At 64.3% G+C, this 461373-nt stretch carries 429 protein-coding genes, 2 tRNA genes, 1 rRNA gene, 2 pseudogenes and 3 riboswitches (1 of these 437 only partly in view); of the genes and pseudogenes, 201 read left to right on the forward strand and 233 right to left on the reverse strand.

What is annotated here, in order from left to right:
• Positions 1-3: 3 nt before the first annotated feature.
• The 3 genes from rrf to J3S28_RS04565 all read left to right on the forward strand — a co-directional run bounded on the left by rrf (position 4) and on the right by J3S28_RS04565 (position 3912).
• Positions 4-120, forward strand: a 5S ribosomal RNA gene (rrf, locus tag J3S28_RS04555).
• Positions 121-279: 159 nt separating this feature from the next.
• A complete protein-coding gene (locus J3S28_RS04560; RefSeq protein WP_207838235.1) occupies positions 280-1809 on the forward strand; it encodes a flavin monoamine oxidase family protein in 1530 nt (509 codons plus the stop codon).
• Between the two features lie 141 nt (positions 1810-1950).
• A complete protein-coding gene (locus J3S28_RS04565; protein WP_207838238.1) occupies positions 1951-3912 on the forward strand; it encodes an HAD-IIA family hydrolase in 1962 nt (653 codons plus the stop codon).
• Between the two features lie 2 nt (positions 3913-3914).
• Here the strand turns inward: J3S28_RS04565 and J3S28_RS04570 are convergent, their stop codons facing one another.
• Entirely contained in the window at positions 3915-4760 is an 846-nt protein-coding gene (locus tag J3S28_RS04570) for a shikimate 5-dehydrogenase (RefSeq protein WP_207838240.1), read from the reverse strand.
• Positions 4761-4796: 36 nt separating this feature from the next.
• Between J3S28_RS04570 and J3S28_RS04575 the strand changes: the two genes are divergently transcribed.
• The 16 genes from J3S28_RS04575 (at position 4797) to J3S28_RS04650 (ending at position 20978) form a co-directional block, all read left to right on the forward strand.
• Entirely contained in the window at positions 4797-5057 is a 261-nt protein-coding gene (locus J3S28_RS04575) for a hypothetical protein (protein ID WP_237341113.1), read from the forward strand.
• A gap of 44 nt (positions 5058-5101) precedes the next feature.
• The gene (locus J3S28_RS04580) at positions 5102-5920 is read left to right on the forward strand and encodes a TlyA family RNA methyltransferase (RefSeq protein WP_207838242.1); all 819 of its coding nucleotides are present in this window, start codon (positions 5102-5104) and stop codon (positions 5918-5920) included.
• The gene (locus J3S28_RS04585) at positions 5917-6906 is read left to right on the forward strand and encodes an NAD kinase (RefSeq protein ID WP_207838244.1); all 990 of its coding nucleotides are present in this window, start codon (positions 5917-5919) and stop codon (positions 6904-6906) included. The genes J3S28_RS04580 and J3S28_RS04585 overlap by 4 nt, the downstream gene beginning before the upstream one ends.
• Entirely contained in the window at positions 6906-8678 is a 1773-nt protein-coding gene (recN, locus tag J3S28_RS04590) for a DNA repair protein RecN (protein ID WP_207838247.1), read from the forward strand. Before J3S28_RS04585 ends, recN begins: the two co-directional genes overlap by 1 nt.
• Positions 8679-8772: 94 nt before the next feature.
• On the forward strand, positions 8773-9960 hold the full coding sequence (gene steA / locus J3S28_RS04595; RefSeq protein WP_084838178.1) for a putative cytokinetic ring protein SteA: 1188 nt from the start codon (positions 8773-8775) through the stop codon (positions 9958-9960).
• Positions 9961-9988: 28 nt separating this feature from the next.
• Positions 9989-10912, forward strand: coding sequence for a copper transporter (locus tag J3S28_RS04600; protein ID WP_207838249.1), 924 nt, complete (start codon positions 9989-9991; stop codon positions 10910-10912).
• Positions 10913-11091: 179 nt separating this feature from the next.
• Positions 11092-12849, forward strand: a complete 1758-nt coding sequence (gene pyrG / locus J3S28_RS04605; protein WP_207839461.1) for a CTP synthase — start codon at positions 11092-11094, stop codon at positions 12847-12849.
• On the forward strand, positions 12846-13475 hold the full coding sequence (locus J3S28_RS04610; protein WP_207838251.1) for an NUDIX domain-containing protein: 630 nt from the start codon (positions 12846-12848) through the stop codon (positions 13473-13475). The genes pyrG and J3S28_RS04610 overlap by 4 nt, the downstream gene beginning before the upstream one ends.
• Positions 13476-13491: 16 nt before the next feature.
• Positions 13492-14418 carry a site-specific tyrosine recombinase XerD gene (xerD, locus tag J3S28_RS04615; protein WP_207838253.1) on the forward strand — a complete coding sequence of 309 codons (927 nt, stop codon included), beginning with the start codon at positions 13492-13494 and terminating at the stop codon, positions 14416-14418.
• A 348-nt stretch (positions 14419-14766) separates the two neighbouring features.
• The gene (locus J3S28_RS04620) at positions 14767-15663 is read left to right on the forward strand and encodes a ParA family protein (RefSeq protein ID WP_207839463.1); all 897 of its coding nucleotides are present in this window, start codon (positions 14767-14769) and stop codon (positions 15661-15663) included.
• 3 nt (positions 15664-15666) lie between these two features.
• On the forward strand, positions 15667-16548 hold the full coding sequence (locus J3S28_RS04625) for a segregation and condensation protein A (RefSeq protein ID WP_207838254.1): 882 nt from the start codon (positions 15667-15669) through the stop codon (positions 16546-16548).
• Positions 16541-17242 carry an SMC-Scp complex subunit ScpB gene (scpB, locus tag J3S28_RS04630; RefSeq protein WP_207838256.1) on the forward strand — a complete coding sequence of 234 codons (702 nt, stop codon included), beginning with the start codon at positions 16541-16543 and terminating at the stop codon, positions 17240-17242. Before J3S28_RS04625 ends, scpB begins: the two co-directional genes overlap by 8 nt.
• A 46-nt stretch (positions 17243-17288) precedes the next feature.
• Entirely contained in the window at positions 17289-18635 is a 1347-nt protein-coding gene (locus tag J3S28_RS04635) for a pseudouridine synthase (RefSeq protein ID WP_207838257.1), read from the forward strand.
• 11 nt (positions 18636-18646) lie between these two features.
• Positions 18647-19333, forward strand: a complete 687-nt coding sequence (gene cmk / locus J3S28_RS04640; protein ID WP_207839465.1) for a (d)CMP kinase — start codon at positions 18647-18649, stop codon at positions 19331-19333.
• Positions 19330-20757, forward strand: coding sequence for a ribosome biogenesis GTPase Der (gene der / locus J3S28_RS04645; protein ID WP_084838169.1), 1428 nt, complete (start codon positions 19330-19332; stop codon positions 20755-20757). Before cmk ends, der begins: the two co-directional genes overlap by 4 nt.
• Positions 20758-20904: 147 nt before the next feature.
• A tRNA-Pro gene (locus tag J3S28_RS04650) sits at positions 20905-20978 on the forward strand.
• Positions 20979-21133: 155 nt separating this feature from the next.
• Here the strand turns inward: J3S28_RS04650 and J3S28_RS04655 are convergent.
• The 6 genes from J3S28_RS04655 to J3S28_RS04680 all read right to left on the reverse strand — a co-directional run bounded on the left by J3S28_RS04655 (position 21134) and on the right by J3S28_RS04680 (position 26387).
• On the reverse strand, positions 21134-22471 hold the full coding sequence (locus J3S28_RS04655) for a flavin monoamine oxidase family protein (RefSeq protein WP_207838258.1): 1338 nt from the start codon (positions 22469-22471) through the stop codon (positions 21134-21136).
• 74 nt (positions 22472-22545) lie between these two features.
• Positions 22546-23364, reverse strand: a complete 819-nt coding sequence (locus J3S28_RS04660; protein ID WP_207838260.1) for an Fpg/Nei family DNA glycosylase — start codon at positions 23362-23364, stop codon at positions 22546-22548.
• Between the two features lie 92 nt (positions 23365-23456).
• Positions 23457-23792 carry a hypothetical protein gene (locus J3S28_RS04665; RefSeq protein ID WP_207838262.1) on the reverse strand — a complete coding sequence of 112 codons (336 nt, stop codon included), beginning with the start codon at positions 23790-23792 and terminating at the stop codon, positions 23457-23459.
• A gap of 131 nt (positions 23793-23923) precedes the next feature.
• Complete coding sequence (locus J3S28_RS04670) at positions 23924-24640, reverse strand: Clp protease N-terminal domain-containing protein (RefSeq protein ID WP_207838264.1); 717 nt, start codon at positions 24638-24640, stop codon at positions 23924-23926.
• Positions 24641-24672: 32 nt separating this feature from the next.
• Complete coding sequence (locus J3S28_RS04675) at positions 24673-25710, reverse strand: HEAT repeat domain-containing protein (RefSeq protein WP_207838266.1); 1038 nt, start codon at positions 25708-25710, stop codon at positions 24673-24675.
• Between the two features lie 2 nt (positions 25711-25712).
• Positions 25713-26387 (reverse strand): HEAT repeat domain-containing protein, encoded by a 675-nt coding sequence (locus tag J3S28_RS04680; RefSeq protein WP_372435934.1) that lies wholly within the window; start codon positions 26385-26387, stop codon positions 25713-25715.
• Between the two features lie 128 nt (positions 26388-26515).
• On the opposite strand from J3S28_RS04680, the gene J3S28_RS04685 reads away from it, so the two are divergent.
• From J3S28_RS04685 to J3S28_RS04700, 4 genes are all read left to right on the forward strand, one after another.
• Positions 26516-27409 carry an alpha/beta fold hydrolase gene (locus J3S28_RS04685; RefSeq protein WP_207838268.1) on the forward strand — a complete coding sequence of 298 codons (894 nt, stop codon included), beginning with the start codon at positions 26516-26518 and terminating at the stop codon, positions 27407-27409.
• A gap of 226 nt (positions 27410-27635) precedes the next feature.
• Complete coding sequence (locus J3S28_RS04690; RefSeq protein ID WP_207839467.1) at positions 27636-28310, forward strand: response regulator transcription factor; 675 nt, start codon at positions 27636-27638, stop codon at positions 28308-28310.
• Positions 28303-29664, forward strand: a complete 1362-nt coding sequence (locus J3S28_RS04695) for a HAMP domain-containing sensor histidine kinase (protein WP_207838272.1) — start codon at positions 28303-28305, stop codon at positions 29662-29664. The genes J3S28_RS04690 and J3S28_RS04695 overlap by 8 nt, the downstream gene beginning before the upstream one ends.
• Positions 29665-29741: 77 nt before the next feature.
• Positions 29742-30332, forward strand: coding sequence for a PepSY domain-containing protein (locus J3S28_RS04700; RefSeq protein ID WP_207838275.1), 591 nt, complete (start codon positions 29742-29744; stop codon positions 30330-30332).
• 220 nt (positions 30333-30552) lie between these two features.
• Here J3S28_RS04700 and J3S28_RS04705 read toward each other — a convergent pair whose 3' ends face one another.
• On the reverse strand, positions 30553-34200 hold the full coding sequence (locus J3S28_RS04705; protein WP_207838278.1) for an NACHT domain-containing protein: 3648 nt from the start codon (positions 34198-34200) through the stop codon (positions 30553-30555).
• Between the two features lie 308 nt (positions 34201-34508).
• On the opposite strand from J3S28_RS04705, the gene J3S28_RS04710 reads away from it, so the two are divergent.
• On the forward strand, positions 34509-36890 hold the full coding sequence (locus tag J3S28_RS04710; protein ID WP_207838281.1) for a Tex family protein: 2382 nt from the start codon (positions 34509-34511) through the stop codon (positions 36888-36890).
• 1 nt (position 36891) lies between these two features.
• Here the strand turns inward: J3S28_RS04710 and J3S28_RS04715 are convergent, their stop codons facing one another.
• Complete coding sequence (locus J3S28_RS04715) at positions 36892-37689, reverse strand: MBL fold metallo-hydrolase (protein WP_207838283.1); 798 nt, start codon at positions 37687-37689, stop codon at positions 36892-36894.
• Positions 37690-37726: 37 nt separating this feature from the next.
• On the opposite strand from J3S28_RS04715, the gene J3S28_RS04720 reads away from it, so the two are divergent.
• Positions 37727-39700, forward strand: coding sequence for a phage holin family protein (locus J3S28_RS04720; protein ID WP_207838287.1), 1974 nt, complete (start codon positions 37727-37729; stop codon positions 39698-39700).
• 15 nt (positions 39701-39715) lie between these two features.
• Positions 39716-40861 carry an endonuclease/exonuclease/phosphatase family protein gene (locus J3S28_RS04725; RefSeq protein WP_207838290.1) on the forward strand — a complete coding sequence of 382 codons (1146 nt, stop codon included), beginning with the start codon at positions 39716-39718 and terminating at the stop codon, positions 40859-40861.
• Here the strand turns inward: J3S28_RS04725 and J3S28_RS04730 are convergent.
• Genes J3S28_RS04730 through J3S28_RS04745 form a run of 4 tightly spaced genes read right to left on the reverse strand, consistent with a single transcriptional unit; the run spans position 40822 to position 45456 of the window.
• On the reverse strand, positions 40822-41694 hold the full coding sequence (locus J3S28_RS04730; RefSeq protein WP_207838293.1) for a hypothetical protein: 873 nt from the start codon (positions 41692-41694) through the stop codon (positions 40822-40824). The genes J3S28_RS04725 and J3S28_RS04730 overlap by 40 nt on opposite strands.
• On the reverse strand, positions 41694-42899 hold the full coding sequence (locus J3S28_RS04735) for an MBL fold metallo-hydrolase (RefSeq protein WP_207838296.1): 1206 nt from the start codon (positions 42897-42899) through the stop codon (positions 41694-41696). The genes J3S28_RS04730 and J3S28_RS04735 overlap by 1 nt, the downstream gene beginning before the upstream one ends.
• 11 nt (positions 42900-42910) lie before the next feature.
• Positions 42911-44215 (reverse strand): M23 family metallopeptidase, encoded by a 1305-nt coding sequence (locus J3S28_RS04740; protein ID WP_237341114.1) that lies wholly within the window; start codon positions 44213-44215, stop codon positions 42911-42913.
• Positions 44212-45456, reverse strand: coding sequence for an alpha/beta hydrolase family protein (locus J3S28_RS04745; protein WP_207838299.1), 1245 nt, complete (start codon positions 45454-45456; stop codon positions 44212-44214). Before J3S28_RS04745 ends, J3S28_RS04740 begins: the two co-directional genes overlap by 4 nt.
• 119 nt (positions 45457-45575) lie before the next feature.
• Between J3S28_RS04745 and J3S28_RS04750 the strand changes: the two genes are divergently transcribed.
• The 3 genes from J3S28_RS04750 (at position 45576) to J3S28_RS28690 (ending at position 50648) form a co-directional block, all read left to right on the forward strand.
• Complete coding sequence (locus tag J3S28_RS04750) at positions 45576-48437, forward strand: AfsR/SARP family transcriptional regulator (protein ID WP_207838302.1); 2862 nt, start codon at positions 45576-45578, stop codon at positions 48435-48437.
• Between the two features lie 143 nt (positions 48438-48580).
• A complete protein-coding gene (locus tag J3S28_RS04755; protein ID WP_207838305.1) occupies positions 48581-49750 on the forward strand; it encodes a serine hydrolase domain-containing protein in 1170 nt (389 codons plus the stop codon).
• 94 nt (positions 49751-49844) lie between these two features.
• Complete coding sequence (locus J3S28_RS28690; protein WP_207838307.1) at positions 49845-50648, forward strand: helix-turn-helix domain-containing protein; 804 nt, start codon at positions 49845-49847, stop codon at positions 50646-50648.
• 21 nt (positions 50649-50669) lie between these two features.
• Here the strand turns inward: J3S28_RS28690 and J3S28_RS04765 are convergent, their stop codons facing one another.
• From J3S28_RS04765 to J3S28_RS04775, 3 genes are all read right to left on the reverse strand, one after another.
• Positions 50670-51272 carry a TetR/AcrR family transcriptional regulator gene (locus tag J3S28_RS04765; RefSeq protein ID WP_207838309.1) on the reverse strand — a complete coding sequence of 201 codons (603 nt, stop codon included), beginning with the start codon at positions 51270-51272 and terminating at the stop codon, positions 50670-50672.
• Between the two features lie 70 nt (positions 51273-51342).
• Positions 51343-52164 (reverse strand): alpha/beta fold hydrolase, encoded by an 822-nt coding sequence (locus J3S28_RS04770; RefSeq protein ID WP_207838311.1) that lies wholly within the window; start codon positions 52162-52164, stop codon positions 51343-51345.
• 194 nt (positions 52165-52358) lie between these two features.
• On the reverse strand, positions 52359-54779 hold the full coding sequence (locus tag J3S28_RS04775) for an ATP-dependent Clp protease ATP-binding subunit (RefSeq protein WP_207838313.1): 2421 nt from the start codon (positions 54777-54779) through the stop codon (positions 52359-52361).
• 218 nt (positions 54780-54997) lie between these two features.
• Between J3S28_RS04775 and J3S28_RS04780 the strand changes: the two genes are divergently transcribed.
• Genes J3S28_RS04780 through J3S28_RS04795 form a run of 4 tightly spaced genes read left to right on the forward strand, consistent with a single transcriptional unit; the run spans position 54998 to position 57252 of the window.
• Positions 54998-55348, forward strand: a complete 351-nt coding sequence (locus J3S28_RS04780; protein ID WP_207838315.1) for a cupin domain-containing protein — start codon at positions 54998-55000, stop codon at positions 55346-55348.
• A gap of 51 nt (positions 55349-55399) precedes the next feature.
• The gene (locus J3S28_RS04785) at positions 55400-55738 is read left to right on the forward strand and encodes an ArsR/SmtB family transcription factor (protein ID WP_207838317.1); all 339 of its coding nucleotides are present in this window, start codon (positions 55400-55402) and stop codon (positions 55736-55738) included.
• Positions 55735-56205, forward strand: coding sequence for an SRPBCC family protein (locus tag J3S28_RS04790; protein WP_207838318.1), 471 nt, complete (start codon positions 55735-55737; stop codon positions 56203-56205). Before J3S28_RS04785 ends, J3S28_RS04790 begins: the two co-directional genes overlap by 4 nt.
• Positions 56206-56265: 60 nt before the next feature.
• Entirely contained in the window at positions 56266-57252 is a 987-nt protein-coding gene (locus J3S28_RS04795; RefSeq protein ID WP_207838319.1) for an LLM class F420-dependent oxidoreductase, read from the forward strand.
• 26 nt (positions 57253-57278) lie between these two features.
• Here J3S28_RS04795 and J3S28_RS04800 read toward each other — a convergent pair whose 3' ends face one another.
• The 3 genes from J3S28_RS04800 to J3S28_RS28240 form a co-directional block, all read right to left on the reverse strand.
• The gene (locus J3S28_RS04800; RefSeq protein ID WP_207838320.1) at positions 57279-57506 is read right to left on the reverse strand and encodes a hypothetical protein; all 228 of its coding nucleotides are present in this window, start codon (positions 57504-57506) and stop codon (positions 57279-57281) included.
• Between the two features lie 168 nt (positions 57507-57674).
• Positions 57675-57800, reverse strand: a complete 126-nt coding sequence (locus tag J3S28_RS28550) for a hypothetical protein (RefSeq protein WP_272874137.1) — start codon at positions 57798-57800, stop codon at positions 57675-57677.
• 130 nt (positions 57801-57930) lie between these two features.
• The gene (locus J3S28_RS28240) at positions 57931-58215 is read right to left on the reverse strand and encodes an SRPBCC domain-containing protein (protein WP_237341115.1); all 285 of its coding nucleotides are present in this window, start codon (positions 58213-58215) and stop codon (positions 57931-57933) included.
• A gap of 166 nt (positions 58216-58381) precedes the next feature.
• Here J3S28_RS28240 and J3S28_RS04810 point away from each other — a divergent pair, with 166 nt between their 5' ends.
• Positions 58382-58876: a DsbA family protein gene (locus J3S28_RS04810; protein ID WP_207838321.1), complete on the forward strand. Its 495-nt coding sequence runs from the start codon at positions 58382-58384 to the stop codon at positions 58874-58876.
• 14 nt (positions 58877-58890) lie between these two features.
• Here J3S28_RS04810 and nhaA read toward each other — a convergent pair whose 3' ends face one another.
• Together nhaA and J3S28_RS04820 are read right to left on the reverse strand one after the other, a co-directional pair.
• Positions 58891-60315, reverse strand: coding sequence for a Na+/H+ antiporter NhaA (gene nhaA, locus J3S28_RS04815; protein WP_307796846.1), 1425 nt, complete (start codon positions 60313-60315; stop codon positions 58891-58893).
• A 38-nt stretch (positions 60316-60353) separates the two neighbouring features.
• Positions 60354-61178 carry an SDR family oxidoreductase gene (locus J3S28_RS04820; protein ID WP_207838323.1) on the reverse strand — a complete coding sequence of 275 codons (825 nt, stop codon included), beginning with the start codon at positions 61176-61178 and terminating at the stop codon, positions 60354-60356.
• A gap of 144 nt (positions 61179-61322) precedes the next feature.
• Between J3S28_RS04820 and J3S28_RS04825 the strand changes: the two genes are divergently transcribed.
• The 3 genes from J3S28_RS04825 (at position 61323) to J3S28_RS04835 (ending at position 64970) form a co-directional block, all read left to right on the forward strand.
• The gene (locus J3S28_RS04825) at positions 61323-62870 is read left to right on the forward strand and encodes a carboxylesterase/lipase family protein (RefSeq protein ID WP_207838324.1); all 1548 of its coding nucleotides are present in this window, start codon (positions 61323-61325) and stop codon (positions 62868-62870) included.
• 127 nt (positions 62871-62997) lie between these two features.
• Complete coding sequence (locus J3S28_RS04830) at positions 62998-63408, forward strand: PH domain-containing protein (RefSeq protein WP_207838325.1); 411 nt, start codon at positions 62998-63000, stop codon at positions 63406-63408.
• Positions 63405-64970 (forward strand): PH domain-containing protein, encoded by a 1566-nt coding sequence (locus J3S28_RS04835; protein WP_207838332.1) that lies wholly within the window; start codon positions 63405-63407, stop codon positions 64968-64970. Before J3S28_RS04830 ends, J3S28_RS04835 begins: the two co-directional genes overlap by 4 nt.
• Here J3S28_RS04835 and J3S28_RS04840 read toward each other — a convergent pair.
• Positions 64963-65847 carry an AraC family transcriptional regulator gene (locus J3S28_RS04840; protein ID WP_207838334.1) on the reverse strand — a complete coding sequence of 295 codons (885 nt, stop codon included), beginning with the start codon at positions 65845-65847 and terminating at the stop codon, positions 64963-64965. The genes J3S28_RS04835 and J3S28_RS04840 overlap by 8 nt on opposite strands.
• A 55-nt stretch (positions 65848-65902) precedes the next feature.
• Positions 65903-66760 carry an HAD family hydrolase gene (locus tag J3S28_RS04845; protein WP_207838337.1) on the reverse strand — a complete coding sequence of 286 codons (858 nt, stop codon included), beginning with the start codon at positions 66758-66760 and terminating at the stop codon, positions 65903-65905.
• A gap of 118 nt (positions 66761-66878) precedes the next feature.
• Here J3S28_RS04845 and J3S28_RS04850 point away from each other — a divergent pair, with 118 nt between their 5' ends.
• A complete protein-coding gene (locus J3S28_RS04850) occupies positions 66879-67832 on the forward strand; it encodes a sterol desaturase family protein (protein WP_307796849.1) in 954 nt (317 codons plus the stop codon).
• 90 nt (positions 67833-67922) lie between these two features.
• On the opposite strand, the gene poxB is transcribed toward J3S28_RS04850, so the two are convergent.
• A complete protein-coding gene (gene poxB, locus J3S28_RS04855; RefSeq protein ID WP_207838343.1) occupies positions 67923-69656 on the reverse strand; it encodes a ubiquinone-dependent pyruvate dehydrogenase in 1734 nt (577 codons plus the stop codon).
• Between the two features lie 108 nt (positions 69657-69764).
• Here poxB and J3S28_RS04860 point away from each other — a divergent pair, with 108 nt between their 5' ends.
• Positions 69765-71273 carry an ATP-dependent DNA ligase gene (locus J3S28_RS04860; protein WP_207838346.1) on the forward strand — a complete coding sequence of 503 codons (1509 nt, stop codon included), beginning with the start codon at positions 69765-69767 and terminating at the stop codon, positions 71271-71273.
• Here J3S28_RS04860 and J3S28_RS04865 read toward each other — a convergent pair.
• The 4 genes from J3S28_RS04865 to J3S28_RS04880 form a co-directional block, all read right to left on the reverse strand.
• Positions 71262-71903, reverse strand: a complete 642-nt coding sequence (locus J3S28_RS04865; RefSeq protein ID WP_207838349.1) for an FMN-dependent NADH-azoreductase — start codon at positions 71901-71903, stop codon at positions 71262-71264. The genes J3S28_RS04860 and J3S28_RS04865 overlap by 12 nt on opposite strands.
• Before the next feature lie 22 nt (positions 71904-71925).
• Positions 71926-73149 (reverse strand): multidrug effflux MFS transporter, encoded by a 1224-nt coding sequence (locus J3S28_RS04870; protein ID WP_307796850.1) that lies wholly within the window; start codon positions 73147-73149, stop codon positions 71926-71928.
• Positions 73150-73237: 88 nt separating this feature from the next.
• Positions 73238-73990, reverse strand: coding sequence for a dienelactone hydrolase family protein (locus tag J3S28_RS04875; RefSeq protein WP_207838352.1), 753 nt, complete (start codon positions 73988-73990; stop codon positions 73238-73240).
• A gap of 43 nt (positions 73991-74033) precedes the next feature.
• Positions 74034-74876, reverse strand: a complete 843-nt coding sequence (locus J3S28_RS04880; RefSeq protein ID WP_237341117.1) for an alpha/beta fold hydrolase — start codon at positions 74874-74876, stop codon at positions 74034-74036.
• Positions 74877-74947: 71 nt separating this feature from the next.
• On the opposite strand from J3S28_RS04880, the gene J3S28_RS04885 reads away from it, so the two are divergent.
• The 5 genes from J3S28_RS04885 to J3S28_RS04905 all read left to right on the forward strand — a co-directional run bounded on the left by J3S28_RS04885 (position 74948) and on the right by J3S28_RS04905 (position 79696).
• Positions 74948-75556 carry a TetR/AcrR family transcriptional regulator gene (locus J3S28_RS04885; RefSeq protein WP_207838355.1) on the forward strand — a complete coding sequence of 203 codons (609 nt, stop codon included), beginning with the start codon at positions 74948-74950 and terminating at the stop codon, positions 75554-75556.
• Positions 75557-75620: 64 nt separating this feature from the next.
• Positions 75621-76679 carry a FecCD family ABC transporter permease gene (locus J3S28_RS04890; RefSeq protein WP_307796852.1) on the forward strand — a complete coding sequence of 353 codons (1059 nt, stop codon included), beginning with the start codon at positions 75621-75623 and terminating at the stop codon, positions 76677-76679.
• Positions 76676-77767 (forward strand): FecCD family ABC transporter permease, encoded by a 1092-nt coding sequence (locus J3S28_RS04895; protein WP_307796853.1) that lies wholly within the window; start codon positions 76676-76678, stop codon positions 77765-77767. The genes J3S28_RS04890 and J3S28_RS04895 overlap by 4 nt, the downstream gene beginning before the upstream one ends.
• Positions 77768-77792: 25 nt before the next feature.
• A complete protein-coding gene (locus J3S28_RS04900) occupies positions 77793-78626 on the forward strand; it encodes an ABC transporter ATP-binding protein (protein ID WP_207838358.1) in 834 nt (277 codons plus the stop codon).
• Positions 78623-79696, forward strand: coding sequence for an ABC transporter substrate-binding protein (locus J3S28_RS04905; RefSeq protein WP_207838361.1), 1074 nt, complete (start codon positions 78623-78625; stop codon positions 79694-79696). The genes J3S28_RS04900 and J3S28_RS04905 overlap by 4 nt, the downstream gene beginning before the upstream one ends.
• A gap of 75 nt (positions 79697-79771) precedes the next feature.
• Here J3S28_RS04905 and J3S28_RS04910 read toward each other — a convergent pair whose 3' ends face one another.
• Positions 79772-80134, reverse strand: a complete 363-nt coding sequence (locus tag J3S28_RS04910; protein ID WP_207838364.1) for a YybH family protein — start codon at positions 80132-80134, stop codon at positions 79772-79774.
• A 100-nt stretch (positions 80135-80234) separates the two neighbouring features.
• On the opposite strand from J3S28_RS04910, the gene J3S28_RS04915 reads away from it, so the two are divergent.
• Positions 80235-81113, forward strand: a complete 879-nt coding sequence (locus J3S28_RS04915) for a LysR substrate-binding domain-containing protein (RefSeq protein ID WP_207838367.1) — start codon at positions 80235-80237, stop codon at positions 81111-81113.
• 202 nt (positions 81114-81315) lie between these two features.
• Here J3S28_RS04915 and J3S28_RS04920 read toward each other — a convergent pair whose 3' ends face one another.
• Positions 81316-83490, reverse strand: a complete 2175-nt coding sequence (locus J3S28_RS04920) for a glutamine synthetase III family protein (protein ID WP_207838370.1) — start codon at positions 83488-83490, stop codon at positions 81316-81318.
• A 210-nt stretch (positions 83491-83700) separates the two neighbouring features.
• The gene (locus tag J3S28_RS04925) at positions 83701-84240 is read right to left on the reverse strand and encodes a GNAT family N-acetyltransferase (protein WP_207838372.1); all 540 of its coding nucleotides are present in this window, start codon (positions 84238-84240) and stop codon (positions 83701-83703) included.
• Positions 84241-84455: 215 nt separating this feature from the next.
• Here J3S28_RS04925 and fadD8 point away from each other — a divergent pair, with 215 nt between their 5' ends.
• Positions 84456-86081 (forward strand): fatty-acid--CoA ligase FadD8, encoded by a 1626-nt coding sequence (gene fadD8 / locus J3S28_RS04930; RefSeq protein ID WP_207838374.1) that lies wholly within the window; start codon positions 84456-84458, stop codon positions 86079-86081.
• 7 nt (positions 86082-86088) lie between these two features.
• Here fadD8 and J3S28_RS04935 read toward each other — a convergent pair whose 3' ends face one another.
• The 4 genes from J3S28_RS04935 to J3S28_RS04950 form a co-directional block, all read right to left on the reverse strand.
• Positions 86089-86691 carry an energy-coupling factor transporter transmembrane component T family protein gene (locus J3S28_RS04935; protein ID WP_207838376.1) on the reverse strand — a complete coding sequence of 201 codons (603 nt, stop codon included), beginning with the start codon at positions 86689-86691 and terminating at the stop codon, positions 86089-86091.
• Positions 86688-87386: an energy-coupling factor ABC transporter ATP-binding protein gene (locus J3S28_RS04940; protein WP_207838378.1), complete on the reverse strand. Its 699-nt coding sequence runs from the start codon at positions 87384-87386 to the stop codon at positions 86688-86690. The genes J3S28_RS04935 and J3S28_RS04940 overlap by 4 nt, the downstream gene beginning before the upstream one ends.
• Positions 87383-88012 (reverse strand): biotin transporter BioY, encoded by a 630-nt coding sequence (locus tag J3S28_RS04945; protein ID WP_207838380.1) that lies wholly within the window; start codon positions 88010-88012, stop codon positions 87383-87385. Before J3S28_RS04945 ends, J3S28_RS04940 begins: the two co-directional genes overlap by 4 nt.
• Positions 88013-88108: 96 nt before the next feature.
• On the reverse strand, positions 88109-89308 hold the full coding sequence (locus tag J3S28_RS04950; protein ID WP_207838382.1) for an RtcB family protein: 1200 nt from the start codon (positions 89306-89308) through the stop codon (positions 88109-88111).
• Positions 89309-89434: 126 nt separating this feature from the next.
• On the opposite strand from J3S28_RS04950, the gene J3S28_RS04955 reads away from it, so the two are divergent.
• Entirely contained in the window at positions 89435-89983 is a 549-nt protein-coding gene (locus J3S28_RS04955; protein WP_207838384.1) for a DUF1990 domain-containing protein, read from the forward strand.
• A gap of 26 nt (positions 89984-90009) precedes the next feature.
• Here the strand turns inward: J3S28_RS04955 and J3S28_RS04960 are convergent, their stop codons facing one another.
• Together J3S28_RS04960 and ppk2 are read right to left on the reverse strand one after the other, a co-directional pair.
• A complete protein-coding gene (locus J3S28_RS04960) occupies positions 90010-90453 on the reverse strand; it encodes a VOC family protein (protein ID WP_207838387.1) in 444 nt (147 codons plus the stop codon).
• Positions 90454-90489: 36 nt separating this feature from the next.
• Positions 90490-91326, reverse strand: coding sequence for a polyphosphate kinase 2 (ppk2, locus tag J3S28_RS04965; protein ID WP_207838390.1), 837 nt, complete (start codon positions 91324-91326; stop codon positions 90490-90492).
• Positions 91327-91440: 114 nt separating this feature from the next.
• Between ppk2 and J3S28_RS04970 the strand changes: the two genes are divergently transcribed.
• The gene (locus J3S28_RS04970; protein WP_207838393.1) at positions 91441-92490 is read left to right on the forward strand and encodes an LLM class flavin-dependent oxidoreductase; all 1050 of its coding nucleotides are present in this window, start codon (positions 91441-91443) and stop codon (positions 92488-92490) included.
• 65 nt (positions 92491-92555) lie between these two features.
• Positions 92556-93698, forward strand: a complete 1143-nt coding sequence (locus tag J3S28_RS04975) for a hypothetical protein (protein ID WP_207838396.1) — start codon at positions 92556-92558, stop codon at positions 93696-93698.
• A 13-nt stretch (positions 93699-93711) separates the two neighbouring features.
• Here J3S28_RS04975 and J3S28_RS04980 read toward each other — a convergent pair whose 3' ends face one another.
• Complete coding sequence (locus J3S28_RS04980; protein ID WP_207838398.1) at positions 93712-95277, reverse strand: hypothetical protein; 1566 nt, start codon at positions 95275-95277, stop codon at positions 93712-93714.
• A 173-nt stretch (positions 95278-95450) separates the two neighbouring features.
• On the opposite strand from J3S28_RS04980, the gene secA2 reads away from it, so the two are divergent.
• The 8 genes from secA2 (at position 95451) to gcvP (ending at position 105196) form a co-directional block, all read left to right on the forward strand.
• Positions 95451-97904: an accessory Sec system translocase SecA2 gene (gene secA2, locus J3S28_RS04985; protein WP_207838400.1), complete on the forward strand. Its 2454-nt coding sequence runs from the start codon at positions 95451-95453 to the stop codon at positions 97902-97904.
• 53 nt (positions 97905-97957) lie between these two features.
• The gene (locus tag J3S28_RS04990; RefSeq protein WP_207838402.1) at positions 97958-98587 is read left to right on the forward strand and encodes a CDP-alcohol phosphatidyltransferase family protein; all 630 of its coding nucleotides are present in this window, start codon (positions 97958-97960) and stop codon (positions 98585-98587) included.
• Between the two features lie 110 nt (positions 98588-98697).
• The gene (gene gcvH, locus J3S28_RS04995; RefSeq protein WP_207838404.1) at positions 98698-99102 is read left to right on the forward strand and encodes a glycine cleavage system protein GcvH; all 405 of its coding nucleotides are present in this window, start codon (positions 98698-98700) and stop codon (positions 99100-99102) included.
• 218 nt (positions 99103-99320) lie between these two features.
• Complete coding sequence (garA, locus tag J3S28_RS05000; RefSeq protein ID WP_346425978.1) at positions 99321-99779, forward strand: glycogen accumulation regulator GarA; 459 nt, start codon at positions 99321-99323, stop codon at positions 99777-99779.
• Between the two features lie 35 nt (positions 99780-99814).
• Positions 99815-100504, forward strand: coding sequence for a transcriptional regulator FtsR (gene ftsR / locus J3S28_RS05005; protein WP_084893767.1), 690 nt, complete (start codon positions 99815-99817; stop codon positions 100502-100504).
• Positions 100505-100619: 115 nt separating this feature from the next.
• On the forward strand, positions 100620-101138 hold the full coding sequence (locus tag J3S28_RS05010; protein WP_084893768.1) for a bifunctional nuclease family protein: 519 nt from the start codon (positions 100620-100622) through the stop codon (positions 101136-101138).
• Between the two features lie 242 nt (positions 101139-101380).
• Positions 101381-102052 carry a MerR family transcriptional regulator gene (locus J3S28_RS05015; protein WP_372435935.1) on the forward strand — a complete coding sequence of 224 codons (672 nt, stop codon included), beginning with the start codon at positions 101381-101383 and terminating at the stop codon, positions 102050-102052.
• A 51-nt stretch (positions 102053-102103) separates the two neighbouring features.
• A riboswitch (glycine riboswitch) is annotated at positions 102104-102198 on the forward strand.
• Positions 102199-102379: 181 nt separating this feature from the next.
• Positions 102380-105196, forward strand: coding sequence for an aminomethyl-transferring glycine dehydrogenase (gene gcvP / locus J3S28_RS05020; RefSeq protein WP_207838406.1), 2817 nt, complete (start codon positions 102380-102382; stop codon positions 105194-105196).
• 74 nt (positions 105197-105270) lie between these two features.
• Here gcvP and J3S28_RS05025 read toward each other — a convergent pair whose 3' ends face one another.
• The 10 genes from J3S28_RS05025 to J3S28_RS05070 all read right to left on the reverse strand — a co-directional run bounded on the left by J3S28_RS05025 (position 105271) and on the right by J3S28_RS05070 (position 117473).
• Entirely contained in the window at positions 105271-106455 is a 1185-nt protein-coding gene (locus J3S28_RS05025; protein WP_237341119.1) for a substrate-binding domain-containing protein, read from the reverse strand.
• A 105-nt stretch (positions 106456-106560) separates the two neighbouring features.
• Entirely contained in the window at positions 106561-107151 is a 591-nt protein-coding gene (lppU, locus tag J3S28_RS05030; RefSeq protein ID WP_207838408.1) for an LppU family putative lipoprotein, read from the reverse strand.
• A gap of 99 nt (positions 107152-107250) precedes the next feature.
• The gene (locus tag J3S28_RS05035) at positions 107251-109434 is read right to left on the reverse strand and encodes a malate synthase G (RefSeq protein WP_207838410.1); all 2184 of its coding nucleotides are present in this window, start codon (positions 109432-109434) and stop codon (positions 107251-107253) included.
• Positions 109435-109534: 100 nt separating this feature from the next.
• On the reverse strand, positions 109535-110446 hold the full coding sequence (locus J3S28_RS05040; RefSeq protein WP_307796856.1) for a 3-methyladenine DNA glycosylase: 912 nt from the start codon (positions 110444-110446) through the stop codon (positions 109535-109537).
• Positions 110443-111519 carry a hemolysin family protein gene (locus J3S28_RS05045; protein ID WP_207838412.1) on the reverse strand — a complete coding sequence of 359 codons (1077 nt, stop codon included), beginning with the start codon at positions 111517-111519 and terminating at the stop codon, positions 110443-110445. The genes J3S28_RS05040 and J3S28_RS05045 overlap by 4 nt, the downstream gene beginning before the upstream one ends.
• Positions 111512-112900, reverse strand: coding sequence for a hemolysin family protein (locus J3S28_RS05050; protein ID WP_207838415.1), 1389 nt, complete (start codon positions 112898-112900; stop codon positions 111512-111514). The genes J3S28_RS05045 and J3S28_RS05050 overlap by 8 nt, the downstream gene beginning before the upstream one ends.
• A gap of 108 nt (positions 112901-113008) precedes the next feature.
• Positions 113009-114451, reverse strand: coding sequence for a GMP reductase (gene guaB1, locus J3S28_RS05055; RefSeq protein WP_207838418.1), 1443 nt, complete (start codon positions 114449-114451; stop codon positions 113009-113011).
• Between the two features lie 104 nt (positions 114452-114555).
• Positions 114556-115998, reverse strand: a complete 1443-nt coding sequence (gene gnd, locus J3S28_RS05060; RefSeq protein WP_207838420.1) for an NADP-dependent phosphogluconate dehydrogenase — start codon at positions 115996-115998, stop codon at positions 114556-114558.
• A gap of 102 nt (positions 115999-116100) precedes the next feature.
• Complete coding sequence (locus J3S28_RS05065; protein ID WP_207838423.1) at positions 116101-117048, reverse strand: M56 family metallopeptidase; 948 nt, start codon at positions 117046-117048, stop codon at positions 116101-116103.
• A gap of 8 nt (positions 117049-117056) precedes the next feature.
• Positions 117057-117473 carry a BlaI/MecI/CopY family transcriptional regulator gene (locus J3S28_RS05070; RefSeq protein ID WP_084893826.1) on the reverse strand — a complete coding sequence of 139 codons (417 nt, stop codon included), beginning with the start codon at positions 117471-117473 and terminating at the stop codon, positions 117057-117059.
• Positions 117474-117771: 298 nt separating this feature from the next.
• On the opposite strand from J3S28_RS05070, the gene J3S28_RS05075 reads away from it, so the two are divergent.
• From J3S28_RS05075 to J3S28_RS05110, 8 genes are all read left to right on the forward strand, one after another.
• Positions 117772-118203 carry a PaaI family thioesterase gene (locus J3S28_RS05075; protein ID WP_207838425.1) on the forward strand — a complete coding sequence of 144 codons (432 nt, stop codon included), beginning with the start codon at positions 117772-117774 and terminating at the stop codon, positions 118201-118203.
• Positions 118204-118210: 7 nt separating this feature from the next.
• Positions 118211-119461, forward strand: a complete 1251-nt coding sequence (locus tag J3S28_RS05080; RefSeq protein WP_307796858.1) for a DUF6986 family protein — start codon at positions 118211-118213, stop codon at positions 119459-119461.
• A 137-nt stretch (positions 119462-119598) separates the two neighbouring features.
• The gene (locus J3S28_RS05085) at positions 119599-119901 is read left to right on the forward strand and encodes an urease subunit gamma (protein WP_207838427.1); all 303 of its coding nucleotides are present in this window, start codon (positions 119599-119601) and stop codon (positions 119899-119901) included.
• Between the two features lie 31 nt (positions 119902-119932).
• Positions 119933-120241, forward strand: coding sequence for an urease subunit beta (locus J3S28_RS05090; protein WP_207839481.1), 309 nt, complete (start codon positions 119933-119935; stop codon positions 120239-120241).
• A gap of 1 nt (position 120242) precedes the next feature.
• A complete protein-coding gene (locus tag J3S28_RS05095) occupies positions 120243-121964 on the forward strand; it encodes an urease subunit alpha (protein WP_207838429.1) in 1722 nt (573 codons plus the stop codon).
• Between the two features lie 77 nt (positions 121965-122041).
• The gene (locus tag J3S28_RS05100; protein WP_207839483.1) at positions 122042-122662 is read left to right on the forward strand and encodes an urease accessory protein UreF; all 621 of its coding nucleotides are present in this window, start codon (positions 122042-122044) and stop codon (positions 122660-122662) included.
• 66 nt (positions 122663-122728) lie between these two features.
• On the forward strand, positions 122729-123427 hold the full coding sequence (gene ureG / locus J3S28_RS05105) for an urease accessory protein UreG (RefSeq protein WP_207838431.1): 699 nt from the start codon (positions 122729-122731) through the stop codon (positions 123425-123427).
• Between the two features lie 16 nt (positions 123428-123443).
• Entirely contained in the window at positions 123444-124121 is a 678-nt protein-coding gene (locus J3S28_RS05110; RefSeq protein ID WP_207838433.1) for an urease accessory protein UreD, read from the forward strand.
• A 1-nt stretch (position 124122) separates the two neighbouring features.
• On the opposite strand, the gene J3S28_RS05115 is transcribed toward J3S28_RS05110, so the two are convergent.
• Both J3S28_RS05115 and J3S28_RS05120 read right to left on the reverse strand, forming a co-directional pair.
• Entirely contained in the window at positions 124123-125646 is a 1524-nt protein-coding gene (locus J3S28_RS05115) for an NAD(P)/FAD-dependent oxidoreductase (protein WP_372435937.1), read from the reverse strand.
• 134 nt (positions 125647-125780) lie between these two features.
• Complete coding sequence (locus J3S28_RS05120; RefSeq protein WP_237341122.1) at positions 125781-126431, reverse strand: GNAT family N-acetyltransferase; 651 nt, start codon at positions 126429-126431, stop codon at positions 125781-125783.
• Positions 126432-126817: 386 nt separating this feature from the next.
• Between J3S28_RS05120 and J3S28_RS05125 the strand changes: the two genes are divergently transcribed.
• The 4 genes from J3S28_RS05125 to recD all read left to right on the forward strand — a co-directional run bounded on the left by J3S28_RS05125 (position 126818) and on the right by recD (position 135771).
• Positions 126818-127261, forward strand: coding sequence for an acyl-CoA thioesterase (locus J3S28_RS05125; protein ID WP_207838435.1), 444 nt, complete (start codon positions 126818-126820; stop codon positions 127259-127261).
• 68 nt (positions 127262-127329) lie between these two features.
• Positions 127330-130620 (forward strand): exodeoxyribonuclease V subunit gamma, encoded by a 3291-nt coding sequence (recC, locus tag J3S28_RS05130; RefSeq protein ID WP_207838438.1) that lies wholly within the window; start codon positions 127330-127332, stop codon positions 130618-130620.
• 4 nt (positions 130621-130624) lie between these two features.
• Complete coding sequence (locus tag J3S28_RS05135) at positions 130625-133924, forward strand: UvrD-helicase domain-containing protein (RefSeq protein ID WP_207838440.1); 3300 nt, start codon at positions 130625-130627, stop codon at positions 133922-133924.
• On the forward strand, positions 133921-135771 hold the full coding sequence (gene recD / locus J3S28_RS05140) for an exodeoxyribonuclease V subunit alpha (protein ID WP_307796860.1): 1851 nt from the start codon (positions 133921-133923) through the stop codon (positions 135769-135771). The genes J3S28_RS05135 and recD overlap by 4 nt, the downstream gene beginning before the upstream one ends.
• Here recD and J3S28_RS05145 read toward each other — a convergent pair.
• A complete protein-coding gene (locus J3S28_RS05145; RefSeq protein WP_207838444.1) occupies positions 135764-136564 on the reverse strand; it encodes a PIG-L family deacetylase in 801 nt (266 codons plus the stop codon). The genes recD and J3S28_RS05145 overlap by 8 nt on opposite strands.
• A gap of 132 nt (positions 136565-136696) precedes the next feature.
• On the opposite strand from J3S28_RS05145, the gene J3S28_RS05150 reads away from it, so the two are divergent.
• From J3S28_RS05150 to J3S28_RS05170, 5 genes are all read left to right on the forward strand, one after another.
• Positions 136697-136939, forward strand: coding sequence for a LapA family protein (locus tag J3S28_RS05150; RefSeq protein WP_207838446.1), 243 nt, complete (start codon positions 136697-136699; stop codon positions 136937-136939).
• Positions 136940-137038: 99 nt separating this feature from the next.
• Entirely contained in the window at positions 137039-137413 is a 375-nt protein-coding gene (locus J3S28_RS05155) for an alpha/beta-hydrolase N-terminal domain-containing protein (protein WP_307796862.1), read from the forward strand.
• Positions 137414-137496: 83 nt separating this feature from the next.
• Positions 137497-138090: a sulfite oxidase-like oxidoreductase gene (locus J3S28_RS05160; RefSeq protein ID WP_207838448.1), complete on the forward strand. Its 594-nt coding sequence runs from the start codon at positions 137497-137499 to the stop codon at positions 138088-138090.
• The gene (locus J3S28_RS05165; protein WP_307796865.1) at positions 138087-138803 is read left to right on the forward strand and encodes a ferredoxin reductase; all 717 of its coding nucleotides are present in this window, start codon (positions 138087-138089) and stop codon (positions 138801-138803) included. The genes J3S28_RS05160 and J3S28_RS05165 overlap by 4 nt, the downstream gene beginning before the upstream one ends.
• Positions 138800-139846 (forward strand): threonine aldolase family protein, encoded by a 1047-nt coding sequence (locus tag J3S28_RS05170; protein WP_207838450.1) that lies wholly within the window; start codon positions 138800-138802, stop codon positions 139844-139846. The genes J3S28_RS05165 and J3S28_RS05170 overlap by 4 nt, the downstream gene beginning before the upstream one ends.
• An 8-nt stretch (positions 139847-139854) precedes the next feature.
• Here J3S28_RS05170 and J3S28_RS05175 read toward each other — a convergent pair whose 3' ends face one another.
• A complete protein-coding gene (locus J3S28_RS05175; protein ID WP_207838452.1) occupies positions 139855-141195 on the reverse strand; it encodes a TIGR01777 family oxidoreductase in 1341 nt (446 codons plus the stop codon).
• Between the two features lie 179 nt (positions 141196-141374).
• Between J3S28_RS05175 and J3S28_RS28695 the strand changes: the two genes are divergently transcribed.
• A complete protein-coding gene (locus tag J3S28_RS28695; RefSeq protein ID WP_207838454.1) occupies positions 141375-142142 on the forward strand; it encodes a helix-turn-helix domain-containing protein in 768 nt (255 codons plus the stop codon).
• 7 nt (positions 142143-142149) lie between these two features.
• Here the strand turns inward: J3S28_RS28695 and J3S28_RS05185 are convergent, their stop codons facing one another.
• A complete protein-coding gene (locus J3S28_RS05185) occupies positions 142150-142533 on the reverse strand; it encodes a hypothetical protein (RefSeq protein WP_207838456.1) in 384 nt (127 codons plus the stop codon).
• 152 nt (positions 142534-142685) lie between these two features.
• On the opposite strand from J3S28_RS05185, the gene J3S28_RS05190 reads away from it, so the two are divergent.
• Entirely contained in the window at positions 142686-144347 is a 1662-nt protein-coding gene (locus J3S28_RS05190; protein WP_207838458.1) for an FAD-binding dehydrogenase, read from the forward strand.
• Positions 144348-144356: 9 nt separating this feature from the next.
• Here J3S28_RS05190 and J3S28_RS05195 read toward each other — a convergent pair whose 3' ends face one another.
• On the reverse strand, positions 144357-145493 hold the full coding sequence (locus tag J3S28_RS05195; RefSeq protein WP_372435938.1) for a hypothetical protein: 1137 nt from the start codon (positions 145491-145493) through the stop codon (positions 144357-144359).
• A gap of 244 nt (positions 145494-145737) precedes the next feature.
• On the opposite strand from J3S28_RS05195, the gene J3S28_RS05200 reads away from it, so the two are divergent.
• From J3S28_RS05200 to J3S28_RS05215, 4 genes are all read left to right on the forward strand, one after another.
• The gene (locus tag J3S28_RS05200) at positions 145738-146196 is read left to right on the forward strand and encodes a cupin domain-containing protein (RefSeq protein WP_207838460.1); all 459 of its coding nucleotides are present in this window, start codon (positions 145738-145740) and stop codon (positions 146194-146196) included.
• A gap of 66 nt (positions 146197-146262) precedes the next feature.
• On the forward strand, positions 146263-147081 hold the full coding sequence (locus J3S28_RS05205; RefSeq protein WP_207838462.1) for an SDR family NAD(P)-dependent oxidoreductase: 819 nt from the start codon (positions 146263-146265) through the stop codon (positions 147079-147081).
• Between the two features lie 39 nt (positions 147082-147120).
• Positions 147121-148344 carry an acyl-CoA dehydrogenase family protein gene (locus tag J3S28_RS05210; protein ID WP_207838463.1) on the forward strand — a complete coding sequence of 408 codons (1224 nt, stop codon included), beginning with the start codon at positions 147121-147123 and terminating at the stop codon, positions 148342-148344.
• On the forward strand, positions 148341-149372 hold the full coding sequence (locus J3S28_RS05215) for a phosphotransferase family protein (RefSeq protein WP_207838465.1): 1032 nt from the start codon (positions 148341-148343) through the stop codon (positions 149370-149372). The genes J3S28_RS05210 and J3S28_RS05215 overlap by 4 nt, the downstream gene beginning before the upstream one ends.
• A gap of 6 nt (positions 149373-149378) precedes the next feature.
• On the opposite strand, the gene J3S28_RS05220 is transcribed toward J3S28_RS05215, so the two are convergent.
• The gene (locus tag J3S28_RS05220) at positions 149379-150053 is read right to left on the reverse strand and encodes a winged helix-turn-helix transcriptional regulator (RefSeq protein ID WP_207838467.1); all 675 of its coding nucleotides are present in this window, start codon (positions 150051-150053) and stop codon (positions 149379-149381) included.
• Positions 150054-150219: 166 nt separating this feature from the next.
• On the opposite strand from J3S28_RS05220, the gene J3S28_RS05225 reads away from it, so the two are divergent.
• On the forward strand, positions 150220-151041 hold the full coding sequence (locus J3S28_RS05225; RefSeq protein WP_207838470.1) for a class I SAM-dependent methyltransferase: 822 nt from the start codon (positions 150220-150222) through the stop codon (positions 151039-151041).
• A gap of 13 nt (positions 151042-151054) precedes the next feature.
• On the opposite strand, the gene J3S28_RS05230 is transcribed toward J3S28_RS05225, so the two are convergent.
• The 6 genes from J3S28_RS05230 to J3S28_RS05255 all read right to left on the reverse strand — a co-directional run bounded on the left by J3S28_RS05230 (position 151055) and on the right by J3S28_RS05255 (position 155875).
• Entirely contained in the window at positions 151055-152017 is a 963-nt protein-coding gene (locus tag J3S28_RS05230; RefSeq protein WP_207838472.1) for an alpha/beta hydrolase family protein, read from the reverse strand.
• A gap of 20 nt (positions 152018-152037) precedes the next feature.
• Positions 152038-153180 (reverse strand): polysaccharide deacetylase family protein, encoded by a 1143-nt coding sequence (locus J3S28_RS05235; RefSeq protein ID WP_237341123.1) that lies wholly within the window; start codon positions 153178-153180, stop codon positions 152038-152040.
• A gap of 248 nt (positions 153181-153428) precedes the next feature.
• Complete coding sequence (locus J3S28_RS05240) at positions 153429-153626, reverse strand: hypothetical protein (protein ID WP_372435939.1); 198 nt, start codon at positions 153624-153626, stop codon at positions 153429-153431.
• A gap of 198 nt (positions 153627-153824) precedes the next feature.
• Positions 153825-154514 carry an HAD family hydrolase gene (locus J3S28_RS05245; protein WP_207838474.1) on the reverse strand — a complete coding sequence of 230 codons (690 nt, stop codon included), beginning with the start codon at positions 154512-154514 and terminating at the stop codon, positions 153825-153827.
• Positions 154511-155239: a rhomboid-like protein gene (locus J3S28_RS05250; protein ID WP_207838476.1), complete on the reverse strand. Its 729-nt coding sequence runs from the start codon at positions 155237-155239 to the stop codon at positions 154511-154513. The genes J3S28_RS05245 and J3S28_RS05250 overlap by 4 nt, the downstream gene beginning before the upstream one ends.
• 18 nt (positions 155240-155257) lie before the next feature.
• The gene (locus J3S28_RS05255; protein ID WP_207838478.1) at positions 155258-155875 is read right to left on the reverse strand and encodes a TetR/AcrR family transcriptional regulator; all 618 of its coding nucleotides are present in this window, start codon (positions 155873-155875) and stop codon (positions 155258-155260) included.
• Between the two features lie 61 nt (positions 155876-155936).
• On the opposite strand from J3S28_RS05255, the gene J3S28_RS05260 reads away from it, so the two are divergent.
• Together J3S28_RS05260 and J3S28_RS05265 are read left to right on the forward strand one after the other, a co-directional pair.
• Entirely contained in the window at positions 155937-157169 is a 1233-nt protein-coding gene (locus tag J3S28_RS05260; RefSeq protein WP_207838480.1) for an acyl-CoA dehydrogenase family protein, read from the forward strand.
• Positions 157169-158314, forward strand: a complete 1146-nt coding sequence (locus tag J3S28_RS05265) for an acyl-CoA dehydrogenase family protein (protein ID WP_207838482.1) — start codon at positions 157169-157171, stop codon at positions 158312-158314. Before J3S28_RS05260 ends, J3S28_RS05265 begins: the two co-directional genes overlap by 1 nt.
• A gap of 3 nt (positions 158315-158317) precedes the next feature.
• On the opposite strand, the gene J3S28_RS05270 is transcribed toward J3S28_RS05265, so the two are convergent.
• On the reverse strand, positions 158318-158602 hold the full coding sequence (locus J3S28_RS05270; RefSeq protein WP_207838484.1) for a 4a-hydroxytetrahydrobiopterin dehydratase: 285 nt from the start codon (positions 158600-158602) through the stop codon (positions 158318-158320).
• 83 nt (positions 158603-158685) lie between these two features.
• A complete protein-coding gene (locus J3S28_RS05275) occupies positions 158686-160116 on the reverse strand; it encodes an MFS transporter (protein WP_207838486.1) in 1431 nt (476 codons plus the stop codon).
• Between the two features lie 116 nt (positions 160117-160232).
• Here J3S28_RS05275 and J3S28_RS05280 point away from each other — a divergent pair, with 116 nt between their 5' ends.
• The gene (locus J3S28_RS05280) at positions 160233-161471 is read left to right on the forward strand and encodes a lipase family alpha/beta hydrolase (RefSeq protein ID WP_207838489.1); all 1239 of its coding nucleotides are present in this window, start codon (positions 160233-160235) and stop codon (positions 161469-161471) included.
• A 10-nt stretch (positions 161472-161481) separates the two neighbouring features.
• Here J3S28_RS05280 and J3S28_RS05285 read toward each other — a convergent pair whose 3' ends face one another.
• On the reverse strand, positions 161482-162960 hold the full coding sequence (locus J3S28_RS05285; RefSeq protein ID WP_207838492.1) for a flavin-containing monooxygenase: 1479 nt from the start codon (positions 162958-162960) through the stop codon (positions 161482-161484).
• A 92-nt stretch (positions 162961-163052) separates the two neighbouring features.
• On the opposite strand from J3S28_RS05285, the gene J3S28_RS05290 reads away from it, so the two are divergent.
• The 4 genes from J3S28_RS05290 to J3S28_RS05305 all read left to right on the forward strand — a co-directional run bounded on the left by J3S28_RS05290 (position 163053) and on the right by J3S28_RS05305 (position 166921).
• Positions 163053-164177, forward strand: a complete 1125-nt coding sequence (locus J3S28_RS05290) for a beta-mannosidase (protein ID WP_372435963.1) — start codon at positions 163053-163055, stop codon at positions 164175-164177.
• Between the two features lie 55 nt (positions 164178-164232).
• Complete coding sequence (locus tag J3S28_RS05295) at positions 164233-164724, forward strand: SRPBCC family protein (protein WP_207838495.1); 492 nt, start codon at positions 164233-164235, stop codon at positions 164722-164724.
• A 114-nt stretch (positions 164725-164838) separates the two neighbouring features.
• Positions 164839-165336, forward strand: a complete 498-nt coding sequence (locus J3S28_RS05300) for a MarR family winged helix-turn-helix transcriptional regulator (RefSeq protein WP_207838497.1) — start codon at positions 164839-164841, stop codon at positions 165334-165336.
• Complete coding sequence (locus J3S28_RS05305; RefSeq protein ID WP_207838499.1) at positions 165329-166921, forward strand: MDR family MFS transporter; 1593 nt, start codon at positions 165329-165331, stop codon at positions 166919-166921. The genes J3S28_RS05300 and J3S28_RS05305 overlap by 8 nt, the downstream gene beginning before the upstream one ends.
• A 77-nt stretch (positions 166922-166998) precedes the next feature.
• Here J3S28_RS05305 and J3S28_RS05310 read toward each other — a convergent pair whose 3' ends face one another.
• Positions 166999-167283: a putative quinol monooxygenase gene (locus J3S28_RS05310; protein ID WP_207838501.1), complete on the reverse strand. Its 285-nt coding sequence runs from the start codon at positions 167281-167283 to the stop codon at positions 166999-167001.
• Positions 167284-167519: 236 nt separating this feature from the next.
• Here J3S28_RS05310 and J3S28_RS05315 point away from each other — a divergent pair, with 236 nt between their 5' ends.
• On the forward strand, positions 167520-168380 hold the full coding sequence (locus J3S28_RS05315; RefSeq protein WP_207838503.1) for an alpha/beta fold hydrolase: 861 nt from the start codon (positions 167520-167522) through the stop codon (positions 168378-168380).
• Positions 168381-168383: 3 nt separating this feature from the next.
• On the opposite strand, the gene J3S28_RS05320 is transcribed toward J3S28_RS05315, so the two are convergent.
• Positions 168384-168827 (reverse strand): MarR family winged helix-turn-helix transcriptional regulator, encoded by a 444-nt coding sequence (locus tag J3S28_RS05320; RefSeq protein WP_207838505.1) that lies wholly within the window; start codon positions 168825-168827, stop codon positions 168384-168386.
• An 81-nt stretch (positions 168828-168908) separates the two neighbouring features.
• Between J3S28_RS05320 and J3S28_RS05325 the strand changes: the two genes are divergently transcribed.
• From J3S28_RS05325 to J3S28_RS05340, 4 genes are all read left to right on the forward strand, one after another.
• Positions 168909-169280: a cupin domain-containing protein gene (locus J3S28_RS05325; RefSeq protein ID WP_207838507.1), complete on the forward strand. Its 372-nt coding sequence runs from the start codon at positions 168909-168911 to the stop codon at positions 169278-169280.
• 115 nt (positions 169281-169395) lie between these two features.
• Complete coding sequence (locus tag J3S28_RS05330; RefSeq protein ID WP_207838509.1) at positions 169396-170862, forward strand: FAD-binding oxidoreductase; 1467 nt, start codon at positions 169396-169398, stop codon at positions 170860-170862.
• Between the two features lie 103 nt (positions 170863-170965).
• Positions 170966-172699 (forward strand): ABC transporter ATP-binding protein, encoded by a 1734-nt coding sequence (locus J3S28_RS05335; protein ID WP_207838511.1) that lies wholly within the window; start codon positions 170966-170968, stop codon positions 172697-172699.
• A complete protein-coding gene (locus tag J3S28_RS05340) occupies positions 172696-174648 on the forward strand; it encodes an ABC transporter ATP-binding protein (RefSeq protein ID WP_207838514.1) in 1953 nt (650 codons plus the stop codon). Before J3S28_RS05335 ends, J3S28_RS05340 begins: the two co-directional genes overlap by 4 nt.
• 101 nt (positions 174649-174749) lie before the next feature.
• On the opposite strand, the gene J3S28_RS05345 is transcribed toward J3S28_RS05340, so the two are convergent.
• From J3S28_RS05345 to J3S28_RS05360, 4 genes are all read right to left on the reverse strand, one after another.
• Entirely contained in the window at positions 174750-175154 is a 405-nt protein-coding gene (locus J3S28_RS05345) for a YybH family protein (protein ID WP_207838516.1), read from the reverse strand.
• Positions 175155-175216: 62 nt separating this feature from the next.
• Positions 175217-176827 (reverse strand): alkaline phosphatase D family protein, encoded by a 1611-nt coding sequence (locus J3S28_RS05350; RefSeq protein WP_372435940.1) that lies wholly within the window; start codon positions 176825-176827, stop codon positions 175217-175219.
• A 117-nt stretch (positions 176828-176944) separates the two neighbouring features.
• Positions 176945-177370, reverse strand: coding sequence for an SRPBCC domain-containing protein (locus tag J3S28_RS05355; protein ID WP_307796869.1), 426 nt, complete (start codon positions 177368-177370; stop codon positions 176945-176947).
• On the reverse strand, positions 177367-177771 hold the full coding sequence (locus tag J3S28_RS05360; protein WP_207838519.1) for a RidA family protein: 405 nt from the start codon (positions 177769-177771) through the stop codon (positions 177367-177369). The genes J3S28_RS05355 and J3S28_RS05360 overlap by 4 nt, the downstream gene beginning before the upstream one ends.
• A gap of 61 nt (positions 177772-177832) precedes the next feature.
• On the opposite strand from J3S28_RS05360, the gene J3S28_RS05365 reads away from it, so the two are divergent.
• A complete protein-coding gene (locus J3S28_RS05365; RefSeq protein WP_207838522.1) occupies positions 177833-178774 on the forward strand; it encodes a helix-turn-helix transcriptional regulator in 942 nt (313 codons plus the stop codon).
• A gap of 70 nt (positions 178775-178844) precedes the next feature.
• Here the strand turns inward: J3S28_RS05365 and J3S28_RS05370 are convergent, their stop codons facing one another.
• Together J3S28_RS05370 and J3S28_RS05375 are read right to left on the reverse strand one after the other, a co-directional pair.
• The gene (locus J3S28_RS05370; RefSeq protein ID WP_207838524.1) at positions 178845-179870 is read right to left on the reverse strand and encodes an LLM class flavin-dependent oxidoreductase; all 1026 of its coding nucleotides are present in this window, start codon (positions 179868-179870) and stop codon (positions 178845-178847) included.
• Between the two features lie 3 nt (positions 179871-179873).
• Positions 179874-180503, reverse strand: a complete 630-nt coding sequence (locus tag J3S28_RS05375) for a TetR/AcrR family transcriptional regulator (RefSeq protein ID WP_207838526.1) — start codon at positions 180501-180503, stop codon at positions 179874-179876.
• Between the two features lie 69 nt (positions 180504-180572).
• On the opposite strand from J3S28_RS05375, the gene J3S28_RS05380 reads away from it, so the two are divergent.
• Complete coding sequence (locus tag J3S28_RS05380) at positions 180573-181736, forward strand: phosphotransferase family protein (RefSeq protein ID WP_372435941.1); 1164 nt, start codon at positions 180573-180575, stop codon at positions 181734-181736.
• Positions 181733-182848: an Rv3169 family protein gene (locus J3S28_RS05385; protein ID WP_207838530.1), complete on the forward strand. Its 1116-nt coding sequence runs from the start codon at positions 181733-181735 to the stop codon at positions 182846-182848. The genes J3S28_RS05380 and J3S28_RS05385 overlap by 4 nt, the downstream gene beginning before the upstream one ends.
• Positions 182849-182944: 96 nt before the next feature.
• Here the strand turns inward: J3S28_RS05385 and J3S28_RS05390 are convergent, their stop codons facing one another.
• A complete protein-coding gene (locus J3S28_RS05390; protein ID WP_207838532.1) occupies positions 182945-183415 on the reverse strand; it encodes a MarR family winged helix-turn-helix transcriptional regulator in 471 nt (156 codons plus the stop codon).
• A 113-nt stretch (positions 183416-183528) separates the two neighbouring features.
• Here J3S28_RS05390 and J3S28_RS05395 point away from each other — a divergent pair, with 113 nt between their 5' ends.
• The 4 genes from J3S28_RS05395 to J3S28_RS05410 all read left to right on the forward strand — a co-directional run bounded on the left by J3S28_RS05395 (position 183529) and on the right by J3S28_RS05410 (position 186717).
• The gene (locus J3S28_RS05395; RefSeq protein WP_207838534.1) at positions 183529-183990 is read left to right on the forward strand and encodes a DoxX family protein; all 462 of its coding nucleotides are present in this window, start codon (positions 183529-183531) and stop codon (positions 183988-183990) included.
• 105 nt (positions 183991-184095) lie between these two features.
• Positions 184096-185322, forward strand: coding sequence for a low temperature requirement protein A (locus J3S28_RS05400; RefSeq protein WP_207838536.1), 1227 nt, complete (start codon positions 184096-184098; stop codon positions 185320-185322).
• A gap of 53 nt (positions 185323-185375) precedes the next feature.
• Positions 185376-185855 (forward strand): nitroreductase family deazaflavin-dependent oxidoreductase, encoded by a 480-nt coding sequence (locus J3S28_RS05405; RefSeq protein WP_307796871.1) that lies wholly within the window; start codon positions 185376-185378, stop codon positions 185853-185855.
• A 16-nt stretch (positions 185856-185871) separates the two neighbouring features.
• On the forward strand, positions 185872-186717 hold the full coding sequence (locus J3S28_RS05410) for a hypothetical protein (RefSeq protein WP_207838538.1): 846 nt from the start codon (positions 185872-185874) through the stop codon (positions 186715-186717).
• Position 186718: 1 nt separating this feature from the next.
• Here J3S28_RS05410 and J3S28_RS05415 read toward each other — a convergent pair whose 3' ends face one another.
• The 6 genes from J3S28_RS05415 to J3S28_RS05440 form a co-directional block, all read right to left on the reverse strand.
• Entirely contained in the window at positions 186719-187174 is a 456-nt protein-coding gene (locus J3S28_RS05415) for an SRPBCC family protein (RefSeq protein WP_207838541.1), read from the reverse strand.
• A 43-nt stretch (positions 187175-187217) separates the two neighbouring features.
• Positions 187218-188429: a cation:proton antiporter gene (locus J3S28_RS05420; RefSeq protein WP_207838543.1), complete on the reverse strand. Its 1212-nt coding sequence runs from the start codon at positions 188427-188429 to the stop codon at positions 187218-187220.
• Positions 188430-188494: 65 nt separating this feature from the next.
• Positions 188495-188884 carry a DUF732 domain-containing protein gene (locus J3S28_RS05425; protein WP_207838545.1) on the reverse strand — a complete coding sequence of 130 codons (390 nt, stop codon included), beginning with the start codon at positions 188882-188884 and terminating at the stop codon, positions 188495-188497.
• Between the two features lies 1 nt (position 188885).
• Complete coding sequence (locus tag J3S28_RS05430; RefSeq protein ID WP_207838547.1) at positions 188886-190244, reverse strand: hypothetical protein; 1359 nt, start codon at positions 190242-190244, stop codon at positions 188886-188888.
• 153 nt (positions 190245-190397) lie between these two features.
• The gene (locus tag J3S28_RS05435) at positions 190398-190877 is read right to left on the reverse strand and encodes a carboxymuconolactone decarboxylase family protein (protein WP_207838549.1); all 480 of its coding nucleotides are present in this window, start codon (positions 190875-190877) and stop codon (positions 190398-190400) included.
• Positions 190874-191968 (reverse strand): NAD(P)H-dependent amine dehydrogenase family protein, encoded by a 1095-nt coding sequence (locus tag J3S28_RS05440; protein ID WP_207838551.1) that lies wholly within the window; start codon positions 191966-191968, stop codon positions 190874-190876. The genes J3S28_RS05435 and J3S28_RS05440 overlap by 4 nt, the downstream gene beginning before the upstream one ends.
• Before the next feature lie 1172 nt (positions 191969-193140).
• Between J3S28_RS05440 and J3S28_RS05445 the strand changes: the two genes are divergently transcribed.
• The gene (locus tag J3S28_RS05445; RefSeq protein ID WP_237341125.1) at positions 193141-193572 is read left to right on the forward strand and encodes a DUF309 domain-containing protein; all 432 of its coding nucleotides are present in this window, start codon (positions 193141-193143) and stop codon (positions 193570-193572) included.
• 16 nt (positions 193573-193588) lie between these two features.
• Here J3S28_RS05445 and J3S28_RS05450 read toward each other — a convergent pair whose 3' ends face one another.
• A complete protein-coding gene (locus J3S28_RS05450) occupies positions 193589-194389 on the reverse strand; it encodes a HugZ family pyridoxamine 5'-phosphate oxidase (RefSeq protein WP_207838553.1) in 801 nt (266 codons plus the stop codon).
• A 44-nt stretch (positions 194390-194433) separates the two neighbouring features.
• Here J3S28_RS05450 and J3S28_RS05455 point away from each other — a divergent pair, with 44 nt between their 5' ends.
• The 6 genes and pseudogenes from J3S28_RS05455 (at position 194434) to J3S28_RS05480 (ending at position 199322) form a co-directional block, all read left to right on the forward strand.
• Positions 194434-195114: a VOC family protein gene (locus J3S28_RS05455; RefSeq protein WP_207838556.1), complete on the forward strand. Its 681-nt coding sequence runs from the start codon at positions 194434-194436 to the stop codon at positions 195112-195114.
• 166 nt (positions 195115-195280) lie between these two features.
• Positions 195281-196198: a UbiA family prenyltransferase gene (locus tag J3S28_RS05460; protein WP_207838557.1), complete on the forward strand. Its 918-nt coding sequence runs from the start codon at positions 195281-195283 to the stop codon at positions 196196-196198.
• A 44-nt stretch (positions 196199-196242) separates the two neighbouring features.
• Positions 196243-196538, forward strand: a pseudogene (locus tag J3S28_RS05465) (DUF1905 domain-containing protein).
• A gap of 69 nt (positions 196539-196607) precedes the next feature.
• Positions 196608-197489 carry a DUF1295 domain-containing protein gene (locus J3S28_RS05470; protein WP_207838559.1) on the forward strand — a complete coding sequence of 294 codons (882 nt, stop codon included), beginning with the start codon at positions 196608-196610 and terminating at the stop codon, positions 197487-197489.
• Positions 197486-198643 carry an FAD-dependent oxidoreductase gene (locus J3S28_RS05475; protein ID WP_207838561.1) on the forward strand — a complete coding sequence of 386 codons (1158 nt, stop codon included), beginning with the start codon at positions 197486-197488 and terminating at the stop codon, positions 198641-198643. The genes J3S28_RS05470 and J3S28_RS05475 overlap by 4 nt, the downstream gene beginning before the upstream one ends.
• Before the next feature lie 289 nt (positions 198644-198932).
• Entirely contained in the window at positions 198933-199322 is a 390-nt protein-coding gene (locus J3S28_RS05480) for an STAS domain-containing protein (protein ID WP_207838563.1), read from the forward strand.
• Positions 199323-199325: 3 nt separating this feature from the next.
• Here the strand turns inward: J3S28_RS05480 and J3S28_RS05485 are convergent, their stop codons facing one another.
• Complete coding sequence (locus J3S28_RS05485; protein ID WP_207838565.1) at positions 199326-200501, reverse strand: metallophosphoesterase; 1176 nt, start codon at positions 200499-200501, stop codon at positions 199326-199328.
• A 72-nt stretch (positions 200502-200573) separates the two neighbouring features.
• Positions 200574-201779, reverse strand: a complete 1206-nt coding sequence (locus tag J3S28_RS05490) for an oxygenase MpaB family protein (protein WP_207838567.1) — start codon at positions 201777-201779, stop codon at positions 200574-200576.
• A 116-nt stretch (positions 201780-201895) separates the two neighbouring features.
• On the opposite strand from J3S28_RS05490, the gene J3S28_RS05495 reads away from it, so the two are divergent.
• The gene (locus J3S28_RS05495) at positions 201896-202450 is read left to right on the forward strand and encodes a TetR/AcrR family transcriptional regulator (protein ID WP_207838569.1); all 555 of its coding nucleotides are present in this window, start codon (positions 201896-201898) and stop codon (positions 202448-202450) included.
• 10 nt (positions 202451-202460) lie between these two features.
• On the opposite strand, the gene J3S28_RS05500 is transcribed toward J3S28_RS05495, so the two are convergent.
• From J3S28_RS05500 to J3S28_RS05520, 5 genes are all read right to left on the reverse strand, one after another.
• Positions 202461-203039, reverse strand: a complete 579-nt coding sequence (locus tag J3S28_RS05500; RefSeq protein ID WP_207838571.1) for a TetR/AcrR family transcriptional regulator — start codon at positions 203037-203039, stop codon at positions 202461-202463.
• 7 nt (positions 203040-203046) lie between these two features.
• Positions 203047-204150, reverse strand: coding sequence for an NAD(P)-dependent alcohol dehydrogenase (locus tag J3S28_RS05505; RefSeq protein ID WP_207838573.1), 1104 nt, complete (start codon positions 204148-204150; stop codon positions 203047-203049).
• 109 nt (positions 204151-204259) lie between these two features.
• Complete coding sequence (locus tag J3S28_RS05510; protein ID WP_207838575.1) at positions 204260-206641, reverse strand: ATP-binding cassette domain-containing protein; 2382 nt, start codon at positions 206639-206641, stop codon at positions 204260-204262.
• Between the two features lie 40 nt (positions 206642-206681).
• Positions 206682-207092 (reverse strand): VOC family protein, encoded by a 411-nt coding sequence (locus J3S28_RS05515; RefSeq protein WP_207838577.1) that lies wholly within the window; start codon positions 207090-207092, stop codon positions 206682-206684.
• 5 nt (positions 207093-207097) lie between these two features.
• A complete protein-coding gene (locus J3S28_RS05520) occupies positions 207098-207565 on the reverse strand; it encodes a helix-turn-helix transcriptional regulator (RefSeq protein ID WP_207838580.1) in 468 nt (155 codons plus the stop codon).
• A 277-nt stretch (positions 207566-207842) separates the two neighbouring features.
• Between J3S28_RS05520 and J3S28_RS05525 the strand changes: the two genes are divergently transcribed.
• On the forward strand, positions 207843-208646 hold the full coding sequence (locus J3S28_RS05525) for a class I SAM-dependent methyltransferase (protein WP_307796874.1): 804 nt from the start codon (positions 207843-207845) through the stop codon (positions 208644-208646).
• Between the two features lie 72 nt (positions 208647-208718).
• Here the strand turns inward: J3S28_RS05525 and J3S28_RS05530 are convergent, their stop codons facing one another.
• The 5 genes from J3S28_RS05530 to J3S28_RS05550 are packed head-to-tail and all read right to left on the reverse strand — an operon-like array spanning position 208719 to position 214464.
• Positions 208719-209699: an alpha/beta fold hydrolase gene (locus J3S28_RS05530; protein WP_207838587.1), complete on the reverse strand. Its 981-nt coding sequence runs from the start codon at positions 209697-209699 to the stop codon at positions 208719-208721.
• A 25-nt stretch (positions 209700-209724) separates the two neighbouring features.
• Positions 209725-211119, reverse strand: a complete 1395-nt coding sequence (locus J3S28_RS05535) for a WS/DGAT/MGAT family O-acyltransferase (RefSeq protein ID WP_207838589.1) — start codon at positions 211117-211119, stop codon at positions 209725-209727.
• A gap of 28 nt (positions 211120-211147) precedes the next feature.
• Entirely contained in the window at positions 211148-212821 is a 1674-nt protein-coding gene (locus tag J3S28_RS05540; protein ID WP_207838591.1) for an AMP-binding protein, read from the reverse strand.
• Positions 212818-213642, reverse strand: a complete 825-nt coding sequence (locus tag J3S28_RS05545) for a lysophospholipid acyltransferase family protein (RefSeq protein ID WP_207838593.1) — start codon at positions 213640-213642, stop codon at positions 212818-212820. The genes J3S28_RS05540 and J3S28_RS05545 overlap by 4 nt, the downstream gene beginning before the upstream one ends.
• Positions 213643-214464, reverse strand: a complete 822-nt coding sequence (locus J3S28_RS05550) for an esterase/lipase family protein (RefSeq protein WP_207838595.1) — start codon at positions 214462-214464, stop codon at positions 213643-213645.
• Between the two features lie 221 nt (positions 214465-214685).
• On the opposite strand from J3S28_RS05550, the gene J3S28_RS05555 reads away from it, so the two are divergent.
• A complete protein-coding gene (locus tag J3S28_RS05555) occupies positions 214686-215069 on the forward strand; it encodes an SRPBCC family protein (RefSeq protein ID WP_372435942.1) in 384 nt (127 codons plus the stop codon).
• Between the two features lie 17 nt (positions 215070-215086).
• Here the strand turns inward: J3S28_RS05555 and J3S28_RS05560 are convergent, their stop codons facing one another.
• A complete protein-coding gene (locus tag J3S28_RS05560; RefSeq protein WP_307796876.1) occupies positions 215087-215812 on the reverse strand; it encodes an ornithine cyclodeaminase family protein in 726 nt (241 codons plus the stop codon).
• On the opposite strand from J3S28_RS05560, the gene J3S28_RS05565 reads away from it, so the two are divergent.
• Positions 215705-216112, forward strand: a complete 408-nt coding sequence (locus J3S28_RS05565; RefSeq protein WP_307796877.1) for an FCD domain-containing protein — start codon at positions 215705-215707, stop codon at positions 216110-216112. The genes J3S28_RS05560 and J3S28_RS05565 overlap by 108 nt on opposite strands.
• Before the next feature lie 19 nt (positions 216113-216131).
• Here the strand turns inward: J3S28_RS05565 and J3S28_RS05570 are convergent, their stop codons facing one another.
• On the reverse strand, positions 216132-216620 hold the full coding sequence (locus tag J3S28_RS05570; protein ID WP_207838597.1) for a nucleoside deaminase: 489 nt from the start codon (positions 216618-216620) through the stop codon (positions 216132-216134).
• Positions 216621-216722: 102 nt separating this feature from the next.
• Between J3S28_RS05570 and J3S28_RS05575 the strand changes: the two genes are divergently transcribed.
• The gene (locus tag J3S28_RS05575; protein ID WP_372435964.1) at positions 216723-217172 is read left to right on the forward strand and encodes a DoxX family protein; all 450 of its coding nucleotides are present in this window, start codon (positions 216723-216725) and stop codon (positions 217170-217172) included.
• Between the two features lie 123 nt (positions 217173-217295).
• Positions 217296-217928, forward strand: a complete 633-nt coding sequence (locus J3S28_RS05580; RefSeq protein ID WP_207838601.1) for a dihydrofolate reductase family protein — start codon at positions 217296-217298, stop codon at positions 217926-217928.
• A 40-nt stretch (positions 217929-217968) separates the two neighbouring features.
• Here J3S28_RS05580 and J3S28_RS05585 read toward each other — a convergent pair whose 3' ends face one another.
• On the reverse strand, positions 217969-219153 hold the full coding sequence (locus tag J3S28_RS05585; RefSeq protein WP_207838604.1) for a serine hydrolase domain-containing protein: 1185 nt from the start codon (positions 219151-219153) through the stop codon (positions 217969-217971).
• Between the two features lie 301 nt (positions 219154-219454).
• Between J3S28_RS05585 and J3S28_RS05590 the strand changes: the two genes are divergently transcribed.
• Both J3S28_RS05590 and J3S28_RS05595 read left to right on the forward strand, forming a co-directional pair.
• On the forward strand, positions 219455-221080 hold the full coding sequence (locus J3S28_RS05590) for a long-chain fatty acid--CoA ligase (protein WP_207838607.1): 1626 nt from the start codon (positions 219455-219457) through the stop codon (positions 221078-221080).
• 14 nt (positions 221081-221094) lie between these two features.
• Positions 221095-221823 carry a carbon-nitrogen hydrolase family protein gene (locus J3S28_RS05595; RefSeq protein WP_207838610.1) on the forward strand — a complete coding sequence of 243 codons (729 nt, stop codon included), beginning with the start codon at positions 221095-221097 and terminating at the stop codon, positions 221821-221823.
• A 37-nt stretch (positions 221824-221860) separates the two neighbouring features.
• On the opposite strand, the pseudogene J3S28_RS05600 reads toward J3S28_RS05595, so the two are convergent.
• A pseudogene (locus tag J3S28_RS05600) lies at positions 221861-222136 on the reverse strand (CGNR zinc finger domain-containing protein); the annotation flags it as partial.
• A gap of 50 nt (positions 222137-222186) precedes the next feature.
• The gene (locus J3S28_RS05605) at positions 222187-222789 is read right to left on the reverse strand and encodes a TetR-like C-terminal domain-containing protein (protein ID WP_207838613.1); all 603 of its coding nucleotides are present in this window, start codon (positions 222787-222789) and stop codon (positions 222187-222189) included.
• A 49-nt stretch (positions 222790-222838) separates the two neighbouring features.
• Here J3S28_RS05605 and J3S28_RS05610 point away from each other — a divergent pair, with 49 nt between their 5' ends.
• The 7 genes from J3S28_RS05610 to J3S28_RS05640 all read left to right on the forward strand — a co-directional run bounded on the left by J3S28_RS05610 (position 222839) and on the right by J3S28_RS05640 (position 230782).
• Entirely contained in the window at positions 222839-223954 is a 1116-nt protein-coding gene (locus J3S28_RS05610) for an Rv3169 family protein (protein ID WP_207838615.1), read from the forward strand.
• A 9-nt stretch (positions 223955-223963) separates the two neighbouring features.
• The gene (locus J3S28_RS05615; protein WP_207838616.1) at positions 223964-224962 is read left to right on the forward strand and encodes a TIGR03617 family F420-dependent LLM class oxidoreductase; all 999 of its coding nucleotides are present in this window, start codon (positions 223964-223966) and stop codon (positions 224960-224962) included.
• A complete protein-coding gene (locus J3S28_RS05620) occupies positions 224959-227337 on the forward strand; it encodes a PEP/pyruvate-binding domain-containing protein (protein ID WP_207838618.1) in 2379 nt (792 codons plus the stop codon). The genes J3S28_RS05615 and J3S28_RS05620 overlap by 4 nt, the downstream gene beginning before the upstream one ends.
• 143 nt (positions 227338-227480) lie before the next feature.
• The gene (gene fadD5, locus J3S28_RS05625) at positions 227481-229085 is read left to right on the forward strand and encodes a fatty-acid--CoA ligase FadD5 (protein ID WP_207838620.1); all 1605 of its coding nucleotides are present in this window, start codon (positions 227481-227483) and stop codon (positions 229083-229085) included.
• A gap of 80 nt (positions 229086-229165) precedes the next feature.
• Positions 229166-229594 (forward strand): nitroreductase family deazaflavin-dependent oxidoreductase, encoded by a 429-nt coding sequence (locus J3S28_RS05630; protein ID WP_207838621.1) that lies wholly within the window; start codon positions 229166-229168, stop codon positions 229592-229594.
• A 67-nt stretch (positions 229595-229661) separates the two neighbouring features.
• Positions 229662-229823: a hypothetical protein gene (locus tag J3S28_RS05635; RefSeq protein WP_168176551.1), complete on the forward strand. Its 162-nt coding sequence runs from the start codon at positions 229662-229664 to the stop codon at positions 229821-229823.
• Between the two features lie 71 nt (positions 229824-229894).
• Positions 229895-230782 carry a DUF5996 family protein gene (locus J3S28_RS05640; protein WP_207838623.1) on the forward strand — a complete coding sequence of 296 codons (888 nt, stop codon included), beginning with the start codon at positions 229895-229897 and terminating at the stop codon, positions 230780-230782.
• Between the two features lie 30 nt (positions 230783-230812).
• Here the strand turns inward: J3S28_RS05640 and zapE are convergent, their stop codons facing one another.
• From zapE to J3S28_RS05655, 3 genes are all read right to left on the reverse strand, one after another.
• On the reverse strand, positions 230813-231829 hold the full coding sequence (gene zapE / locus J3S28_RS05645; RefSeq protein ID WP_207838625.1) for a cell division protein ZapE: 1017 nt from the start codon (positions 231827-231829) through the stop codon (positions 230813-230815).
• Positions 231830-231923: 94 nt separating this feature from the next.
• On the reverse strand, positions 231924-232487 hold the full coding sequence (locus J3S28_RS05650) for a dihydrofolate reductase family protein (protein ID WP_207838628.1): 564 nt from the start codon (positions 232485-232487) through the stop codon (positions 231924-231926).
• A 96-nt stretch (positions 232488-232583) separates the two neighbouring features.
• Positions 232584-233402, reverse strand: a complete 819-nt coding sequence (locus J3S28_RS05655) for an acyl-CoA thioesterase domain-containing protein (RefSeq protein ID WP_307796880.1) — start codon at positions 233400-233402, stop codon at positions 232584-232586.
• Between the two features lie 205 nt (positions 233403-233607).
• Here J3S28_RS05655 and J3S28_RS05660 point away from each other — a divergent pair, with 205 nt between their 5' ends.
• The 3 genes from J3S28_RS05660 (at position 233608) to J3S28_RS05670 (ending at position 235263) form a co-directional block, all read left to right on the forward strand.
• Positions 233608-234171 (forward strand): hypothetical protein, encoded by a 564-nt coding sequence (locus J3S28_RS05660; protein WP_207838631.1) that lies wholly within the window; start codon positions 233608-233610, stop codon positions 234169-234171.
• A gap of 46 nt (positions 234172-234217) precedes the next feature.
• Positions 234218-234592: a UBP-type zinc finger domain-containing protein gene (locus tag J3S28_RS05665; RefSeq protein ID WP_207838634.1), complete on the forward strand. Its 375-nt coding sequence runs from the start codon at positions 234218-234220 to the stop codon at positions 234590-234592.
• A gap of 374 nt (positions 234593-234966) precedes the next feature.
• Positions 234967-235263 (forward strand): putative quinol monooxygenase, encoded by a 297-nt coding sequence (locus J3S28_RS05670; RefSeq protein ID WP_207839513.1) that lies wholly within the window; start codon positions 234967-234969, stop codon positions 235261-235263.
• 292 nt (positions 235264-235555) lie between these two features.
• Here the strand turns inward: J3S28_RS05670 and J3S28_RS05675 are convergent, their stop codons facing one another.
• Together J3S28_RS05675 and J3S28_RS05680 are read right to left on the reverse strand one after the other, a co-directional pair.
• A complete protein-coding gene (locus J3S28_RS05675; RefSeq protein WP_207838636.1) occupies positions 235556-236653 on the reverse strand; it encodes a hypothetical protein in 1098 nt (365 codons plus the stop codon).
• A 352-nt stretch (positions 236654-237005) separates the two neighbouring features.
• Positions 237006-237833, reverse strand: coding sequence for a MerR family transcriptional regulator (locus J3S28_RS05680; protein ID WP_207838639.1), 828 nt, complete (start codon positions 237831-237833; stop codon positions 237006-237008).
• A gap of 220 nt (positions 237834-238053) precedes the next feature.
• On the opposite strand from J3S28_RS05680, the gene J3S28_RS05685 reads away from it, so the two are divergent.
• Together J3S28_RS05685 and J3S28_RS05690 are read left to right on the forward strand one after the other, a co-directional pair.
• A complete protein-coding gene (locus tag J3S28_RS05685) occupies positions 238054-238398 on the forward strand; it encodes a nuclear transport factor 2 family protein (protein WP_207838640.1) in 345 nt (114 codons plus the stop codon).
• Complete coding sequence (locus J3S28_RS05690) at positions 238395-239234, forward strand: SDR family NAD(P)-dependent oxidoreductase (protein WP_207838642.1); 840 nt, start codon at positions 238395-238397, stop codon at positions 239232-239234. Before J3S28_RS05685 ends, J3S28_RS05690 begins: the two co-directional genes overlap by 4 nt.
• A 137-nt stretch (positions 239235-239371) precedes the next feature.
• Here the strand turns inward: J3S28_RS05690 and J3S28_RS05695 are convergent, their stop codons facing one another.
• Positions 239372-242230 carry a helix-turn-helix transcriptional regulator gene (locus tag J3S28_RS05695; RefSeq protein WP_207838644.1) on the reverse strand — a complete coding sequence of 953 codons (2859 nt, stop codon included), beginning with the start codon at positions 242228-242230 and terminating at the stop codon, positions 239372-239374.
• A gap of 246 nt (positions 242231-242476) precedes the next feature.
• Here J3S28_RS05695 and J3S28_RS05700 point away from each other — a divergent pair, with 246 nt between their 5' ends.
• From J3S28_RS05700 to J3S28_RS05725, 6 genes are all read left to right on the forward strand, one after another.
• On the forward strand, positions 242477-243040 hold the full coding sequence (locus J3S28_RS05700) for a hypothetical protein (RefSeq protein ID WP_207838647.1): 564 nt from the start codon (positions 242477-242479) through the stop codon (positions 243038-243040).
• Positions 243041-243064: 24 nt separating this feature from the next.
• Positions 243065-243223, forward strand: coding sequence for a zinc transporter permease (locus J3S28_RS05705; RefSeq protein ID WP_207838649.1), 159 nt, complete (start codon positions 243065-243067; stop codon positions 243221-243223).
• An 80-nt stretch (positions 243224-243303) separates the two neighbouring features.
• Positions 243304-244284 (forward strand): NAD(P)H-quinone oxidoreductase, encoded by a 981-nt coding sequence (locus J3S28_RS05710; RefSeq protein WP_207838651.1) that lies wholly within the window; start codon positions 243304-243306, stop codon positions 244282-244284.
• An 87-nt stretch (positions 244285-244371) separates the two neighbouring features.
• Positions 244372-244815, forward strand: coding sequence for a lipocalin-like domain-containing protein (locus J3S28_RS05715; protein WP_207838653.1), 444 nt, complete (start codon positions 244372-244374; stop codon positions 244813-244815).
• Positions 244816-244856: 41 nt separating this feature from the next.
• Entirely contained in the window at positions 244857-247229 is a 2373-nt protein-coding gene (locus J3S28_RS05720; protein WP_207838655.1) for an FdhF/YdeP family oxidoreductase, read from the forward strand.
• Complete coding sequence (locus J3S28_RS05725) at positions 247229-247831, forward strand: FUSC family protein (protein WP_207838656.1); 603 nt, start codon at positions 247229-247231, stop codon at positions 247829-247831. The genes J3S28_RS05720 and J3S28_RS05725 overlap by 1 nt, the downstream gene beginning before the upstream one ends.
• On the opposite strand, the gene J3S28_RS05730 is transcribed toward J3S28_RS05725, so the two are convergent.
• Positions 247828-249099, reverse strand: a complete 1272-nt coding sequence (locus tag J3S28_RS05730; protein ID WP_207838658.1) for a glycosyltransferase — start codon at positions 249097-249099, stop codon at positions 247828-247830. The two genes, J3S28_RS05725 and J3S28_RS05730, sit on opposite strands and share 4 nt — an antisense overlap.
• Before the next feature lie 133 nt (positions 249100-249232).
• On the opposite strand from J3S28_RS05730, the gene J3S28_RS05735 reads away from it, so the two are divergent.
• On the forward strand, positions 249233-249862 hold the full coding sequence (locus tag J3S28_RS05735; RefSeq protein ID WP_207838661.1) for a TetR/AcrR family transcriptional regulator: 630 nt from the start codon (positions 249233-249235) through the stop codon (positions 249860-249862).
• Between the two features lie 66 nt (positions 249863-249928).
• Here J3S28_RS05735 and J3S28_RS05740 read toward each other — a convergent pair whose 3' ends face one another.
• From J3S28_RS05740 to J3S28_RS28700, 3 genes are all read right to left on the reverse strand, one after another.
• Entirely contained in the window at positions 249929-250339 is a 411-nt protein-coding gene (locus J3S28_RS05740) for an ester cyclase (RefSeq protein ID WP_207838664.1), read from the reverse strand.
• Between the two features lie 397 nt (positions 250340-250736).
• Positions 250737-251129: a PIN domain-containing protein gene (locus J3S28_RS05745; protein WP_207838667.1), complete on the reverse strand. Its 393-nt coding sequence runs from the start codon at positions 251127-251129 to the stop codon at positions 250737-250739.
• Between the two features lie 12 nt (positions 251130-251141).
• Entirely contained in the window at positions 251142-251474 is a 333-nt protein-coding gene (locus J3S28_RS28700; protein WP_207838669.1) for a helix-turn-helix domain-containing protein, read from the reverse strand.
• A 383-nt stretch (positions 251475-251857) separates the two neighbouring features.
• Here J3S28_RS28700 and J3S28_RS05755 point away from each other — a divergent pair, with 383 nt between their 5' ends.
• From J3S28_RS05755 to J3S28_RS05770, 4 genes are all read left to right on the forward strand, one after another.
• A complete protein-coding gene (locus J3S28_RS05755; protein ID WP_207838671.1) occupies positions 251858-252703 on the forward strand; it encodes a hypothetical protein in 846 nt (281 codons plus the stop codon).
• A 129-nt stretch (positions 252704-252832) separates the two neighbouring features.
• Positions 252833-253768 (forward strand): RNA polymerase sigma factor SigJ, encoded by a 936-nt coding sequence (gene sigJ / locus J3S28_RS05760; RefSeq protein ID WP_207838674.1) that lies wholly within the window; start codon positions 252833-252835, stop codon positions 253766-253768.
• 97 nt (positions 253769-253865) lie between these two features.
• Positions 253866-254618, forward strand: coding sequence for an SDR family oxidoreductase (locus J3S28_RS05765; RefSeq protein WP_207838677.1), 753 nt, complete (start codon positions 253866-253868; stop codon positions 254616-254618).
• 110 nt (positions 254619-254728) lie between these two features.
• On the forward strand, positions 254729-255193 hold the full coding sequence (locus tag J3S28_RS05770; RefSeq protein WP_207838680.1) for a hypothetical protein: 465 nt from the start codon (positions 254729-254731) through the stop codon (positions 255191-255193).
• 174 nt (positions 255194-255367) lie between these two features.
• Here J3S28_RS05770 and J3S28_RS05775 read toward each other — a convergent pair whose 3' ends face one another.
• From J3S28_RS05775 to J3S28_RS05780, 3 genes are all read right to left on the reverse strand, one after another.
• Positions 255368-256105: an SDR family oxidoreductase gene (locus J3S28_RS05775; RefSeq protein ID WP_207838683.1), complete on the reverse strand. Its 738-nt coding sequence runs from the start codon at positions 256103-256105 to the stop codon at positions 255368-255370.
• A gap of 515 nt (positions 256106-256620) precedes the next feature.
• Positions 256621-256752, reverse strand: a complete 132-nt coding sequence (locus tag J3S28_RS28560) for a hypothetical protein (protein WP_272874138.1) — start codon at positions 256750-256752, stop codon at positions 256621-256623.
• Positions 256753-257536: 784 nt separating this feature from the next.
• A complete protein-coding gene (locus tag J3S28_RS05780) occupies positions 257537-258394 on the reverse strand; it encodes an RCC1 domain-containing protein (protein WP_207838685.1) in 858 nt (285 codons plus the stop codon).
• Between the two features lie 216 nt (positions 258395-258610).
• Between J3S28_RS05780 and J3S28_RS05785 the strand changes: the two genes are divergently transcribed.
• Together J3S28_RS05785 and J3S28_RS05790 are read left to right on the forward strand one after the other, a co-directional pair.
• Positions 258611-260146 (forward strand): acyl-CoA synthetase, encoded by a 1536-nt coding sequence (locus J3S28_RS05785; protein ID WP_207839515.1) that lies wholly within the window; start codon positions 258611-258613, stop codon positions 260144-260146.
• A gap of 34 nt (positions 260147-260180) precedes the next feature.
• Positions 260181-261173 (forward strand): LLM class flavin-dependent oxidoreductase, encoded by a 993-nt coding sequence (locus J3S28_RS05790; RefSeq protein WP_207838687.1) that lies wholly within the window; start codon positions 260181-260183, stop codon positions 261171-261173.
• A gap of 15 nt (positions 261174-261188) precedes the next feature.
• Here the strand turns inward: J3S28_RS05790 and J3S28_RS05795 are convergent, their stop codons facing one another.
• Complete coding sequence (locus J3S28_RS05795; RefSeq protein ID WP_207838689.1) at positions 261189-261815, reverse strand: TetR/AcrR family transcriptional regulator; 627 nt, start codon at positions 261813-261815, stop codon at positions 261189-261191.
• Positions 261816-262019: 204 nt separating this feature from the next.
• Here J3S28_RS05795 and J3S28_RS05800 point away from each other — a divergent pair, with 204 nt between their 5' ends.
• The 3 genes from J3S28_RS05800 (at position 262020) to J3S28_RS05810 (ending at position 264429) form a co-directional block, all read left to right on the forward strand.
• Positions 262020-262823 carry an SDR family NAD(P)-dependent oxidoreductase gene (locus tag J3S28_RS05800; RefSeq protein ID WP_207838692.1) on the forward strand — a complete coding sequence of 268 codons (804 nt, stop codon included), beginning with the start codon at positions 262020-262022 and terminating at the stop codon, positions 262821-262823.
• 121 nt (positions 262824-262944) lie between these two features.
• Complete coding sequence (locus J3S28_RS05805; protein WP_207838693.1) at positions 262945-263631, forward strand: haloacid dehalogenase type II; 687 nt, start codon at positions 262945-262947, stop codon at positions 263629-263631.
• 36 nt (positions 263632-263667) lie between these two features.
• On the forward strand, positions 263668-264429 hold the full coding sequence (locus J3S28_RS05810; protein ID WP_207838695.1) for a 2-phosphosulfolactate phosphatase: 762 nt from the start codon (positions 263668-263670) through the stop codon (positions 264427-264429).
• A 34-nt stretch (positions 264430-264463) separates the two neighbouring features.
• On the opposite strand, the gene J3S28_RS05815 is transcribed toward J3S28_RS05810, so the two are convergent.
• Positions 264464-265072: a class I SAM-dependent methyltransferase gene (locus J3S28_RS05815; RefSeq protein WP_207838697.1), complete on the reverse strand. Its 609-nt coding sequence runs from the start codon at positions 265070-265072 to the stop codon at positions 264464-264466.
• Between the two features lie 17 nt (positions 265073-265089).
• Positions 265090-265803, reverse strand: a complete 714-nt coding sequence (locus J3S28_RS05820) for a DUF6319 family protein (RefSeq protein ID WP_207838699.1) — start codon at positions 265801-265803, stop codon at positions 265090-265092.
• Between the two features lie 171 nt (positions 265804-265974).
• On the opposite strand from J3S28_RS05820, the gene J3S28_RS05825 reads away from it, so the two are divergent.
• Positions 265975-266439 carry an SRPBCC family protein gene (locus J3S28_RS05825; RefSeq protein ID WP_207838701.1) on the forward strand — a complete coding sequence of 155 codons (465 nt, stop codon included), beginning with the start codon at positions 265975-265977 and terminating at the stop codon, positions 266437-266439.
• A 109-nt stretch (positions 266440-266548) separates the two neighbouring features.
• On the opposite strand, the gene J3S28_RS05830 is transcribed toward J3S28_RS05825, so the two are convergent.
• Entirely contained in the window at positions 266549-266971 is a 423-nt protein-coding gene (locus J3S28_RS05830; RefSeq protein ID WP_207838703.1) for a TIGR03618 family F420-dependent PPOX class oxidoreductase, read from the reverse strand.
• A 138-nt stretch (positions 266972-267109) separates the two neighbouring features.
• Between J3S28_RS05830 and J3S28_RS05835 the strand changes: the two genes are divergently transcribed.
• A complete protein-coding gene (locus J3S28_RS05835; RefSeq protein ID WP_207838706.1) occupies positions 267110-267976 on the forward strand; it encodes a DUF7161 family protein in 867 nt (288 codons plus the stop codon).
• Positions 267977-268009: 33 nt separating this feature from the next.
• Here the strand turns inward: J3S28_RS05835 and J3S28_RS05840 are convergent, their stop codons facing one another.
• The 3 genes from J3S28_RS05840 to J3S28_RS05850 form a co-directional block, all read right to left on the reverse strand.
• The gene (locus tag J3S28_RS05840; RefSeq protein ID WP_207838709.1) at positions 268010-269371 is read right to left on the reverse strand and encodes a hydroxysqualene dehydroxylase; all 1362 of its coding nucleotides are present in this window, start codon (positions 269369-269371) and stop codon (positions 268010-268012) included.
• 16 nt (positions 269372-269387) lie between these two features.
• A complete protein-coding gene (locus J3S28_RS05845; protein WP_207838712.1) occupies positions 269388-269951 on the reverse strand; it encodes a DUF3995 domain-containing protein in 564 nt (187 codons plus the stop codon).
• 132 nt (positions 269952-270083) lie between these two features.
• Positions 270084-271571: a cryptochrome/photolyase family protein gene (locus J3S28_RS05850; RefSeq protein WP_207838715.1), complete on the reverse strand. Its 1488-nt coding sequence runs from the start codon at positions 271569-271571 to the stop codon at positions 270084-270086.
• An 81-nt stretch (positions 271572-271652) separates the two neighbouring features.
• On the opposite strand from J3S28_RS05850, the gene J3S28_RS05855 reads away from it, so the two are divergent.
• The 3 genes from J3S28_RS05855 to J3S28_RS05865 all read left to right on the forward strand — a co-directional run bounded on the left by J3S28_RS05855 (position 271653) and on the right by J3S28_RS05865 (position 274532).
• On the forward strand, positions 271653-272105 hold the full coding sequence (locus J3S28_RS05855) for a hypothetical protein (protein ID WP_207838717.1): 453 nt from the start codon (positions 271653-271655) through the stop codon (positions 272103-272105).
• 274 nt (positions 272106-272379) lie between these two features.
• Positions 272380-273609, forward strand: coding sequence for a fatty acid desaturase family protein (locus tag J3S28_RS05860; protein WP_207838719.1), 1230 nt, complete (start codon positions 272380-272382; stop codon positions 273607-273609).
• A 77-nt stretch (positions 273610-273686) separates the two neighbouring features.
• On the forward strand, positions 273687-274532 hold the full coding sequence (locus J3S28_RS05865; RefSeq protein ID WP_207838721.1) for an alpha/beta hydrolase: 846 nt from the start codon (positions 273687-273689) through the stop codon (positions 274530-274532).
• A 4-nt stretch (positions 274533-274536) separates the two neighbouring features.
• Here J3S28_RS05865 and malQ read toward each other — a convergent pair whose 3' ends face one another.
• The 5 genes from malQ to J3S28_RS05890 are packed head-to-tail and all read right to left on the reverse strand — an operon-like array spanning position 274537 to position 280862.
• On the reverse strand, positions 274537-276687 hold the full coding sequence (gene malQ / locus J3S28_RS05870; protein ID WP_207839517.1) for a 4-alpha-glucanotransferase: 2151 nt from the start codon (positions 276685-276687) through the stop codon (positions 274537-274539).
• Positions 276688-276743: 56 nt separating this feature from the next.
• Positions 276744-278858, reverse strand: a complete 2115-nt coding sequence (locus tag J3S28_RS05875) for a xanthine dehydrogenase family protein molybdopterin-binding subunit (RefSeq protein WP_207838723.1) — start codon at positions 278856-278858, stop codon at positions 276744-276746.
• Complete coding sequence (locus J3S28_RS05880) at positions 278855-279853, reverse strand: FAD binding domain-containing protein (RefSeq protein WP_207838725.1); 999 nt, start codon at positions 279851-279853, stop codon at positions 278855-278857. Before J3S28_RS05880 ends, J3S28_RS05875 begins: the two co-directional genes overlap by 4 nt.
• Positions 279850-280431 carry a (2Fe-2S)-binding protein gene (locus J3S28_RS05885; RefSeq protein ID WP_207838728.1) on the reverse strand — a complete coding sequence of 194 codons (582 nt, stop codon included), beginning with the start codon at positions 280429-280431 and terminating at the stop codon, positions 279850-279852. The genes J3S28_RS05880 and J3S28_RS05885 overlap by 4 nt, the downstream gene beginning before the upstream one ends.
• 41 nt (positions 280432-280472) lie before the next feature.
• A complete protein-coding gene (locus tag J3S28_RS05890) occupies positions 280473-280862 on the reverse strand; it encodes a VOC family protein (protein WP_207838731.1) in 390 nt (129 codons plus the stop codon).
• Between the two features lie 48 nt (positions 280863-280910).
• Between J3S28_RS05890 and J3S28_RS05895 the strand changes: the two genes are divergently transcribed.
• Both J3S28_RS05895 and J3S28_RS05900 read left to right on the forward strand, forming a co-directional pair.
• Entirely contained in the window at positions 280911-281099 is a 189-nt protein-coding gene (locus tag J3S28_RS05895) for a hypothetical protein (protein WP_207838734.1), read from the forward strand.
• A 15-nt stretch (positions 281100-281114) separates the two neighbouring features.
• Complete coding sequence (locus tag J3S28_RS05900) at positions 281115-281315, forward strand: hypothetical protein (protein WP_207839621.1); 201 nt, start codon at positions 281115-281117, stop codon at positions 281313-281315.
• Between the two features lie 4 nt (positions 281316-281319).
• Here J3S28_RS05900 and J3S28_RS05905 read toward each other — a convergent pair whose 3' ends face one another.
• Complete coding sequence (locus J3S28_RS05905) at positions 281320-282708, reverse strand: bifunctional phosphatase PAP2/diacylglycerol kinase family protein (protein WP_207838736.1); 1389 nt, start codon at positions 282706-282708, stop codon at positions 281320-281322.
• Positions 282709-282759: 51 nt separating this feature from the next.
• Positions 282760-283242 (reverse strand): PaaI family thioesterase, encoded by a 483-nt coding sequence (locus tag J3S28_RS05910; protein ID WP_207839518.1) that lies wholly within the window; start codon positions 283240-283242, stop codon positions 282760-282762.
• Between the two features lie 106 nt (positions 283243-283348).
• Between J3S28_RS05910 and J3S28_RS05915 the strand changes: the two genes are divergently transcribed.
• Positions 283349-283948, forward strand: coding sequence for a TetR/AcrR family transcriptional regulator (locus J3S28_RS05915; RefSeq protein ID WP_207838738.1), 600 nt, complete (start codon positions 283349-283351; stop codon positions 283946-283948).
• Positions 283949-283967: 19 nt separating this feature from the next.
• Here the strand turns inward: J3S28_RS05915 and J3S28_RS05920 are convergent, their stop codons facing one another.
• The 5 genes from J3S28_RS05920 to J3S28_RS05940 all read right to left on the reverse strand — a co-directional run bounded on the left by J3S28_RS05920 (position 283968) and on the right by J3S28_RS05940 (position 289160).
• Positions 283968-284810: an adenylate/guanylate cyclase domain-containing protein gene (locus J3S28_RS05920; protein ID WP_207838740.1), complete on the reverse strand. Its 843-nt coding sequence runs from the start codon at positions 284808-284810 to the stop codon at positions 283968-283970.
• Between the two features lie 58 nt (positions 284811-284868).
• Positions 284869-286107: a fatty acid desaturase family protein gene (locus J3S28_RS05925; RefSeq protein WP_207838742.1), complete on the reverse strand. Its 1239-nt coding sequence runs from the start codon at positions 286105-286107 to the stop codon at positions 284869-284871.
• Between the two features lie 12 nt (positions 286108-286119).
• On the reverse strand, positions 286120-287229 hold the full coding sequence (locus tag J3S28_RS05930) for a ferredoxin reductase (RefSeq protein WP_207838744.1): 1110 nt from the start codon (positions 287227-287229) through the stop codon (positions 286120-286122).
• Between the two features lie 133 nt (positions 287230-287362).
• The gene (locus tag J3S28_RS05935) at positions 287363-288478 is read right to left on the reverse strand and encodes a DUF475 domain-containing protein (RefSeq protein WP_207838746.1); all 1116 of its coding nucleotides are present in this window, start codon (positions 288476-288478) and stop codon (positions 287363-287365) included.
• A gap of 106 nt (positions 288479-288584) precedes the next feature.
• On the reverse strand, positions 288585-289160 hold the full coding sequence (locus J3S28_RS05940; protein WP_084834871.1) for a TerD family protein: 576 nt from the start codon (positions 289158-289160) through the stop codon (positions 288585-288587).
• A gap of 339 nt (positions 289161-289499) precedes the next feature.
• On the opposite strand from J3S28_RS05940, the gene J3S28_RS05945 reads away from it, so the two are divergent.
• Genes J3S28_RS05945 through J3S28_RS05980 form a run of 8 tightly spaced genes read left to right on the forward strand, consistent with a single transcriptional unit; the run spans position 289500 to position 298281 of the window.
• Positions 289500-290630 (forward strand): hypothetical protein, encoded by a 1131-nt coding sequence (locus J3S28_RS05945; protein ID WP_207838749.1) that lies wholly within the window; start codon positions 289500-289502, stop codon positions 290628-290630.
• Positions 290627-291832 carry an HpcH/HpaI aldolase/citrate lyase family protein gene (locus tag J3S28_RS05950; protein WP_307796883.1) on the forward strand — a complete coding sequence of 402 codons (1206 nt, stop codon included), beginning with the start codon at positions 290627-290629 and terminating at the stop codon, positions 291830-291832. The genes J3S28_RS05945 and J3S28_RS05950 overlap by 4 nt, the downstream gene beginning before the upstream one ends.
• Complete coding sequence (locus J3S28_RS05955) at positions 291829-293121, forward strand: phosphoribosyltransferase family protein (protein ID WP_207838751.1); 1293 nt, start codon at positions 291829-291831, stop codon at positions 293119-293121. The genes J3S28_RS05950 and J3S28_RS05955 overlap by 4 nt, the downstream gene beginning before the upstream one ends.
• Positions 293118-294254 (forward strand): cysteine protease StiP family protein, encoded by a 1137-nt coding sequence (locus J3S28_RS28705; protein WP_307796884.1) that lies wholly within the window; start codon positions 293118-293120, stop codon positions 294252-294254. The genes J3S28_RS05955 and J3S28_RS28705 overlap by 4 nt, the downstream gene beginning before the upstream one ends.
• Positions 294251-295240 carry an HAD family hydrolase gene (locus J3S28_RS05965; protein WP_207838753.1) on the forward strand — a complete coding sequence of 330 codons (990 nt, stop codon included), beginning with the start codon at positions 294251-294253 and terminating at the stop codon, positions 295238-295240. The genes J3S28_RS28705 and J3S28_RS05965 overlap by 4 nt, the downstream gene beginning before the upstream one ends.
• Positions 295240-296619, forward strand: a complete 1380-nt coding sequence (locus tag J3S28_RS05970; RefSeq protein ID WP_207838755.1) for a TerD family protein — start codon at positions 295240-295242, stop codon at positions 296617-296619. The genes J3S28_RS05965 and J3S28_RS05970 overlap by 1 nt, the downstream gene beginning before the upstream one ends.
• A 23-nt stretch (positions 296620-296642) precedes the next feature.
• On the forward strand, positions 296643-297938 hold the full coding sequence (locus J3S28_RS05975) for a TerD family protein (protein ID WP_207838757.1): 1296 nt from the start codon (positions 296643-296645) through the stop codon (positions 297936-297938).
• Complete coding sequence (locus tag J3S28_RS05980; RefSeq protein WP_207838759.1) at positions 297910-298281, forward strand: hypothetical protein; 372 nt, start codon at positions 297910-297912, stop codon at positions 298279-298281. The genes J3S28_RS05975 and J3S28_RS05980 overlap by 29 nt, the downstream gene beginning before the upstream one ends.
• Positions 298282-298285: 4 nt before the next feature.
• On the opposite strand, the gene J3S28_RS05985 is transcribed toward J3S28_RS05980, so the two are convergent.
• Positions 298286-298633, reverse strand: a complete 348-nt coding sequence (locus J3S28_RS05985) for a hypothetical protein (protein WP_207838761.1) — start codon at positions 298631-298633, stop codon at positions 298286-298288.
• Between the two features lie 187 nt (positions 298634-298820).
• Between J3S28_RS05985 and J3S28_RS05990 the strand changes: the two genes are divergently transcribed.
• Positions 298821-299165 (forward strand): RNA polymerase-binding protein RbpA, encoded by a 345-nt coding sequence (locus J3S28_RS05990; RefSeq protein ID WP_084834877.1) that lies wholly within the window; start codon positions 298821-298823, stop codon positions 299163-299165.
• Positions 299166-299224: 59 nt separating this feature from the next.
• On the opposite strand, the gene J3S28_RS05995 is transcribed toward J3S28_RS05990, so the two are convergent.
• From J3S28_RS05995 to cobN, 7 genes are all read right to left on the reverse strand, one after another.
• Positions 299225-299983, reverse strand: a complete 759-nt coding sequence (locus J3S28_RS05995; protein WP_207838763.1) for a pirin family protein — start codon at positions 299981-299983, stop codon at positions 299225-299227.
• A 10-nt stretch (positions 299984-299993) separates the two neighbouring features.
• Positions 299994-300794, reverse strand: a complete 801-nt coding sequence (locus J3S28_RS06000) for a polyprenol monophosphomannose synthase (protein WP_237341130.1) — start codon at positions 300792-300794, stop codon at positions 299994-299996.
• The gene (gene lnt / locus J3S28_RS06005) at positions 300778-302337 is read right to left on the reverse strand and encodes an apolipoprotein N-acyltransferase (RefSeq protein WP_237341212.1); all 1560 of its coding nucleotides are present in this window, start codon (positions 302335-302337) and stop codon (positions 300778-300780) included. Before lnt ends, J3S28_RS06000 begins: the two co-directional genes overlap by 17 nt.
• Before the next feature lie 74 nt (positions 302338-302411).
• Positions 302412-304022 carry an amidohydrolase gene (locus J3S28_RS06010; RefSeq protein ID WP_207838766.1) on the reverse strand — a complete coding sequence of 537 codons (1611 nt, stop codon included), beginning with the start codon at positions 304020-304022 and terminating at the stop codon, positions 302412-302414.
• A gap of 61 nt (positions 304023-304083) precedes the next feature.
• Positions 304084-304608, reverse strand: a complete 525-nt coding sequence (locus tag J3S28_RS06015; RefSeq protein ID WP_207838768.1) for an FxsA family protein — start codon at positions 304606-304608, stop codon at positions 304084-304086.
• A gap of 275 nt (positions 304609-304883) precedes the next feature.
• Positions 304884-306077 carry an IS30 family transposase gene (locus tag J3S28_RS06020; RefSeq protein WP_207838770.1) on the reverse strand — a complete coding sequence of 398 codons (1194 nt, stop codon included), beginning with the start codon at positions 306075-306077 and terminating at the stop codon, positions 304884-304886.
• An 81-nt stretch (positions 306078-306158) separates the two neighbouring features.
• Positions 306159-309758: a cobaltochelatase subunit CobN gene (gene cobN / locus J3S28_RS06025; RefSeq protein ID WP_207838772.1), complete on the reverse strand. Its 3600-nt coding sequence runs from the start codon at positions 309756-309758 to the stop codon at positions 306159-306161.
• 39 nt (positions 309759-309797) lie between these two features.
• A riboswitch (cobalamin riboswitch) is annotated at positions 309798-309925 on the reverse strand.
• Between the two features lie 87 nt (positions 309926-310012).
• On the opposite strand from cobN, the gene J3S28_RS06030 reads away from it, so the two are divergent.
• From J3S28_RS06030 to J3S28_RS06040, 3 genes are read left to right on the forward strand one after another with little or no spacing between them, the layout of a single operon-like run.
• Complete coding sequence (locus J3S28_RS06030) at positions 310013-311137, forward strand: ferredoxin-like domain-containing protein (RefSeq protein ID WP_207838774.1); 1125 nt, start codon at positions 310013-310015, stop codon at positions 311135-311137.
• 24 nt (positions 311138-311161) lie between these two features.
• Positions 311162-311785, forward strand: coding sequence for a precorrin-8X methylmutase (locus J3S28_RS06035; RefSeq protein WP_207839524.1), 624 nt, complete (start codon positions 311162-311164; stop codon positions 311783-311785).
• 7 nt (positions 311786-311792) lie between these two features.
• A complete protein-coding gene (locus tag J3S28_RS06040) occupies positions 311793-313298 on the forward strand; it encodes a precorrin-2 C(20)-methyltransferase (protein ID WP_207838776.1) in 1506 nt (501 codons plus the stop codon).
• Here J3S28_RS06040 and J3S28_RS06045 read toward each other — a convergent pair.
• Genes J3S28_RS06045 through J3S28_RS06065 form a run of 5 tightly spaced genes read right to left on the reverse strand, consistent with a single transcriptional unit; the run spans position 313271 to position 318813 of the window.
• Complete coding sequence (locus J3S28_RS06045; RefSeq protein WP_207838779.1) at positions 313271-314029, reverse strand: cobalt-precorrin-6A reductase; 759 nt, start codon at positions 314027-314029, stop codon at positions 313271-313273. The genes J3S28_RS06040 and J3S28_RS06045 overlap by 28 nt on opposite strands.
• Positions 314026-314793 (reverse strand): precorrin-4 C(11)-methyltransferase, encoded by a 768-nt coding sequence (gene cobM / locus J3S28_RS06050; RefSeq protein WP_207839526.1) that lies wholly within the window; start codon positions 314791-314793, stop codon positions 314026-314028. Before cobM ends, J3S28_RS06045 begins: the two co-directional genes overlap by 4 nt.
• Positions 314790-316001, reverse strand: coding sequence for a precorrin-6y C5,15-methyltransferase (decarboxylating) subunit CbiE (gene cbiE / locus J3S28_RS06055; RefSeq protein WP_207838782.1), 1212 nt, complete (start codon positions 315999-316001; stop codon positions 314790-314792). The genes cobM and cbiE overlap by 4 nt, the downstream gene beginning before the upstream one ends.
• Positions 315998-316756 (reverse strand): decaprenylphospho-beta-D-erythro-pentofuranosid-2-ulose 2-reductase, encoded by a 759-nt coding sequence (gene dprE2, locus J3S28_RS06060; protein ID WP_207838784.1) that lies wholly within the window; start codon positions 316754-316756, stop codon positions 315998-316000. Before dprE2 ends, cbiE begins: the two co-directional genes overlap by 4 nt.
• Before the next feature lie 38 nt (positions 316757-316794).
• The gene (locus J3S28_RS06065; protein ID WP_237341217.1) at positions 316795-318813 is read right to left on the reverse strand and encodes a TerD family protein; all 2019 of its coding nucleotides are present in this window, start codon (positions 318811-318813) and stop codon (positions 316795-316797) included.
• Between the two features lie 121 nt (positions 318814-318934).
• On the opposite strand from J3S28_RS06065, the gene J3S28_RS06070 reads away from it, so the two are divergent.
• Positions 318935-319345 carry a TIGR03618 family F420-dependent PPOX class oxidoreductase gene (locus J3S28_RS06070; RefSeq protein WP_207838790.1) on the forward strand — a complete coding sequence of 137 codons (411 nt, stop codon included), beginning with the start codon at positions 318935-318937 and terminating at the stop codon, positions 319343-319345.
• Positions 319346-319455: 110 nt separating this feature from the next.
• Here the strand turns inward: J3S28_RS06070 and J3S28_RS06075 are convergent, their stop codons facing one another.
• The gene (locus tag J3S28_RS06075; protein ID WP_207838791.1) at positions 319456-320574 is read right to left on the reverse strand and encodes a M24 family metallopeptidase; all 1119 of its coding nucleotides are present in this window, start codon (positions 320572-320574) and stop codon (positions 319456-319458) included.
• A gap of 149 nt (positions 320575-320723) precedes the next feature.
• On the opposite strand from J3S28_RS06075, the gene J3S28_RS06080 reads away from it, so the two are divergent.
• Together J3S28_RS06080 and J3S28_RS06085 are read left to right on the forward strand one after the other, a co-directional pair.
• Positions 320724-321779, forward strand: coding sequence for an alpha/beta fold hydrolase (locus J3S28_RS06080; RefSeq protein ID WP_207838793.1), 1056 nt, complete (start codon positions 320724-320726; stop codon positions 321777-321779).
• Between the two features lie 58 nt (positions 321780-321837).
• Positions 321838-322767, forward strand: a complete 930-nt coding sequence (locus tag J3S28_RS06085; RefSeq protein ID WP_207839527.1) for a 5'-3' exonuclease — start codon at positions 321838-321840, stop codon at positions 322765-322767.
• 32 nt (positions 322768-322799) lie between these two features.
• On the opposite strand, the gene J3S28_RS06090 is transcribed toward J3S28_RS06085, so the two are convergent.
• The 11 genes from J3S28_RS06090 to dop form a co-directional block, all read right to left on the reverse strand.
• Positions 322800-323591, reverse strand: a complete 792-nt coding sequence (locus J3S28_RS06090) for a DUF4333 domain-containing protein (RefSeq protein WP_207838796.1) — start codon at positions 323589-323591, stop codon at positions 322800-322802.
• Positions 323592-323723: 132 nt separating this feature from the next.
• Positions 323724-326525: a DEAD/DEAH box helicase gene (locus J3S28_RS06095; protein WP_207838802.1), complete on the reverse strand. Its 2802-nt coding sequence runs from the start codon at positions 326523-326525 to the stop codon at positions 323724-323726.
• A complete protein-coding gene (gene tatC, locus J3S28_RS06100) occupies positions 326512-327483 on the reverse strand; it encodes a twin-arginine translocase subunit TatC (protein ID WP_207838805.1) in 972 nt (323 codons plus the stop codon). Before tatC ends, J3S28_RS06095 begins: the two co-directional genes overlap by 14 nt.
• Before the next feature lie 111 nt (positions 327484-327594).
• The gene (tatA, locus tag J3S28_RS06105) at positions 327595-327858 is read right to left on the reverse strand and encodes a Sec-independent protein translocase subunit TatA (protein ID WP_207838806.1); all 264 of its coding nucleotides are present in this window, start codon (positions 327856-327858) and stop codon (positions 327595-327597) included.
• A gap of 104 nt (positions 327859-327962) precedes the next feature.
• Positions 327963-328952, reverse strand: a complete 990-nt coding sequence (locus J3S28_RS06110) for a helix-turn-helix transcriptional regulator (protein WP_207838808.1) — start codon at positions 328950-328952, stop codon at positions 327963-327965.
• On the reverse strand, positions 328949-329917 hold the full coding sequence (locus J3S28_RS06115; protein ID WP_207839529.1) for a helix-turn-helix transcriptional regulator: 969 nt from the start codon (positions 329915-329917) through the stop codon (positions 328949-328951). Before J3S28_RS06115 ends, J3S28_RS06110 begins: the two co-directional genes overlap by 4 nt.
• A 102-nt stretch (positions 329918-330019) precedes the next feature.
• On the reverse strand, positions 330020-331378 hold the full coding sequence (gene pafA, locus J3S28_RS06120; protein ID WP_110467636.1) for a Pup--protein ligase: 1359 nt from the start codon (positions 331376-331378) through the stop codon (positions 330020-330022).
• Between the two features lie 39 nt (positions 331379-331417).
• Positions 331418-332188 carry a proteasome subunit alpha gene (gene prcA / locus J3S28_RS06125; RefSeq protein ID WP_207838810.1) on the reverse strand — a complete coding sequence of 257 codons (771 nt, stop codon included), beginning with the start codon at positions 332186-332188 and terminating at the stop codon, positions 331418-331420.
• Positions 332185-333054 carry a proteasome subunit beta gene (gene prcB, locus J3S28_RS06130; protein WP_207838813.1) on the reverse strand — a complete coding sequence of 290 codons (870 nt, stop codon included), beginning with the start codon at positions 333052-333054 and terminating at the stop codon, positions 332185-332187. The genes prcA and prcB overlap by 4 nt, the downstream gene beginning before the upstream one ends.
• Entirely contained in the window at positions 333051-333245 is a 195-nt protein-coding gene (locus J3S28_RS06135; RefSeq protein ID WP_084896705.1) for a ubiquitin-like protein Pup, read from the reverse strand. The genes prcB and J3S28_RS06135 overlap by 4 nt, the downstream gene beginning before the upstream one ends.
• A gap of 99 nt (positions 333246-333344) precedes the next feature.
• Positions 333345-334847 (reverse strand): depupylase/deamidase Dop, encoded by a 1503-nt coding sequence (gene dop, locus J3S28_RS06140; protein ID WP_084836927.1) that lies wholly within the window; start codon positions 334845-334847, stop codon positions 333345-333347.
• Between the two features lie 132 nt (positions 334848-334979).
• Between dop and glgP the strand changes: the two genes are divergently transcribed.
• Entirely contained in the window at positions 334980-337568 is a 2589-nt protein-coding gene (glgP, locus tag J3S28_RS06145) for an alpha-glucan family phosphorylase (protein ID WP_207838815.1), read from the forward strand.
• Positions 337569-337588: 20 nt separating this feature from the next.
• Here glgP and J3S28_RS06150 read toward each other — a convergent pair whose 3' ends face one another.
• The 3 genes from J3S28_RS06150 to J3S28_RS06160 form a co-directional block, all read right to left on the reverse strand.
• Positions 337589-340054 (reverse strand): FHA domain-containing protein, encoded by a 2466-nt coding sequence (locus tag J3S28_RS06150; RefSeq protein WP_207838817.1) that lies wholly within the window; start codon positions 340052-340054, stop codon positions 337589-337591.
• A gap of 163 nt (positions 340055-340217) precedes the next feature.
• The gene (arc, locus tag J3S28_RS06155) at positions 340218-341999 is read right to left on the reverse strand and encodes a proteasome ATPase (RefSeq protein WP_207838819.1); all 1782 of its coding nucleotides are present in this window, start codon (positions 341997-341999) and stop codon (positions 340218-340220) included.
• A 165-nt stretch (positions 342000-342164) separates the two neighbouring features.
• Positions 342165-343010, reverse strand: coding sequence for a tRNA (adenine-N1)-methyltransferase (locus tag J3S28_RS06160; RefSeq protein WP_207838821.1), 846 nt, complete (start codon positions 343008-343010; stop codon positions 342165-342167).
• A gap of 70 nt (positions 343011-343080) precedes the next feature.
• Here J3S28_RS06160 and J3S28_RS06165 point away from each other — a divergent pair, with 70 nt between their 5' ends.
• Together J3S28_RS06165 and J3S28_RS06170 are read left to right on the forward strand one after the other, a co-directional pair.
• Positions 343081-344025: a RecB family exonuclease gene (locus J3S28_RS06165; RefSeq protein WP_207838823.1), complete on the forward strand. Its 945-nt coding sequence runs from the start codon at positions 343081-343083 to the stop codon at positions 344023-344025.
• A gap of 18 nt (positions 344026-344043) precedes the next feature.
• Entirely contained in the window at positions 344044-344883 is an 840-nt protein-coding gene (locus J3S28_RS06170; RefSeq protein WP_207838825.1) for a thioesterase family protein, read from the forward strand.
• Positions 344884-344943: 60 nt separating this feature from the next.
• Here the strand turns inward: J3S28_RS06170 and hisG are convergent, their stop codons facing one another.
• The 5 genes from hisG to metH all read right to left on the reverse strand — a co-directional run bounded on the left by hisG (position 344944) and on the right by metH (position 351704).
• The gene (gene hisG / locus J3S28_RS06175) at positions 344944-345789 is read right to left on the reverse strand and encodes an ATP phosphoribosyltransferase (RefSeq protein ID WP_207838827.1); all 846 of its coding nucleotides are present in this window, start codon (positions 345787-345789) and stop codon (positions 344944-344946) included.
• Between the two features lie 50 nt (positions 345790-345839).
• The gene (locus tag J3S28_RS06180) at positions 345840-346121 is read right to left on the reverse strand and encodes a phosphoribosyl-ATP diphosphatase (RefSeq protein WP_206186764.1); all 282 of its coding nucleotides are present in this window, start codon (positions 346119-346121) and stop codon (positions 345840-345842) included.
• Positions 346087-346779 carry an HAD family hydrolase gene (locus J3S28_RS06185; protein ID WP_372435948.1) on the reverse strand — a complete coding sequence of 231 codons (693 nt, stop codon included), beginning with the start codon at positions 346777-346779 and terminating at the stop codon, positions 346087-346089. Before J3S28_RS06185 ends, J3S28_RS06180 begins: the two co-directional genes overlap by 35 nt.
• 59 nt (positions 346780-346838) lie before the next feature.
• The gene (locus J3S28_RS06190) at positions 346839-348053 is read right to left on the reverse strand and encodes an acyl-CoA dehydrogenase family protein (protein WP_207838832.1); all 1215 of its coding nucleotides are present in this window, start codon (positions 348051-348053) and stop codon (positions 346839-346841) included.
• A gap of 72 nt (positions 348054-348125) precedes the next feature.
• Positions 348126-351704, reverse strand: a complete 3579-nt coding sequence (gene metH / locus J3S28_RS06195; RefSeq protein WP_207838834.1) for a methionine synthase — start codon at positions 351702-351704, stop codon at positions 348126-348128.
• Positions 351705-351755: 51 nt separating this feature from the next.
• Here metH and J3S28_RS06200 point away from each other — a divergent pair, with 51 nt between their 5' ends.
• The 4 genes from J3S28_RS06200 (at position 351756) to J3S28_RS06215 (ending at position 355882) form a co-directional block, all read left to right on the forward strand.
• Positions 351756-352637 (forward strand): PAC2 family protein, encoded by an 882-nt coding sequence (locus tag J3S28_RS06200; protein WP_207838836.1) that lies wholly within the window; start codon positions 351756-351758, stop codon positions 352635-352637.
• Positions 352638-352731: 94 nt separating this feature from the next.
• A complete protein-coding gene (locus tag J3S28_RS06205; protein WP_207838837.1) occupies positions 352732-353079 on the forward strand; it encodes a molybdopterin oxidoreductase in 348 nt (115 codons plus the stop codon).
• A complete protein-coding gene (nirB, locus tag J3S28_RS06210; protein WP_207838839.1) occupies positions 353079-355571 on the forward strand; it encodes a nitrite reductase large subunit NirB in 2493 nt (830 codons plus the stop codon). Before J3S28_RS06205 ends, nirB begins: the two co-directional genes overlap by 1 nt.
• The gene (locus tag J3S28_RS06215) at positions 355568-355882 is read left to right on the forward strand and encodes a Rieske (2Fe-2S) protein (RefSeq protein ID WP_207838841.1); all 315 of its coding nucleotides are present in this window, start codon (positions 355568-355570) and stop codon (positions 355880-355882) included. The genes nirB and J3S28_RS06215 overlap by 4 nt, the downstream gene beginning before the upstream one ends.
• Positions 355883-356111: 229 nt before the next feature.
• On the opposite strand, the gene J3S28_RS06220 is transcribed toward J3S28_RS06215, so the two are convergent.
• The 6 genes from J3S28_RS06220 to J3S28_RS06245 form a co-directional block, all read right to left on the reverse strand.
• The gene (locus tag J3S28_RS06220) at positions 356112-356420 is read right to left on the reverse strand and encodes a hypothetical protein (RefSeq protein ID WP_084836915.1); all 309 of its coding nucleotides are present in this window, start codon (positions 356418-356420) and stop codon (positions 356112-356114) included.
• Between the two features lie 11 nt (positions 356421-356431).
• On the reverse strand, positions 356432-357682 hold the full coding sequence (gene mshC / locus J3S28_RS06225; protein WP_207838843.1) for a cysteine--1-D-myo-inosityl 2-amino-2-deoxy-alpha-D-glucopyranoside ligase: 1251 nt from the start codon (positions 357680-357682) through the stop codon (positions 356432-356434).
• 63 nt (positions 357683-357745) lie between these two features.
• Positions 357746-358582, reverse strand: a complete 837-nt coding sequence (locus tag J3S28_RS06230) for an SCO1664 family protein (protein WP_207838846.1) — start codon at positions 358580-358582, stop codon at positions 357746-357748.
• A gap of 7 nt (positions 358583-358589) precedes the next feature.
• Positions 358590-359252 (reverse strand): DUF3090 domain-containing protein, encoded by a 663-nt coding sequence (locus J3S28_RS06235; RefSeq protein WP_207838849.1) that lies wholly within the window; start codon positions 359250-359252, stop codon positions 358590-358592.
• 103 nt (positions 359253-359355) lie between these two features.
• On the reverse strand, positions 359356-360054 hold the full coding sequence (locus J3S28_RS06240; RefSeq protein WP_207838852.1) for an MSMEG_4193 family putative phosphomutase: 699 nt from the start codon (positions 360052-360054) through the stop codon (positions 359356-359358).
• Between the two features lie 91 nt (positions 360055-360145).
• Positions 360146-360988 (reverse strand): undecaprenyl-diphosphate phosphatase, encoded by an 843-nt coding sequence (locus J3S28_RS06245; protein ID WP_207838855.1) that lies wholly within the window; start codon positions 360986-360988, stop codon positions 360146-360148.
• 98 nt (positions 360989-361086) lie between these two features.
• Between J3S28_RS06245 and J3S28_RS06250 the strand changes: the two genes are divergently transcribed.
• The 3 genes from J3S28_RS06250 (at position 361087) to J3S28_RS06260 (ending at position 363496) form a co-directional block, all read left to right on the forward strand.
• Positions 361087-362103, forward strand: a complete 1017-nt coding sequence (locus tag J3S28_RS06250) for a YncE family protein (RefSeq protein WP_207838858.1) — start codon at positions 361087-361089, stop codon at positions 362101-362103.
• A gap of 74 nt (positions 362104-362177) precedes the next feature.
• On the forward strand, positions 362178-362393 hold the full coding sequence (locus tag J3S28_RS06255) for a DUF5703 family protein (protein ID WP_372435949.1): 216 nt from the start codon (positions 362178-362180) through the stop codon (positions 362391-362393).
• Positions 362390-363496, forward strand: coding sequence for a quinone-dependent dihydroorotate dehydrogenase (locus tag J3S28_RS06260; protein ID WP_207838862.1), 1107 nt, complete (start codon positions 362390-362392; stop codon positions 363494-363496). The genes J3S28_RS06255 and J3S28_RS06260 overlap by 4 nt, the downstream gene beginning before the upstream one ends.
• Before the next feature lie 87 nt (positions 363497-363583).
• Here the strand turns inward: J3S28_RS06260 and J3S28_RS06265 are convergent, their stop codons facing one another.
• From J3S28_RS06265 to J3S28_RS06275, 3 genes are all read right to left on the reverse strand, one after another.
• Positions 363584-364126 (reverse strand): YbhB/YbcL family Raf kinase inhibitor-like protein, encoded by a 543-nt coding sequence (locus tag J3S28_RS06265; RefSeq protein WP_207838864.1) that lies wholly within the window; start codon positions 364124-364126, stop codon positions 363584-363586.
• A 67-nt stretch (positions 364127-364193) separates the two neighbouring features.
• Positions 364194-365531 (reverse strand): M20/M25/M40 family metallo-hydrolase, encoded by a 1338-nt coding sequence (locus J3S28_RS06270; RefSeq protein WP_207838866.1) that lies wholly within the window; start codon positions 365529-365531, stop codon positions 364194-364196.
• Positions 365532-365596: 65 nt separating this feature from the next.
• Positions 365597-366421, reverse strand: coding sequence for an MBL fold metallo-hydrolase (locus J3S28_RS06275; RefSeq protein WP_207838868.1), 825 nt, complete (start codon positions 366419-366421; stop codon positions 365597-365599).
• Positions 366422-366537: 116 nt separating this feature from the next.
• On the opposite strand from J3S28_RS06275, the gene J3S28_RS06280 reads away from it, so the two are divergent.
• The 3 genes from J3S28_RS06280 to J3S28_RS28270 all read left to right on the forward strand — a co-directional run bounded on the left by J3S28_RS06280 (position 366538) and on the right by J3S28_RS28270 (position 368836).
• Positions 366538-366623, forward strand: a tRNA-Leu gene (locus J3S28_RS06280).
• A gap of 327 nt (positions 366624-366950) precedes the next feature.
• The gene (locus J3S28_RS06285) at positions 366951-368348 is read left to right on the forward strand and encodes an SDR family NAD(P)-dependent oxidoreductase (RefSeq protein ID WP_372435966.1); all 1398 of its coding nucleotides are present in this window, start codon (positions 366951-366953) and stop codon (positions 368346-368348) included.
• Positions 368349-368530: 182 nt separating this feature from the next.
• Positions 368531-368836, forward strand: coding sequence for a mycothiol transferase (locus J3S28_RS28270; protein WP_237341132.1), 306 nt, complete (start codon positions 368531-368533; stop codon positions 368834-368836).
• Here the strand turns inward: J3S28_RS28270 and J3S28_RS06295 are convergent.
• Entirely contained in the window at positions 368827-369813 is a 987-nt protein-coding gene (locus J3S28_RS06295) for an oxygenase MpaB family protein (RefSeq protein WP_207838874.1), read from the reverse strand. The two genes, J3S28_RS28270 and J3S28_RS06295, sit on opposite strands and share 10 nt — an antisense overlap.
• Positions 369814-369925: 112 nt before the next feature.
• On the opposite strand from J3S28_RS06295, the gene J3S28_RS06300 reads away from it, so the two are divergent.
• Positions 369926-370975, forward strand: a complete 1050-nt coding sequence (locus J3S28_RS06300; RefSeq protein ID WP_307796892.1) for a nucleoside hydrolase — start codon at positions 369926-369928, stop codon at positions 370973-370975.
• A gap of 73 nt (positions 370976-371048) precedes the next feature.
• Here the strand turns inward: J3S28_RS06300 and meaB are convergent, their stop codons facing one another.
• From meaB to J3S28_RS06315, 3 genes are read right to left on the reverse strand one after another with little or no spacing between them, the layout of a single operon-like run.
• A complete protein-coding gene (gene meaB, locus J3S28_RS06305; RefSeq protein WP_207838877.1) occupies positions 371049-372035 on the reverse strand; it encodes a methylmalonyl Co-A mutase-associated GTPase MeaB in 987 nt (328 codons plus the stop codon).
• Between the two features lie 12 nt (positions 372036-372047).
• On the reverse strand, positions 372048-374294 hold the full coding sequence (gene scpA / locus J3S28_RS06310; RefSeq protein WP_207838879.1) for a methylmalonyl-CoA mutase: 2247 nt from the start codon (positions 374292-374294) through the stop codon (positions 372048-372050).
• 1 nt (position 374295) lies between these two features.
• Entirely contained in the window at positions 374296-376179 is a 1884-nt protein-coding gene (locus J3S28_RS06315; RefSeq protein ID WP_207838881.1) for a methylmalonyl-CoA mutase family protein, read from the reverse strand.
• A gap of 163 nt (positions 376180-376342) precedes the next feature.
• Here J3S28_RS06315 and J3S28_RS06320 point away from each other — a divergent pair, with 163 nt between their 5' ends.
• Positions 376343-377086, forward strand: coding sequence for a TVP38/TMEM64 family protein (locus tag J3S28_RS06320; protein ID WP_307796895.1), 744 nt, complete (start codon positions 376343-376345; stop codon positions 377084-377086).
• Between the two features lie 72 nt (positions 377087-377158).
• Here the strand turns inward: J3S28_RS06320 and J3S28_RS06325 are convergent, their stop codons facing one another.
• Together J3S28_RS06325 and J3S28_RS06330 are read right to left on the reverse strand one after the other, a co-directional pair.
• Positions 377159-378445 carry an NtaA/DmoA family FMN-dependent monooxygenase gene (locus J3S28_RS06325; protein WP_207838885.1) on the reverse strand — a complete coding sequence of 429 codons (1287 nt, stop codon included), beginning with the start codon at positions 378443-378445 and terminating at the stop codon, positions 377159-377161.
• Positions 378442-379140, reverse strand: a complete 699-nt coding sequence (locus J3S28_RS06330) for an alpha/beta fold hydrolase (protein WP_207838887.1) — start codon at positions 379138-379140, stop codon at positions 378442-378444. The genes J3S28_RS06325 and J3S28_RS06330 overlap by 4 nt, the downstream gene beginning before the upstream one ends.
• Positions 379141-379396: 256 nt before the next feature.
• Here J3S28_RS06330 and J3S28_RS06335 point away from each other — a divergent pair, with 256 nt between their 5' ends.
• On the forward strand, positions 379397-379975 hold the full coding sequence (locus J3S28_RS06335) for a hypothetical protein (RefSeq protein WP_207838889.1): 579 nt from the start codon (positions 379397-379399) through the stop codon (positions 379973-379975).
• Positions 379972-380532 carry a hypothetical protein gene (locus tag J3S28_RS06340; RefSeq protein WP_207838892.1) on the forward strand — a complete coding sequence of 187 codons (561 nt, stop codon included), beginning with the start codon at positions 379972-379974 and terminating at the stop codon, positions 380530-380532. Before J3S28_RS06335 ends, J3S28_RS06340 begins: the two co-directional genes overlap by 4 nt.
• Here the strand turns inward: J3S28_RS06340 and J3S28_RS06345 are convergent.
• From J3S28_RS06345 to J3S28_RS06355, 3 genes are read right to left on the reverse strand one after another with little or no spacing between them, the layout of a single operon-like run.
• Positions 380518-381738, reverse strand: coding sequence for an SPFH domain-containing protein (locus J3S28_RS06345; protein WP_207838893.1), 1221 nt, complete (start codon positions 381736-381738; stop codon positions 380518-380520). The two genes, J3S28_RS06340 and J3S28_RS06345, sit on opposite strands and share 15 nt — an antisense overlap.
• Positions 381735-382163, reverse strand: coding sequence for an NfeD family protein (locus tag J3S28_RS06350; RefSeq protein WP_207838894.1), 429 nt, complete (start codon positions 382161-382163; stop codon positions 381735-381737). Before J3S28_RS06350 ends, J3S28_RS06345 begins: the two co-directional genes overlap by 4 nt.
• A 22-nt stretch (positions 382164-382185) precedes the next feature.
• Positions 382186-383019 (reverse strand): DUF3097 domain-containing protein, encoded by an 834-nt coding sequence (locus tag J3S28_RS06355; protein ID WP_207838895.1) that lies wholly within the window; start codon positions 383017-383019, stop codon positions 382186-382188.
• A 102-nt stretch (positions 383020-383121) separates the two neighbouring features.
• Between J3S28_RS06355 and J3S28_RS06360 the strand changes: the two genes are divergently transcribed.
• A complete protein-coding gene (locus J3S28_RS06360; RefSeq protein ID WP_207838896.1) occupies positions 383122-383937 on the forward strand; it encodes an Rv1486c family protein in 816 nt (271 codons plus the stop codon).
• A gap of 20 nt (positions 383938-383957) precedes the next feature.
• Here the strand turns inward: J3S28_RS06360 and J3S28_RS06365 are convergent, their stop codons facing one another.
• The 8 genes from J3S28_RS06365 to J3S28_RS06400 all read right to left on the reverse strand — a co-directional run bounded on the left by J3S28_RS06365 (position 383958) and on the right by J3S28_RS06400 (position 392189).
• Positions 383958-384974: a ferrochelatase gene (locus J3S28_RS06365; RefSeq protein WP_207839533.1), complete on the reverse strand. Its 1017-nt coding sequence runs from the start codon at positions 384972-384974 to the stop codon at positions 383958-383960.
• Between the two features lie 38 nt (positions 384975-385012).
• A complete protein-coding gene (gene inhA / locus J3S28_RS06370) occupies positions 385013-385837 on the reverse strand; it encodes an NADH-dependent enoyl-ACP reductase InhA (RefSeq protein ID WP_207838897.1) in 825 nt (274 codons plus the stop codon).
• A 59-nt stretch (positions 385838-385896) separates the two neighbouring features.
• The gene (gene fabG1, locus J3S28_RS06375; RefSeq protein WP_084896644.1) at positions 385897-386622 is read right to left on the reverse strand and encodes a 3-oxoacyl-ACP reductase FabG1; all 726 of its coding nucleotides are present in this window, start codon (positions 386620-386622) and stop codon (positions 385897-385899) included.
• 48 nt (positions 386623-386670) lie between these two features.
• Positions 386671-387651 carry a VWA domain-containing protein gene (locus J3S28_RS06380; protein ID WP_207838900.1) on the reverse strand — a complete coding sequence of 327 codons (981 nt, stop codon included), beginning with the start codon at positions 387649-387651 and terminating at the stop codon, positions 386671-386673.
• Positions 387648-388589, reverse strand: coding sequence for a DUF58 domain-containing protein (locus J3S28_RS06385; protein WP_207838902.1), 942 nt, complete (start codon positions 388587-388589; stop codon positions 387648-387650). The genes J3S28_RS06380 and J3S28_RS06385 overlap by 4 nt, the downstream gene beginning before the upstream one ends.
• The gene (locus J3S28_RS06390) at positions 388579-389760 is read right to left on the reverse strand and encodes an AAA family ATPase (RefSeq protein ID WP_207838905.1); all 1182 of its coding nucleotides are present in this window, start codon (positions 389758-389760) and stop codon (positions 388579-388581) included. Before J3S28_RS06390 ends, J3S28_RS06385 begins: the two co-directional genes overlap by 11 nt.
• Positions 389761-389894: 134 nt before the next feature.
• Positions 389895-391358 carry an NlpC/P60 family protein gene (locus J3S28_RS06395; RefSeq protein ID WP_207838908.1) on the reverse strand — a complete coding sequence of 488 codons (1464 nt, stop codon included), beginning with the start codon at positions 391356-391358 and terminating at the stop codon, positions 389895-389897.
• Positions 391359-391625: 267 nt separating this feature from the next.
• Complete coding sequence (locus J3S28_RS06400; RefSeq protein WP_207838910.1) at positions 391626-392189, reverse strand: Rv1476 family membrane protein; 564 nt, start codon at positions 392187-392189, stop codon at positions 391626-391628.
• 321 nt (positions 392190-392510) lie between these two features.
• On the opposite strand from J3S28_RS06400, the gene acnA reads away from it, so the two are divergent.
• The 3 genes from acnA to J3S28_RS06415 all read left to right on the forward strand — a co-directional run bounded on the left by acnA (position 392511) and on the right by J3S28_RS06415 (position 397505).
• Positions 392511-395309, forward strand: a complete 2799-nt coding sequence (gene acnA, locus J3S28_RS06405; RefSeq protein WP_207838913.1) for an aconitate hydratase AcnA — start codon at positions 392511-392513, stop codon at positions 395307-395309.
• Positions 395310-395325: 16 nt separating this feature from the next.
• Positions 395326-395892 carry a TetR/AcrR family transcriptional regulator gene (locus J3S28_RS06410; protein WP_207838917.1) on the forward strand — a complete coding sequence of 189 codons (567 nt, stop codon included), beginning with the start codon at positions 395326-395328 and terminating at the stop codon, positions 395890-395892.
• A gap of 86 nt (positions 395893-395978) precedes the next feature.
• Positions 395979-397505: an AMP-binding protein gene (locus tag J3S28_RS06415; protein ID WP_207838920.1), complete on the forward strand. Its 1527-nt coding sequence runs from the start codon at positions 395979-395981 to the stop codon at positions 397503-397505.
• Positions 397506-397580: 75 nt separating this feature from the next.
• Here J3S28_RS06415 and J3S28_RS06420 read toward each other — a convergent pair whose 3' ends face one another.
• Positions 397581-399212 (reverse strand): ABC-F family ATP-binding cassette domain-containing protein, encoded by a 1632-nt coding sequence (locus J3S28_RS06420; protein ID WP_207838923.1) that lies wholly within the window; start codon positions 399210-399212, stop codon positions 397581-397583.
• Between the two features lie 37 nt (positions 399213-399249).
• Between J3S28_RS06420 and J3S28_RS06425 the strand changes: the two genes are divergently transcribed.
• Entirely contained in the window at positions 399250-400383 is a 1134-nt protein-coding gene (locus tag J3S28_RS06425; protein WP_207838926.1) for a lycopene cyclase family protein, read from the forward strand.
• 3 nt (positions 400384-400386) lie between these two features.
• On the opposite strand, the gene J3S28_RS06430 is transcribed toward J3S28_RS06425, so the two are convergent.
• The 5 genes from J3S28_RS06430 to J3S28_RS06450 form a co-directional block, all read right to left on the reverse strand.
• Entirely contained in the window at positions 400387-400947 is a 561-nt protein-coding gene (locus J3S28_RS06430) for an Asp23/Gls24 family envelope stress response protein (protein WP_207838929.1), read from the reverse strand.
• Positions 400944-401945, reverse strand: coding sequence for an Asp23/Gls24 family envelope stress response protein (locus J3S28_RS06435; RefSeq protein ID WP_207838932.1), 1002 nt, complete (start codon positions 401943-401945; stop codon positions 400944-400946). The genes J3S28_RS06430 and J3S28_RS06435 overlap by 4 nt, the downstream gene beginning before the upstream one ends.
• A complete protein-coding gene (locus J3S28_RS06440; protein ID WP_084836884.1) occupies positions 401938-402117 on the reverse strand; it encodes a DUF2273 domain-containing protein in 180 nt (59 codons plus the stop codon). Before J3S28_RS06440 ends, J3S28_RS06435 begins: the two co-directional genes overlap by 8 nt.
• A 274-nt stretch (positions 402118-402391) precedes the next feature.
• On the reverse strand, positions 402392-402685 hold the full coding sequence (locus J3S28_RS06445; RefSeq protein ID WP_307796899.1) for a hypothetical protein: 294 nt from the start codon (positions 402683-402685) through the stop codon (positions 402392-402394).
• Positions 402682-403167 (reverse strand): Asp23/Gls24 family envelope stress response protein, encoded by a 486-nt coding sequence (locus J3S28_RS06450; RefSeq protein ID WP_207838935.1) that lies wholly within the window; start codon positions 403165-403167, stop codon positions 402682-402684. The genes J3S28_RS06445 and J3S28_RS06450 overlap by 4 nt, the downstream gene beginning before the upstream one ends.
• Before the next feature lie 141 nt (positions 403168-403308).
• Between J3S28_RS06450 and J3S28_RS06455 the strand changes: the two genes are divergently transcribed.
• Together J3S28_RS06455 and J3S28_RS06460 are read left to right on the forward strand one after the other, a co-directional pair.
• Positions 403309-403920 (forward strand): RNA polymerase sigma factor, encoded by a 612-nt coding sequence (locus J3S28_RS06455; RefSeq protein WP_207838938.1) that lies wholly within the window; start codon positions 403309-403311, stop codon positions 403918-403920.
• Positions 403920-404354, forward strand: a complete 435-nt coding sequence (locus J3S28_RS06460) for a hypothetical protein (protein ID WP_207838941.1) — start codon at positions 403920-403922, stop codon at positions 404352-404354. Before J3S28_RS06455 ends, J3S28_RS06460 begins: the two co-directional genes overlap by 1 nt.
• A gap of 12 nt (positions 404355-404366) precedes the next feature.
• On the opposite strand, the gene J3S28_RS06465 is transcribed toward J3S28_RS06460, so the two are convergent.
• From J3S28_RS06465 to J3S28_RS06500, 8 genes are read right to left on the reverse strand one after another with little or no spacing between them, the layout of a single operon-like run.
• On the reverse strand, positions 404367-404759 hold the full coding sequence (locus J3S28_RS06465; RefSeq protein ID WP_207838944.1) for a DnaJ family domain-containing protein: 393 nt from the start codon (positions 404757-404759) through the stop codon (positions 404367-404369).
• A 12-nt stretch (positions 404760-404771) separates the two neighbouring features.
• Positions 404772-405113 (reverse strand): metal-sulfur cluster assembly factor, encoded by a 342-nt coding sequence (locus J3S28_RS06470; RefSeq protein WP_084836877.1) that lies wholly within the window; start codon positions 405111-405113, stop codon positions 404772-404774.
• Complete coding sequence (gene sufU, locus J3S28_RS06475) at positions 405110-405580, reverse strand: Fe-S cluster assembly sulfur transfer protein SufU (RefSeq protein ID WP_207838946.1); 471 nt, start codon at positions 405578-405580, stop codon at positions 405110-405112. Before sufU ends, J3S28_RS06470 begins: the two co-directional genes overlap by 4 nt.
• Positions 405580-406908, reverse strand: coding sequence for a cysteine desulfurase (locus tag J3S28_RS06480; RefSeq protein ID WP_207838947.1), 1329 nt, complete (start codon positions 406906-406908; stop codon positions 405580-405582). Before J3S28_RS06480 ends, sufU begins: the two co-directional genes overlap by 1 nt.
• 25 nt (positions 406909-406933) lie before the next feature.
• Complete coding sequence (gene sufC / locus J3S28_RS06485; protein WP_207838949.1) at positions 406934-407704, reverse strand: Fe-S cluster assembly ATPase SufC; 771 nt, start codon at positions 407702-407704, stop codon at positions 406934-406936.
• A gap of 58 nt (positions 407705-407762) precedes the next feature.
• Entirely contained in the window at positions 407763-408971 is a 1209-nt protein-coding gene (gene sufD / locus J3S28_RS06490) for a Fe-S cluster assembly protein SufD (protein WP_207838951.1), read from the reverse strand.
• Positions 408968-410422, reverse strand: coding sequence for a Fe-S cluster assembly protein SufB (gene sufB / locus J3S28_RS06495; RefSeq protein ID WP_084836872.1), 1455 nt, complete (start codon positions 410420-410422; stop codon positions 408968-408970). Before sufB ends, sufD begins: the two co-directional genes overlap by 4 nt.
• Positions 410419-411225 (reverse strand): helix-turn-helix transcriptional regulator, encoded by an 807-nt coding sequence (locus J3S28_RS06500; RefSeq protein WP_207838953.1) that lies wholly within the window; start codon positions 411223-411225, stop codon positions 410419-410421. Before J3S28_RS06500 ends, sufB begins: the two co-directional genes overlap by 4 nt.
• 237 nt (positions 411226-411462) lie before the next feature.
• On the opposite strand from J3S28_RS06500, the gene mptB reads away from it, so the two are divergent.
• From mptB to J3S28_RS06520, 4 genes are all read left to right on the forward strand, one after another.
• On the forward strand, positions 411463-413214 hold the full coding sequence (mptB, locus tag J3S28_RS06505; protein WP_237341236.1) for a polyprenol phosphomannose-dependent alpha 1,6 mannosyltransferase MptB: 1752 nt from the start codon (positions 411463-411465) through the stop codon (positions 413212-413214).
• A gap of 69 nt (positions 413215-413283) precedes the next feature.
• On the forward strand, positions 413284-414249 hold the full coding sequence (locus J3S28_RS06510; RefSeq protein ID WP_207838957.1) for an ABC transporter ATP-binding protein: 966 nt from the start codon (positions 413284-413286) through the stop codon (positions 414247-414249).
• On the forward strand, positions 414246-415025 hold the full coding sequence (locus tag J3S28_RS06515; RefSeq protein WP_207838959.1) for an ABC transporter permease: 780 nt from the start codon (positions 414246-414248) through the stop codon (positions 415023-415025). The genes J3S28_RS06510 and J3S28_RS06515 overlap by 4 nt, the downstream gene beginning before the upstream one ends.
• Before the next feature lie 85 nt (positions 415026-415110).
• Positions 415111-416094: a COX15/CtaA family protein gene (locus J3S28_RS06520; RefSeq protein WP_207838961.1), complete on the forward strand. Its 984-nt coding sequence runs from the start codon at positions 415111-415113 to the stop codon at positions 416092-416094.
• A 10-nt stretch (positions 416095-416104) separates the two neighbouring features.
• On the opposite strand, the gene J3S28_RS06525 is transcribed toward J3S28_RS06520, so the two are convergent.
• The gene (locus J3S28_RS06525) at positions 416105-416410 is read right to left on the reverse strand and encodes a hypothetical protein (protein WP_207838963.1); all 306 of its coding nucleotides are present in this window, start codon (positions 416408-416410) and stop codon (positions 416105-416107) included.
• Positions 416411-416472: 62 nt separating this feature from the next.
• Between J3S28_RS06525 and J3S28_RS06530 the strand changes: the two genes are divergently transcribed.
• The gene (locus J3S28_RS06530) at positions 416473-417447 is read left to right on the forward strand and encodes a quinone oxidoreductase family protein (RefSeq protein ID WP_207838965.1); all 975 of its coding nucleotides are present in this window, start codon (positions 416473-416475) and stop codon (positions 417445-417447) included.
• Between the two features lie 23 nt (positions 417448-417470).
• Here J3S28_RS06530 and J3S28_RS06535 read toward each other — a convergent pair whose 3' ends face one another.
• Both J3S28_RS06535 and J3S28_RS06540 read right to left on the reverse strand, forming a co-directional pair.
• Positions 417471-418679, reverse strand: coding sequence for a DUF4878 domain-containing protein (locus tag J3S28_RS06535; RefSeq protein ID WP_207838967.1), 1209 nt, complete (start codon positions 418677-418679; stop codon positions 417471-417473).
• Positions 418680-418809: 130 nt separating this feature from the next.
• Positions 418810-419805: a heme o synthase gene (locus tag J3S28_RS06540; RefSeq protein WP_307796900.1), complete on the reverse strand. Its 996-nt coding sequence runs from the start codon at positions 419803-419805 to the stop codon at positions 418810-418812.
• A 232-nt stretch (positions 419806-420037) separates the two neighbouring features.
• Between J3S28_RS06540 and tkt the strand changes: the two genes are divergently transcribed.
• From tkt to pgl, 5 genes are read left to right on the forward strand one after another with little or no spacing between them, the layout of a single operon-like run.
• A complete protein-coding gene (tkt, locus tag J3S28_RS06545) occupies positions 420038-422119 on the forward strand; it encodes a transketolase (protein ID WP_207838974.1) in 2082 nt (693 codons plus the stop codon).
• 30 nt (positions 422120-422149) lie between these two features.
• Complete coding sequence (tal, locus tag J3S28_RS06550; RefSeq protein ID WP_207838976.1) at positions 422150-423274, forward strand: transaldolase; 1125 nt, start codon at positions 422150-422152, stop codon at positions 423272-423274.
• A 6-nt stretch (positions 423275-423280) separates the two neighbouring features.
• Positions 423281-424819 (forward strand): glucose-6-phosphate dehydrogenase, encoded by a 1539-nt coding sequence (gene zwf, locus J3S28_RS06555; RefSeq protein ID WP_207838979.1) that lies wholly within the window; start codon positions 423281-423283, stop codon positions 424817-424819.
• 38 nt (positions 424820-424857) lie between these two features.
• Entirely contained in the window at positions 424858-425781 is a 924-nt protein-coding gene (locus tag J3S28_RS06560) for a glucose-6-phosphate dehydrogenase assembly protein OpcA (protein ID WP_207838984.1), read from the forward strand.
• On the forward strand, positions 425778-426521 hold the full coding sequence (gene pgl, locus J3S28_RS06565; protein WP_207838987.1) for a 6-phosphogluconolactonase: 744 nt from the start codon (positions 425778-425780) through the stop codon (positions 426519-426521). Before J3S28_RS06560 ends, pgl begins: the two co-directional genes overlap by 4 nt.
• A gap of 9 nt (positions 426522-426530) precedes the next feature.
• Here pgl and J3S28_RS06570 read toward each other — a convergent pair whose 3' ends face one another.
• The 25 genes from J3S28_RS06570 to mihF all read right to left on the reverse strand — a co-directional run bounded on the left by J3S28_RS06570 (position 426531) and on the right by mihF (position 455395).
• Complete coding sequence (locus tag J3S28_RS06570; protein ID WP_237341240.1) at positions 426531-427712, reverse strand: oxygenase MpaB family protein; 1182 nt, start codon at positions 427710-427712, stop codon at positions 426531-426533.
• Between the two features lie 257 nt (positions 427713-427969).
• Complete coding sequence (ppc, locus tag J3S28_RS06575) at positions 427970-430810, reverse strand: phosphoenolpyruvate carboxylase (RefSeq protein ID WP_207838991.1); 2841 nt, start codon at positions 430808-430810, stop codon at positions 427970-427972.
• Between the two features lie 27 nt (positions 430811-430837).
• Positions 430838-431071 carry a preprotein translocase subunit SecG gene (gene secG, locus J3S28_RS06580; protein WP_084836859.1) on the reverse strand — a complete coding sequence of 78 codons (234 nt, stop codon included), beginning with the start codon at positions 431069-431071 and terminating at the stop codon, positions 430838-430840.
• Between the two features lie 133 nt (positions 431072-431204).
• Positions 431205-431993, reverse strand: coding sequence for a triose-phosphate isomerase (gene tpiA / locus J3S28_RS06585; RefSeq protein WP_207838993.1), 789 nt, complete (start codon positions 431991-431993; stop codon positions 431205-431207).
• 1 nt (position 431994) lies between these two features.
• Positions 431995-433212 carry a phosphoglycerate kinase gene (locus tag J3S28_RS06590; protein ID WP_207838995.1) on the reverse strand — a complete coding sequence of 406 codons (1218 nt, stop codon included), beginning with the start codon at positions 433210-433212 and terminating at the stop codon, positions 431995-431997.
• Positions 433213-433267: 55 nt separating this feature from the next.
• On the reverse strand, positions 433268-434287 hold the full coding sequence (gap, locus tag J3S28_RS06595) for a type I glyceraldehyde-3-phosphate dehydrogenase (RefSeq protein ID WP_207838997.1): 1020 nt from the start codon (positions 434285-434287) through the stop codon (positions 433268-433270).
• Between the two features lie 165 nt (positions 434288-434452).
• Positions 434453-435436: a DNA-binding protein WhiA gene (whiA, locus tag J3S28_RS06600; RefSeq protein WP_084836855.1), complete on the reverse strand. Its 984-nt coding sequence runs from the start codon at positions 435434-435436 to the stop codon at positions 434453-434455.
• Positions 435427-436494 (reverse strand): gluconeogenesis factor YvcK family protein, encoded by a 1068-nt coding sequence (locus J3S28_RS06605; RefSeq protein WP_207838999.1) that lies wholly within the window; start codon positions 436492-436494, stop codon positions 435427-435429. Before J3S28_RS06605 ends, whiA begins: the two co-directional genes overlap by 10 nt.
• Positions 436491-437405: an RNase adapter RapZ gene (gene rapZ, locus J3S28_RS06610; protein WP_207839002.1), complete on the reverse strand. Its 915-nt coding sequence runs from the start codon at positions 437403-437405 to the stop codon at positions 436491-436493. Before rapZ ends, J3S28_RS06605 begins: the two co-directional genes overlap by 4 nt.
• Positions 437402-439429 (reverse strand): excinuclease ABC subunit UvrC, encoded by a 2028-nt coding sequence (gene uvrC / locus J3S28_RS06615; RefSeq protein WP_207839005.1) that lies wholly within the window; start codon positions 439427-439429, stop codon positions 437402-437404. The genes rapZ and uvrC overlap by 4 nt, the downstream gene beginning before the upstream one ends.
• A 46-nt stretch (positions 439430-439475) precedes the next feature.
• On the reverse strand, positions 439476-440003 hold the full coding sequence (locus J3S28_RS06620; RefSeq protein WP_207839007.1) for a PH domain-containing protein: 528 nt from the start codon (positions 440001-440003) through the stop codon (positions 439476-439478).
• Entirely contained in the window at positions 440003-440497 is a 495-nt protein-coding gene (gene ribH, locus J3S28_RS06625; protein WP_084896579.1) for a 6,7-dimethyl-8-ribityllumazine synthase, read from the reverse strand. Before ribH ends, J3S28_RS06620 begins: the two co-directional genes overlap by 1 nt.
• Positions 440494-441825 (reverse strand): bifunctional 3,4-dihydroxy-2-butanone-4-phosphate synthase/GTP cyclohydrolase II, encoded by a 1332-nt coding sequence (locus J3S28_RS06630; protein ID WP_207839010.1) that lies wholly within the window; start codon positions 441823-441825, stop codon positions 440494-440496. The genes ribH and J3S28_RS06630 overlap by 4 nt, the downstream gene beginning before the upstream one ends.
• Positions 441822-442424: a riboflavin synthase gene (locus J3S28_RS06635; RefSeq protein WP_207839012.1), complete on the reverse strand. Its 603-nt coding sequence runs from the start codon at positions 442422-442424 to the stop codon at positions 441822-441824. The genes J3S28_RS06630 and J3S28_RS06635 overlap by 4 nt, the downstream gene beginning before the upstream one ends.
• A 65-nt stretch (positions 442425-442489) precedes the next feature.
• Positions 442490-442646, reverse strand: a riboswitch (FMN riboswitch).
• Between the two features lie 62 nt (positions 442647-442708).
• Positions 442709-443716: a bifunctional diaminohydroxyphosphoribosylaminopyrimidine deaminase/5-amino-6-(5-phosphoribosylamino)uracil reductase RibD gene (ribD, locus tag J3S28_RS06640; RefSeq protein ID WP_207839014.1), complete on the reverse strand. Its 1008-nt coding sequence runs from the start codon at positions 443714-443716 to the stop codon at positions 442709-442711.
• Positions 443717-443720: 4 nt separating this feature from the next.
• Positions 443721-444386, reverse strand: a complete 666-nt coding sequence (gene rpe, locus J3S28_RS06645; protein WP_237341134.1) for a ribulose-phosphate 3-epimerase — start codon at positions 444384-444386, stop codon at positions 443721-443723.
• Between the two features lie 142 nt (positions 444387-444528).
• Positions 444529-446763, reverse strand: a complete 2235-nt coding sequence (locus J3S28_RS06650; RefSeq protein ID WP_207839016.1) for an outer membrane protein assembly factor BamB family protein — start codon at positions 446761-446763, stop codon at positions 444529-444531.
• A 144-nt stretch (positions 446764-446907) separates the two neighbouring features.
• Positions 446908-448281: an RsmB/NOP family class I SAM-dependent RNA methyltransferase gene (locus J3S28_RS06655; RefSeq protein WP_207839018.1), complete on the reverse strand. Its 1374-nt coding sequence runs from the start codon at positions 448279-448281 to the stop codon at positions 446908-446910.
• Entirely contained in the window at positions 448278-449213 is a 936-nt protein-coding gene (fmt, locus tag J3S28_RS06660; protein ID WP_207839021.1) for a methionyl-tRNA formyltransferase, read from the reverse strand. The genes J3S28_RS06655 and fmt overlap by 4 nt, the downstream gene beginning before the upstream one ends.
• 278 nt (positions 449214-449491) lie before the next feature.
• Positions 449492-451543 carry a primosomal protein N' gene (locus J3S28_RS06665; RefSeq protein WP_207839023.1) on the reverse strand — a complete coding sequence of 684 codons (2052 nt, stop codon included), beginning with the start codon at positions 451541-451543 and terminating at the stop codon, positions 449492-449494.
• Between the two features lie 24 nt (positions 451544-451567).
• Positions 451568-452776 carry a methionine adenosyltransferase gene (gene metK, locus J3S28_RS06670; protein WP_207839026.1) on the reverse strand — a complete coding sequence of 403 codons (1209 nt, stop codon included), beginning with the start codon at positions 452774-452776 and terminating at the stop codon, positions 451568-451570.
• 80 nt (positions 452777-452856) lie between these two features.
• Positions 452857-454134 (reverse strand): bifunctional phosphopantothenoylcysteine decarboxylase/phosphopantothenate--cysteine ligase CoaBC, encoded by a 1278-nt coding sequence (coaBC, locus tag J3S28_RS06675; protein ID WP_207839029.1) that lies wholly within the window; start codon positions 454132-454134, stop codon positions 452857-452859.
• A gap of 30 nt (positions 454135-454164) precedes the next feature.
• On the reverse strand, positions 454165-454467 hold the full coding sequence (rpoZ, locus tag J3S28_RS06680; RefSeq protein ID WP_084836844.1) for a DNA-directed RNA polymerase subunit omega: 303 nt from the start codon (positions 454465-454467) through the stop codon (positions 454165-454167).
• A gap of 7 nt (positions 454468-454474) precedes the next feature.
• On the reverse strand, positions 454475-455032 hold the full coding sequence (gene gmk / locus J3S28_RS06685) for a guanylate kinase (protein ID WP_237341246.1): 558 nt from the start codon (positions 455030-455032) through the stop codon (positions 454475-454477).
• A 45-nt stretch (positions 455033-455077) separates the two neighbouring features.
• The gene (mihF, locus tag J3S28_RS06690) at positions 455078-455395 is read right to left on the reverse strand and encodes an integration host factor, actinobacterial type (protein ID WP_023959453.1); all 318 of its coding nucleotides are present in this window, start codon (positions 455393-455395) and stop codon (positions 455078-455080) included.
• Positions 455396-455889: 494 nt separating this feature from the next.
• On the opposite strand from mihF, the gene J3S28_RS06695 reads away from it, so the two are divergent.
• Positions 455890-457038 (forward strand): polyhydroxyalkanoate synthase family protein, encoded by a 1149-nt coding sequence (locus J3S28_RS06695; protein ID WP_237341135.1) that lies wholly within the window; start codon positions 455890-455892, stop codon positions 457036-457038.
• Here J3S28_RS06695 and pyrF read toward each other — a convergent pair.
• The 3 genes in view from pyrF to carA are tightly spaced (each overlapping or abutting the next) and all read right to left on the reverse strand, a layout consistent with a single transcriptional unit that may run on beyond the window.
• Positions 457031-457885 carry an orotidine-5'-phosphate decarboxylase gene (gene pyrF / locus J3S28_RS06700; RefSeq protein WP_207839033.1) on the reverse strand — a complete coding sequence of 285 codons (855 nt, stop codon included), beginning with the start codon at positions 457883-457885 and terminating at the stop codon, positions 457031-457033. The genes J3S28_RS06695 and pyrF overlap by 8 nt on opposite strands.
• The gene (gene carB / locus J3S28_RS06705) at positions 457886-461224 is read right to left on the reverse strand and encodes a carbamoyl-phosphate synthase large subunit (protein WP_207839035.1); all 3339 of its coding nucleotides are present in this window, start codon (positions 461222-461224) and stop codon (positions 457886-457888) included.
• A protein-coding gene (carA, locus tag J3S28_RS06710; RefSeq protein ID WP_307796903.1) for a glutamine-hydrolyzing carbamoyl-phosphate synthase small subunit crosses the window boundary here: on the reverse strand, positions 461224-461373 show its 3' end. The gene runs 1005 nt beyond the window's last position; 150 of the gene's 1155 nt are visible here — the last part of the coding sequence; its start codon lies beyond the right edge, outside the window — the gene reads right to left on this strand; it ends in the stop codon at positions 461224-461226. Before carA ends, carB begins: the two co-directional genes overlap by 1 nt.

Consider the following 461373-nt stretch of genomic DNA (forward strand, 5'->3'; position numbering starts at 1 on the left):
AGTTACGGCGGCTATAGCGGTGGGGAAACGCCCGGTCCCATTCCGAACCCGGAAGCTAAGCCCACCAGCGCCAATGGTACTGCACCCTAATCAGTGTGGGAGAGTAGGACACCGCCGAACACAATTTGCGAATACCCCGTATTCGATGATCTCAGGATCTCGAACACGGGGTATTTTGCTATGTTCTGCCGACTTCATCTCGACGGTAGGGCGGCCCCTAGGGCATCAAGTGGGTCATACGACCCACTTGGATCGCTCCGAGCGGTTACGATTCCTGCCATGCCGAGTTCGCTGCACAGTGTCAATCCTCCGTCCCGCACCGTGGCGTCGGTCAGCCGTCGTCGGCTCCTCGGCGGGGTAGCTGTCGGCGCCGCTGGACTCGCACTTGGTGGCCGGGTATTCGGATCGGGTATCGCGTCAGCCTCTCCCGGAGGGAGTATCGGCGCTCAGACGTACGACGCGGTCGTCGTCGGCGGAGGCCTGTCCGGTCTCGCCGCAGCCAAGACGATTGCCGAAGGCGGCCGGTCGGTCCTGGTTCTCGAGGCCCGGGAACGGGCGGGCGGGCGCGTTCACAACATCTCGACGCCGAAACTCGGCGTGACTCTCGACGCAGGTGCAGAGTTCATCGGACCGACTCAAACGCACATCGCGGCGTTGGCGAAGGAGTATGGCGTCGCGTCGCTACCGACCTACAACGCAGGCGACAGCATCTACTGGAACAGCGGTCGTCGGGCCACGATGCCCAGCGCTCTCGGTCTGCCCATCGACCCCGCGTCACCTGAGGCGGCGCTGGCCCTGTCTCAGCTCGAGCTCGAACCGCTGCTGGGGTTTCCCGTCGGCGAGCCCTGGAAACACCGCGATGCGGCGTATCTGGATTCCGTGACCTGGCAACAATGGCTCGAGTCGCGGACGATGTCCCCAACGGCGCGGATGCTCTTGAGCCTGGCGAGTTCTGCGGCACTGTCGGTTGAGGCGCACGAATTGTCGGCGCTGTACTTCTTCAATTACGTCGCGTCTGCAGGCGATGAAGCCAACCCCGGCAGTCTCATCCGGCTGCTCAGCACTGCGGGCGGCGCGCAGGAACGTCTGTTCGTCGGTGGCGCAGCCCTCATCCCTTTGCGAATTGCGAATGAGCTGGGCGAGCGGGTGGTGTACAACGCTCCCGTGCGGTCGATCGGCTGGACCGATGAGGTGGCGACCGTCGAGAGCGATGCTGGGACAGTAAGGGCGAAGAAGGTGGTTGTCGCGATGTCGCCGGCGATCAGTGGCGGCATCGACTACAGGCAGCGCCTGACGTCGGCTCGCGTCGGCTTGCACGCCGGATACCGGATGGGTGCAATCAGCAAGTTCGCCGCGGTATATCGCGAGCCGTTCTGGCGTGCGAAGGGGCTGTCGGGGCAGGTCATCGGCAACGGCGATCCCATCGACGTCTGTTTCGAGAACTACGCCGAGGGCAACCACGTGTTGATGGGGTTCATCTCCGCCGACTCGATGCGTCGCCTGGATCAGGCGTCCGAAGAGCAGATCACGGCCGAATGTACCCAGAACTTCGTCGACTACTTCGGCCCCGAGGCCAACGACCACGTGGATCACGGCATCTTCAAGTGGGACCTGGAGCCGTGGTCACAGGGTGGTCCGGTGGCGGTGAGTCGGCCGGGCACGCTGACCCGGTACGGGACTGCCCTTCGTGCTCCGGTCGGTCCCGTCCACTGGGCGGGGACCGAGACCTCCGATTATTGGACCGGATACATGGACGGTGCGGTGCGTTCGGGTCAGCGCGCGGCAAAGGAGGTGCTGGACGCGCGATAGGCAGAGCTCGACCAATTCGCGTCTCGGTGCTGTCGACGGCTAGTCTGGCGTGCGGCCGATCGGCCGGTACAGGTAACTACATAGCGTGAATCCATCGGTCCGTTTCGGCGTGAGTGGTGTGATCGTGACGAAGAGGCAGACGTGAACGACAGAAACAATCGTGGTGGCAACGGACGCGGCAACTCTGGCGGTGGACGCCCGACCGACCGCCGTGACGGTCCCAGCGGCCGCAATTTCCGTAACGACTCCGACGCTCGCCGCGGCACCGGATCCGCGAACCGCCCGCCTGAGCCGCCTTTGCCCGACGACGTCGTCCCTCAGGATCTCGATACCGAGGTCCGTCGCGACCTGCTGAGTCTCGACCGCACGAATGCCGACACGGTTTCACGACACCTCATCATGACTTTCCGGCTCCTCGACGAGGACCCGGTGTTGGCGCTCGAACACGCCCGCGCCGCTCGTCGCCGCGCCGGCCGTATCGCGATGGTTCGCGAGGCCGCAGGCATCGCCGCCTACACTGCGCAGGAGTGGGCTGAGGCATTGTCGGAGTTGAGGGCCGCGCGGCGCATGTCCGGCGGCAACGCCCTACTGCCGATGATCGCCGATTGTGAGCGTGGCCTGGGACGTCCCGAGCGTGCGATCGATGTCGCCCGCAGCGACGAGGGCCGGGCCCTGACCGGCGAGGACGCTGCAGAGATGCGGATCGTGGAGTCGGGGGCGCGTCTTGATCTCGGTGAGTTCGACAAAGCAATTGTCACGCTGCAGACCAAGGATCTCGACCCGGCTCGAGTCGGTACGGATGCGGCGCGGTACTTCTACGCGTATGCCGCTGCGCTGCTGGCGGCGGGTCGGCGCGATGACGCGATCACGTGGTTCATGAACGCCGCATCTGCGGATGACGACGACGTGACCGACGCCGAAGACCGGTTGATGGAATTGGCAGAGCCGGATCCGGCTGCCGAGGGACCCGACGCCGAGCCCGCCCTGCTCGCTCCCGTGCACGCGGAAGCCCCGAAAGCAGTGTCTGAGGTCAGCGCGCCGACTGCGTTGAAGGAGGTGCCGGAACAGGTTGTGCCGCAGCTGGTGCCGGCGGCCCCCGCCGAGCCCGGTGCGCGCCTGCGGGACGGGTACGACGTCTTGCTGCTCGATTTGGACGGAACGGTCTACGCAGGAAAGAACGAGATCCCCGGTGCGAAGGACGCACTCGATGCCGGCGAGCAGCGCAACTACTACGTGACCAACAACGCCAGTCGTTCTCCCGTGGACGTCGCAGAACACTTGCAGGAGCTGGGTTTTCGGGCCGAGCCCGACCAGGTCGTCACCAGTGCGCAGTCGGCAGCGCGGCTCCTGGCAGAACAACTGCCGATGGGATCGCGAGTCCTGGTCGTCGGGACCGACGCACTCGTTCATGAGGTCCGATCTGCAGGCCTCGGGGTGACGCGGAGCGCGGACGACCGTCCGGCCGCTGTGGTGCAGGGACATTCACCGGATACCGGCTGGGCGATCCTGTCCGAGGCGGTACTCGCGATCCGGGCGGGTGCGCTGTGGGTGGCGTGCAACGTCGACGCGACCTTACCGACCGACCGCGGTCTCCAGCTGGGCAACGGTTCGATGGTGGCCGCGGTCGCGAACGCCACGGGAGCGCAGCCGCAGGTTGCCGGGAAGCCCGCGTCGCCGCTGATGGTCGACGCCGTCAACCGAAGTGGCTCGAAGACACCACTGGTGGTCGGCGATCGCCTCGACACCGACATCGAAGGTGCGAATGCGATCGAGGCCGACAGCCTTTTGGTGCTGACCGGTGTGAGCACCGCAGCCGATGCCCTCAACGCCCCGGAGGCGCAGCGTCCGACGTTCATCGCGTCGGATCTGCAAGGTCTCAACGCCGCCGCGGACGATGTGATCGTCGGCCCGCGGCCCGGGTGGCATGTCAGCGTCCTCGATCACACTCTGACGGTCGTGGCGCAGGACGGCGCCGACCCGGCGGCGGTGCTCTACGCCGTGTTGCACGAGGCCTGGTCGCGAGAGACGTCGACGAAGTGGATCGTCGAGGCCGCCGAAGAGGTGGCTCAGTCTGCGTTGATGAGCGCCGGTCTGCTGGCCTGACGTCAGCTGCGGGAGAACTCTGACGCCGCCTTGATCTGGGCGTCCGAGGGGCGCATCCCGGTGTAGAGGACGAACTGCTCGGCCGCCTGCAAGGCGATCACCTGTGCGCCTGTGATCACGGGGCGGCCGTCGAATGCACTGATCAACGGTGTCCGGGCAGGCATCGCGACGACGTCGAAGGCCGCTTTCGCCCCGTCCACCGCGGCGGATGGAAACGGTAGCCCCTCGGCGTCGGGACCGCCGGCCATCCCCACCGGAGTCGTGTTGACCAGCAGATCCGGACGTGCGGACCCGAGTTCGGGTTGCCAGGTGAATCCGTACCGTTCGGCGAGTGCCCGGCCGGTCTGCTCGTTGCGGGCGATCACTGCGGCGTCCGAGTATCCCTCGTCGCGGAGCGCCGCCACGACAGCCTTGGCCATGCCGCCGCTTCCGGCCACGGCCACCGTGTAGTCCGTCGGAATGGAACTGTCTCGCAGCAGATTCGCTGCCGCTTGGTAGTCGGTGTTGTAGGCATGGAGCGTGCCGTCTTCGTTGACGATGGTGTTGACAGAGTCGATGGCCGATGCCGAGTCGTGCATCACGTCGACGAGGTCGATGATCTCTTCCTTCAAGGGCATCGAGATCCCTGCGCCTCGAATGCCCAGAGCCCGGATCCCTCCGACCGCCGCAGGCAAATCCGCAGTGCTGAAGGCCTTGTAGACGAAGTCGAGTCCGAGCTCGTTGTAGAGGTAATTGTGGAACTTCGTGCCGATGTTGCTTGGTCGCCCCGACAGCGAGATGCACAGCTGCGTGTCGCGTCGTAGGACTCGGGCATCAGGTGCGCCGGCGCCCGCAGTGGTGGAGGTCATCACTAGACGCTAACAATCGACTAGCCTTGGCAGGCGATGAACCAACCTCTGCCCGGACCCCGCCCGGTACCCGGCCCCCGACCCGCCGCGCCGCCCGACGAGTCTGCTCACACCGTGGATCCCGATGAGATCCGGCGTCAGGTGTCGGAGTTGCTCGAACAGGCTGACGACATCGCGGCTTCGGTCGGCGACGCCGCCGACAGTGAGGCACTGGCGCAGCTTGCCCGGCAGGCTCACCTGCTCGAGAAGGCGCATGGGGTGCTCACCGATGCTCTGGAGAAGGTCGACCGTGCCTGAGCCGGCGCTACCGAAGGGTCCGGACGCGCTACGTCGTCCGAGTCATGGCGCGTAGGGCCCGCCTGGACGCAGAGCTCGTGCGCCGCGGCGAGGCGCGATCGCGCGACCACGCTCGTGAACTCATCGAAGCGGGCCGCGTCAAGGTCAACGGCACAGTTGCGAGTAAGCCCGCGACCAACGTCGATCTCGGTGCGCCGATCGTGGTGGCCGAGGGCGACGACGAAGGATGGGCCTCGCGGGGCGCGCACAAGTTGCTCGGCGCGCTGGCCGCGTTCGAACCGCAGGGCGTCAGCGTCGCCGGACGTCGCTGTCTCGACGCCGGCGCGTCGACGGGCGGATTCACCGACGTATTGCTGCGTCGGGACGCTCAGCAGGTGGTGGCGGTCGACGTCGGGTACGGCCAGCTGATCTGGCGTCTGCAGAATGACGCCCGCGTCGAGATCCACGACCGGACCAATGTCCGGAGCCTGACTGCCGAGCAGATCGGCGGGCCGGTGGACCTCGTCGTCGCGGACTTGTCGTTCATCTCCCTTAACCTTGTCCTCGAAGCGTTCGCCAACTGTGCCAAGGCCGGCGCGGACCTGCTACCGATGGTCAAACCACAGTTCGAGGTCGGCAAAGATCGAGTGGGATCGGGGGGCGTGGTGCGTAGTCGAGAGTTGCGAGCCGAAGCCGTGACCGCGGTGGCGGAGACCGCGGCGAGCCACGGCCTTGCCACGCTCGGCGCGGTGGCGAGCCCGCTGCCCGGTCCGTCGGGCAATGTTGAATACTTCCTCTGGCTGCGAAAACAGCCGGAACCGGCATCGGTGGACGACACTGTGCGGGCGGCGATAGCCGAGGCGATCGAGAAAGGGCCCCAGTGACGAACCCAGCGGGTGGCACGGCTCCGACGGCGGGGCCGCAGGGACGGGAGTTTCTTGTGGTTGCCCACACCGGCCGGGACAACGTCCACGAGACGATGGCTGTCATCGCGCGGTCATGTGCCGAGGCCGGAATCGCCCTCCGGGTCGTCGATCACGACACGATGCCGAGTCATCCGGGACCGCAATACCTGAGCACGGTCAACCCGCTCGATCCGGCGGAGCTGCGCGAGATCGGTGCCGACGTCGCGGTGACGACGGGGAACGAGTCGTCCGCGGCCGGATGTGAGGTCGTCATCGTCCTCGGCGGCGACGGAACCTTCTTGCGTGCAGCGGAGCTCGCCCACCCGGTAGAGGTGCCGGTGCTGGGAATCAATCTGGGGCACATCGGCTTTCTGGCCGAAGCCGAGGCAAACCGTGTCGACGAGGTGATGGCCCAGCTCGTGAACCGCGACTACGAGGTCGAGGACCGGATGACGCTCGACATCACCGTGCATGTCGACGGGCAGGTGGTGGCCAAGAGCTGGGCCCTGAACGAGGCCAGTATCCAGAACCTGTCCAGGCAAGGTGTGTTGGAGCTCATCACGGAGGTCGATGGCCGACCCGTCTCGGCATTCGGGGCCGACGGCATCCTGGTGTCGACACCGACGGGGTCCACCGCATACGCGTTTTCGGCAGGCGGTCCCGTCATGTGGCCCGACCTCGAGGCGATTCTGCTGGTCCCGTCGAACGCTCACGCCCTGTTCGCCCGGCCCATGGTCACGAGTCCGCGATCGCTGGTGGCGATCGAGGTGCTCGCGCGTGGCCAGGATGCCCTGCTGGCGTGCGACGGTCGCCGCAACATCGAAGTCCCGGCCGGTGGCCGGGTGGAGATCGTCAGAGGTGAGCGACCGGTGCACTGGGTTCGCATCGATTCCGATCCTTTTGCCGACCGGTTGGTGCGCAAGTTCGAACTGCCGGTCACCGGGTGGAGGGGAAGGCAACTGTAGTGCTCGAAGAGATTTCGATCAGCGGACTCGGCGTCATCGACAAGGCCGGTGCCGAGTTCCACGAAGGACTGACCGTCCTCACCGGTGAGACGGGTGCGGGGAAGACGATGGTCGTGACGAGTCTGCACCTGCTCTCGGGGGCGCGCGCGGATGCCGGCCGCGTCCGTTCGGGTCAGAGTCGCGCTGTCGTCGAAGGCCGATTCCGCGCGACCGGTGCCGAGGCCGCAGAGGTACTGGATTCGTCCGGCGCCGAGCTCGACGAGGACGGCACCGTCATCGCGGTACGCACGGTGAATGCCGATGGTCGATCCCGGGCTCATCTCGGCGGCCGATCGGTGCCCGTCGGGCTCCTCGGGCAGTTCACCAGCGGGCAGCTGGCGATTCACGGCCAGAACGACCAACTCCGCCTGCTGCGGTCGGAGCATCAGCGCGATGCGCTCGACCGGTTCTCGGCCGAGGCGATCACCAAACCACTCAAGGCCTACCGAGAGGCTCGAGAGCGCTGGATCACGCTGGCCGATCAACTGCGCGACCGGCAGGCCAATTCCCGCGAGATCGCCCAGGAAGCCGATCGCCTCAAGTTCGGACTCGACGAGATCGACAAGGTTGCGCCGCAACCCCAGGAGGACGAAGAGATCGCTGCGACGGTCCGGCGGCTCAGTGATCTCGAGACCATCCGTACCGCAGCGGTCTCCGCGCTCGACGCGGTGACCGGCGCGGGCCCCGACGCCGATGTGGCGAGCGGTACCTCGGTTCTCGACGGCTTGGGTGCGGCCAGGACAATGCTGGAAACTCAGGCTGACGACACGTTGCGAGCTCTGCTGCCCCGCATCGAGGAAGCTCTCACCGTGGTGGGCGACATCGGGGAAGAACTCAGCTCGTTCGTCTCCGGGCTGCCGGTCGACGCGGCCGAACTGGAGCAATTGCTGCAACGCCAGGCCGAACTGAAGTCTCTGGTGCGCAAGTACGCCCCCGACATCGACGGCGTCATCGGATGGGCGGATTCGGCACGGTCGCGGCTGGCCGAGATCGGGGACTCGTCTGAGTCGCTCGACGAGCTGGCTGTACGCGTCGGTGCGGCGCGCGACGACGTAGCCGTCGCCGCGGTCAAGCTGACCAAGGTGCGCGTCAAGGCCGCGAAGTCGCTTGCTTCCACAGTGAGTTCGGAACTGACGGGGCTCGCGATGGGGGATGCCCAGCTCGAGGTCACCGTTGTGCCCGACGAATCAGCGGACTCCGACCGTCGCGGCATCGAGATCGACGGCCGGCAGCTGCACGCCGGTTCCCACGGTGTCGACAAAGTGGAGTTCGGACTGACCGCTCACGCCGGTGCGCAGGCGCGACCGATCGCGAAGTCGGCCTCCGGCGGCGAGCTGTCTCGCGTGATGCTCGCACTCGAGGTGGTACTCGCCGGTCCGGGCGGCGGTTCGACGATGGTGTTCGACGAGGTCGACGCGGGGGTCGGTGGCCGGGCGGCAGTCGAGATCGGGCGACGGCTCGCCAAGTTGGCGCGCGCACATCAGGTCATCGTGGTGACCCACCTGCCGCAGGTCGCGGCCTTTGCCGACAACCACCTGCTGATCGGTAAACAGACGTCCTCCGGGAAGTCGTCCAAGTCGAGCCGTGTGACGAGCTCGGTCGAGGTTCTCGACCGCGATGAGCGAGTGGCGGAACTGGCCCGCATGCTCGCCGGCCTGGGAGATTCCGACACCGGTCGCGCGCACGCGGAAGAGCTCCTGAGCACAGCCGAATCCGAGAAATCTGCCTTCTGACGGACTGACACGGGTGTTACTCGTGTGACAAAAGTGGCGTGTGTTACGGCGCGCCTCCACCAAAACTGTCGAGTGGTGGTTCAGTGTTTCTCGCATGAAGATGCCTGCCCTGCTGTCACGCACAACCGAAACTCTGCCTGGGATCAGCGGTATCGCCAGGATCGACAAGAACACCAAACGACTCCTGTCCAGGGTCGGCCCCGGGGACATCGTGATCCTCGACGAGGTCGACCTCGACAGGGTCACCGCCGATGCCCTGGTCGCCGCCGACGTACTGGTGGTGGTGAACGCCTCGCCGTCCATCTCCGGGCGGTACCCCAATCTCGGACCCGAGTTGCTGGTGGCATCGGGCATCACCCTGATCGACGACGTCGGTGTCGAGGTGTTCAAACGCATCAAGGACGGCGCCAAGATCCGCGCCGACGAAGGTGGCCTGTACACCGGCGAGCGTCGGCTCGCCAAAGGCACCGAACTGGGGGAGCGAGAGATCGCCGACCTCATGATCGACGCCAAGACTGGTCTCGTCGATCACCTGGAAGCGTTCTCCGGCAACACCATCGAGTTCATCCGCAGCGAATCGCCGTTACTGATCGATGGCGTCGGCGTACCAGATGTCGACGTGCGCATCGAAGGTCGGCATGTGGTCGTGGTGGCCGACGGCGCCGATCATGTCGCAGACCTCAAGCGACTCAAGCCGTTCATCAAGGAATATCAGCCGATCATGGTGGGCGTCGACGGTGGCGCAGACACCCTGATGGATCTGGGCTACCGGCCCGACCTGGTTGTGGGCGACCCCGAGGGCATGAAGTCGGCGACGCTCAAATCCGGCGCCCAGGTGGTGCTGCCCGCAGACCCCGACGGTCACGCTCCCGGTCTCGAACGCATCCAGGATCTCGGGATCGGTGCCATGACGTTCCCGGCGGCGGGCTCGGCCGCCGACCTTGCGTTGCTCTTGGTGGATCATCACGAGGCCGCTCTGATCGTCACCGTGGGACATGCTGCGTCGCTCGACGAGTTCTTCGACCGCAGCCTGCGCGAGTCGAACCCGTCGACGTTCCTCACCCGGCTGAAGGTCGGACCCAAGCTCGTCGATTCGAAAGCAGTTGCCACGCTTTATCGTTCGCGGGTGTCGGGTGCTGCCATCGCGCTGTTGATCCTGGCCGCCCTGGTTGCGCTGATCGTCGCGGTGCTCATGTCGAGTGCCGGCGGTGAGGTCACCGAGTGGATCGTCGACCAGTGGAACCGACTGACCGAGTGGGTCCAGCAGGTCTGGAATGAGTGAGCCCGCTGGGGCTTGGATCGGATAAGTAGTGATTTCGCTTCGCCAGCATGCTATTTCGCTGGTCGCGGTCTTCCTGGCTCTTGCCGTGGGTGTGGTGCTGGGATCCGGATTTGTCGCTGACACGTTCGGATCGTCCAGCGATGCCCAAGACAAGCGTGAGCAGGAATTGCGTGACGAGAATCAGCAGCTGACCAACAATGTCAACGCCGCCAACAACTTCGACACCGCGATAGCCGGTCGTCTACTCGAGGGCACCTTGCGCGATCGGCCGGTACTGATCGTCACCACGCCCGGCGCCGATGAAGGTGACGTGGCGGCGGTCAAGGACAACCTGAACAAGTCGGGTGCGGTCTTCAACGGTCAACTCGCGCTCACCGATGAGTTCGTCAGCGATCAGAACGCGGAGAAGATCAGGTCGATCATCGATCAGTCGATCCCGGCCGGAAGTACACTTCGGACCGAACTGACCGATTCGGGTGGCCGCGCGGGCGATCTGCTGGGTCTGCTGTTGCAGCTGTCACCTCAAGATGCCGAACCGCAGGTGTCGGGGAGCGACACCGACGCCGGGCTCGCGGCCCTCAAGCAGGGCGGTTTTGTCGACTACGCCGACGGTGCGATCGAGCCTGCCCAGTTGGCGATCATCGTGACCGGCAACAAGTTTGCCGACGACTCGGGTGCACGAGGACAGGTCGTGGCGCGTTTCGCGGCAGCGTTCTCCGAGCGCGGTGCGGGCACCGTCCTCGTCGGCCGGACCGGATCTGCGGAAGGGTCCTCGCCGATTGCCGTGGTCCGGGCGGACCCATCGCTGAACTCGCAGGTCTCCACTGTGGACAACGTCGATCAGGCGACCGGCCGGATCACCACCGTGCTGGCACTCGCCGACGAGTTGGGTAACAAGCAGGGCGCGTACGGCACCGGTCCCGGTGCCACCGCGATCGCCCCCGAGAGCTGACCGAGGCCGATTCCTCGTCGGCCTCCGCGGACGGGCGACGAGCGATCGCCCGTGTCAAGGCCAAGAAATCGGTCCAGTGGTGTTACCGTGGAGTCCCGTAGGTAGGCAAGGTTTTCTTGCCTGCGTTGCCGGTGGTGAGTTCCTCAGCCGGCTTCGTCTCCAGCCGAACGGGAGAAGCGTTGCGACCATTACGCCATGTGCGATCAGGCACCAAGCACATCTTCGTCACCGGGGGCGTCGCGTCCTCGCTCGGAAAGGGTCTGACGGCCTCCAGCCTCGGCCAGTTGCTCACCTCCCGGGGACTGCGGGTGACGATGCAAAAGCTTGATCCGTATCTCAATGTCGACCCGGGGACGATGAACCCGTTCCAGCATGGTGAGGTCTTCGTCACCGAGGACGGCGCGGAAACCGACCTCGACGTCGGTCACTACGAACGTTTCCTGGACCGCGATCTGTCCGGATTCGCGAATGTCACCACGGGCCAGGTGTATTCGACGGTCATCGCGAAAGAGCGGCGCGGTGAATACCTCGGCGACACTGTGCAGGTGATCCCGCACATCACCGACGAGATCAAGAACCGGATCCGGGCGATGAGCCAGGCCGACGCCGACGGTGAGATCCCTGACGTGGTGATCACCGAGATCGGTGGCACGGTCGGCGACATCGAGTCGCAGCCGTTCATCGAGGCCGCGCGGCAGATCCGGCACGACGTCGGCCGGGACAACGTGTTCTTCCTCCACGTCTCGTTGGTGCCGTATCTGGCCCCGTCGGGTGAGCTCAAGACCAAACCCACCCAGCACTCCGTCGCAGCACTGCGCAATATCGGCATCCAGCCCGATGCCCTGATCCTGCGCTGCGATCGCGACGTACCCGAGCCGCTCAAGAACAAGATCGCGCTGATGTGCGACGTCGAAGTCGAAGGGGTCATCTCGACTCCGGACGCCCCGTCGATCTACGACATCCCCAAGGTGCTGCATTCGGAGCAACTCGACGCGTACGTGGTCCGCAAGCTCGGGCTTCCGTTCCGCGACGTCGACTGGACCGTGTGGGGCGAGTTGCTCAAGCGAGTGCACGAACCGCGCGAAGAGGTCACCATCGCCCTGGTCGGCAAATACGTCGAACTCCCCGATGCCTATCTGTCTGTGACAGAGGCCATCCGGGCCGGCGGCTTCGCCCATCGTGCCCATGTGAAGCTCGTGTGGGTGCAGTCGGACGACTGCGTCGACGACGCCGGAGCCCTGGCCGTGCTCGCCCAGGCCGACGGCATCCTCATTCCGGGAGGGTTCGGCATCCGCGGCATCGAGGGCAAGGTCGGCGCCATCAGGTACGCCCGCACCCGCGGTGTACCGCTCCTCGGACTGTGTCTCGGTCTGCAGTGCATCGTCATCGATGCCGCACGCCAGGCCGGGCTCGAGGATGCGAGTTCGACAGAGTTCGACCCGGACACACCGTTCCCGGTGATCTCGACCATGGCCGATCAGGAGCAGGCAGTGGCGGGCGAAGCCGATCTGGGCGGCTCGATGCGGCTCGGTGCCTATCCCGCCAAGCTCAAACGCGGTTCCGTGGTCGCAGGTGCCTATGGTTCGGTGGATGTCTCGGAGCGGCACCGACATCGCTTCGAGGTCAACAACACCTACCGCGACAAGGTCGCCGAAAGTGGTCTGGTCTTCTCGGGCACCTCGCCGGACGGACACCTCGTCGAGTTCGTCGAGTATCCGCGGGAAGTACACCCGTTCTTGGTGGGAACTCAGGCACATCCCGAACTGAAGAGCCGCCCGACACGACCCCATCCGTTGTTCAGTGCATTCGTGCGGGCGTCGTTGCGCTACAAGGCGGCCGAACGGCTGCCCGTGAACGTGCACGGCGACGACGACTCCGATCCCGACCTCGACGACGTCACCGGCGCCGAGGCCGGTGTCGTGGAGGCCGGGGCTTGAGCGAGCCGCACGAGTTTCGGACCATCGATACCGACGTGCGCTACGACGGGGCGATCCTCGCGCTGCGGGTGGACGAGGTCGCGATGCCCGGCGGACGGACCGCTCACCGCGAGGTCGTCGAGCATCACGGGGCGGTGGCCGTCGTGGCCGTCAATGAACGGGACGAGATCGCCCTGGTCCTGCAATATCGGCATCCGATCGGTCGGCGCCTGCTCGAGTTGCCCGCCGGGCTCCTCGACGGCGGTCCCGACGAGGCCCCGGTCGAGGCCGCCCGACGTGAGTTGGTCGAAGAAACCGGTCTGGCGGCCGAACTCTGGAGCACGCTGGTCGACGTCGCGGTGTCGCCGGGCTTCACCGATGAGGCCTTGCGGGTGTATCTGGCGACAGGGATCAGCGCCGCCGAGCAGCCCGATCGCGAAGACGAAGAAGCGGACATGACCGTGCACTGGGTGCCGATCGACGACGCTGTGCACAAGGTGTTCTCCGGCGAGATCGTCAATGCCACCGCGGTTGCAGGGATTCTGGCGCTTGTTGCGCACCGATCCGGATCGGTCCCGTTGCGCGACATCGACGCGCCGTGGACCGACAAGCCGACGGCGTTCGCCGACCGGCACGCCGGCTCATGAGCTCGGCCGGACCGTCATGACCTTGGCCGACCAGGTGCAGATGTACCTGGATCACCTCGAGGTCGAACGCGGTTCGGCTCCCAACACCCTGCAGTCCTACGCCCGCGACCTGCGCCGGTACCAGGAGTATCTGGAGTCGCGGGGGATCGATGCCCTGGCGGACGTGCACGAATCAGACATCCGTGAATTCCTGGTCGCCCTGCGACGCGGTGATGCAGACAACGACCGTCCACCGCTGGCGGACAGTTCGATTGCGCGAACGCTGGTGGCCACGAGAGGTTTTCACAAATTCGCTGCCGCAGAGGGCATCGTCGTCGCCGACGTCGCCCATGCAGTGGCACCTCCGAAAGCCCCGCGCCGACTCCCGAAGAGTCTTCCGGTGGACGAGGTGCTGGCGATCCTCACTGCGAGCGGAGGCGACGACGTCTCCGACGGACCACGGGCACTGCGCGATCGCGCCCTGCTCGAACTGCTCTACAGCTGTGGGGCACGTATCTCCGAGGCCGTCGCCCTCGACGTCGACGACATCGAGACCGAATCACGGTCTGTCTTGCTGCGCGGCAAAGGCGGCAAGGAACGCGTCGTTCCGGTGGGTAGACCCGCCATCTCAGCTCTCGACGCGTATCTGGTCCGGGGTCGACCCGCGTTGGTGTCGCGGTTCAATCCCGCCCTGTTCCTCAACACCCGGGGCGGCCGGCTGAGCAGGCAGAGCGCATGGCAGGTGCTCGTCGACGCGGCGGCCCGCGCCGGACTGGACAAATCGGTCTCGCCGCACACACTGCGGCACAGCTTCGCGACGCACCTGCTCGACGGCGGGGCAGACGTGCGCGTGGTCCAAGAACTCCTCGGCCACGCATCGGTGACCACCACGCAGGTGTACACCCTGGTGACGGTCGGAACCATGCGCGAGGTCTACGCCTTGGCGCATCCGCGCGCGAGGTAGACGCTTGAGGGCCTACCATCGCCCACCCGTTTTTGTGGCTTCCACCGGCAGTTGTGGCTGGGCCGCGCAAATTCGGGTGGGCGGGGCGGGGCGGGGCGGGGCGGGGCGGGGCGGGTCGGCGTCCATTCATCGCCCACCCGTTTTCGGGGGCTCCACCGGCAGTTGGGGCTGGGTGGCGCAAATTCGGGTGGGCGGGGCGGGTCGAATTCGGCCTGGAGCGCCGCCGCTGACCGGTGCGAAGGCCTCTGACGGTGAGCCTCCACAGCCGCGCAACGCCGACGCACTAGGCTCGCAAGGGTGACAACGCCACAGCCACCTCATCGGCCCGGGCGTGATGCGAATCAGTTGATGATCTCCACGCCGCAACGTGGCGATGACGACCATGACCGCGAGAAACCGGGCACCCCCGGCGAGCTCGGCCCGACAGGGCGGCCGCTGCGCGAGGTACCCGAGCCGACTCCGCTCGACCGGCACGGTCCGGCGACGGTTGTCGCCATCTGCAATCAAAAGGGTGGCGTCGGTAAGACGACGTCGACCATCAACCTCGGAGCCGCCCTGGCCGAGTGTGGACGCCGGGTGTTGCTCGTGGACCTCGATCCGCAGGGCGCTCTGTCGGCGGGCCTGGGCGTTCCGCACCATGAACTCGACCTGACGGTGCACAACATGCTCGTTCCGCCACAGGTGTCTGCGGACGAGGTGCTGATGCGTACCCGCGTCGACGGTATGGACCTGCTGCCGTCGAACATCGACCTCTCGGCGGCGGAGATTCAGCTCGTCAACGAGGTGGGCAGAGAACACACCCTCGGCCGCGCCTTGCATCCTTTGCTCGATCGCTACGACTACGTGTTGATCGACTGCCAGCCGTCGCTGGGATTGTTGACCGTCAACGCCCTCGCCTGTGCGGACACGGTCGTCATCCCGATGGAATGCGAGTACTTCAGTCTGCGCGGACTGGCCCTGCTCAGCGACACCATCGACAAGGTGCGCGACCGGCTCAACCCGCGTCTCAAGCTCGGCGGCATCCTCGTGACCATGTTCGATGCCCGCACCCTGCACTCCCGTGAGGTGATGGCCCGAGTCGTCGAGGTGTTCGGAGACAAGGTCTACGACACGGTGATCAGCAGGACGGTGCGTTTCCCCGAGACGAGCGTCGCGGGTGAACCCATCACGTCGTGGGCGCCGAAGTCGACCGGGGCCAGGGCGTATCGGGCCCTTGCCCGTGAAGTCATCTTCCGTACCCGCTAGCCGATGACCGAGACGTCACCACCGGAACTGGACGCCACCGAATCCTCCCGCGCCGCGATCGCGCCTGCGGAGGTGGCAACGGAAGAGCAGCCGGCGAAGACCGGGTTCCAGGTCAAGCTGAGGAACTTCGAGGGGCCCTTCGATCTGCTGCTGAATCTCATCGGTCAACACCGCCTCGACGTCACCGAGGTGGCGTTGCACGAGGTCACCGATGACTTCATCGCCTACACCAGGCTTCTGGGTGCCGAGATGGACCTGGATCAGACAACGCAGTTCTTGGTGGTTGCAGCGACCCTGCTCGACCTCAAGGCCGCGCGGTTGTTGCCTTCAGGTGAGGTCGAGAACGACGAGGATCTCGCACTACTCGAAGCCCGCGACCTGCTCTTTGCCCGACTGCTGCAGTACCGGGCCTACAAGCAGGTCGCCGTGTTGTTCGCCGAACTCGAAGCTGCTGCGCTGCAACGCTACCCGCGGGCAGTCTCGCTGGAGCAACGTTTCGAGTCGCTCCTTCCCGAAGTGACCATCGGAGTGTCGCCGGGTGTGTTCGCCGAGGTAGCGGTCGCCGCGATGACGCCCAAACCGGTGCCTCAAGTCGGACTCGGGCACTTGCACGTGTCGACGGTGTCCGTCCCCGAGCAGGCGCTGCGTATCGGCGAGATCCTCCGCAACGCCGGCGCAGGCGCGTGGGTCAGCTTCACCGAACTCGTGAGCGAATGTGACAACGGTCTTGGTGTCGTCGCCAGGTTCCTGGCGTTGCTCGAGCTGTACCGGGAACGCGCGGTGGCATTCGAACAGCCCGAGGCCCTCGGCGCCCTGATGGTCAGCTGGACCGGCGAGCGTGACGAGGCCGAAGTGACAATCGACAAGGCAGATGACTATGGATGATCTGGACACCGAGGCCGCCGTCGAACCCGAGACGTTGTTCGAAACGGACACCGACACCCTCGACGACGACGAGCTCCGGTCCGCGCTCGAGGCAATGCTGCTGGTGACGGACAGTCCCGCGACAACCGATCAGTTCGCCTCGGCGCTCGACGAGAGCGCGGTGCGCGTCGAGGCGATGCTCCGGCAGATGGCCGCCGAACTGAACGACCGGCGTAGCGGTATCGACCTGCGTTTCGCCGGTGACGGGTGGCGGTATTACACCCGCAACGAGTTCGCCCCCTACGTCGAGCGTCTGCTCCTCGACGGTGCGCGGTCGAAGCTCACCCGGGCGGCGCTGGAGACCCTGGCGGTCGTGGCCTATCGGCAGCCGGTCACCCGCTCGCGCGTCAGTGCTGTCCGCGGGGTGAACGTGGACGGCGTGATCAGAACCCTCCTGGCCCGTGGACTCATCAGCGAAGCGGGCACCGACGTCGACTCGGGAGCCGTGACGTACAACACCACGGAACTTTTTCTGGAACGTCTGGGGTTGGCATCTCTGAGTGAACTACCGGATCTGGCGCCACTCCTACCGGACGTCGATGTGATCGACGCCCTCGGTGATGAGATCAACGCCGACCCGCGATTCGCCAAACTGGCAGGTAACACGTCAGACTTGAACAACAAAACACACAACATCACCGTCGACGACGACTGATTCCGCGCTGCGGAACAGCTGTTCGACGGGAATTAGGGATACGAGCATGGCACCCGCTAGCCGAGACGGCAGACCGGACAGAAGCAAAGACAAAGGCAAGAGGCGCGGATCGCGTGAGGAAGGGAACTCCTCGGGCGATCGCGATCGGAAGCCCTATGGAGACAAAGGCGCCAGAGCCGAACATCGTGGTGGCAGGCCCGCAGAGGACCGCGGCGGCCGCCCCACGGGAGATCGGCGTACTGCATCGTCCCGCGATCGCGGCGGGCGACCATCTGAGGAACGTGGCGGTCCCCGGCATGCTGAGCGTGGCGAGCGCAGAGGCGAAGGCGCCGGTCGTCCCACGGGTGAGCGCGGCCGTTCCGGTGGCGAGCGTGGTCGTCCGACCGGCGATCGTGATCGATCCCCGGGTGCAGCTGCCGGCGGAAAACCGACCGGCAAACCCACTGGCGGCAAGCCGACCGGCAAACCCACTGGCGGCAAGCCGACCAAGGGCGCCGCAACCGAGCGCTTCCGTAAAGCGCATCGCAAGGGCCCGGGTCCTGAGGGCAAGCCGAAGTCGGCTCCCGATGTCAAGAGCGGGCAGGTTCGGCTCAACAACGCCAAACCCGCGCGCGACCAGAATCCGCTCGACGTCGGCGGCGACGGAGCGACCTACGTCAAGGGCGGGACGCGTCTGCAGAAGGTGCTGGCGCAGTCCGGTGTCGCATCGCGTCGCGGCGCCGAAGAACTGATCGCGGCCGGTCGTGTCGAGGTCGACGGTGAGGTCGTCACCGAACAGGGTCTGCGCATCGATCCAGAGACCGCAGTGGTCCGCGTCGACGGCGCTCGCGTTGTCGTCAACGAAGAACATCAGTACCTGGCTCTGAACAAGCCCAAGGGCTGGCAGTCGACGATGGCCGACGAGTTCGGCCGTCCGTGCATCGGTGACCTCGTCGCCGAACGGGTCATGGCGGGGCAGAGGCTCTTTCATGTCGGCCGGCTCGACGCCGACACCGAGGGCCTGATCCTGCTCACCAACGACGGCGAGCTCGCGCACCGGTTGATGCACCCCTCGTTCGAGGTACCCAAGACCTACATGGCCACTGTCCGGGGTGAGGTCAACCGCAGCCTGGGCCGCACCTTGCGTGACGGTATCGAGCTCGACGACGGACCGGCAAAGGTCGACAAGTTCGCTCTGCTCGACGTGAACGAAGGCATCTCACTGCTCCGGTTGACGCTGCACGAGGGTCGCAAGCGGATCGTGCGCCGCATGCTCGACGAAACGGGCCACCCGGTGATCCGCCTCGTGCGCACCGACATCGGCGCCGTGAACGTCGGCGAGCAGCGCCCGGGCACCCTGCGTGTGATGGGTAACGACGAAATCGGCGCGCTCTACAAGGCGGTGGGAATGTGACGAACCGTGCAGTGATCGCGATCGACGGGCCCGCGGGCACCGGTAAATCGAGTGTGTCGCGTCGGGTCGCAACTGCGTTGGGCGCCAACTACATCGACACCGGTGCGATGTACCGCGTGGCGACGTTGCGCGTCTTGCGTGCGGGCGTGGCGCTGGACGACGCCGAGGCAATCGACAAGGCAACCGAAGGGTTGACCATCTCGGTCACCAACAGTCCGGTCAAGCAGATCGTGCTGATGGACGGCGAAGATGTGAGCGAGGAGATTCGCGGCGACGATGTCACCCGCTCGGTGTCGGCGGTGTCGGCGGTGCCGGCGGTCCGCACCCGGTTGGTGCAGGCACAGCGTGATCTGGCCCAGAGCGGGCTCAGCGTGCTCGAAGGTCGCGACATCGGGACCGTCGTGTTCCCTGACGCCGACCTCAAAGTGTTCCTGACCGCCTCGGCCGAGGCCCGCGCCCAGCGGCGGCACGATCAGAACACGGCGGCAGGCAGAGACAGTGAATACGCGACGGTGCTCGAGGACGTGCTCCGGCGGGACCACCTGGATTCGACGAGGTCCGCCTCGCCGTTGCGACCGGCCGATGACGCCGTGCAGGTCGACACCACCGACCTGGGCATCGAAGAGGTGATCGCCAAGCTGGTCGATTTGGCGCGTCGTCGCATTCACGTGGAGAGCTCGAGCGAGGTAAAGGCATGAGTGACAGTTTTGATGGAGCAGGCGTCGGCGACGACGGTCTGTGGACAGACGAATCCGACTGGGACATCAGCGAGTTCACCGAGCTGGGCGAAGAAGGATCCGCGGTCGCGGTGCCCGTCGTCGCCATCGTCGGACGGCCCAATGTGGGCAAGTCGTCGCTGGTGAACCGCATCCTCGGACGACGTGAAGCCGTCGTCGAGGACATCCCGGGCGTGACCCGCGACCGCGTCTCGTACGACGCATCGTGGGCCGGCCGACGTTTCATGGTGCAGGACACCGGCGGCTGGGAGCCCGACGCCAAGGGGATGGCGCAGTCGGTGGCACGGCAGGCCGAGGTGGCCATGAAGACCGCCGACGCCATCGTGCTCGTGGTCGATGCCACCGTCGGCGCCACCACCACCGACGAAGCGGTCGCCAAGGTGCTACGACGTTCGAAGACCCCGGTGTTGCTGGCGGCCAACAAGGTCGATGACGAGCGCATCGAATCCGAGGCCGCCGCGCTGTGGTCGCTGGGATTGGGGGAGCCGTACTCGGTGTCGGCCGCCCACGGCCGCGGTACCGGCGATCTGCTCGACAAGATCCTCGAGGCACTACCCGAAACCCCCAGAGAGACAACGCTGACCGGTGGCCCGCGTCGTGTGTCGCTGGTCGGCAAGCCCAACGTCGGCAAGAGTTCGCTGATGAACAAGCTCACCGGTGAAGACCGCGCCGTCGTCGACAACGTTGCGGGCACCACCGTCGACCCGGTCGATGAGCTCGTCGAACTCGGCGGCAAGATCTGGAACTTCGTGGACACCGCCGGACTGCGCAAGAAAGTGCAGCAGTCGAGTGGCCACGAGTTCTATGCGTCTTTGCGGACCCGTTCGGCAATTGAAGCGGCCGAGGTGTCGGTGTTGCTGATCGACGCCTCCGAGCCCATCACCGAGCAGGACCAGCGCGTGCTGACGATGATCATCGACGCCGGCCGCGCGTTGGTGATCGCCTTCAACAAGTGGGATCTGGTCGATGAGGACCGCCGGCTGCAGCTCGAGAAAGAGGTCGACCGCGACCTCTCGCGGGTGCCCTGGGCGCGCAAGGTGAACATCTCCGCGCACACCGGCCGGGCCGTGCAGCGGCTCGTTCCCGCGCTCGAGACCAGCCTGGCGTCCTGGGACAAGCGGGTGTCTACCGGGCAGCTCAACACCTGGCTCAAGGCGGTCATCGCCGAGACCCCGCCGCCGATGCGTGGCGGCCGGTTGCCGCGTGTCCTGTTCGCGACCCAGGCTGCCACGCGCCCACCGACGTTCGTCTTCTTCACCACGGGCTTCCTGGAAGCCGGCTATCGCCGCTTCCTGGAACGCAAACTGCGTGAAGAGTTCAACTTCGACGGCTCGCCGGTCAAGGTGAACGTGCGGGTGCGCGAGAAACGCGAACGCAAGAAGTAGTGATGTCAGGCGTCGGCCCCGGTCAGAAAGTGACCGGGCCGACTGCTTTCTCTGTTCCGGCGGGTACTCGATAGCTCATCTGCCAGGCGATTTTCGAACCGGGACGTTCCTGAGGTAATCTCATGCGGCGGTCCGAAAGAGCCGCAACGGGCTGTGGCGCAGTTTGGTAGCGTGCTTGACTGGGGGTCAAGTGGTCGCAGGTTCAAATCCTGTCAGCCCGACAGTATGGCCAGGTTGATCTTCATCGACCTGGCCATTGTCGTTTCTCGAGGCCAACGGTCACAAACCCACTTTCTCCAGGCAGAACCAGGTGCTGCAGCACCTGGGTTTGCCTGGACTCGCTGGGTTTGTGGGGCGACGAGATCGGTGGCACAAATCAGGCGTGGCCATCAGCCCAAATCGTGTCGTATGGGACCGCGCGACCCAGGATTTGTTCGGCCGTTCGATGTCCTGATTTCACGGCAGCGGTCACGGTCGAGGGATCGTCGGTCCACGTGGCTTCGCCGGACAGGTAGAGGACGTCCTCGATCGGGATCGCCAGGTCATCGTGATCGCTTCGATCCGAGCCGACTGTCATATAGGAGTACGAGCCGCGCGAGTATGGGTCGTCCTGCCAGCGGGTGACGTGCACTCGATCGGGTTCGACGACACGGGCGCCGTACAGCCCGCGCAAAGCGTCGAGGACCGAACTCGCGATGTGCTCGTCCGACCACCCGCGCGTTTCCCGGGCACAGGGGCCTGCTGCGAAGGTCAACAGTGTCGGGGAGCCATGCACATCGGACACGTCGTACCAGGAATGCCACCATCGACCGGCCTCACCCTGTTGACGAATCGCGTAGACGTCGTCGTCCCAGAACTTGCTGGGGAACCGCAGGAACACCTTCTCGAACGCGTTCATGTCGAGTCTGTCCAAAGCTTGCGAATGGCGTTCGGGCAGTGGTGGATCGATCGTGAACTGCGGTGACTTCAGCACCCCGATCGGGACTGTGACCACGATCCGGTCGGCGGAGAACGGGCCATGGCCGGTGTCGGCGGTAGCACCGGCTGACGTCCACGTCACACGCGTCACCTCATGGTGGAGCCTCACGTCGAGTCCCTGGGCCAGATGTGTGGCGAGTTCGTCGTAGCCGTCGGGGAACACCACTTCGTCCCCATCGATCGCATCGTCGTCGAGCCCGTGCGCGTCGAGGTCGTCGAGCCACACGCCGAGTTGCTCTTCGGTCCGGTGGCGTAAGAACTCCCGAACTCGCATCGCTCGGTCGTGGTCCCACTTCAATTGGCCGAACGTCGTTTCCACTGCCTCGCCGAAGGATGTGTGGGGTTCCGACGCGGCGATGACCGCCGCGAAATGCTCGTTGAACGAATAGATATCTGACACAAATCGGTCGGTGTCTTCGTCGCTCAGACGCGTACCGGTGGGGGAGTAGTAGGCGATCGGTCGCCCGTCGGGTTGGTAGCTCCCCACGGTGAACTCGACGGTCCGCATGCCGAAGGCGTCGACCGCATCGGCGACAGGGTTGCCATCGACCCCGTGAATCCAGGACGCGCCATGGTCGACGATCTCGCCGTCGTCGCTGCGCGAGGTCCAGACCCGGCCGCCCACCCGGTCGCGTGCCTCCAGGATGACGACGCGCTGACCCTGACCGGCAAGGATCCGGGCAACGGTCAGCCCGGCAATCCCCGCACCGACGATCAGGGTGTCGAAATCTGTCACGGTCGTTCCGATCTATCAGCAATTCGGGAATGCGGCATGTCCAGTTGCCGCCGACGCCATCGAATCACGACTGATCACTTCTGTTCTCGCGAACACCACCATGTCGTTCGTCCGCCGACGGTCCCTCGCGACATCGGGGCGTCGCATCGTGGGCACGTGGCGTCAGTCTTGCGGTACGGGATGATATCGCCGGTGTGGACGCCACCCTTCTTGATCGCGGACCGGATGGCGCGGCGCAGGATCACTCGGAGCTCGTCCAGTTCGTCTGTGGTCAGGGTTTTGGCGCGACGCGACGGTGACAGCTCGCTTTGCCACAACACTTCGTCGGCGAGCAGGTTGCCGATGCCGGCGATGGCAGCTTGATCGAGCAGCCTCGCTTTGAGCGGGGCTCCGCTGGATCCGATGCGGCGCCGGAAGTCGTCGCGGGTGATCTCCGCGGCGTCGGGTCCGAGGGCGTCGATGTCCGGCTCCAGTCGAACCCTGCCGAGGCGTCGCTTGTCGAAGAGACGCAGCTGACCACCGTCGTCGAACGTCATGGCGAACCGCGTCCACTCTGGCTTGTCGGTGTCGCGTTCACCGACGTGGGGATCACCACCGCCATAGCGCGACGTCTGCTCACCATCTGGTGCGGTGACGATGATTCGCCCGCCCATACCGAGATGGATCCCGAGAGTGGGACCGGGTGTCCCGTCAGCGATCACGGTTTCGCACCACATGGCTTTGCCGCGTCGGCAGGCTTCGGTGAGTTGGCCGCCCTTGAGGGCTCGGGCGATCTCGCCCGGGCGATGCGGGCGGCACTCGAAGGTGTCGGTGTCGTCGATGTCGACGATGACCCGGTTCAGTGCTTTCTCGACGACTTGCCTGGCGTTCTCGACCTCAGGTAGTTCCGGCATTCATCCGGTGTACCCCGTCCTGGCACGATGCACCACGGGCGAATCGGGCGGCGGACGGTCCGCCGTGCGATGTAAGGGCGGAGTGAGGAGGTTCAGCGTGGCTGTAGTCGGCCGAGGCGGGCACGCAGAGCGGTTGCAGGCCTTCGCCTTCCGGGGCGGTGCTTCGACCAGGTCCACGGTCGGCCCGATGGTGCCAAGGCTTGGGCGGCCGCGTTGAACACCGAGCCGGCGTCGTAAACCTTCGGGATCGAAGTCATCGTGACACCGGAGCAACCGCCGAGGTTTGCGATCACGAAATCCCAGAAGTCGTGTTCGGGAGGAAACACGACGTGCACATGGGATCCCGGCGGCGTCGACCCCACTGCGTCCGTGATCTCACCGACCCATCGATCGTGCGCACCCGATCTCGTCAGCTGCACGATCGTCATGTGTCCGTCCTGCATGTTGTCCCCTCAGCACACCCGGTAGTGACGCTCGTCACGTCTCCGATCGACCGAATTGTGCCCTACGCCATACAGCGCCGCTGGACTTCCGCAGATGTTGCTATGTCATATCGAGATCACCTTGCTGGTGGTGACGTCGTCACGTGCGCCTCTGCAGCGGCCTTCGTCAGCCCGAGTTCGGTCAAGGGGCCCTCGCCGTTCTCGTACTCCAGCAGAGCCAGGAGGATGTGCTCGGTTCCGGCGTTGTCGGCGCCCAGACGCAGGGCTTCTCGAAAAGTCAGTTCCAGAACCTTCTTCGTTCCCGTGTCGAAAGGAATGAGTGCCGGTACGGCGGTGGCCCGTTCAGGGAACGTGTCTGCGACCGCGGTGCGCAGCTCACCAAAATCCACGTCGAGTCCCGAGATGGTCCTTGCTGCCATCGAGTCGGCGTCGCCGATGAGCCCCAGGGCGAGGTGTCCTGTCGTGATCTCGGCGTGCCCAGCCGTGCGCGCCTCTTCCTGCGAGGCGACGACGACGTTCCGGGCGTTAGGCGTGAAACGGCTGAACCCCTGGCTAGGGTCGAGAGCCGGCATCGACGAATCGGCCTTGATCACAAAGCGCTTCTGCGCCGCCTGCTTGGTGACGCCCATGCTCACTCCGATGTCGGTCCAAGACGCGCCAGAACGTCGCGCTTGATCGACGAAGTGGCCGATCAGGTGATCGGCGATATCGCCAAGATGGTCCGCGGTGAGTACGGCGGTCGACAGCTGCTCGAGCGCATCGGTGTGCACAGTGGTGATGGCTTCGATCAGGTCGTCGAGGCGGACCTGCTTGATGGGTGCTGGGGTTGTCATGGCGTCAACCGTAGGTTGACGGCCTGGATCCGTCAACCTCTGGTTGACGGGCCCTGGTTCTCAGGTGTCGACGTCAAGCTTCGGCTGCTCAGCACCGCTCTCGCCGTATAAGCAACAGCGAGGTCCTCATCCCGGGTGAGCCGTGTGAGTGCGCGAAGAGCAGCCGCGCCCGGGATCTCCGTCAGTGCCTGGGTCAGGCGAGAACGCACCGGGGGTTCGCTGCTCTTGTCCAGAGCCTCCAGCAGCGCACCGGTCAGTTCGTCAGCGATCTGCTGGGTCTGTGCGAGAGCGCCCAACGCGTCGGCTGCCTCTACGTCACGCGAACCCGCAACGATCGCGTCGATGAGGGTCGGTGCTGCGCAGATCAATCCTCTGGCACCCAACTCGATCGCCGCCTGACTTCGGATGGTGATGTCTTCGTCGGTAAGAGCGCGTTCGAGGAGGGCAGTTGGCTTGGGGCCGTCGATTTTCGCAATGGCCATGGTCGCTCGGCGCCTTACCTCGGTATCCGACGACTCGAGTCCGCGCGCCAACGCGGCAACGCCGTCGTCACCTAGCCTCGCGAGCGACCAACCAAGTGCGCCCGCGACATTCGGAACTGCTTCGACGAGGAGCGCGTCAGCGAGCACGTCGGCGGGCGCAGAACCGTCCTCCGACGCAGAAAACACTGCCTGTTGGCGGCGAGCCGGGCGATCCGACCCGAGATCACGCACGAGTTCGATCAGACCGAGCACGTCGCTCCAGGTGCCCGGGTCAGTGTCGTTCACCCGTTGAAGCCGTTCGAGCAAATCGTGTTCGCGCGCAAGTCTTTCCCGGGTCTGCTCGATCAGCTCACCGACCAACGCGGTCGGGGTGAAGTCCGGGTCGTCGAGAGCCCGTTGGACCTCACGCAAGGACAACCCCAGCGACCGAAGGCTTTCGACGCGAAAGATTCGGAGTATGTCATCGTTCGAGTACTCGCGATATCCGCCGTCGCTGCGATCCATCGGGCTCACGAGACCGAGGGAGTCGTAGTGCCGCAGCATACGCGCGCTGACGCCCGTTCGCCGCGCCAGCTCGCCGATCAGCACCGCTACTCGTCCTGCATCGCGTTGCCTGCGTTGACAATGCGCTTGGCGTCGTCGGCGGTGATGGCGAACTCACTTTCGGGATCGGCAAGGAGTCGCTCGGTGGCCCGCGCGTGAGCGCGGACGGCGGGATCGGTGCTCGTCGTCGCGGTGCGCAAGTATGGAGATATCGCATCGCTCAGAGCGATCAATGCGCGACTCAGACTGCGCTTGACATCGCGGTCTCCACGTCCCAGTTCGGTGATGAGTTCGCCCGCGAGATCGTTCACCTCGTCAGGTGGAACCAGTACAACGGCTGTGCGCCAGGCGGCGCGGGCGACGTCGTCGTCGGCGTCGTGCAGCAGGCTTCTCGGAATACTCCGCCACAAGTTCCTGTCCGCGATCTTCGACAGGGTGTGCAACGACTGACTTCGCGCCTGCGCTGTGTCCGAATGGAGTTCGGTGAGCAGTGCTGGAACGGTGAGCTCCGCCGGGTGCCTGGTCAATGCCCAGGTCAGCATGTCACGGACGAAGAAGTCCGGTTCGATTGCACACCGCTCGACCAGCACCCCGACGAAGCCGGGGTCGGGGGTCGTCCCCGCCGCAAGCGCGGCTCTCAGCCGGATCGACGAGTTGGGTGCGCTCAGCGCAGTCCGTAACCGGGTGTTGTGGTCGTTGTGTGGCGTGCTGATAGGAACCACCTCCTGACTACCAGTCTTGACCTTCTCACTGTGTCAAGGTCAAGCCTGGGACGCACTATTTCGGCCCCTCGTGATTGCGGGGCCACTACCATTTGCACGATCACCGCCCGACTGTGGAGGACGACGCGATGGCAGCTCACTTCGTTCTTCCGGCCGGTCGCAGCGCGCAAACGTCCGTGGGCCCCATCGAATACCTCGACATCGGCACCGGGTCACCGGTCCTGTTCGTTCACGGCTCCCCGGGCGGATGTGACCAGGGCGCTCTGATGACCCGGTTCCTGGCCGATCGGCACCGTGTCGTCTCGGTCTCACGACCGGGGTATCTCAATACTCCACTCGCGGAGAACAATCGGACCCCGGAGCAGCAAGCTGTATTGCTGGCAACGCTGTTGTCGGAGCTGGACATCGAGCAGTTCGCAGTGGTCTGCTGGTCGGGTGGAGGACCCGCGACCTACGCCCTCGCGGCACTGTATCCGGAGCGCATCACCGCGGTTGTTGCAGTCGCGGCCGTGAGCACCGAGTTCGATCCCGCCGGGACTTTGCGCGGGCGGGTCGAACTCGGGGAAGAGAAGATGCTGTTCGGACGGCTCGGCACCTGGTTTGCCACCACCTTGGCCGAGAAAGCGCCGGCTACCGCCATCTCCACATTGCTGTCGGGTGACGGCGATCTCACCCGTTCGCAGGCGAAGCAGCTGACGGCCGAAATCATGGCGGACGACAGTCAGCGGGAGTTCGCGACGACACTCTTCGACACCGTGACGGGACCACGAAAAGACGGCTTCAAGAACGATTTCCGCCATTTCAAGGATCTGGACCTGCCGCTGACCGACGTGAGAGTTCCGGTCCTGTTGATCCATGCCAAAACCGACGCGGACGTGCCGTACGAGCAGAGTGTTCACGCGGCCGGATTGATTGCGAACTCGCGACTCATCACCATGGACGTCGGCACGCACCTGTCGGCGTGGCTGGGTCCTGACGCAGCTGAGATTCAAGCGGCCGTCGTCGAGCACATACGCATGTGAGGTTTCCCGACCGTGTAGTTCCCGCGGTATCGCCCGGGATGAGTTCGCAACAACTACACGGTCGACCGCGATTACGGCAAGAAGTTCATCGATTTCAAGTTCGACGCGGCTGCGTCGAGGCTCGGCCTGCTCCGCCGTGGCCGACCATTCAGCTGAAGTTCAGCGAAGCTCCGAGACACTACCCTGGAACACCCGTGTACACACTTGACGTTCGAAGGGGATCGGTATCCGCGTCCTTGTGGTCGACGACGAAGCCGGCCTGCTGCGGGCCATCGCAGCTGGTTTGGAGGCAGAGGGCTTCGCGGTCGACACCGCGACCAACGGCACCGATGGGTTGTGGCTGGCCCAGGAAAACGATTATGCGGTGATCGTGCTCGACATCATGCTTCCGGGCATGAACGGCTACCAGATCTGCGCGCAGCTGCGGTCATCGCAGAACTGGACGCCGGTCATCATGCTCACCGCAAAGGACGGTGACCTCGACCAGGTCGAGGCTCTCGACACCGGAGCCGACGATTACCTCGCAAAACCGTTCTCGTTTCCGGTGCTGCTCGCGAGACTACGGGCCCTGATCCGTCGGGGCGGTGGAGAGCGACCCACGGTGCTCACGGTGGGTGATCTGGCGATAGATCCGGCGGCCAAACGCGTATCCCGCGGTGCCACCGCGATCGAACTCACCGCGCGAGAGTTCAGTGTGCTCGAGTTCCTGGTGTCGAAGAAGGGCGCGGTGGTGTCGAAGTCGGAGATCCTCGGAGCTGTGTGGGATTTCGATTTCGACGGTGACCCGAACATCGTCGAGGTCTACATTCGTCACCTGCGCAACAAGGTTGATCGGCCATTCGGTCGGTCGTCGATCGAGACAATGCGCGGTGCGGGCTATCGGGTGGTCGACGATGCGTGACAAGAACCGGCGGCGCCTGAAGTCGGTGCGCGCTCGCATCACCCTCATTGCCACCGCAGTCGTGACGCTTGCACTCGTCGTCGGGGGAGTTGCCTTCGTCATGATCCTCTCCGCCACGCTGCGCGACTCCGCCGAATCAGCCGCCGACAGTGAGGCTTCTCGCTACGAGACGATCGTCGAACAAGCGGGCGGGGCGACGGAGGCCGCAGCCGCGTTGGCCGACATCGACGGATACGCGCAACTGCTATCTGCAGGCCGAGTCGTCGGCGCGACCGATGAACTCGACGACGCCAGGCCACTGGTGACAGGTGACTTGGATGACCCCGCGGCCGTGACGGTCATCGAGTCCGATGGTGACGAGGGTGACCGGCTGGTCGTCGTCACGAAGGAACGCGATGACGGAACAGTGCTGGTGGCGGGCGTCGACGACGAGACCCGCGCCGATGCCGTGGACGCCACCCGCACACTGCTCTTCTTTGCGGTGCCGGTCGTTGTCCTCCTCGTTGGTCTGACGTGCTGGATCGTGGTCGGCCGTGCGTTGCGGCCGGTCGAGCGTTTGCGCCGTGAAGCCGAACAGGTCACCGCCGCTGACCTGAGCCGTCGCGTCGAAGTCCCTGGTTCGGGCGATGAGGTAGACCGGCTGGCATCGACCCTCAACGGCTTGCTCGGCAGGCTGGAGACGTCGCAGGTGCGCCAGCGCCGTTTCGTCTCGGACGCATCGCACGAATTGCGTTCGCCCATCAGCTCGTTGCGTCAGAACGCGGAGGTCGCACTGTCGTATCCCGGTCAGATTCCGCCGGATCAGTTCGCGTCGACGGTGAAAGCCGAGTCCGAACGTATGGCCGGCCTGGTCGACGGGTTGCTGCTGTTGGCCCGCGCCGACGAGGCGACTCTGCACCTGACGTTGCGCGAGACCGATCTCGACGACGCCGCACTCCGCGAGGTGAGCCGAGTTCGCGCCGAATCGACTGAGCTGACCGTCGACGGCTCGAGGATCGAGGCTGTTCGGGTGAACGGTGATGAGGCGATGCTTGCTCGCGCCCTACGCAACCTGGTCGACAATGCCGTTCGACACGCCGCCGGCCGGGTCGCGATCGCCACCCACGTCGAGGAGGGACGCACGCCGGTTGCCGTGATCGCGGTCGAAGACGACGGAGCGGGCGTTCCGCGGGACCAGCGTGAGCGCGTCTTCGAACGTTTTGTGCGGCTGGACGAATCGCGCGCCCGCGACGCCGGAGGAGCAGGTCTCGGGCTTGCCATCGTTGCCGAAATCGCCGCGACCCATCGTGGTTCGGTTCGAGTGGTCGACAGTGCGCTCGGCGGAGCACGTTTCGAGATCAGATTGCCTGTGTGAGCTCGCAGCGGATTCAGGCTGGATTCAGCGAACGCGCGAGAAGGTGATGCCAACGCCCCAACGAGAAGGAGCATCACATGCCCAAGAAGACCATCGTCATCGCCGGTGTCGCCACCGCAGCAGTCCTGGCCCTCGGCGGCACAGGTATTGCCTACGCCGTCACCGACGGTTTCGCGGGATCAGATGACCTGGGCGGGAACGACCTGGACCGGGCCACGACCGCGGCGATCGCCGAGGTCGGTGGCGGGTCGGTCACGAGCGCGGACAAGGACGACGACGGCATCACCACCTACGACCTCGACGTCATCGGGTCAGACGGGGTCGAGTACGAGATCACCCTCGACGAAGGTTTCAAGGTCTTGAAGGTCGATCGTGATGACGACGATGCCGAGCCGACGAACGGCGACCAGACCGCGCCTGCCGCGGCGCCCACCAGCGCACCGCCGGTCGCCGCGCCGGTGGATCCCGACGATCTCGTCGGCGAAGAACTCCAGCGGGCCTCCGACGCCGCGATCGCAGCTGCCGGCGGCGGGACGGTGACCGATGCCGAACGCAGCGACGATCCCGGCCACGCGTTCGACGTCGAGGTGCGTCTTGCCGACGGTTCTGAGGTGGATGTCGACCTCAACGCCGACTTCGGTGTGCTGACCATCGACACCGATCGCTAACGGGAGACGATGCCCAGAGCTGTCAGGGGTTCTCGGCGAGGTCGGATCGCACCTGACGGCGAAGTAGTCTTGAAGTTGCTTGAAAAAACTCGCATTTCAGATTCAAAGTGGTGGACCAAGCGAATACTCGGCCACCGCGGGAGTTTTAGGTTTTCTATTTGAGCTGCTCGCGACACAAAAGAGTTTGGGAAGCGCGAGTCACATCCTGCTACCCAGCAGGCTACCCATTTGCCAGCCATTTCTCTCGCTTCGCTATCGCCCCCACTGTCGAAATTGATCTCTGATGAGCTGCAGAAATTGTCTGGTCCGCGGCATGGAGAAGCGAACTGGGGTAGCGATCAGGGTCCGCAAGAACGCGATTGGCGGCCTCTTTCGGCATTCTTGCGAGAGCGTTTGGCTGGAGACCGACGTACGGGTCGTCGCTGCTGGCGAAAAATCGTGCGATGTCCTTTAGGTACGATTCCCAGACTTCACCGCTATCACCTGACGGCGGGCTACTGTGAATCCACTCTAGCGCGATGTTTGCCAGTACTGGATCGGTTTCTAGTTGTAAGCTGGTAATCGAACGCATCGCGCGAACGCGTATCGCATATGTAGATCGAACCGCGATGCTGAAATGCAGACGGGGTGAATCAACGGCATCCAAAATTACGTTGGCAATCTTGGTGGGTATGCTGCTTCCGGGAGCTTTCGCTATGGCATTGAAGATAAGCCGGAACGATGTACTAGACTGTGTGTCACAAACTTGAAGCGAGAGCATCGCTAGATTGCGTAATACCGCTGGCGTTGCAACTTGGAGTAATAGCATCAGCCATGCACTTTTGGGTAGCGTTTCCGAGTGCTCGTGTTGATCACGCCACCAATCTGTTTCAGCCCTATGATTGAGTGCCTTGAAGGCGATCGAGATGGGGTCGGTTGCCTCCGTATCGTCAACTTTCTTGTACGAGGTAGAAATGCGACCTAAAGCTAGGCTGGCAAGCTTCCAGGACAGCCAGGTGCGGCCTAGTGCTTTTTCGAACGATTGCAGCGCGGACATCCAAGGTGCGGGGGTATCGACGTAACTCCTGCGTCTCGATCTTGAGGTAAGATCGCTAATTTCGGAGACCATCGTCCTTAACTTTGGCTCTACTACTATGGAGTCCTTCACCTTTTCGTCAATGTCCTCGAATATGTAGGACGAGCCCGGACGAAAGAACGAGAAGCTGTAGATGTTAAGTGCACGACTCACTGGCGTCAACGGTCCACCAACCCACTCGAACGCGAAATTACAATCCGCAGCCTCCCTCGTAGCAGTCAACTGCTCCTCTGCCGATGATAGAACTGCCGGGTGACCGCCCAGAACAAAGTTTGCCCAAATATCGGGCGATCTTGAAGCGATTTTTCTTGCGAGGCTGTTCTCGAGGCTACTCACCGATCGAGTATCTAAGCCTACTTCCAACCAGCGTTCGAAAGCGAGGTCGTCGGTTTCGGTTAGGCTTGGCATACTATCGCGCCAGGCTTTAAAGCGCACAGCATCGGGAGCGATATACGCCAAAAGAAAACCGGCCTCCCTTCGAGCGGCGCGAGAAGGCAGCGAGTGGCATCTCTCCACGAGGGCTTTGACGGCTGTGTCCAGACCGCAGTCGTCCGGAAGCATTAGTTCTACCGAGTTGTCCGTGACAAATCTTCGGTGAAATGCGTATCTTAGCGCGAGACCGTCGATCGTGTGAGAAGCGACTTGCCGCGTCAATCGAGGCGCCTGATGAAAGACACGGTCGGAAAGTAGCGACGTCGCAACCGCTCTTGGAAACGACGATTTTGCTCCATTCCCAGTCTCGATCAGGTCCACTACTTGGCTCGCCAGCCCAGCCAGTTCTCCTACTGAGTAGCACCCCGCGTAGAAGCGAGTTACATTCAGCCAGTAACCACTGGGGGCAATGGCGTCGAATATTTCAAGTTTCGTACCCTTTTTGGGATTTCCAACCGGGCTGTACGGTGCTGTATTGTACAGGTGGCGTGCCGCAAAATATTCGCGCAGAGGTTGGACCTCGAATTCGAACGTGCCTTCTACCCTGCTCACCAGGGCGACTATTCGTTGTACTACTCCTGTCACGAGATCGTCGAGAACACCTGTGTCGTGTTCTCTGGATGTGAGAAAATTCTCAATCATCGATCGAAGAGCTTCGTCTGTAACCCGGCCGCCGTTACCTCGCGACTCTGCTGACGAGTGAATTTTCCATGCCAGGAATCCGTGTAGATCTATTAGCAGCTGCCGGTTCTCTAGCACGGCTTTATTCTTGTCGGCCTCCCTATTAAAGAACACATCTATATAACTGTCGTACAGTTCTGTTCGATGATCTGGCAGCGCTTGGCCTCTTATATGCACAAGATTCAAGAGAATTGTAAGCTGCATTGCGTTTCGCGCCAGATCGCGGATATGTGCTCGCGATAGCTTTGTTCGTAGAACTCGTTTCATTTCATCAATATCAAACTGGGAGATCTTACGCGCCCTACTCCAGCGGTCGGTGTACTCGAACACTAAGTCTTCGTTTATTGAGTTTAGAGTCAGATAGACCCAAGATTCGGAGGAGAACCGGGGAGAGTTCGCGACTGCAGCAGGCCGGCTTGTCACTACCATCTGCGTTCTCGGTGCCGTTGCTGCCAGGCGGTTGCCAGCGCTCATAGCGGCTTCAACTACAGTTCGCCTGTCCGTAAGTGCCGCAACTTCGTCCAGGCCATCAAGAAAAATTAGAGTCGAGGTGGTCGAGAAGACGAGTAGGAGATCATCGACGGTGAAAGATTGTCCGCCGGACAGATGGGAAATCTGCCGTGCTAGAAATGACTCGAGGCTTGGTGTGGACGATGGGTCAACCTCGGTTCCAGATATCGGATCAATCCTTTGGAGCCACAGTGAAAAATCTCGCAGGTCAACTTTAAAAGGAATTCTAGCCGGGACTAGTCGGTGTTTGGCGGGAACTTGATCAAGTTGTGTCTTTCCAAGGAATTTCATCCGTTGTACTTGGCAGACATACTGCGCCAGGGTTGATTTTCCTTGTCCTGGTGCTCCCTCAATCACCACCCGACTCAGTCCACTTTGCGCGGCAGGGTGCAAAAGGAGGGTAGCTCCCCCCACTTCGTATCGTCCGTGCACTGAGTGGGAACCGCCACTCATTTCGTCCTCTATGACTTGGCTGAAGGTCTCATCGACCGCGTCATTGTTTCTAGTTCCTCGTGTATGGAAGACTCCGTGGCCGATTGGAACGTCAATGAATAGAGATAGTAACGCACTAGATTGCAGATCAGCTTGTTTGAACTTCACGTATTCGTCAATTTCGTACTGAGCCGTTAGGTAGCCTGTAACCGCTAGAAGTCTGCGGTGGGATGACTCGCCCAACCCGTCCTCTATGAGACGGCGAAGTACGTCTGCGCTAGTCAAGATCTCAGAGAATATCCACTTGAGGTCGTAGGCGTTATTCAGCCTAGCGTCAATATCGTTTCGCCACCAAATCTTACACGGAATGGGTACATTCTCATCGACGTATCGTTGTGTCTTGTCCATTGCGCCGGCGTCGAGAGCCGAAGATCCTGCGAGATTTGTGAGAATGATATATTGGCTTGCGCCGCGTTCTTTTAGTATCTCAATCTTTGGTATTTCCTTCTTGATTGCTTCGGTGAGAATCTTATGAGGGTCGTCGTTGGTGAATCGTTCGCGTTTGAATTTTACTTGGAAAACGATGCAGTCGGATGGTCCTTGTCTGCTAAGGCCATCGCGACCGCCATCCTTTTGTCCGACGGGGTAGCATTGAAGCGCTGGATAATCGCGCGACAAGAGTGCTTGACAAAACTCCTGGAACCGATCGGGGGTGAAACGTTCGTAATCGTATTGCATCCGATACTCCATCTCTTGGGCACCCGGTGCGTCACGAAGCTCTGCGTTCGCGAGGCGGGCGTACCGGATCGCCTCCGATCCAATCTTGGTGATAATAGTGCACGGTTACCCATCTCAGGTCTGCCACGTGATTGTGGCATCGGTGGCGAGCCCTTCCCTGGGACGACAGGCTTGGTGGCAGTCTTCGATCTTTCAGTTCGAGTCACGAATAAGTTGTGGTGCACCCTCTTCTAACTTCTGGTTGGTACTTCAGGCAGAAACCCGGCTGTCGTGCAGAAGCGTCAGCAACCTTCGGTAGGGTTCACCGGGTGAATTCGATCGCAGCTGTGAAGTCCGTGAATGCCCGCATCGCCGAGGAACTGTCTGTCGCAGAATCGCAGGTGGCGGCGGCCGTTCGACTGCTCGACGAGGGGTCGACGGTGCCGTTCATCGCGCGGTATCGCAAGGAGGTCACCGGCAGCCTCGACGACGCTCAGCTGCGGTTGCTCGACGAACGTCTTCGTTATCTGCGCGAACTCGACGAACGTCGCACCGCGGTCCTGGCGTCCATCGAGGAGCAAGGCAAGCTGACCGATGAGTTGAAGGCCGCGCTGAATGCTGCGGAGACCAAGTCGCGGGTCGAGGACATCTACCTGCCATACAAGCCCAAGCGCCGGACCAAGGCCCAGATCGCCCGGGAGAACGGCCTCGAGCCGCTCGCAGATCGGCTTCTCGCCGACCCGTCGCTGGTTCCGGAAGAGGTGGCGGCAGAATACGTCGCCGGGGAGGTCCCGGATGTGGACAAGGCACTCGAGGGTGCACGTCACATCCTGATCGAGCGCGTATCGGAAGATGCCGAGCTGGTGGGTGCTGTCCGGGAGAAGTTCTGGGCCGAGGGTGCCCTGCGAACCCAACCGCGCACCGAAGAGGTCGGGAAAAGTGCTGCAGCACAGAAGTTCCGTGACTACTTCGACTTCTCCGAACCGCTGGAGAAGATGCCATCCCACCGCGTCCTTGCCGTCATGCGCGGCGAGAAGGAAGAAATCCTCTCGCTGAGTCTCGACGGTGGCGAGGACGAGGCGTATCAGGCGATGGTGGCGGCGACCCTCGGTGTCGACACCACGCAAACCGGCCCGACCACCCCCTGGCTGCTGGGCACCGCCCGGTTGGCATGGCGAGCGAAACTGATGATCACCGCGACGCTGGACGCCCGAGTGCGTCTGCGCAAACGCGCCGAAGACGATGCAGTCGCCGTGTTCGCCGAGAATCTCGGCGACCTGCTGCTGGCCGCTCCCGCCGGGGCACGCACCACCCTCGGCCTCGACCCGGGTTTCCGCACGGGTGTGAAGGTGGCCGTGGTCGACGGCACCGGCAAGGTCCTCGACACCGCGGTGATCTACCCCCATCAGCCACAGAAGCAGTGGGACGCCGCACGTGCGACCCTCGGCGCACTCGTCGCGCGCCACGGCATCGAGCTGATCGCAGTCGGGAACGGCACAGCCTCCCGGGAGACCGATGCCCTGGCGACAGAATTGATCGCCGACGTCCAGAAGTCCGGTGGCACCCTCACCAAAGCAATGGTCAGTGAGGCCGGCGCCTCGGTGTACTCCGCGTCGGAATACGCATCGCGCGAGTTCCCGGACATGGACGTCTCGCTGCGCGGCGCGGTCTCCATCGCCCGTCGCCTCCAGGACCCCCTGGCTGAGCTGGTCAAGATCGAACCCAAGTCGATCGGTGTCGGTCAGTATCAGCACGACGTGACGCCGGGCGTGCTCGCGCGCAGCCTCGACGCGGTTGTCGAAGATGCGGTGAACGCGGTCGGCGTCGACCTCAACACCGCGTCCGTCCCGTTGCTGGCCCGGGTCTCCGGGGTGACGACGACCCTGGCCGAAGCGATCGTGGCGCATCGAGACAGCACCGGACCCTTCAAGAGCCGCAAAGCCCTCTTGAAGGTTCCGCGCCTGGGACCCAAGGCATTCGAGCAGTGCGCAGGCTTTCTGCGCATCCGAGAAGGCGACGACCCGCTGGACGCCTCGGGCGTGCACCCGGAGGCCTATCCCGTGGTCCGGAAGATCCTCGACCGGTCGGGGGTGTCGCTGGCCGAACTGATCGGCAATGAGCGGACGCTGCGCACGCTGCGGCCGGCCGAGTTCGCCGACGACCGCTTCGGCGTTCCGACGGTCACCGACATCCTCGCGGAGTTGGAGAAACCGGGCCGCGACCCACGACCGGCGTTTGCCACTGCCACCTTCGCTGCCGGTGTGGAGAAGGTCGCCGACCTCAAGCCCGGCATGGTGCTCGAGGGCGTGGTCACCAATGTCGCTGCTTTCGGCGCATTCGTGGATGTCGGCGTCCATCAGGACGGGCTGGTGCACGTCTCGGCCATGGCCAACAAGTTCGTGTCCGACCCGCATGAGGTCGTGAAGTCAGGGCAGGTCGTCCGGGTCAAGGTGATGGAGGTCGACGTCGACCGGCAGCGAATCGGTCTGTCGCTGCGACTCGATGACGAACCCGGTGCGGGCAAGCCCAAACCAGAACAGCGGTCGAACAATTCGGGCCAGCGTCCAGGCAAACGCCCCGAAGGCCGTAACCAACCGAACCAGCGCAATCAAGGCCGGCGCGACAACAATTCCGGACGTAAACCGGCCGCAGCGCCTGCTGCGAACGGCTCACTGGCACAAGCGCTTCGCGATGCGGGATTCGGCAAGTAGCTCACGTGTCGAGCGCGTCACCGGGCGCGATCTCGGTGGCGCGCACTCCGGCACGGGCGGCGAGAGAGACGAACTCCCCGCCGGGGCCGAAAAATCGATCGGGCTTGATCAGGTCGAGCCCTATCGGCCACAGCGTTCCGAAATGAATCGGTACCGCATGGCGCGCGGACACCTCCTGCGCTGCGCGCACAGCCCGCTCCGGATCCATATGTCCCACCCCGAGAGTGGGTCCCCAGCCGCCCACGGGTAGCAAGGCGAGGTCGACATCGGAGACCCAGTCGCGCAAAGCGGGGTAGAGGTCGGTGTCGCCGGCGAAGTAGGTGCGCTGATCACCGGAAATCACGTACCCCAAGGCCGAGGTGATGGCGGGGCCGCGTCGCCACCGCCGGCCGTCGTGGTCGGCAGGTACAGCGCGGATCGTCACGTTGCCGATGGGCACCTCGTCGCCCGCGCGCACCTCGACCAGCTGGTCGCCGAGGCCACGCAGCGATGGGAGTGCATCGGGAGCTCCGGCGGGGACCACGATCGGCACGTCGTGGGACAGCAGACGCAGCGACCGCAGATGCGTGTGGTCGGCGTGCAGGTGCGACAGCAGGACCGCGTTGGGGGTGTGTACTTCTGCGCCTGCGGGGTTCGGACCACGTCGGCGTCGTAGATGCGCGACCCGCGAGGTGAGGACCGGGTCGGTGAGCACCACGGTTCCACGATCTCGAATGAGAACGCTCGCATGTCCGAGCCAGCGAACCGCGGGCCGCGCGCGGGCGCTGTCTGCGTCGTTGTCCCGGGGTATGGCGACCATGGGCACTACGATCCCAGAGATCAGCGAAGGGGGTGCGATGCGCACCACAACCACAGTCGTTCGGTTGTTCATCGAGTTCGTGGTGCTGTGGCTCTCGTCCGCTGTGGCGATCCTGGTGCTCGATGCCGTGTTCGACGGAATCTCTCTCGACTCGGTCAACATCGGTATCCCGAGGCTGTCGACCCTGCCGTCCGCGCTCGTGGTCGCTCTGGTCTTCGGTGTCCTCAGCGCGGTGTTGTGGCCGGTCATCGTGCGGCTGATGTCGTGGGTGGGTCCGGCGGTGCTCTTCTTGGTGGTCTTTTTCGCCAGCGGTGCGATCATGTGGTTGACGCTGCACATCGTCCCGATGGCGTCGGTCGACAAACCCTGGGACGCAGTGGTGATGGCGGCGCTGTTGTCGCTGTTCAGTTCCTTTGTCGCAGGCGCGATCGCGTCTCGTTCCGACACCTCCTACCGTCTGATGCAGGTACGCAGGCAACGACTCCGATTCCGGCACAAACTCGGCGGTTCGGTGACAACTCCGGGATTGCTGTGTATCCAGATCGATGGCTTGGGCCACGATGTCCTGCGGCGTGCGATCGCCGATGGAGTCACCCCCGGTCTCGCTGCGATGGTCCGCAACACGCACTCGTTGATTCCGTGGCATACAGATTGGAGCAGTCAGACAGGTGCCAGCCAGCTCGGCATCCTGCATGGGTCGAACCACAACGTGCCCGCTTTTCGGTGGTACGACAAGACATCCGGGAAGATCTCGGTCTTCAGCAACCCGCGCGACAACGAGGATCGTGAAATCGAACGCGGCGAGATCCCGGGACTGTTGTCCACCGATGGCGCGAGCCGCGGCAATCTGTTCACCGGTGGCGCCGAGGACAACGTGCTCGTCGTGAGCCGGATGCGTGGCGCGCGTCTCGGCGGTGGTGCGGGGTACTCGTCCTACTTCGCCGACCCATCGAGCACGTTGCGCACCCTGATCCGGATGGTCGCCGAAGTACAGCGGGAACTGAGGCAGGCATGGCGACAGCGCCGCGCCGACGTCCGGCCGAGGGTTCCCCGCGGCGGTTCCTACCCATTGGTGCGGGCGTTCGCGAATGTGCTGGCAACCGACGTCACGGCGGCGGCGGTCGTCCGCGACCTCATCCGGGGTCGGAGCACCATCTACGTCGACCTGATCGGCTACGACGAGGTCTCACACCACTCCGGGATCTCCCGACCTGAGACGCTGTCGGTGCTGACCAAGATCGATGAGGTCATCGCGATGCTGCTGAAGGTGGTCGAACAGGCCGACCGCTCGTACCGCGTCGTGGTGCTGTCTGATCACGGTCAAAGTCAGGGTGCGACGTTTCTGCAGCGGTATGGCGAGAGTCTCGAGCAACTGGTCCTGCGGTTGTGCGGTACCGGGGAACTCGCGCCGGTCGCGGACTCCCGTCCGGGGGCCGAAGGGATCGAGTACGCGGCGGCAAGCGTGCGCCCGCCGAAGGCCGACGAAGAGCCGGCCACACCTGAGGGGGTTCCGGTTGTGCTGGGATCGGGAAACCTGGGCCTGATCAGCTTTCCACGCATTCCGCACCGGGCCACGGTCGAGACGGTTGCTGCCGAATACCCCGGTCTTGTGGAGGCATTACGGGTTCATCCCGGAGTCGGGTTCGTGTTACTCGCTCGGGCGACGGGCGGATCGGTGGTGCTCGGCGCCCATGGGTCCGTCGACGTTGATACCGGTGTGGTCGAGGGTGTGGACCCGCTCGTATGTTTCGGACCTGACGCGCTTGAAAAGATCCGTAGGACAGACTCATTCGACAACGTCGCCGACATCATGGTCGGTGGTGCGTACTGGCCGGAGACGGACGAGGTGGCTGCGTTCGAAGAGCAGGTCGGGTCGCACGGGGGTATGGGTGGACCGCAGAGCACGCCGTTTCTGCTCTACCCTGACGACGTACCCGCGCCACCGAATCCTGTGCACGGCGCCGAACAGGTGCACGCGGTGCTCACCGGGTGGCGCGATCGCGACGCTTAGGAGTCTTGGATGGGAATGTCGGTCGACAGTAACGTTCACACGGTCTCGCGTGCCCCCGTGGCCAACGGGCCACGCCTGCCGGCGTTGGACGTGCCGACGTATCAACCCGCGGGAATCGACCAGGTGGGCACCCTGGTGCGAACCTACGCGGCGCCTCTCGTCGCCGGTGCCGCGCTGGGTGTCATCGTCGGGGGCGTGACCCGTGTCGGCAGGGGACCAGGTGCCCTGATGGGTTCGGTCGCAGGTCTGGCAGGCGGCTACTCACGAGGTCGCATCGGGGCCGACCCTGTCGTGCCGACGTCCACGGTGTCGCGGCCGGTGGCCGATGAGCGGTTGCGCGTCATGGAGTTCAACGTTCACGGGGGCATGGGCGGTCCAGGCAAGTTCCTTGCGACACCACAGACTTTGTCGCATCTCGCCGACACGATCAAACGACAGAATCCGGACATCGTGATGCTCCAAGAGCTCGACCACTTCGCCACCCGCTCGAACTACACCGACACTCTTCGTCAACTCGCGAAACGTCTGGACGCCGACGGCGCCGTGATGTCTCCGGCGATCGACAAAGGCACCGGACGCCGCGAGGGTACCGGGATCTTGACCTTCAACGGGAACCTGATCACCGACGCACGAAGTCTGCGAATCGGTGACGCGCTCGGTGACGACTCGGCCCGGCGACTGCGGGCGACCATCGACGCGTGGGCCGGGGTGGTCACGTCCAAACTCGGTGGCAACAGACTGCCCTTCGGTGGCGTCATCGAATACCAGCCTCGGGTCGCCACCGACGTGATGATCCGCACCGCAGGCCACAACTCGATCAGGGTGCTGTCAGGACATTTCAGCCCGCCGCATCACGGCATCGACGAGCCGCGGCGTCAGGTGGATCCGATTGTTGCGACCCTCGAGACCTGGATGGGTCCGACAATCTTCGGAGCCGACTTCAATGTGCGCGACGGCTCGCCCGAATTCGCCGAGGAGCACAAGGTCTTCGCTGCGGCCGGGTTGGCAGAGGCGACCGCAGGCGCGCCTCCCAACAGTGACCGCGTCTACGCGTCGAAGCACTTCGCGGCCGAGAACCCACAGAAGCTGGACACGCCCAAGGGCGCGGTTCCGGCAAGCGATCATTCGCCGGTTGTCGTCGAACTCGTACTCCACGCCTGAGTTTTCCGGCTCGACGACGAGATCACCTGGTCCGGCAACCAGCTGAAAACGGAACGCACCGACGAGCCCGGTGGCAGCAACACCGTCGGGTACGACAGTGTCGGAATCAGTGCGCCTACCGAGGCAGCATCGGCGGGGTCCGGACAACACACGATGCCCCCGAGGTCATCACGGTGCTGCACCGCTACCAAGGTTCGTAAGGTCATCGCACCCCAGCCGAGTACGAAGACCACTGGCGCGCGGGGGCCCAACCAGTTCATGGCGGTGTCGATCATGTCGCTGTCGTTGCCCACGGGGACGTCGACCACCAGGCTCCGAACACCCGCACAGGCGGCAGCGGAGGCGAAGTGGGCGTACCCGTCTTCGGCCGTGGAGTCGGCCCCCGTCGGGATCAGCAGGCAGGTGTCGGTCGCCTGGCCGAGGAGGTAGCCATGCAGCGGCCCCATGCGGCCGGATACCGCAATGGGCTCGCACTCGTTCGGCAGCAACGGTATTGCCGCGCGAAACGCCGACACCTGCGATCTGCGATTCGCCTGCCACATCTCCGCCGCGGGATCCGATCGATAGAAGTGTGCCGCCAGCCCGTATGCCCACGAGGCGCACAACAGACTCCGGCCGGCGCCGGACGCGTCGTCTGCAGCCAGCCTCTGATCGGCGCGGTCGAGGCAGCGAGCGCCTTCATGGCGCCAGTATCGCTCCCAGGAGCCCACGTCGTCGGGAGGGATCCGTGTACCTGCGCCCGCGATCGCTGTCGCGTCGGCGGCCCCGACGTCGGTGACGGACAGGGACCGCTCGAGCAGGCGGTTGAATTCGGGATCGGAGTGCAGCAGCATCAATGCGCCGGGAGCCGAAACGTCGGCCGGCCGGAAAGATCGGTGTCGACAGGGAACTCGTGCAGTCGACAGTGATTGAGGAGGGTCAGTTTGAGAAAGGTCGCGAAAACCGGGAACTGAAGTCCCGCCGCGACCGCTATCACCGAATTCGAGGGCGCCTCTTCGCGGAGAACCTCATAGAGGTCGTCGATGCTCATCCCGTCGGGGTGACGGCGCAGGGCGTCGGCGACCGCGTGGGAGAATTCGGCTTCGGTGTTGATGATCTGCTGCAGTTGGGCGCGTGCGTGATCGCCCGCAACCGGCAGCATGGGTTTGTGCCCGGCACACATGTGCTCGAGATTGCCCTCATCGATCATCTGCAGCGCCTTCACGGCTGTCGCGACCGTGTTTCTGGGGTCGGAGTCCGTCCAGATCGGCAGGGCGGATGTCTCGTCCGCGAACATCATGAACTTCTGTCCCGGCAGGTAGTAGACCAGCCCGCCGGCCGAATGCCCCGCCGACTGCAGCACCTGCACGTCGATCGTGCCTTCGGCGTTGACGAATGACCAACCCGTCCATCGGGTTCCGCCGATGGCGATGTCCTCGGCGGGGCTGTGGTCCTCGTAGTCCGTCATGGTGTCGACGCTCAGGAACACCTCCGGATAGGTCTGCAAGATGATGTCGACGACAAGGGACGGGATGAATGCGCCGACGGCGGGTGACAGGCCCAACCCATTGATCTGGCGACCCAGCGCGAGCACATCTTCAGCGGTCAGCGCCGAGGCGCCACTGAGCGTCCGCAGGAGACCGGCGATCCGATCCGCGTCCAGATCGAGCCCGCGGAGATAATCGAAATACGGGATGCCCGATTTGTACATACGCGAGAAGAACGCTTCGTAGTCGAGGCCTGGGCGAGCGTCTCGTGGAATGAGGTGGTATTTGCGTTCGGACCTGATCTCATGCAGCACATGGTTGTTCCCGAGATGATCGACGTGGCCGTGACTGTTGAGGAGGTATACCTCCTCGATCCCGGTGAAACGACTCGCGACATCGACGATGGCGGAGTATTGATCGGCCCCCACGCCGGTGTCGAGAAGGTAGAGACGGGTCCCGCTGCGGTACACCGCAATGGTCGGCAGGTCCGGGTCATCCCAGAGCGTGTGGGGATGATGCCCTTCGATCAGGAACAGGCCTGGACTGATCTCGTGGATCGTTCCGGTGGTCATCCGTGCCGTCCTCAGCTTTCCGGGAAGTTGACGATGGCGAGGTTCATGGGCAATTCGTCGGTCCGCTTCTGCGCTGTCGGCAGTTTGTCCTGCAGAAAGTTCCCGGTCAGGTAGTCGTCGGCGTCCATGATCGCCTGAACCGGAACCTGCCCGGCGTAGTCGAACTCGTCGAACACGTACGGCAGGCCATCGGAACCCAAGAGTGTCGGTCCGTTCATCAGCTGGAAATGCAGGTGAGAGGCGTTGGCGTTGCCGGTGTTTCCGAGTTTGGCGATCACCTGACCGTCTGTGACCCTGTCTCCGGGTTTGACCAGAAGTGACCCCTCGATGAGGTGGGCGTACATCGCATACACTCCGTCTCCGAGGTCGAGAACGATGTGATTGCCGTCCACGTTCAGCGCGGTCAGTCTGGCCGCCAGGACCGGGTCCTGGGCCGGGAGAGTTCCCGGTGCGTTCGCGGCGACGTCGTCCAGGACCGAGATCACCGTCGCGTCGGCGACTGCATGGATGTCGGACCCGTAGTCGACGTAGCTGGTGTTCTGGGTCCTGTCACCGACGTAGAACGCCCCCTCGTCGTCAGTTCGCTTCCAGTCGATGGCGAACCGTTGGCTGTTGTTCAGTTTGCCGTCGACCGGTAACGCCGATCCGCGGTGCGGGAAACCGGGTTCGCAGCATCCGTTGAGTGCGATCCAGTTGTCGCCCCGCAGCGGCGGTGAGATGACCCGGGGTGTGCTCGCCGAGATGTCGATAGGCGTGATCACGTAATCGATCGGGGCCGGTTCCCGGGAGGCCGGCGAGTTGGCACCCGTTCCGTACACATGATGTAGGACAGCTTTCGGAACATCGTCAAGGGAGTCGAAGGTGTAGTCGAGAAAGAGGATCCGACTCGTCCGGGGCGGGATGACCGCCGTGTCGACCACGCCGTTCGGGACGTTCTGCAGCCGGTTGCAATTGCCGTAGGAGCAGGTGGGATCGACAAGTGCGGCGCCGGCGAAGGTGGCAATGACGTTGTCCGGCTCGGTACCGTCGACCACATCGACGCGGTCGAGTGTCGCGGGCACCGGCGAGGCGTTGGTCAATTGCAGGTCATACGCGACGTGATATCGCTGGTCGGTGCCCAGGAACGGGAACGTAGGATCCCCGATCGCTGTCATGGTCAGGCTGGTGAAAGCCTCCGGGACAACGACATCGGCGAAGGCGGATGCTGTCGACGAGGTCTCCGTCGTGTCATCGTCGGGGGAGGAGCAACCGCTCGCCACGAGAGCGACCGTGACCGCTCCGATGGCGAACACCGTTGTCAGGGACCGATTTCTCATGCGTTGGAGTCCTTGTCCAAGGCCTCGTCGAGCCAGTCGAAGACACGCTGCTCGAAGAGACCCGCCGCGCCTGCCTCGTCGTGTTCACCGGCTCCCTCGGCGTTGGTGAAGGCTATGTGTTTCTTCGGAGCCTTGAGAGCGTCCAGTAACGGTTCGGCACCGCCGCCACGGGAGTCGTTCTCTCCGGAGCACAGGAGGGTCGGGCAGGTGATCTTCTCGGCGAGGCCACGCAGCGTATAGGGCTCGGCCTGCTGCAGGTACTCCAGTGGCGTCGCGAGTCCGTGGGTGAGCATGCCGCGGTTCAGGCCGAAGTCGAGGATCGAGTTGGCTGCCATCGCCTTCCGGAGAACGGCATTGAGGGTGTCGGGATCTCCGGTGTGCAGTTGATCGCGGTAGTCCGGCGGCAACATGAAGACCGCACCCTCTCCCGGCGCGAATTGGGGGGCGTCCGCGATCACGGCGGCCACGCGGTGCTCAGCAGTCGCGGCCCGCGGCGCGAGATAGCCACCCCAGCTGCGTCCCATCAGCACAATCCGCTGTGGGTCGACGTCCGGGCGGGACAGGAGCCAGTCGACCTGAGGCGTGACGACGGCCTCCCAGTCCGCGCGGAAGAACAGGTTCTCTTCGATGAGCGCGCCGCCCTGACCCGGCCCGTCGATGAGCAGGACCGCGTAACCGCGGCGGAGCGCCGCGAGACCGCCGGCGAAGTAGGACTCTTCTTTGGTCCCGTCGTAGCCGCCGATCATGAGGATCGTCGGATGTGGTCCGTCGCCGTGGGGGGTGATGAAGTAGGCGTCCAAAGGTGTTGTCTCGTAGGGAATCGAAACCTGCTCGATCGCCCATTCCGACAGGGCGGCCGCGCGCTGGAACGCATCTTTCTGCCGCCGGTATGAGTCGACGAATCGAGGATCGAGCGGTGCGCGGTAGAAGAAGACGCCACTGGTCCGGTAGTAGGTGACCGCTCGTAGGAATGCGTCGTGGGCACTGATCCGATGACCGGCCGCCAGGCTTGCCTCGGCCTGGGCGTAGATCCGGTCGGCGGTGGCCGTCCATTCGCGGTACCAGCTGTCGTGATCGCCTTCGGTGATGCTCCGGGCGGTGACGAAGCACTCGCCGATGTCGGCGCCGCCGCTGAGGATCGCGTCTAGTGCGCGTAGGAACTGACCGTCGAATTCGGCCTCGGTGAAGGCTATTCCACGCAGGTCGACCGGTCGGGTTGCGCTGTGCTGATCGGTGGTCATCGTTACTGCTCCTCGGTTCGTCCGGAGATCGGAGGTGGGCTGACCGCCATGGTTGCTGCGGGCGGTCTCACGGCGCTCAAATGCATTGCAAATCGGACATCGGCGGATAAGGTTCGGGCGTGGAGTTTCGGGATCTCGGGCCGTTGCTGATCGAGTCGGACGGGCTGTCCCGACCACCGGGCGGTGGGCGCCTGTCGACTGTGTTGGCCGTTCTGCTGACCAACGCCGGTGAGGCAGTGTCTGCGGCGGCGCTGATCAGCGCGATCTGGGGTGCCGATCCGCCCGCGCGCAGTGCCAAGGTCTTGGAGTCCCACATCTGGCGACTGCGAAAGGTCCTGGAACCGGAACGCGGACCGCGCGCCGCGCCGACAGTGTTGGTCACCGATCCGCTGGGCTATCGGCTCCTGGTTTCGGACGACAAGATCGATTCGAAAAACTTTGCGATCGCGAGCCAGTCGGTCCGGGACGCGCTCGCGAAAGGCGACATCGACTCCGCGCTGGCGTTGAGTGACGTGGCGCTGGCACGGTGGCGGGGGCCATACTGCGATGACGTGGTCGACACGGGATGGCTGGCACCGGTGCGCGCACGTCTTGCCGACCTACGGCTCGACCTGGTCGAAACGCGGGCGGCGGCACTCCAGGAGGCCGGCCAGCCAGAACGTGCCGTGAACGAACTGGCTGTCGTGATCGACGAGAATCCCTTGCGGGAACGACTGTGGCTATATCGGATAGTCGGGTTGTATCAATCAGGCAGACAAGCTGCCGCCTTGGACTCATTCGGGCACATCCGGCAGATGTTGGCCGACGAACTCGGTGTCGATCCCGGACCGGAGCTGAGGCAACTACACCAGCAGATCCTGAATCACGATGAGCGACTTCGTCCTCGCGTCAGTTCTGTCGCGAAGATCGCGTCCGCGGAGGTCAATCTTCCGCGCCGACGATCGACAATCATCGGCCGCGGTGCAGACGAGTCCGCGGTTACCGCGCTCATCGAGTCGTCCCCACTGGTGACCATCACCGGACCTGGTGGCGTGGGCAAGACCAGACTTGCCACCGAGGTGGGGTTCACTGTTCGCGACTCCTTTCCCGACGGGGTCTGGTTCGTCGATCTTGCTCCGATCCTGCAAGCGGAATCCATTCCCGCGGTAGTGGCGAACACGCTCGGGCTTCGCCCCACGGCGGACACGGCACTGGCGCGGTTGGTCCGCGAGCACGTGTCGTCGCGGCGGCTCCTGGTGGTGGTGGACAACTGCGAGCATCTCCTCGGCGGTGTGGCTGACTTCGTAGACCAGATCCTCGACGCAGGCGGCGACGTACATGTGCTGGCGACCAGTCGCGAACCGCTCGAGGTCGTGGGTGAGAAGCGATACGCGCTCTCGCCGCTGCCCGTGCCGGCAGTGGACGGGACCGGTACCGACATCGGTGAGTCCTCCGCCGTGCGACTGTTTCTCGATCGTGCGGCCGGGGGTCGCGGCCACATCGATCTGGACGGGGACGACGGTCTGGCCGTTGCCCGGATCTGTGCGGCCGTCGGGGGTCTGCCGCTGGGCATCGAACTCGCCGCAGCGCGGTCACGGACTTTCGAACTCCGCGAGATCGCGGACAGTCTGGACGGCGCGCCCGGTCATCTGGCGCGCAGCGGCCCGGGGCCGCAGCGTCATTCGAGTCTGTTGGACACCGTGGACTGGGGCTATCGCCTGGCTGGGCACGATCAGCAGGTCCTTCATCGGCGGCTGGCGGTCCTTGCCGGACCGTTCACACTGGAGGCGGCAGCAAGGCTGTGCACGATCGCGCCGCTGAACATCGAGCAGGCACTGGACCTTGTCGGTGGCCTCGTGCACCGGTCGATGCTGGTGTCGGTGCCCCCCACGTCGCCGGCCCGACGCACCACCTTCTTCCAGCTCGTTCCCATTCGCGCGCACGCTGATCGGGAACTCGATGCGGTCGAACGCCGGCAACTCGTCAGGACCCGAAACCGATGGGTGACCGAGACGCTCCTGGCGGCCCCGCATCCTGGTGCACCAGAGCAGCCAGAACATTACGCCTGGCTCGAGGACAATCAGTCCACGGTGCTCGCGGTGCTGCGGTCGACTCTCATCGAGAAGCCCGACCTTGCCGGACTGGCGATCCTGTGGAGGTTGATCTTCTTCTGGCATGACCGGGAACAGTTCGTCGAACTCCTCCGCTGGTCGGAGGTGGCCGATGCAGCCTTCGGGTCCGCCGACCTGGCCCCGTTCGATGGGGCTGTGGTGGCGGCCATCGGAGGGTGTGCGGAAGCGCTCGGACACAACACCGTGGCGGCGGAAAGGAAGCTGGCGCAGGCCATACCGGTGCTCGCAGATCCACCTTCGGATCGGAAAAACGACGCAACTCGACTGCTGTTCGTGGTCGCGGTGTGCGCGTGGAGCGGGGATGTGTTCGAGTGGTCGACCAGGGCCGCTGCGGCGGCGCTCGAACTCGCGGTGACCACGGGCGATGCGCACTCGGCGCTGGGTGCGCGCGGCATCCTCGCCGCGGCGGCACTCGTCGGTGGCGACAGCGCGAGCGCAGTGGAGCAGGCCGATTCCGTCCTGAACCAGAACTCTGCCGTCGGCAACAACATGGCAGCGCTGTTCGCGAACATCACCCATTCAATTGCCGCGAAGTTCGCAGGAGATGGAACACTCGGGTTGAGGTATTGCGACGACGTGCTGCGGACCCAGAAACGCCTCGGAACCCACAACTTCTCCGAGAGTTTCGAGACCCGGGGCAATCACTTCTTCAACGCCGGCCGTCCGGACGAAGCGGCACGCAACTTAGGCCTCTCCTATGCACTCAGCCAGCGGCAGAGCCGGGAATGGCCATGGCATCCGGGAACCGATGCCCAACTCGAGGCCGTTCGCGCGGAACTCGGGACGGACTTCGACGGACACTGGAACAGTGGGGTGCGCCTGGGCCAGGTCGACCCGGTGCAACTCATCTCTGATCTGGACCTCGGATAGGCCGCTCCCACACGATAATGGGCGCTTATGGCGATGCCCAGCTGCGGTTCTGTTCGCCACAACGACCCAATATCGGGATTTTGATCGCTGTGAGACCACGTCACGAGATCCTTCTTACGGCAAGTATCGAGTCAAGGAGAGGCATGAAGATCAAGAATCGAGTTCTCGCGGCTATCGCTGCCGTGTTGACCGCATCCCTGGTGGCGAGCGGCTGTTCCTCGAACGAGGATGAGGAGGCCACTTCCTCCTCGGCTGCACCGGCCATAGCCGCGGACAAGGCTGCGCAGTTTCAACAAGTCCTCGATGACACTCGGGCCAAGGCCGGATTCCCCGGAGTGATCGCACAGGTGGCCTCACCGGAGGGAACATGGACCGGCACTTCGGGAGTCGTCGGTGAAGGAAAGACCGAGCCGCCGACCGCCGGTGACAAGACCCGCATCGGTTCGCTGACCAAGACGATGACGGCGACGGTGCTGCTCCAACTCGTCCAGGAGGGCAAGCTGTCGCTTGACACGCCGATCGGTCAGTACGTCCCCGGTCTGCCGAACGGCGATCTCGCAACGCTGTCGCAGCTGGCAGACATGACCAGCGGGATCCCGAGCTACACCATGTCCGATGCTGTTGTGAACAAGTACTTCGCGGATCCCGAATATGACTGGCCACCTCAGGAACTCGTCGACGCTGTCAAACCGCTTCCTGCCGACTTTGCACCGGGACAGGGCTGGAGTTACTCGAACACCAACTACGTCTTGCTCGGAATGGTGATCGAACAGGTGCTGAGGCAACCGATCGCGGATGTCTTCGAGGAGCGCCTGTTCGGACCACTCGGCATGTCCGACACGACCTTCGCCGGCGGATCCATCGAGATCGGCGATCCACATATGGACGGCTTGACCGACCAAAACCAGCCGCCCGGGCAGAACGTCGATTCGACCCACTGGAACCCGTCGTTCGCATTCACGGCCGGTGCCGTAATCTCGACCCTCGGTGACTTGGAGAAGTGGGGACACGCGCTCTTCACCGGCGACGGTGTTCTCAATGCCCAGACACAACAACTGCGCCGTGATTCGATCGTCCGTGATATCCCTCCGAACACCGCCACGATGGGTTATGGCTTCGGCATCGGCGATCGCAATGGGTGGTGGGGCCACGACGGGGACATCCCCGGGTACAACAGTGTGCTGTTCCACAACTACGACTCCGACACCACCATCATCGTCTTGACCAACAGTGACAACACCTTCGACGTGGACGGTAAGGAATTGTTCCCCGCGCCGGCGGTATCGGCAGGATTGCAGGCCGCCGTCGGCTAGCCGTTCTCCGAAGGCGCGACCCGCATCTCTGTTATTCTGGAGGCACTATTCCAGAATAAGGCCGGCGCCGACCGGAAGACTGCGAGGTGCACCGGTGGACGTGCAGCATGTGAGTGGGCCGCTGCCGGGCGTGGTCGCCACCGCGCGTGAGCAGGTGATGGCCGCGCTGCTCGATGACGACCCGGCTGTTCGGCGTGCAGCGTTTGCCGAGGCCGTGTCGCGGCGCTGGATCGATCGCGGAGTTCGTACGGTTGTGCGGGCCGTCGTGTGTGGCCCGGGCGTCGAGATGCCCGGTGTGGTGGAGTTCGGGCGCCTGCTGGCATCGGGGGCGCCTACGCCCACGGCCTTCGTGCGAGCGGTGGACGGAATCATCTATCTCGTCAGCCGTGATTGCCGTGCCGGGGTTGATCTCGACGGCTGGATTACAGAGAAGGCCGCGAAGTACCGATGTGACGTACTGGCAACGGGTTCAGCACATCACAAACCAATGTCCGGGGATCTCGGCGAGGCCGCGGAGCAAGCGCGGATCGCCGCGGATCTCACCGCTGCTCTTCCCGAATTGCAACCCAGTCGCAGCATCGACGAGCTCGGGGGATGGGTACTGCTCAACGCGATTGCCGCGGATTCGCGTGGGCTCGCAGACTTCTCGCCTGCCGCGGAGTGGCTGCGCACGATGGCAGATCCGCTGCAGCGTAGAACGATCGAGACATATCTGGACTCGGGTGGACAGGTCCGCGCGACATGCGATCGCCTGCACATTCATCGAACGACGCTGTATTACCGGCTCGACAACATGCCGGCGATTGTTCGGGATGCGCTCGACGACGGCATGAAACGAAGCACGCTTCATCTGACACTCAAACTGATTCGGCTCTGGGAATCGACCGGCGTGCTCTGATCCGGATTCTGTCGGTGGCGATCAGGCTGCGGTCAGCAACGACGACATTCGCGCTGACGTGGCGGCGATCGACCGCAGCTGCGCTACCGGCGTATCGAGTCGGCTGAGCTGGATCAGTCCCTGCGACACCAGAACGATGTGGGCGCCGAGCGCCTCGACCTCACCGACGGTGAGCGACAATTCGTCCGCATCGACCGCCTCGGCAATTCGACGCCGCACGATGCGCTCCATCTCGGAGGTGGACTGCCGGCCTATCCGCATGACTTCGGGAAAACGTGCGCCCAGTTCGGCGAGGCTGTTGAGCATGAGGCAACCGCGAAGATCCGAATGGGAGGTGCAGTCGCCGACGATCTCGTCCAGAAAATTGGCCACCGCCGACTCGAACGTTCCGGTGTGGCCGGCGATCACGTGGTCGACGAGTTCGACCCGGCCTTTGCAATAGCGGTCGAACACCGCGATGAACAGACCGAGTTTGTTGCCGTACGCGGCGTAGATGCTGCCGTTTCCGACGCCGGACGCGCGCGCAACATCCTCGATGGATGTCCGATCGTAGCCACGAGTCCAGAAGACCTCCTGCGCGCAATCGAGCAGCGTCTGCTCGTCGAAGCTACGGGGTCTCGGCATGTCACCAGGTTACAGAGTCAGGGGGTGTCCGGGTCCTCCGGCTGCGCGTGGAGGACCCGGACACCGGCGGTCATTTCTTGATGAACTCGAGGATGTCGTTGTCGAGTTCTTGCTGGTACGCGCCGAAGATGCCGTGGGGCGCTCCGGAGTAGACCTTGAGTGTGCCGTCCTTGACGAGATCGATGGACTTCTTCGCGGCTGCGTCGATCGGAACGATCTGGTCGTCGTCACCGTGAGCGATGAAGATCGGGACGTCAAGTGCCTTGAGGTCTTCGGTGAAGTCGGTCTCGGAGAACGCCTTCACGCAGTCGTAGGCTGCTGCCAGGTTGACGAGCATGCCCTGACGCCAGAAGTCGTCTTTCGCTCCCTGCGAGACCTGTGATCCTTCGCGGTTGGCTCCGAAGAAGGGTTCCGTCAGGTCTTGGTAGAACTGCGATCGGTCACCGAGCACACCCGCCCTGATGCCGTCGAACGCTTCGATCGGGGTGCCTTCGGGGTTGGTCTCGGACTTCACCATCACCGGTGGCACTGCGCCGGCGGTGATGACCTTGACTACACGGCCCTTGCCGTACTGCGCTGCATACCGGACGACCTCGCCGCCTCCGGTCGAGTGCCCGATCACCACAAGGTCTTTCAGATCGAGTGCCTCGACCAATTCGGACAGGTCTTTGGCGTAGGTGTCCATGTTGTTGCCGTCGTACGTCTTCGACGAGCGACCATGTCCACGGCGGTCGTGGGCGATTGCCCGATAGCCGGCGTCTGCGAGAATCTTGAGTTCGGTTTGCCAGGCGTCGGAGGACAGTGGCCAACCGTGGCTCAGGAGGACGGGCTGTCCCGAACCCTGCTCGGTGTAGTAGATCTCTGTTCCGTCAGAAGTAGTGATGTAAGGCATGTTCTGCAGTTCACCTCAGTGCATATCGGTGGTGATCGGATGACCCTTCGAAACTACTGCTCGCACCCGACCTTCAGTAGAGACAACCGTAGGCAAAACCCTCGACAATTGTCGGAAATCATCCGAACCAGGAACACCCCGGACGCAGAGATCCCCGGCTCGGAACCCGAGCCGGGGATCTGGAGTGCATCTCGTCAGGCGACGATAAGGTCGAGCTCGTCATCGGTGACTCTCACCGACACCTTGCCGCCCTCGGTCAGAACTTCGTCGAGCAACAGATCTGCGATGCGATCGTCGACCACCCGCTGGATCGACCGCCGCAACGGCCGGGCACCGAACTCGGGCTGGTGACCGTGCTCAGCGATCCAATCCACCGCAGCAGCGCTGAACTCGATCTCGATACCCTTGGCGCCGAGCCGCTTACGGCTGTCGGCCAGGAGTAGATCGGTGATCTCGTGCAGCTGGACGGTGTCGAGCTTGCGGAAGATCACGATCTCGTCGATGCGGTTCAAGAACTCCGGCCGCATCGACTCGCGTAGCCGGCCCATGACCTTCTCGCGCATCGGCTTCTCGGCTGCCCCGGTGTCACCGGAGTTGAAACCGAGCCCACCCGATTTGCTCGAGATGATGTCCGATCCCAGGTTGCTGGTCATGATCAGCACGGTGTTCTTGAAGTCGACCGTTCGCCCCTGTCCATCGGTCAGCCGGCCGTCATCGAGAACCTGGAGCAACGTGTTGAACACGTCCGGGTGCGCCTTCTCGATCTCGTCGAGCAAGATGACCGAGTACGGATTGCGCCGGACCTGTTCGGTGAGCTGACCCGCTTCGCCGTAGCCGACGTAGCCGGGGGGCGCCCCGATGAGACGGCTCACCGTGTGCCGTTCACCGAACTCGCTCATGTCCAGTCGCAGCAACTTCTTCTCGTCGCCGAACAGTGACGTGGCCAATGCCTTTGCCAGTTCGGTCTTTCCCACCCCGGTGGGACCGAGGAACAGGAAGCTGCCTACCGGACGATCCGGATCGCTCATGCCGGTACGGCTCCGGCGCACCGCGCGTGCGATGGCTTTGACCGCATCATCCTGGCCGACGACCCGCTGGTGCAGCTCGTCTTCGAGGCGGCGCAGGCGCTCCTTCTCCTGTTGGGTCATCTGGCTCGCAGGTATGCCGGTTGCACGTGAGACGATCTCAGCGATGTGATCGGCGGTCACCTCGGATGCGGACACCAGCGCGTGCGGACTGCCATCGAGACGGGCCTGAACCGCAGCGGTCTCGTCCCGCAACGCCGATGCCTTCTCGTAGTTCTCCTGTGCGACAGCCTCTTCCTTGGCGGCTTCGAGTGCGGTCAGCTTCTTGCGCAGGGCCTCGATGTCGGTTCCGGGCGCCGCCAGTTGCATGCGTGCACCAGCTTGGTCGATGAGATCGATCGCCTTGTCCGGCAGGAACCTGTCACCTATGTAGCGCGACGACAACTCGACTGCGGCAGCGATCGCCTCGTCGGTGTATCGGACGCCATGGTGCTCCTCGTACCGGCCGCGCAGGCCGGTCAGGATCGCGATCGCGTCATCGACGCTCGGCTCGGGAACCGTCACCGGCTGGAAACGCCGTTCGAGAGCCGGATCCTTTTCGATGTTCTTGCGGTACTCGTCAAGGGTGGTCGCGCCGACGATATGCAGTTCACCGCGAGCGAGCTTCGGTTTGAGGATGTTCGAGGCGTCCATTGACCCCTCGGCACCGGCACCTGCTCCTGCGATGGTGTGCACCTCGTCGATGAACACGATCAGTTCGTCCGAGTGCGCGACGATCTCATCGATGACGCCGTTGAGGCGTTCCTCGAAGTCACCGCGGTAGCGGGTTCCCGACACCATGCTCGACAGGTCGAGTTGCACGATGCGCTTGCCCGAGAGACGTTCTGGTACCTCACCGTCGACGATCCGCTGGGCAAGACCTTCGACGATGGCGGTTTTGCCGACACCTGCTTCTCCTACCAGGACCGGGTTGTTCTTGGTCCGCCGGGAGAGGATCTCGATGGTCTGGGCGATTTCGTCTGCGCGGCCGATCACCGGGTCGACACCGCCGGTGCGGGCGCGTTCGGTGAGGTCGAATCCGTACTTGTCCAGGTTGGGGGTCTCGCTGGGTGAGACCTCTTCTGACGAACCACCCTGCAGCGCGGTCTGCAGACGCTCGGGGGTCAGTCCGGCCGCGGCCAGCAGGCGGCCTGCCGAACGATCCCGATCGCCGGCCAGGGCTACGAACAGGTGCTCGGGATCGATATAGGTCGAGCCCAGTGCCTGCGCGAGCTGGTGCGCCTCGAAGACCGCGGTGCGGACCGCGGCGCTCAGTGTGGTGGTACCGATCCCTGCGGACGGACTGCCGCCGGGGAGGCGTTGTTCGACGGCCGCAGCCACGGCTGCGGGGTCGGCGCCGGCCCGCTGCATCAAGCCGCGCGTCGGGTCATGCTCGGCCATGACGTGCAGAACATGCAATGCATCGAGCTCGGCGTCGCCGCGACCGGCGGCGAACTGCGCCGCCTCGGCGATGAGATCCTGGGTGGACTTGCTCATCAGACGACTGATGTCGATGCGCCGCGGGCCGTCGGGCCCGAAGAATGCTGCCATTCGGGAAAGCCTCCTGTGAAGAGTTGAGTGCGTACGACTCAATCAACATGAGTCGGGTGCTATCAATTCCCGGGGCGCTCGACGGTCTCGGATGGGCTGGTCACGCACCACCAGGGATCTGGCGCCGGTGACCACCCATTGTCACCGAGCGCGACCCTGGGAGGGGGAAACGCGTTAGCGTTGACCTAGCGCGGGGGCGACGGAAGGAAATGCCGGCAATGGTCGACACGGAGTCCAACCTCGACGATCTTGCGGCCAAGCATCTGCAGCTGGCGCACGACGACTCTCACGGTCGGAGTGCAGACATACTCGTCCACGACGGCCCGCTGAGGCAGACCCTGATCGCGATGGTTGCAGGGTCGGAGCTAGGCGAGCACAATTCGCCGCCGGCGGCGAGTGTCCTCGTTCTGTCCGGAGCGGTCACCGTGATTGCCGGTGAGCATGAGGTGACGCTGCGAGCGGGGGAGCTGCGCGGTCTCAGTCACCATCGGCACAGTGTTGCTGCCTCTGAGGATTCCGTATTCATCCTCACCACCGTGACGGGTACCGGCGAGCCGTCCCGCCGCTGACTTCTCATACTTAGCCCTTGCGCTAAGTGTCAACGCTTGATACTTTTCCTTATGGCTCAGTATCAGCAGGAGTTGAACGGCGTTTTCCAGGCGCTAGCGGACCCCACCCGTCGTGCGGTACTGGGCCGCCTCGGTCAGGGGCCGGCAAGCATCAGTGAACTCGCCGGACCGTTCGACATGGCGCTGCCGTCTTTCATGAAGCACATCCGGCAGCTGGAGGCGAGTGGCTGGATTCGCACAGAGAAGGCCGGGCGGGTTCGCATGTGCGTGATCGAGAAGCGGCGATTCGAGGTCGCCGAGTCGTGGCTTGCGGAGCAGCGCGCGATCTGGGAGGGCCGGACCGACCGGCTCGAAACATTTGTCACAAGAGCAGAGGAGTGCAACCAATGACCACATCCATCGACACCGAGCGCGACCTGGTGGTCTCGCGCATCATCCGGGCACCGCGTGCCGCAGTGTGGTCCGCCTGGACCGAGCCCGCAAAGTTCGAGCAATGGTGGGTCCCGGCCCCAGCCGAATGCAAGGTGGCGGGTTTCGACCTGCGACCCGGCGGCGACTTCAGGACCGAGATACGAGAGAGCGGTGGTGATTTCTCGCCGCATATCGATGGTTGCTTCCTCGTGGTAGATCATCTCGAACGCATCGTGTTCACCACTGCATTGATCGGCGGATGGCGTCCAGCTCTACACCCCTTCATGACGGCCACCATCACGTTCGCGGAACACCCGGACGGCACCGAATACACAGCCACCGCCATGCACAAAGACATCGCTGATCGAAACATGCACGACGAGATGGGATTTCAGGACGGCTGGGGGACGGTCACTCGGCAACTCGCCGAACTCGCCGAGGCCTGACCGGCCGCCGAGACCTGCTGCGACCAGGGCCGTAGCTGACCCGAGTCTAGAATCGAGCCCATGCGATTCGGATTGTTTGTTCCTCAGGGCTGGCGTTTGGACCTGGTCGGTATCGACCCCGCAGATCAGTGGGCGGTGATGCGTGATTTCTCGGTGCGAGCGGATCAGGGCGCGTGGGACTCACTGTGGGTCTACGACCATTTCCACACAGTCCCGGCGCCCACCGAGGAGGCCACGCACGAGGCCTGGACTCTCATGTCGGCGCTCGCGGCATCGACCTCACGGATACGGCTCGGCCAGATGTGCACTGCGATGAGTTACCGCAACCCGGCCTACCTTGCCAAAGTGGCAGCGACAACAGATCTGATCTCCGGCGGGCGGGTCGAGATGGGTATCGGCGGCGGGTGGTACGAGCATGAATGGCGCGCTTACGGTTACGGATTCCCCTCGGCTGGAGAGCGTTTGGGGCGCCTCGACGAAGGTGTGCAGATCATGAGGCAGGCCTGGACCACTGGCGTCGCGACGCTCGACGGCAAGCACTACCAGGTCGATGGCGCCATCTGCCGTCCACTTCCGTTGCAGGATGGCGGAATTCCGATCTGGATCGCGGGCGGTGGACAGAAGGTGACGTTGAAGATCGCGGCGAAGTACGCGCAATACACCAATTTCGACGGCACCCCCGAGGGCTTCACTCAGAAGTCGGAGATCCTGCGTGCGCACTGCGATACAGTCGGTACCGATTTCGGCGCGATCGTGCGTTCTGCCAATTACAACGTGGCCATCGGGTCAACCGAAGCCGAGGTCGAGCAGCGTTTGGCGACCTTGGTGGAGCGCCTGACCCCGCATGTCGGAGCGGAGAAGGCCGAGGCGGCGCTGGGAGCGTTCCGGGACCTGCCCGGAGTCGGTACTCCGCAACAGATCATCGAAAAACTGTCGGTGCTCAAGGAGAAGGGGATGTCCTACGGCATCTTCTACTTCCCCGAGGCTGCTTACGATCTGTCGGGCATCGAACTCTTCGAAACGGAAGTGGTGCCCGCACTCCGCTGATCGTCTCGACGGCGAGCAGGGCCGCGTCAGGCATTGCCCCTGAACTGTTCGACCTCCCCGCGTAGTCGGTCGATGTCCTCGGCAAGGGCGGCCGCGCGCTCTTCCGTTCGCTGCATCGCCGCCTCCTCTGACCGCGTATCCGTATCAGGGGAGGCGGCCAGTCCAGCGATGAGACTGTCCAGAGCTGCCTCGGCCGCGGCAAGCGCCTCGCGTAGTCGCCGAATCTGCGCTGCGTCCGACCCTGATGCTGACATCACGCCAGTCTATGGCCGGCGGGACTCGCTCTGCGCTCCGTCACACCTCTCTGGTCGAGCTCCGCTACGGCTCCGTCACACCTCTCTGGTCGAGCTCCGCTACGGCTCCGTCACACCTCTCTGGTCGAGCTCCGCTACGCTCCGTCACACCTCTCTGGTCGAGCTCCGCTACGCTCCGTCTCCTTCGGTACCGAGGTAAAACGCTGTCGTACGCATCTCGAACGCCCGGGCGAGCGCCTCGGGAGTGCCGGCAGCCACCGCGGCGTCTGCCCACCGCCTGCTGCTGTCGGACATGAAGTGCTGCGCCTGCTCGGTCTGTGCCCACTCCGTACTCTCCGCGGGTGCCGAAGCTCCCGTCTCGAGATGGTGTGCCAGGCCCAGTAGGCCCAGGTCCCAACCGATGCCGACTGAACCTGGACCGTACTCAGTCCAGCGATCCGCTGCGACGTCGGCGCCGTGCTCGATGGCCGGCGTTGCCCTCGATCTGGTACGTGCCGCCGAGTTCCAAGTCCCCGGTGACAGGTGCGAACCAGCGTGCCAGTCGGTCGGCTGTGGTGCACGCTTGCCACAAGTCATCGATGTCGGTGTCGTAGCTCTGACTCAGACCGGCAACGATACTGAAGGTCCTACCGTTGTCGGTCGTGGTCAGGCTCCGGGTCACTGCGTCGAGTTGCCCGTTTGCAGTGGTGGTGAGGTCCTGGTCGGTCATCTCTTCTCCTCGGTCTGAGGTCTTCGAGCTCGTTTTCCACGTGCGATCTCGGTGTCGAGAGCGGCGAGCCTCGGTGCCCAGAACCCTCGAAACTGATCGAGCCAATCGTCCACGGCGCGTAGCTGACTGCAATTCAACCGGGCCCGGAATTTGTGACAATGTTCGGATGAGCGACATCGATCCCGATCGGCATCTCTACGGGCACCCCGACGCACCCGTTCGTATCGTCGAATACGGCGATTTCGAATGTCCGTACTGCCAGGCGGCGGCTCCGATCCTCAAAAAGGTGATGGACGAGTCGAAGGGCCGTACGTGTCTGATCTTCCGACACTTCCCTCTGTTCGAGGTGCACCCGTTCGCGCTCACCGCGGCCCTGGCGGCCGAGGCGTCCGGACAACGGTTCTGGGACATGCACGACGAGCTGTTCGCCCACCAGAACCATCTCGACGACTCACACCTCGCGGAATACGCGTACCGGGCCGGGGTGGTCGATTCGGTGATCGGCCTGGCGGCACAGCCCTACAGGGCGGCGGTCGAAGCGGATTACAACAGGGGAGTCGGCGAGGGTGTCCGCGGGACCCCTAGCCTGTTCATCGACGACGTCCGGTACGCCGGCGAGGTGGAGCTCGAAGCCTTACGCAAGGCCACCGGCTCTGCTTAGGCGTGCGCGGGACGTCACCGGAGGGTGGGGTCAATCCACGGACCGACGGGCAGGCTCGGCGGGTTGTCGGCGTCAGCGAGACTGCACAACGGAAGCCGCTCACCGAGATAACGCAGCAACACCGACCCCAGGATGGCCGCGATGGCAGAACCGACCAGCACACCGATCTTCGCGTCCTGCTGCAGCACCGGGTCGTCGAAGGCGAGGTCGGTGATGAACAGGGAGATCGTGAATCCGATGCCGGCGAGCACCGCGCCGCCGATGAGGTGTCCGTAGCGGACCTGGCCGGGCAGGTATCCCAGCCCGAACTTGAGTGCCAGTCCCGCAGCGATCGAGATCCCGACACCGTTGCCGACGACCAACGCCACGATGATGCCGATTGTCACCGACGAGCTGGATGCCGCACTCAAGGCATCCGCGTTCAGCGCCACGCCGGCATTGGCCAGACCGAACAAGGGGACCACCACCAGTGCGCTCACGGGGTGCAATGAGTCCTGGAGACGCTCGTTCGCGGGAACCGTCGCCCGGACCGCTGCCGACGCCAACCGCGCACGGGTGGCGTCCGCGCGTTGTATGGCCAGGCGGCCGTAAGCACGAACTCGCTCGCGCTGTTCGGGTTCGACTGCTGCGGTCGGGATGATCACGCCCAGAATGACGCCGGCCAGCGTGGGATGGAGTCCCGATTCGAAGACCGCACACCACAACGCGATGCCCACCAGGATGTAGGGCCGCAGCGTCCACATGCGCGCCCAGCGCATGAACACCAGAACCGCGATCAGCACGACGACCACACCGAGGGCCGGCAGAGACACGTCGTCGGTGTAGAAGATCGCCATGACGGTGATTGCGCCGATGTCGTCGACGATCGCCAGGGTCAGCAGGAACAACCGGATCTGATCGGGACATCGCGGACCGAACAGCGCCAAGATGCCGAGCAGGAAGGCGGTGTCGGTCGAGATCGGGATACCCCAGCCCGCCGCGGCGGGGCCCGTGGGTTGGAAGGCCAAGTAGATCAGGGCGGGCAGCACCAGACCGCCGATTGCGCCGAGCACGGGGACGATCACCGTGCGGCGATCGGTGAGCTCGCCGACCGTGACCTCGCGGCTGATCTCCAAGCCGACAACCAGGAAGAAGATGGCCATCGCCGCGTCATTGACGATGTGCTGGAAATCCAGTGCCGTCGACCATGAACCGATCTGGAGCACCACCTCGGTGTGCCAGAACGAGTCATACCCGGTGCCCGGAACATTCGCCCACGCCAACGCCAGGACGGTCGCGGCGAGCAACAATCCGGCGCTGCCCGATTCCTTGGAGAGGAACTGCAGCGCCCGCGGCGACACAGAGGTCCTCGACGATGTGAGCCGAGTGGTCGGCCCCGGGCCGATCGACAGTCCGGAACCGACCGCATTCGCTGCCGGTCCGCGATCATCACTTGCCACGCCGATCATTGTGCGTCAGCACGCGGCGTCCGGCTCGGTCAGCCCTGGGCTTCGACGGCGACCGGCTGCCACTCCTCCCACGTCTGCAACCGGCTCGCGTAGTCAGCCTTGGCGATGTCGAGCGGCGCAGCACCGAAAAACACCCGCAGTGGCGGTTTCTCGGCGTCCACGACTTTCAGGATCGCGCGCGCCGACGCCTGCGGATCGCCGGGCACGGACGTGCGCTTCTTGCGAGCTTCCGCTGCTGCCTGGTGTGCGTCGGCGTAGTCGTCGAGCGGTGTCGCGTGCTTGGCGGACGAGCCACCCCAGTCGGTGTCGAACCCGCCGGGTTCGATCAGGGTGACGTGAACCCCGAACGACTCGACCTCCAGCGACAGGGCCTGCGAGAAGCCCTCGAGGGCCCACTTGGAGGCGTGGTAGATGCCGACGTTCTGGAAGGCGCTGATGCCGCCGATCGACGACACCTGGATGATGTGGCCGCTGCGCTGTGCCCGCAGAAACGGCAGTGCTGCCTGGGTGATCCAGAGCGCGCCGAACACGTTGGTCTCGATCTGGTCGCGGGCTTCGGACTCACTGAGTTCTTCGATGAAACCGAACTGGCCATATCCGGCGTTGTTCACCACCACATCGAGGCGGCCGAAGTGCTCGTGGGCGCCGGCCACAGCTGCGAAATCGGCGTCGCGGTCGGTCACATCGAGCTCGATCGGCAGGATCGAATCGCCGTACCTGTCGACGAGGTCGCCCAGCGACGCGGTGTTGCGTGCTGTCGCAGCGACCTTGTCCCCGCGTTCGAGGGCTGCTATCGCCCACTCGCGGCCGAATCCACGGGAAGTGCCCGTGATGAACCAGATCTTGTTGCTCATTGTCGATAGTCCTTTCGCAGGTGGACCGGGCCGCCTGTCGACGACACACAGTCGTGGTCAACGCGCCGGTCGTCTCGCGGCATTCCCGCCGACCTTCGTTAGTGTGGCAACACAGCCCACTTCGGCGGCAGGGAGAACTTCGAGATGGCAGACGATGGCAGCGTGGTGGAGACCACCAATGGACCGGTCCGCGGACTCGACGACGGGATCACCAAGTCGTGGCGGGGGATTCGTTATGCAGCGGCGCCGGTGGGGGAGCTGCGGTGGCGTGCCCCGGTGCGCCCCGAGCCGTGGACCGAGGTGGCTGACACCGGCGTCTTCGGTCCGGTCGCGCCGCAGCCGAGCAACCCGGTGATCAGGCTCGGTGAGGGCATCGTCCAGAACGAGGACTGTCTGAGCCTCAACGTGTCGGCGGCGTCCGCGGTGGTCGCCGGGGACGCCAAACCGGTGATGGTGTGGGTGCACGGCGGTGCATACATCTTCGGGTCGTCGAGCCAGCCGCTCTACGATGCCCGTGCGCTGGTGTCCGATGGCGACGTCATCGTGGTCACCGTCAACTACCGGCTCGGCGCATTGGGATTCCTCGATCTGTCGGGATTCAGCACCGACGAACACCGGTTCGACTCGAACCTGGCACTGCGCGACCTCATCCTGGCTCTGGAGTGGGTTCGGGACAACATCGCAGCGTTCGGAGGGGACCCCGACCGCGTGACCCTGTTCGGTGAGTCCGCCGGGGGGTCGATTGTCACGACCATGTTGACCGTTCCCGCAGCACGAGGCCTGTTCGCTCGTGCGATAGCCCAGAGTGCGCCCGCGACTTCGGTGTACGACAGTGCGCGTGCCAAGCGGGTCGCCACGACTTTTCTGGGGCTGCTCGGCATCGATGAAGGGGATGTCGGGACCCTCCAGGATCTGCCCGTCGCCAAGATCGTCGCCGCGGGTTTGGAGTTGTTCAGCGACGTCCCGGCCACGGCGCCCGGAACGCTCGCATTCGCACCTACCGTCGATCGCGACCTGCTGCCCGATTATCCCCTGGCAGCGTTCCGGGCCGGACAGTCGCATCCGGTGCCGCTCATCATCGGTACGAACAAGGACGAGGCTGCGCTGTTCAAGTGGATGAAGTCGCCGCTGATGCCGATCACGCCGGATGCCATCAGAGCGATGTTCACCGAGATCGCCGCAGAACAGCCCGAACTCAAACTCCCCAGCGAAGCCGAGATCGGCTCGGCCTATTCGGGTATGAAACTCAAGGCGGCCGGCCTCGCCGTCGCCCGGGACATCGGCTTCCGCATGCCGACGATCTGGCTCGCCGAGGCCCACAGCGCGGTGGCGCCGGTATACCTCTACCGATTCGATTGGGCGACACCGATGTTGCGTGCGCTCCGCGTCGGAGCGACACATGCGACCGAATTGCCATACGTGTGGGGCAATCTTGTGATGGGTCGCAAAGACATCACGTTCAAACTCGGTGGGTTGAAGGTGGGCAAGGCACTGTCGGCGCGCCTGCAGAACCGCTGGGTCTCTTTTGCAGTCGACGGGCATCCACGCGGACTGCCCGGAGATCCGGACTGGTTCCCCTACGAGCGTGAACATCGAGCAACCCTTGTGATCGACAGGCAGGACTCGGTGATCGACGATCTCGATCGAGACCTGCGTGAGGCGTGGGGCGACGACGTCCTGAATTTCCTGTGATGCAGCACCTATGCTGGGCGACGCGGTGACGTCCGCTGATTCGGCGTTGCGCGCCACAGAACCCAGGCCACCACGCAATCGGATTGATCCGCGGTCACGCTGGTATTGGCTCCTCGAGTGTCTGTGCGTGTTGACGCTCGCGGTGGCCGCGCTGATCGCTCCGGCACTCATCTGGGCGGGTGTCCGCCCGGCTTTCCTGATCGCCGCCGCGGTCGTCGGCGGAACTCTGCTCGGGTGGACGGTGACCATGCCGTTCCTGCGGTACCGGGTCCATCGCTGGGAAGCCAGTGGTACCGCCGTGTACGCGAAGACCGGGTGGTTGTCCCGGGAGTGGAAGGTGGCGCCGCTTTCCCGCATCCAGTCCGTCGAGGCCAAACGAAATCCGCTGCACCAGTTGCTGGGCCTGGCCCAGGTATCGGTCACGACGGCGTCAGCGCACGGCGAGATCGTGATCCAAGGTCTCGACCAGATGGTCGCCGACGACCTCGTGGCCGAACTGACGGTGGCAACGGAAAGCACGGTCGGGGACGCGACGTGACCGGCGATCCCGCCGTGGCGTCGCTCGTTTCCCTGGAGAAGCTGCCCTCCGACGTCCCGTGGCAGCGTCTCGACAGCCGGATGATCGGCGCCGCGCTCACCCGAATGCTCGTCATGGTCGGTCCAGTGGCCTTTGCATGGGTCTTTCTGGGACAAAGAGATTCGTCGGTCTCCGGGACGTTCGTTGCGTTGACCGCAGTGGCGGTCGCCGTTCCCTGCTTCTACATCTTGCGGTACGTCAGGTTTCGGTACCGGATCACCGTGACCGAGCTCCAGATCACCTCGGGGCTGTTGGTGCGACGAGTCCGCAGGGTTCCGCTGCACCGTATCCGTACCGTCGACATCACCGCGAAACCGATTCTGCGGCTGTTCTCGCTGGCAATCGTGACCATCGGCACCGGGCAGCAGGTGGGAGCCGGCGACTCGGGGCTGCAGCTCGACGCGGTGCGCATGCCGGTTGCCGCTTCGCTACGGGCCGAACTCCTCGCCGCCGCCGGAAGACAGGGCAACAGAGAATCATTCGAGGACGCAGCAGAAATACCCCGGAGTGGGGTAGAGGCGTCGTCGCCCGCCGTACTCCGGATCCGGTGGGCCTGGATGCTCTATTCGATCGTCGGAGTGTGGTCGGTGGTTGCGCCCACCGCGATCTTCGGGTTCGTTTATCAGGGCATGCAGTTTCTCGGCCGCAGCCCCGACACGTACGTCGGTTGGTACTTCTCAGAGTATCTGGACCGCGTCTCCTGGGGGCTGTGGCTGCTCACCACGGTCGGTTGCTTCGTGTTGGTCGGCATCGTCGGCGCGGCAGCGGTGTTCGTCGAATCCTGGTGGAACTACACCCTGGTGCATGAGCAGCGCGGTCGATTCGTCGCGACGCGGGGTCTGTTGACAACTCGTTCCTTCACCGTCGATCAATTTCGACTACGGGGCGTGACCGTGGCGGAGGCCCTGACCACCAGGGTGTTGCGCGGTGCGCGGTTGCTGCCCATCCTCACCGGCGTCAGCGCCGAACAGCAGAACCAGGAATCGGGGGTGCTCGTGCCGACGACCACCCGCGACATTCCGGTGTCCCTGGCGAACACACTGCTGGGCGAGACCGTCCTCTCCGAGGACAGGCTCCGAACAGGCTGGCTGCACCGGCACCCACCAGCGGCCCTGCGGCGCATCTTGTTCCACTACGAGTCACCGACACTGGGCGTGGCGGCGGGCCTCGCGGTCGCAGTGTGGTACTGGCACTTGCCGATCGCCCTGGTCGCGATCCCGGTTCTGGCAGCCGTGCTTCTGTTCCCGGCGGCGCTCGGCAACTATCGCGGCCTGGGCCATCGGATCGAAGACGGTTACCTGTTCAGTCGGCGGGGATTCTTCCTACGCCGGTTCGACGCCGTTCAGCTGCGCGGGGTCAGCGCGGCGTCCGTGCAGCAGTCGATCTTTCAGCGCAGGCTCGGCCTGGCGACCGTCACGGCGACCACGGCATCGGGGGAGAAGGCCTACCACGTGGTCGACGTCGGGGTCGGCGAGGCAACCCAACTCGCCGCCGCGCTCGGTGGCCGCGAGTTCCTCAGCTGATCGCCGCCGGACTGCGGTCGTCGGCCGACTCGATCGGCAACCACAGTTCGCCCGTACCCGACTGCTTGTCGTCCGAGAGCCGTACACGAACGATCTCCGGCCCTGCGACGAGTCGAAAAGGGTTGGCCGGAAACCACTCCGAATAGGCCGCCGGCCAGAGCTGCTGAAGCGACTCCGGCAGGGGGCCTGACGATTCGAAGACCACCCACAGTCCGGCGGCGACCTCGAGAGAGTCGAGGCCCTCAGGGACGGGCCGCGAGGTGGCCACCGCGTGGTAGTAGTCGATTTCCGTACCCTCGGCCCGTGTTTCATCGAAGTCAGTGCACACGGCGAGTGTTCCGGCGGGGTCCTGATCGCTCAGCTCGGCGAGGAAGTGATCGACGTCGGCGGGGAAGTTGCGCTCGAAGTCGATGATCGCCGGGTTGGGGCCGGTGAACACCAGCGGCACCCGGATTCGCAAGCCGACCAGACGGAAGGCGTCCTTCTGGACAAGGCGGTAGTGCATGTCGTTGCTCCCCTCGATGGTGAGGTGAAATGAAAGGCGTGGCTGCGAGCGCAGATGCGCGCCCGCTCGTCGTGCCTCGGCCGGGCCGACGCCGTGCATGCGTTTGAAGGCCCGGGTGAAGGCGTCGGTCGAGGTGTAGTCGTATCGGGTGGCAATGTCGATGAGGCGCTCCTCGCCGGCGACCACAGCTGCGGCCGCGACGGTCAGCCGTCGCCTGCGGATGTAGTCCGACAACGACATACCGGCGAGCGCCGAGAACACCCGTCTGAAGTGATACTCCGACGTCAGTGCCAAGCGCGCGAGCTCTGGCACGTCGATCGAGCCCTCGAGGTTGTCCTCGATGGCGTCCATTGCGCGGTTCCAACGTTCCATGCGAACCACGCTAAGAGATCAGGAGGTCCTGATGTCCGATGATCGGTGCCCGGAACTATCGGGTGTGACCCGCCGGCCGCTCCACCGCCGTGATGGCTGTGATCAGTGACTCGAGGTACGTGGCGACACCGTCGTCGTCGTTGCTGGGCAAGACGTGGTCGGCGACCGCGAGCGCGTCGACACTGGCATTCGCCGGGCACAGCGCCTGGCCGGCCCAGTTGAGCATCGGAAGGTCGTTGATGGCATCGCCGCACGCCGCGACCTCGGACCGGTCGATGTCCCATCGAGCGCACAGCCGGGCCAGGGCGGACGCCTTGGAGACGCCGAGAGCCGCCATCTCGAGATAGGGCGCGCCCGAATGGGTCGGCGTGACCTCCGGCATCCCCGCCGCCTGGACGCGGCGGAAGAGAATCTCGCTTGCGATGTCAGGATGCCTTGCGACGATCTTCACGATGGGTTCGTCGTCGAGCGATGCTGCATCGGAACGCTCCATCGTGCCCGGGTCGCGATGGTGATCGGTGAAAACGCACAGGGCTGCGTACCCGGGATCAGCGATGAACCTCGTCGGACCGACGGTGGCGAACACGGTGCCGGGAACGAGCTGGCCTACCCGTTCGGTCGCGGCCCGGGCGACGTCGGCCGTGAGTGGTTGCACGTCAACGATATTCGGCGTGCCGTCGGCAAGGTCGATGACAACCGCGCCGTTGGCGGCCACTGCGATCCCGTGAAACCCGCACGTGGTGGCGAGTGCGTGCACCGAATGTTTCGCTCGAGCAGTCGCCCAGACCACGATGATCCCTGCCTCGGCGGCTGCGGCCATGGCCGCCGCCGATCGGGGACTGACCGCACGGGCGGAGTTGAGGAGTGTGCCGTCGAGGTCTGTGGCAACCAGGCGAATGTTCACGTCGTCCATGGTGCCAAGGCGCGGCGGCCGATGCTGGTACGCTCTCGTACCAACGCCGGGTTACAGAAGTGATGCCGGTGTAACGTGTTCGAGACGGGTCGTGGCTGACCTGCATGAAGGAGTTGACGTGGACCCTCTCGTATCGGCGTTCGACACATTGCCCCAGCCATTGCGGGATCCGGTTGCGCTGGCCATCCCGTTCTTCATCCTGCTGCTCGTCATCGAGTCCGTGGCGGCCCGGTTCCTCGAACACCGCGAGAACACCGACCGGCCAGATGACCGAGGACGACCGCGACCCGGTGCGTACCGCGCCGCGGATGCCAGGGCGAGTATCTCGATGGGGCTGGTGTCCATCGTCACGATGGCGGTGTGGAAAGGCCTCGCACTAGTCGGCTACGCGGCGCTCTTCGCCTACGTGGCGCAATGGCAGTTGCCTTCCGACCAGTGGTACACCTGGGTCATTGCGCTGGTCGGCGTCGACATCCTGTTCTACTTCTATCACCGCACGGCTCATCGGGTCCGGCTGATCTGGGCGACCCATCAGGCCCACCATTCCAGCGAATACTTCAACTTCTCCACCGCTCTGCGCCAGAAGTGGAACAACAGTGGCGAGATCCTCATGTGGTTGCCGTTGCCGCTGCTCGGAGTGCCGCCATGGATGGTGTTCTTCGCGTTCTCGCTGAGCCTCGTCTACCAGTTCTGGATTCACACCGAACGTATCGGTCATCTTCCGCGGCCCTTCGAGTTCGTCTTCAACACACCGTCGCATCACCGGGTTCACCACGGCCGTGATCAGAAATATCTCGACAGGAATTACGGCGGGATCCTGATCGTCTGGGACCGGATCTTCGGGACATTCCAGAAAGAGCTGCAACGCCCGACCTATGGCCTGACCAAGCCTGTCGACACGTTCAACATCTGGCGACTCGAGACGCGCGAGTATGCGGCGATCGCCGCCGACGTCCGCGGATCGCAATCGGTGAAAGACAAGCTCGGCTACATCTTCGGTCCGCCCGGGTGGCAGCCCCGGGGCCGTGGTGCCGGGGTCGATGTGGGTACCGCACCTGCGTCCGCTACCTGACCCAGGACGACCCCACAAACCCAGGCGTTCCGGGAACACCCAGGTGTTGCAACACCTGAGTTTGCCTGGAGGACCTGGGTTTGTCGGCGCTCAGTCGAACAAGCGGCGAAACACGTTGGTATCGGCCAGATCCATCAACTCGTCGCCACGTCCCGACATGATGGTCCGCAAGGCGTAGAGGGTGAAACCCTTCGCCTGCGCCGCCGTAACGGTCGGCGGTATCGACAACTCCTGACGGGCGGTGACCACATCGAGGAGCGCCGGACCCCCATGGCTCAAGACGTCCTTCACGGCGGACTCGAGCTGGTCGGGTTCTTCGACCCGGATGGCATGGATACCGAGCGCCTGCGCGACCTTCGAGAAGTCCGGGTTGTCGAGTTCGGTGCCGAAATTGACGATGCCTGCGGCTTTCATCTCGAGTTCGACGAAGTTCAGGGACGAGTTGTTGAACACCACGATCTTCACGGGCAGTTTGTTCTGTCGGATCGTCAGTAGTTCGCCGAGCAACATTGCCAGTCCGCCGTCACCGGAGAATGCGACGACCTGACGGTCGGGAAACGCGGTCTGCGCGCCGATGGCGTGCGGGACGGCGTTGGCCATCGTGCCATGCGCGAACGACCCGATGAGTCGTCGGCGACCGTTCATCGTCAGGTACCGGGCCGCCCAGACAACGGGAGAGCCCACGTCGGGGATGAAAACTGCGTCGTCGGAGGCATTTTCGTCGAGCAGTCGGGCGAGGTATTGGGGATGGATCGGCCGTTTGTTGCCGTCGTTGGTGGCGAGGCCGTCGAGCTCGGTTCGAGTCTTGCGATAGTGCGCCACCGAGGCCTGCAGATGGCTCGAATCGGAATGTTTGGTCAACAGCGGCAGCAGTGCATCGATGGTGTCCTTGACGCTGCCCACCAACCCGACGTCGATGGGAGTCCGTCGTCCCAGCTGTTCGCCGCGGATGTCGATCTGGATGATCTTGGCCTTGCTGGGGAGGAACTGCTGGTAGGGGAAGTCGGTGCCCAGCATCAGGAGCGTGTCGCACTTCTCCATGGCGCGGTAGCCGGAGGAGAACCCGAGCAGGCCCGTCATTCCCACGTCGAAGGGATTGTCGTATTCGATGAACTCCTTGCCCCGTAGTGCATGGACCACGGGTGCCTGCAGGGTGTCGGCGACGGCCAGAAGCTGCGCGTGGGCACCCTCGACACCGGCGCCACCGAGGATGGTGACTTTCTGCGCAGCATTGAGGACGGCCGCGGCCTCGCGAAGACCCTCGTCCGTGGGCCGGGTGATGCGGGGTATGTGGCGAATCGGTGCCGAGGGGCGCCGGCCTGCACTCTTCTGCAAGAAGATCTCGCCGGGTATGACCACGACGGCCACGCCGCGCTTCTCGATGGCGGTGCGCATCGCGATCTCCAGAATACGCGGCAATTGTTCTGGGACACTGACGAGTTCGTTGTAGACGCTGCATTCGTCAAAGAGGTGTTCGGGGTGGGTTTCCTGGAAGTAGGTGCTTCCGATCTCAGACGCCGGTATCTGCGCGGCGATGGCCAGGACCGGCACCCGACTACGGTTGGCATCGAACAGGCCGTTGATGAGGTGCAGATTGCCCGGACCGCAACTACCCGCGCAGACAGCGAGCTCACCGGTCAGCGCGGCATCGGCCGCCGCTGCGAACGCCGCGGCCTCCTCGTGCCGGACGTGTTCCCAGGTGACGGTGCCCGCCCGCCGAAGGGCGTCGGTGAATCCGTTGAGTGAGTCGCCAGGCAGGCCATAGACCCGTTTGACGCCCGAAGCGTGAATGATGTCGACGATCGTGTCCGCGATGGTGGCCATGTTTTCCACAGTAGGTGCCGCGCGGCGATGGCCGCCCGCTGAAGTCCGTTTGCGCGGAGATTGTGGCGGAATCGTCTCGGTGTCGGTCCCGGCCGATACCGTGGACGGGTGCTCCTTGCAGATGTGGTGATCGCGAGTTCGGCCGTTGCGGCGACGCGTTCGCGAAAGTCGAAAACAGAAGCCATCGCCGAGCTCATCCGTGGTGCCGAACCGGTGGATGTCGAGCCGGTCGTTGCGTGGCTCGCAGGGGAGACGCTGCAGGGTCGGATGGGGATCGGATGGCGAACCCTGGTCGGCGCCAAGGCCTCCGCTGCCGCCGAACCGACATGGACGGTCTCCGATGTCGACCGGTATCTGTCAGCACTGGCGGAGACCTCGGGTGCAGGGTCGGTGGCGCGTCGCAAGGAGTTGCTGACGGACCTGATGTCGAACGCCACGGTCGACGAGCAGGAGTTCTTGATCCGGTTGCTCACCGGCGAGATCCGACATGGTGCGCTCGAAGGTGTGATGACGGACGCGATCGCCAAGGCCGCGGGTCTACCTCTCGACGTGGTCCGTCGGGCATTCATGTTGTCGGGTCGACTCCCTGCCACGGCCTCCGCGGCGATCATCGGTGGCGCCGAAGCCCTGGCGGACTTTCAGCTCGAAGTCGGTCGTCCGGTCCGTCCGATGCTGGCGTCGCCGGCGACATCACTCGCCGACGCCCACGCAGCGCTCGGAGGGGATGTCAGCGTCGAGTACAAACTCGACGGCGCGCGAATCCAGGTGCACCGCAACGGCGACGACGTCTCCGTTTACACACGGACGCTGAACGAGATCACCGAACGCGTTCCCGAGTTGGTGGAGCTCGTCCGAGCGCTGCCGTGCGATTCCGTGGTCTTGGACGGCGAGACCCTGGCGCTGACCGACTCAGGCAAGCCCCGTCCCTTCCAGGAAACGATGAGTCGCTTCGGCGCGAGCTCGGAGCGTGAACTCCTGCTTCAGCCATACTTCTTCGACTGCATCCACCTCGACGGTGTCGACCTCCTCGACGAGCCGTTGTCGCGTCGGCTGGAGGCGCTGGATCGGGTGGCGCCGGGCCACCGCATCCCGTCGTTGCTCCGGCCGGATCTGGCAGCAACGGAGACACACCTCGATGATGCGTTGGCGGCCGGACATGAGGGCATCATGATCAAGGCACTCGACTCCGTCTACGCGGCGGGCCGTCGCGGAAAGTCCTGGCAGAAGGTCAAACCCGAACACACCCTGGATCTGATCGTGCTCGGCGCCGAATGGGGCTACGGCAGACGCACCGGGTACCTGTCGAACCTCCACCTCGGTGCCCGCGACCCCGACGGTGGCGAACCGATCATGGTGGGCAAGACGTTCAAAGGCCTAACCGATGAGCTGCTCCGTTGGCAGACCGAGGAGTTCCCGAAACACGAGCGCACCCGAGATGATCACACCGTGTATCTGAAACCGGTGCTCGTCGTCGAGATCGAACTGGACGGAGCCCAGGTCAGCACCCGCTACCCGGGCAAGGTGGCACTGCGCTTCGCGCGGGTCCTGAGGTATCGGCCGGACAAGACCCCGGCTGAGGCGGACACGCTCGATGCCGTGCGCGAACTACTTCCCTGAGCGAGCCAACTCGATCACACGTGCCCGGGTCGCCTCGGCGCCGGCGGCGGCCTGCTCGGTGAAGGGGGCGAGCGGAGCGATCCGCCCCACGAGGGTGAGGTCGGCGGTCACGACCTCAACCGCCATCCCCAACGCTTTCCCGAAGACCTGAACCAAGGGCGGGACCGTGTGGTCGAGGCCCTCGTCTTTGGCGCCGGGCCCATAGGTGAGGCCTCGCGAGGAGATGATGATCACCGGCTTGCCCGCGAACGGCTGGTCCGGGGTGTCGAACGGGGCCGTGGTCCCGAGTACGTGGAGGTGATCGATCCATGCCTTGAGGGATGAGGGGATCGACCAGTTGTACATGGGTGCGCCGATCACCAGCGCGTCGGCGGCGGTGACCTCGGCGATGAGTTCCTGCTGCCGGGCCTCGGCCTCAGGGCTGGGCGACTCGGTGGGGGTCCGGAGCCGGGGCGCGTAGTGCAGACCCGCATCCGACAGATGAGGCACCGGATCGCGATGCAGGTCGCGGTAGACCACCGAACGATCGCCGCCGGCGGTCAGCCACGTCTGGGCGAACAGGCCGGTCAGTTCGCGGGAGGTCGACGATGTCGTGTCTGCGGACGAGTCGATGTGCAAGAGGGTGGGCATGCGAACCATTCTGCCCAACGTCTCATGCTGCAGCAGCGGCCAGCCTTCTGGCCGATGTGGTCCACATCAACAAAACTCCTGCCCCGAGTCCGATTCCGAGGTACAGCCAACCCAGCGGCGCCTGCGAGTTCTCCGGCAAGATTCCGGCCCCGGCCATCGCGACGCTGACGATGAGATAACAACCGGCACTGATGACTCCGCCGATCAATCCCAGGTTGCGTGAGAACAAACCGAGTCCGAGGCCGTACATCTGGGGGCACAGGACACCGCATCCGGCCAGCGCCAGGCAGGCGCCGAGGGTGATCGCCCACGCGCTCGGTCCGATCGTGGCGGCCGAGACCAGCAGAACCAGTGCTCCGGCGACGAATACGACCCACGCTCCGATCGCGAGTTGTCGGGGAGTTGTCCGTGCTGCCAGTGCACTGCATGCGAGCTCACCGATGAGATTCGCGCCCCCGACGATCAGCGCGACCAGTCCGTATGCGGCGGGGGAGAAATCGAGCTGCTCCTGATAGAGAAAGGGCCCGATGACACCGAACACCAGCTGTGCCGCGGCCATCAGACCGAACACCAGGATCAAGCTGACGAACACCCGGTTTCGTAGTGCTCCGGCGAGGACTGTGCCGGTGGCCGCGACGTCGATGCGAGCGCGGTTCTCGGCGACAAGCGTTTCGGGAAGTGCGACGGCGACCACCAATCCCACGACTAGGGCGAGAGCGGCGATCAGAGCGAAGATCGCGCGCCAGGACATGTACTGCACCAGAACGCCTCCGAGGGCGGGTGCGAGCACCGGCGCGAGACCCCACGCGGCGCCGAGCAGGCCGGAGATCGACGTCAACCGGCTACCGCGAAAGCAGTCGGCCGCAATGGCATACGAAAGCACCATGCATGCGCAGGCGCCGATGCCCTGCAGGAATCTGAGCCCCAGCAGGACCGGCACACTTCCTGCGACGGCGCAACCGAGGCTCGTCACGATGACGATCGCCAGGCAGGTGAGCAGAACCTTCTTCCGACCGACTGCGTCCGCAATTATTCCGACCGGGATGAGTGCGAGGCTCATACCGAGCATGTACGCGGTGACGGTGTTCTGCATCATGGCGTTCGACGAATCGAGGTCGATGACCATGTCGGGCAGGGCCGGGGTGTAGATGTCGAGCGGAATCTGGCTGAGAGGCACCACCATCAGCAGAATCGCGACGATACCCCGCGACGGCACAGCAGGAGTTGACGCGGTCACAGGCACCACCGGGGAATTGTTTGCGGACGTCGCAGGGGTACCGCGACCAACGAAATCCTAGGTCGTCAGCGAGGGCCCTGCGCGGCAATCCACCGAGTCAGGGGTTGAGACTCTCGCGGAACAACCCCTCCAACGTGTCGAAATGTCGTTCGGCGGCGTCGACTCGATAGCTCGCGGTGTCGGACATGGTGTATCCGTGCGGCGCTCCGGGATACACCTCGGAGGTGTACAGCAGTCCGGCGGTGTCGAATGCCTGCTCGAGGATTTCGATCTTGTCCGGTGGCATCGACCGGTCGTTGTCGGCGTGTCCCAAGTAGAGCCGGGCCCGGGCGCGCGTCGCGACGACGTGCGGGCTGTCAGGGGAGTCGGTGACCAGATTGCCGCCGTGAAACCCTGCTGCTGCCTTCACATCATCCGGTCGGGAACCTGCAGTGCGCAGTGCCAGGCCGGCGCCCATGCAGTAGCCGGTGACACCGATGCCGTTACCGGTCACGTCTGGGAGTTCGAGCAGGCGATCCACGTATTGGTGGACATCCGCAGTCGCGAGACCGGATCCGAGTGAACGGATTCGGTCCATCGCTCCGCCCATGAACTGTTCGCGGTACTCGGGGTCGCCCAGGTCGCCCTGCGGCGCCAAGTCCTCAACGGTGCCGTGCCTGTAGAACGCGTTGGGAACCATGACCACGAATCCCCACCCGGCTATCCGGTCGGCCATCTCGAACAGGCGCGGCCGCAGACCCAGCGCATCCATGTAGAACAGGACACCGGGACGAGCGCTGTCATCCGGGCGGGTTACGTACGCTTCCGCGACACCGTGACCGGCCTCGATTTCGATGGTGCTGCTCAACATGAACACCAACGCTACCGCCACGGCCGCCGCCGTTGACGACGGGTCACACCGTGTCGGCCCGGACGCGGACTCCCCGCGCATTCCAGAACGCGGTGATGGCCGCGGCGGTCTCTGCCGGCCGCTCGATGGCCGGGACGACCCGTGCGCCCGAGATGGTCACCTCGCGGGCGTCGACCATCCGTTCGGCTACAGCTCGCGCCTCGTCCGGTGTCCACTCTCCGCGGTCGTCGGTGGTCACGAAGAGCGTGGGGCAGGTGATCTGCCGCGCCGCCCACGAGAGGTCTGTCCGGTTGAGAATGGCGGTCTCGATGGCCCGGACCATGGCAACGTTCGACGTCCGGCGCATCGAATCTTTCAGCAGCTCAAGGGCTTCTCGGTCGTCGGCGCGAGTGCGATCGGTGAACAATGTGTCTTCGATCGCTCTGCGAGGCAGACCTCTGGGACCAAACAGCCGATACAGTGGCGCCAGGGCCCGAACCTTGCGGCGCAGTCCGGCGTCGATGGGATGGGTCGGTGCGCTGATGGCGACCAGGCTCCGGATCATGATGTCCTGTGTCGCTGCCAGCTGCATTCCCACGTGGCCACCCCAGGCGTTGCCGACCCAGTCCACGCCCGATACGTCCAGTGCAGCGAGCAGATCAGTGGCTGCGGCGGCGCAACCGGCGATGTCGGTTGCCTGGGCGAGTGCATCGCTACGTCCCGCCGACGGTGCGTCGACCAGATGCAGGGTGCGGTGGCGAGCCAATTCGCCGGCGACGCGGTCCCAACTCGTCGAGTCGACAAACATGCTGTGCCACAGCACTGCCGGGGGTCCGCTGCCGACGACCCGAACATGTAGCGAACCGAGGGAGGTGGGGATACGTAGGGCTTTGTCAGTGGCGGTCATGGCGATCACTCTCTGTTGGTTCAGACTTTGAAATTACACTGTGTAAGCCCAAAAATGGATAGGGTGATCCGATGTCCCGCCCTTATTCATCCGAACTGCGGACAGCCCGGGCGCAGGCCAACCGGCGGATCGTCGTCGACACCGCGCAGCGAATGTTCGTCGACGAGGGCTGGACCGCAACCACGATGGCGAAGGTCGCCGAAACCTCGGGGCTGACCCGTCAAACGGTCTACCAACATTTCGATTCGAAGTTGTCGTTGCTAGACGCCTGTATCGACAATGCGCTGTCGGACGGCAGGGCGATTCCGGTCCGGGACATGCCCGAATACCGGCAGATGGGCATGGGGGACAGGCGCCTTCGGATTGACGCAGGCGCGCGCTGGCTCTGCTCCGCGCATGAGCGGTCCGCCGGGATCCAGAACGTCCTCGACCAGGCTGCCGTCACCGATGTGGAAGCGGCCGCGAGGCTGGCGGACCGCGAGAACACCCGGTGGGAAGAAGTGCACTGGGCGACGTCGCTCATTCTCGGAAGCGAGCCGCCGGCCGAGGTTGTCGACGGTATGTGGACACTGACGTCGAGGCGGATCTGGCTGATGTTGGTTCGAGATCGCGGGTGGACCGCTGATCAGTGGCGGGGGTGGTTCACCGTTCAGGCAGGGGTCATTTTGGCATCGGCCTGACCGGGGCGACGGTTTGATCGGACCGTGCACCTCGTAGCGCGGAGTTAGGTTAGGCTTCGCACTTGTGCCTGTGTCTGCCCTGTCCGCGCTGTCGCCCCGCGCGGCCGATGCGCCACCCACCGAGCGCATCGGCCGCAACACCGCGATCCTGTTGGCCCTGGTACTGGTGTTGGTCATCGTCATGCTCGCGAGTATTGCCCTGGGCTCGCGCGCCGTACCTCTCGGTGAGGTCTGGCACGCGTTCACCAACATGGACCCCACCAGCAATGATCACCTCGTCATCCGGGATCAGCGGGTGCCACGGACGCTCATCGGCCTGATGGTCGGCGTCTCGCTCGGGGTGGGCGGTGCGGTGATGCAAGGACTGACCCGCAACCCACTGGCAGACCCCGGCCTGCTCGGCGTCGACGGCGGCGCCTCCCTGTTCGTGGTGCTCGGCATCGGATACCTCGGTGCGGTCGCCGCCGGCGAGTACGTCTGGTTCGCCCTGTTCGGTGCAGCGGTGGCGTCGCTGGCCGTATACGCGATCGGGGCGTCCGGTCGCGAAGGGGTCACGCCGGTCAAGTTGGCGCTGGCCGGCGCCGCATTGTCGGCGGCCTTCACCTCGGTGGTGACGGCGTTGTTGTTGCTCGACCCCAAGACTTTCGACAACTACCGCTTCTGGGTGGTCGGCTCCTTGAGTGGTCGCGACATGTCCACGTTGCTCGCGGTGCTGCCCTTCTTGGTGGTCGGGTTGATTCTCGCGCTGGCGATGGGTCGCTTTCTCAACGCACTGGCACTCGGTGACGACGTCGCCCGAGGACTGGGCCAGCGGGTCGGCGCCGCCAGGGGACTGGGCGCGCTCGTCATCGTGCTGCTCTGTGGTGGTGCGACCGCAGTGGCAGGCCCGATCAGCTTCGTGGGTTTGACGGTGCCGCACGTCGCCAGGACTTTCGTCGGCGCCGATCATCGATGGATCTTGCCGTATTCGGCTGTGCTCGGGGCGATCTTGATAGTCGGCGCCGACACCATCGGTCGACTCATCGCGCGGCCCGGTGAGATCGAGGTGGGAATCATCACGGCCCTCGTCGGCGCCCCGGTGTTCATCTTCCTGGTGCGCCGAAGTCGGATGGCGCAACTGTGACCACCACCGACCGAGCCCGCACATACGCTGCTCTCGGCGGACTTGTCGAACTCCGCGACGGTGAGATTCGCGAGGTTCGACTCGTCCGCAGACGGGGTCGACTCCGCGAGTCCGGCATCGTGGCGGTCCTGCTGGTGCTGCTCGCCGCGGCGTTCTGTCTGTCACTGTCGCTGGGCGATCTGTGGATACCTCTCCCGGATGTGGCGCGAGTGGCGTTGGGTCTGAGTGCGGACTCCCCGGCGCCATTCATCGTGGGGGAGCTGCGGTTCCCCCGCGCCGTCATGGCCGTGATGGTCGGTCTCGCCTTCGGTATGGCGGGGACCATCCTGCAGCAGCTCGTACGCAATCCCCTTGCGAGCCCAGACATCATCGGTGTCACCTACGGCGCGAGCGCGACTGCGGTCGTGGCCATTCTCGTCTTCGGGGCCAGCGGATATGTGCTGTCGGTATGGGCACTCGTCGGCGGACTCGGCGCGGCGGCGCTCGTGTACGGACTCTCCTGGAGCCAGGGGGTGACCGGGTATCGGATGATCCTGATCGGCATCGGTGTCGCCGCCGTAGGAGAGAGTCTCACCGCGTATTTCCTTACTCGCGCAAAGCTTTACGAGGCCACCGTCGCGTTGCGATGGCTCACCGGATCTCTCAGCGATGCATCGGAGTCGAGAATGCACGTTCTCGGCTGGTGTCTGGTGGTGCTGGTACCCATGGCCCTGCTGCTGTCGCGCTGGATCCGACCGCTGCAACTCGGCGACGACTCAGCACGGGAGTTGGGGCTTCGGGTCGAGACCTCACGGCTGAGTCTTGTTGTGGCGTCGGTGCTTCTTGCCTCGGTGGCAACTGCTGCCGCAGGTCCGATCGCCTTCGTGGCGCTGATGGCCGGCCCCGTCGCCGGCTTGCTGACCGGCAAGAGTGGCGGCGGACTGATCTCTTCGGGCTTGGTGGGCGCCGTGTTGGTGGTCGTCTCGGACATGGTCGGTCAACATCTCTTGTCGCAGTCGTTGCCGGTCGGTGTGATCACCGGCATCATCGGCGCGCCGTATCTCATCTGGCTGTTGATCCGGATGAACCGGATCGGCGGTGCCAATTGACTGCCGTGACCCGAAAGGACTTCCGGTGACCAGAGACCACGATCTGAGGGTCGAAGAGTTGACGATTTCTTACGGCGCCGGGGACGTCGTAAAAGACCTGGCGCTGGCGATCGGACCGGGACAGATCACCGCGATCGTCGGCGCGAACGCCTGCGGGAAGTCAACTCTGTTGCGGACCATGGCTCGGTTGCATTCACCCCGGCTCGGGCAGGTGGTGCTCGACGGCAAGGCCGTACACAGTATGCCGACCAAAGAGGTCGCCACCATCCTCGGATTGCTTCCACAGTCGCCGATCGCGCCCGACCAGATCAAGGTCGCCGATCTCGTTGCCAGGGGGCGTTATCCGCACCAGGGCTGGTTCCGGACCTGGACGGCACGCGACGAGGAAGCGGTCACCGCCGCGCTCGTGGCGACGGGCACACTCGACCTCGCGGACCGGCATGTCGACGAGATCTCCGGTGGGCAGCGCCAACGGGTCTGGATCGCGATGACGCTGGCCCAGGAAACCGACATCCTGCTGCTCGACGAGCCCACGACGTTCCTCGACATGAGTCATCAGGTCGAGGTGCTCGATCTGATCACCGACCTGAATCGGAGCATCGGCACCACTGTCGTGGTGGTGCTGCACGACCTCAATCTTGCTGCCCGCTATGCGGACACGCTGGTGGCGATGCGCAAGGGTGAAATCGTGGCCGTCGGAACGCCCACCGATGTCGTGACGCCACAGGTGATCTCGCAAGTGTTCGACATGGACGTCCAGGTCGGCGTGGACCCGGTCGCGGGCAGCCCCGTCGTCTACCCCATCGGGCGGCACCACGCCCCCGCGGTCACGGCATCACCAATAGAGGAGAAAAGATGATCAGGTCCCGAACGCGTTCCGGGCGCGGTACTCGACGAGGTGTGCGATTGCTCAGTGCGGTTGTCGCGCTGACGCTGTCAGCAGGATTGATGGCGGCGTGTTCGTCCGACGACTCGGATTCGTCCGCTTCGTCGAGTTCGGGGGCGTCGGGTCCGACCGACGCCTTCCCGATCACCGTGGAACACGAGTTCGGTTCTACCACCATCGAGTCCGAGCCCAAGCGCGTCGTCAGCGTCGGCTATACCGAGCAGGACATCCTGCTCCAGCTCGGGATCCAACCGGTCGCCGTCACCGAATGGTACGGAGAGCAGCCTGATGCGACCTGGCCGTGGGCGCATGACCTCCTCGGTGACGACAAGCCCGAGGTCCTCTCGGTCTCTGACGGGTTTGAGTACGAGAAGATCGCCGGCCTGGATCCCGATCTGATCATCGGCACGAACGCCGGTATGACGCAGGAGGATTACGACAAGCTCGAACAGATCGCACCCACCGTCGGGAGCGTCAAGGGCGCGGCGTCATACTTCTCCAACTGGCAAGCGCAGACGCGGCTGATCGCCGACGCGGTCGGCCGATCCGCTGCCGGCGACAAGGCCGTCACCGATGTGGAGAACGCCTACGCGAAGGCCCGCGAGGAGCACCCGGACTTCGAGGGCAAGACGTCAACGTTCACCCAGGGCGCGCCCTACGACGGCTCGCTCTACACATACCCGGCCGGTCTGAACACCGACTTCTTCACCGATCTCGGGTTCGTCATGAAGCCGGGACTGGAGAAGTTCGTGCCCGAACCCGACAGCCAGGCGTTGATCTCTGCCGAGAACACGGACCTGATCGATGCCGATGTGGTCCTGTTCGCCACCGAAACCCAGGAAGGTTTCGATGAACTGATGAAGTTCGGGACGGTGGCAAACCTGAACGCGGTCAAGGACAAGCGTGCCGTGTTCACCGACGCGACCCTGTCCGGTGCGATCTACTTCCTCACCCCGCTCAGTCAGATGTACATCATCGAGCACCTGGTCCCGCTGCTCGATGCCGCGGTCAAGGGTGAATCTAAGCAGAGCTTTCCGAGTTAGACCGACCTCTGAGCACGCCGACGGTCCGCCACCTCGAGTCATGGGTGGCGGACCGTTGTATATCCGGCCGAATATCTATTGCCCAGTGGTGAACTCGGGCTGATCGAGAACCCGGAGCCAGCTGCCGTCGGGCTGACGGCGCACGACCTGGGCGCGGGCGCCGGAGCCGTCCTTGGGCGGTGTCGAGGTCAGTGCAATGTCGCCGCTGATCAGTGTGGGTAGCGGTTCCTCGGCCTCGAAGTGGGGGTTGTGGGAGAGAACGCCCTCCCAGAGTTCACGGATTGCTGCACGACCGACGGTGTGCTGCCCAGGTGGGTAGGCCATCACGGCGTCCTCGGCATAGAGGAGTGCCACGCCCTCGGCGTCGCCTGCGTTGGAGCGCTCGACAAACAACCTGGTCAAGTCCTCGGGGTGCTGAGCGGTCTCACGGTTCGTCATGGTGGTGTGTCCTTTCCTTGTCGGGGTCTGTCATCCACGATTGCGCGCAGTCGTCCAGAAGTCCAACAGATTGTTCGGATGGTAACTAGAATCAGAGGTTATGGAACTGCGTCAGCTGGAGTACTTCGTGGCCGTCGCCGAGGAGGCGAACTTCACCCGCGCCGCCGAACGCGTCCGGATCAGTCAATCGGGGGTCAGCGCCCAGGTTCGCCAACTCGAGCGTGAACTCGGCTGCGAACTGTTCGACCGGTCGAGCCGGGTCGCCCGCCTGACTGTTGCCGGCCGCGCTGCGCTCGGACCCGCCAGGGCTGCGCTGGAGGCAGCCGCGGGACTCGGTCACGCCGTGGACGAGGTCGGCGGCCTCCTCCGCGGGGAGCTGTCGCTCGGCATGGTCATCGGATGCACGATCACCCCGCTGTTCGTGGGGCTGGAGAAGTTTCATCGGCGACATCCAGGGGTTGCACTCTCGCTCCACGAGGACAACTCGGACCGGATGGTCGATGATCTCCACGCGGGGAAACTCGACGTCGCGCTGATCGGCGCGTACGGATCGGCGCCCGCCGGACTGGAGTCCATGACCATAGTCAGCGAGGCGCTGTGTGTCCTGGTGCCGCCGGGGCACGAATGGGCGGCGAGAAAGAGCGTGAGGGTGGCTGATCTGGATGGCAGCGCCGTGATCTGCATGCCGCAGGGGACCGGGATTCGGGCGACACTCGACGACGCGTGCGCCGGTGCAGGGGTATCTCCGGTCATCGCCCTGCAGGCGACCTCGGCAGACGCGATCGCCGACCTTGCATCACGAGGACTGGGTGCCGCGGTGCTCAGCGAGTCGATGTCCGCCGATTTCGCGGAGCGCCTGGTGGCGCTTCCGCTGGACGGCGTGCCTGAACCTGCCCTGCTGCTGCTGGTGTGGTCATCGTCGTCGAATCCGGCACTCCGAGTGCTCGTTTCATGCTTGACCGATGCGTTCGGGGTCTGATCTTGGGCCGAGCGTGCCCTCCCGGACACCGAGCGTGCCCTTTGGGACGCCGAGCGTGCCCTTCCGGACACCGAGCGTGCCCTTCCGGACACCGAGCGTGCCACTACCCCGGCGGGCGGCCCACTGGACCAAAAGAAGGGCCCGCTCGGCGTATTTAAGGGCCCGCTCGGCGTTGGGAAGGGCCCGCTCGGCGTCGTGGTGACTACAGGATGTAGAGCATTTCCTGGTAGGTCGGGAGTGGCCAGAGGTCATCGGCCACAATCGCTTCGAGTTCGTCAGCTGCAGTTCGAACAGCAGCCATGGCGGGCAGGAGGGTGTCGCGGGCGAAGAGGGCCTCTGCCGGGGCGCCGTCCACGTGCTCGCCGAGCGCGGACTTGAGAGTAGCCAGCGCTGTGGTCAGTGCCGACATCGGTTCGCTGACCATCGAGAGCAGCGTGGTGTCTGGCTCCAGACCGGCACTCTTGAGCGCGGTGACGTTGGTGGCGATCTCCGTCTGATAACGCACGGCGGCCGGAAGGACGAGGGTCGACCCGATCTCGAGAGTCAGCTTGGCCTCCACCGCGATGGTCAAGTAGTACTGTTCCAGCCCGATCTCGTAGCGGCTGTGCATCTCTCGATCGTTGAAGACGCCGTACTTGGAGAACAGTTCGATGGACTTCTGGGTGATGAGCTCCGGAAGGGCATCGACTGTGGTCTTGAGGTTGGGCAGTCCACGGGACTCCGCTTCGATCGGCCAGGTGTCGGAGTAGCCGTCGCCGTTGAACACGACCGCGCCGTGTTCGGTGATGATGTCGGTGAGCAAGTGCTGCACGGCAGTGTCGAACTCGACACCTTCCTTGACTGCTTGCTCGAGAACGGTGGCGCAGTAGTCCAGGGAGTCGGCCATGATCGTGTTCAGGACGACCATCGGTTCGCTGACGGTCTGCATCGAACCCGGTGCCCGGAACTCGAAGCGGTTGCCGGTGAACGCAAACGAGCTCGTGCGGTTGCGGTCACCGGGGTCGGTCGGCAGGACAGGCAATGTGTCGACACCGATGATCATGGTGCCCTTGCCCTTCGAAGAAGTCGCTGCACCCTTCGCGATCTGATCGAAGACATCTGCGAGCTGCTCGCCGAGGAAGATCGAGACGATCGCGGGCGGGGCCTCGTTGGCGCCCAGGCGATGATCGTTCGTGGCCGAGGCGACCGAGACGCGCAGAAGACCTGCATGCAGATGCACTGCGCGGATGACGGCGGCACAGAACACCAGGAACTGGGCATTCTCGTGCGGGGTGTCGCCGGGGACGAGCAGGCTGCCGAACTTGTCGTTACCGAACGAGAAGTTGACGTGTTTACCGGAGCCGTTGACACCTTCGAAGGGCTTCTCGTGGAAGAGACATTCCATGCCGTGCTTCTTGGCGACGGTCTTGAAGGTGGTCATCAAGAGTTGCTGGTGGTCGGCTGCGATGTTGCCACGCTCGAACATCGGCGCGATCTCGAACTGTCCTGGCGCGACCTCGTTATGGCGGGTCTTGGCTGGAATGCCGAGCTTGAACAGCTCACGCTCGGTGTCCATCATGAACCCGAGCACCCTCTCAGGGACAGCACCGAAGTAGTGGTCGTCGAACTCTTGGCCTTTCGGCGGTTTGGTGCCGAACAGGGTGCGCCCGGCGTTGAGCAGGTCGGGGCGCGCGAGGAAGAAGTGGCGATCAACCAGGAAGTACTCCTGCTCCGGTCCACAGAATGCGACGATGTGGCCGGGGTTGTCGTGGCCGAACAGTTTGAGAACACGCTCGGCGTGCTTGCCCATCGCCTGCTGCGAGCGAAGCATCGGGGTCTTGTGGTCGAGTGCCTCACCGGTCATCGAGACGAAGACCGTCGGGATGCACAGGGTGTTGCCGTTCGGGTTCTCGAGTATGTACGCGGGGCTGGTCACGTCCCAGCCGGTGTATCCGCGGGCCTCGAAGGTGTTGCGGAGGCCACCGTTGGGGAAGCTCGATGCGTCGGGCTCGCCCTGGATCAGGGTTTTACCCTGGAACTCGGCCATTGTCGATCCGTCGCTGGCCGGCTCGAGGAAACTGTCGTGCTTCTCTGCGGTGAGACCGGTCAGAGGGTAGAAAACGTGAGCGTAGTGGGTGGCGCCCTTCTCCAGCGCCCAATCCTTCATCGCGGACGCAACAGCGTCGGCGACAGCGGGATCGAGCTTGCTGCCCTTCTCGATCGTGGTGATGACGGACTTGAAGACATTCTTCGGCAGCCGCTTCATCATCACGGATTTGTTGAAAACGTTCTCGCCGAAGACATCGCCCGGTGCCTCGGTGATGTCGAAGCTCACGGGTGGCGGAATGTACGCCTCGACAGCGGTGATGGCGGCGAGCCGGATGTTGTTACCACTCATTTATCTCATTACCCTTCAGGCGTGGGTCCTGCACTTGTCCTGCAAGCCCTGACCTGCGAACTCTACGAATCGTCGGTAACCGACTTGTTTCGTCTCAGTGACGATGAAAAGCAGTGTGGGTCGAGTGTTTCGAACTGGTTGCCTGCCGCCGGTAAATGTCCGTTTCGACGTCGAACACACGCACCGCGAGAGTGCACATCGTGCTCCAGCTCACCGCCCCGACGGACGGTCGATACGGAACACGTGATGCTGACCGTCGTCGACGGGGTTGTCGGGTTTGAGATAGCCGGTGGCGATCTGAGTGAATCCGGCAGCCAGCAGCGCTCGCCATGAGGCCGGGTTCGCCACTGCAACCGGGACGATCACGGTGGTGGACGACGGGTAGTCGTCCCAGCACTTGTCCACCATCTCCTTGATCATCGCGGTACCGAGACCTTGTCCGGTGAAGCGCGTCTCGCCGATGAAATAGTCGATCGACAGGGTGTCCTCGGGGACTTCGACGAGCGTCTCCATCTCGGCCTGATCGTCCGGATAGTCAGAGAACCGGTATCGCTGGATGAAGCCGATCGGATCCGGCTCGTGGATCACGATGAAGTCCTCCGACGCCTCCGTTCCGTCGAAGCTGCCGGCGAAGTCGCGTTCGATCGCCTCGTCCGAGGTGTCGTGGAACCAGAACCTCGCGACGTGCAGATTCTGCAGCCAGGTCTGGATGAGTGGAAGGTCCTCGCGGGTGGTGCGGCGGAACTGCATCTCACCAGCTTCGGCTTCCGGGGATGCCGGGTCAACCGGTATTCCCAGGACGATCAGATGGCTCCACCGTCGACGTGGATGACCTGTCCATTCACCCACTGGGCGGGGCCGGCCAGAAACGCAACCGTCCCCGAAGGCAGCTCCGCATCCGCTCGAAATGGGGGTGTTGAGCTCGAAGACTTCCGCAAATCTGTAACACGTTCTAGTCTGAGCTCATGACTGTTTCTGCGGACGCAACCACTGAATTCGATCACCTGCGCGGCGGTACCCACCTCGGACACCTGATGGTTGCCTCGCTCAAACGGCACCACAACGACCCGGTGCTCTTTCTCGGCGACACGACGCTCACCGGTGGTCAGATGGCCGAGCAGATCAGTCGTTACATCCAGGCATTCGAGTCGCTCGGTGCCGGTTCCGGAAGCGCGGTCGGACTACTCGCTCTGAACCGACCCGAAGTTCTGCTGGTGATCGGTGCGGGACAGACCCAGGGCTGGCGCCGTAGCGCTCTGCACCCGATGGGCTCCCTCGACGACCACGCGTACGTGCTCTCCGATGCACAGATCAGCACGCTGGTCATCGATCCCGTACCCATGTTCGTCGAGCGGGCGGTGGCCTTACTGGAGCGGGTCGACAGTCTCAAGCAGGTGCTCACCTTGGGGCCGGTGCCCGCCGAGCTGGCTGACGTGGGCCGCGATGTCATTGCTGAGGCGAACAGGTACGAGTCGAAGCCTCTGGTGGCAGCGGACCTCCCGCCCGACCACGTCGTGTCGATCACGTACACCGGCGGCACCACCGGAAAGCCCAAGGGCGTCATCGGTACCGCGCGGGCGATGTCGACCATGACCCAGATCCAGTTGTCGGAGTGGGAGTGGCCGGATCATCCCCGCTTCCTCATGTGCACCCCGCTCTCTCACGCCGGCGCAGCGTTTTTCGTGCCGACGCTGATGAAGGGCGGCTCGATGGTGGTGCTGTCCAAGTTCGACCCCGCGGAGGTCCTGCGCACCATCGAGGAACAGAAGATCACGGCAACGATGCTCGTGCCCTCGATGCTGTACGCCCTCATGGATCATCCGGATTCCCGGACGCGCGACCTCTCGTCTCTCGAGACCGTCTATTACGGGGCGTCTGCGATCAATCCCGTGCGGCTGGCTGAGGCGATCGAACGGTTCGGGCCGATCTTCGCGCAGTACTACGGGCAGTCCGAGGCGCCGATGGTGATCAGCTATCTGCCCAAGGGTGCTCACGATGCCAAGCGGCTGTCGAGCTGCGGACGGCCGTCGGCGTTCTTGCGTACCGCTCTCCTCGGTGACGACGGAAAACCGGTGCCGGTGGGGGAGCCCGGAGAGATCTGTGTCGCCGGGCCCTTGCTCGCCGGTGGCTACTGGGGTCTGCCCGAGGCGACAGCCGAGACGTTCAAAGACGGGTGGCTGCGCACCGGTGACGTCGCCCGCGAGGACGAGGACGGCTACTGGTTCATCGTCGACCGGACCAAAGACATGATCGTCACCGGCGGATTCAATGTCTTCCCCCGGGAGGTCGAGGACGTTGTCGCCGAGCATCCTTCGGTGGCCCAGGTCGGTGTCATCGGGGTACCCGACGAGAAGTGGGGTGAAGCCGTGACAGCGATCGTCGTGCTGCGGTCGGACGCACCCACCGACGAGCGCTCGATCGAGACGATGATCTCTGAGATCCAGAGCGCGGTGAAAGACCGAAAAGGGTCTGTGCAGTCGCCGAAACAGATCATCATCGCCGACTCCCTACCGCTCACCGCTCTGGGTAAGCCGGACAAGAAGTCACTGCGCAAGCAGTACTGGGGCGACAGTGATCGATCGGTCGGCTGAGACCGGCTCAGTCGAGCCCGCGCGCGGTGAGCGACTCGGCGAATCCGTCCGCTGCGTGCAGGGTGGCGATCACCGCGGGAGCCACCACGACACGAGGTGAGAACCGCAGTCCGCGTGCGCGGCGTGCCTCGTCGACCTGCGCGATGATCTCGACCATCAGCGGAATCGCGCGGATGGCCAGTGCCATGGCGAGTGCGATCTGACTCGGCCTCATGCCGATTCGGGACAGCGGGCTCAGCATCGTCGTCAGTGCAGAGAGCATGGCGGTCGTCTTCGTGGTCAAGGTCACCACCGCGGCCAAGGCGACCGACAACACGAGCACGCCACAGACGACCACGGCCCTGGCCCAGTCCGTGAAGATGATCTGGAACACGAAAACGAATCCGACCACCCAGACCAGCGGCCGCAGTTGGTCCAGGGCGACCCGCGGACCGATCCCGGCCACTGCGTAGACGCCTGTCACGGCGAGAGTGGCTGCGGCCAGGCGCGCCGGGCTGGTGACAAGCAAGGCCATCACGAGGATGGTCACGGCGAGTAGCAGGAGTTTCACGCCTGCGGGCAGCCGGTGAACGAGGGATCGGCCGGGCCGGTAGATCCCCAGGATGCTCACGACATCAACTCGCGGTAGGCGGCGATGGCGACCGCCGGTGGACCGTCGCAGTGGACGGCACCGTCGTCGATCACGATGACCCTGTCGAAATCGCTCAGGAACTCGAGGTCATGAGAGACCACGATCAGCTGCTCGTCGATCGTCGCGAAGGTGTTGCGCAACATGGTCGTGTTCCGCAGGTCGAGCAAGGTGGTGGGTTCGTCGGCGACGATCACGGCAGGGTCGGTGACCAAGACCGATGCCAGCGCGAGCAGTTGTTTCTGACCGCCGGACAAGCGATGTGCGGGATGATCGGCGTACTCCTGCAGACCGAACCGTTCCAGCGTCTGTGCAACTCGACGTTCCCGTTCTCCGCGAGACAGATCGCTGCGGGACAGCGACAGATCCACATCCTCGGCGACTGTCGGCATGATGATCTGACGGTCGGGATCGGTGAACACGAAGCCGACCATCTTCCGGACGTCGCGTGCCCGGCGCCGGGTCGGAACACCGTTGACCCACACCGACCCTCGATCCGGGATCACCAGACCGTTCACCATCCTCGCCAGCGTCGACTTGCCGCTGCCGTTGGAGCCGACGATGCCGATCCGGCGCTCGGTCAAGGTCAGGGACACGTCCCGAACGACAGTTCTGTCCCCGAATGCGTGGCCCACATTCTCGAAGACCACCCCAGACTGTGAACGCTCGGCAGTCATGCACCACCGGTGCTGCGGCGTATCCGCAACGGTCTGATCAATCCGGGGTAGCCGCGGTGGACCTGGCGCGCCACCAACGCAGTGATCACCGCCTTCGCCACGTCTCCCGCTACGTAGATGCCGTTGGTAGACAGTGCGCCCCACCAACTCAGGTCGGTGCGCAGCAACAGACCGATCGTCCCGAACAGGTAGATGACTCCCATGCCGCCGACGATGTTGATCACGATGCCCGGCAGCACCCGGTACCGCGGCATCATCGTGGCGGTCAGGATCCCGATCACCACGACAGCGGGGAGCCAACCGATGAAGAAGCCGGCTGTGGGGGACGTCAGCGAAACCAGTCCGGTGCGTCCGCCGGCCAGTATGGGGAGCCCGGCGATGGCGAGCAGCGAGAAGATGATCACCGCGAGCCCGCCCTTGCGCCACCCGAGGATGGCTCCGGCAAGCATCACACCGAGGGTTTGCAGGGTGATCGGCACCCCGCTCGGCCCGATGGTGATCGTGCCCGGCAGTCCCAACGCTGCGATCAGGGCGGCGAACACCGCCGCCTGCGTCAGGTCGCCGACCCCGATTGCCCAGCGCGCTCGCGATGTCGGGTTCTCGTGCACATAATCCGTGGAAGACATTCCAGTCACCTCTTACCCATCTTTTCCAGATGGGATTATGTCCCGTTCACGTGCGAACCAGGGAATCGGGCGGCCCCTGCGATCAGATGTCTGTCTTCATCCCTTGACGCACACCACCTGGCGCAGGTGTGCGATCACCTCGACGAGGTCGGTCTGAGCTGCGATCACCGCGTCGATGTCCTTGTAGGCCGCAGGAATCTCATCGACGACACCCGCGTCCTTCCGGGATTCGACACCGACCGTCTGCGCGACCAGATCATCGGCGGTGAACACCTTCCGGGCCTTGGTTCGGCTCATCTTCCGTCCTGCGCCGTGCGACGCGGAGTAGAAGGACTGCGCCGAACCCAGTCCCCGCACCACGTACGATCCGGTGCCCATGGAACCCGGGATCAAACCCATGTCTCCCGACCCCGCGCGAATGGCGCCCTTACGGGTCACCAGTAGTTCGAGACCGTCGATGTCCTCGGTTGCGACATAGTTGTGGTGGCATGAGATCGGCTCGTCGAATACGACAGCCCGGGACGGGAACGACTCCCGAACGGCTGCACACACCAACTCGAGCATCACCCGGCGGTTGCGCGCCGCGTACTCCTGAGCCCAGGTGAGATCGCGACGGTAGGCGTCTATCTCCGGAGTGCCGGTCACGAAGACCGCGAGATCGCGATCCGGTAGGTCGGCATTGTAGGGCAGTGCCGCCGCGGCCGCCATGTGACGATCGGCGAGCTCCTTACCGATGTTTCGCGAACCGGAGTGCAGCATCACCCAGACAGCGTTGTCACCGTCGGCGACGCAGATCTCGATGAAGTGGTTGCCACCGCCGAGAGTGCCGATCTGCTTGTGTGCTCGGGTGTCGAGCTGCTGTACACCGCGATCGAGATCGCTGAAGCGGGACCAGAAGTCACCCCACCCGCCGCCGACCGCCAGTTCGCGTACGTTGACCGGGGCCTTGTGCGAGTGAAATCCCACCGGGACCTTCGCCTCGATCGCCGACCGCACACCGGAGAGATCATCGGGCAGGTCGGATCCTACGAGATCGGTTCGAACAGCGGTCATTCCACATCCGATATCCACTCCGACCGCGGCAGGGCAGATCGCGTCACGCATGGCGATCACCGATCCGACGGTGGCACCCTTGCCCACGTGGACGTCGGGCATCACCCGGACCCCGTGCACCCACGGCAACTGCGACACCCGGCGCAGCTGTTTCACGGCCTCGTGCTCGATCGCCTCTTCGTCGGCCCACAACAGGGTCGAGGCGGACGCGCCGGAAAGGGCAACGGGGAAACGGGAGTTCATGACAACAGTTCCTTGATAGAAGGCTTTGGGCCACCAATCGATGGCTCGCTCAAGGTATTTGGATCGGCGCCTTGGTGTCCACCGATTTGTTCGTCTCGTACCGGTGGCCGGTCGTACGATGAGGCCATGGGAACTCGCACTGTGGGACCGCTCACCGCGGCCGAAGTCGACGGCCTCCGCGTCGCCGAGTACGCCTATCCGGAGGTGGGCGCCACAGCAACCGAGCCGCCCGATGGGTACCACCACCTCCGCCGGGAGAGGGTCATCGGCCACGGCGAGACCCTGTTCCGCGCGAGGGGTTCAGATGTGCTGCGGTGGCAGATCCAGCTGCGTAGCGGGTTCACCGTCAATGCCTCGGCGAACGTCGTCGTCGAAGGTGCGAGCGCCCTGCTCGGAATCGGGGTCGGCCGCGTTCGGCTCAAAGCGCCCGTTCGCATCGTCTACGTGGTCGACGAAGCACACCGACAGGGTTTTGCCTACGGCACCTTGCCGGGGCATCCGGAGTCGGGTGAGGAACTCTTCTGCGTCGAGCACAGGCCCGACGATTCGGTGGTGCTGGTGATAGCTGCTTTTTCGCGGCCCCAGACGCCGCTGGCCAGGGTTGCGGGACCACTCGGCAGGGTGGGCCAACAACTGATCACCGCCAGATACCTGCGATCGCTTCGGGAGCGCTGACCGCGATCAGCTGAAACTGACCACACTCAACTGAAACTGATTCGGCCCGCGTCGTCCACCTGCCAGCCCGGGTTGTGGGCGATTTCCCAGATGATGTCATTCGGGTCCAGGACATGTCCGTGAAATGTCCCACCGAACGCACTGTCACTTGCCTGCTTCAGCACCCGGCCTCCAGCGGCGACCATCGACTCGATCAAGGGAACGACCTCGTCGCGACTACTCACGTTGTGCGCCAATGTAATCCCACGGGCAGAGGCACTGTGCAGATCCGCGGGTACGTCACTGCCGAGGTCTTCGGCGAACTTCGCACTGTCGAAAAAGCCCAGAGTCATCCGCGGCGCGATCTGAAAGAAGATGATCTCGTCCGGGACGTCGAGCAGTGGCGTCCAACCCAGCCCGTCTCGATAAAACGTACGGACAGCGGGCAGGTCAGGGGTCGAGAACGTGAGGAAATTGATCTCTTGCTGCATTCCACCAATGTAGTCAGGCGGCGGCGCGACCCGGGATCAGTTCTCGGGATCGCCCAGCAACTCCGCCACATGATTCGGAACGTACGTCGACAGCGTTCGCGAAGGCCGCTGGTAGGTCCCGGTATCGATCGGTCGATCGGGCAATTCCACGGTCGGCATCTTGACCTCGTGGTAGTCGATCGTCGACAGCAGGTGCGAAATCATGTTCAGTCGAGCGTGCTTCTTGACATCGGATTCGACCACATACCACGGGCTGTTCGGCGTATCGGTGTGCACCATCATCTCGTCCTTCGCTCGGGAATAGTCTTCCCAGCGGTAGACCGACTCGAGGTCCATCGGACTCAGTTTCCACTGTCGCACGGGATCATTCAGCCGCGAACGGAAACGACGCAGTTGTTCGCCGTCAGACACCGAGAACCAGTACTTGCGCAGAATGATGCCGTCGTCGAGCAGCATTTGCTCGAACACGGGTGTCTGTCTCAAGAACAATGAATGTTCCTGTGGGGTGCAGAATCCCATGACCTTCTCGACGCCTGCTCGGTTGTACCAGGAGCGGTCGAACAGCACGATCTCACCGGGGGCCGGAAGGTGCGCGATATACCGTTGGTAGTACCACTGGCCACGTTCTCGATCGGTCGGCGCGGGCAGGGCAGCAGTACGAACCACTCGGGGTGAGAGATACTCGGTGATCCGTTTAATCACCCCGCCCTTGCCTGCCGCGTCCCGACCCTCGAAGATCACGACCACCCGCGACTTGGAGTCTTTCACCCATTCCTGCAGTTTTACGAGTTCGGTCTGCAGACGAAACAGCTCGGCCTCGTAGACATCCTTCGGCAGTTTCGGAGATTTCTTCTTCCCGTGGCTCTTACTCATGGAGGGAGCCTACTGGCTCATCCAGGCGAGAGGCGGGGTTTACGCCGCGGGAACAATCTCGGACCAGGTGTAGTTCTGAGGAGGTCATCACCCCACCTATGGAAAGAGGCCGCAATGGGCAAGCCCGGAGGACAGTTCGACATCGAACTCGGTCTGGACACCTTCGGTGACCGAACCGCTGATGACGATGGCGTGCTGCAGTCGTACGACCGGGTGATCAGAGACGTCATCGCGGAAGGAGTGCTCGCCGACGAGGTGGGGCTCGACTTCTTCGGCGTCGGAGAACACCATCGGGCCGACTTCGCAGTGTCGGCTCCGGAAGTGGTGCTCGGCGCGATCGCCGCCAAGACGAAGAACATCGCGCTGGGCACCGCAGTCACGGTGCTGAGTTCGGACGACCCGATCAGGGTGTACCAGAGGTTCGCGACGCTCGATGCGATCTCGGGAGGTCGCGCCGAGGTGATCTTGGGCCGCGGGTCGTTCACAGAATCGTTTCCGCTGTTCGGATACGACCTCAGTCGCTACGAGGAACTCTTCAGCGACAAGCTCGATCTGTTCAGCGCGCTGCGCTCGGAAGGTCCGATCGAGTGGTCGGGGACCACGAGGCCACCCCTGCAGGGCGAGCAGGTCTATCCGAAGACCGCCGCGGGATCGGTGAAGACCTGGATCGGCGTCGGTGGATCGCCGGAATCAGTGGTGCGTGCCGCCCGTTACGGAATCCCGTTGATGCTGGCGATCATCGGCGGCGAACCGGCACGCTTCGAGCCGTTTGTGGACCTCTACCACCGTGCGCTCGCCGAGTTCGGGCAACCGGATCTACCGGTGGGCATGCATTCGCCGGGACACGTCGCGGACTCTGACGAACAGGCTCGCGACGAACTCTGGCCCCATTATCGGGACCAGATGACCACGATCGGACGCGAGCGCGGTTGGCCGGCGACCACCAGAGGACAATTCGAGCAGGCCGCAGGACCGAACGGTTCGCTGTATGTCGGGTCTCCGGAAACCGTCGCCGCCAAGATCGTCCGGAATATCGAAGCGGTGGGCGTCAACAGATTCGACCTCAAGTACGGCAACGGCACGCTCGGCCATGAGACCAAGATGCGCAGCATCGAGCTCTACGGCACCAAGGTCGCTCCGATCGTCCGGGAAGCTCTCGCCTGAGGCGGTAAAGTCCGCCTGAGATTTGTTGCCGCCGGCGGGTGCGGCACGGGGCAAGAGGAGAACACGTGGCGAGTACATCCGGTCCGGTATCGGTGACGTCGCGAACCGAGTACCGCCGCCCCATCCACGAACGTCTGGCCACAGTGGCCAGCGCTTTGGCTGCGGCGGCGTTGCTCGAGTTGGTTGCGCTGACGATCGTCGACACCGATCCGGTGGTGACCGGGTTGGTGGTGATCGCCACGCTGGGTCTGAGTCTGCTGTTGGCCGCCGTCGGCCGGGTGATCGACCTCCCGGCGATCAGCATCACGGTCGACGACGAGATGGTGCACTTCGGCAACGAGGTGGCCATCCATTCCTTTCCCCTTGCAGACCTGCTGTCGGTGAAGCAGAGCACCGAACTGTCGAGCGACACCTCGGTGGCCCGTTCTTCGCGCGCCGACCAGTATCGGGTGAGAGGATGCCGGTACCTGCAGCTCCGGTTCGCGAGCAACCCGGACCAGGAGTGGCAGGTGGCCACCATCGAGTCCGATCCCGCCGCCGCCGAGGTCGTCTCGCGATTGCGCGCACACCAACCGAAGAAGCGGAAGGTGTCCGTCGGCAGGACCATGGGGGATCTCGCGAAGCCGGCACAGGCCGAACCCGACTACCAGCCGACCCAACCTCAGCCCGACCGCCAAGCACCCCGGATCGCCAACGCGGGAAGCGTCGAAGCTGCCGAACGACTGTGGCAGGCTGCGATTCGCCAGCATGAGGCTGTACTGATCGACTACGCCCAGTATGAACTCGAACCCGAACTGCTGCTGCGCTTTCCCGCTGTCACGGATGTCTCGGTCGACACCGTCGAGCGATTTCATACGGCGCTCAGCCGGGCGCAAGACCTACGCACTGAGCGTTTCCCGGTCAATCTCGACCGCGCCGACGAGTATCAGCAGGCGGTGATGGCCGTGCGTAAGGCGTGGGCTGACTGCGAAAAGTACGGTCGCGCAGTTGGTACCGGGCTTCTCGACGTCACCGACCAGCGTGAACTGACAACGGCGCTGTCATTGCTCGAGAACGCACGGCACGCTGAAGGAGCGCAGCAGGCCGACTATCTCGACCGCATCCATCACATCGTCACCGATCTCGCGGACCGGGGCAGCCTGCACCCGCAACAACAAGCCATCGACGAGATCGAAGCCGGTCGTCGCCGGGCGCTCGAAGCGGAGTAGGACACGAGCCTGGTCAGTCGGATTCGATGAACCGACCGTCGACGGTGTAGTAGTCGATCGGACTATCGGGGCCGACCTCGACCATGATCACTGTCTGATACCGATCGACGACGTAGGTACTCGAGGTCTGGATATCGACGCGGTTGCGGTCGAAGGCATCTACGGAGTGCCGGCGCATCGCGTCGTCGCGGACGGCGTCGAACGTCTGCGCGGAGATGTCGTCGAACGCGACCGCGCCGTCGGTGTAGTCGCGGGACCGGGTCTCGGTGCTCCTGACAACAGGAAACGAGCCCGGGACGATCGCGAGACTTCCGTTGCGGGTCAGGTCCGAGAAGTCCATCAGCACTCCGCCGGAGTTCTGGATCGTTCCCGCCCGCATGGTGGGTGTACCGGAGTCTGTGCCGCGGATCTCGAATCTGGTGAACAGTGGCGCGGACGCCGGCAGGCCGGTCTCACCGATTGCGAGGGCCGCCTGGGCGAAAGCCGCGTCGAAGTCACCCGGCTGGAACCACGCCGCGACCTTGCCGGACGTATCGGCTTGTATCGTCTCCTCGTTCTCGTAGTCTTCTCCGAAGTTCGCGGTCACCAGAACAGGTTGGTCGTTGTCGGCGCGTTCGATCTTCAAGCTCTGGAAGTCCCGCGACTCGGCAGGAAGCGCAGCCGCCATGGCGTCGGTGATCGCGTTCAATGGCATACCCGCCACCTCGCCGAGTGTGAACGTCTTCGCAGACCGGAACGGCGTCGAACTCCGGGACGGTTCGTACCATTCGTCGCTGGATTCGGAATACCAGACGTTCAGGCTTTCCCCTGTCGCAGGGTCGAGGACGTACGCCCGATCACTGCCGTTCTCTTCGAGTTCCAGACTCAGCACGTTGCTGGACGCCGTGGGTCCGAGCGTGGAGACATGCTCGATCAGCGCGGCCATACGTTCTTCACGATTGTCGCTCGGTCCGTCGCCGGTGAAGGAGACGCTCCCCGTCGATGGGAGGGACACGGAGAAATGCCAGCCGCCGCCGACGCCGAGGAACAGCGCCGCCGCGACGGCGACGATGATCACGGGATACAGCAGCGTCGACGTCGCGGGGTTGTCACCGAACTCGGGTTCCGGAACCGGCTTGCCACCGGACTGATACGGCAGCGATTCCGGTGGGCGAGGAGGGATGAAGGAAGCCGGCAGTCGATTGTCCGCATCGCTCAGGAGATTGGCGACCATGCCCTTCGGCATGGCCGACAGCCACCGGGTTCGATATTCGGTGTCGTTCGGCGGAGAGATGGTGGCGGTGACGAGAGTGGGCTGCACGTTCGCCGCATCGAGGCTCGATCGGGTGAGCGCCTCCACGGTCACGGGGATCTGCTGCGATGAATGGCCGCCCTGCAGCGCGCCGTCGATGCGCCGAGGCCGGGGCGCAACGAAGACCGTGGCGATCGCCAGGGGTACGCCGAGCCCCAGCGCCAGGCCCCAGTGGTTGTAGGCGCCGAGACCTACAGCGCACCCCAACAGGACGCCGGCGACCACCGATCGGATCGCACATCGAACCGCTGGTGAGCGCAACGGACCAGACCCGCTTTTCGAACCCATGGCCACCTCCGGATGGCATCCTATTGGCTTGCGTGACCTGCGCGGAAGTGCGGAGCTTGCGGTGGTCTGGCGATTGCCGCGTACGGTAACGCGCGAACGTGATCCGCGTACGGTGGAGCACGGCAGTTTTTCGAAGTGACCGCGTATTTGTATGGATGAGGGAGTACGGCTCGGTGGGAAAGCTCACGAACAACATGTGGCGGCTACTGGGAGCGCAGTCCTCGCGTAACCAGTCGAAGTCTCTAGCACTCCTGAAGAAGGCCGCCTCGTTTGACGACTGGGCAAAAGAGCTCGAGGACAAGGATTTCGCCGCCGCTGCCGAGAAGCTGGACATCACAGATCCCGAAGGCCACGACCGTGCCCGATTCCTCGCTCTAGCGCGAGAGGCGGGTGACCGCACGCTGGACATGCGCCCATTCGACGTTCAGCTACAAGGTGCACTTCGCCTACTCGAGGGCGACATCATCGAGATGGCGACCGGCGAGGGCAAGACGCTTGCCGGAGCCATCGCCGCCGTCGGCTTCGTCTTGCAGGGTCACCGTGTGCATGTCATCTCCGTGAATGACTACCTCGCGACCCGCGACGCCGAGTGGATGAAACCTCTGTTCGACCAGTTCGGCATCGTCTCGGCGGCGGTCTCGGAGAACTCGACCCGCGCCGAACGCAAAACCGCCTACGACGCCGACATCACCTACGGATCGGTCAACGAGATCGGCTTCGATGTGCTGCGCGACCAGCTCGTCACGCGGGCCGAGGACCTGGTCTCGCCCAAACCCGACGTGGCCATCATCGACGAAGCCGACTCGGTCCTCGTCGACGAGGCGCTCGTGCCGCTCATCCTGGCCGGCGCCACCATCGGTGAAGTCCCGGACAAGCCGATCCACGACGCTGTCGCCCGCCTCAAGAAGACCCACTACGAAATCGATCCCGAAGGCCGGAACGTCTATCTCACCGACGAGGGTGCCGCCTACATCGAGGCCGAACTCGGGGGCATCAACCTCTACGACGAAGAGCACGTCGGGACGACGCTGGTGCACGTGAACGTGGCCATGCACGCGCACATCCTCGTCGAGCGCGATGTCCACTACATCGTTCGCGACGGCGGTGTGCACCTGATCAACGCCTCACGCGGCCGAGTGGCTCAGCTCCAACGGTGGCCGGACGGTCTGCAGGCCGCTGTTGAGCTGAAAGAGGGTCTGGCGCAAACGGATTCGGGCGAGGTCATCGACACCATCACGGTGCAGGCGCTGATCGGGCGCTACCCGAAGGTCTGCGGCATGACCGGCACCGCCCTGGCGGCAGGCGAGCAGTTGCGGCAGTTCTATCAGCTCGCGGTATCGCAGATCCCGCCAAACACCAAGAACGTTCGCATCGACGAGGCCGACAGGGTCTTTGACAACAAGTCCAACAAGGCCGATGCCGTCGTCGAGTTCGTCAAAGAGGTGCACGAGACCGGCCAGCCGATCCTCATCGGCACCCATGATGTGGCGGAGTCGGAAGAGCTCGCCCATCTGCTCGGTCGTGCCGGCGTGACATCGGTTGTCCTCAACGCCAAGAACGACGCAGAGGAAGCCAAGATCATCGCCGAGGCCGGGGCCAAGAATGCGGTCACGGTCTCGACGCAGATGGCAGGCCGCGGCACCGACATCAAACTCGGTGGCTCGAAGGGTCAGAAGGACGGAGAGTCGACGTCGGAGCGTGATGAAGTCGTCGAACTCGGTGGTCTCTGTGTCGTCGGAACCGGCAGGCACGACACCGAACGGCTCGACAACCAATTGCGCGGACGCGCGGGACGGCAGGGGGATCCGGGCCGGTCGGTCTTTTTCTCCAGCGCAGAAGACCCGGTCGTGACGCGCAACCTGACCCTCAAACGTGACCCGGTCAGTTCCTCCGAAGACGGTTCTCTCGGATCGAAGGGTGTCGACCTGATCGAGCAGGCGCAACGGGTTGCGGAGGGCGTCATGCTCGAACTCCACGCGAACACGTGGCGCTACAACCAGCTGGTCAACCAGCAGCGCGAGATCGTTGTCAGGCGGCGCACAGAACTGCTGACCACCGATGCCGCGCTCACCGAACTCAAGAAGTCCGAGAACAAGCGCTACCTCGAGCTGATCGGCGAAGCCCCGGTCGAGTCCGAACAGAAGGCCGACAAGGCGGACAAACCAGAAAAGGACGCGGACAACGCAGCAGCGGATGCGGACAGGGCGAACGCCACAGTGGATGAACCGGAAGCCGCGGTGGACGAGAAGCCGGAACCGGTGCCAGTCGAGGTCCTCGAACAGGCAGCTCGAGAGATCATGCTCTTTCACCTCGACCGCGCCTGGGCTGATCACCTGGCGTTCGTCTCTGATGTTCGGGCGAGCATCCACCTGCGATCGCTCGGCCGGGAATCACCGCTCGATGAGTTCCACAAGCTGATCCTCGAGGAATTCGGGAAGTTGCCCGGCGACGCGGTCGACAATGCCCGGAAGACATTTCGAGAGGCGATCATCACCGCGGACGGAGTCGATCTCGAACAGGCCGACCTGCGTCGATCGACCACGACCTGGACCTACATGGTCCACGACAGTCCGTTCTCGTCCGGCGGTGCCAAGGCGCTACAAGGCATCATCGGCATCTTCCGATAGTCCGGCTGCGCCGATCTCCCGCCCGGTGCGGGTGATGTGACAGGCTGTTCGGCATGGAGGACACCGACTCGGACCCGATTGTGGAGTCGGACCGGATATTCACCGTTCCCAACCTGCTCAGCGCGCTGCGTCTGGCACTCGTGCCCGTATTCCTGTGGGTGCTGTTGGTGGAAGAGGCCGACGGGTGGGCTTTCGCGATCCTGTTCTTCTCCGGGCTGTCGGATTGGGCGGACGGCAAGATCGCGCGCCTGCTCGACCAGTCGTCGAAGCTCGGAGCACTGCTCGACCCGGCGGCCGACAGGCTGTACATGCTGGTGGTGCCGATCGGTCTCGCGGTGCGGGGAATCGTCCCGTGGTGGTTGGTGGGTCTGTTGGTCGGCCGCGATGTGTTGCTCCTGGCGACCGCGCCGCTGCTCCGTTCGCGCGGGATAACGGCGCTACCGACGATCTACGTCGGCAAGGCGGCGACCTTCGCGCTGATGTACGGATTCCCGATGATCCTTGCCGGACAAATTGATTCGGTGATCGGAGACGTCTTCTACCCGTGCGGTTGGGCCTTTATGATCTGGGGCACCGCGATGTACCTGTGGTCGTTCGTGTTGTATTGGATACAGGCGGTACTCGTGGTGCGGACCTTGCCGCCGGCCAGGGGTTCGGACCGATCGACAGAGGGCTCGGCCTGATGAGGTCGGCGAGCTCAATACGCTAAATTTTCCCTTCAACTCCCGCTGAAGTTTCTTCGACCCAGTTCCGGAGCCATGACGGCCCAAGCGCAAGACGGAAGGCGACAATCGTGACCGACAAGCAGACTCCAGACGATCTGCGGTACACCACAGAACACGAGTGGGTGCAGCAGGTATCCGACCGCACGGTGCGGGTCGGCATCACCGATTACGCACAGGATCAATTGGGCGACGTGGTCTTCGTGCAGCTGCCGGCCATCGACGATCCCGTGGTGATCGGGGAGTCGTTTGCAGAGGTGGAATCGACCAAGAGTGTCTCCGATATCTTCGGGCCTCTGGAAGGCGTGGTCACGGCGGTCAACGACGACTTGGAGGCAAGCCCCGACCTCGTCAACTCCGAGCCCTATGGCCTCGGCTGGCTGGTGGAGATCACCGTCGATTCCAGCACTGATCTCGACGAGGTGCTCGGCGAGATGCTGGACGCCGCCGGGTACGGCGAAGTCACTGCCGGATAAGATAAGCCGCGATGCCGGTTGCACACACTGTATGCAGCCGGTTTATGCATCTGCGGGCGGTTGCAGGGTACGGTCTAGGTCACGGGTAATGCCCCAATCCACTCGATGAGGCCGAATTCGGCGGATGAGTAGTCAGACCGCCGAAGCCGCCGCAATCACCGTGGAACGACAAGGTCCCAATCGGTGGCCGCGGGGACAATTACGAAGAAGGAGAATTGGTGAGCGACAACGAGAAGGACTTCGAGGCTCCGGTGGAGACCACCTCGGTCTTCCGGGCCGATTTCATCAAGGAGATGGAGTCGACCGGTGGTTCCACCACCGAAGCCGCGGCCAGTGGCGTAGAACGCCTCTCGGCCGGTACGGCGCTGCTGGTGGTCAAGCGCGGCCCCAACGCCGGATCGCGATTCCTGCTCGACCAGGCCACGACCTCGGCCGGTCGACACCCGGACAGCGACATCTTCCTCGACGACGTCACGGTGAGCCGGCGCCACGCCGAGTTCCGCTTGGGCGACAACGATTTCCAGGTTGTCGATGTCGGCAGCCTCAACGGCACCTACGTCAATCGCGAGCCGGTCGATTCAGCTGTTCTGGCGAACGGTGACGAGGTCCAGATCGGCAAGTTCCGGCTTGTCTTCCTGACCGGCCCCAGTGGTGACGAAGGCTCCTCGAACGCGTGACCTCACCGTCGGCGGGGCAGCAATCTGAAGGATCGATGTCGATAGGCTCGGTTCTGGATCAGTTGCGCGGCGAGTTCCCGGACGTGACCATCTCCAAGATCAGATTCCTGGAGTCCGAGGGTCTGATCACCCCGGAACGATCACCGTCCGGGTACCGCCGCTTCAGTCGTGCCGACTGTGAGCGTCTGCGCTTTGTCCTGACGGCGCAGCGGGACCGTTACCTGCCGCTGAAGGTCATCAAGGAGCAGCTCGAGGAGATCGATCGCGGCGCCGTCTCCGAGGCGCAATCGGGCACCCGCCTGTTGTCGTCGGCGAAGAACTGGGTGGCTCCGGCAACCGACTTTTCGCAGAGCGGCGGGGGGAGGCTCAGTCGGGACACACTCATCGAGCGGACCGGCGTCGATGCCGCCTTTGTCGCGGAGCTGTGTGACAACGGACTTCTCGTTCCCGGAGCTCGCGGATTCTTCGACGAGGACGCGGTTCGTCTGGTCTCGGCGGCCTCGGCCCTGGCGAACTTCGGCGTTCAAGCTCGTCATCTCCGAGCGTTCAAGGTCTCGGCCGACCGTGAGGCCGGTCTGGTCGCGCAGATCGCCAGTCCCATCGCCAAGGGCAAGGGAACAGGTGCGCGCGATCGGGCCGAAGAGATGGTGCGAGAGATAGCGGCGCTGTCAGTCACCCTGCACACCCAGTTGGTCAAGCAGGCTGTACGCGAAGTTCTCGACTGAGCCCTGCCCGACGGAGCTGCACCATTTGGGCTGGCCGCTCGTGGGGCGGGCCGCCTTGCCATAGGATTGGAAGCGGTGAGCATATGACCGCAGAACCGTTGGGAGGGCCGATCGCATGAGTGAAATGCGCGTGGTAGGTATTCGTGTGGAACCGCCGCAGAGCCAGCCGGTGCTCCTGCTGCAGGAAACGTCCGGTGAGCGTTATCTGCCCATCTGGATCGGGCAGAGCGAGGCGGCATCAATTGCTTTGCGCCAAAAGGGTGTTGAGCCACCGAGGCCCCTGACCCACGACCTGATCGTCAACCTGATCAGTGCTCTCGGCCATGAGCTGGTCGAGGTCCGGATCGTCGACATGCAAGAGGGCACGTTCTACGCAGACCTGGTGTTTGCGGGAGATCTGCGGATCTCGGCACGTCCGTCGGATTCGATCGCCATCGCGATGAGGGCTGAGGTTCCCATTTACGCCGAGGAATCCGTGCTCGCCGAAGCCGGCTTGCTGATGCCTGCCGACGATGTGGAGGAGTCGGATGACGACGAGTCCGCGACGGAGGTCAAGGAGGACGAGGTCGAGAAGTTCAAGGAGTTCCTCGACTCGGTCTCTCCCGATGATTTCAAGGCCACCGGAGGAGCCTGACCCGGTCGATCACCGTTACGGTCACGGAATGGAAACCGCGGGGTCACGAAACGCCTAAAGCTCGAGTTTAGGTTCAGGGTTAGGGCGAGTCGCGTTGATCGCGCGGTCCGCGCCCCTTACCGTCTTCTCAGACCGCGAAAATTGCGGTGATGTGATTTTGACCGGTCAGAGCGGGTAAAGTTGGTGCGTCGGCGCCAGGACGTTGCTCAGACGGTCACCGACCAGCACGCGAGGAGATCCCAGTGGGCGATCAGCCACACGACGGTGAGTACGGAGCCCACGGGGCGGAGTACGGAGCCCACGGGTCGGACGACGCCGACCACGCGACGGGTGATGCGTCACAGCCGGATGTGCCCACTCAGGGATCGTTGGTCGACATCGCACCGGGACTTTTCCCCAACGACACGGTGCCCGATGAACTCGTTGGCTATCGCGTGCCCAGTGCGTGCCAGATCGCCGGAATCACCTACCGTCAACTCGACTACTGGGCGCGCACCTCGTTGGTCGTGCCGTCTATTCGTGGCGCGGCTGGGTCGGGAAGTCAGCGGCTGTACTCGTTCAAGGACATCTTGGTCCTCAAGATCGTCAAACGCCTTCTCGACACCGGTATCTCACTGCAGAACATCCGCGTCGCCGTCGACCATCTCCGACAGCGCGGGGTCGAGGACCTCGCCCGGATCACTCTGTTCTCCGACGGCACCACCGTGTATGAGTGCACGTCGGCCGAGGAAGTAGTCGACCTGCTGCAAGGTGGTCAGGGAGTCTTCGGCATCGCGGTGAGCGGCGCGATGCGCGAGCTCAGTGGCACGATCGCAGATTTCCCGGCCGAACGGGCCGACGGCGGGGTCACCGAGACCGCACCCGAGGACGAACTGGCCTCACGTCGCAAGAACCGCGCCCGGCGCACCGGCTAGGAGCCCTGCCCCGGCGCGCGCTGCCACGATCGGTCTAGACTGGCTACGCGTCGCAGCGACCCGGGAGAGAGTCACACCAGATGTGGCCGCCGAAGGAGCAACACCTCTCCGTCAAACTCTCAGGCATCAAGGACCGTGTCGTCGTCGGCGTCTCTGGAGAGTGATGGCTGTTGCCGTCCGCCCATGGTGAAAGGCCGCGTACGCGTGGCTGAATCTCTCAGGCGTCCATCGCGAGATGGATAGGACAGAGGGGGAGGACCGGCGTCCGGCCGCGTGCCGGCACTACACGTGGTCGACCCCTGGTCGGTCATTGCGGAGGTCCTACCCATGACCGATACGTCCTTCACCACCCGTCACATCGGCCCCGACGGTCCTGAGCTCGAACGCATTCTCGCTCTCGTCGGCGCCGATTCACTCGATGATCTGGCCACGCAGGTGGTGCCCGCAGGCATCCTCGACAGCGCAGACAACAACGGACTCGAGGCGTTGCCACCGGCCGCATCGGAGCACGAAGCCCTCGCCGAACTGGCCGAACTCGCTGCGCAGAACACCGTGGCGACGTCGATGATCGGACTCGGTTACTACGACACGTTGACCCCACCCGTGCTGGTGCGCAACATTCTCGAGAATCCGGCCTGGTACACCGCGTACACGCCCTACCAGCCCGAGATCAGCCAGGGTCGGCTCGAAGCGCTCCTCAACTTCCAGACCATGGTCTCCGACCTGACCGGGATGGAGATCGCGGGCGCGTCCATGCTCGACGAGGCCACTGCGGCGGCCGAGGCGATGACCCTTCTGCGCCGAGCAGGCAAGAGCAAGTCTGCGCGTTTCGTGGTCGACCTCGATGTGTTCCCGCAGACGGCGGCCGTGATCGCCACCCGCGCAGAACCACTCGGGATCGAGGTGGTCACCGCCGACCTGTCGCAGGGACTGCCCGACGGTGACTTCTTCGGAGTGCTGGCGCAGACCCCGGCTGCATCCGGCCGCATCCTGGATTGCGCGGCAATCATCGACAACGCACACGAACGCGGCGCGTTGGTGGCGATCGGCGCGGATCTGCTCGCGATGACCCTGATCGCGCCGCCCGGAGAACTCGGCGCGGACGTCTGCTTCGGTACCACGCAGCGGTTCGGCGTCCCGATGGGATTCGGCGGACCCCATGCGGGCTATCTGGCTGTGCACTCCAAGCACGCGCGCCAGCTGCCGGGACGCCTCGTCGGGGTGTCGAAGGACGTCGACGGCAACCTCGCCTACCGCCTGTCGTTGCAGACGCGCGAACAGCACATCCGTCGGGAGAAGGCGACCAGCAACATCTGCACGGCGCAGGTGCTGCTGGCCATCATCGCCGCCATGTACGCGAGCTACCACGGGGCCGACGGCCTCCGGGCCATTGCGCGGCGGGTCCACGGACACGCTCGGCGCATCGCTGCGGCACTGGGGGATTCGCTGGTGCACACGGCGTATTTCGACACCGTGCTTGCGCATGCTCCCGGACGCGGAGCAGCGATCGTCGCCGCGGCCAAAGATCGCGGCATCAATCTTCGACTGGTCGACGAGGACCACGTCTCCGTCGCGTGCGACGAGGCAACCACTGATGCGCACGTCGCGGCTGTGCTCGAAGCGTTCGCGGTGACCGCCGTCGAGCCGGGGGATCCGGAGATCCTCGAGCGGACCTCGGAGTTCCTCACCCACCCCGCGTTCAACCGTTATCGCACCGAAACAGCGATGATGCGCTACCTGCGAACGCTCGCCGACAAGGACATCGCGCTGGATCGCAGCATGATCCCGCTCGGGTCGTGCACCATGAAACTCAATGCCGCCGCAGAGATGGAGGCCATCACCTGGCCGACCATCTCCCGGCTACATCCTTTTGCGCCGTCCGACGACGTCCGCGGCATGCGAACGATCATCTCGACCCTCGAGGACTGGCTGGTGGCGATCACCGGTTACGACAAGGTGAGCGTTCAGCCGAATGCGGGGTCGCAGGGTGAATACGCGGGGCTGCTCGCGATCCGCGAGTACCACCGCAGCCGGGGTGACCTCGACCGCACCGTCTGCCTGATCCCGTCGAGCGCACATGGGACCAACGCCGCGTCCGCAGTGATGGCGGGTATGCGGGTGGTGGTCGTCGCGTGCCGCGACAACGGTGACGTGGACGTGGACGATCTGCGGGCAAAGATCGACACGCACGCCGGCGAACTCGCGGCGATCATGATCACCTATCCGTCGACGCACGGGGTGTTCGAACACGAGATCGGTGACATCTGCGCGGCCGTCCATGACGCCGGCGGGCAGGTCTACGTCGACGGTGCCAACCTCAATGCGCTGGTCGGGGTCGCCCGGCCCGGCCGATTCGGTGGTGATGTCAGCCACCTCAACCTGCACAAGACCTTCTGCATCCCACACGGTGGTGGCGGCCCGGGCGTCGGACCCATCGGCGTGCGGGAACACCTCGTGCCGTTCCTGCCGGGACACCCGCTGGCCGACGAACTACCCGGACAGCTGACGATCTCGGCGGCGCCCTACGGCTCGGCCTCCATCCTGCCGATCACCTACGCGTACATCCGGATGATGGGTGCTGCCGGACTCCGCGAGGCGACGCTGACCGCGATCGCATCGGCAAACTATATTGCCGCGCGCCTGCGCGATTCTTACCCGGTGCTCTACACCGGCGCGGGGGATCGGGTGGCCCACGAATGCATCATCGACCTCCGTCCTCTGACCAAGAGTACGGGCGTCACCATCGATGACGTCGCAAAGCGCTTGGCGGACTACGGTTTCCATGCCCCGACCATGAGCTTCCCGGTGGCGGGCACGTTGATGATCGAACCCACCGAGAGCGAGAACCTCGACGAGATCGACGCCTTCTGCGATGCGATGGTCGCAATCCGCGCGGAGATCGCCAAGGTCGCCGCCGGTGAATGGACGGTGGACGACAACCCGATGCGTGGGGCACCACACACCGCGGAATGTCTGGTCGGCGAGTGGGACCACGCGTACGACCGGCTCGTCGCCGTCTACCCCAACGGATTGCCGTCGGCGGGTGGACGAGCGAAGGTATGGCCGGGGGTGCGCCGCATCGACGGCGTGTACGGCGACCGCAACCTGGTCTGCAGCTGCCCACCGGTCGAGGCTTTCGCTTGATCAACCCCCGATGATGGGTCGTTATGGCGAACATTTGCCCAGGTGGGCAACGCCAGAACCACCCATCATCGGGGCTAGCGGCGGGTCAGGATCTCGGTGATCGAGTTCTGCGCCTGTGCGGAGGGTGCAGGCATGGGCGATGGGGTCACCGGGAAGGTGACCGCCGCCGTGGCGGGCGGCAACCGACCGCCACCGCGGAACCCGAGTGCGGTGATCGTCCCGATCTGTTCGGGTGCATGAACGTAATTGATGAAGTCGTTCACAGCGTCGCGGGCCGCGACGTCGACCTGATCCCCGGTCAACGTCACCACCGGGAAGTCGGCCATGGGGGTCGGCCCGGCCGGCAGGAGCGCCAGCACACCCGGATCGGCGTCATCCTTGGTCTGGAGGTACAGCTGCTGCTCGGTGATCGGCACGGCGTGGAGCGTGCCCGCAGCGGGGTCGGATTGCTTCATCAGCATCTGCACACCACTCTCGGCGGTGCCGAGGTCGGTCGGCGGGGCCTCGGCCTTCATCGCTGTCAGCGTCGAGGACACCAACGGTGACGCGGCGTCCTCGGGGGACAAGGCGCCGCTGATGGTGCGAGAGATCTCTGCTGCGATCGCCTGTGCGGCGAGGAACGTCGCGTCTGTTTGCGGCCCGATCGGCATCGCCATCTGCAGTGGACCCCACCCCCGGAGGCCGAGGCGTTCCATCGCGGCCTCAGAGCGTTGCAGGGTCGGCAGCTCGATCCAGCCGACGTTTCCGTCCATGGCTTGCCGGGCGGCTGTGGGGATGGCCAACACCACGGGACTCGACACCAGCGAGGACGGATTGCCGTCGACGATGCTCGGTTTCGCCGCCGTCAGCTGCGAACTCCACACCGATGACTGCGGAATCCAGGCGGCCGGATACTGGCCGCGGGATTCGACATCCCACGTGCCGGTGAGACCGTCGAGCGTGACCTTGGCATCGGACGGGCGGACCTCGATCGTGATGCAGCGATCCCTTGCGACGGGGTCGGTGGCGTTGTACTTCGCCGCCACCGTCGCGAGCGGGGCGGCCAGAGCCGGGTCGCTGATGATCGAAACGGCAAGATCACCTTCGACGCAGCGTTCGGCTGCGTCCTGTCCCTGCTTGCTGATCCGATCGCCGAGGAGCGACCAGAGAAAACCGAGAATGACCAGGATGATGATCAGCGCGACGGCGATCAGGAGGCCGCGACTGACACCTCTACTGCCGCCGGCCCTGCGATGTTCCCCCACCACACCTCGATTCATCGTTTGCTACCGACCCGGATCCGCATCGTCCCCGCCGGTTGTCAGTCGCGATCGGCGGGGAGAGGCAGACTGTGTTGCGCAGTCTATGCGGTGCCGGTGTCCAGGTCAGGCAGCAGGCGCTGTGCAGACGACCTTCTGCCGCTCGTCGTAGGTGTAATAGGTCTCGGTGCCATCGGGGCACTCGTTCTCGTCGACGGTGCCGGTCAGTACAGCGAGTACTTTCTCGCCGGCGGGATCGGTGCAGGGGACCTGGACCGTACTGTCCGAGCCCGTTCCCGGCTCGAAGCACTTGCCCTCTACCCAGTCGACGTCGAGACACAGGACCCCGGTGGTGGTCCCGCCCAATTCCTCGTAGTAGGTCTGGTCGATGTCCGTCGCGCAGTCGGCCTCGTTGGCGACCTTGGCTACGATCACGTAGTGCGAGTCGGTGGTACCGCAGGTCGCGGTGTCGATCTCGGCGTCCATCATGGTGCCACCCAAGGTCACGCAATCTCCGACCTCGGCATCGATCTCCGAGATCTCGCCGCTGTCCTCAGCAGTCGCAGGAGTGGTTTCGGAGGTGTCCGATGCCGCCGTCGGGGCACTGGAAGCCGCTGTGGCCGAACCTTTCTCATCGCTACCGCAGCCTGTGGCAACCGCTACCAGCAGGACCGCGCCGAACATGAACACCGTCAAACGCCTGATCGCCTGAAACACAGTCCTCGACCTCCCGAAATGCCTTGTGGCCCGGGCGGAGTGCCCGAGCCACAAGGAAATTAGCAGATCAGAGCATTGTTGTGATGCTCTGATCAGATGTCAGGCGTTCGCAGCCTTGTACTCGCGACGTCGGCGATGCAGGATCGGTTCGGTGTATCCGTTGGGTTGTCTGCCGCCCTCGAGGATGAGCTCTTTGGCCGCCTGGAATGCGATGTTGTCTGCGAAGTCGGGAGCCAACGGGCGGTAGGTGGGGTCGCCGGCGTTCTGCTGGTCGACCACCGGTGCCATTCGTTCGAGTGAGGCCACCACGTCGGTGTCGGTGACGATGCCGTGATGGAGCCAGTTCGCGAGCAGCTGGCTCGAGATCCGCAGGGTCGCGCGGTCCTCCATCAGCGCGACGTCGTGGATGTCGGGGACCTTGGAGCAGCCGACGCCGTGATCGATCCAGCGCACCACGTAGCCCAGGATGGACTGGCAGTTGTTGTCGAGTTCTTCGCGCTTTTCCTCGTCCGTCCAGTCTGTGCGGGGCGCGAGCGGGATCGTGAGGATGTCATCGACCGAGGCGGGATCGCGTTTGGCGATCTCGTCCTGGCGTTCGAAGACGTCGACCTGGTGGTAGTGCAGCGCGTGCAGCGTGGCTGCGGTCGGGGATGGGACCCAGGCGGTGTTGGCGCCGGCCTTGGGATGGCCGATCTTCTGCTCGAGCATATCGGCCATCAGGTCGGGCATGGCCCACATGCCTTTGCCGATCTGGGCTTTGTGCTGCAACCCGGCGTGCAGGCCGGTGTCGACGTTGAAGTCCTCGTAGGCCTTGATCCAGGTCTGCGACTTCATCTCACCCTTACGGACGACTGCGCCGGCTTCCATGGACGTGTGGATCTCGTCGCCGGTGCGGTCGAGGAACCCGGTGTTGATGAACACCACCCGATCGGCGGCGGCCTTGATGCAGGCCTTGAGGTTGACCGTGGTGCGGCGCTCTTCATCCATGATGCCGACCTTGAGGGTGCCCGTGGGCAGGCCCAGGACCTTCTCGACCCGATCGAACAACTCGACGGTGAACGCCACCTCGTCGGGTCCGTGCATCTTGGGCTTGACGATGTAGATCGACCCGGTCCGCGAGTTCTGTTGTCCGTCGGTCTTGAGGCCGTGACTACCGATCAGCGAGGTGAAGAGCGCATCGAGGATGCCCTCGGGGACCTCGTCGCCCTCGGCGGTGATGATGGCGTCGTTGGTCATCAGGTGTCCGACGTTGCGGACGAACAGCAGCGACCGGCCGTGCAAGGTCAGGTCCGAGCCGTCGGGTGCGGTGTAGTGGCGGTCGTCGTTGAGGACGCGGGTGAAGGTCTTTCCCCCTTTGGTGACCTCTTCGGCGAGGTCGCCCTTGTTCAGGCCGAGCCAGTTGCGGTAGCCGGTGACCTTGTCCTCGGCGTCGACGGCCGCGACCGAGTCCTCGAAGTCCATGATCGTGGTGATCGCCGACTCGACGAGCACATCCTTGACGCCTGCGGCATCGGTCGAGCCGATGGGGGAGTCGGCGTCGATCTGAATCTCCAGGTGAAGACCGTTGTGACGCAGCAGGATGCCGGTCGGGGTGGCGGCATCTCCCGTGTATCCGGCGAACGCGGCGGGATCGGCGAATCCGGTCGTCGAGCCGTCGGCCAGGGTGACCTGGGCCTGACCGTCGACGACGGCGTATGTGGTGGCGCCCGAATGCTTGCCCGATTCCAGTGGCACCGCGGTGTCGAGGAAGTCCTTGGCGAAGGCGATGACCTTGTCGCCGCGAACCTTGTTGTACGACGTGCCCTTCTCGGCGCCACCGTCTTCGGAGATGACGTCGGTGCCGTACAGGGCGTCGTACAGCGATCCCCAGCGGGCATTGGAGGCGTTGAGGGCGAAGCGGGCGTTGAGCACCGGGACCACCAGTTGAGGTCCGGCGGTACTGGTGATCTCCGTGTCGACACCGGTCGTGCTGATCTGGAAGTCGGCAGGGACCTCGGTGAGGTAGCCGATCTCGGTGAGGAAAGCCTTGTAGGCAGCGTGATCGAAGTCGGCGGGCCCGCTCGAAGGGTGGTCCTTGTGCCACGCGTCGATCTTGGCCTGGATGTCGTCGCGGATCGCGAGCAGTTCCCGGTTGCGCGGCGCGAGGTCGTTGATCACGGCGGCCGCGCCTGCCCAGAACGCATCCTGCTCTACGCCAGTGCCGGGGAGAGCCTCGTTGTTGATGAAGTCATACAGAACCGACGCAACCTGCAAGCCGCCGTCGACGGTGACGCGCTGAGCCATTACCGGCCTCACTCTCTCTTGATCCAGGGCATTTCGGGCCCTATGTTACTTGGCGGTAGCTAAACCTCGGGCCTCGGGGAGTAGGCCACTGCCCCTCTGGTCAGGAGCGATCTGTCCCAGTGTCGAGTTCTGGGACTGACAGCCTGCGACAGGTGTCGATCAACCTGCTGCGTAGTTGCTGAGAGCGATCACTGAGCCTGGTCTGCGCCCGCACATAGTCCGCGCGGCCCGCCGCGTCCTCGATGCGGATCGGTTCGAGTGCGAACTCCGACAGATCGTAGGGGCTGGCCCGCATATCGAGTTCACGGAAATCGAGCGCCAGGTCGAACGCGTCGGCCACCAGTTCGGCAGGAAGAAGAGGCGACAACTTGTGCGCCCACTTGTACAGGTCCATTCCGGCATGGATGCATCCCGGTTGTTCGTCGTGGACCTGGGTATCGCGGTCGAGAACAGTGAGATTCAACGGCCGCGCGGGCCCCGTGAAGAACCGGTAGGCATCGAAATGTGTGCATCGCAACGGCAGTGAGCGGACGACCTCATCCGTGTCGGCAGGACTGAGGCGCAGCGGAACCCCGGTGTGTCGGATCTGCTCTGGTGCGGCCTGGAAGACCATGGCCCATTCGTGGAGGCCGAAGCAGTTGAACCTCGGTGATCGGTCCCGGCTCGTGGTCAGCAGGTCGATGACGAAGTCGACTGTTCGACGCCGTTTGCGCAGGTAATCCGCGCTCACCGTGACGACGTCCCCGACCATGGTGTAACCGGTGTACTCCGCATAACCGCGGGCGGCGCGGCCGGCGAGCGCGACACCATGGCCTGGATGCCATCTGCGCAGCTGAGCTGGCCGAAAGCTGTAGTACGTGAACAGGAATCCCCACACGGGGTGGACGACGTCGGAGCCGCCGACAGTGGGCGGGTGTACCTCAAGCAGGCCGTCGACGCGGTCGCGGTGCGCATGCGCCGCTGCGAGCCACACTGCTTCGGTCAGTGGTGGCGGGGTCGGGGCGGCGGTCACACCCGATGTGTTTCGTCTCGCACGGTGCCGACGAACTCCTCGACCAGATCCTCGAGAGCCACAACCGCGACGGTGCGGCCGTTGTCGTCGACCACGGCGGCGAGGTGAGAGCTCGTCCGGCGCATGGCTGCGGTGGCTTCGTCGAGTGGGGTCCGGTCGGCCAGCACCGGCAACGGATGGATCTTGTCCACACCGATGATGCTGTCCGGACCGACCTCTTCGTCGAGGATCTCGTCGAGCACGTCCTTGAGATGGAGGTAGCCGGTGTAGGTGCCGTCGGTACCGCGGACCGGATACCGTGAGAAACCGGTGTCGGTGACCGCCTGTTCGATCGACCCCAGGGTGGGTCCGACCCGGCCGGTGGTCGGGTCCCTGGTGACCTGCACGCTGCGGAGTTCGCTCAGGGTGATCGCAACCTCGAGCACTGTTCGTCCGGATGTCTGGAGTGCGCGGGTGAGTCGTTCGTGCTCCTCCTGATCGATCAGGCCTTCCTGGCGGGATTCGCCGATCATCTCGGACAACTCATTGGCCGAGACGGTCGCATCGAGTTCGTCCTTGGGTTCGACGCGCAGGATCCGCAGAGAGACGTTGGCGGCCCAGTTGTAGAACGCAATGAGCGGACGCGCCAACTTGATGAACATGAGGTGCGCCGGCACCAGCAGCATCGCCGAACGTTCGGGACCTGCCAGCGCGATGTTCTTCGGAACCATCTCGCCCAGCAGGATGTGGAGAACGACGACCAGCGACAACGCCAGCGCGAACGAGATCGGGTGGAGAAGACCGTCAGGCACGTGGGCGAGATGGAGTGGTTTCTCTATGAGGTGGGCCACCGCGGGTTCCCCCACACGGCCCAGCAGGATAGAGCAGATCGTGATGCCGAGCTGGGCTGCGGCGAGCATGAGGGACAGATGTTCGCTTGCTTCGATGACCGTGCGAGCACGGCGTTTTCCTTGTTCTTCGAGCGCTTCGAGCCGGTCGCGGCGGGCCGAGATCAGCGAGAATTCGGCCCCGACGAAGAAAGCGTTCCCGGCGAGCAGGAACACCGTCAGGACGACTCCGAGAAGATCACCCATGGGAAGCCTCCGAGTCGGAACCGTTGATGGGGGTCAGCGCGACAACATCGATGCGCCGGCCTTCCATCCGGACCACGCGGGCCCGCCAACGCTGCTCGGATTCGGCGTTCGACCGGTCGTCGTCTTCGTCGGACGCGACGACGCGTTCCGGCAGATCGATGACATCCCCCTCGGCAGCGATACGGCCGAGTTCGAACATCAGTAGTCCTCCGAGCGTGTCGAATTGTCCTTCCGGAGCGCGATAGCCGATCGCATCGTAGAGTTCGTCGATGCGCAGGAGTCCATTGCAGATGTACCCGTCGCCGTCACTCTGGACGTCCGCCTGCTCGTCGTCGTGCTCGTCGGTCACGTCGCCGACGATCTCTTCGATCAGGTCTTCGGTTGTCACGATCCCCGCGGTCCCGCCGTATTCGTCGACGACAACGGCGACCTGAAAACCGTCGGCCCGGATCTGTTCCATCAGAGAATCGCCGTCGAGGCTGGCGGGAACAACCGGTACGTCTCGGGCGAGGGAGCCCAGTTCGGTCGATGCGCGATCGGCCATGGCGACCGTGAACGCCTGTTTGACGTGGACGACCCCGACGATGTTGTCGAGGTCACCGCCGTCGAGGATCGGGAACCGCGAGTATCCGGTTCGGGAAGACGCGATGATCAGGTCGCGGACCGTGTCATGGACGTCGAGTGATTCGACGGTGACGCGTGGACTCATCAGGTCTTCGGCGGTGCGCTCTCCGAACTGCAGTGAGCGGTCGACGAGTGCCGCAGTGCCCGGATCGAGGGCGCCGTGCCGCGCCGAGTTGCGAACCAGTGAGCCCAGCTCCTGGGGAGAACGAGCCGATCGCAGCTCCTCTGCCGGTTCGACGCCGACCCGCCGGACGACCCAGTTGGCGGTCCCGTTGAGTGCGTTGATGAGCCAGCGGAACATGGCCGAGAACAGGCTCATCGGTCCCGCGGTTGCGCGCGCCGTCGGCAGGGGCTTTGCGATCGCGAGGTTCTTCGGGATCAGCTCGCCGAGGATCATCGAGAGGGAGGTCGCGATGACGAGAGCCAGGATCAGCGAGATCGCGCTCGTCACACCGTCCGGCAAGCCGGCAGCGTCGAACGCGGGCGCGAACAACTGAGCCAGCACCGGTTCGGCGATGTACCCGGTGACCAGGGTGGTGATGGTGATGCCGAGCTGGGCGCCGGAGAGCTGGAACGACAGGGTTCGGTGCGCGTTCCTGACCTGCTTCGATCGCAGGTCACCGCGCGTTCGGTAGTCGTTGTCCACCGTCGATCGTTCCAGCGCCGTCAGCGAGAACTCGGCAGCCACGAAGAGGGCGGTGCCGAGTGTGAGAGCGATGAATCCGAGGAGACTGGCGACGAGAATGAGTGCTTGCATCACCGATCACCACGGGTGACGTCCAGCGGTGCCGCGGGCACCAAACGAGCCTCCAAGTTTGTCGAGCCCGGTCGGGAGTCGTGCCCGGGATACTGCGAGCTTAACGGGTCACCAGCCTGTGGGCAGTGGCCGTCCTTCGGCGAACCCTGCTGCGGACTGCACGCCGAGTACCGCCTTCTGGTGCAATTCGTCCAGCGAGCGCGCGCCGGCGTAGGTCGCCGTGGACCGGACGCCGGAACAGATGTGGTCGATGAGGTCTTCGACACCGGGTCGTTCGGGGTCCAGCGCGATGCGAGAACTCGAGATGCCCTCCTCGAACAACGCCTTGCGGGCGCGGTCGAAGGAACTGTCGGTGGCGGTGCGGGCCGCGACCGCGCGCTTGGATGCCATTCCGAAGCTCTCCTTGTACGGTTTTCCTGCGCGGTCCCACTTGAGGTCTCCGGGGCTCTCGTAGGTACCGGCGAACCAGGAGCCGATCATGACGTTCGACGCCCCCGCAGCAACGGCCAGGGCGACATCGCGCGGGTGTCGGACACCGCCATCAGCCCACACGTGTGCGCCGCTGTCTCGTGCCGCAGATGCGCACTCGGCAACCGCGGAGAACTGCGGGCGGCCGACGCCGGTCATCATCCGGGTCGTGCACATCGCGCCCGGTCCGACCCCGACCTTGACGATGCTCGCACCCGCGGAGACCAGGTCTTTGGTTCCCTGGGCAGACACGACGTTGCCGGCACAGAGCGGCACGTCGAGATTCGCGTCGGCGATCTGTTCGAGTGCGGTCAGCATCTTCTCCTGATGCCCGTGGGCGGTGTCCACGACGAGGAGGTCGGCACCGGCTTCGACGAGCGCAGCGGCCTTGGCCCGGACATCGCCGTTGATGCCGACCGCGGCCGCGACACGCAGGCTGCCGCTGTCGTCGACGTTCGGTTGATAAATTCCGGCGCGAACTGCGCCGACCCGGGTCAGGACGCCGGCGAGAGAGCCGTCGGCGTTCGTCAGCACTGCGAGGTCTGTGTGAGCGCCGTCGAGCAGTTCGAAGATCTCGCGCGGTGGCGTTCCGACCGGCGCCGACACGACGTTGGTGTCGAGGACGTCGGTCAGGCGGGCGAAGCGGTCGACGTCGGCGCAGGCCGACTCGGTGACCACGCCGATCGGGGTGGCGGCGTCGGTGTCGAGGACGACAACGGCGCCATGAGCTCGTTTGGGTAACAGTGCGAGAGCGTCGGACACCGCCGCGTCGCCGCCGAGCACGACGGGTGTGTCGGCCACCAGGTGCCGGCCCTTCACGAACGAGATCATCTCGGCCGCAGCGTTGATCGGCAGATCCTGGGGGAGTACGACCAGACCGCCTCGCCGGGCCACGGTCTCGGCCATTCGGCGGCCCGCCACCGCGGTCATGTTCGCGACAACCAGGGGAATCGTGGTCCCCGACCCGTCCGCCGACGACAGATCCACGTCGAACCGGGAGGTGACATCTGTGCGACCGGGTACCAGGAACACATCGTCGTAGGTCAGGTCGTAGCTGGGGAAATGATCATCTAGGAATCGCACGTGAGTCGATTCTACGCAGGAATGCCCAGTGTCCAGGAAAATGTGCCCTTTTGGCGGAGCTCACCTGCGGGTTTGCTCGCCAAAAGGGCACAGTTTCGGGTAGGTCAGGCTTCGATCTCGGTGCGGCCCTCGCTCCACAGGGTGTGGAACGTACCCTCTTTGTCGATGCGCTGGTAGGTGTGGGCACCGAAGAAATCGCGCAGGCCCTGGGTCAACGCGGCAGGCAGGCGATCCGCGCGGAGTGCGTCGTAATACGAGAGCGACGAGGCGAACGCCGGCACCGGGATGCCCATCGTGGTGGCGGTGGCGACAACCCGGCGCCAGCTGTCGACGGCGTTCTCGACCGCGTCGCGGAAGTACGGCGCCAGCAGCAGGCTGGGCAGTTCGGGATTCTCGGCGTAGGCGTCGCGGATGCGATTGAGGAACTTGGCGCGGATGATGCAGCCACCGCGCCAGATGGTCGCGAGGTCGCCGGGGTGCAGGTTCCAGTCGTATTCGGTGCTGCCTGCGGCGATCTGGTCGAAGCCTTGGGCGTAGGCGACGACCTTCGAGGCGTAGAGTGCCTTGTTGATGTCGTCGACGAATGCCTTCTTGTCGGTGGGCGAGGCCGCGAGCGTTCCCGACGCCAGGCCCTTGGCCTGCTTACGCTGGTCGGTAGCACTGGACAGCGCGCGAGCGAACACGGCTTCTGCGATACCTGTGGTCGGGATTCCCAGGTCGAGAGCGGACTTGACGGTCCAGCGTCCGGTGCCCTTCTGGCCTGCGGCGTCGACGATCACGTCGACCAGCGGCTTGCCGGTCTCGGCATCGATCTGGCTGAGTACCTCGGCGGTGATCTCGACCAGATAGCTGTCCAGATCGCCGGAGTTCCACTCTCGGAACACATCCGCGATGTCGGCGACGGGGAGGTCGAGGGCTTTGCGCATGAGGTCGTAGGCCTCACCGATGAGCTGCATGTCGGCGTACTCGATGCCGTTGTGCACCATCTTCACGAAGTGACCGGCGCCGTTGGGGCCGATGTGGGTGCAGCAGGGCTCGCCGTCGACATGTGCGGAGATCGATTCCAGCAGTGGGCCGAGGGACTCGTAGGACTCTTTGGGCCCGCCAGGCATGATCGACGGGCCGTTCAGCGCACCCTCTTCGCCGCCGGAGATGCCGGCGCCGACAAAGTTCAGGCCGCGCTTGGACATTGCGGCTTCGCGGCGGATGGTGTCGGTGTAGAGCGAGTTACCTCCGTCGATGATGATGTCGCCCTCCTCCATCAACGAGGCCAGTTCCTCGATGACGGCGTCGGTGGGATCGCCCGCCTTCACCATGATCAGAACCCGACGTGGCTTCTGGAGCGCTGCGACGAACTCTTCCATCGTCTCGGTACGTACGAAATCGCCCTCTGTGCCGTGCTTCTCGATGAGCGTGTCTGTTTTGGCGATGCTGCGGTTGTGCAGCGCCACCGTGTGGCCGTGTCGGGCGAAGTTGCGGGCGATATTGGAACCCATCACCGCGAGTCCGGTGACACCGATCTGGGCGCGGGCAGCAGTTTCAGTCATGGCTACACCCTATGACGAACCTCTCCGGGGCGCGGACGATGGTCTCACACACCCCGGAGCGCCCTACCCTCATCCCGCTCGGCGGGTGAAAGGCGTGCGACGTCAGTTGTCGATGAGGCGATGGAGCTCGGTGAGCCACGGCACGGCAACCGCAATGGTCGGGACGACCAGGATGGCAGCAGCGGCCATGTACGCGACGAGACTGATCGCTCTGGTGGAGCGGGTATCCGAGAGGCGTTTGACTCGGGCGAGGGTGCTGGGACCACCGATGGCCATTGCGCCGCGCGGCGCCACCGAGTCGGCGCAGGCGACCAGCGCGCGCCCGAGCTGAGTGTGCCCCGAGCTGCGCACGGCTGTGTCGTCCGCCAGCAATTCGACGAGCAACTGCACCGCACCAAGTGCAGACCGGCTTCGGACGAAACGCGGGAAGGCCTCGTGCACCGCGATGAAGGCCTCGAGCACAAGGTCGTGCCGGGCGCGTAGATGAGCGCGTTCATGACTGATGACGGCTTCGAGTTCGTCGCGACTGAGGCGGGCGACCGTGCCCTCGCTCAGCACCACTCGCTGACGCAGTCCGGGCAGGCAGTAGGCCATCGGCTGGTCGACCTCGAGCATGCGGACGTCGCGCGCATTGAGCAGGTCACTCGACGACGACCGGTCCATACGGTCGAGCAAGTCGATGAGTTGGCGGTGTGCTGAACGTCGGGCGCGGGTACGCATACCCACGCGGATGACGGTGTAGAAAAGTCGAGCGCCGATGACCAGCGTCAACAGGAACACCGCGACATAGATGGTCCACAGACCGATACCCAGGCTCGCCACTTCTTTGAGTGGGTCAGTCGTCGGCCGGCCCTGCGCGTCGGGTACCAGCAGGTTCGCGGCGATCGCGAGTCCGCAACTGAACGCCGACAGCACGGCTGCGATCGCTATCGACTGCCACAGAGCCATGGCGGCACGAGGTGCCCGCAACGGCCACTCGGCTCTGGCGAGCCAGCCCGGAGCCGGTCCCACGAGGACCAAAGCGACGATCCCGAACACGAACGCGGTCAAGACAAGTCCTACGGGTCGGTGATGCGATGCGGTTCGCGATGGGTTCCACGAGCCGATTCCAGTTCGTCCAGTGCGCGCCGAAGGGCATCTGCTTCGTCGGCGCCGACGCGCCCCACAAACGACACGAGCGCCGCCTGGCGCGACCCCGCCTCGTCGGCTTCGCTGAGTGCGTCGACCATCAGACTTGCCACCAGGTGCTCCCTTGGGTGTGTCGCGGAGTACCGGTGGGCACGATCGTCCCGCAACTGAGTGACCAGGTTCTTCTTGGCCAGACGCTGCAGCACGGTCATCACGGTCGTATAGGCGAGTTCTCGGTCAGCCGACAGCGCAACGTGGACCTGCCGCACCGTTTGCGGTTCATCGGACGACCACAGACTGTCCATCACCGCGCGTTCGAGCTCACCCAACCCGTTCATTCTTCTCACTTTACGTTTCTTCTCATCAAACACCTCAACGCGCATCGCCATGAAATTTCTTCCGAAGTAGTTGACAGGTTGGTAAGGCTAGCCTACATTCATTCATACGCGGACCGAGTGAGTGTCCTGAGGGCTGCAGAGACCCCCGGTCCACGCCACAGCAGGCCCCACCAATTCGGTGGGGCCTGCTGAGTCTTCTGGGCAGGTGTCGGGCGAGCCCGTTCTGTGCCCCACGGCGACCTTTGACAAACTGTGAGTTCGTCGGCGACCCGCTGGGTCTGCCAACCTCACGGAGGAGTTTCGCACGGTGACCGAGAAGATCGATGTCAGCAACAGCGATGCGAGCGACTGGACCGCGCGGGGGTTCGACGCCGAGATCGGTCTGCAGTACGCAGACGTGACCCCCGACGCGGTGCGGGCCGAGTTCACGGTGACCGACAAACTCCTGCAGCCGTTCGGGATCGTGCACGGAGGCGTCTACTGCGCGGTGATCGAGTCGGTGGCCAGCATCTCGGGACAGGTCTGGCTGGTGGCCAACATCACCCCTGATGGCCATGTCGTAGGAGTGAACAACAGCACAGACTTCCTGCGGGCGGTGAAGACCGGGAACATGACGGCGCAATCGAAGCCCATCCACCGCGGTCGCCGACAGCAGTTGTGGGAGGTCGACGTCGCCGACGAGAGCGGGAAACTGATCGCACAAGGCCGGGTCCGACTGCAGAACATCACCGAAAGCTGACGCGGCCGTGTCTGCCGGTGACCCTTTCGTCGGTATCAGCCCACCCGCACGAGCCCGGATCGACGCGGTGCTCCGGGCCATCGACATCGAACTCGAGCGCGACTTCCCCGGAGATCGTCCGGAGAAGCAACCGGCGCACACCGCATATGTCAGCGCCGCAGACGTCGACATCGACACCCCGGTGCGCTGGGGTCGCCATGCTCTGGACATCGCCGGTGCCGCGGCGACGACACTCGCCGAGCTCGATCCCCTCGGGGTGCTGCCATTGGTGCAGCAGCAGTTGTCGCACAACCCTGTCGAAGATCTGAGAATCGATCTCGAAGACGGATACGGATGGCGCGCGGGCGAGGTCGAGGATCGTCACGCCCGCGCGGCCGGCCAAGTGCTCGCGGGCTGGGCGACGGGCCACGAGGGAGCTCCCAGGGTGTTCGGGGTGCGATGCAAGGGGCTCGGCGCCGCCGAACGCCAGCGAGGGCTGCGGACGCTCGAACTGGTACTCGACGGCGCGGGCGGCATTCCGCAGGGCTTCGTCTTCACCGTCCCGAAGTTGCGAGCCGCCGGGCAGGTCGATGCAGTGGTCATGATCTGTGAGGAACTCGAGCGAGCTCACGGGCTCCCCGCCGGTGCGCTGCGATTCGAATTGCAGATCGAGAGTCCGCAGGCGGTTCTCGGGGCCGACGGACGGGCCACGGTGGCCGAAGCGATTCATCGCGGCGGCGCCCGGGTGACCGGATTGCATTATGGCACCTACGATTACAGCGCCTCGTGCGGCATCGTCTCGGCGCAGCAGTCACTGGAGCACCCAGTCGCCGACCACGCCAAGGCAGTGATGTTGGTCGCCGCCGCGCAGACCGGCGTGTGGGTGAGTGACGGCTCCACCCAGATCGCACCGGTTGGTAGCCCTGCGGTCGTGGACGCCGCGCTGCGACGCCATCACCGGCTGGTGACCCGCAGTCTGGAGCGCGGGATCTACCAGGGCTGGGACATGCATCCGGGGCACCTGGTGACCCGCTGGCTTGCCGTCTACTCGTTCTTTCGCGCAGCGATGCCTCAGGCGGCAAGTCGACTCCAGGGGTACTTCGACCGGCAGAGTTCGGAGTTCGTCGACGAACCCGCAACCGCTCAGTCGCTGGCCTTGGTGATCCTGCGCGGTCTCTCGGCGGGCGCGTTCACCGAGGATGACGTACTCGAGGTCGGTGGGCGATGCTCCGAGCAGGCCCTGGTCGATCTGCGGGCACGCGGCGGTGTGCTGGGCTGAGCCGGGTCCCGCGTCGTTACGCCGCGCCGTGGCGCGGCGTGCGTGGCAGTATTGGAACAGTTGGCCTCTGAGTGGTTGACAGCAGATGAATCAGTCGGGCCTGAGGCGGTCGACAGTGGAGAACCGAGGAGGGCATCGTGCGTCTGTCGCCGCATGAGCAAGAGCGACTTATGATCTCGTACGCAGCCGAATTGGCCAGACGTCGACGAGGGCGAGGGTTGATCCTCAACCACCCGGAGTCCGTTGCGATCATCACCGATCACATTCTCGAAGGGGCCCGCGACGGTCGGTCGGTTGCCGAGCTGATGTCGTCTGGTCGAGAGGTGCTCACCCGCGCCGACGTCATGGACGGGGTGCCCGAGATGTTGCACGACGTCCAGGTCGAGGCGACGTTTCCCGACGGCACCAAACTCGTCACCGTGCACAACCCCATCTCGTGATAGGAGTGCAGACCTCATGTCCGACGCTGGTCTGATACCTGGTGAAATCCTCTGCGCGGCAGGGGAGATACTGCTCAACGAAGGCGCAGAGGTCACTGAGGTCCCGGTGGTCAACACCGGCGACCGACCTGTTCAGGTCGGCAGCCACGTGCACTTCGTGCAATCCAACGAGGCACTCGACTTCGACCGCGCGCTCGCGTACGGCAAGCGACTGAACATCCCGGCCGGTACCGCGGTCCGATTCGAGCCGGGAATCCCGGCAACGGTCGCGCTGGTGCCGATCGGCGGCACGCGCGAAGTGTATGGAATCTCCCTGACGCCCCCGGGAAAGTTGGACTGACATGGCATCACTGAGTCGCGAGCGGTACGCCGAACTCTTCGGCCCCACAGTCGGCGACCGAATCCGCCTGGCCGACACCAATCTGCTGATCGAGGTCACCGAAGACCGATCCGGCGGTCCGGGTAAGGCGGGCGAGGAAGCGGTGTTCGGTGGAGGAAAGGTCATCCGCGAGTCGATGGGGCAGGGCCGGGCCACCAGGGCCGAAGGATCCCCCGACACCGTGATCACCGGGGTCGTGATTCTCGACTACTGGGGGATCATAAAGGCGGACTTGGGAATCCGTGATGGTCGTATTGTCGCGCTCGGTAAGGCCGGCAATCCCGACACCATGGACGGGGTCCATCCGGATCTGGTCATCGGGCCGTCCACCGAGATCATCGCAGGCAACGGCAAGATCGTGACGGCCGGCGGTATCGACTGTCACGTCCACTTCATCTGCCCCCAGATCATGGACGAAGCGCTCGGTAACGGGATCACCACCCTGATCGGTGGGGGTACCGGGCCCGCCGAGGGCAGCAAGGCGACCACGGTGACCCCGGGTGCCTGGCATCTGGCATCGATGTTGCAGGCCACCGACCACTGGCCGATGAACATCGCGTTGCTGGGCAAGGGCAACACGATCAATCCCGCCTCGATGCACGAGCAGTTGCTCTCCGGTGCCTCGGGTTTCAAACTCCACGAGGACTGGGGGAGTACGCCGGCCGCCATCGACGCCTGCCTGCGGGTGGCCGACGAGACGGGCGTTCAGGTCGCGCTGCACTCGGACACTCTCAACGAAGCCGGATTCGTCGAGCAGACCTTGGGAGCCATTGCCGGACGCGGCATCCACGCGTACCACACCGAAGGTGCAGGTGGTGGCCACGCACCGGACATCATCACGGTGGCCGGGTATGCGAACGTCCTGCCCAGCTCGACGAACCCGACCCGCCCGCATACCGTGAACACCCTGGACGAGCATCTGGACATGTTGATGGTCTGCCACCATCTCAATCCCAGCGTGCCCGAGGACCTGGCGTTCGCGGAGAGCCGCATCAGGCCGTCGACCATCGCCGCCGAGGACCTTCTGCACGACATCGGGGCGATCTCCATGATCGGTTCAGATGCGCAGGCCATGGGTCGTATCGGTGAGGTGGTCCTGCGAACGTGGCAGACGGCGCACGTGATGAAGGCTCGCCGGGGTGCGTTGGCCGGTGACGGGGCCGCCGACAACCAGCGAGCGCAGCGCTACGTCGCCAAATACACGATCTGCCCGGCGCTCGCGCACGGGCTCGATGACGAGATCGGCTCGATCGAGGTCGGGAAGCTGGCGGACCTCGTGCTGTGGGAGCCCGCGTTCTTCGGCATCCGTTCGCACGCCGTGATCAAAGGCGGTGCGATTGCCTGGGCCGCGATGGGCGACGCCAACGCTTCCATCCCGACACCGCAACCGTCGTTGCCACGCCCCATGTTCGGTGCCTCGCCCCGGCTGGCCGCCGCGACCTCGTTGAGTTTCGTTGCGCAGCAAGCCCTCGACGACGGGTTGTCCGATCGGCTGGGTCTGGACCGCCGGTTGTCCGCCGTGAAGAACGTTCGTCGGGTGGGCAAATCGGACATGCCGAACAACGATGCACAACCCGAGATCACCGTCGACCCGGACAGTTTCACGGTCACCATCGACGGAGAGGTGTGGGATGAGCAACCTGCGACCTCACTGCCCATGGCCCAGCGCTACTTCATGTTCTGATGTCGACGGACCCCACACCCGCTGCAGGCCAGACCTTTCCCGGTGACCCGACGATCAAAGGTGCTCGACAGCTCGCAATGCTGCTGACCCTTGCGGACTCTCGGCTCCCGGTGGGTGGGCACGTTCATTCCGGTGGGCTGGAGGAAGCGATCAGCGGTGGCGCGGTCCGTGACCTCCACACGCTGCGTGAGTTTCTGATCCGGAGGGTCAGGACCAGCGGACTCGTCGCGGCGTCCATCGCCGCTGCGGTGGTCGACGGACGCCTCGAGGTGGCGACCGCAGAGCTCGAGACCGACGCCCGAACGCCATCTCCTGCCGCTCGCACAGCCTCGAGGGCGCAGGGGCGGGGCATGCTGCGGCTGGGGAAAAAGATCTTCCCGCAAGAGGATTGGAGTGCGCACCCGTCGCGGCCCCACCTACCTGTGATCGCAGGCGCGGTGGCGCGGATTGCAGGCTTGGACCCGTTCCAGAGCGCTCTGGTGCTGATCTATACGACGATGACCGGTTCGGCGACAGCCGGTCAACGGCTACTGGCGCTCGATCCCGGTGATGTCGCGCTGTTGGGAGTGGAGATGACGCCGCTGTGCGAGAGCACTGCCGCCACAGCAAGTGTCGAGCTGGCTGACCTGTCCGACCCCCTGCTCGACGTACTCGCTCAACGCCACGAGCTACGTCCCATGCCGTTGTTCGCCTCCTGAGGCGACCGGTGAACACGTGAAGTATCGACAAGCACGGCATCGACGAAAAATAAGAGGAGCAGTCCCATGCCACCACATCTGATCGACGGACAGCCGCATGTCCACGACCATTCTCGACCCAAGCGGAACCGCACGCCGGGCGAGGCGCTGCGGATCGGGATCGGCGGACCCGTCGGGTCCGGGAAGACCGCGCTGGTCGCCGCCCTCTGCCGGCAGCTGCGGGAAGAGCTGTCGCTCGCAGTGCTGACCAACGACATCTACACCACTGAGGACGCAGACTTTCTGCGCCGCAACGCGGTGCTACCCGATGAACGCATCACAGCGGTTCAGACCGGTGGCTGCCCGCACACCGCGATTCGCGACGACATCACGGCCAACCTGGACGCGATAGACGACCTGGTGGAAGCGAATCCGCCACTGGACCTGATCCTCGTAGAATCGGGAGGCGACAATCTCACCGCGACCTTCTCGACCGGTTTGATCGACGCTCAGATCTTTGTGGTCGATGTTGCGGGCGGCGACAAGGTGCCCCGCAAAGGCGGGCCCGGTGTCACGTTCTCCGACCTGCTCGTCGTGAACAAGACAGACCTGGCGCCCATGGTCGGAGCAAACCTGCAGGTCATGCGGGACGATGCGGCGAAGGTGCGCGAGGGGCGTCCAACGGTTCTGATCTCGTTGACCGACGATCCCGCCGCAACCGATGTGCTGGGCTGGGTGCGAGAGCAGTTGGCCGCGGTTGCCGAGGAAACTGCGAGCACGGCCTGAACTTCGGGACATACAGATGCACACCGAACTCCGTCTACAGGCAGTCAAAGGGCGGTCTCCGCGAATCCGGGCTGCGGGCGGTATCGCCGTCCGCCAGACCGGGGTCGACACCCTGCACATGATCTCGAGCGCTGCGACCCCGCTCGGCGGAGATCTCATCGATATCCACATCGAGGTCGGACCCGGCGCCTACCTCAACGTCCACAGCGTCGCAGCAGCGATGGCTCTGCCCGGGCCGCACGAACCGCGGTCGGAGTTGCGCTGGCACATCACCGTCGCCGACGGAGCGGGGCTCGTGATCGACCCGCAACCGACGATCGTCGCGGCGCACGCCGTCCACCACTCCGAGACCGACATCGACGTCGCCGAGTCGGGGGCGATCAGGGTGGCCGAACGCGTCCAGATCGGCCGTAGCAGAGAGGACCTCGGGCGATGGAGCGGTCGGGTCCGCGTCGACGTCGGTGGCACCCCCGCCGTGCGGCATCGACTCAGCATCGGCAGGCCGGACCACGACCAGCTGGGAGCGCCATCAGTCCTGCTCAGCGAGTTCAGATATCCCGACGATCGGCCGGCTGCGGTTCATCCGCGGGCGGTCGGTGCGCGGCTGGGTCTCGCGGCCGGCGGGTCCCTGACCACGGTGCTCGCCGGAACGCTGAACGACGCCGAGCAGTGGGCCGGGGACCTCGTCGGCTGAATCAGCTCGCAGCCGGTTTGGGTTGCGCCGCGGTCTCGGAACCCGATGTGGCGTCTGCCTCCGCCTTGCGGACCTTCGGCGTCGGATCGGAGAGCACCGGCTTACCACTCGGTGTCTCGGCCGCGTCGCTCGGGAGCAGTTCACCCGACTCTTTGCGTCGATCCAGATCGATCTGCGCAAGTTGGTCCAGTGCGTTACGCGCCAGCACCTGCTGCTCGGTGATCGTGAGCTGAGAGCGACCCTTGGTCAGGAACGCGAACGACCAGTCGACGATGGTGTTGAGTCGACTGCGGAATCCGACGATGTAGACCAGATGCAGCAGCAGCCACCCGAGCCACGCGAAGAAGCCCTCGGTTTCGAGGTTCTTCTTGAATCCGGGCACCGGTACCGACATGACCGCGCTGAACTTCGAGATGGTCGCCATCGAACCCTTGTCCCAATACTTGAACGGCTCGCGATCCTCCGGTTTCGCACCTTTGAGTTCAGCCTTGATGGCGTCCGCGGCGTACCGGCCACCCTGGATCGCGCCCTGGGCCATACCGGGGACGTCTTCGACCGACATCATGTCGCCGACGACGAAGACGTTCGGGTTGCCGGGTATCGACAGGTCGGGGAGTACCTTGACCCGGCCCGCTCGGTCCAGTTCGACGCCGCTCTGTTCGGCGAGTTGCTTGCCGAGCGGGCTGGCGGCGACACCAGCCGACCACACCTTGCACTGCGACTCGATCCGGCGGGTGCTGCCGTCCTTCTCTTTGACCAACAGTCCGTCGTAGTCGAGGTCGACGACCATGGCGTTGAGCTGGATCTCGACACCCATGCTCTCGAGCCGTTTGGCCGCCTTTGCGCCGAGATTCGGGCCCATCGGGGGCAACACCGCGGGTGCGGCGTCGAGCAGGATGACCTTCGCTTCCGTGGAGTCGATGTTGCGGAATGTGCCCTTGAGGGTCTTGTCACTCATCTCGGCGATCTGCCCGGCCAGTTCGACGCCGGTGGGGCCGGCGCCGACGACGACGAACGTCAGGAGCCGGGCGCGCTCCTCGTGGTCATCGGAGAGCTCCGCCTGCTCGAAGGCGCCGAGGATGCGGCCACGGAGCTCGAGGGCGTCGTCGATGGTCTTCATCCCGGGGGCGAATTGGGCGAAGTGGTCGTTGCCGAAGTACGACTGATCGGCGCCTGCCGCGATGATGAGGCTGTCGAACGGCGTCTCGGTGATCCGCTCGAGCAGCCTGGAGGTGACCACCTTGTTCTCGAGGTCGATGGACTCGACATTGCCCATCAGCACCTGCGCGTTTGCTTGTTTCCGCAGGATCACCCGGGTGGCCGGGGCGATCTCGCCTTCGGAGATGATGCCGGTCGCGACCTGGTAGAGCATCGGCTGAAACAGGTGGTGGGTGGTTCGCGCGATCAGGGTGACGTCGACATCGGCCTTTCTCAGGCGCTGGGTGGAGAACAGGCCTCCGAAGCCGGAGCCGATCACCACCACCCGGTGCCGGGTCGAACCTACGGTCTCGTCACTCATGACCATCTCCTGTCAGTTTGCGGATTTTGCGGCCGGGATCTCCAGGGCGTGTGGGATCCGCACCCTGCTAACGGTAGTCAATGAGTGGCGTTTGGTCGCGGCAAGGTGGTCTTTGTTGCGCGGAGTGTGGCCCGCGGGGTTCAGGCGATCATGTCGGTGGTGGTGCGAGCGGCCCAGGCCCAGGGGAAATCGTTTGCGTCCCAATAGCTTTTGAGTATTTCGTACTCGACTTCGCCGCGTTGCGCGCCGGCGATGGAGATGTCTGCGCAGTCGTGGAGGCGGGCGAGTCGCAGGCCTGATTTCTCCATCACCCGGCGCGATGCCGTGTTGACCGCCATGGTCCCGGCAAATATGCGACTGATGTTCAATTCCGTGAACGAGAGTTGCACCAGCGCGCGGGCGCCCTCCGTGGCCAGACCGCGACCCCACATCTCGCGTCGCAACCGGTAGCTCAGTTCGAACTCCGACTGCGAGGAATGCCGAGGTGCCCGCAGACCGAACCAGCCGACGAAGCTGGCGGCGGCAGGATTGGGGTGACCGACTGACCGTGCGGCCACCAGATCGAGCCGGTCGAGCGCCACCCAGACGCCGGCGCCACCTCGGTGCCGGGCTTCTGCGACGGCGCGCGGGATGACCCACTCCTCGATGACCTCCCGCGGGGTGGCGACGCCACCGGTGACGTACCGCATCACCGCGGGGTCGCTGTCGAGGGCGACCAGATGGTCGGTATCGGACGCGGCAACCGGGCGGAGCACCAGGCGGTCGGTCTCGATGATCAACGAACTCCTCATTCCCCTGGTCCGCCTCTTTCAGCCGAACTGGCGGACTGCTGTGCGCATACTACGGTCTACCGGCCGATGGTGGTGAACATTCACACTCGAGTGTCGGCCGTTCACCCCTCGAGGTCTCGACGGTCATCGTGGACGGTGAACCCGGAATCAACGCCGATCGGACCGACATCCGTGGCGACCGAATGCGTGTGCGCGTGTCCACCCAGGCGCTGTCAAACTCGAGGGTATGCAGGTTGCTCTCGAACCCAAGGGCGTTCGGGTGGTCACGGTGTGTCCAGGTTTCGCGAAGACCGTGTTGACCGAGTGGGGGCGAAGGTATTCGGTCGCCTGCGAAATGAGCCAGACCCGGCAACGTCCCCGGACTCATTGCCGTTAGGCTCGGAGCGATGAACGAGCGCCTGCCCCAACCCGCCGAGGTCGCCCTGCACCTGCGCTGGGGCGACATGGACATCAACAAGCACGTCAACAACGTCCAATTCGCGAGGCTGTTCGAAGAGGCCCGGGTTCGCACGATGTCGGAGTGGTTCGCCGGCCGACCGTGGGGGACCGGCGCCTTCCACATCGCCCGTCAAGAGATCGAGTTCGTCGCCCCGTTGTTCTATTCGTCCGAGCCGGCGGTCGCCAAGGTATGGATCAGCCGGGTCGGGACATCGTCCTTCGACTTCGGTGCCGAACTGCGTGACGCCGTCGGGGGCATCACGGCTCTCTGCGAAACAACCGGGGTGACAGTGGATTCGGAGACGGGATCGTCCCATCCGATCCCCGATGCGGTGCGAGAGTTCCTGATATCGAGGCTTGCCGATCCTGTTCCGTTCCGCCGCCGCGCCTGAGGCGGCTGTCGCTCGGTGTGTCGTGGCCGCGTGATATACCGCGTGAGGACCGGAAGGGGACTCCCAGCGTGTTGAAACTGCATCGCGCCGAACGCACCAACACCCTGGTGACGGCGCTCGCCGAGATCTTGGCGGTCCCGATGCCGGACCCCTTCGCCGCCGAGATCGTCGCAGTGCCCGCCCGCGGCGTGGAGCGCTGGGTGACCCAGCAGTTGTCCTCGGTGCTCGGTACCACCGCACGGATGTCCGGGGATGGCATCGCCGCCAACATCGAGTTCCCATCACCGGCCGCCCTCGTCGACGGGGTGATCGGGTGCGTCGGTGGCGGTCAATCGGCGTCGGTCCGGTATGACGACGACGACCCCTGGTCGGCCGGCCGGATGCTCTGGACCCTGCTGTCGGTGATCGACGATGCCGCCGATGATCCGGTGTGCGCCATCCTGGCACGGCATCTCGGACGCTCTGGACCGGACCGCGGACGTCCGGGTTTTCGGATCGGGCGACGCTACGGCACAGCAGAGCATCTGACACAGTTGTTCCGGGGATACGCCACCCACCGTCCACAGATGATCGTCGATTGGGCTCGCGGCGCCGACACCGACGGCAGCGATCAGCCGCTCGGACCGGAACTGCTCTGGCAGCCTCATCTGTGGCGCCTGCTCCGCGCCCGCATCGACAACCCCAGTCCTCCCGAGCGACTCGACGATGTGTGCGCCCTGATACGGCAGGAACCGGACCTCGTCGATCTGCCACCGCGGGTGGCGCTCTTCGGGGCGACCCGACTCAGCACAGAACAGCTGCAGGTCTTGGCCGCGCTCGGTGTCCATCGTGAGGTGAATCTTTTCCTGCCACACGCGAGCCCCGCGCTGTGGGACAAGGTCCGGGCTAATGCGACGGTGCGGCGCCGCAGGGAGATGGTCATCGGCGACGTCGATCATCCGTTGCTCGCGTCACTGTCCCGGGAGGTTCGGGAACTGCAGATGCGTCTGACGCCCTTCATCGACGAAGACGTCCACCATCCTGCGGGTCCAACAGCGGGCACGCATCTGACGCAACTTCAAGAAGCCCTGCGTGAGGATCGGGTACCCACCGGGTCGATGAGCCCCGATGGAAGCATCGAGGTGCATTCCTGTCACGGCGCGGCCCGCCAGGTCGAGGTTCTGCGTGAACTCATCTTGCACCTGTTCCAGGACGACACCTCGCTCGATCCCCGCGATGTCATCGTCATGTGCCCCGATGTGGAGACCTACGCCCCGTTGATCAGGGCGGCGTTCGGTCAGACAACTCACCTGCACCCGGGCCATGAGCTTCGGGTCCGGTTGGCCGATCGCGCTCTGCGCCAGACCAACCCCCTACTCGAGGTGATGTCCGAACTCCTGACGCTCGCGGGTGGGCGAGTCAAGGCCAGTGAGGTCCTGGGTCTGGCCGAGAGCGCGCCTGTGCGTGCCCGATTCGACTTCAGCGACGACGATCTCGAGCGGCTACGCGAATGGACCGCTGAATCGGGTGCTCGGTGGGGGATCAACGACAATCAGCGAAAGCCGTTCGGGCTCGGTGGTTTTGCACAGAACACCTTCAGCGCCGGCCTTGACCGGATCCTCCTCGGAGTCGTCGCCGACGAGACCGAACTGAGCTGGCTCGGCACGGCGCTTCCCCTCGACGACGTCGACAGCGCCGACGTGGATCTCGCGGGGCGGTTCGCCGAGTTCGTCAGTCGACTCGACTCCGCGTTGGCCACCCTCCGCGGACCGCGTCCGGCAGCGGAGTGGGCGCAGAACATTTCTGCCGCAATGGATCTGCTGACCGCGGTACGTCCGGCTGACAGTTGGCAACGGGGACAGGCCCATCAGGAGGTCGCCGCGGCCACCGAGCACGGGTCCGAGGTGGTGGTCCGGCTCGCAGACATCCGGGCGATGCTGTCTCGACGGTTGGCGGGCCGTCCGACCCGCGCGAACTTCCGTACGGGAGAACTCACGGTGTGCACGATGGTGCCGATGCGAGCGGTACCGCATCGGGTGGTGATCCTGCTCGGGCTCGATGACGAGAGCTATCCCCGCGCCGGAGGGGGCAACGGTGACGACATCCTGGCGTCCGACCCCTGGGTGGGAGAGCGTGACATCCGCAGCGAAGACCGGCAATTGCTGCTCGACGCGACCATGTCGGCTGTGGACCGGTTGATCGTGCTCTACACCGGCAACGATCCGGTGACCGGGCTGCGGCGGCCGCCCGCGGTGCCGGTGGGCGAACTGCTGGACGCCGCAAACGGAATGCTTGCGACCGGGTCGGTGCTGACCGTTCATCCCCTGCACGCGTTCGATCCTGCCAATTTCGTCGTGCCTGCGCCGTTCAGTTTCGATCGTTCGGCGCTCGCGGGCGCGCGCGCCACCCGTGGTGTCCAGGTGGCCGAACCACAGCTCCTGTCAGATCCGCTGCCACCTCGTGCCGGGGACGTCGAATTGGCGGAATTGATCGCGTTCGTCGAGCACCCGATGCGGGCCTTCTGTCGGCAGCGACTCGGCCTCTACCTGCCCGGCGATGAGGAAGAGCTCGACGACGTGCTCAGTGCAGAGATCGGGGGCCTGGACAAGTGGTCCATCGGCGATCGGATGCTGGCAGCGCGGCTGGCCGGCGTGGACGCAGCGGCGCTGCGAGCCGGTGAACTGAGGCGCGGCACCCTGCCACCGTTCCGCTTGGGCGGTGAGGTCTTTCGTGGGATATCCGACGACGTCGAAGCGCTGGTCGCTGCGGCCGAACCGCTGTACGAGGGCAGCCCGGAATCGTTCGACGTGACCGTCGACCTCGCGGGCGGCAGGCGCCTGACGGGTACGGTGACCGGCGTCCACGATGGGGTATTGGTTCGCACGGTCTTCTCGCGGCTGGCGGCCAAACATCGGGTCGCGGCGTGGGTGAACCTGCTGGCGTTGGCGGCAGCGGAGCAGCGCGACTGGTCTGCCGTCGTCGTCGGACGAGCCCGTTTCGGGAACCGGCTGCAACGATCCCGGTTGACGCCGCCTGCCGACCCCGGCGAGATCTTGCAGCAGATCGTGGACCTGCGTGATCGCGGGCTTCGTGCGCCTCTGCCGTTGCCCACCGCTGCCGGCGCCGAATACGCCGCACGACGGTACCGAGGGGACGACGATGCGCTGGCGCTCGATGCGGCGGAGAAGAGCTTCGACAACCAGTACGGCGGCGAGGCCCAGGACCTGTACGTCCGGTACCTCTTCGGTGGCGTCCTGACTGCTGTCACCGCTGCTGAACCCGACGCCGGCGAGAGAGCGTGGGACCAGATGCCGACCCGGTTCGCCGCGTCGGCCGTCAGACTGTGGAACCCTGTCCTCGACGCCGAGAAGGTGAACTGATCAGATGACGCAGAGTCGGATCGTCCCGGTCACCTTCGACGTGACGGGCCCGCTGCCCACCGGAACCACGGTGCTCGAGGCCAGCGCAGGCACTGGAAAGACCTATGCAATAGTCGGGCTCGCGGCCAGACACGTCGCGGCAGGAGTGCCACTCTCGGAACTGCTGCTTGTCACATTCAGCCGTTTCGCGACTGCAGAACTACGTGAGCGCACCCGCCTTCGGTTCGGCGGACTGGTCGACGCGCTGTCAGATCCTGCTGTTGCTGCGGGCTCAGACGATCCGCTGGTCACGATGCTCGCGAAAGGTGCGCCGGCCGAGGTCGCGGCCCGCCGGACGAATCTGATCGCAGCGCTGTCGGACTTCGATGCCGCGACCATCGCCACCACGCACACGTTCTGTAGCAGGATGCTCGACGGCCTCGGCATCGCAGGAGATTTCGAGAACGACATCACCCTCGTCGAAGATGTGGGAGACCTGATCACCGAGGTCACCGATGACCTGTACCTGAAAAAGTACAGCGGCAGTGACGGTGTGCCGTTCAGTGTGCGCGACGCGCACGCCTTCGCCAGGGCCGCGGTCTTCCAGCGGCAGGCGCGACTGGCCCCGGATGCGGACCCCGGCAGCGATGAGTACTTTCGCGTGGAGTTCGCGGCACAAGTGCGCGCCGAGGTGGAACGCCGCAAACGGATGACCAACATTCGCGACTACGACGACCTGCAGACCCTGCTCCGCGACACGCTCGTGGACCCGGAGCACGGACCGCAGGCATGTGCGCGAGTCCGTAGCCGATTCCGGGTGGTGCTCGTCGACGAGTTCCAGGACACGGACCCGGTGCAGTGGGAGATCTTCAAGGCGGCGTTCCACGGTCACACCGACCTCGTGCTGGTCGGCGATCCGAAACAGTCCATCTACGCATTTCGTGGCGCTGAGGTCTTCAGCTACCTGGAGGCGGTCAGAACCGCGGACAATCACCAGGTGCTACCGACCAACTGGCGTAGCGACGCCGGCTTGGTCGAGGCGCTCGACCATGTCTACGGCAATGCGGCCCTGGGCAGTCCGGAGATCGTCGTGCACCACGTCGACGCGAACACCTCGCAATCGCGGTTGCCGTCCGTGGCACCACTGCGGCTGCGATACCTCAAGCGGAGTGGCCACGGGCCGTTGAGCAAAGCCGGGTTCCCGGTACTGGACAGATTACGACGCTCAGTCGCCGACGATGTCGCTGCCGACCTGGCCGAGCTGCTCAACGCCCGCCCGGATCTCGTCGTCGCCGGTCAGGCCCGGCCGGTCGCGCCCGGCGACATCGCAGTGTTGGTGCGAAACCACAAGCACCTGAGCATGATCCAGGCCGCACTCGATGACGCGGGCGTCCCGTCGGTGCTGGCGGGGGGAACCAGCGTCTACAGCACGCAGGGTGCGCGGGACTGGTTGTGGCTACTGCAGGCCATGGAACAGCCCAGCAGGTCTGCCCGCGTGCGGCTCGCAGCCCTGACCCCTCTGCTCGGCTGGACAGCCACGGAACTGGACGAGGGGGGCGATGAACTCACCGCCGACATCAGCACCCTCGTCAGGGAACTCGTATCGGTGTATCAGACGTCCGGATTTGCTGCGGTTTACGAACAACTCTCCGGGCGACGTGACATCGCCGGGCGGATCCTGACCATCACCGGCGGTGAGCGCAGACTCACCGATCTGACCCACGTGGCGCAACTCTGTAACCGAGCGGTCGTCGAGCGCGGGCTCGGGTTGACCGCGTTGGTGCGCTGGCTGCAAGAGTTGATCTCCGATCCGACCACCGGGAACCAGGCCGACCAGAGTCGCCGGCTGGACAGCGATGCCGAAGCGGTGCAGCTGCTGACAGTGCATCGCAGCAAGGGTCTCGAGTTCCCCGTCGTCTACGTCCCGTACGGCTGGGACGCCGCCCGCAACCCGACGCCGGCCACTCTGGTGCTGCACGACGAGACCGGCGAGCGGGTACTCGATATCGGAGGAAAGGACGCGCCCGGATACCGCATGCGTCGGGAGGCGTCCGGCTCGGAAGACGACGGCGAAGAGTTGCGGCTGCTGTACGTCGCCCTGACCCGGGCCGGATCCGCGGTCGTACTGTGGTGGGCTCCAGGCGGACCGACGAGGTCGTCGCCGCTGCACCGTCTCCTGTTCAGCCGCGACCGCGCGACGCCGGACCCCCGGCCCACCGTCCCCGACGACGCCACCGCGGCGCGACGTCTCACCGAATGGGCTGAGCTGGCCGGTGCCGGTGTTCGGGTGGAACCAGCGCGCTTCGACGGGCTGCAGGTCCCGCGATGGGACGATCGCTCGACGCCTGAGGGCGAACTCGACGCCGCTCACTTCGATCGTCGGATCGACCACACCTGGCGGCGTACCTCGTATTCGGCCCTGATCGCCGGGTCGCAGCATCAGGCCCCGGTCGCCAGTGAGCCCGAGTACTCGGAGAAGACCGACGAGCAGACGGAGGAGCCGCTGGCGGAGCCTGTCGACGACGGGCCAGAGGAGTTGAGGCATCCGTCGCTGATGAACTCCCTTCCCTTCGGTGCCGCGTTCGGCACCCTCGTTCACGAAGTCCTCGAACTGGTCGACACCGACGTCGACGACCTCGCGGCCGAGGTGCGATCCAGATGTGCGGACGCGGTGCGAATCCGTCTGGTGGACATCGATGTCGATGCGCTGGCCACAGCGCTGCTCGCGGTGCTGGCAACCCCGCTAGGCGAGGCGCAGGTGACGCTCGCCCAGATTTCGTCGTCGGATCGGCTGCCGGAATTGACCTTCGAGCTTCCGCTCGGATCACAGACCGAGGCGACCCTGAGGGGCATCGGTGATCTGATGGAGCGCTTTCTGCCTGCCGCAGATCTGCTCGCCGACTACCCCGAGCACCTACGTCGAGTACCTGCGCCGCCGCTGCGTGGTTTCCTCACCGGAAGCATCGACGCCGTCCTCCGGCTACCCGGCAACTCATTCGTGGTCGTCGACTACAAGACCAACCGGACCGCTCGCGGCGATCTCAGTTGCCTCGACTACACACCCGAGTCGATGGCGCGCGAGATGGTTCATTCGCACTATCCACTGCAAGCGTTGCTGTATTCCGTTGCGCTGCATCGCTATCTCCGCTGGCGGTTACCGGACTACACACCGCAGCAGCATCTCGGCGGTGTGCAGTATCACTTCGTCCGGGCCATGATCGGACCGCAGACCCCGGCCGGATGCGGCGTCTTCGAATGGAAACCGCCTGCCGAACTGATCGTCGCCACGTCGGATCTGATCGCGGGAAGGGTTCTGACAGCGTGAGTATCGAGTCAGACAATCGAATAGTGCAGCGGGCCCACCCGGCGCTTGCGCCTTTCAACCGGGCCGGCGTATTGAGCGCCGCTGACATCCACGTGGCGCAGACCCTCGCGACGCTGAGCAGGTCCGAGATCGAGCCCACGGTATTGCTCGCTGCGGCGCTTGCGGTCCGGGCGGTCCGGCTGGGGTCGGTCTGTGTCGAGGTCAACCGCCTGTCCGAGGTGGCCGTCGACACCGAGGAGTTCGGCATCGACCCTGCGACCCTGCCGTGGCCGGATCCCGCCGAGGTCGCCGCCGCCCTCGCGACGAGTCCGTTGGTGGTGGGCGCCGATTCGGGCCCGCTGCGTCCCCTGTATCTGGCCAAGACACCTGAGGGGCCGCTGCTCTATCTGCGCCGATACTTTCTGCAGGAACAACGCATCCGCGAGGTTCTGGACGAGCGTGCACAGAGCCATCCGGTCATCGACGCGGGGCGGCTCACAACCGGACTGGACAAGCACTTTCCCGATGCGGCGCCGGATCGGCAGCGTGTGGCCGCCGCGTTGGCGACCGCGGGCTGGACCACGGTGATCGCGGGCGGACCGGGTACCGGGAAGACCCACACCGTGGCCCGCGTCTTGGCCTTGATGTTCGACGAGTACGGTCCACAGCTGCGAGTGGCACTGGCCGCGCCGACAGGACGCGCTGCGGCACAGCTGGAAGAGTCCGTACGGTCGCAGTCGACGGCCCTGGGACTGCCCGAGGATCTGACGGCTACCACTCTTCACCGACTTCTCGGCTGGAAGCCCGCCAGCCGCAGCAGATTCGCCCACGACGCGAACAACCGCCTACCCCACGACCTGGTGGTGGTCGACGAGACCTCGATGGTGTCGCTGACGATGATGTCTCGGCTGCTCGATGCGTTGCGTCCGCAGAGCCGATTGGTGTTGGTCGGCGATCCCGACCAGCTGGCCTCGGTCGATGCGGGGGCGGTCCTGGCCGATCTCGTGGCCAGACCGGTCTCGCAGCCGACCCATCCGGTCCTTCAGGACGTGCTGGCGCCTGATCTGGTGGCAGATGCGAAGGATGACGATGCGCTCACCTCTGACGAGCGGGAGCGCCTCGGCGGTGGCGTCATCCGGCTCACCAAGGTGCGCAGGTTCGGTGAGCAGATCAAACGCCTGGCCTCAGCTGTACGCGAGGGTGATTCCGATCTCGTGATCGAACTGCTCGGTGCGGGTCATCCGGAGTTCGAACTAGTCGATCCCGATGACCTCATCGCCGTCCGAGGTGAGGTGGTGACCGCTGCGAGTAGCGTCGCCGAGGCTGCCGCTGCCGGCGACCCTCGATCGGCGCTCGCGGGCCTACAGACCCATCGGCTGCTGTGCGCGCACCGTGAAGGATCGTCCGGTGTCGAGTACTGGTCGCGGCTGGCGATGGAGTGGATCGACGCGCCTGCCGATGCCCTAGACGTGGGCAGCTGGTATCCCGGTCAGCCACTTCTCGTGACCGCGAACGACTACGACACCGGGATCTTCAACGGTGACACGGGGGTCGTGGTGAGTACCCAGGGGCGATTGATGGTGGCTTTCGCCCGTGGAGCCACGTGGAAGCTGCTGCACCCGTCGCAACTGGTGGCAGCTGTACCCGTGTACGCCATGACCATTCACCGGAGCCAGGGCTCGCAGTACGAGTCGGTGTCTGTGGTGATTCCGCCTGAGCGGTCGGCGCTGCTGACCCGCGAATTGCTCTACACCGCGATCACACGAGCGAGCGGGCACGTCAGGCTGATCGGTACCGAGGCAGCGGTCAGGGCAGGCGTCGACCGTAAAGTGTTGCGTGCCAGTGGATTGCGGACGCGGGTCAATTGATTTTGGAGTTTCTCGCGTCATCGCCGAACGCAAGGGCATCGACCGAGTCGGCATCAGCTGTCAACGGCATCCGCATGAACCATTCGTTGCGGAGCACCTGGCGCCGGGTGTCTTCCGGCAAACCCGCGAGCATGGTCATGGCACCCCCTCTGGCGATCTCACTGCGGTGCGCGCACAGAGCCTGCCACTTGAGATCGAGCCAGGGCTCCACATCGATGGTGGTGTCCACGGCTTCGTCGGGGATGCCGGGCAAGGGGCCTTCGGGCCCCGGCGACTGCTTCATCACCGGCGGCCACAGCACCTGCGCGATCGACAGCGGCATCGTCGCGAGATACACCAACTTTGTGCGCCAGGGCTTTCCGGTCCCCGGGTACAGCTGCGGGTAGGCAGCTGCCCCGACCGCGGCCAGGGTCACGCGGTGCGCCTGTACATGGTCCGGATGCCCGTAGATTCCGAGCGGATCGTAGGTCAGCACGGTATCGGGGCGGAACTCGCGGATGTGCGTCACGAGTGCACCGACTGCCTCGTCGAAAGGCGCATCGCAGAACGCAGCTCGGCCGGGCGCGGAATCATCGACCAGGCGGTCTCCATAGCCGAGCAACTGCGGGTCTCCCGCGCCCAGTAGCTCGAGCGACTCTCCGAGCTCCATCGACCGCGTCGTGCCCGCCGCCCAGGTACAGGTCACGACCGCGGTCCGGCCACCGAGTTCCGAGCACCGAGCCAGGACACCGCCGGTCCACAAAGCTTCGTCGTCGGGATGCGCGTGAACGCAGAGCAGACTTGGATGCGGCATCATTTCAGCGTAGCCGGGGCCGGCGGATCGGCGACCGTAACGGCTGTGGGTGGTGACGAAGCCCTGCTCACGGCCGCGTGGAGCGCATAAATTCCGAACTACCAAGTGAAGGTGGCGGACTAGAGTCACTCCATGACCCAAAGCTCGCCCCGTAAGACGAATGTGTTCGCGAAGGTTTCGCCCGCCGGCTGGGCGGCCCTCGTACTGTCGATCATCGCAGTGATCTTCGTACTGCAGAATCGGCGTTCGACGAGTATTCAACTGTTCTGGATCACAGTGGATTCGCCACTGTGGTTCACCCTGCTGGCTGTGTTCGCGGTGGGTTGGCTGGTCGGGGTGCTCACCATGCGCGGACGCGCGAAGCGCAAGATCTGACTTCACCTACGGCGTCTGGTCCACGGTGATCTCCGGGCTTGCCAGCTTGTGATCTCTCCTGTGTGAAGATTGCCCGCCTGTGAAGAATTTGGAGGCGCAGTGGCTGTCGTGTGGAATCAATTGGTGCCGAAGCGGATGGTCTTCGGCGGGCTTGTCGTCGCGACCGTCTCCGTGTGGTTGTCGATGACCCCGTCGCTCCTGCCGCGGGGATGGTTGTTCCAAGGTGTCGTCAGCGGGGCCTCGGCTGCGATCGGGTACGGGGTCGGTGTACTCGGATCGATGCTCGTCCGGTATGTCGTCAGGCGCGAGGCTTCCGCGAACGCAAAGCGCATCGCCTGGCGGGTACTGGCGGGCGTCGGGGCGACCGGCACGATCCTCGGTCTCGTGTGGTTCGGATCCTGGCAGAGCGAACTGCGCGACCTCATGGGTACCGAGGAGTTCGGAGCGTTCGGGTACCCACTGGTCAGGTGCTGACGGACCAGCAGGCAGCCACCGAATGAGAAGATCCAGACGGGGTACGGGCTGCGGATCACTTGCACGCAGAGCACACTGAACCCATGGCGATCATCAACAAAGGGTTCGGCGCCCGGCGCCGGCAACAGAACGACCGGATTCCGCCGGGGCAATACCTCACCAACGATTTCCCCGTCTTGTCTGCCGGGCCCACGCCGTCGATACCACTGTCGGAGTGGACGTTCGAAATAGAGGCACCCGGCCAGCAAACCCGCAGCTGGACCTGGGACGAGTTCATGTCCCTTCCTCAAGAGGACATCACGGTCGACATCCACTGCGTGACGGCCTGGTCGAAACTCGACACCACCTGGCGTGGGGTGTCGCTGGACGTGCTGCTCGGTGACGATGTAGACCCCGACGGGTTCGTGATGGCGCATTCCTACGGCGGCTACACGACGAACGTCCCACTCGAGGACGTACTCGATGGCAAGGCCTGGATCGCGCACACCTTCGATGGTGAGCCGCTCGATCCCGAGCACGGCGGACCAGCGCGTTTGCTCATCCCGCACCTGTACTTCTGGAAGTCGGCCAAGTGGGTCGACAGTATCCGGGTGATGGACTCGGATGTGCCAGGATTCTGGGAGACCAACGGCTATCACAATCACGGGGATCCCTGGAAAGAGGAACGATATTGGTGAACGGGTGGCGGCCGGCGACGGTCGTCGCGGCGTCGATGGAGACACCTACCGCACGGACTCTGCGACTGCAGCTGCCCGAGCGCGGCAGGGTGCTCCCGGGCCAGCACATCGACATCCGGCTCACAGCCGAAGACGGTTATCAGGCGGTCCGGTCGTATTCGGTGGCCGCAGCGGGGGGTGATGACCTGCTCGAGACGACCATCGAGGAGCTCGCCGACGGAGAGGTGTCGCCCTATCTGATCAACGACCTCGAGGTCGGGGATCAGGTCGAGATCCGCGGACCCATCGGCCGATGGTTCACCTGGCACGCGGCTGATCCGGCACCGGTGCAATTAATCGCGGGCGGTTCCGGCGTGGTCCCGCTGATGTCGATGATCCGAGCCCGTGAGAGCAGCGGATCAGAGGTACCATTCCGATTGCTCTACTCCCTGCGAACCCCCGAGACCCGTTACTACACCGCCGAACTGGACAGGCTCGAAGACTCGCACCGGCTACAGATCGACTATCTCTACACCCGGCAGGCTCCACCGGGATCATCCAGGCCTGCCGGCAGACCCGATGCGGCAGAGTTTGCCGAACGGGTGATCCCGGTCGATCAAGAACCCGAGATCAGGGTGTGCGGACCCACGGCGTTCGTCGAGCAGTACGCGCAGTGGCTGGTCGATCTCGGCTACCCGACAGCGACCATTCGGACCGAGAGGTTCGGGGGATGACGCTGCACGACGCGTCGTGGCGTGCGTTCGCCTCTGACAACTACGCAGGGATGTTGCCCGAAGTACTCGCGGCGCTGGGCGAAGCCAATGGTGGACACCAGTCGTCCTATGGCGAGGATGTCTACACCGACGCCCTCCGCGAGGTGATCCGGGATGAGTTCGGCGCACGCGCTCAGATCTTCCCGGTATTCAACGGCACCGCGGCGAATGTGGTGTCGCTGACCTCGATGATGCCGCGCTGGGGCGCGGCCATAGTGGCCGAGTCGGCCCATGTCCAGAACGACGAGGGTGGCGCGCCGGAACGGGTGAGCGGTCTCAAACTGATGACCGTTCCTGTCGCCGGCGGCAAGCTCACCCCAGAGTCCATCGCGACACAGGCCTGGGGATGGGGCGATGTGCAACGCGCGCAACCCTTGGCAGTCAGCATCACCCAGGCCACCGAGCTCGGCACCGTGTACACCGCGGACGAGATCAGGTCGATCTGCGACTATGCGCACGCCCATCAGATGACCGTGCATATCGACGGTGCCAGACTGTGGAATGCTGCTGCGGCGCTTGATATGTCGTTCGGTGATTTCACGTCTGCCGTCGGGGTGGACGTGGTGAGTCTCGGCGGCACCAAAGCCGGTGCGTTGGGGGCCGAGGCGGTGGTCATCCTCGACCCAGAACTGGCGGACGGTATGGCGTACCTCCGGAAACTGAGCATGCAGCTGGCGAGCAAGATGAGGTTCATCTCGGCGCAACTGCTGGCGCTGTTCTCCGGTGGCGCCGGTATCGCCGCAGCGGCTCATGCGAATTCGATGGCGTCGCGTCTGCGTTCGCAGCTCGAAGGTGTTCCGGGCCTGTCGTTCACCCACCCCACCGACGCGAACGCGGTGTTCGCCGTCCTCGATCCCGCTGTGGCGGAACGTATCCGCGACACCTGGAAGTTCTACACCTGGAACGAGTTCACCGGAGAGGTGCGGTGGATGTGTTCCTTCGACACAACCGAGTCCGACGTAGACGGATTCGCAGCCACCATTCGGACCGAACTCACCGGGTAGAGCCCGATTCAGGCCTTGTCGGGATCGCCGCCGAGCTGGTGACGGAGCGTCTCGCCGACGTCGGGCATCCGGAACCGATGACCCAGGTCGGCCAACCGTGCGGGAACCACGTGCTGACTTGCCAGCGCGAGTTCTCGGGCGCCCTGTGAACCCAGGATGAGCTGCGGACCCAGCGACGGCACCGGGACGATGGCCGGGCGGTGGACCGCGGACGCCAGGGCCGCGGTGTACTCGTCGTTGCGCACCGCATTCGGCGCTACAGCGTTGATCGGGCCGACCACCCGTTCGTCGACGATGGCGCGGTAGTAGATGTCGATCAGGTCATCGATCCCGATCCACGGGAGCCACTGCTGCCCGTCGCCGAGTCGGCCGCCCAACCCCACTGTGAACAAAGGGCGCATCAGTCGAAGCGTCCCGCCGGCCGCGGCCTGGACGATGCCCGTACGCACCTGCACCGTGCGGCCACCGTGTGCGGCAGTCGCAGCAGCTTCCCAGTCCACGACCACATCGGCGAGGAAACCATCACCCCGTGAGGAGTTCTCGTCGAGCACTTCGTCGCCGCGGTCGTACCCGTAGAAGCCGACAGCAGAGGCGCTGATGAATGCCGGCGCGGGGTCTGACGCAGCCGCCACACGTGCCAACGCCGCGGTAGGTTCGATCCGGCTCTCACGGACAGCCTTTTTGTGGGCGTCGGTGAAACGCCCTGCGATCGACTCACCCGCGAGATGAACCACCGCGTCCACTCCGTCGAACAGGTCGGCGGCAGGGTTGTCGGGATCCCATCTGCGTTCATCCGGACCCTGTGGATCACGCCGGACCAGTTTGATCACCCGATGGCCTCCGGTGGTCAGCAGAGCGCTCAGGGGAGCGCCGACCAGTCCCGACGACCCGGTGATGGCGACGGTCAGCGGGGCGCCTCGCAGCGACTTCGCCCAGGCATGGGTCGCGAGATCGTCAGCGAGTTGGCGGTGCCGGTAGCGGAACATCGAGCGCAGAAGCGCTGCGGGAACAGGGGTGTTCACCGTGTCGGTGACGCGCGTCGAGCCGGGGTCGACCTCGGAGAACCCGTGATGGTGCGTCCAGGTCATGATGGTTCGCAGCGGCCACGAGTCGAGTTTGTCCACGAACTGGTTCGGCGGGTGGAACCGGGAGGCCTGGTGTTTGGCCTCCCACTTGAGTCCGCCCGGAAAGGCCAGTATCGCCGTCCCGTCTTCGAGTGAGTCGGCTTCCTGCACCAGCGACGGTGGCCCCCACGGTGGTGCGAGGCGCGTGAACGCGCCAGGCCGACCGTGCCAGGCGAACACCTCGTCGATGGGGGCGGGGACGATGCTCGAATGCGTGATACCCATGGGCCCACGCTACGCAGGTCGCCCGACTGGCCGACAAAAGCACAGCGTCCAGCCAACAGCACATGTTGGAACCGGTGCGTTCAACTGGGCGGTGTGCTTTTGTTTCATGGTGTCAGGGAGGAGAAGTCATGAGGCGACCCGTTGCTCCCAGAGGTGAACTACGGCCTGACCGTGGCGGGGTGACTGTGACCAGAGTGGCCGTACCGCCGAGCGATCTGCTCCGACACACCTGGTTCGCACAGTGGGATCTCGACACTCCAGCTCTGCAGCCCGTGCTCGAGCACCCCGGAGGAAACGTGGTGGTCGAATCCGACCGTGCAGCGCTCTACTGCGTGAGCCAGGGGACCACAGAACGCAAGTTGGAGGCGACCGGATGGGCAGCGGGGGTGTTGTTGCGACCGGCAGCGATCACCATCATGACCGGGCGTTCGATGACGAGTGGTTCGCGTACAGGGCCTGCGCTACCGATCGGGGAACCACTACCCATCCCTTCCGATGGTGGATTGAGTACGCGGATCCACGAGGTCATGACGGCGGTGAAGTCCTCGAGCGGCGAAAAGTTCGACGCGGTAGCGGACCTCTACGACCGCTGGAGCCTACAGTGGACCGTCGATGACGAAGGGCTGTTGATCAATCAGATCATCGACGCCGTCGAGGATGAGAACGGTCCTCGGCGGGTGGCAGACCTGGCCGCAGCGTTCAACATGTCGACGAGAGCGCTACAGCGCCTCACAATCCACCGGACGGGCCTCAGCCCGAAATGGCTCATCCAGCGACGCCGGTTGCAGGACGCGGCGCTCGCGCTGCGTCGCGGGGACTCGTCGATCGCCGACGTCGCCGCGCAACTGGGATACGCAGATCAGGCACACCTTGCGCGTGAGTTCAAAGCCGTGATCGGACAGACGCCGAGGGACTATGTCGGCGCCGTGCGGTCCTCGGACAACTGACTCCGAGTCACGCTCGACGCCCGATCCCGAGGAATCCGCGCAGCATGTGTTCCGCGGACGACACAGGTGCGATCACCCGTTCGGCGAGATCCACGATCAACTCGACACGGCCCACGATCTTCTCCACACGCTCGACGACACCGATCATCGTGGACACCGTTGTGTCGACGCGGGTCAGGGTCGCCGAGAAATCGTCGAGGGCCGACCCGAAACTGTCCAGAGTGGTGTCGAAGCCACCCAGTGCCCGGTCGAAGTCGGTGAGTGCGCTGCCCAGATCGCCCATGATCGTATCGAGCTGTCCGACAGTGATATCGGCGTTCATCGCTGCCTGTGCCAGCTTGCGGAAGCGTTGTCGTTCCGCTCCGTCCTCGCCGTTGTCCTTGGTCACCACGGACCCAGTATCAACCCGGGCGTCGGCCACTGCGTCCTGAATCAGCAAACACCTGTAGTCGGATGTGATGTGCGGTCTGTTCCCTATGCTCGTGCTGGAGATGAAGCTCGACCGGAAGTACGGATCGGACGACAGTGAGGGAGAGGAACATCATGGCCGAGCAGGTGGATGTGATCGTTGTCGGTGGAGGTCTCGCCGGGTTGGTGGCCGCGCACGAAATGGTCAAGGCCGGACGGCGGGTGGCAATCCTCGAACAGGAGAACGAGCAGAACCTCGGTGGTCAGGCGTTCTGGTCCCTCGGAGGGCTGTTTCTCGTCGATACCCCGGAGCAACGCAGGCTCGGCATCAAGGATTCGGTGGAGCTGGCCCGGCAGGATTGGTTCTCCTCCGCCGGGTTCGATCGCGACCGTGAGGATCACTGGCCTCGCCAGTGGGCCGAGGCGTACGTGAACTTTGCGGCCGGCGAGAAGCGGGCGTACCTGAATGCGTTGGGTTTGAAGGTGATGGCCACCGTCGGGTGGGCCGAACGCGGAGGCGGCGCAGCGGGGGGCCATGGCAACTCCGTTCCCCGTTTCCACATCACCTGGGGGACCGGGCCCGAGGTGGTCCGAGTGTTCCGCGAACCGGTGCTCGAGGGCGCAGGTAGAGGTCTGGTGAGCTTCCACTACCGCCACCAGGTCGACGAGATCATCGTCGAGGGCGGTGCCGCCGTAGGGGTCCGCGGCACGGTGCTGGCGCCCTCCACCCAGCGGCGCGGCGCGGAATCGACACGTGAGGCGGTCGGTGAGTTCGAGCTGCGGGCGCATGCAGTGGTCGTCACTGCCGGAGGTATCGGCGGGAACTTCGAGCTGATCAAGAAGAACTGGCCCACCGAGCGCCTCGGTCCGGCGCCCGCGCACATGATCAGCGGGGTGCCCGCACACGTCGACGGGCGGATGCTGGGGATCACCGAAGGTGCGGGCGGCAGCATCGTGAACCGGGACCGGATGTGGCACTACACAGAAGGCATCAAGAACTGGGATCCGATCTGGCCGAACCACGCCATCCGCATCATCCCTGGGCCCTCGTCGCTCTGGCTGGATGCGACCGGCAAACGGCTTCCTGTGCCCAACTTCCCGGGATTCGACTCTCTCGGAACGCTCGGGACCATCACCAGGGGCGGGCACGACTTCACGTGGTTCATTCTCACGCAGGCGATCATCGAGAAGGAGTTCGCGCTTTCCGGATCCGAGCAGAACCCCGACTTCACGGGCAAAGACGTCAAACTGCTGCTGCAGCGCGTGAAAAAGGGTGCCACCGACCCGGTCGAGGCCTTCAAGTCGCACGGGGTCGACTTCGTCGTGCGTGACAACCTGCGAGACCTGGTTGCAGGGATGAACGAGATCACCACAGGCCCCACGCTCGACTTCGAACAGATCGAGGCCGAGGTGGTGGCGCGCGACCGTCAGCTGGAGAACAAATACACAAAGGACATGCAGATCATGGCGATCCGGAATGCCCGAAACTATCTCAGTGACAAGATCATCCGCGTGGCCAAGCCGCACCGCCTGCAGGACCCCAAATACGGTCCGATGATCGCGGTCCGGTTGCATCTGGTGACCAGGAAGACCCTCGGGGGGCTCGAGACCAATCTCGACTCCCAGGTGATCCGGGCCGACGGAAGCGCATTCGACGGCCTTTACGCGGCGGGGGAGATAGCGGGCTTCGGTGGGGGCGGTGTGCACGGGTACAACGCGCTGGAGGGCACATTTCTCGGCGGTTGCATCTTCTCGGGACGCGCTGCGGGTCGGGCTCTGGCCCGCGACCTCAGCTGAGCGTTCGGCTCAGTGAGCCGGGGCCGGCGCGGGCGCCTTGGCCTCGGCTTCGTGTGCCGCCTCTGCGGCGATCGCTTCGGCATGCGCCCGTGGCCGGGCCTCGCGTATCCGAAGGTCGATCTGATAGGAGATGATCGCAAGCGCGAACAGCCCGAGCGTCAGGTTGAGAAGCGCCCCGAAGCCCTCGGTGGCGAAGTCCACGAGCGCATTGAGCATCGCGAACGTCAGGGCGCCGTACCGCAGGAACTGCAGTGGCCAGAGCTTGTCTGTCCGGGTGCGCGCGATCATCGCCGGTAGCGTGAAAGCCAGGGTGATCCCGGCGCTGAACAGCAAGATGTACGTGGCGATACTGGCCCCCGCCAGTTCGACCTCGAGGTTGTCGTCGGAGTAATACGGATTGTCGAGCGCGATGCCGACAACGCCGAGCACCACCGCGGCGAAGGATATGAACACCAGTGACCAGCCGACGATCGGCAACCAGCGCGGGCTGCGAAAGAACGACGGGATGAGCCGCGGAGCCCACTGCTGCAATGCGTACAAACGCGCCGACGCCGACGGCGCACCGATGAGCAGACTCCGGATGTGCTGCGCAGCCTCGGGATTCGCACCCTTTTCCTCCGCGCGTTCGACCAGGCGCAAACCTAGTTCGCGACGATGTGGTTGCAGGCCCCGCGCGACCCCGTCCGCGGCCATCGCGGCGGCGGTGGCGAGTTCCTCGTGGGCGCTCAGTGGCCGGATCTCCCGCATGATCCTGCCCAGGATCAGCACGACCACCACCAGCACGTACATGATCTCGGCCGAGGGACCGTAGAAGTAGTCGTTGTCCTTGGTCACGAACTTGCCGACCTCGTCGAGAAAAAGCCCAAAACCGATGCCGCCGAACACAACACAGAAAAGTCGGGCACCGTATCCGAGCATCCACCAACTCACCAGCAACGCCAGCATCATGAGTGCGCCGCCGTACAGGGCGTGCGCGATGTGCAAAGACCCACCGCCCACCTGCGGGTAGTCGGTCGCCCACAGATACCCCCTGGTGACGAGGATGGTAGCGATCGCAATGATCATGAAGGCCTCGGCCGAGCTGGTGCCGATCGCGTTTCGGGTGAACGGCCCGAGTCTGTGCGGTCGTGTGCCGGACGGTGTCACTTCGCTCCTAGACGCAGGTAGAGCTGGTGCTCCACGGTGAACAAAGTGTACTCAGAGCAGAGTCCCGAATGAGCGCTTCGGCTTGACACAGGCATCGGCATCGACCCCGTGCCGGAAGGGGATCACCATGGCCGGCGGCTTGAACGCCGACCTCGTATGGTTGCCGGGACAGTCCGGGGCCGATGGTGGACGAACTTTCGTCGAACATCCTGTGAGCTGCGGCGATGCCAGATACCCTCTGCCAATGAAGAGAACTCTGAGTGCTGTTGCGGCCGTCGTCGCACTATCGGCCGGAATACTGCTCCCGGCGACCGCACAGGCCACGCCCGGTGAGGGAATCAGCGGAGTGACGTTGCTGGACATCGAGATCCCGGCCGAATTGCTGCCGTTCATTCCTGACGGGGCTCACGTGGTGGCGAAGCAGATCACGATCGCCCCTGGTGGCACCACCGGCTGGCACTACCACGACGGCCCGGTGCTCGGGATCGTCCAAGCCGGGACGCTGACGCATCCGGGGTCGGACTGTAAACCGGTCATTTTCGACACCGGTGCGTTCATCAACGAACCTAGCGGCAAGTCGAACACCCACGTCGGTCGCAACCTCGGCAAGGAGCCGGTGATCCTGGACGTGGTGTACCTCGAACCGATCGGCGCGCCGCTCTTCGAGGACGTCACGCCGGCACCACCGTGTGACAAGACGTAGCCGTCCGGGGGAGTCGTTTCGCCACCTCGAACCGCAGGTGTGGACCGACCCCCTAACATCGGTGTGGTGCAGATCGCAGAGAAAGTCGCCGTAGTCACCGGAGGGGGAGCCGGTATCGGCGCCGCCCTCGCCCACGCACTCTCCGAAGCGGGTGCCTCCGTCTTGGTCGCCGACCTCGATGCCGAATCGGCGACCTCCGTCGCCGCGCAGATCTCGGCGGCAGGATCGACAAGAGCCTTGTCGTTCGGGGGCGACGTCTCGGATCCCGAAGTGCTGGAGGAGATCATCGGCCGCGCCGAAGCCGAACTCGGGCCGGTCGACATCTTCTTCGCCAATGCCGGAACCACCGCGGGCCTCGGACTCGACACCCCTGATTCCCAATGGGACGTGGCTCTGGGGGTCAACGTGCTGGCCCATGTGCGTGCCGCCCGAATCCTGGTTCCGAAGTGGATAGAACGCGGGGGCGGGTACTTCGTGTCGACCGCGTCCGCGGCAGGTCTGCTCACCCAGATCGGGTCCGCGACGTATTCGGTCTCCAAACATGCGGCTGTCGGGTTCGCGGAATGGCTGTCGGTGACGTACGGAGACCAAGGGGTGGCCGTGAGTTGCCTGTGCCCGATGGGCGTCGAGACCAAGCTCCTCCGATCTGGCTTTCAGACCGATCAACCGGGCGCGTCCGTGGCCGCGAGCGCGGTGACGAGCGCCGGCGCCGTATTGAGTCCGGCAGAGGTCGCGACCGCTGTCCTCGCCGCGATGGAGGAGGAGAAGTTCTTGATTCTGCCGCACCCGGAGGTGCTCGACTTCTACCGTAACAAGGGGTCGGACTACGACCGATGGATAGGTGGGATGCGCCGCTACCAACGGCACTTGATGTCGAACCCGTGATCGCCGCTCTTCCGTTCAATTGAAAGCTGGTTATTGTCAATGGATTTCGCTTACTCGCCGCGCTGTCTCGAGTTTCAGGATCGTCTTGTCGACTTCATGGACGCCCACGTCTACCCGGCAGAGGCCACCTACGCCCAGCAGATGGCGGAATCGGGTGACCCGCATTTCGATCCACCGATCATCGAGGAACTGAAAGCGGAAGCGAAGTCCAGGGGCCTGTGGAACCTCTTCCATCCCGACCCGCAGTACGGAGCGGGCCTGACGAACTCCGAGTACGCGCCGCTGGCCGAGATCATGGGTCGCAGCGCCGGTTTGGCGCCTGAGGCCACCAACTGCTCTGCACCCGACACGGGCAACATGGAGGTGTTCTCGCTGTTCGGGACCGACGAGCACAAGGAACGCTATCTGCAGCCCTTGTTGGACGGCACCATTCGGTCGGCATTCGCGATGACCGAACCGGATGTCGCCAGTTCCGACGCGACGAACATCCGGATGTCCATGGTCCGCGACGGCGACGACTGGGTGCTCAACGGTCGAAAGTGGTGGACGTCAGGCGCTTTGCATCCCAATTGCGCAGTGCTCATCGTGATGGGTAAAACCGATCCGGACGCGGCCGCGCACGCGCAGCAGTCGATGATGGTCGTTCCCATCGACGCGCCCGGTGTGAAGTTGCTCCGCAATCTTCCTGTCTTCGGCTACCAGGATCGCGAAGGGCATGCGGAGGTGGTGTTCGAAAACGTCCGTGTCCCGGACGCCGACGTCCTTGCCGGTGCAGGTGCCGGTTTCATGATCGGGCAGGCCAGGCTCGGTCCCGGCCGCATCCATCACTGTATGCGCGCGATCGGGATGGCGGAGCGTGCTCTCGAACTGCTGTGTGAGCGCGCCTCATCGCGGGTTGCGTTCGGCAAGCCGCTGGCCGCGCAGGCCAACATCCAGGATTGGGTTGCCGAGGCCCGAATCGAGATCGAGATGACCCGGTTGCTCACGCTGAAGGCAGCGTGGCTCATGGACACGGTGGGAAACAAGCAAGCGCGCACGGAGATCTCCGCGATCAAGGTCGCAGCTCCCAACATGGCGCTCAAGATCGTCGATCGTGCCATCCAGGTGCATGGAGGCGGAGGGGTTTCGGACGACTTCCCACTCGCCAGCATGTACGCGCACCTTCGCACGCTGCGCCTGGCGGATGGACCCGACGAAGTGCACAAGCGGAGTATCGCGCGACACGAACTCGGTCGGTACCGCACGACCGGAAAGTCGGCATGAACGCCCCGGTCGGGATCGACACCGAGGCGGTCACGACCTGGATGGTCGGCTTGGGGGTGTCTGCTGCTCCGCCTCTGTTCTTTCAGCGGATCGGAAACGGCCAATCGAACCTGACGTTCCTGGTCTCCGATTCCGACGGCAACAAGTGGGTGCTGCGCCGACCACCGCTGGGAGCGTTGCTCGCCTCCGCGCACGACGTCCTACGCGAACACCGCATCATGTCCGCCCTGCAGGACACACCCGTCCCGGTGCCGCGGATGATAGCCACAACAGCTGATCCCGACATCACCGATGCCCCATTGGTTTTGATGAGTTACATCGACGGCGCGGTGATCGACGACCGGGCCGTTGCCGAGACGCTGACAGAAGATCACCGGCGACGCATCGGCCTTTCGCTGCCGAAGGCGCTCGGGACCATCCACGCGATCGATCTCGAGACCGTCGGGCTGAATGATCTGGCCAGCCACAAACCGTACGCGGCAAGACTGCTCAAACGGTGGACCGGTCAGTGGGAGAAGTCGAAAACCCGCGACGTCGAAGCGGTTACGCGAGTCGCCGAGGCGCTCGCGAACCATGCACCGGAGCAGACCGAGCTGACCCTCGTGCACGGTGACTACCATCTGAGCAACGTGATCACGTCATCCTCGGACGGTGAGGTGATCGGAGTCGTGGACTGGGAGTTGTGCACCCTCGGCGACCCACTCGCCGATCTGGGGAACTTGTTGGCATTCTGGCCGGAATCCACCGACCCGGTTGCGGCGCTGTCCACCGTCCCCACGCTGCCAGGCTTTCCGGCCCGAGCAGAGGTCATCGATGCCTATGCCTCGGCAACCGGTCGCGACGTGAGCGCCGCGGGGTACTGGCACACCATGGGTCTGTGGCGACTGACGATCATCGCGGAAGGCATTCTGCGGCGGTTGATGAACGACCCGCGTAATGCTTCACGCGATGGCGGACCCACCGCTGCTCTGATCGACAATTTGTCCGAGCGCACGTTGCAGGTCGGTTCGGAAGCGGGCCTGCTGTAGCGATGATCAACCCGGGCGCGGGATCTGCGCCATGCGTCCCTGTCCCAACCACTCCGGAACACTTGTGCGAATCTCGCGACCGGCAATGATCTGCACGTCACCGCCGCGCAGTGCTCCGGCCCAGCTCACGTCCCCTCGCCAGATCGCGGTGAGTTCGCGGAGGCTGGAGGTCACGGTGGCGGTGACGTCGAAGCCCGGGTCGTAATCGCAGATGTCCGCGTCGCCATCGGAGACGACCAGCCACCATCTCGACACTGCGGACTGAACTCCACTGAGCTGAAACGTGACGACGGTACGCGTGCGCGGCCACCGCTCGACGTCCACGTTGCGGCGCATGTCCCACATCAGCAGGTGGGGATCGAGGTCGGCGTCGCCCAATCCGCCGATCCACCGCACCCCCCAGGCATTCAGTGCCTCGACGACCGTCGACAGTTCGCGCCCACTGGCGGTCAGCTCGTACCGGGTACGGCCACCGTCGACCAGTCGGTCGATCACACCCGCCCGTTCGAGTGTGCGAAGGCGCTTCGACAGCAGCGCCGGTGACATCTTGGGAACCCCGCGCCGCAACTCGTTGAAATGACAACTACCGGCGAGGAGTTCGCGTACCACCAGCAGTGTCCACCGCTCGTCGAGCACTTCCATGGCCTTGGCGACGGGGCAGAACTGACCGTATCCGGGCATAGCGACTCCTTGATCTGCACCTAGTACACACTGCTCGGGGGCGTAGGACCAGTACAGATTCGAAAGCGGCGACAGTACAGATCTGGCACTGGTTCCCTCGCGTGGGACGGCCGATGCTGAGAACAGGCGGCCGCCCGGCCACCGCCGAGAACAGAGGAGAAAGCTCATGACGAACAAGACCGCAGAACTCGCCGGCGACCTGTTGGCGCGGCACCGCGCGATGTGGGCCTCCGGTGACTATCCGGCCGTGGCGACCCAGGTGATCGCAGCCCTGGGACCGACGTTGGTCGACGCAATCGGGATTCGTGCTGGTGAATACGTCCTCGACATCGCGTCAGGAAGCGGAAACGCCTCGATACCCGCAGCCCGCAAAGGCGCCGATGTGGTGGCATCCGACCTGACGCCAGAACTGTTCGAGGCGGGACGCCAACTCGCCGCCGAAGAGCACGTCCAACTCAGCTGGCGAGAGGCCGACGCCGAATCACTACCCTTCGGTGACAAGAGTTTCGATGTCGTCATGTCCTGTGTGGGAGTCATGTTCGCGCCACATCATCAGGAGTCGGCCGACGAGTTGATCCGTGTGTGCCGAACCGGTGGGCGCGTCGGGCTCATCAACTGGACACCGGCGGGTTTCATCGGCCGCATGTTCGCCACCATGAAGCCGTACGCGCCCACCCCGGCACCGGGTGCACAGCCACCACCGCTGTGGGGCGACGAAGAGCACCTGCGCACGTTATTCGCCGACCGAGTCGATCAATTGTCCCTGGCGCGCCGGACTCTCGAGGTCGACCGGTTCGAATCCGGCGGGGAGTTCAGAGACTTCTTCAAGTCCACCTACGGCCCGACGATCGCCGTATACCGAAACATCAGCGGCGATCCCGACGCCACCGCGTCACTCGATCAGGCGCTGGCCGATCTGGCCGATGACGCCCTCGACGACGGGGTGATGAAGTGGGAGTACTTGTTGGCCACCGGGATCGTCCGATAACCCGGATGCGTTCTCACTCGTCGAGATCTGCTGCTTTCGTCCTCGAGGCATCGGTGATGATGTCGATGATCCGGCCATAGACGGGTTTGGTGGACGTGACGATCGACCCGTGATCCTCGCCGTCGAGCAGGATGACCTTGCCCGTGCCGTTCTGCTTGTCGACCGCGTCGACGTATCGCTGGGACAGCGACGGCAATACCACTGTGTCCGCCGTGCCGTGGACGGCGATGACCGGGGTACCGGGATCGATGTTCTGGATCGGATCGACGGACTTGTACCGGTCAGGTACCTGCTCCGGCGTACCCCCGAGCGCCGTCACGATGCGGTCGTCGCCGTTCTTCACCGCCTGCACCATGTCGAGGGGACCCGCCAACGAGATAACCTTCGTGGGCCGGAACTTCGGGTTGCTGCCCACCTCGTCGGACTCCAGTGTGTGCCTGGTCCCGCCCCAGACCGCGAGTTGCGCGCCGGCGCTGTGGCCGACGACGAGCGCGTCGGTGGTTTCGAGCTGAGGGAACTTCTTGTCGATTGCGACGACATTGTCGAGCGCCTGGGAAACGTCTTCGAACGTCGTAGGCCACCCGCCTCCGGAGCCGACCCGCCGATACTCGATGTTGTACACCGCCATGCCCTTGGCTGCGAGATCGCGCGCAAAGGGGTCGAACAGGTTGGCACCGAGCTGCGACTGCCAGGCACCGCCGTGGATCAGGACCACGAGCGGGATCGAATCGACGTTCTGCGGCCCCGCAGGAAGGTAGAGGTCGCCCCAATTTTGTTCGGGGTCGGTGCCGTCGAGCGTCGGGTAATCGATCCGCTGCACCGTGACCTCCGACAGTGACGTGACCTTGGCATCGTCTTGGATCGACGCCGAGGTCGTCTGCTCCGACGAGGCTCCGCCGTCGTCGGTGCATCCCGCTACCAGCACGACGCCGACGGTCGCGAGGGAAGTCAAGAGCTGAGCGCTACGTCGACGCATCGGCGGGCACCTTTCTGGTTTCAGCTGTTCGCATCAACGGCCACCGCGGGCATGTCTTCCCAGACACCGAGGACTTGCGGATCCTGGAGTTCCATCCATGCGATCACGTCCTGGTACGTCGCGCAGATGGTTTCGGGCTTCACACAGACCTCGCTCATGAAGTCTGCCGTGGCAGGATTGAACGCGTTGCCACTCCAGTCGTTGAAGTGGTTGGCGATCACCAAAGGTGCCCTATTGCCCTCGTAGGCGCGCCGGAACATGTAGTCGTACGACTCTTTGACGATCTTGCGGATTTCCGGCGCTTTGCTGGGCGCGTCCTTGGCCTGGTTGAACGTGTACCAATAGTTGTAATCCAACGCGGTTTGCCGATGATTCAGCGGCGGCGACCAGGTATAGGGAATCGGGAACTCCCAGATGCTGCCGACCTTGGTCGGCCAATAGATCCCGGGTTGACGTGCCGCCTTTGACGAATCCCACGTCATGTTGTGCTGACCCAAGGCCGGAAACAACTGACCCATGCCGCCTTCGAGGCACGGGGTGCGACCGCCCTTCACCACGTCCACACCGAAGGCAAGATCCGGGGCGTCAGGAAGGTCGTTGAGGCTTTTCCAGTCGGTCATCAGGCGGAAGAACTGGTCGAGTTCGTGGTTCCACTCGGCCGTAGTCCAATCCTTGCCCGGATTCTTTGTCCCGGCGCAGAAGTGCCCGACGTAGTGAGTGCCCATCTCGTGTCCGTCGTACCAGGTGCGATTGAGATATTCGACCTGCTCGACGACTTCGGCCTTACTGCCACCGAACGCCAAGGACGATTCTCCGGGCTGGAATCCGGGACCCTGATACTCCTTCTTGTGGTCGTCCGCGAGGAAATACAGCCCGGTCATCAATGCGGTGAAACGCGAATCCGATTCCTTGGCCGTCTCGAGGAAAAGATCCCAGTTCTCGGAGACCCCGACACCGTCGAACGAGAAGAGGACGAACTGCGGGGGCTTCTCTCCCGGGGCCAAGACCTCCATCGGGACATTGCTCGCAGTCCGCTTCGGGCCGGAGTCGTCTTCCCTTTCCGGCGGGGCGTCAGCGGTCTCGATGGTTTGATCGGTGGCTGTGATGCCCATGAGCACCTCGGGGCGTTCGGCACCGCACGCGGCGAGGGTGGCCGCGGCCATTGCCATCACCAAGCCGCGCACCACATTGCGCCGACGACGTCGGGATAGCAACTGTATGACCCTTTCGGCTCTCAGGCCGGGCGAAACAGCGCCCTGTGCTCGCCGAGAGCCTAACAGGTCAAATCGGACTATGACGGCAATGACATGGGGTTCAGCACCGCTTCGCGCTGTCCGAGTTCTGCGTCAAACGCAGACGACGCCAACTCCGTTCCGAAGGAACGGAATGTTGGCGCCGCCAAGAGCCTCGATCAGTCGCGCGAACGAGTGCCGTCGGTCTGGTCGAACATCTTCCAGTTACCGTCCGAGTTCACTTCCATCCGGTACCCGAGCTCTCCGGACGGGACCTCTTTCTCGGCAAACCAATGGTAAGCGTCCTCGGCGTTGTTGAAATCTTTGGTGTCGATTACTTCTTCATCGGGATTGAGTACTCGATACTGAGTCATCATCGCCTTTCGTTCATCTCGTCGAGAGCGGAGTGCTTCGGCGTCTGGCGGCGAGTACCCGGCACTTCGGTGCGTTACACATCAGCGCGAACGTACCGCTGCTCAAAGGGTCGAGCTCCGCTTCGCTGCGTCTCGTCAAAGGGTCGAGCTCCGCTTCGCTGCGTCTCGTCAAAGGGTCGAGCTCCGCTTCGCTGCGTCTCGTCAAAGGGTCGAGCTCCGCTTCGCTGCGTCTCCGACCTTGATCACTGTCTCGGTGAGCCGACTCAGGTCAGCAACCACGGCGTCGGCGATGGTCGGGTCATCGTTCTCGTCGCGGCGGTTGACCCACACCCGCGGTATCCCGAGCGCAGCCGCCGGCACCATGTCATGGAAGTAGCTCTGCGCCACATGGACCCAGTTCCCGGGTCGGGCGTCGAAGGTTTCGGCGAACCGTCGGAAGTGTCTGTGATCGGGTTTGTAGGCGCCCACGTCTTCGGCTGTGACGATCGCATCGACGGGTGTGCGCAGTCGTCGTTGCGCCGAGCCGATGATGTCGCGATCACAGTTGGTCAGCAGCGCCACGCGCCATCCCGCGTCACGGAGTCGCTGCAGTTCTGCCGCAGTGTCGTCGAATGCGGGCCAGTACGGAATCGATGCCGCCAGCACGTCCGCGTCGTCGGGGTGCAGGGTCAGTCCCGCCTCGTACGCAGTGCGCCGGAAAGACTCGGTGAGAACGTCGCGGTACCTCAACGTCGGGGTTTCGGCCTGTACGACAGGTTCGTGCCGGTTGAACGTCTCGAGCAGCTCCCGGCCGCGACCGGGAAAGATCAACTCGATCCCGGTGGCGATCCCGTGTCTCCAGTCGATCAGGGTTCCATAACAATCGAAGGTGGCCCAACGGATTTCGGTCATGGTTCGTCCTCCTCTGCCGGTACGGACCCTACCGCCGGAGAGCGTCGGTCGCTGCGTGTGCGACAGCGCGACAGTGCGGCCGCAGGCGACCACTGGTCCTGCGGGCTGGTCCTGATCAGCGGGTAGCAAGCCAGACCTATCAGCAGTGAACTGAGGTGGCCGATACCGGTGAAGGTCACATTGGCCAGCAACGGTGCACAGAACAGGCCAACCATCCCGGCGAGATACAACCACCGCCACGGTCTCGCGATGTGGAACGTCAAGACGCCGACGATCCCGGCGAGAAAGTAGCTGACCCCGATGTCTCTGACATTCACCAGCGTTTCCGACGCCCGGTCATGCTCGATGGCCCAATACAACACACCTTCGCTGATGAACGTGGCACACACGTGGGCGATGAGGCCGACGGCGAGCCACAGTCTAGTGCCCAGCCAGCGCTCCGCTGGGACGTGAAAGATGCAATACAGGAACAAATACGGCAACCAATAGTATCCGTCGAGCCAGAACAGGCTGGTGATCAGGACGTGTACCGGATCGTCGCCGAGGTGACGGATGTTGGTCGACTGAGCACCCAGGATCGTCTGCAGACGTTCGGGTGTCACGGAATGCTGAATGATCGTGGTCGCCAGCAACACCGCAAGCCAGATGAAAGTACCGGGCGCGCTGCGTATATAAAGCGACGGCCTCGAGTTCCAGAGGCGGCCACCGGCGTGGCAGTCGCTCACGTGAGGCTCCGTCGCTGGTCAACGGACGTGGGGGCCACCAGGTAATGGTAGGGGAGAGCAGGCGCCCGCGACGAGGAGTCTGACCATGGCGGTCGCCTTGTCCGGCTGCGGGGGCTGTCCCGTGATCATGTCGCTCCAGATGAACGACTCACCAACGCGGACAATCGCATACGCCAGGTCATCGACGTCGGTGTGAGACCGGATCTCGGGAATGCGACTCAATCTGTCGACGGTCCACTCGATCAATCGTCCCTGAACCACGCTGTAGCGGGAGGTCAGCACACGTAAGGCGTACTCGGGATCGTCTGCGACGAATCGTTCGAGTGGTTCGTAGGTGCGCACCATCTCGGCCATCCGGCCGAAGTTCTCGACAAAATGCCCGGCATCTATTCCGGTCGTTCTCGCTTCCACCCGATCGATGGCCTCGATCAGGATTCGCCAGACCACTTCGCCGAGGATCACCTCCCGCCCCGACCACCATCGGTAGACCGTGGCGCGGCCGATCCCCAGTTCCCGGGCGAGTCGGCCGATGTCCACCCGCTCCCCGGTTTGGAACCAGTCGTAGGCCACATCGATGACATCGCTCCGCGCGATGCGGACCCGCCGCGAGGGACTGTTGACGGCCTCATGAGACATAAGTAGATTTTGTCTCTGACCGATCCATCGGTCAATCGGGCGCCACATGCAGGGAGTGCAGATGGATTTGGACTGGTCAGCGGACGACTTGGCCTTTCGGGACGAGGTCAGGTCTTTCCTCGACGAGAAGCTGACACCGCAGCTGCGGCGCGCGGGCCGGCTGATGACGAGCGTGTATTCGGACCACGAGGCAAGCATGGAATGGCAGCGCATCCTCCATGAGCGTGGGTGGGCCGCGCCGGCGTGGCCGGTCGAGCACGGTGGCTGCGATTGGAGCCTCACCCAGCACTACATCTTCAGTCGCGAATCGATTCTCGCCGGTGCACCGTCGTTGTCGCCGATGGGCATCAGGATGGTCTCGCACGCGATCACTGCTTTCGGTACCGACGAGCAGAAGAACTATTTTCTGCCGGGAATCCTCACCGGCGAAGTCTTCTTCTGTCAGGGCTACTCCGAACCGGAGGCGGGCTCGGACCTCGCGTCGCTGTCGATGGCGGCGGTCGACGACGGCGACCACCTCGTCTGCACCGGTAGCAAGATCTGGACCACCCATGCGACCGAGGCCAATTGGATGTTTGCGCTCGTCCGAACCTCTCGTCACGAGAAGAAGCAGATCGGGATCACGTTCGTACTCATCGACATGACGTCACCGGGCATCGAGGTGCGTCCGCTGGTGATGACTTCGGGGGAGCAGGTCCAGAACCAGGTCTTCTTCGACAACGTCAGGGTTCCGAAGGCGAATGTGCTCGGCAAGATCGACGACGGCTGGACTGTTGCAAAGTATCTGCTCGTCTTTGAACGTGGTGGGGGTGCTGCCGCGCCTGCGCTGCAGGTGATGGCGGAGTCGCTGGCCACGTCGGCGGCCGACAAACCGGGCCCGAACGGCGGCGCGCTGCTCGACGATCCGGCGTTCGCGAACAAACTCGCGGAAGCAAGGATCCGTACCAAAGTGCTGGAGATCCTGGAGTATCGGACCCTCTCTGCAATGGCCGCGGGAAAGAACCCCGGCCCGGCGTCGTCGATGCTCAAAGTGCTTGCAACAGAACTCAGTCAGAAGCTGACAGAGCTGACCCTCGAGGCCGCCGGACCCCGCGGCCGCGTCTACCAGCCGCACGCCGCGGCACCGGGTGGACCCATCGCCGAGTTCACCGCTCCAGCCGACGGGTACGTCAGTGGCGAGCCGTGGGAGGCAGTGGCACCGTTGCGCTACTTCAATGATCGAGCCGGCTCGATTTATGCCGGTAGCAACGAGATTCAGCGAAACATACTCGCCAAAGCAGCATTGGGGCTCTGATGGACTTCACTCTGACCAAGGAACAGGAACTCCTGCGCGACGGACTCGCCAAGTTCTTGGCAAGCCGCTACGAGCTCGCACCGAGTCGTGCTGCGGCGAAGACGGGCGCTGGCTGGCAGCCGAAGATCTGGCACAGCTTCGCGGAAGAACTCGGCATCCTGGGTGCCACCCTCCCGGAATCCGATGGAGGGATCGGTGGCGGACCGGTCGAATTGATGATCGTCACCGAAGCGTTGGGACAGGCCCTCGTCGTCGAACCGTTCGTCGATACCGTGGTGTTCGGTGCCGGGCTGCTGCAACGTGGGGGAGGCGAGCGGGCCAAAGGCGTACTCGAGCAGATCGTCGCGGGTGAGGCCATCACGGCATTCGCAGCAACAGAGCCGACGTCGGGTCACAGCTATTCCGACATCAGCACCACCGCCCGCAAAGACGGCGACTCATGGATCATCAACGGCACAAAGGAAGTTGTGAGCAGCGCGCCGCTGGCGAACCACCTTCTGGTGACGGCCCGCACCGACGGTGAGCAGCGTGACACCTCCGGCATCTCGTTGTTTCTTCTCGAGTTCGACCCCGCCGCACCCGCCGCCGGGCTGGGAGTCCATTCGTATCGCACCATCGATGACCGGCAGGCGTCCGATCTCACGTTCACCGATGTCCGAGTTCCCGCCGACGCCTTGATCGGTGCGGAAGGGCAGGCGTGGGAGTCCATCGACCGCGCCGTCGACGAGGCGACTGCTGCTGTCGCGTCCGAGGCTGTCGGACTGATGCGAAAGGTGTTGAACGACACCGTCGAGTATGCGAAACAGCGGCAGCAGTTCGGCCAGGCCATCGGCAGCTTCCAGGCCCTACAGCATCGAATGGTCGACATGTACATGGAGCTGGAGCAATCGACGGCGGCGGTGTACCTGGCGGTTCTCAATCTCGACGGTGACCGAGTCGATCGCGCGCTCGCGGTGTCGGCCGCAAAGGCGACGATCGGTCGTTCGGCGCGATTCATAGGCCAGAATGCGGTGCAGCTGCACGGCGGCATGGGAATGACCGAGGAGTTGGCGATCGGGCACTACTTCAAGCGGCTGACGGCGATCGAGTACGAGTTCGGTTCCGCGGATCAGCACATCGCGAGGTACGCCGCATTGACCAGGTGAGTTCTAGGGCTCCAGGTCGTCGATCTGGTGTGCCAGTTGCGTGTCCTTGCCGGTGAGTCCACCATCGGAGTGAGTGCTCAGGGTGAACGTGACCTTGCGCCAACGGATGTCGATGTCCGGATGGTGATCCGCCGCCTCGGCCGCCTCGGCCACCCGGACGACGAACGCGATGGCTGCCGGGAAATCGGGGCAGTCGACGGTCCGGGTCACGGACTCTCCCTCGCGGCTCCACTTCGGCAGATCGGCGAGTGCCTGGGTGATCTCGGATTCGTTCAACAGGTGGGCCATTGATCCGATGTTTCCACCCAACCGCCCGAAAATGTGTGGTTTTGGCGAACCTGACCTGCGGTTATGTTCGCCAGAACAGCCCATCACCGGGGTGGGGCGGTGACCCTGTCGCAGCACGCGGCCGCGGCCTCAGGGGTGACCCGGTCGGGATGGTGCTCCCCGTTCCGGATCCCCACCGCCGAGACGATGCCGCCGGCGATAAACAGCACGGCGGTCACCAACGCGACTCGGCGGAAAGCCGCATAGTCGAGCTGACCACTCACGACGATCCCGGTGCAGGCCACGGCCACCAGGCCGGCGACCCTGGAGATCGCGTTGTTGATGGCGGAACCGATCCCGCTCTGTTCGCGGTCGACGGCCGCGAGTATTGCCGAGGTGAGAGGTGTGACGGTGACCGAGAGGCCGATCCCGAACAGGACGAGACCGGGGAACATCTGGGTCCAGAAGTTGAAGTCCGGCCCCGTGGTGAGCATCAGTAGGTAGCCGACTCCGGCGATGACAGGTCCGACCGCCATGAACAGGTGCGGGCCGTACCTTCCCGCGAGTACGCCGACCGGACGGGCGATGAGAAACGAGAGCACGGGTACCGGGAGGGTCGCCAAACCTGCGGTCAGCGCTGAGAATCCCGCGACCTCTTGCAGGAACAGGGCGACGACGAGCATCCCCATCGACACCCCCGCGTAGATGAAGGTGGTGGCCAGGTTCCCGACTCCGAAGTTCCTGACCGCGAACATTCGCAACGGGATCATCGGGTGATCGGTGTGCGTCTCGCGCCACGCCAGTCCGAGCAGGCCCCCGACCCCGACGCCCAGGGCAACGGCGACAACGGGTTCGGCGAGTCCCAGTCGCTGCCCTTCGATCAGTGCGTACACGGTTCCCGCCAGACCTGCCGCGGCGAGGACTGCGCCGGGCACGTCGATGCGGGGTCGCGGCGCTGTCCGCGGCGGCTCGACAAGCCGCTGGGACAGGATCAAAGTCACGGCGACCGGGACGACGTTGACTGCAAAGATCCATCGCCAGTTGAGGGTGTCGACCAGGACACCTCCGAGGAGCGGGCCGACCACGAAGGCTGTTCCCGTCCACGCGGTCCACGTTCCGATCGCCTTTGGTTGCTCGTCAGGTCCTACGCCGGAATTGATCAGAGCAAGTGAGCTGGGGACCAGGAGTGCCGCACCGACCCCTTGAAATCCGCGGGCGACGATGAGGACCCCCGCAGTGGGGGCGAGTGTGCATGCAAGCGACGAAAGACCGAATACGAGAAGTCCGATACGCAGTACCGGCAGCCGGCCGAACGCGTCAGAAATCGCTCCTGCGACGAGTATCAACGCCCCGAGCGTGAGCAGGTAGGCGTCGACGACCCACTGCTGGGTGGCCAATCCGCCACTCAGATCCTCGGAGATGGCCGGCAGGGCCAGATTGACCACCGAACCATCCAGAAACGCAACGAACGACGCGAGGATCGCGACGGCCATCACGAGTGTGGTCGAGGATCGTCCAACCGCGGCAGTTCCCATGCAGCGACGGTAGCCCCAGACAGGCACCGAGGACTGCGCTGTGTCAGATCTTCCGGTTTCGCAGAGTGGTCGCCATCCGGCATGACAATCGAGTGTACGACTGTACACTGAGATGCATGGTTGGTGTCATCGAAACAAGTCATGACCTCGAGACCGATGAGGTCCGGGCTCTCGCGGAACTGGCGTTCATCGAGGTCGGAAAGGCAACGCGGGGAATCGGTGCGATGCACCGGGCCATCGCCGATCGGGTGTTCTCCGCGGTCCGGCTGGGAGTGGGCGGGTTCGCCGCACCGACGCAGCTGATGCACAACACCATCGCCGGGGGTACCTACCGTTCGATCACCGCAGGTTGTTCGGTCGCCGCCGAGGTCGCATCACGGACCATCGACGGACATGGTTCGACGTTGTCGCAGACCAAGCGGGGCGCGGTGGCATTGGGCGCACTGACAGGGTTGATCGGGGACGCCCTCGCCGATGCGCATTCCCCACTCGCGCAAGAGATGTCGATAAGGATCGATGGTAAGGCCTGCGGGCTGGACCGGGAGTCGTTGGCGCATGATCACCCAGATGCGACACCCGACCTCGTCTTTTTCCTCCACGGACTGATGGAGACGGAATTCGCCTGGGAGATCGGTAGAACCCCGACCTATGGCAGTCGGCTGGCGAACGATCTGGAGTGCACGGCCCTGCAGATCCGCTACAACACCGGTAGGCACATCTCGGAAAATGGTGCGGACCTGGCGCGGCTCATCGCCGAGGTGGTGGCGAACTGGCCGGTTCCGGTGGATCAGATCGTTCTGGTCGGTCATTCGATGGGTGGTCTGGTGGCACGCAGCTCATGTCATCAAGCTGCTCTGTCGGGCCGCGAGTGGGCGACCAAGGTTCGTCACATCGTCTGCCTCGGTTCGCCGCACCTGGGCGCGCCGTTGGCGCGAACTGTTCACCTCGCGACGGCAGCGCTCCGGCGCCTCCCCGAGTCACGGCCGCTGGGCAACCTGCTCCATCGCCGCAGCAGCGGTATCCGCGACTTGCACGCCGGGTCGCTGGTGGACGAGGACTGGCATGACCGGGATCTCGACGCCTTACGCCAGGCGGCCATCGCGGAGGTGCCCCTGCATGTCGGTGCCCAGCACAGTTTCGTCTCGGCGACCATCACCAGGAGCCCGAGCCACCCCCTCGGTCGGGTGATCGGCGACGGGCTCGTCCTCCACGGCAGCGCAGGTGGCCGAGATCGGCGCCGCAACATCGGGTTTGCCGAAGATTCCGGCATGCACCTCGGCTCGGCACATCACTTCACCCTGCTCAACAGCGACGCGGTCTACACGTGGTTGGTGCGCCGTCTCACAGGGTCGTGAGGGCGCGACGTCAGGCGTCCGTCAGCTCGGGCCGCTTCAGCGCGAACTCGACGGCGTCGTCCGCAACGGCGCCCCGGCGCAGCGTGAACACGTCGCGGTAATAGTTCATACGAAGACGCCACGGTGCCCGCGAGCCCTGGTGCGGGAAGGTGTTCACCGACCGCAGCACATAGCCGGCCGCGAAATCCAGGAAGGGTTCCTCCTCCACCGATGGATCTCGTCTGGCGACCACGCTGCCGTACCCGCCTGCATCCATGTGCCGGAGCAATCGGCAGACATAGTCGCACACCAGATCGGCCTTCAAGGTCCAGGACGCGTTGGTGTAGCCGACGATGTAGGCGAAGTTCGGGATACCGCTGAGCATCAAGCCCTTGTAGGTCATCGTCTCGGGGAGGATGACCTCTTCGCCGTCGACGACGAACGTCAGGCCGCCGAGCGCGAGCAGGTTGAGTCCGGTCGCGGTGACGATGATGTCGGCCGACAGTTTCTGTCCCGAGTGCAGATCGATCCCGTCCGGGGTGAACGTCGAGATCGTGTCCGTTGCCATCGACACCGACCCGTGGCGGATCGCTCGGAAGAGGTCGCTGTTCGGGACGAGGCACAGTCGCTGATCCCACGGGTCGTACCTCGGGTTGAAGTGGATGTCGACGTCGACGTCCGGCAGTTGGCGTATCTGCATGTCCCGGATCTTGGCGCGCATGAAGTTCGGGAACCTCCGGCACAGTTGGTACAACGCGGTCGACACCGCGATCGCCTTGCCCCGGCAGACCGAGTACGCAATGGACGTGGGGAGCACCCGGCGTAACCGGTTCGCGAGGGCGTCCTTGGCCGGCACCGAGATGATGTACGAGGGGGATCGCTGCAGCAGGGTCACGTGCGCTGCGTCTGCGGCCATCGACGGTGCCAGGGTTACGGCGGTTGCTCCGCTGCCGATGATGACAACCCTTTTGCCGGAGTAGTCGAGGTCTTCGGGCCAGTGCTGGGGATGGACGATGGTGCCCTCGAACTCCTCGACGCCCGGAAACTCCGGCGTGTAGCCCTGGTCGTACCGGTAATAGCCGCTACACGACATGACAAAACTCGCGGTGACCGAGGAGGTCTCACCCGTGTCGGTGTGCTCTACCGTCACGGTCCAGGTCTGCGATCGGCTGGACCACTCGGCCCGGACGGCCCGGCGGTTGTATCGGATGTCGTTGTCCACGCCGTACTCGTGGGCGGTGTCGCGCACGTACTGCAGGATCGACGGTCCGTCGGCGATCGCCTTGTCGTCCGACCATGGGCGGAAGCGATATCCGAGGGTGAACATGTCGGAGTCCGATCTGATCCCGGGGTATCTGAACAGGTCCCACGTCCCGCCCGAGGCCGATCTGGCTTCGAGAATCGCGAGGGTCCGGGTGGGGAACTCCTCCCGTATGTGGCAGGCGGCACCGATGCCGGACAGACCGGCACCGATGATCAGGACGTCGACATGATCAGGCGTGTTCGGCACACCGTCGAGCTTAGGCGAGACCCATCTCGACCCCCTTTCTGTCCAACTGTGCAAATATGAGCTTTACGGTCATGCGGCCGGCTGAAGGGCAGATGATGAGAACTTTCCCGGCTCGACACGTGGCCACGACGTTGCTGGCTGTGCTCGTGGTGCTCGTGGCGTCGCTGGCAGGCACGAGTGCCGCCGGCGCCGAACCCGGGCCGGCTCGGGTGCAGGCCACGCCGACCGGGCTCACCCTCGACGGACAGGATTGGTGGCCTAGTGGATTCAACGCCTACCAGCTCGCGACCGATTGGTCGGTCAATGCCGGATGCGGCGCCATGGTGGACCTCGATGAGTACTTTGGATCACTCGAGCCACGGTCGTTGACCAGGTTCAACGCATTCCAGCGACTTGCCGTCAACAAATACACCGGACAACTCGATTTCGGTCCCATGGACGCCGTGTTCGCCGCCGCGGCCAGGCACGATCAGTTACTGGTTCCGGTGCTGACAGCCGGCGACGGTGCCTGTGAGGACGAGGCGTTCAAGGATCGGCAGTGGTACCAGAGTGGTTGGGAGACGGCCGTTCCGGCGGGTTCACCGGTCCGCTTCGATCAGTGGGTGCAGACCGCGGTCAATCGGTGGAAATCTTCGTCGGCACTCGCCGGGTGGGAACTGGTCGGGGAACCAGAGCCGGGTCTGTGTTCCGCCGCCGGATGTTCATGGCAGACGAGAAGTTGTCCAGCGGACTCCGGCGCGGTGTTGCGTACCTTCTTCGATGAAGCCGGTGCGCTGATACGCGGAATCGATCCGTCCACGCCGATCTGGGCGGGCCTGATCGGTGGCGGGCAGTGCGGATCCGCGGGGGACGACTATCGACTGGTGAACGCTTCGCCCGCCGTGGACGTCCTCGAATACCACGACTACGGCGCCGACGCGGTGCCGCTTCCCGGCGACATCTGGAACGGCTTGCAAACGCACATCGTGCAGGCGGAATTGCTGGGTAAGCCCCTGGTGGTGGCCGAGATCGGGCAGAACGCAGGATCCTGCGGCTCAGTGGTCGGGCGTGCGGCCGACTTCGAGACAAAAGTCGACGGGCAACGGCAGGCGGGAACGGCGGGAGCGTTGTTCTGGGCTTTCGTACCCGATCCGCGCCCGGGGGAGTGCACCTTCGACATAGGCCCCGATGACCCGGTCTTCGACCTCGTCGAAGACCTCAACACGGTCTCGAGCTGAGCTGCTGCGGCAACAACCGCGTTTGCCGACGCGCCGGGGCGGTTAGCCTGCGGGTATGACCAACGACCGACTGACCGCCCAGCGCGTGATCGCCGCGAGCCCCTCCGACATCTTTGCGGTGTTGAGCGATCCACAAGGACACGTGGCCATCGATGCATCGGGAATGTTGATGGACGCCACAGGTGACCGGGTCGCAGCAGAGGGTGACACGTTCGTCGTCCATATGGATCGTGAGGCCCTCGGAGATTTTCCGATGGGCACATATGACGTCACGGTGACCATCAGGACATTCGTTCCCGATCGTGAGATCTCCTGGACGATCCTCGGTCGCGTCCGGCCGCAGATCGGCCATGTCTATGGGTACAGTCTCGAGCCCTCCGACGACGGCGGCACTGTTGTCACCTCGTTCTACGACTGGTCACAGATCCATGAGGAGTGGCGCGCAAAGGGGATCTTCCCGGTGATCGCCGAAGGATCTCTACGCGGGACCCTGGGGATCCTCGATCGGACGGTCCGGCGAGGCTACCCGCTGGCAGCAGCCAGATAGCTGCGTCGGTCGCGCGCTGCGGGAATAGGTTCCACCCCCACTTAGTTGATTACCGCATGTAACTACTATATAGTTGCATAGCGCAATCAATTAAGTGGAACTGGAGGTGACGCGATGTCGGTGTCACCGGAAACGGCGCAGGAGCTGATCGAAGATCTGCATCTCGTCGGCCGGGTGCTCCGCGGAGCCCTGGTATCTCCCGATTACAGTGCTCTGCACCCTGGCGGACTAGGCGTCCTCGTAGCTCTTGTCAGCAAAGGTCACTGCCGCCAGAACGAGTTGGCTGCTGACCTCTGCATCAGCCAGTCAGCGCTGAGCAGGCACATCACCGACCTGGTGCACGCGGGGTTCGCCGACAAGCGACCCGACCCCGGAGACGGACGCGCGACCCAGATCGAGGTCACCGACGAGGGGATGGCGCTGCTCGCGCGAACCAGGGCAGCCATGGCTCTCGAACTGCAGGCGGTCCTCGCCGACTGGACCGAGTCCGATGCCCGTGCCGCGCACCACACGATTCACAAACTCAAGCAGTCGTTGACAAGGCACGCGCACCGCTCAGCCGAGTTGGAGCACGTGTCGCATCTCAAAGGAAGTCAGGAAGTACATGTCTAGTTCAACAATGGTGGTGGAAAAGCGTGATCCTCTGGCGATGACCCACCGCCAAATTCTGGAGTCGATGGTCGGTCTGCTCGCCGCGCTGTTCACGGCACTGTTGAGCACGACGATCGTGGCCACCGCGTTGCCGACGATCATCGGCGACCTCAAGGGTTCGCAGACCGCATATGCGTGGGTCATCACCACGGCGCTGTTGGCCAACGCTGCGTCGACGCCCATCTGGGGCAAGCTCGCCGACATCTTCAACAAGAAGATGCTCGTGCAGTCGGCCATCGTGATCTTCGTGGTCGGCTCGATCATCGCGGGGTTCGCGCACAACGTCCCGATCCTGTTGGCGGCCCGCGTGATCCAGGGCGTCGGCATGGGTGGTCTGACCGCTCTGGTGGTGGCCATCATCGGCAGCATCGTCTCGCCGCGTGAACGTGGCCGCTACTCGGGCTACATGGGTGCCACCATGGCGGTGTCGATGTCGGGTGGACCGATCCTCGGTGGCGTGATCGTCGACAGCCCGCTCGGCTGGCGCTGGTGCTTCTTCGTGTGTGTGCCCCTGGCCGTGATCGCCCTGTTCCTGCTGCAGAAGACTCTGAAGATCAGGACAGAACGCCAAGCGAACGTGTCGATCGACTGGCTCGGCGCCACCCTCATGACCGCAGGCATCTCCGTGCTGCTGATCTGGGTCTCGTTCGCCGGCAAGGCCGGATACTACGGCTGGATCTCCAAAGAATCGGCACTCTACGTCGCAGGCGGCTTGCTACTCCTGGTCGCAACCGTGTTCGTCGAATCGAAGGTCAAGTCGCCGATCATCCCGCTCAAGATCGTCACCGAGCGCACGACGGGTCTGGCGATCATCGCCTCCGTCGCAGTCGGCATGGGGATGTTCGGATCCACGACCTTCCTCGGTCAGTACTTCCAGACCGCGCGCGGATTCTCTCCGACAATCGCCGGTGTCCTGTCGATTCCGCTCGTGGTCGGCATGTTGATCGCGTCGGTCGGTTCCGGCCAATTGATCAGCCGCTTCGGCAAGTGGAAGCCGTTCGTGATCACCGGAGCAATTCTGTTGATCCTGGGATTCGGCATGCTCGGCACCATCGACCACGCGACCAACCTGTGGCTTGTGGGCGCATTCACGCTGGTCGTCGGACTCGGAGTGGGCATGCTGATGCAGAACCTCGTTCTGGTCGTACAGAACACCGTGAGTGTCCACAACATCGGCGCGGCGTCGAGCAACGTGGCATTCTTCCGCACGTTCGGCGGTGCCATCGGGGTGTCCGTTCTCGGTTCGGTGCTTGCGACCCGCGTGGCAGATCTGTCTTCGGGCGGTCTGGCCAAGCTCGGGATCACCGGGTCGTCGTCGGGTGGCAACCTCGACATCGGAGCTCTCCCCGGACCAGTCCAGGAGATCATCCGCGCGTCGTACGGCGACGCAACGGGCCGGATCTTCCTGATCGCTGCGGCCGCCGCAGTGGTGGCCCTCATCGCGGTCGCAGTGCTGCCGAACCGGCCGCTGCGCCGGACGATCGACATCGAACCCGATCTCGACCCGATGAAGGCCGATTCGGACCGCGAAACCGTCGGGGTCTGATCGACCGACGATCTCATTCCACGAAGGCGCCTCACATCACGTGTGGGGCGCCTTTGTTTGTCCGGGGCAGGTGCAACTCACAGCCGGATCTCGCGGTCGCAGATGTATTCGCGGACGTCGGCCCCCAGGATTTGCGCACCTTGATCATCTCCGGTGCCATCGCCCCGAAAGGCGTCGAGTTCTCTTCGTCCGCTCCACCGCTCGTAGACGTTGATCCGGCCGTTGTCGAGCGGATCGGCCGAGAGGTGGAAGTCAAGGCAGCCTTCGCTCGAGCGGGCCGACACGATCACCTCCCGGCAGTTGTCCAGGTAGGCGGCGCGACCCTCGGGCGCCACGAACAGTGATCCGGCGACGATGATCATGGTGAGTCTCCCTGCAGGTTGGCGAATCTGTATGGACAGACCCCCGCACAGCCCTGATCTCATCGCCGCGCGGTGGGGCAGCTTGCAGTCGCTCGGTGCCTGTGATCGAGTCGGTCCTGCCCGTCAAGGTGTGTTCTCGGGTATGTCAGTGGAGTTCGAGCGCGTGCAGCGTGCCCACATGCGCGTAGGTTGAAGCGCACCGGCGGGATCAGATGACGACAGGGGAGTGACGTCACATGAACGAGTTCAGTCACATGGATCTACACGGCGACCGCGTCGCGTATCGCGATGAGGGCACGGGCCCCGTACTCCTGTTGATCCACGGCATGGCCGGGAGCTCGCGAACCTGGGACGCGGTGTTGCCAGTGCTCGCGAGGAAGTATCGGGTCATCGCGCCGGATCTGCCGGGACATGGCGATTCGGCCAAGCCACGCGGCGACTACTCCCTCGGTGCGTTCGCGGCGTTCCTTCGCGATCTGCTGCGCGAGCTCGACGTCGAGTCGGCGACGATCGTAGGCCAATCGTTGGGCGGTGGTGTCGCGATGCAGTTCACCTACCAGCACCCCGAATACTGCGAGCGGCTGATTCTCATCGGTAGCGGTGGCCTGGGTCCCGATGTGAACTGGACGCTGCGGCTCTTGTCTGCCCCCGGCGCAGAGTTGGTGTTGCCGATCATCGCGCCCCGGCCTGTTCTCGAGGTCGGAAACAAGATTCGATCGTGGCTCAGTTCGGCGGGTGTGCATTCACCGCGGGCCGACGAGACCTGGCGCTCGTACTCGTCGCTGTCGGATCGGGAGACCAGGCAGGCCTTTTTGCGCACTCTCCGCTCAGTGGTCGACTACCGCGGCCAGGCCGTATCCGCGATGAACCGGCTCTATCTCAACTCCGAGATGCCGACTCTGCTCATCTGGGGAGATCACGACAAGATCATCCCGGTGGCACACGGTTACTCGGCGCACGAGGCGATTCCGGGAAGTCGCCTCGAGATCTTGGAGGGTATCGGCCACTATCCACACGCGGAGGCGCCCGCCGCGGTGGTGGAGATCATCGACGACTTTCTGGATGTGGCGTCCGCCGAGGTACGCAAGTTGAGCTGATCGTCACCAGTTCGGACGCAACCGGCCAGGAGTGCCCAGTGTGTTGAGGGCGTCGGCCAACGCGTTGAACTCTGCCGCGGACAGCTGGTGTCGCCAGGTGTTCACGTACTGCTCAGCGGATTCTCGAGCTGCGGCTGTGGCCGAGACGCCGCGCTGTGTCAAGGTCACCAGCTGGGCCCGCCCGTCTGAGGGGTCGACCTCTCTGATTACGTAGCCGTGTTCAACCAGATGCGAGACCAGCTGAGCTGCAGCCTGTTTGGTGATCTGCAGTTGGGTTGCGAGGCCGGATGCGGTGGTCGTTCCCTGTGCCAGCGCGCTGAATACGAAACCGTGCACCGGCCGGACGTCGGCAAATCCCCGTTCCGCCATACCGGCTTGGATCCCGTCGACCAGTTGAGTCGACAGCCGAAGAACGCTCGTTGCGGTCTGCCAGTCGTTGTCGTTCACACGATGGAGTATGCCATCGACAGACAAGCCGCTTGTCTATATGGTCAAGTTACTTGTCTAGTTACCGGCCAGGAGGTTCCGATGCCCATCATCCGACCGCACGAAGCGCAGCAGTTCGCCGCTCACGGCAGTACCTTCGCCTCGTATGTCAGTCCGAGGCGAGGTGCGCAAGAACTGTGCGCGTGGAAGTTGACCGTGCCTGCCGGGCAGATCGGTATCGCTCATCGGCCGAGCAACGAGGAAGTCTTGCTGATGCTCGACGGTTCCCTGTTCGTGTCCCTGAACGGCGTGGTCGAGGAGGCGCATGTCGGAGCCGTCATCGTCGTTCCAGCCGGCTCCGAAGTGAAAATCGATGGTGGAGCTGTTGATTCGAGCGCGTGGGTGACAACCACGCCGGGGTTACAGGCGACGACAGCCGACGGAGCTGTCCTCTCGCCCCCGTGGGCCCAGTGACTCCATGCCCGCCCCGGCGTCTCGCAGTGCCCGATCGCTGATTCCGCGATATCAATACACAGCTCGCAGCTAGGCTCTGAGCAGTCGTCGGGCGACCCAAAGGACACTGCAGCACATGACACCTGGCGAACAGCCTGCCGGACATCTCACGCGCCGGCGACTCCTGCAGGGAACACTCGTCGGTGGCGTCGCCGTCGCGATCTCGGGCGGGGCGGGTTTCGCCGCCGCAGCGCCTCGCGCCGCCGACTGGGCGACGTTGGCCGCATCGCTCACCGGCCAGGTGATCCTGCCCGCCCAGAAGCCCGCCTTCACCACCGCCAAACAGATCTTCAACACCCGATATGACGGTTCCACGCCGGTGGCGGTGGTAGTACCCAGGAACGTGTCGGACGTGCAGCGGGCGATGGCGTTTGCGGTCAAACACAGACTGAAGATCGCCGGACGTAGCGGCGGCCATTCGTACACGGGCGCATCTGCTGCCAACCGCACCATGGTCCTGGACTTGCGCACACTCGACGGACAGATCGTCTTCGATGCAGGTACCGGCCTGGCCACGGTGCCGCCGGCGGCCACCCTCTACGGCGTCGCACACGGCCTGGCGCAACAGGGTCGCACGCTGCCTGTCGGGACCTGCGCGACGGTCGGAGCGGCCGGGTTGACGCTCGGAGGCGGCCTCGGTGTCGATTCCCGGCAATACGGGCTCACCTGCGACAACCTGGCCGCGGCGACCGTGGTCCTGCCGAGCGGGGACGTTGTCACGGCATCGCCGGGCAACAACGACGATCTTTTCTGGGCGCTCCGAGGTGGCGGGGGTGGCAACTTCGGGATCGTCACCTCGTTGACCTACCGGACGGCACCGGCCGTGAGCAGAGACATCGTCACCATGAGCTTCGCACCAGCGGCTGCCGCCGCAGTCATCTCTGGGTGGAGGCGGTGGCTGCCGGGCGCGGAGCGATCTGCGTGGGCGAACCTCAACATCGGGTCGGATAGGCGCGGTGGGGTGACGGTCGGGGTGCTGCTGGTCTGTGCCGCCGGCACAGGGCGCCGGATCGCCGCCGACATCGCCGCAGCGATTGGCGTTGCCCCCACCGGCGCTGATCATCAAACGCTCGATCCCATGGCGGCTTTTCTGCGGCTGTCCGGTGGTGCGACCGCTCCTCGGCACGGCTTCGTCGCCGGCTCCGACATCGTCGGACAGGTCACGGATGCAGTTGCGAACTCGATCGTCACGGCGGTACGGAGTCGTTCCAGAGCCGGTGGAGGTGGACTGGTGATCATCGATCCCCTCGATGGTGCAATCGCTGATGTCGCCGCGAGCGGGACCGCGTTTCCCTGGCGCTCGCATGCGGCGAGCCTGCAGTGGTTCACCGATGTCGTACCGGGAGGCTCCTACTCGTCGGCGACCTCCTGGGTGTCGAGCGCACACCGGACGATCGGCAAGGCCTCGGCCGGCGCATACGTGAACTACCTCGAGGCGGGCGTCGCGCCGGCACGGTACTTCGGCGGAAACCTGCCGAGACTGCGGACGATTCGCACGAAGTACGATCCGGCGCGGATCCTCTACTCAGGAGTGGACATCTGACGCAGGGCCGGCAACCGGGCAAACCAGGCACCGCCGGTGCCGATGAAATAACCATGCGCTGGTCGTCGGTGACTGTTGCTAACGTCGTCACTGTGACTGCCCCATGCTGATCCGCCTGCTCCGCACTTACATGGGTCGCTACCGACGCGAACTGTCCGGCGTCGTCGTGCTGCAACTCGTCGCGACCGCCGCGATGCTGTACCTGCCGACCCTCAACGCCGACATCATCGACAACGGAGTCGCCCAGGGCGACACGTCATACATCCTCGAGGTCGGCTTCTGGATGCTGATCGTCTCGTTCGTACAGGTTGTCGGATCGATCGCCTCGATGTATTTCGGTGCACGCGCAGCACTCGGAGCGGGCCGCGACATCAGGCACGACCTGCTGCACCGCGTGGACAGCTTCTCCGCGCGAGAGGTCGGTGTGTTCGGCGCCCCGTCACTGATCACCCGCACCACCAACGATGTCCAGCAGGTGCAGATGCTAGGGGTGATGGCCTGCACGATCCTGGTGACGGCCCCGATCATGTGCATCGGCGGAATCGTCCTCGGCATCGGCGTCGGGGGCACGCTCGCCTGGGTGCTCGTCGTCGCGGTGCCCATCCTCGGGGTGACCATGTCGGTGATCATCTACCGGATGATGCCGGGCTTCCGGGCCATGCAGGCCCGGATCGATATCGTCAACAGAGTCCTGCGAGAACAGATCACCGGTATCCGCGTCGTCCGCGCGTTCGTTCGCGAGCGCAACGAACGCCGCCGGTTCGAACGGGCCAACGACGATCTCACCGACGCCGCGCTGCGCGTGGGTAGATTGCTGGCGCTGATGTTCCCATCGGTCCTACTGATCAGCAACATCACCATCGTGTTCATCATCTGGTTCGGTGGGCACCTGATCGAAGACGGAAAGGTAGAGATCGGCGCGCTGACCGCGATGATCGCCTACGTGATGCAGATCCTGATGGCGGTGATGATGGCCTCGTTCCTCGCGATGATGGCACCACGGGCATCTGTGTGCGCCGAACGAATCTACGAAGTACTCGACACCGAGACGTCGGTGGTCTCCACCGACAAACCCGCGGTCCTGAGCGGGGCCGCCGCCACCGTCGAGATGCGGGCCGCGCGTTTCCAGTACCCGGGCGCGGACGATCCGGTGCTGCGCGACATCAGTTTTCGCGCCGAACCTGGAACGACCACGGCGATCGTGGGGTCGACGGGTTCAGGCAAGACCACTCTGGTGGCGTTGCTGCCGCGCTTGATCGATGTCACGGGTGGGGAAGTGCTCCTCGGCGGCGTCGACATCCGCGACCTCGATCCAGCGGCTCTACGCGGCGAGATCGGCTTCGTACCGCAGAAGCCATATCTGTTTTCCGGCACCATCGCCTCCAACCTTCGGTACGGAAAACTCGATGCCACCGAGGACGAGATGTGGGCAGCGCTCACCGTCGCGCAGGCGGCAGATTTCGTGCGGGCGATGCCAGAGCAGTTGCAGACACCGGTGGCGCAAGGCGGAACGACGGTCTCCGGTGGACAGCGGCAACGCCTTGCCATCGCCCGTGCGCTGATCAGGAAGCCGAACATCTACCTGTTCGATGATTCGTTCTCGGCGTTGGATCTGCACACCGACGCCCGCCTGCGAGCCGCGCTGCGTCCGGCCACCCGCGATGCGTGCGTCATCATCGTGGCCCAACGCATCACAACCATCGCCGACGCGGATCAGATCGTCGTCCTCGACTGCGGCGCCGTCGTGGGTATCGGCACCCACGAGCACTTGTTGTCGACGTGCCCGACGTATACCGAGATCGTCGAATCGCAACTCTCGGTGGAGGGCCGGGCATGACGCGCCCCGGTGGTGGACCGCCGAATGCTGCGGCGCCCGGAGAAAAGGCGCGCGCCTTCGGACCGTCGGTGAAGCGGCTGGTGGTTCTGCTCTCGACCCGCCGCGCCGCACTTCTTCTGGTGCTGGTGTGTGCAGTGGTGGCAGTCGTCCTCAATGCCGTCGGACCCTTCATCCTCGGACATGCCACCGACCTGATCTTCAACGGCGTGGTCGGCGACCGGTTGCCCGCAGGGGAGACGAAAGACCAGGCCGTCGCGGGCCTGCGCCAGCAGGGCGACAACACCTTCGCCGACATGGTCGCATCCATGGACGTGACCCCTGGTGTCGGTATCGATTTCGACGAGGTCGGTCGCGTGCTGATCTTTGTGCTCGCGCTCTATGTGGGCTCTTCCGTGCTGAGCTGGTTGATGGGCCGGCTGCTCAACGTCATCACTCAGCGCACGGTGCGGGAGATGCGCGCCGACGTTGAGAACAAGATCCACCGGTTGCCGCTGAGCTACTTCGACGGCACTCAGCGCGGCGATCTGCTCAGCCGGGTGACCAACGACCTCGACAACGTCTCGCAAAGCCTGCAACAGACCATTGCGCAGCTGTTGAACTCGGTGCTCACCGTTCTCGCGATTCTCGTTATGATGATCTACATCTCGCCGCTGCTGTCGCTGATCGCGATAGTTACCATTCCGTTGGCGGTATTCGTGACAGCGCAGGTAGCGAAGCGGTCCAAGCCGCATTTTCTTGCGCAGTGGTCGAGTACCGGTCGACTCAACGGTCAGGTTGAGGAAGCATTCACCGGGCATGAGGTCATCAAGGCATTCGGCATGCAGGCGGATGTGGAGGCCCGGTTCGACGAGCGTAATGAGAAGCTGTATGAATCGAGCTGGCGCGCACAGTTCATCTCCGGGATCATCATGCCCGCCATCATGTTTCTCGGAAACCTGAACTACGTCGCGGTCGCAGTGGTCGGTGGGCTACGGGTGGCGTCGGGCTCCTTGAGCCTCGGTGACGTGCAGGCGTTCATCCAGTACTCACGACAGTTCACTCAGCCGCTCACCCAGATCGGGTCGATGTTCAACCTGATGCAGAGCGGGGTGGCGTCGGCGGAACGAATCTTCGACATCCTCGACGCGAAAGAGGAGGTGCCCGATCCCGATTCGCCGCGAAGCCCGGACGCGGACAAGGGCCTCATCACGTTCGACGACGTCTCGTTCCGGTACAGCCCCGATCGACCTCTGATCGAACAACTGTCGTTGGTCGCCAAGCCGGGGCACATGGTGGCGATCGTCGGGCCGACCGGTGCGGGAAAGACGACGTTGGTGAACCTGATCATGCGGTTCTACGATGTGGACTCCGGCACGATCAGTCTCGACGGCGTCGACACCTCGCAGATGACCCGCGATGACCTTCGAGAACGCACAGGGATGGTGCTGCAGGATTCCTGGTTGTTCGGCGGGTCCATCCGAGACAACATCGCCTACGGCGACCCCGATGCAGATGACGACGCGATCCTCGAAGCCGCGCGTGTGAGCCACGTCGATCACTTCGTTCGGATCCTGCCGGACGGTTACGACACAGTCATCGACGAAGAAGGCGGTGGTGTCAGCGCGGGCGAGAAGCAGCTCATCACGATAGCCAGGGCGTTCCTCGCCAAGCCCACGCTACTGATCCTCGACGAAGCGACCAGCTCGGTGGACACCAGAACCGAGCTTCTCATCCAGAAAGCGATGGCTGCGCTGCGCACCGACCGGACGAGTTTCGTCATCGCGCACCGACTGTCGACAGTCAGGGATGCGGACACCATCCTCGTGATGGAGGCAGGGCGGATCGTGGAACAGGGTTCGCACGATGAACTGCTCGACAACCACGGCCCGTACTACCGGCTGTACAACAGCCAGTTCGCGGGACCCATGGATGTCGACGAACTCGGCGATCCCGAGTTCTCGAAATCCTGAGCCACGCGTCCTCTTCGGAGGGCGCCCACTGTGGCCTTCGAGACTGCGGCTGTGAAGAGGTCTACTCGGCCGATGGCTTCGTAGCGGCAGTCTCGATTGGGCTAGGGGGCAAGCGTGAAGGAATGATGTTCGTGCGCAACGACCCAGCGTCCGCCTTCTTTGCGTAGCCCGAGGGTCAACCGCAGCCTCCGGTCAGGATGTGCGGCTCGACCCTCCGGAGTGTCGCACCGAAGCAACGCATACGCATAGGCGACCTCTCCTCCCGCGACGACCTCGAGTTCGTCGAGGTCGAACGACCCTCCGCTCGCCTGAAACTCGAAGAACGGTGGCCAGCAGTCGCGATACTCGTCGGTACCGCGGATCCCACGTTCGGGCGGCGGTACATCGAACATCACGATGTCGGAGGCATGATCTGCCATGACGGCGGCAAGGTCTCCGCGGTGGACCGCCCGGGTCCAGGTCTCGATCAGTGTGCGGATTTGCGCTGTGTTTTCTGTGTTCTGCATCGGCTGTCCTCTCCTCTCAACCAATACAGACTGAGCAGTGGTCGGTCATTCATCGCCGACACTCAACTGACCTCGATGTCAGGGCGGCCATCGGGGATCCTGACTGTCGCCCGCCGCCGGAGTCCGGCGCCGGGATCCGCCACCGAATCGGTGACGCGGAATTCCGCCTGCCAGTCCTGATGAGTGAGCCTGTTGAGGACGTACCCGCGCTGGGAATTTCCGAACTTGACGTGCGGTGAAGCAGCTTTGAGCAGTTTGTCGCTCTCGTCGCTGTCTGCACCGTCGCCTCCTGACGAGATGGATGTCCCGGCGAGCTCGACTCCGACGGTGGTGGCGGGACGCGTATAGGTCGATTTCAATTCGGAGACCACCGACCGGTGGATGTCGCCGACGATCGACACCAGGTTGTCGACACCGCGTTCGCGGGCCCCATCGAGTATCCGCGCGCGGGACGCCTCGTAGCCGCTCCACCCATCCATACTCACGGCGCGGGCCCCGTTCTTGCTGCGCGCAAGATCAGCGATCGTCGTCTGATGGGCCAGGACGTTCCAGCGAGTTCTGCTCGACGCGAGGCCATCGAGCAGCCAGCGTTCCTGACCTGCTCCCGTGATCGTGCGGTCCGGGCGGGCCGTGAGTTCATTCTGCGGTCCGTCGGTGTCACCGTTGACCTGATCACTGCGGTACTGACGGGTGTCGAGCACGCTGAACTGCGCGATATCACCGAACGTGAAGCGTCGGTAGATTCGCATGTCTGCGCCGTTCGGCCTCAATTCTGCGCGGACGGGCGTGTTCTCCCACCATGCCTTGAAGGCCGCGGCCCGGCGGTAGAGGAAATCGGGAACGGGGACCTCGTCCTCAGAAATGTTTGCAGCCCAATTGTTTTCCACCTCGTGGTCGTCCATGGTGACAATGAACGGTGACGTTCGGTGCGCCTGCTGCAGGTGGGGATCGAGCTTGTACAACGCGTAACGCTCGCGGTAGTCGTCGAGGCGGGTCATCTCCGAGTGCGCTGATTGCGGCACGGCGGTGGTGTTCCGCTGCCCGCCGCGGGTCGGAATCGCTTTCTCGTATACGTAATCACCGAGGTGGAAGACCACGTCGGGCGCTGCTGCCGCCATGTCGGCGTATGCGTTGAAGAATCCGTCGCCCCACGACTGACACGATGCCCAGGCAAACGTCAGAGCCCCGGTGGTGCCTGATGCGGACGGTGCGGTTCGAGTGCGACCGACATCGGAGATGTGGCCGGCCGCGCGAAAGCGATAGAAGTAGTCGGTTGATGGCTCCAGGCCGCGCACGTCGACGTGAACACTGTGTCCGTCTGCGGGAGTCGCCAGCTCGATACCGCGTGTGAATACTCGGCGAAAGTTGCTGTCCAGAGCCAACTCCCACTCCACAGGAATCGGGATGTCGGTCATGCCGCCATGTGGGGCAAGGGGCGCGGACGCGAGGCGGGTCCACAGCACGACGGCATCGGGTAGTGGATCACCGGAAGCCACCCCGAGAGTGAACAGATGGTCTCCGTGGTTCATCGGCGCCGGGTACGCGGCAGGAGCCTCGATCAGACCAGGGGTGAAGGCCAGAGCGCTGGCGACCCCCGTCCAGGTGAGGAACGTACGACGTGAGATTCCGGATCGAAGTGTCTTGTCGGGAGCGATTCGAAGCGTGTTCGGCACAGGCGCAGCAGATCAAGGCGACCTGTCATCGCCGAGACGTCGAGGTGAAGGTCGATCAAAAGCTGGTCGACGACCGGATGTCACCACAGTCCGCAGTCGACGCGATGTAGCAGACGGTCAGCTGTATTCGAGGTCCAGCGCTGCGACGACGCCGGCCATCACCTCACGCCAGTGCGTCCGCTGCTGCTCCCGTTCATCGGCGCTGACCAGCCGTTCCTGGTGGAAGCGGATGACGGTCTTGTGGTCACCCTCCGGTGTCACCGTGACCTGAACGATGGTCTCGTGGTCCCAATCTCGGGGTTGCCAGGTGAGCCGGATTCGTTCTTCGCGGTGAAAACTCCTTGTCTCACCGGTGGTTCCATCGGTGGTCTCGTACTGCAGACCCTTTTCGCGTCGCAGTCGGACGCCGTGGCCGAGCCATACCGCGGTGCCCGCGTCGGAGGTGAGGAAGTCCCAGACCATTTCGAGTGGATGACCGATAGTCTTCGAGACACCGATCTGCCACCCGGCATCTCGGGTGTGCCCGGTCTGCCTGTTCGTCACCGCTGCACCGCGGCGACGGCAGCCAGTTCGACCAGTGCCCCGGGTACTCCGAGCGCCGGCACCATCGCTGCTGTGATCAGCGGTGGATCGCTGTTCGGATCCAGGGACTGAGCCGCGACGGCGTATCCGGCCGTGATGTCGATGCCGTCGACCGCATAGAGCGTCAGACTGACCACGTCGGACATGCCCGCGCCTGCGGCCGCCAGTGCGGTCTTCAGGTTGGTCATGACCTGAGCAGTTTGGGCGCCCACATCGTCTCCGCCCACAAGAGTCCCGTTCGGGTCGACCGCGTTCTGTCCTCCGACGAGGATGGTCGTGGCACCCGGCGGGATGACTGCGACGTGACTGAATGCCGGGCTGTTGACCAGGCCTTCCGGTTTGAGGAGCTTTATTGTGTCCATGTTCCGACCGTAAACGAATACCCTGCCAAGAACTGTCAGGGTTTGGCATCATATTTGTGTCATGTCCACTCCCACCGGCCGCCGTCTCCAGACTCTGGCGATCCTGCAGTCGAACCCGGGTATCAGCGCGGGCAGACTCGCCGAGCGTCTGAGCGTCACCGAGCGCACCGCGCGCCGTGACGTCGAACATCTTCGGGATCTCGGGTATCGCATCGATGCCGAAGCAGGTCGATTCGGTGGATACACACTGTCGTCGGGCACTGCGAGCCCGCCGCTGGTGCTCGATGCCGACGAATCTCTCGCGGTGGCTCTCGGACTGCAGTCTTCGGTCGGGGTCGGGGGACTGGCGCCCGCTGCGGTGACTGCACTGGCCAAACTCACCGAGACGATGCCCGCACGCCTGCGAGGGCGATTCGAGGCGGTGGCTGCGGCCGAGACGGCCGACGGAGATGAAGCGCGGTCGGCGGATGCTGGGGTGCTCGTCGCGCTGGCACTCGCCTGTCGTGTGGGCGAAGGGGTGCGTTTTCGACATCGCAGGCGATCCGACGAACCCGGACGTGCCCGCGACGTCCAGCCGGCGCAATTGGTCCGGTCCGGAGGTCGGTGGTATCTCGTCGGCAATGAGCGGGGGACGGACCGCTGGCACGCCTACGCTCTCGATCGCATCAGCGACGTCCGGCCGCTGGGCACGAAGTTCCGGGCGCCGCCTCCGCCGCACGATGCGGCGGCGTTCGTGGCCGACGGCCTCGCCCATGGATGGCGCCACAGTATCCGGGTGCGGGTATATCTCTCGGGCGACGAAGTCCGGAAGATGGTCCGCCCGTCGGTCGGTTCGATCACCGACGAGGGTGACGACTGCGTCCTGTCCCTCGGTGCGGACGACCTCGACTGGGCTGCTCGGTGGCTGGTCTATCTCAATGTCGATTTCGACGTGTTGGAGCCCGCTGAGCTCGTCGACCGATTGCACGCTCTGGGAACCTGGGTCGCTGCCCGCTACCGGTGACACAGAAGCACACGCTTCAGTCACAATCACCTGTTGCAACGTGTGCACGTGACTGGAGCGTGTGCCTGTGTCAGTTGGGTTTTCGTGTCCACCCCAGCTTGGGCCCGAGGTGCACGGCCATGTCCGTGATGATCTGGAGGTAGTCGGCCTCGTCGAAGGAGAACGGCAACGCGAAGGCGACCTCCTGCGCCCGCAGGAAGCCCGCGTGGGAGAACAGGATCTCGGCGATTTCGTCGGACGATCCGACGATGTCCGGCGCGAACATCATCTGTCGCGGCCCTTGCGGCGACAACGTGCGATCGAAGCGGGCCGCCGCGTAGTCCTTGTACTTCCGGACCTGTTCTGCCGTTGCGGAGTCCGTGGGTATCACCACCAGACCCTGTGACACACGGGATTTTTCGGGATGGGGATGATTGGCCCGATACGCGTCGATGTGCTCGCCTTGAATGGTCGCGAAGTCGCGCGAGTCGGTTCCCTCGGTGTTGACCACCGAACTGGTCAGATAGTTGAGGCCTTGTTGTCCGGCCCAGATGGCTGAGGAGAGCATGCCCCCGTACCAGAGCCGATCGATCAATCCGGGTGAATGTGGCTGGACGATTCGGGAGAACCGCTCGATACCCACCGTGCCCTCGAAATCGCTCACAGGTACCCCGCGGATGTTGTCCATCAGGCGCAGGACCCGATCCTTGCTGAAGTTCTCGAGGTCGTACGACTCCGGATACAGCTTGGTCTTGAAGTCGTCGTACCGCATGGGGGTGCCCACTGACACGCCAGGATTGATCCGGCCACCGGAGAGCAGGTCGACGGTCGCGAGGTCCTCGGCCAATCGCAGGGGGTTCTCCAGTCCGAGTGGAATGACCGCCGTGCCGAGTTCGATGCGCTTGGTGCGCTGGGTCGCAGCCGCCATGACCGCCACCGGCGACGAGATCCCGTATTGAAGGTGCCGGTGTCGCAGCCACACGCTGTCGAATCCGAGTTCTTCGGCCAGTTCGATGGTGCGTAATGTCTCCTCGTGGCCGGTTCGCGGGTCGGCTGGGTCGAAGCGCCCGATGGTGAGAAAACCGAGCTTCTCGAGGGTCTGACCTGGCTGTGGCATGTTTCAACCTCCGGCATGCGTCGAATCCGGCTGGCCCGCGATTCCGTGTAAGACGATAGTCGTCGTCTGCTCGACCCAATCGTCGTCGAGTTCCTCGTCCGGGCGGAGCAGCACTCTCAGGATGGTGCTCCCGCCGATGACCTCGAGCAGTCGGTCAGGGTCGACGCCGGCCCTGACCTCACCACGCTCCACGGCTCGGTGGAGCCGAAGACGCATCGCCGCGAACACGCCGTCTTGAAAGCGTTGCATGACAAGCTCGTTCAGTACCGGATCGGCACCGACCTCCCCCAGGAGTCCTGGCAGCGCAGCCCGGGTCACCGGATCGGTGAAGATCGACCGGGACCCTGCGATCAGCGCACGGACGTCCGTGCTGAGATCGCCGGACTCCGGGATGAGCGTGGTCACAGGGGCCGGGAACGCGGCCTCGTGGACCAGCTGGGCTTTGCTGGACCAACGACGATAGAGGGCGGTTTTCGTGGTGCCGGCGCGTTGGGCGACGGCGGCGAGCGTCAGCGCCGAATAGCCGATCGAGACGAGCAGTTCCGCGGTGGCCCGCAGGATCGCTTCATCGATGCTGCGGTCACGCGGGCGCCCGGCGGGGGCCTTGTCATCAGGTGGGGCCTCTGCTTTCATTACGCTACCAACCGTATCGTAATCTGCGTCACACTTTCCATGAGGTGTGCAGGCTTCCGGAAGGGCATCGTGGCCACTGAACAACCGCTTGCCGACATGAAACTCCAACGTACGAGCCGAGATGTCACCACTCTTCCAGATCGTCTCGCCGCGTGGCTGTCGACGGTACTGCCCGGCGGTGTGGTGCCGGACGTCGTGGTGGACAGCGGCATCGAATCCAACGGAATGTCGTCGGAGACCATCGTGCTCACCGCCACGTGGGACACCGGCGCCGAGAAGACCACCCACCGCTATGTCGCTCGGGTCACCCCGGCGGCCGAGGACATCCCGGTGTTTCCGACGTACCGGCTGGACCACCAGTTCGAGGTGATGCGCTTGGTCGGCGAGTTGACTGATATCCCCGTGCCCCGGGTGCATTGGATGGAACCCACCGGTGAGGTGCTCGGGACGCCGTTCTTCCTGATGGATCACGTCGACGGCCTCGTGCCGCCCGATGTGTTACCGTACACGTTCGGGGACAACTGGTTTCACGATGCTGGCGGTCAACGGCAGCGCAGCCTGCAAGATGCCACGGTGAAGATCCTCGCAGAATTGCACTCGATCCCGAATGCGTCCGAGATCTTCGCCTTCCTCGGCGAAGATGCCGAAGGGGACACGGCGCTGCGCCGTAACGTGAACTGGTGCAAGTCCTGGTACGAGTTCGCGGTACCCGGTATCGGTAGATCAGCGTTGCTGGACCGCGCGTTCGTGTGGCTGGATGACAATTGGCCGACGACAGCCGATTCGGCCGACCCGGTCCTGCTCTGGGGTGACGCTCGATTCGGCAACACCCTGTATCAGGATTTCGAGCCGGTGGCGGTTCTCGACTGGGAGATGACCGCACTTGGACCCCGCGAGCTCGACGTGGCGTGGATGATTTTCTCGCATAGAGTCTTTCAGCACATCACGACTCTGATGGGACTGCCGGGAATGCCCGATGTCCTCCGCGAGGAGGATGTCGTCGCGACATACACCGCACTCACCGGGGTCGACATCGGCGACCTCAGCTGGTTCTATGCGTACGCCGCGGTGATCTGGGGTTGCGTGTTCATGCGCACCGGAGCGCGGCAGGTGCACTTCGGCGAGATCGAGATGCCCGACGAGGTCGACGGGTTGTTCCACCACCGAGCACTGCTGGAAGAGCTCATCGCAGGCAACGCTCACTTCACCACCGGCCAGGGAGATGCCAAATGATCGGTCCCTTGGACGAGTTTCCCATCCACCAGACGCCGTTGCCGATCGGTCTGGTCGATTCGAGTGACCGAAACTTCTACGACCGCAGCTATTTCAACGCCCATGACCGCACCGGCAACATCTTCGTGATCACCGGTGCCGGGTACTACCCGAACCTGGGTACCAAAGATGCCTTCGTTCTCGTGCGCCGCGGTGACGTCCAGACGGCCGTGCACCTCGGCGATGCGATCGATTCCGACCGACTGAACCAACGCGTCAACGGCTATCGTATCGAGGTCATAGAGCCCCTCCACACACTCAGGCTGATCCTGGAGGAGACCGAGGGCATCGCCATGGACATGATCTGGCAGGGATCGTTCGACGTTCTGCAGGAGCAGCCACACATCATGCGAACCGGCAGCAGGATCACGCTGCAGGCACAGCGATTTGCGCAGGTGGGCACCTGGCGCGGCGTCGTCTCCGTCGACGGGAGCGACATCGCGGTCGATCCGTCGACCTGGGTCGGGACCCGCGATCGATCCTGGGGTATCCGCCCGGTGGGAGAGCCCGAACCCGCGGGACGGCCGGCGGACCCACCGTTCGAGGGCATGTGGTGGCTATACGTGCCTATGCGTTTCGAGGAGTTCGCGATCGTCTTGATCATGCAGGAGGACCCGAACGGTTTCCGGATCCTCAACGACTGCACCCGGGTCTGGCCAGGCGGCCGGCTCGAACAACTGGGCTGGCCGAAGGTCACGATCCGCTATGCCTCCGGTACGAGGGTGCCGACCGGCGCGACCATCGAGTGCACCACACCGGACGGGTCACCGCTGATCCTGGAGGTCGAATCCCGGCTCGCAGTGCCGATACATCTGGGCGGAGGCTACGGCGGCGATCCCGATTGGATTCACGGCTCCTGGAAGGGTGAGAAGTTCACCGAACGGGTCACCTATGACGTCACCGACGAGGCGAATGCGGGACGGGTCATGTTCGGAGTCATCGACCACGTCGGCCGGGCTGTCTGCAACGGGCCTGGGGCCGACGGTGTCGAGGGGTTTGGGCTGTTCGAGCACGGCGCATTGGGCAGGCATGACCCGTCGGGCTTCGCTGATTGGTTCACCCTGGCGCCCTGAGCGCAGGGCCTTGCCACAAGCGCACACACTGCGACGACGTACCGATGGCGCGAAAGGTGGTGCGTGTCAGGATTTCCGGCGCGTTTGCGCGTGCGGTCACTGCGAGTTCGGGGTCGGTTCGTTGATGCGTTTGCCGATGGCGGTGAGCTGACGTATCTGTGCTCGGCTCAGCCTGTCGACGACCAGGCGTCGTACATGTGCCGCATAGCCGGGAGCCGTGGCGACGACTTTCTCCCACCCCGCCTCCGTCAGTGACGCGTTGGTGAATCGTCCGTCTTCCGGGCAGGGTTTGCGCTGCACCCAATCACGCTTCTCGAGCCGCGTGACCACATGCGACAACCGCGACAACGATCCGTTCGCTAGGTCGGCGAGCGTGCTCATCCGCAGTGTGCGATCGGGGGCCTCGGACAACGAAGCGAGCACCTCGTATTCGAAATGGGTCAACTGCGCATCGCGCAGCAACTGCGCGTCCAGTGCATGAGGGAGCCGCGACACAAGGATCGCCACCTGGATCCAGGCGTCCATCTCTTCATCGTCGAGCCAGTTCGGCTCGGGCTCGTTGCGCATCGCTGAATTCTAGTCCGAGAACTCGAGTTGATCCGTCATTTGACGCTTCAAGTCAATCTCCCTAACATTCACTTGATACATCAAGTCAATTCACGAGTGAGGGCAATCGAGACATGAACAATCCCATCATCCGAAGCACCGGAATCCTGCTCGCGCGTATCGGCCTCGGAATCGTATTCCTGGCTCATGGCCTGCAAAAACTCAACACTTACGGATTCGACGGCACCAAGGCGAGCTTCGAGGGGATGGACGTACCACTGGCTCCGGTATCGGCGTTTGCGGTCACCTGGCTCGAGATCCTTGGCGGTATCGCGTTGGTGGCCGGCCTGCTGACGCCCATCATCGGAATCCTGTTCTTCCTCGACATGCTGGGGGCGTACTTCTTCGCTCACATCGACGCCGGCCTGTGGGTCGCCGACGGTGGTTACGAGCTGGTGCTCGCTCTGGGTGCAGGCGCATTGCTCCTCGCGGTCGTCGGCGCGGGTCGCTTCAGTATCGACGCGGTGCTCGGAACCAAGGTCGGATGGCTCGCCGCCGACACCACCCGGACCCGGGAGACCGTCAGCGCCGGCTGACGCCTGTGGGGCGAGCACAGTCTGTGCGCGTCCCCTGGGTTTCGTGGTCCATCGTCTGGGGTATCAACCAGGGATGTATCCGCACGCCGACGTCGGCACACTCTGATGACCGTCGACGGCAAGGACCAGACGCCGAGCGATCGCGACGACAACGCGGGGGGACAGCAAACCCCGATCAACGAACCCCCGCGGCTCCGAACTGACGACAACCGGGCCGCGTCCAGGCTAGAACTCTTCTACGACCTCGCCTACGTGCTGGTCATCCACCAGCTCGCGATCGCGTTCACCAAGGATCTCACCTGGCACGGAGCCGCGGTGTTTGCGGGACTGTTCACGATCACGTGGTGGTCATGGGTGACGATGACGTTGTACGCCAACCGATTCGACACCAACGACGTCATCTATCGAGTCCTCAAACTCAGTGCGACGTTCGCGGTTGCGGTGATGGCGGCCAGTGCGGGATCGGTCCCGTCATCCGGGGTTGCGGCCTTCACAATCGGCTACGTGGCCACCCGCATCGCCCTCGCTGTCTTGTACGCGCGGGCCTGGGTGCACATCGTCGACTCCAGGCCGACCATCAACCTGTACTTCGCCACCACAGTTGTCAGTGCACTCCTGTGGACGACGTCGCTGTTCACCCCCGGCCCGATCACGTACGGACTATGGGCCACCGGAATTCTCATCGAGGCATTGGCGCCCGTTGCCGCCACCCGCTGGGGCCCGGACATCCCGCTGCACCTCGACCATCTACCGGAGCGGTTCGGGCTCTTCGTGATCTTGGTCCTCGGGGAATCCGTGTCCGCGATAGTCCTGGGAATGCACGACACCCACTGGGCGCTGTCCTCGATCGTCGTGGCAGCGTTGGGATTCACGATCGCCGCCGCGATGTGGTGGATGTATTTCGACATCGGAGGGGCCGAGGCCAAGACGCTGCTGCAGTCCGACGACGATGCGCACAGCAGTGGCCGGGCGGATTCATACATCTACGGTCATCTGCCGTTGACGTTGGGCGCCGCTCTGCTCGGGGTGGGTGTCGAGCAGTATGTTCTGCATCCCGTCGGCGAGCTGACCTCTGGTGGTCGCTGGGCGCTGTGCGGTGGTCTCGCACTGTTCGTCGCCGGTGTGTGCATGGTGCTGGCCGGCAGCGCGCGGACGTGGCGAGCGGTCTTCCCGTGGCCTGCGGTGGCCATCCCGGCCATCGTGGCCGTCGGATTCATCGACAACGCACTCCCGTTCGCCTCCGCGATCTTTCTGGCCATCGGATCCACCATCGCCGTGGTCACCGGCATCATCCGACGACGGCAGAGCACCATGAGAACCACGGAGACCTGATCGATCGACGCACTGACCGCGTGGCGACCCGGTGAAGTGGGTAGCCTGACCCGGTGGGGATTCTGACGCCGCTGGCGGTCAAGATAGGTGCGGTCTCGTGGATGCCGAAGATGCTTCCACTCATCGAGAAGTGCGACGTGCGACTGCAGAGTGCGACAAAGGGCCGGGTCAGCGTTCTCGACATAGCCGGGCTGCCCAACATCGTCCTGAGGGTGCCCGGCCGCAAGACCGGCAATGTGCGGTCGACGCCCTTGCTCTGCGTCCCACAGGACGGTGGCTGGTTGATAGCCGGTTCGTACTTCGGCAATCCCAAGCTGCCTGTGTGGGTGCTCAATCTCCGCGCCTGCGAGACTGCGGAGGTGGTCCATCGCGGGAAGACGCGCATCGTCACGTGGCGTGAGATCACCGGGACCGAGCGCGAGCAAGCGTGGCAGACCCTTCTCGACACCTGGCCGAACTTCGCCATCTACGAGCAGCGCACCGAGCGGCTGATCCCCGTCTTCTTCCTGGCCCCCGGACCGTCCAAGTCGTAGGTGGAAGGACCGGGCGGTGGACATCAACGAGGTGACCGACGAGCTCTATGGTCTCGATCCGAACGATTTCGTGAAGGTCCGTGACGCCCACGTCAAAGAAGCCCGAGCACAGGGCGATCGAGCTCTTGCCACTGAGATCTCGCAGCTGCGCAGGCCGACGTTGGTCGCTTGGATGGTGAATGTGCTCGCCCGCGAACACTCCGATGACGTCGAGAAACTCCTCGAATTGGGGGAGGCGCTACGTGATGCCCAGCGCCATCTTGCCGGCGATGACTTACGTACGTTGACCACGCAGCGGCAGAAAGTGGTTCGAGCGATGGCTCGACAGGCCGGTGAGTTGGCCATCGACCACGGCCACACCGCGAGTGAGAACGCGCTCCGAGAGGTCGGGCAGTCGTTGCACGCCGCGTTGGCCGACCCCGACATCGCCGAGCAGGTGCGAGCCGGTCGACTGGTGACCGCAGTCAGCTACAGCGGGATGGGACCTGCGGGGATGGCCGTGGTCGGGGGAGTGTCGCGGAAGGCGAAAGTTGCTCCAGCGCAGAAGAAAACACCGAGTGCGCAGGAGCTTGAGGCTGCACGTGCGGCGGTCTCTGCGGCCGAGAGCGCCGAGAGGGATGCTGATTCGGAGCTGTCAGCGTTGCTGGATGAGGCAGCGAAGGCTGCCGACAAGGTGGCTGCCGTCGACAAACGAGTCGACGAACTCCGGGAGCAGCTCGCTCAGGCAGAACAGGAACGCCAGTTCGCGACCCGGGCTCACCAGGCCGCCACCGATCAGGTCGAGGCAGCGCAGAAAGATCTGACCTCAGCGCGCGAGGAGTCGGAAAACGCACGCCGGAACCTCGAGGCGCTGGAACACTAGATCAGCGGCCGGCAAGCGCAGCGACCTGCGTGATGGACTCGCGCATCTTGTCCGCCGACACCCGAGGCAGATTTCGTCGGGCGAGGTACTCGGGATCTGTGACACGCGACCAATCGCACGTCTGTGTCACACGCGTTCCGTCTTCGGTAGCTGTCAGCTCCCACTCCCATCGCACCCCGACGGGCGGCCGATCAGGGCGCGCAGGCATCCAAGCGATCACCTTGTCGGGTTCAAACGCCACGACGTGATTGACGACCTCGTAGGGTCTGCCCGACTCATCACGCATCGCAATGGCGAATGTTGCTCCCTCACCGGCGATCCGGCGTGGTGCGTGGGCCAGCTGAAGCATCCCCGAGCCGTCGAGTTCGACGTGTTTCGCCGGATCGGTGAGAACGCTGAACACCGCGGACGGCGTCACGGGTACTTCGACGCTCACCGACAAGTATTTATCCGCCACATCTTCGACCCTACTGTCAAAACTCTTTCCTGGGCACAACGCCTTACTGGGCGGATTCGGGGGTCGAGTGCCGTTCGTACCACTGAGCGACCAGCGTCGAACCGATGCCATGGATCACCACACTGCCCAGCACTGTCACCGTCATCGCATACAGGGTGTCGTTGGCGATCCGGCCTTCGAGTGCGTTGTAGGCAAGCAGCCCGAACACGATGGATGCGGTACCGCGGGGACCCAGCATGCCGATCACCAGTCGGTCGGTTCGGCTCAGCGTCGTACCCAGCAGCGACAGGTACACCGGTACGATCCTCAAGATCGTCAGCGCTGCGATCGACAGCACGATGATCTGCCAGACGAAACCGAACTCGAGCACCAACACCGCGGTGCACCCGAACACGAACCACATTGCCAGAGCAGCGAGCACACTCACATCATCTACAAGGCTGAGCTCCGACTCGGTTGGCAGAGTCGACCGCGCCGCCTTGTAGGCGATACCGCAGATGAACGCGGCGACGAAACCGTTGCCGTGCAACTCCGTTGCCGAGCCATAGGCCAAAAGGGGAAAGATGACAAGGCTGATCCGGATCGATTGTTCGGTCGCGAAACCTCGCGCCATCGATTGGTTGGTCAGCCAGGCAGCCACGACACCGACCACGCCACCGGCGACGATGGCGTAGACCGCTGACGGCACCGCGGTCTCGAGTGCATCTACCGGACCCTCCGCATGTGAATGATCGCCGGCGAGGGTCAGCGCGAAAATGAACAGCGGCGCGACGATCCCGTCGTTGTAGCCGCTCTCGATGTTGAGGACGTTGCGCACCCGCAGGGGTATTCGTTTGTCCCGGACCATCGATGAGGTGGGCGCAAGATCGATCGGGATGGCGATGCACGCGATGACGAGCAGGACGCCGATCGACAGACTCGGCAGCAACGCGGCTCCTGCGAGCAGGGCTCCGCCGATCGACAACGGCATCGCGACGAGCAGCAGTCTGACCGAGATTCGTCGTTCCCCGGCAAAATATCCGCCCTTGACCTCAGTGGCATCGACGAACAACAGAACCGCCAGGATCAATTCCACAACCTTTTCGGCGGCAATGGTGTTGAGCGTCTGACCGATGTCGTTGCGAGTGCTGAGCCCGATCGCGATGCCGGCGGTGACCATCAGCAGTGGTCCCGAGATCCGCAACCGCGCCAGGCGTCCGGCAACAAGCGACCATCCGACGATCACGACCAAGGCGATGAGCACGGACGTGGTCACGACGGTGACCCGTCTCCGTCGCTCCTGAGCACCTGATGATCGTATATGCGGTTACTCAGGTGGGATCAGTTGCCGGCGAGCTTGGCCGAGTTGCTCGTGCAGTACAGGGGGACACCGATGTTGATCAGAGTCCGCGACTTGGACTCGTCGAGGCCGGTCTCTTCGGAGATCTTGGTGACCGTGTCATTGAGGCTGGTGCCGTTCGAGAGCTCGTCGCATGCCGTTTGCGCTGCGGCGATCTGGTCTTCCCGACTGCCGAAGGTGGCGTTCTGGGACTCCAGCGCCTGGATGTAACCGTTGTCCTTCACGTCCCCGGCTGCGGTGGACGCGTTGTCGACGAGCTGTTCGGCACTACTGCGGGCCTGGTCAGTCGCATTCTGTACGTCTTCGCTGCTACACGCTCCCACGAACAGCACAGTGCCCAGGAATGCGATCAGTGCCACAAGCTTTTTCATGTCAATCCCGTTTCGTCGTCGAGTACTCCTGAGAACGATAGGCGATTGCCGGGCGGGCGATGAGGTCGATCGCCAGCAGAGCGAGTACTGCGACGATCACCGTCACCATCACGACGAGCCCTGAGGGATAGTTCCAGAAGACCAGCGCGATGATCGCCACCGCGACCACAGCGACACGCAACGGTGTCCGGAACCTCGCCGCAGCGGACTCGATCGGATGCGGAACTCGTCCCGCGGCATTGCCTCTGGCCGCGTTCAGGCCGCGCCCGAAGGCCTCACGCACCGCGGCAGCCGATCCGGATGACCCGGTGAGGTATCCCACCACAGCAATCACGACAGCGAGGACGGCGACCGCACGCAGCGTGGTACGCAGCGGTACGAGGATGGTGTCGATGAGGACCTCCGCAGCGGCGGGTGAGAGGACGTCGGCGGGGACCGCATCGAGATATATCGACCGCCCGATACTGATCGCGACGGCCAGCAGCGCCATGGCGACTGCGAGTGCGATCCCGAAGAGTGAGAACGCCCTTCTCCGAGAACCCCTGGGGGCGGCCCATATTGCTGCAGCGCCGACCAGGAGAGTCAAGAACGGGAGGATCGTCGATGCCTTGTCCAGTGCGGAGACCGCATTCTGAGCCTTCACCAGATCGGGCGACTGGAAGACGACGAATGACTTGTCGATGTCGGGAATTTTGTCGGCGAACGAGAACCCGCGATCCTTCAAAGCGTTTCGAACGTTGTCGATGATCGGGCCGAGTTCGATGCTGACAGTGCCGTCGTCGTCGATGGCGATCGCAGCATTCGTGTCACCGGTCAGAACCGCCGCCAGTCGTTGATGGGCTCGTCTGTTTGCCTCGATCCACAACGTCTCGAACTGGTCGGACCTGACCAGCGCCGTGACTGCCTCCCGGATGAACGACTGCGCTTGCGAGGTGAGTACCGGTGCGAGACCGATGACGGCCGGCGGCACGTTGGGTGCGTTCTCCGTCAGCGCGGTCAGCGCTTCCTTGGTGACGTTCGCTATATCGCCGCGAGCCATGATCTCCGCAGTGACCTGATCAGCCAGTTCATTCTGCAGAACGGCATTGTGCGCGAGCGGTGTCACGGTTGCGACATAGCGGTCGGTGTCGAGGACCTCGCTGCGCGCAAAGCGCGCCAGCACAGCCGAGAACGCCAACACCGCAACCAAGACCAACAGCAGACCGGTCGCTGTCCACCGCAGTCCGCGCCGTTGGTTCGGCGCCACGCCCGCACCTTGATCGCCGGACGCACCTCGACTCTCGGCGAGCTCGCGCCGGAGGCGTTCGAGTTCGGCGCGCTCGGTCGGTGTCAAGGGTTCGTCGGCGCTCGGAGCCACCATCGGTCGGCCTCATCTCATCGGTCGGACGCGCCATCGCGCGGCCGACGTCGCCGATCCGGCGACCCCGCCGAACCCCCTCGGGAACGCGCCTATGAACTCTGACCCAGGACCGGCGTCGTCACATCATCCGAATCGGATGAACAGAAACCCGACTCAATGGCCGGGCAGCACGCAGACCGAGTCGATGCCGAGGACATGGTTCAGGCGCCCGAACGCCAGCCACGACCCCAGGCACATGCTCAGTTCGACGATGTGTGTCTGGTTGTACGCGGCGGTCATCCGCGACCAGAAGTCGGTGTCGAGGCCGTGGTGGTCGAGCGCATAACGCTCGGCGTATTCGGCCGCCAGTCGCGTGCGATCGTCGAACGCGTCCGTGGTCCGCCAGTTCTGCACGGCCTCATCGAAAGATGCCTCGACCTTCTCGCCGTCGCGCTCGGTCCGCCAGTCCTGACAGAACACACAACCGTTGATCTGCGCGATGCGCAGACGCGCGGCCTCGAACTCGCGGAGACCGAGTGTGCTGTCGGAGTACACCTTCAAGGAGAAATTCGCGGCTGCTCCGCCGATGCCGGGGACCATCTCGCCCCACACATAGTTGATGGGATCCTTGCCCTCAGGAACGTCGATGATCATGCCGGTGCCATCCTCGTGAGTTTGCCGACCGCCGGGACGAGCGGTACGTCGAGCGCGTCGTAGAGGCCGGGTCCCGCAGCCCGGAGCCAGCCAATGGAGTTGACCAGACGGCCGACCGCGGTGGCGTTGCCACCCGCCGCACGGTTGCCGCCCTCATCCGTGGCCTCCACCGAGATCTCGATGCGCGGGCGGCCTTCGATGATCACCTTGTGCGCGCCCGCTCCACCGTCGGGCGGCATCGGCCAGTCCGGGGCACAAGATGGATGGATCCGCGTGACGTGTTCGATGACGATCAGCGGCTCACCACCGACCATTCCCTGCACCTCGAACCGTATGGCGCCCTGCGTGCCGGCCTCGAACGTGCCCATGTGCGCAGTGTCGACGCCGGTCTCGAGAGGGCGCCGCAGTAGTGTCTCGCGAATCTCGTCGATGTCGACGCCGAGTGCCCGGGCGATGAGCCTGATCTGCCCACCCCACACCATGGTCGGGACCGACGGCGCCACCATCGGTGGCTCGTAGTCCATCGGTTGACCCATCCCGATGAGGTATCGAACGGAGTCGGGTTGGTCGTAGGTGGTGTAGTCGAAGATCTCCTGGCAGCGAACCTGCTCGACTTTCGAGGCCAGTCCGCTCGCGAGAATGGGCAGGATGTCGTTGCCCCAGCCTGGATCGATGCCGGAGACGAACAGGGAGCCACCGCCGTCGGCGATCGCCGAGAGGACCGGGTCCCGCAGTTCCGGCGGCGCGGAGGTGGGATCATACAGGGCATAGAGGGAAGGACTGACCACGGTGGCTCCCGCCCGGATGGCGCGGGTGATGTCGATCAGTGCCTCATCGGGGCGGATGTCACCGGACGCCGCGTAGACGACGGCGTCGGCGATCGCAAGGGCTTGCGAGATGTCGGCTGTGGCGGCGACTCCCAGCACTCGGCCGATATCTGCCAGTTCACCGGCATCGCGTCCGGCCTTGGCAGCGTCGTGCACGACGACGCCGACGAGGTCGAGATCCGGATGGGCGTCGATCGCGCGAATCGCCGCGCGACCGACGTTCCCGGTACCCCAGACCACTACTCGAATCGAAGTTGAGCTCATCACCCGACGATATAGAACACGTTCCAGTTTTGCTGGAGCTCCGGAATATCGGACTCGGTGGATGTACCGGGAGCCCGTCGATGTTCGACTGCAGTCCGCCCTGGTCGGCGCGGAGGTCGTCGAGGAACAAAGACGAGTTCTGACTCGACGATCGCGCTCGGTTCGCGGAAATCGCTGACGATTGGATGGAACACGTTCCCCTTTTGAACGTATTCCGACTTACGGCCGATGGGTTACTATTCCGGAGTAAGAACTATTGATTGGAAACTCAGTGGCGTGCGCGACCTTTGATGGACAGGTCGAAATGCGTTCCGGAGTTCGTGCAGTCACTTGATCGAGTGACAGACATGGGGCGTAGAGCATGATTGGCTGGGCAGCCTTGGGGAGACGACATTGATGAGATCAGATTCGGGAGCAATCGAATTGATCGCCACACTGCGTCGGTGCCAGGCAGCAGGCGACGTGGACGCCCTTTACTTTTGTGCGGCATGGCTGCACGGGTGCGGGGATCACGACGCGAACGCTGCACTGTCTTCGCTCGTTGATGACGCCGACCTCAGGACCGAGGCGATTGACGCCACGCTACGTCAGTTGGCCCGACAGCGGTTCGATGACCTGGTGCAATGGTGTATCGAGACGGCAAGCGTCCTGAACGGCGGGGTGCCTGCCGACCCCTCCGTCTGGCTCCCGGGACTCACATATGCACTTCGTCGAGACGATTTTCAACTGAGCGCGGGAATACATCGGGTAGCGCTGGCCGATATGGCCCTGCTGACGTGTTCCGACGCGGCTCTGGCCCGTAATGCAACTCATATTCGGGCCTACCAGACGGTGCGAGCGGCTTTGTTAGGCCGCGCAGCTGCTCGGAACTGATCGATTAATGGGTCATATGACCCAGTTCTGGAGGCGCATCTACATTGGTGAATGCCCTTCGAAATGTAAGCTCAAGGCGTTCATTCGTGATAATGATTATTCGGTCTGATGACGTGAATAATTGCAATTCCCCTGTTCTGGCCGTATTTATCCGACTCTCCGGCCCGCTGTGGGTTTTGCGAAATGCCAGTGTGTTCGTGAGTTCACGCATACGAAACCAATTGGAATGGCGGACCTTGTCGGGGACTGTCGGCGGTGCGTGACGACCCGCGTACGGTGTGCGTCGGGAGGAAATCATCATGGCCACCAGAGATCGTGACGAAGAAGGCAGGGCGCGTCAGGCGCGGCCGCGTGATGCGCTCGGCCGACCCCTTCCGCACGGCGAGAAGGGCGTCGAGCCGGTTTCCGAAGTGCCGATGCCGCCTGAGCAGACCCTCGAGGTCGCTCGCGAACTGGTGTGCGCCGGACGTCCGTTCTCCGCGCATGAGGTCCTCGAGGTTCGCTGGAAGACAGGACCCGACAGCGAGCGCCCACTATGGCAGGGACTCGCACAATTGTGCGTCGCCCTCACGCACGCTGCGCGTGGCAACGCGATCGGTGCCGACCGGCTCCTCGAGCGAGGCGCACGACACCTCGTCGCCTATCGCGAGTCTTCGGGACCACTGTATGGCCTCGACCTGGACGCCCTGATCGCTGATGTTCGCGCCCGAATTGTCGTTGAGTCTGCCTGAGGCGCGGAGGGGTCGACTAGGCCCGAGTGCGTGCCCGGCGCGCCAACTCAACTGTTGCCGAACGTAGTTCAGCCAACGCGTTGATCGGCTCCGAATAGCCGACACGGGTATATGCGATGCCCCGGGGAGTCTGGACCCGCAAGTCGAGTCCATAGCGATCGGCGCCGGTGCACACGGCCGACGTGGTGTCCGGAAACCCGCCGAGAGTCTGCGCCATCGCCAGCAGCGAATCAGCATGGTCGTCGTTGAGATGAACGATGGCACCCGCGGCACCGGGCGACACCGGATCGGGTGCGGCGGTCGCATAGTCGGCGGCGCTCGCCGAATCCATGCGTCCGTAGCCACCGACCCATCGGACTCTTTCCACCCGAAGTACCCAGAGCGAGAAGTCACTGAAGTCGATGTAGTACTTCGCGGCCGGTACGCCGGCGAGGTGGGCTTCCCGAGCGGCCGTGAATTCATCGCCGGTCGGCCGCTCGACGTGGCCGGCGAGGGTGATCCTGGCACTGGCCAAGGGATCGGCCTCGGCATTCGGGGCGACTATGGCGATACTGGCGCGGCCATCGCCCGCCAGGTTTCGCCCGTGCTCTGCCATATGCGAAACGCAGAGGACTGGGGAGCCCTCGAGCAGACCGTAAGTGATGAAGGACGCCCACGGCGAACCGTCGGACGTGAGGCTCGCGAGGGTACCGATGTTGGTGGATTCGGCGATCGTGCGTGCCTCTTCGGCTGCGGAGGGCCGCTTGGCCTCTGCGACGTCGCTCAGGGGCGGTGGAACGGAGGGGGCGTCGCCGGGGTCGCCGTGATCGAGAGACATGGTCGAAACGGTACTCGACCGGTCGTGCGTGGTTCGATGAACTCATGACTGATCTGGCGAAGACGGCTCTGGGATCGTCGTTACTCGTTGTGAGCTGCGATGACGTCGATGGGTCCGGCACGGCGTACCGACAGCTACTCGGCGGCGATCTCCGCGTGCGCAACGGATCTGTCGAGTTGACCCGCACCGCCGGGTCGCACCGGGCATTCTTTGCCGTCGACGATCACCCGGCGGCGACGACGTTGCTGCGTCGCCGAGGAATGGATCTCGACGAGGTGACTGCGACGCGCACCGCATCGTCAGTCGTTCCGGCGGTGGGGGTGGTGGCTGCGTCGGAGTTCTCACCCGGACCGGATGTCGGCGATATCGAGTCGATCGACCATCTCGTGTTCAATGCGGCCGACAGAGACGCCGCCGTAGCGTTGTTCGCCGGGTCTCTCGGGCTCGACTTTCGTCTGGAACAGGCCATTCACGACGGAATTCACCAACTCTTCTTTCGCAGTACACAGGTGGTGGTCGAAGTGGTGATCGGGGCGCAGGATCAGGAGACGACCGCATCGCTGTGGGGTATCGCGTGGCGATCGCGGGACATCGGCGAAACCCATCGGCGATTGTCGGATGAAGGAATGTCCCTGAGTGAGATCCGAGTCGGTCGTAAGCCAGGCACCAGCGTGTTCACCATCAGGGAGCCGGCGTTCGGCCTCCCGACGCTTGTCCTGGGCTGACGCCGGCGCTGCCGAATGAGCCTGAGCCCCGGACACTTTCGGTGACCTCGCGGTGCACGCTCGGAGGCAGGCCGCGAAGTGATACCGCCAACGCGGCGCACCACGAGTAAACTCAGCGCGTCTGCAGGCGGTTGCGCGCGGAACTCGACATCGATACGGGGAGCGAATGTTGCGGTTTGAAGGGGGTCCGACGCGGGGAGCAACGTCGCGCTGGAGCCTGCGACGGGAAATTGCGATCACGGTTCGGCTCAACGCGGACAACGTCTGGGTTGCGAGTCTGCCCCCTCTGCTCTTCACCCTCACCGCTGCGCTGAGGTTCGAACTCTCGGGATTCGATCTGGCTGTCGCTCTGCTGCAGGGTCTGGTGTGGTCGCTGCTCTTCATCTATGTCTTCGACACGGCCAATCAAGCAGGTGGCTCGCAGGAGGACCACACCAACAAGCCGTACCGTCCCATCCCGGCCGAGATGGTCACGCCAGAGGGCATGTGGCGACGGAGCTATATCAGCTCGGCGATCTTCGTCGCGCTGTCGGCGTTCCTCAGTCCGATCACCTGCATCATGGCGATCGTGTGGGTGGCGACCGTTCAGGTGACCCACCACCTGCTCCGGCCCCGGCACTATCGCTACTGGAAGCCGGTGACCACCTGGGTCGGGGCGATCGCCCAGCTCGCAGGCGCGTGGGCCATCGCGCACCCTCTCGACGACGTCGGGTGGTACTGGACGGTGGTGATCGCGACGATGTTCATCATCCCGCTGCCGATCGAGGACGTGCGTGACATGCCGGGCGACGAACAGTCCGGACGAGTGACCTACCCGCTGCGTTACGGGGCCGAGCCGGTCCGACGTTGGTTCGTCGTGATGATGGCAGTGTGGCCGGTCGTGGCGTACCTGCTCTTGTTCCACGGCAGCGGGGCCTCACGCGCGGCCGTCCTCACCGCCGCCGTTCTCATGGCGGCACTCTGCTGGCCTACCGCGATCCTGACGGGTATGCGCGACACCTACTCGCGAAACCGCTTGGCGTACAAGTTGTACAGCTTCGTCCATGTTGTGCTCGTCGGATGCGCACTGCTACTCCTGTCGTGAGCTCGGGTCCTCGACCGATGAGATCGGGCGCCCCCGGTGGTCTGATGGAGACCAGCTTTGATACGGAGGTCATCATGCTTGACAAGACATTCACCGAGACGTTGCAGAAGAGTCCGGCCAAAGGCGGTTGGACCTACGTCGTATGGCCGGACTCGGCGGCGTTTTTCGGGACCCGTGGACTGGTGAAGGTGCGCGGCACCGTCGATGGTCACCCGTTCACGAGTTCGTTCATGGCATTGGGGATGGTCGACACAAGTTACCCATCAAAGCCGACCTCCGTGCTGCCCTCGGCAAGGAGGCCGGAGCGACGGTGACCGTCCATCTGACGGAACGGCTGTGAGCCCCCTGCGGCGAACGCGCCTGCGAAGGCGCCGCGAAAACCGGTGAGCAACTGGCAGTATCAGGAGTCGTGAGCAAGAACGCATCGATCGTCCGTGTCGGCCTCGCCTACCTGGTGGCTCTTCTCGTGGCCGCGGTGTGGCTTGCTGTCGGCCCCGATACGGCCTGGCTGTGGCTCGACACCCTCATTGCTGACCTGCTGGCCACACTGGTGATCTTCGCTTTCAGCCGCGTGCACAAGAACTCGAGCTTCTACGATGCCTACTGGAGCGTGGTGCCACCGGCCCTGATGATCTATTGGTGGGCGAGCGGCGATGTCGGACTCGACGCGGTGCACTGCTGGTTGATCCTCGTCGTCGTCGTCCTGTGGGCAGTTCGACTGACAGCGAACTGGGCGTATGCATTTCCTGGTCTCCACCACGAGGACTGGCGCTACGGCATGCTTCGCGGCCGTGCGGGTCGCTGGGAGTTCCTCACCGATCTGGTGGCCATCCATCTGATCCCCACGCTGCAGGTGTTCCTCGGGATGCTGCCGGTGTATGTGGCCGTGACTCGAACGGGCGACCAGCTGACCTGGCTCGCAGGCCTCGCGTTCGTCGTCGGAACAGGGGCCGTGATCCTCGAATACGTCGCCGATGGGCAGATGCATCGGTTCATTCGCGACCGAAGTCCCGGGCAGGTGATGGACCAGGGTCTGTGGAGCTGGTCTCGCCATCCCAACTACTTCGGTGAGTTCGGTTTCTGGCTCTCCTTGGCGCTCTTCGGGGTCGCTGCGGCTCCCGCCGACGCATGGTGGTTGTTCGCTGGTGCTGCAGCAATGCTGGCCATGTTCCTGGGGGCCAGCATCCCGATGATGGAGCAGCGCAGCCTCGAGCGGCGGCCCGACTACCAGTCCGTCATCGACCGGGTGTCACGATTCGTGCCCCGGCCCCCGCGCAGGGTGACGGTGTGAGACGTGCACGCGTGGTCGTGGCGGGTTTGGGTGACACGGGTGTGCTCACCGCGATGCATCTGGCGCGGCACACCGACGTCATCGGGATCTCGGTCAAACCCGGTCTCGTCAGCGGTCAGGAACTAGGGGTCCGGCTGTCGCGCCCCGATGACTGGAGCAGGGACTACTGGACGTCGTTCGAGCGTTTTCGTCGACTCGACCGGGTCCGAACCGTCCACGGCGAACTGACGAGTGTCGATCTGGCGGCGCGAACGGTCAGAGTCCGGCACGATGACGATTCCGAGTCCGCTCACGAATACGACACCCTGGTCATCTCGACCGGCGTGACCAACGGGTTCTGGCGTCGCCCGACAATGCAGTCGTCGGCCGAGGTGGACGCGGAGCTTCGCGACGCACACGATCGACTGGCTGAGGCCGAGTCGGTGCTCGTGATCGGCGGTGGGGCAGCTGCGGTGAGCAGCGCGGCCAATCTGGCCGCCCGATGGCCCGCCAAGCGAATCGACCTCTACTTTCCGGGCGCCAGAGCGCTATCGCGGCATCACCCACGGGTGTGGCGACGAGTACGGCGCCGGCTCGACGATCTCGGAGTCATCTGTCACCCGGATCACCGGGCTGTGACCTGGCCCTGCCCGGCGTCCGCGGGTAGTGGTTCCGTCACCGACCATCTGACGAGTGGGACGGTGGAGTGGACAACAGGACAGACACCGGCGACGGCAGACGCCGTCCTCTGGGCGATCGGCCGCGCTGTTCCCAACACCGCTTGGTTGCCTTCCGACATTCTCGATGAGCGGGGATTCGTCCGTGTCTCGGCTGATCTCAGCGTGCCGGGCCACGACCACGTGTTCGCCATCGGAGATGTTGCGGCCACGGACGAATTCCGGACATCGGCCCGCAACCGGGCCGACAAATTGCTCGCGCGGAACGTCCGGGCAGATCTGGGCGGCCGGAAACTTCGTGACTACCGCGAGAGAAAAACTCTGTGGGGCTCCGTGCTCGGCGCGCAGCCCGACGGACTCGAGGTGTTCACCCCGGGTGGGCGCAGGTTCCGTTTTCCGGCTTGGTCGGTTGAGCGCGTGCTACAACCACTGATCGTCAGGCGAGGTATCTACGGGGGAGTGCGACCGAAGACATGGGGTGAGACAAACCTGCCGTGACCCGGCGATCGTCACGGCAACCCGGCCAAGAAGAAGATCAGCACTTCGACGGTCCCACAACATACCAATGAGTAACATCGCGGTGGACGAGCAGTGGCCGTGTATGACTGCCGGCCGATCAATGCTGCCGTCGTTACCGATTCGTGACCGCGCAGTCACGGTTGCGCGCCGAAGCGTGTTTGTGGATTGTCTTGTGCGCGTGCGTTTCCTAAGGTCAAAGCAGACCCTGTCAGGACGCGGCGGAGTGCTCTCACCAGTTTGGAGTCAACCAATAGAAGGGGCGCCGATCATGACCCTCAATTCTCTGCGCACCAGGACCGACCTCGGCCCCGCGGACGCGTTCCACCCGGCCAAGTGGTCGTTTGCCATCGCAGTCGAACCTGTCACCGAGAGGCACGCGCTGGTGCGTGTCCGCGGCGATGTCGACATGGTGACAGCCCCGCGACTGTTGGCCGGGATCAACGAGGCAATCGCCGACCACACCGACATCACCGTCGACCTTTCCGACGTCAACTTCTTCTCCTGCGCGGCAGCCGAGATCGTCCTGGCAGCCTACGCACGGCGACCAGAAAGTTTTCGAATCCTGGCCCCGTCCAGGGCAGCGCGGCGAGTGCTCGACCTGTTCGCCGATGACCGTCTCATCTACGACATCGGGGTGGACTCGGGGCCGGTGGACTGACCCTCAATCGGGCTGTACGAGAGTCAGGATCGTGATCTCTGGGGGCGCACCGACGCGGACCGGCGGACCCCACGCTCCGGCGCCGCGGGTGGTGTACAGCGTGGTGTTCCCGACTTGATCAAGGCCCTGTAGAGAAGGCTGCTGCAGAGGCACGAGATACCGGATGGGCCACATCTGACCACCGTGAGTGTGGCCCGAAAGCTGCAGGTCGACGCCGAGGTCCGATGCTTCGAAGGCCTGCCGGGGCTCGTGCGCGAGCAACAGTGCGAAAACGTTCCGGTCCCGTCCGGCGAGCGCTGCGTCGAGATCCGGCTCGTAAGGTTTCGGCGACGAATAATCGTGGATTCCGACCAGGTCGATGGTCGCGCCATCCCTGTCGATCGACACTCGTTCGTTTCGTAGGGTGCGCACGCCCAACCGATCCCAGACATCCAACCATCGGCCGCCGTCATCCGCGTAGAACTCGTGGTTACCGCTGACACCGAAAACCCCGAGCGGTGCCTCGAGTTCGGCGAGCGGTGCGAGATCGGCAGCGACTTTCGCGACGGTCCCGTCGACAAGGTCCCCGGCGATGACAATGAGATCAGGACGCTGCTTGTTGACCTGGTCGACGACCCGCTGAGTGAACTCCCGCCCACGAGTGGGTCCGACATGCAGGTCGGAGACGAGTCCGACTCTCAGGCCGACGAACTCGGAGGGCAGACGCCGCAACGGAACACGGACCCGCACGATACGTGGCCGAGCCGCCTCCACCATGCCGTATCCGGCGGTGGCGATCGCCCCGACCGCGACCACCGCGGTGGCGACCTGCAGAACGCGTCGTCGACTCGGCCCTTCCGGGCTATCCGCCGGCTCCGGGGCGGATGCCCGCACGCGGCGCCGAGCGCTCCGCACGAGACGGATGAGAAGGCAAGCCACGGCGATGACGAGCAAACCGAGGAGAAGGTAGAACACGGCGCCCAACCACACCATGCCCACAAAGCCGGGCATCTGTGCCCACCCAGGATCGAACACCTCGCCGCTGCCGACGCCGATGACGACCAGCGCCCACAGTGAGACCAGTGCGGCGTCGGCCATGATCGACCAGGGACGGCCGAGGCCGGGGGCGCGCACGAGGCGGCGGTGCAACCAGAACGTCACCAGAGCCAGTACTGCACCGAACATCAGCAAGCGCGTCATGAAACCAAGATCTTCGGGACTGTCATTGGGTCCATGGTGGCAGAAGGGAGCTGCAGGACCCGACTCGGCCGATCAGCCGGCGGTGGCCTGGGCCCGCATCGTGGTGGGTGGAGCGTTGTCGACCATCTCGTGGGTCACCCGATAATTGGCCTTCATCCGCGTCATCTCCTCGTCGCGCTCACGGTATGCGCGCTTCGAAAGCCGCTCTGAGCCACCTGCAAGGAGTACTCGGCCGCGCCCGGCAACAGCGAGCGCCGGACCGACCCGCGACATCACGTGCTTGAGGGGAGTGTCCGGGATCTGCAATTCATCGGCGGCTGTGTCCCCGATGAACACCCGCTGCAGGGATTGCATGAGCTTCGACGCCACCTTCAGCCGGACGGCGTACGGTCCGGGCAGCACGTTGGCGAGCTCAGGAATCAAGTAGTCATAGGTGAGGGCCTCGACGAACTCGCGGTCGTCCTGGCCGGGACCGGGAGAGGTGAGGCGGTACAACTCTTCGATCCGAACATGATCGGCCTCGTCGTGGGGATTGAGGCGTTCATCCATGCCGATGACGTGCCCCACGTACCGCCACAGGTGGTAGATGTCGGCGAGTTCGCGATCGGAGAAGCGGACGCCCACCTTGTACATCGCCTCGATGGCGATGTGACCGAACTCGGCGAGGGTAAAGGCCATGTAGGGCTGCGGTATGGGAACCCCCCACGCGGCCTCGTCCCAGTACCCACCGCGTACCAGGGCACGGCGGACATGAGCGTGGATCACCCTGACGCGGACGGTATACGCGAAACCGTCGCTGTCCCTACGCATTCCGCCTGGTGAGATGATCTTGCGCAGCCACTCGCCGACCTCTACCGAGCGAACCGCCGGCTGTGAGACGTAACGACCGGTGAGCGCCAGAGGCTTCCCGGCGATCGTGTTGGCGGCCCCTCGAACCAGGGAGGCTGCGCCCAAGACGATCCCGAGTGCGGCGGTGTGCTGGATGAGAGAATCGGCAGCTCGGTCCAGTTGGTCGTGATCGAGCCAGTCGGGCTCGACGTCGAGGACGGCGAACAACGCCTGCAACGAATGCGGGGCATCCGTGACCGCATCGACCCCGCCGGCCAGGGCCGTCCCGACAGCCGCGGTCGCAGACGAATCGGGGAAGAAGTCGCTCACCACCGCGTCTGCTAGCGGATCGGCGCACCACATCGCCTCGAGCCACAGCCGCCCCTTGTCTCCGTGTTCGGCGACAGCTCGGTCTCCGTTGACGAGCTCGGTTGGCATCGGTTTGTCCATATCCCCAGTGAAACACGAGGAATCCTCACTTACTATTCACTTTTGTGGCGAACTATCGAAGCGGTGCCGACCACGTTCGGGCCCGGACGAAACCGCGGCAGCAACGTGGAGTCGAGATGCGTGCCAGGTTGCTCGAGACCACCGTCGAACTCCTCGAACGACAACCTGGTGTTCGACCCAGCACACAAGAGCTGGCACACCACGGGCACGTCAGTATCGGAACGGTCTACCGCTACTTCGCCGACATGGACTCGATCATCGAGGAACTGCGTGGATCGGCAATTCGTGACATCACGACCGAATTGGCAACAGGGGTGGGTCGCGCGATGGACCTGGATCCGTTGGTCTCAGTGACCACGATCGTCGAGACCCTCACTTCTGCGTTCGAGAAGCATGCTGCGGTGCTGAGGGCTTCTTTCACGTCCGACGAGGCGGAGTTCGGTGACGCCTGGCGCGACGTCGAGGGACCGGTCGCGGCGCTTGCGCGCATCCTGCCCGGTCGACTGCGCCCGGATCTCGGGGACGCCGAACTCGATGATCTCGTATTCCTCACAATGGGTGCGACCGCCAGTCTGTGTTTGCGGATCGCATTGCTTCGGTCGCCGACCTCGGACCGCCAGGCGCTCATCGGCACCGCGGCGCGCATGCTGCTGGCGGCGTTCGCGCCCTGAGCTCGCGCGTCTATTCCGGTCTGGGCCACCAGGGAGGCATCTGGTCTCTGACGGAGTCCGCCCAGGCGACCTCGTCCTCACCGTCGCCGCACACCCAGGCCTCCATCGATGCCGTCAGGCCGCCCGCAGCGAACGGAATTGCCACGTCCGCATCGACGTCAGCCGCCACGCCATGCGAGATCCAGATTGCCAGCGCCACCCGGAGTCGGCGGGTGAACATGTCCGTCAGCGCCCGTCGCAGCGACGACGATCCATTGGACATGAAGCCCGCCTGAAACAACTCCCGGTCCCGGGTCGCGACCCCGTAGGCGGAGGTCAGGGTCTTTTGGAACTCTGCCGCGACCTCACTGATCGAGAGTCCCGTCATGTCGGGCGCATCAAGTGGCTCCTCGACCTCCTCGACGAGCATCGCGGTGAGCAGATCGCCCACGCTGGGGTAGTGCGTGTAGAAACTGGTGCGCTGTACGCCTGCGGTCCGACACAGTTCACTGACCGAGATCTCGTCCAGCGGAACGGAGTTGACGCTCGCACGCAGAGCGGCGCGCAGTCCTTCGACGGTGCGGACGGTGCGCGGATCCCGAGCTGTCATCGGCGAGTCACGGCATGGTCAGAACGGCCTTGACCGTGACACCCGATTGCGTGTCTGCGATGGCCTTCTCGATGTCGTCGAACGCGTACCGCGTGATGAGCTGGTCGAAAGGGAACCGCCCGGCACGGTACAGCGCCAGCAGCTCCGGGATGAAGACCTGTGGAACCGAGTCACCTTCGATGCCGCCCACGAGTGTCTTACCCGCTCCGGAGACCAACCCGAGTGGCAGTACCGCATCCGGTTTCGGCACTCCGAGCAACGCGATGGTCGCGCCGAAGCGGGTGGAGTTGATCGCATCGGCGACCACCGACGGGATCGCCGTCGTGTCGATCGCGTACGCGGCGCCACCGCCGGTGATCGCGTGGATCGTCGCGACGACATCGTCGGAGGCACCGTTGACCGTGTGAGTTGCACCCAGTTTCGTCGCGAACTCCAGTCGCTGATCGAGAACGTCGACCGCGATGATCGTCGTGGCGCCCGCGATCTGCGCGGCCATGATGGCGGAGAGGCCGACAGCTCCTGCCCCGGTCACCACCACGCTGGCTCCGGCAGGGACGTTCAGTGAGTTCAAAACCGTTCCGGCTCCGGTCTGGATGCCGCAGCCGAGTGGTCCGACGATGTCGAGGGGCACATCGTCGGGGATCTTGACGGCATTGTGCGCGCTGACGATCGCGTGGGTTGCGAACGAGGACTGCCCGAAGAACGATCCCCGGATCACCTCTCCGTCCGAGCCCTTGATCGTGGTGGTCCCGTCTTCGCGGACACCGGCGACGTTCAGCAACAGGAAGTTGACGCAGTAGGCCGCTCGGCCGCTGAGGCAGTTGTCGCAGTGGCCGCAGGCAGCGAACGAAAGCCCCACGTGGTCGCCGACCCCGAACCCGGTGACCGCTGCACCGACCTGTTCGACGATGCCTGCACCTTCATGTCCGAGGACCATCGGCAACGCTGCCGGGATGTGGCCGTGAACCACCGCGAGGTCGGTGTGGCAGAGCCCCGTCGCCACGATCTTCACCAAGATCTCGGTGGGCTCGAGTTCGTCGAGCACCACCTGTTCGAACGTGAACGGAGAATCGACACCGCGCAGGACAGCAGCGTTGGCGGAGGTGGTCATGAGAATCTGCCTTTCTGACAACAGGGCCGCAGCTGTGCGGCACCCCGAGTGTAGACCCACTTTCTGACAGATGTCGAAAAGTACTCGTAGCAGCCGGATGACGGCTTGATCACGCTCCGACGTATGCGGCGAGGTGCTGTCCGGTCAGGGTTGATTTGTCTGCCACGAGGTCGGCGGGAGTGCCCTCGAACACGATCCGGCCACCGTCATGGCCGGCTCCGGGACCGAGATCGATGATCCAGTCGGCATGAGCCATCACTGCCTGATGATGCTCGATGACGATCACCGATTTACCGGACTCGACGAGGCGGTCGAGCAGCCCGAGCAGATTCTCGACATCGGCAAGATGCAGACCGGTGGTCGGTTCATCGAGGACGTAGATCTCGCCCTTACCTGCCATCTGGGTTGCCAGCTTGATCCGCTGCCTCTCGCCGCCGGACAGTGTGGTCAGTGGCTGGCCCAGTTTGATGTACCCCAGGCCAACGTCAACGAGACGTTCCAAGATCTTGTGCGCGGCAGGAAGTTTCGCTTCACCGTCACCGAAGAACACCTCGGCCTCGGCCACGGACATGCCGAGCACCTCGCTGATGTCGCGACCACCGAACGTGAACTCCAGCACGGCCGACTGAAATCGTTTGCCGTCGCACTCCTCACATCTGCTCGCCACCCCGGCCATCATCGCGAGATCCGAGTAGATGACTCCCGCGCCGTTGCACGTCGGGCAGGCGCCTTCAGAGTTTGCGCTGAACAGGGCCGGCTTGACCCCGTTGGCTTTTGCGAAGGCTTTACGGATCGGTTCCAGCAGTCCGGTATAGGTCGCGGGGTTGCTGCGCCGAGAGCCCTTGATCGGCGTCTGATCGACCGACACGACCTCGTCCAGGCCGGTCACGGACCCTTGGATCAGCGAACTCTTTCCCGATCCGGCGACGCCCGTCAGCACGACCAGAACGCCCAAGGGAATGTCCACGTCGACGTCTTGCAGATTGTGTGAGTCAGCACCGCGCACCTGCAGCGATCCAGCGGGCTCGCGGACCGACTCCTTCAAGGACGCCCGATCATCGAGGTGGTGCCCTGTCAAGGTGTCACTGGTTCGCAGGCCCTGCACCGTGCCCTCGAACATCACCTCTCCACCCTCGGAGCCCGCACGCGGTCCGAGGTCGACGACGTGGTCGCCTATCGCAATCGTCTCCGGCTTGTGCTCGACCACCAAGACGGTGTTGCCCTTGTCGCGCAGCCGGAGCAGGAGACTGTTCATCCGTTCGATGTCGTGTGGGTGCAGTCCGATCGTCGGTTCGTCGAACACATAGGTGACGTCGGTCAAGGACGAGCCGAGGTGTCGGATCATCTTGGTGCGCTGGGCTTCGCCACCTGAGAGAGTGCCCGAGGGGCGATCGAGCGATAGGTAGCCCAGGCCGATCTCCACAAAAGAGTCGAGGGTCTGCTGCAGCGTGGACAGCAGGCCCGCCACCGACGGTTCATCCAGTCCGCGCACCCACTCCGCGAGATCGCTGATCTGCATGGCGCAGGCGTCGGCGATGCTGACCTTTCCGATCTTCGACGACCGGGCTGCTTCACTCAGCCGTGTCCCGTTGCACTCCGGGCAGGTCGCGAATGTGACCGCTCGCTCCACGAACGCCCTGATGTGAGGCTGCATCGCGTCGACATCCTTGGAGAGGAAAGACTTTTGAATCTGCGGGATCAGACCCGAGTACGTCAGGTTGATCCCATCCACCTTTATTTTGGTGGGCTCGCGATACAGCAGATCGTTCAATTGCTTCTTCGTGAACTTGCTGATCGGCTTGTCGGGGTCGAAGTATCCGCAACCGCGGAAGATTCGTCCGTACCAGCCCTCCATGCTGTAACCCGGAATGGTGATCGCGCTCTCGTTGAGCGACTTGTTCGCGTCGTACAAAGCGGTGAGGTCGATGTCGGAGACCGAACCCCGCCCCTCGCAGCGCGGACACATTCCGCCGGTGATGCTGAACTCCCGACGTTCTTTCGTCTCCCGGCCACCGCGCTCGATGGTCACAGCGCCGGCGCCCGAGATCGAAGCGACGTTGAACGAGTACGCCTGCGGTGATCCGATGTGCGGTTTTCCGAGGCGGCTGAACAGGATTCGTAACATTGCATTGGCGTCGGTGGCCGTGCCGACGGTGGAACGCGGATCTGCGCCCATTCGTTGCTGGTCGACGATGATCGCTGTCGTCAGGCCGTCCATGACATCGACTTCAGGTCGCGCGAGCGTGGGCATGAACCCTTGGACGAACGCACTGTAGGTCTCGTTGATCATGCGTTGCGACTCGGCGGCGATCGTGCTGAACACCAGTGAGCTCTTACCCGACCCGGACACGCCGGTGAACACCGTCAGGCGCCGCTTCGGTATCTCGACGCTGATGTCCTTCAGATTGTTCACCCGTGCTCCCTGCACGCGGATCAGATCGTGACTGTCCGCAACGTGTTGGGCAGGTTGCGAGTTCTTCTTGGTGGCCATGGGGGCTACGGTCTCCAAAATTTCGGGCGGACGTGTGATTTCAGCGTTTTTCCTGGATTCGAATCATGTTCCCGGCGGGATCGCGCAGGGCGCAATCGCGAACGCCGTACGGCTGCTCTGTCGGCTCCTGGACGATCTCGGTGCCGCCCGCCTGAACCTTCTCGAAGGTGCTGTCGAGGTCGCTGGTGGCCAGCAGGATGCTGGCGTAGGTACCCTTCGCCATCATCTCCTCGATGGTGCGACGTTCGGCGTCGGTGGTACCGGGGTCGGCGGCGGGCGGGTGCAGCACGATCGACACATCGGGCTGGCCGACGGGACCGACAGTGAGCCAACGCAACCCGTTGTAGCCCACGTCGTTGCGGAGTTCGAAGCCCAGGGTGTCGCGGTAGAACGCAAGAGCCGCATCGGGATCGTTCTGAGGAAGGAAGCTGGAGTGGATGCTGATGTTCATGTCGGTCACGTTAGTTGCGACGACGGGGCCGGCGCTTCTCGATTCCTGATCGGTCTCGTCACCTGTTTCGCAACACACGAGGGCATCCCTGCAGTCGCGAGTGCCGCGTCGCGCCGATAGACGCTGGGCGGGACGCCGACCAGCTCCGTGAATCGGGTACTGAACGTGCCCAGTGAGGAGCAGCCCACCGTGAAGCACACCTCGGTGACACTGAGATCACCGCGTCGCAGCAACGCCATGGCCCGCTCGATCCGCCGGGTCATCAGGTAGGCGTAGGGGGATTCCCCGTATGCCCGTTTGAACTCGCGACTGAGGTGGCCGGCTGACATGTTCACACCGCGCGCAAGAGCCTCGACGTCCAGGGGTTGCGCGTGCTCTCGGTCGATCCGATCTCGGACGCGGCGCAGCAGAGCGAGGTCGCGCAACTGTTGGGCGTCGCGCAACCGTTGAGTGCCGGGAGGTGTGCTGGTCATCTCACTGATCGTGCCACCTGGTACCGATCGGTGGCCAGTGCCCGACGCTCAACACCTGTGACGCCGTGTGGACGCCCTCCCGAATCGAGCGTGTCGTATTGGTGAAGGTACCTCGGGCGGCGCCGCGACAACTACATGCTCGATATGTAGGCACTCATCAGAATTGTCTCGAATTACCACCCCTAAGGGGCGAATATACGTGCGGCTGCGTTTATATGTAATAGTTGACGAAGACGATGCATAGACCGCGTCGCGCGATATGCGAATACAGGAAACGGTGGATCAGCTGACGGGACCCGTCATTGCTGATGACGAATACCGACGGGCAATTCGGGATGGACGGGGATCAGACGTGAGCAATTTTTCGTGGCCGCTGACACGAGTGCAGCACACCGAGAATGTACATTCGCTTAAATCTGGACGAAGTATCAACGATTTCACACGTGATAAATCGTCATTCGATCTGAAGACCTGGGATGGCCATTCGGCGCCTGACTCTGACCGCTGGAACTACAACACTCATTACTATCGGCTGACCGACACGCTGATGCCCGTTACCGATTCTGTCTTGGACTTCGGGTGTGGGGAAGGGATGCTGACCCGGCGGTTGCGGGCTCGGTCAGCTCGTGTCGTGGGGATCGACCCTGACCAGCACAGTATCCGCGCAGCTCGCGAGCAGTCCGGCAGCGACATCGACTACATCTGCGGCGACGCACTCGAGTATCCGTTCGAACCAGAATCGTTCGACGCAGTCGTCTCCGTGGCGGTTCTGCACCACATCGATGCCGCACGTGGACTCGAACGCATGGCTGAACTCGTCAGACCGGGTGGCACCGTGATGGTGATCGGCTGTGCGAGCAGTGAACGACCTCGCGATCTGGTCATCGACCTCACATCGACCGTCGCCGCGCTCGCCGTACTCAGTCGACACAAATTGTGGAAGCACCCCTGCCCCGTTGTCTGGCCACCGCCTGCGAGCTATCGGGAAATGAAGGAACTGGCGCATGAATTGCTGCCGGGTTCACAATTTCGGCGTCACCTGCTGTTTCGCTATTCGATCTCATGGACAAAACCCCGCTGATACCAGGTGGTACACGGCAATGCCGTGCACCTACATGCGCCGCTGCGGGCATTGGGGTATCCCTGAGAGAATTCAGTAGGAATACTCCTGCCGAACCTCAGGGTCGATTCTGCCGATCACGTTCTCGGCGGCCTCCACAAACGTCGGCACCCAGTCAGTGGCTCCGAGCACGATGGCGGCATGACCACCTGCGGCGGAGAACACTTGAGCGCCCGTGATCGACGCGGCCAGCCGGCGCTGTCGGCGGCTGGGGATGATCCGGTCCCGAGTGGTCACGACAACGGCGGTCGGCACGTCCACGTCGCCGATCCACGTCGCCGAGTCGAAACGCCCCAGTTCGGCGAGCGCGTGAGGGATCGACCACGCACTGGTGCTGCGGAACTCGACTCGCGTCCAAGCGGCCGAGTCGGCGACCTCGATGGACGGCAGCTCGGGGAGTGTCTGTGCCAGCTGATCCACGTGTGCCAGCGCGAAGCCCGTCAAAGGCATCATGGTCGCGGTCATGAGCGGGAAAAAGAGGCGCTCACCATGTTTGCCGCGGAAGTTTCTTGCTGTTGAGCACAAGACGAGGCCCGAGACCCTGTGCGGATGACGTCGCCAGGTGAGCTGCGCGACGGCGCCGCCCATCGAATACCCGGCGATCACCGCGCGATCGACACCCAGCGCGTCGAGTACTGCGGCCACGTCGTCGGCGCAATCATCGAACTCGAACTTTGCCGAGCGGATGCCCCGACCATGCCACCGTTGGTCGAAAGTGACCACCCGATAGTGATTCGATAGGGCACCGAACGTTGCCATCCAGCTCAGATATGCGGTGCAGCCGAGGGCGTGCAGAAGCACGATGGTCGGCGCCTCCGGGGTCGGGCCGGGCACGTCGACGACAAAAGTCTGCCCGCGTCCCGGCAATTCGAGAATCTGCCCTTCGGGCACACTGTCGACCTCGGGCGGTGACGGAAGGGCCGCACGAAGCCCGGCTGCGGCTCCCTTGCGCATGAGGTCGACGCCGGGTCCGGACAGCCGTTGCGCTGTGGTCTTCATTTTGCGGACAGTCATTCGTCTCACCCTTTCTGGTGCTGCGTCACGGGCTACGCAATTGTTCGAGGGCCGGTTCCAACGCGGCGACAAGCGACGGGAGATCGGGCAGCAGGTCAGGGCAGCTCAGGGCCGCGATGTTGAGGCGTCCGGCGTACGACCACGCCGTGATGTTGAGACCGATGCCCTCGATGATCGGCCCGACACTGTAAAGGTCGTGTAGACGAGATCCCGCGATACGGATCTCGTCGGGCGGACCTTTCACATTGGACACGATCACATTGAAGGGTGGCGCATGTCGCGCCGCCATTCGCGCGTGCGAATACCACCGCAGGACAGCGCTGAACGGAGCGGGCGGGGTGAATTGGACCCAGTCGGCGAGCATGCTCGGGCCCAGGGTGCGTTGCAGGTCTTTCGAGGCACTCGTGATCTTCGAGATCGTGTGCAGCCGTTCGATCGGATCATCGACATCGGTTGCGAGCGTGGTGAACAGGTTGGATACCCGGTTGCCGCTGAGGCGGGGTGAGCTGCCCGCTTCTTCGGTCGAGACCGGTACGCCTGCCAGCAGCGCAGTCGCCGGATGCTCGTCGTGAGAGTCGAACCACGTTCGGAGCGCACCGCCCACAACCGCCAGGACGACGTCGTTGATGGTGACTCCGTTGGCCTTGCGAACCTGTTTGACGTGCGCCATATCGAGCGTGCAGGTGGCGAAGTTCCGCCGCGGCGTCAACGCCCCGTTGAACGAGGTGCGGGGGGCATCGAGAATCGGCCGGGGGACACTCACGTCGTGTTCACGCCGTCGGCGTATGGCCGCGACGGCGCCACTCGTCGTCCGACCGAGCAGGGTATGGAGGGTTCCGATCTGCATGGTCGCGTCGCGCAGTGCCAGTTTGATCTGGGTGCCCTTCGCCGGGACTGCGTCGAAATGCCAATCGGCGGGAGGGTCGGATCCGGTATCGGCGGTGGTCGCGCCGTCCCCGGAGTCGGCGATGTTGGCGATCAGAGCGTTGGCTGCGCCCCCATCTGCGAGTGCATGATGCAGTTTCCCGATGACCGCGACGAGGCCACCAGCCATCCCCTCGCAGACGTGCACCTCCCAGAGTGGGATGCTCCGGTCGAGGGGCGTGCTGCACACCTGTCCGATCAGTGCTTCGAGTTCCGTGTGACCACCGGGCGGGGGGAGGTCATGCCGGAAGATGTGCCGCCCTGGCTCGATGGGTCCGTCTGAGATCCACATCGGATGGTTGAGAGCCAGCGGGACCGGCAGAGGACGCTGTTTCAGCGGCGGCAGGTCATTCATGCGGGCGAGCAGTTGTCGCTCGAGGCCGGCGAACGTGTAGCCATCGCTGGGCTCCATGATGGCGATCTTCAGCGTGTGCATGTGCATGGTGGGCGTCTCCATGTACAGGTACCCGGCGTCGACTCCCTCCATGCGTTCCATCACGTAGGAACCAGGAGCGCAGCGGTGTTCATGAGGCCGGACCCGTTCGAACATTTGGGTCGCGTACCTCGGGCAGTTCGCGTTTGACTACCTTGCCCGTGGCATTTCGCGGCAAACTGTCCAGGAAGACCACGTCGCGGGGAGCCTTGAAACCCGCCAGTTGGGCTTTGACGTGGGCTTTGAGCTCGTCTGCGCCCACCGACTGCCCCGGCCGCAGGACCACGAATGCCGCCAAACGCTGACCGTACTGCGCATCGTCGACCCCGAGCACCGCGGCCTCGAGTACCGACGGGTGTCTGTGCAGCGTCTCCTCGACTTCGAGTGGGAAGACGTTCTCTCCGCCCGAGACGATCATGTCGTCGTCGCGTCCGACGACGAACAGCCGGCCCGCCCGGTCCAACCTCCCCATGTCGCCGGTGAGCATGAAGGCCCCGTGAAAGTCCTTCGTCTCGCCCGAGCTGTATCCCTCGAAGTGCGAGTTGCTCAGAACCGCGATCTTGCCGACATCTCCGGCGGCCAGTTCCTCGAAATCCCCGTCGAGGATCCGCACCTCGGTGCCGGCGGCGGGGCGCCCCGCGGTGTCCGGTGCCGCGCGCAGATCCGCAGGGACAGCCGTGCTGATGAGTCCGGCTTCCGTCGCGTTGTAGCTGTTGTACACCACGTCACCGAAGCGATCCATGAAGTCGCGCACGGCATCGGCCCTCATACGTGACCCACTGATCGTTGCGAACTGCAGTGTCGACATCTCATAGTTGTCGAGCACTTCGCCGGGCAGATCCATGATCCGTTCCAGCATGACCGGAACGAGTGCGAGACCACGGGCCCGGTGCTCGTCGACCATCGCCAATGTCGCCTCTGGATCAAAACGGCGCCGCATCACCATCGTGCAGGTCATCGAAGCCGACACCGCCATCTGGCCGAAACCCCAGGCGTGGAACATCGGAGCGGCGATGACCACCGTCTGCTCCGCGCGCCATGGTATCCGCTCGAACATGGCTGCCAGGGCGCCCGCGCCACCGCCGCCAGATCTGCGCGCCCCTTTCGGCGTGCCCGTGGTGCCGGAGGTGAGCAGGATGATGCGACCGGCCTTCTTGGGTTTCGGAGGTCGCCTCCCGGCATTGGCGGTGATGACCTCGTCGATGGTGTTGTCCGCGGACGTGTCCTCGCACCAGGCGAGCAACTCGATCAGTCCGTCGATCTTGTCGCGCGCATGCTCGACGAGTCCGGAGAACTCTTCGTCGTACACGATTGTTGTCGCACCCTCGCGCACAAGGACTTCCGCGAGCTGAGGTCCCGAGAACCCGGTGTTCAGCAAAAGCGCGTCGGCGCCGGTTTTCGTGGCTGCCGCCAAAGATTCGACCAACCCGCGGTGATTGCGGCACAAGATCCCGATCGTCGCTGGTTCCCCGGTGTCGTCGCGCGCCAATCCGACGGCGAGTGCGTCGCTACGGCTCTCCAACGCGGCCCAGCTCAGCGATCCGCCCTCGTCGATGATCGCCGTGGCATGCGGATTCCGGGCGGCAGAAAGGCCGATACCCGTCAACGGTGATGCGCCCAGTCGCATCAACGCTGCGATCATCCGAACATATTTGTCTGGGCGAAGCAGAGCGAGGAACCCTGCGCTGCAGAGTACGCGTACCATCCAGATCGTCTGTGTCACAACGTGTACGCCCGCCGCCACGAGGTGGTTCACGCGCTTCATCCGATCACCGGAAACCGGCGGGCTCGCGCCATCTCGTCGAGCGCCAGTTGCATCCGATCTCGGATGACCCGATCTACCTCCGCGATGTCGGGATGATCTCCGAACTCTTCCGTGATGTGAACCGGGTCGAGTACTCGGGTCTCGATCTTCGTCGGCAACGGCAGGTTCGGAGGAAGCCCCAGTGAGAATCCGAACGGGAAACCGAACGTCACGGGCACGAACTTCATCCGGGTGAGGCGATCCAGTTGCAGCAACTTGGCCAGACCTTCACCGCGCGAGAGGAACAGCTGTGCTTCGTGGCCTCCGATGCTCACCACCGGGACCAGCGGAACACCTGCCTCGAGCGCGGTGCGCACGTAACCGGTCCGGCCCTCGAAATCGATCCGATTGGCGGAGGTCGTCGGCCGGAAGACGTCGTAGTCGCCGCCGGGGAACACGATGGTGACGCCACCCGATCGCAGGATGTCGTGCGCATTCTTCCGGTTGGCGGGAACGAAACCGGTGCGGGAGAAGACTTCTTTGGCCGGACCCAGAAACAGGATGTCGTGGGCCAACACGTATAGCGGTCGCTCACTGCCGAAGTGGTCCCAGAAGGCCACCGCGATGACCGGAACATCCATCGCCATCACACCGCCGGAGTGATTGCTGACCAGTAGCGCGCCACCCTCGGGGATCTTTTCGACGCCACGAACATCCGAGCGGAACCAGGCCTTGACGGCCAACCTCAGCAACGGCAGCACCCGCGCCACCCACGTGGGATCCCGCTGACTCCACAGGGATGCACTCTCGGGTTCGTTGACGACAATCGCCTTATCAGCCATTCATGACCTCACGGTTGATGTACGGGTCTGTTGTCCGAACAGCGAACGATGCAGACATCGCCGCCACTCGAACGGTGCATCGCCCTGGTGATCGTGCGCAAGGCGGTCGGACACCACCGCGAGCGAGAGCGGATTCGAGACGAGCCCGATATGGCTGCTCACGACTGCGATGTTCTCCTGGTCCTCGCCATCATCGAGCGCGCAACTGCGCCAGTTCACGACTCCGTCGGTCTTCGAGTAGACCGCAGTACAGGGGACGGGCATGGGTTGTCGGAGTACGTCGACGATGTCCCTCGCGTCGGGGGAGAGTCCGTGCTTTTGTGCTGCTCTCTCGAACAGGGCGGTGGTGCGGGTGATCTCTCCCTGCGGTCGCCACGGTGAGCCCAAGGTGATGACGCGTTCGACCTGTTCGCTTCGGACATGACCGAGCCATCTCGCCAGCAGTCCTCCGAAGCTCCAGCCGACCACGCTGACCGGCCGGCCGTAGCGTTGGTGAATGGTGTCGAGTCGGGCGGGCAAGCCGGCCACGATCTCGTCGGTCAGCCCGTGGTTGGTACCGAGCCCCCACCCGTGTACCCGGTAATCCTGCTTTCTCAGATGGGCGCGCAGCCGTCCGGTCAAAGAATCCGAAGCAGAGAACCCGGGGAGCACGAGGACCGGACGGTCGCCGCCGGAACGTCGTGCGGGCAGTACCGCATCCAATCCGACCGAGATGGGGTATTCGACGGCGACCCGCACCACCTCGAGCGCAGTGAGAGCGACCATCGGTTTGGGCAGCGGCGGGCCATGTGTCCCGCCACGCGAATCCTCGAAGTCGTACATACATCCATCCCCCGTTGGCCGAGCTGCCTCCGATACTAGAACGTGTTCTCGTTTTTCGTGACCAGGCTGACTGAATTGCTCCGATGTTGCAAGTCGAACCGCCACGATCGAACCGGCGCAGCGTCGTACGGTGCGCCACCAACCGGGCACCCGATCGGCGCGTTTGGACGAGTCCCGGGTTGGCTATGGCTGCACACATGCGCCTGCGATTTCGCCACCGAATGCCCAGCATCGAGCTCGCCACCGCCGCCCCCGCCGCTGCGGTGTGGGAGGTGCTGGTGGATCTGCGGGCGTGGCCTGAATGGGGTCCCACCGTGGCCGGCGCCGAACTCGACGGACCAGGACCTCTGGCGCTCGGGTCCCGAGGCAAGGTATGGACGCCCGTTGGTGTGCCGCTGCCATTCGAGATCGACGAGTTCATCGATGGCCGTGCGTGGGGCTGGCGGGTGGCGGGTGTGTCTGCCACTCGGCACGAGGTGATTCCGACGCGCGGTGGTTGCGTCCTGAGTTTTGGCGTACCGGTATGGGCTCCGGCCTACCTGCCCGTCATGGCCGTCGCACTGCCGCGCATCGCCCGGCTCGCGACGGCCCGCCGCTCCACGTAGTCGACGATGACCGGGCGTCAGGCGTTCAGGAGCACCGTTGAGCCCGCGCCCTGCGCAGCGGCGGCATCAAGGAGTGCGTGGGCCGTCACGAGGTCTTGGAGTCCGATCCCGACCGAGTTGAAGAGCGTGACCTCGTCGTCTGAACGCCGACCGGTCTGGGGCGCCACGATGACGTCGCCGAGCTCGACGCGCACGTCGTCGGCGGTCAGATATCCCTCGGCGATCGCGAGCAGCACCTCTCCTGACTTGCTCAACGCGGTTGCGGTGCTGTCGACGATCAACCGGCAATCGGCCATGCCCGGTCCGTCGATCTCGCGGTGGTCCGGTCGCGGAGGTGCCCCCACCGCGTTGACATGGAGACCAGGCTGGAACCAGGCACCTTCGATGATCGGGGTCTGCGACGGCGTGAGGGTGCACACGACATCGGCGGCGGAGACCACTCGCCGTGGAGACTCGGCGTATTCGATCTGGACGTCCAGACCCGTGGTGCGCTCGCGAAATCGGTCGACGGTCGCTGCCGACCGCGACCACACGAGTAGCTTGTCGATCGGCCTGACGGCACAGATCGCGCGGGCATGTTCGAAGGGCGAACTGCGGCGCGGGCGACCCTCGCCGCCAGACTCGCTGCCGAACGCGTGGATGCCGCCGGCCTGGCGCGGTTGTCCGATCAACTCGAAGCGGCACGAGCGGCTACTGCGCGCCAGGACCGTCCGGCGATTGCCCTCGCAAACGCGCGGTTTCATCAGATGATCGTCGATTTGGCAGCCAACCCGTTGCTCGAGCCCATGTTGCGCCCGCTCGAAGCACGCACACAATGGCTGTTCCACCTCACCAAAGACCGAGACCCCGGCCAGCAATGTCAGGAGCACGAGGAGATACTTGCTGCCATCGCCGCTGGTGATTCGACGCGTGCAGCCGAATCAGCCTTTCACCACGTGCATTCGGGCCGCGAGGCCAGTCTCGCCATGGCGGCGGAGTGGTCAAGCGGGACTATTGATCCCGTCGAAGCGACGAAGAGCCGCCGACGCAGCAGGGCGACCTGAAGATCAACCGCCCGGATGGTTACTTGGCGGTGGCCTTGAACTTCTCCCAATGCAGCGCCTTCATCTCAGCTTCGAGAGGGCCCGCCGGACCATCCACAGGAACCCCAGGCGCCACCGTGTTGATCGACAATCCTGCAACCGGAGACGGGGGAGCGCCCCACTCGTGCAGCCAGGTCGATAGTTGAATCGACGACACCGCGTAGACGATGCGTCCGAGTCCCACCCACGCATGAGCTGCGCTGCACATCGGGCAATGTTCACCCGAGGTATAGACGGTTACGTGAGCACGATCCTCGGGCGCCACGTTGTGGACGGCCCATAGTGCGATGGCCAGTTCCGGATGTCGGGTGTTGTCACCGTCTTTGACGCGGTTGCGATCCTCGAACAGGATGCTGCCCGAATTGTCGATCAGCACGGATCCGAACGGCTCGTCGCCCGCGCTCAGGGCTTCGCGCGCCAGGTCGACGCAGCGCCGCAGGTATTCGAGATCATCATCGGAAACACTCACTGCGCGAGCCTACGACACGCGGATGGCCACCGCCCAGTGCTCGGGGCTTAGGCTGGAACTCGACACGTCGCCTATTCGAGATCCGCGGGGAATCCATTGACCATCAAAGAAGAAATCGTCGCACTGTTGACGTCGAAGTCGCCTGCAGCAGAGTCGACCCCGCGCACGTTCGGTCGAGTTCTCCTCGGTTCCGCGATGGTGTTCGCCGGTGTAGGGCACCTGACCTTCGCGCGGCAGGACTTTCAGGCTCAGGTCCCGGACTTCGTTCCCCTTGACCCAGATGTGACCGTGCTGGCCTCGGGAGTGGTGGAGATCGCCCTCGGCTCGTCGCTCGTTCTGCTGAAGAGCCGCCGCGCTGCGGTCGGTCTCGTACTCGCGGTGTTCTTCGTCGCTGTCTTCCCTGGCAACATCGCGCAATGGGCCAACCACCGTGATGCGTTCGGCCTCGACACCGACCAGGCCCGTGCGACTCGGCTGATCTTCCAACCTGTCCTCATCGCGTGGGCCTTGTGGTCGACGGGAGCATGGGACGCGCTACGCGGACGTCGATAGGGGTTCTCCTGACCGTTGTGCCATCGACCCCGACTGTGGGATCCACCTTGTGCCGATTATTTTTTCGGCGGGGTGGGGTCTACCTCTCGACCAGCAATAAAGTCGAACCGGTAGGAGCGCACCGTGGGACTCATTCACATCGAGATGTTCGCGACTCTCGACCTCGTCGGGCAGGCGCCGGGCGGACCCGACGAGGATCCGGAGGGATTCCCGTTCGGCGGCTGGCAGGCGCCGTTGATGGACGAGCTCACCGGTGCGCAGATCGCCGCCTCGTACGAGGGCACTGATGCGCTGTTGCTCGGTCGGCGAACATACGACATTTTCGCTGCGTACTGGCCCTATCAGCAAGGGGAATCAGACAACAGCATAGCCACACTCTTCAACAGCGTCCCGAAGTATGTTGCGTCCCGCGGTTCTGCCGACCTGTCATGGGACGGCTCGAGGCAACTCGGTCCCGACCTGGCGGGTGCGGTGCGCGAGATCCGCGAGCGGCACGAACGCGTCAAGGTGGTGGGGAGTCTCGATCTAGTGCAGTCGCTGTTTCGCGAAAAACTCTTCGACCGCCTCAACCTGTGGGTCCACCCGATCGTGCTCGGCGTGGGCAAGAAAGTATTCGATGACGGCGCGATACCAACCAATCTCAGGCTTCTCGAGCCGCCGGCAGCAGCTCCGACCGGCACCGTGCTCTTGCGGTACGGGCGAGCCGAAGGCACGCCGGCTACGGGGGACATGACCGTCGACCACGGCGCTGGTTGAGGCTGCGCCACCACGCGATCCGCAAGGGCTGGTGACACGATCAGGGCACAGGTGGCGGATTGTCGGGAAGCAAGAGCTTCCCGATCTCCGTACCAATCGGGACTGCGTTGTTGGTGTTTGCGTTGGCCGTCGGCCCGAGTGTGGCGTAGACGATGATCGTCGTCTTCGAGGTCTTCTCGTAGAGGACGACACCGTTATAACCGCCGAATGACGGATTCATGAACAACCAGCTGTCCAGGTGAACCGTCCCGAAAGCGAAGAACTTCTCAGCAGTCAGGGGTCCGATCCCCGCGGTCGAGGGCGCCATCATCTCCTTGAACGCGTTGTCGGACAACACTTCACCGGTGGCCAGCCCACGAACCCACCGAGCGATGTCCGACACTGTCGAGTTGGTGTTGCCACTGTTGAGAAACGCCGTCGGATTCCAGAAGGCGGAGTCCTCGAACATCCCTCGTTCGTTGGTGTAACCGTGCAGGATCGGTGCGGTCATCTGTGGCGTCAGCATCACCGTGCTCGCCGTCATCCCCAGCGGTGTGAAAATCCGATCCCTCAGAAGGTCGCCAAGCGGTTTGCCCGTTGCCTTCTCGAGTACCAACCCGAGCAGACACAGGTCACTGTGGGAGTAAGCGAAGTTGGTCCCCGGCTCGAACAGCGGCGGGCGCGAGGTCGCCAGGTCCAAGATCTCCTGAGCGGTGAAACCCTTGATCGGGTTCCCGTAGAAGATCTTGAGGAACTCGGGGTTGGTCACATAGTCCGAGATGCCAGATGTGCTGTTCGCGAGCATCCGCGGGGTGATCACGTCAGCGCGAGGAAAATCGGGCACCCACTTGGCGATCGGCTCGTCAAGGTCCAGCGTCCCGGCGTCATCGAGTTGAAGCAGGACCGTCGAGAGCATCGGTTCCATCGGCTGTCCGACCCGTAACTGCATGTCAGGCGTGGCTGCAACCCCGATCGGAGAGTCGCCGGCAGCCTCGACGACGACCTCTTCGTCCCCGCGCCACACGCCGTAGACCGCACCGGTGAGATCGAGTTCGGTGAGCTTGCCGCGAACAATGTCGGCGATCTTCCCGGCGTCGGCGTTCACGGCGGGTGTACTCGGCGCCGTCGAGCTTCCATCTGTGCCGTCGCTGCCATTCGATCCGCACGAGAGACTCGCCGAGGCGATGACAACACCGACGGCGAGGGCTACCCCTCGGTGAAGTCGGCAACGAGTCGACACACCCATGGGCTCGGTCCCTTCGCGCGCACAACACGGCCGGAGTCGTTGCCAACCGCAATGTCAGCTACGAGTAGTTGATTCTAGATCGCAATCCAGTGCCGCAGGTGGACTTCGCCCGAACTCACGACCCCACAGGCCAACGGTGAGCCAACGACAGCCCAAATCGCTGCGTGCGGTGACAAAGTAGCGGATCGGAGACGATCGCCAAAACTACAGCACCCCATGGTTTCTGCTTGTTCTCGGGATATCGCCGACCGAAGTTGATGGAATGATTTCAGTCATCGAATACCCAGATGTTGGAGGCACCATGCTCAGCACGATGCAGGACGTTCCGCTGTCGATCGCACAGATTTTGAGGCACGGGAGCACGGTACATCGCGGAGCGACGGTCACGACCTGGACCGATTCGGGTCCACAGCACCGGACCTACGCGGAGGTGGGTCAGCGCTGCGGAGCGTTGGCGCATGCTCTACGGGGGTTGGGAGTCACGGGTGACCAGCGCGTGGCAACCTTCATGTGGAACAACGCCGAGCACCTCGAGTGCTACCTCGCGGTCCCGGCTATGGGCGCGGTACTCCACACTCTCAACATCAGGCTTTTTCCGGAGCAGCTGATTCACGTCGTCAATCACGCGGAAGACCATGTGATCATCGTGGACCCGTCCCTGATCCCGCTGCTCCAACCCCATCTCCACAAGCTGGGCACCGTCCGGCACGTCGTCGTGACAGGTTCGTCCACGACCGGACTCGACGTGCCGGAGGGAGTGCAGGTGCACGCGTACGAGACCCTGATCGCCGAGCAGTCGGCTGAGTTCGGGTGGCCCGATGTCGAGGAACGTAGCGCCGCGGCGATGTGCTACACATCCGGCACGACAGGTGACCCGAAAGGTGTTGTGTATTCGCATCGTTCGATCTACCTGCACTCGATGCAGGTGTGTATGAGTGACGGTCCGAACCTCAGGCAAGGTGATCGTGCGCTCGCCGTGGTGCCACAGTTTCACGCCATGGCCTGGGGTTTGCCGTATGCCGCCTTCATGATCGGCGCGTCCCTGATCATGCCCGATCGATTCCTGCAACCGAAGCCACTGGCCAGGATCATCGAATCGGAACAGCCGACTCTGGCCGCAGCAGTGCCGACGATATGGCAGGGCCTGCACCTTCATCTCGAACAGAATCCGCAGGACATCTCATTCATCCGCGAGGTGCTGGTCGGCGGCTCGGCCGTACCTCCTTCATTGATGCACAGCTTCGAAGACGATCACCAGGTGACTGTGCTCCATGCCTGGGGGATGACCGAGACATCGCCGCTCGGCTCGGTGGCACGCCCACCGGCTGGCGTCGCCGGAGATGAGATGTGGCGATACCGGTACTCGCAGGGCCGCTTTCCCGCTTCGGTGCAGGCGCGGTTGATCGGTGATGACGGCGCCACCATTCCGCACGACGGCCGTGGGGTCGGCGAACTCGAGGTCCGGGGACCGTGGATCGCCGGGGCGTATTACGGTGTCGCGACCCCGGAGAAGTTCAACGACGGCTGGCTTCGCACCGGGGACGTCGGATCCATCACTTCGGATGGCTACCTCACGCTGACCGACCGGACCAAGGACATCATCAAATCCGGCGGCGAGTGGATCTCGTCCGTGGATCTCGAGAATGCGGTGATGGGCCATCCGGCAGTCGCAGAAGCCGCCGTCATCGGCGTACCCGACGAGAAGTGGGACGAGCGACCGCTGGTGGCGGTAGTGCTTCGCCATGACAGCACGTCCGTCACAGTCGACGAGCTCAAGGAGTTCCTGACAGACAAGGTCGCGGGCTGGCAGTTGCCCGAGAACTGGGCGCTGATCGACGAAGTGCCCAAGACCAGTGTCGGCAAGTTCGACAAGAAGCGCCTACGTGCGTCCTACCGGGACGGCGAATTGGACGTGGTCCGGGCCTAGACCCGGGACACTTCATGACAGCGCGATCTCCGACGTTGCGGGTGGCCGCGGCGCAACCCGTCACTGTCGCAGGTGACGTCGCGGCAAATGCGCTCGCTCACTTCGAGGCTGTCCGGCGTTGTGCAGCAAGGCTTGTCGTGTTCCCGGAGATGTTGCTGACCGGATACAGCATGGATGTCACGAGTGTCGAGGTCGACGATCCAGCGCTCGATCCTCTCGTCGACGCCTGTCGGAACGCGGGATCGGTCGCACTGGTCGGCGCCGCTGTCCGGTACAGATCGGGACGGGCCATCGGCGTGCTCGCGGTGAGTGAGGGCGGTGTAGAGATCGTCTACCGTAAGATGACTCTCGGGAACGAAGAAGCCCGGGTGTACGCCCCTGGCACGACGGCGGCCGTGGTCGAGATCGAGGGCTGGCAAGTTGGTCTCGGGGTATGCAAGGACACCCGCGACGACGATCACCTGACCGCCACGATCGAGGAAGCGATCGACCTGTATGTCGCCGGCCTCGTGCACCGGCCAGACGAGGTGGCCGAGTTCGACGTCCGTGCGCGGCGCATCGCTGATCTGGCCGCGGTCCCGGTTGTATTCGCTGGATTCGCCGGTCCGACCGGTGGGGGATATACGCAGACATCTGGGGGGTCGGCTGTGTGGGATGCGAATGGTGCACGTCTGGTGCGGGCGGGTCACCAACCCGGATTCAGCGTCGTCGCTGACCTCACGGCCCGCGGTGCGATCAGATGATCGTCGCGCGCACCCGGCGCGATTGCTCCGGATGCGATCACTGATTCTCGGCGGCGTTCTTGGCGTGGAAGCGCGCCTTCTTCTGGCGATTCCCGCATGTGTTCATATCGCACCATTTGCGGCTACGGCTCTGGCTCGTGTCGAAGAAAGCGGCTCGGCATGTCGGCGATGCGCACAGAGCCAGTTTTCCGTCCCGCTCGCCCGCGACGATGCTGATCGCGTCGGCGGACGTGGTCAGATCGTCTCCGATCGCCGCCGCGGTCGCGGTTGCGTGAATAGCTTCCCTGAGTTCCCAGGCGAGGTCTAGTTGCGAGGCGCCCTCGGCCCGATCGACGCGGAGCGTCGAGCTCAGATGCCGTCGAGCTACTTCTCTGGCGGCCAACGGTCGGTGATCATCTCGGTCATCTCGTTCACCCAGGTCTCGTCGAGGGCTGCATCTCGACGGATGAGGATGCGGAAAATTGCCGTGCCCGCGACCACCTCGGCGAGCATCGGCAGGTGGTCGTCCTCGCGGCGCTCCTGGCCGAACCGGGACTCGAATGCCGTCAGGTTCCCGCCCAGCCGGGCGATCATCATATTGTGGAGTTCCGGGTCGGCAACGGTGTCAGCGATCAGGCCCGGTAGGGCCAACCGCACCTCGGGCCGATCGAAGATCACCCGGACAGTCTCGACCAAACCCCTTATCTCAGTGCGGATGTCACCGGAACCGTCCGGCGTGGGAATGGTTTCGGCGAACAACACCGCTTCGTGAACGAGTTGAGCCTTGCCGGACCACCTCCGGTAGATCGCCGCTGTGGTCGTTCCGGCGCGCGCTGCGATCGCCGACAGCGACAACGCGGAGTAGCCCGTCTCGAGGATCAGTTCGCGAGTGGCCGCAATGATCGCGGAATCGATCCTGCCGTCGCGTGGCCGCCCCGGCGCGGACTGCGCAGACCTCTTGCCTTCGTTGCGGCTTTCTGCTGTCATGACTTCAGCATAGTTCCAATACAGTGTGCATCGTATTTGAGGGAGAGCTGTGAACCTGAGCCCGCTCGACGAGTTTCCAATCCATCAGACGCCGGCGCCGCTGACCTGGCCGGCCACCTCCGATCGAAACTTCTACGACCGCTCGTACTTCAATGTGCTCGACCGAGGCGGCCGCTTCATGGCGCTGACCGGGATCGGCTACTACCCGCGCCTCGGCGTCAAAGACGCCTACTTCGTCGTCCGTCGCGGGGACACGCAGACCGCAGTACACCTGAGTGACGCCATCGACGACGACCGCCTTCATCAGAACGTCAACGGTTACCGTCTCGACGTCATCGAGCCTCTGCAGCAGATGCACCTGACGCTGGCAAAGACCGAGGGTATATCTGCGGACCTCACCTGGCGCGGCCTGTTTCCCGCTGCACTGGAGAAGCCGCACGAGATGCTCACCGAGCGGCGAGTGACACTGCAGGCGAGCCGATTCGCCCAGGTCGGCTCGTGGCAGGGCTGGATCGATGTCGACGGCGAACGGCTGGAAGTCGACCATGACAGCAGTGTGGCGAGCCGCGACCGCTCATGGGGGATCCGACCTGTCGGTGAGGCCGAGCCTGCCGGTCGGCCGGATGCCGCATTCCGCGGGATGTGGTGGCTCTACCTACCGCTGGCTTTTGACGACTACCAACTGTTCTTGATCCTGCAAGAAGATCCCGACGGCCACCGTAGCCTCTATGACTGCACACGCCGCTGGAGAGACGGCCGCGTCGAACAGCTCGACGGCGTGCGCGCCACCATCGACTACGCACCCGGAACGAGGATTCCACGAGGCGCCCATGTGGACTTCATGAACCGTGCAGGGGATCGGATCTCGTTGGACGTCAAATCGAGGTTGTTTGCGCCCATTGCTTTCGGATCGGGCTACGGTGGCGACTCCTCGTGGGCACACGGCAGCTGGAAGGGCGGTCCGTTCGCCGAACGAGTCAGCTTCGACCTGACGGACCCGGAGGTCATGGCCCGAGCCCCGTTCAGTCTCATCGACCATATCGGCGAGGCCGTATGCACTGAAGCCGACGGAACGGTCAGCAAGGGCGCGGGTCTGTTCGAGCATGGCGTGATCGGCCCACACCACCCGTCGGGTTTCTCCGACTGGACCGACGTGGCCAATTAGGCGCGGGGCGTGAAGATCATGACAGCGCTGTTCGGCCCCACCGATGCGGTCGAACGCGCAGAAGTACTCAAAGAAGCCGGCGCATCCGGAGTGTTCACATTCGAAGGACCGTTCGACGTCTTCACGCCGCTGGTGCTGGCGTCGTCCGTGAAGGGTCTCGACGTCATGTCAAATGTCGCGATCGCGTTTCCCCGCAACCCTATTCAGCTCGCACATCAAGCCAACGATCTGCAACTGCTGAGCGAAGGGCGATTCATCCTGGGGCTGGGCACGCAGGTACGCGCGCAGATCGAGAAGCGCTACGGGGCGGAGTTCGATCGTCCGGTGGCCCGGATGAAAGAGATGGTGGGAGCCTTGCGGGCGATCTTCGCCACGTGGAATGAGGGGCAGCGTCTGGACTTCCGCGGCGAGTACTACCGGCACACCTTGATGACACCCACCTTCGTACCCGGGCCGAATCCATTCGGGCCGCCGCCGATCTATCTCGGCGCGCTCGGGCCTCGGTTGACCAAAGCCACGGCCGAAGTGGCCGACGGTCTGTTGGTGATGCCGTTCGGGACGAAGCGGTTCCTGCACGAGACGACGCTCCCTGCCGTTCGGGACGGACTGTCTGCGGCCGGCCGCAGCGAAGATGACTTCGAAGTGGTGCCTGAGATCATCGTGTCGGTCGGCACCGGGCGCGACGACGACCACGCCTCAACTCGGATGTTGCTGGCGTTCTACGGCTCCACCCCGGCCTACCGGCCGGTGCTCGACGCCCACGGCTGGGGTGATCTGCAACCTGAACTCAATGCCATGTCCAAGCAGGGCCGTTGGAAGGAGATGGCCGGCTTGATCGACGACGACATCCTGCACACCATCGCCGCGTGCGGAACTCCGGCTGAGGTGGCCTCCCACATCCGCGATCGCGTCGACGGGGTATCGGACCGGATCTGCCTCTATCAACCCAGTCCCATCGACGTCGGGGCACTCGCCGAAATCGTGGACGCGTTGGGAGAGAAGTCATGATGCTGACGACCATCGAGTTCGACGAGGTCGGTGACGAAAGCTACGGTGGCAAAGCGGCCGGGCTCGCCCGGCTGCGTCGCCTCGGACTTCCTGTTCCGATGGGATTCGTGATCCGTGATGCCTCGGCCCAGGTCTCCGTCGACGACGTGGAGAAGTGCTTCTCCCGAATGGCAGCACTCGGAGCAACTCCAGTGGCTGTCAGGTCTTCGGCAGTCGGTGAAGATGGTGACGATCAATCCTTCGCCGGGCAATACGACACCGTGCTCGGTGTGGACTCCGTCGATGACTTCGTCCGAGCCGTACGCGCGTGCGCCGCCTCTGTGCACTCTCGGCGAGTCTCGTCGTACAGCGGACACCCCACTGCCACCATGCATCTGGTGGTCCAGCAGATGGTGGACGCGCGCGCCGCCGGGGTGGTGTTCACCGCGGATCCGGCCACCGGCCGGCGCGACCTCATGGTCATCGACGCCATTCCCGGGCTCGGCGAAGCGCTCGTAGACGGCACCGCGTCCCCGGATCATCTCGTCCTCGATATCCACGGCAGCCCCGCTGTCCGCGAGGTCGGTGAAACACCGGTGTTGTCGACCGACGAGATCGCCGACATTCGGTCCGGGGCCTTGCGTGCTGCGGAACACTGGGGCAGGCCCATGGACCTCGAGTGGGCGATCGACCAATCCGGGACACTGTGGTGGCTGCAGGCCCGTCCGATCACCACCCTGCCCGGGGATCTGAACGAGATGGATTCGCCTCTCGCGGGCGAAGATCACGTCTACACGCGCTGCAACATCGGAGAGATGATGCCGGGGGCATTCTGTCCGTTGACCGCATCGGTGTCCGGCTTCGCCATCGACTACGCGATGCAGATGACCCAGGTGGTGGCGCGGGCGCAGCGGAGTTATCAGAAGCCATGGCTACAGGTCGGCTACTTCCAAGGACACATGTTTCTGAACATGACCGAGGGGACAGGACTGAGCTCAGGCCTCCTCGGCAACTCTTTGGAGCAGTTCTCGATGTCGATCTGCGGTCGGGTTGTCGATGAGCTGAAGCCAAAACCGCCCAAGCCGTTCCTTGCGAAGCTGATCAACACGGTTCGGCTCAGCACGTATGCACTGTCGGCCGGACCCGCGATTCGGCGCCTGGAGGGCCAGATCGCAGAGTTCCACATCCCGACCGGTGACAATCCGACAGTTGTATTGCAGGAGTTGGAATCTGGTGTCGAGCGGTACTGCGACATCACCCTGACTCACGTGCGGTCTTCGTCGCGCGCGGCGGTTGCGGCCAACATCCTCGAAAGCGTCTTGATGAAACAGGCGATCAAGGCCGGACGTTCGGAGGACGAAGGGCGAGCCGACGCAACCCGGCTCATGGCCGGCGCATCCGAGGTCGAGAGTGCCCTCATGCTCGAAGAGCTGGACGCGGTGGTACACGCCGTGGCCGCTGATCCGGTAGCGGCCGAGATGTTCTTGGCCGCGGACCCGGGCACCGCCATCTCCGGTGTGCGAACCTCCGGCGGATCGATCGGTCAAGCGTTGGAGCAGTTCCTCGATCGTCACGGCCACCGCGGGTACCGCGAACTGTGCATGCGTGACCCATCCTGGGCGGAGGATCCAGAAGGACTCGGTGCCATGATGCAGGTGATGGTGCGGTCGGCGCTCGATCCAGCTGCGAGCAGGCCGACCAGCAACGATGTCGAGGCAGCCACCTCGTCTACCGTCAGGCTTCTTGCACGAATGGCGCAGGGAGGCGCCCGCGGGCGCGAGGAGACGAAGTCGAAGATGGCGCTGATGGCGCACTCGCTCAAGCTGGGCTACCAGCACCTCGGAGAGGTGCTGGCGAAGGCCGGACGACTGCCTGATCCAGATCTGGTGTTTTTCTTCGATCGCGCAGAACTGATCCGCATTGTCGGTTCGGACGACGTCACCGAACTCGTCCAGATCGCCGTGAAGCGGCGCGAGGCGTTGGCATTCCAGAGCTCGCTCGAGTTCGCCGATGTTTCGGTCGGACGGCCCACCCCGTTGATCGCCCGTCCGCACCTCAGTGTCACCGGCGACGATATCGTCGGCCGGCCCGCCAGCCGCGGCTCCGTGGAAGGCGTTGTGCGCGTAGCGAAGTCGATTGTCGACGCGCGCGATGTGCAGCGTGGTGAAATTCTGGTGGCCCCGGTCACCGACGTGGGGTGGACGCCGTACTTCACGGTCATCGCTGCCCTCGTCACCGATATCGGCAGCTCGGTGTCCCACGGTGCTGTGGTGGCGCGCGAGTACGGTCTGCCCTGCGTCGTCAACACCCTGGTGGCCACGCAGGCGCTCAAGACCGGCGATCGAGTTCGCGTGGACGGTGACCGAGGTGTGATCACGCGTTTGGATCGGCCCTGACCCGTTGTACTGAGCCGTATTTCGATCGAGCAGCACGCGTGATCAGATTCCTGGGCGCATGTCGACCGCAGCCTCTACAGTGAGACTGAGGTCACAGCAACAGGCTGGGGCCGCCACGTCCGACGACACCAGGGGATACGCCAATGACAGTCGCTACAGACTCGACCAGCGAGGTCCTCCTCGAACCGATGCGCTCGAGTCGAAATACCTGGAACACGCAGGTACGACGACACGCTCTGATGACACCAGATGAGATTGCTGTCAAATATCTCGGCGTCGCAACCACCTGGCGTGACCTCGACGACCGATCGCACCGCTTCGCCGCAGCTTTGCAACATCGCGGCGTCCGTTTCGGTGACCGTGTCTTGATCGCGCTACTCAATCGAACCGAGTACGTCGAGGCGGTGCTCGGAGCGAATCTGATCGGTGCGATCCCGGTCCCTGTGAATATCCGCATGAGCCCGGCCGAGGTGGGCTACCTGGTTCAGGACAGCGGCGCCAGGATCATTCTCACCGAACGACTTCTTGCACCACTGGCAGATGCGGTGCGAGCGTCCACCGGCACCATCGACACCACCATCGTGGTAGACGCCGCCGACAGCGCCGATCACGTCGACTACGAGACGTGCCTCGCGCAGGACCCCGCGGAGCCGGCAGAAGTCGACATTCCTGAAGACACCGTGGCCCTCATCATGTACACCTCGGGTACCACCGGAAAACCCAAGGGCGCCATGCTGACCCACGCCAACCTGCAATCGCAGGCGATGACCACGATCAACGCATCTGCTGGCCAACCGGGTGACATTGCCTCGGTCGTGCCTCCGATTTTCCATATCGCGGGCATCGCCGCCTTCGCCCCGGTCTTCTATCGCGGCATCCGGGCGGTCATCCATCCACTCGGCGCGTTCGATCCGGAGGACATGCTCGACACCTTGGAGCGTGAAGGCACGACATCAGTGTTCATGGTGCCTGCCCAGTGGCAGGCGGTCTGCGCTGCCCAACGGGCCAAGCCCCGCCACCTGAAGCTGCGCACAATCAGCTGGGGAGCGGCGCCGGCCCCCGACACCGTGCTCAGGGAGATGAACGAACTGTTCCCCGATGCACTCAACATGACGGCCTTCGGGCAAACCGAGATGTCGCCGGTGACAACCCTTCTCGAAGGGCAGGACGCCATCCGGAAGATCGGGTCGATCGGCAAGGTGGTGCCCGCGGTGACCGCCCGTATCGTCGATCCTCTGATGGAGGACGTCAAGCCCGGCGAGGTCGGCGAAATCGTGTATCGCGGGCCCAATCTGATGAAAGGCTACTGGCGGAATCCGCAGGCGACGGCAGATGCGTTCCGAGGCGGCTGGTTCCATTCCGGCGATCTGGTTCGGCAAGACGACGAGGGTTTTCTCTATGTGGTCGATAGGGCCAAAGACATGATCATCTCCGGCGGAGAGAACATCTACTGCGCCGAGGTCGAGAACGTGCTGTACAGCCATCCCGCCATCGCCGAAGCCGCCATCATCGGCCGGGCGCATCCGAAGTGGGGTGAAGTGCCGGTCGCGGTGGTCGTTTTGGCCGAGGGCACCGACTCGCTCACCCTCGGCGACCTGGGACCTCACCTCGACGAGAACTTGGCGCGCTTCAAACACCCCAAGGACCTGATCGTCGTCGACGAATTGCCACGCAATCCCGGTGGCAAGGTCGTCAAACCCAAACTCCGCGATGCGTACGGCAGCAAGGACGCCGGTCTGACTCATTGATTCCGAGTTGACGGCGACGACGTTCACAGCCAAGTTGGTGCCGCGACGGGAATGAATGCAATATCTCGGTGGGGGAGCAGATGGAATCAGCTGCACTGGTGGCGCGTGTCGCCGCACGCATCGCAACCGTCACGGGCGGGCGCGGCATGCGGGCAATTGCCCGATTCAACAAGTATGTGACAAACCGCGTGACTCATGTCTGGGCGAAGCGAGTGCCGCACATGGCCGTGATCGAGCACCTCGGACGCAGAAGCGGGCGGTCATACGAGACGCCCGTGATGGTGTTTGTATCGGAGTCGACAGTCTCGATCGTTCTCAATTACGGGACCGCGTCGGACTGGGTTCGTAATGTGGTGGCTGCCGGTCATGCGGAGGTCGTGCATCGCAATCGTCGTTTCCGCCTCGACGAACCCCGACTCGTCCCGGCGTCCCAATCACAGGTACCGCTACGCACCGAGGACACGTCGGCCAAACAGGTGCTCACCGCCGTACTGAGACCGGAGAGCTGACCTGCACTTCGGCGTGCAGACTGTGGGTGTGGGGTTGGCAGCGACGGTGTTCGGGTATGAAGCAGTCATGACCGACAAAAAGACCGACCCCCATACCGAAGACGCCGGCACCGGACCGGAGGGCGCGAACTCCGACGTACAGTCTGATCCCGCCGAAGGAGAGACGTCCGGCGACTGGTCCGGCGAAGGTGGGGCCACCCAGGAGGGCCCCGCCACCGACAACGACTGATCGCAAGCAGCACAGCGCTGCAGACGGCTGATGTAGGTGCGGGTCGAGCAGACGTCGGGGATCATGGGTCCATGGAAACAAAACACGACGCTTGGCCTGCACTTCCGTTGGACTCGTGGGTCGGCACCAGGGATACGCTGCAGCTGTGGACCCAGATCGTGGGGAAGACGCGCATGGCTTTGGGCCCGCAGATCAATCATTGGTGGGGCGTCCCGCTGTATGTCGACGCACGAGGACTCACCACCTCCCTGATGCTCGCCGGGAGCCGCGGACTCGAAATCCGCTTCGACTTCGTGGAGCACGAGCTACTGATCCTCGTCACCGACGGCGGTATCCGCCGAATGAAGCTCGAACCGCGAACAGTTGCTGACTTTCACGCCGAGTACACCGGCCACCTGACTGATCTCGGATTCGACATCACACTGGTCGGAACCCCGGTCGAACTGCCCGATGCCACCCCGTTCGCCGAAGACACGAGACACGCATCGTACGACGCAGACGCCGTTTCTCGCTTCTGGCGGTCGCTCGTCTCGGCGCACGGTGTCTTCGCGAGGTTCCGTGGTGAGTTTCGCGGAAAATCGTCACCCGTCCATTTCTTCTGGGGCGCTTTCGATCTGGCCGTCACACGGTTCTCAGGACGGCCGGCACCCCAGCATCCCGGTGGCGTACCGAACTGCCCCGACTGGGTGATGCACGAGGCCTACAGCGACGAGGTCTCCAGCGCAGGCTATTGGCCCGGTGGCGCCCAAGAAGGCGTCTTCTACGCCTATGCGTACCCCCATCCCAGTGGATACGACACCCATCCTGCCGTCGAGGCACCCGCGCACTGGGACTCCACGCTAGGGGAGTACGTGCTGCCCTATCATCTGGTGCGACAAGCGGCGGATCCTGACGCCATGGTGCTGGCGTTCCTGGAACAGACCCACCGCGCGGCGGTGGAGACGGCAGGCTGGACCTGATCGCGGCTGGTCACCGGTGATCCGGGGCGTTCAGACCGTTTGCTTGTGAAGCAAGTGCATGCGGCTGGCCATGCGACACGCATCTGGGCGGTGCACAGCGCATTCGAGGAACGTCGTCAGTTCGTAGGGCGATACAAAGTGGACGCGGACGTCGGCGTCGACAAGTACGTCGACGAGATTGATAAACCGTTGCTGAGCCTCGGGATTGGTGTTTTCAAGCAGGGGAATGTCTATGACTGTCCAGGTGGAGAAGGTGCGGGCCCATTCCAGGTATTCAATTGTCGAAGTGGGGGAGTTGCAGATCTGGGCGAACGTAGCCCACAAGTGATCGGCGCCTGCTGCGAGAATCGGGAAACGGCGACCGCGAACAGTGACAGTCGCTTCCTCGCCGCAATCGGGGAGCACGGCCGACGTGCTGGTCGTCCAGGTTCCGGACGCGAAGCCGGATGAGTGGTCTGTCCGGCGTGAGCGGTAGTCGACAGGACCCTCGAGATGGAACAAGTCCATGTTGGTCTTGATCACATCGATCCCGCGGTCAAAGGTGTGGTGCCAGATCGGGTTGGGCAACAGATCGTCGGGGGCATAGTTGGAAGTCGCGAGCACCGACACCCCGTGGCTGAAAGCGTGATCGAGCAACCGCGTCAGCAAACGTGCGTCGCCGGAGTCGTGGACGTGCAGCTCGTCGAAAAACAGCAACCTTCCGACACCCGTTACCGCCTCGATGGCCCGATCCATCGCTTCTGGCTCGGCCCGATGGTCGTGGATGCCACGATGCAGCTCGTCGAAGAAGCCGTGGAAGTGAACGCGAGTCTTCCGGTCCGTCGACAGTGCTGAATAGAAGGCATCGGCCAGCCAGGACTTACCCCGACCGGCCTCGCCGTAGATGTAGAGTCCGCGAGGTCTCGAACGCCGCCTTGGCTTTTCGTTCAGGTCTGCCGCGAAGTCGGCTAGTCGGTCGAGCAGTCGGCGCTGGGCGAGATCCAAGGAGATGCCCGCCCGAGCCGCCGATGCATCAACCGTCGCAACAAGCTGTCGCCTCGAGTGCACCCAGGCAGCATCCCACGTCGGTTCACTGCGCTGGTTGAGGAGTCACCTCGAGCTTGTCGGTCCGTTCTCGTGGCGCGAGAAATCATGCCTTGGTCTAAGTCTTCGCGGCGTAGCGGAGGAGGACCGCGCCCGACGGAAATGTACGGTTCTCCACCAGCTTCAGCGTGATCCACTTGTCCAACGTCGGAAAGAACGGCGTGCCCCCGCCGATCGCGGCCGGGGTCACCACCACGTGGAACTCGTCTACAAGGCCGGCCCGGACCAAGGGCGCGGCGAGTGTGGCGCCCGCGACCTCGATCACGCCGTCGGTCTCCGCTTTGAGTCTCGCGGCGACCTCAACGACGTCCCCGCGCTCGAGTCGGGAGTTCCAGCCGACCGAGTCGAGAGTCTTGGAGAACACGATCTTCGGCATCGCCCGCCATAACGGGGCGTACTCCGCCTCCACCGGCGTCACGTCTTCGGCTTGATCTGCGGTCGGCCAGTGGGCGGCCATGAGCTCGTACAACTTGCGCCCGTACATCGATACCGCAGTGTCGCGGACCTGTTCGTTCCAGTATCGGTGCAGTTCCGGGTCCGGATCGCTCCATCCGATGTCACCGCTCGCGTCCGCGATGTAGCCGTCCACCGAGACATTCATGCCGTATGTAAGTTTGCCCATGCGGGTTAGACCGACACGGGCATGAGAACTCATCGCTCGCCATCGAAAAGACGATTGCGAGGGCCTGAGACAGCTGTGTCGTCACTTAGCCATCGCTCACGGTCTCAGCGCGCCCAAGTCGACCTGCCGCCGCGCATTCGAGATGGCGGTGACAGTGCAGCTGCCGACGTATCCGTCTCGGTCGAACATGGTTGCCGTGCCGACCGAGATGCCGGCGTGCGAGCGTTGATTGTCTGCTCGCAGCCCCAACCCCGTACCACGAGGGAGACGAATCAACGCGAGGGTGGTGTCGATGTTGATGAAACCGGCCCCAGCTGACCCCCAATGACACACCAGACTCGTTGTCTCGGCCATCACCGCGGCGCGCACGAACGGCGACATCGCCTCGCCGGCTACCAGAGGCGGGAAGTTCTGCCATGCGGTTTTGCGGTGCGCGTTCTGGTGAGCGGCGAAGTCGCCGCTCCAACCTCCGTCTGTGCTGCTGAACAGGGGCGGAGACGGTTCATCAACGCAGTCGGGGGGAGTGGGTAGCGGCTCGTGATCGTGCCAAAGCTCGCCTGGCGGTTCGGTGCCGGCAGCTGCGAACACTGCGCTCGCCCGGGCCGTGGTGTCCGACTCGGTGCCGATCCTGGCCTCCAAGACCTCGATCCGCGGCCCTCGACGCACCACGGTCGCCGTCGTGGAGATGCCGTCGAGTCCGAACGGGGCACACAGGTCCACCGTAAGGCGGACCGGCACGAAGTCCTGCGACTCTGCCGCATGTTCGATCGCCCGGGCGAGCACGCCGCACACCGCATATCCGCCGACCTGCCGGTTCGACCAAGGGCTGACCGCGAGTGCTTGCGGTACCAGAATTCCGTCGGCGTCGCTCACGAAAAAGGGGCGTACCGCCGAGGTTGACGCAGATTCAGTCACGCAAGGAGTGAAACACGTTCGACGCCGATGTTGGTCCGCGGCCCGGTCTCCAGATTCGATGTCAACGGGATCAGATACCCGCTAGCCGGTAGGCAGCAAGTACGGGAACCGTCAATGACAGTCATGCGGCGATTGCGCGAAACTTCCTCTTGTAAAACAGATTCCGCCCCGACAGCCGGGGCGGCCAAATCAAAGGAACATCCCCATGACTGCAATTCCGCGCCCCGATCTGCAACTCTCGCATGCAGTGGTCACCGCCGATGTGACCGCCCCGTTGGAGTACGTCGATATCGAGCAGTGGCTCAAGACCCTGCCCACGCACGAGTACCAGCGTTGTGCGCCAGGCGATCACAAGGCCGCCGGATACACCGTTGACGATGATGGAACCCCGATGTCGATCAACGTCGAGATGATCGGCACCGGTCTGGTCATCCAGCAGTACCGTTTCGAGGTCGCCAGCAAGCACTACTGCAAAATGGTCTCGATCTCCGATGTTTTCAGTGCCGCGGGGTGGACTACGACGCAGGTCATCTGGGAGCTGGGCATCGAGCAGCTCGAGGGCGATCAGCTCCGCTATGTCAACACGGTGACCTCGCATCCGACCGAGGAGTTCCTGGAGTTCATCACAGCCAGCGGCCAGTCTTTCGAAGAGGCCGCCGCCACTCGCCAGCACGCCTCCGGCACTCACTGCGAACTCGAGACCCCCCACTACGCGCAGAGCATCGCCAATTACGCGAAGGCCCGGGCCGCCGAAGCCTCGGCTGCCTGACGCCGCGCCAACCGCAATCTACGGTTGCAAGAGAACAGGTTTGCACATGAACGACCAACCAATCGATATAACGATCCCGCCAAGCGGTCCTGGCTGCGCCGACTGCGAGGCAACAGGGCCGTGGTGGCTTCATCTGAGGCGCTGTGTCAAATGCGGCCACATCGGGTGCTGTGACGACTCACTGAACCGCCACGCCAGCAGCCACGCCGCCACAACCGGCCACACCATCATTCAAAGCTACGAGCCCGGCGAAGACTGGTTCTACAACTTCACCAACGGCGAGATGTTTGCCGGCCCGGCCCTTGCCGCGCCAACAGCCCACCCACCCGCACAGGGAGTTCCCGGCCCCCAAGCACGGGTGCCGGGGGACTGGAACGACCAGCTTCAGACCTTGCAGCTGCGTCGGCGCGCACGGGGCTGAGCGTTGACACTATCCGCTACCACGAGCGCGAGGTCTTGATTCGGTGACGAACCACGGCATCGGTACACAGTTTCGAGAAGCCAAGACATGACTGCTGTTCAACGAGATAAACGGCGTTGCTGGCGCAAGCGCGACAGCGCGCGGAAGTTGACAGCACTGAAAAGCGTTGGTGCAACGAACTTTTCCTATCTCGGCGGAAATCAACGAGCGCATTTCAGGCGTGCCTATTTGCTCTAGCGTAGAGTCTGCTCTCTTGGGTCCGCGATTACTAGGGTCATCGCCGTATTGCTGGAATCTGGACGGGAGAATCCTTCCTTTAACCGGCCGTTAGTGTGATGCTGAACATGTCCACCACCTCAAACAGGAGATTCGACATGGCTAACAAAGCGCTGCTGGTTCGACTTGAAGCCAAACCCGGCAAGGAAAGCGCAGTGGAAGATTTTCTCCGATCAGCACTGCCACTCGTCGAACAGGAGCCCGGGACGAAGCCTTGGTTTGCGGTGCGGTTCGGTCCCTCGACGTACGGCATCATCGACGCGTTCCCCGACGACGACGCCCGTGATACTCACCTCAACGGGCCGGTTGGCAAGGCCCTGGGCGAACGGGCCGAAGAACTCTTCGCTACACCACCCGAAATTAGCTACCTCGATGTGCTTGCCAACAAGCTCTGACGCAGGCGGGCCGGACGCGGCTTGCCCTCACGTTCAATAGGGTTTGAGGTTTCTCTGGATCTGGTCTGTACGATATCGGTTGTGCAACAACAGTTTTTCATTGGTGACGGTTCAGGATCCGACGCATCGACTGGTCGGTCCTGGCCGGTAACCTCGGCCGACACAAGGTGTATGGCGACATCTCGACGGCGCGGTGTCTGCGTGGTCGACGGGCACGATAGGTGCGACAAGTAGGTTACAGCCGATGGCGTCCTCGGCGCGCACTGCACTGCCGGGGCTGCCAATCAGGCTTTCATTCCGCCTCGTCGGAACGTTTCCGTGCGTTCTCGACGCGTTGCCTTTGCCGGACTCCGTACGCGGCGTCTGTGACGGCAGCATCGTTTTCCAGACCCGAGCCGAGCGCACCGCCGATGGTCGCGATGGATGCCAGCAGCCATGAGAGCGTGAGGTAGTCGGAGAAGTCCACGCCGCGCCCTAGGGTCTTGGAGAGGAGGTCCGGGGGAAGGGTGACACATGCGGCGAGCAGGAGCAGACCGAACAGTGCCAGATGGAGGACGGCGACGCCGATAACCAGGGTGACGACGGTCGCACTGTTGTAGAGCACAGATCGGTCTCGCTCGACAGGCGATGCCGGCCGCTCCCACAACTCGTGATCGAGGACGAGCCAAAGGACCATCGCCGCGATCGACAGAAGCGTCACCGCGCTCATACGCCACGGACCCATCGTGTCGGCGAACTCCCAGATCGTGCTGGTGGCCAGCGCGAATGCACCGGTGGCGAAAGCGCCGACGAGCACCTTCGACAGCCCGGTGACCAGCCGCCATGGCCGGTTCGCTCGGACCATCCCTGATAGCAGCCGCAGCCGGCGGAGTCCCGAGGGCGCGAAGTAGCGCGTGCCGCTTTCGATCTGCACGGACGGAAATTGTCGCCTCGCACCGGGCGGCGCGAGCTCCGGTTCGTCGAGGGCGGACGCGATTGCGAGTTGAACGACGGCACCGACGCGATCCTCGATGCGGACGCCGCCCACAGCGGCGACGGAGATGAGCGCGAAAAGGTGTTCGGTGCTCACGTCGGCCAGCACCGGCAACGTGTCCTCACGCCGAGGTAGATCAGTGAGGTACACGACGATATCCTCACCCTCCGATGATGGTTCGACCGCGTCGATGACGTCGGCGAAGTCGGCTTGCTCATCGGGGAGGTAGGGCTCGCTACGCACGGTCGCTGTCCATAGGCGCTCGGTCCGGTCACCGCGCCGTAGCCGTTCGGGTAGGCTCGCCGCCAGCCGTTGCGCAAGGGCCGTGGGTTTACCCGGGTCGGCGATCAGCAGCACCGATACCAGCCCATCCGCAGCAAATTCGGCTCCGCTCTGACTACGTTCGTTTCCCGACACCGTGTTAGCGTATGCCACTCTGGTCGCCGACAGGTTCCAGTTGACATCAATGTCTAATCGGCCTTCTTATGCGGCAACGCTACGCGGCTGTTGTCTCCGGGGGGTCACGACGAGTCCGAAACAGACTGTGTCACAGCGACTTGGCGTCGGAATCGATCGGCGACATCGCGTCGGGTCCGAGGCTCCACTTGGTGTGAGTATGGCCCATGTGTGTGCTGCATCGACTGCGAGCCAAAACGCGGCCGCCGGGGGGCCGAAACATCCAGCTTCACGCGCCGCTTACAGCACAACCCGTCTCACACGCCAGCGCAAGGGCACGGCGCCGTGTGCCTGAACTGGTCGAGACCTGATGTCATTGCGGCGGTGGGGTCGTGCTGAAGATCGGCCAGCAGATTTCTGTGGCTGTGAACGTTGTTGGCGCTGATGGCGAGCCGCCCACATAGTGTTCGCGGATTGGCCCCTGGTGGCTGATCAGATGCTCGTTGGCGTATATGCCCAAAGCCGCGTAGCTGCGATCGATGCCTTCGTGCCCGCCGGGGTGGGTGAGGACCGCGTAGTCGGCCTGGGGTAATACCTCGGCACGGATGCCCTCAGGGGGTTCGGCGGATGGCGGCGCGGGGACGAAGAGGGTTGCCTTGCCGCGTGATTCGAGAAATAGTGCCCGGTCGTAGAGGCCGCCCGGCACGACTGGGGATGTCCCGTCTGCGGCTGTGGCAATGGCGTCCAGCAGTTTCTTCAGTGTCGCAGCGAACCAGCTGTCGATCTCGGAAACCTCGAGAGTGGCGCTGATGGACCACACGAGGAGCGCAGGTTCATTCCGCACCGCCACGAAAGCGGGGTGGTGCACTGGCGAAAGCAACTCGCGCAACGCGCCAACGGTGTCACGAGTCTGCTGCAGCTGCACCTCCATCTGTTCGAGATGAGTCGTGATGATCTCGGTGCGAGTTACGGCGTCGTCTGTGCTCAGCAGCGCCTTGATGTCGGGGATGGACATGCCGAGAGATCGGAACCGGCGGATGATGTGTGCATGATCGACCTGGCTGGTGTCGTAGAAGCGGTAGCCGGTGTGGGAATCGATGTGAGCTGGTTCGAGAATACCGATGTCGTGGTAATGCCGTAGCGCTTTCCTGCTCAGACTGGTCATCACTGCGAAGTCACCGATCGAGACCTGTGCGTTCATGGCTTCCTCCTCTGCGCGTTGCCGGGTAGGGGCATCCTGCAGTTTCCCCTTAGGGCAAGGTCAACAGTGCCAGGGGGAGTCCGACGACTCGATGTCCTCCGCGCAAAACGCCGGCGAACCAGTGGGTTCACCTGCGAGATGGGCTGACCGCGGCGGGCACGAAAATCAAGTCGCGGCCCACAGTTGACTTTCCCCTTAGGGGAAGTTCCACCGTGGGGTCATGACAACAGCATGGGATGAACTCCCGAACACAGTAAAGACTTTTATGACCGCCCTCGACGACCGAAAGGACGACCGAGCGCTGGCCACTTTCACCGCCGATGCCGTCGTGACCGACGAGGGTCGCGACTACTCGGGCCGTGATGAGATCGGAGCCTGGCTGGCCACCTCAGTCAGCGGCAGTGAATACACCTATACAGCCGAGTTCACCGGCGCAACCACAGCGGGTACCACCGTCGACGTCGGGCAGCACCTGGAGGGCAACTTCCCCGGCGGCGTCGCCGACCTGCATTACCGCTTCACGCTGGACGGCGCGCTGATCAGTCGGTTGGTGATCGAGCCGTGACGCGGCGGTGGTTCATCACAGGAGGCACGCCCGGTGGCTTCGGGGTCGCGTTTGCCGAGGCGGCGCTGGAGACGGGGGACCGCGTGGTGCTCACGTCCCGGCGACCGCAAGAGTTGTCGGCGTGGGCTGAGCAGTACGGTGACCGCGTTCTGGTCGTGCGGCTCGATGTCACCGACACCGAGCAGGTACAGCTCGCGGTGCGTGCGGCCGAGGAGCACTTCGGCGGTGTCGACGTGCTGGTCAACAACGCCGGTCGCGGCTGGTTCGGATCAATCGAGAGCATGAACGAGTCTTCGGTGCGGACGATGTTCGAGCTGAACTTCTTTGCCATGCTGTCCGTGACGCGCGCGGTGCTGCCGGGGATGCGCGCCCGCGGCGACGGGTGGATTGTCAACGTGTCATCGGTGGCCGGGCTCGTGGCGGCGACCGGATTCGGCTATTACAGCGCGACGAAGTCCGCCGTCGAAGCTGTCACCGAGACGCTACGTGACGAGGTCGCCCCACAGGGCATCTCCGTGCTGGCAGTCGAACCGGGAGCGTTTCGGACGAACGCCTACGCCGGCTTCGCCGACGAACCGGTTTCAGAACCGATTCCGGAGTACCACGAGATGCTCAAGCAGGTTCGCGCAGCGTTCGTGGACATGGACGGTGTGCAACCCGGCGACCCGCGCCGCGGTGCCCGTGCGGTGATCGCGGCGATGGCCCAGGAATCGCCTCCCCGGCGGCTGGTCCTGGGCAGCGGCGGTTTCGACGCCGTAACCGACACACTAGAGGGAGCCTTGGCGGACATCCGGGCCAACGAAACTCTCTCTCGAGGCGCCGATTTCCCCGCCTAGTCGGTTCTCGGAACGAGACATACCCGACCCCGCGGCCGGATAGTCACCACCATCGTCCCCGGCAGAGGCCACCGAGGGCATCCTTCCCTCGGTGCCTCTGCCAGGGGACGAATCTGGTGCCGAGAAACTCACGACCGTCACAGCGACCGGCGGCGGAATCGATCGGCGACGTCGCGTCGGGTGTTGAGGCCCCATTTGGTGTAGATGTGCCTGATGTGTGTCACGACGGTGTGAGGGGAGACCATCAAGTCCTCGGCGATTTGTTGAGTCGTCAGGCCTGCCGCGATGCGTTCTGCGACTTGGTGCTCGCGGGTGGACAGTCCATCGGTGTCAGCGTCTGCTGCTTTGAGGCGTTTGCTGACCCCGCGTGACCGAAGGGTTTGGAGCACTCTCGTGGCGTCGCGAGCAGCTCCTAGCTCGTCGTAGAGTCGCAGTGCGTGGTCTAGCGACGTTGTTGCTGTTTCCGCTGTGGGGTCGATGGTTCCTGCGGTTTCGAGGACGCGTGCCATCACCAGCGGGCGGTTGACGTGTTGTAGTTGTTCTGCCGCCTCTAGCAGGGTCGCTGCTGAGGCGTCTCGGACTCCTTGTGTGGCAGTCGCCACCGCGACAACCAGGTTGTTGTCTGGGTTTCGTGTCGCACGTTTGTGCGCCACATCGACGACGAGATCTAGGCCCGCCAAATCATCGACTTGCCTGCAGATCAGCGAGAGCATCAGGTCATCGGCAAAGTCGGCCGGTGTCGTCATCGACGGAATAGGCTCACGCAGCGAACACAGTGCGGTATCGGCGTAGTCTCGTGCGGCACCCGCTCGACCCTGGTCGAAGGCTTCGAGGGCGAGGTGCCAGTTGCCAGTTCGTCTCAGTCCTACGCCCTTGGCGAGCTGATGTACTCGCGGTAAGACTGTTTCGCGAAGTTCGACGTCGCCAGTGTGTAGGGCTATGCGGTGAAGCACGATCCCGGCGGTCGCGTTGGTGAAGTCACCTAGTCCGAGTTGGGTGGCGAGTTCGAGAACTGTTTCAGCTTGAGTGCGAGCATCTTCGAGGCGTCCGTAGTCGTAGAGCGCGCGGGTGTAGACCATGCGCCAGTAGGTCTCGGCAATGACGTTGTTGGCTGCGTTTGCCTCAGCCAGTCCTTTTTCGATGAGCTTGATAGCTTCTGCGTAGTAGCCGAGGCTGTTGCGCATGAACGCCATCCACAGCCCTTCCGGTAGCCATAGCCCTGCAATCGAGCCTGCCCGTGTGATTTGTTCGATCGCTTGACGCTGGAGACGGTCTGCCGCGCGGAATTGGTCCTGGTTGAACAGGAGAACCGACTCGGTTGCATCGATCGTTGCAAGAGCGAGTGTGTCGCGGTCTACGTCGGCGATTGCCCGAGCTTGTTGCAGGCTGTCTCGGAGGCCTGCGGCGTCAGCCTTATTGGCGTAGTTGAGGGCGCGAACGGCCAGTATCTGCACCTTCGTTGACTCTGAGATGCCTGCAGTCGCCAGCGCGAGAGTGGTTTCGGCGATGGCTCCGTCGAAGTCTGATTCGGTGAGCTGTCGTGCGATGGCCAGGTGGACCACGGCCCGGGAATCTGGACCGAGTACCGGTGCTAGTGCATCGCTGATGGCGACTGCCTCTTGAATTCGGCCGGCAGAGAGGACGACTGGAAGTAGCCGTGCGATGTGGTCGGCGTGGATTGTTCGTCCGATCGCTAGCCGTGCACCCTCGATGATGAGGTCAGCCGCGCCCTTGATGTCAGTGATTGACAGTTGTCGTGCAGCATCAAGAAGTAGCTCTATGGAGTCATCGTCGGCGCTGTCGGCGACGGATGCGACTAACGCTGCGAGTGCGGCGATGTCTTCTCCCTCAGCAAGTCGTTTGTGGATGATCTCGCGGGTCATCGCGCGACGCAGGGTGGGGGACAGGCTGTTCCAGGCCGCGGACTGCACGGTGTCGTGGCGAAAGGCCAGCGATGTACCGGAGTCGATGATAAAGCCTAGATCGAGGAGTTCTTGGACGGCTGGAGCGGCGGTGATCGCTGTCTGGCCGAGGGCGTCGAGGACGCCGCCGATCGGGAACTCGCGTCCGTAAAGGCTGCCGATTTGGGCAAAGCGAAGCGCCTCAGGGCTTAGTTGATGAAGACGTTCACTGGCTGAGGAACCGAACCGGGCGGGGAGTGCGTCGGATTCTAGGTCAACGCCACCGCGGACAGGAACCAGTAGGCCGTCTTCTTCGAGTCCACGTAGCAACTCAAGGACAACTAGAGGTAAACCCTCGGCACGTTCGACAGCGCTTTGCACTCTTGGTCCCGGTGCGCTTCCTAGGGCATCGCTGGTCATCGCCCAGACTGCTTCTGCGTCAAGGGGTTCAACGCCGACATAGGAGGAGGAGTCATCGACGAATTGAGCTATGAAGCGCTGGTGTGCGACGCCGTAGCGCCCAGTCCGGGTGGCCATCAGCCAGTAGACCGGCACACCCTGTAGGTCGTTGATCAGCGCGGTGATCGTAGCCAGTGAACCCGCGTCCAACCACTGCAGGTCGTCGACGATCACTACGGCGCCGGACTCGCTGGCTGCTGCTTCGAGAGCGTCCGCGATGACGCGGGTGGCCCAGTAGTGCGGTGCCGTCGGCGCCCGCAGTGCTGCTTCCAGATCACTGCGAGCAACGAGAGGCATTTCGTTGCGCGTTGCGGCATTGACCAGGGCGCCGAGTGGAGTCATTGAGGAATCGATGTCGGGCGCGACGATCATGGCATGGCAATTCAGCGACGTAGCCTTCTCATACGCGTGCTGGAGCAGGCGGGTTTTGCCGATTCCGGGGTCTCCTGAGAACACCGTGATGGCGCGGTTGCCCGATATCGCCGCATTGATTCCCTGCGCGATCACCTGGGCTTCAGCCGCTCGACCGCGAAGAGGTAAACGATAGCGTTCGGCGGTACTGCCGGCCAGCGCGTGGGGAGCACTGGGGCGCGTCGTCGAGTCGGTTATGGAACTGTCCAGCCTGGCTCTGGGCATCGGGGGAGTAGAGCGCATGCCTCCATTTTCCCCCGACCTTGCGTCCGTGTCATCGGGGCTCGCGGCACAGCGGTACTACCTGCTAGCCGGTAGTGCCGCTACCAGGCCTCGGTAAATGCGATGTGCCGGCCGTTTTCAGGGGATGTGGCGAATGCGGTCCCGAACTTAACGTTCCTGGCAACGGGCACGAGCTCGTCAGCAGCCCCTCCCGGGCGTCCGGCACGACAACCACGAAGGAATGAAACCATGACCGCAACACCTCGCCCCGATCTGCAACTCTCGCATGCAGTGGTCACCTCCGATGTGACGGCACCGTTGGAGTACGTCGATATCGAACAGTGGCTCAAGACCCTGCCCACGCACGAGTACCAGCGTTGTGCGCCAGGCGATCACAAGGCCGCCGGATACACCGTTGACGATGATGGAACCCCGATGTCGATCAACGTCGAGATGATCGGCACCGGTCTGGTCATCCAGCAGTACCGTTTCGAGGTCGCGAGCAAGCATTACTGCAAAATGGTCTCGCTCTCGGACGTTCTCACCCCCGGGGGATGGACCTCGACGCAGGTCATCTGGGAGCTGGGCATCGAGCAGCTCGAGGGCGATCAGCTCCGCTATGTCAACACGGTGACCTCGCATCCGACCGAGGAGTTCCTGGAGTTCATCACCGCCAGCGGGCAGTCTTTCGAAGAGGCCGCCGCCGCTCGCCAGGAGGCCTCCGGCAGGCACTGCGAACTCGAGACCCCCCACTACGCGCAGAGCATCGCCAATTACGCGAAGGCCCGGGCCGCCGAAGCTACCGCTGCCTGACGCCGACAGATTCGGACAGCACCCATGGCAACGCAGAACGAGTGCACCGGCCACCACAGCACCGACGACCACGAACACGGTCCCGGTTGCGGTCACGAGGCGGTCCCGCACGGCGATCACGTCGACTACATCCACGGTTCACATCGCCATGCCCTGCATGGCGAGCACTACGACGAGCACTGACGACCTGGTGACCGGAGGAGACGTGTGATCCCTCCTCCGGTCACCACACCACCCACCATTCACGAGAAAGACCCACTGCGATGTCATCAGCCATACGTTTCGATCGCCCCGGCGCACCCGGAGTCCTGCGCCTGGTCCCCGTAGACGACCTCGAACCAGGGCCGGCTGAGGTACTCATCGCGGTCGAAGCCGCCGGCGTGAACAACGCCGACCTGCTCGAGCGGCGGGGGCACTACCCAGTCCCGCCCGGTGCCCCCGCCGGGCTGGGCCTTGAATGCGCCGGCACCATCGCTGCAGTCGGTCGCGAGGTCACCTTATGGAAACCGGGCGACCGGGTGTGCGCACTGCTGACCGGCGGCGGGTACGCCGAACGGGTGGTGGTTCCTTCGGTGCAGGTCATGCCGGCACCTGACGGGCTCACCATGATTGAGGCGGCATCGTTTCCTGAGGTCGCGTGCACTGTGTACTCGAATCTGGCGATGATCGCCGGCCTGACGAGTGGGCAGAGCGTTCTGATTCACGGAGCCGGCGGCGGAATCGGCGCTTTCGCGACCCAATGGGCGGCCGCGATCGGAGCCCGGGTCATCGCAACCGCTGGGAGCGACAACAAGGTCGAGGCCGCCCTCGCCATGGGCGTCAGCGAAGCGATCAACTATCGCACAGACGATTTCGTCACCACCACACTGAATGCGACGAGCGGCCGCGGCGTCGATGCCATCCTCGACATCGTCGGCGCACCGTACCTCGAACGCAACCTACGCAGCCTCGCTGCAGACGGACACCTGATCATCATCGGCGGCTCGATGACACCGGTCACCTTCGACCTCTGGGAAATCGCCTCGCGCCGAGCAAGTGTGACCGCCACGATGCTGCGTGGGCGTCCCAAGGCGCAGAAGGCAGCGATCGTCGCCGGAGTCACACGGGACGTCATTCCACTGATCGAAGCCGGGAAGATCAAGCCGATCATCGATACTGTGTTCCCCTTGGCGCAGGCCAGCCGCGCCCACGAACTACTGGAGACCGGCCGGACTGTCGGCAAAGTCATTCTCGAAACTGGCTAGAGCGCAGTGCGATAGACCAAACCAACAGTTGGGTACCGGGTGAGCCGTTGTCGCGACATGCCCTCACAAGTATAGGAAAGATCCTTCATGACCATCACGACTGACGACGTTATCGGCGCGTGGAAGCTTTCGAGCGCCACCGCGGTGTTTGCTGATGACGAACGGCAACCAGAGTTCGGGCCCGACGCCGTCGGCTACCTCTCTTACAGTGCCAACGGCATCGTGACAGCGATACTCGGTGACATGACCCGCCCGGTCAGCGGTGCCTCCGACCCACAACGGGTCTCCCGTGAGGACCAAGCCGCAATGGCGCACGGGCTCATCGCCTACGCCGGCCCTTACACGGTCACCGCCGACGGCGCCGTCATCCATCACGTGGATATCGCTCTGTTCACAGACTGGCAAGGCAAACCCCAACGGCGACAGGCCCAGATCACGGGCAACGAGCTGCGTATCACGGGATCACCCCGAACATCACCCGATGGCCGCACCTTCCACAGCGAACTCATTTGGGAACGGCTCACGCCGTGACATCGCAACTTCCTCATCAACACGACGACCTTGGAGACAATATGGCGGAGAACGCTTTTGACGAGATCCGCGGCCGCGGTGCTCCCGGTGCGGTTCCACCAGGGTGCGGGCCCGGGCATGGCCGGCGGCCACAGCAGAAAGACGACCGCCACCCTTCCGCCGGCTGGGGTGCGGCGATGAGCGTCGGCAAAGTGCTGCTGGCCAGCAGACAGGTGATGTCTGGTAGCAAGTCGATGTTGACGATGAATCATGAGAACGGCGGGTTCGATTGCCCAGGATGTGCGTGGCCGGACGATCGAAACGGCCTTCACCTTGATCTGTGCGAGAACGGCATCAAACACGTCACGTGGGAGATGACCAATGACCGCGTCGGCCGCACGTTTTTCGACCAGCACACCGTGACAGAGCTGACTGGGTGGAGTGACTACGCACTGGAGAAACAGGGCCGACTAACCGAACCCATGGCCTACGATGCCGAGACCGACAAGTACGTACCCATCTCGTGGAGCGACGCATTCATGATGGTCGGAAAGACCCTGCGCGCATTGCCCGATCCGAACATGGCGTCGTTCTACACCTCAGGCCGGTTGAGCAACGAAGCGACATTTCTCTATCAGCTGTGGGCACGTGAATACGGCACCAACAACCTCCCTGACTGTTCCAACATGTGCCATGAGGCCAGTGGTCGTGCACTACAAGCAGCCCTGGGGACCGGCAAAGGCACAGCAGACATTGATGACTGGGACGCCGCTGAGATGATCATCGTGATGGGCGTCAACGCGGCGTCCAATGCACCGCGCATGCTTACCGCGCTCGCCGAAGGACACCGCCGGGGCGCGCAGATCGTGCACGTCAATCCACTCAAGGAGGCTGCCTCACGCCGCACGATTGTTCCCCATGAGTTCGGGTCAATGGCCACCTTTCGCTCCACACCGACAGGGACCCTCGACATTCAGCCCCGGATTGGGGGAGACCTGGCGTTGTTGCGCGGCGTCGCCAAGGCTCTGTTCGAGTGGAGTTCGACGGACCCCACCGTCATCGACACCTCCTTCATCGCCGCCAATACCCACGGCTTCGACGACTACCGAGCCTGCTGCGAAGCGGAGGCCTGGACCGACCTCGCTCATCAATCCGGCGTCACCGAGGTTGAAATACGGCACCTGGCCGACCTCTACCGGAAATCCTCGCGCACAATCATCAGCTGGTGTCTGGGGCTGACACAGCAAGAACATGGAGTCGACACGGTCCGGGAGATCGTCAATCTCCTGATGCTCAAAGGAAACATCGGCCGACCAGGAACCGGGCCCTCGCCCGTTCGCGGCCACAGCAATGTCCAGGGCAACCGCACCTGCGGGATCGACCACCGTCCTACCACCGAGTTCCTCGACGCCCTCGCCTCGGAGTGCAACTTCGACCCGCCGCGCGCGCACGGCCTCGACACCGTCGCAACCATCAAGAACATGCACGACCGCAAGGTCTCGGTGTTCGTCGGCATGGGCGGCAACTTCGCCATGGCCACACCGGACCCGGCCTACACCTTCTCAGCCCTGCGTCGGTGCAACCTGACCGTTCACGTCAGCACCAAACTCAACCGAAGCCACCTCGTTCATGGAACGAACGCCCTCATCCTGCCGTGCATCGGACGCACTGAACGCGACGAACAACGCAGCGGACCGCAGAGCATCAGTGTCGAAGACGCGATGAGCCGAGTTCACCTGTCGCGCGGATCGAGACAACCGCCGTCCGATCAGCTGCTGTCCGAGCCGGCAATCATCGCCGGACTGGCCTCAGCGACCCTGCCCCACAGCAGTACCGATTGGCAGGCCTACATCGACGACTACGACCGGATCAGAGACACCATGTCCCGTGTCATCCCGGGATTCGAGAACTTCAACAGCCGTGTGCGCGAGCGCAACGGATTCCGGATCAGGCAACCTGCCCGCGAACTCGACTTTCGCACCCCCTCGCGCCGGGCCGAGTTCTCCTGCGCCTTGATGAAAGACGTGCTGCCACCGAGTGGATACCTGATGCTGGGCACGATGCGGTCCCACGACCAGTGGAATACCACCATCTATTCCGACAATGACCGCTACCGCGGAGTCAAGAACCTGCGAACCCTGGTGTTCATGAACCAGGCCGACATGACACGGCTCGGGGTACGTGAGATGGGCGCGGTGGACATCACCAGCTATGCCAAGGACGGGAGTACCAGGCACGTATTCGGCTACACCGCAGTGGCATACGACATCCCAGTCGGCAACGCGGCGGGCTACATGCCCGAGCTGAACGTCCTATGCCCGATAGACGACTACAGCAACCAGAGCGGTCAGCCGCTGATGAAACACCTCACCGTAAGAATCTCCCCCGCAGGCCTCAGATCGAACCCCGCGCGGCAATCCGTACTGGAGCACTGATGAACCCACCAACCAAGGACGCGCGCAGACCACGCCGACTTGACATCGACGTCATTGCGTCGTCGATCACTCTCGCTGTCGCTTGCGGTGCGGTGTACGTGCTGATGACCAACTGGCTGGGCCCCGCACTCACCGAGTCGACAGACTCCCACGCCATCGGCGCGATGTGGGCAGTGATCTCAACGATATTCGTCTTCCGTTGCAGCCTCGAAGACCGCTTGGACGACGCCACAATTCGCATGTCGTCCACAGCACTGAGTCTGGTGATCTGCCTGGCCTACCTTTTGATCTTCCCCGTGACCGCCATCGGAATCGGTGCAGCGGTCGGGCTGAGCAGTCTCTTGGCCATCGCACTGGGCAGACCACAAGACGCCGCCCTCACCGCGATCACCTCGACGGTGGTTCTGGTCGTGGCGCACCTCGGTGAACCGACACCCGAATGGATCCAACCCTTGCTGCGGCTGCTGGACACGGCAATCGGCATAGCTGCCGGCCTCGCCGCAGGGGCACTGTTCACGTCAGCATTTCGCCGCGACCAAGGGAGAGTCGGGCACGGCTCAGCCACATCCGAACAGAAATCCGAAGGTCGCGGCACAAGTTAGTGCGTCAGCGTGCCTGCGATGGTGTCGAGTGGCCGATACGCTGATATGGCCGTGGCCATGGCGCGTGTAGCGCGCCCGATGGCGGGGTCTGAGGAAGCGACGCGGACTGCATCGGCCAGCCGTTCCACGCTCGGGCGACGGGTCTTCAGATTGACCCCTACTCCGAAGTGCGCCACACGAGCCGCGACTTCGGGCTTGTCCTCGCCGCCGGGTGCCACGACGACCGGGACCCCGTGACGCAGGGCGGTCATCACGCCCCCGTAGCCACCGTTGGTGACCATCACTGCAGTGCGCGGCATGAGCAGGTCATGGTCGATGAACTCAACCGCGATCGCATTGTCCGGCAACGCCCCTAGCCGGGAGACCGGCGCGCCGCCGGTGCTGACGATCACCCGTACGGCAGCCGTGGCCAACGCTTCGAGTGCCGGTATCACCATCTGCGAGAAGTCATGGTTGTCCAGCGTTCCCTGAGTCAGATGGACGACAGGTCTGGCGTCGTTCTCGACATCACGCCACCACGCCGGGGGGACTTGCGATTGACCGTGATGGGCGACGACCGGCCCGGCGAAGATGGTATTCGGGTTGAGATCGCTTCGTGGATACTCGAACTCCGCCGGCCCCAGTTGTAGAAAACGATCGAATGCCACTGATAGATCGAGGATGAAACCGTCCAATGCACCACCTTCCGCGACAACCAGGTCACGTGCCAGCCTCTGGATAGATCGGAAGATGACGTGGCGAGCAGCCAGGTTCGCGACCCGGTTCCGGATTCGCATGACGGGTCCACGTCCGGGAGACAGGCCACTGTTGAACGGTGGGACATCCACACTCGTTTGAGCCAACGGCATCGTCCCGAGTCCGATTACTGCGGGTCGCCGCGATCGTGGCCGCGCCAGCAGCGGCAACACCCCGGCGAACGTGCCATCAGCCAAGACCGCCGCGAACTCACGCTTACCCAGCAACGACTCCACCGATATGGCCTGCCCGGTGATGGGTCGGACAAAAGTCTGCTGCACCTGATATCGCGACAACGCAAGTCCCCGATGGCGGTCCAAGTCGGGGGTGAAGGTCTCCGGGTTACGTTCGTCGAAATCCGCGTCGGCACACAATGGCTCGAACTCCAGACCGGCCTTCTCCACCGAGTCGGCGAAGGCCGCACCGGTCAGCATGGCCACCTGATGCCCCCGCGAGACCATGTCGCGACCGATTGCCATGATCGGCCCTACATGCCCCCGCAGCGGCGGGCTGCACAACAGATACTGAGCCATACGAGTTCGCGCCTTTCAGCTCGCTGTATTTTTACTAGTGTCACACTCTAATCGAATGTAGGTTGCGAAGCGCTACCATGGCCTGCGGGAGGACGCGCCGACCCGGCCGACGTAGCAGAGGTGGTGATCGACGGTGACAACTCGTCGTTACGTATCGCGCAAGCGCGCGATCACTGCCGCACAGACAAGAGCGAACATACTCGACGCAGCGCAGAAGCTGTTCGTCGAGAACGGTTACTCGCGCACCACCCTGCAAGAAGTGGCCACCGCTGCGGGCGTATCGGTTCAGTCGGTGTACTTGGCAGGTAGCAAGGCATCGTTGATGATGGCGGTGCTCGAGCGAGGATTTACCGGCGATGAACAATTCACCTCGCTACTCGAGCGTCCAGAGTTCTTGGCGATCATGTCCGACACCGACACTGAACGCGCCCTCGATCGCTACGTCGACTTCGTCGTGACCGCGAACAGCCGAATAGCCGATCTCTGGCATGCGGCCACCCTCGCCGCCGACTCCGAACCCGCGATCGGAGAGCAACTCGAACGCAGCGAGCTACGCCGCCTCGACGACGTTCACACCGGTAGTTACTGGTTTGTCCAGCGTGGACTGCTCGGCGACAGTCGGGTCGACGAGTTCGCCGACATCCTGAGCTACCTCACGGCTTCGGACACCTACCGATACTTCACCGTTGAGCGAGGATGGACACAATCTCGATTCACGGCGTGGTTGCGACGTTCCATCGCCCAACACCTCGCCAGTGAGTGACGCTAGGCATGGCAAAGGCGTTGCTACACAAGTGTTACGAGTATCAACCCACGTTCAACGCTGCGCTCACGCTGGTAACAGTCCTAGCTGACCCAGAAAGTCCAACTGATCGAAGTAGAGGTGCTCATAGAGCAGGTCGTCCCCGCGCACCTGATACGACGCGCTCCACCGGAACGAGATCGACTTGCCCGTGGGCGGCACATCTCCGTTCGGACTCTGGAGCACGCCATCGTGCGTTCCCGCGAACACGCCTTCGACCGCGGCCCGATCACCGTCCACCACCCAGGCGTTCACGGTCAGCGCACCGCCTGAGAACGCTGCTTGGAACACCCCGAGGAATCCCAAGACGCCTTCGCGTCCGCTGAATGTTCCGGCTGGGGCGATCATCTCGGCGTCCGCCGACCAGGGGTCGGACTCGGTATCGCGGCTGTTGAACGCGCTGATGTGTTGTTCGATGACGCTACGTGTGTTGCTCATGAAGTGTGGACCCAATCGAATGTCGAGGAGAGCTTTTTCCAAGTTCTGCAACCGTAAACCACGAGAGGCCGTCACGTAAGATTTCAGTATAGTTTGACTAAACCAAATTTGCGGCCGGCGTTTCTGCGTGGTCGATGAGAGAGTGCTTGAGGGCGTCCAAAGCATGGCATGTGCCGTCGCCGGGGCGTGCCGCGACCGACGTACGTGACCGCGTCACCAAACGTTGCGTCGAATCAGATCAGGCGCACGGTGTACAGCCGGGCGAATTGGGTGGAGACGCCGGGTGCGTAACCACCGAGTGAGGCCCCGAATACGCCACGCGTTCAAGTTCTGCCGCGAAATGCCGATGCGGCGGGCCAACTCAGACTCACTCACGCCGTACGCAGCTTTGTGTCCATTAGTGAGAGCGACGAGATACTTTGTACCGAAACAGTATCGGCGCGGCAGGACCGGAAGCAATCGCCTCTGCACCACCGATGACCGCTGCGGCCACAAGGTGCTCATCATCTGGATCCGGGAGGTTAAATGAACCGTCGAGCACCTCCCAGCCAACGACACAGGCATCGTCGAACGCAGCTGCCATCTGCTCTACGAGGTGCGCTGCTCGTGCAGCGGCGTCTTCCGGATCGGCGCCGCGATCAATGAGTTTGCGCGCCTCGTGGAACTCGAGTTCTTCAAGGATGGCGTCCGACCAAAGGGGGCGATATAGGTTCTCGGCTGCGAGTGAGTGCAGGACGTCTCGTTGCAGGCTCGGCCACAGCACGCAGGTGTCGAGAACGGCTACGAACATGGGTCGATTGTGTCAGCCAGTTTTTTTCGCTGCCTTACGACGTGCTGCGACTGCTTTACGGGCCTCGCGCAGCTGCCGTCGGATCACCTCTGGGCCATCCTCGACATCGATAGGCACCGACGTCGCGGCGATGGCGTCGTATTGCCGTGTCCGACGGGCATCCCGGTAGGCAAGCACGTCGTCAAGCAGCAGCCGATGCCGATTGCCGACCCGCTCGGCAGCGATCTGTTCGTCGTTGATCAACCGGACGATCGTAGGCCGACTCACGCCCAGCAGGTCGGCGGCCTGCTGCGTCGTGAGGGTCATGCTCTGCGGCGCCACGGTGACAGCTCGGCCTTGAGACATTGCCTCAACTACCCGCTTGAGGACCTGGTGAAGGTTCTCCGGCAGCTCGATTCGATCGTGCTCGTCGACCCCGACCAGGGCGTATGAAGGTTGGGCAGTAGTCCCCGCTGACCGTTCATGGGCTTGCAGGAAGCCCCGCGCAACTACGATCCCATCCTTTATGGCGTAGCACTCGACCAGGTACTCGCCGCGGAATGCGGTGCTTTCGTGCCCCAATCCTCCAGCGTCCCGCCAGAGGGCGGCGGATCCACACGAACGTCTGGCCGACGGAGAGTGCCTGAACATTTGTTCATCTTCCGGATCGTGTTGCCTGCCCGCCCTGACCGCTTGACCAGGGGTCTCCTTGATGTCATCCCAAGTGCGCAGGGCCACGAGTGGCGGCTGTGGGTGAACTCGTCAACAGGGTCGCACGTGCGTGCCGGAACGATGCCTCTTACCCCGACTCGAAGTGCTACGAGACGGTCTCCTTGCGATCGCCGAAAATCGTTCGAATCAGTTCGGAGCCGAGCTGCTTGCGAGCCAAGCTGCTTGGGAGCCAAGAGAACATCGTCAATGAAGCCCCAGAAGTCGAGTCCTTGGCGCTTGGCCCCGCAGATGTGGTTTTGGCGGGTCGATATCAGCGCGTCGATGGGGCCGGCGTGGGGTTTGTGCCAGCGGACCTGCGCGACTTTGCGCCGTGGTGGGAGGCTGCGCTACGTGATTGGCACACGATTGCGCCGGAAAAGTTCCCGGATTTTGCGGGCTGGGACGAAGAGGACGAAGAGTACGAGTGGCTTAGTCACGCTGAGCAGGAGGCGGCTAATGCGATTGCGGCTGAGCGTGAGCGGTTTGCGGCACAGCGAGCCGAGCACGACGCGCAGATGCTTAGCCTGGAGGCCGCCGCGGCGGCCTCTAATGGACGCCTAACGGTGCTTCCGACGGGTACCGGAACCGAGCTTCAGGACGCGGCGCGCGACGTCCTCCGCGACATCGGATACAAGCGTGGAAGACATGGATGCTTCAGAGAAGTTCGCCGACCGGGAGCTACGGGAGGACTATCGAATCACCGAACCTGCCGTTTGGAGGACTGGCTGGTCATTGGAGACGCCACCGGCGTGGCCAATGAGGCCAAAGGGGCCAAGGCGTCCAAAATGACCGCGCTGGCCGACCTCGCGACCATCAACGGCGTACAGGGTGACCCCGTCTGCGCTATCGACATCGCCCACGTTTTTGATGACCTCGACGCTTGATGGTGTCGACCTCACGTTTCAGAGTTCCGATCCGTCATATTTGATGAGAGTGTCGTGGGTTGTGGTGGTCCGCAGGGCCGCGAAGCGTTCCTCTTAGAAAGGCGAAAGATGTCGCACGAGGAGCCGGCAATGGTCCCATCCGGGGGTGACGCGGACGTGGTTGGCGAACGCCGTCGCCTCGTTTCCCTGGCCTACCGGATGACGGGAACTCTGGCAGATGCGGAAGACGTCGTTCAGGAGACTTACATTCGGTGGTACCGGCTGACAGAACAGGAACGCGGCGAGATCCGCAGTCCTGCAGCCTGGCTGACCCGAGCCGCCAGCCGAATCGCACTCGACGTGCTCAGTTCAGCCAGAGCTCGTCGCGAGAAGCAGATCGGACAATGGCTGCCGGAACCGATCCCATCCGACCTCTTCCTCGGCACGGGAACAGCCTCAGACGCCGCTGTTGGTGTGGTGGAAGATCCGCTGGACCGAGTGACCCTCGACGACGCGGTGAGTACTGCGCTCCTGATGGTGCTAGAGTCCATGACTCCGCCAGAGCGCGTCGCGTTCGTGCTGCATGACGTATTCGGCACTCCGTTCGATGAGATCGCAGACCTGGTTGGACGTTCGCCCGAAGCTACCCGTCAGTTGGCTTCCTCTGCGCGGCGACACGTGCGTGAGCGGCGTACTACAATAGTCGCCTCGAAGACACATGACGATGTGGTTCGCGCGTTCCTGGCCTCGAGTCAGGGAGGGGACATGCGACTTCTCATGAGAACTCTCGCGCCTGAGGTCGAGTTGCGCGCGGATGGCGGCGGAGTGGTGAGCGTCGCCCCCAACGTCGTCACGGGATCCGATCGCGTTGCGCGTTTCCTCATGGGTGTCATGCAGAAACGGCCGGAGCTCGTGTTCGAGGAGCGGCGCACCGCGGACGGCTTGGGATACGCCTTGACTCTGGGCGGACGACTTTTCGGCATTGCCAGCTTCCACGTTGAGGGGGAGCAGATCACCGACGTTTGGCTTGTGCTGGACCCTCGCAAGCTCGGCGAGTGGGTGACCCCCGATCAGATCACCGAGTGAGCCTCACGTTCACCGGGCCTGTGCCGTCAAGTACATGCGGGCATCGAGCCGCTCGCGCTGCGGGAGGTTCCTGCTGCGATGAGAAAGGAAGTTGACGATGAAGATTGCAGTCGCGGGTGGAACCGGCACCGTGGGACGGTACGTTGTGCAGGCGGCGCGTCGTTGCAGTCACGAGGTGGTTCTCTTGACACGCAGCAACGGCGTAGATGTTCTTCAGGGCAATGGCATCGACAATGCCATCGCAGGGGCGGATGCGGTCGTCGATGTGCTCAACGCGACCACCCTGTCGACCAAAAAGGCGATCGAGTTCTTCGAGTCGGCGTCGCGGCAGTTGCTGAGCGCGGAGAAACGTGCGGGAACGCCGCACCATGTGGCGTTGTCGATCGTGGGGATCGACAATATCGACACGTCGTACTACGCCGGAAAGCTCGCTCAGGAACGTCTTGTTGCCGCATCCGATGTGCCTCACACCATCGCTCGTACCGGCCAGTTCCACGAGTTCGCTGAGCAGATCGTCGCGCAGACCACCATGGGCGCGCTGACCCTGATTCCGAAGACTCTTACCCGGCCCGTTGCCGCCGAGGAGGTCGGCGAACACCTCATTGCTGTCGCCGAGAACGAACCCACTGGTCGGGCAATTGATCTGCTCGGTCCTCGGGACGAGTCCTTGGCCGACATGGTTCGCCGGATGTACGCGCACGACGGAACGCGACGCCGTGTGCTGGAGTTGCGTTTCCCTGGCGCTTACGGACGAGGTCTGGCTTCCGGCGAGCTCCGCGGCGGCACCTCGAAGACGACTGCGCGCACGACGTTTGACGAGTGGCTGCGCACAGGGCATCACGCCAAGTAGTCCGCCGGGCTCGTCTTCCTCGTGCCAACGGCGCCGAGCACGTACAGACGTGCGTCACCACCTTTTTCCCACATGGTCTACCGACGCGCGGCGTCGAGAACGGATTTTTCATGAGTAACCGCGCCCACCTTCCCGGTGATAGTGCGAGCGACGACCGACGCGTTGGTGGATTCCAGTTAGCTGCTCTCATCGGCTCCATCGTCATCGCTGCCGTCGTCGGCACATGGGCATACTTCTTCCCGGAGCAGTTTTACGATCACTTCCCGGCAGTCCTGGGGGAGTGGATCTCGCAAGACGGGCCGTACAACGAGCACCTGATCCGCGACCACGGCGCCCAGTACCTCGCACTCGGGCTGGCAAGCGTCTTCGGCCTGTTCTGGCACTCCCAGATCGGCTACCGGCTCCTCGGTATCGCATGGACCACGTTCGGGGTGCTCCACTTCCTCTATCACGTGACGCATCTCAGCCACATGTCCGTATCGGACCAGATCAGCCAGGTCATCGTTCTCGGCTTCGCCGTCCTACTTGGCGTTGGCCTCTTCATCCCGCCGCGGCGCAGTCCTCGCCCTGCGTGATGGATACACCTGGCGCATCGGGCGGCGCTCGGCACCCATAGCGGCAGCTGACCTGACGGCCACGTTCTCGAGGAGCGGCAGATGCCGAAAAGAGCCTCACCTCCCACGCTCATAGATCGTGGGAGGTGAGGCTCTTTGACTCGAGATCAAGTCGGGCCTGGCGGGCGGAATGGGTTAGCTCGCAGGGGGGATGTCGCGGATCGGGTACAAAGTTTTTCCCACGCGGTACTCGCCGCGAGGCACCAGCGCGTCTTCAGCGCCACGGCTTTCTACCGTGACGACGTCTCTGGGGTCGCCGGTGGCTGCGAGCGTGCCGCGGAGCAGGTCGTCCATATGGAACCGCTCGGGCCCGGCGATCTCGACTTCGCCGAGGGGGCCGCCGGACAGCGTGACCTCGACCAACAAAGCAGTGAGTTCATCGAGCTCTACCGGCTGGATCAGATCCCGCGGAGCGAGAACCTTGCCGTCCACCGTGTGCTGGTCGGCCAGCACGGGAACGTAACCCTGGAATTGCGTCGAGCGAACAATGGTGTAGGGAATCGAACCCGCCTTGAGCGCCCGCTCTTGCGCCACCTTTCCCAGGTAGTAGCCGATGTCCGACCCGACTTCGTCGCCGACGCCCACTATGGACAGGAGGATGTGGTGCCCCGCACCTGCCTCCTCACCGGCGGCCGTCAGCGCGCGGGTCGTACCGTCGAAGAAGCTGACCGCGCCTTCTTCGTCGAAACGATTGGTGTTGAGGACATTGATGATGGTGTCCACGCCCTCCAGAACCTCAGCCACTCTCGTGCCCTCGATGTAGTCGACCCCGTCATCCAGGCCGCCGGACACGACCTCCACGCCGCGCGACTCGAGAAGATCTGCAACCTTTGATCCGACTCGACCTCGGCCACCGGCAATGAGAACCTTCACTTCGCTAGCTCCTTCACGTGGGGTGGCGTTTCCACCCTCTACATGAGTGACGACGCGAACGCTCCCGATGTGAGGTTCGATCTGCTTACCGCAGAACACAACCACGTCCGTGCACTCCACGTCCCCGGCGGACCGACCGTACTCTGAACCGATCGCCACCACATACGGCGGAATGGCTGGATGTAGCCCGCCGGGACACGGTTCTTGTCGGCGCGGGATGTACTAACGGACATAACGTTACCAACAGTGGAGAGTGAATGTAGCTCTCTGACAGGCATTTTCAGCCGCTACCTTACTTAATATCTATTTGCGGCGAAAGCCATTGCTTTGCGAACACGTTCAGTTGTATGGCGGTGGATTGGAGCCCAGAATGGTAGCGGTGATGGCGACAGGTTCGTCGACGGAGATTTGCTAGTCGCCGCGTTGGCGGACCCAGCGATCTGCGATACACCTACGGCCAGTGAGCAGGTGTTGGTCCGTCAAGAGTCGGACCCCGTCGGCGCAGCAGCGGCAGGTCAGTCGTAGAACGGGTGGCGGCCGCAACGGTCTGCGGCTACAACATCGATGTCGTCGCGGGTCGTGAGAGCGCGGATGGTGGCCGCGTCGGCACCGATCCCGGCCCAGTGTGGATCGGTGTCACTGGCCAAACACCATGCGTGGTCGGCGGGCCATACGAAGGCCGGCTCGGGGCCGCAGGAGGTGGTAATTAGAGAACGTACCTAAGACGCCGATACGGTCCGGAAGTCTCAGCCCTCCCGTTCCCCGACGAGACGTGCTCGTACTCCTAATCTGCGCCCAGCAGCCGCCCCGTCGATCTATTGACCGACCGGCCATTCGCAAGTGGAGCCGTTACGAATCGTGCATCCGATGCAATAATCCCGGTTCTACTTGACATAATGTTTCTTATCGGCGTTGAGGTTGGGAGAGGTCATCGAAGGTCGCTATGGGTATTTTTGAGTTCAGGTGAACATCTGCAACGTGCCGGCACGGCCGTCATCCAAACGTTTGTAAGCCTGCGGCAGTTGACAGGTCTGCGTCCGGAGCCGTCGGTGCGCGCCTGCCTTGCAGCATTCGCGCGTAGCCGTTTCGTCGGGCCGACTACAGCGCTCCACGGCGACCGCCCTCTGAACGCCAATCTTGGTGGACTTCAAACGCACAGTGCGGCAACGTGATTACCCGCCGAATCGTCACGTGTGACGAAACGGCCCCACGTGACAACACCTGAGTGAGTGACGCCGGATCGGCGATGGCCGGAATCTCCACGCCAACAACCTACTGAGTGCTCACTGCAGGCGCTGGTTGCAAACCCGCCGCTGGTGCTCTCCAATCGCGCGGTGAGTAAATAGACTCCACGTCGACCCGCCTAGTTGAACGAACGATTACCCACCCAGGCTCCTAGTGGACAATTGCGTCCGGTCGAACGTCCTTTCGTCACATGTGACGATAAGCCGTAGGGACGGCCAGGTGCCAATTTTCCACATCGCATTGGCCGTCGTCGTTGTTTCCGGCGGCGAGAACACAGCCATCCGCGCGCAGGCCGAGGGTATGTGTTGAGCCCGCGGCGATGGCCACAACCTCTCGCCAGGTGTCAACGTCACACTGTCCTCGGGCGTTGTTGCCTGCAGCGCGAACTCGCCCTCCGGATTCGAGGCCCACTGTGTGATAGCTGCCCGCTGAGATGGCGACAATGTTTCGCCACGTACGCATCTCATCAGTTCCCGCGTCATGATTACCGGTGGCCAAAACCTCGCCCTGGCCGGTCACCGCAGCCGTGTGGAGGTAGCCGGCCGCGGCGGCCTTCACATCCCGCCAGCCGGCGACTGCGCACTGTCCCCTGCTCGTGCTGCCTACTGCCGTCACAGTGCCGTCCGCATGAACTCCGACGGTGTGCCAGTCCCCTGCAGTAACTGCTATTACCTCTCGCCATCCTTCGACGTCGCAAGCCCCCTCGAGTCGACGCCCGCGTGCGCACGCCGATCCGTCGGCAAACACAGCGACCGTTCGTCGCCAGCCTGCCGCGATGTCCACAACGCTTGTCCAATCGCCGACCTCGCACTGGCCGTCGGCGTTCCAGCCGGCGGCGGTGACGGTACCGTCGACATGCAGCCCGACAGTGTGCGCGCGTCCCGTATTGGATGCCGTGTGCACGTTCCCGACTGCTACCGTGTCGATCAATATCCACTGCCCGACAAGGGTTTCGGGCGCCGGCGGGCTACCGGCGGCCACTGCCGAACCGTCTGCCCTCACGCCTACCGAATGCCGCCGCCCGGCGGCGATGATCTGACCCATCACGATCACGATAGGGCTTCTCGCGGCGCACTGGCGGCAATTTCGATTGCGGGCGGTGTGTGAGTGCTCTGTGGATCAGTGGGATCAGGCAGACGAGCTTGGGTCCGGCCACGAACTCACAAGCACGAATCTTGACAACTGTCCGGAAAAATCTTGACAGTTGCCATAGATTGACGGGAGACTCATTTGCACCACATGACGAAGCGGAGAACAACAGTGTCGTTGACCTTCTATCTCGACAAGGGTGCGTCGCTGGGCGCGGACGCTCCGTGTCTGACGTTCAACGGAGTGTCGCTCAGCTACGGGGACGTCGTGACCCTCTCGCATTCGGTTGCCAAGGCGCTCAGGCATTCCGGGGTGCGGCCGTCCGATAAGGTCGGCATTTTGTCCGGTAACCACCCGACATCATTTGCGTGCGTTTTCGGCATCTCGCGCGCGGGCGCAGTCTGGTGCCCGATCAATCCCCGCAACGCGGCCGGAGAGAACGCTGAGCTTCTCGATTTGTTCGACTGCACCACGTTGATCTACCAGCCTGCGTTCGACGCGCTGGTGTCCGAGATATCACCGCGGCTCCCGAAGCTGTCGAACCTCGTGAGGTTGGGCGACAGTAGCGAAACGGCTATCGGCTTCGACACCTGGCTGTCCGAGGCCGAGGCCGATCCCCCTGCCGACACCGAGAGTGCACCAGACGATTTCGTTGCGCTCGTCGGCACCGGCGGCACCACCGGTCGCCCCAAGGGCGTCATGCTCACCGGCCGCAACCTGGAAACAATGACAGCGATTGTGCTGATGCGCTATCCGTTCGAGGGCAGACCACGGTACCTCGCGCTCGCGCCCCTCACCCATGCCGCGGGCGTGCTGTGTTTCCCGATCCTCGCGCTGGGCGGCGAGGTCGTCGTGATGGATCATCCCGATGTCGGGGACTTCCTCGAACTCGTCGGGCGGCACCGCATCACGCACACCTTCCTGCCGCCCACCTTGATCTACATGACCCTGGATCACGAATCGCTTGACTCCACCGATCTTTCGTCGCTGCAATGCTTTTGGTACGGAGCCGCCCCCATCTCGACCACTCGCCTCGCCGAGGCACTCGAACGCATCGGACCAATGGCCCAGCTGTTCGGACAGTCCGAGGCGCCGATGATGATCTCCACGCTGTCGCCGGCTGAGCACCGTAGAGAGGACGGCAGCGTCGACATCGACCGATTGTCGTCGGCTGGTCGGCCGTCACCGTTGGTGACCGTGGCGATCCTCGACAAAGACGGGGCGGCGGTACCAACCGGAGATCGAGGCGAGGTCTGTGTCCGCGGGTCCCTGGTGATGGCAGGCTATTACCGCAACCCCGAGGCGACCGCAGAGGCCTCGACCTACGGCTGGCATCACACCGGCGACATCGGCTATCTCGACGACGACGGCTTCCTCTACATCGTCGACCGCGCGAAAGACATGATCATCACCGGCGGCTTCAATGTTTACTCGGCCGAGGTGGAGCAGGCCCTGATGGCCCACCCTGCTATCCGGGACTGCGCCGTCATCGGATTGCCCGATGAGAAGTGGGGCGAGAGGGTTACGGCCATCGTCTCCCTTCGACCCGACGCCGAGTTCGACGCCGACGATTTGATCGCGTTCGTGAAAGCGCGAGTCGGCAGCGTCAAAGCACCCAAGCAGGTCGAAGTCTGGACCGACCTGCCCCGCTCGACCGTCGGAAAAATTCTCAAGACCGACATCCGCTCCACTCTTACCGCGAAATGAACGACAACCCAACAAAGTAACGAGGTCTACGACGATGGAACTAGCCCTGTACCTTCCCAACTTTCGCGAAAAGGTCACCGTCACCGAGCTCGAGGACCTCACCCAGTTGGCCGAGGATCTCGAGTTCGAATCCGTGTGGACGCTTGATCGCATCATCGTTCCGGAGTCTTCCGACCGGGCCGAGATGGAATACGCGTTCGGCATGATGCATGAGCTCCCCAAGCAGCTGCCCGTCTCCTCACGGGGCGAGTTCCTCCAGGGCTTTCCGCTCATCCCCTGGCTCGCCGCCAAGACCAGTAAGGTCCGCATCGGTATGAGCATCATCGACACGCCGTACCGATCCCCGGGCGTGCTCGCCGCGGAACTGGCCACCATCGATCACCTCAGCAATGGACGGCTCAACGTCGCGGTGGGTTCAGGATGGATGCCAGAGGAATTCGCGGCCGCGAGCGCCTCGCACATCTTCCCGCGCCGCCACCAACACCTGCGCGAGACGATCGAGATCATGCAAGGCATCTGGACGAACGACGTCTTCGAATACCACGGCGAGTTCGCTGATTTCGGCCCCAGCGGCTTCGGCGCCAAACCTCTCCAGCAACCGCATCCGCCGATCTACTTCAGTGGCCTCAAGGACGCGAAACGCGCCGCGAAGCGAGTTGCCAAATACGGTTTGGACGGGTGGATCGGGATTCAGGACTCACCGGAGGAGATCGCGGAGTGGCGCAAGGGCATTCAACATGAACTCGAAGCCCTCGACACCTCTCGCACCATTGACGACCTCGACATCGCCAGCATGATCTGGACCGTCATCACCGACGTGGACATGGACCAGACTCCAGCGGGCAAGGCCAGTAATCTGCTGGTCGGATCCGAGGCCCAGGTCACCGACATGCTCAAGCGCTATCGAGAGGCTGGACTCACCAAGCTGCTTGTGTGGCCGCCGTTCGCCGACGTCCCCACTCCCAAGACCATGGATGACATGAAGCGCCTCAAGAACGACATCCTGCCCAAGATCGAGGCAATGTAGAAACGGCTGCGAAGATCACCGCAAGAACAAGTCGAAGGCCTCGGCCAGCTGATCTCGAGATGACGTCAGCTGGTCGTCGCCGTCACTCAACAGGCTCATCAACGCGCGTTGGAAGATGCCGTCGATGACGACGTAGGCCATGTGTGACGAGAACCGGGGCGTGACACCCGACAGTTCGTAGAACCGTGTCACCACCCGCCACGTCATTTCCTCACGCCGAGATTCGATCTCGCGCACGTCTTCTCTGAACGACGACTCGAACAGAGTCTGATTTCGAAGGTCGTACCACAGCCGATGCAGCGCAGAATCCGACTCGAGCGTCGCAAAGAACATTGCCGCGAACTCGTCTCTGAGTTCCTGGGCGGTAGAGGCTGCGGCGACGACCTCGTCGTAACGGGTGACGCACACGTCCTCATAGATCCGGACGGCTTGCGCTATCAGGTCGAGTTTGTCGGAGAAGTAGTAGTGCAGAACACCGTGCGAGAACGCAGAATTCTGCGCAATCTCGCGCAAACTGGTGCGGGCATATCCCAATTCGGCCAACGTGAGCAGTGTCGCCGTCGCGAGTTCGATACGACGCGCCTCGAACTTGTCTGGGCCGCGTAAACCGGCTCGCGGGGTGTTATCGGCGACGGTCGTCATCGGTACAGCTTACGGCGATCCCCCACGTCCGTGTCCAGCTGAAACAGGCCTCGCCCATCGATTTCTTTGACAAGTGTCAGAATTACTCTTGACATCCGTCAAGATTTGTTCGTAATGTGACCCACATCGCATCATGTAAGTGACGACATTGCATGCCCGTGTATGGATTCAGTAAATATTCGCAGGGTCAAGGGAGACGATTCAATGACGAGCTACGACCTCACAGGACGCACAGCGCTGGTCACCGGTGGCGCACAGGGACTGGGCGCCGGTATGGCCGAGGCCATCGCCGAGGCCGGGGCTGCCGTGGCGGTGGCCGATATCGACGCCGACACGGGTCGGCAGACTGTTGACGCGCTGCGGGCGAAGGGCGCGAAGGCAGAGTTCGTGCTCCTCGATGTGCGTGATGACGCTGCATGGGAGGCGGCAGTCTCATCCACGGTCGATGCATTGGGTGGTCTCGACATCGTCGTGAACAACGCCGGCATCGAGGTGACCGATCTGCTCATAGACCTCGACGCCGCCGCCGCGTCGAACATGCTCGAGATCAACGTCCTGGGTACCGCACTGGGAATCAAGCACGCGTTCCGGGCGATGCGACCCGGTGGCGCCGCAGGATCGGGTGGCGCGGTCATCAACATCGCTTCTGTAGCAGCGACAATCGCCTTTCCTGGGATCGCCCTGTATTCCGCCTCGAAGTCCGGCATTGATCGACTGACGCGGGTCGCCGCTGCCGAATCGGGCAAGCTGGGTTACGGAGTGCGGGTCAATTGCATCTACCCGGGGCTCACGCCCACTGCGATGGGCAACAAGCTAGCGGTCGAGACCGCAGCCCTGGGTTTGTTCGAATCTCCAGAGGCCGCCGCCGGAGCAGTCGCCGGGCTCACTCCTCTCGGTCGACTCGGCCAGGTCGATGACATGGCGGATGCCGTGGTGTTCCTCGCCTCCGACGCGGCCAAGTTCATCACCGGCGCCGGCCTCCCGGTCGACGGTGGAATGGGGATGTAGAACCGCGGAGCGCTCGGATGTGCTCCACTTTCAGTATTCTGCTCCGGTTCCAGGGCCCTGGAACCGGAGCAGTTCCGCGAAAGTGGAGCAGATGTGACGCGACGTTCAATGGAGGGTGCGCATGCTGAAGGTTCTGGCGTTCGACACGTTCGGCACTGTCACGGACTGGCACAGCGGCGTGAGTGCGGCGCTGTGCGAACAGTTTCCCGGCATCAACGGGTCTGAACTCGCGCGCGCTTGGCGACGGACCTACAGCCCTGCTCTCGCCGAAGTGGAGGCCGGGACACGGCCGTGGACGCTTCTCGACGACCTGCACTGCGAAGCACTGGAGCGTCTGCTCCGCGACAGAGGTGTCGTCGATGCGACCGCACAACAGATTGACGCAGCAGTGCACTCGTGGCACACCATCCCGGGTTGGCCCGAGGCCGCGGAAGGTCTGCGCCGACTCAAGACCCGATACACCGTTTGCGCGCTCAGCAACGGGAACGTCGCCTTGCTCACCGAGATGGCCAAACGCAATAACTTCGGCTGGGACTTCGTCGGAGGCGCAGATGTATGGCGCCACTACAAACCTGCACCCGAAGTCTATCTCGGCCTCGCTGAGCTCATGCAGGTCGAACCCAACCAGGTGATGATGGTCGCCACCCACGCGTCTGATCTCGAGGCGGCGAGATCCTGCGGTCTGCGGACCGCATATATAGAGCGGCCGCGCGAATGGGGACCTGAAGTCAAAGAAGCGTCGGTCAACCCGCTTGATGACCACCACGTCGCAGGAATGGACGAGCTGGCAACACAACTCGGATGCTGACCGGGGTTCTTTTCGTCCGCCGGTAAGGTCTGTCCCGTGAATCCGGCTCATCAGCAAGACAGATTCGGTGTTCGTTTCGACTGGGGGCTCTCGGGGGCGCGAGCAGTCGCGCAGCACTGCGAATTGGCCGTCGTCGTGGATGTGCTGTCGTTCACCACCACCCTGAGCGTAGCTCTCGACGCCGGCATCACGGTCTTGCCTTATCGAACGAGAGGGGCAGAAGCCGCGGCGCTTGCCGCAGAAGTCGATGCGACTCTCGCGGTCGGACGATCTGTGGCTCGAGGAGACCAGATCAGTCTGTCTGCGCCGACGATTCGCAACCGGTCCGTCCCGCCCGAGCGACTGGTGCTCCCGTCCCCCAACGGATCCACGATCAGCTACGAACTCGCAACGTCGGTCCCGACGGTGGTCGGAGCGAGCCTGCGCAATGCCCGCTCCGTTGCATCGTGGATCTGCGACTCATTCTCCGTCGACACCAATGTCGCGGTCATCGCCGCGGGTGAACAGTGGCCGGACGGGTCGCTGAGGCCGGCCTTCGAAGACATGTGGGGCGCCGGCGCTGTCCTCAGTATGATGGCCACACGCGGTTGGCGAGAACACTTTTCGTCAGAGGCCGTCGCTGCATGCGCCGCCTGGACCAGCGTCGAACCGGTCATGACGAGTCACCTCCAAGCGTGCGCCAGCGGGCGCGAACTCATCGACGCCGGCTACTCCCAGGATGTCGCGATCGCTGCGGAACTGAACACCAGCACCCATGTCCCTGTACTGCGCAAGGATCGCTTCGTGCCGGCGACATAGCCAGATCCGGCTGGGGCTCGTTTGCACCGGCCGGCTAGGTGCGACGAGCAAGTAAGTAGGCCATCGGGAATCTGTAACTGCTGTCGCGGTACACAATTCGCCACTCTTCGGCGAACCCGTGGTCCCCGAGTATTCGGCTGAACTCGTCAGGGTGCCATCGCCACGCGGGAGCCACCGCGTGGTCGAACGAAATCGGAGTCCCGGGCTCGTCGCTGGCTTGGAAGCAGATCAGCACGGGAGTGCCCTTGGTCAACCGGTCAGACCAGAGTTCGAGGACGCCAGCTACCTGAGCGGGCTCGACATGAATCAAGCTGAATCGGGCGATGATCGCGGCGATGCCGACGTCCCCGGGCAACCTCGTCAGTGCGGCGTCGTCCTCGAGGAAGTGCAGGTCAGGGTAATTCCGTCGTGCATGACCCAACATACCGGCGCTGGGGTCGCAGCCGATCGCATCCAACCCGCGCGCGACAAGATCTGCCGTCACATGCCCAAGCCCGCAGCCGACGTCTACCGTCACGCCATCGCATTCCACGGCCAGCTCTACGAACGCGGCCACTGCATGCAATTCGATTGAAAGCTGGTAGGTGGTCGGGAGCGTGGTGGCATACAGATCGGCCATGGCGTCGTAACCCTCTTGCGTCATCGTAGAAGAGCGTCCCGTCAGCTGTTCCCGGCCTGTTCATCGAGATGTGCCAGCACCGCTCGTGCGGCTTCGAGCTCACTGCTCAGCTCGTCGATTCTCTTCTGGGTCGCTGCCCGTGCGGACTCGATCACCGCGTCGACTGCCGTGATGGCAGTGTCGTCGCCGAGCGCGTGCATCGCTCGCGTCACCCGGTCGGAGGTGACCTCGGCGGGCTTGCCCTGGCGCTTGCTACCGTGCGACACCGACACCGCCCAGGTGCTCTCGCCCATTGATGTGATGGTGACACTGACTGCAGCGGCGGCCGGATTCTTGGTGCGTCGCGGCGTTTTTGGCGGCGTAGCCTTCGCCTCCGCCGGAGTCGGCAGCACAGATTCTGGCGGTGATTTCGACGGCGTCGGAGCCGAGACCGCGATCCTTGTTGCGCTAGATGGTGCGGGTGTTGCCTTTACCGGGCGCTGACGCGCAGGTCCTGTGGAAGTTGGGGGTGTACGGGTCTTCTGCAGTTCGTCGGCCTCGAAAGGCAATTGATCGGCGACACCCTTCGGGCTCACCATGACCGTTGACCCATCGATGGACACCACTCGTGCAGACGTGCCGGCGGCAAGGTCGAGTGATGGCATCGGATCACGAAGGTAGACGGTGACGCGCTTGCCTGCGGCGAGTGCCGATGACATCGATTCGAGTTCGTCGGTCGTCAAGCCGGTCCGTTTACGCGAGTTCACGCTGACCATGTTCGCACATGCGTGCGAACACGCCGGGATTGGTCCGCGGCTCCGTGTCGCGCACCACTCAATCTGCGGAGCGAAACCCACCCGAGCGGCGGCGTCGGTAGCACAGCGACGGCGACATTGTCATCATCCGGGGTTGTTGCCGAGTCGACGATCTTTAGGCAGTGTGGAGCCATGAGCGACAACACGAAAGTCACTGTGGAACGCACCATCGAGGCGCCCGTCGACGCGGTTTTCGACGTCCTCTCCAACCCAGAACGGCATTTGGAGCTGGACGGCTCCGGGTTCATTCGCAGCGTGGATCACGCCGACCGAATCCAGAAGGTCGGCGAGGTGTTCACCATGAACATGGAAGGCGACCACGTGGGCGGCGAATACAAGACCGACAACCACGTGACCGGGTACGCCAAGGACAAGCTTCTGGCTTGGCAGACCGCACTCGCGGGCACCGAGCCTGCCGGATGGGAATGGTTGTGGGAGTTGGAGGCCCAGGGACCGAACGAGACCCTCGTTCGCCACACCTATGACTGGTCGAAGGTCACCGACAAAAAACTCCTCGAGCAGTTGAAGTTTCCGCTCGTCACCGAGGACCAGCTGACCGACACCCTCGGAAAACTTGCTGCCGCCGCAACTTCCTGATTCACATTCACACCGATCTCGGTCGCTGCCGCAGCCAGTCTGCGCCGGCGACCGAGTCGTTTGTGGGAGACATCTATCGGAGTCCGCGGGACGCAAGGACTCGGCGATCTCAGCTTGACCAGGGCCCGACGCCGCCGACCTTCTCGATCCGGATGCGAGTGATGTATCCGGGTGGCGCGTCCTCCGGCGGAAAGTCCGAACCGGGGGGTGCGAGCGCCGCGGCGAGTTCGGCGAGTAGCTCCGGGGCACCGCCTTCAACGATGTCAGCGGTGCCATTGATGGCGAGATAGGGAGTCATCAAGGCATCGGACTCGGATCCCAGAATGGTCAGTGCGACTCGAGGGTCGAGGCGGACGTTGCGTACCTTCTTGTACACCCCCAGATGAGCGGTCACCAGCTCGTCGCCGTCTGGTGTCGATCGAAGCGCGACCCACACAACCGACACCTGCGGGCTGCCATCCGGATTGAGTGTGACCAGCGTTGCGTCCACGCCGGAACCGATGAGCGCGCGTGCAGAGTCGTCGAGTTTCATGACTGCGAACAACGCAACCCGACACCCACACATTCCCGAGCGAATGGTGGGTCCGACAAGGGGTTGCGCAACATCGATGTCACGTCGACGATGTCGAACCAAAGACGCCGGCAACGGTCCGCTCGCTACCATTCACCCGTGCGCGCCTTCGACACCTTCGTGACGATCTCGCTGTTCGTCCTGCTCATCGCAGCGGTGCTGTTCGCGGTGTACCTGGGTGGGATGTCGACCATGCTGAGCGACTCGGGTGCACCCGGAATCGCAGTCGGCGGAGTGTTTCTCGCCATCTTCGGGGTACCGGTCACCGCGGTGACCGTGTACGTGGCGGCCGTTCTGTTGGCATGGCAGTCCGATGGCCTCACGTTCTACTACCCCATCGCCGCGTTCGGGGTGATGGTTGTCGCTGCAGCGCTCGTGATGGCCGTCAGCGTGGGAATCATCGCTGCGGGTCAGCGGATACACCGAAGCAACGCGTCGACGGGTCCGGCTGAGGAGTCGCCGGCCACCACGTCTGAGCCCAAGGTCTTGACGTACGACAGAAGCCACTTTTTCCAGGAGGGGCACCGCGACGCTGAACTCGGTATCGAAAGACACACCGGGCGGCGCTATCTCGCGGTCACGATGCCGCAGCGAGGCCAGGAGTTCCGGGAGTACTTCGGCCTCGACAAGCAAACATACGAAGCATTCGTCGCCGAACCCCAAGACGCGATCTTCTTTGCCGACAAGTGCCGCAGCGGCACGTACGTCACCGACAGGATGCCGTGGGCGGGGTCAACTGTCCCCGAGCCTCTACACGCCGGTCAGACCGGGTTGGCCCGAAAGAGGGCGATCCTGCTCACCGATTTTCCCACCGACGCTGCAGGCGTTGCGGCGGACCTTCCGCCCGGAATTCCCTACGTCGTCATCGTCGATGATGGGGCCGATCCGGCCGGCAACGTCGGCGTGCATGCACACTCTGGCGAACCGAGAATCCTCATCGCGGCTCACCAGCTCGGGCTCGGGTGAGCGGGGCCTCGGAAACACTCGTGTGGCACAGCATCAAACCCGAGAGTCGGGCCGCTTCGCGTAGTCCAAGATCACGTCGACGGCCCGCGCTGCGCTTTGACACGCGCCTTCCATCGTCGTGGTCCAGTCGGTGCGGGTCCAATCACCTGCCAGCGCGAGGCCTAGGACCGAGGTGCGCTGATCCGGACGAATGCCTGCTGTCCCCGGCCGTTGAGCAAAAGTCGATTTCGGCATCCGCACGACGTGACTGTGGAGCACTTCGGCATGGGCAGCGGCCGGGTAATACCTGCGCAGCATGTCCATCTGGATGGCGGTGATCTCGGCGTTCGACTTCTTGGTCAGTTCGTACGAGGCCGACACCGTGGTGGAGTAGAGATGATGCCGAGATGCGTCCCGGCCGTGCATTCGCTGACGATCCCAGACCTGCTCGAGGACCCCTTCACCACCGAGGAGGACTTCTCCCCAGTCGGCCATTCCGATCGAGCGGTCCAGGTACAGGTTGACACTCACGATGGGGACCGGCGTCAGGTGCTCGACTGCTTCATAGATTCGTTCGTGTTCAGGGACTTGGTCGAGCAGTCCTTTCACGCTCCAGACCGGCACTGCGCAGATGACCGCGTCGGACGAGACCCGTTCGCCGTCGGTGAGTGTGACGCCGACGACGACGCCGTCGGCCACGTCGACCGCGGCGACGACCGCCCGGTGGCGCACATCTACACCGGCATCGGCGAAAACCTTCTCTGCGCCGTCGATGAACAGGGTGTCGAGGTCGACCGTCGGATACCCGATCGAGATCGGGGTCTTCGTTTCGCGCGCCCGCCGCATACCGGTGACCAAGAGGTCCGCGGGCACCTTTGCTGACGAGATCTCGGGTTTGTCACCGGTCAGCCCGATCACGATCCCATCCCACAGCGCGTCGCGTGCGGACTGAGGCATCTTGATTCGGCGGAACCACTCGTCAGCGGTGATGTCGTCCAGCCAGGCGGGCTGCCGGAGAGCCTGCCGGATCAGCGTGGCCTGTGCTCGCGCGGTTCGAAGCCGGTCGAGGCCGGTGACTCCGGGAAGATCGCCGAACGCGGCCCTCAGACCCGCCAGTCCCCCAAACGCCGACACCCGGGTATCTCCACCCGGCAGCCGAATCGTCATGTGCCCCGGGAACTCGACCTGTTCTCGGGTACCGACGCTGTCCAGATAGCGCATCAGGTGCTGGTACCCACTCGCGAATACATGCTGGCCGTTGTCCGGGACATCATCGACGGCGGGGACCGGCATGGCGATGGTCCGGCCGCCCAACGACCCCCGCCGTTCCAGCAGCGTCACTTGATGGCCGGCCTCCGTCATCCATACCGCCGACGCCAGGCCGGCCAATCCCCCACCTACGACCACACAATGCATGCGGCCACAGTAACGGTCAGCGCTGACCGAAGCAGTGCGCTTCGGGGAGCGGATCAGAAATCCGTGAGGTCTCGGATCGTTCTGCAGGTCTCGTCTGCGTTGTGCCGCTCACCCACAGTGCGGTCAGCAACGCGCTGCCCCATATCAGGAACAGAGGGTCCCACACGACGGCATGACCGATCATCGTTGCGCTGTCATACCCTCCGCTGGGTCTGATCAGCCCCGTCAGCACAGCCCAGGCCGACAACGCGGACATCCCGCCCCAGACGACCAAGAGCACGCCGCCGGCCCAGCTGCACGAGCGAACAGCTCGGTAGAAAGGACTGTGCCACCTCTCGTTGATGGCCGGGACCACCGCGGCGAGGGCTTTGAGAACAGCGAGCAGACCAAGCCCGATCCCCGAACCAATCGGATGCTCGTCGGCCAATTCGACAGCCCACCCGCCGACCGACTCGAGTTGCCAGCGCCCGCCGACTGCCCAGTAGAGGCTGGCAGCTCCGTGTAGTAGCCCCGCTATGGCCGCTGTGGTGAAAGCGAGTGTCGCAATCCGACTTCCCCGGCCCACCGATTGTCTCTGCATGCTTTTACGGTAGAAACCGATCGCGGTCGGGCACATCCAGGATGTCCCTGAGTACGACCCTGATCTCGCTACGCCGCGCGAGAATCAGTCGGCGCAACGAAGGTCATCCCCTCGTCGAGGCGCCGAGCGAATTCAGAACTGGTCGCGAGCACGCTCCTGTTCGATGACCGCATCGAGGTCGCTGAGCCTGTTCATGTTGGACACCTGGCGTCGAGTCCGAACGTTGTCCCCCAACAGGTTCTGGTGTCTGTGGGTGAAGAACCAGTATCCCGCGGTGAACGGGCATGCATCGTCTCCGAGACGTTTCTTGGGATCGAATTCGCAGTCACGGCAGTGATCGGACATCTTGTTGATGTAGGCGCCGCCGGATGTGTAGGGTTTCGTCGCCATCAACCCGCCGTCTGCGTGCTGGCTCATCCCGACGACGTTCACCGGCATCACCCATTCGTAGCCGTCGACGAAATTGGCGGTGAACCAGGCTGTGAGCTCGGCTGGATCGTAACCGCGTTGCAGCGCATGGCTTCCCAGGACCATCAGGCGCGGGATGTGGTGAACCCAGCCTCGGTCCCGAACACCGGACAGTGCGTCGGAAAGGCAACGTGCGGTGACCGCTTCCGCGTCCAGGTGTCGAAACCAATCCGGGAGAGGTGCGGTCGCGCCGAGTTCGTTGTTGGCGGTGTAATCGGCGCCGAAATGCCAATAGAGGTGCCAGATGAACTCACGCCAGCCGATGATCTGCCGGATGAAACCCTCAGCGCTGGCCAGAGGCACCCCGTCCTCCCTCGCCGCTCGCTCCGCCGCGTGGACAACGTCGAGGGGGTCGAGGAGGGAGAGGTTCAACGGGACGGACAGAAGTGAGTGCGACATCGTCCAGTCGTCGCCCATGATCGCGTCCTCGTACGGACCGAACGTCTCGAGGCGGTGGTCGATGAATGTCCGCAGCGCCGCCTGCGCCTCATCTGCTGTCACCGCGAACAACCGCGGCCCGTCGACACCTGTCCAGGAGACGTTCAGTGCGTCGAGGTCCGCCCGCACCCGGTCGTCGATGGCATCCTCGGTCGGCCACCACGGCTCGTCTATTCCCAGTGTGCGACGTTTGGGCGGCGGCTTCCGATTGTCGTGGTCGTAGTTCCAGGTACCACCGGCGGGCTGATCGCCATCCATGAGCACGTCAAAGCGAACCCGCTGCTCCCGGTAGAACGTCTCCATGCGGAATGACTTGTGTCCAGATGCCCACTGCTCGAAATCCTCGCGTGGCAATGCGAATGACGGATTGGGCAGGATCTCGCTGACCAACCCTTCCTCGGCGAGGCTTTTGACGAACTCATGCGCCGCCCGCGACGTCGGCTCATGGACGGCGACCGGACCAGGCAGTTCGGCGAGCACATCCCGGTAGCCGACGCCCCGGATGTACCGCGCGCGATCACCCAGCTCGTCCGCCAGGTGGCGCATGCCGGACAGAAGGAGGTGCGCCTTCTGGCGATGGCCTGCTCGCCGGCGTAGGGCCGCAGAGGACTCGATGAGAACGACCTCTCGCTCGGCGTTCTCACGGGAGGAGTGGATGTGCGGACCGAGCTGATCGGCGAAGAGCCACAACGGCGCTGGACTACGGGACACCATTCCAGGCTACCCACGGCGTCGGCGACCCATGGGGCTCTCGGCAAGTGAATACAACTGCGTTCCTCTGGGTATCCTCGCGGCGTGTCTTACTCTCATGAAGCCCAGGACCTCGAATCGGCAGCTCTCGGTGAACGACGTCCCGATGGCGTCTCCGATGAGACCGTCGCCGCGGTCGGGAAGCTGTCCGAAGCGCTGGAATCTCTCGAGCGCGCCCGTGGGCACCTCTACTCGTTCCACCAGATGATGGGCCACACCGATCTACTCCTCGGGGATGCCGTCGACGAACTGCGGGACGCCGGTCACGGCGACATCGCAGACGAATTGGAGAAGGAACTGGTCGGCCGAAACGTCATCGAAGGACGTTGGACCTTCCAGATCGTCGAAGACTTCGACGACAATTACTGGGCGGCGTTCCGCGACCAGGAGCGACGAACTCGGGACAAGCTCCAAGGCGGCGTTCGGCATGTGTTCGAGGCTGAGATGAAGGAACGTCGACGGACCGCAGGGCGGCGTCATCACGAAGCAAAGCCCTGAGATCGCGGCCGACAACTGCGTTCGCCCCGGGTGCACGTCACAACTACCAGGCCGGATCGACATGTACGCCTTGACACCTGCCCAGAACGCGGGTTTCGTTGTAGGTGCTGAGTACACAGCCGGCCTGGGACCGGTGGTGCCGCCCGTGGGTCGTGCCGCCGTCAGTGATCGCCGCCCGGAACATTGTTGTCGTCCGCCCGCACCTCGGTAAACGGTCGAACGTTTCTCACGCATCTGCTCCGGCAACCACGGCCGATGCCAATCGGAGTTGACGGTGGCCATCACCGACATTGCCCAGTTCGCCCATCTGACCGACATGGACGTGAAAGCGCTTGGCGACGAGCTGGATTCAATTCGATCAGACATAGAGGATGATCGCGGAGTCCGCGACGCGCGATACATCAGGCGTGCAATCGCGCTTCAACGCGGCCTCGAGGTCTGTGCTCGCGCGACTCTCATGGGTTCTCGCCGACGGCCACTGTGGTTGTTGGGTACCGCCCTTCTCTCCTCGTCGAAGATCATCGAGAACATGGAACTCGCCCACAACATCTCGCATGGCCAATGGGACTGGATGAACGACCCGGAGATCCACAGCATCACGTGGGAATGGGATCAGGTGGGGCCGTCGTCCCAGTGGAAACGAGCCCACAACTACACCCATCACATCTACACGAACATCGTTGGTATGGACGACGACATCGGCTTCGGCATTTTGAGAATGACTCGCGACGTGCCATGGCGGCCTGCAAATCTCCTTCAGCCGTTTGCGAACATCGTTCTCGCCGTCACGTTTGAATGGGGCATCGCGCGGCATGACCTCGACGCCCAGAAGAAGGTGGACGGGGTCGGACCGCACGAGCGTGGTTCGCGGGCCACCACGATCTTCTACCGAAAGATCGGCAGGCAACTCGGGAAGGACTTCGTGCTCTTCCCCGCACTCGCCGGACGGTCGTGGAAGACCACCGTGACCGCCAATGCCGCTGCGAACCTGATCCGGAACCTCTGGGCATACCTCGTGATCTTCTGTGGCCACTTTCCAGACGGCGCAGAAAAGTTCACCGTCGAGCACTACGAGACTGAGACAAAGCCGGAGTGGTACCTGCGACAGATGCTCGGTAGCGCCAATTTTCGGGCTGGACCAGTGATGGCCTTCATGAGCGGAAACCTCTGCTATCAGATCGAGCACCACTTGTTCCCCGACTTACCGAGCAACCGCTACGTCGAGATCGCGCAGCGAGTCGAGGAGTTGTGCGACAAGTACGACCTGCCGTACACGACGGGGTCGCTGGGCCGGCAGTACTGGTCGGCGTTGCGGACGATACACAAGCTCGCGCTCCCGGACCGCTTTCTGAATCGCACGTCGGATGACGCGCCGGAAACCAGCTCGGAACGCCGATTCGCGTTCACGGGCTCACACCTTCCCACCGACGCCGGCGGAGCTCGTCGGCGCGGGCTGAGATCGGCCCTGCGAGACGTAGGTCAAGCCACAAGCGGTGCGCCGTGAGCACAGAACTGTGCAGATTCAGCCAGTTCCGGGTGAGCACGCCGACGTAGCCTCAGTGACCGACGAAAGGACCTCTCGTGACCAGTTCCGCCGCAGCGCCCGACACCATCGTTCTGATCCATGGCCTTTGGATGACTCCTCGGAGTTGGGAAGGCTGGGTGAGTTACTACGAGGCCAAGGGATACCGCGTCCTGACGCCGGCCTACCCCGGGTTCGAGATCGAGGTCGAGGCCTTACGCGAGAACCCGGACGTCATCGCCGGTCTCACAGTCCCCGAAACAGTCGAGTATCTGGCCCAGGTCATCGAGAGTGTGCAGACGCCCCCGATCCTCATGGGTCATTCCTTCGGCGGCACACTCACTCAGCTGTTGGTCGCCCGCGGTCTCGGGTCGGCAGCGGTGGTGATCGACTCGGCGCCTACCGAAGGCGTACGGGTCAACCCGCTCTCACAGGTCAGATCTCTGTTCCCGGTTCTGAAGAATCCGGCCAACCGACACAAGGCCGTGGGGTTCACTCCAGAAGAGTTTCACTACGCATTCACGAACACTCTCAGCGCCGAGGAGTCGACGAAGGTCTACGACCGGTACCACATCGGGGCCCCGGGCAATTGGGTCTGGGCGTACGGGCTGATCGCGAACTTCAAACCGGGACACCAGGAAACGTGGGTGGACTACAGTCTCGACGATCGTGCGCCGCTCCTGTTCATAGCCGGCAGCGAAGACCACATCATGCCGCCATCGGTCAACAAGTCGAATGCCAAGCACTATCACAAATCCAAGGCGCTGACCGACTATCACGAGTTCGAGGGACGCTCACATTGGACATGCGCCGAACCAGGCTGGGAGGCCGTCGCCGACTACGCCCTGAATTGGGCGTTGGAACACGCGGACACGGCAAGGGTTCCGAAGTCGAACGCGTCCTGAGCCGTCACTGCTGACCGAGGTGCGCCTCCGGTCGATCCCCGTCCGGATTCGGCCGGAGCGCTCGTACCAACCTCGTGAACCGCGCGTTGTCGATGAGATCTTCGACGCCGACCACGTTCCCCTCGCCGTCTGCGAGTGGGATCGACCAGTTCGAATACTGGGTTTCGTCTGTTCCCGGCTGATTCTGTATCCGCCGCTCCCCCACCGCATCAGCCAGGGCCACAGATAACAACATGGACGGACTGCGCGCGATCAGCGCGTGGAGTGCATCCACGGTCTGCACTTCGTCGGCGTCGGCCGCGAGCAGCCCACGGTCGCGTGCCAATTGCAGGATCGCCTCACGGTCGCGGGCATCGTTCGCGCGTTCGGTGGCCTCGTCCTGCTCGAGCAAGCCGAGTTCAGCTCGCAACCGAATGTGTTCGCCGGCCAGGTAACCAGCGGTCGGCGGCAGGTCGTGGGTGTTGACGGAGGTCAGGCACAGGGTGCGGTAGTCCTCCGGCGGAATCGGGGCGGACTCGCCGTGTTCGAACCATAGGATCGACGTCCCCAGCACCCCACGTGCGCTGAGGTAGTCCTGAACGATCGGTTCGAAGACACCGAGATCCTCGCCGATGATCACGGCGTCGGCGCGTTGCGCCTCCAGCACCAGGATGCCGATCAAGGCCTCGTGGTCGAAAGTGACATAGGTACCCTCGGCCGCCGATTCGCCTTCTGGAATCCACCACAGCCGAAAGAAACCCAGAATGTGATCGATACGGAGTCCCCCCGCGCGCCGCAGGACCGTACGGAGCATGTCACGGAACGGGACGTAACCCTGCTCGGCCAAACGCCATGGGTGCCAGGGTGGCTGGTTCCACACCTGTCCCTGTTGGTTGAACGCGTCAGGAGGAGCGCCAACCGATACACCTGTGGTGAGCGCGTCGCCGAGCACCCATGCATCAGCGCCACCCTGCTGCACCCCGACCGCGAGATCGTGAATGATCCCGATGCTCATACCCGCGTCGGTTGCGGCTTCCTGAGCGGACGCAAGCTGCTCGTCGCAGATCCACTGCAACCAGCTGTAGAAGGCAATTCGATCGGCCAGCTTGATTCTCGATTCGGCGACGCCGCTGGGGTCTCGGAGAGACTTTCTCCATTTAGGGCTTGCCGCGCCGTACTTTTCGATCAGGGCACACCAGGTCGCGAACTCCAACAGGCCTTCGCCTTCAGCGCTGAGGTATCGGTCCAGACTGCCGCGCCGGTGCGGACTCAGGGGAACGCGGAAGATGGTTTCTAGAACCTTGAGTTTCGCCCGATACACCGAGTTCCGGCGGATGCGATTCGGGTCGGTGTTGCTCTTGGCGTATTTGGCCGCGTAATCGTGCATCTGCCGATGGGCGGTCTCCGGCAACAGCGCCGCCTCGGGTATGTCCTCGACCCGGATGTAGAGCGGATTGACGAACCTTCTGGTCGTCGGTAGATAAGGAGAGCGCTCCAGCGGTGGTTGGGGCTGCGCTGCGTGAAGGGGATTGACCAGGACGAAGTCCGCGCCGTGCACCGATCCAGCGATGTGAGCGATGTCCGACAGATCGGCCAGGTCCCCGATTCCCCACGAACGGCGGGAGCGGATCGAGTACAGCTGAGCAGCCAGTCCCCACCGCTGATCAGCAGCGAACTTGTCGGCGGTCGTCAGTCGTTTCGGAGTCACGACGAGAGAGCACACCGCTGGCGCTCCGCTGTCGGGTTCGGCGTGAATCGAATGCCACCCGGTTGACAACGAGGCCGGCACAGCGAAGGTTGCCCGCCCGATCAACACGCCGTCGATTTCGCGTGGCTCCGTCCAGACGTTCACCTGGTCGACTCCGACGTGGGCACCGTGCTCGGTCCTCACCCAGACCCGGACCTGCGTTCCATGAGGAACGTGGACCGGAATGTGGCTGTCCGACCCCTGGGTGACGACGAGTACCGGCGGCAGCGTCCTGCGCCAGGGCTTCTCGTCGATCTCGTGCAGGGACTGCACAATGGTGTCGAGTGTGTCGCAACGGACACCCAGCGCCCCGAGGATGTGCTTCAAACTGCCGTCGGACACCTGCTTGCGCTGCTTGTCCCAGCCCTCGTATGAAGTGGCGACACCACATCGATCGGCAAGGATTCTCAGCTGCACGGCGTAGCCCACGTCTGCGATGCTGCCAGGTTTGCGGGCGTTGCGCTCGCCCCGGCTACTACTCGGCGTCACTCGCGCAGTGCAGGATCTATCAGGGATTGCAGCTTGTCGGGCCGCACCGGGAGATCTCTGACCCTCACCCCGCAGGCGTGGTGCACCGCGTTGACGATCGCGGCCGAGGAACCGACATTCCCGATCTCGCCGATTCCCTTGCTACCCATCGGGTTGAGGTCGTTGTCTTCCTCGTCGATCCAGATCGCGTCGATGTTCCTTACGTCGGCATGAACAGGCACGTGATAATCGGCCATGTTCTCGTTCGCGAAGCCGCCGTAATCGTGGTCGGGAATCCCCTCTTCGAGCAGCGCCATCCCGAGGCCGAATGTCATACCGCCGATGAGCTGCGACCGCGCCAATCGCGGGTTGAGCACCCGCCCCACAGCGAACACGCCGAGCATCCGCTCCACGGCCACCTCACCGGTGTCGACGTCGACGCTCACCTGTGCGAACTGGGCGCCGAAGGCTTCTCGCGGCATCTCCGCCCGCGCCGCGACGTCGTCGGCGGTGTCGGCTGTGACTTCGAGGGCAGTACTCGGTACGCCCACCTGCCTGAGCTGGTAGCGCAGGTCGCGGCATGCTTTGTCCACGGCGAAACCCCACGACGACGTACCTGCGGAGCCACCGGCACCGGGGGCTTTCGGTAACGAACTGTCGCCGAGGTGGAGGCGAACCGCCGAGTACGGTGCGTCGAGGGCATCGGCGGCTATCTGTGCGAGCACGGTTCGCGCGCCGGTGCCGATGTCGGAGGCGGCCACAAAGACGTCGAAGGTTCCATCGCTGTTCGCGCGGGCGCGGGCAGTGCTGGGCGAGGTGAGTGCGGGATACGAGGCAAGAGCGACTCCGGTGCCCCACAGCTTCCGTCCCACGAGTGTGGCTGCAGGCTCAGGATTGCGTTGTTCCCAGCCGAACTTGTCCGCCCCCACCCGAAGCGCTCGGACCACGTTGCGTGAACTGAACGGGGTTCCCGTTGCCGGGTCCGCATCGGGCTCGTTCAGGATGCGGAGTTCGATCGGGTCCATCCCGAGCTCGTAGGAGAGTTCATCGATGGCGCACTCGAGGGCGTGGATTCCTGGCGCCTCCCCAGGTGCGCGCATCCAGCGCGGCGTCGAGACATCGAGGGCAGCAACGCGATGTGTGGTCTTGCTGTGATCCGATCGGTAGATGTGCCGAGTACCTTCGGCGGTCTGCTCGACAAACTCGACAATCTTCGATGTCTGCTGCACGGTGCCGTGGCAGACGACCGACAACCGCCCCTGCGGATCGGCGCCCAGAGCCAGCCGCGAATACGTCGGGGTTCGGTACCCGACGAAGGTGAACGTCGCTGACCTCGGGAGGACGACGCGGACTGTGCTCTTCAGGTGCCTGGCCGCCATGACGGCCAGTACCGTGTTCGGACGAGTGCTCCCCTTACTTCCGAACCCGCCGCCGACGTGCTCGGCGATCACTCGAATGCGCTCCGGTTCGAGACCGAACAATGTCGCGAGGTCCTCCTGCACCCCTGACGGCGCCTGGGTGGAGTCCCAGACCGTGAGTTCGGCACCTCCGTCGTCGTGCCGCCATCGGGCAACGGACGCGTGCGGCTCCATCGGGTTGTTGTGCATGGCAGGCGTGGAGTACCACTGGTCGACGATGTGTGCCGCATCGGACAGCGCTTGCTCGGGATCGCCACGGCGGGCGTCGGTCGGAAAACCGGCGTTGACTTCTTTTGGCGCGTAAAGATCCGGGTGGTCCCTCAGCAGTACGTTGTCGAACTCGGAGGAGCTCTCGTAGGTGATGTCCAGAGAGTCGGCGGCCGCCTGCGCAGTCTCCGCGGAGGTGGCAATGACCGCCGCAACGATTTGTCCCCGGTAGCTCACCTCGTCGGACTGCATGATCAACAACTCGGCGTCGTCGACTTCGCCCAGCGCGGGCGCGTTTTGATGCCACAGCACAGCGAGGACGCCCGGCTGCGACAGCGCAGACTCGACGTCGATCGCAACGACCCGCCCGCGGTTGACCTGTGAGCCGACGTGGCGACAGTGGACGACGCCCTCACCATCCGGCCGTTGATCTGCGGTGTACCGGGCCGTTCCCCTCACCTTCTCGTCGCTCTCGACGCGGCGGTGCGGCACCCCGAGCGCGCTCATCGCTGCGCCACCTGACCACCCGCGAGCTGCACCAGCGTCTGGGTCACCAGCGACCGGACCATCGGAATCTTGAACTGGTTGTCCGAGAGTGCTTGTGCCGCCTCCAGTTCGAGATCGATCGCAGCAGCGAACTCCGGGCGGACAGCCGATCGGCCGATCAGCTGCTGCTCGGCCGCACGCGCGCGCCATGGCTTGTGGGCTACACCGCCGAGCGCGATCCGAGCCGCCGAGACCACACCGTCGTGGACCTCGAGGACTGCGGCCACCGATACGAGGGCGAAAGCGAATGATGCCCGGTCGCGGACCTTTCGATAGGTCGACGTCCGGGCGGCCTGCAGGGCGGGAATGGCCACCGACAAGACGAGATCGTCACGCTCCAGTGTGGTGTCGAGTTCAGGGTGGTCACCGGGGAGTCGGTAGAGCGCGTCGTAGGGAACGAAACGCCGACCTGCTGGTCCGAGGATCTCGAGTTGCGGTTCGAGGACGGCCATCGCCACTGCCATGTCCGACGGGTGGGTTGCGACACACTGCGACGACGCACCCAGGATCGCCATGTCTCTGTTGACACCCCCCACCGCTGAACACCCGGAGCCGGGCTCGCGCTTGTTGCACGCCTTCCGGATGTCCATGAAGTACGGACACCGGGTGCGCTGGAACAGGTTGCCTCCGGTGGTCGCCATGTTCCGCAGTTGCCCCGAGGCTCCGGCGAGCAGCGCTTGCGACAGCACCGGATAACGCGTCCGTACTACTGGATGGGCCGCCAGATCGCTGTTCCGGACGTTGGCGCCGATCTGCAGGACGCCCGACTCGGTCAGATCCACCTGATCGAGCGGCAGAGCACTGATATCGATGAGGGTGTCGGGGCTGAGCACACCGAGTTTCATCAGGTCGACCAGATTGGTGCCGCCGGCCAGGAGTTTCGAATCCGGGTCGGCGCCGAGGCGCTCGACGGCGATGTCCACGCTGTCCGGCGCGAGGTAGTCGAATGTCTTCATGACGATTCCTCGCTCGCTGCGCCCTCATCTGCGGCGCTCCGGACCGCGGCCACGATGTTGACGTATGCGCCACATCGACAAATGTTGCCGCTCAAACGCTCTCGTACCTCTTCGTCGTCGAGCACAACGTCGTGGGGCTCTGCCAGATCCGCGCTCGCCGCGCTCGGCCAGCCGTGCTTGGCCTCGTCGAGCATGCCGACTGCTGAGCAGATCTGGCCGGGAGTACAGAATCCGCACTGAAATCCATCGTGATCGATGAACGCCTTTTGTAGCGCCGACCCGGAAGGGACTTGGTCAATTCCTTCGATCGTCGTGATCCGGTGGTTCTGAGCGGCCACCGCGAGCATCAAACAGCTCACCACCCGGCGGTCGTCGACCAGAACTGTGCAGGCACCGCACTGGCCGCGGTCGCATCCCTTTTTCGCGCCTGTCAATCCGATGTGATCTCGAAGAGCGTCCAAAAGCGTTGTCCGAGGGTCACATTCGATATGGTGATGTTCGCCGTTGACATGTAGCCCGATCGTTCGAACCGGACCGGAGCGCACAGCGACAGGACGTGATGAGGGCAGGTCATCCATTGTCCGGAGGTACCCAACCGACCGCGGCGGCAAACACGAGTTCAGGCAGGTGAACGTCCATCGCGGCGAAGTGGGTGATCCTCCGGAACCTGTACGAAGATGATCTCGGTGCCGTCGGGATCCACCGCGTGCATCTCGATGAGCCCCCAAGGTTCGGTTTTCGCGTCTCGGGTGATGGCGACGCCTGCTTCGCGGAGTTCGCGTTCGGCGACGGCGACGTCACGCACCTGCAGCCACAGGACGCTCGTACTCGGTGGTGCGTCTTCCGCATCCATGTGTGCGGCCACCTCGATCAGCGCGGCCCCGGCGAAGAATACTATTCCGCCGGGGTACTCGCGGGCGACGGCCAATCCGAGTTGATCGCGATAGAACCGGATCGTCGTCCGCGGGTCTGACGGGCGGAGAATGATTCGGCCACTGAGAACCTCCATGGGTCTTGTCTACCCGACACATCGGCCAGAAACGGACATACCGCGCCGATGTTGCTGACGCAACTGCACGCGCGGCCCGGATTCTGCTACCAGCGCGGTGGTCATGGGTGTGCCGGGTACCAGATTGCGGCGTGGCATCCGGGCCTGATCGCACTCACCCGACCTCCGGCACTGGTAAGCATGGAGATGGAGCGCTCGATGGAAACCGCCGTCCGTGCTCCGCGCAATCACCCCTAGGCGAGGAGATCGACCATGGGACAACCTATTCCCGCCCCAGATCGTCCGGAACCACCGGGAACCGAGCCCACCATCCCGCCCGTGCCGGAACCGGAACCCGTTCCGACGCCCCAACCGGAACCCACCACCCCGCCGGGTCCCGAACATCCCGCACCCGATCCGGTGTTTCCGGCGCCAACGCCGCCGGATCCGAGTCCCGGGCCGACGATCATCTGAAGCCTCAGCGGTAGACCGTCAGCCGCCGCTCATCGAGCTCGAGGAGCACGTGCTCGACAGGGCCGGTCACTTCGCCATCGTGCGCGGTGAGCAGCGGGCCAGACGCGCTGGTGATCTCCAGTCGAGAAGCTTGTACGGAACCAAAGACCCTCGATCGCTCGACCGTTCCGAACAGCGATGCGACGATGGCCATGGTGCGACCGAACTTCCGGTCTGCACGCAGGTACTGGAGGTCCAGCACACCGTCGGCCAGGTCAGTGCGTCGCGCCGGGCTCAGACCGCGAGGTCGATATACGCCGTTGCCGACGAACACGGCCCATACCGAATGATGTTGTCCGTTGATGACGAGGTCGACGGGCTTACGTCCTTTGACCGCACGATAGAGCGCGAACGCAGCTGCGGGCCACTTTCCGATGCGATGTTCGAGGCGTTCGCGAAGCCGGACCATTTCCGGATAGCCACCGAGGCCCGCGGTGTTGAGAAAAACGCGGCCATCGATCCGTCCGACGTCGACGGTCCCTGCTGTCCCCATGGTCACTGCGCGCGCGGTGTCGGCATAGGTCTCCAGGTCGAGCGATCGAGCGAAGTGGTTGAGGGTACCGGCCGGGAACACGGCCAACGGCAATCCGCGAACGAGCGCGAGTTGCGCAACCGTTGCGGCGGTGCCGTCGCCGCCCGCGACGCCCAGCGCACGAAATCCGTCAGGAATCTGGTCGTCGAGGGGCCTGTCAACGTCCCACTGCACGATGGTCGCCCCCGGCAGCGCGTTTGTGACCTCTGCCGGGGCATCGGCTGCCGACCCTGATCGGGGGTTGACGACAACGGCCAAGCCTTCGCCGGCGGGCAACGCCGGCGCCGACCCGGGGGCGGTATCTGCCGCACGGAGCGGAGTGGCCGGCCAGAGGAAGTGACCCGCGAGTGCCACGCCGGTGCCGATTGCGGCCCCGGCGACCACATCTGTTCGATAGTGCACACCGACGTAGACCCGGGAGTAGGCGACCGCGGCAGCGAGCGGCGCGAGGACTATCGCGGTGCGCGGCCGTTCCATCGCCGCCCCGACCGCGAATGCCGCGGCCGAAGCGCTGTGACCGCTGGGGAATGACGATGTCCAGGGCATCCTCGGCAACTGACGATGCGGATGCAGCAGATCTGCAGGAGGGCGACTGCGACCCACCAGCGGTTTGATCACGGTGTTGGACACCAGGCTTGCACCGGCCAGCGATCCCACGCCGCGCGCGGCCGCGCGGCGATGCCGTTTACCCATCAGAGCCAAGACGCCTGCGACCGCAAACCACAATTTGCCGTGGTTGGCCGACAGCGTCAGATTGCGCATCAACGGATCGGGCCATCCTCGGCCACCTGGAACAGGACGCGGTATCTCGGGAGACTGCACTCCACGAAGTCTAGGGTCTCCGAGTCCGTGCGCGCCTTCACCGGCCTCACGTCAGTCCGGCTGATGAATGATGCAGGTGGTGGTGCCGTGCGCGATCAACTTGTCTCGTTCGTCCCGGATCTCGCCTTCGGCGGTCGCAGTCCGACGTCCCACGTGAATCGTTTTGCCATAACCGATGATTCGGCGTCCATCGGTAGGAACCGACCTGATGTAGTTGACTTTGAGTTCCAGCGTTCCATAGCCGACGCCAGCACCGAGGGTCGTGTGCACCGCGCACCCCATCACCGAGTCGAGCAGAGTTGCACATATGCCGCCATGAAGTGATCCGATCGGATTGGTCATGTCTGGCCGGGCGTTCAGACTGAATCTGACGTGGCCCTCCTCCAGTGACTCGACTTCCATACCCACCAATTGCGCGATGTTGGGTGGCCGCTCCGGCAGTCCGGTCATGTACCGCAACACCTCCAGCCCGGTCATTTCGGCAATCGAGATCTGATCCGAGGTACCGGTTGCGGCCTGCTCGGTGATTCGCATTGTCATGGGACTCCCTCCTGGTAGCGTTGTAGACCAAACGGTCCATCCGATGAAGCGTAGCACTGTGGATGGACCAATCGGTCTATGGAGTGGCAAGGAGGTCAAGGTGGCCGGCAAACCGATACAGGAGTTCGACGCAACGGCAGGACCGCGCGAACGGCTGATCTCCACCGCGATAGACCTGGTCCGGCGGCGCGGCGTCTTCGCGACGAGTGTTGCCGACCTCCTGGGTCACAGCGGCGCGGCCAGGAACTCCATCTATCAACACTTCCCCAACGGGAAGTCTGGACTGATCGCGACCGCCACCGCGGAATCAGGCGAGCAGATGACAGCGTTCATCGATCACCTCACCAGCACCCGGTCACCACAGGACGCTGTCGACGCCCTGTTGAAGTGGTGGAAGCGTGAACTCGAGGGCAGCGACTACGCACTCGGGTGTCCGGTGGCGGCCGCCGCCATGGCCGCGCCAGACGAGCCAGAGGTCGCTGCCACTGCCAATGTGGCCTTTGATGCCTGGCGTCGACTGGTCGCCGACTCCGCACTCCGCGGTGGGCTGTCGCCCGACGACGCGGAAAGCTTCGCGCTGTTCGTGGTGAACGCAATCGAAGGCGCGATCATCCAGTGTCGGAGCCAACGGAACGTCGAGTCGCTGGATGTCGCCGCCGCGCAGCTCAAGGTCCTGTACGCAGCATTGCGACCGGCTTGAGCCAGCAGTCATGCTCGGCTCAGTCGAGCTCGTCGGGTTCGCCGTCGTAGCGTGGCAAGACCGCATAGACGACAAGATCCTTGGGCGTTCCTTTCGCCCGAAATCGCCTGCGTCGCTTGATGTACTTGGTCTCGTCCGTTACCGCCAGAGTCGCCTCGGTCACCAGGACCTCCCCTGCTGACGCCGCATCGGCGACTCTGGCGGCGATGTTCACATCGACCCCGAGGTAGTCGTCGCCGACGTGTCGCGGCTCTCCCGTGTGCAGCCCCGCGCGCAGGGCCGGGCGATAGCCGTCGATGGTGATCGCCGATACCGCCACACCCGCCTCGTGCGCGGCCTCGATGGCGACCGCGCCGTCCCGGAAGACCGCCATCAGGCCGTCACCCAGATGCTTGGTCACCGAGCCACCACGCCTGTTGATGATCTCGGTGCTCGATTCGTTGACCTGATGAAGGAGTTCGAGCACTGCGTCGTCCCCGGCCCCCAATGCCCAGGTAGAAAACCCGACAAGATCGGTGAACAGTATGGTCACCGGTCCGCCGACATCGGGATCATCAGGACGCCTGCGCGTCACCAGTGCCTGCCACGACTCGACGGCGGCCAGGGCCAATTCCCGCACTGCACTAGGCCTTTCGCCGCGGGCCTGGGCGATCAACCCCGCGATGCGTTCGGAATGCCGCAAGCGCTCAGGATCGATGTCGGGACGCGCCCCCGGCGCCACTCTGCGGGCTGCCCGCGCGGCACGTACCAGCCCCTCGCTGCCGTCTGCGCGCACCAGAAAATTTCCGAACCGGCCGGCGCCTCGACGAACCTGCTCTGATCCTTTGGCGATGTCTCCGCCGTCGTGGTTCGACTTGCTCATCGGAGAAAGTCTATGCGGACCAGCGGTGCCGGAGTGATGACATTCGCACGTGACGTGGTCAGGCTGCCTTCACCTTCGAATCGCGAAGCTCCTTCAGAGCTGTGCGCAGACCCCGCCTTTTCCCTGACTCCGGATCCGTGCTGAAACTCGATTGCACACCCTCCCGAATGTTGAACCGCAGTTCGGACGCCGTCTCCGGCGCATCGTCGCTGCTCGCCGATAGAAGCGCATTCGGCAACGCCAGTTTCGCAATCGTCCGGAATGTGAGCAGGTACTGGTGCCAGATCGTGCCGGTGGTGTACGGAAGGTCGTACTTCTCACACAGCTCACGCACGCGAACACCGATTTCCTCGTAACGGTTACTCGGCAGGTCCGGGAACAGGTGGTGTTCGATCTGATGACTGAGGTTGCCCGACATGAACCGCATCAGCTTGCCCGCGCGAAAGTTCGCCGAACCCAGCATCTGTCGCAGATACCACCGAGCCTGATCCTCGTTCTCGTACTCCTCTTTGGTGAACTTCTCGGCCCCATCCGGGAAGTGACCGCAGAAAATCACCGCGTACGTCCAGTAGTTACGGATGAAGTTCGCCGTGACATTGGCCGTCAGGGTGTGTTTCCAGTTGGGCCCGGTCAGCGCGGGGAAGATCAGATAGTCCTTGGCCGCCTGCTTGCCCACCTTGCGCCCGATGATTCGGAGGTCTTTACCGATTTCGCCCAGACTCTTCTGTCCCTTGCGGACCTTTTCGGTCTCGACGTGGTGGAGCGCGACGCCGTACTCGAAGAACGTCCCGAGGGTGAGGTTGTAGATCGGATTGCCGAGATTCCACCACTCCCACGGCTGGTCTCGCGTCACCCTGAGAATTCCGTAGCCCACGTCGTCGTCCATCCCGACGATGTTCGTGTACTTGTGATGGATGAAGTTGTGCGAGTGTTTCCACTGACTGCTCGGACAGGTGGTGTCCCACTCCCACGAGGACGAATGGATCTCGGGATCATTCATCCAATCCCACTGCCCGTGCATCACGTTGTGCCCGAGCTCCATGTTCTCGATGATCTTTGCAAGACCGAGCATCACCGTGCCCGCAATCCACGCAGGCCTCTTGTGACTGGCGAACAGAACCGCACGACCACCCGCCGCCAAACTGCGCTGGATCGTGATCGCGCGCCGAATATAGCGGGCATCTTGCTCGCCACGCGATTCTTCGATGTCACGCCTGATCGCATCGAACTCTTTGCCGAGTGCTTCGACGTCGGCTTCGGTCAGGTGTGCGTATAGGTCGATATCAGTGATCGCCACTATGTGCCCCTCCTAGAGGTCGAGTGTGCATTCGCCAGACACGGTGCTGATGCACGTCTGGATTCGATCTCCTTCTCGGCGCTCGTCTCCCGAACGCAGGTCTCGAATGTAGCCCGCGGACAACGGTACGACGCACGATTGGCAGATACCCATCCGACAGCCGAACGGCATCTGGATACCCAGTTCTTCACCGGCCTCCAAAAGCGTTGTGGCACCGTCGATTTCCGCGGATTTCCCCGTCTTGCTGAACGTGACGGTACCGCCTTCACCGCCCTTGTCGGTGCGGGCGATCGCGAACCGTTCGATGTGCAGACTCTCTTGCAGACCGGCTTTCTCCCACACCTCTTCGGCCACGTCGAGCATTTGCACAGGCCCGCACGCCCAACACTCCCGATCCTGCCAGTCCGGTACAACCGACCCGAGATCGTGCAAATCGATCTTGCCGTCTTCCCGGGTGAACTGCATTTCGAGGTGGTAGGACGGCGACGTCTGCTGCAGCGCGACCAGTTCGTCGTGGAAGATGACGGATTCGCGATTCGGTGCGGAGTGCAAATGAACCACGTCCGGCATGTCGCCCCGGGAACTCAGACCGCGTAACATCGCCATCACGGGGGTGACACCCGAACCGGCGGTCAGGAACAACACCTTCTTCGGCGGCGGACTGGGCAGCGAGAAGTCGCCCTTGGGCGCCGCGAGCCGGATGACTGTTCCCGGTAGGACGCCGTCCACGAGATGGCTCGACAGGAATCCGTCGGGATTCGCCTTCACGGTCACCGAGATGACCTTGTCGTCTCCTGCGATAGAGGTGAGCGAATAAGACCGCCAGTGCCAGCGACCTTCGACCTGCAAGCCGATCCCGACGTACTGGCCTGGTCGATAGCGGTGGCTGAAGCCCCAGCCTGTCTCGATGTCCACCGTGGCTGTGTCGTCGGTTTCCTTGCGCACCGCCACGATTCGCCCTCGTAGCTCGCGCGCTGACCACAGCGGGTTCAGAAGGTGCAGATAATCGTCGGGAAGCAGCGGCGTAGTAGCCCGCGCCACCAGCCCCCTGAGCACATTGATCTGGGGTTTGCTGGCCTCCACCCCGGCGGCGGGGCGCTTACTCCACTTCAGCAAGTCCACAAACACTCCGCTCCCTCATCACCACCGTGGTGACGCCCAGATGAGCGTCACCACGGCCGTGCGTGTGCATTCGAGTGTACACATGTACACCGCAGCGATAGTGGTGTGCGCCGAGCGGGTTGTGGCGCACGAGCTACTTGGCGGTGAGCGAATCCTTCTCGGACGACTCGCTGCCGGACTCGGCGGCTGCTTCCCGCCGATTGGCCACGATGCTCGACAGAGCGGCCGCGCCGATGAACGCCACGCCGACGAGGCCGGTGATGATCTCGTTGATGTGCCACTTGATCGAGAAGAACAAGATGGCAGCCAGAGCGCCGATGGCCCAGTGCGCGCCGTGCTCAAGGTACCGGTACTCGTTGAGCGTTCCCGCCCGCACGAGGTACACGGTGATCGACCGAACGAACATCGCGCCGATGAAGCCCAGACCCAGGGCGATGATGATCGGGTCCGCCGTGATCGCGAAGGCGCCTATGACACCGTCGAACGAGAACGACGCGTCGAGGACCTCGAGGTACAGGAACAGGAAGAAACCCGCTTTGCCCGTGGCCTTCGCCAGTTGGGACGGGCCCCCCGATTTGACCGCCTCATCATGCTCGGCAGCGAGCTCCTCGGTGTGGAACAACTGGCCCAGGCTGTTGACCGTGATGTAGGTGATGATGCCGAGAACACCGGAGATCATGATGGTCGAGCGATGCTGGTCGTCGGCGAGGAACTCGGCGATGAGCACGAGGCTGCCGCCGGCGATCACCACGGCCAGTTGGTCGAGCTTGCCGATGACGGCGAGCGGCTTCTCCAGCCAGGTCAACCACTTGGTCTCGTTGTCTTCCAAGATGAAGTTGAGGAAGAGCATGAACAGGAACATGCCGCCGAACGCCGCGATCTGTGGATGCGCGGCAGTGAGGATCTCCTCGTACGTCTCCGCGTTGGGGTCGGTCGGCACGTTCATCGCGAGATCGAAGGCCTCGACAGGATTCAGTCCGGCCGTGACCCACACGATGAGCAGCGGGAACAGCAGGCGCATTCCGAAGACGGCGATGAGAATGCCGATGGTGAGGAAGATCTTCTGCCAGAATTCGCTCATCTTCTCCAGCACGGTCGCGTTGATGACCGCATTGTCGAAGGAGAGGGAGACCTCGAGAATTCCGAGGATTGCGCACAGAGCCAGCGCAGTCCACCCGCCATAGAGGTACGCAACGCCCAGCGAGACGATCGTGACAGCGATCGAAATGCCGAATACGCGGATGACCACACGTGCTCCTTAGTTTTGCCGGTAACAGCACTATCGCGGAACCGGGAGTGGTTCCGCGATAGTGCGCAAGTGTACTTCTATGTAGTTGCCATTCGTCGCCGGAAGGCTAGACGTTCACGCCGAAGTCACGAGCGATGCCCGCGAGACCTGAGGCGTAACCCTGACCGATCGCGCGGAACTTCCACTCTGCACCGTTGCGGTACAGCTCGCCGAAGACCATCGCGGTCTCGGTGGACGCATCTTCCGACAGGTCGTAGCGGGCGAGTTCGGTGCCGTTCGAACGGTCGGTGACCCGGATGTAAGCATTACGGACCTGGCCAAATGACTGCGAACGCGCATCGGCGTCGTAGATCGAGACGGGGAAGACGACCGACTCGATGTTCGGCGGCACTGCAGCCAGGTCGACGTTGATGACCTCGTCGTCGCCTTCGCCTTCGCCGGTGGTGTTGTCACCGGTGTGCTCGATGGAGCCATCCGGGGACCGCAGGTTGTTGAAGAAGATGAAGTGCTGGTCGGAAACGACCTTCTTGTCGGCTCCGGCGCCGATCGCGCTCGCGTCCAGGTCGAAGTCCGTGCCCGTGGTGGAACGCACGTCCCAGCCGAGACCGACCGCCACTGCGGTCAGGTTCGGAGCCTCCTTGGTCAACGAAACGTTTCCGCCCTTGCTCAAGCTGACGCCCATGTCAGTACCCTTCCTGAGTTGTCTTCGTGAGTAGATGAGGCCCAGAGGTCAGAGCAACTTCTGCTCAGAACCAGTCCTTGGGAGTAACCGTACGTGAAAGTGGACATCGACGGGGGCGACAAAGCCGAACGCTGAACCGATTGAATGACTGCCGTTTCGCCGGCCGCAGTGAGTCCGGTCCCAATTCTCCAGCGCCGGAGCCGGCCGCCTTCATCCGTCGGCGGAGCCGTTCCTTCTCATCCCAGTAGGATGCGCGGTGTGGCCAGGGGCTGGTTTCGACGAGATGACCGTAGCGCCGGTGGCGGATCCACTGGCGCCGTCGAACATGCTCGAAACGACATGGTGAACGCGTTTCTCCAACTCGACCAGCGCTTGTCGATCATCAGTGATTCCGTCGCAGCTGCCGAGGTACTGGGCACCGGTGGTGAATTGGTGCGCGCCTTCGTACCCATCCGCGACGCTTGCTACGAGACGATCAACCAGTACCTGACCCTCAGTGGGAGCGACGGACCACTTGCTCCTCTGAACGACTACCAACGCACGTTGTCTCAGATCACCGATTCGATTCGAACGCTCGATCATTTCTACGAACGTCATTCGACCCAGCTCGAGCACGCCAGGATCTCTTACGCGGCCGTACCGGAGGAGGCGGCGCGGGTACGCGCTGATTCGGAGAGCCTCGTCGATCGGCTGGCTCGTCTACCTCCCGATCAGCTGGCGTACACCTCCGTGACAACTGCTGTACAGCACCATGATCGATGTCTCAGGGAGCTCGAGGCTGCCCAGCTTTCGGTATCCCAGGGGGGCGGGGACCGGGCCCAACTCCGGGCCAGGACCGCCGCACTCGGCGAGGCCGTCAAGAGGCTGGAACAGGCCATTGCCGCAGCTCCGGGCAGGGCCGAAGATGCCCGTGCGGCGCTTGCGTCGGTCCGTACCCGGTTGTCGGCGGTCCGGAATCGCAGCGCCAGGATGCCGGAAGCGTATTCGGCCCTGCTCCGCGAGTTCAGCGCACAGTGCTCCCGTGACCTGGTCGGACACGACCGCCTCAGCGCACAGGAACTCGAGCGAGCATCCAGTGAAATCGATTCGGCCACAACCGCACTGAGATCAGACCCGGAATCGGCATTGGCGGCCATCACCAGGGCTCGCACACACTTGTCGGAGGCCGAGGAATTGGTCGACGGGGTCACTGATCGTTTGAATGAACTTCGCCTTGTTCAGCGGGATCCACCGGCAGCTGCCGGTAGGGTTCGGTTTCAGATCCGGGATGCTCAATTGCTCGCCGTCAATCTCGGCGTGGTCAAACAATGGGGATCGGTTCTGGACGCACAGGTTTTGAGAGTCGATCGAGCCGTCGCAGCTCTGACCGGTCGGCATCCTGACTATTGGGGGTATCTGGTGGACCTGCGCGCCATCTCCGACTTCGTGTCCGGAGTAGTGAGCAAGATGAAAGACGAGGCCAGGCGGTGACGACAGACTCGAGCGCCGCCGGAACTGCGGGGACGAAGCAACTGCAACACTTCACCGCGCTCGACGAAACAGAACGCGAACGACTGTTCTTCCGCCTCCCCGAACCGATCGGGATGGACGCACCTCCGGAACTGCTCAGTGTCGCCCTGGGCGCCACGCTGTACATCCCGGCCAGCCGCGAACGACTCGCCGAACTGATCCTCCGGCAGCGGCGCAGCGGTTCGACGTCGATGGTCATCGACCTCGAGGACGCAATCGCCGACGGTGACGTCGACGCGGCGATCACCAACCTCACGAACACACTTCGCGAGCTGGCGGCAGGTGGTCAGGCAGCGCCGCTGCTCTTCGTCCGGGTCCGGCGGCCACAGCAAATCGACGAATTGCTGGGACGGCTCGGTGACGGCGTCGACAGCCTCGCGGGGTTCGTGCTCCCCAAGTTCACCGGGGTGGACGGCGACGACTATCTGAATCGGATCGAGGCCGCGCAAGCACAGGTCGGTCGGGTGCTGTACGCGATGCCGATCATCGAGTCGACATCCGTCCTCCATCTCGAGACCCGGGCCGCTGCGCTGGAGTCGATCAGGCAGGTGCTCGACAAGCATCGGGGCAAGATCCTGGCCGTCCGGATCGGCGGTACCGACATGTGTGGTGCGCTCGGTATCCGGCGCGATCCCGACCTGACCATCTATGACGTACATCCCGTCGCCGAGGTCATCGGTGCCATCGTCAATGTGCTCGGCAGGGCCGACGGTACCGGCCATACGATCACGGGGCCGGTGTGGGAGTACTACAACACCCACGACCGGATGTTCCGGCCGTTGCTGCGCCACACTCCTTTCGAGGAGATCGATGCGGTTCGGTTCCGGACACACCTGGTCAGTCGCGATCTCGATGGCCTGCTGCGCGAACTGGTTCTCGACCGCGCGAACGGATTGCAGGGCAAGACCGTCATCCACCCGTCGCACGTGAACGTCGTGCACGCGATGAGCGCTGTGCCACACGAGGAGTATGACGACGCCGTTGCGGTGTTGGGGGTCGACGACACCGGTGGTGTACTGGCATCGGCCTACCGGAACAAGATGAACGAGCGGCGCCCGCATCGGAACTGGGCCGTCAAGACTCTCATCCGGTCTCAGGCATTCGGAGTGCTGCAACCGGAGATCGGTGTGGTCGATCTGCTGACGGCGGTGGTGCTTCGATGATCGCCGGTAACCGTGCGGCACCAGGGACCGAGCCGTATGCACGCGAGCACTTCGGGCTCGACGCCGAACATGTGTCCGGTGTCAAAGGCTGGCGTGTCGAAGACCTGGTGCGTCCGGGACTTCGACGCAACCCGAAACGGGCTCATCTGTGGGTGTCCACGGTGCTCGGTAAGCACATACCGGTCCCTCCTGCTGTGATCTTCGCAGCCGCCGCCGATCTCGGCGTGTTGTCGACCGCTGCCCTGCGCGCACACGGCCTGTCCGACTCATTGGTCTTCGGGTTCGCCGAGACCGCAACGGGGCTGGGACATGCGGTCGCGCACCAGATGGATGCCGGGCACTATCTGCAGTCGACCCGACGCGGGAACTCTGCGGTTCCGGTGATCGCTCGATTCGAGGAGGGTCACTCCCACGCCACCGACCACCTGATCGTGCCCACAGACCCGAACAGCTTGTGCACCGACCTGCCCGTGGTGCTCGTCGACGACGAGATCTCCACGGGCGCTACGGCCCTGGACGCCATCTCGTCGATGCAACGCATCCACAGCCGATCGCTGTACCTGGTGTCATCGCTGGTCGATATGCGTACCGACGAAGACATCACCCGGTGCCGGCTACGAGCGGACGAACTGGGCACTGAGGTCGAGTTCGTCAGTCTGGCCCGGGGTCGTACCCATATCCCCGAAGGCCTGCCGGCAAGGATCGTGGAATTGCCGACTGCTACGTCTGCGGGGACGTCACAGCACCGAGGATCTGTGGAACGGTTGGAGGTCCCGTGGCCGGCGTCGGTTCCCGACGGCGGTCGGCACGGTTTCCGGCGGGCCGATTGGCCACAGTTCGACGAGGCCATCTCCGAAGTGGCCCGGGTAGTGGCCGGACATCTGGACCCGGTCAGGTCGATCGTCGTGGTCGGACACGAGGAACTGATGTATCTGCCCCAGCGGGTGGCCGGGAGTCTTGCCGAGTTCATCGAGGCCCCGATCTTGAGTCAAACCACCACGCGTTCGCCCGCACACGTGATCGATCAACAGGGTTATCCGCTGCGGCGTGGACACCATTTCATTGCTCCCGAACCAGATGAGGCCCGAGATCGGTACCTGTACAACGCAACTCATGACGATCCCGGAGCGAGATTGGTGATGATCATCGATTCGCCTGCCGACACCGAAGCGCTGGCGGCGTCGGGTGGACTGCTCGACACCATCAGCGGTGCCGGAATCGATGTCTTACTGGTGGTCGTACCAGGCACCGATTACCTTGCCCTTCGCGCAGCGAGGGAGACGCCGTGAGTCCTGGTAGCGACATCCGGGTGTCCCCGGTCCCACTCACCGGCCCAGAGTTCGGCAGCTACGGCCCCGACGAGGTGAAGTGGCTTCTCAAGGACCTCTCCTCGGTGGCGCTCGAAGGCGATGTGGCCGCGCGAGAGCAGCGGATCCAGGCCGGTCTCGCCCATTATGCGGAGTCGCTGCCCGTCGAGTTCCAGCCCGACGCCGCCTACCAGGAGTTGTTCGGGCGAGTATTGGCAAACAGCGCGCACCGGCTGGCTGTTGCGGTGGGTGCGGTCACCGAACTCGTTCTCGCGGAACGCGGTACCGACGTGGTGCTGGCCTCCCTGGCCCGAGCAGGAACACCGGTCGGTGTGTTGATGCGTCGCTGGGCCGAGCACCACCACGGTCTGGACCTCCCCCACTATGCGGTGTCGATCGTCCGCGACCGGGGAATCGATGCGAACGCCATGAAATACCTGGCCGCACACCACGATCCGGCGAAGGTCGTGTTCGTCGACGGATGGACCGGCAAGGGTGCGATCACCAAAGAGCTCGCCGAAGCCCTCGATGCCTTGTCGGTCGACGGTGGCCCGGTGTTCAATCCGGACTTGGCGGTGCTCGCGGACCCGGGTTCGTGCGTTCGCACATTCGGCACCCGCGACGATTTCCTCATCGCGTCGGCGTGCCTGAACTCGACGGTGTCCGGTCTGATCTCGCGAACAGTCCTCAATGTCGACTTCATCGGTGCTGACGACTTCCATGGCGCCAAGTTCTACGCGGAGCTGTCCGGGCAGGACATGTCGGCCGTTCTGCTCGACGCGGTGACCGCCGAGTTCGATTCGGCGACAACGGAAGCGTCGACCCGCCGGGACGAGATCCAGAGTTCTGACCGCACGCCGACCTGGTCCGGATGGCGTTCGGTCGAGGAGGTCCGCAACAGTCACGGCATCTCCTCGGTCAACTTCGTGAAGCCAGGGGTCGGCGAGACCACCCGCGTACTGCTGCGCAGGGTCCCCTGGATGATCCTGGTACGAACGGCGGATGATCCGGAACACGAGCACATCCGCGCGCTGGCAACTGCCCGAGGCGTTCCCGTCGAGGTCGTCCCGGACCTCGCCTACAGCTGTATGGGCTTGGTGAAAGAGGTCTCGTGAACACTCTCGACACCGCGGCGACACCGTCGACGGGACGTGCACTCGCCACGATCGACCTCGATCGCACCCTGATCTACTCGGCTGCCGCAATCGCCGAGGGAGCTTCGGACGCCGCCACCGCCGCCGCGCTGTCCGCCTCAGCACACTGTGTGGAGATCTATCAAGGCAGGCCGCAGTCGTTCATGTCGCCCACGGCAATGGCGATGCTCACCGAGTTGGCCGCGATCGCCGAGGTGGTGCCGACGACCACCCGCACCATCGAGCAATACCGGCGGATCACGCTGCCGATCGACACCCCGCGCTTCGCGATCACCAGCAACGGAGGCAACATCCTCGTGAACGGGGTCCGCGACGAAGCGTGGTCCCGACGGGTCTCGGACCTGCTCGGCACACTGGGCGTCGGGGTCGACGCGGTGTACGAACGGCTCAGCACCGACGCCGCCGACGCACCGTGGCTGCGCACGATGCGGATCGCCGACGGACTCTTCTGCTACGTCGTCGTCGAACTCGAATTGCTTCCCCCGCAGGTGGTTCCGGCGTGGGCGAGCTGGGCCGCCGAACGCGGCTGGAACGTCTCCCGCCAGGGGCGAAAGATCTATGTGATGCCGGATCCTGTGACGAAGCAACTCGCGGTCGACGAGGTGCGCGCGCGGCTGATCGACGTACCGTCATCCAGCTACGCTGCGGGCGACGGTGTGCTCGACCAGCCCATGCTCGTCGGGGCCGACGCCGCCATCCGGCCGCGGCACGGCGAACTCGAAGAACTCGGTTGGAGCCACTCGAATGTGGCGGTGACCGAAGGGCGTGGCCTCGCGGCGTCCGAGGAGATGCTGACATGGCTGCTGATGCGGGCAGGCACAATGGTGAACGTCGACGAACCGGACAAATCGGCCTTGGCTCGACAGGTCGCCGGTGCTGTCGACGTAGACGAAGCACAGCGGAGCTCGATCATCGACAATTCCACACCCAACGAAGGGCTCAGGTGATGACAACAACTCTGGTCAAAGGGCAAAACGGTCCGCTGAACGCGGCGACGGTCGAAATCACCGTCGACCTCGCCACCGCGGGTGATCTGTCCGCGTTGCTGGTGACCGACAGCGGCAAAGTCCGAACCGACGCCGATTTCGTCTTCTTCAACCAACCCAACGGGCCGGGGGTGTCTCTGCAAGCCGGCGCCGGGATCGGAACCCTGTCCATCTCGCTGGGCGCCGTCCCTGCTGACATCAGTCAGGTGCGAGCCGTGATCACGCTCGACAACGGCACCTTCGGCGCGGTGGCGCCGCCGGTCGCCCGGGTCAGTGGCGGAGGACAGTCGCTGTACGAATACCGGATCGACGGCCTGTCGAGTGAGTCGATCGTGATCGCACTCGAGGTATACCGTCGTGGTGGCGACTGGAAGGTCCGCGCAGTCGGGCAGGGTTATGCAGGTGGTTTCGCGGCACTGGTGACCGATCACGGCGTCTCGGTCGACGACGCACCCGCACCCGCGGCCGCACCGCCGCCTCCCCCGGTGCGGAACAGCCCTCCGCCGAGCTACTCCCGGCAACCCTCGGCGCCCGCCGCGCAGCAGGCACCGCCCCAAAACCATCCACCACAGCAGAACTACCCGCCGCAGCAGCCGTCGGCCCCGAATTACCCGCCGCAGCAACCACAGCCCTCGGCATATCCGCCACCGCAGCAACCCGCTCCCAACCAGCAACCGGCCTACAACCAGCAGCCCGGTTATGCTGCCCCGGCACCGACAAGCCCGCCCGAGGTCAGTCTCACGAAGAGCCGACCCGTGAGCCTGTCCAAGGGACAACGTGTTTCGCTGAAGAAGGACGGCGGGGTCGCACTCACCAACATCCAGATGGGGCTCGGTTGGGATCCTGTCGTCGTCAAGAAGATGTTCGGAAGCCGTGGCGCCGACATCGACCTCGACGCCTCCGCCGTCATGTACGCCGACACCCAACTCGCCGATGTCGCCTACTACGGACAACTCACGTCCAAGGACGGATCGATCCGGCACCTCGGTGACAACCTGACCGGCGAGGGCGAGGGCGACGACGAGGTGGTCACGGTCGATCTCACTCGTGTCCCGATGCACGTCAACGCGATCATCTTCATCGTCACCTCTTACCAGGGCCAGACGTTCGAGCAGGTGCAGAACGCGTTCTGCCGACTGGTCGACCAGACGACGAACGTCGAGCTCGCGCGGTACACCCTCGCGGGTGGTATGGCCTACACCGGCGTGGTCATGGCGAAGGTCTTCCGCGAGGACGGCACCTGGAAGCTGCAGGCGATCGGTGAGGGCATCACGGCAAAGCATCCCGGTGAAGCCGTCCCGCAATTGCAACGGTTCTTGTCGAACGACTTCATGAGGTAGCCCCGAATGAATACATTCGCGTCATGAACGAGTTGGTTCCCGGCCAGAACGTGCCGGTGGCGGCATCGACGTTGGTGTTCTCGGTGACCGGTGGCGTCGGTGAGGCCGATCTGGTCGGGTTGGTGGTCGGTCCGGATCTGCGGACGAGCGATTCGGACGGCGTCGTCTTCTACAACCAGCCTCAGACGGCCGGGGTACGGCTCGAGGGCCACCGCATCGTGGTGGATCTGGGGTCGTTGCCCCTTGACGCGATCGTGCTGTGTGCGGTGAGCACCGATGCCGACGTGGGCTTGGCGCCGGGCCTCACCGCCCAGCTCGACGGCGCGCCGGACAACTCCCGGTACTCCTTTCCGTTGCGCCCGCTGCACGATGAGACGGCGCTGCTGTGCTTCGAGCTCTATCAGCGGTCCGGACGGTGGCGAGTGCGCGCCCTCGGGCAGGGCTACGAAGGCGGACTCGCAGCGCTGCTCACCGCGCACGGCGTCGAGGTCGATGATGCTCCGGACGTGCCGCCTCGGGCGCCCGCCGACCCGCAACCGGTCGCGCCGCAGTACGGCGACAGTTCCCTGCCGCCGGCGCTGGTCACCCTGGGATCCGACTACGGCGCGGCCGTCGCGCGTGCCCACGTCGTGTTCGAGGACGCGGCCAGGTCGGCCGCCGGGTACGTCCAGGCCGAGGGGTTCGCGATGGACCGGCTAGACAGAGAACTCGGTGACCTGCTGGCGGATCCTGCACAACGCAACTCGCCTGCCGCCGACCGCGCACGAGCCGCCGCGCAGCAGCGGTGCGACGACCTCGTGACGTCGGCCAGGAATCGTTTCGACGCCGACTCGGCAGTGTTGATGGCCGAGTTGGCTGCATTGGATCCACAGTTACCGCCGGCGATGGCGTCGTGGAAGTCGCCCGCCTGGAACCGCGCCGGCTCGCCTTCTGCGGGTGGTCTGCGCATCGGCGAGTTGTTCGCCCCCGAACGCGGCGATCTGCGGCTTCCGTTCTGTGTGCCGACACCTATCACTCGACCGCTGTGGGTGCTCGACACCGGCGACCCGGTGCTATCCGTTGTGACTTCGTTGGTGTTGCGACTCGTGGTCGCCCGCCCGGGTGCCCTTCCCCGGAACGCGGAGGACCTCCGAGGGCGGAACGGTGCTGATCGACGTGTTCGATCTGACGGGATCGTTGGCACCGATGACGGAAATGCTGTTGCCGGTGCTCACCGCACCCGCGGTCACTGCGCCGGAGTCCGTCGCCGACCGACTGTCGGTGCTGGAGTCGTCGATCGACCTCACGCAGATGGCGCTGCAGGCAGGCGAGGTCGATGACATCGACACCCGTGTGGTGGTCATTGCCGACTTGCCGTACGGGTGGGACGTCGGGGCGATGGCGAGGCTGCTGCGATTGGCAGACCGAGGAAGCGATCTCGGCTGGGCGTTCGTGTTCGCCGGATCCCTCGACGACAACGACAGCGACCCCCTCGTGACCACGATCGCGGATCGGACGATGATGATCCCGGTGACCGAGGAGGCCCGCGCCCATGACCCGTGGGTCGGTCTGCCGTGGTCGGTGGCGGCCGAGCGCATTGATCCGACCGGCGTACAGGCCAGACGGATCGTTGCCACGCTGAGCAGTGATCAGCCTCGGTCAGGTGCCAACCCGAATACCTGACGCCCTATCGCCATCGTTCGGCCTCCTTCGCCAGGGCGACGAGTTCCGCACCCAGACTTGCCAATTCGTTCTTGCCCGCGTTTTCGTCGACCGCGGTGGCGATGTCCTCTGCAGCACATCTCAGCCGGAACAGCCGTTCGATGAGGTCGTCGGCCTCACCGGCGCTCAACACCACTGCGTCGGCAGGGATGGACGAGCCGGCAACCAGGCTCCGCTGTTCGTAGGCTCGTTGACGGCATGACTGTTTGCAGTACTTGCGGCGACGTCCGATGTCGGACTCCACGATCTCGCGACCGCACCACGCACACGAGTTACGCGCCCGATTGCGGCGAGGGGCGGTCTCCTGCTCCATACCCGTTGACGGTACTCGGCGTCCACGGGCATCGGCGTCAACAGGGCCGAACACCGGTTGTTCATTGCCTTCGGCGCTCGGATCCGCCGGTCGCGCCGCAAAAGTCGGCGGCCGCGGCGCCGCCCGCAGCCAACAGTCTCCAGACGCGCGTAAGATGGATTGGTAATCCAACGAGAGGATAGAAGTTATGGCAGATCGAGTTCTACGCGGCAGCCGCCTCGGAGCGGTGAGCTACGAGACCGATCGCGATCATGACCTCGCACCGCGCCGCATCGTGCAGTACCGCACCGACAACGGTGAGATCTTCGACGTCCCGTTTGCGGACGACGCCGAGATCCCGTCCACGTGGCCCTGTAAGAACGGTATGGAAGGCACGATTCTCGAAGGCGCAGAGCCTGAGGAGAAGAAGGTCAAGCCACCGCGGACGCACTGGGACATGCTGCTCGAACGGCGAAGCGAAGATGAGCTCGAGGTATTGCTGACCGAGCGTCTCGACCTGCTCAAAGCGCGCCGCCGCGGCACCTCCAGCTAGGTCTCCACGACCCGGTGGGGTCGACGTACAGGCGACAGTCGCCGTAGCACCCGAGGGTGCTACGGCGTTTTGTTGTGGATCCCGAACCCGCGGAGCATCTCCCAGATCAGAAGTTCCGACTGCGTCGTTGCAGTGACGCGATGCCCGCCGGTAGCCGTCATACGGACCGCGTCACCCTCGCGCAGGTCGCCGGTGTCCTCGAGGACAACCATTCCCCGGGCCACGAAAACGTGGCCGTAGGGGGCATCCGGGATCGTCACGGATTGGCCGGGCTGAAGGCGCGCGACATGGAGCGCGGCATGACTGTTCCCGATGCCGATCGCGGCGGTGTTCCGGTCCCTCTTCATGCCGGAGGCAACGGTGACCAACGAGCCGTCGCGTAGTTCTGTCTCCACATCGAGTTCCTCGTAGCTCGACCTGCCGCCGGCGGTGTCGGGTGGAAGCCACATCTGCACCACGCGAAGTGGTGTGCCGTCGCGTCGCAGGGCGCCATTTTTCTCCGAGTGCATGATGCGACTCCCCGCGCTCATCCGTTGCGCGAGTCCCGGGTAGATCAATCCCGAGTGTCCCAGCGAGTCCTGGTGGACCAGGGTGCCCTCGAGTACCCACGTGACAATCTCGACACTGTGGTGCTGGTGGGTGTCGAAGCCCTCGCCCGCGTCGACGATGTCATCGTTGTGCACCATCAACATCCCGTGTGCGCCTGCTGCAAGGTCGAAGTTCCCTGTGGCCAGGAACGACTGGCGGGAGTCCAGCCATTCGCTGCGCCAGTGTTCTCGATCGCTTGCGAGGATCACCCTGACGTCTGCTTGCGTCATCGTCGAGCCTTCAGGCGCGCTTCGTATTCCGCAACTTGCCGAGGCGGTGGCTCAACCCCCAGCGGGGAACCTTGAATGCGGCCTCACGGACGATACTGCCGCTCATCTTCGATTCGCCGAGCTCGCGCTCGGTGAAGGTGATGGGCACCTCGGCCACGTCGAACCCGGCTTGGATCACCCGCCAGCCGAGGTCGACCTGAAAACAGTATCCGTGCGATTCGATGGCACTGAGGTCGAGGGTTTCGAGCACCTCACGACGGTAGGCCCGGAACCCGCCGGTGATGTCTTTCACCGACACGCCGAGCGCGAGCCGGGAGTAGACGTTGCCGCCCCTGGACAGGATCTCCCGGCGGCGAGGCCAGTTCACCACCGTGCCCCCCGGCACATACCGGGAGCCGATCACCAGGTCAGCGCCTTCGTTGAGGCGGTCGAGCAGACGGTGCAGCTCCTCAGGTGCGTGGCTGCCGTCGGCGTCCATCTCGACGAGCACCGCGTAGTCACGCGCCAAACCCCACTGGAAACCTTCGATGTACGCGGCGCCTAGTCCATTCTTGACGGTCCGATGCATCACATGGACGCGGCCTGCACCATCGGTCTCGGCCAGTTGATCGGCGAGTTCGCCGGTGCCGTCCGGACTGCTGTCGTCGACCACGAGAATGTGAACGGCGGGCTGCGCCGCGTGCACCCGTTTGACGATCAACGGCAGGTTCTCGATCTCGTTGAACGTCGGGATGATCACCAAAGTGCCGGCCCCGTCAGCCCCCACCACGGCCCGCGTACCACGCGGGTTGTCCTCAGGCCCCGTCACCATGCTCCTCCTTTGACCATCCCCTGAACCTAACGCCTGGCGCCAACAGGTACAAAAAAGCGCAGATTCCCAAGAGTACGGCCAATCTCTCCGGCCACGGACCGATTGTGGTGGCGATCGTCTGCTCGGTGTTCAGCGGGATGGTGTTCACCAGAGCTGCGGGCTCGAAGAACCCGCTCCGCGACATGCTGTGACCGTCAGGGGCGATGATCGAGCTGACACCACTCGTTGCCGAGACCACCACCGCGCGACCGTGCTCGACCGCACGGAGCTGAGACATGGCGAGCTGTTGGTAGGTCATCTGCGTGCGGCCGAAGGTGGCGTTGTTGGTGGGTACCGACAAGAACTCGGCGCCGGATTTCACGGCCCCACGGGCCGAGCGGTCGAACGCGATCTCCCAGCAGGTCGACACCCCGACCGTCACCTGTCGCCCGTTCGCAACGTCGACGTCGACCACCCCGGGGCCCGTGCCCGCCTTGAAGTTCCCCGCCTGCTCCGCGTAGGAAGAAAAGTGCGTGAAAAAGCTTCGCCACGGCAAGTATTCACCGAACGGCTGGATGATGTGCTTGTCGTATCGACCGCGGATCTGCTGTCCGTCTGCCGCCAACCGCCCGTCCCAGACGAGCACGGTGTTGGTCGGTCGTCCGTCTGGATTTCGCACAAGAGTACCCACCATGATCGGGGCGTCGATGGCGATCGATGCGGCCGTGATCTCGGCCGCAGCATCGGAGTTCGCGGTCGGATCGATGTCGGAGGCGTTCTCCGGCCACAACACGATGTCGGGTTGGGGCGAGTCCCCTGCCTTGACGGCTTCGGCAAGCCGCATTGTCTCGCGGACGTGATTGTCGAGTACAGCACGGCGCTGTGAGTTGAAGTCGAGACCGAGCCGGGGCACATTGCCCTGGATCGCGGCAACTGTGATCACCTCGCCCGAGGTGTTGCGGCCGTCTACGGAGGGCCAGAGCGCCGCCGCGACCACCGGCGCGAGCAGCGCCAGCGCGGTCGCCGCGATCACCGCCTGCCAGCGGCGCGGCGCACGGGCGAGAGCACCTGCGAGCGCCGCAAGCGCGGCACCGGTCAGCGCGACCCCGAACGACACCAGCGGCGCTCCACCGATCGAAGCCAGCGAGAGCATCGGGCCACCGATCTGCCCGAATGCCACCCTTCCCCACGGGAAACCGCCGAAGGGAAACGATGACCGGGCCCATTCGACTGCAACCCAGGTGATCGCGAACCAGAGCGGACCGAGCGGCAAGGTGGTCGTCCGCACCGCCAGGACCCCGAACAATCCGGTGTACAACGACAGCACGATGGCGAGCGCCACCCACGGTAACGGTCCCACGTAGACGCCGATCCACGGGAGCAGTGGCAGGAAGAACGCCAGCCCGTAGACGAAGCCGTACCAGAAACCTTCACGGAAGCGGACGACGCCGCTGAGCGAGCCGGCGAGGAACGCCAGCGACACGATGCCCAGGAACCAGAGGTTCCGAGGCGGGAACGCAGCCCACATCAGTAGGCCGCCTGCCACGCTGCCTGCGGTCCGCAAGAGGAACTCCCGGGTTCCGAAGAACCCGACCCTCTCGCGGAATCCGGCGTTACCCGCCGCGGTGGTCACGGCCGTCACAAACCTGCCCGATCGTAGATCGGCGTACCGGCTCGCACCGTCCGGACACACTCGGGCAACCGCGTGCCCGGTCGGAGATCCGGCAAGGCGGGTACCCGAGAACGCGGATCGGTGGACCACCGTGCCACGGCCGGATCAGCCGATCCCTCGACCACGAGTTCGTCGACCTCCCACACGGCGTAGTCGGCGGGAGCACCTGGGACCAGCGTTCCGGCGACGCCATCCCGCTCTCCCCCGGCGCGCCAGGCCCCGCGCGTGGCTGCCGCGAAAGCCGCCCGCACCGAGATCGCACTTGTGGGGTTGTTGTGGTGTGCAGCAGCGGCGATCGCCTCCCACGGGCGCATCGATGTCACCGGGGCATCAGAACTGAAAGCCAATCCGACCCCGGCCCTTGCGAGTTGCGCGAAATTGTTGAGTGAGCGTCCCCGCGGTAGCCCGAGTCGCTGTTCATAGAGCTGCCCGGGGCCACCCCACAGCGCATCGAACAGTGGCTGCATGCTGGCGATGACGCCGCACGACGCCAGAATGGCCGCCTGCTCGGCAGTGATCATCTCTGCGTGTTCGATCCGGTGACCCATGCGCGCGAGGGCAGGGGCGCCGAGTTCGGCAGCCACCGTGGTGAAGGCCTCGACCAGGACATCGGTGGCACCATCTCCGATGACGTGGAAGCCGCTCTGGATGCCGGCCTCGGTGCACGCCCGGATGTGCCGGGTGACGGTGTGGCCGTCGAGGTAGCAGACCCCGCTGGTGTGGGCGTCGGTGTAGGGCTCGCGCAGCAGCGCAGTGTGCGAGCCGATCGCTCCATCGATGAACAGGTCCCCGCCGAGAGCATGGGCGCGGGTCGCGGCGAGCAGCGATGTCGCCTGCTCTGCGTCAGCGACCGGCGCGCCCCAATATCGCCGGATCTGCACCGCATGGTCGAGATCCGCGAGCAAGAGGAAGTCGTCGAGCCCACTGATGTCGGGGCCACCGTTTTCGTGGACGGCGACAATACCGTGTGAGGCAGCGTCGTCGAGGGCCGACTGCTGGGCTCGGTACCGGCCGGTCTGCGACAGCAGCAGGCGGGCGGCGCCGCGCACGCGGTGATGGGCGTCGGCCGTCAGAGGACCTTGTTCATCGTAACCCTGAGCGCCGATCAGGCCGTCGGCGCGCGAACGCAGAGCGGTCGAGGCAACTGCGCTGTGTTCGTCGATCCGGGCCAGATAGACCGGCCGGTAACCGACCACCGCGTCGATCTCCGCGGTCGTCGGGCAGGTCAGGTCGGGCCAGTTCGACTCGTCCCAGCCCAGACCCCAGATGAGGTCGGTATCAGTGTTCTCGGTGACGTATCGGCGGATCTGCTCGAGGCAGTCTTCGCGGCTGACCGCTTCGCTGAGATCGAGACCACGGATCGCGAGGCCGGTCGAAGTGAGGTGCACGTGCGAGTCGACAAACGCCGGCGCGACCAGTGCACCACCGAGGTCGATGATCTGGGCCTTCGGATGCAGCGTGCGGCCGACCTGGTCGGATCCGACCCAAACCACCACACCGTTTTCTATCGCCATGGCGGTTGCATCGGGGGCCACCGGCGAGTAGATGTGCCCGCCGATCAGCAGTTGACTGTCCACGACGGTCCAGTCTGCCTGTCAGGCGCCGACTCGGTGTGGCCAGGGCCGCGAACCGATGGAGTCAGCGGTCGGTCTGTGGCTTACGCAACTGCGGACGGGTGGCGTCGTACGCGGTCGGGCCGTACCCCGTGGTGTCGACAACCTGTCCCTCGACGACGGTGACGCCCGCCATTCCCCGGCCGTACCGCGCGTAGGTCTCCATCGTTCCGACCACCTTGCGTGTGCCGAGCGCGATGACAACAGGACGAAGGAGCAGGCGGATCGGCTTGAGCAACAGAAGGATTCCAACCGCTGTGCTGACCAGGCCAGGAATGATCATGGCGATGGTCGCTGCGGCGAGCAGCGCAGTGTCGGCAACGGGCGCCGCGGATTCTGCCGGCCCGGCCGGCTGGCCGGCAGCGGCCTTCTCACCCGCTTCCCGCAGGTTGCGAAACACTTTGGCGCCTTGTCGGCGCAGGAGCCAGAACCCGCCGATCACCGTTGCCAGTCCGAGCAGCAGGGTCCATCCGAAGCCGATGGCGTAGCAGAGTCCCACGAAGGCGGCGATTTCGATTGCCACGTAGAGGAGGAAGAGCGCGAACTTCATGAGAACCATCCCGACTATCGGCTGTGCGTACACCCGGTCAACGCACGGGACGTCCGATTTTCTCCCGCCCCCCGAAAATGGTGGGTTCTGGCGAGCGTTTCCGCAGGCAAAGTCAAGTGGTCAACGCAACGAGCTGGTCTTAGCCGTGACTTCTTGACGGGCCTGGAGGACTCACCGGCTGGCGGCGTGGGCAATCGACCCGCGTCGCCTGTGGAGGGGCTTGGGGTAGTTGCTCTTGCTTCCGGTTCGGGGGCAGGGACGGGGTATGGATTTACTTAGGCGGCGGCGTGTACGGCAAGTAGTTCGGTCAGGGCTTGGGCCGGAGTTTTCCACTCCAGGGTTTCCCTCGGCCGTCTGTTGAGGGTCGCAGCGACGCGGGCGACGTCGGCTGCGGTGTGCACGCTCAGGTCGCTGCCTTTGGCGAACCAGTGGCGCAGCAGCCGGTTGGTGTTCTCGTTGCTACCGCGCTGCCACGGTGAGTGTGGATCGCAAAAGTACACAGGCGCTTGGAGTTCGAGCTGAATCCGGTCGTAGGCAGCGAGCTCGGTGCCGCGATCCCAGGTAATGGATCGCCGTATGTGGGCGGGCAAGTCTCCCATCGCTGTGATCATTGCGCCAGCAACGGTATCGGCTTGGTGATTGCCCGGCAGGTGCAGCAAGATCACGACCCGGGAGGTTCGTTCGACCAACGTCCCGATCGCTGTGCCACCGGACCCCATGATCAGGTCACCTTCCCAATGCCCCGGGACCTTACGATCTTTCACATCCGGGCGGTCAACGATCTTGAGGGCTTTGTCGTAGATTTTTCCCTGTCGACTCGCGCTGATTCGCGACTTACGCGCCGGCCTACTGGTGGACAGAGTCTTGTACAGGTCCGCCCGCAGCGACCCACGCGACTGGACGTACAACGTGTTGTACAGCGTCTCGTAGCTAATTTGATGCGCCCTGTCGTTGGGGAACTGAACCTTGAGCGAATGCGACACAACCCTGGGACTCCACCCGTCGTCAAATGAGTCTTCCATCATCTGCTGTTCGGGGTGGCCATCGAGCTTGAATGCTTTAGGCCGCAACGCATTGACCTTGGATCGCTGGTGCGCCATCAGCGCGTGATAGGTGCCGTCGGCGTTGGAGTTGCGGCCGATCTCACGCCACACCGTCGTCCGCGGCCGACCTATGAGCATTGCGATCTCAGTGACGCCCAGATCGCGCTGCAGTGCCGACTGGATCTCGATCCGCTCGCCCAACCCCAGTCGATGCCCTCGCTGCTCAGTGCCATCGTCGTCGACCACAACCGCCAGGCCGCCTACTCCGCCCTTCATCAGTGTCATGCCGCCAGCATTCGCCCACCAGCGGTCGGCAGTGCTGTTCGACACGCCCATCACCCGAGCCGCAAAATCCTTCGTCGACCCCGTGCAGAGCAGATCGAAGAACCCAAATCGAATAGCAATATCAAACGGACGTCTACCCATCGCAACCTCCAAGCAGTCAGTGTTGCGTTGACCGTATGAATTTGCCGCAGGTCACGCTCGCCAGAACCCATCAACATCGGGTCAGTCGCCTTCGATATCGCCTTCGGTCTCCAGGAAGACACGGCGGAGTTCGTCGAGCATCTCCGGAGGCGGGGCAGCCCACATCTCTCGTTGCGCGGCCTCGAGGAGCCGTTCGGCGATTCCGTGGAGCGCCCAAGGATTCGACTTCGTCATGAAGTCGTTGTTCGCCTGATCGAGCACGTAGGACTCGGTCAGTTGCTCGTACATCCAGTCGGCCATGACGTTCGTGGTCGCATCGTAGCCGAACAGGTAGTCGACGGTCGCCGCCATCTCGAACGCGCCCTTGTATCCGTGGCGTTGCATCGCCGAGATCCACCTCGGGTTGACCACGCGGGCGCGGAAGACGCGGGTGGTCTCCTCCGACAGCGTCCGGGTACGGACGTTGTCCGGGCTGGTGCTGTCCCCGATGTATGCCTCGGGGTCCTGACCGGTCAGCGCACGCACCGTGGCGACCATGCCGCCGTGATACTGGAAGTAGTCGTCGGAATCGGCGATGTCGTGCTCACGGGTGTCGGTGTTCTTGGCTGCCACCGCAATCCGGCGATAGGCCGAGCGCATGTCTTCGACCGCCGCGACTCCGTCTCGACCCCGACCATACGCATAACCGCCCCATGCGGTGTACACCTCCGCGAGGTCGGCGTCGCTGCGCCAGTCCTTGGAGTCGATCAGTTGCAGCAGGCCGGCGCCATAGGTCCCGGGTTTGGAACCGAAGATCCGGGTGGTCGCGCGATCGGTGTCGCCGTGTTCGGCGATGTCGGCACGGGCGTGGGCGGCAACGTAATTGGATTCGTCGGGCTCATCGAGGGCTGCGACCATCCGCACGGCGTCGTCGAGGATGGTGACCACGTGAGGGAACGCGTCGCGAAAGAAACCCGAGATACGGACCGTGACATCGATACGCGGTCGACCCAATTCTGCGAGATCGATCAGGTCGAGCTTCGTCACGCGGCGAGACGCCTCGTCCCAGATCGGCATCACGCCCAGCAACGCAAGGACTTCGGCGATGTCGTCGCCAGAGGTCCGCATCGCGCTGGTCCCCCACACCGACAGACCCACCGATCGCGGGTACACCCCGTGGTCGGTCAGATATCGCGCCAGCAAGGAGTCCGCCATCGCACGGCCGGTCTCCCAGGCCAGTTTCGACGGCACGGCCTTGGGGTCGACCGAATAGAAGTTGCGTCCCGTCGGTAGCACGTTGATGAGGCCACGTAGCGGCGAACCACTCGGCCCGGCCGGGATGAAACCACCGTTCAGCGCGTGCAGGATCCGAGGGACTTCCTGATCCGTCTGTCGAAGACGGGGCACGATCTCCGTGCCGGCGAACTCGAGGATCTGGTGAACGTCATCGGGGTGGTCGGCCGCGACCCGGGTGATCGTGTCGGTGTCCCAGTTTCCCTTCGCGCACGCGGCGACGAGCTCGCGCGCAACGGTTTCGATGTCATCGGTCGCGGTACGGCCCGCAGTGCCGTCCTCGACGAGGCCGAGAGCTTCCCGAAGTCCCGGCAGACTCTGCTTGCCGCCCCACAACTGTCGTGCCCGGAGCATCGCGAGGACGAGATCGACCTCGACGTCGTCGGCCGGCGGTTGTCCGAGGATGTGCAGCCCGTCGCGGATCTGCACATCCTTGATCTCGCACAGCCAGCCGTCGACGTGCAGCAACATGTCGTCGAAGACGTCTTCCTCCGGCCGCTCCGAGAGTCCGAGGTCGTGATCCATCTTGGCGGCCTGTAGCAGCGTCCAGATCTGCTGGCGGATGGCAGGCAGTTTGCTCGGGTCGAGCGCAGAGATGTTCGCGTGCTCGTCGAGCAGCTGCTCCAATCGCGCGATGTCGCCGTAGCTCTCGGCGCGAGCCATGGGTGGGATCAGGTGATCGACCAGAGTGGCGTGCGCGCGCCGTTTGGCCTGGGTGCCCTCGCCGGGGTCGTTGACGAGAAACGGGTAGATCATGGGCAGATCGCCGAGGGCTGCGTCGGTGCCGCACGACGCGGACATCCCGAGTGTCTTGCCGGGCAGCCACTCGAGGTTGCCGTGTTTGCCCACGTGGACGACGGCGTCGGCAGCGAAGCCGTTCTGAGCGGCGACCCAGCGGTAACACGCCAGATAGTGATGGCTCGGCGGCAGATCCGGATCGTGGTAGATCGCGACCGGGTTCTCGCCGAAGCCGCGGGGCGGCTGCACCATCAGCAGGGTATTGCCGAATTGCATCGCGGCAATCACGATGTCGCCCTCGGGGTTGACCGAACGATCGACGAACAGCTCGCCAGGTGCCTCACCCCAGTGTGTGGTCATCCCTTCCCGCAAATCGTCGGGAAGGGTGGCGAACCATTCGCGGTAATCGGCCGCAGACAGGCGAATCGGGTTGGCTGCCAATGACTCCTCGGTCAACCAGTCCGGGTCCTGACCGCCTGCGGCGATCAGGGTGTGGATCAGCTTGTCCGAGTCGTTCTCCGACAGTCCCGGGACCGAACCGTCGCCCGATTCCGGCCCGATGTCGTAGCCGGCCACACGCATCGCTTCGAGAAGTCGGAGCAAACTCTGTGGGGTGTCGAGGCCCACGGCGTTCCCGATCCGCGAGTGCTTCGTCGGATACGCCGACAGCATGATGGCTATACGTCGCTCAGCTGGAGCGATGTGACGCAATGCGCCGTGACGGACGGCGATCCCGGCGACGCGGTCGCAGCGCTCGTGGTCGGGCCGGTACCAGGGCAGCCCGTCGTCGCCGATTTCCTTGAACGAGAACGGCACCGTGATGATCCGGCCGTCGAACTCGGGCACGGCAACCTGGGTGGCAACGTCGAGCGGGGACATCCCGTCGTCGTTCGAGGCCCAGTTCTCTCGCGACGACGTCAGGCACAGACCCTGCAAGATCGGTATGTCCAGGCGGGCGAGCTGCTCGATGTTCCAGCTGTCGTCGTCGCCACCGGCCGAGGCGGTCGCGGGCGTCGCTCCTCCGGCCGCGAGCACGGTGACCACCAGGGCATCTGCCGCACCGAGTTGTTCGAGCAGATCGTCGGGTGCGGTGCGCAGTGATGCACAGAAGATGGGCAGAGCCCGGCCGCCCTTCCGTTCGATCGCGTCGGACAGTGCGTGGATGTACGCGGTGTTCCCGGCCAGGTGCTGCGCCCGGTAGTAGAGAACCGCAATGGTCGGGCCCGACGCCGGTGTCGTGTCCGGACGTTCGAGCAATCCCCACTGCGCCGTCGCGACCGGTTCGCCGAAACCGTGGCCGGTGAGCAGGACGGTGTCGGAGAGGAACGCGTGCAGGTTCGTGAGGTTGTCCGGGCCGCCTTGGGCCAAGTAGTTGTGAGCGTCCGCGGCGACACCCGGCGCGACGGTCGACATCGACATCAGGTCCGGGTCCGGAAGCTGTTCGCCGGAGAGCACCACCGTCGGCAGCCCCGCAGCCAGCACGGCCTCGAGGCCCTTTTCCCAGATCTGTCGGCCGCCCAGGATCCGTACGACCACCAGATCGATGTCGGCAAGGAGCTCCGGGAGGTCTTCGTCGATCAGCAGCCGCGACGGATTGGCGAGCCGATAGTCCGCGCCACATGCCTTGGCCGTCAGCAGATCGGTGTCCGAGGTGGACAGCAGCAAGATCACGGGGTGGAACCTCCTTGCCGGGGATTCGCGCCCGACGGGTTGTGTGGCGATGGAACGACAGGGGTCTGACTTCGGGTCTCCCCGACACAGTGGCGCGACCGCGCCGGAATCGCACCGGCTTCCCTATCGCAGGTAATGATCAGACTATCGTCCCCGATGGTGGGGTCTTGTGGCGAACCCCACCTGGGCTTTCGTTCGCCAGAAGGACACACCATCGGAGGGTGAAGGCGGGCGGAAGCAGTACCGTTGAACCCATGAGCCGACCAGCTGACCGCTGCCCAGGGGTGTTTTCTGCACACCCCGCCGCAGATGGTCATCTCGCGCGGATCCGGCTACCCGGCGGACTCATCTCTCCGTCCCAATTACAGGCCCTCGTCGGAGTGGCCGATGGGTTCGGGGATGCCCATCTCGAGCTCACCTCCCGCGGCAATCTGCAGCTCAGAGGCATCTCGGACCTTGACGGTGCCGCCGAGCTGATCGCCGACGCCGGCTTGATCCCGACCCCGAGCCACGAGCGAGTGCGCAACCTGCAGCTGTCGGCGCTCACCGGGCGGCGCGGCGGACTTCTCGACGCACGGCCGATTCTCGGTGACCTGGACGTCGGACTTCGCGCCGATCCCGGGCTCGCCCACCTGCCTGGCCGTTTTCTGTTCGGTGTCGATGACGGCCGCGGCGACATCGTGGGCGAAGCGCCCGACGCCGGGGTGCTGGCCATCGACGGCGACACCCTGGAAATCGTGGTGGGTGGGGTTCCCACCGGCCGCGTCACCACCGTCGACCAGGCAGCACAGACGCTGTTGGCGGTGGCAGATGCGTTCTTGGTCGACCGCACGGACGAGTGGCGGATCGAGGACCTGGCCGGTCATCCTGCGATCAATGACCTGCTCGAATCGCTCGCCCACGCGCCCCCGCACCACTTGCCGTTTCCGCCCACGGAACCCCTGGTCGGGTGGCTCGACCAGGACGATGGACTCGTCGCCCTCGGTGCGGTCGTGGCGCACGGCCGCATGTCGGCGCGCATCGCCGAGTTCCTCGCGGCGATCGAACGGGACATCTACTTCACCCCGCGCAAAGAGATCGTCATCGTCGACCTCTCGGAAGGGATGGCCGACACCGTCTTACGGGTGCTCGCCCCCATGGGACTCATCTTCGACGCGAACTCACCATGGACCCGGGTCAGCGCGTGTGCCGGCTCCCCCGGATGCGACAAGTCCCGCGCTGACGTCCGCGGGGACCTGCAGTTGATGCTCAGCGCACCCGACGTCGAGCTCACCTCTCGCGAGCACTGGGTTGGCTGCGAACGTGGGTGTGGGTCACCCCACGGAGGCCACACCCGCGTCGAGGCCACCGACGACGGGTACGTACGTCAGCAGATCTGAGCGACCTCTATCGTGGCAAACACCATGTATTCCTATATTCGAGACGGCGCGGAGATCTACCGCCAGTCCTTCGCCACGATCCGCTCCGAGGCAGACCTCGGCGGTTTCGACGATGATTTGTCGCGCGTCGTCGTCCGGATGATCCATGCCTGCGGTCAGGTTGACCTGACCGCCGACGTCCGGGCCAGTGACCGGGTGGTCACTGCCGCACGCGGAGCCCTCGAGGCCGGCGCCCCGATTCTCTGCGACGCCAACATGGTTGCCTCCGGAGTCACCCGGAAGCGACTGCCTGCCGACAACGACGTCCTGTGCATGCTCCGAGATCCTCGGACTCCCGATCTCGCGGCCGAATTGGACACCACGAGAACGGCTGCGGCCATAGAGCTTTGGCGACCAGTCCTGGAGGGAGCAGTGGTCGCGATAGGCAATGCACCCACCGCGCTGTTCGCTCTCCTCGAGCTCATCGACGCGGGCGGGCCACGTCCCGCGGCGGTGGTCGGCGCACCAGTTGGCTTCATCGGAGCAGCCGAATCGTGCCAGGCCCTCGCCGATCGCACCGACCTCGAGTACCTCACCGTGCTCGGCCGGCGCGGAGGTTCGGCCATCACCGCGGCAGCTGTCAACGCGCTCGCTTCGACGGCGGAATAGAGAGACCATGACCGGCAAACTATGGGGTGTGGGCCTGGGCCCCGGGGACAGCGAACTCGTGACCGTCAAGGCCGCCAGAGTGATCGGCGAGGTCGACGTCGTCGCGTATCACTGCGCCAGGCACGGCAGGTCCATCGCCCGGTCCGTCGCGGCACCGTACCTGCGCAGCGGTCAGATCGAAGAAAAGCTGATGTATCCGGTCACCACGGAGAGCACCGACCACCCCGGCGGCTACCGAGGCGCACTCGCAGACTTCTACACCTCCGCGGCACAGACTCTGGCACAGCATCTTTCGGCAGGACGAAGTGTCGCTCTGCTCGCCGAAGGCGATCCCCTCTTCTACAGCTCGTACATGCACATGCACAAACGCCTGGTCACCGATTTCGACACCGAGATCATCCCCGGAGTGACCTCTGTGAGTGCATCGTCGGCCGCCACCGGTCTGCCTCTGGTCGAGGCGGACGAAACGCTCACCGTCCTACCCGGCACCCTTCCCAAGGACGAACTGGTCCGCCGACTGCGCGACAGTGACGCCGTGGCCATCATGAAGCTCGGCCGAACCTTCCCCGATGTCGTTGCTGCACTGACCGAAGCGGGCCGCCTCGAGCAGGCCTGGTATGTCGAGCGGGCTTCGACGCCGACACAAAAGGTGATTCCCGTCGCCGACGTGGACGCCTCGACGGTTCCGTATTTTTCGATGATCGTCATACCCGGCGAGCTGAACAATCCACTGATCTCCGAGTCGAGTCACGATTCCGGCCAGGTCGTCGTGGTCGGCCTCGGACCCGGTGCAGATCGGTGGACGACCCCTGAGGTGCGTACCGAACTGGCCCAGGCCACCGACCTGGTCGGCTACAAGACGTACCTGAACCGGATCACGCCGCGTGCCGGCCAACGACTGCACGCCAGCGACAACAAGGTCGAGTCCGAACGAGCCTGCATGGCACTCGATCTCGCCAAGGGCGGTGCACGGGTCGTGGTGGTGTCCTCGGGGGATCCCGGCGTCTTTGCCATGGCGGCCGCTGTCATCGAAGAAGCCGCCGACGACCAGTGGCGTGAGGTGCCCGTTCGCGTGGTGCCCGGAGTGACGGCCGCCAACGCCGTCGCGAGTCTGGCCGGCGCTCCCCTCGGCCACGATTACGCGGTGATCTCCTTGTCGGATCGCCTCAAGAGCTGGGATGTCGTGGCCGATCGGGTCCGGGCGGCACTACGCGCCGACCTCGTGCTGGCCATCTACAATCCGGGGTCGGCCAGCCGAACCTGGCAGGTCGCCGAGTTGAAAGACATCCTGCTGCAGCAGATTGCAGGCGCAACCCCGGTGATACTCGGACGCGACGTCGGCGGACCCGAACAGTCTCTGGTGATCACCACGGTCTCCGACCTGGATCCGGCAAGCGTCGACATGCGGACACTCCTGATCATCGGGTCCACCACCACCACCGTCGTCGACCGGGTGGGCGGACAGGCAGTGTTCACGAATCGTCGCTACTCGGCAAGCCCCGCCACCCAGTGAGCGGCCTCGGCCGCGGTGTGAACGCGCGGCCCAGCGGGGGTGGATGGCCTACGCACCATGATCACCGGCAGCGACAACTCCCGCGCGGCATCGAGTTTGGCCCTCACCAACCGGCCGCCGCTGTTCTTCGTCACGATGACGTCGATACCGTGGTCGCGCATCAGGGCGAGTTCACCATCGAGTGTGTAGGGACCCCTGCTTCGGATCGTGGTGCTGTGTCGGGGCCCCTCACGCTCGGGTGGGTCCACGAGCCGAATCAGGAACCACGCATCATCGACGGCGTTGAAGGCGTCGACGTCTTGTCGTCCCGTGGTCAGGAAGACCCGCAGATCGTCCCGCACGGCTGCCATCTCGGCGACGGCGCGCGCGGCGGCACCCATGTCGTCGACCTCGATCCAGGTGTCACCGGGTCGAGCCTTCCACGCAGCTCTGCGCAAGGTCAGCAGCGGTAGTTCGACGACAGCGGCCGCCTGGGCAGCGTTCGCTGAGATCACTCGGGCGAACGGATGAGTGGCGTCGACAACGGCGGTGCACTCGTTCGATCGAAGCCACGAGACGAGCCCGTCGACGCCGCCGAAACCACCGACCCGAACCTCACCCACAGGCAGCGCGGGATTCTTCACCCTTCCCGCCAGAGAAGAGACAGAGTCGATTCCGGCGTCGTGGAGAAGCGTCGCGAGAGACCTGGCCTCGGCCGTACCTCCGAGGATCAGGACCCGACGGCCGTTCACGGGCGCCGGGAGTCGTCGCGGAGTTTTGTCATCCGAGCGGCCGAGTACAGGTAGCTGTCGGGGAACTGGTCCGCCGCGAGTACTTCGCCAACGAAGATGACCGCGGTGCGCACGATGTTGTCGGTAACCAGGCGTTCCGGCAGTTCCTCCAGGCGACAGCGCACAACCTGTTCGTTCTCGCGGCTGGCGAAGGCGACCACCGCGACTGGGCACTGCGCGCCGTAGTGAGGTACGAGCGCCTCGACGATCTGCTCACTCTGATGGGCGGCCAGGTGAAGGGCCATCGTGACCCCCGAACGCGCGAGCTCGTCGAGTTGTTCACCGTCAGGCATATCCGTCGACAGGGTCGATACCCGCGTGATCAGCAGGGACTGCCCCACCCCTGGGACCGTCAGCTCCTGCTTGAGCGCTGCGGCCGCCGCCGCGAAAGCAGGTACACCGGGGACGATCTCATAGTCGATGCCGAGTTTCCGGAGGTGCCGGATCTGCTCCGCGACAGCGGAGTACAAGGCCGGGTCACCGGAGTGCAGCCTGGCGACATCATGGCCCGCCCGATGCGCGTCGCTGATGTGGTCGATGATGGTCGTCAGCGGCATCTTTGCGGTGTTGATGAGGTTCGCACCGGGTGGGCAGTGCTCGAGCATCTCCTCCGGCACCAGCGATCCGGCGTAGAGGCAGGTGCCGCATTGCGACAAAACGCGGGCGCCGCGCAGGGTGATGAGGTCTGCTGCACCAGGTCCGGCCCCTAGGAAGTAGACCGTCATGGTGTTGCCACCGGCTTGTCGGCTATCCACTGCGTGACCGGCAGAGTCGGTCGCCACGCGGTCATCGACCCGAGTGGTTCGGCATGATCAACCTGAAAACGACGAAGCGTGCCGCCGACCGCTGAGTGCCAATCGACCAGCAGCGCTTCAGATTCGATGGTCACAGCGTTGACGACGATGCGGCCACCTTCGAGCAGCGCGTCCCAGCAACCCTCCAGGATTCCCGCAGTGGTCACGCCCCCGCCGATGAAGATCGCATCGGGGTCGGGCGCGTGTCCGAAGTGCTCCGGCGCGGACTCGAGTACCGTCAACCCCTGCGCGACACCGAGTTCAGAGGCGTTGTGGCCGATCCGATCGCGCCGAGCGCCGTCGGACTCGAACGCTATTGCACTGCACGAGGGATCAGTCCGCAGCCACTCGATCGCGATGCTTCCCGCGCCTGCGCCGACATCCCACAACAGTTGACGCGCAGCGGGACGCAGCGCGGTGACCGTCAGGGCGCGAATTGCCTGCTTCGTCATCTGCCCGTCGTTACTGAAATCGGTGTCGGGAAGACCTGCCTGCGCGCTGACCGCGGGTCCTACGCACTGGACCGCGACGAGATTGAGCCGGTCGCCGGCCGCGTGCCGCCACGCTCGTGCAATCCCGCCGTACCTGCGTTCGGCAGGGCCCCCCAATTGTTCGAGCACGGTCAGGTGCGACCAGCCGAAACCGTGAGCGGTCAGCAGCTTCGCCAGATCTCCGGGGGTCGTCTCATCGCGGCTGAGTACCAGGAGCTGCACGTTGTCGCTGACACTGGTGAGAATCGAACTCAGCGGTCGATCGACGACGCTACAGATTCGGGTGGTGGCCAGGTCCCATCCGAGCCTCGCTGCGGCGTGACTCACACTGGACACGGCTGGGAGAATCCGAACATTCTCCGCACCAACTGCTTTGACGATGCTGGCGCCCACGCCGTGAAACATCGGATCACCCGACGCGAGGATGTGAACCGGGGATGACTGCGGGTCTCCGAGAACAGTCGCAAGATGCTCTGACATCGGCGAGGTCCAGGGTCGCAGCTCCGCATCGATCGGATCGAGAAGACCGAGTTGTCGCGGCGATCCGTACACGACTGTGGCGTCTTGTAACTCGCGCTGGGAGGCCAGCGTCAGCCCATCCCACCCATCTGCACCCATGCCGACCACGATGTAGCGGTGGTCGCTCATCGCGGCAACCGGCGCCAGATCGCCTGCGGGAGAAGTCGCATGACGAAGAAGACAGGCCGTAGCCTGCCCGGGACCCAAACAACACCTTTTCTCTTGTTCATCGCTGCGACCACGGCGTCTGCCACCTGCGGCGCTGTGCTCGACATCGGTGCCGGTTTGACACCGGCCGCCATCATGTCCCGCGTCATGTTCCCGATTACGAACCCCGAGCGCACAAGCAGTAAGTGAACTCCGCTGCCGTGCAGGGCATCCGACAAACCGCTGGCGAACCCGTCAAGGCCCGCTTTCGTCGAACCGTAGACATAGTTGGCGCGGCGGACCCGCACACCTGCTACAGACGAGAACACTATGAGGTTGCCGTGTCCCGCAGCGCGCATGGCGGCTGCGAGTGGGGTCAGCACGCTGATCTGCGCGAGGTAATCGGTATGGGCTATTTGCAGCGCGTGCGTCACATCGGTCTCGGCGCGGGCCTGATCGCCCAGGATCCCGAAGGCGACGATCGCGACGTCGATGCGGCCGTGCTCGGCGATGATCTGTTCGATCAGCGCGCTGTGCTGCTCAGTGTTGTTCGCGTCGAACTCCACCGTGTGAACCGCCGCGGCATTTTCGCTCGTCAGGCGTTCGCGCTGTTCCTCGAGGTGATCGGGGCGTCGAGCCGCCAGCACGACCGTGGCACCAGCGGCGATCCGCGCAGCGACCTCGATCCCGATCTCGCTGCGTCCACCGAACAGGACCACTACCTGACCATTGCTCACCCCGTGAGTATCCCAAACGGGCAACCGGCGGTCTCCGGTCAGCCCTTGGCGGGCTTCGCCGGCTTCGGTGAGCGCAGAACCTGCACGACGTTTCGGTAGAACTCCTCGACCAGTTTGTTGGCCGAGATGACGACGTTTCCGCGATTGCGAGAAAGCGTGTGGCCGCGAGTGATCTTGAACTGCTTGGGCAATTTGCCATCGGCCGGGACCAGCGCATCGGGCGACTCACGTAGCTGGCCCAACAGTGCTCCTACGTTTGCAGAAGCCCTACCCGGAAGCACCGCCTCGACGAGGGTATCGACGTGGGCGTCAGGCATCTGTTTGACGATCCAGTTCACTCGCGTCACGGGCCGACCCTCACGAGGCGCGTCGACGAGAGTCGAGCATTCGACTGTGTCAGATCGCAGATCGACGGCGAGAGTCAGCGGTCCGGTCGCCCCGGGTACGCGGAGGGATCCGAACATCATCCCGGAGTCGGCGAGCTGCTGGATGCGGCTTGTGCTGTCAGGCCGATTACGCGGGAAGATCGGGCGGACATCGGTACTCAACAGACAAGACAAGTCATGGCCGATGTGGCGAACGAGCTGGTCGAACAGGTTGCAGACCTCGATGGCCCCCTTGTTGTCGACATTCAGTGTTCGGGTCTTCACAGCTTCTCGGACCTGGACCCATTGCGGTCCCATGTCGGTGAAGCCGTGTAGCCCGGACTTTGGATGCTGCAGGTATCGGACGAACTCCCGCAGCACCCAACTCTGTGTCGAATCCTGGACCTGTCGGTGCATCGACATCTGTATCGCAACAGAACGGATCTCATCCCAGGACAGGTGATGTAGTGAGACCTTCTTCAATTTGCGCTTGTCAATGGTGACCGGACGTTGATCGTGAGCACCCAACAGCTGGTTGCTCACCGTGATCACAGCGTCGAAACCGAGCTTCCGCGCGATGTCGACGTAGACCTCCACCTGACCGTCCTCGAGCTTCGCCGTTGACGATTTTGCTTCGACGAGCGCAGTCCATTGCTTCACTCCACGGGTGACTCGGATCAGGCCGTCGGGTCGATACTTCTTCTCGTTCCATTCGAACTCGGGCTCGATGAAGGTCTCGATCGTGCCGGCCGGCCCACTGCTTCGCCGGACAAGTTCTCGGCCGAACTCCCGCACCCCGTTCATCACCGACAGCAGTGCCGACACGGCGCGCCGCTCGCGCTCGTCACCACTCCCGATCGCGGACACCGAGAACACCCGCGCCCGATCCCACTCGGCCTCGTCGTTCAGATCGTTTCGCAAAGACCACTCAGGCAGCCTGGGTGGCCGCACGACCTTCTTGATGGTCATGGGAGCTGGATCAGCGATCGGTTCTATGTCGACAGATTGGAGGCCGTCGAGGTCCGAAGATGCCGCCGGTTCGTCGATCTCTTCCGCTATTGGACCGATCTCTGCGACTACCCCGGAACTGTCGGTGGTTGTTTGTTCATCGTCTATGTCGACCCCGAACTCCTGTGCCAGCGAAGAAAGCCCGCCCTCATACCCCTGGCCAAGTGCACGAAACTTCCACTCCTCGCCACGCCGGTAGAACTCTCCGAAGAGCAGGGCCAAAACCGGTTCCTGCACCGCGACCTTGAATACGACGCTCGGCGAGAACGATTCTGCAACCAGCAGGCTGATCTCCAGCTGGTCGGCGTTCGCGAACGTCAGCTCGGCATCGGAATCGAGACTCGCACCGACGACGATTCGGTCGACATCTGCAGGCAACGAGGCGAAATCGACGACAAGTACCTCACCTGGCGATCCTGTTGCATCGTTCGGCGACGGGGCTCGCTCCACAAGACGTACTGCACCGCCCGCGGACTCGCGCTGGTTGTAAAAGACGAAATCAGCGTTGGTGCGTACCTTCCCGGCGTTGTCGAGGAGCAAGATGCTCACGTCGGGCCGAGCCGAACTCTCTGAGGGAAACTCGCTGACGACGCCGACGACGATCTGCTCGTCACCACCACTGATCGATTCGAGGGAAAGATTCTGCCCACGAACGAGTTCGAGAGCTTCCACGGTCTGGTCCATCACGCGCCGACTATCGCACGTAGGCACCCGTTTGCGCAGGCAACAAAGGCTTCGTTGGTATGAAGAGATGACACGGTACTCAGACGTGGAGCGCGTCAGGACTGCCACTAGTCTCGATGACATGGCCAAATCAGCAGACGACCTCACCCCCGCGGCCCTCGAGTTCCTCACCGACCGTCACCTCGGCAGCCTCAGCACGGTGCGAGCCGCGGGAACGCCGCACGTCGTTGCTGTCGGGTTCACCTACGACTCCGAGGCGCAGATCGTCCGAGTGATCACGTTCGAGGGCAGCCAGAAGGTCAAGAACGTCGAACGCGCCGGATACGCGGCAGTTTTCCAGGTGGACGGACCGCGGTGGCTCACATTGGAGGGCGCGGCAGCCGTCAAACGCGACGCCGACGCGATTGCCGAGGGCGTCAGGCGCTACGCCCTCCGGTACCGGCAGCCCAAGATCAACCCGCGGCGAGTGGTCATCGAGATAAAGGTCGCACGCATCCTCGGCTCGCAGAGCTTACTCACCAAGACCGACTAGTCGGCTGTGCACGTCGTGGGTGCGACTTCGCTCGCATAACTTGGTCCCGCTCGGTCTACAGGGCGAGCGGGACCAAGTTTTGCGAGCGGGAGCGTGTGATCGTTGGGGGGTCAGACGACCTTCAACTCGTGCGTTTGCCGATTGAGCGGTTCACAGCCGTCCTCGGTGACGACGACGATGTCTTCGATGCGAGCGCCCCAGCTCCCCGGAAAGTAAATTCCTGGCTCGATACTGAACGCCATGCCCGGGGCAAGTGGGATGTCATTGCCGGACACGATGTACGGCTCCTCGTGCACCGACAGTCCGATGCCATGTCCGGTTCGGTGCACGAACTGCTCCCCGAGTCCTGCGTCGACGAGTATGTCGCGGGCGGCAGCGTCGATCTGCTCGGCGCGAACCCCGGGCCGCACTGCGGCGACAGCGGCAGCCTGCGCTCGTTGCAAGATCGCGTATTGCTCGGTGACGGCACTCGAAGCTGTTCCCACACAATAGGTTCGAGTGCAGTCGGAGTTGTAGCCCGGTTCTACGGGTCCGCCGATATCGACCACGACCACGTCACCGTCCTCGATCACACGATCGGAGACCTCGTGGTGGGGATCGGCGCCGTTGGGACCGGAGCCCACGATGATGAACTCGGCCCCGGTGTGGCCCTCGGCGACGATCGCCGCCTCGATGTCAGCGGCGACCTCGCTCTCGGTACGGCCGGCCTTGAGCCATTCGCCCACCCGGGCGTGCACGCGGTCGATGGCTGCACCCGCCTCACGAAGCGAGTCGATCTCGGCTTGGTCCTTGACCATCCGCAGCTCTCGGAGCACCGCGGTGGCCAGTTCCGGGCCGGATCCGATTCGGGCCGCCAAGGGGACGGTGTGCAGGGCGGGCGCAACATCCGACACCGCATATCGGCCGATCTCATCGTCGAGGGCCGCTGTGGCGAGAGCATACGGATCCTGGCCGTCGACCCAATCGTGAATCGGCAGTCCGAGCTCGCCGACGGCCGATTCCCGTAGCGCTGCGAGTTCGAGTCGCGGCACGATCACCTGGGCCTCACGGTGTGGGTTGATCACAAGTGCGGTCAGCCGCTCGAACGTGGCCGCGCGGGAACCCGTCAAGTAGCGAAGATCGGGCCCCGGTGTGATGAAAAGCGCGGTCAGCCCCGCTTCTGCGGTCAGCGTCTGCGCCCGTTCGAGCCGTGATCTGTACACCGATGCCGAGAATCTCTGCTCCACCATGCACCCAAGGCTAACGGCTGCACTGAATGTGGCATCGTGAACAGTCCATGAAGCATCGAACGACGATAAGCGTCGGGGCGCGCCGAGTTCTTGGTGAGGAGACCAATCCTTGGCCGCTGAACAGGCGAAGTTCGCCGCTTGGCCCCAAGATGGGTGAAACACACAACGAGGAGGTCATCGTGGACCGTGAAGGCACGCCCCGCCGTCTTCGCGCGGTTCCGAGTGACGCCACACAGGTGCAGTTCGCCACGCTGCACGGGTACAAGCGCGCATATCGCATGGCTGGCAGCGGGCCCGCCGTCCTGCTCTTGCATGGCATCGGCGACAACTCGTTGGCATGGGAGCCGCTGTTCGATCAGCTCACCGAGAAGTTCACCGTGATCGCGCCGGACTTTCTGGGTCACGGTTTCTCCGATCGGCCACGCGCGGACTATTCGGTCTCGGCCTTTGCCAACGGGATGCGGGACCTGCTCACGTACCTCGACATCGAGCGAGTGACCGTCGTGGGACACTCGCTCGGCGGAGGAGTTGCCGGACAGTTCGCCTATCAGTACCCCGAACTCGTCGAACGCCTCGTCCTCGTGGGAACCGGCGGTGTCACCAAAGACGTGAACCCCGCACTGCGCGCATTGTCACTTCCGTTCTCCGAATACGTTCTCGGCCTGCTGTCGATTCCTGCGGTGTTCTCGACGTTCTCCACCGCCGCCAAGTCTTTGCAGAACCTGATCCCTGCCGCCCTGTTCACCGACAACAACGAGATCGTGCGCGTCCTCGAACGCATGCCCGAGAAGGGCTCGGCTGAGGTCTTTGCCCGCACACTCCGCTCAGCGGTGGACTGGCGCGGACAAGTCGTGACCATGCTGGACCGCTGCTATCTCAGCGCGGGCATTCCGACGTTGATCGTGTGGGGTTCGGACGATCAGGTGATACCTGTGGCCCACGCCCACATGCTGCACAGTGCGATGCCGGGATCTCAACTGGAAATCTTCGACGGCGCCGGTCACTTTCCATTCCGTGACGATCCGGACCGATTCCTCGCACTGTTCTTCACCTTCGTGGCCGCCACCAACCCCGCGGTCATCTCACGAAATGACGTGAAAACCGCACTCCGGCAGGGACCTTCCGAGAAACCGTTGACCGGGAACAGCGGAACACGGCTGGCGGTACTGGATGCGCTGGGAAACGACGAGCGAAGCGCCACATAGCTCGGATCCCCTCGTGCGACGGCCGATCTGGCATGGTTGAGGCATGAGCCCCCCGGTGATGTTGCTCGACGGTGCGAGTCTGTGGTTCCGGGCGTTTCACGCCCTGCCCGAGAAGATGACGGCACCGGACGGCCGGCCGGTGAATGCCGTGCGAGGCTTTGTCGACATGATCGCGTCGCTGGTGACCCGTGAGCATCCGCACCGACTCGTGGTGTGCCTCGATCTCGACTGGCGGCCGGCGTTCCGCACCGACCTCATCCCGTCCTACAAGGCGCACCGAGTGGCCGAAGAAGCCACGGACGGGTCGGAAGAAGTTCCGGACACCCTGACGCCCCAGGTGGACATGATCATGAGAGTCCTTGCCGCCGCCGGTATTGCGACCGCCGGAGCGGAGGGCTGCGAGGCGGACGACGTCCTCGGCACGCTCGCCGACAGCGAAGGCACCGACCCGGTCATCGTGGTCAGTGGAGATCGAGATCTGCTGCAAGTGGTCGCCGACGATCCCGTGCCGGTGCGGGTGTTGTACGTCGGGCGCGGACTCGCCAAAGCCGAGATGTATGGCCCGGCCGAGGTCGCCGAACGATATGACCTCCCCACCGACAATCCCGGATCCGCGTACGCCGAGATGGCGATAATGCGCGGTGATCCCTCTGATGGGCTGCCCGGAGTGGCCGGTATCGGAGAGAAGACCGCCTCAAAGCTGTTGCACCAGTTCGGCAACCTCGATGAGCTGCAGCGCGCCGCTTCGGCCGCCGACAAGCGAGTGTCGACCCGGCAACGCAGGTCACTCGCCGAGGGCGCGGACTATCTCAGCGCGGCGCGCACGGTCGTCTTCGTACGGACCGATGCCGACATCGTCGGACTGGGCGACGATCATCTGCCTTCCGAACCGGCGGATCCCGCCGCCCTCGCCGACCTCATCGAAGAACTCGGAATAGGCTCGTCGGTGGGCCGGCTCAGTAAGGCGCTCGGCTGGCAGGTCGGCTGACCAGCGAAAAGCACACCGATCCCGCTGCTCGATCACGCTGCGGTGGGTTGCCCTACCTCGTACTTGCCGTCATCGTCGAGGAACGTGATCTTCACCTGCTGATTGGCGCCTGCGACGGTCGCGGTACAGGTGAAGGTGTCGCCCTTCTTGATTTCCTTGTCTTTCGGGCACTGTACGTTCTGCACATCTTTCGCCTGATAGTCGGTCTCGAGGACCGTCTTGACACCTTCTTGAGCCGCATCCTGGCTCAGGACTTTTGTGACCGCGAACCCCGGCGCCAAGAACGCGGTGACGAGGAGTACGACCGCAATCAGCGCAACGACGCCCGCTCCCACGAACAGCGGCAGGTTCTTCTTCGACTTCGGCGGCGCCATGTTCGCGAACTGGTCGGGACCGCCCTGACCGAACTGTCCGGGCTGTCCGTACTGGCCGGCTTGGCCCGGCTGGCCGTACTGACCCGGCTGCCCGTACTGGTTCGGCGCGTTCTGGGGTGCACCGAATTGTTGCCCCGCGGGCTGACCATACTGGCCCGGTTGCTGACCGTATTGCCCGGGCTGACCCGGCTGCTGGCCGTAGTGACCCGGCTGACCGTAGCTGCCCCCGGGAGGCTGCTGCGGGTACGGAGCGCCCTGCTGCGGTGCCTGTCCGCCCCAACCCTGTTGCGGCGGTTGGCCTTGCGGTCCCTGCCCCTGTGGCTGTTGTTCGCCGGGCGTAGGAGGCCGATACTGGGTCTGACTCCACTGATCAGGCTGCTGACCGCCCTGCTGCCACGCATCAGGCGCCCCCGTGCTGCCCGGATTGTTGGGGTCGTGTGGCCCGCTCATGTTGTCCCTCCGCTTGTCCTCACCGCACCGAAGTTACGGGGATCACCGACCCCGAACATACCGCACATCCCGGGCGTGTTTCGGAAGGCACAAACCGAGCGAGGGACGGTGTTGCTGCTGTCGAGATGAGGCTCAACCGAGCTCGACGGCCACCACACCACGGCGGATACCGGCGATCGCGGCCGTTGCCGACTTCGTCAACCGGGATTCTCCGGACGATTCCAGACTCGCCGCCGTGCGAATCTGCTCCAGCAGATCGATGACCTGCCGGCTCCAGCGCACGAAGTCGCCCGCAGGCAGCGAGGTGCCGCGTTCGCCGGCGGCGGCGAGAACCTCGGTCAGGCTCCGACCGGATGCCCAGAGATAGATGGCTGTCGCGAATCCGGCGTCGGGCTCCCGGGTGGGTTCGATGAGATGGCTCATCTCGATCCGCGTCAGCGCCTGCCACGCGGCATGTGTGCGGCTCAGTGCCTCACGGACGCTGGCGACACCGGTGACCAGTTCCGCGCCGGCGTAAGAATCGCGGCGCGATTCGTACACGACCGACGATGCAACGGCTGCGAGTTCGGCAGCGCCGAGCTGGTCCCACAGCCCGGACCGGATGCATTCGCAGATCAGCAGGTCGCTTTCGCTGTACACGCGGCTCAGGGTGTCCCCTGCCCTGGTCACCATGAGGTCGCCGTTGGACTTACCAGCGTTCTGTTCGAGATATCCGAGTTCTTTGAGCACCCCGACGATCCGGTCGAAATTGATCGACAGGGTGGACGTGCGTTGCGCGACCGACTCCTCCAACGACGCGATCTCCCGCGCGACGCGGTTGCGCCGTTCCGCGAGTCGAAAGAGCTCGTCGTGTTGCGGTATCTGGTGCGCCGGGTGGTCGCGTAACTCGGAACGCAGCCGCGCGAGTCCGGTGTCGTCGGCTGCTTGCGTACGTTTGCTCTGCTTGCCTTTCGGCATGTCGATCCCCGCGGACCTCAACGCGGACGCGAGATCTCGACGACCGCGCCCGGTTCTCCGGTCGATCTGCTTGGCCAGCCGCATGTTCCCGAGCACCTGCGGCGGGTTGAGGAAATCACGCGGTCCGACGCGACCACACCAGGCGTCTTCACAGATCACCAGTGGCTTCGGGTCGCGAAGGTCCGTAGCGGCCTCGAGGACCACAGCCAATCCACGATGCCTGCCCCCGTGCAAACCGATCACCTGTCCGCGTTTGAGGGCGGAGAGATCCTCGACCGTGCTCTGCTGGGTGGCCATACGGTTCTCGAACTTCAAAGAGCGCTCGCGGGAGCGGATCTCTTCACGCAGCCGCGTGTAGCCGAGAAACCCATCGATTCCACCATCGAGTCCCCGGCCTTCGGCCCGGTTCTCGAGTTCGATCTCGATCTTGCGGAGCTGCCGCCGTGCAGTGTCGATCTGCCGGGCCTGACCCACCACCGACTTGTCGGCCTGGAACTGCGCGAAGGATCGGTCGAGGAGATTGCGAGAGCCGGCGAGTCCGAGTCTGCCGATCAGGTTCACGGCCATGTTGTATTCGGGCGCGAACGAACTCCGTAGTGGAAACGTTCTCGCCCCGGCGAGTCCGGCCACCCGTGTGGGCTCGAGATCGTCGGTCCACACGACAACCGCATGACCTTCGACGTCGATGCCGCGGCGGCCCGCGCGCCCGGTCAACTGCGTGTACTCCCCCGGCGTCAGGTCGACGTGGGCTTCACCGTTGAACTTGATCAGACGCTCGAGCACCACTGACCGGGCAGGCATGTTGATTCCCAGAGCGAGAGTTTCTGTTGCGAATACGGCCTTCACCAGCCCCTTCACGAAGAGCTCTTCGACGGCATGGCGGAACGCAGGGAGCAATCCGGCGTGATGCGCGGCGAAACCTCGGGTCAGGCCTTCCCGCCAAGTCGGTACCCCGAGAATGTCTTGATCGGACGCGGAGAGTTCCGACACGTATTTGTCGACGATTCGATTGACCTCGTCGGCCTGGTGCGGCTCGAGCAATCGCAGCCCCGACCGAAGGCACTGACTCAGTGCGCCTTCACATCCAGCGCGCGAGAAGATGAAGCCGATCGCAGGCAACAACCCGTCACGGTCGAGCCTGGCGATCAGATCAGGTCGAGAAATCGGGCGAGTGCCGCCCCGTCGCCCGTCGTTGCGCTGCGATCCGCCCCTGCGGCCCCGCGATCCACGCGGCGTGTAGTCATCGTCCCGACGGGCTGCCAACTCGCGGTGTCTGATGTAGCGAGTCAGTTCGGGGTTGACCGCGCGCTTCTTGTTCGGTGCGCTCGGGTCCTTGCTGTCGAACAGATCGAAGAGCCGGTTCCCGACGATCATGTGCTGGCTGAGAGGAATCGGGCGATGGTCGTCGACGATCACCGTCGTGTCGCCGCGGACCGTTTGGATCCAGGACCCGAACTCTTCCGCGTTGCTGACCGTCGCCGACAGGCTGACCACTCGCACGGACGGCGCCAGATGCAGGATCACCTCTTCCCAGACCGCACCGCGGAAGCGGTCGGCCAGGAAGTGGACCTCGTCCATCACCACGTGCGACAAATGCTGCAAAGCAGGAGAATTCGCGTAAATCATGTTTCGCAAGACTTCAGTCGTCATGACCACGACCGGTGCGTTCGAGTTCACCGACGAGTCGCCCGTCAGCAGTCCGATCGAATCCGCTCCATGCGCCCGAACGAGGTCGGCATACTTCTGATTGCTCAACGCCTTGATGGGCGTGGTGTAGAAACACTTGCTTCCGGCAGCGAGGGCGAGATGCACCGCGAACTCGCCGACGATCGTCTTGCCTGCGCCCGTCGGAGCACACACCAGCACGCCGTGACCATCGGCCAGCGCCGCGCACGCGTCGAGCTGGAACGGATCGAGCGCGAATGCCTGGCGCGCGGAGAACTTTTCCAGTTCTACTCGAGTATCAGAGAGTGTCATCGTAGTGATCGACTCCGCTCGCCGAGGAGGTGGCCGACACCGGTGCCGGAGATCGGACAGGCGCCGTCGCCGGTTCGGCAGGCGATGCGGGGGCGATCGGCGAGGCCTCGTCGTCGCTGACGTCGCCCCACTCCAGGGCTTCCCGCTTGGCCTTGCGCTTGTCGTGGATGCGGGCGATCTGGATCGCGAACTCGAGCAGGATGCACAAGGCAATTGCCAGCGCCAGCATCGTGAAGGGGTCGTTTCCGGGGGTCGCCACGGCTGCGAAGACGAACATCCCGAAATTGAGGCCGCGGCGCCACGCCTTCAGCTTCGCGTAGGGCAACACCCCGATGAGATTCAGCGAGACGATCAGCAGGGGAATTTCGAAGCTCACGCCGAAGATCAACAGTAGGTGCAGCAGGAAGTTGAAATATTGGTCGCCGGCCAGCGCCGTGATCTGGACGTTGTCACCGACGGTCAGTAGGAACTCGAATGCCTTGCTGACCACCAAGTACGCGAGAACGGCGCCACCGATGAACAGGATGGCCGCGGCAGTGACGAACGAGACCGCGTACTTGCGCTCCTTGGAGTGCATTCCGGGCGTGATGAACGACCAGAGTTGGTAGAACCAGACCGGGCAGGCCATCACGAAGCCCGCGGTCAACGCCACTTTGAGGCGGAGCATGAACTGGTCGAAAGGACCGGTCGCGAGGAGTCGGCAGGCATCGTCGGTGGTGAGGTTGGCCCGTGAGGACGCCGGCAGATCACAGTAGGGTTGACGCAGCAGGTCACCTAGAGAATCCATGCCGAGTACGCCGTGGGAATACCACAGGAAACCGAGGATCGTGGTGAACGCGATGGCGGCCACCGAGATCAGCAGCCGGGTCCGCAGCTCACGAAGGTGATCGACCAACGACATGGTGCCGTCGGGATTGACCTTGCGCTTACGGCGCCGAGGGTCGAGAGGAATACGCACTGGTGGACTGTTTCAGGTCAGTTGCTGGTGGATTGGCACCAAGCCAGCCCAGTCACCGAACTCTCGTGCTCGGTGTACTGCCGCTCCTTGCTGCCAACAGGACCGTGATCGTCAGGCGGATCGACGCTCAGGGTTGGGGTTGGTCTGCGACGGCGTCGAACCATCGAGGCCGGAGGTGATCTGCGGCGCTGCATCAGCGGACGGCGCCTCACCCTCGGGTTTGCCATCGTTCTGCATCTCTTTGATCTCGCTCTTGAAGATGCGCATGGAGCGGCCGAGGCCGCGCGCCGCATCAGGCAGCTTTTTCGAACCGAACAGAAGGATGAAGACGGCGACGACAATGACGATGTGCCACCAGCTGAGTGCTCCAGTCATTGAACTACCTTTCTGACAAAATCGATATGGGCAAATCGACTATGGGTCGATGCTACCGGAGTCGGTGCCTCCGCCCGGCGTCCCGGACCGCGTTTGCCGAACGTTCACACCGAATCCGAGGTGTTCTCCGAGTACATCGCCAGCGCGGCCGTAGCCCGATCATTGACTGCGGCGCTGACAGCGGGGTTGTCGAGAACACGGATCTTGCCACCGAAACTGGCGATGAACCGGGTCAGCCACTCGGCGGAACCGTACGTCATGGTCGCCAGCAGCGGCTTCGTCGAATCCGGAATCGCATCGGGGTCGGCGGGCTCGATCAGGTAGTACTCCATCACCCAGATCACATCAGAATCGATCTCGATCAAGGCGGACGGCAACGCCGGGTCGGATTCGAACAAGCCCAACGCGGCTGAGTCGTCCGTGCCGTGAGGCGGCGTGGCCGGCTCATCGAGCACCACGGCATCGTCGATGCGGTCGAATCGGAACAGCCGGATTCCGTCGCTGTCGCGGCACCAGGCTTCCAGATATCCGTTGCCATCCACCGCCTGCAGGCGTACCGGATCCACGATTCGGTCCGTGACCGCGTCGCGGGATGCGGAGTAATACCGCAGTCGTAGGGCCCTCCTGTCTCGAACCGCGGCGCGGACGGCCACGACCGCGTCTGATTCAGCAGGTCCGGCGTCTGTGGGTGCCGTGATACCAGAACCTGACGACGGGCCCATTGCCGCTTCGATCTTCGCGATGGCGGTTCGCGCAGCACGTGTGTCCACTACTCCCGCGGTGTCGATCAACGCGCGCAGCGCGATGAGCAGCGGCGCGGCCTCGGCCGCGGTCAAGCGAAGTGGATGATCGATGCCCGCCGAAAAGGTGACCTCGATGCTCTCCTCGGTGAACGACAAATCGATCAGGTCACCGGGTGAATAACCCGGTAGTCCGCACATCCACAGCTGGTTGAGGTCACTCATCACCTGTTTGCTGGTGGTACCCAGATCCCGCGCCGCCGTCGCGGCGCTGACACCGGGATGAGCCTGCAAGTACGGAACCATGACCAACAGACGCGTGAGGTGAGACGTCGTCGCTGTCGGAGAACTCATAGCCCTCCCCCGACCAGTGCCCGTAGTTCGTTGACGACGTGGTCCCGGAGTTCGGCGGGTTCCACGACCACCGCATCGGCTCCGGCGCCGAGCACCTGTCGGGACAGTCCATCGATCGAGTTCATCGCGACGTCCAGGACGGTACCGTGGCGGCCGGCGAAAACACCGGGCGACGACGACGTCGCAATCCGCCGCAAACCCGCGGCGCGATTGTCCGCGACCCAGATCTTGGCGATACGAGGCGGTCCCGACACGGTCACCGCATCGGCCACGATTGCCCGTAGATCCACGTCGTCGGGTTGCACGACCACGCCCGACTTGCCGAACGGTTCCACCGAGGCGATCCGGGACAGCCGGAAGGTCCGGGGCTGACCGCGATCTACATCGTGGCCGACCAGGTACCAACGCCGCTGGTGGGTGACAACGCCCCACGGCTTCATCGTCCGTGTCTGATACGGCTGGTTCTTGGCCGAGCGGTACTCGAAACGGACCTGCCGACGGGCGTCGACCGCCGCCAGGAGGGTCGTCAGCACCTCCTGGGAACCGATTCCGCGAGGAGCTGAAGAATGGATGGAGGGAGCCGATTCCTCGAAGACGGCATCGGCATCGACCTGCACTCCCGCGGCGCGCAACTTCATCAGCGCACTGTGGGTGTTCGCGGCGAGCCCGGGCGAATCCCACAATGCCGCTGCCAACGCGACCGCCGCAGCCTCTTCCTCGGTCAGGTCGACGTCGCTGAGCTCGTAGGCGTCGCGGTCGATGCGGTAGCCGTCGACCGGCGACAGTCCCGAACTACGTCCGGTCTCGAGCGGGATTCCCAGATCCCGGAGTTCGTTCTTGTCCCGCTCGAACATGCGGTTGAACGCTTCGTCGGACTTCGACGTCTCGTAGCCACCCACTATCTTACGAATCTGTTCGGCGGACAAGAACTGCCGCGTCGAGAGAAGGCAGATGACGAGGTTCATCTGCCGCTCCACCTTCGCCTTGGGTTTTGGGGCTCCGCCGATCCCACTTCCCGCAGGCTTGTTTCCTGACTCTGCCACCCGCCCAGACTAGTGCCGCGGCGACTACATGGAGGCGATCAGGCGTTCGACGCGCTCATCGACATTGCGGAAGGGGTCCTTGCACAGCACTGTGCGCTGGGCCTGGTCGTTCAGTTTCAGGTGCACCCAATCGACGGTGAAATCACGGCCCGCCTTCTGTGCCGCGGCGATGAAGTCCCCGCGCAGTTTCGCCCTCGTGGTCTGCGGCGGAGTGTCGACGGCGGCTGCGATCGCCTCGTCTGTGGTGACCCGGGCGGCCAGACCTTTGCGTTGCAGCAGGTCAAAGACTCCGCGACCACGCTTTATGTCGTGATACGCAAGGTCGAGTTGAGAGATCTTCGGATCGGACAGCTCCATCGAGTAACGGTCCTGGTAGCGCTGGAACAGTTTGCGCTTGATCACCCAGTCGATCTCGGTGTCGACCTTCGCGTAGTCCTGTTGCTCGACGGCATCGAGCATCCGGCCCCAGAGATCGACGACCTGGGTCATGTTCTGATCCGGCTTGCGGGTGCGCAGGTGCTCGACTGCGCGCGCGTGGTACTCGCGCTGGATATCGAGCGCGCTCGCCTGGCGGCCGCCGGCCAGTCGAACCGGACGGCGTCCGGTGAGGTCGTGCGAGACCTCCCGAATCGCCCTGATCGGGTTGTCGAGAGCGAAGTCCCGGAACGAGACGCCCGCCTCGATCATCTCGAGCACCAGAGCGGCCGATCCGACCTTGAGCATCGTCGTGGTCTCGGCCATGTTGGAGTCGCCGACAATGACGTGCAGTCGTCGGTACTTCTCGGCGTCCGCGTGCGGCTCGTCTCGGGTGTTGATGATCGGCCGGCTGCGGGTGGTCGCCGAGGAGACGCCCTCCCAGATGTGTTCGGCACGCTGCGACAGGCAAAAGGTCGCGGCCTTCGGCGTCTGTAGGACTTTGCCCGCGCCGCAGATCAGTTGGCGGGTCACCAGGAACGGGAGCAGCACGTCGGAGATCCGCGAGAACTCTCCCGCCCGGACCACCAGGTAATTCTCGTGGCACCCGTAGGAGTTTCCTGCAGAGTCGGTGTTGTTCTTGAACAGGTAGATGTCGCCGCCGATCCCCTCATCGGCAAGACGCCGCTCGGCGTCCACCAGAAGGTCTTCCAGCACCAGCTCGCCGGCCCGATCGTGCTCGATCAGTTGCTGCAGGTTGTCGCATTCGGCGGTGGCGTACTCGGGATGAGAGCCCACGTCGAGATAGAGCCGCGCCCCGTTCTGCAGGAACACATTCGACGAACGCCCCCACGAGACCACCCGGCGGAAGAGATACCGCGCAACTTCGTCAGGACTGAGCCGACGATGCCCGTGAAAAGTACACGTCACACCGAATTCGGTTTCGATACCCATTATTCGTCGTTCCACGATTTCAACCTACCGTCGAGTGTGCTGGTGGGTAGTGCTTCAGCTTTCGGTCGAGCCTTCCGGGAGGAGGTTGACCAAGGTCGAACCCGTCAATCGCCGGAACGCGCGCCGGGGCCGACCATGATCGAGAATCGCGACCTCGAGATCGCCGGGCTCGAGCTTGCGTGGCTCCGGAGCGGGTGCCGGGGTCGACGATGACGATGACGACGAAGAAGAACCAGAGCCGTTTGGTGCAGCCGGGGCCTGCAATGCGTTGATCGCCGACGCCAAGGCGCTCCGCAGGTCGGCTTCGGAGTCGTATGACTCCTTCATCGACGCCGAGATCGCCTCGGTGGTACCGCCCATGACGAGAAACTTGGTCTCGTCGACGATCGATCCGTCGTAGGTGATCCGATACAGCTGCGACGGACCAGGCTTGCCGGGACGGCTCACCTCGGCCACACACAACTCGACCTCGTAAGGCTTCGGCTGCTCGGTGAACACCGAACCCAGCGTGCTGGCGTACGCGTTCGCCAACGACAAACCGCTGACATCGAGCCTGTCGTACTGATATCCGCGCATGTCGGCGTGTTGGATGCCCGCCTTGCGCAGACTCTCGAACTCGTTGTACTTACCGACCGCCGCGAAACCGATGCGGTCGTAGATCTCGCTGACCTTGCGCAGGGTGTTCGACGGGTTCTCGGCGACGAACAGCACCCCGTCGGCGTACGTGAGCGCCACCACGCTGCGACCGCGGGCGATGCCTTTGCGGGCGAGCTCCGAACGGTCGCGCATGATCTGTTCGGCACTGGCGTAATACGGGAAGGTCATGCTTCACCACCTGTGCTGACGCCACCATCGGCGGTCCGGGTCGAGCTCCTGTTAGCATCGTCTCCCGCGGCGGAACGACGGGAGATGACGGAGCGCGCTGCTTCTTCGATCTCCTCGGCCGGGACGACCGTCGCACCGTCGGGACCCACTGTCGCCGCGGTCGGATACAGGCCACGCACCATGTCCGGTCCGCCGGTCGCGGAGTCGTCGTCGGCCGCGTCGTACAGCGATTCGACGGCGATCTCGAGCGCCTGCGCCGCGGTCATGTCGTGGCGGTACAGCTTCTTGATGGCAGACTTCGCGAACACCGAACCCGAACCGATGGCCTGGTAGCCGCCGTGCTCCTCGTGTCGATCACCGGCGACGTCGAAGGAGAAGATGCGGCCTGGACGTTGCGGATCGATCGCATCCGAGTCATAACCGACGAGCAGCGGTATCGCTGCCAGACCGGCCATCGCAGCCTCCAAGTTCGAACGGACCATCGACGCGAGGCGGTTGACCTTGCCATCGAGCGTGAGCGACACGCCTTCGATCTTCTCGTAGTGCTCGAGTTCCACGGCGAACAGCCGGATCATCTCGATGGCCACGCCGGCTGTACCCGCGATACCCGCCGCCGAGTATTCATCGGTGATGAACACCTTCCGCATGTCACGGCTGGCGATCAGGTGACCTGCAGTGGCACGACGATCGCCCGCAATCACCACCCCACCGGGGTAGGTGATTGCGACGATGGTCGTGCCGTGCGGAATGTTCGCGGTCGCCCCCTCCGGAAACCTGTTCTTGGGCAACAAGTCTGGAGCGTAATTACGCAGGTAGTCGGAAAACGATGAGATGTCCTGGCCGAGAGACCGGATTCGATCGGTCACTGGCCGCCCTTCTGGACATAGGCACGGACGAAGTCCTCGGCATTTTCTTCGAGCACGTCATCGATCTCGTCGAGCAGGTCGTCGGTGTCGTCGGCCAGCTTTTCACGGCGTTCCTGACCGGCACCCGAATCGGGACCGGACTCGTTGTCGTCGTCATTACCGCCCGTGCGCTTGGTTTGTTCCTGCGCCATCGCTGCCTCCTTCAGACCACGGTCCCGCAGGGACCGCTCGTAATGTTCACCCTACCGGGCCAAGGGGATCTCGCCCGGTATATGCCGACGCGGGCCGCACTACGGATTGGTCAGCTGATTCACCAGTTCCGCCGCCGAATTCACCGAATCGAGCAGTTCACCGACGTGGGCCCGACTCCCCCGGAGGGGTTCGAGCGTCGGAATACGGACCAGCGACTCACCGCCGAGGTCGAAGATCACCGAATCCCAACTCGCCGCCGCGATGTCGGCACCGAACCTGCGCAGACATTCACCGCGGAAGTACGCCCGGGTGTTCTCCGGGGGCGACCCGATCGCGTCCATGACCTGCTGCTCGGTGGTCAGGCGCTTCATGGAACCACGGGCGACCAATCTGTTGTACAGCCCCTTGTCGAGCCGGACATCGGAGTACTGCAGGTCCACCAGGTGCAGGCGAGGCGCCGACCAGGCCAGGTTCTCGCGCTGCCGGAAACCCTCGAGCAATCGGAGTTTCGCGGGCCAGTCGAGGAGGTCGGCGCACTCCATCGGGTCGCGCTCGAGTTTGTCGAGCACGTCCGCCCAGGTGTCGATCACGTCCTTGGCCCGTAGGTCATCACTGTGGTTGGCGTCGTGAAATGCCGACACGCGCTCGTGGTAGATCCGTTGCAGGGCAAGCGCCGTCATCTCCCGCCCATCGGCGAGAGCGACCGTTGCCTGCAACGTCGGATCGTGGCTGATCACATGGACGGCGTGCACCGGCCTGGCGAGTTCGAGGTCGCTGAGCTCCACCCCCGCCTCGATGAGGTCGAGCACCAGGGAGGCCGTGCCCACCTTCAGATACGTTGCCGTCTCGGCCAGATTGGCGTCGCCGATGATCACGTGAAGACGGCGATAGCGCTCGGGGTCGGCATGCGGTTCGTCGCGGGTGTTGATGATGCCGCGCTTGAGCGTGGTCTCCAGCCCGACCTCAACCTCGATGTAATCGGCACGCTGGCTCAATTGAAAGCCGGTTTCGTCGCCGGATTGGCCGATACCGACGCGACCCGACCCGGTGAACACCTGACGCGATGCAAAGAACGGGGTGAGGCCGGTGATCACCGATGTGAACGGGGTCGAGCGCGCCATGAGGTAGTTCTCGTGGGTGCCATAGGAGGCGCCCTTGTTGTCGATGTTGTTCTTGTACAACTGCAGTTTCGGAGCGCCCGGCACGCTCGCGACATGCCGCGCCGCTGCCTCCATGACCCGTTCTCCCGCCTTGTCCCAGATGACGGCGTCGAGCGGATCGGTGACTTCCGGAGCGGAATACTCCGGATGGGCGTGGTCGACATAGAGCCGAGCGCCGTTGGTGAGGATCATGTTGGCGGCGCCGACCTCGTCGGCATCGATGATGGGAGCCGGGCCGGAACTGCGGCCCAGATCAAATCCGCGGGCGTCGCGCAACGGCGATTCGACCTCGTAGTCCCAGCGTGTCCGCTTCGCGCGGGGAACACCGGCGGCCGCCGCGTAGGCGAGAACAGCCTGGGTCGAGGTCATGATCGGGTTGGCACCTGGATCGTTCGGTGCCGAGATCCCGTACTCGACTTCGGTTCCGATTATGCGCTGCATGCCCCGAGCCTAGCTGTGCGACCGCACGACCATGTCGCGCGCTCCTCGCCGCAGAGCTCGGGGGATTACAGCCAGATGTACATCTGACCGTCGCGCTCGCGCGGTAGCCCGCTCGTCGGTAGGGTTTGCGCCGTGAAAGCACTGCGCCGCTTCACCGTCCGCGCCCACCTACCCGAGCCCCTTCAAGCCCTGGCGGGTCTGTCGACCAATCTGCGTTGGTCCTGGCACCCACCGACCCAGGATCTCTTCGCCTCCATCGATCCGGACCTGTGGGCCGGATCGAGGGATCCGCTGCGACTGCTGGGCGACATCGGGCCCGCTCGCCTGCGAGAACTCGCGGAGGACGATGGCTTCCTGAGCAGGCTCGACGAGCTTGCCGCGGACCTCGACGCCTATCTGGGGGAGCCCCGATGGTTCCAACAGCAGGTGGCTTCCGGACACCGCTTCCCCACCGGTATCGCGTACTTCTCGATGGAGTTCGGTGTCTCGGAGGTGTTACCCATCTATTCGGGTGGGCTCGGCATACTCGCCGGTGACCACCTCAAGGCTGCGTCCGACCTCGGACTGCCGCTGATCGGCGTCGGCCTGCTCTACCGCAGCGGCTACTTCCGGCAATCGCTCACCGCCGATGGTTGGCAGACCGAGCGGTACCCCAACCTGGATCCGCAGGGGTTGTCGGTCCGTACGGTCAACGATGCGGACGGCAATCCGGTCACCGTTCGGGTCCCGATGCCCGACAACCGGGTTCTGCGGGCCCGCCTGTGGGTGGCCGATGTGGGACGAATCCCCTTGCTGCTGCTCGACTCCGACATCCCAGACAATGACACAGACCTGCGTGGCGTCACCGACCGGCTCTATGGCGGAGACCAGGACCACCGCATCAAACAGGAGATCCTGGCCGGTGTCGGCGGCGTGCGTGCGGTACGCGAGTACACCCGGATCCAGGGCCTACCCGATCCCGACGTCTTCCACATGAACGAAGGTCACGCGGGTTTCCTCGGTGCCGAACGTATCCGGGAGTTCGTGTCACCGGCGGGAGCCGGCCTCGACTTCGACACCGCGCTCGCCGCAGTACGCGCCTCGACCGTCTTCACGACGCACACACCTGTCCCTGCTGGTATCGACCGCTTCCCGCTCGACATGGTGCGCCACTACTTCGGAGACGAGCAGGGCCAATCGACGCTGCTGCCCGGGCTCGAGTTGGCCCGGATCCTGGAACTGGGCAGTGAGAGCGATACCGGCGTGTTCAACATGGCACACATGGGCCTTCGCCTCGGGCAGCGAACCAACGGGGTGTCCAAACTGCACGGCGCGGTCAGTCGCGAGATGTTCGGCCCGCTGTGGCCGGGTTTCGATGCCGCACAGGTACCCATCGGCTCCGTCACCAATGGGGTGCACGCGCCGACGTGGTCGTCGCGCCGGTGGACCGAACTGGCCGCCGTGGGCCACGCCGGGACACCGGATGAAGCCGACACCCTCGCTGCAATGAAAAATGTTCCAGCGCAACAGCTCTGGGACACCCGTAACCTGCTTCGTACCGAACTGATCGCCGAGGTCCGGCGCCGACTGCGCCGGTCCGGCCTCGAGCGCGGTTTCTCGGCCGCCGAACTGGGGTGGACCGCCGGCGTGTTCAGTTCCCGGGTGTTGACGATCGGGTTCGCCCGCCGCGCGGCGACCTACAAACGACTGACGTTGATGCTGCGCGACACCGAGCGCCTGAAGGCCTTGCTGCTCGACAAGGAACGTCCCGTGCAACTCGTTGTCGCCGGTAAGGCACACCCGGCAGACGACGGCGGCAAGGCGCTCATCCAGAAGATCGTCCGGTTCGCCGACGCCAACGACGTCCGGCACCGGATCGTGTTCCTGCCGGACTATGACATGTCCATGGCGCGCTTCCTGTACGGCGGCTGCGATGTGTGGCTGAACAACCCCCTGCGGCCGATGGAGGCCTGCGGAACGTCCGGCATGAAGTCGGCCCTCAACGGCGGCCTGAACCTGTCGATTCTCGACGGTTGGTGGGATGAGATGTCGGACACCGAGAACGGCTGGGCAATCCCGACCGCCGACGGCGTGACCGACGATGCTCGGCGTGACGACCTCGAGGCGGCCGCGTTGTACGAGTTGCTCGAGAACGTCGTGGTGCCGAAGTTCTACGACGCCGGTTCGGATGGCATACCGACCCGATGGGTGGAAATGGTGCGCCACACACTGCACACCCTGGGACCACAGGTGCTGGCCTCGCGGATGGTGCGCGACTACACCGAGGGCTACTACGCGCCAGCCGCGCTCGCCGGACGAGAGGTCACCTCCGACAACTACGCCGGCGCAAGGGAACTGGCGCAGTTCCGCCGGCACGTCGAGACAGCCTGGCCCGGGGTGAAAGTACTCGACGTCGACAGCGCGGGCCTTGAGGACACCCCATTGCTCGGGTCCACGATGACACTCACCGCGCACATCGATCTGGCCGGGCTCCATCCAGATCAGGTGTTGGTGCAGGCCGTGATCGGGCGGGTCGACGAGGAAGAAAACCTGACGCAGATGGCGGCGACGACGATGCCTCTGGTCGAGGACCGGGTCGGCCCCGCGGGCGAGCCGATCTTCGAAGTCGCGATTCCGCTACCGATGACCGGACCGATCGGATACACCGTGCGGGTCATGCCTCGACACCGATTCCTCACCAGCAACGCCGAACTGGGTGTCGTCACCTTTGCGCATCGATGACAAAGCCACCGGCACGGGCTTTACAGTGTCTTCTTCTTGAGGATCAACCGGCGATAGGTGAACCAGATCAGCAGTAGACCGATGACGGTCATCGCGCCATAGGCCAGGGCCACGTTCGCGGCGGTCTGGTCCCAGATGGTTTCCTTCTGCGTTGATGGAGAGCCCGGTGACACCTGGCGTAGATCGACTGCGGCGGCGGCCGCGGAGTATCCCCAGCGGGCTGGGAAGATCCAGGACAATTGCTCGAGCCCCGGCCGTCCAGCCAACGGGAACAAGCCACCGCAGAAGACGAGCTGCACCATGACGACCACCACGAGTGGCGGCATCGTCTGTTCGCTCGAATTGACCGCCGCTGATATCGCCAGACCAATCAACGTGCTCACGCAGGCCAGGAAGGCAACGGCGACAAACAGTTCGATCGCGCCCGAGGTCAGCAGCCCGGGGCCCGGTGTCCCCTTGCCGGTGTAGGTGATGGCGATCATCACTGCACACTGCAGAACCGAAACGACGAAAAACACCACCATTTTGGCCCACAGATACGCCCCGGGACGCAGGCCGACGGCGCGTTCACGCACAAAGATCGCCCGCTCGCCCACCAGGTCCCGCACGGTGAGTGCGGCGCCCATGAAACTCGCCCCGACCACCAGTACGACAAGGATTTGAACGGTCTCGCCGAGGCTGTCGTCGTTGTTGAGACCGAACCCGGCCGTACCGGGTATCACCAGCGACAAGGCACCCAGAACGATCGGCAGCAGCACCAGGAACGCCAGATAACCGGTGTCGGCGAGTATCAGCCGAACCTGCCGTCTGGACACGGTGGAGGTCTGCCGTCCGAAGCTCGTCTGCGGCGGCCGCACGGGTGAACCGGTGCGCAGGCTGGGTGGTCGGGTCGACGGACGTTGGTTGCGCGAGCGGTAGCGGAGATGAGCAGCATCGGGCTGCTCTGCCACGAACGCGAAGATCTCGGCCCAGTCCTCGGTCCCCATCGCGGCACCGACTGCCGCCGGCGGACCGCAGAACGCTGTCTTGCCGCCCGGTGCGAGCAACAGCACCTGATCGCACATCGACAGGTAGGTCAGCGAGTGGGTCACGACGATCACCACACGCCCGGCGTCGGCGAGGCGCCGGAGCGTCGACATGACCTGTCGGTCCAAGGCGGGGTCGAGACCGGAGGTCGGCTCATCGAGGATGAGCAGCGACGGACCTGTCAAGAGCTCCATGGCAACCGACGCACGCTTGCGTTGGCCTCCTGAGAGTTTGTCGACGCGGGTGTCGAGGTGTTCGGTGAGCTGGAGTTCGGCAAGCACTCCCGTGATGACATTGTCGCGGTCGGACTTGCTCATATCCGGCGGCAGACGCAGTTCCGCGGCGTACCGCAGTGCCTGACGGAGGGTGAGCCGGCGGTGCAAGACGTCGTCCTGAGGCACCATACCGATACGGGTACGCAACGCCTCGTACTCTGCGTGCACGCTGCGACCCTCGAAGGTGACGCTGCCGGTCGATGGGTTTGCCGCGCCCGCCACGATCTTCGAGACGGTCGACTTTCCGGCCCCGGATGGCCCGATCACAGCCGTCAGTGTTCCGGGACCGGCCGCGAACTCCACATCGTGAAGGAGCTGTTTACCGTCTACGTGCAGCCCGATCGCATGGACGTGCAGTCCGTCGGCGACCGCTGCTTGGGCCTGCCCACGGATGAGGGTGCCTCCCGACACCACGAAGTCGCTGTTGCCGATCGTGACCACGGCACCCTCGGCCAGCAGCTGTCGGCTGATCCGCTGGCCGTTGACGTAGGTGCCGTTGACCGATTGCAGATCTTCGATCGCGAGACCCTGTGGGGTGGAGAGCAACCGGGCGTGACGCCGGGACGCCAGCACGTCGTTGACGACGATGTCGTTGTCGGGTGTGCGTCCGATATTCAGACGCGCGGAGCCGCCCATGTCGATCGCCTGCCGTTGCGGTACGGCTTGCGGGTGGATCCGCCCGTCGGGGCTGACCTGGTACACCGCGGACATGTTCTGGTGCAGCGCCTGGAGATGAGGTGCGTCCGCGGCACCACTGAACGCCGGATACGGTTGGCGGGCCGGCGGCGGAGGTGACTGCGCGGGTCCGCCCGTCGGATCCGAGAACGTCATCGGACCTGACGGGACAGGGGCCACCGGTCGAGCGCCGGGCGCGACCGGTGCGGTGACCGCGATATCGATCAGCGGGCCGGTGGTGGCGTCACCCAGCCGGATGCGCTGGTTGCTTCGAAGCTCTAGACCACGCATCCGGACGCCATCGAGATAGAAGCCGTTGGTACTGCCCAGATCGACAGCGGTCCAGAACGATCCGTGCCACTCGATCGCCAGATGTTGTCGGGACACCAGTGGATGGACGATGACGATGTTGTTGTCCGGCGTCCGGCCGATGGTGAACCGTCCGGCCGGACGCAACCTCTGCTCGGTGCCGTCCACCCAGATCCGCAGCGGCGTTGGGGATGCATTCATTAACGCATCACTTTAGTCTGCCCATGATCGGACGAGCCCCATTGCAAGCGCGATGATCGACCGGTCGGACGACATCGGGAACCGGGCATCGGACGCGAACGACCCAGACGACAACGGCGGCGCCGGAGCGATGTGCTCCGGCGCCGCCGCCGAGGAGTCGTCTCTACAGGTACTGGCCGGTGTTCGTCTCGGTGTCGATCGCGCGACTTGCGCCGGCGCTCTTGCCGGTGACGAGCGTGCGGATGTACACGATCCGCTCACCCTTCTTGCCCGAGATACGAGCCCAGTCGTCCGGGTTGGTGGTGTTCGGCAGATCTTCGTTCTCCGCGAACTCGTCGAGGATCGAATCAAAGAGATGCTGAATCCGCAGACCGGATTGGCCGGTCTCCAACTGCGACTTGATCGCGTACTTCTTGGACCGGTCGACGACGTTCTGGATCATTGCACCGGAGTTGAAATCCTTGAAGTACATGATCTCTTTGTCACCGTTGGCGTAGGTGACCTCCAGGAAGCGGTTGTCGTCGGTCTCGTCGTACATCCGTTCCACCACGCGCTCGATCATCGCCTTGACGCACGCAGCACGATCACCGCCGAACTCGTCGATGTCGTCGGGATGGATCGGAAGTGTCGGGACGAGGTACTTGGAGAAGATGTCCATCGCCGACTCGGCATCCGGTCGCTCGATCTTGATCTTCACGTCGAGACGGCCCGGCCTGAGAATCGCCGGATCGATCATGTCCTCGCGGTTGGAGGCGCCGATCACGATGACGTTCTCGAGCCCCTCGACACCGTCGATCTCACTGAGCAGCTGAGGCACGACTGTGGTCTCCACATCGGAGGACACGCCTGACCCGCGGGTACGGAAGATCGAGTCCATCTCATCGAAGAAAACGATCACCGGAGTGCCTTCGGACGCCTTTTCTCGAGCGCGTTGGAAGATCAGCCGGATGTGGCGCTCGGTCTCACCGACGAACTTGTTCAGCAGCTCTGGGCCCTTGATGTTCAAGAAGAACGACTTGGCCTCGCGGGCATCGTCGCCGCGAACCTCGGCGATCTTCTTGGCCAGGGAGTTGGCCACTGCCTTTGCGATCAGCGTCTTACCGCAACCGGGAGGGCCGTAGAGCAGCACACCCTTGGGGGGACGCAGGTCGTACTCCCGGAATAGATCCTTGTGCAGGAACGGCAACTCCACGGCATCGCGGATCTGCTCGATCTGTCGACCGAGACCACCGATGTCCTCGTAGTTGACATCGGGAACCTCTTCGAGCACCAGGTCCTCGACCTCGGCCTTGGGCACGCGCTCAAAGGCGAACCCGGCCTTGGTGTCGATGAGGAGCGAATCACCCGGACGAAGCTTTCGGTTGCCTTCGATCTCGGCGAGAAACGCCTCGCTGAGCGGTTCGGCCAGCCAGACAACGCGTTCTTCGTCAGCGTGCCCGACCACCAGCGCACGGTGCCCGTCGTCGAGCACCTCGCGCAAGGTGCTGATCTCCCCTACGGAGTCGAAATCACCGGCCTCGACGATCGTCAGAGCCTCGTTCAGGCGAACCGACTGACCTCTCTTGAGGGTGTCGACATCGATGTTGGGCGACACGGTGAGACGCATCTTGCGGCCGGACGTGAACACGTCGACCGTGAGGTCCTCGAAGACCGCGAGAAGTACTCCATAGCCGCTGGGCGGCTGACCGAGACGGTCGACCTCCTCGCGTAGGGCGATGAGCTGCTGGCGAGCCTCCTTGAGAGTCTCGAGCAACTTCGCGTTACGCGTGGTCAAGGTGTCCAGGCGGGCCTGGAGGTCGGGGTCCACCGACTTGCCGAGCGAGCCGGTGTCGGAGGTAGGGCCTGCCTTGGCAGACCGGGTCGAGGCCGAACCCCATTCGGATACCGCTGCGGTGTCTTTTTGACCGCTGCTGTTCCGGGGCTCGTCACTGCTGGATTCCGTCATTTCTGACTCCTCTCCCCGAGCCGACTCGTCGCCACCACCGTGTGGTGTTCGTACGGTCGAACCCGTCTCCCGAGGTTACCGGCGAATCGGCAGCCTCGCCCTGCACCTCGCGGACCACGTTGTTGTAGCCATGTTAATTGTGCGTCGCCACAAGGTTTTCCGACGCTACACCACGGCGGGTCCGCCCTTGCTGGGTCGACGGTGTGGGCGCGGCGGGGCCGTACCTTCCGCAAGCCTGCGTGTAGTGATCAAAAAGGCGGTGTGACCTTGCATTTTATGGCCCGGCCGCACAGCGAGCCCGACGACGTGCCAGTCACGGACCAGCGATTCCCAGGCTCTCGGCTCGGTCCAGCACTGCTGCTCTCGGATTGCCTCGACGACCCGGGACAGCTGGGTGACAGTAGCCACATAAATGGTCAGAACACCGCCGGGTTTTAGTGCCCGCTTGATCGTGTCCAACGGTTCCCACGGTGCCAGCATGTCGAGAACCACTCTGTCCACGTCGCCGGTACCAGGGTAGTCGGCCAGGTCGGCGACGGTCAGATCCCAGTTGGGCGGAGGACCGCCGAAGAATTCCTCGACATTGCGAACCGCGTGCTCCGCGTGATCGTCGCGGACCTCGTACGAGAGCACTGTGCCGTGGTCCCCGACCGCGCGCAGAAGTGAACACGTGAGCGCGCCGGACCCGGCCCCTGCTTCGAGCACCGTGCAACCCGGATGGATGTCGCCCTCCATCACGATCTGGGCCGCATCCTTGGGATAGATGACCTGCGCTCCGCGTGGCATCGACAGGACGTAGTCGATGAGCAGTGGCCGCAACGCGAGGTATGGGGTGTTCGATGTCGACGTGACCACGATCCCCTCATCGGCCCCGATCAGGTCGTCGTGGGCGATCCCGCCCTTGTGGGTGTGAAAACTCTTGCCCGCCTCGAGTCGCACGGTGAACTTGCGGCCTTTGGCATCGGAGAGCTGGACACGGTCGCCGACGGCAAACGGACCTGTTGTAGACATTGCGGCGGCGGGCCTCTCTTGATTCGCGGTCGAACATTCGGTCACAGGAGTTGATGGCAAATGAGCGATGATGTCCTTGGTCAGGCATACCCTGCCAGGTGTGAGTGTGAGTACCGAATCCCGCCCCGACGCAGACCCGCCTGTGCGCCCTTCCGGGCACTCTCCGCGGCGGGTGCCCGCTCTCTCCCCCAGCCGGGCGGGTGACTACAAGCAGTGTCCGCTCCTCTATCGGTACCGGGCGATCGACCGACTGCCCGAGGTGCCCACACAGGCTCAGGTGAAGGGCACCGTGGTGCATGCCGCACTCGAGAACCTCTTCGACATGCCCGCCGGCCTGCGGGTACCCGAGTCCGCAGAGTTCCTGGTCGACGGGGCCTGGGGCGCCTTGTGTGAGGAGTCGCCCGAACTGCGTGATCTCGTGCCCGACGATCAGGTCGAGAAGTTCTTGTCCGACGCACACAAACTGATCTCGACGTACTACACGCTGGAGAACCCGACTGCGTTCACTCCGGAGTCGTGCGAACTCCGAGTCGAGGTGGATCTCGTCGCGGACGATGAATCGGACAACGGGGTGCTGCTCCGCGGGTTCGTCGACCGCATCGACGTCGCTCCCGACGGCAGGGTTCGTGTGGTCGACTACAAGACCGGTCGCTCTCCCGGCGAGAGCTTCGAGTCTCGAGCCCTGTTCCAGATGAAGTTCTACGCCTTGGCGATCTACCGCCTGCGCGGTGTCGTCCCGGCACGGCTGCAACTGCTGTACCTCGCCGACGGTCAGTCACTCATCTACACCCCCGACGAGGCCGAACTCAATCGTTTCGCGAAGACTCTGAAAGCGATCTGGAAAGCCATCCAGCAAGCCGGGGCCACGGGCGAGTTCCCGCCCAAGAAGAGCCGGATGTGCCAATGGTGCGACCACAAGGCCCACTGCCCCGAGTTCGGGGGCACCTTGCTTCCCTATCCCGGGTGGCCCAGTGCCCCCGGCGAGACGAGTCACGCGGAAGCTGTCGCAGAGTAGGCCGTTAGAGTCGGTCACGTGTCTGACCAGAGTGCCTACTACCTGCCCCTGGGTCGCGACGGCGATCACGAATACTTCACCGCCACCGAGAACACGGTCAGTGTCTGGGGGGACGAACTCCAGCACGGTGGGCCACCGATCGGATTGCTCGCCCGAGCGCTACTGCGGCACGCTTCCGACCCGAAGCACGACTTCACCCGGATCACTGTTGACATCCTCGGCGCGATCGGCCTGGGCGAGAACCGCGTCGAGACAACGGTGCTCCGGCCGGGCCGCCAGATCAGCCTGATCCAGTCCGAGCTCTCGGTACGTCAGGGCGACGGCTCATTCCGGCCCGCTGCCCGCGCGCAGGGCTGGCGGTTGGCCACCGACCAGACCGGGCCCATCGAGCATGCTCCCCATGGCCCATTGATTCCCGGACCCGAGGAGTTGGAGGGAACCGTCGGTTTCTCCGGACTGGGTCCGCTGACCGGGGACTGGGGTACGAAAGGTTTCGTCGGAACGCTCGAGAGCCGAATGCTGCCCGACAACAGCGGCGACGGGCGCCAGGTGTGGGTCCGTCCATTGCTGCCTCTGGTGGCCGGTGAACAGACCAGCGATGTCGAGAAGTTCTTCACCGTCCTCGACGTCGCGAACGGCGTCGGGTCGCGGCTGGAGTTCGGCAAGTGGTCGTTCATGAACACCGACACCACGGTGCATCTGTACCGGCAGCCCGTCGGTGACTGGACCGGCATCGACGCACGCATGGCCGTGGGAGCCGCCGGCTACGGCCTGACCGGAGCAGAACTCTTCGACGCGTCGGGTCCGGTGGGTCGATCGGCGCAGACGCTGCTCATCCGCCCCATCCCGACCCGATGATGGTGGGTTTCGGTGAGTCCGACCTGCGGGAACGCTCGCCGAAACCGACCAACTCCGGGGTCAGAAGCGGCAGGAGCGGATGTCGGACGCCAAGATCGCCTTGGCGCCGAGCTCCGACAGCTCGTCCATCAGATTCTGGTGTTGCTTACGCGGTACCAGCGACCGGACAGCCACCCAGTTCTCGTCCGCCATCGGTGCGACGGTGGGTGATTCGAGACCTGGCGTGATCTTCATTGCCGCTTCGAGCAGCGACTTCGGGCAGTCGTAGTCGAGCATGACGTAGCGCTGTCCGTAGACCACACCCTGGACGCGGGCGATGAAGCGCTGCGCAGCCTTGGTGCGCTCAGCGCCGGCACGCTGCACCAGAACACCTTCCGAATCGCAGAGCGATTCGCCGAACGCCGACAGCTGGTGCTGCTTGAGGGTGCGACCCGAACCCACGACGTCGGCGATGGCGTCTGCCACGCCGAGCTGGATGGAGATCTCGACGGCGCCGTCCAACCGGATGATCGTTGCCTCGATGCCGCGCGCGGCAAGATCGGCGCGGACCAGATTCGGGTAGGACGTGGCGATGCGCTTGCCCGCGAGATCTGCCACCGTCCATTCCCGCTCGTTCGGTCCCGCATACCGGAACGTCGAGGTCCCGATCCCGAGGGCGAGGCATTCCTCGACGTCGGCGCCGGAGTCGAGAGCGAGATCGCGACCGGTCAAACCGAGGTCGAGCTCACCGGAACCGACATAGATCGCGATGTCTTTAGGGCGAAGGAAGAAGAACTCGACCTCGTTGGCCGGATCCAGAACGGTCAGATCCTTCGAGTCCGAGCGGCGACGATAGCCGGCCTCACTGAGGATCTCGGCGGCCGACTCGGAGAGCGCCCCCTTGTTGGGAACGGCAACGCGCAGCATGGGTGGGTCCTATCGGCAGAGGTTGGGGCAGGTACTGGGGTGGATCGCGATCACAGATGCTTGTAGACATCGTCGGTCGTCAGACCGCGTTTGATCATCATCACCTGAAGCCAGTACAGCAACTGAGATATCTCCTCACCCAGCGCCTCGGACGATTCGTGCTCTGCTGCGAGCCACACTTCGCCGGCTTCCTCGATGATCTTCTTGCCGAGGGTGTGCACGCCCTTGTCCAGGGCTGCGACCGTGCCACTGCCCTCGGGTCGGGTAGCGGCCTTGTCGGTCAGTTCGGCGAACAGTTCATCGAAGGTCTTCACGGTGCCCAATTCTCCCATTGAAGGCAGCCGCGACCTCAGCGAGGGTCAGCCCGACGAGACTTCGACGAGTCGTGCGTCGCGGGCCGTCCGGGACCGGAGCCGCGGAAGGCACGACGATCGCAGCACAACCGGCTGTGGTCGCCGCCTGGGTGCCCGTCGGTGAATCCTCGAAGGCCAAGCAGTCGGCCGCATCGACCCCCAGCAGAGTCGCTGCTCGTAGATACGGGTCCGGCGCGGGTTTGCCCACCGTCACCTCGTCGCCGCAGACCGTCGCCGTGAACCGGTCCCGACCGATCGTGTCGAGTGCCTGCTCGGTCAACACACGTTCGGTGTTGGTCACCAGCGCGAGTGGAATGCCCTCGGCGGCAATCATGTCCAGAGCATCTCGAGCGCCCGGCATCCACGGGATCCCGGCTGCGAACAACGTCGACACCCGGTCGCGCAACCAAGCCCCGCGCCCGCGATAGTCCCTGTCGTCGGCAGGCACTGCGGCCGCCGTGAACACCTTCGTCAGCGCATCGTTCATCGAGTTGCCGAGCGTGGATTCCCGGAGTTCGTGGGTCATCACGATGCCCAGGTCGGCGGCGAGATCGCCCATCGCGATGTCCCAGAGCTTTTCGGAGTCCAGAAGGGTTCCGTCCATGTCGAACAACGCGGCTTTCGGTAGATCGGTCACCCCCACATACTTGCCGACCAGGGACCGTGAACCGAAATCGGTTGTGCGCCGACGTTGAGCTAGCGGTTGCCGGCGCTCCAGGCGAACGGGAGCTCGGTGCCGTTGAGAACGTTCGCACCGATGGCCTGGCTCTTGAAAATCGTCGGATTGTGCACGGAGATCGTCCGCGCGTTGCGCCAGTGGCGGTCGAGCCGCAAGCTCTCCGAGGTGATGGACGCGCCGCCGACCTCGAACAGGTCGTTCGTGGCGCGGAGTACCAGATCGATCACGGTGAGCTGGGCCTGGGCGGCGGCCAGTTCTGCGCGGTCCAGCAGTTCCGGGTCCGCTGCGGTGGTCGCGTCCACCAGCACCTCATCGAGGATGTCGGCGACGGCGAGGACCGCGGTCCGCGCGGTGAACGCCGCAGCAGACAGTTTGCCGATCACCTGCTGGACCAGTGGGTCCTCTCGCGGCAGGTCGGCTGCCGCGTGGGTGTAGGAGCGAGTGCGGTCGCGTACCCACTGTGCCGTGTCGTCGGTCGCCCGCTGGGCGATACCCGCGAGCACGGCCAATTGGACGAGTTGGAGATATGAGGTGGCATAGGTCTTGCCCGCTCCCCCGTACCCCGGGCCGAGAATCCGATCGGCGGTGACGATGACGTCATTGAATTCTGTTGTGCCGCTGGCCGTGAGCCGTTGGCCGAATCCGTCCCAGTCATCGTGCTGGGTGATGCCGTCGGCGTCCGCATCGACAAGGACGGACACACGCTCCCCGTCCTTGTCGGCAGCGACGAGGATGTAGTTCGAATACAGGGATCCCGTGCTGTAGTACTTGGTCCCGCTCAGCACCCAACCGTCGCCCTTGGGGGTGAGCCGCGTCTGGTAGCGGTCGACGGCTCCGACCCCGGGCTCGGTGATGGCGTTGCCGACGAGGACTCCCCCGGCCACCGCCCGCAGCCAGGTGTCGCGCTCGTCGCTCGGTTCGGCGAGCCGCTGGTCCTCGGCGAAGCTGAAATGCACGCGAAGCGCCTGCGGCAGGTTCGATTCGGCGGCGGCGAGGTCGATCAACAGCCGAAATTGTTGACGCACAGAGGCTCCCAGCCCACCGAACTCCACGGGCACCCGTAGGGCTCCCAGTCCGGCCTCCCGGAGTTTGTGTACCTCGTCGTGGGCGAGCCGACGGTCGACTTCCCGTTCGGTGGCACCGCCCGCGATGGCATCGAAGACCGGACGAAAGCGTGCGTCGAGTTCCGCATCGGTGACCGAACCGGCGGTGGCAGCAGTTGTGATTGTCATGGCACGAGTGTTGGTCACGCTCACGTCGAAGGCACCACTTCCGTTCATGGTGAATCCAACTGCGCCGGTATTTCAGGTGTTGAAGTACTTGGCCTCGGGATGGTGCAGCACAAAGGCATCCGTCGACTGCTCCGGATGAAGCTGCAACTCCTCTGAGAGCTCCACGCCGATGCGCTCGGGCTCGAGCAGGTCCATCATCTTCGCCCGATCCTCGAGGTTCGGGCACGCGCCGTAGCCGAACGAGAACCTCGCGCCGCGGTACTTGAGGTCGAAGAAGTCCTGAGCGTTGTCGGGATCCTCGGCGGCCATAGCGGTATCGCCGAAGCGCAACTCCTCGCGAACCCGCTGGTGCCAGAACTCGGCGAGCGCTTCGGTGAGCTGCACCCCGATGCCGTGCACCTCGAGATAATCGCGGTAGGCGTCTTCTGCGAAGAGCACGTTGGCGAAGTCTGCGATCGGCTGCCCCATCGTCACCAATTGGAACGGCAGAACGTCGACCACCCCGGTCTCGATCGCCTCGGATCGTGGTCTGATGAAGTCCGCGATGCACAGGAATCGACTCCGCTGCTGCCTCGGGAACTCGAAGCTGTGCCTGATCGGCGCATCAGGGCGCGGCTCGGTGAGCACGTGGACCGTGTCACCCTCGCTGACCGCCGGGTAGTACCCGTAGACGACAGCAGCGTGCTGCAGGATGTTCTCGGACGTGAGCCGGTCGATCCAATACCGCAACCGCGGTTTGCCGTCGGTCTCGACGAGGTCCTCGTAGCTCGGCCCCTCGCCGGCCCGGGCTCCGCGAAGTCCCCACTGCCCCAGGAACAACGCACGTTCGTCGAGCAGGGTCAGGTACTCCGCGATCGGGACACCCTTGATGATCCGCGAGCCCCAGAACGGAGGCGTGGGAACCGGTAACCCCGCTGCGACATCCGAACGCTCCGGAACCACGACCGGTTCGGCTTCGGCCTTGCGCTTCTCGGCGATCCGCTTCGACCGCTCGTGGCGCTTCTTGCGCTCGGCGGTCTTCTCTGCGGCTGCGATGGCCTCCGGGCTGTCTGGGTCCGGTCCGCCACCGCGCTTGGTCAGCATGATGTCGTCCATCAGCCGAAGACCCTCGAATGCATCACGGGCGTAGTGCACGTCACCCTCGTAGGTCTCGCTCAGGTCATTCTCCACATACGACCGGGTCAGCGCCGCGCCACCGAGCAGGACCGGGTAGTTCGCGGCGAGTCCCCGCGTGTTGAGCTCTTTGAGGTTGTCCTTCATCACCACGGTCGACTTCACGAGCAACCCGGACATACCGATCACGTCGGCGTTCTTGTCCTGGGCCACCTCGATGATGGTCGCGATCGGTTGCTTGATACCGATGTTGACGACTTCGTAGCCGTTGTTCGACAGGATGATGTCGACGAGATTCTTGCCGATGTCGTGCACGTCGCCCTTGACCGTCGCCAGCACGATACGGCCCTTGCCGTCTTCGCCGGTGGCCTCCATGTGCGGTTCGAGATGTGCGACTGCTGTCTTCATGACCTCGGCCGACTGCAGCACGAAGGGAAGTTGCATCTGACCGGACCCGAACAACTCACCAACGGTCTTCATCCCGGACAGCAATGTCTTGTTGATGATCTCCAACGGTGGAACCTCGGTCATGGCTTCGTCGAGATCGTCCTCGAGTCCTGCCCGCTCGCCGTCGACGATGCGCCGTTCCAGCCGGTCGAACAAAGGTAGCTTTGCCAATTCTTGCGCCCGCGACTCGCGCGCGGATGCAGCGGAGACACCCTCGAACAGCTGCATCAGTTTCTGCAGCGGGTCGTAGCCCTCACGCCTGCGGTCGTAAACGAGGTCGAGCGCGATCTCCCGGTGCTCGTCGGGTATCCGGGCCATGGGCAGGATCTTGGACGCGTGCACGATCGCGGTGTCGAGACCGGCCTGCACACACTCGTTGAGGAACACCGAGTTCAGCACCTGGCGCGCGGCCGGGTTCAGTCCGAACGAGACGTTGGAGATGCCCAGCGTGAAGTGCAGGGCGGGATGACGTTCCTTCAGGGTGCGGATCGCCTCGATCGTCTCGATCGCGTCCCGGCGCACCTCTTCCTGACCGGTCGAGATCGGGAAGGTGAGGGCATCGATGATGATGTCCTCTTCTTCCATGCCCCAGTTGTCGACGATGTCGGTGATGAGCCGCTCGGCGACACGGACTTTCCATTCCGCAGTCCGGGCCTGGCCTTCTTCGTCGATGGTCAGGGCCACCACTGCTGCGCCGTGTTTCTTCGCCAGCTTCATGATCTTTGTGAAGCGGGAATCGGGCCCGTCACCGTCCTCGTAGTTCACCGAGTTCACCGCGCAGCGACCACCGAGGTGCTCGAGACCGGCTTCGATGACCTCGGGCTCGGTGGAGTCGAGCATGATTGGCAACGTCGACGACGTCGCCAGGCGGCTGGCCAGTGCGGACATGTCCGCGGCACCGTCGCGTCCCACGTAGTCGATGTTGAGGTCGAGCATGTGCGCGCCGTCGCGAGTCTGATCTTTCGCGATGTCGAGGCACTTCTGGTAGTCCTCGGCGAGCATCGCATCGCGGAAGGCCTTGGAACCGTTCGAGTTGGTGCGCTCACCGATCATCAAGATGCTGGCGTCTTGCGCGAACGGGACGGAACTGTAGAGCGACGAGACCTCGGCTTCGTGCTCCGGCGTGCGCTCGGCCTTGGTGGCATCACGTACCGCCTCGGCGACCTGCCGGATGTGTTCTGGGGTCGTGCCGCAGCAGCCTCCGACGAACGAGAGGCCGAACTCGGAGACGAAGCCGCTCAAGGCGGTGGCCAGCTCCTCGGGCGTCAGTGGGTACTCGGCGCCATTCGGTCCCAGTTGCGGCAGACCGGCGTTCGGCATCACCGAGACCGGGATCCGGGCGTGCTTGGTCAGGTAGCGCAGATGCTCGCTCATCTCCGCGGGGCCCGTGGCGCAGTTCAGACCGATCATGTCGATACCGAGCGGCTCCAGCGCCGCGAGGGCGGCTCCGATCTCCGAACCGAGGAGCATCGTGCCGGTGGTCTCCACCGTCACATGAGCGATGATCGGGATGCGGCGACCCAATTCCTCGAACGCCTGCTGTGAGCCCAGGATCGCGGCCTTCACCTGCAGTAGATCCTGGGACGTCTCGATCAGGATCGCGTCGGCACCGCCGTCCACCATTCCGAGAGCGCATTCTTTGTACGCATCTCGGATCACGCCGAACGTCGTATGACCGAGAGTCGGCAGTTTGGTGCCCGGGCCGATCGAACCGAGGACAAACCGAGGGGTGCCGTCGGCACTGGGACCGAACTCGTCGGCGACCTCACGCGCCAGGTGGGTGCCCTTGTACGCCAGCTCGCGGATGCGATCGGCGATGTCGTAATCGCCGAGGTTCGACAGGTTGCAGCCAAACGTATTGGTCTCGACCGCGTCGGCGCCCGCAGCGAAGTACGCGCGGTGGATCTCCTTGAGAACATCGGGTCGGGTGTCGTTGAGGATCTCGTTACAGCCCTCGAGACCGATGAAATCGTCCAGGGTGAGGTCTGCCGCCTGCAACATGGTGCCCATGGCCCCGTCACCGATCAAGACGCGTTTACTCATGGCGGTGAGCAATCCCGAATCGAATGCTGGTGAAGTGGCTGACGACATGGTTATCAGGGTAGTTCGCTCTCACTCGGTGTTCGGTCGTAGGCTGGTTCAGTGAACGCTGAGCAGAGCGCAAACCTTCCACGCTTGCGCCGCCCCACGCTTGTTGCTGCCTTCGAGGGGTGGAACGATGCCGGCGATGCGGCCAGCGGAGCTGTGGAACATCTCGAGCTCGTCTGGGACGCCGTACCTCTTGCCGAAATCGATTCCGACGACTACTACGACTTCCAGGTGAACAGGCCCATGATCAAGCAGATCGATGGCGTCACCCGAAGGATCGATTGGCCGACCACCTCGATCTCGTACTGTACGCCGCCCGGTGCGGACCGAGACATCGTCCTCCTCCGGGGAATCGAACCGAACATGCGGTGGCGCGGATTTTGCAACGAAATCCTCGGGATCGCCCGTGAACTGCACATTGAGACCGTTGTGATCCTTGCGGCGCTGCTGGCCGACACCCCGCACACCCGACCGGTCCCGGTCACCGGCGCCGCCTACAGCGGCGAGTCGGCCAAACAGTTCAAGCTCGAGGAGAGCCGGTACGAGGGACCCACCGGAATCACCGGGGTGCTCCAGGACGAATGCGTCAAAGCCGGGATCCCGGCGATCTCGTTCTGGGCCGCTGTCCCCCACTACGTGTCCACCCCGCCGAACCCCAAGGCGTCTGCCGCGTTGCTCAGTCATCTCGAAGAGGTCCTCGACGTCGAGGTCCCGCTCGGAGAACTGCCGGAGCAGGCCGAGGAGTGGGAACGGGCAGTGACCGAGATGACGGAAGACGACGAAGAGATCGCGGATTACGTTCGGGGCCTCGAAGAACGAGGCGACGCCGAGGTGAGTGTGGACGAGACCCTGTCGAAGATCGACGGTGACGCCCTGGCAGCAGAGTTCGAACGCTATCTGCGCCGACGCGGCCCCGGGGGCAGCTTCGGGGCGTGATCACCCCGGGTTCGGGTGGTCGGTGAGTACCTGACAATCGGTTCGTAACGCGTCTGCAAGTAGCGGTTCATCAGGCTGCCGTTCACTGACTCCCATGTCCAGTACCCCGAAGTTTCTGCAGGGTGTCTTCTCATTCACCGGCACCGGATTGACCAAGGCAGCCCCCTTGGACCCCTCGCTGGCCTACCAGGTCCCGGCCGGCATGACCGTTCAGCCGTTGTATTTCCGCGGCGGCAACAGCAGTGACGAGTTGGTGTACGTGACACTGCTCCGCGATCAACAGCCGATGCGCTGGTTCCCCATGGGAGCCAAGTCGTCGGTGAACGTCCCTCTGCGAGTCGTCGAAGACGTCGATCCCGACACCCTGCTCGAACTGGTTTTCGCGGCACCCGAGGGATGCACGGGCGAAATAATCGTCGACTTCGGATTTGCGGAGTTCTGATGACGGACCAGGCCCAACTCGACCGCCTCGTCGTCGTCGGAAACGGCATGGCCGGTGCCCGCACGGTCGAGGAAATCCTGTCGCGCGGCGGCGGCTCCCGGTTCGAGATCACGATGATCGGCGACGAACCGTATGGCAATTACAACCGCATCATGCTCTCGCACGTCCTGGCCGGCGAGAATTCGATCGACGACGACGACCTCATGCTCAATCCGATGGCCTGGTATCGCGAGAACAACGTGAGGCTGTTCTCGGGGGATCGAGCGATGCAGATCGACCGATTCGCGAAATCGGTCACCTGCGAGAGCGGCCGCGTCATCGACTACGACACCTTGATCATCGCCACCGGAAGCAACACCTTCTTCCCCAACATGGACGGGCTCCGTGAGCCCGACGGGCGCCTGGCGCGCGGGGTGTTCGGTTTCCGGACCATCGAGGACACCAACGGCATGCTCCAGATGGCGTTGTCGCGTGATGACATGCGCGCGGTCGTCATCGGCGGGGGTCTGCTGGGTCTGGAGGCAGCCTATGGACTGCGCACCCAGGGCATCGACGTCGACGTGGTCCACTCCCCCGGACACCTGATGAACCAGCAGCTCGACGAACGCGGGGGTCGGGTGCTGCGCAACAAGATCGAAGGTCTCGGTGTCGGGGTGTACACGTCCAAACGCACCACCACGGTGCTCCGGAACGACGCCGGAGAGGTTGCCGGCGTGGGTTTCAACGACGACACCTCGCTGCCCGCGGACATGATCGTGGTCACCGCGGGTATCCGACCGAACGTCGAACTGGCCAGAGCCGGCGGACTGGTGATCGAACGCGGCATCGTGGTCGACGACCAGATGCGTTGCGAAGACGAGGGTTCCATCTATGCGGTGGGCGAATGTTGCCAGCATCGGGGCGAGGTCTACGGACTCGTCGCGCCGCTCTGGGAGCAGGCCGTCGTACTCGCCGACGTGCTGACCGGTGCCGATCCCACCGCCGCGTATCACGGTTCGCGTTTGACGACGAAACTCAAGGTCGCGGGGGTCGATGTTGCGGCGATGGGCGTCAAGGGACCAGAACGCGACACCGATGAGTTCGTCCAGTTCTACGAACCCCGCAGCGGCACATATAAATCGGTCGTGGTGCGCGACAACAAGCTGATCGGTGCGATGTTGCTCGGAGACATCAGCAAGGTCAACTTCCTGACCCAGGCATTCGACGACAAGGTGCCGCTGCCCGACGAACGCATCAGCATGTTGTTCGACATGGGTACGCCCAGCGCGGAGACCGGTGCTGCAGAGTTGGCCGATGATGTGCAGGTCTGCAACTGCAACGGCGTCACGAAGGGCGACATCGTGGCCTGTGTGCACGCAGGCGCGAAGACCGTCGGCGACGTGGTTGCCAAGACGAGGGCAGGCAAGGGTTGCGGCTCGTGCAAGGGTCTCGTCGGTGACATCGTGGCGTGCGCGGCCGGCGGCGACCTCGCCGTCGATCCGTCGGCCGACTGGTATGTCCCGGCGATCCCGATGGACAAGCCCGAGTTGATGGCCCAGATCAGGGAACGCAACCTGCGATCGGTGTCGGCGGTCCTGGGCGAACTGGCGCCCGAGGGCGACGACGTGACGGCCAAGATGCCGATCGCGTCGCTGCTCCGCATCATCTGGGGCGCCGATTGGGAGGATGAACGCGGCGCTCTGTTCATCAACGACCGCGTACACGCGAACATCCAGCGCGACGGCACGTTCTCCGTCGTCCCGCAGATGAAGGGCGGCGTGACGAACCCGGCTCAATTGCGACGAATCGCAGACGTCGCGGAGAAATACGACATCCCGATGGTGAAGGTCACCGGCGGGCAGCGGATCGACCTGCTGGGGATCAAGAAAGAGGATCTACCAAAGGTGTGGGCAGATCTCGACATGCCGTCGGGGTATGCGTACGGGAAGAGCTTCCGCACGGTCAAAACCTGCGTCGGACTCGACTTCTGCCGGTTCGGTCTCGACGACTCCACTGCTCTCGGGATCGCCATCGAGGAGAAGTACCAGGGCCTGGAGTCGCCCGCGAAGCTGAAGCTCGCGGTCACCGGGTGTCCGCGAAACTGTGCGGAAGCGCTGTGCAAAGACTTCGGCGTTGTCGCGGTGGGCGATGGGAAGTGGGAAATCTACGTCGGTGGCGCAGCCGGGGCCCACATCCGCAAGGGCGACCTGCTCGCGACCGCCCAGGGCGCCGACGAAGTCATCCGGATCTGCGGCGTGTTCATCCAGTACTACCGCGAGCAGGCGAAGTGGCTCGAACGCACGTATGCGTGGGTACCCCGTGTGGGTATCGACGAGCTCAAGGCGATCTTGATCGACGACCGCGACGGTGTGGTCGACGGGCTGACCGAGCGCATCAACGCTTCGGCTGCCGCGTACACCGACCCCTGGAAAGAACGGCTCGCACCGAAGTCGCCGGCACAGTTCAGCCCGTCGTTGCCGCTTATCAAGCTGCCACTGGTGCCGGTCCGATGAGCGCGCCGACGTCAAGTGTCGTGGGGTCGATCACCGATCTCACCGTTGGCGAGGGCCGCACCTACGTGGTGGACGGTCAGCAGGTCGCGGTGTTCTTGCTGGGCGACGGGACGTTGCGCGCCCTCGGCGCCCGGTGTCCGCATCGGGGCGGTCCGATTGCGGATGGGCAGACCGACGCGACGAAGGTGATGTGTCCGCTGCACCAGTACACCTTCTCGTTCGCCGACGGTGCCTGTACCAACGGCGACATCGAGCCGCTTCCGGTCTTCAAGGCCGAGCTACACGACGGTCGGATCCATCTCTGGGTCTGACCCGTCTCGTTGGGCCCGCGCCGAGCGGGCCCTCCCGCGCACCGAGCGGGCCCTTCCGTGCGCCGAGCGGGCCCTTCCGTGCGCCGAGCGGGCCTCCGTCGACATCGAGTGGGCCTTAGGCCAACGGCCTACGCCCCCATGGCGTCGTAACGGCCCGCTCGCGGCGGGAAACGGCACGATCGACGCTTTCAACGGCACGATCGGCGGCATGAACGGCACGATCGATGGGCTAGGAGATCCGCTCGATCGACACGACCGGGGTGGTGATTCGCCAGGTCCGGACGTCGGGGTCGTCCGCGGCCCGCACCCAGAATTGGGCGGACTCGCCGACGCGGCACGACTTCACACCGAGCAGTGGGATGTCCTCCGAGTCCCGACGGAGCCGGCTCACCGACCAGGACTCATCGTCTGTACCACCGACTCCGGGTGCGCGCAGGAGCGTCATCTCGCCGAAGTCGAGCAGATAGGTCGAGGTGCGGGTCAATACGGTCCACACGCCCTGTGCCGTACCGGGGTCGATCTCCTCAACGTTCGCCACGGTCAGAAACCTTACCGGGACCCGGTCAACGGGACGCCCAGCAACGCGTCGACCGCCGCGGCGATCTCGCGCGGGGCATCGGTGTCCGAACCCAACCCGTCTAGCGCCTCACCGGCCCAGGCGTCAATGGCGGCAATGGCTTTGGGAGTGTCGAGATCGTCGGCGAGGTGCTGGCGCAGACGCTCGATCGTCGCCGCAGACGCCGGTCCGGAGTTGCGGGCCGCGGCACGGCGCCACCGGTCGAGGCGGCTGACGGCGTCGTCGAGAACGCCATCTGTCCATGCCCTGTCCTGCCGGTAGTGCCCTGCGAACAACCCGAGCCGGATCGCCGCCGGGTCGATCTGTGCCGCACGCAGTGTGGAGACGAAGACCAGGTTTCCTCGCGACTTCGACATCTTCTCGCCGTCGAGTCCGATCATTCCGGTGTGCACGTAGTGCTTTGCGAATCGGCGGTCACCGGTCAACGCCTCGGCGTGTGCTGCAGAGAACTCGTGGTGCGGGAAGATCAGGTCACTGCCTCCGCCCTGCACGTCGAAACCGGAACCGATCCGATTCAAAGCTATTGCCGCGCATTCGATGTGCCATCCAGGGCGGCCGGGGCCATGAGGCGAGTCCCAGGACGGTTCCCCGTCACGAGCTGCTCGCCAGACCAGAGCGTCGAGCGGGTCCCGCTTACCCGGCCGGTCAGGGTCGCCGCCGCGCTCGGCGAAGAATTTATGCATCTCCGGCAAGTCGTACCCCGACTCGTAGCCGAACTGTTCGGTTGCGTCGGTCCGGAAGTAGATGTCCGGGTGGTCGGCATCGTCGACGATGTAGGCGGCACCGGAGGCCAGCAGTTTGCCGACCACCTCGACGACCTCGTCCACCGATTCGACCGCGCCGATGTAGTCACGAGGCGGCAACACCCGCAATGCGGCCATGTCCTCACGGAAGAGTTGGATCTCCCGCTGGCCCAGGTCTACCCAATCCATCCCGTCGCGCTCGGCGCGCTCGAACAACGGGTCGTCGACGTCGGTGATGTTCTGGACGTAATGGACGTCGTGACCAAGGTCACGCCAGATCCGGTTCACGAGATCGAACGCGAGATAGGTCGCAGCATGGCCGAGATGCGTTGCGTCGTACGGGGTGATGCCGCACACATACATTGTTGCGGTGGGGCCGGGGACGACGGGACGTACCTGCCGATCAGAGGTGTCGAAAAGCCTCAATGCCGGGCCCCGACCGGGCACGGGCGGAACGACGGTGTCAGACCACGACTGCATGAACACCACCTTAAGGCGACGCCGGCAGCGACCGCTGTCAGGGCTGCCGGAACGCCCGTCGTATCAGAATGCGGGCCAGGGAATCGGCCGGGACCGGTTCGCGTCGGGCATCACCGGATCAGCCACCATCACCATTGCCCGCTCCGTCAGAGCGTCGATCTCGGCGGGCGTGATGAGCTCGGCCAACCGGTCGCGAAGTGGCGACGACGCCTGCTCCAACGTGCGGACCAATCCCTCGACATCGTCGACGAGGTGAGCGGGAACCGGTTGGTTCGCCCAGCCCCACAGCACTGTTCGCAACTTGTCCTCGGTATGCAGGCAGATTCCGTGGTCGACGCCGTAGACCTGGCCATCGAGTCCTTCGAGAACGTGGCCACCTTTACGGTCCGCGTTGTTGATGAGGACGTCCAGGACGGCCATCCGCTGCAACCGCGGATCATCCGCGTGGACCAACGCGACGTCCTCACCACGACCGTCTATTGCAGACAGGATCAGCTTCCAACCTTCGGGAATCAGGTCCGGCGAGCACAGGTCGACCAGATCCAGGCGCGCAGGCAACGTGTCCGCGGGTTCGGGCGTGTCGATCCAACGCTGCACCATGCCGGGTCCGAACTGCCCGTCTCGCAACAGCGTCACCGGTACGACCGACCATCCGAGTGCGTCGGAGATGAGGAAAGAAGCGACCTCACGGCCGGCCAGGGTGCCGTCCGGGAAGTCCCACAGCGGTTGCTCACCCCGAACGGGTTTGTACACGCACCGGACGCGGTCGTCCCCGAGGACGGCGTCGCACACCAGGGTGGCGTTGCTCGCCGAACGGATCTGCCCGATGAGTTCGAGGTCGCCATCGGCGAGGATCTGCGCCACGTCGAGCGGTTCACGCTCGGGCGCTGCTGCACTCACGTGATCGCTACCTGTCCGGCCCCGCGGTCGGACCCTCGTCGGTGTCGTCGTCCCCTTCGAGGCTCGGGTCGTCGAAGAGGTCGGGATCGACGAACTCGAGCGATGGCCCGAACTCGGCGTCGCGCCGGTAGCCGTTGGTGCGGACACAGATGTGGCCGGCCGAATCAAGCGGGTCACCGCACAGAGGGCATGGTTCACGACCCGCTGAGATGACGCTGGACGATCTCGTCGCGAACTCGCGCGCCGCGCCCGTGCTCAAGAACACCCGGACCGCATCTGGCCCGTCCTCGGTGTCGTCGAGGACGACGCTCTCGTCGAACTCACCTTCGGTGATGGCGAGCAGTTCGACCACCACCGCCTCGGACTCCGAATCCCACCCGAGACCCATGGTCCCAACCCGGAACTCGGCGTCCACGGGCATCACGAGCGGACTGAGATCCTCGACCCGCGCGAGCTCCGCGGGCAGCGGTGTACCGAAACGGCGGTGCACCTCCTCGAGCAGCGCTCCGATTCGATCGGCGAGTATCTGTACCTGCTGCTTCTCGAGCATCACGCTGATCACGCGGGTCTCGTGGATCGCCTGCAGGTAGAAGGTCCGGTCGCCGGGTTGGCCGACCGTTCCGGCGATGAAACGGTCCGGACTGCGGAAGACGTGTATCGCTCTGGCCATGGCACCTCCGTTCTTCGAAATTGATTATCCCCATTCGGGGCGGGTTCGCCCACACCATGGACGTTCCGCGACCGGCGCGCCGGAGCCGGGCCTGATTCTTCGTTCAGGTACCGGTGGAACCGCCGACAACGGCTTCGTCGGCTTGTTTGTCTTCGGCTTTGGCCTCGTGCTTCGGCGTCGACCCCAACTTCTGCAAGGTGGACGTGCAGTTCACCGCGTGCACATAGGGCCGCGCGACGCTGTAGCGGACGACACTCATCGATGCGGGCTCCACGACGATCCGCTGGAACGAGTCGAGGTGCATCCCCATCGCGTCCGCGAGTACCGCTTTGATGACGTCGCCGTGCGAGCACGCCACCCACACGCCTGCACCGTCTTCGCCCGAGAACCGGGCATCGAGCTCACGGACCGCCGCCACCGCGCGCGCCTGCACCTGCGCGAGGCCTTCACCGCCGGGGAAGATTGCGGCAGACGGTTGCTGTTGCACGACCCGCCACAGCGGTTCGGACAGCAATTCCTTGATCGGGCGACCGGACCACTGTCCGTAGTCGACCTCGAGGAGCCGCTCGTCGATGATCTCCTCGACACCCAGGTGTTGGACCAGCGGCAGCACCGTCTGCTCGCAGCGTTGTAGCGGCGACCGGACGACGGCCGCCAGGGGACCCGCCGCGGCGATCCGCTCGATCAACGCGGTCGCTTGAGAACGACCGTGGTCGTCGAGATCGATCCCTGGGGTCCGGCCGGCCAGCACACCTGAGGTGTTCGCTGTCGAGCGTCCGTGGCGTAGCAATATGACCGTCACGTATTTCACCTTATGCGGAAGTGCGCACCCGCTTGCGGTGGCGCAGGTCAGAAGGGCGGCAGGAGTGCGCGCACGGCGACCCCCGAGGTCGTCACGTCGCGCTGATGACTCCGCCGGCGAGCAGGCCCATGACCACGATGCCGAGGATCACGCGATATCCCACAAACCAGTACAGGGAGTGGTTCGCGACGAACTTGAGCAGCCAGGCGATGGCTGCGTATCCGACCACGAAGGCGATCACCGTGGCGACCAGCAGTTGGGGTCCGGGCGCCTCCATGCCGTCACCGCTGGGGTCGAACGCATCGGGCAGGCTGAACAAACCGGACGCGGTCACCGCTGGTATCGCCAGGAGAAACGAGAACCGGACCGCTGCTTCGCGTTTGAGGCCCATGAACAGACCCGCGCTGGCGGTGGCGCCGGAGCGTGAAACACCGGGGATCAGCGCGAGACACTGCGCGAACCCCATCACCAGACCGTCCCGTGTGGTCAGCTTCTCGATCGGCCGCTCCTTGCGCCCGAAGTGCTCGGCCGCGGCGATGACGATCGAGAAGACGATGAGCATCGCCGCAACAAGCCAGAGATTCCGGGCACCGGTACGGATCTGATCTTTGAACAGGAATCCCAGGACGCCGATCGGGATGGTGGCGATGATCACGTACCAGCCCATCCGATAATCGAGGTCGCGTCTGGACGCGTCGAACAGGCCACGGAACCAGGCCGCAATGATCCGGACGATGTCCTTCGCGAAAAACACCAGCACTGCTGCTTCGGTTCCGAGCTGCGTGACCGCTGTGAACGATGCCCCGGCGTCGTCCCCGAACCAGATCTCGGAAACGATCCGCAGATGCCCGGACGACGACACGGGCAAGAATTCGGTCAGCCCCTGAACGGCCCCCAAGACGATCGACTGGGCCCAACTCATCGTGTCCGTCACCGCGCAGAGCCTACTGGAATCCGCCGTCCACTCCCCCTCCGACGTATCTGACGAGCCGGATTTCGGCGCAGCGCGCGGGAACCAGCAAGATGGGTCTCATGAATGTGCGTGCAAGAGCTGGCGTGGTGACGGTGGCGGCAGCTGCGGTGGTGGCTGTGCTGGCGGGATGTTCTGATTCCGGGGACACTCCCGACGTCCCGACGATCGCGCCGCAGACGCCGATCGCGGCACCGGTCGTCGAGGCCGGCGCACCTGCCGGCCAGGTCGTCCCCATGCCGGACGCCGGCGGCGCGCTGGCGTACTGCTCGAGTACCGAACAAGTGGCCGTCCTGTCGGCGGACGGCAGGTCGGTGCAGTTCCGCCCGACAGCGGCGCTCTCGACTCCGACGCGCACAGTCGGGTTGAGCGACAAAGCATCCGGGTTCGGAACCTTCGCGAACGGCGTGCTGCAAGTCCTCATTCCCCATGCCCTGCTCAGGGTGAACTCGGCCACCGGCGACGTGGTCAGAACCGATCTGCCGGGAACACCGTTGTCGGCGGTGCTGACCTCCCAGGGTCAGACGTTGGTGGGCAACGACCTCGGCCAGATCGCCGTCGTGGGCGCAGATGGGGGCATTGAGAAAACCATCTCCGGTCTCGTTCGCGTCGATGCCCTCGCCGAGCACAACGGCCAGGTCGTCGCGCTCGACCGGGCGCAGTCGTCGGTGACGCAGGTCGACATCGGCGGCGACGATCTGGGTGTGGCGCTGCGATCCGGCGACGGTGCGACAAACCTCACAGTCGACCATTTCGGGCGTTTCCTGACCACGGACACCAAGGGGGGCGAGTTTCTCGCATTCAGCGGCGACCCGCTCGTCAACAAGTTCCGCTATCCGGTGGCGTTCGGCCCCTACGCCGTAGGCTATGACGACACACACAACCTGGCGTGGGTCGCGACCACCGGCGACAACAAGGTGACAGCGTACGAACTGGCCTCCGGCACCCCGGTCCAGACGCGACAGTTCACGACGGTCGGTCAAGCCGACTCCATGGTGGTGGATCCAGACAGCGGGACGGTTTACCTGCTCTCGGCCCGGGGTGAGGGCCTGCAGGTCATCGACCCCGACCAGCAGTGAGGCGGCATTCGCGGCAGTGAAGGGTGGTCATGGTGGCAGGTAAGCGAACCCGAGGTTTTCCAAGGGAATGGGACATGTCAGCGGATGACTACGAGTACATCCCGCTGCGTCTCCCCCCGGACGTCACGCGCGTCTCGGCATCGATGCGGCTGTCGATCCAGGCGGAATTCGGTGGCTGGGAACTGTCCCGCGTACGCCTGTACGCCGATGGCAGCCGAAAAGTACTGCTCCGCAGACGACGTCCGCGGCTGGCGTCGACCGATCAGCCGAACACCGAGATGAGCGCATGATGGATCCGCTGTACCGGCGGCTCTACGGCGCGCTGCTCGCACTGATGTTCCGAATTCCACCCGAACGGATCCACCGGGCGATGGCGCGGTTGATCAGCTGGGTGGGCCGGGTCAACCTGCTGCGCGCACTCGTGGCTCGTGTGCTCGTCGTCGACGATCCGGTGCTGCGTACCCGCGTCTTCGGTATCGACTTCCCCGCCCCGCTCGGGCTCGCCGCCGGGTTCGACAAGAATGCCGAGGCCGTCGACGCGTGGGGCGCCCTTGGCTTCGGTTTCGCCGAGGTGGGCACGGTCACCGGCGAGCCACAGCCAGGAAATCCGGCGCCGCGTCTGTTCCGGCTGCCGCAGGACAGGGCACTCGTCAACCGGATGGGTTTCAACAACCACGGCGCCGGTGCCGCGGCCAATCTGCTCAAGCAGCGGAAAGCGACCACCACGATGGTGCCGATCGGCGCCAACATCGGAAAGACGAAGGCTGTTCCGGCGAGCGACGCGGTCGCCGACTACCTCATCAGTGCGCGTCTGCTCGCGCCACTCGCCGAGTTTCTCGTGGTGAACGTCAGCTCACCGAACACCCCCGGACTTCGCGACCTGCAGGCGGTCGAATCGTTAAGACCGTTGCTCGGAGCGGTTCTGGGCGCGGTCGACATCCCCGTACTGGTCAAGATCGCACCGGACCTGGTCGACGAGGACATCGACGAAATCGCCGACCTCGCACTCGAGTTGGGCCTCGCCGGCATCGTCTGCACGAATACGACGATCAGTCGCGACGGACTCGTATCAGCGCCCTCGGACGTCGAACGTTATGGCGCAGGCGGGTTGTCCGGTGCACCCCTTGCGGATCGCTCACTCGAGGTGCTGCGTCGCTTGTACGCACGAGTCGGTACCCGTATGGCATTGATCAGCGTCGGTGGGATCGAAACGCCCGAGCAGGCGTGGGAGCGCATCTGCGCAGGCGCTTCCCTGATCCAGGGCTATACCGGATTCATCTACGGAGGTCCGTTGTGGACCAAGCAGATACACCGAGGACTCGCGCAGCGGGTACGAGACGCCGGTTACGGTTCGATCTCCGACGCCGTGGGTAGCGCAGCAGCGAAACGGTAGGCTCACAAACCCAGCCCGTCCAGGCGCAACCAGGTGCTGCAACACCTGGTTCTGCCTGAACGAGCTGGGTGTGTGGTTCAGTCCGAACTAGTCGCCGTCGGGACGCTCATAGGTGTTGGTGATGATGGCCCGCGCGATTGCGTGCGAGAACAGGTTGAACCCCAGGTACGCCGGTGTCGCGCCGTCGGGCAGACCGAGACTTTCGACGTCCACCGCGTGCACGACCGTGTAGTAGTAGTGCACGCCGTGACCGGGCGGGGGCGCAGCTCCGATGAACCGCGGCAGAGACGCGTCATTGTTGAGCGCCACCGCGCCAGAGGGCAGCGCGCCCTCGGACCCGTCACCGACACCTGCAGCGAGGGAGGTCACCGAGACCGGGATGTCTGCGACGGCCCAGTGCCAGAAACCCGAGGCGGTCGGCGCTTCGGGGTCATAGACCGTCACCGCGAAACTCTTGGTCTCCTCGGGGAATCCGGACCAGCTCAACTGAGGCGACACGTCTTCGCCGCCTGCGCCCATGATTCCCGACACCTGGGGGGTGGTGAGCGAGGAATTGTCGGTGAGGCTCTCGGAGGTGAGGGTGAACGTGGGCAGAGAAGGTAGTGCGTCGTACGGGTTATACCTCGACATCGTTGTTCGCATCCTTTCCGTAGGTGACCACTTCATGATGCGTGAGTGGCCGCGCTGGTGCACCGGTTCAGCTGTGTAGCAGAAAATGTTCGAGAACTTCTGTCCCGAACAACAACGATTCGACCGGTACCCGTTCGTCGACGCCATGAAACAGTGCGGCGAAGTCGAGGTCGGTCGGCAACTTCAAGGGAGCAAACCCGAAGCACCGAATACCAAGTCGGGCAAAGGCTTTGGCGTCGGTTCCACCCGACAACATATAAGGCACGGTCCGGCCCTGCGGATCGTGGGCCAGAATCGCGTTGTTCATCGCATCGACGAGGTCACCGTCGAACGTCGTCTCGTACGAGTCCAGCTTTGTCACCCATTCCCGGGTGACCGCCGGTCCGATGAGTTCATCGACCTCGGCTTCGAACGCCGCTTGCCGGCCCGGCAGCACCCGGCAGTCGACGACAGCCGTGGCGGTCTGCGGGATGACGTTGGCCTTGTAACCGGCCTGCAGCATCGTCGGGTTGGCAGTATCGCGCAACGTTGCCCCGATGATCCTCGCGATGCTGCCGATCTTGAACAGCACGGTCTCCAGATCCGGGGTGTCGGGATCGAGTTCCAGACCGGTCTCCTCGGACACCGCCGCAAGGAACTGGGACACCGATTCGGTCATCACGAGCGGGAAGCGGTGCTTACCGAGTTTCGCCACCGCTTCGGACAGGATCGTGACGGCGTTGTCCTCGTGCAGGAAGGAACCGTGGCCCGCGGTGGCCGTTGCGGTCAGCTTCATCCACGCGATGCCCTTTTCGGCTGTCTCGACGAGATAGAGCCGCTTCTGGGTGCCGTCGGGGCGGTCGACCGTCAGTGAGAACCCGCCCACCTCTCCGACGGCCTCGGTGACACCTTCGAAGAGATCGGGGCGGTTGGCGACCAGCCAGTGCGACCCCCACTTGCCACCCGCCTCTTCGTCCGCCAGGAACGCGAACACGATGTCGCGAGGCGGAACAGTGCCCTGTTGCTTGAACTGACGAGCAAGCGCGAGCGCCATCCCGACCATGTCTTTCATGTCGATGGCGCCACGGCCCCAGATGTAGCCGTCTTTCACCGAGCCCGAGAACGGGTGCACGCTCCAGTCGGCGGGCTCCGCCGGGACCACGTCGAGGTGGGTGTGGAGCAACAGTTTGCCGCGACCGCGATCGGCTCCGGGCAGCGTCGCGAACACGTTGCCGCGCCCGGGCTGACCCGACTCCAGATACTCGGTCTCGAAACCGACCTCCTCGAGTTGTTGCTGCACCCAGCGGGCGCACTCGGCCTCGCCTTTGGTGGTCGCGAGTTCGCCCGTATTGCTGGTGTCGAATTGAATCAGCCTGCTGACCAACTCGACGACTTCGTCGGTGGCACGCTTTGCTTTGTCGTTCACCTGCACATTCCTATCACCACAGCAGGTCACGCGGCGCGCGTGCTGTGCGCAGCATTCGCGTCCGGTCAGGTCAGGTGGTCGAAATCACCCCGCACCCAACCCATGTGGCGATCGGCCGAGCGCCTTAAAATCCCCCGCGCATCGCTGTCGATGAAGTCGGCGAAGTTGCCGTAGATCCGGTCGAAATCGAACCTCTCGAGATGGGTCGTGACCCGTTCCACGACTGCCGCCGACAGCGGTATCCGATTGGGATAGCTGCGCATGAAACTGATGCTGGACCGATCCGGGTTGGGCAGGACGGTGTCGCCGGTGAGCAGCACGCCCCGTCCGCCCGCGCCCGCCCTCCAGTGCGCGACCGCACTTCCGGGGAAATGTCCGCCGGGCTGCGTCAGCGTCAACCCCGGTAGCACCTCCAGGTCGCCGTTCCACGACTCGATGACAGGGTCGTGGCGGGCCACCCATTCCAGGTCCGGCTCGGCAACCAGCACGGGTACCCCACCCAGCGCGTGACTCCATTCCACCTGCACCCCGAACATATGCGGATGACTGGCGACGATGGCCACCACGGCGCCGCACGACTGCACCGTCTCGACCCCCGGATCGTCGATGAACCCAGGCGGGTCCCACAGCACGTTCCCGGCGGGAGTGCACACCAACTTGCTCCGTTGGCCGATCCCGACACCCGGGACCGTGTGGATGTCGAGAAGCCCCGGTTCGAGTTCCTCGACGGCGATCCGCTGCCCCTCCGCGCCCAGCTGCGCCACCGACACCCACAGCTGTCCGCCCGGCGGCATGTACTGACGTTCGTCCTCGCAGATCCGGCACCGCGCCGGCAGATCCTCACCGTGCTCCACCGCGCACGTGCGGCAGATCATCGTCGATCGGTCCATGAATCATTGGTAGCAAAACGGCGTTGATATCGGGGCTGTGCTGGCGATTTGGGTTGAAGGCGGCCAGTCGGCTAATGTTATCCGGCGCTGGCAGGTACGCCCTGACAGCGTCTCGGGTCCGAGTGGCGGAATGGCAGACGCGCTAGCTTGAGGTGCTAGTGTCCTATTAACGGACGTGGGGGTTCAAGTCCCCCCTCGGACACCCAATGAGACCGTGGTTCGCAGAGATGCGATCCACGGTTTTTCTTTACCTTCGCCAACCATCCCGCATGCCTTCTCACCCGGGGTTACCTCTACAGTTCTTCGTGGCCGCGGGCGTCTCACTGTTTGCCCAGGTCGCCCCGAGATCTCTGCAGTCTGGCGCACCGGGTTCGCCTTCGCGGACCTGGTCGGGGCCATCGGGATCGCGTTACTCGGGCCCGCAGCCACCTGACTCCCCGTCCGGCTCGCGTGGACGAGGTGCACCGGCGCGGCCACTACAATGCCAAGCGTGCAATATGTGCCCTCCGAGTCCATTGATCCTGCCGACATGGCGATCTTCCGCCGAGTCCTGGATCAGGCGACCGAACTCGATGCCGGGCACCCCGACTCGATCCAGGTCCAACGCGCAGTTGCGCACATGTTCAAGAAGGCCAAGCGGAACCGGAAGAGACAGAAGCATCAGTTGCGCCTGGATGCGGATCGAAAAGTACTGGCAGCCACTGCAACCGGGTCTCCCGATCGGATCGATGACGAGACGGCGGGCTTACCGCTTACGGGCGCGCCCGGGTCGAGCGCCGGGACGCTCATCCGCCCGCAGAACTGTTATATCTGCAAACAAGAGTACACCCGGGTCGATGCCTTCCATCATCAATTGTGTCCCAGGTGCGCTGCCGAGAACCGCGAGAAACGCAACCAGCACGCAGATCTCACCGGCCGCCGAGCGCTGTTGACCGGAGGCCGGGCAAAGATCGGCATGTACATCGCGTTGATGCTGCTGCGTGATGGCGCTGATCTCACGATCACCACGCGGTTCCCGCGCGATGCCGCCCGGCGGTTCGCCCGGCAACCCGATTCGGACGTTTGGCTCCACCGCCTGCACATCGTCGGAATCGACCTTCGTGATCCCGCCCAGGTCACCGATCTGGCCGATGCCGTTGCCGCCGAGGGCCCGCTGGACATCCTCATCAACAACGCGGCGCAAACCGTACGGCGCTCCCCTGGCGCCTACAGTTCTCTGGCCGATGCCGAACTGGCTCCGTTGACCGGCGCCGCCGCGACCGTGCCGGTGCTGACGATGGGCGACAGCAGCGAACTCCATCCGCAGGCCCTCGCGTCCGGCGGCGACTCCGACTCCGCCGCCAAAGCACTCGCCGCGCTGGCGATGACCGCCGGCTCGGCAACAGTCGACCGGATCGCCGACGGGACCGCCATCGACGCCGGCGGACTCCTGCCCGACCTCGTGGACAGCAACAGCTGGGTCGAGACGGTTGACCAAGTCGATCCGTTGGAGCTCCTCGAGGTTCAGCTCTGCAACAGTGTGGCGCCGTTCATCCTCTTGTCGCGGCTGACGCCTGCGCTCCGGGCATCACCGGCCCGGCGCAAGTACGTGGTCAACGTCTCGGCGATGGAAGGGGTGTTCTCCCGCGGGTACAAGGGGCCGGGACACCCGCACACCAACATGGCCAAAGCTGCCCTGAACATGCTGACTCGGACCAGCGCCGGCGATCTGTTCAACGACGGGATCCTGGTGACGGCGGTCGACACCGGTTGGATCACCGACGAACGGCCGCACACCAGCAAGGTGCGTCTCGCCGAAGAGGGTTTTCGAGCCCCGCTCGACCTCGTCGACGGCGCGGCCAGGGTCTACGACCCGGTCGTCCAGGGGGAAGCAGGAGTCGACCTCTACGGATGTTTCCTCAAGGATTTCGAGCCGTACCCGTGGTGACCGTCGATGGCCGCTGAGGACACCGTGTCTCGGCGGTTGGCAGACGCGGTCCTGGCCATCGGCGATGAAAGCCTCGACGCGATGACCCGGATTCTTGCCGAGCTGGGCGACGACACCGCGAACAGGCGCCCGTCGCTGCCGGCGCGAACACCCCGTACGCGATCGTCTTCCACTGTGTCGGGATGCTGGAACACTGGGCGGGATCGGTCATCGCCGGGCTCGCCATCCCCCGGGATCGCGATGCCGAGTTCACGGCCTCTGGACCGGTCGACGGCCTGATCGGCAAGGTCGAGCAAGTGCGGACGAACTTGGTCGAGTGGGTGGATATCGCCGTGCGCGAAGGGATCAGGGATCGGTCCGCGCGCGGTTCGACCCGATCAGACGCGGCCACCGCGACTCCCGAGTGGGTGCTGATGCACATCCAGCGTGAGTTGGCCCAGCATCTGGGCCAACTCGAACTGACACGAGATGTCCTGACTCAGGCCTGACGCTCACGCACGTGATATGCGGCGCTGGCGTTTTCGCGTTTCTTCATCGCCTGGATGGCGGCATGGTGGCGTCGGGCGTGATACGCCAGCGGAAAGTAGGTCAGTCGGTCGGGCAACACCTTGTACGAACCGCGGATGACCTTGTGCATCCGCTCCAGATCTCGCTGCTCCTTGTCGCTCCAGCGCAGGCCGAGGATCTCGCGGACCCGCGGATCCATGACGCCCACCGTCGTCAGATAGTTCAGGTTCTGGAGAGGGGCGGTGGCGATCTCCGCAGCCTTGATCGCCGCTGGCCGCAGCCGGACCGGCACCGAGTCGGGAATCGGCGGAGCCTGCCGCATCTGGCCGATGAGCTCGAGCGCAACGGGGTGGGCCACCAACTTGTTGTTGATGAAATCGTCGAAATACTCGTGGAATTCGCCGATCGACTCGGGGTACCCCTTCATCGGCACCTGGACGATCTTCGCGATCCGGCGGTTGTCGCGGAAGATTTCCTGTTGCTCATCGGCGGTGAAGTCGCGCCCGATCAGGAGCGGTCCCGCGGACAGTGTGGTGGGGAACGCTGTCGCGATCACCCACTGATAGGCCTCGGGATTGAGTGCGCTGATGTGCTTGCCCGCGGCGTTCTTCATCTGCAGTGGCTGGTGCATCTTCCGCAGACGTTTGCCCTCGGCGAGCGCTTCCTCGCCACCGTAGACCCAGCGCAGTACCGAGTCGATCGAGCGGATCGCGCGCCCGCCCGGGTCGGTCCGGAAAACCGAGTACTTGCCGACGACGTCGCCGATCACCGGGTGCATCACCTGCATGACGAACGCTGCCCCGTTGACGGGCAGAAAGGTGAAGCGACCGGTCTGCTCTGCGGTGATCGAATCCGGCGGTACGAGCTCGATGTCGGTGTCGATGTTGTTGATCAGTTGGTCTTCGCCCTCTCCCGGGGCGGACGTGCGCTGACGGGGTGTCGATGCCGCGATCGTCATGGTGGATCCTCTCATCAGGAAACGTTTGTGTTCAGATTAACAGTCGATGTCGTATTCCGACAGGGTTTCGGGTCGAGTTCTCTGCGAACCGGGGTTGAACTACGGTCAGCAGGTGGTTTCCGTTCCTCTGATCTTCGATTGCGACACCGGTATCGACGATTCGCTCGCACTGGTCTATCTGCTGTCTCACCCCGCAGCTGACCTGCGCGCGGTGCTGTCCACCGGCGGTAACGTCCCGACCGACGTCGTCTGCGGCAACAATTTGGCCTGGTTGGAACTGTGCGGCCGCGACGACGTCGAGGTGTGCCTCGGTGCCGAGGCACCACTCGAGGCCCCTCTGATGACCACGGAGGACACCCACGGCCCGCTCGGCATCGGTTATGCCCAGCTGCCGGTGCCCACCACGACGAAATCGTCCCGCGACGCGGCGGATGCCTGGATCGACCTGACCGCGGACAACCCAGGCGAGATGGTGGGTTTGGTGACCGGCCCGCTGACCAACCTGGCGCTGGCCATCCGCAGGGACCCATCGCTGCCGACGCGGCTACGCAGACTGGTCATCATGGGCGGAGTGTTCCACCACGGTGGCAACACCACCCCGACCAGCGAGTGGAATATCGCGGTGGATCCGGAAGCAGCCAAAGAGGTGTTTGCCGCCTTCGGCGTCGACGGTGCGCCGCGGCCCATCGTCTGTCCACTCGATCTCACCGAGACCATCCGGATGACCCCGGACCACCTGGGCCGGCTCGCGGCACTCGCCGAATCCAGTCCGGTGGAACAACCTGGTCCGGACGACGAACCCGGAACCCGCTCCGTCGCGGACAACGTGATCGTCCGGCACCTGGTCGATGCCGTCCGCTTCTACTTCGAGTTCCACGAGGCACAGTCAGAGGGATACATCGCCCACATGCACGACCCCTTCGCCGCGGCCGTCGCCATCGACCCCTCTATCGCGGTCACGCGCTCTGCCTGCGTCGACGTGGAGACCGTCGGCTTGTTGACACGAGGGACCACGGTTGCCGACGAACGTGGATTCTGGGGTCGCCCGGTCAACGCCGAGATCGCCACCAGAACTGACCCCGACCTCTTCTTCGACGATCTGATCGAGCGCGTTGCGGCCTTCGCCCGTGAGCGTAGGGGTGGGCCGCGCGGGATGCAGTGAGGAACGAGGGAGCGCAGCGACTGAGAGACGAGCGAAGAGCGCGCAACAAGGCCCACGACGAAGCGAACAATAGTTACGTGTCGAAGGCTTCGACTATCTGGGCAGCGGCGAGAGCCGGGGTGAGGGTGCCGGCGCGGACGTCGTCTTCGACCCGGTCCCGGATTCCACGAACTTCGGGATTTGCATCGAGACGGCGCAGTAATTGGTCGGTGACCATCGCCCACATCCAATTGACCTGTTGGCGGTTGCGGCGGGCCTCGAACTCCCCCGCCTCACGCAGAACTTGCTTGTGTTTGAGAACCGTCTCCCAGAACTCCTTGACCCCGGTGTTCTCCATGGCGCTCATCGTCAGCACCGGAGGCCGCCAGATCGCCTCATGAGGCGTGAGGAGTTTGAGCGCGCCCTGTAGTTCGCGCGCCGCGTTCTGGGCTTCCCGCTGATATTTGCCGTCGGCCTTGTTGACGACAACGATGTCGGCGAGTTCGAGGACGCCTTTCTTGATGCCCTGCAACGAATCCCCGGTGCGGGCCAGGGTCAGGAAGCAGAAGACGTCGACCATGTTCGCCACGGTGACCTCGGACTGCCCGACACCCACGGTCTCGACGAGGACGACGTCGAAACCCGCCGCCTCGAGCAGCACCATGGTCTCGCGGGTGGCCTTGGCCACTCCGCCGAGCGTGCCAGAGGTCGGTGACGGGCGGATATACGCGCGGGGGTGCACGGAGAGCTGACCCATCCGGGTCTTGTCCCCCAGGATCGAGCCGCCGGTGCGCGTCGAGGACGGGTCGACGGCCAGGACTGCGACCTTGTGACCCTGCTCGATCAGGTACATCCCGAGCGCCTCGATGGTCGTCGACTTGCCGACCCCGGGCACACCCGTGATCCCTACGCGGTAGGAATCGCCGGCATCGGTACCCAGCGACAGGAGCAGTTCCTGTGCCTGGGCTCGATGGTCGGCCCGCGTCGATTCGACCAGCGTGATCGCACGCGCCAGATCGGCACGTTTGTCGGCACGTATGGCATCGGCCATCGCGGCCAGATCCAGTGGGGGCCTAGGCATGTGCGAATTCGGTCACGATGCGAGCTCGTGCCCCAGTTCGGTGGCCAACTTGTTGATCAGCTCCACTGCAGAGTCGGCGATGACGGTGCCGGGCGGGAAGATCGCCGCAGCCCCGGCCTCGTACAGTTCGTCGAAGTCGCCGGGCGGGATGACGCCGCCGACAACGATCATGATGTCGCCACGTCCGACCTTGGCCAGTGCGTCACGCAGCGCGGGCACCAGCGTGAGGTGGCCGGCCGCCAGCGACGAGACACCGACCACGTGCACGTCGTTGTCCGCGGCCTGCAGCGCCACCTCGTCGGGGGTCTGGAACAACGGGCCCACGTCGACATCGAACCCGAGATCGGCGAATGCCGTGGCAATCACCTTCTGACCTCGGTCGTGCCCGTCCTGGCCCATCTTGGCCACCAGCACACGCGGACGACGACCTTCTGCGTCGGCGAACTTGTTGACGATGTCGATCGCTGCGTCGATGTTCTTCACCTGACCGGCCTCATGTCGGTACACCCCACTGATCGTGCGGATCTCTGCCTGGTGGCGACCGTAGACCTTCTCCAGCGCCTCGGAGATCTCACCGACCGTGGCCTGATGCCGGGCAGCATCGATGGCCAGCGCCATCAGGTTGTTGTCCATGCCGCCCTTCTCGTCGGCAGCGGCGCGGGTGAGGTTGGCCAGCGCAGCTTCCACGGCATCGGAATCCCGGTTCGCACGAAGCCGCTCCAGCTTTTCGAGCTGCTCGACGCGAACCTTGGAGTTCTCGACCTTGAGGACCTCGATCTCCTGGTCCTCGTCGACCTGATATTTGTTGATGCCGAGCACCGGCTGCTGGCCCGAGTCGATGCGGGCCTGGGTGCGGGCCGCCGCCTCCTCGATCCTCAGCTTCGGGATGCCCTCGTTGATGGCCTGGGCCATACCGCCGGCCTCTTCGACCTCGGCGATGTGGGCGCGTGCCTTCGTCGCCAACTCGTGGGTGAGCCACTCGACGTAGTTCGACCCGGCCCACGGGTCGATCGGGCGGGTGGTCCCCGACTCCTGTTGGAGGAGCAGCTGGGTGTTGCGCGCGATCCGGGCGGAGAAGTCGGTCGGCAACGCGAGTGCCTCGTCGAGGGCGTTGGTGTGCAGCGACTGGGTGTGGCCCTGGGTCGCGGCCATCGCCTCGATACAGGTACGCGCCACGTTGTTGAACGGGTCCTGCGCGGTCAACGACCATCCAGACGTCTGCGAATGGGTACGCAGCGACCGTGATTTGGGGTTCTTGGCGTCGAACTTCGCGACCAGTTCACTCCAGATCAACCGGGCCGCACGCAGTTTGGCGACCTCCATGAAGAAGTTCATCCCGATTGCCCAAAAGAACGAGAGCCTCGGTGCGAACTTGTCGATGTCGAGTCCGACATCGACACCCGCGCGTAGGTACTCGATGCCGTCGGCAAGTGTGTACGCCAGCTCCAGATCGGCCGTGGCCCCGGCTTCTTGAATGTGGTAGCCCGAGATCGAGATCGAGTTGAACTTCGGCATCTTGAGGCTGGTGTACTCGAAGATGTTCGAGATGATCCGCATGGATGGCTTCGGCGGATAGATGTAGGTGTTGCGGACCATGAACTCTTTGAGGATGTCGTTCTGGATGGTCCCGGCCAACTTTTCGGGCGGCACACCCTGCTCCTCCGCGGCCACGACGTAGAGCGCCAGGATCGGCAGGACGGCGCCGTTCATCGTCATCGACACCGACACCGAACCCAGGTCGATACCGTCGAAGAGCTGACGCATGTCGAGGATGGAGTCGATGGCCACACCGGCCATTCCGACGTCTCCGGCGACGCGGGGGTGATCGGAATCGTAGCCGCGGTGGGTCGCGAGGTCGAAGGCGACCGACAGCCCCTTCTGACCGGCCGCGAGGTTACGGCGGTAGAACGCGTTCGACTCAGCGGCCGTGGAGAAACCGGCGTACTGACGAATGGTCCACGGCTGGTTCACATACATCGTCGGGTACGGACCACGCAGATACGGCACCGCGCCGGGGATGGTGTCGAGCGGGTACGGATTCTCGCCGCCGGTCGTCACCGCGTCCCGATCTGCGCGGGTGTAGATCGGCTTCACATCGATCAGCTCAGGTGTTTTCCAGGTGACCTGATCGGTCGAATACCCATGGGCGCCGGCCAGATCAGAGATGAGCTGATCGCTGTCACCCGCTGCCGGAGCGACAGCGGGGCTCTCCAGCGGGACATCGGCAAAGCTCGAGATCTTTTTCTGTGTACTAGTCATGTCAGCTCTTCGCCTCGATGGTGTCGAGTAGTTCGGTCAGCGTGGAGATGGCGTCGATCCCGATCTGCAGGAATCCGTCCGGGGTGTCCGCTGAGTCGGTCCACGCCTTCGGTGGTCCGGCCAGCAGTACAGTGCCGACACCGGCGGCACGGGCGGCGGCGAGCGCGGCGCCGCCATCGGTTTCATACCGGGGATTGGCGGCGCACAACACGGCGACGGCGGGCCCTCCGGCAGCGTCGACGGCGGCAGGAACCGACTCTCCATCCAGCGGACCGGGATTGACGGTTTCGATGCCGCCGGCCGCCAACAGGTTCGCGACGAAGGTCGTCCGGCCGTTGTGTTCGGCCACCGAGCCCAGCGGAAGCAGTATCGCCAAAGGGCGCCGGCCGTGCGCTGCGAGATAGGCATCGGATCGATCGCGCAGACGCTCGAACGGGCGGGCGATCCGCGCCAGGTTGGGAGCTGCTGAAGGTAGATCCGCGAAGTCGGCGGACCCCTCGGTACCCAGAGGTTTCTCGGCCAGGTTCGGGAATTCGTTGATTCCGGTGAGCGCCGTGGCGCGATGCGCGACGGCCTTGTCGCGCGCAGCCAACGCCGTAGCGATCTGCTCCCCGATCCAGCCGTCGGCGAGAGCCTGGCGGTACCCGCCCTTGGCTTCGATCTCCTGGAAGAGCGCCCACGCGGACACGGCCAGATCGTCGGTCAACGATTCTACGAACCACGCGCCGCCCGCCGGGTCGATGACCTTGGCGACGTTGGACTCCTCGAGCAGCAACAACTGGGTGTTGCGGGCCATCCGTCGCGAGAAACTCGGATTGGTGGTGCGGTCCGACGGTGCCAAGGCGGCGTCGAACGGCAGCACTGTGATCTGATCTGCACCGCCGACTCCCGCGCCGAACGTCGCCGTGGTCACCCGGAGCATGTTCACCCAGGGATCGCGCTGACTCATCATGCCCAGCGCGGTGATGCCGTGGGTCACCGCAGCCCCGGCGTCCGGTGCGCCGGTGACGTCGGCCACCCTGCCCCACAAACGCCGGATCGCCCGGAACTTGGCCATCGTGCCGAACTGGTCATCTGTGGCCGACAACGCAAAGGTCAACTGCGCCAACGCCTTGTCGACATCGAGCCCGGCCTCGGTCAGCGCGCGTAGATAATCGACGCCCGCCGCGGTGACGAGTGCCAACTCCTGCACATCCGTCGCACCGCCGAGCGCGAAGTCGGTGCCGTCCACCCGGATCGCACGCACTCCGGTCCCGGCCGTCACAGCAACCTTCACCGCGGCATCGAGGTCGACGGTGCGGCGACCGGAGTACGCCGCAGTCAGCGGCGAGAGTCCGAAGGACGAGACCGTGCCGACCGAAGCCGTGTCGGGCAGAAGCGCGGTGACCGCGTCGGCTGCAGCGACGCCGTCCGCGCCGGCATCGAGCGTGACCGGGACGAGGTCGAGCAGCACACCGTCCAGGACTTGGGTGAGCTGTTCTGGGGCGATGGCATCAGGCCCTACCGCCAGCCACAGGCCGCTCGCGCCGTTGTTCAACGCGTCGAGGATCGCCGCGTTCAGTGCGGCCGGATCCTGGGGTTCGCCGGTCGGATCACCGAAACGCTCGGTGACCCGCCATCCCATGTTCACATCGCGCGCCGGATCGCTACCCCGGACGAACGGATAGGTACCCGGCAGTCCGGGCTCGTCGAGTTCGTCGCGCCGCGTGTACAGCGGTTTGATGACGAGTTCGTCAGGCGTGATCGTCGAGAGCAATACCTCAGGGGTGTCGCGAAGATCCGCGACGTCAACACGCTTGGACTTCGCAAGTACCTGCGCAGCGGCGGCGGACCACTGCTCGTAGTTGGCCTCCAGGTCTTGGAAGTCTGGTCCGGTATCCGGCATTCGTCGTGAGCCCTTCGATCAGCTGGTGACGTCGTGATGTCTGTCGCATCTGGACGTGGATCGACAGTAGCCGATCAAACGCTCGGGCCGAGCAAGGAGGTGGGTACTGCCACAGTGGTATCGAGCACATCGGCGTGCAGATATCAGCCGTATGGTTGTGGACGTGAAAACCAGTGGCCGACTGACCCGGCGCAAGGCCGTGATCCGGGCGCTCGTGGGACTGGTTGTGGTGCTCGCCGTATTGCTGTGCGCTTACCTCATACCGGTGCCCTCGGTGGCCCGGTTACGCGACTGGGCCGACTCTTTCGGACCGGGTTTCGTGTGGATCTTCTTCATCGGTTACGCCATCATCGCCATCTTCCCTGTTCCCCGATCGGCCTTCACCGTTGCCTCCGGTGTGCTCTTCGGTCCCCTGGTCGGTTTCATCGGTGCGATGTTGGCGACCACTTTTGCTGCGATCATGGCGTTTGTGCTGGTCCGGCGCTATGGCCGGAGGATCGCGAGGCCGTACCTGCGCCATCCGGCGGCGCGAGCGGTCGAATTGCGGATGGAACATCGCGGGTGGTTGGCAGTGGGCTCACTACGTCTGATCGCGGCGTTCCCGTTCTCCGTCACCAACTACGTCGCGGCGCTCTCGTCGATCAAGTTCGTCCCCTACGCGGTGGCCACCGTCATCGGTGTCATGCCCGGCACGGCGGCAATCGTCATTCTCGGCAACGCTCTCGCCGGCGAAGGCAGCGTCGGGGCGCTCGCGCTCTCGGCCTCACTTTTCAGCCTGGGGGTGATCGGATTGATCCTCGATGCCCGGCTCGGGGTGCCGTCAGCCGCCGATGACGTGGAAACAGTCGATGACGAGGCTGCGAACTCCGACGAGCCGACCGATGAACTTTCCCCCCGCGCCACCTGACTCCCCCGGCACCTCCGATGATGGGTTGTTTTGGCGGTCTTCACCTGCTGTTTTGTTCACCAGAACGACCCATTATCGGGGTAGGGGCGGGAGTTCGAGGTTCTCGCGGAACGTGCCGCCGACGTAATCGTTTCCGACGACTCCCCGACGGCGCAGTTCGGGCAGTAGACCGTTGACGACGAAGTCCCGGCTGATCGGATCGGCGAGCCCGCCGAGGCTGATGACGTCGAGCACCCCGGCGTCATATCGCTCGACGATCGCGTCGGCGATCTGTTCCGGAGTACCGGACTCCGCCCAATGCCCGGTGTCCTTCGCGGCGACGATCAACTCTCGTAACGTCTTACCCTGACGTGCCAGGGCGCTGAAGATCTCGACCCGGCCGCGACGCCGGTTCACCGTGCGCGGGTCAGGCAGCACCGACTCCGGAATCGGCTTGTCCAGCGGCAACTCCGACAAGTCGACCCCACCGCCGAGCATGTCTTCGAGCCCGGCGAGTCCGGCGGTCAGGTCGATCGACTCCTCCCTCTCCTTGACCAGCGCCCGGACCTCGGCCTCGGTGGAGCCGTACGTCGCGTGGAGCGAGCTGAAGATGAAGGGCAGCTGCGGGTCCCGTCCCAGCTCCGCAGCGCGCGACCGGATCGTCTTCGCGTAGGTGGTGGCATCCTCGATGGTCGCGAGCGATGTGAACACGACTTCGGCGAATCGGGCTCCGAGTTCTACGCCACCGGCCGATTGCCCGGCCTGGAACTGGACGGGGCGCCCTTGGGGCAGCGACGGGATGTTGAGGGGGCCGCGCACCGTGAAGTAGGTGCCGCGATGGTCGATGGGCCGGACCAGATCCGGATCGAGCACAGCGCCGTCGGGTCCCGGACTCAACGCTCCGGGCCGCCAGCTGTCGAACAGCGCGGCGACCACCTCGAGCGACTCGGTCGCTCGCGCGTATCGCTCCTCGGGGCTCGGCAGTTCCAGATCGCTGTAGTTCTCCTCACCGAGAGACGAGGTCACCGCGTTCCAGGCTGCCCGGCCGTTGCTGATGTGGTCAAGGGTCCCGAAGAGCCGCGCGAGGTTGTACGGGTGATGGAACGTCGTGGTCACGGTCGCTATCAGCCCGACATCAGAGGTGACCGCGCTGAGCGCAGCGAGGTACATGAGGGGCTCTTGGGCGCCGATCGCGCCCTGTGCCCCGAACGCGAGAAGGTCGGCGGCGAAAAGTGCGTCGATCTTGTTGGTCTCGGCGATCTGCGCGACCTCGGCGGCCGAGGCGAGCGTCGATCGGGCCGGATCGATCGCGGCGTCGTAGACGTCCGTACCCCCACTGACCCCGGTGACCGTCTTGAGTGGCCGGCGTCGCCCGGTCATCGGGTGATCGCCTCGTCGAGCGCGCGCAGATACCCGTCGATGTCGTCGAAATGGACCACGTGCCCCGCGCCCGGAACCGTGAGCACATGAAAGCCACGCTGCCGCAGGGAATCGGCGTGTTCGGCGGATACGAGTGCGCTCGGATCGGCAAGGATCACCGCCGTCGGTACCTGCGGAGTCGTGATCGTGGCCGGCGTGAACTGCGGCAGGTCATCGAGAAACGTCTCATCCCACTGCGCCAGTGCCTCGAGTTTGCGGCGGCGGCTCTCGTCACCCCACTGGGGGTAGATCCGGTTGATGTCGTCGATCGTCCACTTCTTCTGTGCGCGAAATGCTTCCACGACCTCGGGGACGAGGGCCACCGTCCACGCCGGATCTTCGAACACCGCGAGTCGGGGCGCCAGGCGGTCCAGTGCGTGCGCCAGCACCAGTCCGCCGAGCGAGTGACCGATCGCCAGCGCCGGCTGTGCGGGTACGGCCCCGACGACGGCGTCGACGAGCGACTCGACCGAGTAGTTGTCCGATGCTGCGCTGCGTCCGTGGCCCGGCAAGTCGACCGCGTGCACCGAGTAACCGCGGTCGGCGAGCGCGGGGCCGACCTCCCACCACGATTCGGACGAATTGCCGAGACCGTGGATCAGGACCGCATCACGCTCTCCCGAACCCCACCGTCCGACCCGGATCTCGTCAGCCACTTCTCCACGCCTCTCATCTCACCCGAACGTAGGGCCACGGTTCACCGTGCCGCCCGCGGCCGAGCGTACGAAGCCGGAGACGTCGGCGACAGGGATAGATGCAGCGTGATTCTCCCAGGAACAAGACGACTAGCTCGTCAGCTATACGGATCTTTGCTCCGATCAAGCCACTTAGCTTGATTGATTGATATAAAGCCATTTGGCTTGATACTGTCAGATCCAGGGTGAAAGCTTGACCAGAGAGTAGGGAGTCTGCATGTTCGTGATGACGACAGACCAGCGCCGGAGCCGGCGCGACGTCGATCGGGTTCCCGAGGCAGTCGCCGCACTCTCGGCCATCCCGACCATACGGTCGTTCGATCGCACCGCCGGAGATGAGTTCCAGGCGGTCTTCGACTCACCGGGCGCCCTCACCGACGCCATAGTCATACTCGCCGAACTCGGCCCCTGGAGCATCGGAATCGGGATCGGCGACGTCGAGCGACCGCTCCCCACACAGACCCGGGCGGGCCGCGGCGCCGCCTTCGAACGAGCTCGCATCGCGGTCACCGACGCCAAACGCGCCCCCCACCCCGTGGCCGTGGTCGGCGCCGATCCGGAGACAGCCTCGTCCGCCCAGACCGCGGCAAGGCTGCTCGTCCTCCTGGTCGGGGAACGATCGGAGGCCGGACGGGCCGCGGTCCGGGAGATGCGGCGTGAACGCACACAGTCAGAGGCGGCTGCCACACTCGGTGTCACACCCCAGGCGATGTCCCAACGGCTTCGCGCCGCCAACTGGTATCTCGAGGAGGACACCCGAATGCTCGTCACCCGCTTGCTGGCGGACGCCCGATGATCGTCGCGGCACTGATCGCCTTCTGCGCGACCGCAGTCCTTCCGTTGATCCTCGGTCGGGTACCGGTCGGCCACGGGATGAGGGCGAACATCGCAGCCGCGGCAGCCACACCCGTCTTGCTCGGAGTGGTTGCGCTACTTGCGTTGGCTGCCGACCCGGCCACCGGCAGACTCGAGGTGTTTGTCCATGTCCTGACGGTCGTCACCGCGGTCACCGGTGGCACTCTGCTGGTCCGAGGCGCCCTGCTGCTCGGCGGGATCGAACCCTGGCAGCTCGACTCCCCGCCACCCGCGCCGGGCGGAGCAGACAACGCGCCGCCGGATCCGACACCACTGCGTGGCGGCCGCGTCATCGGCTACCTCGAGAGGATTGCGGTGGTCGCCGCGCTGGGACTTCGCTGGCCGGAGGCCATCGCCATCGTGTTGGCAGTCAAGGGACTCGGACGCTATCCCGAATTACGGGAGTCGGGCGCGGCCGAGCAGTTCATCATCGGAACCCTGGCATCGGTGCTGTGGGCCGCGGCAGTAGCGGGAACCGGGTACCTACTGTTGCTGTGAATCCGGCTCGGAGACCGGCGCTTGCCATCCCGGTGTCGCGGGCGAGTTGTACGACCCCTTCTCCAACGCGGTATCGGCGCGCCGGGCCGACAGCGGGGGCTGTTCAGACACCGGGGTCCGGGCGACGGCTTCCGCGTCGGCCACCGCCTGCGCCACCTTCGGATCCGCCGCGGTCTCGAACCAGTCCGCAATATCGGATTCATCGACTTCGGTGGTGCCGTCGTCGGCAGGGGCCTCGTATCTGAAGACACCGTCGTCGGATCGGGTGCCGAACGACTTCGCGAAACCCTGCAGCGCAGAACCGAAGTCACTGGGAACAACCCACACCTTGCTGGCCTCGCCCTTCGCCATCTCGGGCAACTGCTGGAGGTACTGGTAGGCAAGCAGCTCCGGGGTCGGTTTCGCCGACTTGATCGCAGCGAAGACCTTCTGGATCGACTTCGCCTCACCCTGCGCTCGCAGGTATTGAGCCGCGCGGTCACCCTGCGCTTGCAGGATGCGCGACTGCCGATCGCCCTCAGCGTTGAGGATGGCAGCTTGCTTGGCGCCCTCGGCGTAGAGGATCTGACTCTGTTTGTTGCCCTCTGCGGTCTTGATCGCGGACTCGCGCTGTCCTTCAGCGGTCAGGATGGTGGCCCGCTTCTCGCGGTCGGCCTTCATCTGCTTTTCCATCGATTCCTGGATGGACGGTGGCGGCAGGATGCTCTTCAACTCAACCCGCGCAACGCGCAGACCCCAGCGACCGGTCGCCTCGTCGAGCACCCCGCGAAGCTGAGCGTTGATCGAATCACGCGACGTCAGCGTCTCTTCGAGGGTCATGCCGCCGACAACGTTTCGCAGTGTGGTCGTGGCCAACTGCTCGACACCGACGATGTAATCGTTGATCTCATAGACCGCGAAATGAGGGGTGGTCACCTGGAAGTACACCACGGTGTCGATGAGCACGGTGAGGTTGTCCTCGGTGATCACCGGCTGCGGAGCGAACGAGACAACACGCTCTCGCAGGTCGATGCGCGCACGAATGCGGTCAACGAACGGAACGAGCAACGTCAACTGACCGGACACGGTCTTGGTGTACCGGCCGAGCCTCTCGATCACCGCCGCCTCGGCCTGCGGGATCAGAGCCACGGACTTGGCCAGGATCACCGCCACCAGCAGAACCAGCACGATGATGACAATCAGACCGACCAACATTGCGTTGCTCATCCTTTCCACACGACAGCGGTGGCGCCGTCGATCTCCAAAACCGTCACTGCTTCACCCTCGTCGAATCGATCACCGGGATGCGCGGCCCGGGCCGACCAGATCCCACCGCTGAACTTGACCTGACCACCGTCTTCGGTGATCGCCGCGACCACCACACCGTGCTGACCCACCAAGGCCTCGGTGTTGGTCGCAAGACGGGGCCTACTGAACATGTGGCGTTTCGCAACCGGCCGAACAGTGAACAACAACAGCAGCGACACGACGGCGAACACGACGCCGTCGACCCACAGTGGTGGATCGAACACGGCGCTGACGCCGGCTGCCGACAGGGCACCACCGGCCAGCATCAGAAGGATCAGATCGCCGCTGAGTGCTTCAGCACCGATCAGGATCAACCCGGCTACGAGCCATAACAGTGCTCCCATACTTCGAGTCTGCCACGTTTGCTTATTCGGCAGCCGCGACGAAGTCGATGAGCTCCTCCACCGCCCTGATCAGTGGGACCTCGATGTCGCGGAAGCTGGAGACCGCATTGTTGACCCTGCGCCAACCCTCCCGCGGTGTCCCCCAACCCAACTCCGCGCAGACGCCCGTCTTCCAGTCGGTGCCGCGAGGGATCTTCGGCCAGGCCTTGATCCCCACTGCGGCAGGCTTCACCGCTTCCCAGACATCGATGTACGGATGCCCGCAGACGAGCACGTGCTCCCCGACCCGTTCCGTCAGCCGGGACTCCTTGGATCCCGCAACCAGGTGATCGACGAGGATGCCTGCGCGACGGGTGGGACCTGGCCCGAACTCGGCGAGGGCCTCGTCGAGATTGTCGAGTCCGTCGAGACTCGCGACCACCACGCCCTCGACCCTGAGGTCGTCACCCCAGATCCGCTCCATCAGCGAGGCGTCGTGCACGCCCTCCACGAAGAGTCGGCTGGCTCGTGCGACCCGGGCCCGTTGCCCGGCCACGGTCCGCGATCCGGAGGCCGTTCGGGCTGGCGCCGCGGGCGGCTTCGAGACCGGCTTGGTCAGGGTCACCGGTGCACCATCGATCAGGAACGCCGCGGGACGAAGCGCGAAGATCCTGGTCAGACCACGGCGGTCTTCCAGACGGACGAATTCGCCGTCATAACTGCGCTCGAACCCGACCACCGCGCCGCAGAAGCCGGAGGCAGCGTCTTCGACGACCAGGTCCCGTTCGGCGACCACCTCGGGCGTCGCCGGTCGGGCGCTGCGTCGAGGCCCGGAAAGCACATCTCTGCCATAGCGATCGGTGCCATTGCTGTTCACCGCAACCACGTTAGGGCTCAGCCAACGGGCCCGGGACTTGCCACGCCGTGAACGAGGTTTCGGCGCTAGAGTGGCCCGGAGAAAACGGAACAAAGGGAATGGATGACTGACACGGACTTCGAGTATCCGAGCGACGCCCAGGGCCTCAGTGGCGCCCTGGGTGCGTGGGGTGCTGCGTGGCAGTCGGGCCGTTGCTCGCCGGACGACGTCCTCGATGTGCTGAGTCGGTGGAGTCCGAGGCACCGCGTGATTCCCGCGGACCGAGCTGCCGCACAGGAGCTCTCGCTGAATGCCAACGGCGAGGAGAGCGACGCACTGTTGCGGCTGATCCGTGAGGGATCATCAGGTGGCCTGGCCATCCTGCTCGTGGCGCCCGGCGATATGCTCGGCCTCCCGCCGCGAAGTCCGGTCACGACCGCAGCGCTCGACGCCGGCGAGCTCCTCGTCGTGCCGGGCCGTCACGCGCTGGTCCCCCGGCGACTGGATCGGTACACGGTGGGGTGGGGTGCCCACACGATCGAAGCGCCCACGGCCCCCATCACGCTGCCCCTCGGTGAGGTGGAATACGAACTGCGCGAGAGCATTCGCTCGGCAGCAGACATTCTCGGCGATCTGCGACTGCCGCGCTCGGCGCCGTTTCCCGATCCCCGGGCGAAGATTGCCGAACTCACCGGCCTCGCCGCCACGCAGTTGCCCCCCAATGTCAACACACGCGCCGAACGCATCCTCGAACAAGCAGCCCACGTCGCCGCCATCCTGGCGGTCGCGGCCGCCGCCGCACCGGACTTCGGAATCAACGCCGCCGGGCAACACACCGGCGACGGGGCCCTGCGGGAACTGGGCAGGACCGTGCGGGTGGCGCGGATGAGTGCGACGAACGCGGTGATCTCAGAATTGTTGCACGACAACAAGGTCTGAGTACTGCGGTTGGTGAACCGTCAGGCCGGTCTGCGGACCGGTTCGCAGCATCCGCGGGCGCAGGGCGCGCCGTTGTCGGTCATGCCCTGTCGGAACGGGACAGTTCCCGCGAACTGCTCGGCGATCAATTCCACGATCATCGCGATGAACCGCGGATCGGTTCCCACGGTCTTGGCCCGTGCGTACCCGAGGCCCAGCTCCTGCGCTTTCTCCAGGCCTTCGTTGTCGAGATCCCAGACCACCTCGAGATGGTCGGAGACGAACCCGATCGGGCAGACGATCACCGCACGAACACCTTGCGCTGCAACATCGTCGAGATGGTCGCAGATGTCGGGGTCGAGCCAGGGGATCCGGGCCGGACCCGAGCGGGACTGCCACACCTGATCGAACGACGAGAAGCCGGCCGCCTCCGCGGCCAGCCGGGACGCGTCCGCCACCTGACGACTGTAGAGCCGTCCACCCTCCTGCGGCGGCCCGGCGGCCCTGTCGGCCGAATCCGGTATCGAGTGGGCCGTGAAGATCAGTCGGGCATCGTCTCGCAGTTGCGGCGGGAGTTCCGCGCTCGCCGCCTTGATGGAATCAGCCCACGAAGCGGTCATCGCCGGATGGTCCCAGTACTGCGGCAGCTTGCGCAGCATCATCGAATCGGCCTTGTCGCCCATGGCTTGCAGCCCTCGGTGGATGTCTTCGTCGTACTGCCTGCAACCCGAGTAACCACCCCACGCCGATGTCGGGAACACCAGGACGCGGCGGTGACCATCGGCATGGATCTGCTCGAGCGTCTCCTCGATCATCGGGTGCCAGTTGCGGTTACCGAAGTAGACCGGCAAGTCGATGCCGGCCCGTTCGAGCTCCGCCTCGACGGAAGCGATCATCTGCCTGTTGAGCGCATTGATGGGCGACACTCCACCGAAGTGGTGATAGTGCTTCGCCACCTCGTCGAGACGCTCGGGCGGCACCCCGCGTCCACGGGTCACGTTCTCGAGAAACGGCCGGACATCGGCGGGCTTGTCCGGCCCTCCGAACGACAACACCATGACGGCGTCGAATCCACCTCCCACAGACGTCACCGCGGTCAGAACTCTTCCGGGAACCAGGTGTTGTGGCTTGCGCCACCGTCGACGTAGACGATCGAACCCGTGGTGCCGGGCAGCCAGTCCGAGAGCAACGCGCAGATCGACTTCGCGACCACGGTGGGGTCGTCGACGTTCCAGCCGATGGGCGAGGCACCATCCCAGTACTCGTTGAGCTGATTCAGCTTCTTGGCATCACCGGTCGCGGTTCCCGCGATCGCCTTGGCCGCCAGCGTCTTGATCGGTCCTGCCGCAACGAGGTTCGATCGGATCCCCTTGGCGGCGCCGACCTCGCGGGCGACATAGCGGTTCACCGATTCGAGCGCGGCCTTTGCCACACCCATCCAGTTGTAGAACGGCATGGACGTCCGGGGATCGAAGTCCATACCGACGATCGATCCGCCCTCGTTCATGGCGGGGAGCACCGCCCGCGCGAGCGCGGCGTAGCTCCACGCCGACACCTGGAACGACTGCGCCGCATCCGGCCCCGGGCCTTCCAGGAAGGGCTTGGCGTCAGGGCCCATCAGGGTGCGGGGCGCGAAGGCGATGGAATGCAACACGCCGTCGATGCCTTCGGGCGCAACTTCCTTGAGACGGTCGGCAAGAGTGCCCAGGTGTTCCTCGTTGGTGATGTCGAGCTCCAGCGCGGGTGGCACTTCCTTGGGTAGACGCTGGGCGATCCGGTCGATCAGCCGCAGCCGATCAAAGCCGGTGATGATCACCCGGGCCCCCTGCTCCTGCGCCATCGCGGCGGCGTGGAAAGCGATGGAGGAATCGGTGATGATCCCGGTGACCAGAACCGTCTTACCGTCGAGAATCCCGCTCAATGTCTGCTCCTCGCAGTCGGTCGAATCGTTGGTGCGTGCGTTGTCGGCGAACGCCGATGTCAGTGACCCATTCCGAGCCCACCGTCGACGGGGATCACGGCTCCGGAGACGTAGGAAGAATCATCGGAGGCCAGCCAGCTGACCACAGCGGCAACCTCGTCGGGCCTGCCCACCCGAGCAGCGGGGATGAGTTTGACTGCTTGGTCTCGGTACTCCTCTGGCAGTTCAGCGGTCATGTCGGTCTCGATGAGACCGGGCGCCACCACGTTCGCGGTGATCGAGCGCGAACCGAGTTCACGGGTGAGCGACCGCGCCATACCGATCACACCTGCCTTCGATGACGCGTAGTTGATCTGGCCCGGTGTACCCATCATCGCGACCGCGGACCCGAGGAAGATGAAGCGCCCGAACCGCTTCCGCAGCATCGACCGGCACGCTGCCTTCGCCACCCGGAACGAGCCCGTGAGGTTGGCGTCGATGACCTTCTCGAACTGCTCCTCGGTCATCCGCATGAGCAGGGTGTCGTCCGTGATGCCCGCATTGGAGACCAAGACCTCGACCGGACCCTGATGCTCTTCGATCTCCTTGAAAGCACGGACGATCGAGTCGTTGTCCGTCACGTCACACACGACACCGAACAGGCCCTCTGGAACTCCCGACCCACGGTGTGTGACGGCCACCTTGTGTCCGTCGGCGGCGAGTCGCTGCGCGATTGCGAGCCCGATTCCGCGGTTGCCACCGGTGACCAGGACCGAGCGAGATGCCTTCTGGATGCTGTCAGCCATGACGGACAACCTATCGCTTTCCGGTAGGCGTACGTGTACCCGGTCCCATCAGGGCAGGCGCCTGTTGATGGCCACGGCACTGATCACGGCGAGCAGCACCAGCAGGGTTCCGGCGATCAGCCAGGGCCGAGACGCGTCCCCACGCCTGGTCTCGTACCCGATCTGATTCTGCAGGTTCTCGTAGACCTGATTGAGTTCGTCCAGACTCGACGCCGTGAAGAACTTGCCGCCGGACAACTGCGCGATTCGGCGCAAGGAATCGTCATCGACTGGAACCGGGATGCGGTCACCCTCGAGATCCACCGTGCCGCCGCGGGTGCCGAAAGAGATCGTGTTGACCGGTATCTGTTCTTCCTTCGCCTTCCGGGCGGACGTGAAGGCGCCGCGCGGATCGTCTGGATCGTCGGGCACCGTTTCTTTGCCATCCGAGAGCAGTACCACCTGGGCGGGCGGGGCACCGGCATCCCCACCGAGCACGGCATTGAGCGTCTTGATCTGCGACACCGCCGCCAAGATCCCCTCGCCGGTGGCGGTCTTGTCATCGAGCTGGAGCTTGTCGATCGCCGCCTTGGTGGCCGCCCGGTCGGGGGTGGGCGAGACCAGTGTCGTCGCGGTGCCCGCGTAGGAGATGAGGCCGAGGTTGATCCCCTCGGTGAGCTCGTCGGCGAACTTCTTGCCGGCCTCTTGCGCGGCCTTCAGGCGGGAGGGCGCCACATCGGTGGCATCCATCGATCGGGACACGTCGATCACCAGCATCACGGTTGCCTTGTTGCGCGGCACCTTGCGATCGGCCTGCGGTCCCGCCATCGCCACGGTCAACACGATCAACGCGATGATCATCAGCACGATCGGAACGTGCTGACTGCGGTTCCGGGTCTTGGGCGCGACCGTGTTGAGCAAGTCCAGATTCGCGAACTTGAGCGCCCGTTCCTTGCGCCGGCGCTGCATGTATATGTAGCCGCCGACCAGTCCGGCGACACCGAGCAGCACCAGCAGCCACCATGGGGAGGCGAGGTCGAAAAAGCTCATCGGGTGGCCCCCGCGTTCATGCCGCGGCGGCGCTGGGCAATGAAGCGGACGACGTCGGCGATCCAGTCTCGATCCGTGCGCAGCGCGAGGGTCGGAGCGCCGCACTTGCGCAGGGTTCGCTGCACTTCCATCCGGTGAGCCTCTGCGGCGCGCGCGAAGTCCGCCCGCACTTTGTCGGTGATGGTCAGCTCCCGCACCTGGCCCGATTCCGCATCCCGCAACATGATGTCGCCGACATCGGGCAGCTCCACGTCGCGGGGGTCGAGTACCTCGACACCGAGCACATCGTGATGCCCTCCGACCGCACGCAACGGCCGGTCCCAATCGATCGGGCCCAGGAAGTCGCTGACCACAACTGCGAGGCCGCGACGGCGCTCAGGCCTGCGCAATGCGTCGATACCAGCGAAGAGATCACCGCGGACACCGTCGGTGGCGCGGGTGGTGGTCGCGATCGTCTTGAGCGTGTTGAGCGCGTGCGCACGTCCGCTACGGGCGGGTATGCGGACGACCTGGTCTCCCGTGCAGACGACGGCGCCCATCCGGTTGCCGCCACCGAGTGTCAGATGCGCAATGGCGGCACAGGCGGCGACGGCGAGATCACGTTTGGTCGTGTTGACCGTGCCGAAATCCAGACTGGCCGACATGTCGACGACCAGCCAGGTCTCCAGTTCGCGATCGGCGACCATCTGACGCACGTGGGGATGGGTGGTTCGCGCGGTCACCGACCAGTCCATACGCCGTACGTCGTCGCCCGGCTGATACTCGCGGGCCTCCCCCGGCTCACTGCCGGGGCCGGGGATCAGACCGAGATGATCGCCCTGTAGGACGCCGTCGAGCTTGCGCCGCACCACGATCTCGAGCGTCTTGAGGGCCGCGGTCAGCTTGGGGTCTTCCAGGGTGCCCGCGCCGAACGATGGCAGTGCGCCGTTATCCGCCATAGTGCGACTGGTTGCCCTGCGCCGGATTCACCTGCGAAGCAGCCTGATATCCCTGAGGAGCTGAATTTTGCTGTGGCGCAGGAGGTTTGGCCAGACCATTCGGCTGTTGCGGGTATCCGCCCTGCGGCTGCGGAACCGGCGGGGTGGCGAGCGGTTGCGCGCTGACCTGCGGCAGTCCAACCGTCTGCAGGACCCGGGTGATGACGGCGTCGGCGTCGACCTCGTCCGCCAACGCGTCGTAACTCAGCACCAGACGGTGGCGCAGGACGTCGGGGATGATCTCCACCACGTCCTGCGGGATCACGTAATCACGACCGCGGACCAGGGCCAGAGCACGCGAGGCCGCGATGATGCCTAGGGTCGCACGCGGCGATGCACCGTAGGACAACCATCCCGCGACGTCATGCATACCGAGTTCAGCGGGACGACGCGTCGCGTTGATGACGCGGACGACGTAGTCGACGAGAGCGTGATGTACGAAGACGTTCGCGGCAGTGTTCTGTAGACGGACCATTGTCACCGGGTCGAGGATGGGCGACGCCTTGGGCGGCTTGTTGCCCATGCGGTAGACGATCTCCCGCTCTTCTTCGACCGCGGGGTAGTCGACGAGAACCTTGAACAGGAACCGGTCGCGCTGCGCCTCGGGCAGTGGGTAGACACCCTCGTTCTCGATGGGGTTCTGCGTGGCCATGACCAGGAACGGATCCGGCATCGGATACGTGGTACCGCCGATCGACACCTGTCGCTCGGCCATCACCTCCAGCAACGCCGACTGCACCTTTGCGGGCGCGCGGTTGATCTCGTCAGCGAGCAGGAAGTTGGCGACCACAGGACCGAGCTCGGTGTCGAACGCCTCCTGGCCCTGCCGGTAGATCCGGGTACCGATGAGATCGGTGGGCACGAGATCCGGGGTGAACTGGACGCGCGAGAAGCTTCCGCCGATCACCGTCGCGTAGGTCTCGACGGCGAGGGTCTTGGCAACGCCGGGTACGCCCTCGAGAAGTATGTGCCCACGGGCGAGGAGGCCGACCAGAATCCGCTCGACGAGCCGGTCCTGTCCGACGATCACTCGTTTGACCTCGAACATTGCCTTCTCGAGCAAGGCGACATCGGCCTGGGTGAGCTTGAATTCCTCTGCTGAGGCCTTGCTGTCGTCGGTCGCTGAGGTCACCGATACCCTCCGGGGTCTGTTCGATCGTTGTACTGACTGCACCGAGGGTACTGGCCGCTGGAGGGGGACGACGACGCCCGCGTCGGAGAACCGCCGATGAATCGACATTCCGCGGGGTCGTACCCGGGCCGGCGTCAGGTCAGTCGAACCACGTACGGCATCGCACCGCTGGTACGCAGCGGCGAGATCTTGACGACGTCGCCGGACTGCGGTGCCTCCACCATCGTGTTGTCGCCGAGGTACAGAGCAACGTGCTCGCTGGCGTTCGGGCCGTAGAAGATCATGTCGCCGCGCTGCATCTGGGACAGCGGGACCTGCGGACCGGACGTGTACTGGTATCCGGTGTAGTGCGGCAGCGAGACACCGATGCCGGCGAAGGCGTAGATCATCAGGCCGGAACAGTCGAAACCGACCTTGTTGTAGTCACCATAGGAGTCTGCGACCCCGCCGTCCCTGATACCCAGCGTCGGACCGTTGGCGTCGCCGCCACCCCACGAATACGTGACCCCGAGTTGAGAGAGTGCGCGATTGACCACGACCTCGACCGCGGCCGAACCGGAAAGCCCCGGATCGACCGTTCCGGGCGCGGGCGTCGTGGGCTCGGTGGGCAGGGTGGGGTCGAACGGCGCGTCCGGATCGGTGGGCAGGGTCGGCTCGTTCGGATCCGTGGGCGTCGTGGTCGGCGGAGGCGTGGTGCCGTCGATGTCGGTATGCGGCGCGGTCAGCGAACCGACGATGGCTGCCAGAGTCTGCTGAGCTGTGTCCAATGCGAGCTTTCCGGCCGCGTCGCCCGCGGCGCGGAGCGCATCCTCGTGCGCCTGCTGCTCGATGGCAGCTTGCTGCTCGGGCAGGATGGGCACCTGCCCACCCGCTTCTGTGGACGGCGCGGGGGCCGGCTGGCCACGCAGCTTGTTCAGCTCCTCTTGCGCGGCGGCGCGGTCCTTTTCGAGCATCGCCCGGCGGGACTGCTCCGCTCTGACTGCCGCCGTCGCCTCGGCGATGGCCGTCTGCGCGTCGGCCTGCCGCGTTTCCGCGGTCGCAGTGGCGAACGCGGCCTGCTGCTGCGTGGCCTGCGTGGTCGAGGCGCGGTTGGCCTCTTCATTGCGGGCCTGCTGCAAACGGGTGATGGTCGCCTGCTGATCCTTGCTGAGCTGATCGATGACCGAAGCCCGATCCAACACCGCCCCGGGCTCGCCCGAGAGATAGCTCCCCATCGAGTCCTGGCTGTTGCCCTGCGTGTACAGACTGCGGATGAAGGCGTCGAAATCCTTCTCGGCAAGCGCAATTGCGCCCGTGGCCAGCTTGAGCGACTCCTGCGCTCCCCGGACGGCGACTGCGGCGAGCCGCTCCGATTCCCTGGCGTTCTGCAGGTCCACGAGAGCGCGGTTGACGGCCTCTCGCTTCACCGCTACATCACCGTCGAGATTGGCCATGTTCTGGTTCGTATCGGCGATCTGATTGATCAGGGTGGCGATCTTGTCAGCACTGCTCGGAGGTTCAGCGACTGCCATACCCGCAGAGAGTTGCGCACCGGCCACCGCCAGGGCGGCCAGCAGAGCAACGGCGGAGGACAACCGAACGCCACGTCGACGCGGCATGAATGCCATTCCTCGACTCACAAATGACTCCCTCGCAGATCTGGCATTGCGCCGATGGCAACCTTTCGGTCGCTCCGTCGGCCATCGCCACGACAGTGATCAACTTCCCCATAAGCACCACCGATGACATACGAACCGTACGTCACTACAACCCCGAAAGAAACATGAGTCACAAATTACATTGAGGTCATTACCTGCGGAAACGCTGTGAACTCGACAAATGGCGAAGGTCACAAATTGGATATCGATGAACTACACATTTGTAGTTCAGTCGTGAATGTCGTCCTTAGAGGATTCGACTTCTGCGCGCCCCGCCGTGGCAGTCGCCGCGACGGTGTCGACGGCGGGTGAATCCACCGGTCGGGTGGCAGTTCCCTTGCGCAGCTGCAGCTTGCGAGCGACTGCGGCTCCGACCGCGACCACGAGGATGAGAACCAGGGTCACCACGGTCCATGGGACCTGGGTCTGTTCGGTCATCCGGTCGAGCATCTGCTGAGCCGCCAGCGGCGGATTGGAAATGGCCAGGTTGTCGGTCGTCTGTTCCAATTGGACGCGACTGAACTCATCGCTCGCCGACCCGATGTAATTGCCGCCCAGAACAATGACGGTGCCACCCGTTTCCTGCTGGAGCTCGGTGGCGATATCCCGGTAGTACGTGATGCGCGGGTACACCTTGTCGGTGACCACAAAATGCAGGTCATAGCCCTTGTCGCGGGCCTCTGCGACGACCTGCAGGATCTGCGGCGTCATCTCGGGCGGAGCCACCACGCCGTCATCCGCGAGACCGGCCTGCAGATCCGCGATGTTCACGTCCGGCGGAATGATCGTCATGAGAGGCGTCGGTGCCATGGGTCCGTCAGATCTCCGTTCGAACTTTTTGATCGCGTAGCCAACCTATGGCAGCACAATACGACAGAATCGAAGTGGCTCGCCGTACCGCCTCGCCTGTCCCCGGCAACCGGGACAGACCGGGGAGGCCTGAGTTTTTACCAGTACGCTTGTACTGCTAGAATCGACAGCAGTACGCATCGAGGCAGCCCGTCGATGCGACAAGGAGATGGCACCGGCGACACAGCCGCTGACACCGCCGACAAACAATGACCGGCGCAGCCCCGCCGGCCGACAACACGAAGAGTGGAGCTGACGCAAGCGATGAGTATTGATTCCTTTGGCGCCCGCGGCACGTTGACCGTTGGAGACAACTCATATGAGATCTTCCGACTCAGCGCGGTCGAGGGAACAGAAAAACTCCCCTACTCCCTCAAGGTGCTCGCGGAGAACCTGCTGCGCACCGAAGACGGCGCGAACATCACCGAGGATCACATCAAGGCGATCGCGCAGTGGGATCCCTCTGCCGATCCGAGCATCGAGATCCAGTTCACCCCTGCCCGCGTCCTCATGCAGGACTTCACCGGTGTGCCCTGCATCGTCGACCTGTCGACCATGCGCGAGGCGGTCACCGCACTGGGCGGCGATCCCACCAAGGTCAACCCGCTGGCCCCGGCGGAGATGGTGATCGACCACTCGGTGATCATCGACGTCTTCGGGCGCGCCGACGCCTTCGAGCGCAACGTCGACCTCGAGTACCAGCGCAACGGCGAGCGCTACCAGTTCTTGCGCTGGGGCCAGGGTGCGTTCGACGACTTCAAGGTCGTCCCCCCGGGCACCGGCATCGTCCACCAGGTCAACATCGAGCACCTCGCCCGGTCGATCATGGTGCGTAACGGTCAGGCCTACCCGGATACCTGCGTCGGCACCGACTCGCACACCACCATGGAAAACGGCTTGGGTGTCCTGGGCTGGGGCGTCGGTGGTATCGAGGCCGAGGCCGCCATGCTCGGGCAGCCGATCTCGATGCTGATCCCCCGCGTCGTCGGCTTCAAGCTCTCCGGCGCGATCAAGCCGGGTGTGACCGCCACCGACGTCGTACTGACGGTCACCGAGATGCTGCGTAATCACGGGGTGGTCGGCAAGTTCGTCGAGTTCTATGGCGACGGCGTCGCCGAGGTCCCCCTGGCAAACCGGGCGACCCTGGGCAACATGAGCCCCGAGTTCGGTTCCACCGCAGCGATGTTCCCCATCGACGAGGTCACCGTCGACTACCTGCGCCTGACCGGTCGAGACGAGGAGCAGCTCGCACTCGTCGAGGCCTACGCCAAGGAACAGGGCATGTGGCACGACCCGTCCAAGGAGCCGGTGTTCTCCGAGTATCTCGAACTCGACCTCGGCACCGTCGTCCCGTCCATCGCGGGCCCGAAGCGCCCGCAGGACCGGATCCTGTTGTCGGAGGCCAAAACCGCGTTCCGTAAGGACATCCACCAGTACGTCGGCGAGAACCACCCGACCGACCACACCCAGCTCGACGAGGCAATTGAAGAGTCGTTCCCGGCCAGCGATCCGGCGACGCTCTCGTTTGCCGATGACGGCGCGGTCAACGTGCAGTCGGCAGCCAATGGCGCCGAGGGCCGTCCGAGCAAGCCGGTCAAGTGTGTCTCCGACGAGCGCGGCGAGTTCGTACTCGACCACGGCGCGGTCGTGGTCGCGGGCATCACCTCATGCACCAACACGTCCAACCCGACCGTCATGATCGGTGCCGCGCTTCTGGCCAAGAAGGCCGTCGACCTGGGTCTGACCACCAAACCGTGGGTGAAGACCAACATGGCGCCGGGCTCGCAGGTCGTCACCGACTACTACGAGAAGGCCGGTCTGTGGCCGTATCTCGAGAAGCTCGGGTACTACCTCGGCGGCTACGGATGCACCACCTGCATCGGCAACACCGGCCCGCTGCCGGAAGAGGTGTCGAAGGCGATCAACGACAACGACCTCACGGCCACCGCCGTGCTGTCGGGCAACCGAAACTTCGAGGGACGTATCTCCCCTGACGTGAAGATGAACTACCTCGCGTCGCCGCCGCTGGTCATCGCCTACGGCATCGCCGGCACGATGGACTTCGACTTCGAGAACGATTCCCTCGGCAAGAGCACCGACGGCAAGGACGTCTTCCTGAAGGACATCTGGCCCTCCACCAAGGAGATCGAGGACACCATCGCCCAGGCGATCAGCCAGGAGATGTTCACGAAGTCGTATGCCGACGTCTTCAAGGGTGACGAGCGCTGGCGCAATCTGCCCACGCCCGAGGGTGACATCTTCGAGTGGGACGAGAACTCCACCTACGTCCGGAAGGCGCCGTACTTCGACGGCATGTCCAAGGATCCCGAGCCGGTCACCGACATCACCGGTGCTCGGGTGCTTGCCGCACTCGGCGATTCGGTCACCACGGACCACATCTCCCCCGCCGGTGCCATCAAGCCCGGTACGCCGGCAGCGCAGTATCTCGACGAGCACGGTGTCGAGCGCAAGGACTACAACTCGCTGGGGTCGCGGCGTGGCAACCACGAGGTGATGATTCGCGGAACCTTCGCGAACATCCGCCTGAAGAACCAGCTGCTCGACGACGTCAGTGGTGGATACACCCGCGACTTCACCCAGGAGGGTGGACCGCAGTCCTTCATCTTCGATGCCTCCAAGAACTACCAGGACGCGGGCACCCCGCTGGTCGTCCTCGGCGGCAAGGAATACGGGTCCGGTTCCTCGCGTGACTGGGCGGCCAAGGGCACCATGCTCCTCGGCGTCCGGGCGGTCATCGTCGAATCATTCGAGCGCATCCACCGCTCCAACCTGATCGGCATGGGCGTCGTGCCTCTGCAGTTCCCCGAGGGCGAGAGCTACAAGTCGCTGGGGATCGACGGCACCGAGGTGTTCGACATCGCGGGCATCACCGAGCTCAACGAGGGCACGACTCCGAAGACGGTCAAGGTCACCGCGACCAAGGACAGCGGCGAGAAGATCGAGTTCGACGCAGTTGTTCGCATCGACACCCCCGGTGAGGCCGAGTACTACCGCAACGGCGGCATCCTGCAGTACGTCCTGCGCAACATGCTCAAGAGCTGACCGAGGACCAGGGGCGTTGCCGAAGGTAAGCCAAGACCACCTGGAAGCCCGGCGGCATCAGATCCTCGACGGTGCGCGCCGTTGTTTTGCCGAGTTCGGCTACGACGGCGCCACCGTGCGCCGGCTCGAGGAGGCAACGTCCCTGTCTCGGGGTGCGATATTCCATCACTTCCGGGACAAGGAGGCGTTGTTCCTCGCGCTGGCGCACGAGGACGCCGAGAGGATGGCTGACGTCGCGGCCAATCAGGGTCTTGTCCAGGTCATGCGCGACATGCTCAACCGGCCGGAGGACTTCGACTGGCTGGGTACCCGGCTGGAGATCGCACGAAAGTTGCGGACGGACCCCGGTTTTCGTACCGAGTGGAAGGCTCGGTCGGCAGAGCTCGAGTCGGCGACGCTGGCTCGGCTCGAACGTCAGCGAACGGCGGGCCGACTACGCGACGACATCCCCACGACTGTGCTGGTCGCCTACCTCGATCTGATCCTCGACGGTCTGACCACTCGTTTGGCCACGGGCTCGGCGACAGACGATCTGCATGCCGTGCTCGACCTCGTCGAAGCGTCGGTTCGCCGACCTCAATAAGCCTCGGGAGTACGTGGCCGTGTGATAGTTCTGGTTAACATACGGTGGCCGAACTGACGGCCGACCGCCAGAGCCGGAGGTCATAGATGTTCCCGGGCAATTTTGTCGCCACCACCCCTGACAAGGTCGCGGTCGTGCGCCCCGCGACCGGTGAGTCGATCACCTACGCGGAGCTCGATCGCGACTCGATAAAACTCGCCCACTATCTACGCGACCTCGGCCTCAGCCGAGGTGACAGCGTGGCGATGGTATCCACCAACGACATCCGGATGCTCGTGATCTATTGGGCGGCAGTACGTTCAGGCATGTACGTGACCGCCATCAACAACCATCTCACCGCGGACGAGACCAACTACATCCTCGGCGATTGCGGAGCAGTAGCTCTGTTCGCCTCTGCCGAGGTCGCCGATGCGGTCTCCGCCGTCGAGCAGGTGCCGACGGTCACCCACCGCATCGCATGGGCCGGCGAGATCGCTGGTTTCGAGTCGTACGACAAAATCCTCGCAGCCGCGTCGGATGCGCCCCTGGGCGATCAACCGCGCGGTCAGGACATGCTGTATTCGTCAGGGACGACAGGACGTCCCAAAGGCATCAAGGTACCGTTGCAGGACGGCCAGGTGAACGAGATCTCCGATCCCTACACCGCCGTCTTCTCCCTTATCTACGGCTTCGACCAAGAGTGCGTTTACCTATGCCCCGCCCCGCTGTATCACGCAGCGCCGCTGCGTTATTGCGGCATGGTCAATTCGGTCGGCGGCACCGTGGTCCTGATGGATCGCTTCGACGCCGAAGGCGCACTGCAGCTGATCGACGAGTACAAGGTGACCCACAGTCAGTGGGTGCCGACGATGTTCATCCGCATGCTCAAACTGCCCGAGGAAACTCGCATGAAGTACGACGTGAGCAGCCTCAAGATCGCGATCCACGCCGCTGCACCGTGCCCACCCGAGGTCAAGCAGGCAATGATTGCCTGGTGGGGCCCGGTCATTCACGAGTACTACGCATCGACCGAAGGTTCGGGAGCCACCTTCATCAACAGCGAGCAGGCGCTCGCCCATCCCGGCTCGGTCGGTCAACCACTGCTCGGCGTGATCCGGATCTGTGCCGACGACGGCACTCTACTCCCGACGGGTGAGATCGGCACGGTGTACTTCGAGCGCGACGAGTTGCCCTTCGAGTATTACAACGATCCCGAGAAGACCAGGGCTGCGCAGCATCCCGACCATCCCGCGTGGACCACAAGCGGCGACGTCGGTTATGTCGACGACGAGGGATTCCTGTATCTGACCGACCGCAAGTCGTTCATGATCATCTCCGGAGGCGTCAACATCTATCCGCAGGAGGCCGAGAACATCCTCATCGGTCATCCCGCCGTCTTCGACATCGGCATCATCGGCGTGCCCGACCCCGACCTCGGCGAGGTCGCGAAGGCGTGCGTGCAACTCGAGCCAGGGATCGAGGGGACCGATGAGTTGGCGACAGAACTGACCGATTTGGCGCGGTCACGGCTGGCGCATTACAAGGTGCCGAAGAGTATCGACTTCGTCGATTCACTGCCGCGCACACCGACCGGCAAGCTCGTCAAACGTGAACTCCAGGCCCGGTACGTCTGACCCGAACTCCCGATTTTGGTGGGTTTTGGCGACCGCGACCTGGGCGAACGCTCGCCGAAACCCACCAAGATCGGGCTAGGCCAGTTCGATGATCTCCTGGTAGTCCGCCGACCAGTGATCCTCGGTGCCGTCGGGCAGCAGGATCACGCGTTGCGGATCCAGCGCCGCCGCCGCACCCGGATCGTGGGTGACGAGGACCACGGCGCCCTTGTAACTACGGAGCGCGTCCAGGACCTGCTCACGCGAGATCGGATCGAGGTTGTTGGTGGGCTCGTCGAGCAACAGCACATTGGCTGCAGACGAGACCAACCCCGCCAGCGCCAGACGGGTCTTCTCACCGCCCGACAGCGTTCCTGCGGGCTGATCGAGCTGCGGACCGGTGAACATGAACGCGCCGAGAAGCCCGCGCAGGTCCTGCTCGCCCGCGTCGGGTGCGGCGTGGCGGATGTTGTCCCAGACGCTGGCCTGATCGTCGAGCGTTTCGTGCTCCTGGGCGAAATAGCCGATCTTCAGCCCGTATCCGGGTTCCAGCGTGCCCCGTTCGGCGGTTTCGACGCCTGCCAGCAGTCGCAACAGCGTGGTCTTACCCGCGCCGTTGAGACCGAGGACGACCACGCGGCTCCCCCGGTCGATGGCGAGATCGACGCCGGCGAAGATCTCCAGCGATCCGTACATCTTCGTCAGCCCCGACGCCATCAACGGGGTCTTGCCGCACGACGCCGGATCCGGGAATCTGATCTTGGCGGTGCGATCGGCCACCCGCTCGTCGTCGAGGTTCTCGATCATCCGCTCGGCGCGTTTCAGCATGTTCTGAGCAGCAACGGCTTTGGTGGCCTTCGCCCCCATCTTGGCTGCCTGGACGCGGAGAGCGCCCGCCTTCTTCTCGGCGTTGGCACGTTCTCGTTTACGTCGCTGTTCGTCTGTCGCACGCGCGTCGAGATATTTCTGCCAGCTCATGTTGTAGATGTCGGCCTCGCCTCGAACGGCATCGAGGAACCACACGCGATTCACCACCTCGCCGAGCAGCTCGACGTCGTGACTGATGACCACCAAGCCGCCGTCGTGGTTGAGCAGGAATGACCGCAGCCAGGTGATGGAGTCGGCGTCGAGGTGGTTGGTCGGCTCGTCGAGCAACAAGGTGGTACCCGACTTACCGCCGCTACCGTCCGAGGCCGCGAAGAGGATGCGGGCGAGCTCGATGCGACGGCGCTGTCCGCCCGAGAGTGTCCGCAGCGGCTGCGCGAGCACCCGGTCGGGTAGCCCGAGACTGTTGCAGATCCGAGCGGCCTCGGATTCGGCGACATATCCGCCGAGCGACGAGAACCGATCCTCGAGTACTCCGTAGCGATCGACAGCCTTGTCGCGCGCCTTCTCGTCGACGACCTCGGCCATCAGCGCCTGCTGCTTCTCCAGATCGCGCAAGAGGGTGTCGAGACCGCGGGCGGAGAGCACCCGGTCCTTCGCAAGCACCTCCAGATCGCCCTCACGCGGATCCTGGGGCAAGTAGCCGATCTCACCACTGTTGGTGATCGAACCGGCGTAAGGTTCGCCTTCACCGGCCAGAATGCGCATCGTGGTGGTCTTGCCGGCACCGTTGCGGCCGACCAACCCGATGCGGTCGCCGGGCTGCACCCGTAGCGCCGGACCAGGGGCGCTCAGGAGGGTGCGTACGCCTGCGCGCACTTCGAGGTCAGTTGCCGTAATCACGACGCGCCAGTGTACGCCAAAACGATACGGTGCCCGTATGACGAACCATCTCGTCGACCTCGCCGTGGTCGGAGCCGGTCCCGCCGGCCGCGCAATCGCCCACCGCGGCGCGGGCGCGGGTCTGTGCGCGTCCATCATCGACCCCGACGTCGACGCGCGCTGGAAGCCCACCTACGCAGCGTGGGCCGACGACCTTCCCGACTGGCTCATGCCATCGGTGGTGACTGCCTCAAGCCCGACCGTCGCGGTATACACGCCGGCGCGGAAGGTGCTCGACAGGGCATACGTCACGTTGGGAACAGCGGAACTCCAGGAGTCGCTGACGCTTGACGGCGTCTCCGTTCAGCCGCATCGGGCCGCGGTCGTCGGACGCGATTCGGTGCAACTCGACGACGGCACCGTGGTGCGAGCCCGCTGCGTGGTGGATGCACGAGGTTTGCGTGATCCCCGCGCCCCCGCGCAAACCGCGTACGGGATCGTCGTGGCACGGTCGGTTGCCGAACCAATACTCGAAGGCGCCGGGGCCATCCTCATGGATTGGCGTGGCGCACACGATGATCCGACCCCGACGTTCCTCTACGTGATCCCGCTCGACGACGACCGGGTTCTTCTGGAAGAGACATGCCTGGCTGCTGCGCCGGCGATGTCGATCCGAGAACTGCGCGGACGTCTCACCGCGCGACTCGGACACCTCGGACTCGATATCAGTGACCTCGACGTCCTGGACACGGAGAAGGTGCACTTCGCACTACTCGACACCGCACGTCGTCCCTGGCAACCCGGCAGGCCACTCAGGTTCGGAGCCGGAGGTGGGATGTTGCACCCGGCAACGGGTTACAGCGTCGCCGAGTCGCTGAGCGCAGCAGATGAACTGATCGGCGCCGTGGCCACCGGCGACGATCCGGCCCGGGCGCTGTGGCCGTGGCAGGCGAGGGCGGTGTACCGGTTGCGCGTGCGTGGGTTGACGGCTCTGCTCAACCTGCCCCAATCGGATCTCGCGGGATTCTTCGATGCGTTCTTCGCAGCTCCGGCTCGTCATCGCCGCGCCTACCTCAGCGGCCGCCGACACGTCGGGGGAACCCTCGGGGCAATGGCCGGAACCGCATTTCACGCAGATATGAAGTTGTCTGGCAACATAATCCGATCGGCAATGCGTTCGGAGAACGGGTGACGTTCAGTTGTTGGCGCCGCGATGAAGAAGCATCTGGACCTCGACGTCAGACCCCGCGAGCGAACGCTGCACTTGGTGGCGGACTGCCCTCAGCACCTCGATGAGGTCACGGCCGTCAGCGGTCGGGTCGGCGGTGATGGTCAACTCGAGGATCGGCGTCTTTCCCTCGACGTAACTGCGGGTTCGCGTCGACTGGATTCGGCGGTGCCGCTCCAGCGACTTCGCAGCCGCCTTGCCCACGTCAGTGACCGACACCGCACAGGTTCCACCGACCATGGGGGAATCGGAGCCCACCGACGCCGTGCGGAACCGATTCGGTCGTAGATTGGCGATCAACAGCGACACACCGAGCACGGCGAGAATGACGGTCGTGGCGAGCAGCGCCCACGACCACCAGGACTGGTCTGCTGCCGTGTCGATTGCGGTGTTGTCCACCCTCTCGAGCGAGTCCACGACCACTGCGACACCCTGCCACCACAGCACTGCCACCACCCCGCCCGCGACCAGTGCCACACCGGCTGTCGCGACCACCAGTCGATCAACTATGTGTACCGTGCGTCTCACGTCGAAAGTCCTTCCGTCATATCGGCCGGGAGCGGGGGCGCGCTGTGGTCCAGCACGATTTTCGGCGGCGACTCGAGCCACTGGAGCGCGTCGTCGAGCCGCTCCCGCAGCGATGCACCGTCGGAGCCTGGTTGTCCCAGAACCGTCACCTTCGCCCGCCCTTTGACAACCGTCGTGGTGGCCGAGACCGTGGTGTCGTCGTCGAGCGCTATCGCGCTGAGCCGCCTCGCGATGTCGGTGTCCCGGGTCCACACACCGGGTGCGGCCGTGATGGCCCGGTGGGTGCGAGCGCGGGGCCTGATGGCGTTGTAGAGCAGCCAGAGTCCCACCACGATGGCGCCGATCGCCGCGGTGACCATCCACGTCTGCCACGCGGTACCGGACAACCACCCGGCGGCATCTTCCAGCCAGGGCTCGGAATCGTAATGGCCCTCGGACACCGCGTATTCGCGGCCGACCACCACTGCTGCGAGCACCGCCACCAGACCGAGCAGGGCGGCGAGCAGTGCCGCGGCCGGGTACCTACGCGGAGTCCGATCATGTCGGGTCAGCACCGAATCCGGCGATTCTTGCTGCGCTGAGACGATGTCGCCGATTTCTTCGCTGAGCAGCAACTCGGATTGCGTGACTTCCACGACGTCCACGTCGACCCGCGAGGGCCGGCGACCGGTCAGTCGCGTCAACACCTCGGCGACGTGGCGCTGCACGGCGGCCGACACCTCGGCCGCCGACGATGGCCAGGCGATGGCGATCTCGACCGCGATGGCGGGATGTCGGGACGCCGAATCTGCCAGAGCCCGCGGCAGATTGCGGCCGGTCAGGGAACCGAGCGTCACCGAGTACGCAACGACACCCGGGACCTCCAGCGCTGCCTGGCGCGCGATCTGGGAGTAGACCCGAGCTTCGATGTGCAGGTCCCCGCGATCGGCGGGCGTGGCCGGAGGTTGCACGTGTAAGTCATGCGGCACAGATCGCTCAGCGATCGCGGTGTCAGCCACGGCCCTTGCTCCGCAGCAGCACACCGAGATCGATACGGCCGTCGCGATGCGCGCCGACCGCGAGACCCACCGCGCCGAAGACCAACGCGATCAGCAGACCGAAGAAGCCGCCGGTGGTGACCGCCAGTGCCAACATCAGGCCCACGATCAGACCTAGGACGGTATTGCTCATGGAATACTCATTTCTCGAATCACTCAGTCAGATATCGATGTAACGAACACTTCCCGGAACCCACCGGGGTAGGACTCGTCGCCAGATCCGTCGCCTGGACCGAGTCCGCACGAACGTGGTCGGCTGGTCCCGCCTTGCGGCCGTTCCGAATTCAGCGTCAAGACGGGCCAGCGCCGCGTTCATGGTCTCGGACCGACCTCCATGGTCCGGATGGTTCTCGCGGATGATCTGCCTGCGCCGCAGTCGGTATTCCGGATCAGACGAGCGGCCCGGCTCAGACCCTGGCGACGACATCCTCGACCACCACGGTTGCAGGCACACCGACAACACCGGACGCCACCCGCTGGACTTCCGCGGCCACCGCCCTGATGTCGTCGTCGACGAAGAGGACGACGTGGACCTCGACACCGAACTCGTCCAGCCGGACACCGTTGACACGACCGCCGGGAAGGTAGGTCGCGACCTCCCCGAGGACGCCGCCGTGAAGCTCCGCGACGCCGTCCAGGTCCGTCACAGCGGTCGCGACCTGCTGGGCGGGTGTCGCGCCACCTGCGGGCAAGCCACTCACTGGACTCGCGGGCTGGACTGGCCGTCGGACCCGATCTCGTCGCCGTCCAGATGCACGTCGTGCACTGTCACGTTGACCTCGGCTACTTCGAGACCGGTCATCTTCTCGATCGCATCGATCACGTTGGACCGTACCGCCTGGGAGAGTTGATGAATGGCGACGCCGTAGTCGGCAACCAACCCGATGTCGACGGCGGCCTGCCGCTCACCGACCTCGACCGACACGCCCTGGGTGACGTTCGCAGACGCGCCAGGGATCGTCTCGCGCAGCTTTCCGACTGCGCGTGCTGCCCCGCCGCCCAGATCGTAGACACCGTCGACCTCGCGAGTAGCGATGCCGGCGATCTTGGCGATGACGACGTCGGCGATTGAGGTCTTGCCATGATCGCCCGCCACCACGTCCCCACCGATGGACGATGCGACGATGTCTCGATCCGACGCCGAACCCGTTGCGCCAACAGTCTTTGTTGCTGCGGTTGTCATGAATGGCTCCTTGAGTTGATGGTCACGATTTCGGTGGACCCAAATCTTTCCGATCCACCTACTTAGACGATGGCTCGCATGCAAAGTGCACGCGCCACCACAAGTGACCTCCACCACTACCGCCTGTGGCATGCTTAACAAGTGAACGATGAGCGCGAAGATTCGCTGATTCGTGCCGCAGCCATCGGAGACAGACTTGCCTTCGACGAACTCGTTCGGCGGCACCTCCGACCACTGCTGAGTTACGCCACGCGACTGGTGTCGGACCCGACGACAGCGGAGGACGTCACCCAGGAGACCTTCATCGCGGCATGGCGCAATCTCCCGGACTACGAGCAGCGGTCCTCGTTCCGCACCTGGTTGTTCACGATCGCCTCCCGCAAGGCAATCGACCTGCGCCGACGCCGCTCGGCGATACCGACTGAGGATGACCGCCTCGACGGCCCCGACCGCCGGAACTCCGACCCGTATGACCAGTACGTCGGACAGACCCTTCTCCAGGCGTTACAGGTCGAGCTGGAGCGCCTGAGTTACCACGCGAGAGCCTGCTGGTGGCTACGGGAGGTCGAGGGTTTGTCCCATGATGAGATCGCGACAGCCCTGGCGATCACGCGCGGCTCCGTACGTGGCCATCTCCAGCGCGCGAGGGCGCATCTGACGCAACAACTTGCGCCCTGGAATCCGGACAGTCACGATCGAAGCGAGACGCAGCGAAGCAGAGATCGATCGAGTGACGGAAAGGATGATCTGTGATGGCACAGCCCGCAAACGACGACGACCTGTGGATCGCTGACGCCGCTGCCGAACTCGGCAACCACACCGACGACACCGATGTCTACAACAGGCTCCAGCCCAAATTGCGCGCCGCAGTGCGGCGTGGCGTCCCGGTCGCCACCGACAGCACCGGTATCGAGGTCAACACGCGGGCGCTGCGGTTCTCGCTCGCGCGCATCGTCCAAGATGTATGTGAACGAGAGATTGCTGCGCTGCATATCGACACCGACGGAAAGGTCGTCGAGCGGGTGCGCATCGATCTGATCGGACGCTACGACGACGACCTCGAGGTGCTCGCAGATACTGTGCGCGACGCAGCGCGCGCTGGTCTAGGGCGCCTGCTCGGCCCGGCGATCGGTGCGCAGATCGGCATCGAGATTCGATGGTCCGACCTCGAGTCGCCCACCGCTTGACACACCTGGCTCTCAGCGACGGGAGATGCGCCAGCGTTCGACCATCTCGTCGACGTCCAGCGTCCTGGCGATGACATACGATGCCGGACCGAGACTCGGCGCCAGCCGATCTCGACGGACTCGCCGGTTGAAGTCTTCCAACACGGCACGAACCGCGCCCTCGTCACGCAGGTCTCGTAGCGATTCCGGGTAACTCGCTGCCTCGCGCCGCAACTGAAGGGTCGGCGGCAGCAGCGCGGAGGCGTCGAGATTCTCTTCTTTGATCTTTCGTTTTGCCCACCACTCGGGGTCGTCGGCGTCACTGAGGTCGAGCGGCTTTCCTGCTCCACGCAGGTTGTCGAACTCGCCCCGTTCCTGGGCCTCCCGTATCAATCGATCGATACGGGTTTCAAACGTCTCGGCCACGGCCCAGACGCGTCAGACTGTGAAACCGAGGGCGCGCAGCTGGTCGCGGCCGTCGTCGGTGATCTTGTCCGGGCCCCAGGGCGGCAGCCACACCCAATTCAGTTCGATGTCCGTGCACAGACCCGACGAAGTGATCAACACCGATCGGATCTGATCTTCGATGACATCGGTCAGCGGGCACGCCGCGGACGTGAGGGTCATGTCGATCTTCGCCACGGCGTCGCTGTTGACGTCGAGGCCGTAGACCAGTCCGAGATCGACGACGTTGATGCCGAGTTCGGGGTCGACCACGTCGCGCATGGCCTCCTCGATGTCCTCGATCTTCGGCAACGAGGTCTGAACTTCTTCTGTCATGCTGACTCCTTGGCCGAATTCGCTTTGTTGACCACAGTCTGAGCCAACGCGTCTTTGAATGCCATCCATCCCAGCAGCGCGCATTTGACGCGCGCCGGGTACTTGCTTACTCCGGCGAAAGCAACGCCGTCTCCGATGATGTCTTCATCGCCGTCGACCTTGCCGCGGGAAGTCATCATCGAATTGAACGAGTCGACCGTGGCGAGCGCCTCGTCGACGGAATGGCCGACCAGCTGCTCGAACATCACCGACGTCGATGCCTGCGAAATCGAACAACCCTGACCGTCGTAGGACACATCGGTGACTGTGCTGCCGTCCTCCGACAACTGGACCCGCAAGGTCACCTCGTCGCCACAGGTCGGGTTCACGTGGTGGACCTCAGCACCGAAGGGGTCTCGCAAGCCGCGACCCTGCGGATGTTTGTAGTGATCGAGGATCACTTCCTGGTACATCTGTTCCATACGCATCAGGCAACCACCTCGCTCTGCGCACTGTCGTCGTTCGCTTCGCTCACGCCGAAGAACCTCTGGGCCTTGACAATCGCCTTGGCCAACGCATCCACCTCGTCGAGGGTGTTGTACGCCGCAAACGACGCGCGCGCGGTGGCTGCGACACCGAAGCGCTTGTGCAGAGGCCACGCGCAGTGATGACCGACACGGATCGCGACGCCTTCGTCGTCCAAGATCTGGCCGAGATCGTGTGCGTGCACACCGTCGACCACAAACGACACCGCACCGCCGCGGCGATCCATGGTCGTCGGTCCGATGATCCGGACCCCGTCGATCTTCCCGAGTGCGGCGAGAGTGGCTGCGACCAATGAATGCTCGTGCGCCGCAATGGCGTTCATGCCCAGTACCTGCAGGTACCGCACGGCGGCGCCCAGCCCGATCACCTGCGAGGTCATCGGGACACCGGCCTCGAAGCGTTGCGGAGCAGGCGCATACGTGGACACGTCCATCGAGACGGTCTCGATCATCGAACCACCGGTGATGAAAGGCGGCAGCTGCGCCAGCAGTTCGCGCTTGCCGTAGAGCACGCCTACGCCAGACGGGCCGAACATCTTGTGTCCGGAGAAAGCCGCGAAATCGACATCCAGGTCGTGGAAGTCGACGGGCATGTGGGGAACCGACTGGCATGCGTCGAGCACGACCAGTGCACCGATTGCCCGGGCCCGACGAACCAGCTCCGGCACGTCCGCGATGGCCCCGGTCACGTTGGACTGGTGGGTGAAGGCGACCACCTTCACCGTGTCGTCGAGTACCAGCGAGTCGAGATCGATCCGGCCATCATCGGTGACCCCGTACCACTTCAGAGATGCCCCGGTCCGTCGGCACAGTTCTTGCCAGGGAACCAGATTCGCGTGGTGTTCGAGTTCGGTGATGACGACGGTGTCACCGACGCCGAGACGTTTGCCGCCGAGAACCCCGGCGCTGCGGTCGTCGCCGAGGGTGTACGTCACCAGGTTCAGGGACTCGGTCGCGTTCTTGGTGAAGGCGAGTTCGTCGAAGTCGGCGCCGACGAACTCCGCGATGATCGCCCGCGCGTCTTCGTATGCGTCGGTGGCCTCCTCGGCCAGCTGATGCGCACCGCGATGGACGGCAGCGTTGCAGCTGAGCAGGAAATCACGTTCTGCATCGAGCACCTGCAACGGTCGCTGGCTGGTGGCCCCTGAATCGAGGTACACCAACGGTTTGTCGTCACGGACGGTCCGCCCGAGAATCGGGAAGTCGGCGCGGACAGCGGTCACGTCCAATGCACCCGCATCGACCGAGGAGCTCTGATCGGTGGTCGTCACGTCTGCCCTCCAGAAAGTTCTGACCTCAGACGCCCGCGGCCTGGGTGAATCGGATGTAGCCGTTGTCCTCGAGCTCGTCTGCGAGCTCTGGTCCGCCGGACTGGACGATCTTGCCGGCGACGAAGACGTGGACGAAATCCGGCTTGATGTACCGAAGGATGCGGGTGTAGTGCGTGATCAGCAGCACGCCACCGTTCTCGTTCTCCTTGTACCGGTTGACACCCTCGGACACGACGCGCAATGCGTCGACGTCCAGGCCGGAGTCGGTCTCGTCCAGGATGGCGATCTTCGGCTTCAGCAGTCCGAGCTGAAGGATCTCGTGGCGCTTCTTCTCGCCACCGGAGAATCCTTCGTTGACGCTGCGTTCGCTGAACGAGGGATCGATGTCGAGCTCGGTCATCGCTTCCTTGGTCTCTTTGACCCAGTGCCGTAGCTTCGGCGCCTCGCCGCGCACGGCCGTCGCCGCGGTGCGCAGGAAGTTCGACATGGACACGCCCGGTACCTCGACGGGGTATTGCATCGCCAGGAACAGACCGGCCCGCGCGCGCTCGTCGACCGACATCGCGAGGACATCTTCACCGTCGAGGGTGATGGTTCCCTGCGTCACCTCGTACTTGGGGTGGCCTGCGATGGCATACGACAGCGTCGATTTGCCGGAGCCGTTCGGGCCCATGATCGCGTGCGTCGCACCCGACTCAATGGTCAGGTCGACCCCCTTGAGGATCCGGATGGGTTCGGCGTCGGTGTCGCTCTGCTTCACATTGACGTGCAGATCGCGGATTTCCAGAGTAGCCACTGTATTTCAGTCCTTGCCTGTATCTGTGCTTGAAAGAATCGTTGGTGTCGGCCGCGCCTCAGGCGCCGGCGACCTCTAGTTCGGCCTCGACTGCTGCCTCGAGCCGCTCACGCAACTCCGGCACACCGATCTTGGCGATCACCTCACCGAAGAAGCCGCGCACCACCAATCGGCGGGCCTGGTCCTCGGGAATCCCGCGAGCCTGCAGGTAGAACAGCTGCTCATCGTCGAAACGTCCGGTGGCACTGGCGTGTCCGGCTCCGACGATCTCACCGGTCTCGATCTCCAGGTTCGGCACCGAGTCGGCGCGAGCACCGTCGGTCAGGATCAGATTCCGGTTGAGCTCGAACGTATCGGTGCCTTCGGCCTCGGCACGGATCAGCACGTCACCGACCCACACCGTGTGAGCCTCACGCGTGCGATCGTTCGCCACGCCCTGCAGGGCGCCCTTGTAGACGACGTTGGAACGGCAGTGCGGCTGCGAGTGGTCGACGAACAGGTGCTGCTCGAGGTGCTGACCGGCGTCGGCGAAGTAGAGACCGAGCAATTCGGCGTCGCCGCCGGGTCCGTCGTAGTGCACGATCGGGGAGATGCGAACGAGGTCGCCTCCGAGGCTGATCGCGAAGTGTCGCAGTACCGCGTCGCGCCCGATCCGGTTGTGATGCGCCGCGACATGGACAGCATCGTCGGCCCAGTCGTGGACATTGACGACCGTCAGGTGGGCGCTGTCACCGACGATGAACTCGATGTTCTCGGCGTATGTGCCACTGCCTTTCTGGTCGATGACCACGACGGCTTTGGCGAACGCCTCGAGGCGAACCTGCAGGTGCCCGAATGCGAACTCGCCCTCACCGGGACCCTCGATCACGATGGTGATCGGGTCTGCCGGGGTGACCTCTTTGCCGACCGTGATGACGGTCGCCTCGGAGAACGCCGAATAAGCCTGTGCCGCAATACGATCGAAAGGCACGCCACCCTGCCCGAGGCGCTTGTCGTCGCGACCGACGGTCTCGACGCTCGTACCCTCGACCAGACCTTCGACCGTGGTCACCGCCTGTGCGGTGGCTTTCGCCGATCCGTCATGGAGACCGCGCAGGCGCCGGAACGGGGTGAATCGCCACGCCTCGTCCTTGGACCGCGGGATCTCGAACGCATCGACGTCGAACGAGGTGAACTGCTCGCCCTTGTTCGCGACGGGACGAACGTTCTCACCCTGTACTGCTCCGACCACCCCGGCCGGTCCCACTACTCCGGAAGGAGAACTCATCCCACCGACCCTTCCATCTGCAGTTCGATCAGCCGGTTGAGCTCGAGCGCGTACTCCATCGGGAGTTCCTTCGCGATCGGCTCGACAAAACCGCGAACCACCATGGCCATCGCCTCGTCCTCGGTCAAACCGCGGCTCATCAAGTAGAAGATCTGATCGTCGCTGACCTTGGAGACGGTGGCCTCATGCCCCATGGTCACGTCGTCCTCACGGATGTCGACGTACGGGTAGGTGTCGCTGCGACTGATCTGATCGACCAGCAGCGCGTCACATTTGACCGTCGATCGGCTACCGTGCGCACCCTTGTTCACCTGAACCAGGCCGCGGTACGACGCTCGGCCACCACCACGCGCCACCGATTTGCTGACGATGTTCGAGGAGGTGTTCGGAGCGAGGTGCACCATCTTGGAACCGGTGTCCTGGTGCTGTCCGGGGCCTGCGAACGCCACCGAGAGCACCTCACCCTTGGCACCTTCACCGGTCATCCACACAGCCGGGTACTTCATCGTGACCTTGGAACCGATGTTGCCGTCGACCCACTCCATCGTGGCGCCGGCTTCGGCCTTGGCCCGCTTGGTCACCAGGTTGTAGACGTTGTTCGACCAGTTCTGAATGGTGGTGTACCGGCACCGACCACCCTTCTTCACGATGATCTCGACGACCGCCGAGTGCAACGAATCGGTCTTGTAGATCGGAGCGGTGCAGCCTTCGACGTAGTGCACGTAAGCACCCTCGTCGACGATGATCAGGGTCCGCTCGAACTGGCCCATGTTCTCGGTGTTGATGCGGAAGTACGCCTGCAGCGGGATGTCGACGTGCACGCCCGGCGGCACGTAGATGAATGAACCACCCGACCACACGGCGGTGTTCAGCGCAGAGAACTTGTTGTCTCCAGCCGGGATCACGGTGCCGAAATACTCCTGGAACAGCTCCGGCTGCTCGCGCAGAGCGGTATCGGTGTCGAGGAACAGCACACCTTGCTCCTCGAGATCCTCGCGGATCGAGTGGTACACGACCTCGGACTCGTACTGTGCAGCGACACCGGAGACCAGTCGTTGTTTTTCCGCCTCGGGGATACCGAGTTTGTCGTAGGTGTTCTTGATGTCCTCAGGCAGGTCATCCCAGGTTGCGGCCTGCTTCTCACTCGACCGCACGAAGTACTTGATGTTCTCGAAGTCGATGCCGTCAAGGTTCGAGCCCCAGCTGGGCATCGGCTTGCGCTCGAAGATCGACAACGCCTTGAGGCGCGCGGCGAGCATCCACTCGGGCTCGCTCTTCTTGGCCGAGATATCGGCGACGACCGCCTCGGAGATACCGCGCTTCGCGCTCGCTCCCGCGACGTCCGAATCCGCCCAGCCGTATCCATAGGCGCCGAAAGAGTCGATCGTCTCTTCCTGCGTCAATACGCCCGCAGCAGCTGTCTGTGTGGGTGTCGGGTCTGTGACCGTCATGTGTGACTCCTTCCGGAGGCTGCCGGTGCCGACGCGGGCTGGGCGTCGACCTGATTTGCCACCTGCAGATTTGCAAGTGGCACGTGGGTGGTACATGCGCAGTCACCGTTGGCGATCGTTGCCAGGCGCTGCACGTGGGTGCCGAGTTTCTGCGTGAACACTGCCGTCTCGGCTTCACAGAGTTCAGGGAACTCGGAGGCCACATGCGCCACGGGGCAGTGGTGCTGGCAGATCTGCACACCATTACCAACGCGTCGAGTGGTCGCAGAAAATCCCGCACTGGTCAGTGCTTCGGCAATTTCTTCCGCCGTGCGTTCGAGCTCTTCCGCCGAACTGCCGGATACCTGCACCTCGGAGACGATTTCCTGAGCACGGTCCCGAGCGAACTCCTGCACGGCTTCTTCGCCCCCGATGCGACGGAGTCGCCGCATCACGGCGCCGGCCAGGTCGTCGTACGCGTGTTTGAGACGCCCACGACCAGCGGCGGTGAGCTGAAAGTGTTTCGCAGGCCTGCCTCGGCCACGCTGGGCGTAACGAGGCGCAGCAGTGGCGACAACGTCGCCCGATGCGATCATCGCGTCGAGATGGCGCCGAACCGCAGTGGGCGTGATCCCGAGCTCTTCGCCGATGTGGCCGGCGGTCACCGGCCCCTGTTCCAGGATGAGTGTGACGACCGCCGCACGGGTGTGACCGTCATGACTGACGGTGACCGGACTGTGCAGCTCGTCGGTGTCGTGTGTGCCCGGCGCATCGGAGATCGATGCCACCTCGAGGGCATGCGAGCGTTCCTGTGCCGTTTTCACAACACAAGTGTTACCGAAATAAGAATCGATTGCTAGCAAGGGTCACCTTGCTTGGCGCTGTCGATTGCGTCACCCGGGCGCCGCCCTTCCCGCGCGACGGCCTCACCGGCGATCGAACTCCGTGCGATTACAGTCGCACCTGTGCCGGAACCCACAGCCACCGATCTCGACGCGAGTGCTCCGGCGACGAATCCACGCCACCCGGTTCGGACGGCGCTCGGTCGTTCCGCCGATTATCTGGGCCTCCACCGCGTCGGGGCGAGCCCACCGGGCCGCGACTCCACCGGTGACTACGGACTGGCAGTCGCCAAGCTCCATGGCGACGAGGGTGAGGTGGGCCCACTCAATCGCGAGGAGTCACGACGGCTCCTGAAGATCCGGTTGTTCGGGGCCACCGGCGCAGTACTGGTGCTGGTCGGCGCTCTCGGTACCGGCGCACTCCCGGTACTCCAGAACCCCATCGCGGGCACTCGCGTCCTCTCGCTGCCCTCGCGGATGTGGCCGACCGCCTTGACCTTCTCCCTCGCGGGCACGGTGATCCTCGTCCTCGCATGGCTGCTGCTCGGGCGCTTCGCGGTCGGCCGACTCGGAGTCGACGTGATGAAGGGCCACACCCCGAAACGCCGGATGACGCGACGACAGGCCGACCGGACTCTGCTGGTGTGGCTGTTGCCGTTCGTCGTCGCGCCGCCGATGCTCAGCAAGGACGTCTACTCTTACCTCGCGCAGAGCGAGATCGCGGCCCGCGGGCTCGACCCGTACGCGGTCAGCCCTGCAGCAGGACTCGGGATAGACCACGTGTTCACCCGGTCCGTACCCAATCTGTGGCGAGAAACACCCGCGCCGTATGGTCCGCTGTTCCTCTGGCTCGGCGACGGCATCACCCACATCACGGGTGAGTACATTCCCGCTGCACTCGTTGCACACCGAGCCCTCGCGCTGTTCGGGGTCGCGCTGATCGTCTGGGCACTGCCGCGTCTGGCGAAGCGGTGCGGTGTCTCCCCGGTTGCCGCCCTGTGGCTCGGCGCGATGAATCCGCTGTTGATCCTGCATCTGGTCGGGGGCATCCACAACGAGGCCCTCATGCTCGGGATGATGCTGGCCGGCATCGAGATCTGCTTCCGGGGCATCGATTCGCCACAACGCCTGCGAAGACCGGGGTCGTGGCTGCCTTCCGCGGCAGGATGGTTGCTGCTGGCCGGCGCCGTGCTGCTCGCCGCGTCGGCGATGATCAAGATCGCCTCGGTGCTCGCGTTCGGATTCGTCGGCATCGCGCTGGCCAGACGATGGGGCGCCACCCTGCCCGCCCTGCGGCACGCACCACCTCGCGAGTACTGGCAACGGTCCAAACGGAGCGTCGCTGCGCTACTCGGATCCGCGGGGCTACTCGGAGTGATCCTCGGCGGCGTCACCGCCGCCATCTCACTCGGAACCGGCCTCGGATTCGGGTGGACGACGACGCTCTCGACCGGAGACGTCGTCCGCTCCTGGATGTCGATGCCGACCTTCTTGTCTGTGACCACCGGCCGGATCGGCGTGCAGCTCGGGCTCGGCGATCACACCCAGGCAATGCTCGACGTCGCCAGACCGGTCGCCCAGGTGATCGCCGCCATCCTCGTCGTCCGCTGGTTGCTCGCCGCGCTCGCCGGACGTCTGCACCCGGTTGGAGCGCTCGGGATCGCGATGGGCACCTTCGTCCTGCTGTTCCCCTTCGTCCAGCCGTGGTACCTCCTGTGGGCGATCATCCCGCTCGCAGCCTGGGCGACCGGTCGCTGGTTCCGGATCATCGCGATCACCGTCTCCGCGATCATCTCCGTGGTCGTGCTGCCCACGGGGGCAGGGACACGTGGATTCCAGCTCGCGGAGGCGATCGTCGCGGCGGTTCTGCTTGTGGCGATACTCACAGCACTGTTCTTCGAGGAAATGCCCTGGCAGCGCCGACGCCGGGCAAAGGCCGACGTCGCCGAGTCCGTCGGGTCGGTCCCCTGAGAACCGTCGCCCGGCGCGGCGGTCACCCGTGTTCCGCACCGCACCAACCGACGCTTACTCTTGGACGTTGTGAGTAGCCCCTCGTCCGCCGCCGGTGTCACCGGCGCTGCGGCGGCCGGTCCGGCCCTGTCGGTCAAGGGGCTCGTGAAGCGATACGGCGACACCACCGCGGTCGGTGGGCTCGATCTCGAACTCCAGACCGGGGAGATCCTCGCGATACTCGGCCCCAACGGCGCCGGTAAGACCACCACGGTGGAGATCTGCGAGGGATTCCAGTCTCCCGATGAGGGGGAAGTCACCCTGCTGGGTCTGGACCCCATCGCGGACAACGAGAAGGTACGCAGCCGGATCGGCGTCATGTTGCAGGGCGGCGGCGCCTACCCCGGTGCCCGCGCGGGCGAGATGCTGCGCCTGTGCGCGTCGTACTCCGCCGATCCGATCGATCCGGACTGGCTCCTACAGAACCTCGGTCTCGTCGAAGCGCAACGCACGTCGTACCGGCGCCTGTCCGGCGGGCAGCAACAACGCCTCGCCCTGGGCTGCGCCCTGGTGGGACGGCCCGAGGTCGTGTTCCTCGACGAACCGACAGCCGGCATGGACGCCCACGCCCGGATCATGGTGTGGGAATTGATCGAACGCCTTCGGGCGGACGGGGTCTCGGTCCTGCTGACCACCCACCTCATGGACGAGGCCGAGGAACTGGCAGATCAGTTGATCATCATCGACCACGGCGTCGAGGTCGCCAAGGGCACGCCTGCCGAGCTGACCAGTCGCGGCGCCGAGAACGAGTTGCGTTTCCATGCCCCTCGCGGCCTCGACCTCACGCTGTTGGAAACAGTTCTTCCCGAGGGCTATTCGTGCAGCGAGTTCTCCCCGGGTGGTTATCTGGTACGTGGTCAGGTGACACCGCAGGTGCTGGCCACGGTGACGGGCTGGTGCGCCAAGATCAACGTGCTCGCCACCGATTTGAGGGTCGAGACCCGAAGCCTCGAGGACGTGTTCCTGGAACTGACCGGACGAGGTATGCGCGGATGACCGTTCCCAACCGGTTCGCCGCCGGAACCTTCACCCCCCGCCCGAGCCCCGCACCCATCAGGACGATGATCGCCGCGCAGTCGCGTATCGAGTTGATGCTCCTGCTGCGCAACGGCGAGCAACAGCTGCTCACGATGTTCATACCCATCACGCTGCTGATCGGTCTGTGCCTGCTCCCGATCGGTGACTTCGACGAGTCCCGCACCGACTTGTTCGTGCCGGCCATCATGACCGTCGCGGTGATGTCGACGGCGTTCACCGGTCAGGCGATCGCCGTCGGGTTCGACCGGCGCTACGGCGCGCTCAAACGGCTGGGGGCGACACCCCTGCCCCGGTGGGGCGTCATCGCCGGCAAGTCGATCGCCGTCGCGGTCGTGGTCAGCATTCAAGCGGTCATCCTGGGTGGAATCGGGGTGGCCTTGGGCTGGCGGCCGTCGGTTGCCGGACTTCTGCTGGGCATCATCGCCATCGCGGTCGGCACCCTGACGTTCTCGGCGATGGGCCTGCTTCTCGGAGGCACCCTGAAGGCCGAGGTCGTTCTCGCATTGGCCAATCTCCTGTGGTTCGCATTCCTGGGCATCGGATCGATCGTGGTACTCGGTGACCGCGTGCCGGACGCAGCGCAGTGGGTGGCCCGATGTACGCCGTCGGGCGCCCTGAGCGAAGCCCTGCACCAGGCCACCGCCGGGTCGGTCGACCTCTTCGGACTAGCAGTCCTCGCCGTCTGGGGCACCGTGTCCGGCGTCGCCGCAGTGAGGTATTTCAAGTTCACCTGAGAATCGTCGGCGAGGTCACCCCGCCGACGTCGATGAGGTTCACCTGAGGCCGGTGGGCATCGGACCGCAGCCTACGATCGATAGCGTGTATCGCCTGTTTGTCCGGCTCGTCGACCGGCTCCCACTCCCCTCGCTCCGCGTTCAGATCGGCATCGCCATCGCGGTGGTGCTGTCCCAGGCGGGCATCGCCGTCACCGGGGCCGTCGTCCGCGTGACGGCGTCGGGGTTGGGATGCCCGACCTGGCCGCAGTGCTTCCCGGGCAGCTTCACGCCCGTCCAACACGGTGAGGTGGCGGCGATCCACCAAGCGGTCGAGTTCGGCAACCGGATGCTCACGTTCCTGGTTGTGCTCACCGCCGCATTGATCGTCATCGCCGTGACCCGCGCCCGACGCAGGTACGAGGTCCGGGTCTACGCATGGTTGATGCCCGTATCCACTGTCGTACAGGCCGTGATGGGCGGTATCACGGTGCTGACGGGACTGCTCTGGTGGACCGTGGCGATCCACCTGTTGCTGTCGATGGCCATGGTCTGGCTTTCGGTGCTGTTGCTGGAGAAGGTCCGTGAACCGGACGACGCCGTGGCGATCGCCGAGGTGCCTGCTGCGTTGCGTTGGCTCACCGTGCTGTCCGCCATATTGATGGGTGCAGTGCTCGTCGCAGGGACGATGGTCACCGGCGCAGGCCCCCACGCGGGTGACAAGAGCATCGACAAGCCCGTCCCGAGGCTCGCGGTCGAGATCACCACGCTGGTACATCTCCACGCCGACCTACTGATCGCCTACCTGTCGGTCCTCGTCGCGATCGGCTTTGCCCTGTTTGCGGTCGGCGCATCGCGCAGGCTCAAGAAACGGCTCTATGTCGTCGTTGCGGTGGTCACCGCGCAGGCTCTTGTCGGGGTGACGCAGTACGTCACCGACATTCCGGCTGCTCTGGTGGTCGTGCACGTGGCGGGCGCGGGAGCGTGTGTTGCGGCAACTGCCGCGCTGTGGCTCGCGATGCGACCGCGACTATCGCCGATCGGTGTCGACCACACGAGGGCGGAGCGGTCACCCGCCGCTCTGAGCTGAGCCGGAGGGCTCAGGTGTTCGCGACCCAGCCCGCCATCTTGCGGTGGTGACCGGGCCGGACGTCGACCGAGGAGGTCAGCTCCCGGTCCCATTCGCCGATCTCGAGGCCTTCGACCTTGTCGACGATCGCTTTCGCGGTATCCAGGTCTCCGACGACCTGGTCGCCGAGGATGCCGCCCTGACCACCGACGAGGGTGATGCGAACGCCCGCTGCGCCGATGGGCTGGAGAACCGCGGTGGCCGAGCCGCCCTCACGGGCGACGTACTTGGTGATCGCGGAGATGACGCCCTGGTGCTCACTCATGGAAAACAGCATAGAGCCGGGGTGCTGCGGGCCCGGTGACAGGTCCGTTCATCCGGCCCGCGTACAACAGAAACATGCATGCGATAGAGGTCAGTCAGCACGGCGGTCCCGAAGAGCTCCAGTACGTGAGCATGCCTGATCCGGAACCCGGCGCCGGTGAGGTTCTGGTCAGGGTTGCCGCCACCGGGGTCAACTTCATCGACACCTACCAACGCTCGGGTGCGTACGCGATGAACCTGCCCTACGTCCCAGGCAGTGAGGGCGCCGGCGAGGTGATCGCAGTCGGACCCGAGGTCACGTCGCTCACCGTCGGCCAACGAGTTGCCTGGTGCGACGCACCGGGCAGCTATGCCGAGCTCGTTGTCGTGCGCGCCGCGAGGGCGATCCCCGTCCCGCACGACGTGGACGATCAGGTGGCCGCATCGACCCTGCTCCAAGGCCTCACCGCGCACTACCTGCTGGACGGGTCAGCCCATCCACAACCGGGTGAGACGATCCTCGTGCACGCGGGCGCGGGCGGCGTCGGCCTGGTGCTCACCCAGATGGCGAAAGCGAAAGGGCTACGGGTCATCACCACCGTGTCCTCTGACGCCAAAGAGACCCTCTCCCGTGAGGCGGGCGCAGCCGAGGTCCTGCGGTACGGCGACGACCTCGCTGACCAGGTACGCGCGCTGACGAACGGACGCGGAGTCACGGTCACCTACGACGGGGTCGGCGCCGACACCTTCGAGCAGAGTCTGGCCGCGACCGCCGTCCGCGGCTTCGTCGTGCTGTTCGGGGCGGCGAGCGGCCCGGTGCCGCCCTTCGATCTCCAGCGGCTCAACGCGGCGGGCTCTTTGTCGGTCACCCGTCCCAAGCTCGGGGATTTCACCGCCGACGACGCCGAGTTCACCTGGCGCGCGGGCGACGTGATCAGCGGAATCGCAAACGGCACCGTGAAAGTTCTTGTCGGTCACTCATACCCACTGGCCGACGCCGCACAGGCGCACCGCGACCTTGCCGCTCGCGCCACCACCGGTTCCGTCGTCCTGCTCCCGGGTCGGCTCTGACCACCAACGGCGCGTAGCTCGGCTCAGTCGGAGGTGAACGTCGGCGGGTCGGCCGAGAGGTCGACCTTGCCGTACAGGAACTCGTCGTCTTGTTCGGTCTTGTTCTCCGCGGGCCGATAGCTCGTCGCCGTGGTGCGGTACGTCACCGACCAGGGCAGCTGGCCGCTGACGGACACTTCTTCGGGATTGTCGTAGCCGATGCGGTACTCGAGCTTCGACAAGTCGGTCGGTGCGGTCCAGGTGGCCGACCCGGGCTCTGCGTTGTACGCGTACACATTCTGTCCGCACCCAGGTTTGTCCGCCGATGCGTCCGCCTGTTTGGAGAGAGCACAGTTGTCGAGGTAGGTCGTGATCGCCGACTGCACGGCATTGCGGCCGGTCCCGCTGAGCTCGGTGGTCAGCTGCGATACCCCGAAATAGGCCTGAGCTGACATCGGGAAGTCCTTGGCCTTGGTGTCGACGACGGTGAAGTTCTTGTCCGCGCTTCCCCACTCCATCGGACCGGGGAAATAGTAGATCTTGGCTTCCTTGTCGACCGCGACACCGAACGCGGTGAGTTCGGGTATGTCCATGGACGACGACAGCTCTACGCCGACCGCACCCTCATCCAAGCGCCATGAATCGCCGGTCTCGTGGAGGATGAACGTCTCGTCCGCATTGCGATCACCGTACTTGTAGGTCGCCTGCACAGTGGCCATGTCTCCGGCCTTGGTGGTGTCGACGATCTTGATGTCCGTGATCTTGGCGATCTCCTGCTGTTTCTTCAAGATGTCGTCGTTGAGCAGCAGGTCCGACGGCGGCGCCTTCATGACCCCCAAGGCCTTCTGTGCATTCCCATCGGACAGGGCCTGCAAGTACGTCTTCACCGCGGCGTCGGGACTTCCGGCCGCGCCACCGCCTCCGGCAAGGGTCACCACGAGCGTCACGACCAGCGCCACAACGATGAGCGCAGCGCCCGCGACCAGACCTATGATCAGGGGCTTGCGTGATCGCGGCGGAGGCGGCCCGCCACTCGGTCCGAAGCCACTCTGCCCCGTGGGCCACTGACCCGGTTGCGGTGGATAGGGCTGGTAGGGCTGGTAGGCCTCGCCCGGTGCCGGGTGCCCATACTGCGGATTACCCGGCTGCGACTGCCCGAACTGGGGCCGGCCGGCCACCGTGGGTTCCGAATACGGCTGCCACACGGGGCCGCCACCGGCAGGCCCGGACCCAGGTCCATGTGGATACGACACGATTCCCCCCAAGGAAGTTCGGCTACAGGGCCCTACGACAAACCCGAATCAACAGACGTTAACGCTCATGGCATCCAGGACGCCCATCCGACCCCGAAAAGTTGCCCGACGATGTACTGAACGGACGACGTCAGAACAGGCCGGCAAGTGTCGGAAACCCGATCACCGAATCGATTGCCAGACCACAGAACACGATCGCGAGGTATTCGTTCGACTGCAGGAACACCTTCAACGGTGTGACCTCTTCACCCCGGAGTGTCGAACGGTAGAGCTTGTGGACGACGAAGATGAACCATCCGCCGGCTGCCAGAGCGACTGCGGCGTAGATCCAGCTGGTCGCCAGGCACAGGATCAGGGTGCTCAGCACCGTAGCCCATGTATAGAAAAGCATCTGCCGCGTGACCTGGATCTCGGTGGCAATCACGGGGAGCATCGGGACCCCGGCAGCGCGGTAGTCCTCTTTGTATCGCATGGCAAGCGCCCAGGTGTGCGGCGGAGTCCAGAAGAAGATGACCATGAACAGCACCAGCGGTTGCCAGCTGAGGCTTCCGGTCACCGCGGACCAGCCGACCAACGTCGGCATGCATCCCGCTGCTCCGCCCCAGACGACGTTCTGCCAGGTCCGGCGTTTGAGGATCATCGTGTAGACGAAAACGTAGAACGCGATGGTCGCCATCACCAGCAGTGCACTGAGGAGATTCGCCATCAGGGAGAGAACCGCGAACGACCCGGCACCCAGCAGGATGCCGAAGATCAGGGCGCTTCGTGTCGACACCGCGTGGCGGGCCAGAGGTCGGCGTTCGGTGCGCTTCATCTTCTGATCGATGTCCGCGTCGACCACCATGTTCAAGGTGTTCGCGCTCGCCGCACCCAACCAGCCACCCAGCAACGTCCAGGCCATCAGGGCGAGATCTATGTTGCCGCGATCTGCCAGCAACATCACCGGAATGGTGGCGACGAGCAGCAACTCGATGACCCGGGGCTTGGTGAGCGCGAGATAAGCCAGCGCCGCACTCTGAATCCGCCGACGAAGTGTTGACGGGGTCGACACCGGCGGCGCCTCACCGCCACCTGTCGCCGGGGAGGAGGCGAAACCGTGTCCGCTCACACGTTCCCCAATCCGCACTAGATCTCCTGACTCGTCCATCTACTACAGAGAATGGTAGACGGCCAGGGTTCCAGAACCAGAATCGAGGTCGAAACCCCACCACAGCGGCCTGTCACCCACCGTGGTCGGCACTGCGCCGACAATTCGCGTCCCGTATGCCACGACATCGAGCTGAGACGACTAGGCTGGTGTCGGGCTGTGCGCAGCCCCGCCCTGTACCGGAGTCGAGCTTGTAGGAGTTCCCACGATCGTGTCAGCATCAGACGAAATTCGCGCGCTAACCCAGGCCTCTCATCCAGCTGACTGGAGCGAGGTGGACACGAAAGCAGTTGACACAGTACGGATTCTGGCTGCCGACGCCGTTCAGAAATGCGGCAGCGGACACCCCGGCACGGCCATGAGCCTGGCCCCGCTCGCGTACACGCTGTTCCAGCGTGTGATGCGTCACGATCCCACCGACACCGATTGGATGGGCCGTGACCGGTTCATCCTCTCCTGCGGACATTCGAGCCTGACGCTGTACATCCAGCTCTATCTGGGTGGCTTCGGACTCGAACTCGAGGACATCGAGGCACTGCGCACCTGGGACTCGAAGACACCGGGGCACCCCGAGTACCGCCATACACGCGGTGTCGAGATGACCACCGGTCCTCTCGGACAAGGTCTCGCTTCCTCCGTCGGCATGGCGATGGCCGCCCGCTACGAGCGAGGTCTGTTCGACCCGGACGCTCCGGTAGGCGGCAGCGCGTTCGATCACTACATCTACGTCATCGCCTCGGACGGTGACATCGAAGAGGGCGTCACGTCCGAAGCCAGCTCGCTGGCCGGTACCCAGCAGCTCGGCAATCTGATCGTCTTCTACGACAAGAACCACATCTCCATCGAGGACGACACCGACATCGCGCTGACCGAGGATGTCGCGGCGCGGTACGCCGCCTACGGCTGGCACGTGCAGCACGTCGAGGGCGGCGAGAACGTCACCGCGATCGAGGAAGCGATCGAGAAGGCCAAGGCCGTCATCGACAAGCCGTCGATCATCGTCCTGCGCACGATCATCGGTTTTCCGGCGCCCAACAAGCAGAACACCGGCAGCGCGCACGGGTCGGCGCTCGGTGACGACGAGGTCGCAGCGACCAAGAAGCTGCTGGGATTCGATCCCGACAAGAACTTCGACGTCTCGGACGAGGTCATCGAGCACACGAGGTCGCTGGTCGATCGCGGCGCCGAGTTGCGCAAGGCCTGGGAGAAGTCCTTCGACGAATGGGCCGAGGCCTACCCGGACCGTAAGGCCCTGCTCGACCGCCTCAACGTCAACGGCCTGCCCGACGGCTGGACAGATGCCCTGCCGAAGTGGGAGGTCGGCGACAAGGACGTGGCGACCCGGTCCGCCTCGGGCAAGGTACTGTCCGCACTCGGTCCGGTCCTGCCCGAATTGTGGGGCGGCTCCGCCGATCTCGCCGGCAGCAACAACACGACCATCGACGGCGCCGCATCGTTCGGACCCAGCTCGATCAGCACCAAGCAATGGAGTGCCAATCCGTATGGCCGGACGCTGCACTTCGGTATCCGCGAGCACGCCATGGGTGCGATCCTGTCGGGGATCGTCCGGCACGGTCCGACGCGCGCTTACGGCGGCACCTTCCTGCAGTTCGCCGACTACATGCGACCCGCGGTGCGCCTGGCTTCCCTGATGAAGACCGACCCCATCTACGTCTGGACCCACGACTCCATCGGGCTCGGCGAAGACGGTCCGACCCACCAGCCGATCGAGCACCTCGCAGCTCTGCGGGCCATCCCGGACCTGGATGTGGTCCGCCCCGGTGACGCGAACGAGACCGCCTACGCCTGGCAGCAGATCCTGCAGCGTCGCCACAACCCGGCCGGACTCGCCCTGACCCGACAGAACCTTCCGATCCTCGCGGGCACATCCGCCGAAGGTGTGGCCAAAGGCGGATACATCCTCTCCGAAGCCGACGGTGACCCCCAGGTCGTCCTGATCGGTACCGGTTCCGAGGTCTACCTCGCGGTCGACGCGCAGAAGGCGCTGAGAGACAAGGGCATCGCGGCTCGGGTCGTCTCGATGCCCTGCGTGGAATGGTTCGACGAACAGGACAAGGCCTACCGCGACTCGGTCATCCCCCCGAGCGTCAAGGCCAGGGTTTCCGTCGAAGCCGGCATCGCGATGCCGTGGTACCGGCTCGTCGGGGACGGCGGCGAGATCGTGTCGATCGAGCATTACGGCGCTTCGGCCGACTACAAGGTCCTCTACGAGAAGTTCGGCATCACCGCCGAGGCTGTCACCGCCGCCGCCGAGCGCGCACTCGCCAAATAACGACTCCCCCACCAAGCATTGGAGCGCACGATGAGTGAACAGAACGCCAATCTTGCTGCACTGTCCCAGGCCGGCGTATCGGTCTGGCTCGACGACCTCTCGCGGACGCGGATCAAGTCCGGCAACCTCGCCGAGCTCGTCGCCACGAAATCGGTCGTCGGGGTCACCACCAACCCGTCGATCTTCCAGGCCGCCCTCTCCAAGGGCGACGCCTACGACGAGCAGGTGAACGAGCTCGCCGCCCGCGGCGCCGACGTCGACGCGACCATCCGGACGGTCACCACCGACGACGTTCGCAATGCGTGCGACATCCTGGCTCCCCAATACGAGTCGTCGAAGGGCGTCGACGGCCGGGTGTCGATCGAGGTCGATCCCCGACTCGCACACGACTCGGACAAGACCGCGGCGCAGGCAGTGGAACTGTGGAAGATCGTCGACCGGCCCAACGTGCTCATCAAGATCCCCGCCACCGAGGCGGGCATCCCGGCGATCGCGAAGACCATCGCCGAGGGAATCAGCGTCAACGTGACCCTGATCTTCTCCGTCGAGCGCTACGAACTCGTCATGGGTGCCTTCCTGGACGGTCTCGAGCAGGCGTCGGCCGCCGGCCACGACATCTCCAAGATCCATTCGGTCGCGTCGTTCTTCGTCTCGCGCGTCGACACCGAGATCGACAAGCGACTCGATGCCATCGGTTCGGACGAGGCCACAGCGCTCAAGGGCAAGGCCGCGCTCGCGAACGCCCGCCTCGCGTACGCCGCCTACCAGCAGGTCTTCGAGAAGGATGACCGTTTCAGCGCGCTGGCCGCCAAGGGTGCCAACGCCCAGCGCCCCCTGTGGGCGTCAACCGGTGTGAAGGATCCGGCGTACCCGGACACCCTCTATGTCGGCGAGCTCGTCGCACCCGGCACCGTCAACACCATGCCGGAGAAGACGATGGACGCCTTCGCCGATCACGGTGAGGTGAACCCGGATTCGATCATCGGCCAGGGCCCGGCGTCGCAGGAAATCTTCGACAAGCTGTCGGCCATCGGCATCGACATCACCGACGTGTTCCTGGTCCTCGAGAACGAGGGCGTCGAGAAGTTCGAGGCGTCGTGGAAGGAACTGCTCGACGCCACCGCTGAGCAGTTGGCTGAGAAGTCGAAGGGCTGAAAGACATTGCCCGACCGCAACTCTGATTGGGTCAACCCACTCCGAGATGAACGGGACAAGCGGCTTCCCCGGATCGCCGGACCATGCAGTCTGGTCATCTTCGGCGTCACCGGGGATCTCGCCCGCAGAAAGCTGATGCCCGCGGTCTACGACCTCGCGAACCGCGGGCTGCTGCCACCGGGGTTCGCGTTGGTCGGTTTCGCCCGCCGCGACTGGGACCACGAGGACTTCGGCCAGGTCGTGCACGACGCGGTTCGGGCCAATGCCCGGACCCCGTTTCGCGAAGACGTCTGGGAACGGCTGAGCGAAGGATTCCGGTTCGTGCAGGGCACGTTCGACGATCCCGATGCCTTCGACAAACTCCGTGACACGCTCGGTGAGTTGGACGAGAAGCGCGGTACGGACGGCAATCACGCCTTCTATCTGTCCATTCCGCCGGCGGCGTTCCCGGTGGTGTGCGAGCAACTCTCGCGGTCGGGTCTCGCCGACCAGTCCGAAGACAAGTGGCGGCGGGTGGTCATCGAGAAGCCGTTCGGCCATGATCTGGAGAGCGCGAAAGAGCTCAACAACGTGGTCAACACGGTGTTCCCGGAGCATTCGGTCTTCCGGATCGATCACTACCTCGGCAAGGAAACCGTCCAGAACATTCTCGCGCTGCGTTTCGCGAACCAATTGTTCGACCCTGTGTGGAGTTCGCACTACGTCGATCATGTCCAGATCACCATGGCCGAGGACATCGGTCTCGGTGGTCGTGCCGGATACTACGACGGCATAGGCGCTGCACGTGATGTGATCCAGAACCATCTGATCCAGCTGATGGCCCTGATTGCGATGGAAGAGCCGATCTCGTTTGAACCGCACGAGTTGCAGACAGAGAAGATCAAGGTGCTCTCGGCCACCCGCAACATCTTGCCGCTGGACGAGAACACCGCCCGGGGTCAGTACGAGGCCGGATGGCAGGGCAGCGAGTCGGTCCCTGGTCTCAAAGACGAGAAAGGGTTCGCCGCGGATTCGACGACCGAGACATTCGCCGCGATCGCGGTCGAGGTCGACAGCCGCCGATGGGCCGGCGTTCCCTTCTACCTGCGGACCGGAAAACGCTTGGGACGCCGGGTCACCGAGATCGCACTCGTGTTCAAACGGGCCCCACATCTACCCTTCGATCAGACGATGACCGAAGAGTTGAGCCAGAATGCACTGGTGATCCGCGTGCAGCCCGACGAGGGCATCACGCTGCGCTTCGGATCGAAGGTTCCTGGATCGTCCATGGAAGTGCGGGATGTCAACATGGACTTCTCCTACGGCCAGGCGTTCACAGAGTCCTCCCCCGAGGCATACGAGCGGTTGATCCTTGATGTCCTGTTGGGCGAACCGTCATTGTTCCCGGTCAATGCCGAGGTCGAGTTGTCATGGAAGATCCTCGATCCCGTGCTCGAGCACTGGGCCGCGACGGGCACGCCGGACGGCTACGAATCGGGAACCTGGGGTCCGAAGTCCGCTGACGAGATGATGACCCGCAACGGGCGGGCCTGGCGTCGTCCTTGATGTCCCGGTAGTCGCGCCTCTTGGCGAAGGAGCAAGCAATGATCGTCGAACTTCCCGATACGAGCACCACTGCAATCAGCAAGCAACTCATCAAGATTCGTGACTCGGGCGGCGCGTTTACCTCCGGTCGGGTGTTGACCCTGCTTGTCTGCACCGACGAGGGCGAGCCGACAGAGGGCGCCATCGAAGCTGCCAACGAGGCCAGTCGCGAGCACCCGTGCCGGGTGATCGTCGTGGCGCGCGGCGACCGCAACACACAGTCGCGACTGGACGCCCAGATCAGGGTCGGCGGCGACGCCGGTGCCTCCGAGGTGGTGGTCCTGCACCTCTACGGCGAGCTCGCCGATCACGGTGAGAGCGTTGTGATCCCGTTCATGCTGCCCGATACACCGGTGGTGACCTGGTGGCCCGGGCGTGGACCAGACAACCCGGCCGCGGATCCGATCGGTCAACTCGGCACCCGCCGCATCACCGACGCCCGCCGCGCCACCGATGTCCCCGCGGAATTGCAGCAACGTCTGTCCACCTACGCCCCGGGTGACTCCGACATCGCGTGGTCGCGAATCACCGCATGGCGAGCACTGCTGGCATCAGCGCTTGATCAACCGCCGCACAGTCCGGTCACCGCAGCCGAGGTCGAAGGGCCGGCCGACTCCCCCGCAGTCGACCTGCTCGCGGGCTGGCTGCATTCGGTCCTCGATGTTCCGGTCACGCGTTCCGTCGGGAGCTTCAAGGTGACCGTCGATCGCGAGGCCGGTCCGCTCGTGCTGTGTGTCGGGATGAGCAACCAGGCGATCATCTCCATCCCGGGCAAACCCGATGGGCGGGTTGCACTTCCGGGCCGCGAGCTGAGTAATCTACTCGCAGAGGAACTTCGCAGGCTCGACCCCGACGAGATCTACCATCTCGCTCTGCAGGGGGTGGCCGGCATCATTCGCGCCGAAGACAGGGTTCACGCATGACAACACCGGAAATTTTCAGGTCTGCCGACAAGGATTCGCTGGTCGACGCGGTCACCGAGCGGTTCATCGCCACGATCACGGCTGCTCAGGCGGCCCGCGGCTCCGCGTCGGTGGTACTGACCGGCGGAAGCAACGGCATCGCACTGCTGGAGGCTCTGGCAAAGGACTCCGGCGGCATCGATTGGTCTGCCGTGGACATCTTCTGGGGGGACGAGCGTTTCGTCGCGGCGGATGATTCCGAACGCAACGCGGGTCAGGCACAGGCCGCCCTGCTCGATCATGTTCCGGTGAAAGCGGATCGGGTCTTCGAAATGGCATCTTCGGACGGCGAGTTCGGTGACGACATCGATGCGGCCGCAGCCGACTACGCACAACGTCTGGCTGCCCGGGCCGGCGACGGCGAGACGGTCCCCGAGTTCGATCTGCACCTGCTCGGTATGGGCGGCGAAGGGCACATCAACTCGCTGTTCCCGCACTCGGACGCGACCGGCGAGAGCCGGGCCTCCGTGGTGGCAGTGACGAATTCACCGAAACCGCCGCCGAAGCGGATCACCCTGACCCTGCCCGCCATTGCACGCTCACGCGAGGTCTGGTTCTTGGTGTCGGGTGCGGAAAAGGCTGAAGCCGTCGCCGCCGGCGTGGCCGGTGCCGACTTCATGGACTGGCCGTGTGCCGGTGCACACGGTACGGAGGCCACCGTGTGGTTTGTCGATCCGGCGGCCGCGTCGAACCTGCCCTGACCAGCTGCGTCAGCGGCGTAGTCCGCGACCTGTCTCGAAAGTCGCCTCGCGGCCTTCCATCTGGGCGGCATGCCAGTTCTCGCGATGCCTTCGCATGAGTCGTTCGTGAACACGTGCGATCGGTGGGCACACCCGACGTGCGGTCTCGACGATCGTCATCAGTGGCAGCCTCAGCACGATCCACACGATGGCGGGAAAAGGGCTGGGCATGTCGTATTTGCGTCTCGTCCACGGCATCATGAACAACGCTGAATATGCCGCGTAGATCCGTGAATTGTAGAGCTCGCGGATCCGGCGTAGACCGGTGTGGCCGTCTCTGGGGGCGAAGGCCGCGGGGAACGATTCGATCAGTTCTGCGCCGTGCGGGCCCGAATCGTAACTGCGTGTGGTGTTGACCAGTGCCAGCAGTCGCAACGAATCGGCGATCGAGTCCGGGTACCACTGCGTGCGGACCCCGAGCAGATGTCCGAGGTAACGCTGGTAATGCAGTAGGACCCGGATCTCCCGTGGCGAGGTCTGGACCCCGACCATCCACAGTGCCATCGCGGGCACCACACTTCCGCCGAGCAGGGTGAGCAACTGGTACGACTGACTGATCGGCAGACCCCAACGCGCGGAGTCCCATTCGGGATGTTCGGCGACCGTGCGGCGGACCCAGACGTGCATGACCCGCACCCGCATGGCGGTGGCCCGACCGGCCGACCCGGGTGTCAGGAGGGCATCGGGCTCGGACACGTCGATCCAGAAGCGGGCGGTCTCCAGGAACCGCCGCAGAGCGTTGTCACCGGCGTATCCACCTGCGAGCGACAGCGGGGTGGCGACCGCTGCCTCGGTGTACATCTCGAGGGTGATTCCGCCCGCCACGCTGAACAACGATGTCCCCCATCGCCTCCAGATGGCCTCACCTTCGGCTATCTGTGCCGGGTCGACCCAGTCGGGAACGGTCTCGAACTCCTCGAAGAGCGCCACCATCGCCGGCGGCGGATTCTCGATCGAGTCGAGCCCTTCGGTCAACGCCTTGTCGAGTAGTGCGCGGGCCGCCTCGCCGCCGAGTACGCCGTAGACCTCGTCCACGAATCGTTCTGCAACGGGGTCCGTGGTGAACATCTCCGCGGCAAATGTACGGATGTGCTCCTCCGCCGGAAAGAGGTCCTTGCCGGTCAGTCGCTGCGCCAACCGACGTGCGCGCATCACCGCCTTGCTGTTCACCGCGTCTGCGTACCGGACGGCGTCGGGGAACTGCGGTTCGAGCTGCCGACGAATCGGCGTTGGTGTGGACACCCAGACTCCTGTTCGGTTCCAGTGAGACGAAAACGGAGAACCGTCTCGCAGAACTCGAACATACCCCATCACGGCCCGGTTGCCATCCCCGCACAAAAACACACCGTTCGGTCACATGCACCCGTTGCAACAGGTGCATGTGACCGAACGGTGTGCTTCTGTGTCGACTACCCGCTGTTGCGTAGTGCCGTTGCGAGTCCGTTCATGGTGAGCTGGATACCGCGGCGCACCAGATCCGAATCGTCCCCACTGCGGTAGCGGCGTAGCAACTCGACCTGTAGGTGATTCAGCGGCTCGAGATACGGGAAGCGGTTGAAGACCGAACGCTTGAGCGCGGCGTTGTCGGCGAGGAGATCATCGGTTCCAGTGATCTTGAAATACATCGAGGTCGTGCGATCGTGCTCGGCGGTGATCATCCCGAAAACCTTCTCGCGCAACGCTTCGTCCGAAACGAGGCGCGAATACCGCTCAGCGAGGCCGAGGTCGGACTTCGCCATCACCTGCGCCATGTTGGACATGACTGTGCGGAAAAACGGCCAACGGTTGTAATAGTCGGTCAAGGTCGCGAGCCGGTCGTCGTCGCCGTCAACCCATTGCTCGAAGGCCGCGCCGGTGCCGTACCAGCCAGGCAACATGACCCGGGCCTGCGACCAGGACAGGACCCAGGGAATCGCCCGCAGATCCGAGATCTTCTCTGTCTGCTTACGAGAGGCGGGGCGGCTGCCGATGTTGAGTGACCCGATCTCCGACAACGGGGTGGAGTTCACGAAGTACTCGACGAATCCTGGCGTCTCATGCACCAGCTCGCTGTACGCCGCACGCGCCAATGCAGCGAGTTCATCGAGCACGGCGTAGGCCGCCTCGGCCTCGGCCCCGAGGCCCTCCGTGTCCAGCAACGACGATTCGATGGTCGCCGCGAGAAGGGTTTCCAGGTTCCGCCGTGCGACCACCGGTTCTGCATACTTTGCTGCGATGACCTCGCCCTGCTCGGTGATCCGCAGCGAACCCTGAACGGCGCCCGGAGGCTGCGCGAGGATCGCGTCGTAGCTCGGGCCGCCACCGCGACCGACCGTTCCGCCGCGACCGTGGAACAGTCGCAACCTGATGCCGGCCTTCTTCGCAGCATCGACGAGATCCAGCTCAGCCCGGTACAGCGCCCAGTTCGCCGCCAGATACCCGCCGTCCTTGTTGGAGTCGGAATACCCGAGCATGACCTCCTGGATCCCCTCCTGGGCGTCGATGAGCGAACGGTAGAGCGGAATGTCGAGGGCGGCGAGCAGGGTCGTAGCGCCCTGCTGTAAATCCTCGATGGTCTCGAACAACGGCACCACCCTCACCGACGAACTCGGTGCGGTGTCCGCCGACCCGGGATCGAACAGGCCTGCCTCCTTCAGCAACACCATGGCCTCGAACAGGTCGCTGACGGAGGTGCACATGCTGATGATGTAGTTGGGAACCGCTTGCGGTCCGTACGCCTCGACCGCCGCCGCCGCCGCGCGAACGATGTCGAGTTCCTTGTGCGCGAGGTCGGAGAGATCGGCCCCCGGCCCGGTCAAGGGGCGTCTGTTGCTCAATTCGGCGGTGAGCAACTCCACCCGCTCGGCCTCCCCCAGCGACAGGTAGTCCGAGTGCACACCGGCCCAGGCCAGCAACTCCGCAACCACCTCTTCGTGGGTTTCGGAGTTCTGCCGCATGTCCAGACCGGAAAGGTGGAAACCGAATGCCCGCACGGCCTCTCGGAGGGTGAGCAGCCGATCGTCGGCGAGTTCGTCGTCGCCGTTCGAGCGCAAGGACTCATCGATCACATCGAGATCGGCGAGGAACTCGGTGGCGTCGGCGTAGGTCGCGGCGCCGTCCTTCGGGTATCCCCCGTCGTTGACCGCGACAAATCGATCCCCGAACAATTCGCCGGCGGTCGCTGCCAGACGCGCGCGGATGGTGCGCAACGCTTGCCGGTACGGCTCGTCGGCCTCGGTCTCGCCGCGTTTCACACCGCCGAGCGCGAAGACCTCGTCGCCGACCTCGGTCAGTCGCGACGTGAGACTGAGTTCTTGGGCCAGTGTCGCGAGTTCGGCGAGGTGGTGCGAGACAGCGGTTTCCGCGGCCCGCCTGGTTGCCATGCCGACGATCTCCCCGGTCACAAAGGGATTGCCGTCCCGGTCCCCGCCGATCCACGAGCCCATTCGCAGCATGGGATCGTCTGAGACACCGGCAGCCGGGTAATGCTCCTGGAGCCAGGCCCGGAGTTCGGCGTTGACGCGTGGGATCACCTCGAAGAACCCCGCGTCGTAATACCGGAGTCCCACCTCGATCTCGTCTTGGATCTGAAGTCGCTCGAGGCGGATCAGTGCGGTCTCCCACAGCGTGAGCACCTGTCGGTTCAGAGCTTTGTCGACCTCGTCGCGTTCGGCGGGCGTCAGTTCCGTGCGCCCGGCGAAGCGCATCAGGTCGGTGATCCGACGCTGCACCTCGAACACCGTTCGGCGCCGGGTCTCGGTGGGATGTGCGGTGATCACCGGAACCACTGTGGCGTCGGAGAGGGCAGCGCCGACCTGCTCGTCGCGCAGGCCCGCGGCCGCGAGTTTGGAGTATGTGGCTGCGAGCGTCGAGTCCTGCGGCGGGTCACCTGCGCGGACGTGTATCGCGCGTCGCCGTTCTCGGTGGATGTCCTCGGCCAGGTTCGCGAGCAGGGCGAAATGGCTGAATGCGCGGATCACCGAGATCGCCTCGGAGATGTCGATATCGCGGAACAGGGTCTCGAGTTCGGTGCGATCGATCTCTGAACGGCGGATCCGGAAGGACTCGACCCTGGCCTTCTCGACGAGTTCGAAGGTGTCCTCACCGGCATGTTTGCGGACGATCTGTCCGAGGATGCCGCCCAAGAGGCGAATGTCTTCGCGTAGCGGTTCGGTCAGTTGTCTGTCGGTGCTGCCGGCTTCCGGACGGGGCACGGCGGGGCGCTTGTCAGTCACCCGCTCAGTATCTACGCCAGCCCGGGGCCGGCGCATCTCGACAACCGACGTTGGTCGAAGGTGTTACGAGAGCTTGATGTCCAGGCCGATACCGAGGATGAAGATTGTCCAGATCACGCCGACGAAGACTGTCAGTCGGTCGAGGTTGCGCTCGACGACGCTTGAACCGGACAGACTGGACTGCACGCCGCCGCCGAACAGCGACGACAAGCCGCCGCCCTTACCGCGGTGAAGCAGCACCAAGACGATCAGCAACACGCTGGTAACCACGAGTCCGATGTCCAGGGCAAGCTTCACGTGTCGTTTCCTATCATAAGTTTGTTCGAACGGCCGATCTACCACTGTACCGGCCGCACCGGAAACCCGGAAATGGGGCCTTTTGGCAAGCAAACCCGCAGGTCACGTTCGCCAGAAGGCCCCAATTCGGGGGTCAGGGCAGCGGTCCGCCGGCGGCGATGGCCGACAGGGTGGCAAACTCGTCCGACTTGAGTGAGGCACCGCCGACGAGCGCACCGTCGACGTCGGTCTGGCCGACGATCTCGCCCACGTTCTTGGCGTTGACCGAACCGCCGTAGAGAACCCGCACCGAATCGGCGATCTTCTGATCGGCGAGCTCGGCGAGTGTCGTCCGCAGAGCTGCACACACCTCCTGAGCATCGGAGGCACTGGCAACCCGGCCGGTACCGATGGCCCAGACCGGCTCGTAGGCGATGACGACCTTCGAGATCTCGTCAGCACTCAACCCGGCGAGGGAACCCTTGAGCTGAGCGATGTTGTAGGCGACGTGGTCGCCCGCCTCACGGATCTCGAGTCCCTCTCCGACACAGACGATCGGCGTCAGCTCGTACCTCAGTGCAGCCTTGGTCTTGGCCAGCACCACGTCATCGGTCTCGGCGTGCAGGGTACGACGCTCGGAATGTCCTACGACGACGAATGTGCACCCGAGCTTCGCGAGGAACGCGCCGCTGATCTCACCGGTGTACGCGCCGGAGTCGTGCGCCGAAAGATCCTGTGCGCCGTAGGTGAGGAGCAGCTTGTCGCCGTCCACGACGGTCTGCACACTCCGGATGTCGGTGAACGGTGGGATCACCGTGACGTCGACCTTGTCAAAGTACTTGGTGGGCAACGCAAATGCGATTTTCTGCACCAGTCCGATGGCCTCGAGGTGATTCAGGTTCATCTTCCAGTTGCCCGCGATCAGCGGTTTACGGGTGGCCATCTCAGCTCTCCAATACCTTCAGTCCGGGAAGTTCTTTGCCCTCGAGGTACTCGAGGGAGGCTCCGCCACCGGTGGAGATGTGAGAGAAACCATCCTCAGGAAGACCGAGGGTGCGCACGGCCGCGGCGCTGTCGCCGCCGCCGACCACCGAGAACGCACCGCCCTCGGTGGCGCCGATGATCGCTTCGGCCAAGCCTTTCGTACCGGAGGCGAACTTCTCGAACTCGAAGACGCCGGCCGGACCGTTCCAGAACACGGTCTTGGCCTCACCGAGCACCGCAGCGAATCGCTTCACCGCTTCCGGCCCGATGTCCAGACCCATCCATCCGTCGGGGATCTCCGCAGACGACACCACCTTCGCCTCGGCGTCAGCGGCAAACTTGTCGGCCACCACCACATCGATCGGCAGGTGGATGACGTCGCCGAACCGCTCGAGCAGAGATTTGCAGGTGTCGATCTGGTCTTCCTGTAGCAGCGACGAACCCACCGACAAGCCATTGGCCGCCAGGAACGTGAACGCCATCCCGCCGCCGATGACCAGGGTGTCGACCTTCGGCGCCAACGCCTCGATGACACCGATCTTGTCGGAGACCTTGGAACCACCGAGCACCACCGCGTATGGGCGCGCCGTATCCGTGGTGAGCTTCGCAAGAACCTCGACCTCGGCCGCGACCAGGCCACCGGCGTAGTGCGGCAACAGCTTTGCCACGTCGTACACCGACGCCTGCTCGCGGTGGACCACCCCGAACCCATCCGAGACGAACGCACCTTCGTCACCGGTCAGCTCCACCAGCGCCTTGGCCAGCTTCTCGCGCTCGGCTGCATCCTTGGAGGTCTCGCGCGGATCGAACCGCACGTTCTCCACCATCATGACGTCACCGTCGGTCAGACCCTCCGAGCGCGCGAGAGCATCGCCGCCCACCACGTCGGTGGCCAGCTGGACGTTGCGGCCCAGCTCGCGGCCCAGCCGCTCAGCGACAGGGGCCAGCGAGAAGGCCGGATCCGGTGCGCCTTTCGGACGTCCCAGATGCGCGGTCACGATGACCTTCGCGCCCGCGTCGGACAGCGTCTTGATGGTGGGCACCGAGGCCAGGATCCGGCCGGCATCGGTGATGGTGGAGCCGTCCAGCGGAACGTTGAGGTCGGATCGGACCAGAACGGTCCGTCCTTCCACTCCGGTCGCGAGCAGATCAGCGAGGGTGGGTACCGAGGTGGTCATCAGGCGCGTCGTCTCCCGGCGCTCGAAGGGTCAGGGTCTACTCGAACTGGTTGTGCTACAGCGACTTTCCAACGAGACCGGTGAGGTCGACGAGGCGGTTGGAGTAGCCCCACTCATTGTCGTACCAGGACACGATCTTGACCTGCTCGTCGATGACCTTCGTCAGCGGCGCATCGAAGATCGAGGAGTGGGGGTCGGTGACGATGTCCGAGGACACGATCGGTGCGGTGCTGTACTTCAGGATGCCCTTGAGGGGTCCCTCCGCTGCGGCCTTCATGGCGTCGTTGATCTCGTCGACGGTCGCCTTCTTCTTCAGGATGGCGGTGAGGTCGGTGACCGAGCCGGTCGGGATCGGCACGCGCAGCGCGTAGCCGTCGAGCTTGCCGAGAAGCTGCGGGAGCACCAGGCCGATGGCCTTCGCTGCACCGGTGCCGGTGGGCACCACGTTGAGGGCGGCGGCGCGAGCCCGACGCAGGTCACTGTGCGGGCCGTCCTGCAGGTTCTGATCCTGGGTGTACGCGTGGACCGTGGTCATCAGACCCGAGACGATGCCGAACTCGTCATCGAGGACCTTGGCGACCGGGCCGAGGCAGTTCGTGGTGCATGACGCGTTGGAGATGATGTTCTGGCTTCCGTCGTACTTGTCGTCGTTGACGCCGAGCACGATGGTGATGTCCTCACCCTTGGCGGGCGCGGAGATGATGACCTTCTTGGCTCCGGCGTCGAGGTGCCCCTTGGCCTTGGCGGCGTCGGTGAAGATACCGGTCGACTCGACGACGATGTCGACTCCCAGGTCGCCCCAGGGCAGCTCGGAGAGCGGGCCGCGATGTGCGAGAGCCTTGATCTTGCGATCTCCGACGACGATCGTGTCGTCACCTTCGAGCGAGACATCCTGCGGCAGCCGACCGAGGATGGAGTCGTACTTGAGCAGATGTGCCAGGCTCGCGTTGTCCGTGAGGTCGTTGACCGCGACGATCTCGATGTCAGTGGTGCCGAGCGCCTTCTGCGCTTCGATGGCACGGAAGAAGTTACGGCCGATCCGGCCGAATCCGTTTACGCCTACACGAACGGTCACTATGAGCTCCTTAGCTGTGGATGTGCTGGGCCATCGTGTGGCCCGTCTGCGGCAGTGATCAGCCTAGTCGCCGCCCCCGGACCAGGCACGCCCGGTCCGACCCCGTGGGCCGGACCCCACCCGTCGATAGGGCGACAAGCCGGGGGTCGACAAGGCCCCCGAACGTCAGTCGTCGTCGAGCAGGTCGGCGGTGACAGCCGATTCCGTGTCGGGGATGCCGTCGGTTCGCGCCTTCTTGTCAGCCATCGAGAGCAGTCGGCGGATTCGCCCGGCGACAGCGTCTTTGGTCATCGGCGGGTCGGCGAGCTGACCCAGTTCTTCCAGAGAGGCCTGCCTGTGAGTGATGCGCAACTGGCCAGCCGTGATCAGGTGGTCCGGGACCTGGTCGCCCAGGATCTCCAGCGCGCGCTCGACTCGGGCGGCGGCCGCGACCGCGGCTCGCGCCGACCGGCGCAGGTTGGCGTCGTCGAAATTCGCCAGCCGATTCGCCGTCGCCCGGACCTCGCGGCGCATGCGTCGCTCTTCCCAGGTGAGCCTCGTGTCCTGAGCGCCCATCCTGGTGAGCAAGGCGCCGATGGCCTCACCGTCGCGGATGACCACGCGGTCCGCTCCGCGGACCTCACGTGCTTTCGCGGTGACACCCAGCCGGCGGGCTGCACCGACCAGGGCCAACGCGGCCTCCGGACCGGGGCAGCTGACCTCGAGCGCCGAGGATCGCCCCGGCTCGGTCAGCGAGCCGTGTGCGAGAAACGCGCCCCGCCAGGCTGCCTCGGCGTCACCGACGCTGCCGCCGACGACCTGCGCGGGCAACCCGCGCACGGGACGACCACGCATGTCGAGCAAACCTGTCTGTCGTGCCAGCGCTTCGCCGTCTTTGGTGACGCGGACGATGTACCGCGCGCTCTTGCGGATGCCGCCCGCGCTGAGCACGTGCACCTCGGAGTTGTAGCCGTACAACTCGAAGATCTCCCGACGCAGCCGACGGGCGACGTTGCCGAGATCGACCTCGGCTTCGACCACGACCCGGCCTGCGACGATGTGCAGCCCACCCGCGAACCGGAGCAACGCCGACACCTCTGCCTTGCGGCTGCTCACCTGCGTCACCGCCAGACGACTCAGTTCGTCTTTGACCGCGGATGTCATCGCCACTCGACGTCGTCCCCTTCATTGGATGTTTCAGATGCTGATTGCCCGACTGTCGATCGGTAACGTGAGGCTTTACTATCGCACAGCCTCCCGATCAGGGCGGCCACCCTTGCCGGGTCATGGGTGTGCGTCCCGGGAACGGCGAGCTCACCGTCGTGCAAGGTGGCCCCGAACTGCGCAGCGGCCCGTTCGACGTGCTCACGTTCACGTCCGACAGGAACCGACCCCGAGTCGACGACGACGTGGTCCACCCGGAAATCATCAGCGTGGGCAAAGAGCACATGGAGATGTCGCTCCACCGAGAACCCTGCTGTCTCACCAGGTTCGGGAGCCAGATTGACGATGAGGATCTTGCGGGCCTTGGTACGTTTGAGGGCCGCGAGCTGCGCCGGGACGAGCACATGCGGAATTACACTCGAGAACCACGAGCCCGGGCCGAGCACCACCACGTCGGCGTTGTCGATCGCGTCGACGGCCTGCGCGCACGCCGGCGGGTCATCCGGTGACAAGCGGACACGACGCACCTTTCCGGGAGTCGTCGCGACCGCGACCTGCCCACGGATCGGTCTGCTGATGCGCGGATCTGCCTCGAGCCCCGAAACGTCCGCCTCGATCGTCAGAGCCGTCGCGGACATGGGCAGCACCCGTCCCCGCACCCCGAAAAGCGCAGTGATCATCTCGAGGGCTTCGACAGCGTCGCCGGTGACCTCGGTCAGCCCCGCCAGCAACAGATTGCCCACGGGATGCCCCGCGAGCGCACCCTGACCGCCGAAACGGTGCTGCAGCAATGTCGCCCACTCCTGCGGAGGCCGCGAACCCGGACCGGACGCGGACCTCTCCGAAGCCGGATCGGTGGCCGACAGCAGAGCCGCGATCGCCATGCGCAGATCACCGGGTGGGAGGATGCCCAACTCCGCTCGCAGTCGACCCGACGAGCCCCCGTCGTCGGCGACGGTGACGACGGCGGTGACGTCATCGCTCAGCCGGCGCATCGCGGTCAGCGTCGCGTAGAGACCGTGTCCACCCCCGAGGGCAACGATCGCCGGATCGGTGCCACTCATTCGCGCCCCAGATCGCGATGGGCCACGCGCACAGAGAAAGCATCCGAGTCGGGACCGGAGCCCGAGAGCCGGGCCGCCAGCTCTTCACTCATCGCGACACTGCGGTGCTTGCCGCCGGTGCAGCCGATGGCCACCGTCATGTAGCGCTTGCCCTCCCGGCGGTACCCGGCACCGACCAGCCGGAGAATTTGCTCGTACTTGTCGAGGAACTCCCCTGCCCCCTCTTGCCCGAGCACGTAATCCCGGACCGGTTCCTCGAGACCGTCGTGGTCCCGCAGTTCCGGGATCCAGTAGGGATTGGGCAGGAATCGGACGTCTGCCACCATGTCCGCATCGATCGGGAGTCCGTATTTGAAACCGAACGACTCCACCACGACACTCACGTCGGCAACGGAGGCACTGGCATAGGCACCCTCGATGATCACCCGTAGCCGCTGAACCGAGAGCCCGGAGGTGTCGACGACGAGGTCGGCGCGCTCCTTGACCGTCGCGAGCATCGTCCGCTCGGCGGCGATCGCGGAGATCAGAGTCCCGTTGCCCTGCAACGGGTGCCGCCGACGCACCTGCTCGAACCGTTGCACCAGAACCTGTTCCGAGGCCTCGATGAACACCACCCTGGGGTGGATGCCGGCCGCGTCGAGTTCTGTGCGCAGCTCATCGAGGGCGGCGGCGTAGGAGTTCCCCTGGATGCGCATCACCAAAGCCAACCGGGAGATCGTCGAATTCTCCTTGCGGGCCACGTCGACCATCGAACCGATGAGGGTGTGCGGGACGTTGTCGGCCACATACCAACCGGCGTCCTCGAGCAGGTTCGCCACGGTGCTGCTACCGGCCCCGGACAGCCCGGTGACCAACAACACCTCTGGCCGTCCGGTGCCCGCGCGCTCCGCGCCGGCCTGGGTTTCGCTCACCTGGTGGGTCCCGTCTTCTCGCTGTCCTGATTATGTTCGACAAGTGCCTCCTGTACCGCTTTTGCGGTCATTTGCCCGATTCCCGGCACCTCCGCGATCTGCTCGATGGTCGCCTGCCGCAAGTTCGCGACCGAACCGAAATGCGCGACGAGCGCGGACCTGCGGGTACTGCCCAGGCCCGGGACCCCATCGAGCGCCGAAGCGGTCATCCGCTTACTGCGCTTGCTGCGGTGAAAACTGATCGCGAAGCGATGCGCCTCGTCCCGCACACGCTGCAGCAGGAACAATGCCTCGCTGGTGCGAGGGAAGATGACCGGATCATCGTCGCCGGGTACCCAGACTTCTTCGAGCCGCTTAGCCAGCCCGACGACCGCGACATCGGTGATGTTGAGCTCGTCGAGGACAGCTGCAGCAGCGTGCACCTGGGGGGCGCCGCCGTCGACCACGAACAAGTTCGGCGGATATGCGAACTTCCGCGGCCTACCCGTCTTCGGGTCGATCGCCGCCTCGGGCGCGAGGTCTCCCCCGCTCGCATCGGCCAGGGGCGGCGGGATCGCCACGGCCGAGCTCTCTGCGAGGTCCGCACGGTGTCTCAGGAACCGGCGTCGGGTGACCTCGGCGATGGACGCGACATCGTCGGAATGGCCGTCACCGGCGGCCTCCCGGATCGCATAGTGCCGGTAGTCGGACTTACGGGGCAACCCGTCCTCGAACACGACCAGTGAGGCGACGACGTCGGTGCCCTGTACATGCGAGATGTCGATGCACTCGATACGCAACGGCGCGGTGTCGAGGCCGAGGGTGTCCTGGATCTCGGTCAAGGCGGCCGACCGGGTCGTGAGGTCTCCGGCCCGTTTGAGTTTGTGTTGCGCGAGCGCGCCGGACGCATTCCGTGCCACCGTCTCCATCAGCGACTTCTTGTCGCCGCGTTGCGGGATCCGTAAATCGACGTTGCTCCCGCGCAGACCCGAAAGCCATTCGCGCACTTCGCCGACGTTCGGGGGTAACGCTTGGACGAGAACCTCACGAGGAACCGGGTCCGAGGACGCGTGACCGTCTTCCATCGACACCGACGCGGCCTGCTCCACCTGCTCGCCGTAGAACTGCGTCAGGAACTGCCCCACTTGATCGGCCATGTCGTCGTCGCCCGACTTCTCGACGATCCAGCCCCGTTGGCCCAGCACGCGACCACCCCGCACGTGGAAGACCTGGACCGAGACCTCGAGATCGTCCCCGTCCATTGCGACGAGGTCGGCGTCGGTGCCGTCGCCGAGCACCACCGATTGCCGCTCCAGCGCCCTTCGTAGCGCCCCGATGTCGTCGCGCAGCCGGGCCGCGCGTTCGAAGTCGAGGGCAGTGGATGCCTTCTCCATCTGCGACTGCAGGTTGTTGATCATCCGGTCCGTGCGCCCGGCGAGGAAATCGCAGAAGTCTTCGACGATGACTCGGTGTTCATCGGCACTGACGCGACCGATGCACGGTGCCGCACACTTGTCGATGTAGCCGAGTAGACACGGCCGGTCAATCTGCCTGTGCCGCTTGAATACACCGTTGGAACATGTCCGGGCCGGAAATACCCTGGTCAACAGATCGAGCGTCTCCCGGATCGCCCAGGCATGCGCGTAGGGACCGAAGTATCGGACACCCTTGCGCCGAGGACCGCGATAGACGAACAACCGTGGATACTCCTCGGCCATCGTAACCGCGAGCATCGGGTAACTCTTGTCGTCGCGATATCGGACGTTGAAACGCGGATCGAACTCCTTGATCCAGTTGTACTCGAGCTGCAGCGCCTCGACCTCGGTGGAGACCACCGTCCACTCGACCGACGCCGCCGTCGTCACCATCTGCCGCGTCCGCGGATGCAGCGAGGTCAGATCGGCGAAGTATGACGTCAGCCGCGACCGCAGACTCTTCGCCTTCCCGACGTAGATCACCCGCCGATGGACGTCCCTGAACTTGTAGACGCCGGGCTCGGTGGGAATGCTCCCCGGAGCCGGGCGGTACGTCGACGGGTCAGCCACATTTTCCAGGCTAGTACCCCGCAACGACAGGAGTTAAATACCGACGTCAGCGGGGAGCGAACCGCTCCTGCAGTTCCCGGAACTCCGCCATCGCGGCCACTGCGCGTTCACCGTCGTTCGCCTGGATCGCCAGGATCGGGCTGAACTCGTCCTCCGGCAGTTCCAGACGCGCCCAGTTGCCGGAGTCCGGATACCAGACGCCTCGGACGATGCTCCAGTCGAAGACCCGCTCGCCGAGCAGATTCCGTATCCCGACACCCTCGGCCCCGACCCGCAGTCGGGCCCGGCAGAGCAGCATCATCGAACCGCCGATCACCACGCCGATCAACCCCATGGCGATCTGATCCGAGGTCTGGAAGTGCGCGCCCGTGTCCGAGATCGTCAGCAGCGCCCCGATGACGACGTGGACGATGACCACCACCACCGCGGCGATGGTCGCGTACAGCGGAGACCGGCGCGGCCGGTAGACCATCAACCACCGTGGCTCACCATTCGACTCCGTGAGCTCACCACTTGCGCTCACGGATGATCCGGTCGCAGACGCCTCTGCGGTCCTGTCGGCATTCGCGCTCATCAGACGCCGGCGTGGTACTCGCCACGGGAGAGCGCACGCAGGGTCAACGCGGATGCGATGGCCGCCGTGGCCGCCTGTGCGCCCTTGTCTTCCGAGGAATCGGGCAGCCCAGCGCGGTCCAGGGCCTGCTGTTCGTTGTTGGTGGTGAGCACACCGTTCCCGACCGGGGTCGACTCGTCGAGGGAGACCCGGGTCAGGCCGCTGGTGACTGCGTCACACACGTACTCGAAGTGGGGCGTCTCACCGCGTATCACCACGCCCAGCGCGACGACGGCGTCGTGGTTGCGCGCAAGGGCCTGAACGATGACCGGCAGTTCGATTGCGCCCGCGACCCGAACGATCGTCGGCTGGTCGACACCGACCTTGGCCGCTGCCGTCGTGGCGCCACTGAGCAGCGACTCACAGATCGTCGAATGCCATTGCGAGGCAACGATCGCCACCTGCAACTTGCTGGCATCTCCGAGTTCGAGCTCTGGTTCGCCTGCGCCGCTCATGCGAGGTTTCCTCCGGTGATGTTGATCGGTTGCACGCCGCCGGTGTCCGTTCCGTGCGGGTCGTCGAGCCCGACGAGGTCGTGGCCCATCCGGTCCCGCTTGGTTCGCAGGTACCGAAGATTCTCGGCGTTCGGACGCACCGGCATCGCCACGCGCTCGGTGATGTGCAGGCCGTAACCGTCGAGGCCGACGCGCTTGGCAGGGTTGTTGGTGAGCAACCGCATCGAGGCGACGCCGAGGTCAACCAGGATCTGTGCGCCGAGACCGTAGTCACGCGAATCGGCGGGCAGTCCGAGCTCGAGGTTCGCATCTACCGTGTCCGAACCGGCGTCCTGCAGTTGGTATGCCTGCAACTTGTGCAGCAGTCCGATGCCCCTGCCTTCGTGACCACGCATGTAGAGCACGATTCCGCGCCCCTCCTGCGCGACCATCTCGAGCGCGGCATCGAGTTGAGGGCCGCAGTCGCAACGCAGTGAGCCGAAGACGTCGCCCGTCAGACACTCCGAGTGGACCCGAACCAGAACGTCGTTGCCTTCGCCGTCAGCGCCGGGGATGTCGCCCAGGACGAGGGCCACATGCTCGACCTCGTCGTAGATGCTGGTGTAACCGACGGCCCGGAACGTGCCGTGTGCGGTAGGGATCCGTGCATCGGCCACCCGCACCACGTGCTTCTCGTGACGACGACGCCACGCGATCAGGTCGGCAATGGAGATCAGCGCAAGATCGTGTTCGTCGGCGAAGACGCGCAGCTCGGGAGTCTGGGCCATGTCGCCCTCGTCCTTCTGGCTCACGATCTCGCAGATGACTCCGGCGGGCGTCAAACCTGCCATCCGGGCGAGGTCGACGGCCGCCTCGGTATGTCCCGGGCGACGCAGGACTCCGCCTTCTTTGGCACGCAGTGGCACCACGTGTCCGGGACGGGTGAAATCGCCCGCTGTACTTTCCGGATTGGCGAGCAACCGCATGGTCGCTGCCCGGTCCGAGGCACTGATACCGGTGCCGATGCCTTCGCGGGCATCGACGGTGACGGTGTAGGCCGTTCCGTGCTTGTCCTGATTCATCGAGTACATCGGCGGCAGTCCGAGCCGGTCACAGTCGGCGCCGTCCAGTGGAACGCAGAGGTAGCCCGAGGTGTACCGGACCATGAACGCGACGAGTTCTGGCGTCGCCTTCTCCGCAGCGAAAATCAGGTCGCCTTCGTTCTCACGGTCTTCATCGTCGACCACCACAACTGCCTTACCTGCGGCAATATCAGCTATCGCCCGCTCGACCGTGTCGAACCTGGTGTTCTGGGACAGCCCCTGTGGCTTGTCTGCGGTGTTGTTCATCGCTCCACTCCGATCGAAGCCAACCGTTCGACGTACTTTGCGATCACGTCGACTTCAAGGTTAACCACCACGCCCGGTGCGGCAGCACCCAAGGTGGTCAAGGTGAGCGTTGTCGGGATGAGTGAGATCTCGAACCAGTCCGGGCCGACCGCCGAAACGGTGAGCGACACCCCGTCGACGGTGATCGAACCCTTCTCGACGATGTAACGGGCAAGCGACCCCGTGATCGCGATGCGAACGACCGTCCAGTGCTCGCCTGTGTTCACCGACTCGACGGTGCCGACGCCATCGACGTGGCCTTGCACGATGTGGCCACCGAACCGGCCGCTCGCGGGCATCGCCCGCTCCAGGTTCACCGGACTGCCCGGTCCGACCGCCTCCAGTGAGCTACGGCGCAGGGTCTCACCCATCACGTCGACGGTGAAGTCGCCGCCGGCAAGGACGTCTACGACCGTGAGGCAGACTCCGTTGACGGAGATCGAATCGCCGTGTCCGGCGTCGCTGGTGACGAGTGGGCCGTGGACGGTGAACCGTGCCGCATCCGTCAGGTCTTCCCTTGCGACAATGCTGCCGCGTTCTTCGACGATCCCGGTGAACATCGCCTTCTCCTTCAATCGCTGCGCGATCTCAGGGCGGCACATGACAGGTCTGGGCGACCTACCAGTGGTGTTCTCTCACGTCCGGACTGTAACCGTCGGCTCCGGGATCTCACCGGAATCTGCTGGACCCTTCACCGAGGTGAAGGCGCTCGCGGGCTAGGAGAAAATAAGATCATCGCCTTTACCGCCGGTGGGGAATCACACCCCGCCCCGAGAACTTCCACCAACGACGCTAGCACAACCACCAGGGCAGCTGAGCAGGCGTAACGCGGTGACGACGCCGGTCAGCGGGTTGCGGTCAGGGTGAGCAGAACGTCGTCACCCAGGGTTTCGGCACTCTGGGTCACAAACCGGTGGCCCTGGGTCAGGGTCTGCACGGTCTCGTCGACCACGGCGGCGGCTCCCCCACCGATCACCAGCGGCGCGATGTACGCCTGGACGCGATCGACCAAGCCCGCCGCAAAAAAGGCGCCGAGCAGGCGGGATCCACCCTCGATCTGCACATTCGCCAGGTCTCCGAGCGCCGCGAGAACGCGGTTCGGATCGCGGTCGTGCACCTGGAGCGTGCGGGCGTCGGCATTGAATATGCGAGCCTGTGGCGAGATCTCGGACAACCCGACCACGACTCGCAGCGGCTGGTGTCGACGCAGGGAGCCGTCGGGGTGCCGCGCGGTCAACGTCGGGTCATCGGTGAGCACCGTTCCGGTGCCCACGATGATTGCGTCGAGCTGAGCACGTTCGTCGTGCACGCGGCCGCGGGCGACATCACCGGTGATCCACTGACTCGTCCCGTCGGGGGCGGCGATCCGACCGTCGATCGAGGCTGCGAACTTTGCGGTGACCATCGGTCGCCCGTGTTTTTGCCGGAACAGCCACTCCCGGAGCGGGCCGGAACTCACCTCACCGGCCCGGACACCACCCTGCACCAGCAGACCGGCATCCTCGAGCCGCCGATGACCGCCGGTGGCGAGCGGATTGGGATCGGCGACGGCGTACACCACTTCGCGAACGCCCGCGGCGATCAACGCCTCGGTGCAGGGGCCGGTCCGGCCGGTGTGATTGCACGGTTCGAGGGTGACCACCGCTGTGCCACCGGCGGCCCTCGCGCCGGCCTGCGCCAGCGCGTTCACCTCCGCGTGGGCACCGCCAGGCGCACTGGTGCGACCGACCCCGGCCACCGCACCGTCGGCATCGAGGATCACCGCTCCGACCGGTGGATTCGGCGAACTGATCCCCCGCGCACCGAGCGACGCGGTCATCGCCCGGCCCATCGCCCCGTCGACGTCGGTCATGAAGTCATCGTGCGCTGATCGCCTGGGCGCGCAGCGATTCCACAGCAGCAGCAGGATCGGTGGCGTTGTAGACCGCGGATCCGGCGACAAAGCAGTCGACGCCTGCCTCGGCGGCCTGTTCGATCGTGTCGACGTTGATGCCGCCGTCGATCTCTACGAGCACCCGCAGTTCACCCGAGTCCACCAGGGACCGAACCCGGCGCACCTTGTCGAGGACCTCAGGGATGAACGACTGGCCTCCGAAGCCGGGTTCCACGCTCATGACCAGCAACGTGTCGAAGCTCTTCAGGATCTCCAGATACGGGTCGAGGTCGGTGCCGGGTTTGATGCTCAACCCCGCCTTCGCTCCCGCGGCCCGGATGTCGCGGCCCACCGCGATCGGATCATTGGTGGCCTCCGCGTGAAACGTCACATTGTAGGCTCCGGCCTCGGCGTACCCCGGCGCCCAGCGCCCCGGATCGTCGATCATCAGGTGACAATCGATCGGGATGTCGGTGCTCTTGAGCAAGCTCTGCACCACCGGCAACCCCAGCGTCAGATTCGGCACGAAGTGGCCGTCCATCACATCCACGTGCAACCAATCGGCGCCGGCGACCGCGTCGGCTTCGGCACCGAGCTTCGCGAAGTCGGCGGACAGGATGGACGGCGCGATCATCGGAGTCGTCTGCATAAGAATCATCCTAGGGCGAACCGCCGGCAGCATATCCGACCCGTCGGCGTTGGTACGCGTCGTACCCTCAGCGCTGATAAAGCGTCGTACCCTCAGCGCTGATAGAGCGTCGTACCCTCAGCGCTGATAGAGCGTCGTACCCTCAGCGCTGATAAAGCGTCGTACCCTCCGGGGGCACGGTGGTGCTGACCAGCTTGGCGAAGCAATGGTCCCGGTCGAGGCCATTCGATGCACACCAGGCGTTTGCCTCGCCGGGTCCGCCGAAGGTGGCCGCTGCCACCGTCACCCACCATTCCGGATCATCGAACACCGTCCACTCACCACTCCACAAGAGGCGAACGTCGTTGAAGCGCAACCGAAGCGCGAGAAACTCGTCGAGAATCGCCTGCCTCGACCACACCCGGCCGTCAGCGACGAGACCCGGCTGCTTCGAGCTGAGTTGAGCGACCCACCGGTTGTTCAGATTCGCGAGGATGAAGTTGCGGTCCGAATTGGCTTGCCGCCGAAGGGCATCCTCGACAACAGCCTCGACATCGACGTCCTGCGGGATGAAGGGGCTTGAAGCGGAGACCGCTGCCGGTGATGCCCCACCCGCGGGTGCCGGTGCCTCCGTGAGGGTCCCAGGACCTCCCACCTGCTCACATTCGACCAGGTAGGTGGTGCCTGCGGCACCGGGACCCGAGGGCAGCGTGTCGGGTAGGCGCAAGAAGCTCCCCGGCGAGAAGGTCATGTCGAGGTCTATCGAGCGAGGCCGGTCGGCGCCGCGGCCGGGGGGCAGCGCCAGCACCGAACGCGAGAAATCGAACAACCCGGACGCCACCAGCGCCGCGCCTTCGGTGATGGTGATCCGGGTTGATCCGCTCGACAACACGTCACCGGTCGGGCAGGTGGCGGTCACCTTCATCGTGACCACGAGGCCACCCGCGGATGTCGCGAAGCGCTGCGGCTCGAACACCGGTGCGCTCGGGCACCGGGTCACATACTCATCATCGCTGTTTCCCGCCGCCTGGCCGGTGGTGCCGGGCTCACCCGGCGCGGACGCGGGCCCGCCGGTCGGGTCGTACACCGTGATCGCGCCAGGAGTCGCAACGACCAGGTGATCACCGACAGCCAGAATCTGCGGGCCGGCGTAGACCGACTCCGAACCTCCCGGCGACGGCGGAAGCGACCACTGCGGCGCACCGGTCTCGAGCTCGGCGGCGACGATCCCGTTGTCCGGGCTTACATAGATGTACCGCTGTCCGTCGGTCACGCCGACGTTCTCGCCGAACTGACGGATGGTGCCTGCACTCCAGCGCTCGAGACCGGTCGTAGTGTCGATGCTGTGGACCCGGGCACCGTCGCCATCGACGATTACGGCCTGCTGCGCGGTCAGCAAGGACAGATTCGGAGTCGAGGTCCCGCTCACCACGGGGACCTGCCATTGTGGATCACCGGAACGAGAATCGACCAGCCGTCCGCCTATCAGGGCCCACTCTGATTCCGCCGGACTCGAGACGGCAGGGGTGGCCACCGAATCGCCGTCGACCTCGTCGACGGAACCGTCTGGGCGAACCACGAGCACCGGGCCCCGGCTGACCTGGCCGTTGCTGAACGAGCCTGCGATCACCAGTATCGACCCGTCGGCGAGCGTCGAGATCGAGGCACCACCCGGCCGGTTCACCAGCACTCGACCATCGACGGTCGACGCCACTGTCACCGATCCCGACGCGGTCGCCACCAACGAATCGGTGGCGAGTGTCGTGGTGGAGTCACCGCTGGGCAACTCCCCGGCCGGCGGGTACGTCTGCGACCACCCCCTTCCGGTTGGCGTGACCTGCGTGATGGTCTTGTCGCCTGTCGTGGCGCTGACGACGTACGCGTTGTCACCGTCGTAGGCGAGTCCGTAACCCATCCCACCGTCCAGCGGCACGGTGTGCGTCACCCGACCGGTGAGCGTGTTGATGAAGTACACCGAACCGGCGTCGGTGCAGACCATCTGGTGGTCGACGATCCGATCGGCACAGGCGCGCGGCCGCACCGGGGACACCCAGTGTTCGCCGGTCTCGACGACGACGCCGACCAAGGAGTGATCCGACGATCCCTGGTTCGCCGTCATCGTCACGACGGTCGAGTCGTCATGCACGAACCCCGGACGCAAGTACTGGTTCTCGGCCGACAACACCGATACGAACTGGTCGGCTCCTAGTTGCGTTGCGGAGACCTCAGAGGTCGCGATGGGCGCAGAGGGGTACTCCGAGGCCAACTGCCCGGCCAGCGGCGGCTGCTTCGTCGGCTCCGACCCGCCGCCGGAGACGCTCTGCCAGACCACCACTGTGGCCGTCGCTACTGCGAGGACGCAGATCGACGCGACGAGCGGCAAGATCCATCGGGGCATTCCGCTTCGCGGCGGAGGTCCGAACTGAGGCGGCGGCCCGAACTGAGGCGCGGGCCAACCACCCTGAGGCGGACCGGGATATGTCACATGACAATTGAACGTGCCGCCCGGCCAACGCGTAAGAGCACGAACGGACTAGTGGACTCAGTCCTTGCGCAGCGCGGCGAAAAACATGGCATCGGTGCCGTGCAGATGCGGCCACAGCTGCGTATATGGCCCATTCCCGAGTCCCTTGATGTCACCGGGAACGAGTTCTCGGGTGTCGAGTGCGGTCACCGGGAGTTCAGCGACAACCCGATCGACGACCCCCGCGGTCTCTGCCGGATGAGGAGAACACGTCGAGTAGACCACCACGCCACCGGGACGCAGCAGGTCGACCGCCGAGACAAGCAACTGATGTTGCAGCACGACGAGTTCGGCGACGTCGTTCGGGTTCCGGCGCCAGCGGGCCTCTGGCCTGCGCCGCAGCGCTCCCAAACCGGTGCAGGGAGCATCGACGAGTACTCGATCGAATCCCGGTTCCAGCCCGGGGTCACGGCCGTCGGCGACATGTACGTCGACCGGTAGGTCGCGGGTGGATTTGCTGATCAGTTCGGCGCGATGCGGCGCCTTCTCAACGGCATCGACCCTGGCGCCTTCTATCTCGGCCAGTGCACCGAGCAGCGCGGCCTTCCCTCCGGGACCTGCACAGAGGTCGAGCCAACGACCCGAGTCGGGGCCCACTAGCGGTGCCTGCGCCAGCGCGCGGGCCACCAATTGGCTGCCCTCGTCCTGCACCCCGGCCAGACCCTCACGGATCGGCTCGAGGTCGCCGGGATCGCCGCCGTCGAGATAGACGCAATACGGCGAGTACCGACCGACCTCGCCGCCGGTGATCAGCGCCAATTCTTCGGCGGTGATCATCCCGGGGCGGGCGACGAGATGGGTCAGTGGACGTTCGTCGTCAGCAGCCAGTGCAGCCTGCAAGGCGCCGGCCGAACCACCGAGCGCGTCGTCGAACACGGCTGCGATCCAGCGCGGATGTGCGTACTGGAAGGCCAGATGGCCGATGAGGTCCTCGGCGACAGACGGAGCCAGCGCCTGCACCCACAGGTCTTCGTCGCGCTGAGAGATCTTGCGCAACACCGCGTTGGCGAAACCCACCGGACCGTGGCCCGAGCGCGAACGGACGAGATCTACGGACGTGGAAACGGCTGCGTGCGCGCCGATCCGGGTCCGCAGCAATTGATAGGTGCCGAGCCGCAGGACGTCGAGCACGGCACCGTCGATCTCTGCGACCGGACGCCCCGCCACCTCGACGATGATGGCGTCGAGCATCCCGACCGCCCGCGACGTGCCGTAGGTCAGCTCGGTTGCAAGGGCAGCATCGCGACCGGTGATCTTCCTGTCCCGCAACATCTTCGGCAGCACAAGGTTGGCGTAGGCATCGCGTTCGCGTACGGCTGCCAGAACATCGACGGCTGCGATGCGTGCCGGGTCGATGGGTGTGTGCTCGCGCTGGTCGGTCGGTTGGTTCATGTCAATGCCTGCCCGTCGGTCAATCTGGCACCTCGCGCCCAATCGGCGCCCGCCATCGCTTTTTTGCCTTGTGGTTGCACGGTGTCCAGCCTGATGGGATCGGTCTTGGTGCCGACGAGCAGCGCTCTCTTGGTGACCTGCAGCTCGCCCGCCGCCGGGGCGGGTCCTTCGCCGGCGGGCGCCACCGATGTGGCGAGCACCTTGACCCGAAGTCCGTCGAGGGTGGTCCATGCGCCAGGGGCAGGAGTCATCGCCCTGATGTGCCGGTCGATCAGATGAGCCGGCAGGTCCCACCGGATCCGGGCGTTCTCGATGGAGATCTTCGGAGCGGTGCTGATGCCTTCTGACTGCTGCGGGACGGCGATCAGCTCACCGTCTTCGAGCCCGTCCAGGGTGGCGGTGAGCAGCCCCGCACCGAACTCGGACAATCTGGCGAGCAGCGTTCCGGCCGTGTCGTCAGGGCGGATGCGCTCGGTGACCACTCCGAACACCGGCCCGGTGTCGAGGCCGGCCTCGATGCGGAACGTACTCGCCCCCGTCATCTCGTCGCCGGCGGCGATCGCCGCCTGGACGGGTGCGGCGCCACGCCAAGCGGGCAGCAGCGAGAAGTGCAGGTTGATCCAGCCGTGGGTCGGCAGGTCGAGCAGCGACGCGGGCACCAGACCGCCGTAGGCGACGACCGGAATGCACTCGGGCGCCCACTCCTCGAGTTGCGCCACCGAATCGGGATCAGCCAGTTTCCGCGGGGTGATGACGGGGATTCCGTTGTCGTCCGCACGCTGTGCCACCGGCGAGCGCATGACCTTGCGGCCTCGTCCGGCAGCGGCATCCGGGCGACTGACCACGCCGATCACGTCGTGGCGCGGCGAGTCGATCAAAGCCTGCAGCGGACCGACTGCGGGCTCAGGTGTGCCCGCGAACACCACCCGCATGTGAAACCTCCAAAGTCTGCGCCTGCCGAACATTCGTCCGCGGCCAGCCAACAGCGTAGTTGGCCGGTTCGCTCGGGCCCATTCGCGTCGTCGTCTCACCACGGTGCTTGTTGGCTCGCTGGCGCTCGCGTGGCGAACGGCCTTTATCGCGTGTCCTTCCTCAGTCGACTCAGTCGCTGCGCTCCCTCGCTCCCTCGTCCAGAACACGCGGCCGTCCGCCGCGGTGGTGCGGTTACAAAAACTTGTCGGGGCCTACCACCCGCGTGTGGGCGGATCTACTATCCGATGGTCGGCGGATCCATCTGAACTCTGATCGGGGCGGATTCGTGCTGCGCATTACGCGCAACCTGGGCAGCGTGCAGAGCCGCGGCAAGGTCTCGCCCCTGAGCGCGTGAGCATCGAAGCAGGATCCGCTGCGGGTCGGACACCTCGTCGCGATTCAGCCCCGAAGGAAGTCTGACGCCGGGTGGCAGTTCGACGGGACCCAGCACCTCCCCGCCAACAGGGAGTTCGACGGTCTCTGCGAACGCGAGGATCGCCGGCCCCTCGCCATCGATGGACGCCATCGTCACCGCAGGCGGAAAAGCCAACTCGGTGCGCTGGGCCAGTTCCTGATCGGCGAATCCGACCGGGTCCCAGCGAATCACGGCTTGAACGGGTGCCAGACCTGCATCCGCGACGATCACGAGCGCACCGCCGTCACCGTGAGGACGGACCAGTAGACCGGCCGAGAGCCATCGACGGACGGCTTCTTCCCCGGCCCGGAGTTCCGGTCGGTCGAGTTGAGCCCACGTGTCGAGCAACACCACAGCGCCGTACCCGCCGTCGGCGACCGGTTCTGCGCCTGGCGTGGAGACGACAACTCGCGCCCCGGCATCGACCGAGTCGACGATCTTGTCGCCACCGGAGGTGAGCACCGGGACTCCGGGGAAAGCACGCCCCAACTCCTCCGCGGTGCGCCGGGCCCCGGTGGTCAGCGCTCGTACCTTGGTGAATCCACATTCGGCACAACGAAAATCGGTCTCCGGGTGCCCGCACCAACGGCAGCTCAGGGAGCCGACGGAACCCGCATGGGCGCCGACCGCACCGGGGCCGCCCCCACCTGGACCATCCGCCTGCATCGGCCCGTGACAGCGTCGGCATCGGACCTGGGCCCGGCAACGCTCACACGCCAGTGACGGCAGGTAACCACGCCGGGGAACACTGAACAGGACCGGAGCGTCGGCGGCGATCGCTGCTCGCGCCGCATCGAAGGCCACGGCCGGGATCCTGGCCGAGCGGGCGAGCGGGTCGCGGGTGATTCGGTTGTCCTCATCGGACAGGGCATGAACTCTCGGCGTGCGCTGTCGGATGGTCGCGCGTGCGCCGGTGAGGTCGTGTGCCCACCCCGCGTTGACCAGTGCCTGCGTCTCGGCCGTCCTTGCCGCGCCGCCCAGCACGAGGGCGCAGGTCTCGGAGTGCGAACGCAACACCGCGACTTCACGCGTGTGCGGATAGGGTGCACGCGGTTCGCAGAGGCTGTCGTCGCCGTCATCCCAGACGACGATGAGACCGAGATCCGGGACCGGCGCAAACGCGGCGCTGCGCGTGCCGATCACCACCGACGCCTGGCCTCGCAACGCCCGCAGCCAGCGTCGATACCGCGCCGACGGGCCCAGCCCCGCGGTCAGCGACACCACCCGATCACCGAGCAGCGGTTCGCACGCGGTCTCCAACCGCACCAGATCTCGCTGGTCGGGGACGACGATGATGGCGGAACGCCCGTGGACGACGGTGTGGCACGCGAGTTCGGCGAGACGGGCCGGCCAGTTCTCCCCCGGCAGTGCCTGCCACGCCGCCCTCGCCGCCTTTCCCTCCGCGATCGCAGAGAGAAAGGACTCGGAGTGCCGATACTGCTCCCAGGCCTGCAGGTCGACCGTCGGAGGCTTAGGTGTCCCCGGTGGCGGGCCGACCGCCTGCTCGGTCCGGGCATGGCGTGCCGGTATCGCCAGTCGTAGGACGTCCGTCATCGTGCCCGCGTAGCGATCGGCAACCGCGCGTGCGAGCACCGCCAGTTCAGGGGTCAGCACCCGTTCGGCCGAGATCACCCGCTCGAGCCAACCGAGTTTGCCCGGGTGCTCGCTGGCAGCGACGCGGTCGAGGATGAACCCGTCGACAAGTCGCCCCGAGAATCGCACCCGCACCCGGACACCTGGCTGGGCGTCCTCGTGCTGATCTGTCTGCACCTGGTAGTCGAACGGACGATCCAGGTGTGCGAGCCCGAGCGCAGGGAGAACCCGGGCTATCGGTAACTCAGGCGCGAGTTCCCGACCCTTTTTGACTGTGGTCATGCCGTGGCGTGCACGCCACGGCGCTCACACGCCGGCAGCGGCCTTCAGCTTCTCGGCGCGGTCGGTGTGCTCCCACGGGAGATCGATGTCGGTACGCCCGAAGTGCCCGTAGGCCGCGGTCGGGGCATAGATCGGTCGCAGCAGATCGAGGTCGCGAATGATAGCGCCCGGCCGCAGGTCGAACACCTCGCTGATGGCCGACTGGATCTTGGCGCGATCGACGTGCTCGGTCCCGAAAGTCTCGACGAACAAGCCCACGGGGGCAGCTTTGCCGATGGCGTACGCGACCTGCACCTCGATGCGGTCGGCGAGGTCGGCCGCGATGGCGTTCTTGGCAACCCAGCGCATCGCGTAGGCAGCACTGCGGTCGACCTTCGACGGATCTTTGCCGGAGAAGGCGCCGCCGCCGTGACGAGCCATGCCGCCGTAGGTGTCGACGATGATCTTGCGCCCGGTCAGTCCGGCGTCACCCATCGGACCACCGAGGACGAACTTGCCGGTCGGGTTGACCAGCAGTCGCACGTCATTGGTGTCGAGAGTGGGGAGGTTCAGGTCGTTGAACACCGACTCGAGGACCTGGTTGCGAATGTCCGGGGTGAGGAGATTCTCCAGATCGATGTCGGCAGCATGCTGGGTCGACACGACGACCGTGTCGAGGCGAACCGGTTTGTCGTCGACGTATTCGATGGTGACCTGGGTCTTGCCGTCCGGGCGCAGGTACGGCAGCACACCGGTCTTGCGAACCTCGGTCAGGCGTCGGGCGAGACGGTGGGCCAACGCAATCGGCACCGGCATGTACTCGGGGGTCTCGTTGGTGGCGTAACCGAACATCAAGCCCTGATCACCCGCACCCTGGCGGGCGATCTCGTCCTCGGTGATGCCCTCGACGCGGGACTCGTAGGCGTTGTCGACGCCCTGTGCGATCTCCGGTGACTGCGCACCGATCGCGATGTTGACGCCGCACGAGTTACCGTCGAAACCCTTGGCCGACGAGTCGTAGCCGATCTCGAGAACCTTGTCCCGCACGATCTTGGGTATGTCGGCCCAAGCGGTGGTGTTCACCTCGCCCGCGACGTGGACCTGACCGGTGGTCACCAAGGTCTCCACAGCGACCCGGGCACGGGGGTCATCGGTGAGCAGCGCATCCAGGATGGAATCGCTGATCGCATCACAGATCTTGTCGGGGTGGCCTTCTGTGACGGACTCGCTGGTGAACAAACGGGAATCGGTCATGGATTTCCTCTCGGAACGGTTGTCCTGGCGGCACGGTGCGCGAAAACCCGCGGACCTCAAATTACACAGGGGTGGTGTTGTCAGTTACATCGACCATCTGTGCCCCCACCATCTGGGCGCAGAACTGTCACCGCGTCAAGTATTCGACTCGCCATGAGTGTTTTGGAACCGAGCGGCAGGGCCGTCTCGTCACCGCCGGCAGCGAGTATCCATCCGGTGTTGTGGTCCATCCCGAAGGCTTTACCCTCGCCGACGGCGTTGACCACCAGCAGGTCACAGCCTTTACGAGCAAGCTTTGACCGCCCGTGGTCGAGCACGCCGTGATGCTCATCCCCGGTCTCGGCGGCAAAACCTACGATCGAGGTCGTGTCGGGTATCTCGCCGGCGCGGCGTGCCGCCACCAGGCCGGCCAGGATATCCGGGTTGGTGGTCAGCTCGATGGGGGCAGGTCCCTTGTCGGACTTCTTGATCTTCGCGCCAGAAAGGTGCACCGGGCGGAAGTCGGCGACAGCGGCGGCCATGATCACCACGTCGGTCTCGGGTGCGCGCTTTCCGATCTCCTCCGACAATTGCGCGGCGGTGGCGATCTTGATCACCTCGACGCCGGCGGGGTCGGCCAGATCAGCAGTGGCACCGGCGACGAGTGTCACCTGCGCGCCGCGCTGGGCCGCTGCGCGCGCGAGGGCGTAACCCTGCTTGCCGGAACTACGGTTACCCAGGTAACGGACGGGATCGAGCGGTTCTCGGGTACCGCCCGCACTGATCAGGAACTTGAGGCCTGCCAGGTCGTACGGGAGTGCCTCCGGCCGTTCCAGCAGGAGATCACCGAGCAGCGCGATCTCCTGCGGTTCCGGAAGCCTGCCGGCTCCGGTGTCCGCGCCGGTCAGCCGACCCGAGGCCGGGGTGAGCACCGTCGCGCCGTGCTCGCGCAGGGCCGCCACGTTCGCTTGCGTGGCAGGGTGCTCCCACATCTCGGTGTGCATCGCCGGTACGTACACGACCGGACATCGAGCGGTGAGCAGCGTGGAGGTCAACAGATCGTCGGCTCGACCGCTTGCCGCGCGAGCCATCAGATCAGCAGTCGCGGGCGCGATCAGGACGAGATCCGCCTCTTGCCCGAGTCGCACATGCGGAACCAGTGGCACATCATCGAACACCGCTGTGCTCACCGGGTTCCCGCTCAGGGCCTCGAACGTGGCGGCGCCGACGAACTTCAGCGCCGCCTCTGTCGGGATCACCCGGACATGGTGGCCCGCCTCGGTGAAATGCCTGATCACCGACGCCACCTTGTACGCGGCTATCCCGCCACCTACTCCGATGACGATGTTCTTACGCGTTGTGCCGACGTTCTCGCCCACGAACTCTCGCCTTTCGGAACCGTGGTGGAATTACTCGCCTTCGGTGTGCTCGAGCAGGTCGGAGTGGATCTCGCGCATGGCGATCGACAACGGCTTTTCCTGCAGGCCGGGCTCGACCAGGGGTCCGACGTACTCCAGGATCCCGTCTCCGAGCTGGTTGTAGTAATCGTTGATCTGACGCGCGCGCTTGGCCGCGAAGATGACCAGTGCGTACTTCGAAGAAGCGCGTTCCAGCAGCTCATCGATCGGCGGGTTCGTGATGCCCAGCGGTGTGTCGTACGCAGTCGCGTCGACCTCGCCGATGAACTCGTCCTGTTGGGTCAAGCTGCTCACAGTTCTCCTACGAATTATTCAAATGGGATTCAACCAGCAAGGATAGCAACTCTTGGGCGACCGAGTCGACTTCGTCGTTCACGACGACGTGATCGAACTCCTGCGCGCTGTCCAGTTCAGCGCGCGCGGTCTCCAGACGACGCTTGATGACCTCGTCGCTTTCGGTGCCTCGCCCGCGCAATCGCGAGACCAGGACGTCCCAGCTCGGAGGGGCCAGGAAGACCGTCACGGCCTCCGGCACTGCGTCGCGGATGTTGCGCGCACCGGCCAGATCGACTTCCACAAGAGTGGGTCTCCCCTGCTCCATGGCGTCGAAAACCGGCTTGGCCGGAGTCCCCGATCGTTGCAGTCCACCGTGGATCTCTGCCCACTCGAGCAGTTCACCGGCCTCTATCAGCCGATCGAACTCCTCGGGTCCGACGAAGAGATAGTCACGTCCATCGACCTCTCCGGCCCGTGGATCCCGGGTCGTCGCGGACACACTGAACATGAGGTCGGGTAATAGTTCACGAAGCCGTCGGACAACACTCGACTTGCCGACAGCAGAGGGGCCGGCCAAAACCAGCAGCCGGCCCCTCTGTCGTTGATCTTGGCTCACGTATGCGAGCGATCAGGCAAAGTCGAACTTGGCCAGGAGAGCTTTCTTCTGGCGATCACCCAGGCCGCGCAGGCGGCGGGTCGGGGCGATCTCGAGTTCGGTCATGATTTCCTGCGCCTTGACCTTGCCGACCTTGGGCAGAGCCTCGAGCAGCGCCGACACCTTCATCTTGCCCAGGATCTCATCGTTCTCGGCATCCTTGAGCACTTGCTGCAGATCGGTGCCGCCTCGCTTCAGGCGCTCTTTGAGCTCCGCCCGGGCCCGGCGAGCGGCAGCTGCCTTCTCCAAGGCAGCTGCACGCTGCTCATCCGTCAACTGGGGAAGGGCCACGGTTCCTCCGATTCGTCTGTGTGTTCTTTGCCCCGTCACCGGTGGTGCCGGGGCGGCCGCCCTGTGTGGGGGCAGCGAATGCGACCGTACCCACGTGAGCAGGGATTTGCGACCCCCACCCCGGCATTCCCCCACGAAAACCGGTGTTGTAAGCCTTTCGAACTAGCTGGCGTGAAGTCGGATGTGCAGATCCGGAATTTCAAGGTTTTGATGCTTCGATACTTTCGAACATGTTGCGTTACACAGTGTTTCGGAGGGCTGGCGGTAAAGGTGCACAGACATGACGCAGGTCACATCGTCGATACGCCTGTGACGGGAGTTCCGCGGCGGGATTTTTCTGAGATTTTTGGTCGCACGCGCGTGTCGGCGCCGCTTGTGACCTGCGCGGAGGCGTCGTCGGCTCCGTCTGATGCGGCCGGCGGGTCAGCACACCGGTGACGAATGTGATTGGTGTTAGATGGCGACGCAGACATTCCACAACGAGGGCGGGGTTGATGACGGGCACGACGATCGAGGCGGACGAGGCAGCCGATCCAGGGATCGACAGCGACACGCGCCCCCTAATCGATCGGTTGCGAGCGCAGCTGGGTAACCTGCGCGCCTTGACCGTGGGCGACGGGATCCGCCCGGAATTCCGGACCGACCACGTCATTCTGCACTCCGAGCCACATCGTGAGCTCCGCCGCTACGGTGACCTGAGCGACCTCCTGCGCGCCCGCGGTAGCGGCCGTGGTCCGGTGTTGCTCGTGCCGCCGCTGGCCGCTCCCGCGACGTGCTACGACCTCGGACCGGCACACTCACTGGTGGGCCACCTCCTCGAGACGGGTCGAATCCCGTACGTCGTCGACTACGGCGAGATGACACGGGCAGACCGGAACATCGGTTTCGAGGACTTCATCGACGACATCATCCCGCAGGCGATCGACCGGGTGCTCACCGATTTCGACGGTCCCGCGGGTACCGAGGTCGACGTGATCACCTGGAGCCTGGGCGGAACCGTCAGCTTTCTGAGCCTGGCGGCGCATCCCGAGTTGCCGGTGCGATCGATCACCGCGGCCGGGACCCCACTCAACTACGCGCTGGTGCCGCCCTACCCCGTCGTTCGCACCGTGACCGCTCCCACCGGAGGCCGGGCCATCACGGCAATACTCAGGGCGCTCGGCGGGATCCCGGCGCCGCTGGTCCAGCTCGCCTACCGGGCGACCGCCTGGGAGCGCGAACTGAAGAAGCCGTGGTTCATCCTCAACAACCTCGGTGAGACAGAGACCCTGGCCCGAATGGAAATCGTGAACCGGTTCCAGCGGACATTCCCCGGCTATCCGGGGCGCCTGGTCGAGCAGATGTGGGAGCGGCTGATCTATCACGACGAGCTCGCTCGCGGGGTGGTGACGCTGGGAGACCGGAGCATCGACCTGACGTCGATCGCCGTCCCGATCCAGCTGTTCGGGAGTCACCGCGACGCGATCGTGCCATGGCGGGCGGCCCATCACGGAGTGGAACTGTTCGGCTCGTCACCGCAGGTGCATTTCACGACAGTCGAGACGAGTCACCTGGGCCTGATAGCGGGACCCGACGCGGTCCGCGACACCTGGCCGCGCATCGACGGATTCCTCGACGCGTTGCCGGTTGCGGCTCTCAGCTGATCGAGCGCCCCAACGAGGTCTCGACCTCGTCGCGGGCCTGCTGATACGCGATCCGCAACTGTTGTGGGTCGGGCCCGGCCCGCAAGACCGCGCGTGAACTCGCGGGAAGCAACCACGACAGATCGGAACCGGCGAACACACCGCGCAGATCGTCGGCGCTCGCCCCCTGGGCCCCCAGGCCTGGCGCCAGGACAGGGCCGTTCAGCCCGCCCAGATCCAGTCCGTGCTCCCGGGTTGCCCCGACGACCACACCCAGCGTCGACGAGCCGTCGGTGTTCGCCGACGCAGCGGCATCGATGATCCGCTGGGCCACGCTCACGCCGTCGCGATGGGCGAGTTGCACCGGCGCGCCTTCGGGATTCGAGGTGCGAGCCAGCGCAAAGACGCACCGTCCCGCCTTGCGCGCCAGGTCGATCGCTGGTTCCAGCGAGCCGAATCCGAGGTAGGGCGACGCGGTGACCGCGTCCGAGGACAGCGGTGACGCGGGGTCGAGCCAGGCACGTCCGTACGCTGCCATCGTCGAGCCGATGTCACCACGTTTCGCGTCGGCGATCACGAGCGCGCCCTCGGCGCGGCAGCCGGCGATCACTGTTTCGAGAGCCGCGAATCCGGCTGATCCAAAGGCTTCAAAGAACGCAACCTGGGGTTTGATCACCGAGGCGACCGGACCGAGCGCCTCGACGCAGATCTCACCGAACGCGTGGACGCCGGCCCCGCTGACGGGAAGCCCCCATTGCTCCAGCAGTTCGGGATGTGGATCGATTCCAGCGCACAACCGGCCGCGGTCTGCCACCACCTCGCGGTAGCGAGACCGGAATGTCCGCGCCACACTCAGATCCACACTCATCTAGCCACCCAGCATCGACAGATGTCGTGACTGCAACGATTGCACACCCATGGCCCCGTTGATGGCGGCTTCGATACCCTGAATCGCCGCACTTGCACCCTGCACGGTCGTGATGCAGGGGATGTTCACCGACACCGCTGCGCTACGGATCTCGTAACCGTCGACGCGAGGACCTGAATTGCCGTAAGGCGTGTTGATGACCATGGCGACCTCACCCGAGCGAATCCGTTCGACGATCGTCACCTCACCCTCAGGCAGCTCGGTGTCGGAGTGCTTGAACACCTGGGTGGCGTCTATACCGTTGCGCCGCAGCACATCCGCTGTCCCCTCGGTGGCGAGGATCTCGAATCCGAGGTCCGCGAGCCGTTTGACCGGGAACAGCAGGGCACGCTTGTCCTTGTTGGCGACCGACACGAAGATCTTCCCCGTGGTCGGCAGCGAACCGTAGGCGGCCGTCTGCGACTTGGCGAATGCGCGACCGAAGTCAGCATCGATTCCCATCACCTCGCCGGTCGACTTCATCTCGGGGCTCAGCAGCGAATCCACGCCGCTGCCGTCGGCCTTTCGGAAGCGGTTGAACGGCAGCACCGCTTCCTTGACCGCGATCGGCGACGACGGCGACAGTGCGGAGCCGTCCCCCTCCGTGGGCAGGATCCCGTCGGCGCGCAACTCGGCGATCGTCGCCCCGAGCATCACCCGGGCGCATGCTTTGGCCAGTGGCACCGCCGTCGCCTTGGACACGAAAGGCACTGTCCGGCTGGCCCGTGGATTGGCCTCGAGGACATAAAGGATGTCGTCCTTGAGGGCGTACTGGACGTTGAGCAGACCGCGAACGCCGATCCCCTTCGCGAGAGCCTCGGTGGACCGACGCACGTTCTCGAGGTCGGAGCGCCCGAGCGTGATCGGCGGCAAGGCGCACGCGGAGTCGCCGGAGTGGATACCCGCCTCTTCGATGTGCTCCATCACCCCACCGATGTAGCAGTCCGTGCCGTCGTAGAGGGCGTCGACGTCGATCTCGATGGCATCTTCGAGGAAGCGGTCGACGAGGACCGGGTGCTGCAGGGTGATTTCGGTCGCCCGGGAGATGTAACCCTCGAGCGACGGTTCGTCGTAGACGATCTCCATCCCGCGGCCGCCGAGAACGTAGGACGGACGCACGAGTACCGGGTACCCGATGTCGCTTGCGATCGTCTTGGCCTGCTCGAAGGTTGTTGCCATGCCGTACTTGGCGGCAGGCAGACCCGCGGTGGCCAGGACCTTGCCGAACTCGCCGCGATCCTCGGCGAGGTCGATGGCCTCCGGGCTGGTGCCGACGATCGGGACGCCCGCCGCCTGCAATCGATGCGCGAGGCCGAGTGGTGTCTGGCCTCCCAGCTGGACGATGACTCCGGCCACGGTGCCCGACGCCGATTCGGAGTGGAACACCTCGAGGACGTCTTCGAACGTCAGGGGCTCGAAGTACAGACGGTCGGCGGTGTCGTAGTCGGTGGACACCGTCTCGGGGTTGCAGTTGACCATGACGGTCTCGTAGCCCACCTCTGACAACGTCGTCGCGGCGTGCACGCACGAGTAGTCGAACTCGATGCCCTGACCGATACGGTTCGGGCCCGACCCCAGGATCAGGACCTTGGGACGATCGCGTTGCGGCGCGACCTCGGTCTCGGCCGCGGGGTCGAGCTCGTAGGTCGAGTAGTGGTACGGCGTCGCGGCTTCGAACTCCGCCGCACAGGTGTCGACCGTCTTGTACACCGGACGCACACCAAGGGCGTGTCGCAGACTGCGCACGGCTGCCTCGTCGGCGAGATCCTCTCGCAGGGCCGCGATCTGGCGATCGGAGATACCGGAGCTCTTGGCCTCACGGAGCAAGACCTCGTCGATGGTGTCCGAGGACCTGATGCGGTTGCCCAATTCGTGGATGCCCTCGATCTCGGCGAGGAACCACGGATCGACCTTGGTGGAGTCGAAAAGTTGCTCGACGGTCGCACCGAGGGCGAACGCCTGCATGATCCCGTAGAGTCTGCCGTCCTTCGGCGTCCGGAGCCGCTCGAGGAGTTCGGGCAGCAGCTCCGGGACAGCATCGGGATCGACGGGTTCGGTCCAGAAGCCCGCAGCCTTGGTCTCCAGCGACCGCATCACCTTGCCGAGCGCTTCCGCGAACGAGCGGCCCAGAGACATCGCCTCGCCCACCGACTTCATGGTGGTGGTGAGGGTGTCGTCGGCACCGGGGAACTTCTCGAAAGCGAAGCGTGGGGCCTTGACGACCACGTAATCGAGCGTCGGCTCGAAGCAGGCCGGCGTCTCCCCGGTGATGTCGTTGACGATCTCGTCGAGGCTGTAGCCGACCGCGAGCTTGGCCGCGATCTTGGCGATCGGGAAACCCGTCGCCTTCGATGCCAGTGCCGACGAGCGAGACACCCGGGGGTTCATCTCGATGACGACGAGGCGGCCATCGGCGGGATCCATCGCGAACTGAATGTTGCAGCCACCGGTGTCGACGCCGACCTCACGCAGGATTGCGATGGAGAGGTCTCGCATGTCTTGATATTCACGATCGGTCAGCGTCATCGCCGGCGCCACGGTCACCGAGTCACCGGTGTGCACTCCGACCGGGTCGACGTTCTCGATCGAGCAGACCACCACGACGTTGTCGCGGTTGTCGCGCATCAACTCGAGTTCGTATTCTTTCCAGCCGAGGATCGACTCCTCGATGAGCACGTTGGCGGTCGGCGAGGCCGCGAGGCCCCCACCGGCGATCCGGTCCAGATCGTTTGCGTCATAAGCCATGCCGGATCCGAGTCCGCCCATGGTGAACGATGGCCGGACGACGACGGGATAGCCGAGTTCGGCCACGGTCTCGTGGACCTGCTCCATCGTGTAACAGACGGCCGACTTGGCGCTCTGACCACCGACCTTGGCCACGATGTCCTTGAACTTCTGACGGTCCTCGCCACGCTGGATCGCCTCGAAGTCGGCACCGATGAGCTCGATGTCGTACCGCTCGAGAATGCCCTCTTCATGGAGCGCGACCGCGCAGTTCAGCGCAGTCTGTCCGCCGAGGGTGGCCAGCACCGCGTCGATCGGATGCCCGGCGTCGCGTTCGGCGATGATCACCTTCTCCACGTAGGCGGCGGTGATCGGTTCGATGTAGGTGGCGTCGGCGAACTCCGGGTCGGTCATGATCGTGGCCGGGTTGGAGTTCACCAGGCTCACACGTAGGCCCTCGGCGCGGAGCACTCGGCACGCCTGGGTTCCGGAATAATCGAACTCGCAGGCCTGACCGATGACGATCGGACCGGAGCCGATGACCAGAACATGCGAGAGGTCGGTACGGCGGGGCATCAGGCACGTGCTCCTTGCAGCAGAGTGGTGAACTTGTCGAACAGGTAGGCCGCATCGTGCGGACCGGCCGCGGCCTCCGGGTGGTACTGCACGGAGAACGCTCTACCGCTGACCAATTCGACGCCCTCGACGACGCCGTCGTTGGCGCA

This window comes from Williamsia soli (genome assembly GCF_017377795.1).
Classification (GTDB): Bacteria; Actinomycetota; Actinomycetes; order Mycobacteriales; family Mycobacteriaceae; genus Williamsia; species Williamsia soli.

Coding starts and splice junctions, on each gene's coding strand:
- J3S28_RS05920 (WP_207838740.1), bottom strand. CDS start 284,810: ATGAGCAAGTCGAACCACGACGGCGGAGACATCGCCAAAGGATCAGAG.
- J3S28_RS06115 (WP_207839529.1), bottom strand. CDS start 329,917: ATGAACCTCGTCATCTGCCTTCTCTCGACGCGGCAGTTCTTGTCCGCC.
- J3S28_RS06650 (WP_207839016.1), bottom strand. CDS start 446,763: ATGCCCCGATGGATCTTGCCGCTCGTCGCGTCGATCTGCGTCCTCGCA.
- J3S28_RS04945 (WP_207838380.1), bottom strand. CDS start 88,012: ATGTCTTCCACGGATTATGTGCACGAGAACCCGACATCGCGAGCGCGC.
- J3S28_RS04725 (WP_207838290.1), top strand. CDS start 39,716: ATGTCGGTCGACAGTAACGTTCACACGGTCTCGCGTGCCCCCGTGGCC.
- J3S28_RS06035 (WP_207839524.1), top strand. CDS start 311,162: ATGTATTCCTATATTCGAGACGGCGCGGAGATCTACCGCCAGTCCTTC.
- J3S28_RS05800 (WP_207838692.1), top strand. CDS start 262,020: ATGACGAGCTACGACCTCACAGGACGCACAGCGCTGGTCACCGGTGGC.
- J3S28_RS06070 (WP_207838790.1), top strand. CDS start 318,935: ATGGCCAAATCAGCAGACGACCTCACCCCCGCGGCCCTCGAGTTCCTC.
- J3S28_RS05725 (WP_207838656.1), top strand. CDS start 247,229: ATGAACCCACCAACCAAGGACGCGCGCAGACCACGCCGACTTGACATC.
- J3S28_RS04970 (WP_207838393.1), top strand. CDS start 91,441: ATGGGCAAGCCCGGAGGACAGTTCGACATCGAACTCGGTCTGGACACC.
- arc (WP_207838819.1), bottom strand. CDS start 341,999: ATGACGGAATCCAGCAGTGACGAGCCCCGGAACAGCAGCGGTCAAAAA.
- J3S28_RS05175 (WP_207838452.1), bottom strand. CDS start 141,195: ATGGGTATCACGCATTCGAGCATCGTCCCCGCCCCCATCGACGAGGTG.
- J3S28_RS05050 (WP_207838415.1), bottom strand. CDS start 112,900: ATGCAAGCACTCATTCTCGTCGCCAGTCTCCTCGGATTCATCGCTCTC.
- cbiE (WP_207838782.1), bottom strand. CDS start 316,001: ATGAGCGACCACCGCTACATCGTGGTCGGCATGGGTGCAGATGGGTGG.
- J3S28_RS05500 (WP_207838571.1), bottom strand. CDS start 203,039: ATGACAGCTCGGGATCCGCGCACCGTCCGCACCGTCGAAGGACTGCGC.
- J3S28_RS28240 (WP_237341115.1), bottom strand. CDS start 58,215: ATGACCGACCAGGACCTCACCACCACTGCAAACGGGCAACTCGACGCA.
- J3S28_RS06265 (WP_207838864.1), bottom strand. CDS start 364,126: ATGTCGAGGTATAACCCGTACGACGCACTACCTTCTCTGCCCACGTTC.
- J3S28_RS06360 (WP_207838896.1), top strand. CDS start 383,122: ATGACTGACACGGACTTCGAGTATCCGAGCGACGCCCAGGGCCTCAGT.
- J3S28_RS05255 (WP_207838478.1), bottom strand. CDS start 155,875: ATGTCTCATGAGGCCGTCAACAGTCCCTCGCGGCGGGTCCGCATCGCG.
- J3S28_RS05170 (WP_207838450.1), top strand. CDS start 138,800: ATGACGCTGCACGACGCGTCGTGGCGTGCGTTCGCCTCTGACAACTAC.
- J3S28_RS06180 (WP_206186764.1), bottom strand. CDS start 346,121: ATGGGAGAATTGGGCACCGTGAAGACCTTCGATGAACTGTTCGCCGAA.
- J3S28_RS04575 (WP_237341113.1), top strand. CDS start 4,797: ATGAACCAACCTCTGCCCGGACCCCGCCCGGTACCCGGCCCCCGACCC.
- J3S28_RS06250 (WP_207838858.1), top strand. CDS start 361,087: ATGAATGTGCGTGCAAGAGCTGGCGTGGTGACGGTGGCGGCAGCTGCG.
- J3S28_RS05595 (WP_207838610.1), top strand. CDS start 221,095: ATGACAGCGCGATCTCCGACGTTGCGGGTGGCCGCGGCGCAACCCGTC.
- J3S28_RS04580 (WP_207838242.1), top strand. CDS start 5,102: ATGGCGCGTAGGGCCCGCCTGGACGCAGAGCTCGTGCGCCGCGGCGAG.
- J3S28_RS05955 (WP_207838751.1), top strand. CDS start 291,829: ATGATCGCCGGTAACCGTGCGGCACCAGGGACCGAGCCGTATGCACGC.
- J3S28_RS04635 (WP_207838257.1), top strand. CDS start 17,289: ATGGCACCCGCTAGCCGAGACGGCAGACCGGACAGAAGCAAAGACAAA.
- J3S28_RS05730 (WP_207838658.1), bottom strand. CDS start 249,099: ATGGCTCAGTATCTGTTGTGCAGCCCGCCGCTGCGGGGGCATGTAGGG.
- J3S28_RS04695 (WP_207838272.1), top strand. CDS start 28,303: ATGCGTGACAAGAACCGGCGGCGCCTGAAGTCGGTGCGCGCTCGCATC.
- J3S28_RS05805 (WP_207838693.1), top strand. CDS start 262,945: ATGCTGAAGGTTCTGGCGTTCGACACGTTCGGCACTGTCACGGACTGG.
- J3S28_RS06325 (WP_207838885.1), bottom strand. CDS start 378,445: ATGACCGGGCGACGCCGGCCACTCAAGACGGTCACCGGGGTCAGTGGG.
- J3S28_RS04980 (WP_207838398.1), bottom strand. CDS start 95,277: ATGGGTTCGAAAAGCGGGTCTGGTCCGTTGCGCTCACCAGCGGTTCGA.
- J3S28_RS05840 (WP_207838709.1), bottom strand. CDS start 269,371: ATGCATTGTGTGGTCGTAGGTGGGGGATTGGCCGGCCTGGCGTCGGCG.
- J3S28_RS04745 (WP_207838299.1), bottom strand. CDS start 45,456: ATGACCACCGATCAGCACAGCGCAACCCGACCGGTCGACCTGCGTGGA.
- J3S28_RS04715 (WP_207838283.1), bottom strand. CDS start 37,689: ATGGTCGCCATACCCCGGGACAACGACGCAGACAGCGCCCGCGCGCGG.
- J3S28_RS04705 (WP_207838278.1), bottom strand. CDS start 34,200: ATGCAATACGATTACGAACGTTTCACCCCCGATCGGTTCCAGGAGTTT.
- J3S28_RS05815 (WP_207838697.1), bottom strand. CDS start 265,072: ATGACGCAAGAGGGTTACGACGCCATGGCCGATCTGTATGCCACCACG.
- J3S28_RS06530 (WP_207838965.1), top strand. CDS start 416,473: ATGCATGCGATAGAGGTCAGTCAGCACGGCGGTCCCGAAGAGCTCCAG.
- J3S28_RS05790 (WP_207838687.1), top strand. CDS start 260,181: ATGGAACTAGCCCTGTACCTTCCCAACTTTCGCGAAAAGGTCACCGTC.
- J3S28_RS06380 (WP_207838900.1), bottom strand. CDS start 387,651: ATGAGCTTTTTCGACCTCGCCTCCCCATGGTGGCTGCTGGTGCTGCTC.
- J3S28_RS05545 (WP_207838593.1), bottom strand. CDS start 213,642: ATGGCTGATAAGGCGATTGTCGTCAACGAACCCGAGAGTGCATCCCTG.
- sufD (WP_207838951.1), bottom strand. CDS start 408,971: ATGAGTTCTCCTTCCGGAGTAGTGGGACCGGCCGGGGTGGTCGGAGCA.
- J3S28_RS06560 (WP_207838984.1), top strand. CDS start 424,858: ATGATCGTCGAACTTCCCGATACGAGCACCACTGCAATCAGCAAGCAA.
- J3S28_RS05210 (WP_207838463.1), top strand. CDS start 147,121: ATGGATTTCGCTTACTCGCCGCGCTGTCTCGAGTTTCAGGATCGTCTT.
- hisG (WP_207838827.1), bottom strand. CDS start 345,789: ATGCTGCGCGTTGCCGTTCCCAACAAGGGGGCGCTCTCCGAGTCGGCC.
- J3S28_RS05345 (WP_207838516.1), bottom strand. CDS start 175,154: ATGCAGAACACAGAAAACACAGCGCAAATCCGCACACTGATCGAGACC.
- J3S28_RS04955 (WP_207838384.1), top strand. CDS start 89,435: ATGGGAACTCGCACTGTGGGACCGCTCACCGCGGCCGAAGTCGACGGC.
- J3S28_RS05390 (WP_207838532.1), bottom strand. CDS start 183,415: ATGCGCAACGAGCCCGAGCCGAACTGGCTCGACGATGAAGAGATGGAC.
- J3S28_RS04560 (WP_207838235.1), top strand. CDS start 280: ATGCCGAGTTCGCTGCACAGTGTCAATCCTCCGTCCCGCACCGTGGCG.
- J3S28_RS06150 (WP_207838817.1), bottom strand. CDS start 340,054: ATGAATGCATCCCCAACGCCGCTGCGGATCTGGGTGGACGGCACCGAG.
- J3S28_RS05605 (WP_207838613.1), bottom strand. CDS start 222,789: ATGACAGCAGAAAGCCGCAACGAAGGCAAGAGGTCTGCGCAGTCCGCG.
- J3S28_RS05460 (WP_207838557.1), top strand. CDS start 195,281: ATGTTGCGGTTTGAAGGGGGTCCGACGCGGGGAGCAACGTCGCGCTGG.
- J3S28_RS05850 (WP_207838715.1), bottom strand. CDS start 271,571: ATGGTGTCCCGTAGTCCAGCGCCGTTGTGGCTCTTCGCCGATCAGCTC.
- J3S28_RS04625 (WP_207838254.1), top strand. CDS start 15,667: ATGACCGAGACGTCACCACCGGAACTGGACGCCACCGAATCCTCCCGC.
- J3S28_RS05150 (WP_207838446.1), top strand. CDS start 136,697: ATGACCCAAAGCTCGCCCCGTAAGACGAATGTGTTCGCGAAGGTTTCG.
- J3S28_RS06440 (WP_084836884.1), bottom strand. CDS start 402,117: ATGAGCAATACCGTCCTAGGTCTGATCGTGGGCCTGATGTTGGCACTG.
- J3S28_RS05555 (WP_372435942.1), top strand. CDS start 214,686: ATGCCCAGCATCGAGCTCGCCACCGCCGCCCCCGCCGCTGCGGTGTGG.
- J3S28_RS05745 (WP_207838667.1), bottom strand. CDS start 251,129: ATGTTCGTAGCCGTTCTCGACACCTGCGTGCTGTGGCCGAGCCTGCAA.
- J3S28_RS05230 (WP_207838472.1), bottom strand. CDS start 152,017: ATGCGTCGACGTAGCGCTCAGCTCTTGACTTCCCTCGCGACCGTCGGC.
- J3S28_RS05265 (WP_207838482.1), top strand. CDS start 157,169: ATGGACTTCACTCTGACCAAGGAACAGGAACTCCTGCGCGACGGACTC.
- J3S28_RS04800 (WP_207838320.1), bottom strand. CDS start 57,506: ATGTCAGCATCAGGGTCGGACGCAGCGCAGATTCGGCGACTACGCGAG.
- sufU (WP_207838946.1), bottom strand. CDS start 405,580: ATGCGTATGGAACAGATGTACCAGGAAGTGATCCTCGATCACTACAAA.
- J3S28_RS06335 (WP_207838889.1), top strand. CDS start 379,397: ATGTTCGTGATGACGACAGACCAGCGCCGGAGCCGGCGCGACGTCGAT.
- J3S28_RS04770 (WP_207838311.1), bottom strand. CDS start 52,164: ATGCCTTACATCACTACTTCTGACGGAACAGAGATCTACTACACCGAG.
- J3S28_RS04960 (WP_207838387.1), bottom strand. CDS start 90,453: ATGCAGCAAGAGATCAATTTCCTCACGTTCTCGACCCCTGACCTGCCC.
- J3S28_RS05885 (WP_207838728.1), bottom strand. CDS start 280,431: ATGGATGACCTGCCCTCATCACGTCCTGTCGCTGTGCGCTCCGGTCCG.
- J3S28_RS05305 (WP_207838499.1), top strand. CDS start 165,329: ATGTCTAGTTCAACAATGGTGGTGGAAAAGCGTGATCCTCTGGCGATG.
- J3S28_RS05095 (WP_207838429.1), top strand. CDS start 120,243: ATGGCATCACTGAGTCGCGAGCGGTACGCCGAACTCTTCGGCCCCACA.
- J3S28_RS05490 (WP_207838567.1), bottom strand. CDS start 201,779: ATGGACAAACCGATGCCAACCGAGCTCGTCAACGGAGACCGAGCTGTC.
- J3S28_RS06030 (WP_207838774.1), top strand. CDS start 310,013: ATGAGCCGACCAGCTGACCGCTGCCCAGGGGTGTTTTCTGCACACCCC.
- J3S28_RS05890 (WP_207838731.1), bottom strand. CDS start 280,862: ATGGAGGTTCTCAGTGGCCGAATCATTCTCCGCCCGTCAGACCCGCGG.
- J3S28_RS05845 (WP_207838712.1), bottom strand. CDS start 269,951: ATGCAGAGACAATCGGTGGGCCGGGGAAGTCGGATTGCGACACTCGCT.
- J3S28_RS05705 (WP_207838649.1), top strand. CDS start 243,065: ATGGCAACGCAGAACGAGTGCACCGGCCACCACAGCACCGACGACCAC.
- J3S28_RS05940 (WP_084834871.1), bottom strand. CDS start 289,160: ATGGGCGTCAGCTTGAGCAAGGGCGGAAACGTTTCGTTGACCAAGGAG.
- acnA (WP_207838913.1), top strand. CDS start 392,511: ATGAGTATTGATTCCTTTGGCGCCCGCGGCACGTTGACCGTTGGAGAC.
- J3S28_RS05455 (WP_207838556.1), top strand. CDS start 194,434: ATGACTGATCTGGCGAAGACGGCTCTGGGATCGTCGTTACTCGTTGTG.
- J3S28_RS05440 (WP_207838551.1), bottom strand. CDS start 191,968: ATGAGCTCAACTTCGATTCGAGTAGTGGTCTGGGGTACCGGGAACGTC.
- J3S28_RS05215 (WP_207838465.1), top strand. CDS start 148,341: ATGAACGCCCCGGTCGGGATCGACACCGAGGCGGTCACGACCTGGATG.
- J3S28_RS28700 (WP_207838669.1), bottom strand. CDS start 251,474: ATGTCTCAAGGCCGAGCTGTCACCGTGGCGCCGCAGAGCATGACCCTC.
- J3S28_RS06620 (WP_207839007.1), bottom strand. CDS start 440,003: ATGAGCGCGAATGCCGACAGGACCGCAGAGGCGTCTGCGACCGGATCA.
- J3S28_RS05495 (WP_207838569.1), top strand. CDS start 201,896: ATGCGTGCCAGGTTGCTCGAGACCACCGTCGAACTCCTCGAACGACAA.
- J3S28_RS04665 (WP_207838262.1), bottom strand. CDS start 23,792: ATGACGATCGTGCAGCTGACGAGATCGGGTGCGCACGATCGATGGGTC.
- J3S28_RS05795 (WP_207838689.1), bottom strand. CDS start 261,815: ATGACGACCGTCGCCGATAACACCCCGCGAGCCGGTTTACGCGGCCCA.
- J3S28_RS05685 (WP_207838640.1), top strand. CDS start 238,054: ATGACAACAGCATGGGATGAACTCCCGAACACAGTAAAGACTTTTATG.
- J3S28_RS05330 (WP_207838509.1), top strand. CDS start 169,396: ATGACACCTGGCGAACAGCCTGCCGGACATCTCACGCGCCGGCGACTC.
- J3S28_RS06235 (WP_207838849.1), bottom strand. CDS start 359,252: ATGGCCAGAGCGATACACGTCTTCCGCAGTCCGGACCGTTTCATCGCC.
- J3S28_RS05540 (WP_207838591.1), bottom strand. CDS start 212,821: ATGAAGCGCGTGAACCACCTCGTGGCGGCGGGCGTACACGTTGTGACA.
- J3S28_RS05880 (WP_207838725.1), bottom strand. CDS start 279,853: ATGAAGACATTCGACTACCTCGCGCCGGACAGCGTGGACATCGCCGTC.
- ftsR (WP_084893767.1), top strand. CDS start 99,815: ATGTCGATAGGCTCGGTTCTGGATCAGTTGCGCGGCGAGTTCCCGGAC.
- J3S28_RS05430 (WP_207838547.1), bottom strand. CDS start 190,244: ATGGTGGCTCCGAGCGCCGACGAACCCTTGACACCGACCGAGCGCGCC.
- J3S28_RS04905 (WP_207838361.1), top strand. CDS start 78,623: ATGATCAGGTCCCGAACGCGTTCCGGGCGCGGTACTCGACGAGGTGTG.
- J3S28_RS05245 (WP_207838474.1), bottom strand. CDS start 154,514: ATGACCGAAATCCGTTGGGCCACCTTCGATTGTTATGGAACCCTGATC.
- J3S28_RS04920 (WP_207838370.1), bottom strand. CDS start 83,490: ATGAGTGGTAACAACATCCGGCTCGCCGCCATCACCGCTGTCGAGGCG.
- J3S28_RS06400 (WP_207838910.1), bottom strand. CDS start 392,189: ATGACGATCATTCCGCCGGACGTGAACATCGCGGATCTGCAGGCCGGT.
- J3S28_RS05110 (WP_207838433.1), top strand. CDS start 123,444: ATGCACACCGAACTCCGTCTACAGGCAGTCAAAGGGCGGTCTCCGCGA.
- J3S28_RS04925 (WP_207838372.1), bottom strand. CDS start 84,240: ATGCAGTTCCGCCGCACCACCCGCGAGGACCTTCCACTCATCCAGACC.
- J3S28_RS04790 (WP_207838318.1), top strand. CDS start 55,735: ATGACCACATCCATCGACACCGAGCGCGACCTGGTGGTCTCGCGCATC.
- J3S28_RS06385 (WP_207838902.1), bottom strand. CDS start 388,589: ATGGCGGATAACGGCGCACTGCCATCGTTCGGCGCGGGCACCCTGGAA.
- J3S28_RS06135 (WP_084896705.1), bottom strand. CDS start 333,245: ATGGCGCAGGAACAAACCAAGCGCACGGGCGGTAATGACGACGACAAC.
- J3S28_RS05770 (WP_207838680.1), top strand. CDS start 254,729: ATGAGTAACCGCGCCCACCTTCCCGGTGATAGTGCGAGCGACGACCGA.
- J3S28_RS05820 (WP_207838699.1), bottom strand. CDS start 265,803: ATGGTCAGCGTGAACTCGCGTAAACGGACCGGCTTGACGACCGACGAA.
- J3S28_RS06630 (WP_207839010.1), bottom strand. CDS start 441,825: ATGAACAACACCGCAGACAAGCCACAGGGGCTGTCCCAGAACACCAGG.
- metH (WP_207838834.1), bottom strand. CDS start 351,704: ATGTCGTCAGCCACTTCACCAGCATTCGATTCGGGATTGCTCACCGCC.
- J3S28_RS06285 (WP_372435966.1), top strand. CDS start 366,951: ATGGCGATCTTCCGCCGAGTCCTGGATCAGGCGACCGAACTCGATGCC.
- J3S28_RS05700 (WP_207838647.1), top strand. CDS start 242,477: ATGACCGCAACACCTCGCCCCGATCTGCAACTCTCGCATGCAGTGGTC.
- J3S28_RS05220 (WP_207838467.1), bottom strand. CDS start 150,053: ATGCCCGGATACGGTCAGTTCTGCCCCGTCGCCAAGGCCATGGAAGTG.
- J3S28_RS05010 (WP_084893768.1), top strand. CDS start 100,620: ATGAGTGAAATGCGCGTGGTAGGTATTCGTGTGGAACCGCCGCAGAGC.
- J3S28_RS05535 (WP_207838589.1), bottom strand. CDS start 211,119: ATGGAACGCATGGAGGGAGTCGACGCCGGGTACCTGTACATGGAGACG.
- J3S28_RS05025 (WP_237341119.1), bottom strand. CDS start 106,455: ATGAATCGAGGTGTGGTGGGGGAACATCGCAGGGCCGGCGGCAGTAGA.
- J3S28_RS04820 (WP_207838323.1), bottom strand. CDS start 61,178: ATGAGCAACAAGATCTGGTTCATCACGGGCACTTCCCGTGGATTCGGC.
- cobM (WP_207839526.1), bottom strand. CDS start 314,793: ATGACGGTCTACTTCCTAGGGGCCGGACCTGGTGCAGCAGACCTCATC.
- gcvP (WP_207838406.1), top strand. CDS start 102,380: ATGACCGATACGTCCTTCACCACCCGTCACATCGGCCCCGACGGTCCT.
- J3S28_RS06450 (WP_207838935.1), bottom strand. CDS start 403,167: ATGACAACCGCAGCAACAAAGACTGTTGGCGCAACGGGTTCGGCGTCG.
- scpA (WP_207838879.1), bottom strand. CDS start 374,294: ATGACTAGTACACAGAAAAAGATCTCGAGCTTTGCCGATGTCCCGCTG.
- J3S28_RS05665 (WP_207838634.1), top strand. CDS start 234,218: ATGAACGACCAACCAATCGATATAACGATCCCGCCAAGCGGTCCTGGC.
- J3S28_RS06080 (WP_207838793.1), top strand. CDS start 320,724: ATGGGTGAAACACACAACGAGGAGGTCATCGTGGACCGTGAAGGCACG.
- J3S28_RS05670 (WP_207839513.1), top strand. CDS start 234,967: ATGGCTAACAAAGCGCTGCTGGTTCGACTTGAAGCCAAACCCGGCAAG.
- J3S28_RS06275 (WP_207838868.1), bottom strand. CDS start 366,421: ATGGACCGATCGACGATGATCTGCCGCACGTGCGCGGTGGAGCACGGT.
- J3S28_RS05530 (WP_207838587.1), bottom strand. CDS start 209,699: ATGACTGTCCGCAAAATGAAGACCACAGCGCAACGGCTGTCCGGACCC.
- J3S28_RS05335 (WP_207838511.1), top strand. CDS start 170,966: ATGCTGATCCGCCTGCTCCGCACTTACATGGGTCGCTACCGACGCGAA.
- J3S28_RS05340 (WP_207838514.1), top strand. CDS start 172,696: ATGACGCGCCCCGGTGGTGGACCGCCGAATGCTGCGGCGCCCGGAGAA.
- mshC (WP_207838843.1), bottom strand. CDS start 357,682: ATGCAGTCGTGGTCTGACACCGTCGTTCCGCCCGTGCCCGGTCGGGGC.
- J3S28_RS05425 (WP_207838545.1), bottom strand. CDS start 188,884: ATGAAAAAGCTTGTGGCACTGATCGCATTCCTGGGCACTGTGCTGTTC.
- carB (WP_207839035.1), bottom strand. CDS start 461,224: ATGCCCCGCCGTACCGACCTCTCGCATGTTCTGGTCATCGGCTCCGGT.
- J3S28_RS04755 (WP_207838305.1), top strand. CDS start 48,581: ATGAAGATCAAGAATCGAGTTCTCGCGGCTATCGCTGCCGTGTTGACC.
- tatA (WP_207838806.1), bottom strand. CDS start 327,858: ATGACTGGAGCACTCAGCTGGTGGCACATCGTCATTGTCGTCGCCGTC.
- J3S28_RS04570 (WP_207838240.1), bottom strand. CDS start 4,760: ATGACCTCCACCACTGCGGGCGCCGGCGCACCTGATGCCCGAGTCCTA.
- J3S28_RS06015 (WP_207838768.1), bottom strand. CDS start 304,608: ATGAAGTTCGCGCTCTTCCTCCTCTACGTGGCAATCGAAATCGCCGCC.
- J3S28_RS05635 (WP_168176551.1), top strand. CDS start 229,662: ATGACCGACAAAAAGACCGACCCCCATACCGAAGACGCCGGCACCGGA.
- J3S28_RS04840 (WP_207838334.1), bottom strand. CDS start 65,847: ATGGAACGTTGGAACCGCGCAATGGACGCCATCGAGGACAACCTCGAG.
- J3S28_RS04620 (WP_207839463.1), top strand. CDS start 14,767: ATGATCTCCACGCCGCAACGTGGCGATGACGACCATGACCGCGAGAAA.
- J3S28_RS04810 (WP_207838321.1), top strand. CDS start 58,382: ATGAGCGACATCGATCCCGATCGGCATCTCTACGGGCACCCCGACGCA.
- J3S28_RS04775 (WP_207838313.1), bottom strand. CDS start 54,779: ATGGCAGCATTCTTCGGGCCCGACGGCCCGCGGCGCATCGACATCAGT.
- scpB (WP_207838256.1), top strand. CDS start 16,541: ATGGATGATCTGGACACCGAGGCCGCCGTCGAACCCGAGACGTTGTTC.
- J3S28_RS06160 (WP_207838821.1), bottom strand. CDS start 343,010: ATGTCTACAACAGGTCCGTTTGCCGTCGGCGACCGTGTCCAGCTCTCC.
- J3S28_RS05300 (WP_207838497.1), top strand. CDS start 164,839: ATGTCGGTGTCACCGGAAACGGCGCAGGAGCTGATCGAAGATCTGCAT.
- J3S28_RS04720 (WP_207838287.1), top strand. CDS start 37,727: ATGCGCACCACAACCACAGTCGTTCGGTTGTTCATCGAGTTCGTGGTG.
- J3S28_RS05270 (WP_207838484.1), bottom strand. CDS start 158,602: ATGGCCCACCTGTTGAACGAATCCGAGATCACCCAGGCACTCGCCGAT.
- J3S28_RS04950 (WP_207838382.1), bottom strand. CDS start 89,308: ATGAACTCCCGTTTCCCCGTTGCCCTTTCCGGCGCGTCCGCCTCGACC.
- J3S28_RS05630 (WP_207838621.1), top strand. CDS start 229,166: ATGGAATCAGCTGCACTGGTGGCGCGTGTCGCCGCACGCATCGCAACC.
- J3S28_RS05515 (WP_207838577.1), bottom strand. CDS start 207,092: ATGAACATCAGCATCCACTCCAGCTTCCTTCCTCAGAACGATCCCGAT.
- J3S28_RS05435 (WP_207838549.1), bottom strand. CDS start 190,877: ATGATCATCGACGTTCCTGAGGGCAAGGATCCCATCAACTATGTGTGG.
- J3S28_RS05765 (WP_207838677.1), top strand. CDS start 253,866: ATGAAGATTGCAGTCGCGGGTGGAACCGGCACCGTGGGACGGTACGTT.
- J3S28_RS05370 (WP_207838524.1), bottom strand. CDS start 179,870: ATGCCACAGCCAGGTCAGACCCTCGAGAAGCTCGGTTTTCTCACCATC.
- J3S28_RS04660 (WP_207838260.1), bottom strand. CDS start 23,364: ATGCCGGAACTACCTGAGGTCGAGAACGCCAGGCAAGTCGTCGAGAAA.
- J3S28_RS05225 (WP_207838470.1), top strand. CDS start 150,220: ATGACGAACAAGACCGCAGAACTCGCCGGCGACCTGTTGGCGCGGCAC.
- J3S28_RS04990 (WP_207838402.1), top strand. CDS start 97,958: ATGGAGGACACCGACTCGGACCCGATTGTGGAGTCGGACCGGATATTC.
- J3S28_RS05620 (WP_207838618.1), top strand. CDS start 224,959: ATGATGCTGACGACCATCGAGTTCGACGAGGTCGGTGACGAAAGCTAC.
- J3S28_RS05200 (WP_207838460.1), top strand. CDS start 145,738: ATGAAGAGAACTCTGAGTGCTGTTGCGGCCGTCGTCGCACTATCGGCC.
- ureG (WP_207838431.1), top strand. CDS start 122,729: ATGCCACCACATCTGATCGACGGACAGCCGCATGTCCACGACCATTCT.
- J3S28_RS04740 (WP_237341114.1), bottom strand. CDS start 44,215: ATGAGAAATCGGTCCCTGACAACGGTGTTCGCCATCGGAGCGGTCACG.
- J3S28_RS05970 (WP_207838755.1), top strand. CDS start 295,240: ATGACAACAACTCTGGTCAAAGGGCAAAACGGTCCGCTGAACGCGGCG.
- J3S28_RS05190 (WP_207838458.1), top strand. CDS start 142,686: ATGGCCGAGCAGGTGGATGTGATCGTTGTCGGTGGAGGTCTCGCCGGG.
- J3S28_RS06090 (WP_207838796.1), bottom strand. CDS start 323,591: ATGAGCGGGCCACACGACCCCAACAATCCGGGCAGCACGGGGGCGCCT.
- J3S28_RS06460 (WP_207838941.1), top strand. CDS start 403,920: ATGGCACAGCCCGCAAACGACGACGACCTGTGGATCGCTGACGCCGCT.
- J3S28_RS06255 (WP_372435949.1), top strand. CDS start 362,178: ATGTCAGCGGATGACTACGAGTACATCCCGCTGCGTCTCCCCCCGGAC.
- J3S28_RS06635 (WP_207839012.1), bottom strand. CDS start 442,424: ATGTTCACCGGGATCGTCGAAGAACGCGGCAGCATTGTCGCAAGGGAA.
- J3S28_RS05315 (WP_207838503.1), top strand. CDS start 167,520: ATGAACGAGTTCAGTCACATGGATCTACACGGCGACCGCGTCGCGTAT.
- xerD (WP_207838253.1), top strand. CDS start 13,492: ATGACCTTGGCCGACCAGGTGCAGATGTACCTGGATCACCTCGAGGTC.
- J3S28_RS06065 (WP_237341217.1), bottom strand. CDS start 318,813: ATGGACCAGACCGTGGAAGCTCTCGAACTCGTTCGTGGGCAGAATCTT.
- J3S28_RS04865 (WP_207838349.1), bottom strand. CDS start 71,903: ATGCCCACCCTCTTGCACATCGACTCGTCCGCAGACACGACATCGTCG.
- fmt (WP_207839021.1), bottom strand. CDS start 449,213: ATGCGGGTGGTGTTCGCGGGCACACCTGAGCCCGCAGTCGGTCCGCTG.
- ppk2 (WP_207838390.1), bottom strand. CDS start 91,326: ATGAGTAAGAGCCACGGGAAGAAGAAATCTCCGAAACTGCCGAAGGAT.
- J3S28_RS04940 (WP_207838378.1), bottom strand. CDS start 87,386: ATGACTGCCGAGCGTTCACAGTCTGGGGTGGTCTTCGAGAATGTGGGC.
- J3S28_RS06665 (WP_207839023.1), bottom strand. CDS start 451,543: ATGACCACAGTCAAAAAGGGTCGGGAACTCGCGCCTGAGTTACCGATA.
- J3S28_RS04875 (WP_207838352.1), bottom strand. CDS start 73,990: ATGTTGAGCAGCACCATCGAAATCGAGGCCGGTCACGGTGTCGCGGAA.
- J3S28_RS05680 (WP_207838639.1), bottom strand. CDS start 237,833: ATGAACGCACAGGTCTCGATCGGTGACTTCGCAGTGATGACCAGTCTG.
- J3S28_RS05125 (WP_207838435.1), top strand. CDS start 126,818: ATGAACGAGCGCCTGCCCCAACCCGCCGAGGTCGCCCTGCACCTGCGC.
- J3S28_RS05910 (WP_207839518.1), bottom strand. CDS start 283,242: ATGCGAATCACCGAGCAGGCCGCAACCGGTACCTCGGATCAGATCTCG.
- rpe (WP_237341134.1), bottom strand. CDS start 444,386: ATGCAGACGACTCCGATGATCGCGCCGTCCATCCTGTCCGCCGACTTC.
- fadD5 (WP_207838620.1), top strand. CDS start 227,481: ATGACAGTCGCTACAGACTCGACCAGCGAGGTCCTCCTCGAACCGATG.
- J3S28_RS05975 (WP_207838757.1), top strand. CDS start 296,643: ATGAACGAGTTGGTTCCCGGCCAGAACGTGCCGGTGGCGGCATCGACG.
- J3S28_RS05550 (WP_207838595.1), bottom strand. CDS start 214,464: ATGTACGACTTCGAGGATTCGCGTGGCGGGACACATGGCCCGCCGCTG.
- J3S28_RS05120 (WP_237341122.1), bottom strand. CDS start 126,431: ATGAGGAGTTCGTTGATCATCGAGACCGACCGCCTGGTGCTCCGCCCG.
- J3S28_RS06315 (WP_207838881.1), bottom strand. CDS start 376,179: ATGCCGGATACCGGACCAGACTTCCAAGACCTGGAGGCCAACTACGAG.
- J3S28_RS05945 (WP_207838749.1), top strand. CDS start 289,500: ATGGTGAACGCGTTTCTCCAACTCGACCAGCGCTTGTCGATCATCAGT.
- J3S28_RS05510 (WP_207838575.1), bottom strand. CDS start 206,641: ATGGCCACCAAGAAGAACTCGCAACCTGCCCAACACGTTGCGGACAGT.
- J3S28_RS05990 (WP_084834877.1), top strand. CDS start 298,821: ATGGCAGATCGAGTTCTACGCGGCAGCCGCCTCGGAGCGGTGAGCTAC.
- J3S28_RS05145 (WP_207838444.1), bottom strand. CDS start 136,564: ATGCCGCATCCAAGTCTGCTCTGCGTTCACGCGCATCCCGACGACGAA.
- J3S28_RS05830 (WP_207838703.1), bottom strand. CDS start 266,971: ATGAAACTCGACGACTCTGCACGCGCGCTCATCGGTTCCGGCGTGGAC.
- dop (WP_084836927.1), bottom strand. CDS start 334,847: ATGCAGCGCATAATCGGAACCGAAGTCGAGTACGGGATCTCGGCACCG.
- J3S28_RS05290 (WP_372435963.1), top strand. CDS start 163,053: ATGATGAGAACTTTCCCGGCTCGACACGTGGCCACGACGTTGCTGGCT.
- J3S28_RS05235 (WP_237341123.1), bottom strand. CDS start 153,180: ATGGCCGCGGCCACCCTCGCCGCGTGCGGTGCCGAACGCCCCGAGGTG.
- J3S28_RS05560 (WP_307796876.1), bottom strand. CDS start 215,812: ATGAAACCGCGCGTTTGCGAGGGCAATCGCCGGACGGTCCTGGCGCGC.
- fabG1 (WP_084896644.1), bottom strand. CDS start 386,622: ATGGCTGACAGCATCCAGAAGGCATCTCGCTCGGTCCTGGTCACCGGT.
- der (WP_084838169.1), top strand. CDS start 19,330: ATGAGTGACAGTTTTGATGGAGCAGGCGTCGGCGACGACGGTCTGTGG.
- J3S28_RS06020 (WP_207838770.1), bottom strand. CDS start 306,077: ATGGGTAGACGTCCGTTTGATATTGCTATTCGATTTGGGTTCTTCGAT.
- J3S28_RS04845 (WP_207838337.1), bottom strand. CDS start 66,760: ATGGACGACGTGAACATTCGCCTGGTTGCCACAGACCTCGACGGCACA.
- J3S28_RS05640 (WP_207838623.1), top strand. CDS start 229,895: ATGGAAACAAAACACGACGCTTGGCCTGCACTTCCGTTGGACTCGTGG.
- J3S28_RS05100 (WP_207839483.1), top strand. CDS start 122,042: ATGCTGCTGACCCTTGCGGACTCTCGGCTCCCGGTGGGTGGGCACGTT.
- J3S28_RS05310 (WP_207838501.1), bottom strand. CDS start 167,283: ATGATCATCGTCGCCGGATCACTGTTCGTGGCGCCCGAGGGTCGCGCC.
- J3S28_RS05780 (WP_207838685.1), bottom strand. CDS start 258,394: ATGGGTCAGATCATCGCCGCCGGGCGGCGGCATTCGGTAGGCGTGAGG.
- gnd (WP_207838420.1), bottom strand. CDS start 115,998: ATGACTGAAACTGCTGCCCGCGCCCAGATCGGTGTCACCGGACTCGCG.
- J3S28_RS05450 (WP_207838553.1), bottom strand. CDS start 194,389: ATGTCTCTCGATCACGGCGACCCCGGCGACGCCCCCTCCGTTCCACCG.
- J3S28_RS05260 (WP_207838480.1), top strand. CDS start 155,937: ATGGATTTGGACTGGTCAGCGGACGACTTGGCCTTTCGGGACGAGGTC.
- J3S28_RS04885 (WP_207838355.1), top strand. CDS start 74,948: ATGTCCCGCCCTTATTCATCCGAACTGCGGACAGCCCGGGCGCAGGCC.
- J3S28_RS05445 (WP_237341125.1), top strand. CDS start 193,141: ATGGCCACCAGAGATCGTGACGAAGAAGGCAGGGCGCGTCAGGCGCGG.
- J3S28_RS06415 (WP_207838920.1), top strand. CDS start 395,979: ATGTTCCCGGGCAATTTTGTCGCCACCACCCCTGACAAGGTCGCGGTC.
- J3S28_RS06085 (WP_207839527.1), top strand. CDS start 321,838: ATGTTGCTCGACGGTGCGAGTCTGTGGTTCCGGGCGTTTCACGCCCTG.
- J3S28_RS06095 (WP_207838802.1), bottom strand. CDS start 326,525: ATGACACTCTCTGATACTCGAGTAGAACTGGAAAAGTTCTCCGCGCGC.
- J3S28_RS05295 (WP_207838495.1), top strand. CDS start 164,233: ATGACCAACGACCGACTGACCGCCCAGCGCGTGATCGCCGCGAGCCCC.
- J3S28_RS05360 (WP_207838519.1), bottom strand. CDS start 177,771: ATGGACACAATAAAGCTCCTCAAACCGGAAGGCCTGGTCAACAGCCCG.
- J3S28_RS06260 (WP_207838862.1), top strand. CDS start 362,390: ATGATGGATCCGCTGTACCGGCGGCTCTACGGCGCGCTGCTCGCACTG.
- J3S28_RS06605 (WP_207838999.1), bottom strand. CDS start 436,494: ATGAGTGGCACCGATCCGGCGATCGTTGCCCTCGGGGGTGGACACGGT.
- ribD (WP_207839014.1), bottom strand. CDS start 443,716: ATGACCGACGTCGACGGGGCGATGGGCCGGGCGATGACCGCGTCGCTC.
- J3S28_RS05985 (WP_207838761.1), bottom strand. CDS start 298,633: ATGGAGCAGGAGACCGCCCCTCGCCGCAATCGGGCGCGTAACTCGTGT.
- J3S28_RS04780 (WP_207838315.1), top strand. CDS start 54,998: ATGGTCGACACGGAGTCCAACCTCGACGATCTTGCGGCCAAGCATCTG.
- J3S28_RS06350 (WP_207838894.1), bottom strand. CDS start 382,163: ATGGGAGCACTGTTATGGCTCGTAGCCGGGTTGATCCTGATCGGTGCT.
- J3S28_RS05045 (WP_207838412.1), bottom strand. CDS start 111,519: ATGGGTGATCTTCTCGGAGTCGTCCTGACGGTGTTCCTGCTCGCCGGG.
- J3S28_RS06340 (WP_207838892.1), top strand. CDS start 379,972: ATGATCGTCGCGGCACTGATCGCCTTCTGCGCGACCGCAGTCCTTCCG.
- J3S28_RS06395 (WP_207838908.1), bottom strand. CDS start 391,358: ATGCCGCGTCGACGTGGCGTTCGGTTGTCCTCCGCCGTTGCTCTGCTG.
- steA (WP_084838178.1), top strand. CDS start 8,773: ATGAAGATGCCTGCCCTGCTGTCACGCACAACCGAAACTCTGCCTGGG.
- J3S28_RS05480 (WP_207838563.1), top strand. CDS start 198,933: ATGACCCTCAATTCTCTGCGCACCAGGACCGACCTCGGCCCCGCGGAC.
- J3S28_RS05325 (WP_207838507.1), top strand. CDS start 168,909: ATGCCCATCATCCGACCGCACGAAGCGCAGCAGTTCGCCGCTCACGGC.
- J3S28_RS04880 (WP_237341117.1), bottom strand. CDS start 74,876: ATGACCGCCACTGACAAAGCCCTACGTATCCCCACCTCCCTCGGTTCG.
- J3S28_RS04825 (WP_207838324.1), top strand. CDS start 61,323: ATGGCAGACGATGGCAGCGTGGTGGAGACCACCAATGGACCGGTCCGC.
- J3S28_RS05280 (WP_207838489.1), top strand. CDS start 160,233: ATGGTTGGTGTCATCGAAACAAGTCATGACCTCGAGACCGATGAGGTC.
- J3S28_RS05385 (WP_207838530.1), top strand. CDS start 181,733: ATGATCGGTCCCTTGGACGAGTTTCCCATCCACCAGACGCCGTTGCCG.
- J3S28_RS05375 (WP_207838526.1), bottom strand. CDS start 180,503: ATGAAAGCAGAGGCCCCACCTGATGACAAGGCCCCCGCCGGGCGCCCG.
- J3S28_RS05900 (WP_207839621.1), top strand. CDS start 281,115: ATGGGACAACCTATTCCCGCCCCAGATCGTCCGGAACCACCGGGAACC.
- J3S28_RS06190 (WP_207838832.1), bottom strand. CDS start 348,053: ATGACAATCACAACTGCTGCCACCGCCGGTTCGGTCACCGATGCGGAA.
- J3S28_RS04670 (WP_207838264.1), bottom strand. CDS start 24,640: ATGACAACCCCAGCACCCATCAAGCAGGTCCGCCTCGACGACCTGATC.
- J3S28_RS05695 (WP_207838644.1), bottom strand. CDS start 242,230: ATGCCCAGAGCCAGGCTGGACAGTTCCATAACCGACTCGACGACGCGC.
- pgl (WP_207838987.1), top strand. CDS start 425,778: ATGACAACACCGGAAATTTTCAGGTCTGCCGACAAGGATTCGCTGGTC.
- J3S28_RS06570 (WP_237341240.1), bottom strand. CDS start 427,712: ATGCGCGCACGTCGGTTGGCGCAGCGACTGACCGGCAAGGACCTCTTT.
- sufB (WP_084836872.1), bottom strand. CDS start 410,422: ATGACGGTCACAGACCCGACACCCACACAGACAGCTGCTGCGGGCGTA.
- J3S28_RS04700 (WP_207838275.1), top strand. CDS start 29,742: ATGCCCAAGAAGACCATCGTCATCGCCGGTGTCGCCACCGCAGCAGTC.
- J3S28_RS06000 (WP_237341130.1), bottom strand. CDS start 300,794: ATGGTGACGGGGCCTGAGGACAACCCGCGTGGTACGCGGGCCGTGGTG.
- J3S28_RS05590 (WP_207838607.1), top strand. CDS start 219,455: ATGCTCAGCACGATGCAGGACGTTCCGCTGTCGATCGCACAGATTTTG.
- J3S28_RS05825 (WP_207838701.1), top strand. CDS start 265,975: ATGAGCGACAACACGAAAGTCACTGTGGAACGCACCATCGAGGCGCCC.
- J3S28_RS06040 (WP_207838776.1), top strand. CDS start 311,793: ATGACCGGCAAACTATGGGGTGTGGGCCTGGGCCCCGGGGACAGCGAA.
- J3S28_RS05505 (WP_207838573.1), bottom strand. CDS start 204,150: ATGACCACCTCCGCCAACGCTGCTGTCCTGCGCGGTGTCGATTCTCCG.
- J3S28_RS05660 (WP_207838631.1), top strand. CDS start 233,608: ATGACTGCAATTCCGCGCCCCGATCTGCAACTCTCGCATGCAGTGGTC.
- J3S28_RS06075 (WP_207838791.1), bottom strand. CDS start 320,574: ATGGTGGAGCAGAGATTCTCGGCATCGGTGTACAGATCACGGCTCGAA.
- J3S28_RS06295 (WP_207838874.1), bottom strand. CDS start 369,813: ATGACGATCGCGGCATCGACACCCCGTCAGCGCACGTCCGCCCCGGGA.
- tpiA (WP_207838993.1), bottom strand. CDS start 431,993: ATGGCCACCCGTAAACCGCTGATCGCGGGCAACTGGAAGATGAACCTG.
- J3S28_RS05740 (WP_207838664.1), bottom strand. CDS start 250,339: ATGAGCAACACACGTAGCGTCATCGAACAACACATCAGCGCGTTCAAC.
- J3S28_RS06110 (WP_207838808.1), bottom strand. CDS start 328,952: ATGAGTTCTCCGACAGCGACGACGTCTCACCTCACGCGTCTGTTGGTC.
- J3S28_RS05720 (WP_207838655.1), top strand. CDS start 244,857: ATGGCGGAGAACGCTTTTGACGAGATCCGCGGCCGCGGTGCTCCCGGT.
- J3S28_RS05585 (WP_207838604.1), bottom strand. CDS start 219,153: ATGGGTGTGTCGACTCGTTGCCGACTTCACCGAGGGGTAGCCCTCGCC.
- J3S28_RS06215 (WP_207838841.1), top strand. CDS start 355,568: ATGAGCGCGCCGACGTCAAGTGTCGTGGGGTCGATCACCGATCTCACC.
- ribH (WP_084896579.1), bottom strand. CDS start 440,497: ATGAGCGGCGCAGGCGAACCAGAGCTCGAACTCGGAGATGCCAGCAAG.
- fadD8 (WP_207838374.1), top strand. CDS start 84,456: ATGACTGTTTCTGCGGACGCAACCACTGAATTCGATCACCTGCGCGGC.
- J3S28_RS05400 (WP_207838536.1), top strand. CDS start 184,096: ATGACCGTCGACGGCAAGGACCAGACGCCGAGCGATCGCGACGACAAC.
- J3S28_RS06205 (WP_207838837.1), top strand. CDS start 352,732: ATGTCCAGTACCCCGAAGTTTCTGCAGGGTGTCTTCTCATTCACCGGC.
- J3S28_RS05395 (WP_207838534.1), top strand. CDS start 183,529: ATGAACAATCCCATCATCCGAAGCACCGGAATCCTGCTCGCGCGTATC.
- ppc (WP_207838991.1), bottom strand. CDS start 430,810: ATGCGCCGGCCCCGGGCTGGCGTAGATACTGAGCGGGTGACTGACAAG.
- J3S28_RS05275 (WP_207838486.1), bottom strand. CDS start 160,116: ATGGGAACTGCCGCGGTTGGACGATCCTCGACCACACTCGTGATGGCC.
- J3S28_RS05135 (WP_207838440.1), top strand. CDS start 130,625: ATGACGCAGAGTCGGATCGTCCCGGTCACCTTCGACGTGACGGGCCCG.
- sigJ (WP_207838674.1), top strand. CDS start 252,833: ATGGTCCCATCCGGGGGTGACGCGGACGTGGTTGGCGAACGCCGTCGC.
- metK (WP_207839026.1), bottom strand. CDS start 452,776: ATGACCGATTCCCGTTTGTTCACCAGCGAGTCCGTCACAGAAGGCCAC.
- meaB (WP_207838877.1), bottom strand. CDS start 372,035: ATGCCTAGGCCCCCACTGGATCTGGCCGCGATGGCCGATGCCATACGT.
- J3S28_RS05240 (WP_372435939.1), bottom strand. CDS start 153,626: ATGATGACTCAGTATCGAGTACTCAATCCCGATGAAGAAGTAATCGAC.
- J3S28_RS04730 (WP_207838293.1), bottom strand. CDS start 41,694: ATGCTGCTGCACTCCGATCCCGAATTCAACCGCCTGCTCGAGCGGTCC.
- J3S28_RS04785 (WP_207838317.1), top strand. CDS start 55,400: ATGGCTCAGTATCAGCAGGAGTTGAACGGCGTTTTCCAGGCGCTAGCG.
- J3S28_RS04765 (WP_207838309.1), bottom strand. CDS start 51,272: ATGCCGAGACCCCGTAGCTTCGACGAGCAGACGCTGCTCGATTGCGCG.
- J3S28_RS05710 (WP_207838651.1), top strand. CDS start 243,304: ATGTCATCAGCCATACGTTTCGATCGCCCCGGCGCACCCGGAGTCCTG.
- J3S28_RS04795 (WP_207838319.1), top strand. CDS start 56,266: ATGCGATTCGGATTGTTTGTTCCTCAGGGCTGGCGTTTGGACCTGGTC.
- J3S28_RS04735 (WP_207838296.1), bottom strand. CDS start 42,899: ATGACCACCGGAACGATCCACGAGATCAGTCCAGGCCTGTTCCTGATC.
- nirB (WP_207838839.1), top strand. CDS start 353,079: ATGACGGACCAGGCCCAACTCGACCGCCTCGTCGTCGTCGGAAACGGC.
- J3S28_RS06345 (WP_207838893.1), bottom strand. CDS start 381,738: ATGAGCAACGCAATGTTGGTCGGTCTGATTGTCATCATCGTGCTGGTT.
- J3S28_RS05160 (WP_207838448.1), top strand. CDS start 137,497: ATGGCGATCATCAACAAAGGGTTCGGCGCCCGGCGCCGGCAACAGAAC.
- tal (WP_207838976.1), top strand. CDS start 422,150: ATGAGTGAACAGAACGCCAATCTTGCTGCACTGTCCCAGGCCGGCGTA.
- J3S28_RS28270 (WP_237341132.1), top strand. CDS start 368,531: ATGCTGGAACACTGGGCGGGATCGGTCATCGCCGGGCTCGCCATCCCC.
- prcA (WP_207838810.1), bottom strand. CDS start 332,188: ATGACCTTCCCGTATTACGCCAGTGCCGAACAGATCATGCGCGACCGT.
- J3S28_RS05115 (WP_372435937.1), bottom strand. CDS start 125,646: ATGGTCATGAGTGACGAGACCGTAGGTTCGACCCGGCACCGGGTGGTG.
- J3S28_RS05980 (WP_207838759.1), top strand. CDS start 297,910: ATGGCGCTGCAGGCAGGCGAGGTCGATGACATCGACACCCGTGTGGTG.
- J3S28_RS05875 (WP_207838723.1), bottom strand. CDS start 278,858: ATGAGCGCGCTCGGGGTGCCGCACCGCCGCGTCGAGAGCGACGAGAAG.
- J3S28_RS04915 (WP_207838367.1), top strand. CDS start 80,235: ATGGAACTGCGTCAGCTGGAGTACTTCGTGGCCGTCGCCGAGGAGGCG.
- J3S28_RS04910 (WP_207838364.1), bottom strand. CDS start 80,134: ATGACGAACCGTGAGACCGCTCAGCACCCCGAGGACTTGACCAGGTTG.
- J3S28_RS06425 (WP_207838926.1), top strand. CDS start 399,250: ATGACGAACCATCTCGTCGACCTCGCCGTGGTCGGAGCCGGTCCCGCC.
- J3S28_RS05485 (WP_207838565.1), bottom strand. CDS start 200,501: ATGACGCGCTTGCTGATGTTCGGTGCAGTACTGGCTCTGGTGACGTTC.
- pyrF (WP_207839033.1), bottom strand. CDS start 457,885: ATGAGTGTGGATCTGAGTGTGGCGCGGACATTCCGGTCTCGCTACCGC.
- J3S28_RS05995 (WP_207838763.1), bottom strand. CDS start 299,983: ATGACGCAAGCAGACGTCAGGGTGATCCTCGCAAGCGATCGAGAACAC.
- J3S28_RS06695 (WP_237341135.1), top strand. CDS start 455,890: ATGACGGGCACGACGATCGAGGCGGACGAGGCAGCCGATCCAGGGATC.
- J3S28_RS05035 (WP_207838410.1), bottom strand. CDS start 109,434: ATGGCTCAGCGCGTCACCGTCGACGGCGGCTTGCAGGTTGCGTCGGTT.
- J3S28_RS06165 (WP_207838823.1), top strand. CDS start 343,081: ATGTCCTTGGTCAGGCATACCCTGCCAGGTGTGAGTGTGAGTACCGAA.
- J3S28_RS05895 (WP_207838734.1), top strand. CDS start 280,911: ATGTTGCTGACGCAACTGCACGCGCGGCCCGGATTCTGCTACCAGCGC.
- J3S28_RS06590 (WP_207838995.1), bottom strand. CDS start 433,212: ATGACCACCTCGGTACCCACCCTCGCTGATCTGCTCGCGACCGGAGTG.
- J3S28_RS06470 (WP_084836877.1), bottom strand. CDS start 405,113: ATGACAGAAGAAGTTCAGACCTCGTTGCCGAAGATCGAGGACATCGAG.
- J3S28_RS06515 (WP_207838959.1), top strand. CDS start 414,246: ATGACCGTTCCCAACCGGTTCGCCGCCGGAACCTTCACCCCCCGCCCG.
- J3S28_RS04685 (WP_207838268.1), top strand. CDS start 26,516: ATGGCAGCTCACTTCGTTCTTCCGGCCGGTCGCAGCGCGCAAACGTCC.
- poxB (WP_207838343.1), bottom strand. CDS start 69,656: ATGGCCACCATCGCGGACACGATCGTCGACATCATTCACGCTTCGGGC.
- J3S28_RS05520 (WP_207838580.1), bottom strand. CDS start 207,565: ATGACCAGCACACCTCCCGGCACTCAACGGTTGCGCGACGCCCAACAG.
- J3S28_RS06365 (WP_207839533.1), bottom strand. CDS start 384,974: ATGGTGTTGTCGTTCGGAGGGCCGGACAAGCCCGCCGATGTCCGGCCG.
- J3S28_RS05650 (WP_207838628.1), bottom strand. CDS start 232,487: ATGGGCAAACTTACATACGGCATGAATGTCTCGGTGGACGGCTACATC.
- J3S28_RS06655 (WP_207839018.1), bottom strand. CDS start 448,281: ATGAACCAACCGACCGACCAGCGCGAGCACACACCCATCGACCCGGCA.
- J3S28_RS05715 (WP_207838653.1), top strand. CDS start 244,372: ATGACCATCACGACTGACGACGTTATCGGCGCGTGGAAGCTTTCGAGC.
- J3S28_RS06525 (WP_207838963.1), bottom strand. CDS start 416,410: ATGCTGTTTTCCATGAGTGAGCACCAGGGCGTCATCTCCGCGATCACC.
- J3S28_RS05365 (WP_207838522.1), top strand. CDS start 177,833: ATGTCCACTCCCACCGGCCGCCGTCTCCAGACTCTGGCGATCCTGCAG.
- J3S28_RS28550 (WP_272874137.1), bottom strand. CDS start 57,800: ATGTCCGACAGCAGCAGGCGGTGGGCAGACGCCGCGGTGGCTGCCGGC.